Source organism: Enterobacter sp. BNK-16 (assembly GCF_048684955.1).
Lineage (GTDB): Bacteria > Pseudomonadota > Gammaproteobacteria > Enterobacterales > Enterobacteriaceae > Enterobacter > Enterobacter bugandensis.
On the sequence record NZ_JBLQTQ010000001.1, the window covers coordinates 3,870,308 to 4,331,680 of the forward strand.

Annotated in this window: 413 protein-coding genes, 7 tRNA genes, 11 pseudogenes, 2 riboswitches and 1 other annotated feature (2 of these 434 only partly in view); of the genes and pseudogenes, 159 read left to right on the forward strand and 272 right to left on the reverse strand. The window is 55.6% G+C overall.

The window, feature by feature from the left end; translation table 11 throughout:
• Positions 1-2,857 carry the 5' portion of a nitrate reductase subunit alpha gene (locus ACMGGH_RS18680; RefSeq protein WP_193051683.1) on the reverse strand. The gene continues 887 nt to the left of window position 1, outside the view, so the window shows 2,857 of its 3,744 coding nt (coding positions 1-2,857); the start codon lies at positions 2,855-2,857; the stop codon falls past the left edge of the window.
• 381 nt (positions 2,858-3,238) lie between these two features.
• Entirely contained in the window at positions 3,239-4,636 is a 1,398-nt protein-coding gene (locus tag ACMGGH_RS18685) for a NarK family nitrate/nitrite MFS transporter (RefSeq protein ID WP_047364940.1), read from the reverse strand.
• Positions 4,637-4,945: 309 nt separating this feature from the next.
• On the opposite strand from ACMGGH_RS18685, the gene narX reads away from it, so the two are divergent.
• The gene (narX, locus tag ACMGGH_RS18690) at positions 4,946-6,742 is read left to right on the forward strand and encodes a nitrate/nitrite two-component system sensor histidine kinase NarX (protein ID WP_192971176.1); all 1,797 of its coding nucleotides are present in this window, start codon (positions 4,946-4,948) and stop codon (positions 6,740-6,742) included.
• Positions 6,735-7,385, forward strand: coding sequence for a two-component system response regulator NarL (gene narL, locus ACMGGH_RS18695; protein WP_003856701.1), 651 nt, complete (start codon positions 6,735-6,737; stop codon positions 7,383-7,385). Before narX ends, narL begins: the two co-directional genes overlap by 8 nt.
• 3 nt (positions 7,386-7,388) lie before the next feature.
• Here the strand turns inward: narL and ACMGGH_RS18700 are convergent, their stop codons facing one another.
• The 7 genes from ACMGGH_RS18700 to nasR all read right to left on the reverse strand — a co-directional run bounded on the left by ACMGGH_RS18700 (position 7,389) and on the right by nasR (position 19,703).
• Positions 7,389-8,795 (reverse strand): YchO/YchP family invasin, encoded by a 1,407-nt coding sequence (locus ACMGGH_RS18700; protein ID WP_059354254.1) that lies wholly within the window; start codon positions 8,793-8,795, stop codon positions 7,389-7,391.
• A 75-nt stretch (positions 8,796-8,870) separates the two neighbouring features.
• Positions 8,871-11,369: a nitrate reductase gene (locus ACMGGH_RS18705; RefSeq protein WP_193359774.1), complete on the reverse strand. Its 2,499-nt coding sequence runs from the start codon at positions 11,367-11,369 to the stop codon at positions 8,871-8,873.
• On the reverse strand, positions 11,366-15,352 hold the full coding sequence (gene nirB / locus ACMGGH_RS18710; RefSeq protein ID WP_232948365.1) for a nitrite reductase large subunit NirB: 3,987 nt from the start codon (positions 15,350-15,352) through the stop codon (positions 11,366-11,368). Before nirB ends, ACMGGH_RS18705 begins: the two co-directional genes overlap by 4 nt.
• A 13-nt stretch (positions 15,353-15,365) precedes the next feature.
• Positions 15,366-16,154 carry an ABC transporter ATP-binding protein gene (locus ACMGGH_RS18715; RefSeq protein WP_028013451.1) on the reverse strand — a complete coding sequence of 263 codons (789 nt, stop codon included), beginning with the start codon at positions 16,152-16,154 and terminating at the stop codon, positions 15,366-15,368.
• 9 nt (positions 16,155-16,163) lie between these two features.
• Complete coding sequence (ntrB, locus tag ACMGGH_RS18720) at positions 16,164-17,042, reverse strand: nitrate ABC transporter permease (RefSeq protein ID WP_028013452.1); 879 nt, start codon at positions 17,040-17,042, stop codon at positions 16,164-16,166.
• A gap of 2 nt (positions 17,043-17,044) precedes the next feature.
• Entirely contained in the window at positions 17,045-18,292 is a 1,248-nt protein-coding gene (locus tag ACMGGH_RS18725) for a CmpA/NrtA family ABC transporter substrate-binding protein (RefSeq protein ID WP_028013453.1), read from the reverse strand.
• A 226-nt stretch (positions 18,293-18,518) separates the two neighbouring features.
• Positions 18,519-19,703 (reverse strand): nitrate regulatory protein NasR, encoded by a 1,185-nt coding sequence (gene nasR, locus ACMGGH_RS18730; RefSeq protein ID WP_045261104.1) that lies wholly within the window; start codon positions 19,701-19,703, stop codon positions 18,519-18,521.
• A gap of 73 nt (positions 19,704-19,776) precedes the next feature.
• On the opposite strand from nasR, the gene ACMGGH_RS18735 reads away from it, so the two are divergent.
• The 3 genes from ACMGGH_RS18735 to ACMGGH_RS18745 all read left to right on the forward strand — a co-directional run bounded on the left by ACMGGH_RS18735 (position 19,777) and on the right by ACMGGH_RS18745 (position 22,455).
• Positions 19,777-20,130: a DsrE/DsrF/TusD sulfur relay family protein gene (locus tag ACMGGH_RS18735; protein WP_048998380.1), complete on the forward strand. Its 354-nt coding sequence runs from the start codon at positions 19,777-19,779 to the stop codon at positions 20,128-20,130.
• Positions 20,131-20,236: 106 nt separating this feature from the next.
• Entirely contained in the window at positions 20,237-22,021 is a 1,785-nt protein-coding gene (locus ACMGGH_RS18740; RefSeq protein WP_420299194.1) for a methyl-accepting chemotaxis protein, read from the forward strand.
• Positions 22,022-22,215: 194 nt separating this feature from the next.
• Positions 22,216-22,455, forward strand: coding sequence for a DUF1883 domain-containing protein (locus ACMGGH_RS18745; RefSeq protein ID WP_013096243.1), 240 nt, complete (start codon positions 22,216-22,218; stop codon positions 22,453-22,455).
• A 29-nt stretch (positions 22,456-22,484) separates the two neighbouring features.
• On the opposite strand, the gene ACMGGH_RS18750 is transcribed toward ACMGGH_RS18745, so the two are convergent.
• Positions 22,485-23,180 carry a gamma-glutamylcyclotransferase gene (locus ACMGGH_RS18750; RefSeq protein ID WP_028013457.1) on the reverse strand — a complete coding sequence of 232 codons (696 nt, stop codon included), beginning with the start codon at positions 23,178-23,180 and terminating at the stop codon, positions 22,485-22,487.
• 177 nt (positions 23,181-23,357) lie between these two features.
• Positions 23,358-23,588: a putative cation transport regulator ChaB gene (chaB, locus tag ACMGGH_RS18755; protein ID WP_014884191.1), complete on the reverse strand. Its 231-nt coding sequence runs from the start codon at positions 23,586-23,588 to the stop codon at positions 23,358-23,360.
• A gap of 269 nt (positions 23,589-23,857) precedes the next feature.
• On the opposite strand from chaB, the gene chaA reads away from it, so the two are divergent.
• The gene (gene chaA, locus ACMGGH_RS18760; protein ID WP_008499517.1) at positions 23,858-24,958 is read left to right on the forward strand and encodes a sodium-potassium/proton antiporter ChaA; all 1,101 of its coding nucleotides are present in this window, start codon (positions 23,858-23,860) and stop codon (positions 24,956-24,958) included.
• A 74-nt stretch (positions 24,959-25,032) separates the two neighbouring features.
• On the opposite strand, the gene kdsA is transcribed toward chaA, so the two are convergent.
• The 6 genes and pseudogenes from kdsA to hemA form a co-directional block, all read right to left on the reverse strand.
• A complete protein-coding gene (gene kdsA / locus ACMGGH_RS18765) occupies positions 25,033-25,887 on the reverse strand; it encodes a 3-deoxy-8-phosphooctulonate synthase (protein ID WP_028013459.1) in 855 nt (284 codons plus the stop codon).
• 36 nt (positions 25,888-25,923) lie between these two features.
• Positions 25,924-26,733 carry an invasion regulator SirB1 gene (gene sirB1, locus ACMGGH_RS18770; RefSeq protein WP_028013460.1) on the reverse strand — a complete coding sequence of 270 codons (810 nt, stop codon included), beginning with the start codon at positions 26,731-26,733 and terminating at the stop codon, positions 25,924-25,926.
• Between the two features lie 41 nt (positions 26,734-26,774).
• Positions 26,775-26,864: pseudogene (locus ACMGGH_RS18775) on the reverse strand (siroheme synthase); the annotation flags it as partial.
• 2 nt (positions 26,865-26,866) lie between these two features.
• On the reverse strand, positions 26,867-27,697 hold the full coding sequence (gene prmC, locus ACMGGH_RS18780) for a peptide chain release factor N(5)-glutamine methyltransferase (RefSeq protein WP_045631194.1): 831 nt from the start codon (positions 27,695-27,697) through the stop codon (positions 26,867-26,869).
• A complete protein-coding gene (gene prfA / locus ACMGGH_RS18785; RefSeq protein WP_021240360.1) occupies positions 27,697-28,779 on the reverse strand; it encodes a peptide chain release factor 1 in 1,083 nt (360 codons plus the stop codon). Before prfA ends, prmC begins: the two co-directional genes overlap by 1 nt.
• Positions 28,780-28,820: 41 nt before the next feature.
• On the reverse strand, positions 28,821-30,077 hold the full coding sequence (gene hemA, locus ACMGGH_RS18790) for a glutamyl-tRNA reductase (protein ID WP_021240361.1): 1,257 nt from the start codon (positions 30,075-30,077) through the stop codon (positions 28,821-28,823).
• Between the two features lie 201 nt (positions 30,078-30,278).
• Here hemA and lolB point away from each other — a divergent pair, with 201 nt between their 5' ends.
• The 4 genes from lolB to dauA all read left to right on the forward strand — a co-directional run bounded on the left by lolB (position 30,279) and on the right by dauA (position 34,633).
• Positions 30,279-30,890 (forward strand): lipoprotein insertase outer membrane protein LolB, encoded by a 612-nt coding sequence (gene lolB, locus ACMGGH_RS18795; protein WP_028013462.1) that lies wholly within the window; start codon positions 30,279-30,281, stop codon positions 30,888-30,890.
• Positions 30,887-31,756, forward strand: coding sequence for a 4-(cytidine 5'-diphospho)-2-C-methyl-D-erythritol kinase (gene ispE / locus ACMGGH_RS18800; protein ID WP_028013463.1), 870 nt, complete (start codon positions 30,887-30,889; stop codon positions 31,754-31,756). The genes lolB and ispE overlap by 4 nt, the downstream gene beginning before the upstream one ends.
• 125 nt (positions 31,757-31,881) lie before the next feature.
• Positions 31,882-32,829: a ribose-phosphate diphosphokinase gene (prs, locus tag ACMGGH_RS18805; RefSeq protein WP_003856663.1), complete on the forward strand. Its 948-nt coding sequence runs from the start codon at positions 31,882-31,884 to the stop codon at positions 32,827-32,829.
• Between the two features lie 124 nt (positions 32,830-32,953).
• Entirely contained in the window at positions 32,954-34,633 is a 1,680-nt protein-coding gene (gene dauA, locus ACMGGH_RS18810; RefSeq protein ID WP_232928193.1) for a C4-dicarboxylic acid transporter DauA, read from the forward strand.
• Here the strand turns inward: dauA and ACMGGH_RS18815 are convergent.
• Positions 34,619-35,677, reverse strand: a complete 1,059-nt coding sequence (locus ACMGGH_RS18815) for a MerR family transcriptional regulator (RefSeq protein ID WP_232948367.1) — start codon at positions 35,675-35,677, stop codon at positions 34,619-34,621. The two genes, dauA and ACMGGH_RS18815, sit on opposite strands and share 15 nt — an antisense overlap.
• Positions 35,678-35,798: 121 nt before the next feature.
• A complete protein-coding gene (gene ychH, locus ACMGGH_RS18820; protein ID WP_028013466.1) occupies positions 35,799-36,074 on the reverse strand; it encodes a stress-induced protein YchH in 276 nt (91 codons plus the stop codon).
• A 274-nt stretch (positions 36,075-36,348) separates the two neighbouring features.
• Here ychH and pth point away from each other — a divergent pair, with 274 nt between their 5' ends.
• Together pth and ychF are read left to right on the forward strand one after the other, a co-directional pair.
• Positions 36,349-36,933 (forward strand): aminoacyl-tRNA hydrolase, encoded by a 585-nt coding sequence (pth, locus tag ACMGGH_RS18825; protein WP_008499504.1) that lies wholly within the window; start codon positions 36,349-36,351, stop codon positions 36,931-36,933.
• Between the two features lie 126 nt (positions 36,934-37,059).
• On the forward strand, positions 37,060-38,154 hold the full coding sequence (gene ychF / locus ACMGGH_RS18830) for a redox-regulated ATPase YchF (RefSeq protein WP_003856650.1): 1,095 nt from the start codon (positions 37,060-37,062) through the stop codon (positions 38,152-38,154).
• A 518-nt stretch (positions 38,155-38,672) separates the two neighbouring features.
• Here ychF and ACMGGH_RS18835 read toward each other — a convergent pair.
• From ACMGGH_RS18835 to ACMGGH_RS18865, 7 genes and pseudogenes are all read right to left on the reverse strand, one after another.
• Positions 38,673-39,191, reverse strand: coding sequence for a hypothetical protein (locus tag ACMGGH_RS18835; protein WP_232948368.1), 519 nt, complete (start codon positions 39,189-39,191; stop codon positions 38,673-38,675).
• Positions 39,192-39,331: 140 nt separating this feature from the next.
• Positions 39,332-39,733 carry a tetratricopeptide repeat protein gene (locus ACMGGH_RS18840; protein ID WP_232948389.1) on the reverse strand — a complete coding sequence of 134 codons (402 nt, stop codon included), beginning with the start codon at positions 39,731-39,733 and terminating at the stop codon, positions 39,332-39,334.
• Between the two features lie 88 nt (positions 39,734-39,821).
• Positions 39,822-40,610, reverse strand: a complete 789-nt coding sequence (locus tag ACMGGH_RS18845) for an Appr-1-p processing protein (protein ID WP_232948369.1) — start codon at positions 40,608-40,610, stop codon at positions 39,822-39,824.
• Positions 40,567-40,902, reverse strand: coding sequence for an HYD1 signature containing ADP-ribosyltransferase family protein (locus tag ACMGGH_RS18850; RefSeq protein ID WP_232948370.1), 336 nt, complete (start codon positions 40,900-40,902; stop codon positions 40,567-40,569). The genes ACMGGH_RS18845 and ACMGGH_RS18850 overlap by 44 nt, the downstream gene beginning before the upstream one ends.
• A 36-nt stretch (positions 40,903-40,938) precedes the next feature.
• A pseudogene (locus ACMGGH_RS18855) lies at positions 40,939-41,084 on the reverse strand (RHS repeat-associated core domain-containing protein); the annotation flags it as partial.
• A 249-nt stretch (positions 41,085-41,333) separates the two neighbouring features.
• Entirely contained in the window at positions 41,334-41,765 is a 432-nt protein-coding gene (locus tag ACMGGH_RS18860; RefSeq protein ID WP_232948371.1) for an immunity 26/phosphotriesterase HocA family protein, read from the reverse strand.
• A 419-nt stretch (positions 41,766-42,184) separates the two neighbouring features.
• Positions 42,185-42,922, reverse strand: a pseudogene (locus ACMGGH_RS18865) (RHS repeat domain-containing protein); the annotation flags it as partial.
• 24 nt (positions 42,923-42,946) lie between these two features.
• Between ACMGGH_RS18865 and ACMGGH_RS18870 the strand changes: the two are divergent.
• Positions 42,947-43,333, forward strand: a pseudogene (locus tag ACMGGH_RS18870) (DUF933 domain-containing protein); the annotation flags it as partial.
• Positions 43,334-43,387: 54 nt separating this feature from the next.
• Here the strand turns inward: ACMGGH_RS18870 and ACMGGH_RS18875 are convergent.
• The 14 genes from ACMGGH_RS18875 to ACMGGH_RS18940 form a co-directional block, all read right to left on the reverse strand.
• Positions 43,388-43,666, reverse strand: coding sequence for a YciI family protein (locus tag ACMGGH_RS18875; RefSeq protein ID WP_232948390.1), 279 nt, complete (start codon positions 43,664-43,666; stop codon positions 43,388-43,390).
• Positions 43,667-43,781: 115 nt separating this feature from the next.
• The gene (locus ACMGGH_RS18880) at positions 43,782-44,147 is read right to left on the reverse strand and encodes a hypothetical protein (RefSeq protein ID WP_232948372.1); all 366 of its coding nucleotides are present in this window, start codon (positions 44,145-44,147) and stop codon (positions 43,782-43,784) included.
• A gap of 208 nt (positions 44,148-44,355) precedes the next feature.
• On the reverse strand, positions 44,356-44,574 hold the full coding sequence (locus ACMGGH_RS18885; RefSeq protein WP_232948373.1) for a hypothetical protein: 219 nt from the start codon (positions 44,572-44,574) through the stop codon (positions 44,356-44,358).
• A 139-nt stretch (positions 44,575-44,713) separates the two neighbouring features.
• On the reverse strand, positions 44,714-44,962 hold the full coding sequence (locus ACMGGH_RS18890) for a hypothetical protein (protein ID WP_045338150.1): 249 nt from the start codon (positions 44,960-44,962) through the stop codon (positions 44,714-44,716).
• Positions 44,959-49,437, reverse strand: coding sequence for an RHS repeat-associated core domain-containing protein (locus ACMGGH_RS18895; protein WP_420299195.1), 4,479 nt, complete (start codon positions 49,435-49,437; stop codon positions 44,959-44,961). The genes ACMGGH_RS18890 and ACMGGH_RS18895 overlap by 4 nt, the downstream gene beginning before the upstream one ends.
• Positions 49,438-49,440: 3 nt before the next feature.
• Positions 49,441-49,881, reverse strand: coding sequence for a DcrB-related protein (locus ACMGGH_RS18900; protein ID WP_028013471.1), 441 nt, complete (start codon positions 49,879-49,881; stop codon positions 49,441-49,443).
• Between the two features lie 73 nt (positions 49,882-49,954).
• Entirely contained in the window at positions 49,955-51,031 is a 1,077-nt protein-coding gene (locus ACMGGH_RS18905) for a hypothetical protein (RefSeq protein ID WP_193067216.1), read from the reverse strand.
• A gap of 3 nt (positions 51,032-51,034) precedes the next feature.
• Positions 51,035-51,589 carry a hypothetical protein gene (locus ACMGGH_RS18910; protein WP_232948375.1) on the reverse strand — a complete coding sequence of 185 codons (555 nt, stop codon included), beginning with the start codon at positions 51,587-51,589 and terminating at the stop codon, positions 51,035-51,037.
• 75 nt (positions 51,590-51,664) lie between these two features.
• Entirely contained in the window at positions 51,665-52,177 is a 513-nt protein-coding gene (locus ACMGGH_RS18915) for a hypothetical protein (protein WP_226859521.1), read from the reverse strand.
• Positions 52,158-54,698 carry a type VI secretion system Vgr family protein gene (locus ACMGGH_RS18920; protein ID WP_420299196.1) on the reverse strand — a complete coding sequence of 847 codons (2,541 nt, stop codon included), beginning with the start codon at positions 54,696-54,698 and terminating at the stop codon, positions 52,158-52,160. The genes ACMGGH_RS18915 and ACMGGH_RS18920 overlap by 20 nt, the downstream gene beginning before the upstream one ends.
• 157 nt (positions 54,699-54,855) lie before the next feature.
• Positions 54,856-55,956, reverse strand: coding sequence for an ADP-ribosylarginine hydrolase Tri1 (gene tri1 / locus ACMGGH_RS18925; protein WP_416172910.1), 1,101 nt, complete (start codon positions 55,954-55,956; stop codon positions 54,856-54,858).
• 36 nt (positions 55,957-55,992) lie between these two features.
• Positions 55,993-56,373: an immunity protein Tsi6 family protein gene (locus ACMGGH_RS18930; protein ID WP_232949188.1), complete on the reverse strand. Its 381-nt coding sequence runs from the start codon at positions 56,371-56,373 to the stop codon at positions 55,993-55,995.
• 46 nt (positions 56,374-56,419) lie between these two features.
• Positions 56,420-57,520, reverse strand: coding sequence for an ADP-ribosylarginine hydrolase Tri1 (gene tri1 / locus ACMGGH_RS18935; protein WP_232949187.1), 1,101 nt, complete (start codon positions 57,518-57,520; stop codon positions 56,420-56,422).
• Positions 57,521-57,545: 25 nt separating this feature from the next.
• A complete protein-coding gene (locus tag ACMGGH_RS18940) occupies positions 57,546-57,896 on the reverse strand; it encodes an immunity protein Tsi6 family protein (RefSeq protein ID WP_045261346.1) in 351 nt (116 codons plus the stop codon).
• On the opposite strand from ACMGGH_RS18940, the gene ACMGGH_RS18945 reads away from it, so the two are divergent.
• Positions 57,895-58,143, forward strand: coding sequence for a hypothetical protein (locus tag ACMGGH_RS18945; protein WP_420299197.1), 249 nt, complete (start codon positions 57,895-57,897; stop codon positions 58,141-58,143). The two genes, ACMGGH_RS18940 and ACMGGH_RS18945, sit on opposite strands and share 2 nt — an antisense overlap.
• A 101-nt stretch (positions 58,144-58,244) precedes the next feature.
• Here the strand turns inward: ACMGGH_RS18945 and ACMGGH_RS18950 are convergent, their stop codons facing one another.
• The 27 genes from ACMGGH_RS18950 to ACMGGH_RS19080 all read right to left on the reverse strand — a co-directional run bounded on the left by ACMGGH_RS18950 (position 58,245) and on the right by ACMGGH_RS19080 (position 89,669).
• On the reverse strand, positions 58,245-59,318 hold the full coding sequence (locus tag ACMGGH_RS18950; RefSeq protein WP_232949186.1) for a hypothetical protein: 1,074 nt from the start codon (positions 59,316-59,318) through the stop codon (positions 58,245-58,247).
• A gap of 22 nt (positions 59,319-59,340) precedes the next feature.
• Entirely contained in the window at positions 59,341-59,775 is a 435-nt protein-coding gene (locus ACMGGH_RS18955) for a hypothetical protein (protein ID WP_028013479.1), read from the reverse strand.
• Between the two features lie 24 nt (positions 59,776-59,799).
• Complete coding sequence (locus tag ACMGGH_RS18960) at positions 59,800-60,855, reverse strand: PAAR domain-containing protein (RefSeq protein WP_024909805.1); 1,056 nt, start codon at positions 60,853-60,855, stop codon at positions 59,800-59,802.
• 22 nt (positions 60,856-60,877) lie between these two features.
• Positions 60,878-62,836 (reverse strand): type VI secretion system Vgr family protein, encoded by a 1,959-nt coding sequence (locus ACMGGH_RS18965; protein ID WP_420299198.1) that lies wholly within the window; start codon positions 62,834-62,836, stop codon positions 60,878-60,880.
• Positions 62,837-62,900: 64 nt separating this feature from the next.
• Complete coding sequence (locus ACMGGH_RS18970) at positions 62,901-63,311, reverse strand: hypothetical protein (RefSeq protein WP_227008604.1); 411 nt, start codon at positions 63,309-63,311, stop codon at positions 62,901-62,903.
• Between the two features lie 279 nt (positions 63,312-63,590).
• Positions 63,591-65,012 (reverse strand): serine/threonine protein kinase, encoded by a 1,422-nt coding sequence (locus tag ACMGGH_RS18975; protein ID WP_232948570.1) that lies wholly within the window; start codon positions 65,010-65,012, stop codon positions 63,591-63,593.
• Positions 65,013-65,036: 24 nt separating this feature from the next.
• Complete coding sequence (tssH, locus tag ACMGGH_RS18980) at positions 65,037-67,652, reverse strand: type VI secretion system ATPase TssH (RefSeq protein WP_232948569.1); 2,616 nt, start codon at positions 67,650-67,652, stop codon at positions 65,037-65,039.
• 35 nt (positions 67,653-67,687) lie between these two features.
• Positions 67,688-68,731 carry a type VI secretion system baseplate subunit TssG gene (gene tssG, locus ACMGGH_RS18985; RefSeq protein ID WP_045630816.1) on the reverse strand — a complete coding sequence of 348 codons (1,044 nt, stop codon included), beginning with the start codon at positions 68,729-68,731 and terminating at the stop codon, positions 67,688-67,690.
• Positions 68,728-70,599 (reverse strand): type VI secretion system baseplate subunit TssF, encoded by a 1,872-nt coding sequence (gene tssF / locus ACMGGH_RS18990; protein WP_045260272.1) that lies wholly within the window; start codon positions 70,597-70,599, stop codon positions 68,728-68,730. Before tssF ends, tssG begins: the two co-directional genes overlap by 4 nt.
• Before the next feature lie 2 nt (positions 70,600-70,601).
• Entirely contained in the window at positions 70,602-71,165 is a 564-nt protein-coding gene (tssE, locus tag ACMGGH_RS18995; RefSeq protein ID WP_028013485.1) for a type VI secretion system baseplate subunit TssE, read from the reverse strand.
• A complete protein-coding gene (locus ACMGGH_RS19000) occupies positions 71,158-71,970 on the reverse strand; it encodes a type VI secretion system accessory protein TagJ (RefSeq protein ID WP_041909547.1) in 813 nt (270 codons plus the stop codon). The genes tssE and ACMGGH_RS19000 overlap by 8 nt, the downstream gene beginning before the upstream one ends.
• Positions 71,971-71,979: 9 nt before the next feature.
• Positions 71,980-72,978, reverse strand: coding sequence for a hypothetical protein (locus tag ACMGGH_RS19005; protein WP_232948568.1), 999 nt, complete (start codon positions 72,976-72,978; stop codon positions 71,980-71,982).
• A 16-nt stretch (positions 72,979-72,994) separates the two neighbouring features.
• The gene (locus ACMGGH_RS19010) at positions 72,995-73,792 is read right to left on the reverse strand and encodes a PP2C family protein-serine/threonine phosphatase (RefSeq protein ID WP_023336024.1); all 798 of its coding nucleotides are present in this window, start codon (positions 73,790-73,792) and stop codon (positions 72,995-72,997) included.
• Positions 73,789-75,549 (reverse strand): type VI secretion system-associated FHA domain protein TagH, encoded by a 1,761-nt coding sequence (gene tagH, locus ACMGGH_RS19015; protein ID WP_028013489.1) that lies wholly within the window; start codon positions 75,547-75,549, stop codon positions 73,789-73,791. Before tagH ends, ACMGGH_RS19010 begins: the two co-directional genes overlap by 4 nt.
• A gap of 90 nt (positions 75,550-75,639) precedes the next feature.
• A complete protein-coding gene (locus tag ACMGGH_RS19020) occupies positions 75,640-76,056 on the reverse strand; it encodes a hypothetical protein (protein ID WP_082697304.1) in 417 nt (138 codons plus the stop codon).
• Complete coding sequence (locus ACMGGH_RS19025) at positions 76,050-77,039, reverse strand: hypothetical protein (RefSeq protein ID WP_232948567.1); 990 nt, start codon at positions 77,037-77,039, stop codon at positions 76,050-76,052. Before ACMGGH_RS19025 ends, ACMGGH_RS19020 begins: the two co-directional genes overlap by 7 nt.
• Before the next feature lie 72 nt (positions 77,040-77,111).
• Positions 77,112-77,594: an Hcp family type VI secretion system effector gene (locus ACMGGH_RS19030; protein WP_008502640.1), complete on the reverse strand. Its 483-nt coding sequence runs from the start codon at positions 77,592-77,594 to the stop codon at positions 77,112-77,114.
• A 177-nt stretch (positions 77,595-77,771) separates the two neighbouring features.
• A complete protein-coding gene (locus ACMGGH_RS19035) occupies positions 77,772-78,194 on the reverse strand; it encodes a T6SS amidase immunity protein Tai4 family protein (RefSeq protein ID WP_232948566.1) in 423 nt (140 codons plus the stop codon).
• 338 nt (positions 78,195-78,532) lie between these two features.
• Positions 78,533-80,032 carry a type VI secretion system contractile sheath large subunit gene (gene tssC / locus ACMGGH_RS19040; RefSeq protein WP_006810956.1) on the reverse strand — a complete coding sequence of 500 codons (1,500 nt, stop codon included), beginning with the start codon at positions 80,030-80,032 and terminating at the stop codon, positions 78,533-78,535.
• A gap of 3 nt (positions 80,033-80,035) precedes the next feature.
• On the reverse strand, positions 80,036-80,560 hold the full coding sequence (tssB, locus tag ACMGGH_RS19045; protein WP_022648413.1) for a type VI secretion system contractile sheath small subunit: 525 nt from the start codon (positions 80,558-80,560) through the stop codon (positions 80,036-80,038).
• 75 nt (positions 80,561-80,635) lie between these two features.
• Positions 80,636-81,652 carry a type VI secretion system protein TssA gene (gene tssA, locus ACMGGH_RS19050; protein WP_192971780.1) on the reverse strand — a complete coding sequence of 339 codons (1,017 nt, stop codon included), beginning with the start codon at positions 81,650-81,652 and terminating at the stop codon, positions 80,636-80,638.
• An 11-nt stretch (positions 81,653-81,663) separates the two neighbouring features.
• Complete coding sequence (gene tagF / locus ACMGGH_RS19055) at positions 81,664-82,380, reverse strand: type VI secretion system-associated protein TagF (RefSeq protein ID WP_028013492.1); 717 nt, start codon at positions 82,378-82,380, stop codon at positions 81,664-81,666.
• Positions 82,381-82,396: 16 nt separating this feature from the next.
• Positions 82,397-86,017: a type VI secretion system membrane subunit TssM gene (tssM, locus tag ACMGGH_RS19060; RefSeq protein ID WP_232948565.1), complete on the reverse strand. Its 3,621-nt coding sequence runs from the start codon at positions 86,015-86,017 to the stop codon at positions 82,397-82,399.
• A 2-nt stretch (positions 86,018-86,019) separates the two neighbouring features.
• Complete coding sequence (locus ACMGGH_RS19065) at positions 86,020-87,258, reverse strand: DotU family type VI secretion system protein (RefSeq protein ID WP_028013493.1); 1,239 nt, start codon at positions 87,256-87,258, stop codon at positions 86,020-86,022.
• A gap of 17 nt (positions 87,259-87,275) precedes the next feature.
• Positions 87,276-88,619, reverse strand: a complete 1,344-nt coding sequence (gene tssK, locus ACMGGH_RS19070; protein ID WP_041909533.1) for a type VI secretion system baseplate subunit TssK — start codon at positions 88,617-88,619, stop codon at positions 87,276-87,278.
• Between the two features lie 28 nt (positions 88,620-88,647).
• Complete coding sequence (gene tssJ / locus ACMGGH_RS19075; RefSeq protein WP_028013495.1) at positions 88,648-89,151, reverse strand: type VI secretion system lipoprotein TssJ; 504 nt, start codon at positions 89,149-89,151, stop codon at positions 88,648-88,650.
• Between the two features lie 23 nt (positions 89,152-89,174).
• Positions 89,175-89,669, reverse strand: a complete 495-nt coding sequence (locus ACMGGH_RS19080; RefSeq protein WP_048960692.1) for a hypothetical protein — start codon at positions 89,667-89,669, stop codon at positions 89,175-89,177.
• Positions 89,670-90,647: 978 nt separating this feature from the next.
• Between ACMGGH_RS19080 and ACMGGH_RS19085 the strand changes: the two genes are divergently transcribed.
• Both ACMGGH_RS19085 and ACMGGH_RS19090 read left to right on the forward strand, forming a co-directional pair.
• Positions 90,648-92,936: an FdhF/YdeP family oxidoreductase gene (locus ACMGGH_RS19085; protein ID WP_100170107.1), complete on the forward strand. Its 2,289-nt coding sequence runs from the start codon at positions 90,648-90,650 to the stop codon at positions 92,934-92,936.
• A 23-nt stretch (positions 92,937-92,959) separates the two neighbouring features.
• Positions 92,960-93,856 (forward strand): LysR family transcriptional regulator, encoded by an 897-nt coding sequence (locus ACMGGH_RS19090; RefSeq protein ID WP_232948564.1) that lies wholly within the window; start codon positions 92,960-92,962, stop codon positions 93,854-93,856.
• Here the strand turns inward: ACMGGH_RS19090 and ACMGGH_RS19095 are convergent.
• Positions 93,835-94,593, reverse strand: a complete 759-nt coding sequence (locus tag ACMGGH_RS19095) for a phosphate/phosphite/phosphonate ABC transporter substrate-binding protein (protein ID WP_049138804.1) — start codon at positions 94,591-94,593, stop codon at positions 93,835-93,837. The two genes, ACMGGH_RS19090 and ACMGGH_RS19095, sit on opposite strands and share 22 nt — an antisense overlap.
• Complete coding sequence (locus tag ACMGGH_RS19100; protein ID WP_232948563.1) at positions 94,586-95,557, reverse strand: fatty acid desaturase; 972 nt, start codon at positions 95,555-95,557, stop codon at positions 94,586-94,588. Before ACMGGH_RS19100 ends, ACMGGH_RS19095 begins: the two co-directional genes overlap by 8 nt.
• 148 nt (positions 95,558-95,705) lie before the next feature.
• Here ACMGGH_RS19100 and ACMGGH_RS19105 point away from each other — a divergent pair, with 148 nt between their 5' ends.
• Together ACMGGH_RS19105 and gap are read left to right on the forward strand one after the other, a co-directional pair.
• Positions 95,706-96,686: a GlxA family transcriptional regulator gene (locus tag ACMGGH_RS19105; RefSeq protein ID WP_041909518.1), complete on the forward strand. Its 981-nt coding sequence runs from the start codon at positions 95,706-95,708 to the stop codon at positions 96,684-96,686.
• Positions 96,687-96,764: 78 nt separating this feature from the next.
• Positions 96,765-97,775 carry a type I glyceraldehyde-3-phosphate dehydrogenase gene (gene gap / locus ACMGGH_RS19110; protein ID WP_049138809.1) on the forward strand — a complete coding sequence of 337 codons (1,011 nt, stop codon included), beginning with the start codon at positions 96,765-96,767 and terminating at the stop codon, positions 97,773-97,775.
• Positions 97,776-97,815: 40 nt separating this feature from the next.
• Here the strand turns inward: gap and ACMGGH_RS19115 are convergent, their stop codons facing one another.
• The gene (locus tag ACMGGH_RS19115) at positions 97,816-99,003 is read right to left on the reverse strand and encodes an MFS transporter (RefSeq protein ID WP_214539673.1); all 1,188 of its coding nucleotides are present in this window, start codon (positions 99,001-99,003) and stop codon (positions 97,816-97,818) included.
• A 115-nt stretch (positions 99,004-99,118) separates the two neighbouring features.
• Between ACMGGH_RS19115 and ACMGGH_RS19120 the strand changes: the two genes are divergently transcribed.
• Positions 99,119-100,075, forward strand: a complete 957-nt coding sequence (locus ACMGGH_RS19120) for an AraC family transcriptional regulator (RefSeq protein ID WP_028013503.1) — start codon at positions 99,119-99,121, stop codon at positions 100,073-100,075.
• Positions 100,076-100,091: 16 nt separating this feature from the next.
• Here ACMGGH_RS19120 and ACMGGH_RS19125 read toward each other — a convergent pair.
• Positions 100,092-100,766: pseudogene (locus ACMGGH_RS19125) on the reverse strand (carbohydrate porin); the annotation flags it as partial.
• Positions 100,767-101,047: 281 nt separating this feature from the next.
• Between ACMGGH_RS19125 and ACMGGH_RS19130 the strand changes: the two are divergent.
• Positions 101,048-102,733, forward strand: a complete 1,686-nt coding sequence (locus ACMGGH_RS19130) for an alpha,alpha-trehalase (RefSeq protein ID WP_232948562.1) — start codon at positions 101,048-101,050, stop codon at positions 102,731-102,733.
• Positions 102,734-102,793: 60 nt separating this feature from the next.
• Here ACMGGH_RS19130 and ACMGGH_RS19135 read toward each other — a convergent pair whose 3' ends face one another.
• Positions 102,794-104,896 (reverse strand): TonB-dependent siderophore receptor, encoded by a 2,103-nt coding sequence (locus ACMGGH_RS19135; protein ID WP_232948561.1) that lies wholly within the window; start codon positions 104,894-104,896, stop codon positions 102,794-102,796.
• Positions 104,897-105,008: 112 nt separating this feature from the next.
• Positions 105,009-105,263: a GlsB/YeaQ/YmgE family stress response membrane protein gene (locus ACMGGH_RS19140; protein WP_028013508.1), complete on the reverse strand. Its 255-nt coding sequence runs from the start codon at positions 105,261-105,263 to the stop codon at positions 105,009-105,011.
• A 207-nt stretch (positions 105,264-105,470) separates the two neighbouring features.
• Here ACMGGH_RS19140 and ycgR point away from each other — a divergent pair, with 207 nt between their 5' ends.
• Positions 105,471-106,202 carry a flagellar brake protein YcgR gene (gene ycgR, locus ACMGGH_RS19145; RefSeq protein WP_028013509.1) on the forward strand — a complete coding sequence of 244 codons (732 nt, stop codon included), beginning with the start codon at positions 105,471-105,473 and terminating at the stop codon, positions 106,200-106,202.
• A 36-nt stretch (positions 106,203-106,238) separates the two neighbouring features.
• On the opposite strand, the gene emtA is transcribed toward ycgR, so the two are convergent.
• Positions 106,239-106,850 (reverse strand): membrane-bound lytic murein transglycosylase EmtA, encoded by a 612-nt coding sequence (gene emtA / locus ACMGGH_RS19150; protein ID WP_028013510.1) that lies wholly within the window; start codon positions 106,848-106,850, stop codon positions 106,239-106,241.
• A 106-nt stretch (positions 106,851-106,956) separates the two neighbouring features.
• On the opposite strand from emtA, the gene ldcA reads away from it, so the two are divergent.
• Together ldcA and ACMGGH_RS19160 are read left to right on the forward strand one after the other, a co-directional pair.
• Positions 106,957-107,871, forward strand: coding sequence for a muramoyltetrapeptide carboxypeptidase (ldcA, locus tag ACMGGH_RS19155; RefSeq protein ID WP_232948560.1), 915 nt, complete (start codon positions 106,957-106,959; stop codon positions 107,869-107,871).
• 88 nt (positions 107,872-107,959) lie between these two features.
• Positions 107,960-109,693, forward strand: a complete 1,734-nt coding sequence (locus ACMGGH_RS19160) for a potassium/proton antiporter (RefSeq protein WP_041909504.1) — start codon at positions 107,960-107,962, stop codon at positions 109,691-109,693.
• A gap of 46 nt (positions 109,694-109,739) precedes the next feature.
• Here ACMGGH_RS19160 and dadX read toward each other — a convergent pair whose 3' ends face one another.
• Both dadX and ACMGGH_RS19170 read right to left on the reverse strand, forming a co-directional pair.
• Positions 109,740-110,810 (reverse strand): catabolic alanine racemase DadX, encoded by a 1,071-nt coding sequence (gene dadX, locus ACMGGH_RS19165; protein WP_232948559.1) that lies wholly within the window; start codon positions 110,808-110,810, stop codon positions 109,740-109,742.
• A gap of 9 nt (positions 110,811-110,819) precedes the next feature.
• Positions 110,820-112,118, reverse strand: coding sequence for a D-amino acid dehydrogenase (locus ACMGGH_RS19170; protein ID WP_232948558.1), 1,299 nt, complete (start codon positions 112,116-112,118; stop codon positions 110,820-110,822).
• Positions 112,119-112,439: 321 nt separating this feature from the next.
• Between ACMGGH_RS19170 and ACMGGH_RS19175 the strand changes: the two genes are divergently transcribed.
• Positions 112,440-113,972, forward strand: a complete 1,533-nt coding sequence (locus ACMGGH_RS19175; protein WP_023293929.1) for a SpoVR family protein — start codon at positions 112,440-112,442, stop codon at positions 113,970-113,972.
• 45 nt (positions 113,973-114,017) lie between these two features.
• Here the strand turns inward: ACMGGH_RS19175 and fadR are convergent, their stop codons facing one another.
• The gene (fadR, locus tag ACMGGH_RS19180; protein WP_028013515.1) at positions 114,018-114,737 is read right to left on the reverse strand and encodes a fatty acid metabolism transcriptional regulator FadR; all 720 of its coding nucleotides are present in this window, start codon (positions 114,735-114,737) and stop codon (positions 114,018-114,020) included.
• 201 nt (positions 114,738-114,938) lie between these two features.
• On the opposite strand from fadR, the gene nhaB reads away from it, so the two are divergent.
• A complete protein-coding gene (gene nhaB / locus ACMGGH_RS19185; protein WP_232948557.1) occupies positions 114,939-116,477 on the forward strand; it encodes a sodium/proton antiporter NhaB in 1,539 nt (512 codons plus the stop codon).
• A 46-nt stretch (positions 116,478-116,523) separates the two neighbouring features.
• Entirely contained in the window at positions 116,524-117,054 is a 531-nt protein-coding gene (dsbB, locus tag ACMGGH_RS19190) for a disulfide bond formation protein DsbB (RefSeq protein ID WP_028013517.1), read from the forward strand.
• A 33-nt stretch (positions 117,055-117,087) separates the two neighbouring features.
• Here the strand turns inward: dsbB and ACMGGH_RS19195 are convergent, their stop codons facing one another.
• From ACMGGH_RS19195 to ACMGGH_RS19205, 3 genes are all read right to left on the reverse strand, one after another.
• Entirely contained in the window at positions 117,088-117,528 is a 441-nt protein-coding gene (locus ACMGGH_RS19195; RefSeq protein WP_028013518.1) for a YcgN family cysteine cluster protein, read from the reverse strand.
• Positions 117,529-117,621: 93 nt separating this feature from the next.
• A complete protein-coding gene (locus tag ACMGGH_RS19200; protein WP_028013519.1) occupies positions 117,622-118,281 on the reverse strand; it encodes a fumarylacetoacetate hydrolase family protein in 660 nt (219 codons plus the stop codon).
• A 47-nt stretch (positions 118,282-118,328) separates the two neighbouring features.
• On the reverse strand, positions 118,329-118,604 hold the full coding sequence (locus tag ACMGGH_RS19205; RefSeq protein WP_041909499.1) for a YcgL domain-containing protein: 276 nt from the start codon (positions 118,602-118,604) through the stop codon (positions 118,329-118,331).
• Between the two features lie 123 nt (positions 118,605-118,727).
• Between ACMGGH_RS19205 and minC the strand changes: the two genes are divergently transcribed.
• From minC to minE, 3 genes are read left to right on the forward strand one after another with little or no spacing between them, the layout of a single operon-like run.
• Positions 118,728-119,435, forward strand: coding sequence for a septum site-determining protein MinC (gene minC, locus ACMGGH_RS19210; protein ID WP_028013521.1), 708 nt, complete (start codon positions 118,728-118,730; stop codon positions 119,433-119,435).
• 23 nt (positions 119,436-119,458) lie between these two features.
• On the forward strand, positions 119,459-120,271 hold the full coding sequence (gene minD, locus ACMGGH_RS19215; protein WP_028013522.1) for a septum site-determining protein MinD: 813 nt from the start codon (positions 119,459-119,461) through the stop codon (positions 120,269-120,271).
• 3 nt (positions 120,272-120,274) lie between these two features.
• Complete coding sequence (minE, locus tag ACMGGH_RS19220; RefSeq protein WP_010432714.1) at positions 120,275-120,544, forward strand: cell division topological specificity factor MinE; 270 nt, start codon at positions 120,275-120,277, stop codon at positions 120,542-120,544.
• Between the two features lie 74 nt (positions 120,545-120,618).
• On the opposite strand, the gene rnd is transcribed toward minE, so the two are convergent.
• From rnd to ACMGGH_RS19245, 5 genes are all read right to left on the reverse strand, one after another.
• On the reverse strand, positions 120,619-121,746 hold the full coding sequence (rnd, locus tag ACMGGH_RS19225) for a ribonuclease D (RefSeq protein WP_028013523.1): 1,128 nt from the start codon (positions 121,744-121,746) through the stop codon (positions 120,619-120,621).
• A gap of 71 nt (positions 121,747-121,817) precedes the next feature.
• Positions 121,818-123,503 (reverse strand): long-chain-fatty-acid--CoA ligase FadD, encoded by a 1,686-nt coding sequence (gene fadD, locus ACMGGH_RS19230; RefSeq protein WP_072252102.1) that lies wholly within the window; start codon positions 123,501-123,503, stop codon positions 121,818-121,820.
• 203 nt (positions 123,504-123,706) lie between these two features.
• The gene (locus ACMGGH_RS19235; protein ID WP_041909497.1) at positions 123,707-124,288 is read right to left on the reverse strand and encodes a Slp family lipoprotein; all 582 of its coding nucleotides are present in this window, start codon (positions 124,286-124,288) and stop codon (positions 123,707-123,709) included.
• 37 nt (positions 124,289-124,325) lie between these two features.
• Positions 124,326-125,021, reverse strand: a complete 696-nt coding sequence (gene tsaB, locus ACMGGH_RS19240; protein WP_047367799.1) for a tRNA (adenosine(37)-N6)-threonylcarbamoyltransferase complex dimerization subunit type 1 TsaB — start codon at positions 125,019-125,021, stop codon at positions 124,326-124,328.
• A 66-nt stretch (positions 125,022-125,087) separates the two neighbouring features.
• Positions 125,088-126,998, reverse strand: coding sequence for an ATP-dependent DNA helicase (locus ACMGGH_RS19245; protein ID WP_232948556.1), 1,911 nt, complete (start codon positions 126,996-126,998; stop codon positions 125,088-125,090).
• Between the two features lie 133 nt (positions 126,999-127,131).
• On the opposite strand from ACMGGH_RS19245, the gene ACMGGH_RS19250 reads away from it, so the two are divergent.
• Entirely contained in the window at positions 127,132-127,476 is a 345-nt protein-coding gene (locus ACMGGH_RS19250) for a RidA family protein (protein ID WP_028013528.1), read from the forward strand.
• 6 nt (positions 127,477-127,482) lie between these two features.
• Here the strand turns inward: ACMGGH_RS19250 and ACMGGH_RS19255 are convergent, their stop codons facing one another.
• Positions 127,483-127,665 carry a YoaH family protein gene (locus ACMGGH_RS19255; RefSeq protein ID WP_008500497.1) on the reverse strand — a complete coding sequence of 61 codons (183 nt, stop codon included), beginning with the start codon at positions 127,663-127,665 and terminating at the stop codon, positions 127,483-127,485.
• A gap of 61 nt (positions 127,666-127,726) precedes the next feature.
• Here ACMGGH_RS19255 and pabB point away from each other — a divergent pair, with 61 nt between their 5' ends.
• The 3 genes from pabB (at position 127,727) to sdaA (ending at position 131,185) form a co-directional block, all read left to right on the forward strand.
• A complete protein-coding gene (gene pabB / locus ACMGGH_RS19260) occupies positions 127,727-129,055 on the forward strand; it encodes an aminodeoxychorismate synthase component 1 (protein WP_232948581.1) in 1,329 nt (442 codons plus the stop codon).
• 2 nt (positions 129,056-129,057) lie between these two features.
• Positions 129,058-129,636 carry a CoA pyrophosphatase gene (locus ACMGGH_RS19265; RefSeq protein WP_028013530.1) on the forward strand — a complete coding sequence of 193 codons (579 nt, stop codon included), beginning with the start codon at positions 129,058-129,060 and terminating at the stop codon, positions 129,634-129,636.
• 184 nt (positions 129,637-129,820) lie between these two features.
• The gene (gene sdaA / locus ACMGGH_RS19270) at positions 129,821-131,185 is read left to right on the forward strand and encodes an L-serine ammonia-lyase (RefSeq protein ID WP_028013531.1); all 1,365 of its coding nucleotides are present in this window, start codon (positions 129,821-129,823) and stop codon (positions 131,183-131,185) included.
• A 240-nt stretch (positions 131,186-131,425) separates the two neighbouring features.
• Here the strand turns inward: sdaA and yoaE are convergent, their stop codons facing one another.
• The gene (gene yoaE / locus ACMGGH_RS19275) at positions 131,426-132,985 is read right to left on the reverse strand and encodes a CNNM family cation transport protein YoaE (protein ID WP_028013532.1); all 1,560 of its coding nucleotides are present in this window, start codon (positions 132,983-132,985) and stop codon (positions 131,426-131,428) included.
• Positions 132,973-133,182 carry a protein YoaL gene (locus tag ACMGGH_RS19280; protein ID WP_373371017.1) on the reverse strand — a complete coding sequence of 70 codons (210 nt, stop codon included), beginning with the start codon at positions 133,180-133,182 and terminating at the stop codon, positions 132,973-132,975. The genes yoaE and ACMGGH_RS19280 overlap by 13 nt, the downstream gene beginning before the upstream one ends.
• Positions 133,183-133,447: 265 nt before the next feature.
• Between ACMGGH_RS19280 and manX the strand changes: the two genes are divergently transcribed.
• From manX to mntP, 5 genes are all read left to right on the forward strand, one after another.
• Positions 133,448-134,416 carry a PTS mannose transporter subunit IIAB gene (gene manX / locus ACMGGH_RS19285; RefSeq protein WP_232948555.1) on the forward strand — a complete coding sequence of 323 codons (969 nt, stop codon included), beginning with the start codon at positions 133,448-133,450 and terminating at the stop codon, positions 134,414-134,416.
• Between the two features lie 47 nt (positions 134,417-134,463).
• Complete coding sequence (manY, locus tag ACMGGH_RS19290) at positions 134,464-135,264, forward strand: PTS mannose transporter subunit IIC (RefSeq protein ID WP_003859914.1); 801 nt, start codon at positions 134,464-134,466, stop codon at positions 135,262-135,264.
• A 12-nt stretch (positions 135,265-135,276) separates the two neighbouring features.
• On the forward strand, positions 135,277-136,128 hold the full coding sequence (locus ACMGGH_RS19295; RefSeq protein WP_006810994.1) for a PTS mannose transporter subunit IID: 852 nt from the start codon (positions 135,277-135,279) through the stop codon (positions 136,126-136,128).
• 54 nt (positions 136,129-136,182) lie between these two features.
• Entirely contained in the window at positions 136,183-136,641 is a 459-nt protein-coding gene (locus ACMGGH_RS19300; protein WP_047367801.1) for a DUF986 family protein, read from the forward strand.
• Positions 136,642-136,839: 198 nt separating this feature from the next.
• A riboswitch (yybP-ykoY riboswitch) is annotated at positions 136,840-137,030 on the forward strand.
• Between the two features lie 10 nt (positions 137,031-137,040).
• The gene (gene mntP / locus ACMGGH_RS19305) at positions 137,041-137,604 is read left to right on the forward strand and encodes a manganese efflux pump MntP (protein ID WP_232948554.1); all 564 of its coding nucleotides are present in this window, start codon (positions 137,041-137,043) and stop codon (positions 137,602-137,604) included.
• Here the strand turns inward: mntP and rlmA are convergent.
• The 7 genes and pseudogenes from rlmA to mgrB form a co-directional block, all read right to left on the reverse strand.
• A complete protein-coding gene (rlmA, locus tag ACMGGH_RS19310; protein ID WP_232948553.1) occupies positions 137,601-138,416 on the reverse strand; it encodes a 23S rRNA (guanine(745)-N(1))-methyltransferase in 816 nt (271 codons plus the stop codon). The genes mntP and rlmA overlap by 4 nt on opposite strands.
• Before the next feature lie 67 nt (positions 138,417-138,483).
• Positions 138,484-140,202: a peptidoglycan glycosyltransferase FtsI gene (gene ftsI / locus ACMGGH_RS19315; RefSeq protein ID WP_028013537.1), complete on the reverse strand. Its 1,719-nt coding sequence runs from the start codon at positions 140,200-140,202 to the stop codon at positions 138,484-138,486.
• 217 nt (positions 140,203-140,419) lie between these two features.
• Complete coding sequence (gene cspE, locus ACMGGH_RS19320) at positions 140,420-140,629, reverse strand: transcription antiterminator/RNA stability regulator CspE (protein ID WP_001062678.1); 210 nt, start codon at positions 140,627-140,629, stop codon at positions 140,420-140,422.
• Between the two features lie 13 nt (positions 140,630-140,642).
• Positions 140,643-140,787: pseudogene (locus ACMGGH_RS19325) on the reverse strand (DUF2627 domain-containing protein).
• Positions 140,788-141,311: 524 nt separating this feature from the next.
• Complete coding sequence (locus ACMGGH_RS19330) at positions 141,312-142,301, reverse strand: MBL fold metallo-hydrolase (protein ID WP_420299199.1); 990 nt, start codon at positions 142,299-142,301, stop codon at positions 141,312-141,314.
• 23 nt (positions 142,302-142,324) lie between these two features.
• On the reverse strand, positions 142,325-142,615 hold the full coding sequence (locus ACMGGH_RS19335; RefSeq protein WP_047364849.1) for a YebO family protein: 291 nt from the start codon (positions 142,613-142,615) through the stop codon (positions 142,325-142,327).
• Between the two features lie 74 nt (positions 142,616-142,689).
• Positions 142,690-142,833 carry a PhoP/PhoQ regulator MgrB gene (gene mgrB, locus ACMGGH_RS19340; RefSeq protein ID WP_006175995.1) on the reverse strand — a complete coding sequence of 48 codons (144 nt, stop codon included), beginning with the start codon at positions 142,831-142,833 and terminating at the stop codon, positions 142,690-142,692.
• 159 nt (positions 142,834-142,992) lie between these two features.
• Here mgrB and ACMGGH_RS19345 point away from each other — a divergent pair, with 159 nt between their 5' ends.
• Positions 142,993-143,232 carry a YobH family protein gene (locus ACMGGH_RS19345; RefSeq protein WP_041909477.1) on the forward strand — a complete coding sequence of 80 codons (240 nt, stop codon included), beginning with the start codon at positions 142,993-142,995 and terminating at the stop codon, positions 143,230-143,232.
• Between the two features lie 65 nt (positions 143,233-143,297).
• Here the strand turns inward: ACMGGH_RS19345 and kdgR are convergent, their stop codons facing one another.
• Positions 143,298-144,089, reverse strand: a complete 792-nt coding sequence (kdgR, locus tag ACMGGH_RS19350; protein WP_014884288.1) for a DNA-binding transcriptional regulator KdgR — start codon at positions 144,087-144,089, stop codon at positions 143,298-143,300.
• 178 nt (positions 144,090-144,267) lie between these two features.
• On the opposite strand from kdgR, the gene ACMGGH_RS19355 reads away from it, so the two are divergent.
• Entirely contained in the window at positions 144,268-145,641 is a 1,374-nt protein-coding gene (locus ACMGGH_RS19355; RefSeq protein ID WP_193051415.1) for an MFS transporter, read from the forward strand.
• A 50-nt stretch (positions 145,642-145,691) separates the two neighbouring features.
• Here ACMGGH_RS19355 and htpX read toward each other — a convergent pair whose 3' ends face one another.
• The 4 genes from htpX to ACMGGH_RS19375 form a co-directional block, all read right to left on the reverse strand.
• Complete coding sequence (gene htpX / locus ACMGGH_RS19360) at positions 145,692-146,573, reverse strand: protease HtpX (protein ID WP_010432647.1); 882 nt, start codon at positions 146,571-146,573, stop codon at positions 145,692-145,694.
• A gap of 193 nt (positions 146,574-146,766) precedes the next feature.
• Positions 146,767-148,815, reverse strand: a complete 2,049-nt coding sequence (prc, locus tag ACMGGH_RS19365; RefSeq protein ID WP_028013542.1) for a carboxy terminal-processing peptidase — start codon at positions 148,813-148,815, stop codon at positions 146,767-146,769.
• A gap of 19 nt (positions 148,816-148,834) precedes the next feature.
• Positions 148,835-149,521 carry an RNA chaperone ProQ gene (proQ, locus tag ACMGGH_RS19370; protein ID WP_028013543.1) on the reverse strand — a complete coding sequence of 229 codons (687 nt, stop codon included), beginning with the start codon at positions 149,519-149,521 and terminating at the stop codon, positions 148,835-148,837.
• 96 nt (positions 149,522-149,617) lie between these two features.
• The gene (locus ACMGGH_RS19375; protein WP_008500476.1) at positions 149,618-150,115 is read right to left on the reverse strand and encodes a GAF domain-containing protein; all 498 of its coding nucleotides are present in this window, start codon (positions 150,113-150,115) and stop codon (positions 149,618-149,620) included.
• A 132-nt stretch (positions 150,116-150,247) separates the two neighbouring features.
• Between ACMGGH_RS19375 and yebS the strand changes: the two genes are divergently transcribed.
• The 4 genes from yebS to ACMGGH_RS19395 all read left to right on the forward strand — a co-directional run bounded on the left by yebS (position 150,248) and on the right by ACMGGH_RS19395 (position 155,998).
• Positions 150,248-151,531 (forward strand): membrane integrity lipid transport subunit YebS, encoded by a 1,284-nt coding sequence (gene yebS / locus ACMGGH_RS19380; protein ID WP_041909475.1) that lies wholly within the window; start codon positions 150,248-150,250, stop codon positions 151,529-151,531.
• On the forward strand, positions 151,500-154,133 hold the full coding sequence (locus tag ACMGGH_RS19385; RefSeq protein ID WP_028013545.1) for a PqiB family protein: 2,634 nt from the start codon (positions 151,500-151,502) through the stop codon (positions 154,131-154,133). Before yebS ends, ACMGGH_RS19385 begins: the two co-directional genes overlap by 32 nt.
• A 71-nt stretch (positions 154,134-154,204) precedes the next feature.
• The gene (rsmF, locus tag ACMGGH_RS19390; RefSeq protein ID WP_232948551.1) at positions 154,205-155,653 is read left to right on the forward strand and encodes a 16S rRNA (cytosine(1407)-C(5))-methyltransferase RsmF; all 1,449 of its coding nucleotides are present in this window, start codon (positions 154,205-154,207) and stop codon (positions 155,651-155,653) included.
• Between the two features lie 105 nt (positions 155,654-155,758).
• A complete protein-coding gene (locus tag ACMGGH_RS19395; protein WP_008500472.1) occupies positions 155,759-155,998 on the forward strand; it encodes a YebV family protein in 240 nt (79 codons plus the stop codon).
• A gap of 34 nt (positions 155,999-156,032) precedes the next feature.
• Here the strand turns inward: ACMGGH_RS19395 and pphA are convergent, their stop codons facing one another.
• Positions 156,033-156,677, reverse strand: coding sequence for a protein-serine/threonine phosphatase (gene pphA / locus ACMGGH_RS19400; protein ID WP_232948550.1), 645 nt, complete (start codon positions 156,675-156,677; stop codon positions 156,033-156,035).
• Between the two features lie 168 nt (positions 156,678-156,845).
• On the opposite strand from pphA, the gene ACMGGH_RS19405 reads away from it, so the two are divergent.
• Together ACMGGH_RS19405 and ACMGGH_RS19410 are read left to right on the forward strand one after the other, a co-directional pair.
• Positions 156,846-157,787, forward strand: a complete 942-nt coding sequence (locus tag ACMGGH_RS19405; protein ID WP_232948549.1) for a VirK/YbjX family protein — start codon at positions 156,846-156,848, stop codon at positions 157,785-157,787.
• Between the two features lie 172 nt (positions 157,788-157,959).
• Complete coding sequence (locus ACMGGH_RS19410) at positions 157,960-158,835, forward strand: benzoate transporter (RefSeq protein ID WP_028013549.1); 876 nt, start codon at positions 157,960-157,962, stop codon at positions 158,833-158,835.
• 439 nt (positions 158,836-159,274) lie between these two features.
• Here the strand turns inward: ACMGGH_RS19410 and ACMGGH_RS19415 are convergent, their stop codons facing one another.
• From ACMGGH_RS19415 to yobA, 3 genes are read right to left on the reverse strand one after another with little or no spacing between them, the layout of a single operon-like run.
• A complete protein-coding gene (locus ACMGGH_RS19415) occupies positions 159,275-159,613 on the reverse strand; it encodes a YebY family protein (protein ID WP_028013604.1) in 339 nt (112 codons plus the stop codon).
• Positions 159,614-159,629: 16 nt separating this feature from the next.
• Positions 159,630-160,499 carry a copper homeostasis membrane protein CopD gene (gene copD / locus ACMGGH_RS19420; protein ID WP_126327002.1) on the reverse strand — a complete coding sequence of 290 codons (870 nt, stop codon included), beginning with the start codon at positions 160,497-160,499 and terminating at the stop codon, positions 159,630-159,632.
• A 1-nt stretch (position 160,500) separates the two neighbouring features.
• Positions 160,501-160,872, reverse strand: coding sequence for a CopC domain-containing protein YobA (yobA, locus tag ACMGGH_RS19425; RefSeq protein ID WP_045260311.1), 372 nt, complete (start codon positions 160,870-160,872; stop codon positions 160,501-160,503).
• A gap of 136 nt (positions 160,873-161,008) precedes the next feature.
• On the opposite strand from yobA, the gene ACMGGH_RS19430 reads away from it, so the two are divergent.
• From ACMGGH_RS19430 to exoX, 3 genes are all read left to right on the forward strand, one after another.
• Positions 161,009-161,239: a DNA polymerase III subunit theta gene (locus tag ACMGGH_RS19430; RefSeq protein WP_013096102.1), complete on the forward strand. Its 231-nt coding sequence runs from the start codon at positions 161,009-161,011 to the stop codon at positions 161,237-161,239.
• Between the two features lie 110 nt (positions 161,240-161,349).
• Positions 161,350-162,000 (forward strand): nitrilase-related carbon-nitrogen hydrolase, encoded by a 651-nt coding sequence (locus ACMGGH_RS19435; RefSeq protein ID WP_045260312.1) that lies wholly within the window; start codon positions 161,350-161,352, stop codon positions 161,998-162,000.
• Positions 162,001-162,024: 24 nt separating this feature from the next.
• Positions 162,025-162,687: an exodeoxyribonuclease X gene (exoX, locus tag ACMGGH_RS19440; RefSeq protein WP_232948498.1), complete on the forward strand. Its 663-nt coding sequence runs from the start codon at positions 162,025-162,027 to the stop codon at positions 162,685-162,687.
• Here the strand turns inward: exoX and ptrB are convergent.
• On the reverse strand, positions 162,684-164,744 hold the full coding sequence (gene ptrB, locus ACMGGH_RS19445) for an oligopeptidase B (RefSeq protein WP_232948497.1): 2,061 nt from the start codon (positions 164,742-164,744) through the stop codon (positions 162,684-162,686). The two genes, exoX and ptrB, sit on opposite strands and share 4 nt — an antisense overlap.
• An 85-nt stretch (positions 164,745-164,829) precedes the next feature.
• Complete coding sequence (locus tag ACMGGH_RS19450; RefSeq protein WP_049138841.1) at positions 164,830-165,480, reverse strand: tellurite resistance TerB family protein; 651 nt, start codon at positions 165,478-165,480, stop codon at positions 164,830-164,832.
• A gap of 170 nt (positions 165,481-165,650) precedes the next feature.
• Here ACMGGH_RS19450 and purT point away from each other — a divergent pair, with 170 nt between their 5' ends.
• Entirely contained in the window at positions 165,651-166,829 is a 1,179-nt protein-coding gene (gene purT / locus ACMGGH_RS19455) for a formate-dependent phosphoribosylglycinamide formyltransferase (RefSeq protein WP_048956532.1), read from the forward strand.
• 42 nt (positions 166,830-166,871) lie between these two features.
• On the opposite strand, the gene kdgA is transcribed toward purT, so the two are convergent.
• The 3 genes from kdgA to zwf all read right to left on the reverse strand — a co-directional run bounded on the left by kdgA (position 166,872) and on the right by zwf (position 171,074).
• Positions 166,872-167,513, reverse strand: coding sequence for a bifunctional 4-hydroxy-2-oxoglutarate aldolase/2-dehydro-3-deoxy-phosphogluconate aldolase (gene kdgA, locus ACMGGH_RS19460; RefSeq protein ID WP_014884307.1), 642 nt, complete (start codon positions 167,511-167,513; stop codon positions 166,872-166,874).
• Between the two features lie 39 nt (positions 167,514-167,552).
• A complete protein-coding gene (edd, locus tag ACMGGH_RS19465; RefSeq protein ID WP_041909456.1) occupies positions 167,553-169,364 on the reverse strand; it encodes a phosphogluconate dehydratase in 1,812 nt (603 codons plus the stop codon).
• A gap of 234 nt (positions 169,365-169,598) precedes the next feature.
• Positions 169,599-171,074 carry a glucose-6-phosphate dehydrogenase gene (zwf, locus tag ACMGGH_RS19470; protein ID WP_028013613.1) on the reverse strand — a complete coding sequence of 492 codons (1,476 nt, stop codon included), beginning with the start codon at positions 171,072-171,074 and terminating at the stop codon, positions 169,599-169,601.
• Between the two features lie 358 nt (positions 171,075-171,432).
• On the opposite strand from zwf, the gene ACMGGH_RS19475 reads away from it, so the two are divergent.
• Positions 171,433-172,302, forward strand: coding sequence for a MurR/RpiR family transcriptional regulator (locus ACMGGH_RS19475; protein WP_028013615.1), 870 nt, complete (start codon positions 171,433-171,435; stop codon positions 172,300-172,302).
• A 139-nt stretch (positions 172,303-172,441) separates the two neighbouring features.
• Complete coding sequence (gene pyk / locus ACMGGH_RS19480) at positions 172,442-173,884, forward strand: pyruvate kinase (protein ID WP_028013616.1); 1,443 nt, start codon at positions 172,442-172,444, stop codon at positions 173,882-173,884.
• A 48-nt stretch (positions 173,885-173,932) separates the two neighbouring features.
• On the opposite strand, the gene lpxM is transcribed toward pyk, so the two are convergent.
• The 3 genes from lpxM to znuA all read right to left on the reverse strand — a co-directional run bounded on the left by lpxM (position 173,933) and on the right by znuA (position 177,304).
• Positions 173,933-174,904: a lauroyl-Kdo(2)-lipid IV(A) myristoyltransferase gene (gene lpxM / locus ACMGGH_RS19485; protein ID WP_028013618.1), complete on the reverse strand. Its 972-nt coding sequence runs from the start codon at positions 174,902-174,904 to the stop codon at positions 173,933-173,935.
• A gap of 120 nt (positions 174,905-175,024) precedes the next feature.
• Positions 175,025-176,344, reverse strand: a complete 1,320-nt coding sequence (gene mepM / locus ACMGGH_RS19490) for a murein DD-endopeptidase MepM (protein WP_088205060.1) — start codon at positions 176,342-176,344, stop codon at positions 175,025-175,027.
• Between the two features lie 15 nt (positions 176,345-176,359).
• Positions 176,360-177,304 carry a zinc ABC transporter substrate-binding protein ZnuA gene (gene znuA / locus ACMGGH_RS19495; protein ID WP_420299211.1) on the reverse strand — a complete coding sequence of 315 codons (945 nt, stop codon included), beginning with the start codon at positions 177,302-177,304 and terminating at the stop codon, positions 176,360-176,362.
• Positions 177,305-177,381: 77 nt separating this feature from the next.
• On the opposite strand from znuA, the gene znuC reads away from it, so the two are divergent.
• Both znuC and znuB read left to right on the forward strand, forming a co-directional pair.
• Positions 177,382-178,137 carry a zinc ABC transporter ATP-binding protein ZnuC gene (gene znuC, locus ACMGGH_RS19500; RefSeq protein WP_028013621.1) on the forward strand — a complete coding sequence of 252 codons (756 nt, stop codon included), beginning with the start codon at positions 177,382-177,384 and terminating at the stop codon, positions 178,135-178,137.
• A complete protein-coding gene (znuB, locus tag ACMGGH_RS19505) occupies positions 178,134-178,919 on the forward strand; it encodes a zinc ABC transporter permease subunit ZnuB (protein WP_041909449.1) in 786 nt (261 codons plus the stop codon). The genes znuC and znuB overlap by 4 nt, the downstream gene beginning before the upstream one ends.
• A 52-nt stretch (positions 178,920-178,971) precedes the next feature.
• Here the strand turns inward: znuB and ruvB are convergent, their stop codons facing one another.
• From ruvB to aspS, 6 genes are all read right to left on the reverse strand, one after another.
• Positions 178,972-179,982, reverse strand: coding sequence for a Holliday junction branch migration DNA helicase RuvB (gene ruvB / locus ACMGGH_RS19510; RefSeq protein ID WP_028013623.1), 1,011 nt, complete (start codon positions 179,980-179,982; stop codon positions 178,972-178,974).
• 8 nt (positions 179,983-179,990) lie between these two features.
• A complete protein-coding gene (ruvA, locus tag ACMGGH_RS19515; protein ID WP_028013624.1) occupies positions 179,991-180,605 on the reverse strand; it encodes a Holliday junction branch migration protein RuvA in 615 nt (204 codons plus the stop codon).
• Positions 180,606-180,685: 80 nt separating this feature from the next.
• On the reverse strand, positions 180,686-181,207 hold the full coding sequence (ruvC, locus tag ACMGGH_RS19520) for a crossover junction endodeoxyribonuclease RuvC (RefSeq protein ID WP_003859749.1): 522 nt from the start codon (positions 181,205-181,207) through the stop codon (positions 180,686-180,688).
• Between the two features lie 34 nt (positions 181,208-181,241).
• Positions 181,242-181,982 (reverse strand): YebC/PmpR family DNA-binding transcriptional regulator, encoded by a 741-nt coding sequence (locus tag ACMGGH_RS19525; protein ID WP_003859747.1) that lies wholly within the window; start codon positions 181,980-181,982, stop codon positions 181,242-181,244.
• A gap of 27 nt (positions 181,983-182,009) precedes the next feature.
• On the reverse strand, positions 182,010-182,453 hold the full coding sequence (nudB, locus tag ACMGGH_RS19530; RefSeq protein ID WP_059353978.1) for a dihydroneopterin triphosphate diphosphatase: 444 nt from the start codon (positions 182,451-182,453) through the stop codon (positions 182,010-182,012).
• A gap of 1 nt (position 182,454) precedes the next feature.
• Complete coding sequence (aspS, locus tag ACMGGH_RS19535) at positions 182,455-184,227, reverse strand: aspartate--tRNA ligase (RefSeq protein WP_028013627.1); 1,773 nt, start codon at positions 184,225-184,227, stop codon at positions 182,455-182,457.
• Positions 184,228-184,491: 264 nt separating this feature from the next.
• Here aspS and ACMGGH_RS19540 point away from each other — a divergent pair, with 264 nt between their 5' ends.
• From ACMGGH_RS19540 to cmoB, 5 genes are read left to right on the forward strand one after another with little or no spacing between them, the layout of a single operon-like run.
• The gene (locus ACMGGH_RS19540; protein ID WP_232948496.1) at positions 184,492-185,058 is read left to right on the forward strand and encodes a hydrolase; all 567 of its coding nucleotides are present in this window, start codon (positions 184,492-184,494) and stop codon (positions 185,056-185,058) included.
• Positions 185,055-185,873 carry a DUF72 domain-containing protein gene (locus ACMGGH_RS19545; RefSeq protein WP_232948495.1) on the forward strand — a complete coding sequence of 273 codons (819 nt, stop codon included), beginning with the start codon at positions 185,055-185,057 and terminating at the stop codon, positions 185,871-185,873. Before ACMGGH_RS19540 ends, ACMGGH_RS19545 begins: the two co-directional genes overlap by 4 nt.
• A gap of 51 nt (positions 185,874-185,924) precedes the next feature.
• Positions 185,925-186,320 (forward strand): MAPEG family protein, encoded by a 396-nt coding sequence (locus ACMGGH_RS19550; protein WP_028013630.1) that lies wholly within the window; start codon positions 185,925-185,927, stop codon positions 186,318-186,320.
• Positions 186,321-186,360: 40 nt separating this feature from the next.
• The gene (cmoA, locus tag ACMGGH_RS19555) at positions 186,361-187,104 is read left to right on the forward strand and encodes a carboxy-S-adenosyl-L-methionine synthase CmoA (protein ID WP_045260318.1); all 744 of its coding nucleotides are present in this window, start codon (positions 186,361-186,363) and stop codon (positions 187,102-187,104) included.
• Positions 187,101-188,072, forward strand: coding sequence for a tRNA 5-methoxyuridine(34)/uridine 5-oxyacetic acid(34) synthase CmoB (gene cmoB, locus ACMGGH_RS19560; protein ID WP_028013632.1), 972 nt, complete (start codon positions 187,101-187,103; stop codon positions 188,070-188,072). Before cmoA ends, cmoB begins: the two co-directional genes overlap by 4 nt.
• A 120-nt stretch (positions 188,073-188,192) precedes the next feature.
• On the opposite strand, the gene cutC is transcribed toward cmoB, so the two are convergent.
• Together cutC and ACMGGH_RS19570 are read right to left on the reverse strand one after the other, a co-directional pair.
• The gene (cutC, locus tag ACMGGH_RS19565) at positions 188,193-188,936 is read right to left on the reverse strand and encodes a copper homeostasis protein CutC (RefSeq protein WP_028013633.1); all 744 of its coding nucleotides are present in this window, start codon (positions 188,934-188,936) and stop codon (positions 188,193-188,195) included.
• Positions 188,937-189,014: 78 nt separating this feature from the next.
• A complete protein-coding gene (locus tag ACMGGH_RS19570) occupies positions 189,015-189,575 on the reverse strand; it encodes a VOC family protein (RefSeq protein WP_059358200.1) in 561 nt (186 codons plus the stop codon).
• A gap of 239 nt (positions 189,576-189,814) precedes the next feature.
• On the opposite strand from ACMGGH_RS19570, the gene argS reads away from it, so the two are divergent.
• Positions 189,815-191,548, forward strand: coding sequence for an arginine--tRNA ligase (argS, locus tag ACMGGH_RS19575; protein ID WP_232948494.1), 1,734 nt, complete (start codon positions 189,815-189,817; stop codon positions 191,546-191,548).
• A 34-nt stretch (positions 191,549-191,582) separates the two neighbouring features.
• Here argS and ACMGGH_RS19580 read toward each other — a convergent pair whose 3' ends face one another.
• From ACMGGH_RS19580 to ACMGGH_RS19655, 16 genes are all read right to left on the reverse strand, one after another.
• Positions 191,583-192,722: a glycoside hydrolase family 88/105 protein gene (locus ACMGGH_RS19580; RefSeq protein WP_194385834.1), complete on the reverse strand. Its 1,140-nt coding sequence runs from the start codon at positions 192,720-192,722 to the stop codon at positions 191,583-191,585.
• A gap of 4 nt (positions 192,723-192,726) precedes the next feature.
• Entirely contained in the window at positions 192,727-194,310 is a 1,584-nt protein-coding gene (locus ACMGGH_RS19585; protein WP_045631221.1) for an MFS transporter, read from the reverse strand.
• A 263-nt stretch (positions 194,311-194,573) separates the two neighbouring features.
• The gene (gene flhE, locus ACMGGH_RS19590) at positions 194,574-194,966 is read right to left on the reverse strand and encodes a flagellar protein FlhE (RefSeq protein WP_232948578.1); all 393 of its coding nucleotides are present in this window, start codon (positions 194,964-194,966) and stop codon (positions 194,574-194,576) included.
• Positions 194,963-197,041, reverse strand: a complete 2,079-nt coding sequence (gene flhA / locus ACMGGH_RS19595; protein ID WP_193540528.1) for a flagellar biosynthesis protein FlhA — start codon at positions 197,039-197,041, stop codon at positions 194,963-194,965. The genes flhE and flhA overlap by 4 nt, the downstream gene beginning before the upstream one ends.
• Positions 197,034-198,182, reverse strand: coding sequence for a flagellar biosynthesis protein FlhB (flhB, locus tag ACMGGH_RS19600; protein WP_028013642.1), 1,149 nt, complete (start codon positions 198,180-198,182; stop codon positions 197,034-197,036). Before flhB ends, flhA begins: the two co-directional genes overlap by 8 nt.
• A 147-nt stretch (positions 198,183-198,329) precedes the next feature.
• Positions 198,330-198,974, reverse strand: coding sequence for a protein phosphatase CheZ (cheZ, locus tag ACMGGH_RS19605; protein ID WP_028013643.1), 645 nt, complete (start codon positions 198,972-198,974; stop codon positions 198,330-198,332).
• 10 nt (positions 198,975-198,984) lie between these two features.
• Positions 198,985-199,374, reverse strand: a complete 390-nt coding sequence (gene cheY, locus ACMGGH_RS19610) for a chemotaxis response regulator CheY (RefSeq protein WP_008500431.1) — start codon at positions 199,372-199,374, stop codon at positions 198,985-198,987.
• A gap of 17 nt (positions 199,375-199,391) precedes the next feature.
• On the reverse strand, positions 199,392-200,441 hold the full coding sequence (locus ACMGGH_RS19615) for a protein-glutamate methylesterase/protein-glutamine glutaminase (protein WP_014884341.1): 1,050 nt from the start codon (positions 200,439-200,441) through the stop codon (positions 199,392-199,394).
• Positions 200,438-201,304, reverse strand: a complete 867-nt coding sequence (cheR, locus tag ACMGGH_RS19620) for a protein-glutamate O-methyltransferase CheR (RefSeq protein ID WP_014884342.1) — start codon at positions 201,302-201,304, stop codon at positions 200,438-200,440. The genes ACMGGH_RS19615 and cheR overlap by 4 nt, the downstream gene beginning before the upstream one ends.
• Before the next feature lie 19 nt (positions 201,305-201,323).
• Entirely contained in the window at positions 201,324-202,925 is a 1,602-nt protein-coding gene (gene tap, locus ACMGGH_RS19625; RefSeq protein WP_232948493.1) for a methyl-accepting chemotaxis protein IV, read from the reverse strand.
• A gap of 44 nt (positions 202,926-202,969) precedes the next feature.
• The gene (tar, locus tag ACMGGH_RS19630; protein WP_047367823.1) at positions 202,970-204,637 is read right to left on the reverse strand and encodes a methyl-accepting chemotaxis protein II; all 1,668 of its coding nucleotides are present in this window, start codon (positions 204,635-204,637) and stop codon (positions 202,970-202,972) included.
• A gap of 84 nt (positions 204,638-204,721) precedes the next feature.
• Positions 204,722-205,684, reverse strand: coding sequence for a spore coat U domain-containing protein (locus tag ACMGGH_RS19635; RefSeq protein WP_045631224.1), 963 nt, complete (start codon positions 205,682-205,684; stop codon positions 204,722-204,724).
• Entirely contained in the window at positions 205,681-208,065 is a 2,385-nt protein-coding gene (locus ACMGGH_RS19640) for a fimbria/pilus outer membrane usher protein (RefSeq protein ID WP_232948492.1), read from the reverse strand. Before ACMGGH_RS19640 ends, ACMGGH_RS19635 begins: the two co-directional genes overlap by 4 nt.
• Positions 208,041-208,802, reverse strand: a complete 762-nt coding sequence (locus ACMGGH_RS19645) for a molecular chaperone (protein ID WP_232948491.1) — start codon at positions 208,800-208,802, stop codon at positions 208,041-208,043. The genes ACMGGH_RS19640 and ACMGGH_RS19645 overlap by 25 nt, the downstream gene beginning before the upstream one ends.
• A 17-nt stretch (positions 208,803-208,819) precedes the next feature.
• Positions 208,820-209,368, reverse strand: coding sequence for a spore coat U domain-containing protein (locus tag ACMGGH_RS19650; RefSeq protein WP_028013649.1), 549 nt, complete (start codon positions 209,366-209,368; stop codon positions 208,820-208,822).
• Between the two features lie 8 nt (positions 209,369-209,376).
• The gene (locus tag ACMGGH_RS19655) at positions 209,377-209,949 is read right to left on the reverse strand and encodes a spore coat U domain-containing protein (RefSeq protein WP_028013650.1); all 573 of its coding nucleotides are present in this window, start codon (positions 209,947-209,949) and stop codon (positions 209,377-209,379) included.
• A gap of 431 nt (positions 209,950-210,380) precedes the next feature.
• Between ACMGGH_RS19655 and ACMGGH_RS19660 the strand changes: the two genes are divergently transcribed.
• Positions 210,381-211,640 carry a dicarboxylate/amino acid:cation symporter gene (locus ACMGGH_RS19660; protein ID WP_126327016.1) on the forward strand — a complete coding sequence of 420 codons (1,260 nt, stop codon included), beginning with the start codon at positions 210,381-210,383 and terminating at the stop codon, positions 211,638-211,640.
• 105 nt (positions 211,641-211,745) lie between these two features.
• On the opposite strand, the gene cheW is transcribed toward ACMGGH_RS19660, so the two are convergent.
• From cheW to flhD, 6 genes are all read right to left on the reverse strand, one after another.
• Positions 211,746-212,249, reverse strand: coding sequence for a chemotaxis protein CheW (cheW, locus tag ACMGGH_RS19665; RefSeq protein ID WP_014884351.1), 504 nt, complete (start codon positions 212,247-212,249; stop codon positions 211,746-211,748).
• Positions 212,250-212,268: 19 nt separating this feature from the next.
• Positions 212,269-214,305 carry a chemotaxis protein CheA gene (gene cheA, locus ACMGGH_RS19670; protein ID WP_232948490.1) on the reverse strand — a complete coding sequence of 679 codons (2,037 nt, stop codon included), beginning with the start codon at positions 214,303-214,305 and terminating at the stop codon, positions 212,269-212,271.
• A gap of 4 nt (positions 214,306-214,309) precedes the next feature.
• A complete protein-coding gene (gene motB / locus ACMGGH_RS19675) occupies positions 214,310-215,239 on the reverse strand; it encodes a flagellar motor protein MotB (protein ID WP_028013653.1) in 930 nt (309 codons plus the stop codon).
• Entirely contained in the window at positions 215,236-216,123 is an 888-nt protein-coding gene (motA, locus tag ACMGGH_RS19680; RefSeq protein ID WP_008500417.1) for a flagellar motor stator protein MotA, read from the reverse strand. Before motA ends, motB begins: the two co-directional genes overlap by 4 nt.
• Before the next feature lie 123 nt (positions 216,124-216,246).
• Complete coding sequence (flhC, locus tag ACMGGH_RS19685) at positions 216,247-216,825, reverse strand: flagellar transcriptional regulator FlhC (RefSeq protein WP_013096051.1); 579 nt, start codon at positions 216,823-216,825, stop codon at positions 216,247-216,249.
• A gap of 2 nt (positions 216,826-216,827) precedes the next feature.
• On the reverse strand, positions 216,828-217,178 hold the full coding sequence (flhD, locus tag ACMGGH_RS19690) for a flagellar transcriptional regulator FlhD (protein ID WP_028013654.1): 351 nt from the start codon (positions 217,176-217,178) through the stop codon (positions 216,828-216,830).
• Positions 217,179-217,973: 795 nt separating this feature from the next.
• On the opposite strand from flhD, the gene uspC reads away from it, so the two are divergent.
• Complete coding sequence (gene uspC, locus ACMGGH_RS19695) at positions 217,974-218,402, forward strand: universal stress protein UspC (RefSeq protein ID WP_047362802.1); 429 nt, start codon at positions 217,974-217,976, stop codon at positions 218,400-218,402.
• A 16-nt stretch (positions 218,403-218,418) separates the two neighbouring features.
• On the opposite strand, the gene otsA is transcribed toward uspC, so the two are convergent.
• The 5 genes from otsA to araF form a co-directional block, all read right to left on the reverse strand.
• On the reverse strand, positions 218,419-219,843 hold the full coding sequence (gene otsA, locus ACMGGH_RS19700) for an alpha,alpha-trehalose-phosphate synthase (protein WP_232948489.1): 1,425 nt from the start codon (positions 219,841-219,843) through the stop codon (positions 218,419-218,421).
• Positions 219,818-220,621 carry a trehalose-phosphatase gene (gene otsB, locus ACMGGH_RS19705; RefSeq protein WP_028013657.1) on the reverse strand — a complete coding sequence of 268 codons (804 nt, stop codon included), beginning with the start codon at positions 220,619-220,621 and terminating at the stop codon, positions 219,818-219,820. Before otsB ends, otsA begins: the two co-directional genes overlap by 26 nt.
• Before the next feature lie 176 nt (positions 220,622-220,797).
• Entirely contained in the window at positions 220,798-221,778 is a 981-nt protein-coding gene (gene araH, locus ACMGGH_RS19710; RefSeq protein WP_032644894.1) for an arabinose ABC transporter permease AraH, read from the reverse strand.
• A gap of 14 nt (positions 221,779-221,792) precedes the next feature.
• Positions 221,793-223,307, reverse strand: a complete 1,515-nt coding sequence (gene araG, locus ACMGGH_RS19715; RefSeq protein WP_232948488.1) for an L-arabinose ABC transporter ATP-binding protein AraG — start codon at positions 223,305-223,307, stop codon at positions 221,793-221,795.
• Between the two features lie 71 nt (positions 223,308-223,378).
• Complete coding sequence (araF, locus tag ACMGGH_RS19720) at positions 223,379-224,368, reverse strand: arabinose ABC transporter substrate-binding protein AraF (RefSeq protein WP_008500409.1); 990 nt, start codon at positions 224,366-224,368, stop codon at positions 223,379-223,381.
• A gap of 787 nt (positions 224,369-225,155) precedes the next feature.
• Between araF and ACMGGH_RS19725 the strand changes: the two genes are divergently transcribed.
• Together ACMGGH_RS19725 and ACMGGH_RS19730 are read left to right on the forward strand one after the other, a co-directional pair.
• Positions 225,156-225,659 carry a non-heme ferritin-like protein gene (locus ACMGGH_RS19725; RefSeq protein WP_219358362.1) on the forward strand — a complete coding sequence of 168 codons (504 nt, stop codon included), beginning with the start codon at positions 225,156-225,158 and terminating at the stop codon, positions 225,657-225,659.
• A gap of 163 nt (positions 225,660-225,822) precedes the next feature.
• Positions 225,823-227,166, forward strand: a complete 1,344-nt coding sequence (locus ACMGGH_RS19730; protein ID WP_232948487.1) for an anaerobic C4-dicarboxylate transporter — start codon at positions 225,823-225,825, stop codon at positions 227,164-227,166.
• 40 nt (positions 227,167-227,206) lie between these two features.
• Here ACMGGH_RS19730 and ACMGGH_RS19735 read toward each other — a convergent pair whose 3' ends face one another.
• The 3 genes from ACMGGH_RS19735 to ACMGGH_RS19745 all read right to left on the reverse strand — a co-directional run bounded on the left by ACMGGH_RS19735 (position 227,207) and on the right by ACMGGH_RS19745 (position 228,407).
• A complete protein-coding gene (locus ACMGGH_RS19735; protein ID WP_008500405.1) occupies positions 227,207-227,458 on the reverse strand; it encodes a DUF2766 family protein in 252 nt (83 codons plus the stop codon).
• A gap of 108 nt (positions 227,459-227,566) precedes the next feature.
• Positions 227,567-227,650 (reverse strand): stress response protein AzuC, encoded by an 84-nt coding sequence (azuC, locus tag ACMGGH_RS19740; RefSeq protein WP_014884364.1) that lies wholly within the window; start codon positions 227,648-227,650, stop codon positions 227,567-227,569.
• A 118-nt stretch (positions 227,651-227,768) separates the two neighbouring features.
• Positions 227,769-228,407 (reverse strand): RpiB/LacA/LacB family sugar-phosphate isomerase, encoded by a 639-nt coding sequence (locus ACMGGH_RS19745; RefSeq protein ID WP_028013662.1) that lies wholly within the window; start codon positions 228,405-228,407, stop codon positions 227,769-227,771.
• Positions 228,408-228,661: 254 nt separating this feature from the next.
• Here ACMGGH_RS19745 and yecR point away from each other — a divergent pair, with 254 nt between their 5' ends.
• The 3 genes from yecR (at position 228,662) to tyrP (ending at position 231,157) form a co-directional block, all read left to right on the forward strand.
• Complete coding sequence (yecR, locus tag ACMGGH_RS19750; RefSeq protein ID WP_041909409.1) at positions 228,662-229,000, forward strand: YecR family lipoprotein; 339 nt, start codon at positions 228,662-228,664, stop codon at positions 228,998-229,000.
• Between the two features lie 203 nt (positions 229,001-229,203).
• Positions 229,204-229,701 (forward strand): non-heme ferritin, encoded by a 498-nt coding sequence (ftnA, locus tag ACMGGH_RS19755; RefSeq protein WP_028013664.1) that lies wholly within the window; start codon positions 229,204-229,206, stop codon positions 229,699-229,701.
• Positions 229,702-229,945: 244 nt separating this feature from the next.
• Positions 229,946-231,157, forward strand: coding sequence for a tyrosine transporter TyrP (gene tyrP / locus ACMGGH_RS19760; protein WP_193051461.1), 1,212 nt, complete (start codon positions 229,946-229,948; stop codon positions 231,155-231,157).
• A gap of 34 nt (positions 231,158-231,191) precedes the next feature.
• Here the strand turns inward: tyrP and ACMGGH_RS19765 are convergent, their stop codons facing one another.
• Positions 231,192-231,860, reverse strand: a complete 669-nt coding sequence (locus tag ACMGGH_RS19765; protein WP_049001195.1) for a YecA family protein — start codon at positions 231,858-231,860, stop codon at positions 231,192-231,194.
• A gap of 415 nt (positions 231,861-232,275) precedes the next feature.
• Here ACMGGH_RS19765 and ACMGGH_RS19770 point away from each other — a divergent pair, with 415 nt between their 5' ends.
• The 7 genes from ACMGGH_RS19770 to ACMGGH_RS19800 all read left to right on the forward strand — a co-directional run bounded on the left by ACMGGH_RS19770 (position 232,276) and on the right by ACMGGH_RS19800 (position 238,257).
• Positions 232,276-233,397, forward strand: a complete 1,122-nt coding sequence (locus ACMGGH_RS19770; RefSeq protein ID WP_028013667.1) for a branched-chain amino acid ABC transporter substrate-binding protein — start codon at positions 232,276-232,278, stop codon at positions 233,395-233,397.
• 99 nt (positions 233,398-233,496) lie between these two features.
• Complete coding sequence (locus tag ACMGGH_RS19775; RefSeq protein ID WP_193051457.1) at positions 233,497-234,411, forward strand: ABC transporter permease subunit; 915 nt, start codon at positions 233,497-233,499, stop codon at positions 234,409-234,411.
• Between the two features lie 11 nt (positions 234,412-234,422).
• Positions 234,423-235,697 (forward strand): high-affinity branched-chain amino acid ABC transporter permease LivM, encoded by a 1,275-nt coding sequence (gene livM / locus ACMGGH_RS19780; RefSeq protein WP_232948576.1) that lies wholly within the window; start codon positions 234,423-234,425, stop codon positions 235,695-235,697.
• On the forward strand, positions 235,694-236,569 hold the full coding sequence (locus tag ACMGGH_RS19785; protein WP_232948486.1) for an ATP-binding cassette domain-containing protein: 876 nt from the start codon (positions 235,694-235,696) through the stop codon (positions 236,567-236,569). Before livM ends, ACMGGH_RS19785 begins: the two co-directional genes overlap by 4 nt.
• Entirely contained in the window at positions 236,566-237,282 is a 717-nt protein-coding gene (locus ACMGGH_RS19790; RefSeq protein ID WP_232948485.1) for an ABC transporter ATP-binding protein, read from the forward strand. Before ACMGGH_RS19785 ends, ACMGGH_RS19790 begins: the two co-directional genes overlap by 4 nt.
• 161 nt (positions 237,283-237,443) lie before the next feature.
• Positions 237,444-237,803, forward strand: a complete 360-nt coding sequence (locus ACMGGH_RS19795; protein WP_150144189.1) for a CHAP domain-containing protein — start codon at positions 237,444-237,446, stop codon at positions 237,801-237,803.
• A 1-nt stretch (position 237,804) separates the two neighbouring features.
• The gene (locus ACMGGH_RS19800) at positions 237,805-238,257 is read left to right on the forward strand and encodes a DUF3828 domain-containing protein (RefSeq protein WP_028013673.1); all 453 of its coding nucleotides are present in this window, start codon (positions 237,805-237,807) and stop codon (positions 238,255-238,257) included.
• A gap of 192 nt (positions 238,258-238,449) precedes the next feature.
• Here ACMGGH_RS19800 and ACMGGH_RS19805 read toward each other — a convergent pair.
• From ACMGGH_RS19805 to uvrY, 6 genes are all read right to left on the reverse strand, one after another.
• Positions 238,450-238,536, reverse strand: a tRNA-Leu gene (locus tag ACMGGH_RS19805).
• 12 nt (positions 238,537-238,548) lie between these two features.
• Positions 238,549-238,622: transfer RNA gene (locus ACMGGH_RS19810), tRNA-Cys, on the reverse strand.
• A gap of 46 nt (positions 238,623-238,668) precedes the next feature.
• Positions 238,669-238,744: transfer RNA gene (locus tag ACMGGH_RS19815), tRNA-Gly, on the reverse strand.
• A gap of 152 nt (positions 238,745-238,896) precedes the next feature.
• Complete coding sequence (gene pgsA / locus ACMGGH_RS19820; RefSeq protein ID WP_041909393.1) at positions 238,897-239,445, reverse strand: CDP-diacylglycerol--glycerol-3-phosphate 3-phosphatidyltransferase; 549 nt, start codon at positions 239,443-239,445, stop codon at positions 238,897-238,899.
• Between the two features lie 56 nt (positions 239,446-239,501).
• Complete coding sequence (gene uvrC, locus ACMGGH_RS19825) at positions 239,502-241,334, reverse strand: excinuclease ABC subunit UvrC (RefSeq protein WP_045260340.1); 1,833 nt, start codon at positions 241,332-241,334, stop codon at positions 239,502-239,504.
• A complete protein-coding gene (uvrY, locus tag ACMGGH_RS19830) occupies positions 241,331-241,987 on the reverse strand; it encodes a UvrY/SirA/GacA family response regulator transcription factor (RefSeq protein WP_013096026.1) in 657 nt (218 codons plus the stop codon). The genes uvrC and uvrY overlap by 4 nt, the downstream gene beginning before the upstream one ends.
• Positions 241,988-242,357: 370 nt before the next feature.
• Here uvrY and ACMGGH_RS19835 point away from each other — a divergent pair.
• Together ACMGGH_RS19835 and ACMGGH_RS19840 are read left to right on the forward strand one after the other, a co-directional pair.
• Positions 242,358-242,426: pseudogene (locus ACMGGH_RS19835) on the forward strand (hypothetical protein); the annotation flags it as partial.
• A gap of 25 nt (positions 242,427-242,451) precedes the next feature.
• A complete protein-coding gene (locus ACMGGH_RS19840) occupies positions 242,452-242,676 on the forward strand; it encodes a DUF2594 family protein (protein WP_232948484.1) in 225 nt (74 codons plus the stop codon).
• A 66-nt stretch (positions 242,677-242,742) separates the two neighbouring features.
• Here ACMGGH_RS19840 and sdiA read toward each other — a convergent pair whose 3' ends face one another.
• The 9 genes from sdiA to ACMGGH_RS19885 form a co-directional block, all read right to left on the reverse strand.
• Positions 242,743-243,465, reverse strand: coding sequence for a transcriptional regulator SdiA (gene sdiA / locus ACMGGH_RS19845; RefSeq protein WP_028013675.1), 723 nt, complete (start codon positions 243,463-243,465; stop codon positions 242,743-242,745).
• A 221-nt stretch (positions 243,466-243,686) separates the two neighbouring features.
• Positions 243,687-244,439, reverse strand: a complete 753-nt coding sequence (gene tcyN, locus ACMGGH_RS19850) for an L-cystine ABC transporter ATP-binding protein TcyN (RefSeq protein WP_028013676.1) — start codon at positions 244,437-244,439, stop codon at positions 243,687-243,689.
• Complete coding sequence (gene tcyL, locus ACMGGH_RS19855; RefSeq protein WP_028013677.1) at positions 244,436-245,104, reverse strand: cystine ABC transporter permease; 669 nt, start codon at positions 245,102-245,104, stop codon at positions 244,436-244,438. The genes tcyN and tcyL overlap by 4 nt, the downstream gene beginning before the upstream one ends.
• A 21-nt stretch (positions 245,105-245,125) precedes the next feature.
• Positions 245,126-246,112 (reverse strand): D-cysteine desulfhydrase, encoded by a 987-nt coding sequence (gene dcyD, locus ACMGGH_RS19860; protein ID WP_232948483.1) that lies wholly within the window; start codon positions 246,110-246,112, stop codon positions 245,126-245,128.
• Positions 246,113-246,219: 107 nt separating this feature from the next.
• On the reverse strand, positions 246,220-247,020 hold the full coding sequence (tcyJ, locus tag ACMGGH_RS19865) for a cystine ABC transporter substrate-binding protein (RefSeq protein ID WP_028013679.1): 801 nt from the start codon (positions 247,018-247,020) through the stop codon (positions 246,220-246,222).
• Between the two features lie 86 nt (positions 247,021-247,106).
• A complete protein-coding gene (gene fliZ / locus ACMGGH_RS19870) occupies positions 247,107-247,658 on the reverse strand; it encodes a flagella biosynthesis regulatory protein FliZ (protein ID WP_028013680.1) in 552 nt (183 codons plus the stop codon).
• 54 nt (positions 247,659-247,712) lie between these two features.
• The gene (locus ACMGGH_RS19875; protein ID WP_014170714.1) at positions 247,713-248,432 is read right to left on the reverse strand and encodes an RNA polymerase sigma factor FliA; all 720 of its coding nucleotides are present in this window, start codon (positions 248,430-248,432) and stop codon (positions 247,713-247,715) included.
• Between the two features lie 129 nt (positions 248,433-248,561).
• The gene (gene fliB, locus ACMGGH_RS19880) at positions 248,562-249,767 is read right to left on the reverse strand and encodes a flagellin lysine-N-methylase (RefSeq protein ID WP_126818453.1); all 1,206 of its coding nucleotides are present in this window, start codon (positions 249,765-249,767) and stop codon (positions 248,562-248,564) included.
• Positions 249,768-249,829: 62 nt separating this feature from the next.
• Positions 249,830-250,660 (reverse strand): flagellin, encoded by an 831-nt coding sequence (locus ACMGGH_RS19885; protein ID WP_126818452.1) that lies wholly within the window; start codon positions 250,658-250,660, stop codon positions 249,830-249,832.
• 399 nt (positions 250,661-251,059) lie between these two features.
• Here ACMGGH_RS19885 and fliD point away from each other — a divergent pair, with 399 nt between their 5' ends.
• The 4 genes from fliD to amyA are packed head-to-tail and all read left to right on the forward strand — an operon-like array spanning position 251,060 to position 254,830.
• Positions 251,060-252,484: a flagellar filament capping protein FliD gene (fliD, locus tag ACMGGH_RS19890; protein WP_224065808.1), complete on the forward strand. Its 1,425-nt coding sequence runs from the start codon at positions 251,060-251,062 to the stop codon at positions 252,482-252,484.
• A 21-nt stretch (positions 252,485-252,505) separates the two neighbouring features.
• A complete protein-coding gene (gene fliS, locus ACMGGH_RS19895) occupies positions 252,506-252,910 on the forward strand; it encodes a flagellar export chaperone FliS (RefSeq protein ID WP_045260346.1) in 405 nt (134 codons plus the stop codon).
• 5 nt (positions 252,911-252,915) lie between these two features.
• On the forward strand, positions 252,916-253,290 hold the full coding sequence (gene fliT, locus ACMGGH_RS19900; protein ID WP_045260347.1) for a flagella biosynthesis regulatory protein FliT: 375 nt from the start codon (positions 252,916-252,918) through the stop codon (positions 253,288-253,290).
• A 52-nt stretch (positions 253,291-253,342) separates the two neighbouring features.
• Positions 253,343-254,830 carry an alpha-amylase gene (gene amyA / locus ACMGGH_RS19905; RefSeq protein ID WP_232948482.1) on the forward strand — a complete coding sequence of 496 codons (1,488 nt, stop codon included), beginning with the start codon at positions 253,343-253,345 and terminating at the stop codon, positions 254,828-254,830.
• A gap of 102 nt (positions 254,831-254,932) precedes the next feature.
• On the opposite strand, the gene yedD is transcribed toward amyA, so the two are convergent.
• The 3 genes from yedD to fliE form a co-directional block, all read right to left on the reverse strand.
• Positions 254,933-255,346, reverse strand: a complete 414-nt coding sequence (gene yedD, locus ACMGGH_RS19910) for a lipoprotein YedD (RefSeq protein ID WP_232948575.1) — start codon at positions 255,344-255,346, stop codon at positions 254,933-254,935.
• A 154-nt stretch (positions 255,347-255,500) separates the two neighbouring features.
• Positions 255,501-256,013 (reverse strand): DUF4823 domain-containing protein, encoded by a 513-nt coding sequence (locus ACMGGH_RS19915; RefSeq protein ID WP_126327033.1) that lies wholly within the window; start codon positions 256,011-256,013, stop codon positions 255,501-255,503.
• A gap of 242 nt (positions 256,014-256,255) precedes the next feature.
• On the reverse strand, positions 256,256-256,570 hold the full coding sequence (fliE, locus tag ACMGGH_RS19920; protein ID WP_013097729.1) for a flagellar hook-basal body complex protein FliE: 315 nt from the start codon (positions 256,568-256,570) through the stop codon (positions 256,256-256,258).
• Between the two features lie 228 nt (positions 256,571-256,798).
• Here fliE and fliF point away from each other — a divergent pair, with 228 nt between their 5' ends.
• The 14 genes and pseudogenes from fliF to rcsA all read left to right on the forward strand — a co-directional run bounded on the left by fliF (position 256,799) and on the right by rcsA (position 268,333).
• The gene (gene fliF, locus ACMGGH_RS19925) at positions 256,799-258,478 is read left to right on the forward strand and encodes a flagellar basal-body MS-ring/collar protein FliF (RefSeq protein ID WP_028013700.1); all 1,680 of its coding nucleotides are present in this window, start codon (positions 256,799-256,801) and stop codon (positions 258,476-258,478) included.
• A complete protein-coding gene (gene fliG, locus ACMGGH_RS19930; RefSeq protein ID WP_014832476.1) occupies positions 258,471-259,469 on the forward strand; it encodes a flagellar motor switch protein FliG in 999 nt (332 codons plus the stop codon). Before fliF ends, fliG begins: the two co-directional genes overlap by 8 nt.
• Positions 259,462-260,169: a flagellar assembly protein FliH gene (fliH, locus tag ACMGGH_RS19935; RefSeq protein ID WP_045260350.1), complete on the forward strand. Its 708-nt coding sequence runs from the start codon at positions 259,462-259,464 to the stop codon at positions 260,167-260,169. The genes fliG and fliH overlap by 8 nt, the downstream gene beginning before the upstream one ends.
• Positions 260,169-261,539 (forward strand): flagellar protein export ATPase FliI, encoded by a 1,371-nt coding sequence (gene fliI / locus ACMGGH_RS19940; protein WP_023330814.1) that lies wholly within the window; start codon positions 260,169-260,171, stop codon positions 261,537-261,539. The genes fliH and fliI overlap by 1 nt, the downstream gene beginning before the upstream one ends.
• 21 nt (positions 261,540-261,560) lie before the next feature.
• Positions 261,561-262,004 carry a flagellar export protein FliJ gene (gene fliJ / locus ACMGGH_RS19945; protein ID WP_006811155.1) on the forward strand — a complete coding sequence of 148 codons (444 nt, stop codon included), beginning with the start codon at positions 261,561-261,563 and terminating at the stop codon, positions 262,002-262,004.
• Complete coding sequence (gene fliK / locus ACMGGH_RS19950; protein WP_232948481.1) at positions 262,001-263,233, forward strand: flagellar hook length control protein FliK; 1,233 nt, start codon at positions 262,001-262,003, stop codon at positions 263,231-263,233. Before fliJ ends, fliK begins: the two co-directional genes overlap by 4 nt.
• Before the next feature lie 106 nt (positions 263,234-263,339).
• Positions 263,340-263,810, forward strand: a complete 471-nt coding sequence (gene fliL, locus ACMGGH_RS19955) for a flagellar basal body-associated protein FliL (protein ID WP_021241388.1) — start codon at positions 263,340-263,342, stop codon at positions 263,808-263,810.
• Between the two features lie 4 nt (positions 263,811-263,814).
• Complete coding sequence (fliM, locus tag ACMGGH_RS19960) at positions 263,815-264,819, forward strand: flagellar motor switch protein FliM (RefSeq protein WP_028013703.1); 1,005 nt, start codon at positions 263,815-263,817, stop codon at positions 264,817-264,819.
• Positions 264,816-265,229 carry a flagellar motor switch protein FliN gene (fliN, locus tag ACMGGH_RS19965; RefSeq protein WP_003859592.1) on the forward strand — a complete coding sequence of 138 codons (414 nt, stop codon included), beginning with the start codon at positions 264,816-264,818 and terminating at the stop codon, positions 265,227-265,229. Before fliM ends, fliN begins: the two co-directional genes overlap by 4 nt.
• 2 nt (positions 265,230-265,231) lie before the next feature.
• The gene (fliO, locus tag ACMGGH_RS19970; RefSeq protein WP_232948480.1) at positions 265,232-265,606 is read left to right on the forward strand and encodes a flagellar biosynthetic protein FliO; all 375 of its coding nucleotides are present in this window, start codon (positions 265,232-265,234) and stop codon (positions 265,604-265,606) included.
• A complete protein-coding gene (fliP, locus tag ACMGGH_RS19975; protein WP_008500316.1) occupies positions 265,606-266,343 on the forward strand; it encodes a flagellar type III secretion system pore protein FliP in 738 nt (245 codons plus the stop codon). Before fliO ends, fliP begins: the two co-directional genes overlap by 1 nt.
• 9 nt (positions 266,344-266,352) lie before the next feature.
• Entirely contained in the window at positions 266,353-266,622 is a 270-nt protein-coding gene (gene fliQ / locus ACMGGH_RS19980; RefSeq protein ID WP_008500315.1) for a flagellar biosynthesis protein FliQ, read from the forward strand.
• 7 nt (positions 266,623-266,629) lie between these two features.
• Positions 266,630-267,422 (forward strand): annotated as a pseudogene (fliR, locus tag ACMGGH_RS19985) (flagellar biosynthetic protein FliR); the annotation flags it as partial.
• 287 nt (positions 267,423-267,709) lie between these two features.
• Positions 267,710-268,333, forward strand: coding sequence for a transcriptional regulator RcsA (gene rcsA, locus ACMGGH_RS19990; protein WP_013097740.1), 624 nt, complete (start codon positions 267,710-267,712; stop codon positions 268,331-268,333).
• 102 nt (positions 268,334-268,435) lie between these two features.
• Here the strand turns inward: rcsA and dsrB are convergent, their stop codons facing one another.
• Positions 268,436-268,624 (reverse strand): protein DsrB, encoded by a 189-nt coding sequence (gene dsrB / locus ACMGGH_RS19995; protein ID WP_013097741.1) that lies wholly within the window; start codon positions 268,622-268,624, stop codon positions 268,436-268,438.
• A 128-nt stretch (positions 268,625-268,752) separates the two neighbouring features.
• Here dsrB and yodD point away from each other — a divergent pair, with 128 nt between their 5' ends.
• Together yodD and ACMGGH_RS20005 are read left to right on the forward strand one after the other, a co-directional pair.
• The gene (yodD, locus tag ACMGGH_RS20000; RefSeq protein ID WP_048959254.1) at positions 268,753-268,980 is read left to right on the forward strand and encodes a YodD family peroxide/acid resistance protein; all 228 of its coding nucleotides are present in this window, start codon (positions 268,753-268,755) and stop codon (positions 268,978-268,980) included.
• A 300-nt stretch (positions 268,981-269,280) separates the two neighbouring features.
• The gene (locus ACMGGH_RS20005; protein WP_048959259.1) at positions 269,281-270,081 is read left to right on the forward strand and encodes a mannosyl-3-phosphoglycerate phosphatase-related protein; all 801 of its coding nucleotides are present in this window, start codon (positions 269,281-269,283) and stop codon (positions 270,079-270,081) included.
• On the opposite strand, the gene dgcQ is transcribed toward ACMGGH_RS20005, so the two are convergent.
• The 3 genes from dgcQ to ACMGGH_RS20020 form a co-directional block, all read right to left on the reverse strand.
• Positions 270,066-271,766 (reverse strand): cellulose biosynthesis regulator diguanylate cyclase DgcQ, encoded by a 1,701-nt coding sequence (gene dgcQ, locus ACMGGH_RS20010; RefSeq protein WP_232948479.1) that lies wholly within the window; start codon positions 271,764-271,766, stop codon positions 270,066-270,068. The genes ACMGGH_RS20005 and dgcQ overlap by 16 nt on opposite strands.
• Before the next feature lie 73 nt (positions 271,767-271,839).
• The gene (locus ACMGGH_RS20015; RefSeq protein ID WP_028013710.1) at positions 271,840-272,022 is read right to left on the reverse strand and encodes a YodC family protein; all 183 of its coding nucleotides are present in this window, start codon (positions 272,020-272,022) and stop codon (positions 271,840-271,842) included.
• Positions 272,023-272,100: 78 nt separating this feature from the next.
• The gene (locus tag ACMGGH_RS20020) at positions 272,101-273,015 is read right to left on the reverse strand and encodes a DUF808 domain-containing protein (RefSeq protein ID WP_169804339.1); all 915 of its coding nucleotides are present in this window, start codon (positions 273,013-273,015) and stop codon (positions 272,101-272,103) included.
• A gap of 175 nt (positions 273,016-273,190) precedes the next feature.
• On the opposite strand from ACMGGH_RS20020, the gene yedA reads away from it, so the two are divergent.
• On the forward strand, positions 273,191-274,105 hold the full coding sequence (gene yedA / locus ACMGGH_RS20025; protein WP_045260356.1) for a drug/metabolite exporter YedA: 915 nt from the start codon (positions 273,191-273,193) through the stop codon (positions 274,103-274,105).
• On the opposite strand, the gene ACMGGH_RS20030 is transcribed toward yedA, so the two are convergent.
• The 3 genes from ACMGGH_RS20030 to ACMGGH_RS20040 all read right to left on the reverse strand — a co-directional run bounded on the left by ACMGGH_RS20030 (position 274,077) and on the right by ACMGGH_RS20040 (position 276,727).
• Entirely contained in the window at positions 274,077-274,568 is a 492-nt protein-coding gene (locus ACMGGH_RS20030; protein ID WP_048959268.1) for a very short patch repair endonuclease, read from the reverse strand. The two genes, yedA and ACMGGH_RS20030, sit on opposite strands and share 29 nt — an antisense overlap.
• Positions 274,549-275,964 carry a DNA cytosine methyltransferase gene (locus ACMGGH_RS20035; protein WP_041909349.1) on the reverse strand — a complete coding sequence of 472 codons (1,416 nt, stop codon included), beginning with the start codon at positions 275,962-275,964 and terminating at the stop codon, positions 274,549-274,551. The genes ACMGGH_RS20030 and ACMGGH_RS20035 overlap by 20 nt, the downstream gene beginning before the upstream one ends.
• 61 nt (positions 275,965-276,025) lie before the next feature.
• Complete coding sequence (locus ACMGGH_RS20040; RefSeq protein WP_045260359.1) at positions 276,026-276,727, reverse strand: phosphohydrolase; 702 nt, start codon at positions 276,725-276,727, stop codon at positions 276,026-276,028.
• 285 nt (positions 276,728-277,012) lie between these two features.
• Here ACMGGH_RS20040 and ompC point away from each other — a divergent pair, with 285 nt between their 5' ends.
• Complete coding sequence (gene ompC, locus ACMGGH_RS20045; protein ID WP_047367847.1) at positions 277,013-278,179, forward strand: porin OmpC; 1,167 nt, start codon at positions 277,013-277,015, stop codon at positions 278,177-278,179.
• A 57-nt stretch (positions 278,180-278,236) separates the two neighbouring features.
• Here the strand turns inward: ompC and ACMGGH_RS20050 are convergent, their stop codons facing one another.
• Positions 278,237-279,100 (reverse strand): N-acetylmuramic acid 6-phosphate etherase, encoded by an 864-nt coding sequence (locus ACMGGH_RS20050; protein ID WP_232948478.1) that lies wholly within the window; start codon positions 279,098-279,100, stop codon positions 278,237-278,239.
• A gap of 165 nt (positions 279,101-279,265) precedes the next feature.
• On the opposite strand from ACMGGH_RS20050, the gene ACMGGH_RS20055 reads away from it, so the two are divergent.
• Complete coding sequence (locus ACMGGH_RS20055; RefSeq protein ID WP_069733051.1) at positions 279,266-280,882, forward strand: sensor histidine kinase; 1,617 nt, start codon at positions 279,266-279,268, stop codon at positions 280,880-280,882.
• Positions 280,879-281,598, forward strand: a complete 720-nt coding sequence (dcuR, locus tag ACMGGH_RS20060; protein ID WP_063437815.1) for a two-component system response regulator DcuR — start codon at positions 280,879-280,881, stop codon at positions 281,596-281,598. The genes ACMGGH_RS20055 and dcuR overlap by 4 nt, the downstream gene beginning before the upstream one ends.
• On the opposite strand, the gene ACMGGH_RS20065 is transcribed toward dcuR, so the two are convergent.
• Both ACMGGH_RS20065 and ACMGGH_RS20070 read right to left on the reverse strand, forming a co-directional pair.
• Complete coding sequence (locus ACMGGH_RS20065; RefSeq protein ID WP_232948477.1) at positions 281,579-282,541, reverse strand: FAD:protein FMN transferase; 963 nt, start codon at positions 282,539-282,541, stop codon at positions 281,579-281,581. The two genes, dcuR and ACMGGH_RS20065, sit on opposite strands and share 20 nt — an antisense overlap.
• Positions 282,542-282,599: 58 nt before the next feature.
• A pseudogene (locus ACMGGH_RS20070) lies at positions 282,600-285,379 on the reverse strand (flavocytochrome c).
• Positions 285,380-285,989: 610 nt separating this feature from the next.
• On the opposite strand from ACMGGH_RS20070, the gene ACMGGH_RS20075 reads away from it, so the two are divergent.
• Together ACMGGH_RS20075 and fumA are read left to right on the forward strand one after the other, a co-directional pair.
• Positions 285,990-287,498, forward strand: coding sequence for an anion permease (locus ACMGGH_RS20075; protein ID WP_023325580.1), 1,509 nt, complete (start codon positions 285,990-285,992; stop codon positions 287,496-287,498).
• A gap of 53 nt (positions 287,499-287,551) precedes the next feature.
• Positions 287,552-289,201, forward strand: a complete 1,650-nt coding sequence (gene fumA / locus ACMGGH_RS20080) for a class I fumarate hydratase FumA (RefSeq protein WP_045260364.1) — start codon at positions 287,552-287,554, stop codon at positions 289,199-289,201.
• Here fumA and ACMGGH_RS20085 read toward each other — a convergent pair.
• The gene (locus ACMGGH_RS20085) at positions 289,190-290,083 is read right to left on the reverse strand and encodes a LysR family transcriptional regulator (RefSeq protein ID WP_028013723.1); all 894 of its coding nucleotides are present in this window, start codon (positions 290,081-290,083) and stop codon (positions 289,190-289,192) included. The two genes, fumA and ACMGGH_RS20085, sit on opposite strands and share 12 nt — an antisense overlap.
• Before the next feature lie 106 nt (positions 290,084-290,189).
• On the opposite strand from ACMGGH_RS20085, the gene ACMGGH_RS20090 reads away from it, so the two are divergent.
• From ACMGGH_RS20090 to ACMGGH_RS20100, 3 genes are all read left to right on the forward strand, one after another.
• The gene (locus ACMGGH_RS20090) at positions 290,190-291,488 is read left to right on the forward strand and encodes a serine hydrolase domain-containing protein (RefSeq protein WP_192987313.1); all 1,299 of its coding nucleotides are present in this window, start codon (positions 290,190-290,192) and stop codon (positions 291,486-291,488) included.
• A gap of 280 nt (positions 291,489-291,768) precedes the next feature.
• Complete coding sequence (locus ACMGGH_RS20095; protein WP_047367859.1) at positions 291,769-293,082, forward strand: MFS transporter; 1,314 nt, start codon at positions 291,769-291,771, stop codon at positions 293,080-293,082.
• Positions 293,079-293,867, forward strand: a complete 789-nt coding sequence (locus ACMGGH_RS20100) for a substrate-binding domain-containing protein (protein ID WP_028013726.1) — start codon at positions 293,079-293,081, stop codon at positions 293,865-293,867. The genes ACMGGH_RS20095 and ACMGGH_RS20100 overlap by 4 nt, the downstream gene beginning before the upstream one ends.
• Here ACMGGH_RS20100 and ACMGGH_RS20105 read toward each other — a convergent pair.
• The 3 genes from ACMGGH_RS20105 to ACMGGH_RS20115 form a co-directional block, all read right to left on the reverse strand.
• Positions 293,842-294,741 carry a LysR family transcriptional regulator gene (locus ACMGGH_RS20105; RefSeq protein ID WP_192979423.1) on the reverse strand — a complete coding sequence of 300 codons (900 nt, stop codon included), beginning with the start codon at positions 294,739-294,741 and terminating at the stop codon, positions 293,842-293,844. The genes ACMGGH_RS20100 and ACMGGH_RS20105 overlap by 26 nt on opposite strands.
• A 90-nt stretch (positions 294,742-294,831) precedes the next feature.
• On the reverse strand, positions 294,832-296,361 hold the full coding sequence (locus ACMGGH_RS20110; RefSeq protein ID WP_232948475.1) for a cryptochrome/photolyase family protein: 1,530 nt from the start codon (positions 296,359-296,361) through the stop codon (positions 294,832-294,834).
• Complete coding sequence (locus ACMGGH_RS20115) at positions 296,358-296,504, reverse strand: DUF2256 domain-containing protein (RefSeq protein WP_072001212.1); 147 nt, start codon at positions 296,502-296,504, stop codon at positions 296,358-296,360. The genes ACMGGH_RS20110 and ACMGGH_RS20115 overlap by 4 nt, the downstream gene beginning before the upstream one ends.
• Positions 296,505-296,693: 189 nt before the next feature.
• On the opposite strand from ACMGGH_RS20115, the gene mtfA reads away from it, so the two are divergent.
• Complete coding sequence (gene mtfA, locus ACMGGH_RS20120) at positions 296,694-297,491, forward strand: DgsA anti-repressor MtfA (protein WP_045260370.1); 798 nt, start codon at positions 296,694-296,696, stop codon at positions 297,489-297,491.
• Here the strand turns inward: mtfA and ACMGGH_RS20125 are convergent.
• On the reverse strand, positions 297,488-298,699 hold the full coding sequence (locus tag ACMGGH_RS20125) for an MFS transporter (RefSeq protein WP_041909217.1): 1,212 nt from the start codon (positions 298,697-298,699) through the stop codon (positions 297,488-297,490). The genes mtfA and ACMGGH_RS20125 overlap by 4 nt on opposite strands.
• Before the next feature lie 138 nt (positions 298,700-298,837).
• Here ACMGGH_RS20125 and ACMGGH_RS20130 point away from each other — a divergent pair, with 138 nt between their 5' ends.
• The 6 genes from ACMGGH_RS20130 to ACMGGH_RS20155 all read left to right on the forward strand — a co-directional run bounded on the left by ACMGGH_RS20130 (position 298,838) and on the right by ACMGGH_RS20155 (position 307,044).
• Positions 298,838-300,580 (forward strand): IucA/IucC family protein, encoded by a 1,743-nt coding sequence (locus ACMGGH_RS20130; RefSeq protein ID WP_232948474.1) that lies wholly within the window; start codon positions 298,838-298,840, stop codon positions 300,578-300,580.
• A complete protein-coding gene (locus ACMGGH_RS20135; protein WP_232948574.1) occupies positions 300,580-301,527 on the forward strand; it encodes a GNAT family N-acetyltransferase in 948 nt (315 codons plus the stop codon). The genes ACMGGH_RS20130 and ACMGGH_RS20135 overlap by 1 nt, the downstream gene beginning before the upstream one ends.
• Positions 301,524-303,266, forward strand: coding sequence for an aerobactin synthase IucC (iucC, locus tag ACMGGH_RS20140; protein WP_332909144.1), 1,743 nt, complete (start codon positions 301,524-301,526; stop codon positions 303,264-303,266). Before ACMGGH_RS20135 ends, iucC begins: the two co-directional genes overlap by 4 nt.
• Positions 303,263-304,588 (forward strand): lysine N(6)-hydroxylase/L-ornithine N(5)-oxygenase family protein, encoded by a 1,326-nt coding sequence (locus ACMGGH_RS20145; protein WP_126818429.1) that lies wholly within the window; start codon positions 303,263-303,265, stop codon positions 304,586-304,588. Before iucC ends, ACMGGH_RS20145 begins: the two co-directional genes overlap by 4 nt.
• Before the next feature lie 26 nt (positions 304,589-304,614).
• On the forward strand, positions 304,615-306,804 hold the full coding sequence (locus tag ACMGGH_RS20150; RefSeq protein ID WP_028013734.1) for a TonB-dependent siderophore receptor: 2,190 nt from the start codon (positions 304,615-304,617) through the stop codon (positions 306,802-306,804).
• A gap of 164 nt (positions 306,805-306,968) precedes the next feature.
• Positions 306,969-307,044 (forward strand) — tRNA-Asn (locus tag ACMGGH_RS20155).
• 54 nt (positions 307,045-307,098) lie between these two features.
• Here ACMGGH_RS20155 and ACMGGH_RS20160 read toward each other — a convergent pair.
• From ACMGGH_RS20160 to ACMGGH_RS20175, 4 genes are all read right to left on the reverse strand, one after another.
• Positions 307,099-307,431, reverse strand: coding sequence for a type II toxin-antitoxin system PemK/MazF family toxin (locus tag ACMGGH_RS20160; protein ID WP_028013735.1), 333 nt, complete (start codon positions 307,429-307,431; stop codon positions 307,099-307,101).
• Entirely contained in the window at positions 307,432-307,689 is a 258-nt protein-coding gene (locus ACMGGH_RS20165; protein WP_041909206.1) for an antitoxin, read from the reverse strand.
• 276 nt (positions 307,690-307,965) lie between these two features.
• On the reverse strand, positions 307,966-308,925 hold the full coding sequence (locus ACMGGH_RS20170; RefSeq protein WP_193053022.1) for a quinone oxidoreductase family protein: 960 nt from the start codon (positions 308,923-308,925) through the stop codon (positions 307,966-307,968).
• A gap of 48 nt (positions 308,926-308,973) precedes the next feature.
• Positions 308,974-309,363, reverse strand: a complete 390-nt coding sequence (locus ACMGGH_RS20175; RefSeq protein ID WP_028013738.1) for a RidA family protein — start codon at positions 309,361-309,363, stop codon at positions 308,974-308,976.
• A 141-nt stretch (positions 309,364-309,504) separates the two neighbouring features.
• On the opposite strand from ACMGGH_RS20175, the gene ACMGGH_RS20180 reads away from it, so the two are divergent.
• Complete coding sequence (locus tag ACMGGH_RS20180) at positions 309,505-310,425, forward strand: LysR family transcriptional regulator (RefSeq protein WP_232948473.1); 921 nt, start codon at positions 309,505-309,507, stop codon at positions 310,423-310,425.
• A gap of 160 nt (positions 310,426-310,585) precedes the next feature.
• Here the strand turns inward: ACMGGH_RS20180 and ACMGGH_RS20185 are convergent, their stop codons facing one another.
• The 3 genes from ACMGGH_RS20185 to nac all read right to left on the reverse strand — a co-directional run bounded on the left by ACMGGH_RS20185 (position 310,586) and on the right by nac (position 313,998).
• Positions 310,586-311,872, reverse strand: a complete 1,287-nt coding sequence (locus ACMGGH_RS20185) for a hypothetical protein (protein WP_232948472.1) — start codon at positions 311,870-311,872, stop codon at positions 310,586-310,588.
• A gap of 161 nt (positions 311,873-312,033) precedes the next feature.
• Positions 312,034-312,984 carry an HTH-type transcriptional regulator Cbl gene (cbl, locus tag ACMGGH_RS20190; RefSeq protein ID WP_045260381.1) on the reverse strand — a complete coding sequence of 317 codons (951 nt, stop codon included), beginning with the start codon at positions 312,982-312,984 and terminating at the stop codon, positions 312,034-312,036.
• Positions 312,985-313,080: 96 nt separating this feature from the next.
• Positions 313,081-313,998: a nitrogen assimilation transcriptional regulator NAC gene (gene nac / locus ACMGGH_RS20195; protein ID WP_028013742.1), complete on the reverse strand. Its 918-nt coding sequence runs from the start codon at positions 313,996-313,998 to the stop codon at positions 313,081-313,083.
• 320 nt (positions 313,999-314,318) lie between these two features.
• On the opposite strand from nac, the gene ACMGGH_RS20200 reads away from it, so the two are divergent.
• Positions 314,319-314,394, forward strand: a tRNA-Asn gene (locus ACMGGH_RS20200).
• 145 nt (positions 314,395-314,539) lie between these two features.
• Here ACMGGH_RS20200 and ldtA read toward each other — a convergent pair.
• The 3 genes from ldtA to ACMGGH_RS20215 form a co-directional block, all read right to left on the reverse strand.
• Positions 314,540-315,436, reverse strand: a complete 897-nt coding sequence (gene ldtA / locus ACMGGH_RS20205) for a L,D-transpeptidase (protein ID WP_045260382.1) — start codon at positions 315,434-315,436, stop codon at positions 314,540-314,542.
• Between the two features lie 61 nt (positions 315,437-315,497).
• A complete protein-coding gene (locus ACMGGH_RS20210) occupies positions 315,498-318,191 on the reverse strand; it encodes a cation-transporting P-type ATPase (protein ID WP_232948470.1) in 2,694 nt (897 codons plus the stop codon).
• A gap of 47 nt (positions 318,192-318,238) precedes the next feature.
• Entirely contained in the window at positions 318,239-318,670 is a 432-nt protein-coding gene (locus tag ACMGGH_RS20215; RefSeq protein WP_047367872.1) for a universal stress protein, read from the reverse strand.
• A gap of 395 nt (positions 318,671-319,065) precedes the next feature.
• Here ACMGGH_RS20215 and ACMGGH_RS20220 point away from each other — a divergent pair, with 395 nt between their 5' ends.
• Genes ACMGGH_RS20220 through ACMGGH_RS20230 form a run of 3 tightly spaced genes read left to right on the forward strand, consistent with a single transcriptional unit; the run spans position 319,066 to position 324,175 of the window.
• Complete coding sequence (locus tag ACMGGH_RS20220; RefSeq protein ID WP_232948469.1) at positions 319,066-320,151, forward strand: efflux RND transporter periplasmic adaptor subunit; 1,086 nt, start codon at positions 319,066-319,068, stop codon at positions 320,149-320,151.
• A complete protein-coding gene (locus ACMGGH_RS20225) occupies positions 320,151-323,213 on the forward strand; it encodes an efflux RND transporter permease subunit (protein ID WP_232948468.1) in 3,063 nt (1,020 codons plus the stop codon). The genes ACMGGH_RS20220 and ACMGGH_RS20225 overlap by 1 nt, the downstream gene beginning before the upstream one ends.
• Positions 323,210-324,175, forward strand: a complete 966-nt coding sequence (locus ACMGGH_RS20230; protein ID WP_232948467.1) for an acyltransferase — start codon at positions 323,210-323,212, stop codon at positions 324,173-324,175. Before ACMGGH_RS20225 ends, ACMGGH_RS20230 begins: the two co-directional genes overlap by 4 nt.
• On the opposite strand, the gene pagP is transcribed toward ACMGGH_RS20230, so the two are convergent.
• The gene (gene pagP, locus ACMGGH_RS20235) at positions 324,172-324,747 is read right to left on the reverse strand and encodes a lipid IV(A) palmitoyltransferase PagP (RefSeq protein WP_028013749.1); all 576 of its coding nucleotides are present in this window, start codon (positions 324,745-324,747) and stop codon (positions 324,172-324,174) included. The two genes, ACMGGH_RS20230 and pagP, sit on opposite strands and share 4 nt — an antisense overlap.
• Before the next feature lie 255 nt (positions 324,748-325,002).
• Here pagP and shiA point away from each other — a divergent pair, with 255 nt between their 5' ends.
• The 3 genes and pseudogenes from shiA (at position 325,003) to ACMGGH_RS20250 (ending at position 329,631) form a co-directional block, all read left to right on the forward strand.
• Positions 325,003-326,319, forward strand: coding sequence for a shikimate transporter (gene shiA / locus ACMGGH_RS20240; RefSeq protein ID WP_232948466.1), 1,317 nt, complete (start codon positions 325,003-325,005; stop codon positions 326,317-326,319).
• A gap of 73 nt (positions 326,320-326,392) precedes the next feature.
• Positions 326,393-327,846, forward strand: a pseudogene (locus ACMGGH_RS20245) (AMP nucleosidase).
• Between the two features lie 18 nt (positions 327,847-327,864).
• Complete coding sequence (locus ACMGGH_RS20250; RefSeq protein ID WP_420299200.1) at positions 327,865-329,631, forward strand: aminopeptidase P family protein; 1,767 nt, start codon at positions 327,865-327,867, stop codon at positions 329,629-329,631.
• A gap of 142 nt (positions 329,632-329,773) precedes the next feature.
• On the opposite strand, the gene ACMGGH_RS20255 is transcribed toward ACMGGH_RS20250, so the two are convergent.
• Together ACMGGH_RS20255 and emmdR are read right to left on the reverse strand one after the other, a co-directional pair.
• Positions 329,774-329,849 (reverse strand) — tRNA-Asn (locus ACMGGH_RS20255).
• A gap of 103 nt (positions 329,850-329,952) precedes the next feature.
• Complete coding sequence (gene emmdR / locus ACMGGH_RS20260) at positions 329,953-331,407, reverse strand: multidrug efflux MATE transporter EmmdR (RefSeq protein ID WP_120266864.1); 1,455 nt, start codon at positions 331,405-331,407, stop codon at positions 329,953-329,955.
• Positions 331,408-331,568: 161 nt separating this feature from the next.
• Here emmdR and ACMGGH_RS20265 point away from each other — a divergent pair.
• A tRNA-Asn gene (locus tag ACMGGH_RS20265) sits at positions 331,569-331,644 on the forward strand.
• 164 nt (positions 331,645-331,808) lie between these two features.
• On the opposite strand, the gene ACMGGH_RS20270 is transcribed toward ACMGGH_RS20265, so the two are convergent.
• The 4 genes from ACMGGH_RS20270 to dacD all read right to left on the reverse strand — a co-directional run bounded on the left by ACMGGH_RS20270 (position 331,809) and on the right by dacD (position 335,214).
• Positions 331,809-332,144, reverse strand: a complete 336-nt coding sequence (locus tag ACMGGH_RS20270; protein ID WP_028013754.1) for a DUF496 family protein — start codon at positions 332,142-332,144, stop codon at positions 331,809-331,811.
• A 159-nt stretch (positions 332,145-332,303) separates the two neighbouring features.
• Positions 332,304-333,362: an FUSC family protein gene (locus ACMGGH_RS20275; RefSeq protein WP_194385649.1), complete on the reverse strand. Its 1,059-nt coding sequence runs from the start codon at positions 333,360-333,362 to the stop codon at positions 332,304-332,306.
• 92 nt (positions 333,363-333,454) lie between these two features.
• Entirely contained in the window at positions 333,455-333,928 is a 474-nt protein-coding gene (gene sbmC, locus ACMGGH_RS20280) for a DNA gyrase inhibitor SbmC (RefSeq protein ID WP_232948464.1), read from the reverse strand.
• 119 nt (positions 333,929-334,047) lie between these two features.
• Positions 334,048-335,214, reverse strand: a complete 1,167-nt coding sequence (dacD, locus tag ACMGGH_RS20285) for a serine-type D-Ala-D-Ala carboxypeptidase DacD (protein ID WP_232948463.1) — start codon at positions 335,212-335,214, stop codon at positions 334,048-334,050.
• 198 nt (positions 335,215-335,412) lie between these two features.
• On the opposite strand from dacD, the gene sbcB reads away from it, so the two are divergent.
• The gene (gene sbcB, locus ACMGGH_RS20290) at positions 335,413-336,849 is read left to right on the forward strand and encodes an exodeoxyribonuclease I (RefSeq protein ID WP_153656654.1); all 1,437 of its coding nucleotides are present in this window, start codon (positions 335,413-335,415) and stop codon (positions 336,847-336,849) included.
• A 56-nt stretch (positions 336,850-336,905) separates the two neighbouring features.
• On the opposite strand, the gene plaP is transcribed toward sbcB, so the two are convergent.
• The 4 genes from plaP to ACMGGH_RS20310 form a co-directional block, all read right to left on the reverse strand.
• Entirely contained in the window at positions 336,906-338,264 is a 1,359-nt protein-coding gene (plaP, locus tag ACMGGH_RS20295; protein WP_028013759.1) for a putrescine/proton symporter PlaP, read from the reverse strand.
• Positions 338,254-338,316 carry a membrane protein YoeI gene (gene yoeI / locus ACMGGH_RS20300; protein WP_099458931.1) on the reverse strand — a complete coding sequence of 21 codons (63 nt, stop codon included), beginning with the start codon at positions 338,314-338,316 and terminating at the stop codon, positions 338,254-338,256. Before yoeI ends, plaP begins: the two co-directional genes overlap by 11 nt.
• Positions 338,317-338,535: 219 nt before the next feature.
• Complete coding sequence (locus ACMGGH_RS20305; protein ID WP_041909174.1) at positions 338,536-339,465, reverse strand: LysR substrate-binding domain-containing protein; 930 nt, start codon at positions 339,463-339,465, stop codon at positions 338,536-338,538.
• Between the two features lie 41 nt (positions 339,466-339,506).
• Complete coding sequence (locus ACMGGH_RS20310) at positions 339,507-340,331, reverse strand: SDR family oxidoreductase (protein WP_028013761.1); 825 nt, start codon at positions 340,329-340,331, stop codon at positions 339,507-339,509.
• A gap of 175 nt (positions 340,332-340,506) precedes the next feature.
• Between ACMGGH_RS20310 and hisL the strand changes: the two genes are divergently transcribed.
• From hisL to hisIE, 9 genes are all read left to right on the forward strand, one after another.
• The gene (gene hisL, locus ACMGGH_RS20315; protein WP_001364200.1) at positions 340,507-340,557 is read left to right on the forward strand and encodes a his operon leader peptide; all 51 of its coding nucleotides are present in this window, start codon (positions 340,507-340,509) and stop codon (positions 340,555-340,557) included.
• Positions 340,533-340,656 (forward strand) — a sequence feature (His leader region). (Overlaps the previous gene by 25 nt.)
• A 45-nt stretch (positions 340,657-340,701) precedes the next feature.
• Positions 340,702-341,601: an ATP phosphoribosyltransferase gene (hisG, locus tag ACMGGH_RS20320; RefSeq protein WP_000886595.1), complete on the forward strand. Its 900-nt coding sequence runs from the start codon at positions 340,702-340,704 to the stop codon at positions 341,599-341,601.
• 5 nt (positions 341,602-341,606) lie between these two features.
• A complete protein-coding gene (gene hisD / locus ACMGGH_RS20325; RefSeq protein ID WP_069733105.1) occupies positions 341,607-342,911 on the forward strand; it encodes a histidinol dehydrogenase in 1,305 nt (434 codons plus the stop codon).
• Positions 342,908-343,969, forward strand: a complete 1,062-nt coding sequence (gene hisC, locus ACMGGH_RS20330; RefSeq protein WP_049137392.1) for a histidinol-phosphate transaminase — start codon at positions 342,908-342,910, stop codon at positions 343,967-343,969. Before hisD ends, hisC begins: the two co-directional genes overlap by 4 nt.
• Complete coding sequence (hisB, locus tag ACMGGH_RS20335; protein WP_028013764.1) at positions 343,966-345,033, forward strand: bifunctional histidinol-phosphatase/imidazoleglycerol-phosphate dehydratase HisB; 1,068 nt, start codon at positions 343,966-343,968, stop codon at positions 345,031-345,033. The genes hisC and hisB overlap by 4 nt, the downstream gene beginning before the upstream one ends.
• A complete protein-coding gene (gene hisH, locus ACMGGH_RS20340; protein ID WP_047367912.1) occupies positions 345,033-345,623 on the forward strand; it encodes an imidazole glycerol phosphate synthase subunit HisH in 591 nt (196 codons plus the stop codon). The genes hisB and hisH overlap by 1 nt, the downstream gene beginning before the upstream one ends.
• A complete protein-coding gene (gene hisA, locus ACMGGH_RS20345) occupies positions 345,623-346,360 on the forward strand; it encodes a 1-(5-phosphoribosyl)-5-[(5-phosphoribosylamino)methylideneamino]imidazole-4-carboxamide isomerase (RefSeq protein WP_041909171.1) in 738 nt (245 codons plus the stop codon). The genes hisH and hisA overlap by 1 nt, the downstream gene beginning before the upstream one ends.
• The gene (gene hisF / locus ACMGGH_RS20350; protein ID WP_045260395.1) at positions 346,342-347,118 is read left to right on the forward strand and encodes an imidazole glycerol phosphate synthase subunit HisF; all 777 of its coding nucleotides are present in this window, start codon (positions 346,342-346,344) and stop codon (positions 347,116-347,118) included. Before hisA ends, hisF begins: the two co-directional genes overlap by 19 nt.
• The gene (gene hisIE / locus ACMGGH_RS20355) at positions 347,112-347,723 is read left to right on the forward strand and encodes a bifunctional phosphoribosyl-AMP cyclohydrolase/phosphoribosyl-ATP diphosphatase HisIE (RefSeq protein WP_100169994.1); all 612 of its coding nucleotides are present in this window, start codon (positions 347,112-347,114) and stop codon (positions 347,721-347,723) included. Before hisF ends, hisIE begins: the two co-directional genes overlap by 7 nt.
• A gap of 41 nt (positions 347,724-347,764) precedes the next feature.
• On the opposite strand, the gene wzzB is transcribed toward hisIE, so the two are convergent.
• Positions 347,765-348,745 (reverse strand): LPS O-antigen chain length determinant protein WzzB, encoded by a 981-nt coding sequence (wzzB, locus tag ACMGGH_RS20360; protein WP_232948461.1) that lies wholly within the window; start codon positions 348,743-348,745, stop codon positions 347,765-347,767.
• Positions 348,746-348,936: 191 nt separating this feature from the next.
• Between wzzB and ACMGGH_RS20365 the strand changes: the two genes are divergently transcribed.
• The gene (locus ACMGGH_RS20365; protein WP_047367916.1) at positions 348,937-349,941 is read left to right on the forward strand and encodes an NAD-dependent epimerase; all 1,005 of its coding nucleotides are present in this window, start codon (positions 348,937-348,939) and stop codon (positions 349,939-349,941) included.
• Positions 349,942-349,992: 51 nt separating this feature from the next.
• Here the strand turns inward: ACMGGH_RS20365 and ugd are convergent, their stop codons facing one another.
• The 37 genes and pseudogenes from ugd to ACMGGH_RS20550 form a co-directional block, all read right to left on the reverse strand.
• Complete coding sequence (ugd, locus tag ACMGGH_RS20370; RefSeq protein WP_048961289.1) at positions 349,993-351,159, reverse strand: UDP-glucose 6-dehydrogenase; 1,167 nt, start codon at positions 351,157-351,159, stop codon at positions 349,993-349,995.
• 225 nt (positions 351,160-351,384) lie between these two features.
• Positions 351,385-352,791 carry an NADP-dependent phosphogluconate dehydrogenase gene (gene gndA / locus ACMGGH_RS20375; RefSeq protein ID WP_150144361.1) on the reverse strand — a complete coding sequence of 469 codons (1,407 nt, stop codon included), beginning with the start codon at positions 352,789-352,791 and terminating at the stop codon, positions 351,385-351,387.
• A gap of 148 nt (positions 352,792-352,939) precedes the next feature.
• Complete coding sequence (locus ACMGGH_RS20380) at positions 352,940-354,406, reverse strand: glycoside hydrolase family 1 protein (RefSeq protein ID WP_232948460.1); 1,467 nt, start codon at positions 354,404-354,406, stop codon at positions 352,940-352,942.
• Between the two features lie 57 nt (positions 354,407-354,463).
• On the reverse strand, positions 354,464-355,336 hold the full coding sequence (gene rfbA / locus ACMGGH_RS20385; protein WP_028013773.1) for a glucose-1-phosphate thymidylyltransferase RfbA: 873 nt from the start codon (positions 355,334-355,336) through the stop codon (positions 354,464-354,466).
• A 48-nt stretch (positions 355,337-355,384) separates the two neighbouring features.
• Positions 355,385-356,395 (reverse strand): hypothetical protein, encoded by a 1,011-nt coding sequence (locus ACMGGH_RS20390; protein ID WP_049137382.1) that lies wholly within the window; start codon positions 356,393-356,395, stop codon positions 355,385-355,387.
• Position 356,396: 1 nt separating this feature from the next.
• Positions 356,397-356,933, reverse strand: a complete 537-nt coding sequence (locus tag ACMGGH_RS20395; RefSeq protein WP_047367920.1) for a serine O-acetyltransferase — start codon at positions 356,931-356,933, stop codon at positions 356,397-356,399.
• The gene (locus ACMGGH_RS20400) at positions 356,926-358,074 is read right to left on the reverse strand and encodes an O-antigen polymerase (protein WP_047363181.1); all 1,149 of its coding nucleotides are present in this window, start codon (positions 358,072-358,074) and stop codon (positions 356,926-356,928) included. Before ACMGGH_RS20400 ends, ACMGGH_RS20395 begins: the two co-directional genes overlap by 8 nt.
• A 1-nt stretch (position 358,075) precedes the next feature.
• Entirely contained in the window at positions 358,076-359,050 is a 975-nt protein-coding gene (locus ACMGGH_RS20405) for a glycosyltransferase (protein WP_028013777.1), read from the reverse strand.
• Positions 359,037-360,296: an O45 family O-antigen flippase gene (wzx, locus tag ACMGGH_RS20410; RefSeq protein WP_232948459.1), complete on the reverse strand. Its 1,260-nt coding sequence runs from the start codon at positions 360,294-360,296 to the stop codon at positions 359,037-359,039. The genes ACMGGH_RS20405 and wzx overlap by 14 nt, the downstream gene beginning before the upstream one ends.
• Positions 360,289-361,107 (reverse strand): NAD-dependent epimerase/dehydratase family protein, encoded by an 819-nt coding sequence (locus tag ACMGGH_RS20415; RefSeq protein ID WP_232948458.1) that lies wholly within the window; start codon positions 361,105-361,107, stop codon positions 360,289-360,291. The genes wzx and ACMGGH_RS20415 overlap by 8 nt, the downstream gene beginning before the upstream one ends.
• The gene (gene rfbC, locus ACMGGH_RS20420; RefSeq protein WP_028013780.1) at positions 361,104-361,643 is read right to left on the reverse strand and encodes a dTDP-4-dehydrorhamnose 3,5-epimerase; all 540 of its coding nucleotides are present in this window, start codon (positions 361,641-361,643) and stop codon (positions 361,104-361,106) included. Before rfbC ends, ACMGGH_RS20415 begins: the two co-directional genes overlap by 4 nt.
• An 81-nt stretch (positions 361,644-361,724) precedes the next feature.
• Positions 361,725-363,611 carry a nucleoside-diphosphate sugar epimerase/dehydratase gene (locus ACMGGH_RS20425; RefSeq protein ID WP_047363176.1) on the reverse strand — a complete coding sequence of 629 codons (1,887 nt, stop codon included), beginning with the start codon at positions 363,609-363,611 and terminating at the stop codon, positions 361,725-361,727.
• Positions 363,612-363,649: 38 nt separating this feature from the next.
• Entirely contained in the window at positions 363,650-364,210 is a 561-nt protein-coding gene (locus tag ACMGGH_RS20430; protein WP_072058741.1) for a sugar O-acyltransferase, read from the reverse strand.
• Positions 364,211-365,245: an MraY family glycosyltransferase gene (locus ACMGGH_RS20435; RefSeq protein WP_047367925.1), complete on the reverse strand. Its 1,035-nt coding sequence runs from the start codon at positions 365,243-365,245 to the stop codon at positions 364,211-364,213.
• Positions 365,245-366,189 (reverse strand): NAD-dependent epimerase/dehydratase family protein, encoded by a 945-nt coding sequence (locus tag ACMGGH_RS20440; RefSeq protein ID WP_232948457.1) that lies wholly within the window; start codon positions 366,187-366,189, stop codon positions 365,245-365,247. Before ACMGGH_RS20440 ends, ACMGGH_RS20435 begins: the two co-directional genes overlap by 1 nt.
• A gap of 51 nt (positions 366,190-366,240) precedes the next feature.
• Positions 366,241-367,323, reverse strand: a complete 1,083-nt coding sequence (gene rfbB / locus ACMGGH_RS20445; RefSeq protein WP_049137379.1) for a dTDP-glucose 4,6-dehydratase — start codon at positions 367,321-367,323, stop codon at positions 366,241-366,243.
• A 352-nt stretch (positions 367,324-367,675) separates the two neighbouring features.
• Positions 367,676-368,572 carry a GalU regulator GalF gene (gene galF / locus ACMGGH_RS20450; RefSeq protein WP_048957548.1) on the reverse strand — a complete coding sequence of 299 codons (897 nt, stop codon included), beginning with the start codon at positions 368,570-368,572 and terminating at the stop codon, positions 367,676-367,678.
• A 176-nt stretch (positions 368,573-368,748) separates the two neighbouring features.
• Positions 368,749-370,140 carry a colanic acid biosynthesis protein WcaM gene (gene wcaM, locus ACMGGH_RS20455; RefSeq protein WP_232948456.1) on the reverse strand — a complete coding sequence of 464 codons (1,392 nt, stop codon included), beginning with the start codon at positions 370,138-370,140 and terminating at the stop codon, positions 368,749-368,751.
• A 12-nt stretch (positions 370,141-370,152) separates the two neighbouring features.
• Positions 370,153-371,373, reverse strand: coding sequence for a colanic acid biosynthesis glycosyltransferase WcaL (gene wcaL / locus ACMGGH_RS20460; protein WP_232948455.1), 1,221 nt, complete (start codon positions 371,371-371,373; stop codon positions 370,153-370,155).
• On the reverse strand, positions 371,370-372,650 hold the full coding sequence (gene wcaK / locus ACMGGH_RS20465) for a colanic acid biosynthesis pyruvyl transferase WcaK (RefSeq protein ID WP_048957546.1): 1,281 nt from the start codon (positions 372,648-372,650) through the stop codon (positions 371,370-371,372). The genes wcaL and wcaK overlap by 4 nt, the downstream gene beginning before the upstream one ends.
• 17 nt (positions 372,651-372,667) lie before the next feature.
• Positions 372,668-374,146 carry a colanic acid undecaprenyl disphosphate flippase WzxC gene (wzxC, locus tag ACMGGH_RS20470; protein WP_232948454.1) on the reverse strand — a complete coding sequence of 493 codons (1,479 nt, stop codon included), beginning with the start codon at positions 374,144-374,146 and terminating at the stop codon, positions 372,668-372,670.
• A 1-nt stretch (position 374,147) separates the two neighbouring features.
• Entirely contained in the window at positions 374,148-375,542 is a 1,395-nt protein-coding gene (wcaJ, locus tag ACMGGH_RS20475) for an undecaprenyl-phosphate glucose phosphotransferase (protein WP_041909129.1), read from the reverse strand.
• 46 nt (positions 375,543-375,588) lie between these two features.
• On the reverse strand, positions 375,589-376,959 hold the full coding sequence (gene cpsG, locus ACMGGH_RS20480) for a colanic acid biosynthesis phosphomannomutase CpsG (protein ID WP_059355550.1): 1,371 nt from the start codon (positions 376,957-376,959) through the stop codon (positions 375,589-375,591).
• Between the two features lie 109 nt (positions 376,960-377,068).
• Positions 377,069-378,505, reverse strand: a complete 1,437-nt coding sequence (gene cpsB / locus ACMGGH_RS20485) for a mannose-1-phosphate guanyltransferase (protein ID WP_045328100.1) — start codon at positions 378,503-378,505, stop codon at positions 377,069-377,071.
• Between the two features lie 3 nt (positions 378,506-378,508).
• Positions 378,509-379,731: pseudogene (wcaI, locus tag ACMGGH_RS20490) on the reverse strand (colanic acid biosynthesis fucosyltransferase WcaI).
• Positions 379,728-380,207, reverse strand: a complete 480-nt coding sequence (locus tag ACMGGH_RS20495) for a GDP-mannose mannosyl hydrolase (RefSeq protein ID WP_074135958.1) — start codon at positions 380,205-380,207, stop codon at positions 379,728-379,730. The pseudogene wcaI and the gene ACMGGH_RS20495 overlap by 4 nt, the downstream one beginning before the upstream one ends.
• A gap of 2 nt (positions 380,208-380,209) precedes the next feature.
• Positions 380,210-381,175: a GDP-L-fucose synthase gene (gene fcl / locus ACMGGH_RS20500; protein WP_024908102.1), complete on the reverse strand. Its 966-nt coding sequence runs from the start codon at positions 381,173-381,175 to the stop codon at positions 380,210-380,212.
• Positions 381,176-381,177: 2 nt separating this feature from the next.
• Complete coding sequence (gmd, locus tag ACMGGH_RS20505) at positions 381,178-382,299, reverse strand: GDP-mannose 4,6-dehydratase (RefSeq protein WP_003863514.1); 1,122 nt, start codon at positions 382,297-382,299, stop codon at positions 381,178-381,180.
• Positions 382,300-382,323: 24 nt separating this feature from the next.
• Entirely contained in the window at positions 382,324-382,872 is a 549-nt protein-coding gene (wcaF, locus tag ACMGGH_RS20510; protein ID WP_232948453.1) for a colanic acid biosynthesis acetyltransferase WcaF, read from the reverse strand.
• Between the two features lie 15 nt (positions 382,873-382,887).
• Complete coding sequence (gene wcaE / locus ACMGGH_RS20515) at positions 382,888-383,634, reverse strand: colanic acid biosynthesis glycosyltransferase WcaE (protein ID WP_232948452.1); 747 nt, start codon at positions 383,632-383,634, stop codon at positions 382,888-382,890.
• A 16-nt stretch (positions 383,635-383,650) separates the two neighbouring features.
• Positions 383,651-384,871: a colanic acid polymerase WcaD gene (gene wcaD / locus ACMGGH_RS20520; RefSeq protein WP_028013797.1), complete on the reverse strand. Its 1,221-nt coding sequence runs from the start codon at positions 384,869-384,871 to the stop codon at positions 383,651-383,653.
• Positions 384,846-386,063, reverse strand: a complete 1,218-nt coding sequence (wcaC, locus tag ACMGGH_RS20525; RefSeq protein WP_192971309.1) for a colanic acid biosynthesis glycosyltransferase WcaC — start codon at positions 386,061-386,063, stop codon at positions 384,846-384,848. The genes wcaD and wcaC overlap by 26 nt, the downstream gene beginning before the upstream one ends.
• Positions 386,060-386,551, reverse strand: coding sequence for a colanic acid biosynthesis acetyltransferase WcaB (gene wcaB / locus ACMGGH_RS20530; RefSeq protein ID WP_045260418.1), 492 nt, complete (start codon positions 386,549-386,551; stop codon positions 386,060-386,062). The genes wcaC and wcaB overlap by 4 nt, the downstream gene beginning before the upstream one ends.
• A complete protein-coding gene (gene wcaA / locus ACMGGH_RS20535) occupies positions 386,551-387,393 on the reverse strand; it encodes a colanic acid biosynthesis glycosyltransferase WcaA (protein ID WP_232948451.1) in 843 nt (280 codons plus the stop codon). The genes wcaB and wcaA overlap by 1 nt, the downstream gene beginning before the upstream one ends.
• A gap of 116 nt (positions 387,394-387,509) precedes the next feature.
• Entirely contained in the window at positions 387,510-389,672 is a 2,163-nt protein-coding gene (gene wzc / locus ACMGGH_RS20540) for a tyrosine-protein kinase Wzc (protein WP_041909110.1), read from the reverse strand.
• A 2-nt stretch (positions 389,673-389,674) separates the two neighbouring features.
• Positions 389,675-390,118 (reverse strand): low molecular weight protein-tyrosine-phosphatase Wzb, encoded by a 444-nt coding sequence (gene wzb / locus ACMGGH_RS20545; protein ID WP_045629833.1) that lies wholly within the window; start codon positions 390,116-390,118, stop codon positions 389,675-389,677.
• 6 nt (positions 390,119-390,124) lie between these two features.
• On the reverse strand, positions 390,125-391,264 hold the full coding sequence (locus ACMGGH_RS20550; protein ID WP_014170829.1) for a polysaccharide export protein: 1,140 nt from the start codon (positions 391,262-391,264) through the stop codon (positions 390,125-390,127).
• 692 nt (positions 391,265-391,956) lie between these two features.
• On the opposite strand from ACMGGH_RS20550, the gene ACMGGH_RS20555 reads away from it, so the two are divergent.
• Positions 391,957-393,540 carry a TerC family protein gene (locus ACMGGH_RS20555; RefSeq protein WP_232948450.1) on the forward strand — a complete coding sequence of 528 codons (1,584 nt, stop codon included), beginning with the start codon at positions 391,957-391,959 and terminating at the stop codon, positions 393,538-393,540.
• A gap of 92 nt (positions 393,541-393,632) precedes the next feature.
• On the opposite strand, the gene asmA is transcribed toward ACMGGH_RS20555, so the two are convergent.
• The 3 genes from asmA to udk all read right to left on the reverse strand — a co-directional run bounded on the left by asmA (position 393,633) and on the right by udk (position 396,820).
• Positions 393,633-395,483 carry an outer membrane assembly protein AsmA gene (asmA, locus tag ACMGGH_RS20560; RefSeq protein WP_232948449.1) on the reverse strand — a complete coding sequence of 617 codons (1,851 nt, stop codon included), beginning with the start codon at positions 395,481-395,483 and terminating at the stop codon, positions 393,633-393,635.
• A gap of 22 nt (positions 395,484-395,505) precedes the next feature.
• Positions 395,506-396,087, reverse strand: coding sequence for a dCTP deaminase (dcd, locus tag ACMGGH_RS20565; protein WP_028013805.1), 582 nt, complete (start codon positions 396,085-396,087; stop codon positions 395,506-395,508).
• Positions 396,088-396,178: 91 nt separating this feature from the next.
• The gene (gene udk / locus ACMGGH_RS20570) at positions 396,179-396,820 is read right to left on the reverse strand and encodes a uridine kinase (protein WP_008500855.1); all 642 of its coding nucleotides are present in this window, start codon (positions 396,818-396,820) and stop codon (positions 396,179-396,181) included.
• A gap of 343 nt (positions 396,821-397,163) precedes the next feature.
• Between udk and ACMGGH_RS20575 the strand changes: the two genes are divergently transcribed.
• Positions 397,164-400,493 (forward strand): diguanylate cyclase, encoded by a 3,330-nt coding sequence (locus ACMGGH_RS20575; RefSeq protein WP_126300509.1) that lies wholly within the window; start codon positions 397,164-397,166, stop codon positions 400,491-400,493.
• Here the strand turns inward: ACMGGH_RS20575 and alkA are convergent.
• On the reverse strand, positions 400,458-401,330 hold the full coding sequence (gene alkA / locus ACMGGH_RS20580; protein WP_041909100.1) for a DNA-3-methyladenine glycosylase 2: 873 nt from the start codon (positions 401,328-401,330) through the stop codon (positions 400,458-400,460). The two genes, ACMGGH_RS20575 and alkA, sit on opposite strands and share 36 nt — an antisense overlap.
• 130 nt (positions 401,331-401,460) lie before the next feature.
• Between alkA and yegD the strand changes: the two genes are divergently transcribed.
• From yegD to yegS, 9 genes are all read left to right on the forward strand, one after another.
• The gene (gene yegD, locus ACMGGH_RS20585) at positions 401,461-402,813 is read left to right on the forward strand and encodes a molecular chaperone (RefSeq protein ID WP_155026320.1); all 1,353 of its coding nucleotides are present in this window, start codon (positions 401,461-401,463) and stop codon (positions 402,811-402,813) included.
• A 159-nt stretch (positions 402,814-402,972) separates the two neighbouring features.
• Entirely contained in the window at positions 402,973-404,175 is a 1,203-nt protein-coding gene (locus ACMGGH_RS20590; protein WP_232948448.1) for an MdtA/MuxA family multidrug efflux RND transporter periplasmic adaptor subunit, read from the forward strand.
• Positions 404,175-407,297 carry an MdtB/MuxB family multidrug efflux RND transporter permease subunit gene (locus ACMGGH_RS20595; RefSeq protein ID WP_224065840.1) on the forward strand — a complete coding sequence of 1,041 codons (3,123 nt, stop codon included), beginning with the start codon at positions 404,175-404,177 and terminating at the stop codon, positions 407,295-407,297. Before ACMGGH_RS20590 ends, ACMGGH_RS20595 begins: the two co-directional genes overlap by 1 nt.
• On the forward strand, positions 407,298-410,375 hold the full coding sequence (mdtC, locus tag ACMGGH_RS20600; protein WP_236328239.1) for a multidrug efflux RND transporter permease subunit MdtC: 3,078 nt from the start codon (positions 407,298-407,300) through the stop codon (positions 410,373-410,375). It begins immediately after the preceding gene.
• Positions 410,376-411,791, forward strand: a complete 1,416-nt coding sequence (locus ACMGGH_RS20605; protein ID WP_232948446.1) for an MFS transporter — start codon at positions 410,376-410,378, stop codon at positions 411,789-411,791.
• Complete coding sequence (gene baeS / locus ACMGGH_RS20610) at positions 411,788-413,191, forward strand: two-component system sensor histidine kinase BaeS (RefSeq protein WP_045260428.1); 1,404 nt, start codon at positions 411,788-411,790, stop codon at positions 413,189-413,191. The genes ACMGGH_RS20605 and baeS overlap by 4 nt, the downstream gene beginning before the upstream one ends.
• A complete protein-coding gene (gene baeR / locus ACMGGH_RS20615; RefSeq protein WP_028013814.1) occupies positions 413,188-413,910 on the forward strand; it encodes a two-component system response regulator BaeR in 723 nt (240 codons plus the stop codon). The genes baeS and baeR overlap by 4 nt, the downstream gene beginning before the upstream one ends.
• 167 nt (positions 413,911-414,077) lie before the next feature.
• On the forward strand, positions 414,078-415,439 hold the full coding sequence (gene yegQ, locus ACMGGH_RS20620) for a tRNA 5-hydroxyuridine modification protein YegQ (RefSeq protein WP_008500866.1): 1,362 nt from the start codon (positions 414,078-414,080) through the stop codon (positions 415,437-415,439).
• 248 nt (positions 415,440-415,687) lie between these two features.
• Entirely contained in the window at positions 415,688-416,587 is a 900-nt protein-coding gene (yegS, locus tag ACMGGH_RS20625; RefSeq protein WP_126300514.1) for a lipid kinase YegS, read from the forward strand.
• A gap of 68 nt (positions 416,588-416,655) precedes the next feature.
• Here yegS and fbaB read toward each other — a convergent pair whose 3' ends face one another.
• A complete protein-coding gene (gene fbaB, locus ACMGGH_RS20630) occupies positions 416,656-417,708 on the reverse strand; it encodes a class I fructose-bisphosphate aldolase (RefSeq protein ID WP_008500869.1) in 1,053 nt (350 codons plus the stop codon).
• 250 nt (positions 417,709-417,958) lie between these two features.
• Between fbaB and ACMGGH_RS20635 the strand changes: the two genes are divergently transcribed.
• Genes ACMGGH_RS20635 through ACMGGH_RS20645 form a run of 3 tightly spaced genes read left to right on the forward strand, consistent with a single transcriptional unit; the run spans position 417,959 to position 421,187 of the window.
• Complete coding sequence (locus ACMGGH_RS20635; RefSeq protein WP_049000328.1) at positions 417,959-419,236, forward strand: nucleoside permease; 1,278 nt, start codon at positions 417,959-417,961, stop codon at positions 419,234-419,236.
• The gene (locus tag ACMGGH_RS20640) at positions 419,233-420,237 is read left to right on the forward strand and encodes an ADP-ribosylglycohydrolase family protein (protein WP_232948445.1); all 1,005 of its coding nucleotides are present in this window, start codon (positions 419,233-419,235) and stop codon (positions 420,235-420,237) included. The genes ACMGGH_RS20635 and ACMGGH_RS20640 overlap by 4 nt, the downstream gene beginning before the upstream one ends.
• Entirely contained in the window at positions 420,234-421,187 is a 954-nt protein-coding gene (locus ACMGGH_RS20645; protein ID WP_232948444.1) for a PfkB family carbohydrate kinase, read from the forward strand. Before ACMGGH_RS20640 ends, ACMGGH_RS20645 begins: the two co-directional genes overlap by 4 nt.
• Here ACMGGH_RS20645 and ACMGGH_RS20650 read toward each other — a convergent pair.
• From ACMGGH_RS20650 to thiM, 3 genes are read right to left on the reverse strand one after another with little or no spacing between them, the layout of a single operon-like run.
• Entirely contained in the window at positions 421,161-421,907 is a 747-nt protein-coding gene (locus ACMGGH_RS20650) for a GntR family transcriptional regulator (protein ID WP_028013821.1), read from the reverse strand. The two genes, ACMGGH_RS20645 and ACMGGH_RS20650, sit on opposite strands and share 27 nt — an antisense overlap.
• A gap of 42 nt (positions 421,908-421,949) precedes the next feature.
• Entirely contained in the window at positions 421,950-422,750 is an 801-nt protein-coding gene (gene thiD, locus ACMGGH_RS20655) for a bifunctional hydroxymethylpyrimidine kinase/phosphomethylpyrimidine kinase (RefSeq protein WP_232948443.1), read from the reverse strand.
• Positions 422,747-423,517, reverse strand: coding sequence for a hydroxyethylthiazole kinase (thiM, locus tag ACMGGH_RS20660; protein WP_232948442.1), 771 nt, complete (start codon positions 423,515-423,517; stop codon positions 422,747-422,749). The genes thiD and thiM overlap by 4 nt, the downstream gene beginning before the upstream one ends.
• Positions 423,518-423,552: 35 nt before the next feature.
• Positions 423,553-423,649, reverse strand: a riboswitch (TPP riboswitch).
• A gap of 639 nt (positions 423,650-424,288) precedes the next feature.
• On the opposite strand from thiM, the gene ACMGGH_RS20665 reads away from it, so the two are divergent.
• Both ACMGGH_RS20665 and ACMGGH_RS20670 read left to right on the forward strand, forming a co-directional pair.
• A complete protein-coding gene (locus tag ACMGGH_RS20665) occupies positions 424,289-425,368 on the forward strand; it encodes a YadA C-terminal domain-containing protein (protein WP_232948441.1) in 1,080 nt (359 codons plus the stop codon).
• 159 nt (positions 425,369-425,527) lie between these two features.
• On the forward strand, positions 425,528-425,998 hold the full coding sequence (locus ACMGGH_RS20670; protein ID WP_232948440.1) for a hypothetical protein: 471 nt from the start codon (positions 425,528-425,530) through the stop codon (positions 425,996-425,998).
• A gap of 48 nt (positions 425,999-426,046) precedes the next feature.
• Here the strand turns inward: ACMGGH_RS20670 and ACMGGH_RS20675 are convergent, their stop codons facing one another.
• Together ACMGGH_RS20675 and ACMGGH_RS20680 are read right to left on the reverse strand one after the other, a co-directional pair.
• Complete coding sequence (locus ACMGGH_RS20675) at positions 426,047-427,480, reverse strand: glycoside hydrolase family 32 protein (RefSeq protein ID WP_232948439.1); 1,434 nt, start codon at positions 427,478-427,480, stop codon at positions 426,047-426,049.
• Between the two features lie 17 nt (positions 427,481-427,497).
• On the reverse strand, positions 427,498-428,739 hold the full coding sequence (locus ACMGGH_RS20680) for an MFS transporter (RefSeq protein WP_028013826.1): 1,242 nt from the start codon (positions 428,737-428,739) through the stop codon (positions 427,498-427,500).
• A gap of 236 nt (positions 428,740-428,975) precedes the next feature.
• Here ACMGGH_RS20680 and ACMGGH_RS20685 point away from each other — a divergent pair, with 236 nt between their 5' ends.
• The 3 genes from ACMGGH_RS20685 to ACMGGH_RS20695 all read left to right on the forward strand — a co-directional run bounded on the left by ACMGGH_RS20685 (position 428,976) and on the right by ACMGGH_RS20695 (position 433,188).
• Positions 428,976-429,983 carry a LacI family DNA-binding transcriptional regulator gene (locus ACMGGH_RS20685; RefSeq protein WP_126300516.1) on the forward strand — a complete coding sequence of 336 codons (1,008 nt, stop codon included), beginning with the start codon at positions 428,976-428,978 and terminating at the stop codon, positions 429,981-429,983.
• Positions 429,984-430,326: 343 nt separating this feature from the next.
• Positions 430,327-431,703: a diaminobutyrate--2-oxoglutarate transaminase gene (locus ACMGGH_RS20690; RefSeq protein ID WP_014884533.1), complete on the forward strand. Its 1,377-nt coding sequence runs from the start codon at positions 430,327-430,329 to the stop codon at positions 431,701-431,703.
• Between the two features lie 18 nt (positions 431,704-431,721).
• The gene (locus ACMGGH_RS20695; RefSeq protein ID WP_028013828.1) at positions 431,722-433,188 is read left to right on the forward strand and encodes a pyridoxal phosphate-dependent decarboxylase family protein; all 1,467 of its coding nucleotides are present in this window, start codon (positions 431,722-431,724) and stop codon (positions 433,186-433,188) included.
• A gap of 36 nt (positions 433,189-433,224) precedes the next feature.
• Here the strand turns inward: ACMGGH_RS20695 and ACMGGH_RS20700 are convergent, their stop codons facing one another.
• From ACMGGH_RS20700 to ACMGGH_RS20715, 4 genes are all read right to left on the reverse strand, one after another.
• Positions 433,225-433,740 (reverse strand): protein disulfide oxidoreductase, encoded by a 516-nt coding sequence (locus ACMGGH_RS20700; protein ID WP_045259750.1) that lies wholly within the window; start codon positions 433,738-433,740, stop codon positions 433,225-433,227.
• 75 nt (positions 433,741-433,815) lie between these two features.
• Complete coding sequence (locus ACMGGH_RS20705) at positions 433,816-435,990, reverse strand: polysaccharide biosynthesis tyrosine autokinase (RefSeq protein ID WP_126300518.1); 2,175 nt, start codon at positions 435,988-435,990, stop codon at positions 433,816-433,818.
• The gene (locus ACMGGH_RS20710; RefSeq protein ID WP_048957523.1) at positions 435,990-436,439 is read right to left on the reverse strand and encodes a protein-tyrosine-phosphatase; all 450 of its coding nucleotides are present in this window, start codon (positions 436,437-436,439) and stop codon (positions 435,990-435,992) included. The genes ACMGGH_RS20705 and ACMGGH_RS20710 overlap by 1 nt, the downstream gene beginning before the upstream one ends.
• On the reverse strand, positions 436,439-437,578 hold the full coding sequence (locus ACMGGH_RS20715) for a polysaccharide export protein (protein WP_126300519.1): 1,140 nt from the start codon (positions 437,576-437,578) through the stop codon (positions 436,439-436,441). The genes ACMGGH_RS20710 and ACMGGH_RS20715 overlap by 1 nt, the downstream gene beginning before the upstream one ends.
• A 477-nt stretch (positions 437,579-438,055) precedes the next feature.
• Between ACMGGH_RS20715 and ACMGGH_RS20720 the strand changes: the two genes are divergently transcribed.
• Entirely contained in the window at positions 438,056-438,388 is a 333-nt protein-coding gene (locus tag ACMGGH_RS20720; RefSeq protein ID WP_008500887.1) for an RcnB family protein, read from the forward strand.
• Positions 438,339-438,818: a GNAT family N-acetyltransferase gene (locus tag ACMGGH_RS20725; protein WP_227442414.1), complete on the forward strand. Its 480-nt coding sequence runs from the start codon at positions 438,339-438,341 to the stop codon at positions 438,816-438,818. The genes ACMGGH_RS20720 and ACMGGH_RS20725 overlap by 50 nt, the downstream gene beginning before the upstream one ends.
• Positions 438,819-438,911: 93 nt before the next feature.
• Here ACMGGH_RS20725 and apbC read toward each other — a convergent pair whose 3' ends face one another.
• Entirely contained in the window at positions 438,912-440,021 is a 1,110-nt protein-coding gene (apbC, locus tag ACMGGH_RS20730; protein ID WP_232948438.1) for an iron-sulfur cluster carrier protein ApbC, read from the reverse strand.
• Positions 440,022-440,158: 137 nt separating this feature from the next.
• Here apbC and metG point away from each other — a divergent pair, with 137 nt between their 5' ends.
• Positions 440,159-442,192: a methionine--tRNA ligase gene (gene metG / locus ACMGGH_RS20735; protein WP_047363114.1), complete on the forward strand. Its 2,034-nt coding sequence runs from the start codon at positions 440,159-440,161 to the stop codon at positions 442,190-442,192.
• Positions 442,193-442,223: 31 nt separating this feature from the next.
• Here the strand turns inward: metG and ACMGGH_RS20740 are convergent, their stop codons facing one another.
• From ACMGGH_RS20740 to ACMGGH_RS20750, 3 genes are read right to left on the reverse strand one after another with little or no spacing between them, the layout of a single operon-like run.
• A complete protein-coding gene (locus ACMGGH_RS20740; protein ID WP_045259745.1) occupies positions 442,224-442,694 on the reverse strand; it encodes a DUF1456 family protein in 471 nt (156 codons plus the stop codon).
• 46 nt (positions 442,695-442,740) lie between these two features.
• Positions 442,741-443,460: a two-component system response regulator BtsR gene (gene btsR / locus ACMGGH_RS20745; protein WP_023312443.1), complete on the reverse strand. Its 720-nt coding sequence runs from the start codon at positions 443,458-443,460 to the stop codon at positions 442,741-442,743.
• Positions 443,454-445,139: a sensor histidine kinase gene (locus ACMGGH_RS20750; RefSeq protein ID WP_059354110.1), complete on the reverse strand. Its 1,686-nt coding sequence runs from the start codon at positions 445,137-445,139 to the stop codon at positions 443,454-443,456. Before ACMGGH_RS20750 ends, btsR begins: the two co-directional genes overlap by 7 nt.
• A 218-nt stretch (positions 445,140-445,357) precedes the next feature.
• Here ACMGGH_RS20750 and mlrA point away from each other — a divergent pair, with 218 nt between their 5' ends.
• Both mlrA and ACMGGH_RS20760 read left to right on the forward strand, forming a co-directional pair.
• Positions 445,358-446,098: an HTH-type transcriptional regulator MlrA gene (gene mlrA, locus ACMGGH_RS20755; protein ID WP_059358526.1), complete on the forward strand. Its 741-nt coding sequence runs from the start codon at positions 445,358-445,360 to the stop codon at positions 446,096-446,098.
• Positions 446,099-446,167: 69 nt separating this feature from the next.
• Positions 446,168-446,281, forward strand: coding sequence for a protein YohO (locus ACMGGH_RS20760; RefSeq protein ID WP_008500895.1), 114 nt, complete (start codon positions 446,168-446,170; stop codon positions 446,279-446,281).
• Here ACMGGH_RS20760 and ACMGGH_RS20765 read toward each other — a convergent pair.
• The 5 genes from ACMGGH_RS20765 to bglX all read right to left on the reverse strand — a co-directional run bounded on the left by ACMGGH_RS20765 (position 446,256) and on the right by bglX (position 452,451).
• Entirely contained in the window at positions 446,256-446,993 is a 738-nt protein-coding gene (locus ACMGGH_RS20765) for an ABC transporter permease (protein ID WP_232948437.1), read from the reverse strand. The genes ACMGGH_RS20760 and ACMGGH_RS20765 overlap by 26 nt on opposite strands.
• Positions 446,977-447,927, reverse strand: a complete 951-nt coding sequence (locus ACMGGH_RS20770) for an ABC transporter ATP-binding protein (RefSeq protein WP_045259742.1) — start codon at positions 447,925-447,927, stop codon at positions 446,977-446,979. The genes ACMGGH_RS20765 and ACMGGH_RS20770 overlap by 17 nt, the downstream gene beginning before the upstream one ends.
• Positions 447,920-449,077, reverse strand: coding sequence for an ABC transporter permease (locus tag ACMGGH_RS20775; protein WP_193052325.1), 1,158 nt, complete (start codon positions 449,075-449,077; stop codon positions 447,920-447,922). The genes ACMGGH_RS20770 and ACMGGH_RS20775 overlap by 8 nt, the downstream gene beginning before the upstream one ends.
• A 12-nt stretch (positions 449,078-449,089) precedes the next feature.
• Positions 449,090-450,007: an ABC transporter substrate-binding protein gene (gene osmF / locus ACMGGH_RS20780; protein WP_041909045.1), complete on the reverse strand. Its 918-nt coding sequence runs from the start codon at positions 450,005-450,007 to the stop codon at positions 449,090-449,092.
• A gap of 146 nt (positions 450,008-450,153) precedes the next feature.
• Positions 450,154-452,451 carry a beta-glucosidase BglX gene (gene bglX, locus ACMGGH_RS20785; RefSeq protein ID WP_232948436.1) on the reverse strand — a complete coding sequence of 766 codons (2,298 nt, stop codon included), beginning with the start codon at positions 452,449-452,451 and terminating at the stop codon, positions 450,154-450,156.
• A 189-nt stretch (positions 452,452-452,640) separates the two neighbouring features.
• On the opposite strand from bglX, the gene dld reads away from it, so the two are divergent.
• Entirely contained in the window at positions 452,641-454,389 is a 1,749-nt protein-coding gene (dld, locus tag ACMGGH_RS20790) for a D-lactate dehydrogenase (protein WP_232948435.1), read from the forward strand.
• A gap of 112 nt (positions 454,390-454,501) precedes the next feature.
• Complete coding sequence (locus ACMGGH_RS20795; protein ID WP_028013845.1) at positions 454,502-455,056, forward strand: GNAT family N-acetyltransferase; 555 nt, start codon at positions 454,502-454,504, stop codon at positions 455,054-455,056.
• Positions 455,057-455,140: 84 nt separating this feature from the next.
• Here the strand turns inward: ACMGGH_RS20795 and pbpG are convergent, their stop codons facing one another.
• Entirely contained in the window at positions 455,141-456,064 is a 924-nt protein-coding gene (gene pbpG, locus ACMGGH_RS20800) for a D-alanyl-D-alanine endopeptidase (protein ID WP_028013846.1), read from the reverse strand.
• Positions 456,065-456,231: 167 nt separating this feature from the next.
• Entirely contained in the window at positions 456,232-456,819 is a 588-nt protein-coding gene (locus ACMGGH_RS20805; RefSeq protein WP_028013847.1) for a Yip1 family protein, read from the reverse strand.
• Between the two features lie 157 nt (positions 456,820-456,976).
• On the opposite strand from ACMGGH_RS20805, the gene ACMGGH_RS20810 reads away from it, so the two are divergent.
• A complete protein-coding gene (locus tag ACMGGH_RS20810; protein WP_028013848.1) occupies positions 456,977-457,549 on the forward strand; it encodes a DedA family protein in 573 nt (190 codons plus the stop codon).
• A gap of 44 nt (positions 457,550-457,593) precedes the next feature.
• On the opposite strand, the gene ACMGGH_RS20815 is transcribed toward ACMGGH_RS20810, so the two are convergent.
• The 4 genes from ACMGGH_RS20815 to ACMGGH_RS20830 form a co-directional block, all read right to left on the reverse strand.
• Positions 457,594-458,358, reverse strand: a complete 765-nt coding sequence (locus ACMGGH_RS20815; RefSeq protein ID WP_049000359.1) for an SDR family oxidoreductase — start codon at positions 458,356-458,358, stop codon at positions 457,594-457,596.
• A 50-nt stretch (positions 458,359-458,408) separates the two neighbouring features.
• Entirely contained in the window at positions 458,409-459,827 is a 1,419-nt protein-coding gene (gene mdtQ, locus ACMGGH_RS20820; RefSeq protein WP_232948434.1) for a multidrug resistance outer membrane protein MdtQ, read from the reverse strand.
• A gap of 153 nt (positions 459,828-459,980) precedes the next feature.
• A complete protein-coding gene (gene dusC, locus ACMGGH_RS20825) occupies positions 459,981-460,913 on the reverse strand; it encodes a tRNA dihydrouridine(16) synthase DusC (protein ID WP_232948433.1) in 933 nt (310 codons plus the stop codon).
• Between the two features lie 41 nt (positions 460,914-460,954).
• A protein-coding gene (locus tag ACMGGH_RS20830; protein ID WP_045259735.1) for an AraC family transcriptional regulator crosses the window boundary here: on the reverse strand, positions 460,955-461,373 show its 3' portion. The gene runs 379 nt beyond the window's last position; the window shows 419 of its 798 coding nt (coding positions 380-798); its start codon lies off the right edge, out of view — the gene reads right to left on this strand; it ends in the stop codon at positions 460,955-460,957.

Consider the following 461,373-nt stretch of genomic DNA (forward strand, 5'->3'; position numbering starts at 1 on the left):
CCGCATCAATCGCCGTGTTCAGCATTGGCTGGCCTTTGGCCGGGCCGTCTGCTTTGGTGTAATTGAGCTTGCGCAGCAGGTCCATTTCGCTCTGGGTGTTCCAGGCGATGCCTTTGCCGCCGTTACCGATTTTCTCCATCAGCGGGCCGATGGAGGTAAAGCGCTCGTAGGTTGCCGGGTAATCACGTTCAACCGGAATGATGTGCGGCGCGGTCACGCCCGGGATCAGGTCGCATTCGCCTTTTTTCCAGTCCTTCACGTCAAGCGGCTGCGCCAGTTCGGCAGCGGAGTCGTGCTGAATTGGAAGCGTCACCACGTCGGTCTCTTTGCCCAGGTGACCTACGCAGACTTCGGAGAATTTCTTCGCGATGTCTTTGTAAATATCCCAGTCGCTTTTCGATTCCCACGCCGGGTCAACGGCGGCAGACAGAGGATGAATAAACGGATGCATGTCCGAGGTATTCATGTCGTCTTTTTCGTACCAGGTGGCGGTTGGCAGCACGATATCGGAGTACAGGCAGGTGCTGGACAGACGGAAGTCCAGCGTCACCACCAGATCCAGCTTGCCGTCCAGACCGTTGTCTTTCCACTCCACTTCTTCTGGCTTCACGCCGCCCTGCTTGCCGAGGTCTTTACCCTGAATACCGTTCTCGGTGCCCAGCAGGTATTTCAGCATGTACTCGTGGCCTTTACCGGACGAGCCCAGCAGGTTGGAGCGCCAGATGAACAGGTTGCGCGGATGGTTTTTGCCGTTCTCAGGCTGTTCTGCCGCGAAGCGGATGGAGCCTTCCTTGAGCGATTTCACGGTGTAATCCACCGGCGACATGCCCGCTTGCTTCGCCTCTTGTGCAATGCGCAGCGGGTTAGTGCCCAGCTGCGGCGCAGACGGCAGCCAGCCCATGCGTTCAGCGCGCACGTTGAAATCAATCAGGTGGCCGCTGTAGCGGGATTTATCCGCCATCGGCGACAGCAGTTCCTGCGCAGTAACCGTCTCGTAGCGCCACTGGCTGGAGTGGTTATAGAAATAGGAGGTGCTGTTCATGTGACGTGCCGGACGCTGCCAGTCAAGGGCAAACGCCAGCGGCTGCCAGCCGGTCTGCGGACGCAGTTTTTCCTGGCCCACGTAGTGCGCCCAGCCGCCGCCGCTCTGACCGACGCAGCCGCAGAAGATCAGCATGTTGATCAGACCGCGATAGTTCATATCGAGGTGATACCAGTGGTTCAGACCGGCACCCACGATGATCATCGAGCGACCGTGGGTCTTGTCGGCGTTTTCCGCAAACTCGCGGGCGATACGAACGATCTGCGCGCGCGGTACGCCGGTGATCTGCTCCGCCCAGGCCGGGGTGTAGGCCTTCACGTCGTCATAGCTGGTTGCGCAGTTTTCGTCGTTCAGACCGCGCTCCAGGCCGTAGTTCGCCATGGTCAGGTCATAGACGGTGGTAACCAGCGCGGTAGAACCGTCGGCCAGCTGCAGGCGCTTAACCGGCAGCTTGTGCATCAGCACGTTTTTCAGTTCAACCTTGTTGAAGTGCTCGGAACCTTCACCGCCAAAGTACGGGAAGCCAACCTCGGCGATCTCGTCCTGGCTGCCCAACATGCTGAGGCGCAGCTCCGTCTCTTCACCGGTGGTGCCGTTGCGCTGCTCAAGGTTCCACTTGCCCTTCTCGCCCCAGCGGAAGCCGATAGAGCCGTTTGGCGCCACCAGTTCGCCGTTGCTGTTATAGGCAACGGTTTTCCACTCAGGGTTGTTTTCCTGGCCCAGCGCGTCCACCAGATCGGCGGCGCGCAGCGTGCGGCCCGCGGCATAGTAGCCCTCACGCTCTTCCAGCATCACCAGCATCGGCATGTCGGTGTAGCGACGCACGTAGTCGGTGAAGTACTGGCTCGGTTTGTCGAGGTGGAATTCGCGCAGCATGACGTGGCCCATCGCCATCGCCATCGCGGCATCGGTACCCTGTTTCGGTGCCAGCCACAGGTCGCACAGCTTGGCGATTTCCGCGTAGTCCGGGGTGACCGCAACGGTTTTGGTCCCTTTGTAGCGGACTTCGGTAAAGAAGTGCGCGTCCGGGGTACGGGTCTGCGGAACGTTAGAGCCCCAGGCGATAATGTAGCTGGAGTTGTACCAGTCGGCGGATTCCGGCACGTCGGTCTGCTCACCCCAGGTCTGCGGAGAGGCAGGCGGCAGGTCACAGTACCAGTCGTAGAAGCTCAGGCAGGTCCCGCCGATAAGCGACAGGTAGCGCGCGCCGGAAGCGTAAGAGACCATCGACATCGCCGGGATTGGCGAGAAGCCCGCCACGCGGTCAGGACCGTAGGTTTTTACGGTATAGACGTTGGAGGCGGCAATCAGCTCGTTCACCTCTTTCCAGGAAGAACGAACGAAACCACCGCGACCGCGCGCCTGCTTGAAGCTTTTCGCTTTGTCGGCATCTTCAATGATAGAGGCCCACGCATCAACCGGGTCGCTGTGCTGCACTTTCGCTTCACGCCACATTTTCATCAGGCGTTTGCGCATCAGCGGATATTTCAGACGGTTGGCGCTGTAGAGATACCAGGAGTAGCTGGCCCCGCGCGGGCAGCCGCGCGGTTCATGGTTCGGCATATCCGGACGGGTGCGCGGATAGTCGGTCTGCTGCATTTCCCAGGTCACCAGACCGTTTTTAACGAAAATCTTCCAGCTACATGAGCCAGTGCAGTTTACGCCGTGGGTAGACCGGACGACTTTGTCATGCTGCCAGCGCTGGCGGTAACCGTCTTCCCAGTCCCGGTTGGTATCCAGAACCTGGCCGTGCCCATCGGCAAAAGTTTCACCCTTCTGTTTGAAGTAGCGAAACCGGTCCAAAAATTTGCTCATCGGGTATCTCCTGTATGGAGCCTGTGGCTCTCTAAATCGACATTGCTGATTTGCAGCGAAGGTAACGCCCTGAAAGAGGGGGAGAATTGATAACGATCAAGACGAAGAGGGACTGTAAAAGGAGGGGTTAGACCAAATACCACCAAAGCGGTATATTTTTAAAACGAATAAATGAATGATTTATAAAGATATTTATCATTCATCGTACAATAACCCCGGCAAAATTTAACATCTCAGGTATTAAGGGGTAGACATCCCTGCAAAGCGATGGCGATCACGGTGTTACCCGCAGATGACTGCTGTAAAAGCTTTCAGTATGTTGTAACTATTATTCAGTCGAAAAAAACGCGGCCCGAAGGCCACGTTAACGGATAATCACACTTACTTGTTTTTCTTGGTATTACGGCCATATACCAGCCACGTAATCACGACGCAGGCGATATAGAAGACGAGGAAGACTTTCATGGCGCCAGCCGGAGAGCCGGTCAGGTCAAGCGAGATGCCGAACGCTTTCGGAATAAAGAAGCCGCCAATTGCGCCAATAGCCGAGATAAAGCCCAGGGCCGCAGCCGTATCCGTCGCCGCTTCACGCATGGCCTGCTCTTCGCTTCCGCCCTGCGCTTTCACGCGATCCATCGTCAGCTTGCGGAAGATCACGGAGATCATCTGGAAGGTAGAAGCACTCCCCAACCCGGCCGTCAGGAACAGCACCATAAACACGCCGAAGAAGGCAAAGAAGTTACCGCCCTGCCCGTCAGAAGGCAGCGTCAGGAACAGCAGCGCGCAGAAGACTGCCATCACAATAAAGTTCACCAGCGTAACGCGAGTCCCGCCCAGACGGTCGGAGATCATGCCGCCCAGCGAACGTGCCAGTGCGCCAATGAACGGACCGAAGAAGGCGAATTGCAGGATCTGCACGTCCGGGAACTGGGTTTTCGACAGCATGGCAAAGCCCGCTGAGAAGCCGATAAACGAACCGAAGGTAGCCAGATACAGCAGCGCCATCACCCACAGGTGTCCACGCTTCAGCACCGGAAGCTGCTCGCTCAGGGATGCTTTCGACGCGCTCAGATCGTTCATAAAGAACCACGCAGCCAGGGTGAAGACCACCAGGAACGGGACCCAAATCCAGGCCGCGTTCTGCAGGTAGAGGGAAGAACCATCCGCCTGCTCAACGCCGCCGCCACCGAAGGCGGCAAAAATAGAAACAGAGATCGCCAGCGGCGCAATCAACTGCATCACGCTTACGCCCATGTTGCCCAGACCGCCGTTAATTCCCAGCGCGCCGCCCTGTTTCGCTTTCGGGAAAAAGAAGCTGATGTTCGCCATGCTGGAGGCGAAGTTAGCGCCGGCGAAACCGCACAGCAGGGAGATAATCACGAACACGCTGAACGGCGTGGAGGTATCCTGCACCGCGAAGCCTAGCCACACGCAAGGGACGATCATGATGCCCGTACTGAACGCCGTCCAGCGACGGCCACCGAATACCGGGACCATAAACGCGTAAGGGACACGCAGCAGCGCCCCAGACAGCGACGGCAATGCGGTAAGCATAAACAGCTGATCGGTCGTGAACGTAAACCCTACTTTCGGCAGGTTTACCGCGACCGCGCTAAACAACATCCATACGCAAAACGCTAAAAGCAGACACGGAACGGAAATCCACAGATTCCGGCTTGCTACACGATGGCCGCGCTGTTGCCAGAACGCCGGATCCTCTGGACGCCAGTCTGTAATAACAGCACCATTTTCCCTTTCGGGAGCGGATGAGTGACTCATAGACACCTCTGATTCTCGAATGATGCTGCAAACATTAGGGTTTTAGGGCGGCGGTAAGTTGATATAAATCAAAGGAAAAGTGCGGGGATTTGCGGCGCAAAAAAAGGGGTTATCCTTAGTGAGTAGGATAATTCGGTAAAAAAGACGTGGTTTTTCACTGCACTGAAGGTTCCTTGCTACCACCGCTTCTTCACCTATACTCCGTTGGCAATTTAGGGGTAATCCTTTATTGGTATGGGTATACTCCAGGGTATGCACCAGAATAGCGCCATTCCTGCAAGCAGGCCACGTCAGGAGCCCGGCAACTCTATGTTAAAAAGATGTTTATCACCGCTGACTCTCGTCAATCAGCTAGCCCTGATTGTTTTGCTGTCTACCGCCCTTGGCGTGGCCGGCATGGCGATTTCCGGCTGGCTGGTACAAGGGGTACAGGGTAATGCGCATGCCATCAACGAGGCAGGTTCTCTACGCATGCAGAGTTATCGTCTGCTGGCGTCGGTCCCCCTGACGCAGGACGATCGGCCCTTAATTGATGAAATGGAGCGCACGGCCTTCAGCCCCGAACTGGAAAACGCCGCCATCCGCGCCGGCCAGCAGTCCCAGCTTAAAGCCCTGCAGGGCTACTGGCACACCCAGCTGGAACCCGGTCTGAAACAGGCGCGCAGCACCGAAACCGTTGCGCAGGACGTAGCGGGTTTCGTCTCCCGCATTGACGCGCTGGTCTCCTCTTTCGACCAAACCACCGAATTACGCATCGACCGGGTGGTAATGGTACACCGTGCCATGGCGCTGTTTATGGGCCTGCTGCTGATCTTCACCATTATCTGGCTCCGGGCGCGGCTGCTGAATCCCTGGAAACAGCTGCTGGCGATGGCGCGCGCCGTAACGAACAGAGATTTTACCCAGCGCACGCACATCAGCGGCCGCAACGAGATGGCCATGCTCGGCCAGGCGCTGAACACCATGTCGGCGGAGCTCTCCGAAAGCTACGCGGTGCTGGAGCAGCGCGTGCAGGAAAAAACCGCCGGGCTGGAGCAGAAAAATGAGATCCTCTCCTTCCTGTGGCAAGCCAACCGTCGGCTGCACATGCAGGTGCCACTATGTGAACGCCTTTCGCCGGTGCTGAACGGCCTGCAAAATCTGACTCTGCTGCATGACCTGGAGCTGCGGGTTTACGATGTGGAAGATGAAGATAATCATCAGGAGTTTACCTGTCAGTCCGACATGTCCTGCGATGATAAAGGCTGTCACCTGTGCCCGCGCGGCCTGCCGCTGCAGGCTTCTGGCGGCACTACCCTGAAGTGGCGGCTGACGGACAGCCACACCCAGTACGGTATTCTGCTGGCCACCCTGCCAGCCGGACGTCATCTGAGCCACGACCAGCAGCAGCTGGTGGATACCCTGGTTGAACAGCTAACGGCCACGCTGGCGCTCGACAGGCACCAGGAAAAACAGCAGCAGCTGATCGTCATGGAAGAGCGCGCGACCATCGCCCGCGAGCTCCACGACTCTATCGCCCAGTCGCTCTCCTGTATGAAAATGCAGGTGAGCTGCCTGCAGATGCAGGACGCGGAAATGCCGGAAAGCAACAAACAGCTGCTGAGCCAGATCCGCAACGAGCTGAACACCTCCTGGGTACAGCTGCGCGAGCTGCTGACCACCTTCCGCCTGCAGCTGACCGAGCCGGGGCTGCGCCCGGCGCTGGAATCCAGCTGCCAGGAATTTAGCGCCCGGCTCGGCTTCCCGGTGAAGCTGGATTACCAGCTGCCGCCGCGGTTTGTCCCTTCCCATCAGGCGATTCATCTGCTGCAGATCGCCCGCGAAGCGCTGAGCAACGTGCTCAAACACGCTGAAGCGACGGCGGTTACGGTTACCGTCAGCCAGCACGCTAAACAGGTCAGGCTGACGGTTCATGACAACGGTCGCGGCGTGCCGGAAAATGCCGAACGCACTAACCACTATGGTTTAATCATTATGCGAGACCGCGCCCAAAGCCTGCGCGGTGATTGCCAGGTTCGACGGAGAGAGACGGGTGGTACGGAAGTTGTGGTCACCTTTATTCCCGAAAAACCGCTTACAACTGCTCAAGGAGAAACCCATGACTAATCAGGAACCGGCATCCATCCTGTTGATCGACGACCATCCGATGCTGCGTACTGGCGTAAAACAGCTGGTCAGCATGGCACCCGACATTACCGTGGTTGGCGAAGCCAGCAACGGTGAACAGGGTATTGAGCTGGCCGAATCCCTCGATCCGGATCTGATCCTGCTCGATCTCAACATGCCCGGCATGAACGGTCTGGAAACCCTCGACAAGCTGCGCGAGAAATCCCTTTCCGGTCGCGTGGTGGTCTTTAGCGTCTCCAACCACGAAGAGGATGTGGTCACGGCGCTGAAGCGCGGCGCGGATGGCTATCTGCTGAAGGATATGGAGCCAGAAGACCTGCTGAAGGCGCTGCAGCAGGCCGCCGCAGGCGAGATGGTGCTGAGCGAGGCCCTGACGCCGGTGCTGGCCGCCAGCCTGCGGGCGAACCGCGCCACCTCTGACCGCGACGTCAGCCAGTTAACGCCGCGCGAACGCGATATTCTGAAGCTGATTGCCCAGGGCCTGCCGAACAAAATGATCGCCCGCCGCCTGGATATCACCGAAAGCACGGTTAAAGTGCACGTGAAGCATATGCTCAAGAAAATGAAGCTAAAATCCCGCGTTGAAGCCGCGGTGTGGGTCCATCAGGAACGTATTTTTTAGGCATTACTCATCCGGCAGCAGCTTCCAGCGCGGGTCGTCGTCAGGTAATGCGACCAGCGGCTGCACCACAGCGAGCGTGATCTCATTGGACGAGACGCGCTGGCCCTTCGCATCTTCCACCACCGCCGAGAGATGCCAGCGGTTTGTCGCCCCTTCAGCGTCATTCCAGGCAGGCATGATCACGCTCCAGCCGTCGGTGCTGTCACTTTTCCCCGGGGACGTCAGGCTCAAAGCCTGGGTATCACCCTGCCAGTGGATCTGACGAATACCGTGAGTGCTGCGAACCTGCAGCTTCAGCATGACGGTTTCGCCCCCTTTGAGATCCCACGGCGGGGTTGCCAGCCAGACGGAGAGCGTTTTACGCTGGCGGAACTCCATCACCGGCAGGCTGTTACGCTCCGGCGAGTCATAGCGGCTTCCGCGCAGGGATCGCGTGGCCGCGACCTCTCCGGCGGAGAGCTGCTTAACCAGCGGCACGCCGAAGCGATAGTTGAGCTTCAGCCCGAGGTTATTCTGGCTCTCTCCGCTTTCGCCCTGCTTATGCCCTGCGGTCAGCGTCACCAGCGGCACGGGGGTATAGTTAAGCCCGAGATTGACCGCCACCGGGTTGTGATACCCGGTTCCGCTGTTGAAGAGGTCAACGTTGTCGCCAAAATATTGCTCAAAGCTGACGCTGGTGTTCAGGTGATGAAACCACGGCAGCCAGGCTTTGGCGGTCACGTCATATCCCCGCGCCATGCGCTGCTCCTGGACGTCAGAGCTGTCGCGCCAGCCGGCAAAAGGCTGATAATAGTTAGCCGACAGGCGCAGATTTTCTCCCCATACCTCCGCGCCCAGCCCGGCACGCTGCAGGTTCTCATCCAGCAGGTTATCGTAAAAGGTGTTGTAGCCCAGCAGCCATTTTCCGGCCACCCAGCGCTGGCCGATTCCGGCGTTACTGACCAGGCCATCCGTCTGCTGCGTCAGGCCGAGCTGGCTCCAGCTCAGGTAACGGTTGTTATCGTTCCAGGGGATAAACCAGCTCCCGCTGCTGCCGTTGAATTTCCCGTCGTTATCCACCAGCAAATTGACGCTGGCATTCCCCCAGGGTGACAGCCAGGATTCAATCTGCTGGTTCACCTCGCCGCTCACCGCGTCACGCACCTGACCAAAGGCAAACTGCCGCGCCTGCTCGCCCGTAGTCAGGCCGTTGTCGGTCATACTGGCTTCACCAAAGGCTTTCGCCATTTCGGCGAGATGCTTTTCCCCCTCCCCGGTCGGGGCTGCCATACCGAGATCGGGGAGATTATCCCCGTTATTATCAAAGGGATTTTGTGCCTGCTGGATAAAGGAATTCGGCGCACCGTGAACGGCTCCGGCTGTAACGAGGGAGAGTAAAACCAGCGTTCGGAAAGGGGGAGAAACAGTCATCAATGTCGTAAGAATTACCCGGTGCTTACGTAAGAACACCAGGTACCTTAACGTGATTTCTCTCTCTTTGCAGCTTTACGGGGAATTTTCCGGAATTTCCTGAAACATTGTTTTGAGCTCAGGCACGCACGAACCGCAGTTCGTGCCGCACCGTAGCGTCGCCCCCAGCGCGGTAACGGAACCGCACCCTCCGGCAATCGCCTCCCGTATCGCGTTTTCTCCAACGCTGAAACAGCTGCAGATGATGCGCCCCGGATCTGTAACCTTCCCCACGCCCTGCCCGTTCAGCAGCGCATGGCGCTCAGCGGGTGTCGAGGGTGGCGACTGAAAAGCGGCTTCTATCACCGGGTGCGCCAGATCGGGCAAGGCGGTGCCTTCCCAGAAACCCAGCATCAGATGGCCGTTATGCCAGGCCAGTACGCTGCTGCGTTCCCCGGTTTGCGCAATCTGCAACTGCCAGCCCCGGCCGCTGGCATAGTCCATCACCCACGACAGCAGCGGCTTTTCACCCGCTATCGTCATTCGCGAGGCTTTACGCCACCAGTGAACCGAAGAGGGGATTTCCGGCCATTCCCGGGCATAGAGCTCCCCCTGCCAGGCGGGCTGCCAGGGCATGATTCTGACGGCGGTTTGCTTACTCTCCGGCTGCCCGGAAGCCGGATCGATGCGCACTTCCACCAGCGCGTTAACCTTTCCCTGGCGGGCAAACTCAGCGTTCCAGTGCATAGGAGCAAACGCTTCGCCTTCCCGTATTCCGTCGTTGATTCGTACTCTGGCCACCATCACGCCGCGCGGCGAGCCGATCCGCGCCAGCTGGCCGTCGCACAGTGAAAACCGAATGGCGTCTGCGGCGCAGACCTCAACAAACGGCTCCGCGATATGCTGCATCAGCCGGGGCACGTATCCCGTACGGGTCATGGTGTGCCACTGGTCGCGGATACGGCCAGTGTTGAGGATCGCCGGGTATAGCGCGGTAGCCGTCGCGCCGTGCGGCAGCGGATCGACAGGCACTACGTTTCGGCGCGGTAAATTCCCCGTCGGCCACTGGTACGGCTCAAGCGTCTCCCACGCTTCACGGGTTAACCCCGCCAGTTCCTGAAGGTTCAACGCCCGCGCACCGTCATTTTCAAACGCCGTCAGCGCCGCATGTTCGCAAAAAATCTCCTGCGGATGTTGCCAGGCAAAGGCCTCGCCGTAGCCCAGCCGTTTTGCAATCTGAGCCACGATCCACCAGTCCGGCTTCGCCTCACCCGGCGCGGGCAGAAACGCGCGCTGGCGCGAAATGCGCCGCTCGGAATTGGTCACCGTGCCGTCCTTCTCCCCCCAGCCCAGCGCCGGAAAACGGATATGGGCGAAGCGGCTGGTGTCGGTATCTTTCATCACCTCAGAGACAATCACCAGCGGACAGGCCGCCAGCGCCTGACACACCGCGTGGCTGTCCGGCAGCGATACGGCAGGATTGGTGCCCATGATCCACACCGCCTTCACCTCGCCGCGGGCGATGGCGTCAAACAGTTCCACCGCCATCAGCCCCGGCGTCTGCGCCAGCCGTTCCGTTCCCCAGAAACGCGCCACCCGCGAAAGATCGTCCGGCTCGAAGCTCATATGCGCCGCCAGCTGGTTCGCCAGCCCGCCCACTTCCCGGCCGCCCATGGCGTTTGGCTGTCCGGTCAGCGAAAATGGGCCGCAGCCCGGACGGTTGAACTTCCCGCTGGCAAGATGCACGTTAATGATGGCGCTGCACTTGTCGCTGCCGCTGGAGGACTGGTTGATCCCCATGGTGTAGAGCGTAATGGCGCGAGGCACGGTAACAAACCAGTCGTAAAAGGTACCAATATCCTCTGCCGGAAGGTCGCAAAACGCCGCCACGCGGGCAATCGGCCACTCATCAGTGCCCTGGATCAGATTGAGCAACCCCACAAACAGCCCGGCGTCGCTGCCGGGTTTAAGCGCCAGATGCAGGTCGGCAATATCGCAGGTAGCGGTTTTACGCGGGTCAATCACCACCACCTTCATCTGCGGGTTGTTGTGCTTTGCCTGCACCAGGCGCTGATAGAGCACCGGATGCGTCCAGGCCGCGTTCGAGCCGGCCAGCACCACCAGATCGCTGTTTTCCACATCCTCGTAGCTGCACGGCACCACGTCTTCGCCAAAGGCGCGCCTGTAGCCCACCACCGCCGAGGACATGCAGAGCCGGGAGTTGGTATCGATGTTCGCCGCGCCGATAAACCCTTTCATCAGCTTGTTGGCGGCATAGTAGTCCTCGGTTAACAGCTGGCCGGAGGCGTAAAACGCCACCGCCCGTGGCCCCCATGTGTCGATGATCTCCCGCAGTCGCTCGCCCGCCGCGTTCAGCGCCTGGGACCAGTCCACCTCAAGTCCATCGACAACGGGGTACAGCAATCGCCCCTGCAAGCCCGTTGTCTCCCCCAGGGCCGATCCTTTCACGCACAGGCGGCCAAAGTTTGCAGGGTGGGTGTCATCCCCCCGAACGCTGACCGCTCCATCCTCCACGCTGGCGATCACGCCGCAGCCGACCCCGCAGTAGGGGCACGTTGTCCTGGTTTCCGTCATGAGGCCTCCGCGCGCATCACCAGCTCTTCGTTGCCGACCCACACCTTGCCATTTTCAATTTTGACCGGCCAGGCGCGCACTGCGGGTTCGCCGTTCTCCACCTGACAGCCGTCGCGCAGGCGAATGCGCTGCTTGTAGAGCGGAGAAATAACCATCGGTTCGCCCGCCGCATCGCCGAGGATGCCGCGTGACAGCACGTTCGCACTGCTGCCCGGCTCCAGGTCGTCCAGGGCATAAACGGACGTGCCAAAGCGGAACAGCGCGATCGGTTTACGGCCAAGACGCGCGCCAATGCCCGCCTGCTCCGGGATATCGTCAATGCCGCAGATTTCCTGCCAGCGCTTGCTTTCGTCCGACGGCGCGACGTTCACCGCGGTGCGGAACAGCGCCAGGCGGTCAGGATCGTTGAGCGTGGTTTGCCATTCGCACTGGTACGTCTCGACTACCCGGGCCATCTCCTGCTCCAGCTCGTGGGCGATGCCGAGACTGTCGTTGAGGATCACCTCACGCAGATAGTCGAGGCCGCCCTCCAGGTTGTCCATCCAGGTGCTGGTGCGCTGCAGGCGATCCGCCGTGCGGATGTAGAACATCAGGAAACGGTCTACGGTGCGGATCAGCGTTTCGTCATCCAGATCGCTGGCGAAGAGATCTGCATGGCGAGGCTTCATCCCGCCGTTGCCGCACAGATAGAGGTTCCAGCCTTTGTCCGTGGCAATCACCCCCACGTCCTTGCTCTGCGCCTCCGCACACTCGCGGGTGCAGCCGGAAACGGCCATTTTGATTTTATGCGGGGCGCGCAGGCCCTTGTAGCGGTGCTCCAGTCTGACCGCGAGACCAGTGGAGTCCTGCACGCCGTAGCGGCACCAGGTCGACCCGACGCAGGATTTCACCGTGCGCAGGGATTTCCCGTAAGCGTGCCCGGTTTCAAACCCGGCCTCCACCAGCGCCTGCCAGATTTCCGGCAGCTGTTCCAGGGTGGCGCCAAACAGGTCGATACGCTGCCCGCCGGTGATTTTGCTGTACAGGCCGTAGCGTTTCGCAATCTGGCCGATGGCGATCAGCCCGTCGGCGGTCACTTCTCCTGCGGGCATGCGCGGCACGATGGAATACGTCCCGTCCTTCTGAATATTGGCGAAGTAGCGGTCGTTGGTGTCCTGCAATGGCAGATGCGCCGGTTTGAGCAGATACTCATTCCAGCAGGAGGCCAGCACTGACCCCACCAGCGGCTTACAGATCTCGCACCCGTGCCCCTGACCGTAGCGGCTGATAAGCTGGTCGAAGGTTCGGATATGGTTGACGCGCACCAGGTGATAAATTTCCTGGCGCGAGTACGGGAAGTGTTCGCAGATGTCCTTTTTCACCTCCACGCCCTGCTCGGCAAGCTGGAACTCCATCACCTGCTTCACCAGCGCGCTGCAGCCCCCGCAGCCGGTCGCCGCTTTGGTGCACTGCTTAACGGCGCCGATATCCGCTGCGCCCGCGCTCACCGCCCGGCAGATATCGCCTTTGCTGACGTTATGACACGAACAGATCTGCGCGCTTTCCGGCAGCGCCGCCACGCCCAGCGCTTTTGGCGCGCTGCCTGACAACGCAGGTAGTATCAGCGTTTCCGGCTCTTTCGGCAGGCTGATGCCGTTAAGCATCATCTGCACCAGCGTGGCGTATTCGCTGGCATCGCCCACCAGCACGCCGCCGAGCAGCGTTTGGCCGTCGTGGCTGACCACGATTTTCTTGTAGATTTGCTGCGGGCCGTGCGTCCACTGGTAGCTTAGCGCCCCCGGCGTGCGCCCGTGAGCATCGCCAAACGACGCCACGTCCACGCCGAGCAGCTTGAGCTTAGTGCTCATATCTGCCCCGGTGAAGGTTTTATCTTCGCCCGCGAGCACGGCGGCGGCCACGCGCGCCATCTGGTAGCCGGGCGCCACCAGGCCAAAGATTTTCCCCTCCCACAGGGCGCATTCACCGATGGCTAACACATTCGAATCGGAGGTCCGGCAGGCGTCATCAATGCAGATCCCGCCGCGCTCGCCAATAGCCAGCCCGCTGCTGCGCGCCAGCGCGTCCTGAGGACGAATACCGGCAGAGAAGACCACCATGTCCGTTTCCAGCTGTTCACCGTCGGCGAAGCGCAGCACCAGCCCGTCGTCCGTCGCAGCAATTTCCGTGGTGGCTTTACTGGTGTGAACGCCAACGCCCAGCGCCTCGATTTTCCTGCGCAGCATCGCCGCGCCGTCATTATCAAGCTGCACCGCCATCAGATTGGGCGCAAACTCCACCACGTGCGTTTCCAGCCCGAGTTGCTTGAGGGCATTCGCCGCCTCCAGCCCGAGCAGGCCGCCGCCAATCACCACGCCACGACGCGAGCCCGCCGCGTGGGCCGCTATGTTGTCCAGGTCGTCAAGGGTGCGGTAGACAAAGCAGCCCGGCAGATCGTTGCCCGGTACCGGCGGTACGAACGGGTATGAGCCGGTCGCCAGCACCAGCTTGTCCCAGTGGGTCTCATGCCCGCTGGGGGTACGCACCACGCGCGCGTCGCGATCGATAGCGACGATCTGCTGCGAGAGGCGCAGCTCAATGCCGTTATCGGAAAAGAACTCCCCCTCCACCAGCGAGAGCGACGCCGCGCTTCGGCCGCCAAAGTATTCCGACAGATGCACGCGGTCATAGGCGGCATAGCGCTCCTCACCAAAGACAACGATCTGATACTGCTGATGCAGATTGCGGTTAACGCAGTCTTCGAGAAAATGATGGCCGACCATACCGTGTCCAACCACCACCAGAGTAGGTTTTGTCATAGCGTTCTGTCCTGCAACCTGCGGTTGCGTAGTGAAACGATCGAACAGCCAGTCCGCGCGTGCGGGCGCAGCCGTTGCCAGTAAATCGGTAAATGTTGCCGCGCTGCGGCAGTCGCCCATCAGCAGCACGCCAGCCAGCGCACCCTGATGGATCAGTAACCGACGATAGTGACGGGTTAGCGGATCCCAGGAGCTCCAGACCACATCGCCCGCCTGCGCCGCCGCGCGCCCGAGGCTGAACAGCTCCACGCCCGTCACCTTGAGGCGCACGCCATTGTCGGTGAGGGCAAACGGCGCGGCTGTGTCGCCCGCCAGCCGCGCGGCGAGAATATCCGCCTGCGTCATACAGGGGGCGACCAGGCCAAAGGTCTGGCCGTCAATTTCGCAGCACTCGCCAATGGCGTAGACGTCCGGTGCGGAGGTCCGCATCTGGCTATCCACCACGATGCCGCGCGCGCAGCGAACACCGCTGGCCTGCGCAAGCGCGACGTTGGGCTGCACGCCGGTCGCCAGCACCACGCGCGCGGCGGCGACGCGGCGTCCGTTGAGCAACGTCACGCTATTCCCGTTAATCGCCGCGATGCCGGAGGCGAGTTCAGAGCGCACGCCCCGCGCCGCCAGCGCCTCTTCAAGCAGTACGCCCGCCTGCTGGTCCAGCTGCTGCTCCATCAGCCACGGGCCGCGATGAACGAGCGTGACGTTGTCACCTGAACGAGCCAGCGCTGCCGCCGTCTCTACGCCGAGCACGCCGCCCCCCAGCACCACCGCCGGACCGGCTATCGCCTGAATGGCGCGGGTATCCTCCAGGGTACGGAACGTGAAGACGTGCGGCGCATCGCCCCCAGGAATCGGCGGCACAAACGGCGTTGACCCGGTGGCAAAGACCAGCGCATCCCAGCCCAGCGTGCGGGCGGTGGTTTGCACTTCCCGTGCGTCCACGTTCACGGCGAGTGCCTTTTCGCCCCGCAGCACCGTCACGCCGCGCTCCTGGTACCATTGGTCATCCTGAAGGCAGATGCCCGCAGCCGTTTTTTCCCCTCCCAGCACCGGCGAAAGCTGGATGCGGTTATAGGCATGCTCCGGCTCGTCACCGATGACGGTGATAGCGAACCGACCGGAAGCTCGCCCGGTGAGCGAAGCAATCAGCCGGGTTGCCGCCATGCCATTCCCGATAATGACCAGTCGCATCAACGCCCCCTCGTTACGCCGCTTTCGGCTGTTTTTCGTAGAGGAAATGGAGGATCTGCTGGCGCATGTGGTGATAGCGGCTGTCTTCCGCCAGCTGCACCCGGTTGCGCGGGCGCGGCAGGTCAACGCGCAGGATCTCCCCGACGGTGGCCGCCGGGCCGTTGGTCATCATCAGCACGCGATCGGAGAGCAGCACCGCCTCGTCCACGTCGTGGGTAATGAGCACGATGGTGGTGTTCAGCGCCTGCTGGATCTGCATCACCGAGTCCTGCAGATGGGCGCGCGTCAGCGCATCCAGCGCGCCGAACGGCTCATCCATCAGCAATACTTTCGGCTTCATCGCCAGCGCGCGGGCAATCCCGACGCGCTGCTTCATGCCGCCGGAGATCTCCCCCGGACGCTTGTGCAACGCGTGGCCCATCTGCACGCGGTCGAGGTTGTGCTCGATCCACTCTTTGCGCTCGGCCTTGCTCATGGTGTGACGGAACACCTGATCCACTGCCAGCGCCACGTTGTCGAAGCAGGTCAGCCACGGCAGCAGCGAATGGTTCTGGAACACCACCGCGCGCTCGGGCCCCGGCCCGGCGATTTCGCGGTTGTCGCAAATCAGCCCGCCTTCCGTCGGCAGTGCGATCCCGGCGATAAGGTTAAGCAGCGTCGACTTGCCGCAGCCGGAGTGGCCGATAAGACTCACGGTTTCGCCCTCGTGGATATCAAAAGAGACGTTCTGCAGCGCCAGAAACTCGCCGCTGGCGGTGGAAAAACGCTGGCTCACGGCCTGGACCTGAATTAATGGTTTCATGTTCGCTCCTTATTTTTCCTGCCAGCTAAAGCGACGGGCGATCAGCATCAGCCCCTGCTCCAGCAGCAACCCGACCACGCCGATGATGACGATGGCGATCAGAATGTTTTCGACGTTGAGGTTGTTCCACTCGTTCCAGATCCAGAAGCCGATACCCAGCCCCCCGGTGAGCATCTCGGCGGCGACAATCACCAGCCAGGCGATGCCGATGGAGAGGCGCACCCCGGTCAGCACAGCGGGTAGCACAGCCGGGAAGAGTATGCGGCGCATGATCGTCCACTCGGAAAGCTGCAATACGCGGGCGACGTTGAGGTAGTCCTGCGGAATGCGGCGCACGCCTTCGGCGGTGTTGATCACCATCGGCCAGATAGAGCAGATGAAAATGGTCCAGCTCGACGCGGGCTCCGCTTTCTGGAACAGCAGCAGGCCGATGGGCAGCCAGGCCAGCGGGCTGACCGGGCGCAGAAGCGCAATCAGCGGGTTGAACATGCGCGAGAAAAAGGTGAAACGGCCAATCAAAAAGCCCAGCGGAATACCCGCCAGCGCTGCCAGGCCAAAACCGATGGCGACGCGCTGCAGTGAAGCAAGCACGTTCCAGCCAATGCCCATATCGTTAGGCCCGTCGCGATAAAACGGGTCGGCAAACAGGGTAATGGCGGAATCAAGCGTGCTGAGCGGCGTCGGGAAGCCTTTGCTGTTTATCGCCGCCAGTTGCCAGAGCACCACCAGCAGCCCGAGGCCGAGCAGCGCCGGAATAACGCGCTGGAAAAAGTCGTTCATCCGGCGCGCTAACGCGGGCGGGCGGCGGCGAACCTGTACCGGAGGCAGGACAATCACTTCCCCGCTCTCTGGCGTCTCTTGTGGTTTCGTGTTTTGCAGATGCGGCATAATCAGGCCCCTTTACGGTGAATGGCGAAACGGCTGGCGTACCCTTCCGGATCGGCGCCGTTCCAGACGGTGCCGTCCATCAGCGTGCTGCTGCGGTACGGTGATGACGGCGTGGACATACCGCCGACGGCGGTGGCGGCATCCTGCCAGACCGAGGTCTGGTTGATGCGCTGCGCGATGCCCGCGTAGTCCGGCGCGGCTTTGAGCAAGCCCCAGCGGCGGAACTGGGTTAAGAACCACATGCCGTCGGAGAGATACGGGTAGCTCACAGCCCCCTCGTTGAAGAAGCGGATCGGGTGCGCGTCCTGCCAGCGCTGGCCCAGGCCGTTGTCGTACTCGCCGAGCATGCGCCCGGTGAGATACTGTTCTTTGCAGTTGAGCCACGCCCGGCGGGAGAGGATCTGCGCGGTTTCGCGTTTGTTTTCCGGGGACGCCTCGATCCAGCGCGCGGCCTCCAGCACCGCGCTCACCAGCGCCCGGGCGGTGTGCGGGTTTTTCTCCACCCAGTCGCGACGCGTGCCGAGGATCTTTTCCGGATGATCGGCCCAGATGGACTGCGACGTGGCGGCGGTAAAGCCGATACGGTCGTTAATCGCGCGCGCGTTCCACGGCTCGCCGACGCAGAAGCCCACCATGTTGCCGATGCGCATGTTCATCACCATCTGCGGCGGCGGCACCACCACCGTGCGCACGTCGTCAAAGGGGTTAATGCCCGCGCTGGCCAGCCAGTAGTAAAGCCACATGGCATGCGTCCCGGTCGGGAAGGTGTGCGCGAAGGTGTAGGTTCCCGGCGCCTGCTGCCCGATCAGCGTTTTCAGCCCGTCGAGATCGCGAACGCCCTTCTCCGCCAGATCGCTTGAAAGCGTGATGGCCTGGCCGTTCTGATTGAGCGTCATCAGATTCGCCATCTGCTGCGGCTTGCCGGCGATGCCCAGCTCCAGCCCGTACAGCAGACCGTAAAGAATGTGTGCGGCGTCCAGTTCTCCCGCCACCAGCTTGTCGCGCACCGCCGCCCAGCTCGCCTCTTTGGTGGGAACGATGGTGATACCGTATTTTTTATCAAAGCCTTTTAACGCTGCGATAACCACCGGCGCGCAGTCGGTCAACGGGATAAACCCGACGCGCACCGTCTCCTGTTCCGGTTTATCTGAGCCAGCCGCCCAGGCAGCCTGCATAACACCCGGTAACAGCGCTGCGCCACTCGCCAGCATGCTGGCCTGCAAAAATCGCCGTCTCGACAAATCCGCCATAACCGCTCCCGAAAAAAAGCCAAAAAAAAGCGCCCGCCGTGCCGAAGCACCGCTGGACGCCTTTATCCCGAAGACTGATGCACCGCCGTTGGCGCACCGTCAAAAATGGTTAATTAAATAATGCAAAGCCAGTGCCAGGTTTAAAGACCCTCTTTCAGGGCCGAAAACCGGTTTTGACCGCGTTCACGCACCTCAATCAGGCATAAAATGCCCGCTGATTGTGCAGCTACTCCTTTGGTGTTACCTGCCAGACGCTCTTCACCGTAAGCAGCGCGCGGGCGATATCGACCATGCGCTGGTTCTTGTCCATCGCCATTTTGCGCAGCGTTGTCCAGGCCTGTTCTTCACTCATGTTCTGGTGGGTCATCAGCACGCTTTTGGCTTTATCAATGGTTTTGCGCTCCTCAAGCGTATCGCGCAGCGACGCGAGCTGGCGGGAAAGCTGCTCTATCTCTCGTGCCTGCTGGCGAACCAGGGTCAGCAGCGGTTTATCCGGGTAGTGCGCCAGCGGATCGTCCTGTTCATCCCCGGGAAGCGGGTATGCCTCGTCGCGCTGAATACGCTCATCCACCGCGACCATCAGATCGGCGATGATCGTCTCCTCCAGCGCGCGCAGATGCTCCAGCCGCGCCGTTTGCAGCGCAAACCAGGCGAGTGCGGTATGGCCATTGTCTGCGGCAGGCTGGCGGGTACAGGCCACGCGCCGGAGCTGCTCCGTCTCACGATCGGGCTGACAATTAAGGGAGAACGAAGTCTGCACGTCGGCCTGGCTGTGGGAGAGAAAGATCTCAAAGCAGGCCTGCTGCCCGTCAATGCGGTCAACCAGCCGCTGGCGGGTCACGTCATCGAAAAAGCCCTGCGTGAAGCCAATCGCCCCCAGGGCCCGCTCTTGTCCCGCCAGCTCTTTCCCCTGCATCAGGCTATATAGCGCGACGAAACGGCCCGCGATTTGCGGGTCGTCAATGCTGTCATTAAGCTGCGGTACGATACTGAGCAGGTGGCGCAGCATGCGGGAGTAGTGCTCCATTGCCTGCGGAGCCGTCAGCGTTTGCCGATTTACACCGTCGCGCAGCGCGGGAAGCGTCTCCAGCGTGAGCAGCGCATTGCCGATACGTTCGCAAACGGCGCTTCCCGGAAAGGCGGACTGTTTTCCAAGAATGTCGTTCAGTGCAGCAAGGTTTTCGTCCACCAGCGCCCGGCTGGCTTTGCATTCAGGCGCATAGAGCTTACCCTGTGAGCAGAGCCAGACGTTAGATGCGCCGCGCTCGCACTGGAGCATATGCACCAGCTGGCTAATACCGCGCACCAGCACGTTCAGCTGCGCCAGCCTGCTGAGCTGCTCCCGGCGCATCCGCCTTGCGCGCTGGAGCCATTCGGTTGCACCTGGCGAAATGCCGGCCATTAATGTCATGCTTACTCTCCCGGACAGCGAAACTCCGGGGAAATTAAGCAATATTCGTGCCTTTATAAAAACAGGAGTCAACATGCAGAAGATTGTGATCGTCGCCAACGGTGCGGCTTACGGTAGCGAATCCCTTTTCAACAGCCTGCGCCTGGCGATCGCGCTACGCGAAAAAGAGAGCGACCTGGTATTGCGGATATTTTTAATGTCCGATGCCGTGACCGCGGGGTTGAAGGGTCAAAAACCGGCGGAAGGCTACAACATTCAGCAGATGCTGGAGATCCTGACCGCGCAGGACGTACCGGTAAAACTCTGTAAGACCTGCACCGACGGGCGCGGCGTTACCGGGCTGCCGCTGATCGAGGGCGTAGAAATCGGTACGCTGGTTGAACTGGCCGAATGGACGCTGACTGCGGATAAAGTATTAACTTTTTAATAATAAACCCGTAAAAATATTATTTTCTTATGGACGCGGTTTCAGCATCAAGTTTACCTGCGGGGTTGCCGATAGGCATGGAAACAACACAGCAGGTATTTCACTTATGTTCAGATCCATTCGCGCACGCATTATCGCCGCGACGACAGGCTGCCTCGTCGTCGCCCTTCTTCTCAATACCGTAATTAACTTCCAGGTCACGCGCCAGGATAACCAGCAGTCCCAGCGCGATATTCTGACCAGCACCCGCGCCAGTCACAACATGGCGATTGCCGACTGGGTCAAAAGCAAAATGACGGTGATTACCTCCGCGCAGAGCATCGCGCTGGCTGACGATCCGGTTCCGGCGTTTAAGCAGCTTGCCCTGGCGGGCGGTTTCACCAATGTTTACGTGGGCTACGCCAGCAAGACGGCGAAATTCTCCGACCCGACAGGCGTCCCGGCGGATTATGACCCCACCGTTCGTCCCTGGTATCAACAGGTGGTGAGCACGGACGGCCCGGTGGTAACGGCACCCTACGTTGATGCCGGGACCGGGAAGCTGGTGGTCACGTTTGCCGTGCCGGTGAAGGAGAATGGCGCTCTGAAAGCGGTGGTGGCGGGCGATGTCGCCATGGATAGCGTGGTGACGAACGTGCGCGGGATCCACCCCACGCCGGCCAGCAGCGGGTTGCTTCTGAACAGCGACGGCACGGTGATTGCCGCCAACGAGCCGGCCCTGACGCTGAAGCCGTTTGCCGAGACGATCAAAGGCATCGACCTTGCGGCGCTGAAGAGCGGTAACCCGATCGACGGAACGCTGAATGACGAGGAAAAAACCTTTATCGCCTCAGCCGTGCCGGGCACGAACTGGCTCCTGGTCGTCGCCCTCGACAGCAGCGATGCCACCTCCGGCATGCGTTCCCTGCTGAAAGCGTCGGCGATTTCGCTGGTGATCCTCGCACTCCTGAGCGGCGCCATTGTTCACGTCCTGATTGCCCGCCTGCTGAAGCGCCTGTCCGACATTCGTGACGCGATGCACAACATTGCCAACGGCACTAACGATCTGTCCCAGCGCCTGCCGGACAGCGGCGATGACGAAGTGGCGCAAATTGCGCAGGCGTTTAATGCTTTCAGCGATAAGCTCTCGGTGGTGATGGTTCAGCTCCGCGACGCCAGCGCCTCGGTGAAAAACGCCGCGCAGGAGATTGCGGCAGGTAACCAGGATCTCTCCGGACGTACCGAGCAGGCGGCGTCCAGCCTTCGCGAAACCGCCAGCGCCGTGGAAGAGATCACCGCCTCCGTCACCCAGTCAAATGAATCGGCAGCAGAAGCCAACGACCAGGCCAGCAAGGCCTCTGCGGCCGCAGCGCGCGGCGGTGAAGTGGTTTCGCAAGCCATCAGCACCATGCAGTCCATCGAAGTGGCGTCCGCTAAGATTGGCGATATCACCAGCGTAATCGACGGCATCGCCTTCCAGACCAACATTCTGGCGCTGAACGCCTCCGTCGAGGCGGCGCGTGCCGGTGAGCAGGGCCGCGGGTTCGCCGTGGTCGCCGGTGAAGTGCGGAACCTCGCCAGCCGCAGCGCCCAGGCGGCGAAAGAGATCAAATCGCTTATCGACTCCACCACCGACAGCGTGGCCACCGGCTCGCGCTACGTGCATCTGGCCGGGGAAAGCATGGATGAGATCCGCTCCAGCATCGGCAGCGTCTCCGGCATCATGCGCGAGATCTCGATTGCCACCAGCGAGCAGATGAAAGGCATTCACGAGATCAACCACGCGGTGACCCATCTCGACAGAATGGTGCAGCAGAATGCCGAGCTGGTGGTGCAGTCCGCCGCGGCCGCCAGCGCATTGCAAAGCCAGGCGGGCGAGCTTGCTGAAACCGCCGGCCATTTCCGCATTTAATTTTCTTCAGGCGCGCGTTAAACAGGGTAAACGCGCGTCAGCTGAAAGGTTTCAGGAATTTTGTCATTTTTGTTTAATCGTTATGCCATTTTTTGATCAAAATCAGCATCCCTCGCTCCCCGCTTTGGTGTTATGCAATGAGTATTTTGTGAACAACATCACGCTCGGGATGGGCAAAATCGACGGGGTAGAAAATGGCACTGGTGAAAACAAGTTTGAAACTGTTTGGCGGGGATACGGTGGTGGTGCGTTGCTCAGAGCGCTGTCGTATTCATCTGATGAGTGCGAAAGCACAGAAACAATCCCAGGCGGATATTCTGACCGTGCAGGATGACAAGGCCTGGCTTACCGTGCCGTATACCGGCACGTGGGATGTGCTGATCGACAGCCACAGCCAGTCGCTGGAGCATTCGGTCAGCTACGTGGCAGCGTAATTTAAACGCCCGGCTCGCCGGGCGTATTCTCAGGCAAAACCCGGTCGCAGCGTGCTGTTGAGCGGGTTCCCTTCCAGCAGCGCCTTCACTTTCACCACCAGCTCATTCAGACAATCGTCCTGCATGCCGAGTCGGGTCAGCTCCTGATCGAGGGAGAAGAGATATTGCGCGTTGGTGCCCAGCGGCCCGCTGGCTGCGGCGATTAACGGGGCAATCACCTGCGTGCGGGTGTCCGCTTCATACAGCGGGTGGCGCGGATCCATAATAAACACCAGCGCGTTAACGGTGCGCCCGTCGTCGAGCTCCAGCTTGCACCAGCTCGGCATATAGCAGCCGGTGATCATCTCGCGCTTCCAGAGCAGCGTCAGCTCCTCTTCGAGCGTGGCATCCGGAAGGCGATACGCGACGCCCGTGGTGCGTCCGCCCTCTTTTAGTGCAAGCATGCGCCCTGGCTGACAGGCGCTGCCGCGTCCGGCCGTCAGGCGCAGGCAAAATGCGCGATGCCAGCCGGGCAGCGTGCCGGTTGCCGATTCAACAAATTCGAGAGCCGGGTTCCACATCAGTGAACCGTAGCCAAAAATCCATACCGGGCCATCATCCGGGCGGCAGGCAAGCGTAGCAGCGAGCGACGCCGCACGTTGTTCAGCTGACCAGAGAAGCGATTCCTCAATAGCACCAAATGCCGTCTTACAATCTGCCTTCATTAAGAAATCACGCGTTAACACTTTACACCTCCGCCACTGCATGCTTCCTTGCGACATCTGTAATTCGCCTTCCCGGCATTCTGTGCTGGTCATTTTGCCAGCAGTAAAATTACGATAAGCAATTAGCGGACCAGTTGCAATACAACGGAAGTTCAACCGCCTGAAAAGTCAAAATGAAGGCAGCGAATAATTTCACGGCTATTTCTTTTTATGCCATTTATCATCGTCTCCTTTCTCATAGTCATGTTTTACTGCGGCCCAGGCGACCTTGTGCGCCGTCTCTTCCCGGCTGGCATCATCCCGCCGATCGTCTTTATCTTTGTACTGATCCCAGGCGCTGTTAAACGCTTCTTTGTAGATATCCTGCGCGTGTTCGGGCAGGACGTTTTTCACGTTATCGGGTAATTCGCGTTTCGTTTTATATGGCATCACTAACCTCTCTTTTGCCTAAAGAGTTAAGTGTGGACGACGATACGCCGGTGTGCCAGCCGGTCATAAACAATGAACGGATGAATTTCATAATTCATTGTTATTAAATATATATTTAAAAGAAATATCTTATTATAGGCATTAAACAAGAAAACCATAACAAAGGGTAAAATTAAGTAAAAAATAAAGGTTATTTAACAGATTTCTGTTAATTTAATGCCCTTAAAATCTATCTATAATTACAAGCACCTGCATTGATGGAGAAGCACATGACAGCAACACACGAGGCGGTAAAGACCCGCCACAAGGAGACGTCTCTCATTTTCCCGGTTCTGGCACTGGCTGTGCTGCTCTTCTGGGGAAGCAGTCAGTCACTGCCAGTGGTGGTTGGTATCAATATTCTTGCCCTGGTCGGTATCTTAACCAGCGCATTTAGCGTCGTTCGCCATGCGGACGTATTAGCCCACCGCCTGGGCGAGCCTTATGGCTCTTTAATTCTCAGCCTTTCCGTCGTTATTCTCGAAGTCAGCCTGATTTCCGCGTTGATGGCAACCGGCGATGCCGCCCCGACCCTGATGCGCGATACGCTTTACTCCATCATTATGATTGTGACGGGCGGCCTGGTAGGCTTCTCTCTGTTACTGGGCGGACGCAAATTTGCGACCCAGTACATGAATCTTTTCGGCATTAAACAGTATCTGATTGCCCTCTTCCCGCTGGCAATTATCGTGCTGGTCTTCCCGATGGCGCTGCCGGGAGCAAACTTCTCCACCGGCCAGGCGCTGCTGGTCGCGCTGATTTCCGCCGCCATGTACGGCGTGTTCCTGCTCATTCAGACCAAAACGCACCAGAGCCTGTTTGTGTATGAGCATGAAGACGACAGCGACGACGATGACCCGCACCACGGCAAGCCGTCGGCCCACAGCAGCGCGTGGCACACGGTTTGGCTGATCGTGCATCTGATTGCGGTTATCGCGGTCACCAAGATGAACGCCAACCCGCTGGAGACGCTGTTAACCGAACTGAACGCGCCGGTGGCCTTTACCGGTTTCCTGGTGGCGCTGCTGATCCTGTCCCCTGAGGGTTTAGGTGCGCTGAAGGCGGTGCTGAACAATCAGGTGCAGCGTGCGATGAATCTGTTCTTCGGCTCCGTGCTGGCGACCATTTCACTCACCGTACCGGTGGTGACGCTGATCGCCTTTATGACCGGTAACGAGCTGCAGTTTGCGCTGGGCGCGCCGGAGATGATTGTGATGGTGGCCTCGCTGCTGCTGTGCCAGATTTCATTCTCCACTGGCCGCACCAATGTCCTGAACGGCGCGGCGCATATGGCGCTGTTTGTAGCGTATTTGATGACGATCTTTGCGTAGTCTTTTTGCCCAGCGGTGCTGCGCTTACCCGGCAATATGTCCCATAAAAAAACCCGCCGAAGCGGGTTTTTTTATTAGTTGCTGGTATCCAGCTCGTCGAAGCTTTTCACCAGATCGTCAATCGCTTTGATCTGCTTCAGGAACGGCTCCAGCTTATCCAGAGGCAGCGCGGATGGGCCATCGCATTTCGCGTTAGCCGGATCCGGGTGCGCTTCAATGAACAGACCTGCCAGACCGGTCGCCATACCGGCGCGCGCCAGCTCGGTCACCTGAGCACGACGGCCGCCAGAGGCTGCACCAAACGGGTCGCGGCACTGCAGCGCGTGGGTCACGTCGAAGATCACCGGCGACTGGTTAGAGACGTTCTTCATGACGCTGAAGCCCAGCATGTCTACAACCAGGTTGTCGTAACCGAAGTTAGCGCCACGGTCGCACAGAATAATCTTGTCGTTACCGCCTTCGATAAACTTATCGACGATGTTACCCATCTGGCCAGGGCTCACGAACTGCGGTTTTTTCACGTTGATCACGGCACCGGTTTTCGCCATCGCGGCAACCAGGTCGGTCTGACGCGCCAGGAACGCCGGAAGCTGGATTACGTCTACCACGTCTGCCACAGGCTGCGCCTGCCAGGACTCATGCACGTCGGTGATCACTTTCACGCCAAACGTCTGCTTAAGCTCCTGGAAAATTTTCATCCCCTCTTCCAGGCCAGGGCCACGGTAAGAGTTGATGGAGGAGCGGTTGGCTTTGTCAAAAGAGGCTTTAAACACGTACGGAATGCCCAGCTTCTGGGTCACGGTCACGTAGTGCTCGCAGATACGCATGGCGAGATCGCGGGACTCCAGCACGTTCATACCGCCAAACAGCACGAACGGCAGGTCGTTTGCTACCTTGATATCACCAATGCTAACCACTTTTTGTTTCATAGGATCGCCTTATTCAGGTGTGAATCGGAATTAAGATTAATGCAGTGTAATTTGTTTGTGCGAGATCGCGTTGATCTGCGCGCGAATCATTTCGCTAATCGGATCTTCCGGGCACTGCTCGACGAAATAGCTCAGATCGTTCAGCGCCACGTGCTCGCAGTCGAGCTGGGCATAGATAAGCCCGCGGTCGCGAATTTCGTACGGATCTTCCGGATTAAACTGCAGCAGTACTTCACTGGCACGCAAGGCCAGCTCCATCTGACGCTCTTCCATCAGCGCTGACTTCAGCGTATCCAGCAGCTTGCGAATGACTTCGGCGTTGTCGGCTTCGTCGAGATCTTCGTTAAAGAGCTCGGCCACCGGGCTGATGTTGCCTTTCAGCCAGACGTCCAGCGTATGCTCGTCCAGCGTATCGCCGTTAAACGGATTAATGAGCCACATCTCACCGTCCAGCCACTCCGCACGCAGGATCATCTGCGTCGGGAAAATAACCGGCACCAGTGGAATATCCAGGCGGTGCGCAACCCACAGCAAAATAGAGCCCAGCGCAACGGCGCTGCCCTGACGATTTTTTAAGACCTGGTCCAGCCATAATGCGTCAGACAGGCGATACACGCCACGCGTGTCGCAGAAACCCCATTCGCCGTAGAAAAGCTCCAGAAGCTTCTCTAATTGCCAGTCCTGCGGGCGCGCCTGATTGATCTCTTCACGCGCCAGGCTGACCAGATTCTCCAGCTCATCGTAGACGTACTGCGACGTAAAATCGTCGCGTATCATCTCCGAAATCAGGATCATGCCATCGCAAAGCGGCACTTTATTAAATTCGAAATCGGCTAAGGACCTCATGACTTACCCCAGTAACGACTGAGCGAACAATGACGCTCAGGCGCGATAAAACTCAAAACGATGTAGATGATAACGCCAAACTGCCTTTCAGTCAGCCTTACGCCTTTATCAGTAAATGGCAGATACCCGGCACTCAAGACCACTGCCCCAGCGTCAGGCGTTCGTTGCCGCCGTAGTCGCGGCAGGTTTCGACAGCGGCGTAGCCTGCCTGGGTAAACAGTGCCCGCACGGATTCTCCCTGCGTCCAGCCATGCTCCACGAGCAGCCAGCCGCCGGGAAGCAAATGCTCTCGTGACGTTGTCACAATGTGATCAAGATCGGCTAATCCCGCGTTGGCGGCCACGAGCGCCGTCAGCGGTTCGAAGCGAACATCTCCCTGCGCAAGGTGCGGATCATGTTCGTCAATGTAAGGAGGATTGCTGACAATCATCGCAAATGAGCGGTTCTCCAGCGCGGCAAACCAGCTGCTTTGCAGCACCGTTACGTTGCTGAGCCCGAGACGTTCCACGTTACGCAGCGCCAGCGCCACCGCGTCGGGCATCACATCCACTGCCGTCACATCGCAGTCAGGCCGCTCGCTGGCCAGCGCCAGCGCGATAGCACCGGTGCCAGTACCGAGATCGAGAATGCGGCAGGCCGCTGCGGGTAAACGTGCCAGCGCCTGTTCAACCAGACACTCGGTATCCGGACGCGGGATCAGCGTTGCCGCCGAGACGTAAAGCGGTAGCGACCAGAACTCGCGCTCACCGACAAGGTGCGCCACCGGCTCGCCGTTTTTACGGCGGGCAAGCAGCGCGGCGAGCCGTGCTTCCTGCTCTGCGGTCAGCTCAGTTTCGCCGAATGCCAGCAGGTACGTGCGGGCTTTACCCGTCACATGCTCAAGCAAAATTTCGGCGTCGCGCTTCGGGCTTTCGCTTTTTGAAAGCTCAGCGGCCGCCTCGCGTAACCAGCGCTGAAAATCCATTATTCCTGCTCGGACAGCGCCGCCAGCTGGTCGGCCTGGTATTCCTGCACGATAGGCTCAATCAGCATATCCAGCTTCCCTTCCATCACCTCATCCAGACGGTACAGGGTCAGGTTGATGCGGTGGTCGGTCACGCGCCCCTGAGGGAAGTTGTAGGTGCGGTTACGGTCGCTGCGATCGCCGCTGCCCAGCAGGTTACGACGCGTAGAGGCTTCCGCCTGCTGACGCTTCGCCATTTCCGCCGCGTGGATGCGCGCGCCCAGCACGGACAACGCTTTGGCTTTGTTTTTGTGCTGCGAACGTTCGTCCTGACACTCCACCACGATGCCGGTCGGCAGGTGGGTAATGCGGATGGCGGAGTCGGTGGTGTTAACGTGCTGACCGCCCGCCCCGGAGGAGCGGAAGGTGTCGATGCGCAGGTCCGCCGGGTTGATGTCCGGCAGTTCCGCTTCCGGCAGCTCTGGCATCACCGCCACCGTACAGGCGGAGGTATGAATGCGGCCCTGAGATTCGGTGGCCGGAACGCGCTGCACGCGGTGACCGCCGGATTCAAACTTCAGACGTCCGTACACGCCGTCGCCGCTGATCTTAGCGATAACCTCTTTGTAGCCGCCATGTTCGCCTTCGTTGGCGCTCATGATCTCCACGCGCCAGCGGCGCGATTCGGCGTAGCGGCTGTACATGCGGAACAGATCCCCGGCAAACAGCGCCGCTTCGTCACCGCCGGTACCGGCGCGCACTTCGACAAACGCGTTACGTTCATCGTCCGGATCTTTCGGCAGGAGCAGCACCTGAAGCTGCTGCTCCATCTCTTCGGAACGCGCTTTTGCATCCTGCAGCTCTTCCTGCGCCATCTCGCGCATCTCAGGATCGTCGAGCATCATCTGCGCGGTTTCAATATCTTCCTGAACCTGTCGCCAGTCGGTAAAGCATTTTGATACATCACTCAACTGCGCATATTCACGCGAAAGCGCGCGAAAACGTTCCTGGTCTGCGATAGTCCCGGCATCGCCGAGCAGCGCCTGTACTTCTTCATGGCGCTCGTGCAGAGCTTCCAGTTTAGCGACGATAGAAGGCTTCATAGGCGTAAGTGCACCTTGTCTTAGAAAATGGGTATAGGGCGCTATTCCAGCCCGAGGCTGTTGCGCAGAATAGTCAGGCGTTCATCATCCCCGTCACGGGCAGCCTGTTGAAGAGATTTGGTTGGCGCATGGATCAGGCGGTTGGTCAGCTTCCACGCCAGATCCTGCATAATCGCCTGCGCGTCGCCGCCCTGTTCCAGGGCCGCTAACGCTTTGGCAGTCAGGTCATCACGCACCTGCTCCGCCTGTCCGCGATACTCGCGGATGGTCTCGCTGACGCTTTGCGCGCGCAGCCAGGCCATAAATTCGCTGGTTTCCTGCTCAACAATGGTTTCCGCCTGCACCGCCGCCGCTTTACGCTGGGCGAGGTTGTGCGAAATAATGCTTTGCAGGTCATCCACGCTGTAAAGATAGGCGTTAGCCAGCTTGCCAACCTCTGGCTCAACATCGCGCGGAACGGCGATATCCACCAGCAGCATTGGCTGATTACGGCGGGATTTCAGCGCACGCTCCACCATACCTTTACCGATGATCGGCAGCGGGCTGGCGGTAGAGCTGATAATAATGTCCGCCTCTTTCAGACGTTCATCAATATCGCTCAGCGCAACCACCTCGGCACCCACTTCGTCCGCCAGCACCTGCGCGCGTTCGCGGGTGCGGTTCGCGATAATCATCTTTTTCACTTTATGCTCGCGCAGATGGCGCGCCACAAGCTCGATGGTTTCGCCCGCGCCTACCAGCATCACGGTGACGGTCGACAGGGATTCAAAGATTTGCCGTGCAAGGGTACAGGCCGCGAAAGCAACAGAAACCGCACTGGCACCAATGTCGGTTTCGGTTCGCACACGCTTCGCCACGGAGAAGGACTTCTGGAACATACGCTCCAGCTCGCTGGCCTTGAGATGCCCTTTCTGGGAATCTGCGAAGGCTTTTTTTACCTGGCCGAGGATCTGCGGCTCGCCCAGCACCAGCGAATCCAGACCGCTGGCGACGCGCATCAGATGGCTGACCGCATCGTTATCCTGATGCCAGTACAGGCTGTTGCGCAGCTCGTCTTCGTTGAGATTGTGGTAGTCACATAGCCAGCGGATCAGCGCGTCGTGCAGGTTATCCTGCTCTTCCACGCTCAAATACAGCTCGGTACGGTTGCACGTCGAAAGCACCACGCCACCCTGCACCATCGGCTGTGCAAGCAGGCTGTCCAGCGCCAGGTCAAGCGTATCCGGCGAAAACGTAACGCGTTCTCGCAGCGAAACCGGGGCCGTTTTGTGGTTGATGCCGAGTGCTAATAGGGTCATGTTGAGCGGGAGTAGTACCAGCGTTAATAAGGTTAGCAGGACGCATCATACAGGATGCGCGAGATCAATAAAAGAGACCGCCTCCTTTCGGAGTAATAGGTTACTCAACGCTTTGAGATAATTTGAACGTAGACGGTAGCACTGCGGGGCGCTAGCATTAACAGTTATAACTGCAACGTATCTCAAGGATTTGTCCTCATTATGACCCGACTGATTCGCCTGCTGCCGCTGGCAGCACTGGTTCTGACCGCCTGTACTGTCACCCAACCAAAAGGCCCGGGCAAAAGCCCTGATTCACCGCAGTGGCGTCAGCACCAGCAGGACGTCCTTAATTTGAAGCAGTACCAGACGCGCGGCGCCTTCGCGTATCTCTCTGACGAACAAAAGGTTTATGCCCGCTTCTTCTGGCAGCAAACGGGGCAGGACAACTATCGCCTGCTGCTGCTGAACCCGCTTGGCAGCACCGAGCTGGAGCTTATCGCCAAACCGGGCGAAGCGCAGATCACCGATAACAAAGGCCAGCACTACACGGCGACCGATGCCGAAGAGATGATTGGCAAGCTGACCGGGATGCCAATTCCGCTGAACAGCCTGCGCCAGTGGATCCTCGGCCTGCCGGGCGAAGCGACCGACTATACGCTTGACGATCAATACCGTCTGAGCCAGGTCAACTACACCCAGAACGGCAAAACCTGGAAAGTGGTGTACAGCGCCTATGACAGCAAGAGTAAACCGTCGCTGCCATCAAACATGGAGCTGACCCAGGGCAGCCAGCGCATCAAGCTGAAAATGGACAACTGGATCGTTAAATGATGACCCACTGGCCTTCTCCGGCAAAACTGAACCTGTTTTTATACATCACCGGCCAGCGTGCTGACGGCTATCACACACTGCAGACGCTGTTTCAGTTTATTGACTATGGCGACACGATTGCCATCGAGCCGCGTCAGGATGGGCAGATTTGCCTGCTGACGCCGGTCGACGGCGTGGCACATGAGGACAACCTGATCGTCCGCGCCGCGCGCCTGCTGATGAAAGCCGCCGCGGAGTCGGGCCGTCTGCCGGCGGGAAGCGGTGCGGATATCCGCATTGAGAAGCGTCTGCCGATGGGTGGCGGTCTCGGCGGGGGCTCATCCAACGCCGCCACCGTGCTGGTTGCGCTGAACCACCTCTGGGGCTGCGGGCTGTCGACGGATGAACTGGCTGGTTTGGGCTTAACGCTGGGCGCAGATGTCCCTGTGTTTGTTCGCGGCCACGCGGCCTTTGCCGAGGGCGTGGGTGAGATCCTCTCCCCGGTCAACCCGCCGGAGAAATGGTATCTGGTTGCCCACCCCGGCGTGAGCATTCCGACCCCGGTCATCTTTAAAGATCCTGACCTGAAAAGAAATACCCCGGTACGGTCAATAGAAACGTTATTAAATTGTGAATTCAGCAACGATTGCGAGGATATCGCAAGAAAACGTTTTCGCGAGGTTGATGCGGTGCTTTCCTGGCTGTTAGAATACGCGCCGTCGCGCCTGACCGGTACAGGGGCCTGTGTCTTTGCTGAATTTGACACCGAATCCGCTGCCCGTCAGGTGCTTGAGCAAGCGCCGGATTGGCTGCATGGTTTTGTAGCGCGCGGGATGAACACCTCCCCCCTACAGCAGGCCATTCTGGCGCAGACTGAGTTTCGGTGACAACGTCACCCTGTTCCAGACGTTGCATCGCGCTCTTTAATACACCGCCTGGATAGCCTTCGCTTAGGCCCCGCAGTTTGCGGCGAACGCTATCCACCACTGGACGCATGCCTGAGGTTCTTCTCGTGCCTGATATGAAGCTTTTTGCTGGTAACGCCACCCCGGAACTAGCACAACGTATTGCCAACCGCCTGTACACTTCCCTCGGCGACGCCGCCGTAGGTCGCTTTAGCGACGGCGAAGTCAGCGTACAAATCAACGAAAATGTACGCGGTGGTGATATTTTCATCATCCAGTCCACCTGTGCTCCAACAAACGACAACCTGATGGAACTGGTTGTTATGGTCGACGCTCTGCGTCGCGCTTCCGCAGGCCGTATCACTGCTGTTATCCCTTACTTTGGTTATGCCCGCCAGGACCGTCGCGTCCGTTCCGCGCGTGTGCCAATCACCGCAAAAGTTGTCGCTGACTTCCTGTCCAGCGTCGGCGTTGACCGCGTACTGACCGTTGACCTGCACGCAGAGCAGATCCAGGGCTTCTTCGACGTCCCGGTTGATAACGTATTCGGCAGCCCAATCCTGCTGGAAGACATGCTGCAGCTGAACCTGGACAACCCAATCGTGGTTTCTCCGGACATCGGCGGCGTGGTACGTGCCCGTGCTATCGCTAAGCTGCTGAACGATACCGACATGGCGATCATCGACAAGCGTCGTCCGCGCGCTAACGTTTCTCAGGTGATGCACATCATCGGTGACGTGGCTGGCCGCGACTGCGTGCTGGTTGACGACATGATCGATACCGGCGGTACGCTGTGTAAAGCCGCTGAAGCGCTGAAAGAGCGCGGTGCCAAGCGCGTGTTCGCTTACGCGACCCACCCGATCTTCTCCGGTAATGCCGTGAACAACCTGCGCAACTCCGTCATTGACGAAGTTGTGGTATGCGATACCATCCCACTGAGCGACGAGATCAAGGCACTGCCAAACGTGCGTACCCTGACCCTGTCCGGGATGCTGGCCGAAGCGATTCGTCGTATCAGCAACGAAGAATCCATTTCTGCAATGTTCGAACACTAATCGAACACGGCAAAAAAACCCGCTGCGGCGGGTTTTTTTGTCTCCGGGTTTTATTTGTATGATTAATGCCTCCTTCACCTGCCATTCACATGACAGATGATGCGCACACGGATGATAGATAATTGTGAAAAACGTAGCCTCCTCACATGTTCTGCCCTTTCGCGCCCTCATCGACGCCTGCTGGAAAGAGAAGTACACCTCGTCACGCTTTATCCGTGACCTGATTGCCGGGATCACCGTCGGAATTATTGCCATCCCGCTGGCGATGGCGCTGGCGATTGGCAGCGGCGTTGCGCCACAGTACGGTCTGTATACCTCGGCCGTTGCCGGGATTGTTATTGCCCTGACGGGCGGCTCGCGCTTCAGCGTCTCCGGCCCGACCGCCGCCTTTGTGGTGATCCTCTACCCGGTTTCACAACAGTTTGGTCTGGCAGGCCTGCTGGTTGCCACCCTGATGTCCGGCGTCTTTTTGATTCTGTTCGGTCTGGCCCGTTTTGGTCGCCTGATTGAATACATTCCCCTTTCCGTGACGCTGGGGTTCACCTCGGGGATTGGGATCACCATCGGAACCATGCAGATTAAGGATTTCCTCGGTCTGCAAATGACCCATGTTCCGGAGCACTATTTACAGAAAGTGGGGGCGCTGTTTATGGCGCTGCCAACGGCCAACCTGGGCGACGCCGCCATCGGAATAGTCACCCTGGGGACGCTGATCGTCTGGCCTCGCCTCGGTATTCGCCTGCCGGGCCATCTGCCCGCCTTGCTGCTGGGCTGCGCGGTGATGGCTATCGTCAATATGTTCGGTGGCCATGTCGCGACTATCGGCTCGCAGTTCCACTATGTTCTGGCGGACGGTTCGCAGGGTAACGGCATTCCACAGCTGCTGCCGCAGCTGGTGCTGCCGTGGGACATGCCTGGTTCGAGCTTCACCCTGAGCTGGGATTCCCTTCGCGCCCTGCTGCCCGCCGCGTTCTCTATGGCGATGCTGGGAGCGATTGAATCCCTGCTGTGCGCTGTGGTGCTCGACGGCATGACCGGCACCAAGCACAAAGCCAACAGCGAACTGGTCGGTCAGGGCTTAGGCAACCTCATCGCACCGTTCTTTGGCGGGATTACCGCCACGGCAGCCATCGCCCGTTCTGCGGCCAACGTGCGCGCAGGTGCGACCTCCCCCGTTTCAGCGGTTATCCACTCCCTGCTGGTGATTCTGGCGCTGCTGATCCTTGCCCCGCTGCTCTCCTGGCTGCCGCTTTCCGCCATGGCCGCCCTGCTGCTGATGGTGGCCTGGAACATGAGCGAGGCGCACAAGGTGGTGAATCTGCTGCGCCGTGCGCCGAAAGACGACATCATCGTGATGCTGATCTGCATGTCGCTGACCGTGCTGTTCGATATGGTTATCGCCATCAGCGTTGGGATCGTGCTCGCGTCCCTGCTATTTATGCGCCGCATCGCGCAGATGACGCGCCTCTCGCCGGTTAACGTGGAGGTGCCTGAGGATGTGCTGGTGCTGCGCGTGATTGGCCCGCTATTCTTTGCCGCGGCGGAAGGGTTGTTCAGCGATCTGGAGTCCCGCATCGCGGGGAAACGGGTTGTGGTGCTGAAGTGGGATGCCGTCCCGGTGCTGGATGCCGGCGGTCTGGATGCCTTCCAGCGCTTTGTTGCACGTCTGCCGGAAGGCTGCGAGCTGCGGGTCAGCAACCTGGAATTCCAGCCCCTGCGCACCATGGCGCGTGCGGGCGTGCAGCCGATCCCTGGCCGCCTTGCCTTTTATCCTAACCGTGAAGCCGCGTTAGCGGATCTGTGAGTTACCTGATGCAGAGAAACGTCTCTGCATCATCACCCCGATCGCCTGCTGGAGCCATGCAAGCACAGCAGGCGTCATCCAGGTTCCTTTCATCAGATGCGGCTCCTGCTGCATAGCCGTACGAAACTTTTGCTGGGTCTCGGGGTTGGTGCCTGCGTAGGACTGGAACAATGCCAGCCAGTTTTCAGCCAGCTTTTGCGCCTCCTTCGAGTCAGGAGCGATATTGTCCCGCTGCGCCTGATGCAGTTTCGCCACCAGCGGCGGCCACTCCATCATGCGGTCAAAATAATGTGCCCGGGTAAAGGCCATCTCTTCGGCAGTGAGATACTTCTCCCATATGCTGAGCTTAGATTCCGCAAACGCTCGCGTGATGTAATCTGTCATCTCCGGGGTGATGCCGGTCTGCGCCTGCATCTGTGGCTCTACGCTGTGCATCTCGTTCAGCCGGGTGAGAAACGCCGGCTTGCCCGCCGTGTCCTGTTCAAGACGTTCCATCCAGCGGGTCGCCAGATCCATCGCCCGCGTGTCAGTAACCGGTATATCCTGTTCCAGCAGCGCGTTAGCCTCTGCCACCAGCCCTGACCAGATAGCCGCCAGCGCATCCTTCTGTACCGCAAACGGCAACTGCTGTAACTCTTCTTTGCTAAACCAGCGATCGTACATATTCATTAACTCCAGAGTCTTTAGCCAGGACTCCAGATCCGGCGTCGCATCGTCGGTAAGCCCGGTACGCAGCTCCATCAGCCGGTCGCGCAGCGTGTGTATGCTGCGCAGCTGTTTATCCAGCAGCGTGATTTGCGCATCGAGTAGCTCGGTCAACGACAGCGACTCCTTTTCCAGAAAATCCCTGATTTCAGCAAGTTCCAGCCCCGCTTTTGCCAGCGCCTGGATCATGTGCAGACGCTGGACATCCGCCAGGTTGTAAAGCCGGTAACCTGCCGCGCTTCTGGCAGAAGGCAGCAACAGCCCTGTTTGCTCGTAGTGATGCAATGTCCGCACAGTGATACCGGCTCGTTTCGCCAGCTCACCCACCTGAATCAACATAACTGCTCCTTTTTACTTTGCCAGTGCCACCACTCTGGAGCCTTACGTTACGTGAGGGTCAATATGCTATGCAAAAAAAAACGACTCCGGATGGAGTCGTTTCGATGTTCTTAATCAGGCACTAGCTGTGCTTATGCTGGTCACGACGACAGCGTTTGTCGTAGTGGCGCACCCACCAGTACTTGTCACACACTTCCTCATGGCCGCTCACGCGCGCCCCGGCGAGCCACAATACTGCACCGAGGAAGATGCTCAATACCGCGCCATGCGCGAAGTATTGTGGGAGATCAAGCTGCGGCAGTTGGTTTAAAATGGAATAACCTACGCCGACTACCATCACGAAAAGTCCCAACCCCATTAGCACGTTACCGAGCATCGAAGCGTTTTTGCGTTTCATATGTCACCTCCGGAACTTTGGGTTGTCAGGGGAAAAGCCCCTAATCCTTGTGTGTAAAGTATAGACAACGCCCCTTTTATGAGTTGCGTGAATGATCACAATTACGGATAACGCACAGACAAAAGTTTACAAATAAGGCGTTGAACAGCTTGAAATTCTAATTGTTCAGATGAGTAATTATTCGAATTTCGCCGGGATAACCGCAGAATTTTGTCAAGCGGCGCGCCAGACAGTAAACTACGCGCCAGATCTGGAACCCATTAGGAATTGAATCGTGACGATTAAACTGATTGTCGGCCTCGCCAACCCGGGCGCGGAGTATGCGGCCACCCGCCACAACGCCGGAGCCTGGTACGTCGATCTGCTGGCCGAACGGTTACGTGCTCCCCTGCGTGAAGAACCAAAATTCTTCGGCTATACCTCACGTATCAACCTTGCAGGCGCGGATGTTCGCCTGCTGGTGCCCACCACCTTTATGAACCTGAGCGGTAAAGCGGTGGCGGCGATGGCAACGTTTTATCGCATCAATCCGGATGAAATTCTGGTGGCTCACGATGAGCTGGATCTTCCGCCTGGCGTAGCAAAATTCAAGCTGGGCGGCGGACACGGCGGTCACAACGGTCTTAAAGACATCATCAGCAAGTTGGGCAATAACCCGAATTTCCACCGTTTGCGCGTGGGAATCGGCCATCCGGGCGATAAAAACAAAGTTGTCGGTTTCGTACTCGGTAAACCCCCGGTTTCCGAACAAAAACTGATTGACGAGGCGGTAGACGAAGCGGCGCGCTGCACTGAAATCTGGCTGCAAGACGGCTTAACCAAAGCGACAAATCGCTTACACGCTTTCAAAGCGCAATAATCCGCCCGATACGGCTTTTTTACCGCGCGTCATGCGGGTTACGTGTATAATAGGCGTAGTTATTTATTTTTCATCAATCGGTTATCGTTAACGGATTGATTATCAAGATATTAAGGTGATTTAGAAATGGGATTCAAATGCGGTATCGTCGGTCTGCCAAACGTGGGCAAATCCACCCTGTTTAACGCGCTTACCAAAGCGGGTATCGAAGCGGCGAACTTCCCGTTCTGTACCATCGAACCGAACACCGGCGTGGTGCCAATGCCGGACCCGCGTCTGGACCAGCTTGCGGAAATCGTGAAGCCGCAGCGCATTCTGCCCACCACCATGGAATTCGTGGACATCGCGGGCCTGGTGAAGGGCGCATCCAAAGGTGAAGGCCTGGGCAACCAGTTCCTGACCAACATCCGTGAAACTGAAGCGATCGGCCACGTTGTGCGCTGCTTCGAGAACGACAACATCATCCACGTAAACAACAAAGTGGATCCGGCTGACGATATCGACGTTATCAACACCGAGCTGGCGCTCTCTGACCTCGACACCTGCGAACGCGCGATTCACCGCGTGCAGAAGAAAGCCAAAGGCGGCGACAAGGACGCGAAAGCGGAACTGGCTGCGCTGGAAAAATGCCTGCCACAGCTGGAAAACGCGGGCATGCTGCGAGCGCTGAAAAACCTGACTGACGAAGACAAAGCGGCGATCAAATACCTGAGCTTCCTGACCCTGAAGCCAACCATGTACATCGCCAACGTTAACGAAGACGGTTTCGAGAACAACCCGTACCTGGACAAAGTGCGTGAAATTGCCGCGGCGGAAGGTTCTGTGGTTGTAGCGGTTTGCGCTGCCGTTGAATCCGATATCGCAGAGCTGGACGACGCCGACCGTGAAGAGTTCATGGCCGAGCTGGGTCTGGAAGAGCCGGGCCTGAACCGCGTGATCCGCGCGGGCTATGAGCTGCTGAACCTGCAGACCTACTTCACCGCTGGCGTTAAAGAAGTGCGTGCGTGGACGATTCCTGTGGGTGCGACTGCGCCTCAGGCGGCCGGTAAGATCCACACCGACTTCGAGAAGGGCTTCATTCGTGCGCAGACTATCGCGTTTGAGGACTTTATCACCTACAAGGGTGAGCAAGGCGCGAAAGAAGCTGGCAAGATGCGTGCGGAAGGGAAAGATTATATTGTTAAAGATGGCGACGTGATGAACTTCTTGTTTAACGTTTGAGTTGTTTTTAATGGGAAAAATCCACGCTTGGGCGTGGATTTTTTTTACATGGTAAAGAGAATGATGTCGGCAGTCGCAAGTTTTAACGTCTGAAAAGGGTGCTGGTGTAAACGCTCTGCTGGTCAGGCAAGTCTCTCACCTTTAGCAGGTATGCCCCCTTTGCGTACGCCAGTTTCAGGCACTCTTGTCGCTGTAATTTTAATGTTAAATGTGAATTTGGTACGAAGGTCCTGATCCAGACAACGCGTTACGTTTCATATCCCAAGAATAAAACCAATTATGCCAGCCATTTTGTATTACTGTATAACTACATACAAAAACCACTTCCTTTGAGTGGTTTAATGTTAAGTAATAGAAAATAGCGCCTTCAGGAGATGCAGACCAAAATAGTTTTTCACCCTGAGCGTTGAAGATGGTCAAAACGGTTGGTAACGGCTTTGTATCGCTTAACACAAACACTAATTGGCGTGTTGAATCGACCATTATATTGTCTAAAAATGGTATGCTGAAAATATATTTTATCCTTTAGCGATCACAATGGCTCTATGATCAGTTTCATTTTGTATCCAGAACATTTCATCTTGAGGTAACGATCCATTACTACAAAAATCAACAAGTTCACCTTGCCAACCATCAGGAACATAATCTTGACAATGCATACTCTCAACATATTCCAAATATAATCTTTTATTATCAAAGTCTATAAACAAATCCGGCATAAGATCATATATATCCCACCAGGTTGTATTTTGCGAAAGGCTATTATAAAACTCATCAGCTATGGCATCCTTATCGTATGAATAACCATCTTTAATTAAATAATTAATGAATATCTGCGCGTTTTCTTCATTTACTACTGGTAAGTCATATCTTTCCTTATGGATATTCTGTAGGTTTATTTCCACCCCACTTTTCACAAAATCCTCTACCCATTTAACTCTGTCTAAGACCCACATTTCCTTGAACGCAACGAACCAATAAAATCTTCCTTCATACTTAACTATCACAAGGAGTTCGTCATCTTTATTGATATTCATATAGTCACCTATCTTACATTCCCGGAGCCTGGAATCGCTACTTCTTCAAGCCATTCTGCCCATATTGATGGTAATTCATACGACCTACCTGGCGTAGTCGGATCCACGCGTAATGTTTGATTTTTTATAGAGTAACGAACTTATCCCCTTTTACGCAGATAGAACTCTAGATACTTTTTAGGTCTATCCTGAAACGCACGCTCTTTGCCGTAGTTATAAACATCGTTAAAATATTTATACGCTTCCTCGAATTGATTTAACTCATAACAGACCATGCCGAGATCGATTAAGGGTGCAGTGTCTATATCCGATCCACGTGTCCGTAATGTCGTCTCTCCCCATTTCTTCGCCTCAGCGTAATCCGCGAGATCAAAATATGCGCTGTACATGCAGGCAGCGATCCAGTTAGCAAGTTCCGATTCGAACTTTGGCTCAGGGAGAGCTTGCCAGGCTTTTTGGTATTGCTCTAAAGCCTCGGCGTATTTTTGGTTGTCGTGAAACTCGTTTCCTTTTTCAATAGTATTTGTTATAAATATTTTCATACTCAAGTGTTTGTCCTTTTAAATAAAAACCCTTTTATAAGCAACAACCAAACTTAATAAAATGCATTACTAAATTATGATTTTTACATTATAAAGTCATTACACTGCAATCTATCATCTTATAGCAAATCTTTTTAAGTATTAATGACTCTATAATATTCCAATCACCTCCACCAAGGCCAGCTCCTATCCTTGGCATTTGTACTGAAAGGCGATTCACTAAAGCAAAGTCAGATAATTTTTCAAGACAGACTTCAAGGGATGCATAACATACGTATTGTTTTTTGTCATTGACATTTTTCTTTATACCATTCTGCGCATACATATTAGCAATAAATATCTGCTCTTGAGCATCAACCTTGACAAAATCAACCATCCCTAATTCTGGGATGTTATTTCCTTTTAAACTATTAAGATAATAATCCTTTGCAGCAGGATATTTATTTGAAAGGGACAGAACAAAACCTTTACCCCATTTCCCTTTGTTATTCACAATATGAGCAATAACTGTGGTTTTTTTTAAAGGTTCCGCAGCATCGCCAGACAAGTACTTTATTTGTTTTTTTTCCTGCAATGAACTCGTTGATGTTTGCCAGAAAGTTTCAAATTTCTCATTCGAAATTTCTTCAGCATCACTTAAGTCCAGTTCGCTTTTTTTTCCATCATACAGCAAAAAACCAACTTTATCGTTTTTATCTAGCAAAGAGGAAGAGGCATAACAATCACCATCTATAATATTTATTTGTCGTGTGGCAACCTCCCCTATGAATTCATTGAGAATAACTCCTTCACTCGCAATAAAATCAACACTTCCTTTATAATATTTTTTTACCTCAACCACAACTCCTCCCACTTTTAACAATTCTTTTAGAGACATCGAGATCTTTCGTGTTTAAGATCAAGAATGTGTTTTTCCGGAGTTCAATCACATCTAAGCCAGTAACATCTATTTCGACAAAATAGCTTATACCTTTTAATTTTCTCGCATCACCATATATATCAGCTGCTAATTGGCCGAGAGACATTTTTCCTGTTCCTCCAACATCTTTGAGTGTTAGTCCGCCAATCATTTCAGGTCTGATATTAGTGAAATATTGTCCGTCCCCGAAGCGGGCATGTATATCTCCTGATGAAGGTCTAATCACACCACTTTCCATGATAGCTTTCATGCCTTCTTCAGTCGTGTAGTGAATCAATGTGTTAGGCGTCAACCCCCACGGATCCACCCACCCCAGCGCATTCGGCGCATACTGGTAAAGGTTTATCCCCCCCGCCAGCCCTATCGGGTCCTGCTGCTTAAACCGTCCGCTGTCGGGTCATAATACCATAACAAATTGTAGTGCAGACCTGACGGGATGTAGTGGTAGCGGGTCAGCCCTTCCACCGTAGTGCAGACGACCGACTGCCCTCTCCCGCTCCGGGCGAAGGTATGAATATTAATATCCAGATCTGCGGGACAAACTTGTGGCTATTCTTCTCCAGCATGCATTGTTGCAATATTATTTGGCCAGACACTCATAAAAACTTGTGAATTTATTAAAGCTGTTAATGAGCTGCTGATGTATGAAAACTAGCTGGGGAAGCTCCTTTCCCCTAATGATCAAATATTTATTAGAACATTGTCGACAAGCTCAAAGCCTGAAACTCCCATAGTTGTGTAATTAGGATATTCAGCAACAGACAAACGCCTGATTTCCTCTTCCCCATCATATAAGCCACCAGCATAATTAAATATTTTTAATTGTTTTTTTTCTTCTGTGAGATCAGCATGACCAATAATTTTCCAAATGCCTTTGCTAATATTTTGGTTGCCAATGAACAGAACCTTCATCTCTTTGCCAAATTTTTCAAAAGATAGAGGTGTTAGTGAACTGTTCTCTTTAAACTCCTCCGTATCCTGTATTGTTAAAATACAGAAACCTAATACTTGCTTAAACTTTTGCTTTGGAGCAAAAACAACTTGGCAAAGCGCATACTTCCCATTACTCATCGGAATAACAAAGATGTCACCCTCTTTATATTTTACTTTCATAAACCATTCCCTTTCAGAATTGAAAACGCATCTTTCAATACTTCCCCTCCCCCAATCACTACTATGGCCTGCAATATCATATTTGCTAGCGTTTGGGTTATTAGGGCTATATGACCTGATTTTATTGAGGAGATTTGTTAAAGAGTTGTTGACTTAGCTCCACCATTAAGATCCATAATCCTTTGTTCCAAGAGTTTAGCTTCCGCTTTGGTCAAATTATTATCAAATATGGTCAACTGTTCCAAATGTGATTTACCCGGTGTATTCGCATGGCTATTCAACCGTGCTGGAGCATCCCCACGTCCTACATAGATAATATTCTTTCCATCGTGTAGCACATACAACCCTTGACCATTTACGGGATCATAATGTTTGCCTGTGCCTCCAGCCCTTCGAGTGGATGGTAACCCCTTACAAGGTGTAAGACCTAAAGGATCTATCCAAACTATAGGATTAGGAGCATAGCTGTAAAGATTTAACCCGCCGTTTAACCCTATCGGGTCCTGCTGCGTAAACCGTCCGCAGTCCGGGTCGTAATACCGGAACAGATTGTAGTGCAGCCCTGTCTCACGGTCCAGGTATTGCCCCTGCATGCGCAGGTTCTGAGAATATCCTGATACCTGCGTCTCGCTTTCCCGCAGCAGCTTGCCCCAGGCGCTGTTGACCCCTTCCCAGCGCACCTGTCCTTCGCTATCCGTCATCCGCTCCGGCGTGCCGTTCGGCTGGCAGTGGAACCAGAAAATCTCCGGCGCTTCCACGCCGTCAATGCGCGCCAGCGGATCGTAGCTGTCCTGATCGCTGTAGACGTAGGTCAGCGGCACGTCCCCGTGAACTTCCTGCAGCAGGCGGAACCTTTCCCAGACAAACCGGGTGGTGACCGGCTTACCGGTTGGCAGGCCGCCCAGCACCTGGCGTCGCGTTTTGCTGATGCGCCGACCGAGCGGATCGTAGCGGAAGCTGACCTGAGTCTGCGGCCTGTTGCGATCCCGCGGCTGGCTGATGACTTCCGTCAGGCGATGCTCGCCGTCGTAGCGGTAGTGCCAGCGGGTCTGGCCGTTATCCTTCTCCACGGTGCGGCCGTGGATGTCATAACGCCAGCGAATACCGTTCAGCTGCGTAAGGCGGTTGTGCGTGACCTTCTCAGCAGATCCTTCGATTTGTGAAGGTTATGTTGTGGTGCGGTTTGCGCCGCGGTTGAACCCGATATCCCAGAGCTGGACGACGCCGATCGTGAAGAGTTCATGGCCGAGCTGGGTCTGGAAGAGCCGGGCCTGAACCGCGTGATCCGCGCGGGCTATGAGCTGTTGAACCTGCAAACCTACTTTACCGCGGACGTGAAAGAAGTGCGTGCGTGGACCATCCCTGTCGGTGCGACTGCGCCTCAGGCAGCCGGTAAGATCCACACCGACTTCGAGAAGGGCTTCATTCGTGCCCAGACTATCGCGTTTGAAGACTTTATCACCTACAAGGGTGAGCAAGGCGCGAAAGAAGCAGGCAAAATGCGTGCGGAAGGGAAAGATTACATCGTTAAAGATGGCGACGTGATGAACTTCCTGTTTAACGTTTGATTTGTTTTGAACGAAAAAAATCCACGTCCTGGCGTGGATTTTTTTATTTTGGGGTTAAAACACATTTTCCGGGAGTTCTGTTTTCATACTGGGTTCAAAAGGAATGATTTTGGCAGTCGCAAGTTTTAGCCTCTGAAAAGGATCCTCGCGTAAGCGCTCTTCAAGAGAAGCAAGACTCTCGCATTTAGCGAGAATGACACCACCGTTTCTTGGGATCCGTCTACCGGATGTCAGGAAAATCCCCTCTGCGTACCCCTTTTTTAGCCACTCCACATGAGCAGGTATCGCTGCGTCGATTTCTTCGAGTGGTTTTATATAGGTCAAAATAACAATGTAAACTGTGGTCGTCTTTTGCCTCTCAGCTTTTTTTAGTCGTTTGTTGGAATGCTTATGCACTCCTGCTTTTGGCACTGGGTATCGTTATATTTTTTTTGGTACACATTAGAACTCAATAAGCAGGGCCTGATCGAGACAACTCGTTACGCTTCATATCATAGGAATAAAACCAATCATGCCAACCATTTTGTTTTGCTGTATAGCTACAGACAACGACCACTTCCTTTGACAGGTTGAATGTTAAGTAATAGAAAGTTGCGCCTTCAGGAAGCGCTGTCCAAAATAATTTTTCGCCCTGAGCATTGAAGATGGTTAAAGCGGTTTGTAGTAGCTTTGATTTACTCAATACAAATATTAATTGACGTATTGAATCGACAATTGCACAGTCTAAAAATGGCACATTAATTAGTATATTTCTTTCACCACATATCCATTCGAGCAAATTATTTTCTTTTATACAATTGAGATTTTCAATCATAGTTAAACCTCAAATTACTTGATAGCTAAAAACTTGCAGGTTACCCTCGAGTTTTTTATAGAAATCAACTGCATAACAATAGTTACCGCACTAAATAAAACGATAATTTTTCAACTATTAAAACCTAGAAAATTTTAAATATAAATGAAAGATCATTGTTTAACATTAAATTAATTTACTTCCCGCGCACTATAATAATACACCATTCTTATGGAAAGAAAGACTTGTTTTTTCTTTTTCTACTCTGAGTAGCTATAATAACATCATATGCATCTCTTTCACTTTTTTGTGCTTTCAATACTTCTTCTGATGTAATTTTCGATTCCTTTTCAATCATAGCAATAGTTCCATTATCATATCGGATAAAATATTCACCCTTTCTTTTAATTATGTCAATTCCAAAACCTGTAAAAATAGCCTCATTCATTTTTCATATCTCAAATTATTTGTAATTGGTGAAATCAATGCATCACCGACAGGTGTTTAACCTATTACAATTTCAAGGATGCCTCCCGACGTCTTACAACAGGAAACAAAAAATCTTTGCCAGTTGTTGATTTAATATTTTATTGCCATACATTGAACAACTGCTTCCATATCTCCTGTTCCTCAATAGTAGGAACTCTATAATCCTGAGTCTTTCGTCTATATTCCATAAAACATGAGTCTATAGCTCGAATAGCTACCATTTGTTCTTTGCGACATCCAGCTAAAATAGATTGCATATCCTGAAGATAATTAGAATCAAGGATGTATTTTTGAAAAAACAGTTCTAAGAAGTCCAAAACTTCATCATAAGATTGTAAATTTATCATGGTTCCTCTGGTAGAATATCAATCTTGTCGAAATTAATAACTCTATTTTCAGCATGCAGCTGTTGAACATTACCTTGACCGTATTCAGGGTATGCCTTAGTAAACGGTTCAAGTGGCGCTCCTGGTCTATCGCCGAACATTCTCGGGGTTCGCACTTGCGGAACACCATTTTCATATAATTGAAGCGTATCAAACTCAGCTCTTAGGCGTCCATCACTCCATGATTTATCCAAAGGATCAAGTGGATTTAATTTATCTGCTCCTTTGATCTGGAATGCATCTCTTACTGTGCGCCCGGAATCTAGTTTATCAAAACCAAAATAAGTGACTGGTGCGGATTTGGATTCAAATGTTTTAGGCACCCATGCGTTAATCGAACCGTCATCCTCAAGATACCTCATATAGCGATATGCTGTAGAAGGCATTGTAGCGCTTGGCCCCGCTGGCCCGACATAGAAATCAGGTTTTGTTTTACCGCTACACTCACGGCTCAACCCCCACGGATCCACCCACCCCAGCGCATTCGGCGCATACTGGTAAAGGTTTATCCCCCCCGCCAGCCCTATCGGGTCCTGCTGCGTAAACCTTCCGCAGTCCGGGTCGTAATACCGGAACAGATTGTAGTGCAGCCCTGTCTCACGGTCCAGATATTGCCCCTGCATACGCAGGTTCTGAGAATATCCTGATACCTGCGTCTCGCTTTCCCGCAGCAGCTTGCCCCAGGCGCTGTTCACCCCTTCCCAGCGCACCTGCCCTTCGCTATCCGTCATCCGCTCCGGCGTGCCGTTGGGCTGGCAGTGGAACCAGAAGATCTCCGGGGCATCAACCCCGTCGATACGCGCCAGCGGATCGTAGCTGTCCTGATCGCTGTAGACGTAGGTCAGTGGCACTTCCCCGTGCACTTCCTGCAACAGCCGGAACCCTTCCCAGACAAACCGCGTGGTGACTGGCTTACCGGTTGGCTGGCCGCCCAGCATCTGGCGGCGCGTTTTGCTGATGCGTCGCCCGAGCGGATCGTAGCGGAAGCTGACCTGCGTCTGCGGCCTGTTGCGGTCCCGCGGCTGGCTGATGACCTCCGTCAGGCGATGTTCGCCATCGTAGCGGTAGTGCCAGCGGGTCTGGCCGTTATCCTTCTCAACGGTGCGGCCGTGGATGTCATAGCGCCAGCGAATGCCATTCAGTTGCGTCAGGCGGTTGTGCGTGACCTTCTCAGCAGAGCCTTCGAGCGGGTTACCCGCCGCATCCCAGCGCCACTGCTCCTGGCCGGGCAGCGTGCCATCCTGAACCAGCAGCCGGCCTGCGCTGTCGTACTGCCAGCGGTACCAGTTGAATGGGTTATCGTCCCGCTCTTCGCGAACCAGGTTATTGCGGTAGTCGTAATCCCAGCGGCGGGACCAGCGGCGCGGCGACGGGCGCTGGGCATTGCCGGTAAAGACGTCCCGGCGATGCAGTCGGCCAAGACGATCGTATTCGCTGCGGGTGGTCAGCAGCCCCTGCGTGCGGCTGGTTTCACGGTGAAGCTCGTCGCGTGTAAAGTCGGATACCGACAGCTTATCGAGGGCAATGCTGAGCAGATGCCCGCTGCCGTAGTAGAACTGTTTCAGCTCGCGGCCATCGGGCAGCGTGACGGAAGTGCGGTTGCCCAGCGCATCATATCCCCACGCCAGCTCACCATGCTCGCCGGCTTCGCTCGTCACGCGGCCGAGCGCGTCATACTCAAAGGCGAGCTCCTGCTCCGCCTCGGTGCTCCACGCGTCGGCTGAAAGCGCCGGATGCAGCCCAATGCGGCTTAACAGCCCGGACGGCGTGTAGTGGTAGCGGGTCTGCCCTTCTGGCGTGGTGCGGGCGACCAGCTGGCCGCTCGCGCTCCAGGCGAAGGCGTGAGTGATAGCCTCCGGATGGCCGGCGGCAAACGTGCGCGCTATCGTGCGTCCACAGGCATCATAGCGATACTGCGAGGCCACGCCATCAAGCCCTACCTCTTCCAGCAGCAGCGAGTCAGCGCCCCAGCGGAACTGGTACGCTTCGCCGTTCTCGTTTTCCAGGGCAATCAGACGCCCGCGGCTGTCCCAGCGGCGACGGACCTCTTCGCCCTGCGTATTACGGGTGGCGGTTAAGCGCCCCGCCTCATCGTATCTGAACTCACTTTCTTTCCCGTCGGCGCCCGCGTGCCTCACCGGCAGGCCACGTTCGTTCCATTTGAGCGACTCCGTCCAGCCTTCCGGACGATCGAGCTGCACCGGGCGCCCCGCGGCGTCGTAGCGGTAGCGCGTCTCTTCACCGTCGGCGCTAATCTCTGCCACCAGCCAGCCCAGCGGGTGATAGCGATAGCGGGTAATACGCCCGGAACAGTCCGTCGAACGGACAATCTGCCCGGCCTCGTTGTACTCCTGATAGCGGCTGTTGCCGGCGGCATCGATCTCTTCCACAACCTGGCCAAACTCGTCCCGGCGCAGCTGCGTGGTCTGCCCCAGCGGATCCACCACGCGCTTCAGCCCGTGGTGTTCGTCGTACCAGAAGCGGGTGGCGCTGCCGTCGGCTTCGATAATGGCCGAGGGAAGCGCGCGATGCTCCAGCCAGGTGGTGGTGCGGGTATTGCCGTCGGCATCGGTCTCCTGCACCCGGTTGCCCATCTCGTCGTAGACGAAGGTGACGGCGTTGCCGAGCGGATCGATACGGCGCGTCAGAAGCTCGTTATCGTCCCACTCGTAGCGCCAGTTTTCACCGCGCTCGTCCACGTAGCGCACAATCAGATTCTGCGCGTTCCAGTAGTGGCGTCGCGTCTGGCCGTCGTAGTGCTCGACGGTCGTCAGCCCCGCGTCTAAATCGTAGCTAAAGCGGCAGCCGTCGCCGGTGCTGGTGCGGTTTTCCACCACGCGCCAGTGATCGAATTGTTTCCAGCGGTATTCGCTCTCCAGCCCCCCCGGCAAGCGGTGCCAGACCATCAGGCCGTGGTCGTTGTAACGGTATTCACGCGTCACCACGCCGGAGGCATCCGTCGCGCTCGCCAGCTGGCCGCGCGCATCGTAGCCCCACTGCATCAGCGGCCAGGTTTGGTTGCCGTCGAAATGGCTGGCTGCGGTAACCCGCTGCGGGAAACGTTCATCCTCATAGCGCAGGGTGACGTCTATCGCCCGCGGCTCGTCGTGAAGACCAACCAGCCTGCCGTGCTCGTCCCACGCCGTCAGCAGCGCGTTGCCGTATTCATCGCTGAGGGAGGCCAGACGCAGGATAGAAGGATTCGCGCGGGTCGGTTTGTACAGACGCCACACCGCGCCGTCATCGTCGGCAATCGCCACGTCGCCGCTCTCATTGCGGCGGATAATGATGCCTTCGCTGATGCTGTAAAACGCCTGGTCGACAGGCGGCAGTTCAAAGCTCAGCTCGCGCCCGGTTTCATCGAACCAGGTCGCATTGTTTTCTTCGAGCGTCAGATAGCTGTCAAAGGTTGTAGCCCAGCCCAGACCGAACAGCCCTTCGCGGGTGGTCAGGCTGTTATAGCTGCGCTGCCAGCGCAGCGGGAAGCGCCCCGGCAGCGAGAAATCGAGCTCGTCGTCGTCATTCAGCACCTTCACGCCGGTGGCGGCGTGAACCGGGTGCGAGGAGCCAAACACGGCATTCACCGCCATATCCGCCAGCATCCCACCGCCTGCCGCCGCCAGCGCGCAGGGCATGTTTTTCAGGATCTTGCCCGGACGCCCGCGCAGCAGGGAGAGCGCAATCATCCCCAGCGCCAGACCCGGCGTTTTACCGCTTTTGATATCGCGGACCGTGAGCGTGTCCCCGCCGATGATCACGTTAGGAGAGACATCGTCGGAAACGGTGCCTTCGCAGGTGGTGCGATCTTTCGCGCGCACCGCAGGCTGGCCGTTGATGAAGACGCTTTTGGAGCCTTCCGCCAGATACTGCGGCCCGGAGTGTTTTTCACACGCCACCTTGTCTTCTTCCAGCGGCGAGGTTCCCGCAGCGGCGGAGGCCACACTCGGCTGCCACATTTCGCTGCCAAACTGTCCGGCGGCGGAAAGCAGCATGCCCGCGTAATCGGCAAAGCTGCCCGGCGACTGCGGCTCAGGGGGCGGGGTATCGGCGGGCGTGAGCGTGCCTGCCGCGCGCGCGGCAGGGATTGCGTTGGTCAGAACGTTGTTCGAACCGGTGGTGATTTTGCCCGCAGGCGACGGCGGGAAAAGCGCATTACCTAACCCTTCCGCGGCGTTACTGATATCGTCTGTGATACCCGCCACGTTCGCCAGCACGCCGCCAATGATGCCGCTTAACAGACAACTGGATCCAATTGCTGCCACGCCTGCAGCTGCTGCCCCCGCACCCAGCAATGGCGCCGCTACGGTTGCTGCTGCGCCTACCGCCGCACCGATCACCGCATAGGCGGCACCTTCCGCCACAATGCTGGTGATGTCAGCAAAAATGCTGGAGTGAATAATCTCGTCGCCCTTACGGGCCGCGTTGTTATCGCTCATGCCTTACACATTCCGGTTGTCGTTTAGCGTCAGACTCTGCTTAAGCGCGCTCCAGCGCACCTCGTCCTCTTCGGTAAAGGCTCTGAGTGCCGAGAGGGTAAAAATCATCAATACCGGTTTGCCCGGCGTCTGCACGGCCAGCTGTTTTTGCCACAGGCGCTGCCCGTTACGGTCAAAGGTGGTCTCGACTTCCAGCCCGTTAATTTTTCCATCAGGCCCGGCTTTTACGCTCCGGAATTCGCTCTGGGCGATCTCACCCATCTGAGGACGCAGCACATCCCACTGGCGGTGAAATTCTTGTTCGTAGTCGCTGCCATCGGGAATCACGCCGCGGCTGACCACCACGGACAGCCCGCTTTCGTCATCGCGAATGATGTTCATGCTGTTATCCTGCCAGGCAGCAGGAAATAGGGAAAACGAACCTTCCTGGAGGGTGTATTTCATAAGTGAACTCGGGATGATTAATATTGAGAGAAACAAAAGAGGCCAATCCATGCTGACCTTTTGGCTGGCTGTTTTATTTAAGCCACTGACCTGACTGTTCGACTAAAACATGACTGCCTTTGCTGACAACCAATTTCACAGGTGCATACGTCACGGTATAAGCGATCTCGCCATTCTTGTACGTTGAGCCGATTATTTTACCTGCGGAGTCGTGTAACGTTTTACCCCTTAAGGAGATCGTACTGTTATCGCTTTTGCGCACGCCGAGATAAACCATCTCGTCACATTTGCTCTCAAAATGGCCGCATTTGTTTATCAGCGAAATAGCAAATTTATCGGTGTCCAGTTTTCTGGTTTCCGCGTTTTGAACCGAAGCGGCTTTACGTAACGTATATCGCAGCGGAGCATAGTAATTTCCTTTTTGAGGAGGAGTAACTAAACGCCATTCCATTTCACGCCCCTTTATTTCCAGAACAGCCCGTCCACCTACGCCGCCAAACGATGAGTTGAACTCAACGTTGGCACGATTGCCAGCGATCGTACCGCTAAGATTTTGCTCATCATCTTCCGGGCAATCTATGCGGTTTCCTCTCTGGGAGATATAGCAATAAGAGCCGATGATCCGGTTGTCTGATTCAGCTAATCGCAGGGTTAACGTCGAGTCGTTCTTGAATTCGCCAGCCCACTCCCCTTCAAATACGAGTTTTGATTGGCCGAACGTTGCAAAATGCATCGCATTAAATCTGGCGGCCCACTGCTGAATATCGGCATGAATAACCGGGCTATTGTCAGATGACTGGTAATGAATAACGTCCGACGTCGGAACCCCCCAGGCTGCAAAGATTTTGCCGTCAGGATTGATGACCAGCGCGGATGCATTCTCCTGATAGAGATCTTTTAACCAGCCTTCAACAAACAACCCACCACCTGTGGTGGTATGCGGTTCACCGAAGACATCAAAGTTATCAATAAAGGTCTGGTAATGATTTCCCAGCGTTTTCCTGAGATTGTCAGTCACTTCGCTGTCGTTAACGATGTGACTGACCGTATCGAGCTTGTTGTATTGAGATAATTCAAGCGCCGTTGTGGTTTCAACGACGCCTGTCAATAACGCCGTGAACAAAACGACTGCCAGATACTTTTTGGTCATAAATCACTCTGAAGTACCATTTTCGTAATTCATTGTTATTTTTACAACCTTACTATCTTTAAGCTCAAAAGAGAGCAATTTCTTACCCAATTCATAGGAAACCCACTGCTCCCCGGAATCATTTTCGACCTGACCACTGCCGTAAGCTTTATTAAGTTCATTTATTGTTGAACCAATATGGATCCCGCGAACTGTTTTGCCATCCGGAGCAGTTAACGTAATCTGCGCCACAATATAATCGTCAACACTTCGCTCGGTTTTATCCCACCAGAGATTGGAACTGAATATTTTTAACCCAGTCTTCTGATGCTGGTAGAATTTATAGTTCGTTCCGTCAAAAGGAACTTCACCGAAAAAACTACCTTCCACAGAAACTGCAATTTTACGCGCAACCTCAGGAGTCCATGTCTCACCCAGTGCAACAATCTGGTCGTTTAACTGCAGAGAAAAATCATCTTTAGCCAGAATGAGCGGCATAGTCTGAGCCATTACTTCATAACTGCTCAGAAAGGTAGACATGAGGGTAAAAAAAAGAGAGACAGAAAGGCGTTTTTTCACGTTAATCGTCATTTGCTGGATAAATATTATGCTACTCACTACTTTAAAAAGCAGTGAGTAATGAAATAAACATTTTTAGTCAGCGCTAATAGCGACCCCACCCAAGCAGTCAGGTTTTTTTACCATGAAACTGAAGCTTATTTTTTGCCCATTCATATCCTTTAGCGCTGTATAACTGGTCACTTCGTTCTCCGAACGGCCTCGTGGATAATCAGTTAACGTCAGTTGCGGATAATGTTTTTTAACAGTGTCGAGAGTGATGCACTGGCCGGACGGTGAAAAATTCAGTAACGGTGCCATCCCGTCACTTTCTTTACTTAAACGTAAATCAATTGCAGTAATGTTCGTTCCATCCGCCAGTTTGATATCGTCGGCATTGTAGAAATTGATATATTCATTTTGTTTCGTTAGCTTGAATGACAACGGAGCGTTATCCAGACTGTTAACGGACAATGTTTTGAGTGATGCGCTCATTTCTTCAATGAACTGCCAAAGATCCTGTTTCTGCATGTTACCTCCTGCCATTCCCGTCGTTAATAAAGCCGCAAGCACCGCACCCGTTTTTAGACTATGGATAATTTTTATCATACCAACCGCCATAATAATCTTCGTAATATTGCCCTGTGGTAGACGTTTGTTCGCCTTTGCCAAAGATACGGCCTATCTGCGTACGCGCTTCACTTTCCTTTATAGCCCCACGTTCGAGAGAATCATAGATACGATTATATTGTGTCTGATTTGCCGGATTGCCTGCAATACCTATATCCCCACCCTTGTTGGCTATGATTTCGCGTTGGACCCGGATATTGTTCAAGGTTGCAGCGCCTTCATCACTGAGTGTGCTGTTGAGATAGGCGTCGCGCGAAGAAAAATCAATGTTGGGTTCATATAAAGCGTGACCACTTTCATGTGACAGAGACTGAACGACTGCATTCGGGTTACCGAGCTCATTTTTATCAACGGTAATAACGCGCTTTTGACGATTGGCAAACGTCCCCTTGCCTGCTTCACCTTCTTCAAATGTCCAGCCTCGTTTCTTTAACGTCGCTATGTCATTTTTCATCGTCGGTGATTTATCGACAAGACTATCTACATCCTTTCCATATCCGCTTGAAGGAACATTGGATGCTGGAGGCGTAGCGTTTTTAGAGGTTTCGGCTGGTGCGCTGGCAGCCACACCAGCCTTACTCTCCTTTCCCGGCGTAAATTTCGCCTGCACCGCCGCATCAATATCCCCTTTATGCCCAGAACCCGGCGCCGTTGTGCCCGGCTTGGTGCCAGAAGTATTCAGATGCAGCTTACCGCCCGTGGTGATATAACCATCCCCTTCCACGAAGAAGTTAAACTCTTTGCCGATCAGGTTAATCTTGCCGTTAGCGTTCAGCTCAATAGCGCTCTCACCTGAGACCAGCCGCAGCTTCGTCCCGGATGCAATAACATACTGCTCGACCGCCGCATCCAGCTTGCCTTTCCCCGTCAGGATCTCGGTTCCACCTTTCACCGCTTGAGTCTGGTTTGCTTCCACACGATGCAGCTCATTTTTCTTCACGTAATGGCTGCGCGCCCCGCCGACGCTGTGCGTTTCATCATTTTTAACGCTGGTATCCATATTGCGCTCGGCCTGGATCCATACCTGTTCTGCGCCCGCTTTATCCTCAAAGCGCAGGGCGTTGGCGTTGTCCACGGAGCCCCCTTTCGTGCGGCTCATAAAGCCCATCTGCGTCGCTGCGGCCGGAAGCGCCCACGGCGGCATGCTCGCGTCGTTATACACGCGGCCGGTAATAATCGGACGGTCCGGGTCGCCGTTGATAAAGTCCACCACCACCTCGTCGCCGACGCGCGGGATCTGCACCCCGCCGTAGCCCTGGCCTGCCCACGCGCTCGACACGCGAACCCAGCAGGAGCTGGTGTCATCGCCCTTCGCCAGCCGGTCCCAGTGGAACTTCACCTTCACCCGGCCATATTTATCCGTCCAGATACTCTCCCCCTTCGGCCCCACCACCTTCGCCGTCTGCGGGCCGTAGGTGCGCGGCCAAGCCGTGCTCTGCGCCGGACGGTAAACCACCGCCGACGGAATGACCGTGAAATCGGTACGGTGTATGGTCTCCCCCTCGCCGCTGGCGTAGCGGTTCTCCTCGAAGTGGTAGCCCGCTGCCGTCACCAGATACTCCCCGTTGTCGCTGAAGAACGGCGCGTTGGTTAACGTGAAGGTGTGCCCTGGCGCTATCCCCGCCGCCGTGGCGGTGGCCTGAATCTGCTGGTGCTCAACCTGCCAGCGCTCCTGACGGATACGGGCATAGAACTCCCCGTGACCTTTGTCCACAAAGCGCCCCGGCCAGTCGTACACGTCGATGCTGCCCGGCTTCGGCGACGCCGGGTTCTGCTGGGCCTGGAAAAGCCACGCGTTCGGCTTGCGGAAGTCATAGTCATCGAGGCTGTAAATCCCCGGCGTCACGCTGTCCTCCAGCGCCCACTGGCTGATGCCCTCTTCGTCCGTACTGCCGCCGGACGGCGTCTGGTGGTAAGGAATGACATCATAGCCACTGAACGGCTGATGCTGCGTGGCGGCGTCAGTCAGCACCAGGGTGTGCTTGTCCGCCTCATGGCGGAAGTGATACGCAATTCCCTCCAGCTCCATCAGGCGGCTGATGAAATCCAGGCTCGACTCCTGATACTGCACGCAGTAGTCCCATACCCGGTAGCTGCCGGTGAGCTTATCCTCAACGTTGACCTGATGCTCGCCCAGAAGGGTTTTCACAATCTGCGGCACCGTCTGGCCCTGGAAGATACGCAGGTTACGGTCGCGCTTCATCGGCCACAGGTCCGGCTCCACCGTCAGCTGGTACACCGCATAGCGGGTGCCCGTCAGCTCAACGGCGCTGACCGCCACGCGGGTAATTTTTCCGTTAATATAGCGGGACGTCAGCAGATTCTGCGTCGGGATGGTCACCGTGACCGGCTGGCCCAGCAGCTTACTGCGGTCAATGCGCGCGTCCGTGCCGAGTACGGTCAGCGTCAGCGCGAACGACTCGGACATCGCCTCGCGGCCTGAGAGTTTCCAGAAAAGCACCCCCTCCACCGGGAGCTGAACGGTAATTCGGTTGAGCATAATCATTATTCCACTATGGACTAATCTCAGTGCCAGAAGTTAACTCATTTCAATACGCAAAGCGTAAACGCTGCTGGTTTGATAATGAGTAGCTGTAAGATTGACTTCTCATGCCACAAAAAAACCACTTTTCCTGAATTTTCATCGAGATAAACAGTTACAAGAAAGTGTCTTCAGGGGCTCTATCGAACAATTCACCAGCCATTTTGGCGATACGTTCATGTTGTACGAGTTTGTTTTTCCAAGCCTGCGGAATACCGGAATAACCATATAATGCTCCCGCTAATTGTCCTGCCGTCGCCGCAACGCTGTCAGCGTCATCGGCAAGATTGGCGGCCAGCAGAATTGCATCCCGGAAGTTGTCAGTATTCCATACGGACCACATCGCGGCCTCAAGCGTATCGATAACATAACCACTTGAACGAATCTGATCGCGAGTTTTTTGCTTATATTCACCCGCATTGATAATCATTACACGTGGCTGAAGCGGCATGACATGCGGAGAAAAAATAAAATCTTTATTGCTACCATTAATCATATGCACAAGCAAATAACTTAAATACTGAGTGCTATTTATTGCTTCCGCGGCACCGTGTGTTGCGATACTTTGTTTTTTTGCTTCATAAAACGATTTGTTTAATGATTTTCTAAAAAAAATTGAGACAGGTGCTTGTCTGATAATGGATGCATTACCTGCAGTTTCTGGCGCAGTATTACCGCTCCACCCGGGACCAACAGTTAAATATTGCTCTAAAGCAAATCGAGTTGTATTACCTATATCAAAACAGATGCCATTTGAACTGTTATAACCATGCTGATACCAGTCCAGAAGCTTATTCCTGAAGCATATAGTATCAGAATCACCTTTCTCAAGAAGCGTTTCCGCAAGACATAATGCAATGGATGTATCATCCGTCCATTCACCTGCGCGGAGTCGAAATGGCCCACCACCTATCATATCTTTGACATGTGCTTTGTCACGAGGTAAAAATTCAAGCGTTGTACCTACGGCATCTCCAACAGCAAGACCAATAAGCGCACCGACAGCACGATCCCGTGATTCCGCGAGTGAGATGTTACATTGTGGTGTTAAGTCCCATTGTTTTTGTACATCGCAATCAAAAGATGATTCTAATAGTTTATCATTATATTTATACTGCATCTTCTGCTGGACTGAAAGACTGCTAACAGGTAAGTACTTACGATATATATCTACATATTTTAACAATACATTCAAATTAGCATGTAAGTCTATCACCATTCACCCATAATAAAATATTTTTAATATCAACCCCTAAAATTCATCAGGATATTTCATTTTAAGATTATGTTGTTTCATTCTGTAATTGGCATCAACCTCATGCGGCAGTCTAACCTTTAACCCTCGACGGATTTGATCCACAATAAACCAGGCATCAGACAACCTTTCAAAAAACAACTCATCAGAGTTATCGAACTCCTTCACTGCATGCATACCGAACGTCATTTCCCATAATTTCGCTTTATCCTTTTCCTTGCCTTCAATTAAATCCCATAGAAATAATAATTGTTGTACAATAGATTCGTACATTTGTAAAAGCGGAGAGTGAGGATCCTGATTTTTGACCTCAGCATATCTCTTTTTTGCTAAAATTAATGCTTTTTCAACATAACCAAAGATTGTCATTTTATCCATTGCATGGGATTTAGTTAAATTAAAGCATCACACCAGACTGAAGTCATTAGATTCCACCGTTTATCATTGGCAATTCTAACGATAAGAAATTATCCACAGGTGCTCTATCGAATAACTCACCTGCCATTGTGGCGATACGTTCGTGTTGCACGAGTTTATCTTTCCACTCCTGCGGGATACCGGAGTAACCATATAATGCTCCCGCTATTTGTCCCGCCGTTGCCGCAACGCTGTCAGCGTCATCGGCAAGATTGGCAGCCAGCAGAATCGCATCCCGGAAATTATCAGTATTCCATACGGACCACATCGCGGCCTCAAGCGTATCGATTACATAACCACTTGAACGAATCTGATCGCGAGTTTTTTGTTTATACTCACCCGCATTTATGATCATTACACGCGCGCACAGTGGGAAAACATGAGGGGAAAAAGCTTCTTCTTTTTGATAACCGTTAATTAAATAGTGCAATACCAATCCGAGAAATTGGCATGCGTTAATTGACTCTACCGCGCCATGCGTTGCTCGACTCTGAGCCTGGGATTCGAAGTAAATCGCACGCAGCGATTTTCGACGAAAGATAGACACCGGTGCTTGACGAATAACCCCAGCATTACCAGCAGTGTGTTTCTCTGTATTACCATACCAGGAAGGTCCGACACGCATATACTGTTCAAGTGCGAATCGCGTCGTATTCCCGATATCGAAGCACCGACCATTACTACTATTCTCTCCGTCAAGATACCATTTCAGGAGATATTTTCTAAGCACATCGGTGTGCATTCTGTTTTCTGAAAGATAAGTCTCTGCCAGACATAATGCCATGGACGTATCATCTGTCCATTCACCAGGTTTTAACTGAAAAGGTCCCCCACCGATCATATCCGCTACATGTTCACTGTCTCTGCGTTTAAATTCAAGAGTAGTGCCAACTGCATCTCCAACAGCCAAACCCACTAACGCCCCAAGTGCTTTATCGCGTGAAACATCTTCATTTGTGATTAAAGGTAATGTTTCATCCCATACATGAGAGAAATTTGAATCATCAATGCTGCTTCTTATTACCTTACGAACATTAACTGGCATGTAGTTACGATAACGATCGGCATAATGATTAATTACTGAGTCTTCGCTGTAAAGATCTATCATCCCGCACCCTTTAATCAAACGTTGTTTACCACTTGCGATATCGTTTTTGCCTTTTCAAATACTCAACGTCTTGCTCATGAGGGAGAATAAACTTCAATCCTTTTCCCATTTGCGAAGCTATATAATTAACATTGGACAAATGCTGAGCAAGTTCTGCATCGGTTGTATCAAACTCTTTTGACGCAAGCACTCCAAGATTTAATTTGTGCAATTTACTTTTATCTTTCTCAGACCCCGTTAGAATAGACTTAATATAGTCCAACTGATTCTTCGCCATAACATATAAAGAAAATGTAGGATTTTCATCTAATCGATGATTAATTGCATCAATAGCATCATTGATATAATCCAGCGCGGTGTAATTTTCTTTACTCATGAGTCACCTCAAATACTGCCCTGGCGGTGGCCTGAACCTGCGGATGCTCCACTTCTACCTGTTACACAGCATAGTGCATGCCCGTTCTCTCAACGGCACCGTTCGCCACGTGGATAATCTTGCCGTTAACATAGCGGGATGTCAGTTTTCAGAACAGAATATCCACTCCCGCGAGCTGAACGATAGTTCAGCTGAGCATGATTTTTTATTCCACGATGATCTGATCTCAGTGCCTGAAGTTAACTAATCCTCAGAACGAGGGCGGTTATGATATTATTTCTGTGAAACAAAAAATAAAACCACATTTCTATGGTTTTATTTAGATGGCCATGAATTAACTTTGTCAGCTCATCGTTTTTCTATGCGAAACGTAGAAAGAATGATTTCCATGCATCGTTTATTGGCTTCGTAATAATAATCCTGATGATTACGATGAGGCCCAACCACCTCAACGTAACACCACAAATCATTCATTTTAAAGATACGCATATCGTAATAAGCCCTGATATTCTCAGCAGCACTGACTATCTCTCCCGTACAGCTATAAAGATCGCCTGTAAACGAGGGATTGATATCATTTGGGATGCTGGCAATGTCCGATGTCGTAAGAGAGACCGCACTATCGTGGCGGTTAAAGCGCGCAGTTGCTTCATCGAAAATAGCCTGCGCAGCGGGATAATCAGCCTGACGGAAAAGACAGAAATTAATCACTCCATGGTTGACGTTACCTATTGTGTGTTCAATTACCAGACGATTATCATCCAGCGTATTCACCAGCCATGAATCCGGAATTTTAAATCCACTGTCATTTTTGTTGCTAAGGCTGACTGTTTTCAACAGTTCTGAAAGCATCAAATTGCTGCGATGCAGTAAATCCCAGTTGATAGCAATCAGGAAAATAGTATCGGCAATCGTGTTGTAATCTTTCGACGCACAAGCCGTTTTTAAAAGGAAGTAATTTCCCCCACCATTTACAGGATTATAATCCTTTTGCACCGTATATCGTGAAACGACCTCATCACCCGATGGCATCGTTTTAATGGACAGGATATCCGCAAACTTCCCGCTTCCTGAAGGATGCGTAATTATTCTTTGGCTCAGTACTTTCTCACCCATTAAATCGAGCTTATTTATAAGCCAGTCTGACGCATTCATCTCCCACTGACAGTGTTCATATGCAGCCCAGACTTCAATATAGGGGCCGGTGTCATCGGCGATGTATCGTCCGATATTCGTCAGCCCAACCTCCTGAAATGTGATCGGCTTTAACTCTGCTGGCTTAACATTCTGGGGTAACAATAGCCAGTAATGAAGCATCTCTTTTTCTGCAGAGGTATAGAGACATTTCCAGAAATTTTCCCGAATCTCTTTTTCCTGATCCTTCATCTCAAGAGGAAAAAAATATTGTTTTTCAGCAACCATAATGCAACCTCACTCGTCGCGCTTACTTAAGCCATAAACCCGAAAACATAAGGAAGCTTCCGAGGGTAATTAAGCTTTTAGCAAAGATAAGTAAGCCAGGCGCCACGGCACGTGTCATAGACGATAATTTTTCATAATTTTCCGCGTTGTATCTTTTGTGCCCCCCCATAATCCCGGAAAATAACGTGCAGAGCAGCACTACTGTGATCTTTAATCCCCAAACACACAAGAAAGACATGGATAAGATGATCGAATAATGCTTGGCCGTTGCGACGGAAAATAATGACATTGACTGAGCAAGCCATTTCAACGTAAAGCCAATGACGACCGTAGCCACTAACACTAGAACGAACATTAACCCCGCAAGGAGCCACTGCTTTTTGTTAAATAAATCTTTTCCATTCCAGATAAGCGCTAGCGTCCAAATCATAAAGACTATAAAGAAAAACCAATGCATCACAACGTTCCCCATTTACACATTTTAATCTCCTATCAGGACTGTAACACAGCCAGTCTTAATCACACCATCGCCACTGCCCGCCGCTGGGGACGGCTTACTTTCATCATCGTCATAAATCCAGTCAAGGATCGGTTTGAGAGCAAATTTGATACTGGCATCCCCTCCCAGACCGAGCGCCGCTGCAAGCTCACCGGACACCTTAAGGTTAAATGAATAATCAGTGCTATCAATCCAGGTTCCCACGCCTGCAGAAGCGCCAGCGCTACCTGCACTTCCTGAAAGTTTGCCATCGGCAACGACTACGCCATAAAAATCGGCTTTAGCCGTCGCCTCTCCTTTGACCGCCGCGGCTTCTGCGCCAAGTTCAACATTAAAGCCATAACGCCCTTTATTTCCGTCATATAGTTCACTGACGGCCTTCGCTTCAGCGGTTGCCAGGTATACATCCCCACCAACGCCGCCGTATTGTTGCCCTTCTTTTCCAATGCTTCCCGAGGCGCCATATTGTATTGCGGTGGCGTTTGCATTGAGATTAATCGCCCCGTAATCAGCTCGATCGGTCACTAACGTGCCGCTGGCAGTCGCCACCCCTACTTTAGTACGGACCTCGCCTTTATATTTATCCTGACTTTTTGTATTCCCGACCGTGATATCGGCAAGTGCGAATCCGGCTGAAGCCGTATCGGGTTTTCCAAAGCCGGATTTATCTTCAAGGCTTGCATAGGCGCCAAGCACACGGGCGTCGTAAACATCACCATGTATAGCACCATCTTTACCCGCATCCTTCGCCGCCGTTCCGCCCCAGTATTGCGGAGGTGCGGGTTGAGTGGATGCGACCGCAGGGGTTGCTGAGGTATTGCAACCCGTCTTGTCACCTTCCCTGGCGAGAGGCAAACCATTCACAAATACCGTTGTTGAACCACTGAGAATACTTCCCTGACCATGTTGGGAGCATGAAAGCGGGTCGCCTTTTCGTGCTGCCGGAAATCCGCCAATAATTACGTTGGGACTTCCGCTTTGAATTGGGCCAGTATGTGCGCTGGAATCAATGCGCGCTCTGGCGGCTGGTTTTCCCATAATAGCGTTCTCTGTACGCAGATTAACTGTTAACTTTTACAATCGCGCCCTTAATATCGGTAAGGTTAGTTCCCGTTATACTCACCGTATCATTTGCTTTGAGCTCGGTATTGATCCCATCACCTAGTCTTGTAAGCTCATCACCTTTGAAGATGGCTTGTTCCACAGCCTCTGCTTTGAGGTTGCCTTGGCCTACGTGAATCTCAATGGTATCCGGGGCGATCAGAATATAGTTGTCTTTAACTTTGAGTTTAATCGTGGTCACAGATTCCAGCAGCGCGTTACCTTCTTTATCCATGGTCAAGACGGTTTGATCTTTCCCAACGTTTATAACGTGCTTGTTACCAATATTATGCGTTTCATTATTACCTACATCTGATTTCAGGTTCCGCTTAATCGTAATATTCTCATCCTGTCCGATGGTTTTTCTACGATCGACACCGACATCATGAGTTTCAGAATTTTCAATATCCGTATCCATATTTTTTTCTGCATGGATCCAGATCTGCTCGTGCCCGGCTTTATCTTCAAAACGGAGAATATTGGCATTGTCTTTATGGCCATCTTTGCTGCGGCTATAAAAGCCCATCTGCGTCGCCGCAGCCGGCAGCGCCCACGGCGGCATGCTCGCGTCGTTATACACGCGGCCGGTAATAATCGGACGGTCCGGGTCGCCGTTGATAAAGTCCACCACCACCTCGTCGCCGACGCGCGGGATCTGCACCCCGCCGTAGCCCTGGCCTGCCCACGCGCTCGACACGCGAACCCAGCAGGAGCTGGTGTCATCGCCCTTCGCCAGCCGGTCCCAGTGGAACTTCACCTTCACCCGGCCATATTTATCCGTCCAGATACTCTCCCCCTTCGGCCCCACCACCTTCGCCGTCTGCGGGCCGTAGGTGCGCGGCCAAGCCGTGCTCTGCGCCGGACGGTAAACCACCGCCGACGGAATGACCGTGAAATCGGTACGGTGTATGGTCTCCCCCTCGCCGCTGGCGTAGCGGTTCTCCTCGAAGTGGTAGCCCGCTGCCGTCACCAGATACTCCCCGTTGTCGCTGAAGAACGGCGCGTTGGTTAACGTGAAGGTGTGCCCTGGCGCTATCCCCGCCGCCGTGGCGGTGGCCTGAATCTGCTGGTGCTCAACCTGCCAGCGCTCCTGACGGATACGGGCATAGAACTCCCCGTGACCTTTGTCCACAAAGCGCCCCGGCCAGTCGTACACGTCGATGCTGCCCGGCTTCGGCGACGCCGGGTTCTGCTGGGCCTGGAAAAGCCACGCGTTCGGCTTGCGGAAGTCATAGTCATCGAGGCTGTAAATCCCCGGCGTCACGCTGTCCTCCAGCGCCCACTGGCTGATGCCCTCTTCGTCCGTGCTGCCGCCTGACGGCGTCTGGTGGTACGGGATGACCTCGTAGCCGCTGAACGGCTGATGCTGCGTCGCGGCGTCGGTCAGCACCAGGGTGTGCTTGTCCGCATCGTGGCGGAAGTGATACGCAATTCCCTCCAGCTCCATCAGGCGGCTGATGAAGTCCAGGCTCGACTCCTGATACTGCACGCAGTAGTCCCAGACCCGGTAGCTGCCGGTGAGCTTATCCTCAACGTTGACCTGATGCTCACCGAGCAGGGTTTTGACAATCTGCGGCACCGTCTGGCCCTGGAAGATACGCAGGTTACGGTCGCGCTTCATCGGCCACAGGTCCGGCTCCACCGTCAGCTGGTACACCGCATAGCGGGTGCCCGTCAGCTCAACGGCGCTGACCGCCACGCGGGTAATTTTTCCGTTAATATAGCGGGACGTCAGCAGATTCTGCGTCGGGATGGTCACCGTGACCGGCTGGCCCAGCAGCTTACTGCGGTCAATGCGCGCGTCCGTGCCGAGCACGGTCAGCGTCAGCGCAAACGACTCGGACATCGCCTCGCGGCCCGTCAGTTTCCAGAACAGAAGCCCCTCCACCGGGAGCTGAACGGTAATTCGGTTGAGCATAATCTTTATTCCATTTAGCTTATGCGATGCAAAAAAGCGGGTCGCATCTCTGATAAAGCATCATTCAAGAAAGGGGCTTTTCCCGCTCGTTCATCCAAAAAACAAGAGAGTAGATTTTCAGTGACTCTGATGTGATAAATAACCCTACATTCAACCAGACGTTTGAAATTCCAAACACGCTTACTAAAAGAGGGAAAAATGAGACTGAACATCTGAATGAAATCAAACGAAATAATTCCTGAGCAAGAGCAAATTTGACTGCACCATTCTTTCGTTTGAAGAATAACCAGGCCGAAGCAAACAAAGAGAGTAATAAAAGTAAGTCAAGCACAAAAAAAAGCATGACCAAAATGCTGAAACCATCACCTGCAAAATAATTCAACGAAGCACTAAATGCTTTTGCGTCAGAAAGAAATGGGATTCTGTTGTGGCGTACTGAATTCGCGCAATAAAGTAAAATTGCGAGAAGATCCATACTTCCCCAGAAATACCCTGATTTACTCTTTAAATGAGCAACATTTTGTTTATGCACGTAATTAACACTGACAAAAATGGAATTCCGCATCTTCGCTTCAGCTAACTCTCCGGGGTCGGAGACAAATGGGCCTGTCGTTTTTCACTGACGGTGGTCAATTAAGACCACCGCTACTGACCCAACTGAGCTTTCAATCCTAAAGCGATTTTGTACATAAAGAGAAGAGACGATCTTCGAACACCTTTGGAAAAAGTCTCTGGCCTTGAAGATCGTGCATTACTAAGGATTCACCAGCCAGGTGCCCGGCTTGCTGATATCCAGCGTCTGGCTGCGCGTTCTCCCGTTGCCCTGCAGTTCAATCTTCGTCTCACCGGCTGGCAGCTTGAGCGAGGCATAGCCGTTGGTCGCCGGACGCAGCGCTTTTGGTTCGCCGTTCACTTTCAGCGTTTCACCGTCCTGGATACGGATATAAACCAGCGCGACCGGGCTGGCGTCGGCAGGTGGTGGCGTCTGTTGCGCCGTCGCAGGCTCGCTCACCGTCGCCGTTTCTGGCTTCACCTCTGGCGCGTTCGCGGCAGTTTCTGTCGGACGCGTCTCTGACGGAGGCTGGGCAGCCTGCTCAGGCGCATCATTCCCACCGCTGAACAGCATCGCCCCGGCGACAACGCCCACCAGCACGCCCGCGGCAACCATGCCCGGGATCTTATAGCGACGCCAGTCGAGCACCGAAGCTGGCTTCTCTTCCTCAACCGGAACCAGCATGGTGCCGGTCTTTTTGGCGGTGAGCACGTCGTTGATCCCGGCGACCGGCATCTCAATCAGCGCCGCGAATTCGTCGATAGACTGCGGACGGTCCTCCATGTGCAGCGCCAGCGCGCGGTCGATGGCCTGCAGCAGCGGGATGGAGTAGCCCTGCGGCATGATTTCCACCAGCGGCTTACAGGTGTCCTGGATGGAGCGCACCACGCTGACCGGCGGCGGAGAACCCACAATCAGGGTACGCAGCACCGCGCCGAGGGCGTAAATATCCGTCCACGGCCCCTGCTCGCTCTCGTTGTCGTCAGTGTACTGCTCAATCGGCGCAAAGCCGGGGCGCAGCATGGTTTCCGTTTCGTCGGAAAGGTTGCCGATTGTGCGGCGCGCGGAGCCGAAATCGAGCAGCACCGGCAGGCCGTTATCCTGGATCTGAATGTTATCCAGAGAGATATCACGGTGCAGATAGCCTTCGTCGTGGATGGTCTTGATCGCCCCGAACAGCATCGGCAGCGTGCGGCGGATCCAGGCCTCGTTGATCAGCTCCGGTTTTTCTTCGCGCAGGCGTGAAAGCGTGGTGCCGCTATAAAACAGCGTCCCCATGTAAGCCGTGTCGTTTTGTACCCAGAAACGCAGGACGTGCAGCAGGTTCGGGTGGTTAAACCGCGCCAGCAGACGCGCTTCCTGAATAAAGCTGTTCAGGCCCGCGGAAAATGCTTTGCCAAAGCGCTCACTGCGCAGCACCAGGGTCATGTCGTCGCCGCGCACGGCGAGCGAGGAAGGCATAAATTCTTTGATAGCGATAGTGCGTTCGAGCTGGTGATCCCACGCGCGATAGACAATGCCAAAACCGCCGCCGCCGATCACCTCTTTGATTTCAAACTCGTTGAAGCGGTACCCGACCGGGAGCGCGTTTGGGACAGTCCGATTGTTATCATTATCCGTCATCTTTTACAGTTCTCTTGATGATTATTACGCGGCAAACTGACAGTGAAACTCGCCCTGCTCGCAGGTGACATGCAGGCGTCGGTACTGCTCGTCGCTGCGGCTGGCGGTAAGTAAGATCTGGCTCATCTGAGGCAGCAGGGTGTTAGTCAGAATAGCATCCACCATGCGGCCCCCGGACTCCACCTCGGTGCAGCGCTGAACAATCTGTTCCACCACGCTGTCGTCAAACTCAGAAATAATGCTGTGATTCTCTTCCAGACGACGCTGAATGCGCTTGAGCTGCAGGCGCACAATCTGCCCGAGCATCTCGTCGCTGAGCGGGTAGTACGGCACCACCATCAGGCGGCCCAGCAGCGCCGGCGGGAATACTTCCAGCAGCGGCTGGCGCAGCGCGCCGCTTAATGCGTCAGGCTCCGGCATCAGCTCCGGATCGGCGCACATGGCGCTAATCAGCTCGGTGCCGACGTTGGAGGTCAGAATAATGATGGTATTACGGAAATCAATGTGGCGCCCCTCGCCGTCCTCCATCCAGCCTTTGTCGAAGACCTGGAAGAAGATCTCATGGACGTCCGGGTGCGCTTTTTCAATTTCGTCCAGCAGCACCACGCTGTAAGGGCGACGGCGCACGGCCTCGGTTAACACGCCGCCTTCACCATACCCTACGTATCCCGGAGGCGCACCTTTTAAGGTGGAAACGGTGTGCGCTTCCTGGAACTCGCTCATGTTGATGGTGATGACGTTCTGCTCGCCGCCGTACAGGGATTCCGCCAGCGCAAGCGCGGTTTCGGTTTTCCCGACGCCGGACGGGCCGCACAGCATAAAGACGCCCACCGGTTTGTTCGGATCGTCGAGCTTCGCCCGCGAGGTTTTCACGCGGCGGGCAATGAGATCCAGCCCGTGACGCTGGCCGATAACGCGCTGGTTCAGCGTATCGGCAAGGTTCAGCACCGCGTCGATCTCGTTTTTCACCATCCGGCCCAGCGGGATCCCGGTCCAGTCAGAGACGACTGCGGCGACCACGTTTTCATCTACCGCCGCAAACAGCAGCGGCTCGTCACCCTGTAAGGCGTTCAGCGCCTGCTGCTGCTCCGCCAGCTGGCTGCGCAGCTCGGCGGTCTCTTCCTCGCCCGCCGCAAACAGCGCGGCGCGCAGGCGGATGATCTCCTGCACCAGACCGCGCTCGTCTTCCCAGCGCCGGGCCAGAGCTTCGCGTTTTGTTTCATACGCGTCGCGCTCTGTGATTAACGACGCTACGCGGTCGGCCTCACCGGCGCCGACGCGCGCTTCGCGTTCAGCAATTTCAATTTCCACGTCCAGCGCGGCAAGATGGCGCAGGCAGTCTTCCAGCTGCGCCGGCGGCGCGCTCTGGCTGACCGCCACGCGGGCGCAGGCGGTGTCGAGCAGCGCAACGGCTTTATCCGGCAGCTGGCGCGCCGGGATGTAGCGATGGGACAGCTTCACCGCCGCGCTGACCGCTTCGTCGAGCAGCAGGACCTGGTGGTGCGTCTCCAGCGGCGACACGGTGCTGCGTAGCATCAGAATCGCTTTCGCTTCGTCCGGCTCGTGAACCTGTACGGTCTGGAAACGACGGGTCAGCGCCGGGTCTTTCTCAATGTACTTTTTGTATTCCGCCCAGGTGGTGGCGCCGATGGTGCGCAGCTGACCGCGCGCCAGGGCCGGCTTCAGCAGGTTCGCCGCATCGCCGGTCCCCTGCTGGCCGCCTGCACCAATCAGGGTGTGGATCTCATCGATAAACAGAATAATCGGCGTGGCGCTGGACTGGACTTCATTAATGAGCGCCTGCAGACGGGCTTCAAACTCGCCTTTCATGCCCGCGCCTGCCTGCAGCATGCCGATATCCAGCAGCCACAGCTGAATATTTTGCAGCGGCTCCGGCACGTCGCCGTCGGCGATACGCAGCGCCAGCCCTTCAACGACTGCGGTTTTGCCGACCCCGGCCTCCCCGGTCAGCAGCGGGTTGTTCTGGCGGCGACGCATCAGGATATCGACCATCTGGCGGATCTCCTCGTCGCGCCCGACAACCGGGTCAATCTTCCCGTCGCGGGCGCGGGCGGTCAGGTCCTGGCCATACTGGGCCAGCGTCCCCTGCGCAGCCGGTACCATACCCGCCGGTGCATCGACGGCGGCAGCGGCCTGCTGCGTCTCTTTGCTGTTGGCGCAAATAGCGTCGAACTGCTCGATCAGCACTTCGACGTTAAGGCGGGTGAACTGCGACGAGATGCTTTTCAGCACGTTGGCCAGATTCCAGGTCTTGAGGATGCCGATCAGCAAATGGCCGCCGCGAATGCGGCTGACGCCAAACTTCAGCGAGCCGAAGACCCAGGCGCGCTCCACGGCGCTGTCGATATGTTCGGAGAGATCGGAAACGGAACTTGCGCCGCGCGGCAGAGCGTCCAGCGCCGCCACGATATCGCGCGTTAGCTGCTGTTCGTCGAGGGCAAAATGGCGGATGACCTGCTGCAGATCGCCATCCTGCTGCTGCATCAGCTGATGCAGCCAGTGCACCAGCTCAACGTAGGGGTTGCCGCGCAGCTTGCAGAAGGCAGTCGCGCTTTCCAGAGAGGTAAATAACAGCGTATCCAGTTTGCCGAAAAGCACGGCACGGCTAATTTCTGACATGTTCGGTTCCGTTGATAACAATGCGTTAGAAAAATTTATCGCTCTGCGCGATACACCAGATCGCCACGCGGGACAGGCTGCGGCTGATGCCCCAGCCAGGTGTTAAAGCCTAATCGCCCATCGCTGCCGAGCGTGGTGCCCTGCACCGCGTCTTCACGCAGGATCACCCGTGTTTCCCATTCAAACTCAATTCCCGCGTACTGGCGCACCCAGTCGCGCAGCTCGGTGACCCACGCTTCGCCCGGCAGAAAGCGGTTGTACTCCTCCGCACTCAGCGGGCCAATCTCGATACGAAACTTATGCTGCACGTCGCGGACGGCGACGCCGAGAAAAGCGGATTCCCCCATGCGCGGCATGCGGCGTCCTGCTCCCAGCTGCGCCTGCTCGCGGGTGGAGAGCGGCATCCACTGCGGCACGTTGCTCACCAGCTTAACCGGCGCTTTAAAATAGCTGCGCAGGATCTTCTCCAGCCCTTCCGGATCCCGCCCGTGGCGGGTCAGGTGCCCGGCGTGGGTAAAGCGGGCATGGGCGCTCAGGCTGCCCTTATTCATCTGACCCGGCTGTCCCATGCCGATCAGCGACGCCAGGTAGCCCTCAAAGCGCTTATTGTCGGCGCGATCGAGGGAAACGGCAGGCTGCGCATCCGCCCAGGCGCGGTAAAACAGCAGCGCCAGACGATGATGGAACAGATCGGCAAACGCGCTGAGGCTGGTGTCCTGGTGATGATGAATCCGCTCGCGGGCGTACTCGGTCATATGCACCGGCAGCGGGCCGTTCGGGCCAAACAGGCCAAAGCTGAGGATCGACACCTCATGCAGCCCGCTTTCCTCACGCTGTCGCACCTGGGCCAGCGTCGACGGCGCAAAGCTCATTGAGGGCTGCTGGCCAATGCGCAGCGGCTCAAATTTCGGCAGCGGCGCGCGGCCCAGCGGGTAGCGCTCGCCGCCCTGTGCATCAATGCGCCTTAACAGCTGAAACAGATCGTAGCGCCAGGGCGTCTCGCGGACCCCGTGCCAGAACGTATCCGGCAGCTTCGTCAGGCGATGCACGCGCAGCGGTGCGGTGGCAGCGTCACTCATACCAGCGCCCTTTTACCCATGCGCGGCGCCCAGTAGCCTATCTCGCCGCGCTGCTGACTCTTCAGGGTGAACTCGGTGAAGCTGTTGATGGAGACCAGACGGGCAAAAAGGCGCTCCATCACGCTGCCGAAAAGCCACGGGCTGGCGCCGGAAAACGCCCGCTCGTCCACCGTCAGGGTGATGCCAATTCCGCGGGCGAAAACGACCGGGCCGGGTTCAGGCACGCGGCGGTGTACCGGCTCCAGTACGCAGTGGCGAACCCCCTCCACCTGACGCGCAACCGGCGTTTCGGCCAGGTTGGCGTACAGACCTAACAGCTGGCGCAGCGCCGCTGCCCCCTCTTCATTTTCGCTGTCCATCAGGCTGAGGTAGTTCATCTGCAGCTGGCTGATGAGCCGCCAGGTGCTGAACCCTTCCGCCAGCGCCGGACGCGGCGGCGTCGGGCCTTTGCGCAGGGTTAACCCCTTCACCGGCATGGAGTCGGCCATAATGAACTGCCCGAGCTCCTGCTGGAGCATCAGCGGCAGGTCGCGGCTGGTACAGAGCACCTCGGCAGAGATGTAGCGCAGGTTTTCCTGCCACGGGGCATGCTGTTCATCCACCAGCGAGACAAAGACCTCCGAGCCGATATAGCCGGTACGGGTGCCGTAGCGCAGGGCGTGCTCGGAGAGCACGCGCTGTTCCCGGCGCAGGGAAAAATAGGCCCCGTAGTTGCCCGCGTCGCCGCTCCAGGTGCTCCAGAACGGACGAAACGTCTGGTCGTCGCGCTGGCCGTCGGCGCTGCCAAAAATTTTATTTACCGCATAAATTTCGTAGTCCAGCGGGCGGATGTTATCGACCACCAGATGGTATTCATGCTGGCCTTCATTCAGCTTCTGCCGGGCCGCCACTTTCGGGAACAGGTTGATGACCGGCGTGCAGTGCAGCGCCAGATGGCTGGCGTCGACCACGCGCTCCAGCTGTTCATCCGACTTATCCAGCAGAATGAAGATATCGAAGGCTTTTTCGTTTTCGCAGCGCTGGATAAGCGTGCTCAGACCGCTCAGGCTGATAAAGCGGAAGCGGGCCGGAAACGCAAAATACTCCTGCAGCAGACGGTAGCCGTCAAAGTTGCGCAGATCGTCCGGGAGGAGCGCCTGGTCCGGCGCAAAGCCCTCCTGACGCAGCGCATCCGTTGCCAGCAGCTGTCGCTGCGGCTGCGGGCTGACCGTCTGGCAGACGATCCCGGCGTGGTGCTCCATCACCAGCTCCAGCAACTTCAGCGCCTCAATGTCCGGGCCGCTGAGGAAAAACTCCAGCCGGTCAAAATTCAGGTGCCCAAGGTTTTGCGGGCCGTCGCAGGCAATGCGGATCCGCAAGGCGCTGTTGATCCCCCGCTGGCTTAAGCCGAGCTGGGCCAGCGGCAGGTCAGCGGGCACGCCGCCGAGCTCCACTTTGTCGATTTTCAGCGGCAGCAGATTGACCTCGTGCGCGGTGGTATAGCTGCAGGTTACGCCAGTTTTTTTCAGCGCCAGGCTGTCCATCATGGTGCCGCGCGGCACAATAAAGCCGTTGCTCAGATCGCCGCGGCTGCTGTCGGGCTCAATTTCCGCAATCGCCATTGAAGGGGTGGGCGCGAGGTAGTTCGGCGCGATCATCTCCAGCAGACGCTGGGAGAAACGCGGAAACTCCGCGTCCATTTTCATCTGCACGCGGGAGGTCAGAAACGCGAAACCTTCCATCAGGCGTTCGGTGTACGGGTCCGCCACTTCGATGCCGCGCATGCCCAGCCGCCCGGCGACCTTCGGATATCGTTCGGCAAACTCGGCCCCCATTTCGCGCAGGTAGGCCAGCTCACGGTTGTAATATTCGAGCAGTTTACTTTCCATGATTACCCCGCATCTTTCAGTTCAAAATGGCCGTTTTCCAGATCGACATCGGTACGAAACAGAAACTCCAGCGGGTACGGCACACACCATAAGCGCCCTTTAATCTCAATGGATAGCACGTTATGCAGATCCAGCGAGGAGGTATCCGACACGCAGCGGACCTGCAGCCCCTGCGGCAAAATGCGCGGTTCAAAATTGATGATGGCCTCGGTGAGCTTGCGCTGAATATCGTGCCATTCGATATCCGACATTCTCTTCCCGGCCAGCGGCGCGACGCCGAAGTTAACCACCGAGCGGCTCACGTGCGGTAGCGCGCTTAAATCCCCGGAGGCATCGTGGTTGATGGTGTTAAACAGCCACTGCAAATCCCGCAGCACGTTACGACGCAGTGCGGCGTGGGTGATCAGGTTGCTGTTGGCCGGCTCGCGTTTTTTTTCCGGGTCGTTATCGGTGAGGCGATCGAGCAGCGAAGGCTGCATTTTGTCGCGCGCCCCCACCTTCTCCTGCCTGCTGCGGGCTTGCCAGCCGCTGCGCAGCAGATCGCCTTCGCCAGCGGGATTACTCATCGGCTCCATCCGTCGCAAACGACACGAGGCTTAACGACAGCAACGGGCTTTCGCTTTGCTCGCTGAGCCAGGCTTTCTGGCCCATCCCTTCGTACAGGGTGCCGTCCTCGTCGAGCGGCTGCCACTCGGTAGTGCGGCCCAGTTTGATCGCATCCGACGCATCGGCAGCAAACGGGTAACGCGCCGGGATCTGACAGACCTGCTCCGTACCGTCGGTCAGGCGCACCAGCGCGTGACGCCAGACCAGATCGGTCACGCTGGCAGGCGCCTGGAAACGAATCTCGGCGATAGCGTTAAACGGCAGCCAGAAATAGCGGCCGTTCACGATGGTTTCGCACACCGGGCCGAGACGGGCATCGCCGTCCATCAGCCAGTCAAACGCCTGAGCCTCATCATTTTCGAGGGTGATGTGACCGGGAGTGGCCTGCGCCTGGTCAAGCGCTTCAAGGCGCAGCGACCGGGCACGCTCGCCCTCCTCGCGGAGCGCCGCGGCCAGGGTGGTCAGCCACGGCCACTGAGTTTCAGGCATAGCCGGACGCGCCTGCCCCGCCATCACCTGTGCGCGCTGCAGCTCGCCCTGAATGGACTGCTCCAGCAGCGTGACGGTGGGTTTCGCCTGCGGCTTCAGCGCCAGCCAGCTTTTCAGCTGGGTCAGCGCGCGCGTCCCGTTGCCGCTGAGGATTAAAAACTGCACGAACGCGGCGCGGAGGTCTGCATCTGCCGGACGGGCTTTGATCTCCGCTTCAAGACGCGCCAGCGCGTCGTTGAGCGTTTCACCCGCCAGGTGTTGATAGAGCGTATTCATAGCCATTCCTTAATTCGCCGCGCGCCAGGCGCCTACTGCCGGATCGCGCAGCTGAGGACGCAGGGTATCAATCAGAACGATATTCAGCGGGGTGCCTGGGGCAACCCAGGCGCTCCAGGTTTTCTTTACCGCCGCAATACGCGCCTGCAGTTTTGCATCGTCGCTGGCGGTCTCGCGGGAAATTTCTACCGCTACCGTGCCGTTGCTCTTCCAGCTGTTCAGGGTGCTGTCGTAAGGCAGGATCATCCAGCTCTGATCGCTGTCTGGCGTGCTGAATACCATGCGCTCTTTATTGACGGAGGTGATCAGCGCGTTTTCCGGATCGGCGCTCTGATTCAGCCCCATCACCGGGAAGCCGTGAATGTACGTCACCGCCATCTCTTTCTGCCCGCCGTTGCGGGACTGAGAGATAACGGTGTGACCGCTCAGCCAGCTGCCGTTACCGCAGCGGGTAGTATCAGAATCCGGAATAAAGAGCGCCGGAGCGGACGCGCCGCCCTCCCAGAAGGTGCGCAGGTGGCAGCCATCCTGCAGGGTAAACTCCTGCCACGGCGTGCGGTCGGCGGCAACGGTGCGGGAAGCCACGTTCTGATCGGGTGGCAGTAACGCGCCGCGGGCTGGGGTTGCGGTGACGGTCTCGGCAGGCGCGGCCTGCTGCTGTTTCACCACCAGCGCCCAGTCCTGCGCTTTAGCTGCCGTGCCCTGCGCCAGCGTCGTCCCCTCGGGATCGTTGAGCATCCAGCTGAGTTTATTCACTTTGCTGCACTGGTGTTCCAGCAGCGAGCCAAGACGCGGCACAAAGTTTTCCAGCACGGAGACGTCTTTCTTGCCGTTCGCCACAATGCGCAGCGCCACTTCTGGCTTACACCAGCTCTGCGGGGTGTTGTCTTTGATGTTGTCGATCCAGATATCCAGCTTCTGCGCAGGAGACTGCACGATGCGGAAATTTTCAGCCTGCGCGGTGGAGGTCGCCGCCAGAAGTGCCAAACCCGATAGCCAAAGTTTCATATCGTTCCTTGTGTGTCTAATCAGTTCCGCAGGGAAGAAATTGTGCTGCGTCAGAGAGGGTGTGCAGCAAAGTGGTGTCCTGAGGGTTGCCCATCCATACCGCCAGGGCGGTATAGTTATCCTGCGCATTCCCCTCCTGCTCGCCATTCTTTTGAATGATTTGGTTCATTAAGGTCAGCCACTCCTGTGGCGTATTGACCATGTGCAGCGACTGCTTCATTTGCTCTTCGCTGACGCCGTGCCAGAACCCGTCGGTGCAGAGTAAAAAGGCATCGCCGTCTTCTACCTGCACCACGTCGCTGTAGCTCGCTTCCGGTCCGCCGTTTTCAATTCCCAGCGCCAGATAAAGCAGGTTGCTGTTGAGATCGTCCGTCTGATGCCCGGCATCCTTCATCTGCTGCACCAGACTGTGGTCCGTGGTGACGTGCCACAGCCACCCCCGGCGAAACAGGTACAGGCGGCTGTCGCCGGCATGCGCCCAGTACGCCAGCCCGTAGTCCCGGTCAATGAACAGGCTGACCAGCGTCGTGCCCATCCGGCGATAGTCCTGAACGGCCTGCTGTTCGCTCAGAATGGTGCGATTCGCCGTCTGCACGTAGTCGCGGATATGCTGCGCGTTGAGGTGCTTGTCGCCATCGAAGCGGGAGATAATGCTGTTACGGGCCAGTTCCGCGGCGACTTCACCACCGGGCAGACCCGCGATGCCGTCGCAGACGACAAAGCAGGCCGAGCGTTCCCCTATGGTTTCTCCCGTCTGATCCTGGTTGCTGGCGCGCGTCCCCTGGCGGGAGAGAGAAGCGGTTGCGATATTCATTTGTCTTCCGATCCGCTCTGTGAGTCTTTGTACTGATTCACCTCCATGTCATACGCATGAAGGAAGGCTTCGCCGAACAGGGTGTGGAAGTCATCCTCAATCTCGCCCGCCGTCTCGCCATAGCTACGAACAAAATAGTCCCACAGGGCGGCTTTGCGGCTGCCCGGCAGCGCCAGACGCGAGGTCATGCCGTTTTGCTTCGCCTGCTCCTCCAGCTGTTCCGGGTTAAAGGACTGCAGCATCGCGGCGATGATGGCGCGGATACCGGAGATCATCCCCAGTTGGTGCGCCTGAAGGTCGATCAGCGCGTCGCGCACCGATTTGGTCGGCGGCATAAAGCCCGGCATCGGGGTGCCGAACATCTGAATTAAGACGGTTTTCCCGGTCGGCAACAGCTTGAACGGGTTGTTGGCATCGTCCAGCACCATGGTCATATCGGCTTTTACGCCGCGTTTCAGGATGGAGCGCGACGAGAGCAGCGCCACGGTGCCCTGCGAGAACATGCCGAGAATCTGCCCCAACTGACGCATATTTTCCCGGTCAAACTGCGGAACAGGCTGCATTTCGCTCAGGCCCATACCTTCAAGCAGCGCCTGCAGCAGCTCGCCCTGCAGCACTTCACCCTTCTCGCCATTATTCGGGCTGGCGGTTGGGGATGCCGCGTTATTGACCGGGTCGATGCGCAGGCGCCCCTTCGGTGCCTGAGCACTGCTGCGCGCAACGGCCTGCGGCGTAGGCATGGTGAAGCCTGCGTAATCCGGCCGCGCCGGCTCTTCTTCACGTGGCGTTTCCTGCGGCTCTGGGGCGAACAGCGGAGAATCGGCAAGCACGTCCTCTTCCTGCTCCGGTTCAGGCGTTGGTGCTGGCTTTTCGTCTGCAATATCATCCGGGTGGGTTAACGGTGCTCCGCCCATCAGCCCGAGCGGGTCATCATTGCGCGCGGCTGGCGCGCTGGCCTTTCCACCGAACAGCGCCAGCGGGTCAAGCTCGTCCGCCGCGTCTTCTTTAGGGGCGGGTTGCCCCTCAACCGGCGGCACCAGCGTGGAAGGCGTAACGTCGTCAAAAATGCTCTCTTTTTTGAACAGCGCTTCGTCGCTGAACAGCGTGTCCGGGTCGACGTTCTTGCGCTCAAGCGTTGGATCGCTGTCGTTGAACATCGCCAACGGATCTTCGGCATTACGCTCCGGCGCGGCGGGCTGGGAGAAGGGATCCTGTGAGGCCGCAGGCTGCGGTTTTGCGCGGTTGCTGGAGATGCTGTCGGAGATGGAGAACTCCTGCATCAGGCTGTCCCAGATTTCGGAAGGCACGGCGGTCGGTTCCGCCTTCCCGCGTGGCGCGGGGTTAGCAGGCTTCGCTTGCGCTGCGGGCGCAGCGGGTGCGGCTGTCGGACGCGCCTGCTGCTGCATGCTGGCCGCCATACGGCTCACCGGCTGTGTGTCGTGGATCAGTTCGGTCACTTCGATACGGTAGTCATCAATACCGAGAATGTCGCCATCCTGCAGTTCAACCTGACGTCCGCGCTCCAGCGGAATATCGTTTAATACCACGCGGGTGACGCTCCCACGGTTGGTGACACGGCATTCGCCCTGAGCGTCAACGTGGACAATGGCCTGCAGACGCGAGATGGTGCGGTCATTGTCCGGTAATACCAGATTGTTATCCGTACCGCGCCCAATGGTGCCGCCCGGGGCATAAAAATCACAGCTGCTTTGCGGCGGCTGATGACCGGGTTTCGTAGAAATAATCGTGAATCGCATGGCGTATTCCTGCTGGTATGATTAGCGCTCAAACGCTGCCGCTCTCGGGAATGAGAACGGCGGGGTTTGGGGGTTAAGAACTGATTAGAGCTATTTGACTAAATTCAGGAAAATAATGCCGATAAGCAGCCATAGTGTAAAAAATAAGGCCTGAATTTTATAGCATCGATGCAGTTTTAATATCCAGCCAATTCTCTCTTCCGGTAAAGCCTGAACGAATTTATAGGCATCATCCTGAACATCTCTGTCTTTGGTAAACTTCATCTTCACGCCTTTGCGAAGACGAACAAACCAGATTATTTTTTGATAATTCGCCAGCGAACCAAAAAATGATGCGGAATTTGTCACCAGATCGAGATCGTAGCCTTTTTGCCTATATTCTGAAAGAAGTAGATTATATTCAGTTTCGTGTCTTTTAAAATAACGAGAACTAACGAGATCCATGATTACGACAATTAAGAATAAAACTACGATCAGAAATAAAAGAATATTTTCTACATTCACCATAGTTTATCCATTACATATTCCGTTGCTCCACCGGCTACTTCGCCACCAACGTATCCACCCGCAGCGGCGCCTACCACGGAACATGCGAGCAACCCTACACCACCTGTTGCCACTCCCAATGCAACACATACGCCAGCGCCAGCCATGGCTCCATATTTTCCGCCATAAATCCCGCCCGCAAGACTTGCACCGAATTGACTGTACTTCTTAACGGCGACTTTGGAGCAATTCTGCTCTCTACCTACTGTACAGGCATCATAAACTTCATTGGTTGTGTTTGCACCAGCGAAGCCGATAGCAAGCCATCCTCCCATTTTCAGGTAACGGGCAGCTTTTGATGCATTGTCTACATATGTTGAATACCCTCGTATCGAGGCAACACCTGCGGTACTCCATTCGTGGACAATTGACCTGCTTGATAAACCTAAAGCGTGCTTGATTTCTTCATAAGGTTTCAGTTTCAGCGTTAGTCTGGAAAGCTTATTTAATAAAACGTCCAGCTCAGAAAAAAGTTTTTGTCTCTCAACAAAAAACTGCTGCCCGATCAATGTCCCTTGCGTTCTGTATTGATTTTGATAAGCCAACTCAATAGCTTTTAATTTCTTTTCTATTTCGCTAAAGTACCTTTCACCCGCATCAGCAACCACCCCGAGGGATTTATCCATAAAATTTGTTAATGCTGCGATGGTATTAAAATGTTTGTTAAAGAAATTGGCCTCATCTGTATTTAGCTCTGACAAGGCTCCATTAACCTTTTGCTTTGCATTTTTTAATTGTTTTAGCTGAACAGTATTCTCAGCACCGGGGGTATTAAGAATTAATATTTGCCCTGGCTTCAACCATGCTGTATCCCTGTTGATTTGCATAAAGTAACGCGCTGCTTCACTATCAGGTTTACTGAACAGAAGTCTGGCTTGGAAATCTAATGTCCCCGCCTGCTGCACAACGCAATAACCCGGGGGAATCATTGATTTTACGCTCATAATTCATTCTCTAAAAAATAAATTAAGCTTTCCGAATAATGACCGGGGATATCTCCCCGGCCATATGCGCAATTACGCTTCTTTGTTTTCTTTGATATTCCAGCCAGCGCTGCTTTCAGCACCTTTACCACCCGACGTGGTCTGCTCCCAGTACTGCTGTTTCACTTTCGCAGCCTGGAATGCATAGGTCACACCCACGGTGTCGCCGTTGTCTGCACCGGTGTACTGAACGGAAGTCACCAGCACATCTTCCAGCGTAATGCGGGAGTATTCCACCTGCTGACCGCCCGCTTTACAGACGGACAGCTCAACTTTAGTCAGGTGTTTACCGCTGGCGCAGTGTTTCAGGATAGCGGTGGTGGATTTGTCGATCAGTGCGTTAACGTGCAGGTCGTTAAAGTTAACTTTACCGGCACCGCCGCCACCGCCAACGCTCATATTACCTGGCTGGGACGCGCCCCAGGAGAAGGAGGTAATGTCAGTCCAGCCGGTGTGGTTAGAATCTTTAGATTCGCCCGTAACACCCTCGACCTTCAGAAACATATCAATAGCCATAATATCTACTCTTCGTGGATGAACAATATTGCTTTCGAAAAAGCCCTTATATGGCAAACAGGAAAGCATGGGGCTGAATAAAACCGTCCATATTTTACCTCTGCCTCATATCAAACGACCCATGTCATTTGACAGTCTTACATTCCCCCTGAATGAAAGGAAAGAATGTGAAGTCTTTTACTCTTGTGGATTATCCTGTAACCAGGTGCGGTCAGGATTTCCGATGATTAACTGAGGTGCAAGTTCGTTAAGTTCGTCGCTGTGATAAAGTCGTAAACAGTTTAAGGTTACGCCTTTGATATCGGGTTTTCGCTCTGAATGAAATCCGTTAATTTGATTTATATATTTCCCAATGAGGACATTCACTTTATCCGTGCCATTTTCGGCATCAAAAGGAATCCATTCAATGAATGCACTCGCACTGCGAGCCGCATCAGCAGAAAACTTACTGCCTTTATCTGCCACCTGCGCAAGGCAGCGCGCCAGAACTAAATCTTTTAAAACCTGCCGGTATGTTTGCTTATGATAAAAATCAGGATAGCTATTTCCGGCATTTACATAAGAAGTCATAAACACGAGGAGATAACCCAAATATTTCATCTGATATCCTTTTCTATATACTCAGTAACACACTGACCAGCATGAGGAACTAACATTTCTCTTTCCGCTTCTCTGCAACAACGTATATACCTATCGCTAATGCATTAAGTCCAGTACATAAGGATCCATGCATTACGATTTGCCGGACATCGTCCGGCCAGTTAAATATAAATAAATAGTAGCCAGATACTGTCACAAATAGCATGAATGAAATAATGAGCAATGTATAACTGATTAAATAGCTGATGAATTTTCTTGTTATCGTTTTTGAAGGTAAATTCATTAGCTATCTCGAATTAACAGTAAAGCTGCCGGCCCCTGCGGGCCGGCAATCGTCATCACGCGTCTTTCGTCTTCAGCGACGGCAGTTTAGAAACCAGACGCAGAGAAACGGTCAGACCTTCCAGCTGGTAGTGTGGACGCAGGAAGAACTTCGCGGCGTAGTAGCCCGGGTTGTCTTCAATCTCCTGCACCTGAACTTCCGCAGCCGCCAGCGGTTTGCGGGACTTGGTCTCCTGGGAGGAGTTAGCCGGGTCACCGTCGACGTAGTTCATCACCCAGTCGTTCAGCCAGCGCTCCATCTCTTCGCGCTCGCGGAAGGAGCCGATTTTGTCGCGCACGATGCACTTCAGGTAGTGGGCAAAGCGGCAGCAGGCGAACAGGTACGGCAGGCGTGATGCCAGGCGCGCGTTGGCGGTCGCATCCGGATCGTGGTACTCCGCCGGTTTTTGCAGGGACTGCGCGCCGATGAAGGCGGCAAAGTCGGAGTTTTTGCGGTGTACCAGCGGCATAAAGCCGTTTTTTGCCAGCTCGGCTTCGCGACGATCGCTGATGGCGATCTCGGTCGGGCACTTCATGTCCACGCCGCCGTCATCGCTCGGGAAGGTATGGCACGGCAGGTTTTCCACCGCCCCGCCGGACTCCACGCCGCGAATCGAGGTGCACCAGCCGTACTCTTTGAAGGAACGGTTGATGTTGGCGGCCATCGCATAGGCCGCGTTCGCCCACGAGTAGCTGTTGTGGTTTGCGCCGTCGGTCTGCTCTTCAAAGTCAAAGCTGTCCACCGGGTTAGTGCGAATGCCGTACGGCAGGCGCGACAGGAAGCGCGGCATCACCAGCCCCAGATAGCGGGCGTCTTCGGATTCACGCAGTGAACGCCAGGCGGCGTATTCGGTGTTCTGGAAGATCTTGGTCAGATCGCGCGGGTTAGCCAGCTCCTGCCAGGACTCCATCTGCATCACGCCCGGCGCGGTACCGGTAATGAACGGACAGTGCGCCGCAGAGCCAATGCGCGCCATTTCCCCCAGCAGCTCAACGTCCTGCGGGCTGTGGTCGAAGTAATAGTCGCCGACGATGCAGCCAAACGGCTCGCCGCCGAACTGACCGTACTCCTGCTCGTAGATTTTCTTGAAGATCGGGCTCTGGTCCCAGCCCACGCCCTTGTAACGTTTCAGGGTGCGGCCCAGCTCCTGCTTGGAGATGCTCATAAAGCGGATCTTCAGCATCTCGTCAGTTTCGGTATTGTTGACCAGGTAGCTCAGGCCGCGCCAGGCGCTCTCCAGCTTCTGAAACTCTTCGTGGTGAATGATCTGGTTCACCTGCTGGGAGAGCTGCTCGTCGATACCGGCAATCAGGTTCTGAATGGTGCGGTAGGTGTCGTTCGAGAAGGTGACGGTATTTTCCAGCGCCTGCTGCGCCAGGGTCTTGACCGCACTCTCCACGGCGGAACGCGCCTGATCGGTTTTCGGGCGGAACTCTTTGTTCAGCAGCGCGCTGAACTCATCCTGGCTGAACGCCTGACCCGCCTGCTGATCGTGTTGTTGAGTCTGGTTGCTCATCGATTATTCCTCGCTACCTTTCGCGCTTTCGTCATTTTTTGGCATCTGGCTCAGGGATTTGAGCAGCGTCGGATCCTGAAGGATTTTTGCGATCAGCTCTTCCGCACCGTTTTTGCCGTCCATGTAGGTCAGCAGGTTAGAGAGCTGCGTGCGCGCCTCCAGCAGCTTGTTCAGCGGCTCGACTTTGCGGGCCACCGCGTCCGGCAGGAAGTCGTCCATGCTGTCGAAGGTCAGATCGACGTTGAGCTTACCTTCGCCGGTCAGGGTGTTATCAACCTGGAACGCCACGCGCGGCTTCAGTGCCTTCATGCGTTCATCGAAGTTATCGATGTCGATTTCCAGGAATTTACGCTCGTCGACGGCTGGCAGGTTTTCCACCGGCTTGCCAACCAGATCGGCCATAACGCCCATCACAAACGGCAGCTGAATTTTGCGTTCTGCACCGTAGATCTCTACGTCGTATTCGATCTGCACGCGGGGAGCACGGTTGCGTGCGATGAATTTCTGTCCACTGTTACTCATTGCCATGATGTTCTCCATCAAAGATGCGCGGTGAAGGTGAAACGGCAGACTCCATGCCTGTCGTCATAATGCCAGGACGCGTCATTCGCGGCGTCCAAAGATGTTTTCCAGTTGGTTAACGCCGTCTGGCGCCAGGTCGCGAATAATGTCCATAAAGTTAAGTTCTGACAGCCGCTGCACCCGTTCAATCATCAGCGGCGCGGGGTGGCTCGGTTCGTACTGCGCAAAGTACTGCTTCGCTTTTTCCAGCATTAGCTGCGCGTCGGCGCGGCTGGTAACCTGCACGCTGCGCCAGTCGGTGACTGGCTGAACGGGCTGCGCTGCCGCAGGCTGCGGCTCAGCGTGCTGTTCAGCCTGCGCTTCACGGTTCGGCAGCAGCTTGCTGATGTCGGTCACCTGACACGCGCTGGCGACCAGCCCCACGGTTTTCAACAGCTGTTCCATTTCCGGTACGCCGCTTTCACCGAGATGCCCGGTGAGCAGCTCGCGGATGGCCAGCAGTCGTTCGTTAATCACAATGACCGCTGTGGTCCCCGGCTGGTCGCCGCGGGCCAGTTCGTCAATCAGTCTTGGACGGCCGCCGGGATAGTCTGGACATTCGGTTTTACTGCCGTCCAGCAGCGCCTGGGCGTCACGCAGCGAAATTTCATCGCCGTTTGAACGCAGCAGCGAGGCGTTACGTACCGCGACGGTGAGCTCGGATTTATCGCTCAGCCCTGCCAGAGCGTTAATGCGATAGAACGGGTCGGTTTCGCCATACTCTTCCAGCAGCGGATAGAGCGGCTCCCAGTAGCGCGCGATAGCTTCCTGCACCAGCAACAGTCCGTCGGCGTAGCCTGCAAGACCGCGACGGCGGGTCCAGGCGTGGGTTAACGCCAGCATCACGCGAAGATCTTTGGTGCGGCTCAGCAGGCTGGTAGCGAATTTTTCTACCGTGTTCCAGTCCGCAGGCTCTGCCGGGATGATGGTGTCGCCAAACTGCTGTTCCGCTTTGCCCTGACTGGCCTGGTTCATCGCCTGGAAATCAGCGTCATATTCCAGATTGTCGCCACAGGGCTTGTCGGGACTTATTGGCGCGAGAAATTCTTCGATATTCATGAGATCCCTGCTTATTCAAACATAGGCGGATAGAGACCGTGACGCCCCGGGCGGGCGCCCCCTGCCGGGTCGAACAGCAGGGTAAAAAGCTGGCCGGTGAAGTTGCCGCTGTGAACGTGGGTGTACAGCGGGTAACCGTCGCAGCGGTTGGTCCACCAGTAGCTGGTCTGACGCAGCGGGTCAAAGCACTCTGCCGCCTGCGGCCAGCCCAGCGTGCTTTGGCCGTCCTCGTCGTAGCCAATGACGTCGAGGATGTCAGAGCGCTTCTGCGGCTCGACGGGCTGCGGCGCCGGAATGGACATCAGCATCTCATCCAGCTGCGAGGCGGAAAAGCTGTTACGCACCGCGTGCAGCCCCAGACGACCAATTTGCTGATACCAGCTCTCCGCCTGGCTGAGCAGGCTGGTCGACCACTCTGACGGGGCGAAGCTCAGCTGAATGCAGACCGGGTACTGTCGGCCAACGCTGTCGCGGCCGGGCAGCAGGCAGCCCATCTGGATCATCTGGCTGCCCAGCATCGGCGGGACGACGAAATTCCAGACCGGAGCTTTGGTGAACTGGCGCTCGCCGCTGCGCTGCTCTTCCTGCTGCCAGGCCAGCAGGCCAACCTGAAACCAGTGCGACCACTGGCGCTGTAAGGTGTCAGGAAAGCGACGCTGCAGGAAATCTCCGGCGCTGGGTAATTTGCCATACCAGCTGTAGCGGTTCATCGCAGGGGTATTCGTCATACGGCTGTCCTTGCGGTTATGGGCATGAAAAACGGGGAAGCTGGAACGGGTTGCGGATGCTGTTCGGCGCAAACTCCAGCGTGACCTGATGTCCGTCGACGTTGAAGGTGGCCTGACGGCTCAGGCTACCCGCGCCCGGACTGGTGCTCGCTTTGTCAAAAAAGCGGTTGAGCGCCCAGGAGCCGTTGGTCACAAGCGTCGCGGTGCTGCCGTTAGCCAGACCCAGCTGCATACGGACCTGGTTGGTGCCGCCCGGCCCCGGCCAGTTCATGATCTGCACCGCCTGCGGACCGTGGCTGTAACGCAGCAGCTGGCCGTCGACATCCAGCGTCAGGTTCAGAATGGTGTTATCCATTCGCACGGTGCGAACCGTCACCTTGAAAGACGGCGTGGTTGCGCCGTTAGCAAAGAAGGCGTCGCGAATCGACTGGGCCTGCTGGAACGGTCTCAGCAGCCCTTCGCTGCCCGGCAGGGTTTTACCGTCGATACCCGGCATAAAGCGCCAGTTTGCCTGCGTCGTATCCACTTTGCTGGTCAGGTTGTCGCGAAAGAAGGTATCCATCAGCCCGGTGCCCGGCGCGAACATGCGGGCGAGATCGTCCGGAGTGACCTCAGTGCTGGCGCTGCGCACCAGCGGGTAGCGACCGGCGATCGCCTGACGGCAGAAACCGCCGACTTCAACGTTGATCCGCTTACGCACGTTTTCCAGATCGCGGCGCTGGGTATCGCTACTGGCCCCCACCGCCATGTTGCTGAACATGGTTTGCAATCCGCCCGGCAGTCGACCGGCGCTGGCCTGCAGACGGCTGATCGCCTCGCCGCCCGGCGCCGGCATACCGCTGTTGGCGGCGTCCTGCACGGCGGTCAGGTAACGATAAAGCTCATCCACCTGCTTGAGAAAATCGTCAAACACGATGGTCTTGCCACCCTTTTCCAGCGGCTGGGCCAGCTCAATCATCGGCGCGTAGTGGTCCGTCACCAGCTGCTCCGGCGCCTGAGTAATCGCGGCAGCCTGCGTCGGGGCATTGTCATTATTGCTGAACAGCGCTTCCAGCGTGCGGGTGGCGCGGTTGCTCTGCGCCTGCGCTTTACCGGCATCTTCCGGTGCCGGGGTATCCCGGGAGAGCGTCAGCACCTGGCTCAGGTTCTGCACCAGACGGCGCAGGGGCGAGTTTGCGCCAGAGAGCAGGCGCGCAGTGTTGATGCGCTGGGAGAGATCGGCGCTGTTGTTAAGCTGGATGTCGGCGAGAAAGCGATCCCAGTTCGCGATAAAGTCGCGCATGTAGAGCTGGCGTACGGCGTTATCGATCTGCTGTTTATCTTCCTGCGCGGTCGCGGCGCCCAGCACCCAGGCGTCGTCTTCATGCAGAGCGGTCGTTACGCTGTCAATCTGGCTGTTAAAGCTTTTCCAGTAACCGTCCGGCGTATAAAGACCCGGCACCCCTTCGCTCACCGGCTTACCGCTTTTACGGGAAAACACCAGCTCGCTCTGTGGCCCGCCCAGGTCGGAAAGGGAGACCGGTTTGAGGTTGTCGTCATGTTCCAGCAGGCGCTTCAGGCGACCGTAGACGCGGGTTGAAAGCGGCTGCTGGTTGATCAGCGCTCTTTCACGCGCCACCAGGGATTCGTCCTGCGCGTACGGCGAGGCCTGAATTTTCGGCTCCAGCAGCTGGGTGAGGTGCCATTCGAGCTGCTGCAGTTGCGCCTTCGTGACGTTTTGCGGCAGGTTGCGCTGCAGGTTGAGCATCACCCAGGAGTGCAGGAATTTGCCGTCGTAGTGCTTCGGCTGATAGAGCATCTGATAGGCTTTCAGCGCCTCGTAGCTGTACTCCACGTCGCTGCCGTTATCGTTGCGCAGCCAGGTGGTGATGTGCATAGCAACGGCGGGCAACAGCAGCTGATCCAGCGCCTTCTGGTACAGGGACTGCGAAGCATCGCTGACGTCATCCCCACGGTAAAGCCCCATGCGGCGGGAGACTGGCGGATCGTTGACATCAAACGCGTCGCTTTTCGGCAGGTCCACCAGGCCATTCAGCAACGGCAGCAGATCGAACAGGTCACGCTGCGGCTGGTTCTGCAACGCTTTGCTCTGCTGGTCCAGCAGTGGCACCTTCGCATCCACCTCTTCCAGATAGGCCTTGTTTTTAGCATAGCTGGTCAGCCACAGCCCGCCGAGGATCGCCAGCAGGGCCAGCAGCGCCACGTAGCCGGACCAGATCACCGCCCGGTTGCGCAGTTCCCACCAGCGGTTTTCCCCGGCGATCCCGGCTTCCTGGAAAATAACGTTTTGCAGCAGGTTCTTGATGAAGAAACTCTGGCCCTTCGCGCCCGGGATTGGGGCTTCTTTACTGACCGAATCCCAGTTATCGCGCTCTGCCCCTTCCGGCAGGGAGAGCGCGCGGTTCAGTTCGCCCATTACGCGGTCAAACGGCATGCCTTCCTGCGTCCCGCTGGCGAAGTAGATCCCGCGCGGGGAGAACTCAGTTTCGAAGTTGGAGCGCGCAAAGACCGTGCTCAGGTAGTCCGCCAGCAGCGGACGCAGCGCGGCGAACTCCTGCGGGAAGAGATACGCTTCGGCGCGGGTTTTCGCGTCATGCTCTTTGAGCATGGTTTCCGGCAGCCCGGCATCAAGACGCTGCTGTAACAGAGAAAATTCCTGCTGGAAGTTGCCCATCAGGTCGTAATCGGCGTGTTTGGTCTGCTCCCACGGCAGCGTGAAGCCCCAGATCTGGTCGCGCTGCGCTTTATCGTAGTCGGCAAACCAGGCGCGGAAGCCTTTAAGCAGGTCGGCCTTGGTCACCATCACGTACACCGGGAAGCGGATACCCAGCTGTTCATGCAGCTCGGACAGGCGCTGGCGCAGGTTCACCGCCTGCTGGCGGGACGCCTCGGGAGACTGGGTCAGCAGGTCCGAAATGCTGATCGTGACGATGACGCCGTTGATCGGCTGGCGGCGACGGTACTTGCGCAGTAGCCCCATGAACTGCAGCCACTCACCGGCATCCTGTGCCTGCTCGCTCTCCTGGGTGGTATAGCGACCCGCGGTGTCCAGCAGCACGGCCTCGTTGGTGAACCACCAGTCGCAGTTGCGCGTGCCGCCAATACCGCGCAGCGCGGTCTTACCAAAACGGTCGGCCAGCGGGAACTGCAGCCCGGAGTTCACCAGCGCCGTGGTTTTACCGGAGCCCGGCGCGCCGATAATGACGTACCACGGCAGTTGATAGAGATATTGCGTGCTGAAGCGCTGGGTCCACTGAGCGCCCTGGCCCGCTTTGCTGAAGTGCGCTTTTTTAAGCATCTGCGCGGCTTCATCAAAACGGCTGGCGAGGATCTGCTCCTCACTGTTCAGGCGCTGCTGCGGATCCGCCGCCTCCGGGCTGGTGGTGTTCTCGTTGAGCTTGTCCATCAGCTTGCGGTTCAACCAGGCGTTATAAAGGCGCGGCAGAATATGGCCCTGCGCCCACAGCAGGTAGACCACGGCGATACTGATGATGCGGTTCTGTTCGGATTCGAGCGGTCGGGTGTCCACGATGGACAGCAGAGGGCCAATCATCCAGATCACCGCCGCCAGCGCCGTTACGCCGAGGAAGCTCCACAGAATGCGGTTGGTCAGAATGGAAAGAAGTGTAGTCAGCATCCTTAGTTTCCTTGCGGCAATCCGTTCAGCTCGGCCTGGGTGTTTTCAGGCGACACCAGCAGAGTAATTTCCACACGGCGGTTACGGGCGCGGTTTTCCGGCGTCGTGTTCGGCGCCACCGGGTTAATCTCGCCCCGCCCTTCCGCCTTCACGCGGCCAGGCTGAGAGAGGCTTCCCTGCAGCATTTTCTGTACGGAGCGCGCGCGTTCCAGTGAGAGCTCGTAGTTAGAGGCAAAGCGCGCACTGCGGATCGGCACGTTATCGCTGTAGCCCACCACCAGAATTTTGCCGCTGACGTTGTTCATCGCCTGCGCAATGCGGTTGATGACCGGTTCATAGCGGTCGCGCACGACGGTCGAGGCGGAGGCAAACAGCCCGTCGCCCTTCAGGATCACGACGCTGCGATCTGCCTGGTCTTTTACCGCCACCAGGCCCGCCTCAATTTCAGGCTTCAGGAAGCCGCGCAGGTTAAGCACCGCGGGCAGCTGACGCGCCGGCTGCTGGATGGTGGTTTCCGGCAGCTGGGACTGATAAATCTTCGCCAGCACCGGGTTGGTGTTGTCGCCAAGGCGCCAGTTAAGCACGATATAAAACAGGCAGGCGATAAACCCGGCCAGCGCTACGCAGGCCCACAGGGGAACCATCGGCCGCCAGAGCTTGCGCAGCACCGGACGATCTTCCGGATGGGGAGAAAGCGGCGGCGGATAGCTGCCGCGCACGCCGCGGATCATTTGCCACAGCCGCTGCTTGATGGTTTCAAGCTGGGTGCGGCCATTGTCCAGCACCCGATAGCGCCCCTCGAAGCCGAGCAGCAGGCAGTAGTTGATCATCTCCAGCAGCAGGATATGCTCGCGCGGGTTCTGCGACAGGCGCGCCAGCAGCTGGAAGAACTTTTCGCCGCCCCAGGTTTCGTTATGGAACGTTACCAGCAGGCCATTGCTGGACCAGACGCCGCTGCTGCCCCAGGGAGTCAGCGCGGCGGCCTCGTCCAGCGCCGTGCACAGGCAGTAGCGCGCCCCGACGATCACTTCGTAGGGCAGCCCCGCCTGCTGGCAGCGGACTTCAAAACGGCGAATCTCATCGATCAGGCGCTGGCGTAACGCCACCTGATCGTCATGTGATACCGAATGACGGATCTGCGGAATCGCGTTGAGCAGCGGATTGGCGGCCGCCACCAGCTGATTGTTGCTACTGGCTCCGGTAAACGCGGCATCACTGCCGCTATCCTGTCGTTCCTGCATATTAAGCGCTCGCTTTATTATTCTGTCGGGCTACGGATGGCCCAAAACTCCATATCCAGCCCCGGGAACTCCCCTGCAAGGTGCAGGGCGAATGCGCCGGACTTATCCATCTCGTGCCACAGCTCGCTGCCCTTCTCCAGCTCGAAGTAGCTGTAGCCGGCATGCCACGGGATCTGCGGCGGTGCGACCGGCATGGCGCGCAGCATAATGCCCGGCAGCTGCAGCTGAACCAGATCGCGAATTTTCGAGACCGGGGCAATTTTCATCTGCGCCGGGAAGTGGGTTTGCAGGTGTTCGCCCGGCACGTTGGCTTTCACCGCCAGCACGAAGCCAAATTCGCGCACCATGCTGGTTTCAGGAACAGTGGCGATGTTCAGGCCATGCGAGCGCTCGTTAAGCGGCAGCTGAATGGCGTGGTCTTCCATCACCAGCGACAGCCCCTGGCGCAGCATCAGCATCAGCTTGCTGAAGCAGTTCGCCAGATCGTCGTGATCGTAGATCGGCAGCACGCTCTCGGTGGTGCGCTGCGACGTCCAGGTCGTGAGCTCGGTGGCAAACGGCAGCCAGCTGCGCCAGAGCGTTTCCGGGTGCAGCAGCGGCAGCGTTTTTAAATGTGAAACTTCGCCCAGATGACGGTTCACGAGCGAAAGCAGCGTAAATTCAATCAGTTCAGAGGTGTTAAAGCGGCCAGGCTGACGCAGGCGGCCGCCAATCTGCTGGCTGCGCTGCACCAGCAAACCGTGCAGATCGTTGATCATGCTGTAGATCTGCGGGCTGTTATTGGCGTTCAGCATCGGCGGGATGTAGCTGTTATCCAGCCGCACGTGGTTGTCGTTGCGTTTTTCAGTCACAAACGCCACGCCGATGGATGTCCATTCTGCCGTGAGGTCTTTTTCCAGCATCAGCGTCAGGCGCAGGCGGCCAAACTGGACGGTGGCATCCCCCACCGACATGGCGTTATCGTCCTCCACCTCCTGCTCAAACGCGACGAAGCGGGCCAGCGAGGCAGGCTCTTCGCTGAAAATCACCTCTTCCCGCTCGCCACGACGAACCGGCAGCGCGAGCACCACCTTTTCGTTGGTGAGATTGTCAGGAATTTTTAGCGGCGCGGGACCATTGCGTCCGTTGCGGACCTGGAAAAAGGTGCCGTCCGGCAGTAACCCGCTGCAGTAGCTCAGGGCAATGCAGCCCTGGCGAAGCATCGCTTCGTCCAGTTCTACGTCGAGAAAGCCCCAGAGATAGGAACGCTGCAGCGCACCCCACTCACGAACATGGTTGAGCAGATAACTTTCAGTCCGCTGAAAATGGTGTGGACGCAGGAACATGCCTTCGGTCCAGACGACCTTTTCTGCTTTGGTCATGATGATGTGTTTCCTGTTGTGAAGCGCGTTACTGGCTGATGACCCGAATGCCGTTTACGTCGAGAAAAACGTTGGCCTGGAGTTCATCCGCGGACCATTTCCAGAACTGGTAGATATGATTTTCGCCTGGCACAGGCAGCGGGAGTGAAACGCGCCATTTTTTACCGTCCAGCTTCTGATATTCCGCCATCACGCCGATATAACGCGCCTCAGGATCGCTCTGACCGCTGAGGGTTTTGGACAGCTGTCCCGGCATCAGGAAGAAAACGTCGCTGTTCAGCAGATTCGCGCCAAGCGTTGCTGACGCGTTGTTCTGCAGGGAATAGAAGTCGCTGGACATGAAATCCGCATCGGATTTCAACAACAGCACCCGGACTTTAAGTGGCGCAGAATCATTGATTTGTGGATGAGCCTGAAACTGCAGATTGTAGCGGGAAGGGTCGCTGTGTGAAGACGACGTACAACCACTGACAAGGGCGAAAATCGCCGCGTAAAAGACTAACCACAGCCGATGAAACTTTTTATTATTCATAAAAATACGCCCACGAAAGCCGTTTAGTTCAGGATCCAGGTACCGTTAGCGCTGTCTTTGCAGGCTTTGCTGTTGCCATCCACATCGACGCAGGTCGCTTTTTTACGCACCTTAGGACGAATGGCCTGTTTGCGGACGGTGGCTTCGTACTGGTCGGCTTTGATAACGGCACGCATCGGGACGTAGCCAATCAGCTGGTCGTTCCCCTCATCGGCGAGCGCCATCCAGTAGTGTTCAACCTGCCCCAGCACTACATAGGTTTTTCCGGTTTCCAGCGTACGGATAACCTTTCCGCCAAAATCAGGACGGCTCATCAGGGAGGCCGGGTACATGGCACGATAAGGCTCGTTGAGCTGGGCGAATTCCGTTGGCGGCACCACGGCGTGACGGTGGGTCAGGGTGACACCGTTGACCTGGCTGGTCACGATCGTGTCGTCGGTGATTGCCGGTTTCTGTGGCGCTTTACAGCCCGCCACCGCCATTACAAACAGAAGTGAAAACAGTACGCGCATTTTCATATGCTTTTCCGTAGCGATATTTTGATGATGGAGATAAGGGGATGAAATTTGACTTAGGTGCTATTGTTAAAATAGTCAGGATAATTTCGGGGTGTTACTAATTTAAAGGCATAGCTACCGCACGAGCCCTTCAGAATAAGGCCCAGCGTCTTCCTGACATATTTTGACAAACGGTAAACAAGTTTACATGAGCTTTGCTTCAATTCAATATTTACCGCAGCGTAAGTGGTGGTAATTGAAGCAGCCAAAACATTATAGGATTAATCTGATAAAAAAACCCGACATGGCCTGGATCTACTTATTTCAACACCTGCTAATGATATAACACGCTGTTATTAAAGCATAAAATTCAAAAGAGAACGGATTTCATTAACGCAATAATGCTATTATCGCCACTACCATAATTAGTAGAAATGTCGTTTTGGTGATATCAGAAGAAGATATCGACGATGAATTATTTGTTGCACTAACAGGGTATGTTTAATATTGCCGCATCACCTGACGACACCATCGCTATTTAACTTATTGACTGCGCCTTTAATTTCACGACTCAAAATAACTTATATTTCATGTTGTGATAATAACCCTGTAAGTGATTATACATTTCCATTAATCATTAAGCCTGAGTAAACTTTCTCGTCACTATTTCGAATACCGACGTTGCTACAGCGCCTGTCAGCCACCATGTTTCCACTTTTGAGCGGCCGTATCTTTCATTCGAAATTTTACCTGCGCTACATGCTTTCTCTCTCGACGCTATCTATCCTGCCTACCGGATGATAGATACAATTTATTATTAAAATGATAAAATTTCGTTATAATTTCTTTAAATAGTTGCATGCCAACATTTTTAACTCATTGTTATAAAGATAATTACAGGCAAGAGCCGTAACTCGACCGCGTGGATTTCCATCTCCGCCAGTCATTGCTTTTGCTTATTACCCAGCCGTTGCGCGACCAAACACGTCAGGAGTCAGTATGAACACGAAAAGACGCTCAGTTCCCGGTATCAGACACTACGATGGTCCTGCCGGCGGCTGGGGCGCGTTGAAGGCGACGGCCATTGCGGTACGTACCCAAATGGATACCCTGGACGCTCCCGCGACGCTGCTGCGCACCAACCAGCCGGACGGTTTTGACTGCCCCGGCTGCGCGTGGCCCGATAAAGAGCACAAGTCGACATTCCAGTTCTGCGAGAACGGCGCGAAAGCGGTGACCTGGGAAGCGACCAGTAAGCGCGTGACGCCCGATTTTCTGGCGGAAAACAGCGTCTCCTCGCTGCTGGCTAAATCAGACTTTGAGCTGGAAGGTTACGGTCGTCTGACGCATCCGCTGCGCTATGACCGGGCCAGCGATACCTTCCGGCCCGTCGACTGGGACGAAGCGTTTCAACGCATCGGGGAAATATTGCGCGGGCTCGAACCGGACCAGGTCGAGTTCTATACTTCCGGGCGCGCCTCCAACGAAGCGGCGTATCTGTTCCAGCTGTTCGCCCGCGAGTACGGCACCAATAATTTCCCGGACTGCTCGAATATGTGTCACGAGGCCACCAGCGTCGGCTTGCCGCGCTCCATCGGAATTGGGAAAGGCACCGTCTCGCTGGACGATTTCGACAAGACTGAGCTGGTGATCTCCATCGGTCACAACCCCGGCACCAACCATCCGCGAATGATGGGTACCCTGCACGAGCTGGCGCGTCGCAATGTGCCGATTATCGTTTTCAACCCGCTGCGCGAGCGCGCCCTCGAACGTTTTGCCGACCCGCAAAGCGTGATTGAAATGGCAACCTATGGCTCTACGGACATCGCCTCTACCTACTTCCAGGTGAAGGCCGGGGGCGATGCCGCCGCGCTGAAAGGCATTGCTAAACACCTTCTGGAGATGGAGGCCGAACGCGGTGACGTGCTTGACCGCGCGTTTATTGCAGAACACACCCGGGGTATTGAAGATTTTGCCGCCGATATCGCGCAGACCCGTTGGGACGACATTGAGCGCGAGTCGGGGCTCAGCCAGGCGGCGCTCAAAAAGGTGGCCGAGGCCTATGCCAAATCAAACGCCACCATCATTACTTACGGAATGGGGATTACCCAGCACAATAAAGGCACGGCGAACGTCCGCCTGATTGCTGACCTGCTGCTTCTGCGCGGGAATATCGGCAAGCCCGGCGCGGGGATCTGCCCCCTGCGCGGCCACTCTAACGTTCAGGGGAACCGGACCGTCGGGATTAGCGAGAAGCCTGCCCCGGCCTTCCTGAACCGCCTGAAAGAGGTGTTTGGCTTTGAGCCCCCTTCCCGTCACGGACACGATGCGGTGCAGGCGACGCAGGCCATGATCGACGGTCGCGCAAAAGCGCTCATTTGCCTCGGCGGTAACTTTGCCGTCGCGATGCCCGACCACGAGAACGGTTTCCCGGCGATGGGTAACCTGGATCTGAGCGTGCACGTCGGGACCAAGCTGAACCGTACCCATCTGCTGGTGGGCAAAGAGACCTTTATTTTCCCGTGTCTCGGCCGCACGGAGCTGGATATGCAGGCCACCGGCCGTCAGTCCATCACCGTCGAAGACTCCATGTCGATGGTGCATGCTTCCTCCGGCAAGCTGAAACCCGCCTCGCCGTTGCTCCGTTCGGAGCCTGCCATCGTCGCTGGCCTCGCAAAGGCTACCCTGCCGGAAACACGCGTGGACTGGCTGACGCTGGTCGAGGATTACGACCGCATCCGCGATTTGATCGAGCAGACCATTCCGGGCTTTGAGAACTACAATGCGCGGATCCGTGTTCCCGGCGGCTTCCGCATGCCGCTGCCTCCGACACAGCGTATCTGGCCGACCGCAACGGGCAAAGCGATGTTCTCGGTTTTCGACGGCGTACAGGAAAACGCCAGCGGTGAAGGCGAGCATGTGCTGCGCCTGATCACGCTGCGCAGCCACGATCAGTACAACACCACCATTTACGCCCTGGACGATCGCTACCGTGGCGTATTTGGCCGCCGCGACGTGCTGTTTATGAACGAAGAAGATATGGCGCAGTCAGGGCTGGAACACGGCGATCGCGTGGATATCGAAACCGCCCTCCCCGGCAGCGCACAGCGGCTGGAAGATATTACGGTGGTGGCGTACAACATCGCCCCGGGCTCCGTCGGCGCGTATTACCCGGAGGCCAACGTGCTGGTGCCGCTCGATTATCTCGATAAGGACAGCGGTACGCCGTCGTATAAATCGGTTCCGGTTCGCATTACCCTGCGCTCGAAAGAGATCCGCATGCTGTAAGGCTTTACGCGCAGAGAAGAGTGATGGACATAAAACAGTTAAAATATTTACTCGCGCTCGACGAGACCCGCCACTTTGGTAAAGCGGCATTGCGGTGCAACATCACCCAGCCGACCCTCTCCATGCGCATCCGCAGCCTGGAAGAGGAGCTGGGGCTGGTGCTGATCGTGCGCGGGCAGCGCTTTGAAGGGTTTACGCCGGAGGGAGAGCGCATTCTCGCATGGGCGCGCGCGCTTCTTGCCGCACACGACGGATTGCAGGCGGAAGCCGCGCTGTGTAAAGGCCAGGTAGTGGGAGAATTACGTCTGGGGATGGTGCCGCTGGCGAGCGTGGATCCGATGATCTTTATCCGCCTGCTTACGCAAAAGTACCCGGAGCTGACCTACAGCCTCTATTCTATGTCTTCGGCGCAAATTGCCGACGGCGTCAGCCGCAATCAGCTTGAGCTGGGGATTTGCTACCTGAACAGCATCGACACCAGCCTGTTTGACATTATTCAGCTTCCTAAAACGAAGATGGGGCTGCTCCACGACACCCGTCATTTCCAGCTTACCCCGGAGACGCTGACCTGGCACGACCTGACGGATTTTCCGCTGGGGTTCCTGACCAAAGGGATGCACTACCGGGCGCATATGGAGGCCAGCTTTAAAGCTGCTGGCATCGAACCGACGGCCGTTTTTGAGAGCGACTCCACGTTCCAGATCATTCAGGCGGTTCAGAGCGGCGTATGCTGCGCCGTGATGCCGCTGAATAACGGGCTGGAAGCCCTGAACAGCACTTTCAGGATTATCCCCATCGCCGACGCGAACATTGAGGCTCCCATCGGCCTGATTATGCGCAGGCAGAAACCCGTCTCTTCGCTGGCGCTGCGCTGTTTTACCGACGCGCAGGCGATTTATCACGCGGGCAAGGAGGCGTAAGCCTGGCGCGTCACCACGCTGAAACCGCCGATCAGCACTGCGGCGCAGACCTCCCGGTATTCCGGCGCACTCACCAGCTCGCGCAGCGCATCGCGAATGGCGCTAAGCGTTTCGGGGGACGTGCGTCGCGACGTGATTAATGGCAGCCCTGGCGTCAGCGGCGTTCGATCGAACGCCGCCAGCCCCGCAAGCCGTTCCGGCTCATGACGCTCCAGCAGCGCCCAGGTCACGCAGTCTATGGCGGCGATATCGCTCTTCCCGCGCTGCACGTCAATCAGCGACTGACGGTGGCTGCCGCTGAAGGACGTTTGTGAGAAAAATGGCCCGTCAACAATCAGGGGAGCCACCTTTTTTCGCAGCGCGTTATAGCCGGACTGCGAATCTTCCGAATTACAAACCGCCCGACGTCCGCGAAAATCCGCCAGCGTGAGATGCCTTTCCTCCGCGCGCGCTACCAGAAAACTGCGGTACTGGCTCCCTTCGCAGCCCGCGGCGGTGTAGTGAAAACAGCCCACCACCTGTACCTCCGGTAGCTGCGTCACCAGCGGGTAGCCGCATGTCTGGCTGAGGATAAGCTCAGGCTGTTGCCAGTGGGCCAGCAGGTCAGACTCCGGCCAGCCGGGAGCACCACCGACGGGCACGCCACGCGCGGCCAGCAGATGCTGCACCGCCAGCCAGAGCGCGCGGGTATCGCCGCGATCCACGGCGTACATGGGAAACGCCAGCAGGTTACTCATATCTCTCCTCCTGTTGTTTTCCGGGATGGACGGTGACCTCCACTGGCCGGGTCCAGAACTGGCGTAGCCATTCACCGTAGCCCCGTACCACAAAGCCGTGGTTACGCTGCCGGTACGCCTCCCGGTTTTGCCGGTAGATCGTCGGCAACCCGTACCAGGGAACGCCCGGTAAATCGTGGTGAATAGAATGGTAGTTGAGATTCAAAAACAGCACCCGCCAGACTAGCCCGGCCTCGTTAATGACCGAGCGCGCGAGCGGATCGTCCGCCGCCCGATGTTCGTAGAACGAGCGGACCTTGGTCAGCGCCAGCGCCGGATAGCTTACCGCCAGCACAAACCAGACGGGTGAAAAGCCGTGATGCACCATCCACGCGAAAAGTGCCCCCAGCAGCAGAGCATGAACCAGCCACATCGCCATCGCCCGCAGGTGAAAATCACGAAACGCCGCCCCGGCGCTGCCCAGCGTCTGGACGATATCCAGCAGCGGCGCCAGCAGAAGCCGCCCGGCAAAGGTATTCCGGGCCCGGATCAGGCACTTCTGCCACGGGGAAAAGCGCGCCCAGCTCGCCTCGGTAAAATAATACGACTCCGGGTCATCCACCGGATCGGTCAGGCTATCGTACCGATGGTGGGCCAGATGGGAATCCCGGTACAGGCCGTATGGATACCAGACGGCCAGAGGGAGCGTGCCGAACAGCTGGTTAAGCCAGGCAAAACGGGTGGGATGCCCGTGGATCAGCTCATGCTGTAGGGACATGTACCAGGCGGTAAACCAGATAAGCAGCAGCGTGGCGGGAAGCAGGCCGAGCGTTTGCCAGAACGTTAGCGTGGAAAACCAGCCGGTATAGATAATGACGATCAGCAGCCACGTAGGGAGTTCACTTCGCCACAGAACCCCAGATGCAAGTCGGTGGATGTGATTGCGCTGCTGCGGATGTAAATAGAGGGAGCTTCGTTTACTCATTCCTTCAGATGCCGTTTCGCCAGAGACAATGCTCTGACGATCGGGGATAACGCCTGAAATGACAAAGAACTTAAATCGCTTTGCTTTGCCGAAAATGCAGGGTCACGCCCGGCTTGACTTATTCTGTGGTAAAGGTACTTTTCAGGACATGAAGAAAATATTAATTATCGTACCTGACGGCGGCATGCTGTTTGAGGCCGCCGGTATCGCCGACATTCTGATGCAGGCCAACCGGCTGCATCCGGAAGGGCTTACCCAGCCCCGCTACCGTATCATCATTGCCACCACGCAGCCCCACCAGGTGATCCACGGCCAGTCTGGCCTGAACCTGCTGGCGGACTATCGTCTGCCGGAGCTGGATCCGCGCGAACCGCTGGACACCATTATCATCACCGGACGCGGGATCAACGAGCAGGAGAGCACGGCGGTGGTGGACTGGCTGCACCTCGCTGCGCCGCACGCCCGGCGGGTCGCCTCCATTTGCGGGGGCGCGATGCTGCTTGCCCAGACCGGCTTGCTGGACGGCCGCCGCGCAACCACCCACTGGCGGCTGTTGGAGACGATGCAAGCCCAGTACCCGGCTATCCACGTCGAAGGCGGCCCGCTGTATATTCAGGATGGCCCCATCTGGACCTCTGGCGGCGTGAGTTCCGGGTTCGATCTGACCCTGGCGCTGGTGGAAGACGACTACGGATTTACCCTCGCCCGCGACGTGGCGCAGGATATGGTGATGTATCTGCGTCGCCCCGGCGGACAACTGCAGTTCAGCCGCTATAGCCTGCAGCAGCCTGGCGCATCGGGGCCCATAAGCGAACTGCAAACCTGGATCCTGCAGAACCTCACCGCCGACCTGTGCGTGGAAAATTTGGCCGAAAAGGTGGCGATGAGCCCGCGCAATTTCACCCGGGTTTTTACCCGCGACGCGGGCGTCTCGCCTGCCCGTTACGTGACGGAAGCGCGCCTGGCCGCCGCCCGACAGCTGCTTGAGCAGACCCATGATCCCCTTGAGCGGGTTGCCGAGCAAAGCGGGTTTGGCACCAGCATTAACCTGCGCCGCGTGTTTGAGAAACAGCTCCACCTCACGCCGGGCGAGTACCGCCAGCGCTTCCACTGCCGCAAGATGGCGTAATCTGATCCTTTTTTGTCGTTTACGCCAACCGGCCCCGCGCCTAGAGTGACTCCAGACAACAGAGATAAGGAGTGCACCATGGTTAAGGTCGGTATTAACGGTTTCGGCCGTATCGGACGTAATTTCCTGCGCGCGGCGCTGGGTAACCCGGATCTTCAGATTGTGGCCATTAACGATCTGACGGACAGCAAAACCCTCGCCCACCTGCTGAAACATGATTCCCTTCTGGGCAAACTGCCCGCGCCCGTTGAAGCGGCTGACGGCGCGCTGCAGGTGGACGGTCAGCGGATTGTGGTGTTTAGCGAACGCGACCCGGCAAATATTCCGTGGCGCGATGTTGGTGTTGACGTGGTAATTGAGGCCACCGGCTTCTTTACCGATCGGGAAAAAGCGGCGGTGCACGTCACGCAGGGTGGCGCAAAGCGCGTCATCATCTCCGCGCCCGGCAAGAATGACGATCTGACGGTTGTGATGGGAGTGAACCACGATCGCTACGACCCGGCTCAGCACGTGGTCGTCAGTAACGGGAGCTGTACCACTAACGGTCTGGCGCCGGCGGCTCAGGTGCTACATCAGCAGTTCGGGATCGAGCATGGTCTGATGAACACGACGCACGCCTACACCAACAGCCAGGCGCTGCACGACCAGCCGGAAAAAGATCTGCGCGGCGCGCGCGCGGCGGCGCTGTCGATTGTGCCTTACTCCAGCGGCGCGGCGAAAGCGCTGGGCAAAGTGATCCCCTCCCTGGACGGCAAGCTGACCGGGTACTCCCTGCGCGTGCCGGTGCCGGTGGTGTCGATTGTGGATTTAACGGTAACGCTCAGCCGTAGCGTAACCGCCGAAGAGGTGAATGAGGCGTTCCGCAACGCGGCCGCCAGCGGGCCTCTGAAAGGGATCCTGGGCTATAGCGATGAACCGCTGGTCTCCAGCGACTACCAGGGCGACCCGCGCTCCTCCATTATCGACGGGCTTTCCACGCTGGTGATTGGCGGGAACATGGTGAAGATCCTGGCGTGGTATGACAACGAGTGGGGCTTCTCTAACCGCCTGGTGGATCTGGCGGTGCTCATGGATAAGAAAGGGCTGTAAGCCTGGAGCCGGGTGGCGCGAACGCTCACCCGGCAAAAAATCATTCCGCTTTCACTTTCACGCCCATCAACACAATCACCATCGCCGTCACCAGCAGGAACCCGCTTCCGGCGAATACGCCGCTGGCACCGTTAAGGTCAAATACCGCCCCGCCCCCGGCCGCACCGGCGCTTATCGCCAGCTGGATTGAGGCCACCAGCAGCCCCCCTGCACTTTCGGCTTCATCCGGAACGGTGGTGGCAAGCCAGGTTGACCAGCCCACCGGAACCAGACCAAACGCAAAGCCCCACAGCGCCACCAGGAACCCGTCCAGCATCGCCAGATGGCCAAACGCCACCATCGTCAGCGCCAGTATGCCCATGGCGAACGGCACCAGCGCCAGCGTCAGGCGTAGATTACGTGCCAGCAGATGTCCGGCAACGGAAGTACCGACAAAGTTCGCCAGCCCAAAGCCCAGCAGGATCAGTGAAATGGTCTCAACGTTCGCCTGCCCCACCGTTTCCAGGAACGGGCGCAGGTAGGTAAAGAAGGCGAAATGGCCGCTGAAGATCAGAATAGTGGCCAGCATGCCGCCGATCATGCCCGGTCGACGCAGCACGCGGAACAGCGTGCTGAGGCTACCGCTGCTCTCGGGCTTCATGGACGGCAGCACCCAGATCTGCCACAGCAGCGCCAGTACGCTCGGCAGAATGCAGAGCACAAAGACGTTGCGCCAGCCGATCAGGCTACCCAGATAGCTCCCCAGCGGGGCAGCAACCACGGTGGCAATCGACACGCTGGAGAAGATCACCGCCAGCGCCTTCGGCACTTTATCCGTCGGAACCAGGCGCATCGTGGTGGCCGTCGACATCGCCCAGAAGCCACCGATGGCGACCCCTAACAGCAGGCGCCCCATCAGCAGGACGTGCAGCGTAGGCGCAAAGGCCACCAGCAGGCTGGAGATGATTTGCAGCACGGAGAAAAACATCAGTACCCAGCGACGGTCGATACTTTTGGTCGCCGGCGTAATCAGAAGCCCGGTGACCAGTGCCACCAGCGCGGTGGCGGTGACGGCCTGCCCGGCCATGCCCTCGCTGACGCCCAGGCTCGCGGCCATCGGCGTCAGCAAACTGGCTGGCAGGAACTCAGCCGTTATCAACCCAAACACGCCCAGCCCCAGTGAATAGACGGCCCGCCAGGCGGGTCTGGCTGGCGCGACGGACTCTCTCGCCACGACACATGAATTCATCTGTTGTTCTCCCGTTATAAAAATGTGACAACTGTCGCAAAAGCATAGAGAGTTCACCGTGGACGATCTATGACATATAATCTCCACTTATTGATTATTCGTCCGGAGTTGCGCCATGACCGTTCAGTCCCCCGATTTGATCAGCGAACTCTTACGCGGCATGCGCCTGTCGGGCGTGAAATACCGACGGATTGAAGCCAGCGCGCCGTTTGGCGTGGCGTTCCACCAGGCGCCCGGTAAGGCGCAGTTCCATTTTGTGAGCCACGGTAGCGCCCTGCTGCGTATGGAGAGCGGTGCGACCTTCGAACTGAGCGGCGGCGACGCGCTGTTTATTCCTGGCGGGAATGCCCACGCCCTGCTCTCTGACGCGCAGGCAGCCATTACTCCGGTGAACGCTTTTCCGAGCGAACCTATCTGCGGCTCGGTGTGCGCCATTACCTGCGAGCCCTGTCCGGAGAGCGAGAACACCATCATCTTTAGCGGGTGTATGGATTTTGAGCTCGGCGGGATGCAGCCGCTGATCAAAGCAATGCCGGAAGTGATGATGGTCAGCCGGCTGATGTCCACCTGGCCGGAAATTCATCCGCTACTGGCGGCGATGGAGCGAGAATCCATGACCCGTCAGGCCGGGTTCGCCGGGATCCTTGCCCGGCTGGCTGATGTGGTGGCGGCGTTAATTGTGCGCGGCTGGGTTGAGGGCGGCTGCGGTAAAGCCACCGGCTGGGTGCAGGTTTTACGCGACCCGCGCCTGAGCCGGGCCATTTACGCCATGCACCAGCAGCCTGGCCTGAACTGGAGCGTGGCGGATCTGGCGAAAGAAGCGGGCACCTCACGCTCCGTGTTTGCCGAACGGTTTCTGGCCGCGACGGGGACGACCCCGGCAAAGTATCTCAGCGAACTGAGAATGCGGCTGGCGATTCAGTACATTCGTCACGAAAATCAGCCGATTGAAACGGTCGCCCTGCGGCTGGGTTACGGATCGCTGGCTGCGTTTAGCCGGGCCTTTAAGCGCATCATTGGCCATGCGCCGGGCACGCTGCGGGAAGCCGGCCAGGCCCCGGAAGAGGTCTGACCGGCAGGCTGGCATAGAAAGAGTATTTAAAGCGCACGCGGCCACCGTAGCGATCGTCGTTTTTCTTATCGCCCGCTTTCGGCGAAGCGTTGACCCAGGACGCATACGCGCCCAGATAGATGTTGAAGTTTTTCATCTTCATGACGTTCGGGATCAGATCGTATGGATGGTATGAATATCGTACTCGCCCTTCGCGTCCAGGTAAGCGGTGTTGAGGTTCATGACCACGCCGTTCTCCGGATCGGTTTTAAGCCCGTCCCAGGTCATAGTAAACCCGTAGCCGTCGCTGTAGAGATCGTCCGACTTTAATTTCCCAGTCGTTCACAGAACCGAAGAAGAATACCGCATCATCGAGATACATTTTCCCGCCAAGAGGCTGAACGGAAAATCCGGCAAAATTGCCGTTATCCATTTTTCGATAACCATCAAAACCTCATAAATTACGCCCGTTAATATCCCAGCGTTCTTTATATCCCGGCGCACAGTCGCTATTAGCGCTTTGCTTAATGGAGGTCAGACTGCCTGTTTTACTGGCGGCATCTATATTAAACTCCACGTCACCATAAAATTTAATATCACCAAACCCTGAAAGCGTCAGCTTTGGCGGTTCGGCTTTGCTCACCGGCTCTTCGGACTGCACAACTACGGCGGGTGCTGCCTGCTGCTGTCTAAGCGCCGGAATAAAATGCACTTATCAGTATTACCGTTTTTTTTAATTTCATAAAATCCATCCTGATTATAAAAGTGAATACGCAAATAGGGAGCATCGCCATTACGACTACATAGCCTTTTGGGTTCTATTATTTTTTTTGTTGCACAACAAATCCTTCCGGACAGGGCGTGCGAAGCGGTAAATTGTCTGGTTCTGCGCAAAATGGGATATTCAACACGCGAAGCGGGCAATATTCGTCTAAGGTTTTCAGGTGATTGATAACAGCGGTCACGCTGCTCAGGAATACAGGAGACGAACCGATGATAAGACCTCGTACTTTACGCCCTGCTCTTTTGCACCTCGCGCTGGGAGGCGCGCTGCTCGGTGTGGCAACGATGGGTTATGCTGAAGAACAGCCAGCCTACCAGAAAAATTCACCCGATATTTTGTTTGGCCCTCTGTTTAACGACGTGCAGAGTGCCAAACTGTTTCCCGATCAGAAAACCTTTGCCGATGCCGTTCCCAAAAGCGACCCGCTGATGATACTGGCGGATTACCGGATGCAGCACACCCAGACAAGCTTTGACCTGCGCCACTTTGTGGAGATGAACTTCATACTGCCTGCGGAAGGTGAAAAATATGTGCCGCCTGCGGGACAAAGCTTACGTGAGCACATTGACGACCTCTGGCCTGTGCTGACGCGCACCACGGATAAAGCCAGTAACAAATGGGATTCCCTGCTGCCGTTACCGAAACCTTACGTTGTGCCCGGCGGGCGCTTCCGCGAGGTCTACTACTGGGATAGCTATTTCACCATGCTGGGCCTGGCGGAGAGCGGCCACTGGGACAAAATCAGCGATATGGTGGATAACTTTGCGTATGAGATTGATACCTTCGGCCATATCCCCAACGGCAACCGCAGCTATTACCTGAGCCGCTCCCAGCCGCCGTTCTTCTCACTGATGGTTGAGCTGCTGGCGACGCATGACAAAGACGCGCTGAAAAAATACCGTCCACAAATGGAAAAAGAGTACACCTACTGGATGGAGGGTGTAGAAAGCCTTCAGCCAGGGCAGGCTAACCAGCGCGTGGTGAAGCTCGATGACGGTTCCGTACTCAACCGCTACTGGGACGATCGCGATACCCCGCGCCCGGAGTCCTGGCTTGACGATATCACCACGGCGAAGAGCAACCCTAACCGGCCTGCGACGGAAATCTACCGCGATTTGCGCTCCGCAGCGGCCTCGGGCTGGGACTTTAGCTCCCGCTGGATGGACGACCCGCAAAAGCTCGGCACCATCCGCACCACCAGCATTGTGCCCGTCGATCTGAACGCCCTGATGTTTAAAATGGAAAAACTGCTCGCGCGAGCAGGCCAGGAGGCGGGCGACAGCGCGGCGGCGAGTAAATACGAGGCATTAGCAACCGCGCGTCAAAAAGCCATTGAGCGCCACCTGTGGAACGATAAAGAGGGCTGGTACGCCGATTACGATCTCAAGAGTAAGAAGGTGCGCAACCAGCTCACGGCGGCGGCCCTCTTCCCGCTCTACGTGAAGGCGGCGGCACAGGATCGCGCCGATAAAGTGGCCGCGGCCACCTCCGCGCGCCTGTTGAAGCCGGGCGGTATTACCACCACCACCATCAACAGCGGCCAGCAGTGGGATGCGCCAAACGGCTGGGCACCGCTGCAGTGGGTGGCAACGGAAGGGTTGCAGAACTATGGGCAGGATAAGGTTGCAATGGACGTGACCTGGCGCTTCCTGAAGAACGTTCAGCACACTTATGACCGCGAGAAGAAGCTGGTGGAGAAGTATGATGTCTCTTCTACCGGTACCGGCGGTGGCGGCGGTGAATATCCGCTCCAGGATGGGTTCGGCTGGAGTAACGGCGTGACGCTGAAAATGCTGGATCTGGTTTGTCCGAAAGAGAAACCGTGCGACAGCGTGCCGGAAAATCAGCCTGCGGCGAATGATGAGGCTGCGCCGGTGAAAGCTTCGGCGCAGTAAGGGAGTATTGCCGGGTGATGCCTACGCCTTACCCGGCCTTCATTTTGAACTCACAGGGATTTAGAAGCTGTAACTCGCCCCTAGCTGATACGTCCTGTCACGCCCAATCCAGCAGTTAGTCGCATCGTAGCAGGTCAGCGTCTCTTTATTGGTGATGTTCTGCATACTTGCCTTAAGCGTCAGCCCCGCCAGCGAAGGCAGAATTTCGCCCATCCGGTACGACGCCGCCAGATCGTACTGCGTAGTGCCCCCCAGCTTACCCGCATCGTTAGACGGTGAAATCTCCATCGGCCCGGTATAGCGCGCCCCGGCGCCCAGCATCAGCCCCTTCAGCGGCGTGCTCTCGAAGGTGTAGTCCCCCCACAGGTTGAACGCATTTTCCGGCACCTGAGTAGGACGCTTGCCCTGATATTTATCATCTTCGGTATTAATTACGTGGGTGTAGGCATAGTTGGCAATCAGCGTCAGGTTGTCCGTCGGGCGGCTGATGGCGGAGAGCTCCGCGCCTTTGGATTCCACCTCACCTGTCTGCCGGTAGTTCAGGAAGCCCGGGTCGGAGGTGACGACGTTTTTCTGCCGGATGTTAAACACCGAGGCGGTAAACGTCGTGGCGTACTCTGCCAGCAGATATTTTACCCCGCCTTCAACCTGCTTGCTGGTGGTTGGCTTGACGTCTTTCGCCGTGAGCGTCCCCTGCGGCGAGACCGGTGCAAAACCTTCTGAATAGCTGATAAACGGCGAAATACCGTTATCGAAGGCGTAAAGCGCCCCCAGGCGTTTGGTAACGCGATCCTGCGATACCCAGGCCTTATCGCCGTTTTGCAGGTAATCGGTGGTGACGGAGCGGTAATCGTCGTAGCGCAGGCTGCCCAACAGACTTAAGCCGCCAAATTCCACCTGATCCTGCAGGTAGTACCCGTTCTGCTGGTAGCTGAGGCGGTTTTTCTGGGCGGTGTAGAGCCCCAGCGCGCTTTCGTCGATTTGCGAATAGTCCGGATTACGCATATCCATGCCCGGCGTAGTCGACGCGTAGCGGTAGTGGAAATGGGAGTTCAGCCTCTGATAGTCAAACCCGGCCAGCAGATGGTGTTTCCACTCGCCCAGCGCAACGGTTTTAGTCACCTGGTTGTCGATGTTGAAGCTCTTAAGATCTTCATCGGTGGTATAGGCAAAGCGGTTAAGCTGATAGACCTCACTTCCCGTTCCCGTCGCGTAGACGCTGTTCTGGTGGGTATCGACGTCGAAATAGCGCGCTTTCTGATTAAAGCCCCAGCCGCTGTCAAACTCGTGTTCGAAGCTGTAGCCCAGCATCCACTGCCGCTGCTTAAACCCGCTCCACTCATCTCCGGCGTAATCCCGGCGATCGGCATATTTGGACCGCAGATAAGCGAGCGGCAGCGGGTTAGACGGCGTCAGGCTCGGGGAGTTTTGCGCCAGCGCATCCAGGGTGAGGCGGGTTTTACCGTCGGGTTGCCATGTAACGGATGGGGCGACCAGATAATTTTCATAGCGGCTAGTGTGCGGCTGATCGTCATTCTCCGTCGCTTTACCCAGCAGGCGGTAATTCCAGTCGCTGTCGGCAATTTGTCCGGTCGAATCGAGATAGCCTTCTTTCAGATTACGGTTCCCGGTATTAAAACCGACCTCGGTACGGGCTTCCCGCTGCGGCTTTTTACTTTGAATATTTACCAGCCCGCCCGGCGAACCGCCGCCGTAAAGCACCGATGAAGGCCCTTTCAGGATATCGACGCTCTCTATTAACAGCGGATCGATGCGCGCCTTGGTGTTGCCGGTGACGTTATAGGGTAGCTGCAGCCCGTTGTAAAACTCCTGATCAACGGTAAAGCCACGAATTTTGTATTCGCTCATATAGGAGGTATTCCCCCGCACCTCGGTTGAGACGCCTGGGGCATAGCGCAGGATTTCATTCACGGAGTTCGCGTGACGCTTTTCGATCTCCGGCGCAGAGAGCGTGTTGATAACCTGCGGCGTTTTACTTTCGGCAACGGCCGATTTGGTGGCGCTGTTGGTCCAGGCCGACAGCACGCTGCCCTGCTCTGAGCCCGTGACGACAATGGTTGATTCTTCGGCGAAAGCCTGGACCTGCAATGCCAGCGTGACGGCACCCGCCAGGGTGCATAACGTAAAACGTGAGGAGTTCATAATGTCGTCTTGTTATTACATGCAATACGGAACGACAATTATTATCATTTAGATTAGCAAATCAATATGGCGGCAAAAAAAACGGCCCTCCGCAGAGAGCCGTTCTGTCATTTTATGCTCGTCGCAGTAATCTGAATATGCCCAGCACGACAATGGCTCCCACGACAGCGACCAGGAAACTGTGCATGTCGAAACCACTGATGTCACCACCAAAACCAAACATCGTCGCCAGCCAGCCGCCTACAACCGCACCAACGACCCCGAGTACGCAGGTCAAAATAAAGCCGCCGCCATCGTTTCCCGGCATGATCAGTTTTGCGATAGCGCCGGCAATAAGGCCAAAGATAATCCAGGCGATGATACCCATAGCAATGCCCTCTTGCAGATTAAACGCATGTGCAGAAAACCTTCTGCACAGCTAACTTAAGTATAGGTCATCACCGGAAAACCAGTTTCGTCTCACCGACTTATCCTGCGGACAACGGTAAAAAAATCTCACCGGTTTGTATTAAGTTTGAGGGTGGATTGCCGATAACACTAAGACAGTCTGTCATCAATCAAGGAGCCATCCGGCGTGAGTCATTACAGTGAGCAGTTCCTCAAGCAAAATCCGCTGGCTGTATTAGGGGTATTACGCGACCTGCAAAAAGGCGAAGTGCCGCTGCGCATCAGCTGGTCGAATAATCAGTTTATCAGCAAGATCCTTGACGTCTCGCAGGAGAGGCTGGTTATTGACCTGGGCAGCCTTGAGTATGAAAACCGCGCGGCGCTGAAAGCAGAGAATATCGTGGTCATGGCCGAAACCCATGGGGCCAAAGTGGAATTTGTCCTGCCGCGACTGGAACTGAGCGAATACCAGGGACTTCCGGCTTTTGTTACCCTCCTTCCTGGCAATCTCTGGTTTGTCCAGCGCCGTGAATATTTCCGCATCAGCGCCCCCCTTCATCCTGCCTATTTTTGTAAGGCCAAAATGCCGGACAAAAAAGAGATCCGCTTCCGTCTCTTTGACCTGTCGCTGGGCGGAATGGGCGCGCTGATGGATACCCCGAAGCCGGAGGGTCTGGTAGAAGGCATGCGGTTTACGCAAATAGAACTGGATATGGCGGGCTGGGGCCGTTTTTATTTCGATGCACAGCTGATTGCCATCAGCGAGCGCACGGTGGTGGACAGCAAAAATGAAACGATTACCACGCCGCGTCTGAGCTTCCGTTTTCTGAACGTCGGGCCCGGCGCGGAGCGCGAGCTGCAGCGCATTATCTATTCGCTGGAACGGGAAGCACGGGAACGTGCGAATAAGGTTCTGTAGGAAAAGTCGGGCAGCGAGCGCCGCCCGTTTGCGGCATTACATGGCATCCATCGCTTTCTGTACTTTCCAGATATAGCGAGGCGCCTGCGGTGCCGGATGATTTTTCGCCACATGCTCGACGAACTCATCTTTGTCCATGTCGTTGATCTCCTCAATCGCCTCTTTGCGGTCAGAGGAGAAGGTTCTGAGCAGCGCCCCGGCGCCGTTCACGTACGAGACCACCAGCGCGTATTGCATCACTTCCGGATCCTCAATGCCCTTCAGCACGCCGTGTTCCAGAATGCTCAGGTAAGCGGTCCCCATAGAAATGTTGCGTTCCGGGTTCTTCAGCTCGCTGGTCGACGGCTGGCCGCTCCAGCCCATATAGCGGTAGACCTCTCTCCCCGCCGTAGAGGCTTTCAGCTGCATCAGCCCCACCGCGTTGGATTTGCTGACAAGCGTGGGATTGCCGCCGGACTCCACCGCAATAATGGCGGTAATTAGCCGCGGGCTGACGCCCCATGCCTTCCCGGCTTTTTCACTGATCGGCATCCACTGCATGGCCCGTTTCACCGGCACTTCCGGGTTCCAGGGCGGGTTTTGATAATCATGTTTTGAACTACAGCCAGCCAGCAAAACAATCAAAAAAGCAAACCATCTCAATTTCACGTCATCTATCCTTATAGCCGGTCATCGCGGTGCGCCGCCCTTGAAGCAGGCGTCGTATACGCGGCATGATATAGACAATTAGTTTCTCATTCAGCAAGGAATTGCCATGTCTCAGTTTCATCTCATCGCGCCATCGGGCTACTGTATTAACCAGGACGCGGCGCAGCGGGGCGTTCAGCGCTTACTGGAATCCGGCCATCAGGTAGAAAATCAGACAATTATCCCCCGCCGCCAGCAGCGTTTTGCCGGAACAGAAGCGCAGAGGCTAAATGATATCAATAGCCTGGTGAACCTGAAGGGCGAAAACCGAATAGTCCTTGCGGTGCGCGGCGGCTATGGTGCGAGCAGGCTGCTTGAGAGCATTGACTGGCAGGGCCTGGCACAGCGCCAGCAGCAGGATCCGCTGTTGATATGCGGCCACAGCGATTTCACCGCCATCCAGCTTGGTCTTCTGGCGCTTCATAACGTCATCACGTTTAGCGGCCCGATGCTGGCCGGTAACTTCGGCGCGCCGGAACTGGACGCGTTCACCGTGGAGCATTTCTGGCGCGCGCTGCGCAATCCCACCTACAGCGTGGAATGGCAAGGCAATGGACCGCACTGGGAATGTGAGGGCCAGCTCTGGGGCGGTAACCTGGCGATGCTGGTCTCGCTCATCGGCACGCCGTGGATGCCGCAAATCAAGGACGGCATTATGGTGCTGGAGGATATTAACGAACATCCGTTCCGCGTAGAGCGCATGTTATTGCAGCTTTATCATGCCGGTATTCTCGATCGCCAGTCCGCGATCGTGCTGGGCAGCTTCAGCGGCTCTGCCCCGAATGACTATGATGCGGGCTACTCCCTGGAAACGATGGTCGATTTCATCCGCTCGCGGCTGGATATTCCGGTTATCACCGGTCTGGATTTCGGTCATGAGCAGCAGACCGTTACCCTTGCGCTGGGCGCGCAGGCGACGCTTACACATGATGTTTCGGGCAGTCGGTTAACGATCGGTGGTCATCCGGTCATAAAAGCATAAAAAACCCCCTTAATAAAACGCTGTTGCCGTTGTTAATATGTTAGGGTTTTAGTAACAGCGTTAACATTGAGGTGGGAGAAAGAGAACATTGGATGCCGCAGCGATAATCAGCCTTTTCATTTTGGGTTCTGTACTTGTAACCAGCAGTATTTTATTAAGTTCATTTTCATCGCGTCTTGGCATACCCATTCTTGTTATTTTCCTGGCCATCGGCATGCTGGCCGGTGTTGACGGCATCGGCGGTATCCCCTTCGATAACTATCCCTTCGCCTACATGGTGAGTAACCTCGCGCTGGCGGTGATCCTGCTCGACGGCGGGATGCGCACTCAGGCGAGCTCCTTCCGCGTGGCCTTAGGGCCTGCGCTGTCGCTGGCGACCGTCGGCGTGTTGATCACCTCCGGCCTCACCGGGATGATGGCCGCCTGGCTTTTCAATCTCAATCTCATGGAAGGCTTGCTGATTGGCGCAATCGTTGGCTCTACCGATGCGGCGGCGGTCTTTTCCCTGCTTGGCGGTAAAGGGCTTAACGAACGCGTTGGCTCAACGCTTGAGATTGAATCCGGCAGTAACGATCCGATGGCGGTGTTCCTGACCATCACGCTGATAGAGATGATCCAGCAGCACGAGACGGGCCTGAGCTGGATGTTTGCCCTGCATATTCTGCAGCAGTTCGGGCTGGGGATTGTCATCGGCCTGGCGGGGGGATACCTGTTACAGCAGACGATCAACCGCATTTCTCTGCCCTCGGGGCTTTACCCTCTGCTGGCGCTGAGCGGCGGCATTCTCATTTTTGCCGTCACCACCGCGCTGGACGGCAGCGGTATTCTCGCCGTCTACCTCTGCGGGTTCCTGATGGGCAACCGCCCTATTCGCAACCGTCATGCTATTTTGCAGAACTTTGACGGCCTGGCGTGGCTGGCGCAAATCGGCATGTTCCTGGTGCTGGGCCTGCTGGTGACCCCGTCGGACCTGCTGCCGATCGCCGTTCCGGCGCTGCTGCTGTCGGCGTGGATGATCTTCTTCGCCCGTCCGCTCTCCGTATTTGCAGGCCTGCTGCCGTTTCGCGGCTTTAACCTGCGCGAGCGCGTCTTTATCAGCTGGGTCGGCCTGCGCGGCGCGGTGCCGATTATCCTTGCGGTGTTCCCGATGATGGCCGGTCTCGACAACGCGCGGCTGTTCTTCAACGTGGCGTTCTTCGTGGTGCTGATTTCCCTGCTGTTCCAGGGCACGTCGCTCGGGTGGGCGGCGAAAAAGGCCAAAGTGGTGGTGCCGCCCGTAGGCTGGCCGGTCTCCCGCGTGGGGCTGGACATTCACCCGGAAAACCCGTGGGAGCAGTTCGTCTATCAGCTGAGCGCCGACAAATGGTGCGTGGGGGCCTCGCTGCGCGATTTGCACATGCCGACTGAAACGCGCATTGCCGCCCTGTTCCGCGATAATGTCCTGCTGCACCCGACCGGCAGCACCCGCCTGCGCGAAGGGGATATTCTGTGCGTCATTGGCCGCGAGCGCGACCTGCCCGCGCTGGGCAAGCTGTTCAGCCAGTCGCCTCCCGTGGCGCTGGACCAGCGTTTCTTCGGCGATTTTATTCTGGAAGCCAGCGCCAAGTTTGCGGATGTGGCGCTCATTTATGGCCTGGATGAAGGTGCAGAAGACGGTGATAACCCGCAAACGCTGGGCGAAATCATTCAGCAGCGGCTTGGCGCTGCGCCGGTTGTGGGTGACCAGGTGGAGTTTGCCGGGATGATCTGGACGGTGGCAGAAAAAGAAGATAACGCGGTGCGGAAGGTCGGTTTGAGGCCGATGGAAGAGGACGCGGAGTAGTTTTTTTACCGGGTGGCGGCTTCGCGTCACCCGGCAAAGATACAAGTTACACCGTCACAACCGGCACTCTTGGTGCCAGGGCGCACATCAGTTCATACCCTACCGTTCCCGCCGCGGCCGCCACGTCATCAATTTTGATTTCGTTGCCCCACAGCTCGACCGGTGAACCGATGCCCGCCTGCGGGCATGGCGTCAGGTCAACGGCCAGCATATCCATTGATACGGTGCCTACCGTTCCCGTGCGAACCCCATCAACCCAGACCGGCGTGCCGGTCGGCGCAATGCGCGGGTAGCCGTCGGCATAACCGCCCGCGACGATGCCAATCCGCTGCTCGCCCTTCGCCCGGAAGCGGCTGCCGTAGCCTACCGTGTCGCCCGCCTTCAGCGTCTGCACGCCGATGATCTCGCTGCGCAGGGTCATGACCGGCCTCAGGCCGCTGTTGGCAATATCCTGCCACTGGCCTGAGGGTGATGCACCGTACAGAACGATCCCCGGACGCACCCAGTTATAGTGGGCTTCAGGATGCCAAAGCGTCGCCGCCGAGTTCGACAGGGAGCGCGGACAATCGAGCCCTTCAGCCGCCTGCTCAATGCGGACCATAGCATCAGCAATGCCGTCCGGTTTTTCCGCGTCGGCAAAATGCGCCATCAGCGTCATTTCGCCAACGTTTTTCAGGCCACGCAGCTGCTGCCAGACCGTATGCACCCGATCGGGCTGGAAGCCCAGGCGGTTCATGCCGCTGTTCACCTTGAGATAAATATCCAGCGGAGCGTGGAGCTTCGCATCCTGAATGGCTTTAATCTGCCAGTTGCTATGAACGCTGGTGGTCAGGCGATACTTATCCAGCAGCGGCAGATCGTCCGCGTGGAAGAACCCCTCCAGCAGCAGAATAGGCCCTTTCCAGCCGCGCTCGCGCAGCAGGATGGCCTCTTCCAGATTGAGTAACGCAAAACCGTCGGTCGCGCCGAGCGCGCTCCATATACGGTCAATACCGTGGCCGTAGGCGTTTGCCTTGACGACTGACCAGACGCGCGAACCAGGTGCTGCCCGGCGAACAATTTGCAGGTTTTCCTTCAGGGCCTGCAGATCCAGCTGAGCCAGAACAGGACGGGACATGACAACTCCTTAATTATGCGCGCCGTGCAGGTGCTGAGGACGCGATGGCGTAAATCCTGATTGATAGCGCGCAGCACTTAAATCGTCAAACGGAATTGCCGGCGTGCGCCCGGAAATCAGGTCGCTCAGCAGCTGGCCCGAGCCGCAGGCCATCGTCCAGCCGAGCGTGCCGTGTCCGGTATTGGTCCACAGGTTTTTGTATGGCGTGCGGCCCACAATCGGCGTGCCGTCCGGGGTCATCGGACGCAGGCCGGTCCAGAACGTCGCCTGTTCCACAAACCCGCCGCGCGGGAAGAGATCGCCCACCACCATCTCCAGCGTTTCACGACGCGGCTGCAGCAGCTCGGTGTTGAAGCCGACAATCTCCGCCATGCCGCCGACGCGAATACGGTTATCGAAGCGGGTAATGGCGATTTTGTAGGTTTCATCCAGGATGGTTGATACGGGCGCCCCGCTCTCCTCTTTCACCGGGATAGTCAATGAGTAGCCCTTGAGCGGGTAGACCGGAATATCGAGGATGCCTTTCAGCATGGCGGTGGAGTAGGAACCAAACGCCATCACGTAGGCATCCGCCTTTATCACCTCATCGCCGCACTTCACGCCGTAAATTTTTTCGCCTTCCGACAGCAGCTTGTCGACGGAGGTATTAAAGCGGAATTTCACCCCAGCCTGCTCGCACATGTGCGCCAGACGCTGGGTAAAGAGCTGACAGTCGCCGGTTTCGTCATTCGGCAGACGCAGACCGCCGGTCAGCTTGTGGGCCACTTCGGCCAGCGCGGGTTCCACCTGCCCCAGCTGGCTGGCTTCCAGCAGCTGATACGGTACACCGGCATCTTCCAGCACGGCGATATCGCGGGTGGCGTTTTCATACTGTTGTTCGGTGCGGAACAGCTGCAGCGTGCCGCCCTGACGGCCTTCGTACTTAATCCCCGTCGACGCGCGCAGGGCTTTGAGGCAGTCACGGCTGTATTCCGCCAGACGCACCATGCGGCCTTTATTTTCCATATAGTGCCGGGTGTCGCAGTTGCGCAGCATCTGCCACATCCACTTCAGCTGGAACTGCGTGCCGTCAAGGCTGATGGCCAGCGGCGCGTGGCGCTGGAACATCCATTTGATTGCCTTCAGCGGCACGCCGGGCGCCGCCCACGGGGCCGCATAGCCAGGAGAGATTTGACCGGCATTTGCCGCACTGGTTTCAAGCGCCGGGCCGGATTCACGATCGATAACGGTAACCTCATGTCCCGCCTGACTTAAATACCAGGCGCTGGTTACGCCAACGACACCACTTCCCAGTATGACAACACGCATAGCCACTCCATTATGAGCAAAAGAACAATCATCTAATTACAGATTGATAACCTAGTTGAAAATATTATTCAACATACGACTTTTTTATGGTGACTTACCTCACACATCCCCCAGCATCAGGGGACAGGGATAATTTGGGATCTCCTGCTGAGCTTTATTTTTAACCAGCATAAAATTCTGATGAGTTCGCTTTTTTTGCCGTATCAAAAACGGGAAATCGCAAAGAAAAAATTTCTGCGCCAGCACGCTTTTTAACACGTTGATCTATGCTTGAAAGGAGGCTCTCCAGACAGAGAGAGCACCCACAACGAGGGCGCGCTAATGGCTACTATTGATTCCCTGAACAAGGACAACACACGTCTGAGCGATGGACCCGACTGGACCTTCGAGCTGCTGGATGTCTACCTCGCCGAAATCGACCGGGTGGCAAAACTGTATCGCCTGGATACCTATCCCCATCAGATTGAGGTGATTACCTCCGAACAGATGATGGACGCTTACTCCAGCGTCGGGATGCCGATCAACTATCCGCACTGGTCGTTTGGTAAAAAATTCATTGAAACGGAGCGGCTGTACAAGCACGGCCAGCAGGGGCTGGCGTATGAGATCGTCATTAACTCCAACCCGTGTATCGCCTATCTGATGGAAGAGAACACCATTACCATGCAGGCGCTGGTGATGGCGCACGCCTGCTATGGCCATAACTCCTTCTTTAAAAATAACTATCTGTTCCGCAGCTGGACGGACGCCAGCTCCATCGTCGATTACCTGATCTTCGCGCGTAAATACATTACCGACTGCGAAGAGCGCTACGGCGTGGACGAGGTAGAGAAGCTGCTCGACTCCTGCCACGCGCTGATGAACTACGGCGTGGACCGCTATAAACGCCCGCAGAAAATCTCACTGCAGGAGGAGAAAGCCCGGCAGAAAAGCCGCGAGGAGTATCTGCAGAGCCAGGTGAACATGCTGTGGCGCACCCTGCCGAAGCGTGAGGAGGAAAAAACGATTGCCGAAGCGCGTCGTTATCCGTCCGAGCCGCAGGAAAACCTGCTCTATTTTATGGAGAAGAACGCCCCGCTGCTGGAGCCGTGGCAGCGCGAGATTTTGCGTATCGTGCGTAAGGTGAGCCAGTATTTCTATCCGCAGAAACAGACCCAGGTGATGAACGAAGGCTGGGCAACATTCTGGCACTACACCATTCTCAACCATCTGTATGACGAGGGGAAAGTCACCGAGCGGTTCATGATGGAATTTCTTCACAGCCATACTAACGTGGTGTTCCAGCCGCCCTACAACAGCCCGTGGTACAGTGGGATTAACCCATATGCGCTGGGCTTTGCGATGTTCCAGGATATTAAGCGCATCTGCCAGTCGCCAACGGAAGAGGACAAGTACTGGTTCCCGGATATCGCCGGTTCTGACTGGCTGGAAACGCTGCATTTTGCGATGCGCGACTTTAAGGATGAGAGCTTTATCAGCCAGTTCATGTCGCCGAAGATCATGCGCGATTTCCGCTTCTTCACCGTGCTGGACGATGACCGCAACAACTATCTGGAGATCTCCGCGATCCACAACGAGGAAGGATACCGGGAGATACGCTCCCGTCTCTCCTCCCAGTACAACCTGAGCAACCTTGAACCCAATATTCAGGTGTGGAACGTGGACCTGCGCGGCGACCGCTCCCTGACGCTGCGCTATATCCCGCACAACCGCGCGCCGCTGGATAAAGGACGTAAAGAGGTGCTGAAGCACGTGCACCGCCTGTGGGGCTTTGACGTGCAGCTGGAGCAGCAAAATGAGGACGGTAGCGTGGAGCTGCTGGAACGCTGCCCGGCGCGGTTGAATACGCTGTAGCGCCACCGGGCGAAAAAAAACCTCTCGATTGAGAGGTTTTTTATTTTAGCGACTCTGAATCGCTAAATCGCCCGGCAGCGTTTTCTGCATACGGTGCCAGATTTCACCGGAGTCGTGGCCGTAGCGGCGTACGGTTTCATAAACCTGATCGTGCAGGCCTTCGGTGCAGAGCTTGCTCAGCTTATGGTAGAAGCCCAGCGCCAGACTGCGGGCTTCAGGGTTAGCGAAGTAGTGACGACCAATGCGGGTATAGAGCCCTTTCATACCGTTGAGGATCAGGCCGTAAACCGGGTTGCCGGAGGCAAACGCCAGGCCGCGAAACACGTTGTAATCGAGGGTGGCAAAGGCGTCGGCGTGATCTTCAACTTCATTCGCGCTGGCCAGCACCGCAAGCGCATCTTCAGGATGCTGACGGAAAGCGGTACGAATAAAAATAGTCGCGATGTTGGTGCGCACGGAGAGCAGATTATCAATCAGCTGCGGCACGCTTTCGTGGTCGAGGCGCGCCAGCGTTTCTAGAATGTTCAGCCCCGAGGTTTCCCAGAAGTTGTTTACCTTTGTTGGCTTGCCGTGCTGGATCGTCAACCATCCATCACGCGCCAGTCGCTGAAGCACTTCACGCAGCGTGGTGCGAGTGACGCCAATCAGTTCAGAGAGTTCGCGTTCAGCCGGAAGAATGGACCCCGCAGGGAAACGATTATTCCAGATGCTTTCAATGATGTACTCTTCCGCGAAACCCGCCGGGCTCTGCGCCTTAATGACCATAGTGAGATTTCCATTACACAGCTTTTTGCAAATTGGACTCATCATACCAGAGGCGTGCAACGGCAGGTAGCGCGGCAAAGTGAGAAAAGAGGGATCGCCGTTTCATTTTTGTGAAATTTACAATGCAGTCTTATCCGCCTCCGGGCCGCGATTTTTGCGTATACTGATGTTTTGTATTACTTAACGGGAAGGACGTCTGTTGTGGAAATTTCTTTTGGGCGCGCGCTGTGGCGCAATTTTTTAGGTCATTCTCCTGACTGGTACAAACTGATACTGCTGGTTTTCCTGGTCGTTAATACCATCATTTTTAGCGTGGATCCGTTTATCGCCGGGTGGCTGCTGGTGGCAGAATTTATCTTCACCCTGGCCATGGCGCTGAAGTGTTATCCCCTGCTGCCCGGCGGTTTGCTGGCGTTTGAAGCCGTTGTCATCGGCATGACGTCCGCAGAGCATGTAAAAGCAGAGCTGGCCTCCAATCTGGAAGTGCTCCTGCTGCTCATTTTTATGGTGGCCGGTATCTACTTTATGAAACAGCTGCTGCTGTTTATCTTTACCCGCCTGCTGCTGAGCATTACGTCAAAAACGATCCTCTCGCTGGCGTTTTGCCTTGCCGCCGCCTTTCTGTCGGCCTTCCTGGATGCGCTCACCGTTGTCGCGGTGGTGATCAGCGTCGCCGTCGGATTTTACGGCATTTATCACCGCGTGGCCTCCTCTCGCCCAAGTGAGGATTTACAGGACGATAGCCACGTCGAGGCGCATAACCGCGACGTGCTGGAACAGTTCCGCGCGTTTCTGCGCAGCCTGATGATGCACGCAGGGGTCGGTACGGCGCTGGGCGGCGTGATGACCATGGTGGGCGAGCCGCAAAACCTGATCATCGCGAAAGCGGCTGAATGGCATTTTGGCGAGTTTTTCCTGCGCATGGCCCCCGTCAGCGTGCCTGTGCTGGTCTGCGGGTTAGCGACCTGCATTCTGGTCGAAAAATTCAGGCTGTTCGGCTACGGCGCACAGCTACCTGAACCGGTCCGCAAAGAACTGCATAAATTTGACGAGCAGAGCCGCAAACAGCGTACGCGCCAGGAGACGCTGCGTCTGATTGCGCAGGGGATCATCGGCATCTGGCTTATCGCCGCGCTGGCGTTGCATCTTGCCGAGGTCGGGTTGATTGGCCTCTCCGTCATTATTCTTGCCACCACCTTTAGCGGGGTTACGGACGAACATGCTATTGGTAAAGCCTTTACCGAAGCCCTGCCGTTTACCGCGCTGCTGGCGGTCTTTTTTGCGGTCGTGGCGGTGATTATTGACCAACACCTTTTCGCACCGATTATCGCGTTTGTGCTTCAGGCCTCGCCGGACTCGCAGCTTACGCTGTTCTATCTCTTTAACGGTCTGTTGTCCTCTATTTCCGATAACGTCTTTGTCGGGACGGTGTATATCAATGAGGCCAAAGCGGCGATGGAGCAAGGGATCGTCAGTACCGGGCAGTTCGACCTGCTGGCGGTAGCCATCAACACCGGAACAAACCTGCCCTCCGTTGCAACACCTAACGGCCAGGCGGCATTTCTCTTCCTGCTGACCTCGGCGCTGGCGCCACTCATACGGCTTTCTTATGGAAGAATGGTCTGGATGGCGCTGCCGTACACGCTGGTGCTCACCGTTGTTGGTTTGCTGTGCATCAAAATTACTCTCGTTCCCTGTACGCAATGGCTGCTACAAGCGGGTATACTTGCGGCGCATTAAAATTCGTTTACACTGCGCTTTCTAAGCATGTTCCAGGGAAATGATTATGTTGAGATTTTTAAACCAGTGCTCCCGCGGTCGCGGAGCGTGGTTGTTGATGGCCCTGACCGCCTTTGCGCTGGAAATGGTTGCGCTGTGGTTCCAGCACGTGATGGGACTCAAGCCCTGCGTGCTGTGCATCTACGAGCGCTGCGCGCTGTTCGGCATTATGGGTGCAGGCCTGGTGGGCGCAATTGCCCCAAAAACGCCGTTGCGCTATGTGGGTATTGCCATCTGGCTGTACAGCGCCTGGAAAGGGATTGAGCTTTCCTGGCAGCACACCATGATGCAGCTGCATCCGTCACCGTTTATGACCTGTGATTTCGCCGCCCGTTTCCCGAGCTGGCTGCCGCTGGATAAGTGGCTTCCGCAGGTGTTTGTCGCATCCGGTGACTGCTCCGTACGTCAGTGGGAATTCCTGACGCTGGAGATGCCGCAGTGGCTGGTGGGCATTTTTGTGGCCTACTTCGTCGTGGCGCTGCTGGTGCTGATCGCTCAGCCGTTCAAACCGAAGAAACGCGATTTGTTTGGAAGGTAAAAGCAAAAACCCGCCACGGCGGGTTTTTTATTATCACCGATTAGGGTGATTCATGATGTGATCTTCCCAGTCCCGTACCTCGGACTCCTTCACCGCAATGTGGCGTACCGAGATACGCTCGCCGTGCATCGCCGCTTTTGAACCGGTCAGCAGAGGATGCCAGGCCGGTAGATCTTTCCCTTCCGCCAGCAGGCGATACGCGCAGGTGTGCGGCAGCCACTCAAAAGTCGGCAGATTTTCACGGGTGAGCTTGATGCAGTCCGGCTCGAACTCAAAGCGGCGTTCGTAGTTGCGGCACTGGCAGGTTTTAATGTTCAGCTGCCTGCAGGCGACGTTGGTGAAATAGATCTCATCGGAGTCTTCATCCATCAGCTTGTGCAGGCAGCACTGCCCGCAGCCGTCGCACAACGATTCCCACTCCGCGTCGGTCATTTGGTCAAGAGTTTTGCTTTGCCAGAAAGGAATGTCGTTCATCAGGATGTCCACACGTCAAAAGAAAGCGCACCTTATAACGAGTCTGGCACGTGGTTGCAAGTTTTGCCGCCCTTTGCAGGCGGCAAGATGCGGTTACAGCACGCGGGTTTTTAGCGACAGACCGTTAAAACCGACCTCAAGCTCATCGCCGCTGGCGAGCGGGCCCACGCCTTCCGGCGTGCCGGTGAGGATCACATCGCCCGGCTTCAGGGTGAAGAAACGGCTCATGTAGGCGATCAGCGGCACGATCTTGTGGATCATATCTGCCGTGGTGCCCTGCTGGCGGATCTCGCCGTTAACCTTCAGGCTGAGCGGAGTGTCCTGCGGATCGTTGGTAAATTCATTCACCGGAACAAACCCTGAAATCGGACATGCGTTATCAAAGCCTTTGGCTTTTTCCCACGGCTGCCCTGCCTTCTTCATTTTGCCCTGCACGTCGCGCAGGGTCAGATCCAGCGCCACGCCGTAGCCGGCAATCGCTTTCTCGACATGCTCTTCGGAAGCCTGGCGCAGCGTGGCGCCGATCAGCACGGCAAGCTCTACTTCGTGATGCACCGACCCCAGCCCCTGCGGCAGCGCCAGCGGCTGGCGGATGTCGCATAGCGCCGTCTCGGGCTTAATAAACAGGACCGGCTCTTCTGGGGTTGCGCTGCCCATCTCCTGAATATGCTTCGCATAGTTGCTGCCCACGCAGACCACTTTGCTGACGGGATAATCCAGTAATGCACCTTGCCAGTTATGATGTTGATACATGCTCGACCCCTAATCGGTTGATGTGTTATGCCCGAAAACAGCTGAGGCTATTTTTTCCCGGACGCCTCGAGGTGCTGTTTTAATAAATTCTCAGGCGGCGGTGGAAGCTGTAAATAATAGCCCTGCTCGGCTAATGCCGTTTTCACTTTTTCCAGATCGGCATTCACCAGTTTCTTACGGCCATCCAGCGGCAGCAGCATCGCCAGCTGTGGTCGGCCAAAGTTCTTCATTAATTCTTCCGGCACGCGTGAAAAATCGTCTTTCTTTTCGACATAAAGATAGGTCTGGTCACGGCTTGTACTTCTGTAGATCACACAAAACATGTTTTTACTCTGAATTAATGGGTGGTTGCTTGCCTCAATATACTCCTGACTATAACATGCCTGATACTCTTCGGAATATCGCAGCGAATGGTTGCGGTTAATAGCAAATTGAGTAAGGCCAGGATGTCAAACACGCCCATCGAGCTTAAAGGCAGTAGCTTCACCTTATCAGTGGTTCATTTGCATGATGCAAAACCCGAGGTTATTCGTCAGGCGTTAGAAGACAAAATCGCCCAGGCTCCCGCCTTTCTGAAGCACGCCCCCGTCGTCATCAACGTCAGCGGTCTTGAGGCGCCGGTTAACTGGACACGTCTCCAGCAGGCGGTCTCCTCTACCGGGCTGCGTATTGTCGGTATCAGCGGCTGCAAAGATCCCGAGCTGAAAGCGGAAATCGACCGTGCGGGGCTGCCGCTTCTTAATGAAGGCAAAGAAAAAACCCCACGTGCAGCACCCGCTGCCGTACAAACGCCCCCTCCTGCGGCGCAAAACGTTACCGCTCTCACAAAAACGCGAATGATTGATGTGCCGGTTCGTTCCGGTCAGCGCATTTATGCGCCAAACTGTGATCTAATTGTTACAAGCCACGTCAGCGCTGGCGCAGAGCTTATTGCAGATGGCAATATTCACGTTTACGGTATGATGCGTGGACGTGCGCTCGCGGGCGCAAGTGGCGATCGGGACGCGCAAATATTTTGTACTCACCTGACGGCGGAACTGGTGTCCATCGCAGGTGAATATTGGCTGAGCGACAAGATCCCAGCCGAATTTTATGGCAAAGCGGCTCGCCTGCTTCTGGCAGACGACGCGTTGACCGTTCAACCGTTGAATTAATCCCTTTTTAACAAGGAATTTCTATGGCACGCATTATTGTTGTTACTTCGGGTAAAGGAGGCGTTGGCAAGACCACCTCCAGCGCGGCCATCGCTACTGGTTTGGCCCAGAAGGGAAAGAAAACCGTCGTTATCGACTTCGATATCGGTCTGCGTAACCTCGACCTCATCATGGGATGTGAGCGTCGCGTCGTATATGACTTCGTGAACGTCATTCAGGGCGATGCCACGCTGAACCAGGCGCTGATTAAAGACAAGCGCACCGAGAACCTCTTCATTCTTCCGGCTTCTCAGACGCGTGATAAAGATGCCCTGACCCGTGAAGGCGTGGAAAAGGTGCTCGACGAGCTGAAAAAAATGGAGTTCGACTTCATCGTCTGTGACTCCCCTGCCGGCATTGAAACCGGTGCCCTGATGGCGCTCTACTTTGCTGATGAAGCGATCATCACCACCAACCCGGAAGTCTCCTCCGTGCGTGACTCCGACCGTATTCTCGGTATTCTGGCCTCCAAATCCCGCCGTGCGGAAAATGGCCAGGATCCGATCAAAGAGCACCTGCTGCTGACCCGCTATAACCCGGGTCGCGTAAACAAAGGTGACATGCTAAGCATGGAAGACGTGCTGGAGATCCTGCGCATTAAACTGGTTGGCGTTATCCCGGAAGACCAGTCCGTGTTACGCGCCTCTAACCAGGGCGAGCCCGTGATCCTGGATACAACGGCAGATGCAGGTAAAGCTTACGCCGATACCGTTGACCGTCTGCTGGGAGAAGAACGTCCTTTCCGCTTCATTGAAGAAGAGAAGAAAGGTTTCCTCAAACGCCTGTTCGGAGGATAAGTTATGGCATTACTGGACTTTTTTCTCTCGCGGAAAAAAAGCACCGCCAACATCGCAAAAGAACGCCTGCAAATTATCGTTGCGGAGCGTCGTCGTAGCGACGCCGAGCCTCACTACCTGCCGCAGCTGCGCAAGGACATCCTGGAAGTGATCTGTAAGTATGTGCAGATTGACCCGGAGATGGTCACCGTTCAGCTGGAGCAAAAAGACGGGGATATTTCGATTCTGGAGCTGAACGTAACGCTTCCGGAAGCGGAAGAGTCGCGTCCGTAGGTTCCTGGTGTCGTAGCCCCGGTAAGCGCAGCGCCACCGGGGGGAATATGCCGGGTATATCGCCCGGCATATTTTTATCGCGGATAACCTTCCAGCAAGGTATTCAGGCGATCGGCCATCAATACCCCGCGCCAGCCAGCCATCAGTTCCGGCACGCCATTCTGCGGTTTCAGCTTCCAGTGCCAGTTCAGCAGCTGGTTAATCTGTCTGCGTGACGCCAGCAGTTCAGCGCTCAGCTTGCTTTCCGTTGCGACATCCTGCACCAGCGCTTTGATATCCTTAAATGCTTTACGATAGCCCGGCATATCCATGAGATTCAGCAGCGTCTCAGGCAGTGCATCCTCCGGCAGCGCCTGCGCTTTGGCGACCAGCGCCAGCAGGGTTTTACCATGGAAACGGATCTCGCTGCCGGAAAGGCCAATGCTGTCCAGCTCGCCCAGGCTGCCCGGCATATAGCGCGCGACCGCCCAGAGATGCTCTTCACGCACCACAAAATTCACGGCCAAATCGCGCTCACGCGCTTTACGCAAACGCCAGTCCGCTAACAGCTGCAGGCAGGCCAGCTGACGCGTGCGAAGCTGCCAGGCGTTGGTGATATCACGCCAGGCCTCTTTCGGGTCAACCACTTCCTGGCGACGCTGCTGCGTCATACGGCACTCGTCCAGCGCGGCAGAGAGCCAGCCGGAGGCTTCCGCCTCTTTCATCAGCTGTCCGGCAATCGGCAACAGGTAAAACACGTCTGCCGCCGCATATTCCAGCTGACGCTCGGTAAGCGGACGCGCCAGCCAGTCGGTACGGGATTCACTTTTATCCAGCGTCAGGCCCGTGTACTCCTCCACCATGGCGGCAAAGCCCCACGACAGCGGACGACCGCTGAACGCCGCGAGGATCTGCGTATCAATCAGCGGCTGAGGCATGATGCCAAAGGTGTTAAGAAAGACTTCCAGATCTTCACTGCCCGCGTGCAGATATTTCGTTACCGCAGTATCCAGCAGCAGGTCACGCATCGGCGCCCAGTCGGTAATGCCGAGCGGGTCGATCAGCGAGACGTGCTTACCGTCGTACATCTGTATCAAACCCAGCTGTGGATAATAGGTGCGAGTACGGACAAACTCGGTATCCAGAGCGATGGCAGGAAAGTCGCGCGTCACTTCGCACAGCGAAGCCAGCTCGTCGTTGGTCGTGATCATCTGGTAATTCAAATCGGATTCTCTTTTGTTTGCGCCCATAAAAAACGCCGGCTTAACCGGCGTCTGGGCGATTAACGTGAAGCTCAGGCCTTATTGTCTACTTTGGCACGGGCTTCGTCACGTAATTCTCGTCGTAATATCTTCCCGACGTTGGATTTCGGCAGCTCATCGCGGAATTCCACCAGCTTCGGCACTTTATAGCCCGTCAGCTGACGGCGACAAAACGTTATCAGCGCTTCCTCGGTAAGAGAAGGATCTTTCTTGACCACAAATATCTTCACCGCTTCACCGCTGCTGCCGGAAGGAACGCCCACCGCCGCCACTTCCAGCACGCCGCTGTGCTGCATCACCACGTCTTCGATTTCGTTCGGATAGACGTTGAAGCCGGAGACCAGGATCATATCTTTTTTGCGATCGACGATGCGCAGGAAGCCTTCGTCATCCATCACCGCAATATCGCCGGTGTGAAGCCAGCCGTCTTTAATGATTTCGTCGGTCGCATCAGGACGCTGCCAGTAACCCAGCATCACCTGCGGCCCTCTGACGCACAGCTCGCCCGGCTCGCCGTGAGGCACTTCGTTATCCTCATCATCCACCAGCTTTGCTTCCGTCGACGGGACCGGCAGGCCGATACTGCCGCTGTGGTAGTCGATATCGTGCGGGTTGACGCTCACCAGCGGGGCACACTCCGTCAGGCCGTAGCCTTCCAGCAGATATTGCCCGGTTAGCTTCACCCAGCGCTCGGCCACCGCCTGCTGAACCGGCATGCCGCCGCCCGCGGAGAGATGCAGCGTGGAGAAATCAAGCTGCTGGAACTCTTTGTTGTTGAGCAGCGCGTTAAACAGGGTGTTCACCCCGGTCATGGCGGTAAACGGGTATTTTGCAAGCTCTTTCACCAGACCCGGGATATCGCGCGGGTTGGTGATCAATACGTTTTGCCCGCCCAGCTCGATAAACAGCAGGCAGTTCATGGTCAGCGCAAAGATGTGATACAGCGGCAGCGCGGTGATTACCAGCTCTTTACCCGGATGCAGCAGCGGCCCGTAGGTGGCATTAACCTGCTCAAGGTTCGCCAGCATGTTGCGGTGGGTCAGCATCGCCCCTTTGGCCACGCCGGTGGTGCCGCCTGTGTATTGCAGGAAGGCCAGGTCTTCGGAGACGACTTCAGGCTTGACGTACTGCATGCGATAGCCCGCATGCAGCGCGCGGCGGAAAGAGATAGCATCCGGCAGATGGTATTTTGGTACCAGACGTTTGACGTATTTAACGACAAAGTTAACCAGCGTCCCTTTGGCGGTGGAAAGCTGATCGCCCATGCGCGTCAGGATGACGTGCTTCACCTGGGTTTTGTCGACCACTTTTTCCAGGGTATGGGCAAAGTTAGAAACAATGACAATCGCCACCGCCCCGCTGTCGTTCAGCTGATGTTCCAGCTCGCGCGGCGTGTAAAGCGGGTTAACGTTGACGACAATCATCCCTGCACGCAGGATGCCAAACAGCGCCACCGGGTATTGCAGCAGGTTCGGCATCATCAGCGCGACGCGATCCCCTTTTTGCAGCCCAAGTCCTTCCTGCAGATAAGCCGCAAACGCCCGGCTACGCTCCTCAAGCTTACGGAACGTCATCACCTCGCCCATATTCACAAACGCGGGCTGGTCTGCGTAACGTCTTACCGAGTGCTCAAATAATTCCACCAGGGATTGATAACGGTCAGGATTGATCTCCGCAGGCACATCTGCGGGATAACGGTTAAGCCAAACCTTTTGCAATGCATCACCTCTGAAATGAGTGTTCGTCGTCATCACAGCCCCGATAATAAACAGTTTGTTAACATTATATTAACTCAGCGTACCAGTTTATTAATTGTTCAGATTGCAGGTTGCGAAGCGCGTCACTCTTTTTTTTCGTTTTATCCGTTAAAAAACAGAGACAGCGGCTGAGCCGCTGTCTCTTTCTTAACAATAACAGTAAGTTACTCAGTTACGATCGTTTGCACCTGTGCAGGGCCCGGGTTATACCAGCCCCATCCCGGATAACCGTAACGATAAGGATGTGGACCCCACATCCACGGGTCGATTGGCTGAGGAGGCATCACCACCTGCTGGGCGATACGCCAGCGTTTATAGCCATTCACCTGCATGGTCATAAATTTATACGGTGTGTTGCCGATTTTGCCCTGCACCGAACCGGTAATCGGCCCGACAACGGTTACCAGCTGTCCGCGAAAATCGACCGGGTCGAGGAAACCACTAACGTCGGCATAGATACGCCCGCGAGAGGCTTCACCGAGTACGGGACGCGCGCCGCTGTCGAGCGGTACCGTGGCTATTTCCAGACGGGTTTTCCCCTGCTGGTTCTGCACGTCGATCACTTTCCCACCGAAGCGGGCTTCCTGGCCGACATAAAGCTCGGGCGCATTCATTACCCGAACCAGATCCTGCTGTGGCGTCGGGCTGCTGCCCTTGATCGCATCAGGTACGGTTACGCAACCGCTCAGTGCTATGGCAACCGCGCCTGCCATAAAAAGGCGTACTACTTTAGTCTGAACCGCCATGATGCGACTCCTTTTTCTCAGTTCCTGTTACTGAGATTCATTCGCGGCCCGGAAGTTTCTTCCACGCGACGGTGTTTCGCAAATAAACCGGCTCCGCATGCTCAACGGCAACGGTTTTTCCTGCTGCAAGCAGTTGACGGGCAATCGGGAGCATATCTTCTGCCGCAGGCAGGAGCATGTTGCCGTCCACCAGCGTCACGCCGGTGCCGCTCGCCATCTCTGGCCACGCCGGCCAGCCCGTGCCGACCGTCGCCCACTCGCCGGACAGCTGCTTCAGGCGCTCAGTAACGGCTTCAGGCTTAAGCACTGCTTCCGTCTCTTCGCCGTGCCAGACGCCGTTTTCATCGCGGGTGTATTCCGCCCAGTAAACTTCACCCATGCGAGCGTCAATAGCGGCGAGCACGCGGGTCGCGCCCGTCATGCGCCAGGCTCCCTCGGCCATCGTCGCAAGCGTAGAGACGCCGATCATCGGCAGGTCAGCGCCCAGCGCCAGCCCCTGCGCGATGCCAATCCCAATGCGCACGCCCGTAAAGCTGCCGGGGCCGCGGCCAAAGGCCAGCGCGTCGAGGTCGGTTAAGGTGGTGTTGCCCTGGGTTAAAATGGCTTTTACCAGGGGCAGAATACGCTGGGTGTGTTCCCGTGGGCACTCTTCGAAATGAGCAGAAACAGCACCGTCGTTTAACAGAGCAACAGAGCAAGCCTCTGTCGCGGTATCAATAGCCAGAATTCGCATCAGTCGTCGCGCTCTCGCAAGGGTCAGTCACAAAATGGCGCGCATCTTAGCACACTCCGGAGCGAATTACTCCGCCGTTGGGTTTGCCAGGAAACGCACCGCGCGTTTAATGTCCCGCGTACGCGGGGCGGGCGGCAGGCTGGCGAGGAAGGTTGCGCCGTAAGGACGCATCACCAGGCGGTTATCGCAGATCACCAGCACGCCGCGGTCGGTGACGTCACGGATCAGTCGCCCTACCCCCTGCTTAAGCGTGATGACCGCGTCCGGTAGTTGAACGTCGTCGAACGGATCGCCGCCGCGCAGGCGGCAGTCTTCCATCCGCGCCTTGAGCAGCGGATCGTCCGGCGACGTGAACGGCAGCTTATCGATGATCACCAACGAGAGCGTGTCGCCGCGCACGTCCACCCCTTCCCAGAAGCTGCTGGTTGCCACCAGCAGGGCGTTACCGGCGCTGACAAACTGCTGGAGCAGCTGGCCTTTACTGGTTTCCCCCTGCAGCAGCACCGGGAGGGTCATGCTGGCGCGAAACTGCTCGGCGAGATCGCGCATCATGGCGTGTGAGGTGCAGAGCATAAAGCAGCGCCCGTTGTTGGCCTCAATCATCGGCTTGAGCATCGCCGCGAGATGCCGCGCCGCCCCCGGCTGGTTCGGCAGCGGGAGATTGCGTGGCACGCAGAGCAGCGCCTGCTTTTCGTAATCAAACGGGCTGGGCAGCAGCAGTGATTCCGCCTGCTCAATACCGAGGCGTTCGGTGAAGTGGTGCAGATCGTCATTTACAGACAGGGTTGCGGAAGTGAAGATCCAGCTTCCCGGCTTCTGCGCCATCACCTCTTTGAATTTATCGGCCACCGTCAGCGGCGTGAGCGCCAGGGTAAAGTGGCGCGAGGTGCATTCATACCAGTAGCTGTACCCCGGCTGGTTGATCTCTTTTAGCCGTTTGAGCCGCCCGCGATAGAGCGTGGCGCGTTCGAAGGCGGCGTCAAGCAGCGCAGAGCGTCCGAGGGACAGCTTCGCCACGTCGTAGCAGAGCTCAAGTGCATCATCGAGCAGCAGCAGCGCGCGCTGGATATTATTGTCCGCCAGCAGTTCGCGCAGGTTGCCACGATAGCCCGGCTCGCCAAGCTGTAAGCGGAAATCCTGCGCGCTTTGCGCCAGACGGTCGGCGCACTTCTGCAACTGCTGGGTATCTTTGAGTTCGGTACGGTAGGCAATGGTAAAATCTTTCGCCAGATCCTGTAGCTGGCGGCTGGAGAGCGACTGGCCGAAATACTGGCTGGCGATATCCGGCAACTGATGGGCTTCATCGAAGATCATCACGTCCGCCTCCGGGATCAGCTCGCCGAAACCGCTGTCCTTAACCACCATGTCCGCGAGGAACAGGTGGTGGTTCACCACCACCACGTCTGCGTCCATCGCGGTTTTGCGCGCTTTCACCACAAAACAGTCTTTATACAGCGGGCAGTCGCTGCCGAGGCAGTTGTCGTTGGTGCTGGTCACCAGCGGCCAGGCCGGGGAGTCTTCCGGCACGCTCGCGCAGGTGCTGATATCGCCCTCTTCGGTCTGGTTCGCCCAGGCGCGCAGGATAATGACGTCGCTCAGGGTTTGTACCGGCAGATCGCCGCCGGCCAGCGCCTGCTGTTCGAGTCGCTCCAGGCACAGGTAGTTCGATCGCCCTTTCAGCAGGGCCAGACGCCCTTTGTATTTCAGCGCTTTTGCTACGGTAGGCAAATCGCGGCTGTAGAGCTGATCTTGCAGCGCTTTCGATCCGGTGGAAATTATCACTTTCTTTTTCGCCCGCAGCGCCGGCGCAAGGTAAGCATAGGTCTTACCCGTGCCGGTTCCGGCTTCAACCACCAGCGGCTGGGCCTTATCAATGGCGCGGGCAACGGCGTGCGCCATCTGTCGCTGAGGCTCACGGGGCTTGAAGCCGGGGATCGCCTGCGCTAATTGACCTTCAGGGGAAAAATCGTCTGCCACGTTGCTCTCTCACTGTATTTTTGCACAGGGATTATGTCAGCCCATCTTCTCCTGTGCCACCCCAAATAGTGACGACGGCAGAACAATATGGCAGTCTTGCCGTCTGACGACGAAAAATAACGAGGAAACGTTTATGACAATTGTGCGCATTGATGCCGAAGCCCGCTGGTCTGATGTGGTGATCCATAACCAGACGCTGTATTACACCGGTGTACCGTCAAATCTGGACGCGGATGCGTTCGAACAGACGGCGAATACCCTGGCGCAGATTGATGCCGTGCTGGAAAAACAGGGCAGCGATAAATCCCGCATTCTGGATGCGACCATTTTCCTGGCAAATAAAGACGATTTCGCGGCGATGAATAAAGCCTGGGATGCGTGGGTGGTGGCGGGTCACGCGCCTGTACGCTGCACCGTACAGGCCACGCTGATGAAACCGGAATACAAGGTTGAGATCAAGATTATCGCGGCGGTTTAAGCCCGATTACTCTTCATCTTCATCCTCAAAACGCGCCACGATCCGCTCGCCGGTATGGGTGGCGCGCAGCTCCTCCGCCACCTGGGAAATCGCCTGTCCGCTGCTCATCCCCTGGGACATCAGTTCCTGAATTCGCTCAACCGCTTTCTGCTGCTGTTCATGGCTCAGAGAAGGTAAACCTGCAAACATCGTCAACTCCTGCTAAATTATTCGCGCTAATTATTTCACGCTGCCCGGTAGTATGCCATACATGAACATGCGCTTCCCCACTGTTGTTACCTTACCCTGGCGCGCTGACGCCGCTGAGTTCTGGTTTGCCCGTCTGAGCCATCTTCCTTTTGCTATGCTGCTGCACTCCGGCCATGCGGATCACCCGTACAGCCGCTTCGATATTCTGGTGGCCGATCCCCTGAAAACGCTGACGACCGACGATCTGTCGACGACGGACGATCCGCTGATGCAGCTTCAGCAGGAAATCAACGCGCTGGGCTTATCCGCTACCCCTAACCTGGACCTGCCCTTCCAGGGCGGCGCGCTGGGCCTGTTTGGCTACGATTTGGGTCGCCGCTTCGAGATGCTGCCCGAGCATGCGCAGGCGGATATTGCCCTGCCGGACATGGCCGTGGGGCTGTATGACTGGGCGTTGATTGTGGACCACCAGAAAAAAAGGGTCTCCCTGCTGAGCCATGATGACGTGCAGGCGCGTCTGGCCTGGCTTGAGGCACAACAGCCTGCTCCAGCTGAGGCGTTCACCCTGACCTCCGGCTGGCGCTCGAACATGACCGCGCCGGAATACGCGGAAAAACTCTCCCGCGTGCAGGCCTATCTGCAAAGCGGCGACTGCTATCAGGTTAACCTTGCCCAGCGTTTCCAGGCAGCATACCAGGGGGACGAGTGGCAGGCGTTTACCCGTCTCAATGCCAGCAACAGGGCTCCGTTCAGCGCGTTCGTACGTCTGAAACAGGGGGCCATCCTCAGCCTGTCGCCGGAGCGTTTTATCCATCTGGCGGAAGGGACGATTCAGACCCGCCCGATTAAAGGCACGCTGCCGCGCCTTGCCGATCCGGACGCCGATCGCCAGCAGGCGGAGAAACTCGCCGGGTCACCGAAGGATCGCGCCGAAAACCTGATGATTGTCGACCTGATGCGTAACGATATTGGCCGGGTCGCCGAACCAGGCAGCGTGCGCGTGCCGGAGCTGTTCGTCGTCGAACCTTTCCCGGCAGTGCATCATCTGGTCAGCACCATCACCGCGCGTCTGCCCGCCTCTCGCACCGCCTGCGATCTGCTCCGGGCCGCGTTCCCGGGCGGCTCCATCACCGGTGCGCCAAAAATTCGCGCCATGGAAATCATCGACGAACTGGAACCGCACCGCCGCAACGCCTGGTGCGGCAGCATCGGCTATATCAGCCTGTGCGGCACCATGGATACCAGCATTACCATTCGCACGCTGACGGCGTGCGGCGGCAATCTGTACTGTTCTGCGGGCGGCGGCATTGTGGCGGACAGCCAGGTCGAGGCGGAATATCAGGAAACCTTTGATAAGGTGAACCGCATCCTGAAGCAACTGGAGAACTAACGGTGGAGAAAGAGAACCTGACGCTGGATGATTTTCTGTCGCGCTTTCAGCTGCTACGGCCGCAGGTCAACCGCGCCACGCTGAATCAGCGTCAGGCGGCGGTGCTGATCCCGGTGGTGCGCCGAGAACAGCCGGGCCTGCTGCTTACGCAGCGTTCGCCGCATATGCGCAAACACGCCGGTCAGGTGGCCTTCCCGGGAGGCGCTGTGGACAGCACCGATGCGTCGCTGATTGCCGCCGCGCTGCGGGAAGCGCAGGAGGAGGTGGCGATCCCGCCTGACGCGGTGGAAGTCATCGGCGTGCTGCCGCCCGTCGACAGCGTGACCGGCTTTCAGGTCACGCCGGTCGTCGGCATTATCCCCCCCAATCTTCAGTATCACGCCAGCGTCGACGAAGTCTCTGCGGTGTTTGAGATGCCGCTTGAAGAGGCGCTCCGGCTAAGCCGCTATCATCCGCTGGATATCCATCGCCGGGGGCATGACCATCGGGTCTGGTTGTCCTGGTATCAGCATTATTTTGTCTGGGGCATGACGGCGGGCATCATTCGTGAACTGGCGCTACAAATCGGCCTGAAGCCTTGACTATACTTTACATTCCAGCCTTTTTTGCAGGTTTGCGATCCGCGTCGCGCTATTAGCAAAACCCATCGTTAACCATTAGTTTAATTCATGTGAATAGTTAAGCCGAGGTTGGTGTTCCCTCTTACACTATGCGCAGTTATAACATCGTTACTGGAACCCCGGTAACCCTGTCAGGAGTGTGAAAGTGATTAGTATATTCGACATGTTCAAAGTGGGGATTGGTCCTTCTTCTTCCCACACTGTAGGGCCGATGAAGGCCGGTAAACAGTTCGTCGATGATCTGGTCGAAAAAGGATTACTGGAAAGCGTTACCCGTGTCGCCGTAGACGTTTACGGTTCACTGTCATTAACGGGTAAAGGCCACCACACCGATATCGCCATTATTATGGGTCTGGCGGGCAATATGCCGGACACTGTTGATATTGATGCCATCCCGGCATTCATCCGCGACGTGGAAGCGCGCGGTCGCCTGCTGCTGGCTAACGGTCAGCACGAAGTGGATTTCCCGCAGGATGACGGCATGCGTTTTCGCAGCGACAACCTGCCGCTGCATGAAAACGGCATGACTATCCACGCCTGGAGCGGCGAAAAAGAGATCTACAGCAAAACCTACTACTCCATCGGCGGTGGCTTCATCGTTGACGAAGAGCATTTCGGTAAAGAGAGCGCGGGCGACGTGAACGTGCCCTATCCGTTCAAATCGGCCACCGAGATGCTGGGCTACTGCAAAGAGACCGGTTTGTCGCTGTCCGGCATGGTGATGCAGAACGAGCTTGCGCTGCACAGCAAAAAAGAGATCGAAGACTATTTTGCCAACGTGTGGCAAACCATGCGCGCCTGTATCGATCGCGGGATGAACACCGAAGGCGTACTGCCAGGGCCACTGCGCGTGCCGCGTCGTGCCTCTGCCCTGCGCCGTATGCTGGTGACCACGGACAAATTCTCTAACGACCCGATGAACGTAGTTGACTGGGTGAACATGTTTGCTCTGGCGGTGAACGAAGAGAACGCCGCAGGGGGGCGCGTCGTGACTGCGCCAACCAACGGTGCGTGCGGGATCGTTCCGGCTGTGCTGGCCTACTACGATCACTTTATCGAGCCTGTGACGCCGGATATTTATATCCGTTATTTCCTCGCGGCAGGCGCTATCGGCGCGCTGTACAAGATGAACGCGTCCATTTCAGGCGCTGAAGTGGGCTGTCAGGGTGAAGTAGGCGTGGCCTGCTCCATGGCGGCGGCCGGTCTGGCCGAGCTGCTGGGCGCAAGCCCTGAACAGGTTTGCGTGGCGGCGGAAATTGGCATGGAGCATAACCTCGGTCTGACCTGTGATCCGGTCGCAGGCCAGGTGCAGGTGCCGTGCATTGAGCGTAACGCGATTGCCTCCGTCAAAGCGATTAACGCCTCGCGCATGGCGATGCGCCGTACCAGCGAACCACGCGTGTCGCTGGATAAGGTTATCGAAACCATGTACGAAACCGGCAAAGACATGAACGCGAAGTACCGTGAAACGTCGCGCGGCGGTCTGGCCATTAAGGTGCAGTGCGACTAATCCTCTCTTTCGCCCATCCGCAACGGATGGGCGAATTTCTCCCTTCATCCTCGTCTCCTTCTTCTTTCCCCACTACACTTTTACGGTCGCGGCTGCTCGCGCTCGGCCTGGCATCAGGCAGCGGCTAAATAGCGAACGGGTTGAGAGAGAAGCAGGCGCGGTAGTAACGCCACAATGGCTGGCGGGAAAATCTTCCCCGCCAGAAGATCGTAACGGGCACATCGTACCCGTTAAGCAGACTTATTCGTCTTCGTCGTGTGCAGACTGTTCTTTAACAATGCGGACCAGATCGACGCGGTAGTCGTTAGCTTCAACGATAGTGATGTGCAATGGAGGAAGCTCGATCACATCCCCGACGCGCGGGATCTGACCGTTTACGGCGATAACCAGCCCCGCCACGGTTGCGATGTCTTCTTCATCGTTAACCACGTTTTCCAGCCCCAGCGTATGCGAGAGCGCGTGCAGGTCGGTCGCACCTTTGACCAGCCAGCCTTCGCCGTCGGCCACAATCTCAGGCGTTTCGTCTTCATCCGGGAATTCACCGGCAATCGCTTCAAGCACGTCCAGCGGCGTCACCAGCCCCTGTACCACACCAAACTCGTTGGTGACGATAACAAAGCTACCGCGCGCGCGACGCAATACGCCCAGCAGGTTGATCGGATCCAGCGTTTCCGGTACGACAATCGCCGGCGACGAAGCTGCAATGGCCTCCACGTTGACGCCCTCTTCCAGCGCCACCAGCATCTCTTTCGCCCGAACCACGCCGATGATTTCATCCAGCTCACCGCGGCATACCGGGAACAGGCTGTGCGGAGATGAGAGCAATTGCTGACGAATTTCATCAACGCTAAGGTTCGCATCGACCCAGCTAATTTCCCCGCGCGGCGTCATGATGCCGCGCAGCGAGCGGGAGGCCAGGGAGAGCACGCCGTTAATCATGTAGCGTTCTTCTTCCACAAACGCCCCTTCTGGAACCGGCACCGGGTTACGGTTTTCAGGGTCAGACTGGACGTTCACCTGACGGCGTCCGCCCATCAGGCGCAGAATGGCGTCCGCCGTACGGGCACGCAGCGGCTGATTTGACTGCTGCTTAATAAAGTTACGACGCGCAATCTGGTTGAACAGTTCGATCAGGATCGAGAAGCCAATCGCGGCGTACAGGTAGCCTTTCGGAATATGGAAGCCGAAACCTTCCGCCACCAGGCTCAAACCAATCATCAGCAGGAAGCTCAGACAGAGCACGACCACCGTCGGATGCTGGTTGACGAAGCGCGTCAGCGGTTTCGAGGCCAGCAGCATCACCGCCATCGCAATCACGACAGCCGCCATCATCACCGGCAGGTGGTTAACCATACCGACCGCGGTAATCACCGCATCCAGCGAGAAGACTGCATCCAGCACCACAATTTGCAGCACCACGACCCAGAAGCTGGCGTAGCCCTTACCGTGACCATCATCATGCTGCCGGTTCTCCAGCCGTTCATGCAGCTCTGTTGTCGCTTTGAAGAGCAGGAATATCCCCCCGATTAGCATGATCAAATCACGACCGGAGAAGGTGTAATCCATGACGGAGAACAGCGGTTTGGTCAGCGTGACCATCCACGAGATCACGGAGAGCAGCCCCAGTCGCATGACCAGCGCCAGCGAGAGTCCAATCAGACGCGCTTTATCACGCTGTTTTGGCGGCAGCTTATCCGCAAGGATGGCGATAAACACCAGGTTATCGATGCCGAGAACGATCTCCAGTACGACCAGCGTGAGCAGTCCCACCCAGATTGACGGGTCCATTAAGAATTCCATGACAAGCTCCTGCTAAAGGAATGACAAAACGGTGCCCCACTCAACGTGGGCAAATAAGAGGCAGACAGAGTTGATACGTGGCGTGGTTCGCCGGTGAAAAAGGCGCGGAATGGCCTGGTAGATGACTGACGTCGGTGACGGTCCATATAGTGGGCTTTAGCCCTATACTCCTGAACAAGTAAACGGAGGCTAAACATATCAGAGAGACTGTGTTTTTAGCAAAGATTTACGTTCCTTTGCAAAGTTCTGTAACACAGCGGCTATACGCTACAGATAATTCTGTAACGCGTGGCTAAATTACGGATCTTCATCACATAAATTATTTTTTCACTATCTAAAATAATTCGCGGAAGTCTTAGTTTTTTGAACTCTAACCCTTATCTGAATCGATTCGGTTCGCCAATACGATTCTCAGTACGTCTGCCCGGCAGGCGTATTAATGATAATAAAAGGAGGTAGCAAGTGACCATTGCTATTGTCATAGGCACACATGGTTGGGCTGCTGAGCAGCTACTCAAAACGGCAGAGATGCTGTTGGGCGAGCAGGAAAACGTCGGCTGGATCGATTTCGTTCCCGGTGAAAATGCCGAGACGCTGATTGAGAAGTACAACGCTCAACTCGCGAAGCTGGATACCAGCAAAGGCGTGCTGTTTCTCGTCGATACATGGGGCGGCAGTCCGTTTAATGCTGCCAGCCGCATTGTCGTCGATAAAGAGCATTATGAAGTCGTCGCCGGGGTAAACATTCCCATGCTGGTGGAAACCTTTATGGCGCGCGACGACAACCCAGGCTTCGATGAGCTGGTCGCGCTGGCCGTTGAAACCGGCCGCGAAGGGGTCAAAGCCCTGAAGGCTCAGCCGGTTGAAAAACCCGCCCCTGCCCCGGCTGCGGCGGTACCGAAAGCAGCGGCACCGGCAAAACCGATGGGACCGAACGATTACATGGTTATCGGCCTGGCGCGTATTGATGACCGTCTGATTCACGGACAGGTTGCGACTCGCTGGACCAAAGAGACCAACGTACAGCGTATCATCGTGGTCAGTGACGAAGTGGCCGCCGACACTGTCCGTAAAACCCTTCTGACTCAGGTTGCACCACCGGGCGTTACCGCGCACGTGGTGGATGTCGCCAAGATGATCCGCGTTTACAACAACCCGAAATATGCGGGTGAACGCGTGATGCTCCTGTTTACTAACCCAACAGACGTCGAGCGCATTGTTGAAGGCGGCGTGAAAATCACCTCCGTGAACATCGGCGGTATGGCTTTCCGTCAGGGCAAAACGCAGGTCAACAACGCGATTTCAGTTGATGCGAAAGATATCGAGGCGTTCAACAAGCTGAATGCCCGCGGTATTGAGCTGGAAGCCCGTAAGGTTTCCACTGACCAGAAACTGAAAATGATGGATTTGATCGGTAAAGTTGGGAAATAAGCCCGCGCCGGTTTTTCACATAAAGCTTATGTTATAGGAGAAGTACAATGGAGATTACCACTCTTCAGATTGTGCTGGTGTTCATCGTCGCGTGTATTGCGGGTATGGAATCCGTACTTGATGAATTTCAGTTCCACCGCCCTCTGGTGGCCTGTACGTTGATCGGTGCCGTTCTGGGTGATATGAAAACCGGTATCATCATCGGTGGTACGCTGGAAATGATCGCCCTGGGCTGGATGAACATCGGTGCCGCCGTTGCGCCTGATGCCGCACTGGCCTCTATCATCTCAACCGTTCTGGTTATTGCCGGTCATCAGAGTATTGGTGCAGGTATTGCCCTTGCCATTCCTCTGGCCGCAGCAGGCCAGGTGCTGACCATCATCGTTCGTACCATCACCGTGGCCTTCCAGCACGCGGCGGATAAGGCGGCGGAGAACGGCAACCTCACGGCACTCTCCTGGATCCACGTGTCGTCCCTGTTCCTGCAGGCGATGCGTATCGCAATCCCGGCGGTTATCGTTGCGATCTCTGTCGGCACCAGTGAAGTTCAGGGCATGCTGAACGCGATTCCTGAAGTGGTCACCAGCGGTCTGAACATCGCGGGCGGTATGATCGTCGTGGTAGGTTACGCGATGGTCATCAACATGATGCGCGCGGGCTACCTGATGCCGTTCTTCTACCTCGGCTTCGTCACCGCAGCATTCACCAACTTCAACCTGGTTGCGCTGGGCGTGATTGGTGCCGTGATGGCGATTCTCTACATCCAGCTCAGCCCAAAATACAACCGTGTTGCGGGTGCCCCAGCGCAGGCTGCTGGTAACAACGATCTCGATAACGAACTGGACTAACAGGTGAGCGAAATGGTTGATATGACAAAAACTACCACCGAGAAAAAACTCACTCCGGGTGATATTCGTGGCGTGTTCATCCGTTCTAACCTGTTTCAGGGTTCATGGAACTTCGAACGTATGCAGGCGCTGGGCTTCTGCTTCTCAATGGTGCCGGCGATAAAACGCCTCTACCCTGAGAACAACGAAGCACGCCGTCAGGCGATTAAGCGTCACCTGGAATTCTTCAACACCCATCCTTACGTCGCGGCTCCGGTTCTGGGCGTGACGCTGGCGATGGAAGAGCAGCGTGCGAACGGCGCGGAGATTGACGATGGTGCCATCAACGGTATCAAAGTCGGTCTGATGGGTCCGCTGGCCGGCGTGGGCGACCCTATCTTCTGGGGTACTGTTCGTCCGGTCTTCGCGGCGCTGGGTGCCGGGATCGCGATGAGCGGCAGCCTGCTCGGTCCTCTGCTGTTCTTTATCCTGTTCAACGCGGTACGTCTGCTGACCCGTTACTACGGCGTGGCCTACGGCTACCGTAAGGGCGTGGACATCGTTAAGGATATGGGCGGCGGCTTCCTGCAGAAACTGACCGAGGGGGCGTCAATTCTCGGCCTGTTTGTGATGGGGGCGCTGGTTAACAAGTGGACGCACGTGAACATCCCGCTGGTGGTTTCGACCATCACCGGTCAGGATGGTCAAACCCGCGTCACCACCGTGCAGACGATTCTGGACCAGCTGATGCCTGGCCTGGTGCCGCTGCTGTTGACCTTCGCCTGTATGTGGCTGCTGCGTAAGAAAGTGAACCCGCTGTGGATCATCGTTGGCTTCTTCGTCATCGGTATCGCGGGCTACGCTGTCGGCCTGCTGGGCCTGTAAAACATTGCGTTATCGACCGGGGGCTTGCCCCCGGTCTTTTTATCTGGAGGATGAATGACTGTTACGGACATCGTACTGGTGTTGTTTATTGTTGCCCTTCTGGCTTACGCGATCTATGACGAGTTCATTATGCCTCGCCGTAACGGCGAGACGCTGCTGACCCTTCCCCTCTTACGCCGTGGACGCATTGATGCATTTATCTTCGCCGGCCTGGTGGTCATTCTGATTTACAATAACGTGACCAGCCACGGTGCAATATTAACCACATGGTTATTATGTGCGCTGGCATTAATGGCGATTTACCTGTTCTGGATCCGCTCGCCGAAACTCATTTTTAAAAAACAGGGATTCTTCTTCGCCAACGTATGGATAGAATATAACCGCATTAAAGAGATGAATTTATCCGAAGACGGCGTGTTAGTGATGCAATTAGAACAGCGCCGCCTGCTCATTCGGGTCAAAAATATTGATGACCTTGAGAAAATCTACACATTACTCGTTAAAACTCAATAAGTTAACATTATAACCTCGGCTATATATTGTGATATTCTTTCGCAAAGAATATAGCCGTTGCTATATCTTCTCTCCTCTTTGACTTATATTTATTAACGATATTTTCACGCACAAACCTAAATGAAAATCGTTATCAAAGACGCAGATAAATTAAGCCTTGCTCGTTGTTGTTTTATATTCTCAAAATATGTTAAGGTTGCGCCCGTCGTTGGGGAGTAGCCGATTTCCTGCACGCAGGAAATGTACGCGTCAACATACTCGTTGAAAAACGTGGCGCGTACGGATCGCTTTCAGCACGCTTACCGTGCAAAAGAGATCAGGCGAGACCATAGATACATCAACTGCTGTTTACTGGGGGCAGTGATGTGTCATATGGATATCCCCGGTCTGGACGCTCTTATGAACATCTCCGCTACGATCCTTCTCGCTTTTGGCATGTCCATGGATGCATTTGCCGCCTCCATCGGCAAAGGCGCCACGCTCCACAAACCTAAATTCACAGAAGCTCTGCGCACCGGTCTGATCTTTGGTGCCATCGAAACGCTGACGCCGCTCATCGGCTGGGGTTTGGGCATGCTCGCCAGCCAGTTCGTGCTGGAGTGGAACCACTGGATTGCGTTCGTCCTGCTGGTGTTTCTCGGAGGCCGAATGATGATTGAAGGTTTTCGCGGGAATGATGATGATGAAGCACCGCTGCACCGCCACGGTTTCTGGCTGCTGGTCACCACGGCAATTGCCACCAGCCTGGACGCCATGGCCGTCGGGGTGGGTCTGGCATTCCTGCAGGTCAATATTATCGCCACCGCGCTGGCCATTGGCTGTGCAACGCTGATTATGTCCACGCTGGGCATGATGGTCGGGCGGTTTATCGGCCCGCTGCTGGGTAAACGCGCCGAGATCTTAGGCGGTATTGTTCTGATCGGCATTGGTGCCCAGATCCTCTGGGCACACTTCGCGCCTTAAGCGTCGCGCTGCCAGACGTGGATACTGAAATCTGTCTGGCAGCCAAACGTCGTCCGAGCCGCTAACGTATCCCATACTTCCGGCTTTGCCCGCCACGCGAATGGCGTCATCTGCAGCAGGGCTACCGCTTCTTCCCCGTTCAAATTCATTTCATACGCCACTGAATGCTCCTGCTTCAGCGTAAAGCCTGTCAGCTGTTCAGAGTGGGGGGCATGCAGACGCACCTCGTCGTAAATGAGTCCCTTCAGCTCCATCAGGTGACGCGGGCCCGGCGTGACGGTTATCACCCAGCCTCCGGGCTTCACCACGCGCGCCAGCTCATCTGCTTTACACGGCGCGTAGATGCGGATAATGGCATCCATACTGGCATTATCAAACGGCAGCCGGTGGCTGGATGCCACGCAAAACGTCACGCCAGCGTAACGTTTAGCCGCCGCGCGGATCGCCACTTTCGACACGTCGAGACCGAATGTCACGGCCCCCTTCTCCCGCACCACATCCGCAAACCGTGCGGTGTAGTACCCTTCCCCGCAGCCGATATCAAGCATGGCGGACGCCGAATCAGGCAGTAAGTCACCCAGCATCTGCGCCACCGTCTCCCGCAGCGGCAGATAGTGCCCGGCATCGAGAAACGCCCTGCGCGCCTGCATCATCTCTGCGCTATCGCCCGGATCGCGGGAGCGCTTGTGCTGCACCGGAAGAAGATTCACATAACCTTCTTTCGCCATATCAAACTGATGTCCCTGCGGACAGGCATAACTTTTATCTGAGCGCGTCAGTGACGCGTGGCAAAGGGGACAGCTGAAGGACATGGAAACTCCGGGAGATAAACCAAAGGGCGAAGTGTACCGCTATTCGCCCTGCTATAAAACGGCTGGATTACCGCATGACGATAAGGTGGTCTGAACCGGCCGGCAGGCCATCGGGTTTGATATTCTCCAGGCGCAGCACGTTGCCCATGATTTCACTGAAGACCGGCGCGGAAACCGCCCCGCCATAGTAGGCCCCGTTTTGTGGATCGTTAATCACCACCACCAGGGCGAAACGCGGGTCGCTGGCAGGCGCAACGCCTGCGGTATAGGCGACGTATTTATCGACATATTTGCCGCTATCATCAATTTTCTTCGCCGTCCCGGTCTTAACCGCCACGCGATAATCGCGAACGGCGGCCTTAACGCCCCCGCCGCCGGGCAGCGCGACGCTTTCCATCATGTGCTCCACTTCATGCGCGATCTCCTCCGGCATGACGCGGTGGCCGATAACCGGGGGATCGATGCGGGTGATGGAGAGTGGACGCTCAAGCCCGAAGCCGCCAATCGTCGCGTAGACGTGGGCAAGCTGGAGCGGTGTGACCATCAGGCCGTAGCCAAAGGCAAAAGTCGCACGGTCTAGCTGACTCCAGTATTTACGCTGTGGCAACAGCCCGGCGCTTTCGCCCGTTAAGCCCAGCCCCGTGTTGGTGCCAAACCCAAAGTTTCGATAGGTATCAATAAGATGCTGGACAGGCATCGCCAGCGAGAGCCGGGATACGCCGGTGTCGCTCGATTTTTGCAGGATCCCGGTCATGGTCAGCTCAGGATAATAACCCACGTCGCGGATACGATGCCCGTCAAGGGTATACGGGTGGGTATCAATGACGCTGTCCGGCTGGACCAGCCCCTGCTGCAGAGCCGTCATCAACACCAGCGGCTTGACGGTCGAACCGGGCTCGAACGTATCGCTGATTGCCCGGTTGCGAAAATCGTTTATCGTCGCGCCTTCCCGGTTATTGGGATTGAAATCCGGATAGCTCGCCATGGCGAGTATTTCCCCGGTGGGGATATTAATGAGCACCGATGCCCCTGACTCGGCCTTATTCCAGGCGACGGCATTGTCCAGCGCGTCTTCGGTAATGGTTTGCAGCCGCTCGTCAATACTCAACTGGATGTTATGTGCCGGCGTGGGCGCCACTTCCGTCAGGTTTTCAACCACGCGCCCGTAGCGATCCTCCCGGACCTGTCGGACACCCGCTTTACCGGTCAGCTGAGTATTGAAGCTTTTCTCCACCCCTTCAATGCCCTGCCCGTCAATATTGGTGAAGCCAATCAGGTTTGCCGCCACGTGGCCTGCCGGGTAAAAGCGGCGGGATTCATCGCGCAAATTAATGCCGGGTAAATTGAGCTTATCAATCCACTTCGCCTGAGCAGGATCGACCTGACGCGCCAGGTAGATGAAACGTCCCTGGGGGTTGGCGTTAATTCGTGATGAAAGGGTGCTCAACGAGAGGTGCAGCGCGCTCGCCAGCGCCTGCCAGCGTTCATCAAACCCAACGCCCCCTTTTGCCAGCACCGTTTTAGGATCGGCCCATACGGCCCGGACGGGCACGCTGACCGCCAGCGGTCGCCCTTCACGATCCATAATCATCCCACGCGGCGCATCAATCGCCAGCTGACGGAGGGATCGCATATCTTCCTGCTTCACCAGATTGTCAGGTTTGATGATTTGTAGCCAGGCAACGCGGCCAAGTAAAAAGGCCAGACTGCAGAAAATAGCGAAACAGAGCAGCGCGAAACGCGCCGGCGTGAAATTGCCAGCGGTTAATATCAATTTTTTCTTCACCTGAACCCCAGGGCTGTTAAACAACGCTCTGATTTAACGAGAAAAGATGTGCTTAGGGAGGCGAAACTGTGATACTAACCTCGCAGCTTTGCAACAAGTTGCTAACAAGACCGTAGATAGTAATATTTTGAAAGATAGGGAATAAAAAAGCCCCGCATGATGCGAGGCTTTATGTCTGAGAGTGAAGCGCTATGCGCCCCAGTCAGCAGCGGTTCGATCAGATAGCAGTTACGTTAACTGCAGCTGGGCCTTTCTGGCCGTCCTGAATTTCGAACTCAACGTTCTGGCCTTCGGCCAGAGTTTTGAAGCCGTTACCCTGGATTGCAGAGAAGTGTACGAACACGTCTTTGCTGCCATCAGCAGGAGTAATGAAACCAAAACCTTTAGACTCGTTGAACCACTTAACTTGACCTTTAATCTTTGCCATTTTGCAAAATTCCTTAGAGTGTTTTCTTAGCCCGCAGGCATTAACTGAGATAAAACTGAGACATTACTGCATGAGGCACTAATATAAGGTTCGGCAGAGAAGCGGTATTCAACGACAACGTGTTTACTCAGGACTTCTTTACTGAAAATGCCACACATAAACAGAACTGTACCTCGTTTGACCCAAAACGTGTTATCACACACTATGTTTAATATGGCAAGCCATTTTTAAACATGTCTCGATCCGCCGCACAAATTCGAACACTGTCTGTAAGGAATTGCACAATTATGCGCTTCTCAAACAGACGGCTATACTCCCTTACACAGACTCAACGCTGCTTGCACAACCGCTGTAATCTAAGACTTTTTTAACATAGCTCAATCATTACAATGCGTCCAGCAGTCGGGAAAAGAAATCTTTGGCGTTGATTGAGTTAGAACAAATTGTGAAAACTTATGCTTAAATCATTGTAACGTGACCGTATTGTTTCAGCCAAAAACGATGTTAATAATCCGCACCCTTCTGTATTAAAATCCATCAGGTAATTAGCAGTGTTATGCACCAAAATAATGAAATTTTTATGACTCTGCATCAAAACAAGGCAAGCAAAACGTTTCGATAAAATTAAAATTTTCCTGACGACGAATACATACACAATATACGCAACAATTTATCGCTTCGTTTATAAGGGTAAATACTCGCCAACTTTCAGTATCCTGAAAGTATTATTAACTGGTGCTACATTATCCAGCGCATCAGCTAATTCTTTTATGGGGTCATCCAGCGCTTCATCCGCCAGCTCAAACACGCCCCAGTGAACAGGGAACGCCAGCGGGCAACCTAACTGTTGCCACAGCGCAACGGCAGACAGGGGATCCATATGGTGTACGGCCATAAACCATCGTGGAGCATAGGCGCCAACGGGCAATGCTGCAGCATCAATTTTCCCCAAACGTTCCGGTATCATCAGCAGCTCAGGCGAATAGCCGGTATCGCCACTAAACCAGAACCGGTGATGCCGCCCTTCAAAGACCCAGCCGCACCACAATGAGCGATTGCGGTTCCAGAGCGTGCGCATACTCCAGTGCTGCGCCGGTACGGCGGATAATGTTATCCCCTGCCAGGTAAAACTCTGCCACCAGTCGAGCTCAACCACGTGTTTTGCGCCCCGGCGGCGAAACCAGCCGCCCAGGCCTAAAGGAACAAACACGCTAACGTCCGGAAAGCGTTTGAGAATGTGGCGAACAGTGAGTTCATCAAGATGATCGTAATGGTTATGCGAAATAACGACCGCGTCAAGCTGGTGCAGTTGATCGACAGAGAGTGCCGGAGGCGTTCTACGCTGCGGCCCTAAGAAAGGAAGTGGAGAAGCGCGCCTTGATAAAACGGGATCGGTAAGAAGGATATTGCCGTCCAGCTGCAGCAGTATGCTCGCATGTCCGAGCCACCACGCCCCATCCTGCTGCGGCTGCTGAAGATCGGCCGGTTGCCACCACCGCCGGATAAAGTCATCGTAGCCGAGCGCGGGCGGCTTCGGTAAGCCAGCTGCTTTGCGTTCTTTGCGCCAGCGTTCAATGTCGCCAGGCTGGTGTCCTGCAGAAGTGGTATTACGAAAACCGTTTGGGGTGTGATGTTTCAGGGAGGGGTCATACCAGGGATTTTTCCAGACCACTGCCACCTCCCGGAATAATACGATTAACGCTCAGCCACCAGGCGGATAAAATCGTCTTGATCGTTGTTCTCGTCAGCGACCGCTTCTTTTTGCGCTTCTTTCTCTTCCGGCTCGTTAGCCTCGCACAGACGACGCAACAGTGCATTCTGCCGTTTTTGCTGCTCAAGCAGCGCTTCCAGCAGTTCGATCTGCTCATTGGTACGTGAACTGGCACGGTTTACGAAAAACCAAATGACCAGCCCCACCAGCAGAACAACCAAAGAGATCGTCAGGGATGCCATATTTAGCAGCCCTGAATTCAGTAACTCACCCATTTCACCACCTCAATAAAAACGTCTATTTTACCACTGGCGCGAAGGAAGGAAATCACCTGAAGAAAAAATGCGTGCTACCACGGAATAAACTTATTGATTGCGCAAACGCCGCTAAAAAACTGTACATCCTGATCGCACATCACGTTGATAGTCTGCGTCCACAACACCACGCACGCTATCAGCACGATAATCAGAATCACCCAGCGTATTTTTTTCACTCCACACTCCGTTTACAGACCTGATATGACCAGGTTATCACGGTTATCTTAAACAAGGACTAACTGTAGCGCCATCAGGCTCTTTTCAGAATCCTGCACTTGTTTCATTACGTAAACCGGTTAGGCTAGCATCATGATAACAATGATAAAGAGGTAATAATGCGCTTAATTATTCGTACAATTGTTGCACTGGCGATACTCTGGATTGGCCTTCTTTTAACGGGTTATGGCGTGCTGGTGGGAAGCACCGAAAACGCCGCAGGGTTAGGCATTCAATGCAAGTATTTAACAGCACAGGGAGTCAGCACGGCGCAGTATCTCCATTCTGATAGCGGGATCATTGGGTTAACCAACTGCCCGGTACTGCGTAAGACCTCCGTCGTGATTGATAATGGCTGAGCCACAGCGTTTACGACAAATAAAAAACGCCGCAAAGATGCGGCGTTTTTTTATGCTAACCGGGGTTAGAACGGATAGTCGTGGTAACCCATCTGTTCAGAAATCTTACGCGCGGCGGTATGCAGAATAGCCACGTACTCGTGCAGGCGCTCTTCCGAGAAGCGAAGCGTTGGGAAAGAGATGCTCAACCCCGCGATCACGACGCCAAAACGGTCAAACACCGGAACGCCAATACAGCGCAGCCCTTCTTCCTGCTCTTCGTTATCTTCGCCGTACCCTTGCTCACGCACCTTGTCGAGCACCGTTAATAATTCATCGGTGTTAGTAATGGTGCGTTCAGTGCTGCGTTTGTACTCCACGCCATCGAGAATCTGTTTAACTTCTTCACGATCGCGCCACGCCAGCAGAACCTTACCAATTGCCGTGCTGTAAAGCGGGTTGCGACGACCAATGCGCGAATACATACGCAGGTTATACATGGAGTCAATTTTATGGATGTAAACAATACTGTCTTCATCCAGCGCGCCCAGGTGGATAGTCTCTTTGGTCAGGCGGGAGATCTCGCGCATCTGAATATCCGCGCTACGGATCAGATCCACGTTTTGCAATGCCCGGGCACCCAGTTCAAACAGTTTCAGCGTCAGAGAATATTTTTCAGATTCGCCTTCCTGTGCAACGTAACCCAGTGATTTCATGGTTTGCAAAAAGCGGTAAACGGTGCTTTTCGACATCATCACGCGCTGTGACAACTCTGTGATACCAATTTCACGCTCTTCCCCGAGCGCCTGTAAGATGCCAAACACCTTCAGCACGGAAGAAACTGAATCTGGCTGTTTATCCAAATCCGCAATTGCCATTTACCACCTCATAGAGAGTGTTTTATAAAAATCAGAACCGGTTTTTATTATAAATTCCCGTCATGTTACCTGCAATCAATCCGCGTTTACTTCGTTACAAATCTGCGACATAAAACGGTGTTAACGATGCTAAAATAGTTACCCTGAGAATAATTTCACTCTGAGCTTTTTATCCCCGATGGAAAAGAACCTTTCCGATGGCCTGCCTTTGCCCCAGCGGTATGGCGCTATCGCTACGATTATTATTGGTATCTCAATGGCCGTTCTTGACGGCGCGATTGCGAACGTTGCCCTTCCCACCATTGCCACCGATCTGCATGCTTCCCCGGCCAGTTCGATATGGATTGTTAACGCCTATCAGATTGCGATTGTGGTTTCCCTGCTCTCTTTCTCTTTTCTGGGCGATATGTTCGGCCACCGTCGGGTATATCAGTGCGGGCTGGTGGTATTTACCTTTACATCACTGCTGTGCGCCCTTTCGGACTCTCTGCATACGTTGACGCTGGCACGCATCGCGCAAGGTTTTGGCGGCGCGGCGCTGATGAGCGTCAATACGGCGCTAATCCGCCTAATCTATCCGTACCGCCATCTGGGCAGCGGCATGGGGATAAATTCGTTTATTGTCGCGGTCTCTTCTGCCGCCGGGCCAACGATTGCAGCGGCCATTCTTTCTGTCGCCTCGTGGCAGTGGCTGTTCGCCATAAACGTGCCGCTGGGTATCGTGGCCATCTTCTTTGCCCTGCGATTTCTCCCCGCTAACGGCCCGAAAAGCACCATGCCGCGCTTTGACGTGGCAAGCGCGGTGATGAATGCGCTCACCTTTGGTCTGCTGATTACCGCCCTGAGCGGTTTTGCGCAGGGTCAATCCCTGATGCTAACCGCCGTGGAGCTTGTTGCCCTGCTGGTGACGGGCTTCTTCTTTGTTCGCCGCCAGCTTTCCCTGCCGGTGCCCTTACTGCCGGTCGATCTGCTGCGTATTCCCCTCTTTTCGCTTTCCATCTGCACCTCAATCTGCTCATTCTGCGCCCAGATGCTGGCCCTGGTTTCTTTGCCCTTCTTCCTGCAAAGCGTGATAGGACGTTCCGAAGTGGAGACCGGGCTGCTGTTAACCCCCTGGCCGCTGGCGACGATGGTGATGGCACCGCTGGCAGGTTATTTAATAGAACGTGTACATGCCGGTTTGTTGGGCGCGGTGGGGCTGGCCGTGATGGCAACAGGTCTTTTCGCGCTGGCGCTGCTGCCATCATCGCCAGGGGATCTGGACATCATCTGGCGCATGATCCTGTGCGGAGCCGGGTTTGGCCTGTTTCAGTCCCCCAACAACCACACCATTATTACCTCTGCGCCGCGCCACCGCAGCGGAGGGGCCAGCGGCATGCTGGGGACCGCGCGTCTGCTGGGGCAAAGCACCGGTGCGGCGCTGGTTGCCCTGATGTTTAACCTTGCCGGGCAAAACGGCAACCACGTTGCGCTTCTCACCGCAGGTGCGCTTGCCACCCTTGCAGCCATCGTCAGCGGGTTGCGCGTGACCCAACCCGGCGTTCAGGCATAAAAAAAGCCGGGCGGAGTCTTCTCCTGCCCGGCTTATTTAAGCGCTTAGCGTTACTTCAGGTATTCTCCACTGCGCAGCGCTTCAATACGTTTATCCAGCGGCGGGTGAGACATAAACAGCTCGCTCAGCGACTTTGATTTGCCGTTGATGCAGAAGGCCATCATGCTGTTCGCTTCCTGCGGCTCGTAGCTGGTTTTCAGACGCTGCAGAGCAGCTATCATCTTTTCACGCCCTACCAGCTTCGCTGAACCGGCATCCGCATGGAACTCACGGTGACGGGAGAACCACATGGTGATAATGCTGGCCAGAATACCGAACACCAGTTCCAGCACCATGGAGACGGCGAAGTAGATCAGCGGATTACCGTTACTCTCTTCACCTTCATCACGGTTGCCGCCCATAAAGCCCGCCGCTATCTGCGCCAGGATACGGGAGATAAAGATAACGAAGGTGTTCACCACGCCCTGAATCAGGGTCATGGTCACCATGTCACCGTTAGCAATATGGCTTATTTCGTGCGCGATGACCGCTTCTGCTTCGTCACGGCTCATGTTCTGCAACAGGCCGGTGCTCACGGCAACCAGCGAGGCATCACGACGGGCCCCCGTAGCAAAGGCGTTAATATCCGGGGCATGGTAAATAGCAACCTGCGGCATGGCGATGCCTGCCTGCTTAGACTGCTGTGCCACCGTATTCATCAGCCACTGTTCCATGTCGTTACGCGGCTGTTCAATCACCTCACCGCCGACGGATTTCAGCGCCATCCACTTTGACATCAGCAGGGAAATGAAAGAGCCACCAAAACCAAACAGCAGCGCCATAATCAACAGACCCTGAACGCTGCTCGACTGAATTCCCGTCAGGCTTAGCACGAGCCCGAAAACCACCATCACCGCGAGGTTGGTGAGCAGGAAGAGCGCGATTCGCATCATAATTTTCTTTTTACCTCAGTTTAACAAAACGCACTATGCGATTACCCACATCGTATGGGTATTGCGGCTATTTTCAAGCATCCGGTGGGCGTAAGTCACCAGAAAGACACAACTTTACACAATTGGAAATCAGCCTGACGGAAGGATGCAGAACAAAAAGAAACAGGCACAATTTCTTGTGCCTGTTGGGAGATTATTTTGCCGGAGCGGGCTGTACGGCAGGCTTCTCTTTTTCCAGATTCGCCAGGTCGAGCGCGATATGCACCGTCTCGTCCAGGTACGGATCCGGCTCCTGGTAATCTTTTGGCAGATCGTCCAGTTTCTTGAGCAGAGGCTTACCTTCTCGCTTGAAGCGATCGTTGATACGCGCCAGACGCGTTGCGTCGTCCTCGTTGTTCTCTTTTTCACGCTGAGCGTAGTTCAGAGAAACAATATTCCGCTTATCTTTCAGGGCATTGAAACGCGCAATGTCCTTCATGATGTACTGGAATTCCGGATCTTTCGCGATGCGTTCATTATGCGCTTTCAGCAGCTCAGGGCCAAACTGCGTCATATCACCCGCCTTCACGAATGTCGCAGCATTGATGCTGTCCCACGGCAACGCGTTATCTTCAAACTTCTCGCCGGTTTCGGTCTCTTCCGTGCCGGTCGGCATCATGATATCCGGCGTTACGCCTTTACGCTGCGTACTGCCGCCGTTAACGCGGTAGAACTTCTGAATGGTGTACTGAACGGAGCCCAGCGCAGGCCATTCCGGACGCAGCATCTGATCGTAAATACGGTTCAGCGAGCGATACTGCTGAACAGTACCTTTGCCGAAGGTGGGCTCACCCACGATTAGCGCGCGGCCATAGTCCTGCATTGCAGCGGCAAAGATTTCAGATGCGGACGCGCTGAAGCGGTCAACCAGGACCACCAGCGGGCCTTTGTAATAGACCACACCGTCGTTATCAGCATCTTCACGAACTTTACCGTTGTTATCACGCACCTGTACAACAGGGCCAGACGGGATAAACAAGCCTGAGAGCGACACCGCTTCGGTCAGCGCACCGCCACCGTTCGTGCGCAGGTCGATAATGACGCTGCTCACGTTCTGCTTCTCAAGTTTCTGCAGCTGAACTTTTACATCGTCCGTCAGCCCCACGTAGAAGCCAGGGATATCCAGGACACCCACCTTCTCTTTACCCACGGTTTTCACCGACATTTTCACCGCGCGGTCTTCCAGACGGATACGCTCGCGGGTCAGGGTCACGATACGGGTTTTGGTGCCTTTACCGGCAGGCAGAATTTCCAGACGAACTTTGCTGCCTTTCGGACCTTTGATCAGCGCAACCACATCGTCCAGACGCCAGCCAATGACATCAACCATGCTCTGACCGGTTTGTCCTACCCCCACAATGCGATCGCCTACGCTTATCGCTTTGCTTTTGGATGCCGGGCCGCCCGCGACCATGGAGTTGATCACCGTGTAGTCATCATCCATTTGCAGTACCGCGCCAATACCTTCCAGAGACAGGCTCATCTCAGTATTGAACTGTTCGGTATTGCGTGGAGAGAGATAGTTGGTGTGCGGATCGATTTCGTGCGCAAAGGCGGTCATCGCCAGTGAGAAAACATCTTCACTGTTGGTCTGCGCCAGACGGCGAATGGCAAATTTGTAACGACGCGTCAGCGTGTCGCGGATCTCTTTTTCATCTTTGCCGGTCAGCTTGAGGCTCAGCTCGTCGTATTTGACCTTTCCATCCCACAGCGCGTTCAGCTCGGCTTCGTCTTTCGGCCAGGGCGCTTTGCTGCGATCGAGATTGAAGGTGTCGTTGCCGGTGAAGTCCATTGGACGTTCAAGCACTTTCAGAGCGTACTGATAGCGTTCAAAGCGGCGCTTTTGCGACAGGTTGTAGAGATCGTAGAACAGATCCAGCTTGCCTGACCGCAGCTCATCACCCACCTCGGATTTGCGCTTAGCGAACTGCTCGACATCGCTGGCGAGCAAAACGTTATGGCTGTAATCCAGCAAGTTCAGATAGCGGTCAAAGATTTTGGCCGAAAAGGCCTGATCGAGATCGAACTGACGATAGTGCGAGCGGGTAAAGCGAGAGGTTACACGTTCGCTTACCGTCGCGTGCTGCGTCTCTTCCTTGAGTACCGGAATTTGATCAACACGCGTGATATCGTCCACTGCGAAAGCGTGACCTGTTATGGCAAACAGGCCCGCCAGCGCGGTGAGCTTAAAAAAAGTGTTCATGCCAGGCTTGGCCTCCGTTTCAGAACAACAAGTGTTCTGCGCGTACAATCATTGACATACCAGAAGTCAGCTGTACACGAACGCCATCTTTGGTGATTTCCAGTACGGTGGCGTCCATTGCGTTGTTGCCCGCTTTTACTTTCAGAGCCTGACCCACGCTCAGGGCGTTAATGTCAGAAACCGGAGTATGGCGCTGCTCTTCACGAGGCGCACGAGGGGCTTTCGCTGCTGGTTTGTCTGCACGCGGTTTGCGATCGTTATTGTCGTGACGACGCGGCGCAGGACGTGGTTTACGCTCACGACGAGGCGCTTCTTCCTGGCCGTTTGCCGCTGCGGCTTCGCGTTTTTTCGCCTGCTGTTCTGCACGTTGTGCCTGAACGCGTGCTTTGGCTTCTTCCAGCTGCTTGCGCGCGTGTTCTACGTGCTGCTCGTCCAGCTCGCCACAAGGGTTGCCGTCGAGATCCACGCGGGTCGCGCCCGGTTTGATACCGTACAGGTAACGCCAGCTCGAAGTATAAAGACGTAAGGCAGAACGCAGCTGAGTTTTGCTGAGGTTCATTTCCCCTTCAACACGCGCTACCAGATCCTGAAAAATACCGACTTTCAGGGGACGTGCTTCACCTTCCGCGCTGAAGCACTGCGGGAAACGCTCGGCCAGAAATGCGATAACTTCTTTACTGCTATTCAACTTAGGTTGATTTTCCATGAAATTTCCTGATTACAACGGACGTTGCCAACAAGCGCAGGCATGAACAGGCGTCATTATAATGACGCTATCAGTAAATGCTACGTTATCCGTTGATTATCCTGCGACGCTCGCAAAGAATTTTTGATAATCGGTTGCAGCGAGGACGTTTTCCAGATTCGCCACCAGCTCGCGCAGCCCCTGTTCATCCTCGGTTGTAAAGCGACTGAAGACCGTACTGTCGATATCCAGAACGCCAATAATCTGATTTTTTACCACCAGCGGCAGAACGATCTCTGAATTGCTGGCAGCATCACAGGCGATATGCCCGTCAAACGCATGAACATCTTCCACGCGCTGAACCTGATTCTCGGCCACCGCGGTACCGCATACGCCGCGCCCTACCGGAATACGCACGCAGGCCAGTTTGCCCTGAAACGGACCCAGCACCAGCGTTTCACCTTCCAGGAGATAAAAGCCAGCCCAGTTCACATCGGATAGCCGTTCGAACAGCAATGCGCTAGTATTTGCCAGAGTGGCTAAGAAGCTGGTTTCACCTGCCATCAATGCCTTAAAATCGCGGTTCAGATCCGCGTAGAATTCTGTTTTGTTCATTATTCAATCACTTAGTTGTCTTACAAAATTACCGCATAGCCTATTAAAATAAGCAATAAATGCGCTCATGCTCAAGATGAATCCGTTCATGAGTTAATATAACGTTCAACAATACTTATTTGCGCGCAGCTGATGGCCTTAAAAACAACCAAAATTACGCCGACAAAAAAGATAACTGTCCATACGGTAAGCGACGCTTTGCCTCGTGCACATTATCAGCGTTGCCCCCAGTGCGATACGCTTTTTATGTTGCCGAAGATGAAATCGCACCAAAGCGCCTTTTGTCCCCGCTGCGACGCTAAAATTCGTGACGGCCGCGACTGGTCGTTAACCCGCCTTGCCGCTATGGCCGTTACCATGCTGCTGCTGATGCCTTTCGCCTGGACCGAACCGCTTCTGAAGCTTTACCTGCTTGGTGTGCGCATTGACGCTAACGTGCTGCAGGGTATCTGGCAGATGACGAGCCAGGGCGATCCTCTCACCGCCGCCATGGTACTGTTCTGCGTTGTCGGCGCGCCGCTGGTGCTGGTTGCAGCCATTGCCTACCTGTGGTTTGGTAACATCCTGGGAATGAACCTGCGTCCGGTATTGCTGATGCTGGAAAAGCTTAAAGAGTGGGTCATGCTGGATATCTATCTGGTGGGCGTGGGCGTGGCATCAATCAAGGTGCAGGACTATGCCTTTCTGCAGCCGGGCGTCGGGCTTTTTGCCTTTATCTGCCTGGTATTGCTCAGCATCCTGACACTGATCCACCTGAACGTTGAGCAGCTTTGGGAGCGTTTTTACCCGCAGCGCCCTGCCACCCGCCCGGATGAAAACCTCCGCGTCTGTCTGGGATGCCATTACACCGGGTTGCCCGACAAGCGTGGACGCTGCCCGCGCTGCCACATACCGTTGAGGTTACGACGCAACAACAGCCTGCAAAAATGCTGGGCGGCGCTGATTGCCTCCCTGGTGTTTCTGTTCCCGGCCAATATGCTGCCGATATCCATTATTTACGTGAACGGTGGCCGTCAGGAAGATACTATCCTCTCCGGTATTATCTCTCTTGCACACAGCAACGTTGGGGTGGCGGCCATCGTCTTTATTGCCAGTATCCTGGTTCCCTTTACCAAAGTGGTGGTGATGTTTACCCTGCTCGTCAGCATTCACTTTAAGTGTGAACAAGGTTTACGTACCCGTATTCTGCTTCTGCGATTCGTCACCTGGATTGGCCGCTGGTCAATGCTGGATCTGTTTGTGATTTCGCTGATGATGTCGCTGATCAATCGCGACCAGCTTCTTGCTTTTACTATGGGACCCGCGGCTTTTTATTTCGGCTCTGCGGTGATATTGACTATTCTTGCTGTGGAATGGCTGGATAGCCGCTTACTTTGGGATGCACATGAGTCAGGAAACCCCCGCTTCGCCGACTGAAGCGAGAATTAAAACTAAACGCCGCATTTCGCCATTCTGGTTGCTGCCCGTCATCGCCCTGATGATTGCAGGCTGGCTTATCTGGACGAGCTATGAAGATCGCGGCAGTACCGTCACCATTGATTTTCAGACCGCCGACGGCATCGTCGCCGGACGAACCCCCGTTCGTTTTCAGGGGGTCGAAGTCGGTACGGTTCAGGACATCTCCCTTGGAAAAGGGCTTAACAAGATTCAGGTGCGGGTCAGTATTAAATCTGACATGCAGGATGCTCTTCGCAGCGAAACGCAGTTCTGGCTGGTGACGCCGAAAGCCTCCCTGGCCGGCGTGTCCGGGCTGGATGCGCTGGTTGGCGGCAACTACATCGGCATGATGCCGGGCAAGGGTGAACCGCAGGATCACTTTGTCGCGCTGGATACGCAGCCGAAATACCGCCTCAATAACGGCGATCTGATGATCCATCTTCAGGCACCGGATTTGGGCTCGCTGAACAGCGGCTCACTGGTCTACTTCCGCAAGATTCCGGTTGGCCGCGTGTACGATTACAGCATCAACCCGAATAAACAGGGCGTCACCATTGATGTGCTGATCGAGCGTCGCTTCACCAATCTGGTGAAAAAAGGCAGCCGCTTCTGGAATGTCTCCGGCGTCGATGCCGACCTCAGTCTGAGCGGTGCAAAAGTGAAGCTTGAGAGTCTGGCCGCCCTGGTGAACGGCGCCATTGCCTTTGACTCCCCGGAAAACTCAAGCCCAGCCACCGCGGATGACACCTTCGGATTGTACGCCGACCTGGCGCACAGCCAGCGTGGCGTGATCGTTAAACTCGTTCTGCCTGATGCCAAAGGGCTGAAAGCGGGGTCAACGCCGCTGATGTACCAGGGACTGCAGGTCGGCCAGCTCACCAAAATGACGCTCAATCCGGGCGGCTCGGTCACGGGCGAAATGACGGTCGATCCGAGCGTGGTCGATCTCCTGCGCGAGAAAACGCGCATCGAGATGCGCAGCCCTAAACTCTCTCTGAACGATGCCAGCCTGAGCACGCTGCTGACCGGAAATACCTTTGAACTGATCCCCGGTGAAGGTCAGCCCAGCAATAGCTTCGTCATTGCCCCGGCGGATAAAGCGCTGCTGCAAAAGCCGGGCGTCGTGACGGTTACGCTCAATGCGCCTGAAAGTTACGGCATTGAGGCCGGTCAGCCGCTGATTCTGCACGGCGTACAGGTGGGTCAGGTGCTGGAGCGAACGCTCTCCGAAAATGGCGTGAGCTTCTCGGTAGCTATCGATCCGCAATACAGCAACCTCGTCCATGGCGACAGTAAGTTCGTGGTGAACAGCCGCGTCGACGTGAAGGTGGGTCTGGACGGCGTGGAGTTCCTCGGCGCCAGCGCCAGCGAATGGGTTAACGGCGGCATTCGCATTTTGCCGGGCAATAAAGGCCCCGTTCGCGACAGCTACCCGCTGTACGCCAACCTGGACAAAGCGATTGAAAACAGCCTGAGCGATATGCCAACCACGACCCTGACCTTAAGCGCCGAGACGCTGCCTGACGTTCAGGCGGGCTCCGTAGTGCTCTACCGCAAATTTGAGGTTGGGGAGGTGATCGCCGTTCGCCCGCGTGCCGACGCGTTTGATATCGAACTGCATATCAAGCCCGAGTACCGCAAGCTGCTGACCCCAAACAGCGTCTTCTGGGCCGAGGGCGGCGCGAAGGTGCAGCTTAACGGCAACGGCCTGACCGTGCAGGCCTCCCCGCTCTCGCGCGCGCTGCGCGGGGCGATCAGCTTTGATAACCTCAGCGGCGCGGGCGCGAACCTGCGTAAAGGCGATAAGCGAATTCTCTTCCCATCCGAAACCGCCGCGCGTGCCGTGGGTGGGCAGATTACCCTGCATGCGTTCGATGCCGGCAAGCTGGCAGAGGGCATGCCAATTCGCTACCTGGGCATTGATATCGGGCAGATCCAGAAGCTGACGCTCATCACCTCGCGCAACGAGGTGCAGGCCACCGCCGTGCTTTATCCGGAATATGTGCAGACCTTCGCCCGCTCGGGTTCCCGCTTCTCGGTGGTGACCCCACAGATTTCGGCCGCGGGCGTTGAGCATCTCGACACCATTCTGCAGCCTTACATCAACGTCGAGCCCGGTCAGGGCAAAGCCCGTCGTGATTTCGAGCTGCAGGAAGCTACCATTACCGACTCGCGCTACCTTGGCGGCCTGAGCATTGTAGTGGAAGTGCCGGAAGCGGGCTCGCTTGGCATCGGTACGCCGGTGCTGTTCCGCGGCATTGAGGTGGGTACGGTAACGGGCCTCACGCTCGGCACACTCTCCGACCGCGTGATGGTGGCGCTACGCATCAGCGAGCGTTACCAGCATCTGGTGCGTAATAACTCGGTGTTCTGGCTGGCATCCGGCTATTCGCTGGACTTCGGCCTGACGGGTGGCGTGGTGAAAACCGGTACCTTCAACCAGTTCATCCGCGGCGGTATTGCCTTTGCCACCCCGCCGGGAACGCCGCTGGCGCCGAAAGCGCAGCCGGGTAAACACTTCCTGCTGCTGGAAAGCGAACCGAAAGAGTGGCGCGAATGGGGAACGGCCCTGCCGCGTTAATCTGACAGGCTCCGGTGTCAACGCACCGGAGCCTTTATGTTACACTGCGCACCTGAACTTTTCCCTGTGGTGTGCTCGTGGCTCAAAACTCCGTATTTCTTCCCGATCAATTCCTGGCGCAGATGCGCGAGGCGCTTCCCTCTCATCTGTCGCTGGACGATTTTATCGCCGCCTGTCAGCGTCCGTTACGCCGGAGCATCCGCGTTAATACGCTGAAAATCAGCGTCGAGGATTTTCTGGCCCTGGTTTCTCCGTACGGCTGGCAGCTTACGCCGGTTCCGTGGTGTGAAGAGGGATTCTGGATCGACCGCGATGACGAAGACGCGGTGCCGCTGGGAAGTACCGCAGAACATCTGAGCGGTCTGTTTTATATTCAGGAAGCGAGCTCGATGCTACCGGTTGCCGCCCTGTTCGCCGACGGCAACGCGCCTGAACGCGTGATGGATGTAGCCGCCGCGCCCGGTTCGAAAACCACGCAGATTGCCGCGCGCATGGGCAACCGCGGAGCGATCCTCGCCAACGAATTTTCCGCCAGCCGCGTGAAGGTGTTGCATGCCAATATCAGCCGCTGCGGTATTCACAATGTCGCTCTTACGCACTTCGACGGTCGCGTCTTTGGCGCCGCCCTGCCGGAAATGTTTGATGCCATCCTGCTGGACGCCCCCTGCTCCGGTGAAGGGGTAGTGCGTAAAGATCCCGATGCGTTAAAGAACTGGTCCGTGGAGAGCAATCTTGAGATCGCCGCCACGCAGCGCGAGCTGATCGACAGCGCGTTCCACGCCCTGCGCCCCGGCGGCACGCTGGTGTATTCAACATGCACCTTAAACCGCGATGAAAACGAAGACGTTTGCCTGTGGCTGAAAGCGCAATATCCGGATGCGGTCGAGCTCCTGCCGCTTAACGATCTGTTTTCCTCGGCACAGGAGGCGGTCACGCCGGAAGGTTTCCTCCACGTGTTCCCGCAAATTTACGACTGCGAAGGGTTCTTTGTGGCGCGCCTACGTAAAACGCAGGCGATTACTCCCCTGCCCGCACCCAAATTCAAGGTCGGCAATTTCCCGTTTGCCCCCCTCAAAGGGCGCGATGCAGCACAGCTTGTCGCCGCCGCCGAAAAGGTTGGCCTGGTCTGGGATCAGAGCCTGCAACTCTGGGTGCGTGATAAAGAGGTATGGTTGTTCCCGGCAGAGATCGCACCGCTCATCGGAAAGGTCCGTTTTTCCCGAATCGGGATCCGCCTGGCGGAAGTGCATAATAAAGGCTATCGCTGGCAGCATGAGGCCATCATCGCGCTTGCCGGACACGAGAATACCTTTGCCCTGACGCATCAGGAAGCCGAAGAGTGGTACCGTGGCCGCGATGTTTATCCTGACAGCTCGCCTTCCGCAGATGAAGTGGTGGTGACCTATCAGGGATTCCCGCTGGGGCTGGCCAAAAAGGTCGGTTCAAGGCTTAAAAACAGCTATCCACGCGAACTGGTCCGGGATGGCCGACTGTTTACCGGTAACGATCGCACCGCCTGAAAAAAGCGCATTTTTTTACTGGCGATTTTGCTCTCCTTGTCTACGATCAAAAATGGATGCCCATACTGGTCATACCAGATTTTGACAACCGACCCGGAGAGCACTATGACGAAAACCAGCGTGCGTATTGGCGCTTTTGAGATCGACGACGCAGAGCTGCGCGGCGAAGCACAAGGCGATCGAACGTTAAGTATTCCCTGCAAATCCGACCCGGATTTGTGCATGCAGCTCGATGCATGGGATGCAGACACCAGCGTCCCGGCAATACTTGATGGCGAACATTCTGTCCTTTACCGTGAGCATTACGATAGTAAAACTGATGCCTGGGTCATGCGTCTTGCCTGACCTAAAGAGAACCCGCCCGAAGGCGGGTTATTTATTACTGCAGCTGCGCGAGCGTAAAGTAACCGTCAAATACGGCCCCCGTATCAATGTAGTGCAGATTGCCAAAATCATACCTTCTGTCGACGGGCGTATGGCCGAACCAGAAGTGATCCGCCCCGCTAATTCCCTGCCCTTTGCCCACCATAAACCCCATCAGGCGGTCGCGATCCCATAACACGCGCTGGGCGCTTACCGGTTTTTCCCAGCGGTATTCCTCCGCCGGGTAATCAGCATGAGCAATAACGTTCACCCCGTTCGCGCAGGTAATTTCGATAATATGCGGTAACGCACGGCATGCGTTAAGTAACGAGCGCGCCCGCTGCTGCTCTTCATGCTCAAGCCGCGAAAACCACATTCCGCCATTCATTGTCCAGAGCGCAAAATCATTATTATCCAGGCTATCTATTGCCATTTGCTCATGATTGCCCCGCACTGCTCGAAACCATTTCTCATTGATGAGTTGCAATGATTTCTCGCTGTCCGGACCACGATCGATCAGATCGCCAACGGAAATAAGTAAATCCTCATAAGGATTGAAATGACGGCGTTTCAGTTCCTCCATGAGCCTCTGGTAACAGCCGTGTATGTCGCTGACAACCCATACGTGACGCCACTCTCCACCTTCTATTCGCTGATACATAAGGCCTCCCTTTAACAGTATAGCCGCCGTCAAAAGCGCAAGAAGATCAGCGCAGCCCTTACAAAGTAAAACAAACGGTAAACCAAAGAGAAATAAAGATCCGCGCGCTCTTAATCCCTTTTTACTGGCTCCTTAGAATAAGGGGAGATAAAAACGAGAGGTCTTCACGTGTCTAATACACAGCTACATAACGATGTTTTCTATCCGCATCGCACGAATATTATTTCCGAGCTGGTGAACGGTAAACGCGTCCCGGGGCCAATCTGGCGGAAACGCGACTACCGACTGAAGTTCCTTTTACGTTCCCTGCTCTTTTGGTCTTCCACCCACCGTATGCTGGAAGCCCTCTCTGGCCGTGACGATTTCGACAAACTGCTGACATCGCAAATTACGTTGCCCAGCAAGACCCATCGGCAGTACCTGATGCGCGGTCTGACGGCTAACGATCGCGCCGACGCTATCGTTAACCATTACTACTGGATCGATCGCCTGAAGGAGAGCCGTCTTGCCCAGGCTATGACCGGCGCGCAGGAACAACCTATTGCGCAGTTCCACGTCAAAGACGGCGTGACCTACACGATTAATGCGTCCTCAGCTGGCAAAGCCGAGCGTGAAGGTGAGAGTACGCTCTGGCTGCGCGACAACGAGGATACGCTTCTGGCCAGCCTGACCTTTAGCGTCGCCCGCAGCAATGGCCAGCCCGTTGTGGTCATTGGCGGACTTCAGGGCCCCCGTCGCTGCGTGTCACGAGATGCCATTAAACTGGCAACTCGCGCCTGCCATGGCCTGTTTCCCAAGCGCGTGCTGATGGAGGTACTTTTCCAGCTGGCAGCGCAGTCATCTGTTCGGGCCATTTTTGCCGTCAGCGATGAAGGACACGTTTTCCGCGCGCTACGCTATCGCCTCAGCAAAGGCCGTCATTTCCACGCCAGCTATGACGAATTCTGGGATTCTTTGGGTGGAAAAAAACTTTCCGCCTTCTGCTGGCAGCTGCCGCTGCAGATGGAGCGCAAATCCCTCGACGAGATAGCCAGTAAAAAACGCGCTGAATACCGTCGTCGCTTTGAACTGCTTGATGAAATTGAGGCGTCCGTTAAGTCCCATTTCTAATCGCGACAAGCGTTTTCGCTCTCAGCACAGAGAATGCACTCGGTTTGAGAAAGGAATGATAAAGCAGAGCACTCTTGCATATGCCAGGGGTGCTCAGTTAGCATTGCGCGAAATGAAAATAGCGAATGCGTTGGAAAAGCGCAGTGTAGACGCAAATTTAAGGACTTTAATGATGATTTACGACTGCTTCTTGTATTACGATGAAGATATGCTTCTTGATATCAGGCTGAATACGCTAGCAGGCGTTGTTGATCGCTTCGTTATTGTTGAGTCAACGCATACCTTTACCGGCAAAAAGCGGCAGCTTCACTTTGACATAAATAAATACGGTCCTTTTAAAGATAAAATTATTTATGTTGTGCATGATGAAACACCTCTCATGAAAGCCTCTGACGGCGGCGATCAGCATCAGGACGGTCTGGTGGTGGATGCATGGGCGAATGAAGCCGCGCAGAGAAATGCCATCATGCAGGGCCTCAAAAGTGCTAAAGATGATGATTTGATTTTAATTTCCGATGTGGACGAGATTTTTTCACCACAGGTTATCGGCTCTATCAACGCGAATAAACTCTGCACAACGCTTTATCAGAACTTTTATAATTATCAGTTTAATCTGCAGGTTTTTAATACAGATAACACCCCAAGAAAATGTAAACTGCCGAGAGCCACAAAATATAAAAACCTCGTTCATTTTTTTGGCGGCGAGCCTGAGTCGTTCAGAAATCTTAAACGCACCAGAAGCGTTAAAAACTGGTCCTGGCTTAAATGGAACTGGTTCAAACTTAACAATCGCATCATTGAAAATAGTGGCTGGCATTTCTCATGGGTTATGACCCCTGAACGCATCTCTGAAAAAATGTCCACCATCTCCCACACGGAATACGATCTGCCTGAGTTCAATAACCCGGAACATATCATGAAGGTGATAAAAAACGCCGAAGATATCTGGGGACGAGACAGGAAGTTAATCAGGCAAGAGCTGTCGGCAGACAGTTTCCCCGAGTATATCGTTAACAACAAAGATAAATTCAGGGAATTCATTATTTAACTATCAGACCGGGCCTTTACTTCACCGACGAAGATTCCACAGCGATCGCCCGGCCACAATTTTTTAACAAAGATGCCAAAAAACCCTGGACGTACGCGGTCCTGAGTATGTTATGGTTTAGTAAGGATAGGGAACTGTCCAGCCATTCTCGGGGTTTTCGGTCCATAACCAAAAAACCTTTTGAGAAACATAGAGATAAAAAGAGACCGAATACGATTCCTGTATTCGGTCCAGGGAAATGGCTCTTGGGAGAGAGCCGTGCGCTAAAAGTTGGCATTAATGCAGGCTAAGTCGCCTTGCCTTTTAAGAATAGATGACGACGCCAGGTTTTCCAGTCCACAGCAAAAGTGGCCTGAAAAAAAGCGTCAGAGCATCATTAAAAGTGAAAAACCGCAGTGCTTTGGCGAGCATCTGCGGTTTTTTATTGGAAACCTGAACGTCAGCAGAGCTTGTCAGCGCGCTCGATAAACGGTGCCAGGCTCATCTTCTGCCCCGGGTTGGCCGGGTCATCAATCTGAATCACGCTGACTGGTTGACCGCTGCTCTTGCCGCTGGCGACCTGCTGCTCAGCGGTATCGTTGAGCGGGTACTGGACCAGCGTGCTCGGGTTGATCGCATACAGCGCATGGCCCGGACGGCAGGTCAGCATCACCTCTTCGCGATTAAAGGCCCATTTGTCTTTGCCCACTTCAAAGCGGCTTACGGTGATTACCTGCGGTGCCGCCAGAGCGCTTCCCGCGCAGGCCAGCAATAAGAGAGAAAGTACTGTCTTTTTCATTTAATAGTTAACCTTGTCAGAAGGGTTCCCAGGTAGCAAACAGACTGACCGTTGCCAGAACCAGCGCGCCCAGCACCACCTCTGCCTGTGTCATCCTGATAAACATCTGTTGTGCGCGCCCGGAATCCGGACGGAACCGTGGCACCAGAAAATACCGATTTGCCAGCGCAATTGCCACCATCAACGCCACGAGAGCACATTTGAACAACAAAAACTGCACGTAGCCAGCCTGCCAGGGAATATGGATGCCCAGAATCAACAGCGCATTCACTACGCCGGTGAGCAGCACGCCTGCGACGGCATAATGCCCCACGCGCGAGAAACGCATCATGGTATAGATGGCCGCGTTCTGCCAGCGTCCTTTCGCCAGATGCATGCAAAACAGCAGCGGCAGCAATCCACCCACCCAGGTTGCGGCACACAGCAGATGAACAGCATGATTGAGTCGCTGTAACGCCCCCATCGGGCCGTCGCTCATCGCCGCGTGCCCTACCCCTGCCAGCAGGATAAGCTGGCCCATGGCGAGCAGCAGCAGGCGCGAGCCTTTCAGCGGCGCGAGCCACGCGACGACAACGGTGATGGCAGCGAGGATAATTTGCCACAACCAGACGCCACCAAACTGCGTTCCCAGCACGCTGTTCCAGATTTGCGGGTTAAACACATCGCCCCAGCCGTTGCCCATTAAGCCGCCCTGAAGCATAAACATCAGGATCGCAGCGGTCAGGCTGACGATGGACGCCACTCTCTGCTGGAGCTGGAAACGCCGGGCCATCAGGCGGTGCAGCCCGGAAGGCGCAAACCAGACGCTGTAAAGCGCGTTGCCAAAAACGAGCATTAGCGCCGCAAAATGGATAAAGCGCAATCCTACGTATAACAGTCCCAGCATGCTATTTCACGCTGAAGCGATAGCTGCCTTTGGTTTTATGGCCGTCGACGGAAACCACGTGCCAGTCCACCCGGTAAGCCCCCGGCGCCAGCGTCTGTTCCAGCGGAACGGTCAGCTGTGCTTTGTTCTTTTCGTCTCGCGTGGCGGTACCGGTTTTGATCACCTGCTTTTGCGCATCCGTCACCACGACGCCGCTAAATCCGGGCTCGATACCTTCGGAGAAATTCAGTGTCAGCACCTGCGGTGACGCCACCTGGCTGTCCGCTGCCGGGCTCTGCTGCTCAAGATGCGCATGCGCCAACACGGAGGGTGAGATTACCGTTGAGGCCAAAAAAACCAGTGCGCATACCGCGCGGGAAGCGGATAAACCCATCACAATCATTCCTTTTTGTTATGTCTGTATGCTAAAGAATAACGCTGTATAATAAACGAGTCGAGGATCATCCCGCTCTGCTTGTCATCGTCGCGCAATCGCGGTAACGTTGCCGCCGCAAAATAAGGAGAAGGTAATGAAGATCAATCTGGCCGCCCTTCCTCAGGACGAGATGGATAAAGTGAATGTCGATCTCGCTGCCGCTGGCGTCGCCTTTAAAGAGCGTTACAACATGCCCATCGTGGCTGAAGTGGTGGAGCGAGAACAGCCCGCCCATCTTCGTGACTGGTTTCGCGAAAGGTTAATTGCCCACCGTCTCGCCTCGGTCAACCTCTCCCGCTTGCCGTACGAGCCGAAAGTTAAATAAGCTTAACGACTCGTTACACTTCCTTACGCGGAATCTGGCAGGATAAGAAAACCCTGATTAAATTAGGTGTACTCTTTAATCCCTGCGACTCTGTGTATAAGGAAGTCACGATGTCACATTGGAATATTGCGGCAGCCCAGTATGGCGGGCAGCATCACAGCGTAGATGACCATATTGCGCACCATCTCCACTTTATTGCCGAAGCAGCACAGCATCAGTGCGATTTGCTGGTTTTCCCGGAACTCTCATTAACCGGCCCGGGCGCGACGGCATTACCGCTTCCGCCCGAAGACGATCGACTACAGCCATTGCTTGATGCCGCGCATTTTTACCGCATTACCCTCATTGCAGGGCTTCCCGTTGAACGAAACGGTCAACGCCAGAAAGGCCTTGCGCTTTTTATCCCCTCCCGCGATCGTATTCTGCGTTACCCTCAGGGGAGCGGCGCCAGCCTGGTGCCGGGTGATAAACAACTCACGATTATCGATGGGCAAAGCGATTCACCGAATCTTGATCCGCAGGCAACACTTTTCACCAGCTGCCAGTCGGTGAGGGATTACCGCTGGCGACAGTCCATCAATACCCTGCAGCGCTTTGCGCACAGGTATGCCATCGCGGTGTTAATGGCAAATGCCGGCGCGGGCAGCGCGTTATGGGATGAAAAAGGCCAGCTGATCGTTCGGGCAGATAAGGGTGAGCTCCTGTTGACCGGCACGCGCAACGGACAGGGTTGGCAAGGCGATATCATTCCTTTAGGCTAAGCGTTTTAAGCTCAGGAGATTTTCATGCTGCGCGTCATTGATACCGAAACTTGCGATCTTCAGGGCGGAATTGTGGAAGTGGCCTCGGTCGACGTGGTTGATGGAAAAATCGTCAACCCGATGAGCCATCTGGTGCGTCCCGATCGTCCTATTAGCCCACAGGCCATGGCTATCCATCGCATTACAGAATCAATGGTGGCGAATAAACCCTGGATAGAAGACGTTATCCCGCACTACTACGGCAGCCCATGGTACGTTGCCCACAACGCCAGCTTTGACCGTCGGGTACTCCCCGAAATGCCCGGGGAGTGGATTTGTACCATGAAGCTGGCGCGTCGCCTCTGGCCAGGGATCAAATACAGCAATATGGCGCTGTATAAATCCCGCAAGCTCAGCGTCAGAACCCCTGAAGGGCTGCACCATCACCGCGCCCTGTATGACTGCTATATCACCGCTGCGCTACTCATAGATATTATGAACACATCGGGCTGGACGCCGGATGATATGGCAACGATCACCGGACGCCCTGCGCTGCTGACGACGTTCACCTTCGGCAAATACCGCGGGAGAGCGGTATCGGATATTGCGGATAAAGATCCGGGCTATCTGCGCTGGCTGTATAACAACCTCGACAAAATGAGCCCGGAGCTGCGCTTAACCCTGAAACACTATCTGGGTGAAGCTTAACGCTGCACACGGCCTGGCAACGTATCCTGCGCCAGGCCTATCAAAAAGGCATACTCCAGGGCCACCCCTTCGTAGGATTTGAATCGACCCGATTTCCCCCCGTGCCCGGAGTCCATATCGGTACAGAGCAGCAGCAGGTTGTCATCGGTTTTCAGCTCCCGCAGCTTTGCTACCCATTTTGCCGGTTCCCAGTATTGCACCTGTGAATCGTGCAAACCGGTCGTCACCAGCATGTGCGGGTACGCTTTCGCTTCCACGTTGTCATACGGGCTGTACTCTTTCATATAGCGATAATAGGTTTCATCCTGCGGGTTGCCCCACTCCTCAAACTCCCCGGTCGTCAAAGGGATGGACTCATCGAGCATAGTGGTAACCACATCGACAAACGGGACCTGCGCAACAATGCCCTTAAAGCGTTCGGGCCGCTGATTGATGACCGCCCCCATCAGCATCCCCCCCGCGCTGCCGCCCATGCCGAAGCAAAGCTGAGGATCGCCATAGCCTTGCTCAATCAGCGCATCGCAGACGTCGAGATAGTCGTTGAAGGTGTTTTTCTTTTTCAGGAATTTCCCGTCTTCATACCAGTGCTGCCCCAGCTCGCCGCCGCCGCGAATATGGGCAATGGCGAAAACAAAGCCGCGGTCGAGCAGGCTTAATCTGCTGCTGCTGAAGTCGGCATCCATGCTGGAGCCATAAGAGCCGTAGCCGTAGACCAGGATCGGATTTTTACCCTTCTGGAAATGCGCCTTATGATAAACGAGCGAAACAGGCACTTCCACGCCATCGCGCGCGGTGACCCACAGGTGTTCGCTGCGGTAATTGTCGGAATCAAAGCCCTTCACTTCGGTTTGCTTAAGCACCTGGCGCTGTCCGGTATCCATATCCAGCTCGAAGAGCGTATCCGGCGTGGTCATGGACGAGTAGCCGTAGCGCAGCCGGGACGATTCAGGTTCCGGGTTAAAGCCGATCCACGTGACGTAGGCCGGATCGTCGAACGCAATCCCTATCACCTCACGCGTTTTACGGTTGATCTGCCGGATACTGGTCAGCCCCCGCTGGCGCTCCTCCACCACCAGCCAGTCGGTAAACAGCGTGAACCCTTCCAGCATCACCTGATCCCGCGCGGGAATGAGCACCTCCCACTTGCGCTCGTCGCGCACCTTGGTTTTGTACAGACCAAAGTTCTTGCCTTCACGATTCGAACGCAGATAAAAGCTGTGCTGGAAGTGATCCAGGCTGTACTCGTGGTCCTTGCGGCGCGGCAGGAAACAGAGCGGCTGGGCGTCAGGCAGTTCGGCATCCAGGAGCAGCACTTCCGAGGTGGTGGCGCTGGCGAGGAAAATAATCACATAGTGGCGCGAGGAGGTTTTATGCAGGCTGACATAAAACGTTTCGTCTTTCTCTTCATAGACCAGCTCGTCATCGGCTGAGTCCGTGCCTACGGTATGGCGCCACACCTGATAAGGCAGCAGCGTGGAGGCGTGCTTTTTAACGTAGTAGACCGTCTCGGAATCGTTCGCCCAGACAAAATCCGGGGAGACGTTTTCCAGCATTTCCGGATACCAGTTGCCGGTTTCCAGATTGCGAAAACGCAGGCCGTACTGGCGCCGGGAGAGATAATCCTCCGCCAGCGCCATGATGGTGTTGTCCGGGGAGATGGATATACCGCCCAGGGTATAAAACTCGCTGTGGGCGGCGCGCTGGTTCGCATCCAGCAGAATGTCCCATTCATCCCACTCGGCGCTTAATACCGACTGTCGTTGATAGATAGGATACTCGTTGCCCGGCTCATAGATATGGCGATAGCGATAGCCGTTTTTGGTCCAGGGCGCGGAGATGTCGCGCTGGGGAATACGCTGCACCATTTCGTTCAGCAGCTGGTCCTGCAGCGCCTGCTGGCTGGCCATGACCCTGCGGCCATAGTCGTTTTCCTCGTGCAGGTAGTCGAGCACCTCTGGCCGGGAACGCGAATCGTCCCGCAGCCAGTAGTAGTTGTCTATGCGCGTATCGCCATGCGTGACGATCGCATAAGGAGTACGTCGGGCTTTCGGTGGCATGTCATCATTCTTTTAAGTTTTACACCCTATAAGGTTGGCAAAACCCGCGCATGATGCAAGCGAAACATGACCACGGGGGCGCGAGTTAGCCCTGTAGCGCCTGTTTTTGTTCCCCGATATCTTTTTCTATCCCCTCGCGCACGTCCTGAGGGATCTTCAGCGCGTCGCCGAGGGCGTTAAGGTAGCTACGCTCCATAAAGTGATCGATATCTATGGCGGCACAGCTGAGAAAATAGAGTTCCAGCGCCTCTTCCTCATTTTTCACGCTCAGTGCCAGACGCTGCGGATCGAGCGGCTGTTCAATGGCCTGCGCCACCAGCGTTCTGCCCTGTTCTTCAACACCCGCCTCGCGCAGCTGCTGTTCGATAGCCGCTCTCTCTTTATCATCAATATGCCCGTCGCTTTTGGCGGCGAAAACCAGCGCCAGGATGAGCCGCTCCGTGCGCAGATCCAGCGGAGAAGTATGCTCCCCATAGTGAGGTTCATCGCGGTGCGCCGCTCGCACCCTGTCCTTATATTTGTTCCACAGCACGGTGCCGGCGATAGCGCCGCCCCCGGCCAGCAGCGCGCCGGTACCGTACTTCGCCAGCAGCTTGCGTGAGGATTTATTGGCAACCAGCAGCCCTGCCAGCCCACCGAGCGCCCCCGGTACCAGCAGTTTGCTCAGCCCCTGCTCGCCGGAACCAGACGTTTTCTGCCCTAACATGGATTGCAGTTGATTTAACCAGCCTGACATGGTTTCCCTCGCTTAACGGTTAACATGTTCTCCAGCGTAAGCGAGCAGGCGTCAGGAAATGTCCATCAAGCCTAAAGAAGCGCAAATTTCTGGTCTGCCCTTTTGCCGTGCGCAAGACAGACGCAAACGTTTTCGTTTATACTGCGCGCATCTTTTTCAGGGGGAATGTTATGACTCGTTTAGGAACCGCGCTGCGACCTGCGGCGACGCGCGTAATGCTGTTGGGATCGGGCGAACTGGGTAAAGAAGTCGCCATTGAGTGTCAGCGTTTAGGGGTGGAGGTGATTGCCGTAGACCGCTACGCCGACGCGCCCGCCATGCACGTCGCCCATCGTTCTTATGTGATTAACATGCTGGACGGTGATGCCCTGCGCACGCTCATTGCACGGGAGAAACCGGATTTTGTCGTGCCGGAAATTGAAGCTATCGCAACCGATACGCTGATCGCCCTTGAGCAGGAAGGCCAGCGCGTGGTGCCCTGCGCGAAAGCCGCAAAGCTGACCATGAACCGTGAAGGCATTCGCCGCCTGGCGGCGGAGGAGCTGGGGCTACCTACTTCAAGCTACCGTTTTGCGGGTGACAAAGCCGCATTCCTGCAGGCCGTTGAAGAGATTGGCTACCCGTGCATCATTAAGCCGGTGATGAGCTCTTCCGGGAAAGGTCAGAGCTTTATTCGCGACAGCAGCGCGCTGGACAGCGCGTGGGATTATGCGCAACAGGGTGGCCGTGCCGGTGCCGGTCGCGTGATCGTCGAAGGCGTGGTGAAGTTTGATTTCGAAATCACTCTGCTCACCGTCAGTGCCGTGGACGGCGTCCATTTCTGCGACCCGATTGGCCACCGCCAGGAAGATGGCGATTATCGTGAATCCTGGCAGCCGCAGCAGATGAGCGACCTGGCGCTGGAGCGTGCCCGGGAGATTGCCCGTAAAACCGTTCTGGCCCTGGGCGGTTATGGCCTGTTCGGCGTGGAGCTGTTCGTCTGCGGTGACGAAGTGATCTTCAGCGAAGTCTCCCCTCGCCCGCACGACACCGGTATGGTCACGCTCATTTCGCAGGATCTCTCGGAGTTCGCCCTGCACGTGCGCGCCTTCCTCGGCCTGCCGGTTGGCGGCATTCGCCAGTACGGCCCGGCGGCGTCGGCGGTGATCCTTCCGCAGCTGACCAGCCAGAATGTGACGTTTGATAACGTCGAAGGCGCGGTGGGCGCAGGCCTGCAGGTCCGTCTGTTCGGCAAGCCGGAGATCGACGGTACGCGTCGTCTGGGCGTGGCGTTAGCCACCGGGGATAACGTTGACGAGGCCGTAGCAAGAGCAAAAGCGGCGGCTGCGAACGTTCAGGTAGCAGGATAAAAAAAACGGGCCGAAAGGCCCGTTTTTCATGCTGCATGTGGCTTACTGCTTCGCGCCTTCAACCGCTTCACGAGCCAGTTTCGTGATGCGATCCCAGTCACCCGCTTCCAGCGCATCCGCCGGAACCAGCCATGAGCCGCCGATGCACAGCACGCTTTTCAGCGCCAGGTAGTCGCGGTAGTTAGCCGGGGAGATACCGCCCGTCGGGCAGAAGCGTACCTGAGAGAAGGGACCCGCAATTGCCTGCAGCGCTTTGGTGCCGCCGTTCGCTTCCGCCGGGAAGAATTTGAACTCTTTCAGACCGTAGTCCATGCCCAGCATCAGTTCAGAAACGGTGCTGATGCCCGGGATCAAGGGAATAGTGCCTTCGGTCGCGGCCTTCAGCAGCGGCTCGGTCAGGCCCGGGCTGATGGCAAACTGTGCGCCGGCTTCGGTCACTTCCGCCAGCTGCTGCGCGTTGAGAACGGTACCCGCACCGATGATGGCGTCCGGCACTTCTTTAGCGATGGCGCGGATGGCATCCATCGCGCAGGCGGTACGCAGGGTCACTTCCAGAACGCGAACGCCGCCCGCAACCAGCGCTTTCGCCATTGGCACAGCGTGCTCCAGCTTGTTTACCACGATAACCGGCACGACAGGGCCAGTGGTCAGGATTGCTTCTGCACTTGTTTTCCAGTTTTTCATCAGAGTTCTCTCTCGCCAGATCGTTAAAATCAAGTCGTCTTAAAACGTAATACAGGTTGCGCCCTGCTCCGCACCGGAGAGCTTCTCACGCAGCGCGCTGAACATTTCGCGTCCGGTCCCCACGCGCGATGCGCTCAGGTCAGGAATATGAGGCTGACGTGCCGCCAGCTCCGCGTCATCCACCAGCAGGGTTAACTCGCCAGTCTGGCCGTTCACGCGGATCATGTCGCCGTCGCGCACTTTCGCCAGCAAGCCGCCGTCGTAGGCTTCAGGCGTGACGTGGATGGCGGAAGGCACTTTGCCGGATGCGCCTGACAGGCGGCCATCGGTCACTAACGCAATTTTGAAACGGCGGTCCAATAATACACCAAGTGGTGGCATAAGTTTATGTAATTCTGGCATGCCGTTCGCTTTTGGCCCCTGATGACGCACGACCACCACGCAGTCTTTATCCAGCAGACCGGCGTCGAAGGCAGGCAACACGTCGTGCTGGCTTTCAAACACTACCGCCGGGGCCTCGATAACCTGGTTCTCTTCCGGCACGGCAGAGGTTTTCATCACCGCGCGGCCAAGGTTGCCGCTCAGCACTTTGGTACCGCCGTGGTGGGAGAACGGTTTGTCGATAGTGGCAATCACCTGCGGATCAAGAGACGCGGTTGCCCCGTCGCGCCAGTCCAGCTCGCCGTTGTTCAGCCACGGCTCCTGGGTGTAGCGCTGCAGACCAAATCCGGCTACGGTGTTCACGTCTTCATGCAGCAGACCGCCTTTCAGCAGCTCGCGCATCAGCAGCGGAACGCCGCCCGCAGCCTGGAAGTGGTTGATGTCCGCCGGCCCGTTCGGGTACAGACGCGCCATCAGCGGTACCACGGAGGAGATGTCGGAGAAGTCATCCCAGTTAATCAGGATACCCGCCGCGCGCGCCATGGCCACCAGGTGCATAGTGTGGTTAGTTGACCCGCCGGTCGCCAGCAGGGCGACGATACCGTTGACGATCACTTTTTCGTCGACCATTTTGCCCATCGGCATCCATTCATTGCCGTTTCCTGTCAGGCGCGTCACCTGACGGGCCGCGGCCTCGGTCAGCGCCTGGCGCAGCGGCGCGTCCGGCTGGATGAAGGACGAGCCCGGAAGCTGCATCCCCATAAACTCCACCACCATCTGGTTGGTGTTGGCCGTGCCGTAGAATGTACAGGTGCCCGGCGCATGGTAGGACGCGGCTTCGGCTTCCAGCAGCGCCTGACGATCGGCTTTGCCTTCCGCATACAGCTGGCGGATACGCACTTTTTCTTTATTCGGCAGACCGCTGGCCATCGGGCCGGACGGCACGAAAATCGCAGGCAGATGACCAAACGACAGCGCCGCCATCACCAGTCCCGGGACGATTTTGTCGCACACGCCGAGATACAGCGCGCCATCAAACATGTTGTGTGACAGGCCCACAGCCGCAGACATCGCAATCACTTCGCGGCTCAGCAGCGACAGCTCCATACCATCCTGCCCCTGCGTCACGCCGTCGCACATGGCCGGGACGCCCCCTGCCACCTGCCCGACCGCGTTCACGCTGTGCAGCGCTTTACGAATGATGTTGGGATAGACCTCATACGGCTGGTGCGCGGAGAGCATATCGTTATAGGACGTGATAATAGCGATATTGTTACGCAACATGCTTTTCAGGGAGGCTTTGTCATCAGGCTGGCAGGCGGCGAAGCCGTGGGCCAGGTTACCGCAGGCCAGCTGGGAGCGGTGAACGGTGTTGCTTTTCGCCTGTTCAATGCGGGCGAGGTAGGCCGAACGGGTCTCTTTCGAGCGCTCGATAATGCGTTGTGTTACGCGTAACAATACAGGATTCATAAAAGCTCCTTTAATTTATCTGTCCGGGCTCGGGAGTTTACAAAATCGCTGGCGGTTGTTAACAACGCTGAAACGCTTGCTGTCCGGAGCTCAGGGGCAAAATCACTTCCGGCAGTGTAATAAAAAAAGCCCCGCGGGTGAATCCACGCGGAGCTTAAAAGTATAAAAATTGTGCCACTAGCTGTGTTAGATCATGTTACCGGTAAAATAACACTTTCGGGCTAGCGGAATATCCTACTCAAACTCGTTCCAGGAGCGGCCATCGCGGGTGATCATCGCCACCGACGCCACAGGCCCCCAGGTACCCGCCTGATACGGTTTTGGCGCATCCTGATCGGCAGCCCAGGCTTCGGTGATGGAATCGACCCATTTCCACGCCTCTTCCACTTCGTCGCGACGCACGAACAGCGCCTGGATACCGCGCATGGTTTCCAGCAGCAGACGCTCGTAAGCATCCGCAAGGTGCGTCTGGTTGAAGGTTTCGGAGTAGCTCAGATCCAGCTTGGTGGTCTGCAGGTTGTGCTTATGATCCAGGCCCGGCACTTTGTTGAGGATCTGGATATCCACCCCTTCGTCCGGCTGCAGACGGATGGTCAGCTTGTTCTGCGGCAGCTCCTGCCAGGACTCTTTGAACAGGTTCAGTTCCGGGTTCTTAAAGTAGACAACCACTTCGGAACACTTCGTCGGCAGACGCTTACCGGTACGCAGGTAGAACGGCACGCCCGCCCAGCGCCAGTCGTCGATATCCACGCGGATGGCCACAAACGTCTCGGTATTGCTGGACTTGTTCGCGCCCTCTTCTTCCAGGTAGCCTGGCACTTTTTTACCTTGCGCAAACCCGGCGGTGTACTGGCCGCGAACGGTTTTCTCGCGCACGTTGGAACGGTCGATGCGGCGCAGCGACTTCAGCACTTTCACTTTGGCATCGCGGATGCTGTCAGCCGTCAGGTCAGACGGTGGAGACATGGCAATCATGCACAGAATTTGCAGCAGGTGGTTCTGGATCATGTCGCGCATCTGGCCGGCCTGGTCAAAGTAACCCCAGCGACCTTCAATCCCCACCTCTTCCGCCACGGTAATTTCCACGTGGTCAATGGTACGGTTGTCCCAGTTATTCACAAACAGGGAGTTAGCGAAACGCAGCGCCAGCAGGTTCAGTACCGTCTCTTTACCGAGATAGTGGTCGATACGGTAGACCTGACACTCTTCAAAGAACTCGCCCACCTGGTCGTTAATTTCACGAGAGGTTGCCAGGGACGTCCCCAGCGGCTTCTCCATCACCACACGCGCCGGCTTGGCGTTCAGTTTGGCTTCGCCCAAACCTTTGCAGATGGCACCAAAGGTGCTTGGCGGCATGGCGAAATAGTTAATGGTGACACGGTTTTTCTGATCCAGCATGGCACCCAGGCGGGAAAACGCGCTGACGTCATTCACGTCCAGGTTGCAGAAATCGAGACGACCGCTGAGGGTGTCCCACAAACTTTCATCAATTTTTTCCTTCATGAAAGTTTCGAGCGCCTCACGGACGACTTTGGTATAAGCGTCCTTGTCCCAGTCGGCGCGCCCAACACCCAGGATACGCGTATCCGGATGAATTTGGCCCGCTTTCTCCAGTTGATACAGGGAAGGCAGCAATTTCCGGCGTGCAAGATCGCCTTTCGCGCCGAAAATGACCAGGTCACATGCCTGGGCTGTTTGCGTTACCGCCATGTCATTCTCCTCAGTTGGATCACCTGGTGCTTCTGCCAGGTATCGTTGTAATTTTATTACAATGCACTGTACTGCTTTTACGTCATTCCCGAAACCATTAGCGCTTATCGTCTCGTGCGATACGGCGATTTTTCGCCACTCAGCCGATTATGGCGACGTAATGACGCAACAGCCGTCGATAATTTGCGCAACAGGGTCATAGCAAAACCCGACATCGATCAAGTAATGAAAAAAAACAACAACATTATCTCGTCGACTGTTACCCTTTAGGGAAGCCACAGGGGTAATATCGACTAATCGAATCAAGATTTCATCAATGAGTGAAATCGTTTCCACCCCCATGAGCGCCTTGTTAACAATGAACATGCTTGAAAAAATCCAGTATCAACTGGAACACCTTAGCAAATCCGAGCGAAAAGTGGCTGAAGTCATTCTGGCCGCGCCCGCTCAGGCAATTCATTCAAGCATCGCCGCTCTGGCTCAGGAAGCAGGCGTCAGTGAACCGACGGTCAACCGCTTCTGCCGCAGCCTGGAAACGCGCGGCTTTCCTGATTTTAAACTGCATCTGGCACAAAGTCTGGCAAACGGCACCCCCTATGTTAATCGTAATGTGGATGAAGACGACAGCGTAGATGCCTATACGGCAAAAATATTTGAGTCGGCCATGGCCACGCTCGATCACGTTCGTCAAAGTCTGGATATGAGTTCGGTAAACCGCGCGGTGGATTTACTCACCCAGGCCAAACGCATTGCGTTCTTCGGTCTTGGCTCGTCAGCCGCCGTGGCGCACGACGCCATGAATAAATTCTTCCGCTTTAACGTGCCGGTTATTTATTCCGATGACATTGTGCTGCAACGCATGAGCTGTATGAATTGCAGTGAGGATGACGTCGTGGTACTGATTTCGCACACTGGCCGCACCAAAAGCCAGGTTGAGCTGGCGCAGCTGGCCCGTGAAAACGATGCCATGGTAATCGCCCTCACCACCGCCGGCACGCCGCTGGCGCGGGAGGCGACTCTCGCCATTACCCTGGACGTGCCTGAGGATACCGACATGTATATGCCAATGGTGTCCCGTCTGGCGCAACTCACGGTAATCGACGTGCTGGCGACCGGATTTACCTTACGCCGGGGCGCAAAATTCCGAGATAACTTGAAGCGAGTCAAGGAAGCGCTGAAGGAATCGCGTTTTGATAAAGAATTGCTTATAAAGAGCGATGTTCCCTGAAAGTAGATAACGAAGACGTAACCCATAATTAGATGTAACGATTTTCGGCATTCGGCCCCCTCTTTGCTGCCTTGCAGTAGATGAAGGCCGATTCAATGTTCACGCAACACCAAAGTTGTTTCAGTCAACGGAGTATTACATGTCCAGAAGGCTTCGCAGAACCAAGATCGTCACCACCTTAGGCCCGGCCACCGATCGCGATAATAACCTCGAAAAAATTATCGCCGCTGGCGCCAACGTGGTGCGTATGAACTTCTCTCACGGTACGCCAGAAGACCATAAATTGCGTGCCGATAAAGTGCGTGAGATCGCCGCTAAGCTGGGCCGCCACGTCGCTATCCTCGGCGACCTGCAGGGTCCAAAAATTCGTGTATCAACCTTTAAAGAAGGTAAAGTTTTCCTCAATATCGGCGACAAATTCCTGCTGGATGCCAACCTCGGCAAAGGCGAAGGCGATAAAGAGAAAGTCGGGATCGACTATAAAGGCCTGCCGGCTGATGTGGTACCTGGCGATATCCTGCTGCTCGACGACGGTCGCGTCCAGCTGAAGGTGCTGGAAGTTCAGGGCATGAAAGTGTTCACTGAAGTCACCGTCGGCGGCCCGCTCTCCAACAATAAAGGCATCAACAAACTGGGCGGCGGCCTCTCTGCGGAAGCCCTGACCGACAAAGACAAAGCGGATATCGTAACGGCGGCCCAGATCGGTGTTGACTACCTGGCGGTCTCCTTCCCACGCTGTGGCGAAGATCTGAACTATGCGCGCCGTCTGGCCCGTGACGCAGGCTGTGATGCCAAAATCGTCGCTAAGGTTGAACGCGCGGAAGCCGTGTGCGATCAGGATGCGATGGACGATGTGATCCTCGCCTCTGACGTGGTGATGGTTGCCCGTGGCGATCTGGGCGTGGAAATCGGCGACCCTGAACTGGTCGGTATCCAGAAAGCGCTGATTCGTCGCGCACGTCAGCTGAACCGCGCGGTGATCACCGCCACCCAGATGATGGAATCCATGATCACTAACCCAATGCCAACCCGTGCGGAAGTCATGGACGTCGCTAACGCCGTGCTGGACGGTACCGATGCGGTGATGCTGTCAGCGGAAACCGCGGCGGGCCAGTATCCGGCAGAAACCGTGGCCGCAATGGCGCGCGTCTGCCTGGGCGCGGAGAAGATCCCAAGCATTAACGTCTCCAAGCACCGCCTGGATATCCAGTTCGACAATGTGGAAGAAGCGATTGCGATGTCCGCCATGTATGCGGCCAACCATCTGAAAGGCGTTACGGCGATCATCACCATGACCGAATCTGGCCGCACCGCGCTGATGACCTCTCGCATCAGCTCCGGCCTGCCGATTTTCGCCATGTCACGCCACGAGCGTACGCTGAACCTGACGGCGCTGTACCGCGGTGTTACCCCGGTACACTTCGACAGCACCAATGACGGCGTAGCCGCGGCGCACGATGCCGTAAACCTGCTGCGCGATAAAGGTTACCTGGTGTCTGGTGATATCGTCATCGTGACGCAGGGTGACGTGATGAGCACCATCGGCTCAACCAATACCACGCGCGTACTGACTGTAGAGTAAGATCCGATCCCCTCTCCCCTAAGGGGAGAGGGGCAAGGTAAAGGTTTTCTATTTCCTCGGGTAAAGCTCTTTACGCTTATAGGGCTCCGTCTCTCCCGGCTTCCGCGTTTTCAGCAGCTTCAGTATCCACGTGTACTGTTCGGTATGCGGCCCCACCAGCAGCTCCACCTCTTCGTTCATGCGGCGCGCGATGGTGCGATCGTCCGCGGTCAGCAGGTCGTCCATCGGCGGACGGACTTCAATGCTCAGACGATGCGTTTTACCGTCGTAAACCGGAAAGAGCGGGATCACGCGGGCGCGGCAGACCTTCATCAGGCGCCCAATCGCGGGGAGCGTGGCTTTGTAGGTCGCAAAGAAGTCGACAAACTCGCTGTGCTCGGGTCCGTGGTCCTGGTCCGGCAGATAGTAGCCCCAGTACCCCTGACGTACCGACTGAATAAACGGCTTGATGCCGTCGTTACGCGCATGCAAACGTCCGCCAAAACGACGACGTACCGTATTCCAGACAAAATCGTAGATTTTATTGCCCTGGTTATGGAACATCGCCGCCATTTTCTGCCCCTGGGAAGCCATCAGCATTGCCGGGATATCCACGCCCCAGCCGTGGGGCACGAGGAAAATGACCTTCTCATCATTGCGACGCATTTCGTCGATGATTTCCAGCCCTTTCCAGTCAACGCGGTCGATGATTTTTTCCGGTCCTTTCAGCGCCAGCTCCGCCATCATCGCCATGGCCTGCGGTGCGGTGGTATACATCGCGTCGATGATGGCCTCGCGCTCGGCATCGCTTTTTTCAGGAAAACAGTAATAGAGGTTGATCTGCGCACGACGACGCGCGCTTTTACCTAAGCGTCCGGCCAGACGGCCAATTTTTCCCAGTACGGGATCGCGCAGCGCGGCAGGCAGCATAGCGATGCCCGCAAAGGTGTAAACCCCCAGCCAGGCGCCCCAGTTGCGCGGGTGTCGAAAGGATTTTTCAAACTCAGGAATGTATTCAATATTATTTTTTTTTGTTTCCATGCTGGTTCCAGGGTCTGGTGACGCAAAAAATTATTCAGATAGTGTAGCGAGGCAGTCGCCCACGCACAAAAGAAAAAGCCGGCGCATGCTGACACCGGCTTTTTTCACAAAACAGAGAGCTTAGTTTAAGCTCAGCTGCGGTATCACCTCTCTCGCCTGCGCCAGGTAATCGGAACGATCTTTACCTGTCAGGCCTTCGGTGCGCGGCAGTTTGGCCGTCAGCGGGTTCACGGCCTGCTGGTTGATCCACACTTCATAGTGCAGATGCGGGCCAGTAGAGCGTCCGGTGTTGCCGGAGAGCGCGATACGGTCGCCGCGTTTCACTTTCTGCCCCGGTTTGACCAGCAGCTTGCGCAGGTGCATATAGCGGGTGGTATAGGTACGACCGTGACGGATAGCCACGTAATAACCCGCAGCACCGCTGCGTTTTGCCATCACCACTTCGCCATCGCCAACGGCCAGCACCGGCGTGCCCTGCGGCATCGCGAAGTCTACCCCGCGGTGAGGCGCAACGCGGCCGGTAACCGGGTTCAAACGACGCGGGTTAAAGTTAGAGGAGACGCGGAACTGTTTCGCCGTCGGGAAACGCAGGAAGCCTTTCGCAAGGCCTGTACCGCTGCGATCATAGAACTTGCCGTCTTCAGCGCGAATGGCGTAGTAATCTTTTCCCTCGGAGCGCAGACGCACCCCCAGCAACTGGCTCTGCTCGCGCTTGCCGTCCAGCATTTCGCGGGACATCAGGACGGAAAACTCATCGCCTTTCTTCAGCTTACGGAAATCCATCTGCCACTGCATGGCTTTGATCACCGCGCTGATTTCACCGCTGGTCAGGCCCGCATCACGGGCGCTGGAAACAAAGCTTCCGCCCACGGTACCTTTCATCACGCTGTTAACCCAGTCGCCTTTCTGCATTTCACTGGTCATTTTGAAACCGTTTGCAGTGCGGTCATAGGTGCGGGTTTCGCGGCGGGACATTTCCCAGGTCAAACGCTGAAGATCGCCATCCGCCGTTAATGTCCAGGAGAGCTGTTGCCCGATTTTCAGGTTACGCAGGTCTTTATCCGCAGCGGCCAGCTGGCTGATATTGCCCATGTCGATACCGTACTGGTTGAGCACGCTGCTCAGCGTGTCACCGGTAGAGACAACGTATTCGTGGATCCCCGCTTCGTTCTCGGTTTTATCGTCCAGTTCATCCTGAGGGATAGCTTCATCTTCCTGAGCGGCCTGGTCGATAGGCTCGCTGGCTTCAGGCAGCAAAGAGCGGATCTCGCTCTTTTCAAGCTCGATGGTTTTAATGATAGGGGCAGAACTCGGGTGGTAAACATAGGGCCGCCAGACGGCGACCGCTAAGGTGAGAACTGTAAGCGACCCCAGCATAACGCGGTGGGGTCGAGGCAGATTGTTAAATGCCAGGGCGACAGAGCGGGCTATCTGTTGCACGTATTCACTTCCTCGTTAATCTCCTTTCAGGCAGCTCGCATACTGGTTCGCCAGTTGGCTGAGGAACTGCGAATAGCTCGCTTTGCTCAACTGGATATTCGTACCTAGCGGGTCAAGGGTTCCCATGCGCACGGATGTTCCCCTGGCCACGGCTTCTACGACCGCTGGCCTGAACTGTGGCTCAGCAAAAACGCATGTCGCTTTCTGCTCAACCAGCTGTGTTCTGATTTCATGTAAACGCTGCGCACCAGGTTGAATTTCAGGGTTGACGGTAAAGTGCCCAAGCGGGGTCAGGCCGTAGTGTTTTTCGTAGTAGCCGTAGGCGTCATGAAAAACGAAATACCCTTTTCCTTTCAACGGTGCGAGCTCATTACCTACCTGCTTATCGGTTGCGGCTAATTGTGCCTCAAAATCCTTCAGGTTGGCGTCTAGTTTGGCTCGACTTTGCGGCATAAGTTCCACTAATTTGTCATGGATTGCAACCGCTGAAAGCCACGCTATCTCTGGGGATAGCCAGAGATGCATGTTGTACTCGCCGTGATGGTGATCTCCATCACCTTTTTCACCCTCTGCAGCGTGATGGTCATGTTCGTCACCGTCATCATCGGCCCCTTTCATGAGCAACGGTTTCACGCCGGAAAGCCCGGCAATCGCGACCTGTTTTTCATCAGCAATCTGTTTGGCGGATTTCTGCATGAATGCTTCCATCTCCGGACCAATCCAGACGACTAAGTCTGCGTTTTGTAAGCGTTTTACATCAGACGGACGCAGAGAATAGTCATGCTCTGAGGCCCCGTCAGGGAGCAGAACCTGGGTTTCCGCTACCCCATCGGCAATGGCCGACGCGATGAATCCAAGCGGTTTAAGCGAAGCAACAACGGCAGCGTTAACATCTTGTGCGGTTGTTCCCCAAAGGGCAGCGGATAATGCTGCGAAAAGAAGCGTATTTTTATGTAACATAATGCGACTAATCATCGTAGTGAATGCGTGGAATGTGATATTATAACATTCGTTGACTTCTTCAAGCTTAAATTGACATGACGACTCTGGTTTCTCTCGACAATATTTCGGTCTCCTTTGGCCAGCGCCGCGTCCTCTCTGACGTATCGCTGGATCTCAAGCCCGGAAAAATTCTGACGCTGCTCGGCCCCAATGGCGCAGGTAAATCCACTCTGGTGCGCGTGGTGCTGGGTCTGGTTACACCGGATGAAGGTGTAATCACGCGCGAGGAAAAATTGCGGATCGGCTATGTGCCGCAAAAATTACATCTGGACGCCACCCTTCCGCTGACGGTAAATCGTTTTCTGCGTCTGCGTCCGGGCACGCGAAAAGCCGATATTCTCCCGGCGCTGAAGCGCGTGCAGGCGGGCCACCTTATCGACGCGCCGTTGCAGAAGCTGTCCGGCGGTGAGACGCAGCGCGTTTTGCTGGCCCGTGCGCTGCTGAGCAGCCCGCAGCTGCTGGTGCTGGATGAGCCAACCCAGGGCGTGGACGTCAATGGTCAGGTCGCGCTTTATGATTTGATCGACCAGCTGCGCCGCGAACTGAACTGCGCCGTGCTGATGGTCTCCCATGACCTGCATCTGGTGATGGCGAAAACCGACGAAGTGCTGTGTCTCAACCATCACATTTGCTGTTCCGGCACGCCTGAAGTGGTCTCAATGCACCCGGAATTTATCTCCATGTTCGGCCCTCGCGGCGCTGAACAGCTTGGCATTTATCGCCATCATCATAATCACCGCCATGATTTGCAGGGACGAATCGTTCTGCGTCGGGGAAATGGACACTCATGATTGAACTGTTACTGCCCGGCTGGCTGGCCGGGGTTATGCTTGCCTGCGCCGCAGGCCCACTCGGCTCGTTTGTGGTCTGGCGCAGAATGTCTTACTTCGGTGATACCCTGGCGCATGCGTCGCTGCTGGGCGTTGCCTTTGGTTTGCTGCTGGATGTGAATCCCTTTTACGCGGTAATTGTGGTCACGCTGCTGCTGGCAGCCGGTCTGGTCTGGCTGGAGAAGCGCCCTCACCTCGCGATTGATACGCTGCTTGGCATCATGGCGCACAGCGCGCTGTCGCTGGGTCTGGTCGTTGTTAGCCTGATGTCAAATATCCGCGTTGACCTGATGGCCTACCTGTTTGGCGATCTGCTGGCCGTAACGCCTGACGATCTCATCGCGATCGCCATTGGCGTGGTGGTGGTACTGGGTATTCTGCTGTGGCAGTGGCGGAATTTACTGGCAATGACCGTCAGCCCGGATCTGGCGTTTGTCGACGGCGTGAAGCTGCAGCGCGTGAAGCTGCTGCTGATGCTGGTGACGGCGTTAACGATTGGTGTCGCAATGAAGTTTGTCGGCGCGCTGATTATAACATCGCTGCTGATCATCCCTGCCGCCACGGCGCGCCGTTTTGCACGTACGCCAGAGCAGATGGCCGGTATCGCGGTGGTTATCGGGATGATCGCCGTCACGGGCGGGTTAACCTTTTCGGCGTTTTATGACACGCCAGCAGGGCCGTCGGTGGTCTTGAGCGCGGCGGTGTTGTTTGTTTTCAGTATGATGAAAAAGACCGCGCAGTAGTGAGCATGTCCCCGGTGGCGCTTCGCTTACCGGGGCTACCATTTATCGCTACTTACGGCATCGCGGGCGGCGTAATACCGAAATGATTCCACGCCCGCACCGTCGCCATACGACCACGTGGGGTACGCTGTAAGAAGCCCTGCTGGATCAGATACGGCTCCAGCACATCTTCGATCGTCTCACGCTCTTCGCCAATTGCCGCCGCCAGGTTATCCAGCCCGACCGGGCCACCGAAGAACTTGTCCAGCACCGCCAGCAGCAGTTTGCGGTCCATATAGTCAAAGCCTTCAGCATCGACGTTCAGCATATCCAGTGCCTGGGCGGCGATCTCGGCGGAAATCGAACCATCGTGCTTCACTTCAGCAAAGTCACGCACGCGGCGCAGCAGGCGGTTGGCAATACGCGGCGTACCGCGGGAACGTTTCGCCACTTCATATGCCCCCTCTTCGCTCATATCCAGCCCCATGTAGCGCGCGCTGCGCCCCACGATATGCTGAAGATCGGGCACCTGATAAAACTCCAGACGCTGAACGATGCCAAAGCGGTCGCGCAGCGGAGAGGTCAACGACCCGGCGCGGGTCGTGGCGCCAATCAGGGTAAACGGCGGCAGATCGATTTTGATGGAGCGCGCGGCCGGGCCTTCGCCGATCATAATATCCAGCTGGTAATCTTCCATCGCCGGATAGAGCACTTCCTCCACCACCGGTGACAGGCGGTGGATCTCATCGATAAACAGCACGTCATGCGGTTCAAGATTGGTCAGCATCGCCGCCAGATCGCCTGCTTTCTCCAGCACCGGGCCGGAGGTGGTACGCAGGTTGACGCCCATTTCATTGGCGACGATATTCGCCAGCGTGGTTTTCCCTAACCCCGGCGGGCCAAAAATCAGCAGGTGATCGAGCGCATCGCCGCGCAGCTTTGCCGCCTGGATGAAAATCTCCATCTGGGAACGTACCTGCGGCTGGCCGATGTACTCATCAAGCAGCTTCGGGCGGATCGCACGATCCACCACGTCTTCTGCCTGAAGGGTGCCTGCCGATACCAGGCGGTCTGCTTCAATCATCCTTTACCTCACAATGCAGCGCGCAGCGCTTCACGAATCAGAGTTTCACTGCTGGCGTCCGGTTTGGCAATTTTGCTCACCATCCGGCTGGCCTCCTGAGGTTTATAGCCCAGCGCCACCAGCGCGGCAACCGCTTCCTGCTCGGCGTCATCATCAGAGGCAGGCGCACCCGGAGCAGTCAGAACCAAATCGGCAGCCGGAGTGAACAGATCGCCGTGCAGACCTTTAAAGCGGTCTTTCATCTCAACAATCAGACGCTCTGCGGTTTTCTTACCAATGCCCGGAAGCTTAACCAGCGCCGCGGGATCTTCGCGCTCAACGGCATTCACAAACTGCGGAGCGGACATGCCGGACAAAATCGCCAGCGCCAGCTTAGGCCCCACACCGTTGGTTTTAATCAGCTCGCGAAACAGGGTGCGTTCCTGCTTGTTGTTAAAGCCGTAAAGCAGCTGAGCGTCTTCACGCACCACAAACTGGGTAAAGACAATCGCCTCTTTGCCCGCGTCCGGCAGCTCGTAGAAGCAGGTCATCGGCATATGGACTTCATAGCCCACGCCACCCACTTCCAGCAGCACTAACGGGGGTTGTTTTTCAATGATGATGCCTCTGAGTCTGCCTATCACGTGACGCTCCTGCGTTCTGGGAGAAATTAACTGCCGACATAATAAAAAAAGGCTGGATGTTTATCCAGCCTGATTTCTGATTATCGTAACCTGCCTCGCGCCAGATTGAGCCGCGACTCGCTCATTTGCATCGCGTTCTGGCTGACGTGGCAGTGGGTAATTGCAATCGCCAGCGCATCGGCGGCGTCGGCCTGCGGGTTCGCGGGAAGTTTCAGCAGGGTGCGCACCATGTGCTGCACCTGGCTCTTCTCCGCACTACCGATGCCCACCACCGTCTGCTTGACCTGCCTTGCCGCGTATTCGAATACCGGCAAATCCTGGTTCACCGCAGCCACGATGGCCACCCCACGCGCCTGACCGAGCTTCAGCGCCGAATCCGCGTTCTTCGCCATAAAGACCTGCTCAATGGCGAAATAGTCTGGCTGAAACTGGGTGATGATCTCCGATACGCCCGCATAAATAAGCTTGAGGCGCGACGGGAGATCGTCCACTTTGGTGCGAATGCATCCACTGCCGAGGTAGGTTAGCTGGCGTCCCACCTGACGGATAACGCCATACCCGGTGACGCGCGAGCCGGGGTCAATCCCGAGGATAATCGACATCACGCGTCTCCCGTAAACGGTTTACAGGCTCTCATCAGAGAGTCGCTGCAACCTCATCAGAGATTTCACCGTTGTGGTACACTTCCTGCACGTCGTCGCAGTCTTCGAGCATGTCGATCAGACGCAGCAGTTTCGGTGCGGTTTCTGCATCCATATCCGCTTTGGTGGACGGGATCATGGAGACTTCAGCGTTGTCCGCTTTCAGGCCCGCCGCTTCCAGCGCATCGCGCACGGCACCCATCTCTTCCCACGCGGTGTAGACGTCAATGGCACCATCATCGTAGGTCACCACGTCTTCCGCACCCGCTTCCAGCGCCGCTTCCATGATCGCATCTTCGTCGCCTTTCTCGAAAGAGATGACGCCTTTTTTGCTGAACAGGTAAGCTACGGAGCCGTCAGTGCCCAGGTTGCCACCGGTTTTGGTGAACGCGTGGCGCACTTCCGCAACGGTACGGTTACGGTTGTCGGACAGGCATTCAACCATCACCGCAGTACCGCCAGGGCCGTAACCTTCATAAATGATGGTTTCCATGTTCGCGTCTTCATCACCGCCCACGCCGCGTGCGATAGCACGGTTCAGGGTGTCACGCGTCATGTTGTTAGACAGCGCTTTATCTACCGCCGCGCGCAGGCGTGGGTTAGAAGCCGGGTCGCCGCCGCCCAGACGCGCTGCTGTCACCAGCTCGCGAATGATTTTGGTAAAGATCTTACCGCGCTTGGCATCCTGTGCCGCTTTACGGTGTTTGGTGTTGGCCCACTTACTATGACCTGCCATAAAAAGTTCTCCAAAAATCGCGCCTTCTCAGGCCGCGTTAATTACAAATTCTTCAATCGCCTGCCGGTTGCTCCACGACTTGGTCAGTGCGGCGGCATCCGCCGCGTTCACCCAGCGGTAGTTCAGGTGTTCGGTAAACACGATCTCCCGCTCATGGGGGAGCGCGAGACAGAACCACGACTCCGTGTTGCGCTCAATGCCCGGCGCATAGCGATGACGTAAATGGCTAAAAATTTCAAACTCCACCGTGCGCTGACAGTCCTTCAGGGTCAGTTGCTCATGAGCAACGTCAATGGTGACCTCTTCCTTTACTTCACGCGCGGCGGCCTGCGGCGCGGTCTCCCCCTCTTCCAGGCTGCCGGTAACCGACTGCCAGAAATCAGGATCGTCGCGCCGCTGCAACATCAGCACCCGCTTCGTGTCTTCTGCATAAATGACCACCAGGACAGAAACGGGAAGCTTATATGCCATATCAGTTTTTCTCTTCCTTCTTCACCACTTCAATGCCCAGCTCGGCCAGCGCTGCCGGGTTGGCAAAGCTTGGCGCTTCGGTCATCAGACACGCTGCGGCAGTGGTTTTCGGGAAGGCGATAACGTCACGAATGTTATCGGTGCCGGTCAGCAGCATGGTCAGACGGTCGAGACCGAAGGCCAGACCCGCGTGCGGAGGCGTGCCGTACTTCAGGGCGTCCAGCAGGAAGCCAAACTTCTCGCGCTGTTCCTGCTCGTTAATACCCAGAATGCCGAACACGGTCTGCTGCATTTCACCGCTGTGAATACGCACGGAGCCGCCGCCCACTTCATAGCCGTTGATAACCATGTCATAAGCGTTTGCCACTGCCTCTTCCGGCGCCGCTTTCAGCTCTGCCGCCGTCATCTCTTTTGGCGAGGTGAACGGGTGGTGCATCGCGGTCAGGCCGCCTTCACCGTCGTCTTCAAACATCGGGAAGTCGATAACCCACAGTGGCGCCCATTTGCTTTCGTCGGTCAGGTTCAGGTCTTTGCCGAGCTTCAGACGCAGCGCGCCCATCGCATCCGCAACGACTTTCTTGTTGTCTGCGCCGAAGAAGATCATGTCGCCGTCCTGCGCACCGGTGCGCTCAAGGATCGCTTCCACGATGTCCGCGTTCAGGAACTTCGCCACCGGGCTGGTGATCCCTTCCAGACCTTTCGCACGCTCGGTCACTTTAATATAGGCCAGACCTTTCGCGCCGTAGATCTTAATAAAGTTGCCGTAGTCATCAATCTGCTTACGGCTCAGCGCCGCGCCGCCCGGTACGCGCAGGGCAGCCACGCGGCCTTTCGGATCGTTAGCCGGTCCCGCGAATACCGCGAACTCAACGGATTTCACCAGGTCTGCTACGTCCACCAGCTCCATCGGGTTACGCAGGTCTGGTTTGTCGGAGCCGTAGCGACGTTCCGCTTCGGCGAAGGTCATGATCGGGAAATCGCCCAGCTCAACGCCCTTCACGTCGTTCCACAGGCTACGCACCAGGGCTTCCATCACTTCACGCACCTGTTCGGCGGTCATGAAGGAGGTTTCCACATCGATCTGGGTAAATTCTGGCTGACGATCAGCGCGCAGGTCTTCGTCGCGGAAGCACTTAACGATTTGATAATAGCGGTCGAAGCCGGACATCATCAGCAGCTGTTTGAACAGCTGCGGTGACTGCGGCAGCGCGTAGAATTTGCCTTTATGAACGCGGGATGGCACCAGGTAATCGCGCGCGCCTTCCGGCGTCGCTTTGGTCAGCATCGGGGTTTCAATATCGAGGAAACCGTGGTCATCCATAAAGCGACGCACCAGGCTGGTGATTTTCGCACGGGTTTTCAGGCGCTGAGCCATTTCCGGACGACGCAGATCCAGGTAGCGGTATTTCAGACGCGCTTCTTCAGTGTTGACGTGGTTGGAGTCCAGCGGCAGCGCTTCGGCACGGTTGATGATAACCAGATCGGACGCCAGCACTTCGATAGCGCCCGTCGCCATGTCTGCGTTAACGTTTTTCTCGTCACGCGCACGCACGGTGCCGGTGACCTGAATGCAGAACTCATTACGCAGCTCAGAGGCCAGCTTCAGCGCATCTGCGCGATCCGGGTCGAAGAACACCTGAACGATACCTTCACGGTCGCGCATATCGATGAAGATAAGGCTACCAAGATCACGACGACGGTTGACCCAACCACACAGGGTGACCTGCTGTCCGACGTGGGACTGACGCAGCTGCCCGCAATATTCTGTACGCATGAGATATCCCTTAATTAGCCGCAGGCTAAATGTCGCCTGGTATGCAGGCTACTATGTCGCAGCTTTCTGTATGTCACAACTGGATGAAAAAAGGCGGCTATTATACTGGAAATTCCGCCGGACGATAAGAGCGAACCACCGCCAGACGGTCGTTTGCTGCACTCTTATTGCGCATTCTCACAAAAATTAACAAAATTATCCGACCGATAACAGGTCATCACGTCGTAAGGTGTTACGGAAGTGATTAATTTACCTGGAGTGACGATGTTAACACTTGATGCCCCCAAAACCGCGCTTGTTGTGATTGATTTACAGGAAGGGATCCTGCCCTTCGCCGGTGGCCCACACGCAGCTGACGAAGTCGTCAGCCGCGCCGCTCGCCTGGCCGAGAAGTGCCGCGCCAGCGGTGCCCCTGTGGTCATGGTGCGCGTCGGCTGGTCCGCTGATTTCGCCGAGGCGTTAAAACAGCCCGTTGATGCCCAGGCACCCGCACATGCCCTGCCGGAAAACTGGTGGACGTACCCGGCGTCGCTGGGCAAACGCGACAGCGATATCGAAGTGACTAAACGCCAGTGGGGCGCGTTCTACGGGACCGACCTTGAGCTGCAGCTTCGCCGCCGCGGTATCGACACCATTATTCTGTGCGGCATTTCCACCAATATCGGCGTGGAATCGACAGCCCGTAACGCCTGGGAGCTGGGCTTTAATCTGGTGATTGCTGAAGATGCCTGCAGCGCGGCTTCCGCCGAACAGCATCAGGGCAGCATGACCCATATCTTCCCGCGCATCGGACGCGTGCGCAGCACGGATGAGATTTTAAGCGCGCTATGATGTACGTGGGCCTGCCCCAGTGGTCGCACCCGAAATGGGTGCGCCTGGGCATTACCAGCCTTGAAGAGTATGCCCGACACTTTAACTGCGTCGAGGGTAACACCACGCTGTATGCGCTGCCCAAAGCCGAGATAGTCGAACGCTGGCGGGAGCAAACAACGGACGATTTCCGTTTCTGCTTTAAGTTTCCGGCGACCATTTCCCACCAGGCCGCGCTGCGCAACTGCGGGGACTTAACGGAAGAATTTTTCACGCGCATGTCGCCGCTGGCGAACCGAATTGGACAATACTGGCTCCAGCTTCCCGCCACGTTTGGCCCGCGCGAACTGCCCGCCCTATGGCAGTTCCTGGATGCCCTGCCCCGCGAATTCACCTACGGCGTGGAACTCCGACACCAGGACTTCTTTGCGAAAGGCGAAGCCGAAAAAGCGCTTAACCGCGGCCTGCTGGATCGTTCCGTTAACCGGGTGATCCTCGACAGTCGTCCGGTGCACAGCGCGGTACCGCATAACGAGGCCATCGTTGATGCTCAGCGTAAAAAACCGAAAGTGCCGGTCCACGCCATCGTGACCGCACAGAACCCGATGGTCAGGTTCATCGGCAGCGACAATATGCAGCAAAATCAGGCGATGTTCGCCGTCTGGCTGCAAAAACTCGCGAGCTGGGAGCACACCACCACGCCGTACCTCTTTTTGCACACGCCGGATATTGCTCAGGCGCCCGAACTGGTCGATGCTCTGTGGCAGGCCTTGCAGGCCGCGGTGCCATCCGTGGGCAGCGCCCCTTCCATCCCACAACAATCTTCTCTTTTCTGATATCACCCCCTATCATAGTGAAGTGCCATCTGCCAAAAACAGGGAGTTAGTATGGTCAGCGCGCTGTATGCGGTGTTAGGTGCATTACTGCTGATTAAATTTTCGTTTGATGTTGTGCGCCTCAGGATGCAATACCGCGTCTCTTACGGCGACGGCGGTTTCTCCGAACTGCAAAGCGCTATTCGCATTCACGGTAATGCGGTGGAATACATCCCCGTTGCTCTCATCCTGCTGCTGTTTATGGAGATGAATGGCGCGGAAACCTGGATGGTGCATATTTGTGGCCTGATGCTTATTGCCGGCCGGTTAATGCATTATTACGGCTTTCACCACCGTTTATTCCGCTGGCGTCGTTCCGGCATGAGCGCGACCTGGTGTTCGCTTTTGCTGATGGTGCTGGCTAACCTGTGGTATATGCCGTGGGAGTTGGTTTTCTCCCTCCATTAGCGCACAATACGCCACTTTATTTTTCCCGGATTTTTACGTTATGTCAGATCGCGACACGCTTTTTTCCGCGCCTATCGCCAGCCTGGGCGACTGGACCTTCGATGAACGGGTAGCCGAAGTCTTCCCGGATATGATCCAGCGCTCTGTTCCCGGTTATTCCAATATTATCTCTATGATCGGTATGCTGGCTGAGCGCTTCGTTCAACCCGGTACGCAGGTCTATGACCTGGGCTGCTCGCTCGGCGCGGCAACGCTGTCGGTACGTCGTAACATTCATCATGATGGCTGCCGAATCATTGCCGTCGATAACTCCCCGGCTATGGTGGAACGCTGCCGTCGCCATATTGACGCGTACAAAGCGCCCGTTCCGGTGGACGTGGTGGAAGGCGATATCCGCGAGATCGAGATTAACAACGCCTCGATGGTAGTGCTGAATTTTACCCTGCAGTTCCTGGTGCCTGAAGACCGCCAGCTGCTGCTGGACAAAATTTACCAGGGGCTGAATCCCGGCGGCGCGCTGGTGCTTTCTGAGAAATTCAGCTTTGAGGATGCCAAAGTAGGCGAGCTGCTGTTCAACATGCACCACGATTTCAAACGGGCGAACGGCTACAGCGAGCTGGAGATCAGCCAGAAGCGCAGCATGCTGGAAAACGTGATGCTGACGGACTCCGTGGAAACCCATAAAGCGCGCCTGCACAAAGCCGGTTTTGAGCACAGCGAACTGTGGTTCCAGTGCTTTAACTTTGGCTCTCTGGTGGCGCTAAAAGCCGGGGATGCCGCATGATCGAATTCAGCAACTTTTATCAGCTGATTGCTAAAAACCATCTTTCCCACTGGCTGGAGACCCTGCCGGCGCAGATTGCCGCCTGGCAGCGCGATCAGCAGCACGGCCTGTTAAAGCAGTGGTCAAATGCCGTGGAGTATCTGCCGGAGCTGACGCCGCATCGTCTGGATTTACTGCACAGCGTGACGGCGGAAAGCGCAGAGCCGCTCCCTGCTGGGCAGATCAATCGCATCGAAACGCTGATGCGTAATTTAATGCCGTGGCGCAAAGGGCCGTTCTCGCTGTACGGCGTGAACATCAATACCGAATGGCGCTCAGACTGGAAGTGGGATCGCGTACTGCCTCACCTTTCCGACCTGACCGGGCGCACCATTCTGGACGTAGGCTGCGGCAGCGGTTACCACATGTGGCGCATGATTGGCGCGGGAGCCCATCTGGCGGTCGGCATCGACCCGATGCAGCTCTTCCTGTGCCAGTTTGAGGCGGTGCGAAAACTGCTCGGCAACGACCAGCGCGCGCACCTGCTGCCGCTGGGCATAGAGCAGCTCCCTGCCCTGAAAGCGTTCGATACCGTCTTCTCAATGGGCGTGCTGTATCATCGTCGTTCCCCGCTTGAACACCTGTGGCAGCTCAAAGATCAGCTGGTCAGCGGCGGCGAGCTGGTGCTGGAAACGCTGGTGATTGAAGGCGATGAGCATGCGGTTCTGGTGCCGGGCGATCGCTACGCGCAGATGCGCAACGTTTACTTCATCCCGTCCGCGCTGGCGCTGAAAAACTGGCTGGAGAAATGCGGATTTGTGGATGTGCGCATTGCTGATGTTTGCGTAACGTCTATCGAAGAGCAGCGCCGCACCGACTGGATGATCACCGAATCGCTGGAGCAGTTCCTCGACCCGGCCGACCACAGCAAAACCGTTGAAGGCTATCCTGCACCGATGCGTGCGGTGTTGATTGCGACCAAGCCGTAGTTTTCCCCTCTCCCCCGTGGGGTGAGGGGATAAAAAAAGGCCCCTGTTGAAATTGCAGGGGCCTGGTACAAGCAAGCATCATATTGGGCGACATGATGCGCGGTAAAAATCGGTACGTTGCTACACGTGATGACGCTCAATCAGCGACTTCATTTCCGCAACCGACTCTCCCTCTACGCCGTAGCGAGAATATTCATCCGCTTCAGCATCCGTCGACATTGACAGCCCTGTATTGCGATAACGCATGGGTGAAGGTATCCATTTCCCCGCAGAGCTGTGAAGCTCTTCCACCCCGGCGTTTAAAAACCGTTCCAGATTGCTGGCACGGACTCCCGCACCCGCCATTATTATTGGAACACCGGAATGTGCTTTTAGTTCCGTAATTAATTGCAGACCTTTTTCCGCCGAAGACTGCTGTCCCGATGTCAGGACGCGCGCTACGCCAAGTTCGGCAAGCGTATCAAACGCTTGCAGGGGATCTTTGCACATATCAAACGCACGATGAAAGGTGACGGCCATTCCTTTCGCGGCGTCCATCACCTTACGCATCCGCGGCAGGTCGACGTGACCATCTTCATCAAGCAGGCCGGTAACCAGCCCCGGGAAGCCCAGGTCACGAACCAGCGCGATATCTTCAAGCATGGCACTGAACTCGCCCGCCGTGTAACAAAAATCGCCGCCGCGAGGCCGAATAATCGGGTGGACCGGGATGGTGACGGCCTGGCGGGCAGACTTCAACACGCCGTATGAAGGCGTTAACCCCCCTTCTTTCGGGGCGGCGCATAGCTCAATACGGTCAGCTCCCATCTGTTGCGCCGTTACGGCACACGCCACGCTGTAACAACAAATCTCCAGCAGCGCCATCTGCTTCTCCTTAAAATCAGCTTAACGCGCCATCATGGCACGCCTCTCGTTTCGTGTCTCAGCGACGAATCACAACTCTCAGGCTTCGCTGGCAACGATCTGCTCAATGGTCCAGGGATGAAATTTCACGGTCACCTGCCCGTCCGTCACGGCCAGCGTCGGGTTAGGCAGACGCTCGCGCTCGCCTTTGGGTGAACTCGTCTTCACAAAAATTCCCGGCTTGCTTAACCCGTCGTCTGACAGCAGGGCCAGAGCCCGCGAGTTCAACGTTTCCGGCTCACCCGGCAGGACGATTTCGATATGCTCCCAGCCTTCGTGCGGATAGCGTTTCTCGCCCGGCCACGGCAGTTCAACCACGGTGAACTGCCAGTGCGCCACGTTCACCGGCTCATGCAGTTTGAACAGGCAAATGGGGCGTCCATTGATGATGTTTTCAGAGAGCAGCTCGCCGCACTGTTCAAACCCGCGACGCCAGCGCTCGGCGGTGGCATTCTGGTGGCAGCGCAAGGAAATGTGATCCGCCTCAAGCGGCACGATATCCAGACCAAGACGGGTGGCAAGTTCTGTGAACGCCTTTGTGAAGCGCGGTAAATCTGCGGAAATATCATGCAGTTCGTCAATGGATTGCCAGTTCGCCATAAGTCAGTCTCTTTTCGTGTCGCAAAGCCGCTAATTTACTCCGTTGCCCCGTTTTGACCAACCGCAGAATCCGGCTTTTTATGACTGCATGGTTATGCACGCTTTCTTAGCCTGGATTCTGAGCAATCTTCGGGCCCCGCAATGCTGACGCCAGAAGGCATTTGCAGTATACTCCCGCCCTAAATTCTTTAACTGGCGCGGGCGGTTGTAAGCCCGCATCAAAAACGTAAGGTATCCAGGTGAATATTCAGGCTCTTCTCTCCGAAAAAGTCAGTCAGGCACTGATTGCCGCAGGCGCACCTGCGGATTGCGAACCGCAGGTTCGTCAGTCAGCAAAAGTACAGTTTGGCGACTATCAGGCTAATGGCGTGATGGCAGTGGCTAAAAAACTGGGCATGCCGCCGCGACAGCTCGCTGAGCAGGTACTGACGCATCTGGATCTCTCCGGCATCGCCAGCAAAACCGAAATTGCTGGTCCGGGCTTTATCAATATTTTCCTTGAGCCTGCGTTCCTGGCGAGCCACGTTGACGCGGCGCTGAAATCTGACCGTCTGGGCGTTTTCCAGCCGGAAGCGCAGACCGTGGTAGTCGACTACTCAGCCCCGAACGTGGCGAAGGAGATGCACGTAGGCCACCTGCGCTCCACCATCATTGGTGACGCCGCGGTACGCACCCTTGAATTCCTCGGTCACAAGGTGATCCGCGCGAACCACGTGGGCGACTGGGGCACCCAGTTCGGCATGCTGATTGCTTACCTGGAAAAACAGCAGCAGGAAAACGCGGGTGAAATGGCGCTGGCGGACCTGGAAGGGTTCTACCGCGAAGCCAAAAAGCACTATGACGAAGACGAAGCCTTTGCCGAGCGCGCGCGCAGCTACGTGGTGAAGCTGCAGGGCGGGGATCAATACTTCCTCGAGATGTGGCGCAAGCTGGTTGACATCACCATGTCCCAGAACCAGCTTACCTATAACCGTCTGAACGTGACCCTGACTCGCGACGACGTGATGGGTGAAAGCCTGTACAACCCGATGCTGCCAGGCATTGTGGCGGACCTGAAAGCCAAAAACCTGGCGGTGGAGAGCGAAGGCGCAACGGTAGTGTTCCTTGATGAGTACAAAAACAAGGAAGGCGAACCGATGGGCGTGATTATCCAGAAAAAGGATGGCGGCTATCTCTACACCACCACGGACATCGCGTGTGCGAAATACCGTTACGAAACCCTGCATGCGGACCGCGTGCTGTACTACATCGACTCCCGTCAGCACCAGCACCTGATGCAGGCGTGGACTATCGTGCGTAAAGCCGGTTACGTGCCGGACTGCGTGCCGCTGGAACACCACATGTTCGGCATGATGCTGGGTAAAGACGGCAAGCCGTTCAAAACCCGCGCGGGCGGTACCGTGAAGCTTTCCGATCTGCTGGACGAAGCGCTGGAGCGCGCCCGTCGCCTGGTGGCAGAGAAGAACCCGGACATGCCTGCTGACGAACTGGAAAAACTGGCCAACGCCGTGGGTATCGGTGCGGTGAAATACGCGGATCTTTCCAAGAACCGCACCACCGACTACATCTTCGACTGGGACAACATGCTGGCGTTTGAAGGCAACACGGCGCCGTACATGCAGTACGCCTATACCCGCGTGCTCTCCGTGTTCCGCAAGGCGAACATTGATGAAAGCGTGCTGGCGAATACGACAGTGACCATCACGGAAGATCGTGAAGCACAGCTGGCGGCGCGTCTGCTGCAGTTCGAAGAGACGCTGACGGTTGTCGCGCGTGACGGCACGCCGCACGTGATGTGTGCTTACCTGTACGATCTGGCGGGTCTGTTCTCCGGCTTCTACGAGCACTGCCCTATTCTGTCTGCAGAAAATGAATCGGTGCGTAACAGCCGCCTGAAGCTGGCTCAGCTGACGGCGAAGACCCTGAAGCTGGGTCTGGATACCCTGGGTATCGAAACCGTAGAACGTATGTAAAAAAGAAACCCGGCAAACGCCGGGTTTTTTATTATCAGAAGTATTTCCGCAAATACTCTGTCAGACAGAGAATCGCCATCGCCTGTCCATACGGCATCGACGTCAGCGGGATCTGGCGATAAAACTCAAGATCGCTGCCCATGCCCGTCCCGAACGACGTTTGCAGCAACTCCCCTTCCGGCGAGATATTTTTCACGATGCCGCGAATCGCTTTTTCAGCAACGTCAGCATATTCAGGCTCAACATAGCGCTTCCGCACCGCTTTCAGGATCCCGTAGGCAAACCCTGCCGTGGCGGATGCCTCCAGGTACGAGTTCGGATCGTCCAGCAGCGTATGCCACAACCCGCTTTCGTCCTGACATTTTGCCAGCGCGGCAACCTGCGCCTTCAGCACCTGCACCAGATAACGGCGCACGGCGTTGTTTTCCGGCAGATCCACCAGTTCGAGGAAGTCGGGGATCACGATGGTGAGCCAGCTGTTGCCGCGCGCCCAGCGGGCCCGGGCAAAGTTATGATTGCCGTCGTAGCTCCAGCCGTGGAACCACAGCCCCGTCTCCCGGTCCATCAGGTTCTGCACGTGGAGCAGGAACTGATAGATCGCCTCCTCTACGTACTCCGGCTTATTCAGCAGCCTGCCGATTTTCGCCAGCGGCAGCACCGTCATCATCAGCGTGTCGTCCCACATCTGCTGATGATTCTCTTCCGCCAGCGTGATGTGCTGCATACCGCCGTGTTCGGTGCGTGGCATTTCAGTCATCGCCCACTCCGCCCAGCTTTCCAGCCACGGCAGCCAGGCCGGGTTTTTGCTCTCTTCGTAGCGATAGGCCAGCGTCAGGAACGGCGACATCGTATTGACGTTTTTGGTGGTGGCGCCTTCCGCAAAGCGGTCGGCAAACCAGCTGTCGATAATGTTGCGCATCCCTTCGTCACCGGTCTGGCAGTAGTACTGCCAGATGCCATACAGGCCGACGCCGTGCGTCCACTCCCATCCGGCCCAGCCTTTGGTGTCGATCACGCGCCCGTCGTCCAGCCGCAGCAAAAATTCACCCGTTTTGTCGTGGATATTGACCAGGTTGTGCGTCACTTTTTGAATCAGTGATTTCAGCTCGTCCCGGGCGATAAAGCGCTCTGGCTGACGCAATAGCGGGCTATGTTTGACAGGCCAAACTTTCATCATCTTAACCTCTGTTGTATGTCGAATTGAGTACCGCGCGATCCTTCAGCGAAGATGCAGCTGGCTTATTGCGATTCAGATAACCGATGTTGTTATTGCCCCACAGTGACTCATAAGGCATACCGGCCAGCATCTCGACGGTGGCGCGGGCGTGTGGCGTCGCTGACTCCGGCATCGCATGACCACACTCACGCATTTTCGCGGTCTCCTCACGCAGCGTGCTGTGGGTCTGCAAATTAAGCCTGAAGCGCAGGGAAACGAGGAAACCGCAGAACAGCACCAGGATGGTGCCCACGCTCAGGATCAGCAGAATGGTGTGGCTCACTTCCGCAGGCTGTACCTTCTGACCGCTGACAAAGCCGGACATTTGCATCACGATGCCTACCAGCATCACCGCACCGGCCTGTGACGCCTTACGGGTCAGGGTCATGATGCCGGCGAAAATCCCTTCCCGGCGCTGGCCGGTGATCGCTTCATCCACGTCAGCAATGTAGGTATAGGTATTCCATGGCACGTAGTTAATACCGCCGCGACCCAGCCCAGCCACCGCAGAGATCAGCAACAGCAGAGCGTAGACGTCGCTCAGACCGGCGTAATAGAGCATGGCGTAAGAGAGAGACGCCAGGCCAAACAGCACCACCACCATGCGGTAGGACGGCGCAGGTCCGAAGCGAATACACAGCGGGATCATCCCGATCACGGCGAGGAACTGGAAGATAGCCATCGTGCCCAGCAGGTTGGACGCCATTGACGCTTCCTGCATCAGCACAAACACCACGTAATAGGTGAAGACTGCGTTAAATACGTCCTGCGCGATGTAGCCGCCGAGGTACATGCCGAGATGCTGACGGAAAATCTTGATTCGCAGCGTAGAGCTTAATTCGACAAACAGACGATTGATGCTTTGCCCCAGCGTCAGTTTCTTCTTCTCTTCTTCGGCACGCAGCGCCGCTTCAGACCACTCCTCACGCGGGCGCTCCCAGGTAAAGAACCAGACAAAGGTCAGCATCAGGGCGCACAGCACGGAGAAAACCAGGCTTGCGTAAAAGAATGAGATGGCGTTGTCTTTACCGAAGTGGGTGAGCAGGATCCCCGGCAGGAAGGAGGCCAGAATCGCTGACATCTGCGCCATAGAAATACGCGCCCCGGAGAACTTGGTTTTCTGTTTGAAGTCGTCGGTCATTTCCGGCACCAGCGTCTCGTAAGGCACCAGAATCATGGTGTAGACAATATCAAACACCAGATAGGTCAGCAGGTAGTACCAGAAATTCATGTCCCCTACCCACATCAACGAGTAGCTGAACACGCACGGAATGCCTAGCAGGATAAAGAACTTACGGCGACCAAAGCGCTTTCCAGGCCAGGTCGTACCGAAGTTATCCGTCAAAAAGCCCATTAACGGGCTGACAACAGCATCCAGCACCCTCGCAGCGGCAAAGATGAAGGTTGCTTCAATCGGTGTGAGTCCACAGAAGGTGGTATAAAAATACAAAAGCCAGGCCGCCGTCAGGGCGGTCGTACCAGCCCCGAGAAAATCGCCTGCCCCGTAAGCAAGATAATTTGCGAGTCCAATTTTACGTGTTTTCATTGCCGTCAACCCTAAGCAAATTTGGGAGACTCCCTGCAAGTAAGGCTCATCGGGGAGTTTTTACACGGCTACAGTAAATGCAACGACGTCCTGATACCTTTCTGTTTCTGCCATCACGGGCAGGGTAAATGGCAAAAATGCAAAGAGTCGCGTCACGCGTGTCACTAATTTATAAAACAGCGTTTCTGTTGCATCAAAAGGTGAGGTCAATTTTGCGAGACAGCCATCAGAATTGACTGATGGCTGATGACAAAGGCAGGCAGCTAGCGGTAGTTGACGATGACAGAATTGCTCTGCACCTTCAGCGCCGGGATCAAACGTCCTCCGCCCGGCACTTCCCAGATAAAACGTAAAGGTTCAATGGCCGGCACGCCGTTGAACGCCTGCGTTGTGCCATTTTCGCCGTCGATTTCCGTGCAGCGGGTCTGTGAGCAGAGGCGCACCCGCAGTCCGGCTGGCGTTGGGCCAATCAGCCTGTAGTTCCACACCACCATCCCCATCTGACCAGAAACCGTTTCAGAGGGCGACAGCGGATTAGAAGAGATGGTGACACCCCGGTTGCTGAGGGTCACGCCCATGCTGCTTGCCTGCCAGGACCCTTCCCCGGCAGCCTGAGCCGCCAGCGGGAAGAGCAAAATCCATAGCCATTTCATTATTTTCCTCCAATCGTTGCCGTCATGCGGATATGGCGGTTATCCGACAGCTCCAGATTCGACAGCACAACAAGCTGATTCAGGCTGCGGCGCAGGAAGCGCGACAGCAGCGGACGCAGCGCGTGGTTGACCAGCAGCACCGGCGGCGCGCCCAGCATCTCCTGACGCGCCAGCGCCTCCTGAGTTTGCTCCAGCAGGCGATCCGCCAGGCCAGGCTCGAGGCCGCCGCCACCCTGCAGGGCCTGCAGCAGCAGGCGTTCAAGCGGCGTATCGAGGCCAATCACCTGGACTTCGCCGGTCCCCGGGAACCACTGCTGGGTGATCGCACGCCCCAGCGCCACGCGCACCACCGCCGTCAGCTCGTGCGGATCGCTCTGCAGCGGCGCATGCTCGGCAAGGGTTTCCAGGATGGTACGCATATCGCGGATCGGCACTTTTTCCTCAAGCAGGTTTTGCAGCACCTTGTGCAGCGTAGTTAACGTCAGCACGCCCGGCACCAGGTCTTCCGTCAGCTTCGGCATCTCCTGCGTCACGCGATCGAGAAGCTGCTGCGCTTCCTGACGGCCAAACAGCTCGGCCGAGAATTGCCCAATCAGGTGATTAAGGTGGGTTGCCACCACGGTACTGGCTTCGACAACCGTATAACCCTGAATTTGCGCCTGCTCTTTCAGCGCGCTTTCAATCCAGATTGCCGCAAGGCCAAAGGCCGGATCGACGGTCTGCTCGCCCGGCAGCGTGCCTGCTGCAGTGCCAGGGTTAATCGCCAGCCAGCGTCCCGGGTAAGCTTCGCCGCTGCCAATTTCAACACCCTTCATCAGAATACGATAGCGCGCGGGCGGAAGGTCCATATTGTCCTTGATATGCACCACCGGCGGCAGGAAGCCCATGTCCTGGGCGAATTTTTTACGGATGCTGCGGATGCGGCCAAGCAGCTCTCCATCCTGCTGGAAATCCACCATCGGGATCAGGCGATACCCCACTTCCATTCCCAGGGAATCTTCCAGCTGAACGTCGTTCCAGGTTGCTTCGACGGCCTGGGTGTTCTCCGGCATTTTCACCGGAACAGGTTCCCCTGCCGGTTGGGTTTCCCGGCCACGCATCCACCAGGCAAGGCCCAGCAGCCCCGCCGTAAACAGCAAGAACACGAGGTTTGGCATACCCGGCACCAGACCGAGCAGCCCGAGAACCGCCGCGGCCAGCAGCATCACGCGTGGGTTACTGAACAGCTGGCCCACCATCTGCTCGCCAACGTCCTGATCGGTACTGACGCGGGTCACGATAACGCCTGCCGCAGTGGAGATAACCAGCGCCGGGATCTGTGCGACCAGACCGTCACCAATGGTCAGCAGCGTATAGCTTTCCGCCGCGTGGCCCATGTCCATCCCGTGCTGCAGTACCCCCACCAGCAGGCCGCCGACCACGTTAATCACCATGATCAGGATGCCCGCGATGGCATCACCGCGCACAAACTTACTTGCACCGTCCATGGAGCCGTAGAAGTCCGCTTCCTGGGTCACTTCCGCGCGGCGTTTTTTGGCTTCATCTTCAGCGATAAGCCCGGCGTTCAGATCGGCGTCGATCGCCATCTGCTTGCCCGGCATCCCGTCCAGCACAAAACGCGCGCCCACTTCCGCAATACGCCCGGCACCTTTGGTGATAACCATAAAGTTGATGATCACGAGGATAACGAACACCACGATACCGATAGCGAAGTTCCCGCCCACCAGGAAGTGGCCGAAGGCCTCGACCACCTTACCCGCCGCTGCCGCGCCGGTGTGGCCCTCCATCAGGATGATACGCGTGGAGGCCACGTTCAGCGCCAGCCGCAGCAAAGTGGTAAACAGCAGAATGGTCGGGAACGCGGCGAACTCCAGCGTGCGCTGGGTGAACATCGCCACCAGCAGCACCATAATGGACAGCGCAATATTGAAGGTGAAAAGCAGATCGAGGATGAACGCCGGGAGCGGCAGTACCATCATCGACAGAATTAACAGGATGAGGATCGGCCCGGCGAGGATCTGCCATTGGGTCGATTTCAGGTTGCCGGGCAGGCGCAACATTGCCACCAGATTAGCCATCAGTGTCCTTCTCGTTCATAAAATCCAGCGCGGCAGGCACCGGAAGGTTCTCAGGTTTGACAGGCCGTTGACCGCCGGCCAGACGCCAGCGCTTCAACTGCCATACCCAGGCCAGCACTTCCGCCACCGCGGCGTAGAGCTGTCCAGGGATCTGTTGTCCGATATCCGCGTGGCGGTAGAGGGCTCGCGCCAGCGGAGGCGCTTCCAGGATCGGCACGCGATTTTCGGTACCAATTTCCCTGATGCGCAATGCAATCAGCCCCGCCCCTTTTGCCACCACTTTCGGCGCGCTCATTTTGTTTTCGTCATAGCGCAGCGCCACGGAATAGTGCGTCGGGTTGGTAACGATGACGTCCGCTTTCGGCACATCTTCCATCATGCGGCGACGGGCAGCGGCACGCTGCATCTGCCGGATGCGCCCCTTCACGTGCGGGTCACCTTCCATCTGCTTATATTCGTCGCGGATGTCCTGACGTGACATTCGCAGTTTCTTGAAGTGGGAATAGAGCTGGAAGATAACGTCAAAACCCACCATCGGAATAATGCTGAGCACCACCAGCAGCGCGCAAAGCCCGACCAGGTTCAGCGCATTGCTCATCGCGGTAAGGGGCGACTCGCTGATAAGGCGCATCATTTCGGGCCAGTGGTACCAGAGGAAAAACCCTGCGGAACTGCCCATCAGCACCGATTTGAGAATAGCCTTGAGCAGCTCGGCCCCGGTCTGCGCCGAGAACATTTTCGCAATGCCCTGCAGCGGGTTCAGTTTTGAAAATTTAGGTTGCAGCGATTTTCCGCTAAAGACCAGCCCGCCCAGCATCACCGGGGAGACCAGCGCCACCAGCACCACGCCGGTAATCAGGGGCAGTAGCGCAACCATGGCCCCTTTTATCAGCTGAATAATCTGGCTGAGGATCAGATTCGGGTCGTTGACCATGCTGTGGTCAAAACGTAAGCCGGTAGAGAGCATCCCCGCCAGCTTGCGGGCGAGCGACTCCCCGCCCCACCAGATAATGCACACGCCTACGATAAGGATCAGCAGGGAGGTCAATTCTCGGGATCGGGGGATCTGCCCTTCCTCACGCGCCTTTTCTAGTCGGTGGGGTGTGGGGGCTTCCGTTTTGTCGTCGTTCTCTTCTGCCACAGTGCATGCTCAGCCCATTACGTCACGGGTATCATGCCAGCGCAGCGGAAATCCAATGGCGGGAAAAGCCCGTTTATTCGGGCTCTTTTCGGTGATTTTGTCGTAAACCGCCTCAGGCGGCGTAACCCCCTGAGGCGAAATGGACAATCAGAAGCCGAGGCTGTCCAGCAGGTCGTCCACCTGATCCTGGCTTGCCACCACGCCCGCCTTGCTGGCGTCGAGCTGCGGGCCATTGAGCAGGCTTTCGTTCTCGCGTTTTGGACGGGCAGCCGGTTCCGGGATGTTCTCCAGCAGCACCATCAGCAGCTGGCGCTCAATCTCCTGAATCACATCCATCATGCGCTTGATGACCTGACCGGTCAGATCCTGGAAATCCTGCGCCATCATAATGTCCAGCAGCTGGGCGTTGGTGAAGCTGGTGTGGCCCGGCACATCCCCAAGGAACTGACGGGTGTCGGTCACCAGTTCGCGGGCATCCGCCAGCTCGATGGGATTCTCAAACCACTCATCCCAGCGTTGGGTCAGGGCTTTCGCGCCCTTTTCCATCGCATCCTGGTGCGGCTGTGAGGCTTCAACGCTGTTCAGCGCGCGTTCAGCTGCCTGAGCGGTCATCTGCACAACGTAGTCCAGACGGTCGCGGGCGTCCGGGATCGCTTCCGCCGCTTCGGCAATGGCCTGATCCAGCCCCAGTTCACGCAGGCTGTCACGCAGCATGCGCGTCAGGCTGCCGATGCGGACGATGATGTCGCTCGGCGAGTGTTCTTCAACGGGTTTCATTGCAGGTTGCATCATCACCAACACCTCACATGCCGAGTTTCTCGAAGATCTTACCGAGCTTCTCTTCCAGGGTCGCTGCGGTGAATGGCTTCACCACGTAGCCGCTTGCGCCCGCCTGTGCAGCGGCAATGATGTTCTCTTTTTTCGCTTCTGCAGTGACCATCAGCACCGGCATAGACGCCATGCCCGCGTCTGCACGAATGGTTTTCAGTAGCTCCAGACCGTCCATATTCGGCATGTTCCAGTCGGAGATGACAAAACCAAACCCGCCAGCCTGCAGTTTGTTCAGCGCATCCACGCCGTCTTCTGCTTCTTCAACGTTGTTGAAGCCCAGCTCTTTCAGCAGGTTGCGCACAATGCGACGCATGGTGGAAAAGTCATCCACAACCAAAAACTTAAGCTCTTTATCCGCCATAAAATAATACTCCTGAGTCAAATACGTATTGCCTGTCCGGCACTGATTTTCGCCAGCATCTGCTGGCTTACCTGGCTAAGATCGACCACTTCGCTCACGCCACCCATATTGATGGCCTCGCGCGGCATGCCGAACACCACACAACTTGCTTCATTCTGCGCAATCGTCCAGGCGCCAGCCTGGTGCATTGCAAGCATTCCGGCGGCACCGTCGTTGCCCATCCCCGTCAGGATCACCCCAACGGCGTTGCGCCCCGCATGTTTCGCCACCGAATGAAACAGCACATCCACCGACGGACGGTGCCGGTTAACCGGCGGTCCGTCATGAATTTTGATTTGATAGTTAGCGCCGCTGCGCGCCAGTTCCATATGCTTGTCCCCCGGCGCGATATACGCATGTCCCGGCAGCACGCGCTCGCCGTCTTCCGCCTCTTTCACGCTGATCTGGCACAGCTTGTTCAGACGTTCGGCGAAGGAGCGGGTAAAGCCAGGCGGCATATGCTGCGTGATCAGAATACCCGGACTTGAAAGCGGCAATGGCTGGAGTACATGGCGAATTGCCTCTGTTCCTCCGGTTGACGCCCCAATAACCAGCAGTTTTTCCGAGCTGAGTAACGGTCCGGCCTTCAGGGTTGCCGGCGCGGCCATCGGCTTGTGGGCCGCGAGCTTCGCGCGCGAGGCGGTGCGAATTTTCTCGGCGATCATCTCGCTGTACGCCAGCATCCCCTCGCGAATGCCGAGCTGCGGTTTGGTGACAAAATCCACCGCCCCCAGCTCCAGCGCGCGCAGAGTGATTTCCGATCCTTTCCCGGTCAGGGAGGAGACCATCACCACCGGCATGGGACGCAGGCGCATCAATTTCTCAAGGAAATCTATGCCATCCATGCGCGGCATCTCGACATCCAGCGTTAGCACGTCGGGGTTATATTTTTTAATTAAATCCCGCGCTACCAGCGGATCCGGCGCAGTGGCCACCATCTCCATATCGCTGTGGCTATTGATGATTTCAGTCATGATCTGACGCATCAGCGCTGAATCATCGACAGACAATACCCTGATTTTACTCATGCTTTTTCCTTACTCAGCGCATATACCGTTTGCCCACGCAGGCTAAACTCACGCGCGAGGTTGCTGAAGTTTTCCGAGTGCCCGGCAAACAGTAAACCGTCAGGCTTGAGCAACGGAACAAACCGACGCAGAATGTCCTGTTGCGTCGTTTTATCAAAATAGATCATGACGTTACGGCAAAAAATGGCGTCGAAAGGCCCCGGCACGTTGTACTGCTTATCGAGCAGGTTAACGGGCGCGAATTCGACGCAGTTCGCCAGCTCCTGGCGTACGCGAACCAGGCCTTCATGCGGCCCCGTACCGCGCATGAAGTAACGCTGCAGCTGCTGCGGCGACAGCGTTTTCAGCTCGTCCTGGCGATACACGCCGTTGCGCGCTTTCTCCAGCACCTCGGTGTCGATATCGCTGGCGTAGACCTTCCAGCGTCCCGGCGCCATACCCAGCGTGTCTGCAAGGGTGATCGCCAGCGAGTACGGCTCTTCGCCCGTTGAAGCGGCCGCGCTCCATACGCGATACTCCCCGGTGCGACGGCGCGCGTGCTCGGCCAGAACCGGAAAGTGGTGAGCTTCGCGGAAAAAGGCCGTCAGGTTGGTCGTGAGTGAGTTAATAAAAGCCTGCCACTCCGCGCTGTTCTGGTTCGCTTCGAGCATGCTCAGATAGCGGCCAAAATCATCCAGCCCCAGCGTACGCAAGCGCCGCACCAGTCGGTTGTAGACCATGTCTCGCTTATGATCCGCAAGCACGATCCCCGCACGCTGGTAGATTAACTGACATATCCGACGAAAATGCGCGTCGGACAGCGCGAGGCGCTGTGTCATCTGCAACAATAATGACGTTTGCCCAGGGGGCATTGGTGATGTCATAGCGCCTTCTTAATTACATTCAGGATACAACTGGCACGGCCTGCGACCGCCCGACTTCTGTTACTGCTTCAACGTGCTCTTTCACATTAAATACCGCGACCAGCCCGGTGAGACGATCCGCCTGGCTGGCCAGCTGATCGGTTGCCGCTGCCGCTTCCTCAACTAACGAGGCATTCTGTTGCGTCACCTGATCCATCTGGCTGACGGCCTGAGCCACCTGCTCTATCCCGCGACGCTGTTCGTCCGACGCCGAGGCAATCTCGCCCATGATGTCGTTAACCCGCGTCACGGAGGTGACGATCTCGTGCATGGTATGCGCCGCCGTATCCACCAGGGCAGACCCCTGCTGGACGCGAGAGACCGACTCTTCAATGAGGGACTTAATCTCTTTCGCCGCGTTGGCGCTGCGGCTCGCCAGGTTTCGCACTTCACCTGCCACCACCGCAAACCCACGTCCCTGCTCGCCGGCGCGCGCCGCTTCCACGGCGGCGTTCAGCGCCAGGATGTTGGTCTGAAACGCAATACCGTCAATCACGCTGATGATGTCGCCGATCTTCTGCGAGCTGGCGGCAATCTCCTGCATGGTGCTGGCCACGTGAGAGGCCTGATCGCCCCCTCTCTTCGCCGTCAGCGCCGCCTGTTTTGACAGGTCAGACGCCTGGCGCGCGTTATCGGCGTTCTGGCTTACCGTCGCGGTCAGCTGTTCCATACTGGCCGCCGTCTGCGCCAGCGACGCCGCCTGCTGCTCGGTGCGGGACGAGAGATCGTTATTCCCCGCCGCAATCTCTGAGATCCCCGTATGCATGGCGTAACTGCCCTGACGCACGTCGGACACCGTTTCCCGCAGCGACCCCTGCATGGCCTTCAGGCTGGCAAAGATCGCCGAAATTTCGTTTTTGCCAAACACCGCCACCGGACGCGCCAGATCCCCCTTCGCAATACTGTCGAAGTGGCTGCTGATAATCGCCAGCGGCTGCACAATCATTCTGCGCGCCCAGAGCAGCGCCCCGCCGGTCAGCAGCCCCGCCAGAATCACAACGACGGCAAAGATAACGCCCGACATGTGATAGCTGGTGCGGCTTGCTTCACCGGCGCGCAGAACAGACTGATTGATATCCTGCTGCCATGCGTCAAAGCTGCCATCAAACGCCGCCTGAGACGCCTGGACCGGAGCGGTCATGAAGTCCGAAAGCTGGTTGTTCTCAAGCCAGGTCGCCTGGTGGTCCAGATCGCTGTACCACTGCTCAAAGTTCTTTTTCATGGCCGCCTTCAGCGCTTTCTCTTTCTCGCCGTCGGCCTCCTGCGCCGTGAAGGCCTTAAACTGTGCGTCTGCCTGCTTCAGGCTGTCGCGCGCCGTTGCCATCAGCGCCTTAATGTCATCCGGCGGATAGCTGAGCGCGGTTAAGGTTCCAGCCTTGTTCAGCGCAGTGCTTGCCTGCAACAGCACGGCACGCGTTTGTGCCAGTGCGGAGCGCTGCTGATTACTCGCCTCAACGTCCTGCAAATTCTGATAGCCATCGCGAAACGCCCAAAAAGACAACCCGTTACTGCCAACCTGCAACACACCGCAAAGGATCAGAATCAAAAACAGTGTGGTCGAGATACGAATACGATTTAACATCCACGCTCCCATCAAGCGGCAAGCAGCCGCGGTTTAATTGTCAGTCAAAATGTTTCCCAGTTTTCATCTTGTCCGGTCGTTGCAGCACGGGTGCGGGTGACCGCCGTGTCGGCGGCTGGCGCGCGGTACGTAGCTTGCGCAGTGACCGTATTTCCAGCGAGTGAAGCGAGACGAAACGCCGAGACGGCCATCTTCAGACGGCTCGCCTGGTCTTCCAGTGCAGCGGCCGCCGCAGCGGACTCCTGCACCAGGGCGGCGTTTTGCTGTGTCACGCGGTCCATTTCCGATACCGCCAGGGCAACCTGGTCGATACCACGACTCTGCTCATCGGACGCAGAGGCGATTTCACCCATGATGTCCGTCACGCGGGTAACGGCATTCACGATGTCATTCATGGTCTCCCCGGCGCTTTCCACCAGCACGGAGCCGGTATCCACGCGGGAGACGGAGTCTTCAATCAGGGATTTAATCTCTTTTGCCGCGTTGGCGCTGCGGCTGGCAAGGTTGCGCACTTCCCCGGCCACCACCGCAAACCCGCGACCCTGTTCGCCCGCGCGCGCTGCTTCCACGGCGGCATTGAGCGCGAGGATGTTGGTCTGGAAGGCAATGCCGTCGATGACGCTGATGATGTCGGCGATTTTCTTCGAGCTGTCGGCGATTTCGTGCATGGTTTTCACCACGCCATCCACCACGCGACCGCCGCGCTGCGCGGTTTCGGAGGCGCTTTCCGCCAGCTGAGACGCCTGGCGGGCGTTATCGGCGTTCTGCTTCACGGTTGCGGTGAGCTGCTCCATGCTGGCGGCCGTCTCTTCCAGCGCCGACGCCTGCTGCTCGGTACGGGATGAGAGATCGTTATTCCCCATCGCGATTTCGCTGGTGCCGGTATAGATCGCCTCGGATCCGTTACGCACGTTAGCGACGGTCTCGATCAATGAACGCTGCATGTGGTCGACGCTGTTGGCCAGCTCGGTGATCTCGTTACGTCCGGAAACGGTCAGCGTTTTGGTCAGATCGCCAGAGGCAATCTCGCGAATATGGGCAATCACGCGGCCGAGAGGGTTCAGCAGGATGTGGCGAATGCCGTACCACACAGCGAACAGCACAATGACCAGCGCCAGGGCCAATACCGCCATCTGCCATTTCGCAAAGCGGTAGTCATTCTGGCTTTCAGTAAAGGCCGAGTGATACAGATCGCCGCTGGCCTTCGCGTATTCCCCCAGCGCCGCGCCGAGTGCGTTTTGCATCCCCTGCGTCGGCTGTGCGAAGTAGGCATCCATGTTGCCGCTCTCCAGGAACTGGATCAGCTCCGTCAGCCCGGCATAGTAGGCGCTGTATTTTTCATCAATGTTCTGGCTCACCTGCGCCATAGCAGGCTGCGGTGCGATTTGCCTGAAGGCGGCGTAGTGTTTAGCCGCGTCGGCCAGCGTGGCCCGGGCATTTTTTAGCAGATCGGTTTTCGCGCTGCTCTGCTGATTGTTCGGATCCATCATCATGCGCGCGGACGAGCGGCTCAGGTTGATGCGCGTTTGCAGCATCAGATCCCACGTTGAGGTGAGCTCACTCTGCTGCAGGCGGAGATCGTTTGAGGCGGCGAAGCTGTCCTGGTTCTGTTTTAACGACGAGAAAAAAAGCCCGCCGGAGATAAGCTGAAGTAGTGCGAAAATGACCAGCACCATCATTAGCATTGTGACAACGCGGATACGGTTCAACATACAACACCTTCTCATAGATTTATTAACGGTGTTATCGGCACAGGCCACAGGAACTTTACATTTGCGAAAGGGAAAAGCGCGGGGTTAAAACGCGACGTCAACAATCAGCGTATCGGTGTAGGTGCCGGCGGGCGGCGTGGCCTGACTGGTCAGAACTTTGGCGGTGTAGTTATAGGTACGCAGCAGGCCGTCGGCGCTGACCAGCGAGGAGGTCGCGCTGGTCCAGCGTTCGCTGCCGCTGCTGCCCCAGCGGTTAGTCGTGGCTTCTTTATAGATGTCATAACTCAGGTAGTTACTGCCGCTCACCATCCGGCGCACGTTATTCAGCGCGTTGGCACCATTGTTAATCCCGATGGTATAGGTACTGCCTTTGGTACAGGTGACGGCAATCGCCTGCGAGACCGTGGGGAAATTTTGCACCAGCGGCGCACTGCTAAAGTTGACGTCCGGCGTGGTCATGGCGCTGCAGTCGTTGGTGACGGTCAGGTTAAGCAGAATACTGGTCGTCGCGGTTCCCGTTTGATTGATGGTGCAAATACCGAGCGCCCCCACGGAACAGACGCTGTAGTTAACGCTGAAGGTTAACTGCACCTGATACGGCCCGGCAGAGACGTTTTGTCCGGCGACGGTGCGGAAATAGAGCGGAATGTTGTACTGCTTTGACCCGAGCAATCCCAGCAAGGTATTTCCGCTCCAGGTATACGATTTACTTATCTGTACCTCACTGCTGCTCGCGCAACCCGAAAGTCCACACAGCCGGGTGGGGATCACGTCCGTGATGGCGGCATTATCGGTGCGTTTCAGGGTCGCACGACTGTTGGCCGATATCGTTGCTGCGGTGTAGTTCAGCGTCACCGAGTCGTTCGTCAGCAGGTTGAGTATCGCATCACACGCCACCACCAGCGTGCCGGTGGTCTCCACCTCCCCGGAGCCGCTCAGCGCAAACGACGTGACGCTGCCGAACGACGCATTGACCGTGCTGACGGTACAGGCCGCCCAGCTGCCGCCGGAGAGCAGCAGCAGGAGCAACATCACCCAGCGCTTCATGGCCCCTCCCGGCAGACCAGCGGGCCGTAGGTTTGCAGCCTATGGTCCGGGTTCGCGCCGATGGTCAGCGTTGCCCTGCAGCGTTTGCCTGTCGGCGTCGTGACGTCGAGCAGATTGACGTCGCTGAGGTTTTCCAGCCAGGCAATCCCGTCATATCCCACCACCGCATTGCTGCGCGAGGCGCGTCGAACCTGGCTTCCCACCGGAATGGCCTCCCCCTGCGCGTCGTGCAGGATGACGCTCGCTACCCGCTCCTGTTCCATCGGGAAATCCACCAGATAACCGCTGTGGCGGCGGATCGCCACCCGCCGCTCGGTCTCTTTCAGCCGGGTGTCGGCAGGCAGGTTCAGGGTATTAATACTGTAGCTTGCCGGGTAATAGGCCGAGACGCCGCTCACCAGCAGATACCCGTTGCGGTTGGTTTTACCAACCGGCTGGTTTTCATAGCTGACGGGGACATCCGGCTGGCCATCGGTGCTGATGACCACAAACGCATCGTTGATTTTGTTTGCCGCAAACAGTTCGCCGTCCATCAGCACCAGGGAGCCCATCGCTTCGCTCCACCAGGTCATCATGCCCTTCTCGCCGTACCCGCCCCCCTGCAGCTCGATATTGTTATTGCGCCAGCCCACCGTTCCCTGCTGGTAGTTATTCGATCGCGACTGGTTCGCCCACGCCATATTCCAGCTGAAGCCGCCGTCGGAGGGCATCGAGTGGTTGTAGTTGATGCGCTGCGTGCTGCCTGCATCCGGGGTATTTTCCACGGTGAGCGCCGCGCTGTCGCGTTCGCCCAGCGGCACCTGGAATGACATCGCGACCGTCCAGTCGCCCCGCTGCTGGTCCCGGCTGGCGGCGAGGTAAATGCTGCTGGAGCCCCACAGATTTCGGCTCCAGGAGAGGTTAAGCAGCTCGGTTTTCTGGCTGTCAAAGCTCTCCACGCCGATCCAGGCCGCCCCGATGTTGCCGTATTCCCCCAGGTTGAAGGTCAGGGAATATTGATCGGTATTGCGGCTAAAGCTGGCGATGGGGCGGTCATTTTCGTCGTACACCGTCGGCTGGTCATACAGGGCCAGGTTACCAAAGCCGCGATCGCGGCGGGTATGCTGGGTGGCGAGGCTGAACTCGCTGGTGCTGTACTGGTAGCCCCAGTTGATTTGCCCGCCGTCATCTCCGCGCATCCGGCTCTGGCTGTACGAGGTATTCACCACGCCAAAACGCCCCAGCTTGACCACCGTCCCCGCACCGGCGAGCGCCAGTTCCTCCGCGCCTTCGGCGTGCCCCTCCAGCGTCAGCCAGTCCGTCAGGCCGTAGCGATACGATCCGCTCCCCGCCGCCGGGCCGTAGTCAAAATTCTTAATGCCGTAGTTGCGCCGCAGGCTCCCCAGGGTAACGGCCCCGTCGCTCAGCCCTTCTTTCAGCAGATCGCTGGTGACGTAAAACGGCAGCGTGGTACTCACCTGGCGCCCCAGCGCATCGGTGGTGACCAGCACCGCATCCCCGGCGCCGTTAATGTAGGGCAGGTTCGTCAGGGTGAACGGTCCGGGCTGCAGCTGCGTGGACCCGGAGCGGTAGCCGTTGATGAAGAGGTCGACCGAGGTCGGCACCGCCGCTTCACCTGAAAATTCCGGCAGCGGCCAGGTCACCAGGTCCGGACGCAGGGAGAAATCACGCCCATAGCTGATCCCGCCCATGCGGACGCTGCTGCTCCAGCTCAGGGCATCGCTGATGACATCCCCGGCGGTCCAGGTGGTGGCGTCCTCCTCGTTGGTCACCAGAAGGGTGGTGTCATAGCGGACATAGCCCTCCTGCTGACCGTCGTTGCCGGTGAAATTTTCGCGGGCGTAGCCGGTGGAGGAGAATGAACCGTTTTCATTGAAGTAGCGGAATTCATGCCAGAGCGAGGCCTGCCCGCCGACGTGCTCGGTATGGTTGGTATAAAAATCGTAATTGAGCAGCGCGCCTCTGCCATAGTGAGGCTTACTCTGCATCGGCTGGCCGCCAAACGGGGTGACGCGGGAGGTTATCCACTCACGGGGCACGGTCAGCAGCAGACGCTGCGCGGGACTGTCATACTCCACCCGCACCGCCGGAAGCGTGCTGAGATTGACGTCGCCGTTGGGCACATGTTCAGGCGGAAGCCCGGCGCGCAGCAAATCGGCGCTGGAGATATAGTAAGCGCCGTCGCGTTGCGTCACGGGAACCACCAGCCCGGTGTCGTAGTGGTTCAGTACCAGGGCGAGCTGGAAAACCGCCTCCCCGTTTATCGCCTGCGCTTGCGGCGGCGGCGGTAAGCTGTCATCACCCGGTTCGGCCCAGGTACTGGTACTCACGCAAAGCAGGATCATCATTGCGGGCTTCAGTTGACGGGCGTCGACTGCCATTGTGCATTCCTGGCATTAATCTGCGCGCTGATCTGGCTGGGCTGGCGGATCCCGGCCGGAATCGGCCAGCTGCGGGTGCTGCCCGGCAGCACATAGCCCAGCAGGCCATCCGCAATCATGCGCTTTTGTCCCCCCTGCTCCAGCGCCACCTGGCTGAGCCTGACGTGAACATCGCCCTGATTGCGCACTTCAATGGCAGGCTGGCCCGCCACCTGCGTGACGCGCCAGCTTAGGTTACGGGTATCCACGAGGGCATGATGCGCCCCCTCTTTTATTGTCGGGATCCCCTGTCCGTAAACGAACAGCGGTATGGAATAGCGCATCTGCAGTTTAAGGCCGATGGCGGGGTCGGCCTTCGCGTCCGGCTGGGGAATTTCATCCACGATAATGCGATAGGCTTGTTCAACGCCCATCGGAACCGTACCCTGTTTGATCAGGCGGATCAGCTGTTTACTGCCTTTGCCGATGGTGACGATGGGCGGGCTGGCGACCACGTCCTGCTGGGCGGTATAGCGCTCAAAGCCCCCCTCCTGCTTCCAGCGCACAATGCGCACCTGCATCGTTGTGGCACTGTTTCCCTGATTCTGGATCCACAATTCAGTCGCTTTGCTGTCGGCCGACAGCCACGGATCGATGGGCCATAACAGAATGGTCGCCGCCGCCTGCGCCTGTCCTGCCGCCATGGCGGTCACGCCCAACATACTCACCAGGTACCAATGCCTGAATAGTGGCTTCATCGAATGTTCTCCCTTTTTCACCATGACAAGGTCACGGTGAGCTGATCGGAATAGGTGCCTGCCGGGCTAAATCCCGTCAGCAGCGCTACGCCAAAAAGTGGTAGTGCAATATTGTTGCTGTTGGTGTAGGTCACCGGGATGGCCTGGTTGACCCCAATCTCACTGTTCGCCGCCAGTGAACTGCTGCTGTAAAGCCGGTAGCCCACCACGTCGGTGCCGCCTGAACGCGTCATGCGGCGCACCGAGGCGTAGTTTTGCCCGCCGTTGATGCTCATGCTCAGCGCCACGCCCGGCGTGCAGGCGATGGACAGCGCCCCGTTGGGCACAAAGCTGGTGCTGACCGGGGCACTCTCCACGCCGGTATGGGTCCCAAAATCCAGCGTCCCGAAGATCCCGCCGGTCCCCGTCGTGACAGAACATCCCGGCACGACGGTCGCGCTCACCTTAAACGACTGCGACGTCACCGCGCCGGCCCCGGAAACCAGGGTCAGCCCCAGCGCCAGCGCAAAAAAAGGCTGCACGATCCCCTCTGCGCAAGCGCGCAGACTTAAAAAGGAGGCTTTCATGGCTGGAGCTAGTAGGTGACGCTGACGTTGATCGTGTCGGTATAAGTGCCCGGCACCACCGTGACGCTGTTACCGCCGCCGGTGATGCGCCCGTAAAGGGTGTAGCTGTTGACCCCGCCCGCCGTCGACGCGACCGGCAGCGCCGCGTTGTTGGCGATGACGTTGTTAAATCCGCTGTCGCTGTACAGACTGTAAGCCACGCCCTGCGCCGCATTGGCGGTATTGATCAGATAGCGCGCAGGCGTGCCCGGCGTGCCGACCACGGTACCGGGTGCGGTGGAGTTAGTGTTGCCGGTGATCGCCACCGTATAGCTGGCGGTGGTGCACTGAATGGTGAACGTATTCCCGCCGCTGGCGCCGGTGAGCTGGGTGGTCAGCGTGGAAAACGTGGCGGGATGGGTACCAAAATCGAGTGTCCCGAAGTTAATACCGTTTTGCGTGGGCGATCCGTTAATCAGACACCCGTTTGTGAGGGTCAGCGTCGCACCGATGGTGCCGCTGCTGGTCACGGCCAGCGCAGGATGTACCGTTGTCGCCGCCAGTAACGCGCCAGCGCAGATTAAAAGGCGTTTTCTTTTCATTTTCCACCCTCCGGAAGTCAAACGCGTTCCCTTGCCACATTTTATTTATGCTGTTCAAGATGTTAGCCCCGCTTAAGGTTCCTCTGAGAGGGGTTAATGAGAATTTAGTTTACGGATATCGCTTCCACCACCCGCCCCAAAACGCATAATCCTTGTGTCCTATTGACTTAATATTGTTATAAATAACAATGAATTAAAATTATTTTGGCCGCATTTTTATTTTTTCAGAAGAGAATATATCCCTTATAGTGTGATCACCATCACAATATATCGTCATGCCACCAACAACAAAATCAATAAAACTTAAAAACTTGTTGTATCCCCCTACGCTTTGCGTCAATTTATGTGCCGAATATTTTCCCGTGCAGTAATTAAAAATTTATATGTATCGGCGCGGGCGACATCTGATAGCGCATAGAGGGTCTTTTTTCGTGGCAAGTGCAAACAAACTTACACTCTTCATCGTGATATTCATGCTGGCGGGTATTCTTTCAGGGGCGGCAATTCACGAGTACGCATCTGCGGATGCCATCAAAGCCTGGTCGGATAATATTACCCTTCTGACCGATATTTTCCTCCGTCTGATCAAAATGGTTATTGCGCCGCTGGTCTTCAGCACGCTGACCGTGGGCATTATGAAGCTGGGAGAAACCTCCACCATAGGCCGGGTGGGCGGCAAAGCGATGGTATGGTTCATCAGCTCATCCGTGCTTTCTATTCTGGTCGGACTGTTTATCGTCACGCTGGAGCGTCCGGGAAGCGGCCTGAACCTGACTATTCCAACCGAGGCGGTGGATACCGGTCTGGCCGTGGGCGGGATGACGCTGAAAGCGTTCCTGTCTCACACCATTCCCACCAGCATCGCGGGGGCGATGTCGAACAATGAGATCCTGCAGATTGTGGTGTTCTCGATGTTCTTCGGCATCGGCGGCGCGTCGCTGGGGCAGAAATTCAACGCGCCGCTGGTGGCCGCACTGGATGTGGTTTCCCATATCATGCTGAAGGTAACGGGGTACGTGATGTACGTTGCGCCGCTGGCCATCTTCGCGGCGATCTCCTCCGTCATTGCCACGCAGGGTCTGGGCATCCTGTTGAACTACGCCTCCTTTATTGGCGGTTACTACGTTGCCATTCTTCTCACCTGCATGGTGCTGCTGGCCGTGGGTTACATGGTGCTGAAAAAAGAGGTGTTCCGCCTGGTCAGCATGCTGAAAGATCCGGTGCTGGTCGCGTTCACCACCAGCAGCTCTGAAGCGGCCTACCCTAAAACGCTGGAGCAGCTGGAGCACTTTGGCTGCTCGCGCAACATCGCCTCTTTCGTTCTGCCGATTGGCTACTCCTTCAACCTGGTGGGGTCGATGGTGTACTGCTCGTTTGCCTCGATGTTTATTGCGCAGGCGTACAACATCCATCTGAGCTTCTCTGAAGTGACGGTTCTGATGCTGACCCTGATGCTGGCGTCAAAAGGCATTGCGGGCGTGCCGCGCTCCTCGCTGGTGGTGCTGGCCGCGACGATCCCAAGCTTTAACATTCCGGTCGCCGGTATTCTGCTGCTGATGGGGATCGACCACTTCCTGGATATGGGGCGTTCCGCGATTAACGTGCTGGGGAACGGGATTGCGACGGCGATGCTCTCGCAGAATGAAGGTGCGCGGGAAGCTGAAGCTGAACTGGTAAAGCAGGAAGCGTAATGGCATGAAAAAGGGTGAGGCCTGATGCCCTCACCCCAGCCCTCACCCACAGGGAGAGGGAGCAAACACTAAAAACGGCAACCTGGGTTGCCGTTTTGCATTTACCTACGCTACATGATTCGCCGCGATATCCAGCAGCGCCATCTCTTCGCTGTTCAGCAGCTTTTCGATGTTCACCAGAATCAGCATACGCTCGCCGAGCGCCCCCAGGCCGGTCAGGTATTCGGTCGACAGCGTGACCGCAAACTCCGGCGCAGGACGAATCTGGTCAGAGGTCAGGGAAAGCACGTCAGATACGCCATCCACCACGATACCCACTACGCGCTGTCCCAGGTTCAGGACGATCACGACGGTATTGTCGTTGTAGTCAACGTCGCCCTGGCTGAACTTCACGCGCAGATCCACGATGGGCACAATCACGCCGCGCAGGTTGGTGACGCCTTTAATAAACGCAGGCGTGTTAGCGATGCGGGTAACCTGGTCGTAACCACGAATTTCCTGCACTTTCAGGATATCGATGCCGTACTCCTCATCGCCCAAAGTGAATACCAGGAACTCCTGCCCTGATGGCTCGCCCGCCAGTTTCGTTACATTACTCATACCGGTCATGTTATTACCTTCTACTTAATCAGGCGGCTGTGTACGCCACACGTTGTTCACGATTTAATCCCTGAAGCGCCGACACGTCGACGATCAGCGCCACGCTACCATCCCCCAGAATGGTGGCGGCAGAAATACCCGGCACCTTGCGGTAGTTGCTTTCGAGGTTCTTCACCACCACCTGGTGCTGACCAATCAGCTGATCGACCAGCAGCGCGTAGCGACGGCCCGCGCTTTGCAGGATCACCACGATACCCTGCGTGGCCTCGGTCTTCGCCCCGTCCACTTCGAACACTTTCCACAGCTCGACCAGCGGCAGGTACTCACCGCGCACTTCGAGAACGCGCTCGCCGCCCGCCAGCGGATGCAGATCTTCTTCACGCGGCTGGAGGGATTCCATCACCGCGTTCAGCGGCAGAATGAAGACTTCGTCCGCGACTTTGACCGACATGCCGTCGAGGATCGCCAGCGTCAGCGGGAGCAGGATGCGGATGGTGGTGCCGGAGCCCTGTTTAGACTGGATCTCAACGTGGCCGCCCATCTCCTGAATGTTACGTTTCACCACGTCCATGCCGACGCCGCGTCCGGAAACGTCCGTCACCTGCTCGGCGGTCGAGAAGCCCGGCGCGAAGATCAGCATGCCCACTTCTTCGTCGGTCATGTTTTCATTCACCGCCATCCCCTGTGAAATGGCTTTCGCCAGGATGCGCTCGCGGTTAAGACCCGCGCCGTCGTCGGTCACTTCGATGCAGATGTTCCCGCCCTGATGTTCCGCAGAGAGGATCAGATTCCCGACCGGAGATTTCCCGGCGGCAATGCGGTTTTCCGGCAGTTCAATACCGTGGTCGAGGCTGTTACGCACCAGGTGCGTTAACGGGTCGATGATGCGCTCGATCAGGCTCTTATCCAGCTCCGTTGAGCTGCCCATCAGGGTCAGTTCAATCTGCTTATTTAGCTTGCTGGCAAGGTCGCGCACCAGGCGCGGGAAGCGGCTGAAGACATATTCCATCGGCATCATGCGGATGGACATGACCGATTCCTGCAGGTCGCGGGCATTACGCTGAAGCTGGCCCATGCTGGTGATCAGATCGCCGTGCGTGACCGGGTCGAGTTCGTTAGAACGCTGCGCCAGCATGGACTGGGTGATCACCAGTTCGCCAACCAGGTTAATCAGCTGGTCAACCTTCTCAACGGCGACACGGATGCTGGTGGACTCACTGGAGCGCGCGGCCGGTTTTTCACCACGGCCAGGCGCCGCGGCCTCTTTTGGCACCGCCTTCAGCACCGGGGCCGCTGGGGCCACAGCCGGTGCGGCGGCCTGGGCAACGACGGCAACCTCATCTTCTGCAGCCGGAGCTGCTACCGCGGCGGCTTCCGTTTCGAAGGCGATCTGGTCGGCTTCAATGACAAAGCACAGCACCGCCACGATATCGTCCTGACTGATACCGTCATCGAGGGTCGCTGCGAGGCTATCTTTGCCTTTCACTACGTTACTTAATTTCGCCAGGTTACCCAGCTCTTCTTCCAGCAGGTTAACTTCGCTCTCTTTCAGGCGTGACAGCACAACGCGCAGCTTGCCCGCTTGCGCGGCGGCTGGCGCGGCCTCTTCAGCAGCAACCGCATCGACAACGCTCAGCTTTGCCGCAGGGACAACGGCTGCAGCGACCTCACCTTTTGCTTCCAGGGCGAGCTGGCGCAGCGCATTGCAGATGTATTCAAAGCTGGCGGCATCAGGCTCTGCCGAACTTTTATAGGCGTCGAGCTGTTCCTGCATAATATCTTTGGTTTCCAAAAACAGGTTGATAATGTCGGTATTGAGCTGCATCTCACCGCGTCGTGCTTCATCAAGCAGGTTTTCCATTAAATGGGTCGTTTCCTGCAGGATGGTAAATCCAAACGTTCCGGCTCCGCCTTTAATAGAATGCGCCGCGCGGAAGATGGCGTTGAGCTGCTCGGAGTCCGGTGCTTCGGGCACCAGATCAAGCAAATGTTGCTCCATATCCGCCAACAGTTCGTCGGCTTCATCAAAGAATGTCTGGTAAAAATCGCTAATATCCATGCTCACGCTATCACCTCGGATTGGCTGGTGGCGATGTTGGAACGGCAGCCGCAGGGACGGCCCCAGGCTGTTTTAAATCGTCCAGTGACTCATTCTGACTTTCGGCGTTTTCGTGCAGGATGGCCTGCTCCGCCTGCTGGTTCAGCACTAAAAGACTGATACGACGGTTGATGGCGTCATCCGGCCCGCGGTCGGAGACCCGCATGGTTGCTGCCATGCCGACCACGCGCAGTACCTTGCCATCATCAAGCCCACCTGCCACCAGCTCGCGACGCGAGGCGTTGGCACGATCGGCAGAAAGCTCCCAGTTGCTGTATCCCTTCTCCCCACTGGCGTACGGGAAGTCATCCGTGTGGCCCGAAAGGCTGATTCGGTTAGGAATACCGTTCAGCACCGGCGCAATGGCGCGTAAAATATCGCGCATGTACGGCTCAACTTCCGCACTCCCGGTTTTAAACATCGGGCGGTTCTGGCTGTCGATAATCTGAATACGCAGCCCTTCCTGGACCAGATCGATTTTCAGGTGCGGCCGCAGCGCGCGCAGTTTAGGATCTGCTTCAATCAGCTGGTCGAGATCGCCACGCAGTTTTTTCAGACGCGCCTGCTCCATCTTGCGTTTCAGCTCGTCGATGTTCGGCTCTTTTTTCACCTCACCCTTTTGCTGGGTGTAATCATCGCCGCCGCCAGGGATCGGGCTTTCGCTGTTAGAGATACGCGGCCCACCGGTCACCGCCGTCGCCAGCGGGGTACGGAAATATTCGGCAATCTGGATAAGCTCCTTCGGGCTGGAGATGGAGATCAGCCACATCACCAGAAAGAACGCCATCATTGCGGTCATAAAGTCGGCGTACGCGATTTTCCAGGAGCCGTGGGAACCGTGCCCACCGCCCTTGTGCTTGCGTTTTTTGACGATGACGATCGGATGGGACTGGTTTTTCATGCGTCCTCAGTTGTCGTCTGTTGGTTTGGGTTTTTCACCGCGCGCACGTGTTCTTCAAGCTCGATAAACGACGGACGCTCGCTGGAGTAAAGCGTTTTACGGCCAAATTCAACCGCGATCGGTGGCGCGTAACCGTTGAGGTTAGAGAGCAGCGTGATCTTCACGCACTGCATCATTTTGGTGGTTTCCGCGCTTTTCTGGCGCAGCACGCTTGCCAGCGGAGAGATAAAACCATAAGCCAGCAAAATACCGAGGAAGGTGCCCACCATCGCATGGGCAATCAGCGCGCCCAGTTCAGCCGCCGGGCGGTCCGCCGAGGCCAGGGCGTGTACCACCCCCATGACCGCCGCCACGATACCAAACGCAGGAAGGGAGTCGCCCACCAGCGCCAGGCTGTTGGCCGGTACTTCAGATTCGCTTTCGTGGGTTTCGATCTCTTCGTCCATCAGCGCTTCAATTTCGAAGGTATTCATATTGCCGCTGATGATGAGACGCAGGTAATCGACGATGAAATCCAGCATCATGGCGTCCGCCAGAATGCGCGGATAGCTGGCAAAAATTTCGCTCTCTTTCGGGTTTTCGATATCCCGTTCAAGCGAGAACATCCCCTGCTGACGCGACTTCGCCATCAGGCGATAGAGCAGCGCCAGCAGATCCATATACATGCTTTTGGTGTATTTCGAACGACGGAACAGCAATGGAATTGCCTTCAACGTGCCCTTGATCGATTTGCCGTTGTTGCCAACGATAAAAGCCCCTACCCCTGCGCCGCCGATGATAATAAGTTCAGCCGGTTGATAGAGTGCTCCAAGGTGCCCGCCGGTCATCATGTAACCGCCGAAAACTGTACCGAGAACTACCAGGTAACCTAATAAGATAAGCACGACATCATCCTTCCGCTAGTGACTATGGCAAGGACGTCCAGCTCGCAGCGTTTACCGTTTGCGGGGTAAAAAAAAGCAGCGGTAATGACTTACCGCTGCTGGAATCTTGCCCACACGTTCGGGTTAAACAGCTTGTTCGATCTGTTCATCCAGCAGTTGTGGAATAATATCGGCAGCATCCCGGGAAAGTTTACGTCTTTTTACTGCGCGGGACGGCGGCTGACATAAACTACAGGCGAAGCTGCCTGCAGGCTGATGAGCATGGGTAATAAAATTGCCGTCGCAGCAATTGCAGCGCGACAGTTCAAGCATTCCGCTCTCAACAAAACGCACCAGCGTCCATGCGCGGGTCAGCGCCAGCAGAGGGCCTTCTTCCTGCTGTGGGCATTGTTCAAGGTAAAGTTTGTACGCTTTGATCACGGCGTCTACGCCGCTACACAAACCGGTTTTGAGAAGATACTGCCAGGCATTACAGAACATGGAAGCGTGGATGTTCTGCTCCCAGGTCATAAACCAGTCCGTAGAAAACGGCAGCATGCCTTTCGGCGGGGGACTACCGCGTAACTCTTTATACAGTTTGATGAGGCGACCACGGCTCAGCTGAGTCTCGCTTTCCAGCATTTGTAAACGAGCACCCAGCGTAATCAGCTCCATGGCCAGCTGTATGTCACGCGCTTCCTGAACAATGCTTTTTTCGCTCATTGCTAGGCCCTTTTCTTACGGGCTGCGTCATCAGGTTGACTGATGTCGCTAAGCAAGCGAGTGGAGAGCAGGATACCGGTATGGATCTGTTGCAGATCGTCCACGCGGGATTCCTGCGTCAGACGCGTTATCGTCTGCGGATTATCAAAACGGAACTGGCACACCAGTTGATTCGTTTCCGCCAGTTTTACCATCTGCGGGAGGGTTAATCCACCCAGCATGGTTGCCATTTCTTCGTTAATACCCAGACGAAACATCGCGGACGCTTTGTCCTGACTAATTAAACGCTGCGCGAGCAGTAAATATGACAAATTGATGTCATAGATATGTTTTAGCAACTCGGATGTATGCATTGTTCCCATCCCGAATAACCAACTATTATTTTTATGCGGAAAGACCGCACCCCGTGATGTCGCCGGGAAATCACCCGGTATAAAAAAGAAAAGGCTAAATGCATAGTTGAATCTAGGTTTGTATTCATCCAAACGCGCAAGGGATGCAACGCGGTTACATCTCTTACAGGTTTTATCATTTCTTACAAATAACTAAGATTTTTCCTAATTCGACGCAAACTCTACTCGCCAGATTTGACACATACAATGCAGCCACCCTCAAATTTAAAAAAAATGTGATCCACGTCACACAATTTAAGTGAATGTTACCCATAAATCCATCAGTATGACTTCTAATTTGCTCATTTTTTAAGCAATCAGCACTGTTTTGTATTCTTAATCGACGAATACTCATGCATAAGCTTGAGAATAAGTGGCACGCAATGTGCTTTTACCCGTGCGTGCAGTATCAGCAATCGTTTACATCACGTATGCGTCAGGGACACATTTTGATTACTTCGATAAAACATAGAGTTATGCATTTCTGGCAAAAAAATTGTTTCATTGCGTGATCATTCGAAATGCGTTTATAACTTGTTAGAACGATTTAATAGTGAAAGCGAGGATTTGTGTGACTTACGTTAAGTTGTTAATTTTTTTCATTTAGGCGCATTTATCAGTTATTCTTCTTATAAGAATAATTAATGAATAATTATGATAAGCTTCACACTAATGTCGTATTCAAGTCTTGCGAAACCAGGAAATTCGCGGTAATGGTGATGAAACGCTGTCTGTCAGACATCTAAGGAGTGCGCCATGAGTTACTCCCATCTTCTTGTTTCTGTTGCCGTTTCCCCCGAAAGCCACCAGCTTGTCGCCCGGGCCGTTTCCATCGCCCGGCCGCATAATGCGCGCATCAGCCTCATTACCCTCGCGGCCGAGCCCGAGATGTACAATCAACTGGCGGCCCCGATGCTGGAAGATATTCGTGAGGTTTTGCAGGAGGAAACGCAACAGTTTCTGCGAGAGCTTGTCGAAAAAGCAGAGTACCCCATTGATGAAACCGTTATTGCGACGGGGGAACTGAATGCCCATATTCTTGATATGTGCCGCAAGCAGAATATTGATTTAGTGATTTGCGGGAACCATAACCACAGCTTTATATCGAGGGCTACCTGCGCGGCAAAATCTATTATCGCCTCAAGCCAGGTTGACGTGCTGTTAGTGCCGCTTGGGGGGGCTTAACCCCCCCAGAGGAATATCAGGCGAGTTTAGGGAAGGTCGCGATCTTTTTTTGCAGATCGCCTTCGTGACTTTGCGGGGCTATTTCGCGTAGATCCTGAATAAAACGCGCCTGCCAGTGATTTATATCGTTATTCCGGATCGTCTCCATCATTTCGGCATGGCGGGAAATTCGCTCCGTCAGCGGCATGGTCAGCGCGCGGTTGAGGGCATTTGCCACATCATCCCGATCGTAAGGGTTAACAAGCAGCGCTGAGGTCAGTTCGTTCGCTGCCCCGGCAAACTGGGAAAGCACCAGCACGCCCGGATCCGCCGGGTCCTGAGCCGCCACGTACTCTTTTGCTACCAGGTTCATCCCGTCACGCAGCGGCGTAACCAGGCCAACGTCGGCGTAGCGGAAGACCTTCATCAGGATCTTACGGTCAAAATGCTGATTCAGATAAAAGAGCGGCGTCCAGCCCAGCTGGCCGTAGCGCCCGTTGATGCGCCCTGCTTCTGTCTCCAGCTGATGACGAATATCCTGATAGGCCTGCACTTCCCCGCGCGACGTTGGCGCGATCTGGGTATAGCGGATTTTACCGTGGTGCTGAGGGTATTTATCCAGCAGCGTTTCATACGCCAGGAAGCGTTCCGGCAACCCTTTGGAATAATCCAGACGCTCTACCGAGAAGATATTCTTCACGTGCTTGAGTTCATTCTTAAGCTGGGCCAGCTTCGGCGGCAGCGGGCCCGAGGCCTGTTCCGCAATTTCGTCGGGTTCAATACCAATCGGATAGACCTCGGTGTGGAAGGTTTTGCCCCACGCCGTATGGGTTTTGCCGCCGTTGGTTACCAGGCGCGTTTTGCCTGACACGGAGTCCAGGAACGCGAGACGGTCATTTTCGGTCTGGAAGCCCAGCAGGTCATAATCACACAGCGCCTCCAGCAGTTCTTCATGCGGCGGCAGCGCGGTGAAAATTTCCGGCGTCGGGAACGGAATGTGCAGGAAGAAGCCAATCCGGTTATTGACTCCCCTTTTACGCAGCTCTCTGGCGAAGGGGAGCAGATGATAATCGTGGATCCATAAAATATCGTCTTCCTCAATTAAAGGCAGCAGTTTATCCGCCAGCAGCGCATTCACCCGCGAGTAGCCCTCGAAGGATTCACGCTGGAATTTCACCAGATCAAGACGATAGTGAAACGCAGGCCACAGGACCGCGTTGGAGAACTGCGAGTAATACTCGTCATAGTCTTTCTCTTTGAGCGCAAATGATGCCCACGTAATGTTCCCGCGCGTCACCTTTTTAAGCGGTTTCTCTTGTTCATCGATTTCACCGCTCCAGCCAAACCACAGCCCGCCAGCAGCTTTTAAGGCACCTAATACCCCTACCGCCAGGCCACCTGCACTGGCTTTTTTATCATCAGGCGGTGCAATTCGGTTAGAGACGACGACTAAGCGACCCATAATGGTTTCCCCCTTTGTTTTGCGCTATTTGTTGTTGTTGCTGGTTAGCGATATCAGAAATCCACTGCCACACGGCCTCGACATTCGCCAGACGCCATTCAGCGACAGTGTCACCAGGCCCTACCTTGACGGCGATCCCTCCGGCCTGTTTCACCACGCGAAAACCGGCCTCATCGGTCAGGTCATCGCCAAAAAATACCGGTGTACGTCCCTTAAATGGCGGTTCCGCCATAAACGCCGCAATAGCGGCCCCCTTATTGATGCCCTCAGGTTTTATCTCAACGACGCACTTCCCCGGCTGCAGCGCGAGCTGCGGATGTGCATCGGCCACGCTGCGGGCAATCGCAAAGATCGCCGCTTCGTGATGCGGAGCCTGCCGATAGTGCAAGGCGAACGCCATGCCTTTCGCTTCCAGTTCCGTGCCCGGGAGCGACGCCAGCGCCGAGGAGAGTTCAGTATGTAACGCCTGAATTAAGGTATCGGGGAGTGATACAACATGCAGTTGATCATGGATATCGCGGCGCTCCGCTCCGTGTACACCGGCCAGCGGAAAGTGGTAAGGACTGGCGAGCACATCCAGCTCGGCCATTGAGCGCCCTGAAATCAATGCCAATGCGCCCTCGTTCAGTCGAGAGAGCTGCTGCAAATTCTCTAGCACCGTATCCGGTACGACCACGTCGTCAGGATGCGGCTGGATCCCGGCGAGCGTCCCGTCGAGGTCAAAAAAGAAAGCATATTTTCCGGGCAGTACAGGCGGTGCGGTTAACAAGTCAGCCACCCTAATCCTCCTTACGGTTTACGAGAGGTAAACGCCTTTACCTCTTTCATAGCCATGTAAGTATAGACAGTGTGATGGGCCTCGCCATTTGACAACCGCCCCGCCAGCAAAACTGGCGAGGCGGTTCAGGGGTCAACTATGGTTATTAGTTGAGCAATAAAAAGTCAGCGCTGGGGTTACACGGTACGCTTCGCTTTTTGCTTGTAACGGTCGAAAATCACGGCTGCCAGCAGGATCAGGCCGCGCACGACGTACTGAGAGAACGGCGAAATATTCAACAGGTTCATGGCGTTTTCCACCGTGCCCAAAATCAGGATACCGGCCACCACATATGAGATTTTTCCGATGCCTCCCTTGAGGGAAACGCCCCCTAAAACGCACGCCGAGATGACGATCAGCTCATAACCGATAGACGTCATTGGCTGGCCGCTGGTCATACGCGACGCCAGAATAATCCCCGCCGCGGCGGAGACCAGCCCGGAGAGCACGAAGATAATAATCTTGGTGCGTACAACCGGCACCCCTGCCAGACGGGCCGCTTCTTCATTGCCGCCGATCGCCAGCGTATTACGGCCAAAGGTGGTGCGGTTCAGCAGGAAGCCGAACAGGATCAGGCAGGCCACGGTGAGCCAGATAGGCGCAGGCAGGCCCAGCCAGTTGGCGTAGCCCAGCGTAAAGAAGCGCTCGTCTTCAATCCCTACCGCTTTACCGTCGGAGATGATATAGGCCAGACCGCGGACTATCTGCATCGTTGCAAGCGTGGTAATCAGGGCATTAATCTTCAGGCGTGCGATAACAAAACCGTTCACCAGACCGCTGATCACGCCGAGCAACAGACCGGCAAAAACGCCAATCCACAGGCTTTCCGTCATGTTGATCACCACCGCCGTGGTGACGCCCGCGCAGGCGATAACCGAGGCCACCGACAGGTCGAAATCACCGGAGGCCAGACAGAAGAGCATGCCGCAGGCCACCATGCCGGACATGGAAATCGCCAGTCCCAGCCCTTTCATATTAATGAAGGTGGCAAAATTAGGGACGAAGATTGCACAGGCGATGAAGAGTGCGGCAAAGACCACCAGCATGCCGTACTGATCCCAGATACGTCCAAAACTAAAAGCCGACTTCGGCGCTCCGGATGTAGTAACAGAGGACATCATTAACTCCTTACTCAGGCGACAGCCTGGCTGACTTTAGGCATGGCGAGGTTCAACGCCTGTTGTTCATTCGCCTGTTCATGAAGTAATTCACCGGCGATTTCGCCTTCGCGCATCACTACAATGCGGTCAGCAACGCCAAGCACCTCAGGCAGATCGCTGGAGGCGAACAGCACCGCCACGCCGCGTTTTGCCAGTTCATATATCACGTTGTAAATCTCGTGTTTTGCGCCCACATCGATACCGCGCGTCGGCTCGTCCAGCAGAATGACCTTCATATCCTCCGACAGCCAGCGGCCTAAAATGGCCTTCTGCTGGTTTCCTCCTGACAGATTCATAATCAGCTGTTCTGGTCCCGGCGTTTTGATATTCAGCGAGCGAATATGATGGTCGGCGTTGCTCGACTCCCAGCCGTCGTTAATCAGGCAACCCGCGCGGATAAATTTACGCCGGGCGGAAATGTTGATGTTGTCGCGCACCGAATGCACCGGAATGATCCCCTCCGCCTTGCGGTCTTCCGGGCAGAGCATCATCCCGGCCCTGATTGCGTGGGCGGGTTTCTGGATATCCACCAGCTCGCCGTCAATGGAGACCTGCCCTGCGGTAATGCGTGTACCGCCGAACAGCCCTTTCATCAGCTCGCTGCGCCCCGCCCCAACAAGGCCAAACAGACCGACGATCTCACCGCTGCGTACGGATAACGAAACCGGCTTTCGCACGCCCGGCGCTTTGACGTTGTCCAGACGCAGGCGCTCGGGGCCGTACTCGCGCGGTTTCCAGTGATAGATATCGCCCAGATCGCGCCCGACCATCGCCTGAACAAGCTGATCATGGTTAACCTGCTGCATATCGGTAAAGGTGCGCACATAGCGCCCATCCTTAAATACGGTGATGGCATCGCTCAGGGCAAATATCTCCTCCATGCGGTGCGAGACGTACAAAATGGTGCGGCCTTCCTGGCGCAGCTCGCGGATCACGCGGAACAGGTTTTCGATTTCACGCGCGGAGAGCGAACTGGTGGGTTCATCAAAGGCAATAACCCTGGCGTTACGCGCCAGCGCCTTGGCAATTTCAACCATCTGCCACTGGCCGATGGAGAGGTATTTCAGCGGGGTCTGGGGATCGACGTCCAGACCAAGATGCTTAAGCTGCAGCCCCGCTTCATAATTAAGTAGCGAACGATTTACCACGCCGCTTTTGTGCGGAAGCTGGCCTAAATAGATGTTTTCGGCCACGGTCATCTCAGGGATGAGGTGCAGTTCCTGATAGATAATGGCGACGCCGGCGTTGAGCGCCGCCGTGGTATCGGCAAAGGCCACCTCTTCACCGCGAATGGCCAGCGTGCCGGTTGTTGGCGCGTAGTTGCCGCTGAGGATTTTTAGCAGCGTGGATTTCCCCGCTCCGTTTTCCCCCATCAGGGCATGAACCTGGCCGGCATAGCAGTCGAAGCTGATATCGGTCAGCGCGTTAACACCGGGAAACGTTTTCCCGATGCCGCGAAAAGAGAGATACGGATTAGACTGTTGCATAACGACTCCGTGATTCCTGTAGTGTGTACGTCTGGCCCCTTACGGCGAGTAAGGGGCACAATCACAGCGTATTACTTACCGCCCAGTCCCTTTTTCGCCAGTTCCTCTTTGAAGTTGTCGCGGGTAATCAGCACCACGTCGGTCACTTCGGTAAATTTCGGCGGTTCAGCCCCTTTGGTGACCCAGTTGTAGAGCATTTCGCTGGATTTGTAGCCGTGAACGTCCGGGCTTGGCAGCAGAGAGCCGTAGAAGCCGGTGGCCTGCGCTTTGGACAGCTCGCTCACCGCATCCACGCCGTTGATGCCGATCCCGATAACGTCAGGCGCCTTGAAGCCCTGACCTTCCGTCGCGCGCACGCCGCCCAGCACGGTGTTGTCGTTCATGCCGACCACCAGCCAGTGCTTCACTTCCGGGTGCTGGACCAGCATAGAGTTCGCCGCGTCAAAGGCGCCCGGGATGTCGTTAGATTTGGTTGGCACTTTATAGATCTGTTTTTCAGGGAAGCCGGCCGCTTTCAGCGCGTCCATTGATCCGGTCGTACGACGACGCGCCGTGTCCAGCTCGTCTGCGGTGATGGCCATGACGGCGGTCTCTTTCACATCCCAGCCGCGTTTCTGCATCTCTTTATAAAGCTCCTGCCCCTGACGTTCACCGATTTTGGTCGCCGCCATCATGACCAGCGGAACGCTGTCCATCGGTTTGCCTTTGGCGTTAACGAACTGATCGTCAACCGCAATAACCTTCATGTCGTAACCGCGGGCTTTCGCCGCAATTGCCGATCCGAGTTTTGGATCCGGCGTGCAGATAACAAAGCCTTTCGCGCCGCTGGCCGCCAGGCTGTCGATGGCGTTCAGGGTTTTTTCACCGTCCGGCACGGCGATTTTAATCACTTCAAAACCTAAATCTTTTCCGGCTTTATCAGCGAATTTCCATTCGGTCTGGAACCAGGGTTCTTCCGGCTGTTTTACCAAAAAACCGAGTTTTAAATTCTCAGCGATAGCGGATTGTGACATAACGGCAGCCAGACCGATGGCCGCCAGCGCTTTAGTAAATTTGTGCATGGTAAACTCCAGCTTTAGCATTCTTTTCTGTAGGGAAGATTTGCGTGCTTCTTATTTAATCGGACTTAAAACAAGGCATTAGCGCTTACCTCGTCATAAGCGTTATTGCTGGTGATAGTTTTAGCGGGAAATTAATCATCCATAAGAGAGCCCCATCACACCGCAGAATTACAGTAATTGCGTACATAAATTCAGCGAAAAATGACATAAAAATGGCAGGAATTGTCTGACAAATGAAAGCAGGGTAAGCAGAATTATCCATAAGATTAGCTAAGAAATCCCTGATGCCTTACGGCGGATGTCGCTGCGGCTCTCCCCCTGACGGGGATCCATGGTTTTCATCAAAAAAATGAACGCGTCATGAAAAGGCGTTATTCCGTTAAAATTGACTTAGCGCAAATTCAGCAACGCATCATATATTTGAAATGAATAATCTGTATTTATTTTTCTTACAGAGCATTATTCCGGCTAAATGTTCACGAAAGTAAATCAGTATCCCCCTAAAGACACTTATCCTTTAATATCAACAGGTTAATAAAATTTCCTTTGATGGCTATATATTTGTATTTTTGTACTATATTAAACTTTGTAATGTATGGTAAACACAGCCTAATTAAGAGTTTTCTTAATCCTGAGACAAAGGTATGCTTATTTATATCGAACACAGGAAGTGAATTTCGATCGATTTTAGTCACTGCAAAAATTGCAATTCTGTTTTTCTTCGTATTTGCCTGGCTGTCAGGTTAAGCAGCGGACATCACGTCCCACAGTCTATAAGGATATGAGTATGGCTACCCAAACGATGATGCAAAAACTTAACGCGCAGATGAACCTTGAGTTCTACGCCTCGAACCTGCACCTTCACTTAAGTGCATGGTGTTCTGAAAAAAGTTTCACGGGCTCTGCCACGTTCTTTCGTTCACAGGCACAAAGCAACGTCACCCATATGATGCGCGTCTTTAACTTCCTGAAGGCCGCGGGGGCTAACCCGGTTGTTAAAGCCCTTGATGGGATCAACGAAAATTACTCTTCTCTGGAAGAACTGTTCCAGAAAACGCTGGAAGAACATGAGCAGCGCTGTACGACGCTCAACAAGCTGGCCGATGAAGCCAGAGCACAGCATGACATCATCACTCTTAAATTTTTACGCGATATGGATAAAGAACAGCAGCAGGACGGTATGCTGCTGAAAACGCTGGCGGATGAGATCCACAATGCGCGCCAGGCCGGTTTACGCCCCGAGCAAGCCGACCGCCACCTGCTCGATCTTGTGACGGTGCAGCACCACTAAGCGTTTAACCTGCCTTTGCCCTGGTTCAGGGAGGCAGGTTCCTTCTTATCTCCCCAACCCTCTGCTTTTGCTGAAATTTAACAAATCAGATCTCGCTCTCAATGATTAACCCTACAAAATGTAATGATTTATTTAATTACATAATCATTGACGAGGGAAAAGCATGATCACCATTGAGTTTGTTGTCATTCTCCTCTGCCTGCTGACGGGAACACGTTTCGGCGGCATGGGGCTTGGGTTAATCAGCGGTATTGGCCTTTTTATTTTGTGTTTTGTCTTTGGGCTCCAGCCCGGCAAGCCTCCGGTTGACGTCATGTTAACCATTCTCGCGGTGATAGGCTGTGCCGCTACCCTGCAGACCGCGGGTGGCCTCAACGTCATGATGCAGTTTGCTGAACGCCTGCTGCGCAAACACCCGCAGCACATCACGCTTCTCGCCCCTTTTACCACCTGGATGCTGACCTTTCTGTGCGGCACCGGGCACGTGGTCTACACCATGTTCCCCATCATTGCGGATATCGCCCTGAAAAAAGGGATCCGCCCGGAACGCCCAATGGCGGTGGCATCGGTGGCATCCCAGATGGGGATCACCGCGTCTCCGGTTTCCGTCGCCGTTGTGTCGCTGGTCTCCATCCTGGCCGCACAGCATGGGATTGGGCACGCGTGGGGGATCCTGGAAATCCTCGCCGTATCGGTTCCCGCTTCGCTTTTCGGCGTCGCGATCGCGGCCCTGTGGAGTTTACGTCGGGGGAAAGATTTGGCTGATGACGGGGAGTTTCAGGAGAAACTGAAAGATCCCAAACAGCGCGAGTTTATCTATGGTGGCACGGAGACGTTAATGAACCAGCGTTTTCCGAAGCAGGCCTACTGGTCGACATGGATTTTCTTTGCCGGTATTGCGGTGGTAGTCCTGCTCGGGGCTTTCCCCGAACTGCGCCCGGCCTTCGAGCTGAAGGGTAAAATGACGGCCCTGTCGATGAACCTCGTCATTCAGATGATGATGCTCATCGCCGGTGCCGTGATGCTGATGGCCTGCAAGGTCAATGCCTCAGCCATCTCAAACGGTGCGGTATTCAAGGCCGGTATGGTGGCGATCTTCTCGGTGTTCGGGGTGGCGTGGATGAGCGATACCTTTTTCCAGGCGCATCTCGATGAGTTAAAGCTGGCACTGGAAGGGGTGGTGAAAAGCCATCCGTGGACGTATGCCATCGTGCTTTTCCTGGTGTCGAAGCTGGTAAACAGCCAGGCGGCGGCCCTGACGGCCGTGGCGCCGATGGGATTGATGTTGGGCATCGATCCAAAAATGCTGATCGCCTTCTTCCCGGCGTCCTACGGCTATTTTGTTCTGCCGACCTACCCGAGTGATTTAGCCTGCATCGGCTTTGACCGCTCGGGAACAACCCGCATCGGCAAATTCATCATTAACCACAGCTTTATTCTGCCGGGGCTAATTGGCGTGAGCTGCGCCTGCGCGGCGAGCTACCTGCTGGTCCAGACCTTCTTTTAACGTTTTCAACGGGCGACACGCGCGGTCGCCCGTTCGCGTTTTAATGAGACTCGCCCTGCGGCGTAAAGCGCAGTTCAATCAGCGCGATGGCTTTCTGGATCGCGCGAAGCGTCACCGGGTCGGCAGCCGCGGGATGGCTGGCAAAATCGATGTTTTTCAGCTGCGTGGACATCTTCTCGCGCACTTCAACCGGTGCAATAACGTCCAGAACATCAAGAATTTGCTTGATAACCAGCTGACAGGCGACAACGTCAGAGACCAGTTCCTGATCGGCGCTCAGGTTTTGTGACATGGGGCTTTCTCCTTATTCAAAGGCCGCCATAGTATCAAAACGTGGCCCGTGACATCTGCCCTTCATTGCCGCAGGACACAAAAAAACCCGCCGAAGCAGGTTTTTTTATCAGAACATGGCGCCAGGCGGCACGTCTTTAAAAGTGCGGCAGTAATTGGCCCACATACTTTTCAGGATTTTGCGCAGTTTCATTGTGATGCTCCATTAACTTGTTATACAACTTTATCGTCAATGTGCCTATAATATGACCATCGTCACAAAAATCAATATTTTTGTGACGCATATCACAATTTAAACTGCGCAGTGCGCATTAACCCACGATACTGCGAACAAAATCCTCGATCGCCTTATCCTGGCAATTTTCAAAGAAGCACTGCTGGAAACGCGGGCCAGAAACAGCGGTCTTCACCAGCTCAGGATCGATGGCGCGCAGCGAGTCAAGATAGTTATCTTTTACCACGGCCGCTTTTACCTGGTTCAGAATACCGGCATTACGCACCTGCGGCTCTTTACGCTCTGGAGGATAACCCTCCCCTTTTCGGCCGGTAAACGCCTTTTCAAAGATAAAGCGAACGTTTAGCTCCGCTCCCCAGCCAAACCCTTTGGCAAAAGGCAGAGAGAGCGCATTGCCGTTATTGATTTGCGCGAAGAGAAACGCGTCTGCGGGATCGATGCAGTAGCCGCATATCACGCCAGGGTGGATGTTTAACGACATCAGCGCCCCCTGCCCGGTGCCGCAGCCGGTGACCACAAAATCCACCGCTTTCGCATTCAGCAAAATGCTCGCCATAATGCCCAGGTGGATGTAGGTCAGGTGATGATCGTTTTCGTCGCTCATACCCACGTTGTAAACCGGGAACCCTTTTTCATCGGCTACCGTTTTCAGCTCTTTTAATATGACTGGGTTTTTAGCCGCCTGGCTGTTTTCCATCATCAGTGCAATTTTCATCGTGTCTCTCCAGAATGCGCTGCGGGCGCTCCCCGCCATGGATACCTGTTCCCGTTCATTCTGGCATCAAATAAACAGACTTTCAAAGTAAATGAAATGGAGTTTTAAAAATATAATGCGCGCTCACAATTTTGTGAAGGGGAGGATCTACGTCGTCCGTTGCAAAGAGTGAGGGTAGATCGTCCGGCTATTCCTGGCATTGCAGCGGGCATCTGCGGGTACGATAACGTATTTCCATCCACTCAGAGCGAACCATGAAAAGAGCCATCGTAGCCGCTACAGTCCTGCTGCTCGCGGGATGCAGCGTTAAACGCCAGGCGGAAATCAGCAGCCTCGACGCGCCGAACGGCATTGTCCGCCTCGACTATGGCCAGGCCGTGCTGCAAAACGCCTGGTCCGATGAATATGTTAATAACGGTACCGCGGTAAAAGCCTGTCAGAACATGGGCTATGCCACCGCCTCTGCCTACGGGCAGCCGGTCAAAACCTGTACCCTGACAAGCGGCTCTTTGTGCCTGAACGAGAGCGTTACTATCCAGTATAAGTGCATGGGGTATGCAGTTAACCCTAAGGCAAATAATCCCTGGTATTAATCAAAGCTGCCAGCGTTTGCTGGCGCTTTATTTAACTAAGAACAAAAATAATTCGCATTAATAAAAATAAATATCGCCAATGCGTTTTATTCCCATTCGTATTTTAAACGAACAAATATTTAATTTTACGTTTTGCAAATAATTAAATAACAAATTATAGTGTCGCTCATTATGAACCCGTAATAATAATCCGGAGCGCCACCATGCTGAAAACTGAAATGATCGACAAGCTCAATGCACAAATGAACCTTGAGCTCTATTCATCCCTTCTCTACCAGCAGATGAGCGCCTGGTGCAGCTATCACAGCTTTGAAGGTGCGGCCGCGTTTCTGCGTCGTCACGCCCAGGAAGAGATGACCCACATGCAGCGCCTGTTTGATTATCTGACCGATACGGGCAGCCTGCCGCGCATCGAGAACGTGGCATCGCCTTTTGCTGAATATAATTCTCTCGACGAACTGTTCCGCGCCACCTACGAGCACGAACAGCTGATCACCCAGAAAATTAACGAACTGGTTCATGCGGCAATGATCGGCCAGGATTATCCAACCTTTAATTTCCTGCAGTGGTACGTTGCGGAACAACACGAAGAAGAGAAGCTGTTTAAATCCGTGCTGGATAAATTATCCCTGGTGGGTAAATCCGGCGAAGGACTTTACTTTATTGATAAAGAACTGTCGACTCTCGATACGCAGAATTAATATCAGCGCGGTGCCGGTTTCCGGCGCCGCGTTAATTTACCTTTCCCTGCATTAAAACACGCATTTTATTCCCCATACGCCCTATTTACGTCACGCCTGACCGTCGCCCCACTCAGGATGAGCAGTAGCGCAATACGTAAACCTTTCATTACACGCCTTGTAACGGTGGTTTGACGAATTACCGCTTTTGCCTTACTCTGCGCCGCAGATTTTGTTGCGGTTAAGCGTCGTTGTAGAGGAAAGCGTGAAGAACAGAACCCTGGGAAGTATTTTTATCGTCGCCGGAACGACGATTGGCGCAGGAATGCTGGCAATGCCTCTGGCTGCCGCGGGAGTGGGATTTGGGATGACCCTGCTGCTGCTTGGCACGCTCTGGGCATTAATGTGCTATACCGCACTGCTGCTGCTTGAGGTTTACCAGCATGTGCCCGCCGATACCGGGCTGGGTTCGCTGGCGGCGCGCTATCTGGGACGCTACGGCCAGTGGATCACCGGCTTTAGCATGATGTTCCTGATGTACGCCCTCACGGCCGCGTATATCAGCGGTGCCGGGGAGCTAATCGCCTCCAGCGTCAACGACTGGTTTGGCTCTGACATTACCCCTGCAACGGGGGCTATCTTCTTTGCGCTTATTGGCGGCGGCGTGGTCTGCGTGGGCACATCGCTGGTCGATCTCTTTAACCGTTTTCTCTTCAGCGCCAAAATTCTGTTTCTGGTTGTCATGCTGGCGCTGCTGGCACCACACGTGCACAAGGTGAACCTGCTGACGCTGCCGCTGGAGCAAGGGCTGGCGCTTTCCGCCATCCCGGTCATTTTCACCTCGTTTGGCTTCCACGGCAGCGTGCCGAGCATCGTCAGCTATATGCACGGTGATGTCCGCAAGCTGCGTCGTGTGTTTGTTATCGGCAGCGCCATTCCGCTGATCGCCTACATTTTCTGGCAGCTGGTGACGCTGGGTAGCATTGACTCTTCAACCTTCGTCGGGCTGATGGCGCAGCACGCTGGCCTGAACGGTTTTCTGTTGTCGCTGCGCGAGGTGGTCACCTCGCCGCACGTGGAGCTGGCGGTTCACCTGTTTGCCGACCTGGCGCTCGCGACCTCGTTCCTGGGCGTAGCGCTCGGCCTGTTCGATTACCTGGCCGACCTGTTCCAGCGTCGCAATACTGCCGCCGGGCGGTTACAGACCGGAGCCATTACCTTCCTGCCGCCGCTGGCGTTTGCGCTGTTTTACCCTCGCGGGTTTGTGATGGCGCTGGGCTACGCGGGGGTGGCGCTCTCTGTCCTGGCCCTGCTGCTCCCTTCCCTGCTGGCGTGGAAAAGCCGTCAGCAGCATCCTCAGCAAGGATATCGCGTCGCGGGAGGAAAACCGCTGCTGTGCGTTGTGTTTGGCTGCGGGGTAATGATTATTCTGGTGCAGGTGTTGATTGCCGCCGGGATGCTGCCGGAAGTGGGTTAAAGATAAAAGGGGCTATCATCAGCCCCTTTTTTTATCAGTGCAGGCAGCAGCTCTTAAACTTCTTCCCGCTGCCGCAAGGACACGGATCGTTACGCCCCACCTTCGTGCCGTTCACGACAGGCTTCTTCGCTTCCGGCTGCTGCGGGTTCTCCACCCAGTAGTTGTATAAGCGCAGGGCCGCAGGCTGGATGCTCTCGATGCTGGCGATATACTCCTCTTCGGACAGTTCATCCAGCTTCTCGCTGTTCTCTTCCGTTCCGTGCAGGGCAATCACGTCGAGATCGGCCTTCAGGGTTTCCGGCAAGGCTGACCAGTCCGTCAGCGCCACGCCGCGCATGTAGCCATAGCACCACTCTTCGACCACGGTGTAACTCTCACCGTCAACGTCGTTATAGCCGAACAGCGGCTCAAACTGATCCGGATATTCGCTCAGGCGCTCGGCAATGTCGTTCATATGCTTAAAGCAGAGATCGATAAAACGGTTCATCTCGCGATCGTTTTTCCAGCGAGGGATGTACTTCTCCCCGCCCCACACCGCCACCAGCCAGGCATCTGGCTCAACGACAACAGGGCCGGAAAGCACTGCAGTAAGCATGCCGTCCAGTTCGGACACGTCAATCACGGACGCATCGTCATGACCGTAAGACATTAACGTCTCTTCCAGCCACGCCATTTCGCTTTCATTTAATGGACCTTCCGTCATCGCGGACACTCCTGATAAAAAAGGAAAGGATCCTACCACAGATCGCACGCCTGCCCTGGCTGAAGTTTAGGTCTTTATTGCTGCAAAAGTGTGCAAATCGTGACCGTTGCACAACTTATGGGCTTTATTGTTAACGATGTGTGATCTCCGCTGTAAATTCTTCTCCTGGCGCAGGGCGGGATAACGCGGCGCTCTATACTCAAACATGTCATAACCCCGTCAAGGGGTTAACCATTCTGGCAACGTTTTTGCTTGCTGTTCTTCGCGCGACGCTGCGCATGGAAACCTCGCCGTATCACGCAGGATGCCGTTCGTTTAGTGCATTTTGTTCTTGCTCGTGTTTTTGGATTGGCTGCGCCCTGGGCGTTCAGGCTTACGCCGTGGTGCAAAAACCTCTTTGCTAAGGAACATAATAATGTCGCTGAAATTTATCAAAACGCCTGTTTCTCTTGTGCTGGCCGGTTGTCTGGTAACGGCATTTTCCGCCCGGGCAGATATCGTGATCGGTGTCGCCGGACCGTTCACGGGCCCTAATGCCACCTACGGCGATCAGTACTGGCACGGCGCAACGCAGGCCGCCGAAGACATTAACGCCGCAGGCGGTATTAACGGTGAGAAGATCAAGCTGGTTCAGGGGGATGACGCCTGCGAGCCTAAGCAGGCGGTGGCCGTCGCCAACCGCTTAGTCGACCAGGATAAGGTCAACGCCGTGGTCGGCCATTTCTGCTCCTCTTCCACCATGCCCGCCTCCGAGGTGTATAGCGACGCGGGCATCATCGCGATTACTCCCGGCTCAACTAACCCGCAGATCACCGAACGCGGCATGAGCGACATGTTCCGCATGTGCGGCCGCGACGACCAGCAGGGTCAGGTCGCCAGCGACTTCATTATCGACAAGCTGAAAGCCAAACGCGTGGTCATCATTCACGATAAAGACACCTATGGACAAGGGCTGGCAGACGCCACCAAAGCGGCGCTGGCGAAGCGCGGGGTCAAGGATGTGATGTATGAAGGTTTATCCCGCGGTGAAAAAGACTTTAACGCGCTGGTGACGAAGATCGGCGCGCAAAAACCGGACGTGGTGTTCTTCGGCGGCTGTCACCCGGAAGCTGGCCCGCTGGTTCGCCAGATGCGTGAACAGGGGGTGCAGGCGAAATTCTTCTCCGGCGACTGCATTGTCAACGAAGAGATGGTGACGGCAGCGGGCGGCCCGCAATATACCAACGGCATTTACATGACCTTTGGTAAAGATCCGCGCCTGATCCCGGACGGTAAAGCGGTTATCGACAAATTCCGCGCCGGTAAATTCGAGCCGGAAGGTTATACCCTCTACTCCTATGCCTCCGTACAGGCTATTGCCGCAGCCTTCAAGGCCACCGGCGGCAAGGATTCCGCGAAAGCCAGCGAGTGGCTGAAAGCCAATTCTGTCGACACGGTGATGGGCAAAAAAGCCTGGGACAGCAAAGGCGACCTTAAAGTGTCTGACTACGTGGTTTACCAGTGGGACGACAAGGGAAAATATAAGGAAGTGCAGTAACGGGACGGAGTCACGCTCAACGTCGGCGGGCTTGCCCGTCGGCGCGTAATAAACATCAGGCTGCGCGCCTCGCGCAGCCTATAAAACGAGCGCGCTAAGATGAGTACATTCTTCCTGCAGCAGTTAGTCAATGGCTTAACGCTGGGCTCCGTTTACGGCCTGATCGCCATCGGCTACACCATGGTGTACGGCATTATCGGGATGATCAATTTCGCCCACGGCGAAGTGTATATGATTTCAGCCTATCTCTGCGCCATTGGTCTGGCGCTGCTCTCTTTCTTCGGGCTTGAGTCCTTCCCCCTGCTGATTCTGGGTACGCTGGTGTTCACCATCGCGGTAACTGGCGTGTACGGCTGGACTATCGAGCGTATCGCCTACAGGCCGCTGCGCAACTCCACGCGCCTGGCGCCGCTTATCTCCGCCATCGGGATGTCGCTTATCCTGCAAAACTACGCCCAGCTGAGCCAGGGTCCGCGCCAGCAAGGGGTGCCGACCATGCTCGACGGCGTGATTCGACTGCATCTTGGCGACGGGTTCGTGCAGATAACCTACACCAAAGTGTTTATTCTGCTCGCCTCGTTTGCCGGCATGCTGGTGCTTACGTGGATAATCAACCATACCCGGCTGGGGCGGATGTGCCGCGCGGTACAGCAGGATCGCAAAATGGCCTCTATTCTGGGGATCAACACCGACCGGATTATCTCCCTGGTCTTTGTTATCGGCGCGGCGATGGCCGCCCTGGCGGGCGTGCTCATCACCATGAATTACGGCACCTTTGATTTCTACGTCGGGTTTGTGATTGGCATTAAGGCCTTTACAGCGGCAGTGCTCGGCGGTATCGGTTCCCTGCCCGGCGCCATGCTCGGAGGCCTAATCCTTGGCGTCGCAGAAGCCCAGTTCTCGGGCATGGTGAACTCGGACTATAAAGATGTCTTCTCGTTTGGCCTGCTGGTCATGATCCTGATTTTCCGGCCCCAGGGTCTGCTCGGGCGCCCGGTTGTGGCCAAAGTGTGAGGAAGAGAATGATGACATCGCACGGTTTTTCTCTAAAGCGCTGCGTTCTGGACGCGATTTTTTCCGGGCTGATTGCCCTGATTATCTTCGGCCCGATTGCTGGCGTGGTGCTGGACGGGTACAGCTTTAACTTTGCCGGACAACGGCTGGCCTTGATGGTCGGCATTGTAATGCTGGGGCGTTTTCTCTTGAGCGCTTTTTTGGGTACCGCCGCGGGCGCTCGTTTCCAGGCGCGCTTCGAAGCCGATAACGCGGGCGTCTATGTTAGGCCACCGGACTACAAAAGCCGCATGCGCTGGATTATTCCTCTGGTGATTGCGCTTGCGGTTTGCTTCCCGTTTGTCGCCACCAAATATGTACTGACCGTCGCCATTCTCGGGCTGATCTACGTGCTTCTCGGTCTGGGGCTGAACATCGTCGTGGGGCTGGCCGGCCTGCTGGACCTGGGGTACGTCGCCTTCTACGCGATTGGCGCGTACGGTCTGGCGCTGGGATACCAGTATCTGGGGTTAGGCTTCTGGAGCATGCTGCCGCTGGCGGCAATCATGGCCGCCGCCGCCGGTGCCCTGCTCGGTTTCCCGGTACTGCGCATGCACGGCGACTATCTGGCGATCGTCACCCTCGGGTTCGGGGAGATCATTCGCCTGATCCTGAACAACTGGCTGACCTTCACGGGGGGGCCAAACGGCGTGTCAGCCCCTCCCCCCACCTTTTTCGGCCTGGAATTTGGACGACGCGCGAAAGAAGGTGGCGTGCCTTTTCACGAGTTTTTCCACCTGACCTACAACCCGAACATGAAGTTTATTTTTATCTACGCGGTACTGTTTCTGGTGGTGATGCTGGTGCTCTACGTCAAACACCGCCTGACGCGGATGCCGATTGGCCGGGCGTGGGAAGCCCTGCGAGAAGACGAAATTGCCTGCCGCTCGATGGGGTTGAATCACGTCCTGGTGAAGCTTTCCGCCTTTACGCTGGGCGCGTCGACCGCGGGGATTGCCGGGGTGTTCTTCGCCACCTATCAAGGGTTTGTGAATCCGACCTCCTTTACCTTCTTTGAATCCGCGCTGATCCTCGCCATCGTGGTGCTGGGCGGCATGGGCTCGACGCTTGGCGTGGTGCTGGCCGCCTTCGTGCTGACGGTAACGCCGGAGCTGCTGCGCAGTTTTGCGGAGTACCGCGTCCTGCTGTTTGGCATGCTGATGGTGGTGATGATGATCTGGCGTCCACGCGGCCTGATCCGCATTAACCGCAGCGGGTTTGCCGTGCGTAAGGGCGTGGCGCCATGAACGAGACGATATTGCGCGTGGAACATCTGATGATGCACTTCGGTGGGATTAAGGCGCTTAACGACGTTAATCTGGACGTGCTGCGCGGCTCCATTACCGCCCTTATCGGGCCAAACGGAGCGGGAAAAACAACCGTGTTTAACTGCCTGACGGGTTTCTATAAGGCCTCCGGCGGCAATATTTTATTTTCTACCCGCACTAAAACGACCAACGTTATTCAGGTCCTCGGACAAAAATTCCAGCCTGGCGACTGGATTAACCCCGCGCAGTTCGGGCAGCGCCTGTTCTACAAAATGTTTGGCGGAACGCACCTGGTGAACCGTGCCGGGCTGGCGCGCACGTTTCAAAACATCCGCCTTTTTCGCGAGATGTCGGTCGTGGAAAATCTTCTGGTGGCCCAGCATATGCGGGTGAACCGCAATCTTCTCGCCGGGATCCTGAATACGCCGTCCTACCGGCGGGCGGAAAGCGACGCCCTGGACAGAGCCTTCTACTGGCTCGAAGTGGTGGACCTGGTGGAGTGCGCCAATCGCCTGGCGGGAGAGATGTCGTACGGGCAGCAGCGGCGTCTGGAGATCGCGCGGGCAATGTGTACCGGGCCCGAGATGATCTGTCTCGATGAGCCTGCCGCCGGGCTTAACCCGGTCGAAACGCATAAGCTGAGCAGCATTATTCGTTTCCTGCGCGATCGCCATGACATCACGGTCTTACTGATTGAACATGATATGGGGATGGTGATGGAGATTTCGGACGACATTATCGTGCTCGACCACGGCGATGTTATTGCCAGAGGGAAACCCGAACAGATCCAGCATGATGAAAAGGTGATTGCTGCATACCTGGGTACGGACGAAAGCGAGGTGACCCTATGACCGAACCGCTGCTGGCATTTCGCGAGGTGGATGTGTTCTACGGTGCCATTCAGGCGCTGAAGCAGGTCTCCCTGGAGGTCAATGAAGGTGAGACCGTGGCGCTGATTGGCGCGAACGGCGCGGGTAAATCCACATTGCTGATGTCTATCTTTGGCCAGCCGCGCATCCGGAGCGGGCAGATTCTGTTCAGTGGCGACGACATCAGCCATCAATCCACCCACTGCGTCGCCTCCGGCGGCATTGCGCAGGCGCCTGAAGGCCGGCGTGTCTTCCCGGATATGACCGTCGAAGAGAACCTGCTGATGGGAACCATCCCCATCGGCAACCGGTTTGCAGCTGAAGATATGCAAACCATGTTCGACCTGTTCCCTCGCCTCAAGGAGAGGCGCAAGCAGCGCGCGATGACCATGTCAGGCGGGGAACAGCAGATGCTGGCGATCGCCCGGGCGCTGATGAGCCGTCCCAGGCTGCTGTTGCTGGATGAACCGAGCCTGGGCTTAGCGCCGATAGTGGTGAAACAGATCTTCCAGACGCTGCGCGAGCTGGCCCGCAACGGCATGACCATTTTTCTGGTGGAGCAGAATGCGCACCATGCGTTGAAGCTTTCCGACCGCGGATATGTGATGGTTAACGGGCAGATCCGGTTGAGCGGCAGCGGCGAGGAGCTGCTGGGAAATCAGGAGGTGAGGAAGGCGTATTTGGGTGGATATTAAAACGCTCGCGATAGCGGGCATAAAGATGCCGTATGGATTAACCAAACACCATTATCCAAACAGATAGTGGTTTAATTCCGATCACCCTTATTTACAAAAAACTGCAACTTACAGGCGTAATGTTTCCCTTGTTAACCATTAATTCTATAAGGGATTAAATTATGTGGAGTGCCCATAAAGCCGCAGTTTACGCCCGCCAGCATGCGGGCGAGCATAGCCAGAAAAGATGTGCAGAATTTGTTTCAAAAGCCATTCGCGCTGGCGGTGCTAATCTGCAGAACACACATTATGCTAAGGATATGAAAAGCAATTTGATTTTGGCTGGCTTCCATCAGATTTACGGCGAGCCTGTTGAGGGTGACGTGGCAGTGATCCAGCCTACAGCCCACCACCCCTATGGCCATGCATGCATCTATAGCGGGAACGGCGTCTGGTACTCTGATTTTGTTCAGCGAACAATGTATCCGGGAAAAGAATACCGGGAAGTAAAGCCAGCGTATGCAATATACAGGCATGACTAACATGAAAAAAATAATTCTTGCTGCCCTGCTTCTGCCCACTCTCGTATCAGCTGCACAGAAGCTACCCCCTGAGGCATCCGCCGCCCTTCAGTTTAATAAGTGGTACATCTCGCAGATTCTTAGCGGGAAAGAGCCAATAAAAAACTATGAAGCGCTGAGCCGATACGTTACCCGCGAAACAATCAGCAAGCTCAAAGCCATGGATAAGCTGGATCCGGATGAATATGACGTGCCTGACGTCGATATGTTCATAAAGGCTCAGGGATATGATGATGACTGGGGCATCGTCAGTGCGCGTGCATTAGATTACGATGCCGCATGCATGCAGGTGTATATATCATTCGGCAAAAAGCGGGATCACACCGTGATTGACTGCATGGTCAAAGAAAATGGCGCATGGAAAGTTCAGTCCGTGGCAAGCGTGAATATTTCTGACAACCTGAGCGCAGAATGATATCGGCGATATGACAGGGGTACTGATGCAATGCATCTTCGCGAATCCCTGTCGTATCGCCGACAAATACACCTTCGCTCTGGATAACTGAATAATAACAATGATGCAAGAAAGTGGATTTCAGGCACAAAAAAACCACCTTTCGGTGGTTTCACGACACTGCTTATTGCTTTGATTATTCTTTGTTTCCCATGGTACCCGGAGTGGGACTTGAACCCACACAGCGCGAACGCCGAGGGATTTTAAATCCCTTGTGTCTACCGATTCCACCATCCGGGCTCGGGAAGAAAGTGGAGGCGCGTTCCGGAGTCGAACCGGACTAGACGGATTTGCAATCCGCTACATAACCGCTTTGCTAACGCGCCGTAAAACTTTTCTAACTGACACCCGCTATTGCGCATGTCTTTAATCTGGAGCGGGAAACGAGACTCGAACTCGCGACCCCGACCTTGGCAAGGTCGTGCTCTACCAACTGAGCTATTCCCGCATGTTATCAAGTTAACTGCTAACCACTTGATTTCATTATCGTCCGGCTTGCTGTGCCGCCGTTCGATGCGTTGCATTCTACTGATATGACGTGATGAGTCAACGTTATTTTTTGCTTGTCTGGATTGTTTGCTGAAAATTACGGCGAAACGATCACTGATCAAGCAAATCCCCGCGCGCAGCGTTCAAATATTGCAGCATTGACCACAGCGTCAGCACTGCCGCCACCCACAGGAGGCCAATCCCCGCCCACTCAACCCAGGCGTTCGGACGCCAGAGCATCCACACCAGCGAGGCCATCTGCGCGGTGGTTTTCACTTTACCAATCCAGGATACCGCGACGCTGCTGCGTTTCCCCAGCTCCGCCATCCACTCACGCAGCGCAGAGATGATGATCTCACGGCCAATCATAGTTGCGGCGGGCAGCGTCACCCACCAGGTATGATAGTGCTCAGCCACCAGCACCATCGCGATCGCGACCATCACTTTATCCGCTACCGGATCGAGAAAGGCGCCGAAACGGGTGCTCTGGTTCCAGCGGCGCGCCAGATAGCCATCAAACCAGTCAGTTACCGCTGCAATAAGGAAGATCAATGCGCAGGCGAACGGTGCCCAGACGACCGGCAGGTAAAACGCCAGCACAAAGAACGGAATGAGTACGACACGAAAGAGAGTGAGCAACGTAGGGATATTATATTGCATAGTGACGGTAACTATTTGTTGTCAGTAAAATTTAGCTCTATGTTGCTACAGAGCCCTCAATGTTTCAACGAGTAGTAGATCTTTTCTGCCAGCCCTTGCGAAATACCCGGCACTTTTGCAATTTCCTCCATACTGGCGTTGAGTAATCCTTGCAATCCGCCCATATACTTCAGCAGCATCTGGCGGCGTTTTGGCCCAACGCCCTCAATAGTCTCAAGCGTGCTCGTGTTTTTGACCTTCGCCCGTTTTTTGCGGTGGCCGCTGATGGCATGGTCGTGCGACTCATCGCGAATATGCTGGATGACGTGCAGCGCCGGGGAGTCCGGCGGCAGGCTGAAGCCCTCACCTTCCGGCTCAAAAAACAGCGTTTCCAGACCGGCCTTACGATCGGCCCCTTTTGCCACGCCTAACAGCAGCGGATGGTTTTTGTCCCACTCAACGTCGAGCGACTCGAATACCGCTTTCGCCTGACCTAGCTGCCCTTTCCCACCGTCGATAAGAATCACGTCCGGGATCTTGCTCTCTTCAATCGCTTTACCGTAGCGACGGCGCAGCACCTGATTCATGGCAGCATAGTCATCACCCGGCGTGATGCCGGTGATGTTATAGCGGCGATACTCGGCGCGCAGCGGGCCGTTGGCGTCAAATACCACGCAGGACGCCACCGTCTGCTCACCCATCGTATGGCTGATATCGAAACATTCCATTCGCTTCACTTCCGGCAACTTCAGGAGCGTCGCCAGCGCGGTTAGACGCTGGTTAACCGTCGATTGCTGGGACAGTTTAGTGGTGAGCGCCGTCGCCGCGTTGGTCCGCGCCAGCTTCAGATAGCGTGCACGGTCGCCGCGCGGTTTGGTTTGAACATTGACCCGACGCCCGGCCAGTTCGGAAAGCGAATCGGCCAGCAGGGTTTTGTCATCAAGGCTAAAATCGAGCAGGATCTCCGAGGGCAGCGTACGCATCTGGCTGCCCTGAAGATAAAACTGGCCAACAAAGGTTTCCACCACTTCACCCAGCTCGGTGCCGCCAGGCACCTTCGGGAAATAGCTGCGGCTGCCGAGCACTTTGCCCTGGCGAATAAACAGCACATGCACGCAGGCCATGCCGGCGTCGAAGGACACGCCAATAACGTCGAGATCGTCGCCGGTATTTGAGACAAACTGTTTCTCAGTGACTCTGCGCACCGCCTGGATCTGGTCGCGGATCCGCGCAGCCTCTTCAAACTCAAGCGCGGCGCTGGCTTTTTCCATTCTGGCGATCAGCTGGGTTAAAACCTGATCGTCTTTGCCAGCTAAGAACAGGCGTACGTATTCCACCTGCTGCGCATACTCGTCTTCACTGACCAGCCCGGCAACACAGGGGCCAAGGCAACGCCCAATCTGGTACTGTAAACACGGGCGCGAGCGGTTGCGGTAGACGCTGTTTTCACACTGGCGGATCGGGAAAATTTTTTGCAGCAGCGCCAGCGTCTCCCGCACGGCATAGCCATTCGGGAAGGGGCCGAAATATTCCCCTTTCGCGTGTTTTGCGCCGCGGTGCATCGCCAGGCGCGGATGGGTGTCACCACTCAGAAAGATAAACGGATAGGATTTGTCGTCCCGCAGCAGCACGTTATAGCGCGGCTGGTAGAGCTTAATATAGTTGTGCTCAAGCAGCAGCGCTTCCGTCTCGGTATGCGTCACGGTGACATCAATATTCTGAATGAGTGAGACCAGCGCTTCGGTCTTACGGGAGGCAAGGTTACTGCGGAAATAGCTGGAAAGACGCTTTTTAAGATCTTTGGCCTTCCCCACATAGATAACCGTACCGCCAGCGTCATACATCCGATAGACGCCTGGCTGGCTGGTTACGGTTTTCAGAAATGCTTTTGAATCGAATACATCACTCACTGACTTAACAACGTCTCCGCGTTACATAAACCGTGCCGGATGGCCAGATGAGTCAGTTCAACATCACCATGAATGTTCAGTTTACTGAACATACGATAACGATAGCTGTTGACCGTTTTCGGGCTGAGATTCAGCTGCTCTGAGATCTCATTCACTTTCTGACCCTTGGTGATCATCAGCATAATCTGCAATTCACGCTCAGACAAACTGGCAAACGGTGATTCCGTTTTCTCGGGTTCGATCTGGCTCAGCGCCATCTGCTGCGCAATGTCGGAGGCAATGTAACGCTGCCCGGCAAATACAGAACGGATAGCATTGACGACCTCCTGCGGTGCGGCGCCTTTGCTCAGGTAACCGGCTGCCCCCGCCTGCATCACCTTCGCGGGAAGCGGATTTTCAGTATGCACGGTCAGCATGATGACTTTTGTATCAACAAAGGTACGCGCGATTTTGCGTGTTGCCTCAAGGCCACCGATACCGGGCATATTCATATCCATCAGCACCACATCGGCCGAGTTTGTGCGGCACCATTTTACGGCATCTTCCCCACAGCACGCCTCACCGGCAACTTTAATACCTTTAATATCTTCAAGAATGCGTCGTATCCCTGCGCGCACCAGTTCGTGGTCATCAACAAGAAGGACGTTGATCAAAGGAAATGTCTCCAGAATAGGGATAACGCTACTGAGTGATAATTTGGCTTATATTAACGGTTTTCATCACAAGATTAAAACGTTAAAAAATCGGCTATTCGATTTTGCTCTCGTTTTTGGAAATTAGCCTGTACAGTCCATGGAAAGAGAACCCTTGCCATCAGAGCTTTTGCGGCTATTTTTAAGCATCTGTATTCAAAAAGTTACAAAAAGCTTGCACGCTTTCCTCGCGGAAAAACTCTTCTCAATTTTTGTAACAATAATTAACGGCAAGTAAACCAGGCGCAAACAATTAATAGCCGTACCAGAGCATCAGTTTACCGGCTGGCTCTGTTTACGCAAATAAACACTGGCGTAAAAGTACGAAAAACAACCGCTGCATTTTTTGCTGCAGCTTGTGGTATACTCCGCCGCCTTGACTTTCGTCGTCGCGCTTTAGCGCCGTTTAATAATGAGGAAAATAAATGAGCACACCTGAATTTGCCACTGCGGAGAATAACCAGGAACTGGCACAGGAAGTAAACTGCCTGAAAGCGCTGCTAACGCTGATGCTGCAGGCGATGGGCCAGGCTGATGCTGGTCGTGTGATCATTAAAATGGAAAAACAAATCGCGCAGATGGAAGACCAGGCGGAATCGGCCGTATTTGCTAACACCGTTAAGCAAATCAAACAAGCGTACCGCAAGTAACAAAAAACGGCTGGATGCAGTGCATTCAGCCGTCCACTCGTCTGTCACGCAGAACGTACTCTCTAATCAGATCAGTCCCGTAGCCGCCGCATAACAGGCAATCTGCGTCTTGTTTGGCGCATTAAATTTTTTCTGCATATTCTTCTGATGGAAGTTAACCGTATTCTCTGAAATAGAGAGAATGATCGCTATTTCCGCCGACGTCTTCCCTTCCGCGGTCCATTTCAAAATTTCTCGTTCGCGTTTGCTGAATTTCATCTCAGGCGGCATAACCATCTTATCTTCAAAACGCAGCAGCGCTGTTAATGCCATTTGCACCAGCATCTGCAACCGCAGCTCTATTTCCTCGCCGGCAAACGGTCCTTCCTGCGCGCGAGTACGGGAAACTGAGAGGAAGCCGAGCGCATGATTAGGCAGCATCAGACACTGAGTTATTCCCGAACGTAGACCGAAGTCCTGCGCCCTATGCCATAATTCCTGAGCATCCGCAAATAATTCGTCCGTCCAGGGTAAATGCCCCTGAATGAAATTCTCCGGCTTTAGCACCGGATCGATGGTGAAATAGTTCTCTGATTGATATTGCGCCAGCCACTGTTGCGGATAAGTGGCATGCACAGCAATTTTAGGCCGCGTAAACGGCACCGGATGGCGCACACAGAGTGAGTAATAATCGAATTCCAGCGCCTGAGTTTGTCGCTGAAGTTCATGATATACCTCGGCGGCACAGGTCAATTCCTGAAACCGCAGGGAGCAATCCCGTCGCCAGGTGAAAAAGTCTGAATCCTTCATACTTACTAAAAGAGGCCTCTGAAAAGATAATCATTATTATGGTGAATATAACCTAACACATAAAACTTATTTCTAACTACAAAATATCGGCACTAGCACAATTAACTGTGCTATGGATAAGGATTATTCTGTTCCGGCAGAATAAAAGAACACCATTTAAGGCGATGAGCGAGAATAATTTGCTCCAGAAGAACTTTCTGGAGCAAATGAGTACATAAATGCTACTGCATAAGGAATTTTTCCAGGAACTGACGGGTTCGCGGTTGCTGAGGGTTAGCAAATAAGCTTTTCGCCGGTCCCTGCTCCACAATCCGCCCCTGGTCCATAAAGATGGCTCTGTCCGCCACGTCGCGCGCAAAGCTCATTTCATGGGTCACGATAACCATCGTGCGTTTTTCCTGCGCCAGCTGGCGGATGGTGTTCAGCACCTCACCCACCAGTTCTGGATCGAGCGCGGAGGTCGGTTCATCAAACAGGATCACGTCAGGGCGCATCGCCAGCGCGCGCGCGATGGCCACGCGCTGCTGCTGCCCGCCCGACAGGCGGCGCGGATAGCTGGTCTCTTTCCCTGCCAGCCCGACTTTGGCGAGCAACTCGCGGGCGCGTGCCGTCGCTTCCTCTTTGGGCTCACCTTTTACAATGACCGGTCCTTCAATAATATTTTCCAGCACCGTGCGGTGCGGAAATAGATTGAAGCTCTGGAACACAAAGCCAACATGCTGACGCAGGCGGCGAATCAACCCTTTCTGCTGGCTGATGGATTTACCGGCATCAATCGTTATCTCCCCAACCCGAATGGTGCCCCCTTCCGGCTGCTCAAGCAGGTTGATACTGCGCAGCAGCGTGGTTTTCCCCGACCCGCTCGGGCCAATAATCGCCACGACTTCTCCCTGCTCAACTTCCAGGTCGATGCCGTGGAGCACCGTTTGCCCGTGGAATTTTTTCACCAGGTTTTTGACGTCAATTGCACTCATTTTGGATCACGCTCCTGGCGGTTAAGCTGGTTTTCAAAGTAGTTTTGCAGAGCAGACAACACCGTCGCCATCACCCAGTAGATCAGCGAGGCGGCCAGATACATGGTGAAAACTTCAAGGGTGCGCGAGGTAATGAGCTGCGCCTGACGGAACAGCTCCGGCACCTGGATGGTTGCCGCCAGAGAGGTATCTTTCACCAGGCTGATGAAGCTGTTGCTCAGCGGCGGAAGCGCTACCCGCGCCGCCTGCGGCAGAATGGCGCGACGCAGCGTCTGCCACGGCGTCATCCCGATACTGGCCGCCGCTTCCCACTGGCCTTTATCAATCGACGAGATCGCCGCGCGCAGGGTTTCGGAGGTATAGGCCGCCGTGTTAAGCGACAGGCCAATCATCGCCGCCGGGATCGGATCCAGCTCGATGCCGAACTGCGGTAAACCATAGTAGATCATAAAGAGCTGAGCGATAAGCGGCGTACCGCGAAACACGGAAATATAAAAGCGCGCCAGCCAGCGTACCGGCAGGATGGGCGACATGCGCATTAAGGCCAGTACAAAGCCCAGCACAAGACCGAAGAACATCCCGCCGATACTGAGCTGTAGCGTGAATACCGCACCTTTCAGCAGGAATGGCAGGGAATCAATAACCAGTTGAATACTTTCTTGCATTATTATTTTTCGACCTGATTTTTAGACATGAGGATGATAAGCAAACAGCGCGGGCGCCCCGCCGGTGTGCACAAATAAAATTGGCCCTTCATCCTTAAAGCGTTTCTGCGCAATGCCATCGATAAGCCCGGCCATCGCTTTACCCGTATAGACCGGATCGAGCAGTATACCTTCAAGGCGCGCCAGCAGCTTAACGGCTTCCATCCCCTCTTCATTGGGCGTACCGTAGCCCGGCGCAAAATAGTCATCCCAGAGCAGGATCTCGGCCCTGGCCTTCAGCTCCAGCTGCTCTGCCACCGCCTGTTGCAGCGCCGCTACTTTTGGCTTCTGGTCCGCGACGCTGCGGGAAACCGTCACGCCAATCAGCTCGACATCCGGCAGCAGCTGTTCCAGCCCCACCGCCAGCCCGGCATGCGTGCCCGCGCTTCCGGAGGCGACAACGACCGACGAGAGGCTAACGGCGCCCTCGCACTGCTGGGCGATTTCCAGCGCGCTTTCCACATAGCCCAGCGCGCCCAGCGCGTTCGAACCGCCGACGGGAATAACGTAGGGGCGGAAACCCTGCGCTTCCAGACGCGTGGCCAGATCGTCGAGCTGTGCGGTCGGGTCGGTCAACGCATCCACCATCTCCACCTGCACGTTGAACAGGTCTAAAAGCAGGCGGTTACCGTTGGTGAGATAGTTTTCCGCCCGCGTGCCAATCGGGTTTTCCAGCAGAGCCACGCAGTGAAGCCCGAGTTTTGCCGCCACGGCGGCCGTCTGACGAACATGGTTGGACTGAATGGCCCCGGCAGTAATAAGCGTATCCGCGCCTTCGCGCAGCGCGTCAGCCGCCAGAAACTCCAGCTTGCGCAGCTTATTGCCCCCCATCGCCATCGGCGTCACGTCATCGCGCTTAATAAAAATATCGCGTCCCAGATAATCAGAAAATCGCGGCAGGTACTCCAGCGGCGTCGGCGCACCGATAAATTCCAGACGGGGAAAGCGCGTTAAATTCTGTAGTGACATGGACTCTCCGGTAACTCAGACAAAATGTGATATTTTTCATTATGCACGCAGACGCGTAAGAAATAAAAAAGGCGCTTTTAAAAGCGCCTTTTTTCCAGGTCACCGACTTATTTGGTGACGTCTGCCCCGAACCACTTCTCAGACAGCGCCTTCAGGCTGCCGTCTTTCTGCATGTCAGCAATCGCGGAATCAATGGCTTTCACCAGATCCTCGTTGCCTTTACGGACGGCCACGCCGGATTCCTGACGAGAGAACGCATCACCCGCTACTGCCAGGGTATTGTTGGTTTTCTTCACCAGATCCAAAGCGGCCAGACGGTCAACCAGAATGGCGTCGATACGGCCTACGCGCAGGTCCTGATATTTCGTCGGGTCATCATCATAGGTGCGGATGTCCACGCCCTGAACGTTCTGGCGCAGCCACTCTTCGTAGTTAGTTCCCAGACCGACGCCGACTTTTTTGCCTTTCAGATCGGCAGCGGATTTAATGGAGCCTTCGTTACCTTTCTTCACCAGCGCCTGAATACCGGACACGGTGTACGGCGTGGAGAAGTCATACTTCTTCTTACGCTCGTCAGAAATGGTCACCTGGTTAATCACCACGTCAATACGTTTTGAATCCAGCGAGGCCAGCATACCGTCCCATTTGGTCGGTTTCAGGGAGGCTTTAACGCCGAGGTGCTTCGCCAGTTCTTCTGCAAATTCCACTTCAAAACCGGTCAGCTTGCCGTCATCGCCCTGGAAGCTGAAGGGAGGATAGGTTCCTTCCAGCCCGACCAGCAGCGTACCGCGCTCTTTTACTTTATTCAGCAGGTTTTCTGCGGCGAACGTTTTCACGCTCATGCCCGCAACCAGCGCGACGGCCATAACACCCATCAGCGCCTGACGACCCAGAAGTGCAAATTTCATAAATACCCCGATATAGTGGAATTTTTACGTAGTGTAGAGAAATCGCCTGCAACGTCAAAGGCGACTGCGCTACATCTTATTCTTTTTTAATATATATCAGAAGTTGTTCCGGCGAGCGCTTTCTGCTTCACGGAACCCGGCATTTGCACCTTATATTGCGCATACTTGCGCAGCGCAATACGGTAGTTGTTGGTGCTGGTTGCAGGCAGCCACGGCTCCAGATTTTCATCCAGGTAACCGGTCTTCAGCAGATCGCGAGAGATATTGTTAACGCTCAGATGCTGCCCAAGACGGCGCAGGCGAACCACATATTCGCGCACGGTGCCGTGGCTCATCTCCGTTTGTTCAAACAGGAATTGTTTGAAGCCGATGATATCGAAGAAGTCGCTTTGCTCTTTGCAGTGGAGATCGCCACAGAAACGGCAAAGCGCCACCCACTCTTTTTGCTCTTCGAGCCACGCGGCTTCATCCATTAACGTGTCGAGGCGAGAGATAGCGATTTTATTCACGATCTCGCCGCGGCGAACCAGCGTGATACGATCGAGTAATTTGTTACAGTGGGCGCAATGCGTCTGGCTGTGTTTAAAGTCTTTCAGGTAGCGGCTTAAAGGCCGTCTTTTAGATTGCTGCACCGTCATGATAACTCCTGGTTGTCAATACGTTGTGCGGCATTTTTCGGGTGATTGGATCACCTATAACTTACCCAGTTTGGTTCGTAAGCGTTTAATGGCCTGGCTGTGCAGCTGGCTAACCCGCGACTCCCCCACCTCCAGAACCGCGCCAATCTCTTTGAGATTAAGCTCTTCCTGGTAATAAAGGGTCAACACCAGCTGTTCGCGCTCGGGCAGAGCTTCAATCGCTTCCATTACGCGCTGGCGTAAATTCCCTTCCATTAAATGGTGTAACGGGTTTTCCTGCTGGTGCTCGTCCGTCACCAGCTCGATGCTATCGCCATGCTCTTCGCGCCACTCGTCATAGGAGAAGAGTTGGCTATTATTGGTATCGAGCAACATCTGACGATACTCTTCAACAGCAATACCAAGACGTTCCGCCACTTCGGTTTCCGTTGCGTTGCGTCCCAGTTCCTGTTCCAGCTGTCCCATCGCATGCGCCACTTCGCGCGCGTTGCGGCGAACGCTGCGCGGCACCCAGTCGCGGCTGCGCAGCTCGTCCAGCATCGCACCACGAATACGCTGAACTGCGTAAGTCGTAAATGCCGTTCCTTGCAGAGCGTCGTATCGGTCAACTGCATTCAATAACCCGATACCGCCCGCCTGTAGCAGATCGTCAAGTTCCACGCTCGCCGGCAAACGCACCTGGAGGCGCAATGCTTCGTGACGCACCAGCGGGACATAACGCTGCCACAGCGAGTGTTTATCCATTACACCTTCAGCGGTATAGAGTGAATTCACGATAAACAGCCCTGCGTTAGTTGAGTTATCGGCATGATTATCCGATTCTGCAGGGCGTTCAATTGGATGAAAAAGGGGGATAAAGTGAGGTTATTCTGAGGTTGCCCGCAGCAGAGGCAACTTTTCTGGCTAAATTAACAGTTGTAACAATGAAAGATCGTCGCCCAATTTGACGCTATCTATATGTTGATAAAAGAGCTTTCCGGCTTCCTGATTATGCTGGCTCAGGGAGTGGAAGCTGTAAATAACGTCAATAATATTGTCCTGTTCAATTTTCCCCGCCGCGATGGCCTGACCGGCAAGCAGCGATTTGAGAAAATAGAACTCCGCAACGATTAAATAAAGATTATTCAACATGCTGCGGCCATTGCTCTGCGGGAATGCCTGCTGCCAGAGCTTATATTTAAAAAAGTTCTTAAAGAGGTGATCGTTTTCCGCCAGGTAACTGCCCGCCACATCGCGCCAGACGGATTCGATGTTTTCCATCACCTTTTCAGCCGGCACGCTGTCACCGACAGCCTCGAACTGCTGGTACAGCTGGGAGAAATAACGGTTTAAAACTGCCCCACCGCGGCTGGCCGTTTTCTTTGTAAAGAAGCTTTGAATAAGCGAAATTAATCCGAATTTAAGGCTATAGTTCTGGTTGAAGCCACTCAATTCAGCCTTGATTTTACCGCTCACCAGCTCGTTCACCAGTGAATAATAAACCGTTTCGAGCGTGCTGATATTCTCTTCCAGGTTTTGTAGCTTTTCAGCCACCATCAGGAATTTCACCACAGCATAAACTTGTTCTTCAACGCTCACCGCCTCAACGCTGAACAGGTTCTGGCAGAAGAGATTGATGACCTTAGCCTTCAAATCCATCGCTGGCGCATTATTAACGTCCTGCTGAACGCTGATGGATTCCATCATCGCCATCGACTCCCGATCGTTCAGCAGCAGACGGGTCACTTCCGGACACGAGAGGTTAAGGGATTTTTCGATTTCGGTTTTATAGACCCGGTTTGTCCGGGGAAACGACGAACAGGTCGGGCTTAAGGCCTGAGCGCCCATCGCACCATGAATTGAGCAGAGCTTATCGGTATCCATAAACGGGCAGTTTTTACTCTCCGTATGGAAAATCACCTCACCCCAGTGGCCGTACTGTTTTTTGGTAATTTTAATTCCCGTCTTCGCCGTCTGGCGAATTGCCGCGTTTTTACTGTTGAGATAGCGGTTGACGGAGGATTTATCGAACGCGATGGTCCAGCCCTGACAACAATGTTCACGGCATTCCCCACCGACACAGGAAAAATCTGCGACCAGTTTAGGCTGGGTAATAACGATCTGTTTCACGGGCGGATCCTCAAAATTCAGAGACAAAAAAACCCCGCCGAAGCGGGGTTTGATGCGTAAAATTAACGCAGCAGAGACAGAACGGTCTGTGGAACCTGGTTTGCCTGGGACAGAACAGAAGTACCAGCCTGCTGCAGGATCTGCGCGCGGGACATGTTGGAAACTTCAGTTGCGTAGTCAGCGTCCTGGATACGGGACTGAGCAGCAGACAGGTTGTTAGAGGTGTTGTTCAGGTTGTTGATTGCAGAAGTGAAGCGGTTCTGCACAGCACCCAGACCGGAACGAGCGGTATCAACTTTAGCGATTGCTTTGTCAATGGTGTCCAGATCGGTTGCTTTGATTGCTTTCAGGTCAAGACCATTTACGCCCAGAGTAGTGGAGTCAGCTTTAGCACCGCTCAGGTCCAGAGTAATAGTGTCGCCATCGTTAACACCAACCTGAATCGCAACTTTACCATCACCAGCTGCACCCGCAGTGCCAGTCAGCAGTTTGATGCCGTTGAAGTCAGTCTTGCCTGCAACGCGGTCGATTTCAGCCAGACGAGCGGTAACTTCATCCTGCAGAGAGGCCAGGTCAGACGTGCTGTTGGTGCCGTTGCTTGCCTGAACAGCCAGTTCACGAACGCGCTGCAGGTTGTTGTTGATTTCGTTCAGGGAACCTTCAGCAGTCTGCGCCATGGAGATACCGTCGTTGGCGTTACGCGCTGCCTGAGTCATACCTTTGATCTGGGAGGTCATGCGGTTTGCAATCGCCTGGCCAGCGGCATCGTCTTTCGCGCTGTTGATACGCAGACCTGAAGACAGACGCTCAATAGCAGTGCCCAGAGAAGACTGAGATTTGTTCAGGTTGTTCTGAGTAGTCAGGGACAACAGGTTAGTATTGATAACTGCCATAATTTTCTTTCCTTCAAAAATTGGGTTTTAGGTCCGGTGCCTAACACTCACAGCGTCTCTCACCGTCAACAAGGTTATCGACGGGTCCCGAAAAGACTTTAGAATCAATTTCGAAAAAATTATAACTCAATGATTATTAATGGTTTTATTTTTAAAAAATCAATTAAGGTTCATCATAAGGTTATTATTTACGGCTTTTTATTACGCGGAATATGCCAAAAAAGGCACACACTTATCTGTGTTATTGACGCACTAAAAATCGTCCCAAAGTGCAATCGTTTCATTTAACGCGCCAGGACATGCCTATTCTTTGGATTATTTTTTTCTCACCATCGTAAACTTTTACTATTCGAGGCCGATAAGAGTCCTGAACTACTTTCGTATTTAAGGAAAATATGCATGGCTACTATCAGTAACCTCGGGATAGGTTCTGCAGGACTCGGGGAATTATATAATCAGTTGGATGCAGCAGAACGAACCAAGCTGACGACGATTACTACCCAGCAATCAACGTATAACGCACAGTTAAGCGCGTACGGCAAGCTGCAGAGTGCCATGACCTCGCTGCAGACTGCGACAGCTGCGCTGGGTAAAGCGACCACATGGAACTCAACCGCCGTAAGCAGCACCAACACGGCCTTTACGGCAACCACGACCGCAGACGCATCCGTCGGCTCTTATGTGGTTAATGTCAACCAGGTGGCAAAAGCACAGGCGCTCACGACGGGTTCGTATGCCACCAACACTGAGCTGCTGGGCGATACGACCGGCACGACGCGTAAAATTACGATTACCCAGCCGGGGACAAAAACGCCTTTAGAGGTGAACCTGGCCGATGGCGATACGTCGCTTGCCGGGATCGCGAGCGCGATTAATAAAGCGAACGGCAACGTCACCGCCAGCGTAATCAAGGCGAAAGACGGCGATTACCGCCTGATGCTCTCCTCGAAAACCACCGGTACGGATGGCGAGATGACCATCAGCGTCACCGGGGACGACAAGCTGCAAAGCGTAATCGGCTACGACTCAACCGCCAAAACCGGCGCGCTGGCGGTAAATACCGCGGCCCAGAACGCGATTGTCGTTGTGAACGACATCAAGATTGAGCGTCAATCGAACACCATTTCCGATGCGCTGCCGGGGATGACCTTCACCGTGAAGGCAGAAAGTAAAGCGGATGAAATGCTGGAAGTAACGCGCGCCACGGATGCAAACCAAAAAGCCGTAACGGACTGGGTAACCGCGTATAACTCGCTGCAGTCCACCATTAACAGCCTCACCAAATATGTCGCGGTCGACGCGGGTGCTGGCGGTCAGTCCACCAGCAACGGCGCGCTGGTGGGTGATGCAAACGTGCGCGGGATCCAGTCTCAGCTGCGCGGTCTGCTGACCGAAGTTCAGGCTGGCTCCGTTCAGATTATGGCTCAGCTGGGGATTACCCAGGATCCGGTAAAAGGTGCAGACGGTACGGTCGGTAACCTCAAAGTGGATTCCGATAAGCTGAAAAAAGCGCTGACCGACAACCCGACCGCCGTACAGCAGTACTTTATCGGTGACGGAAAGAAAACCGGTCTGGCGACCCAGATGAACAACACGCTGACCACCATGCTCAGCACCAGCACCGGCAGCGCGGGCGTGATCCAGAACGCGAAAGACGGTATCAACAAAACGCTGAAAACCCTGGGCGAACGTTACGACTCTATGGAAGCCTCTATTGATGCCACCATGGCGCGTTACAAAGCGCAGTTCACCAGCCTGGACGTATTAGTCACCAAAATGACCAGTACGGCCAACTATCTGACCCAACAGTTCTCACAAAAATAGTCGTAGCCTTCAGGAGTGGATATGTATAAGACCTCTGGTGTTCAATCCTATCAGCAGATAGGAGTAGAAAGCGCAGTTATGAATGCCAGTCCACACCAGCTGATTGTCATGTTGTTCGACGGGGCGCATAGCGCCCTCGTCCGTGCGCGTTTGTTCATGGAAGCCGGACAAATTCGTGAAAAAGGCGAAGCGTTATCGAAAGCCATTAACATCATCGACAACGGTTTAAAAGCAGGACTGAACATGGAGGTTGAGAGCGAGCTGTCCAGTAATCTTGCCTCCTTGTACGAATATATGGTTCGACGTTTATTACTGGCGAACGTCAGTAATGACGTAGACGCAATTGTTGAAGTCGAGGGTTTATTAAACAACATTGCGGATGCGTGGAAGCAAATCGGCCCCAATGCGTCCTCTATTTCAGGATAATTTTGATGAATAATCCCAGCGCAGCGCTTAGCCACTGGCAGGCGTTACATGCTCAGAGCATTGCTATGCTAAATCTCGCACATTCTGGTCAATGGGATGCGCTTATTGAGCAGGAAATGCATTACGTTCAACTGGTGGAAAGGATTTCGCAAACGCCCATCATGTCATGCCCCCCGGCTCAGGTTGAGCAAGCGCGTGCGCTGCTGGAGATGATCCTCGACAATGAGAATACGTTAAAGGCGCTGCTGAAAGTGCGGATGGACGAACTGCGTAATCTCATCGATCAAACCGGCAAACAGCAATCCATCACCTCTACCTATGGAAAGCTGTCAGGGAATATTCTTTATCCAGAAAGTGTTACCCGCGACACACAATTATGATTTCTTCATCCATACTCCAGAAGTCTGCCATATGGCTTCTGGAGCACGGACGATGAAAAACCCCACCCTGTTACAATGCTTTCACTGGTATTACCCCGCTGGCGGTGAATTGTGGCGAGAAGTCACGGCGTTAGCCCCCAATCTTAATGAAATCGGCATCAACATGATCTGGCTGCCGCCCGCGTATAAAGGGGCTTCCGGCGGGTATTCGGTTGGCTATGACTCTTACGATCTGTTTGACCTCGGCGAGTTTGACCAGAAAGGCAGTATCGCCACGAAATACGGTGACAAAGCGCAGCTGCTGGAAGCCATCGACGCCCTCAAAAGCAACGAGATTGCCGTCCTGCTGGACGTGGTGGTGAACCACAAAATGGGGGCTGATGAGAAAGAGCCTGTCCGCGTGCAGCGCGTGAACGAACAGGACCGTACACAAATTGATGATGAAATCATCGAGTGTGAGGCCTGGACTCGCTACACCTTCCCTGCCCGCGCCGGGCAATATTCGCAGTTTATCTGGGATTACAAGTGCTTCAGCGGCGTCGACCATATTGAAAACCCGGATGAAGACGGGATCTTTAAAATCGTCAACGACTACACCGGCGAAGGCTGGAATGACCAGGTCGATGATGAGATGGGTAACTTCGATTACCTGATGGGCGAAAACATCGACTTTCGCAATCACGCCGTCACCGAGGAGATCAAATACTGGGCCCGCTGGGTCATGGAACAGACGCACTGCGACGGTTTTCGTCTGGACGCCGTCAAGCATATTCCCGCCTGGTTTTACAAAGAGTGGATTGAGCACGTCCAGGAAGTCGCCGAACAGCCGTTGTTTATCGTGGCGGAATACTGGTCTCATGAGGTGGATAAACTTCAGGCCTATATTGACCAGGTCGACGGTAAAACCATGCTGTTTGATGCCCCGCTGCAGATGAAATTCCACGAAGCGTCGCGCCAGGGACGAGATTACGACATGAGCCAGATCTTCACCGGCACGCTGGTGGAGGCCGACCCGTTCCATGCGGTGACCCTCGTCGCGAACCACGACACTCAACCCTTGCAGGCGCTGGAGGCCCCGGTCGAAGCCTGGTTTAAACCGCTGGCGTACGCGCTGATCCTACTGCGGGAAAACGGCGTGCCGAGCGTCTTCTATCCGGATCTGTTCGGCGCAAGCTATGACGATACAGGAGGGGACAGTGAAACGTACCATATTGATATGCCGGTGATTGAGCAGCTTCACGAACTGATCCTCGCCCGCCAGCGTTTTGCCCACGGCGTGCAGACGCTCTTTTTTGACCATCCTAACTGCATCGCCTTCAGCCGCAGCGGCACGGAAGACGATCCCGGCTGCGTGGTGGTGATGTCGAACGGCGACGACGGCGAGAAGGTAATTTGCCTGGGGGAAAACTACGGCAACAAAACGTGGCGTGATTTCCTCGGCAATCGTGAAGAAACGGTCACCACCGCGGCGGATGGCGAAGGCACCTTTACCTGTAAAGGGGGAAGCGTCAGCGTGTGGGTGATTGAGGATGCGTTGTAGAACGGGAAACGTGCGGCCTGATGCCCTCACCCCGTCCCTCTCCCACAGGGAGAGGGCGCAAACACCAAAAACGGCAACGAGGTTGCCGTTTTGCTTTTACCCTTAGGGCAGTTTACTCTCCAGCGGATTCTTGCTCAGGTAATCGGCACATTCCACCGTTGGGCGGTCAACCTTCCGCAGCTCCATCCCGTCATATTCAAGCGTAGCGCCGTCGCGTTCCAGCGGATAGATATCCAGCTTGCGTGTGACGTTATAATAGCTGTCTGAACGCAGCATGATCTTACCCGGTACGGCAATCATGCGCTGCCACTGGCGGCAGTCCAGCGTATCGCCCTCTTCCGTCACTACCAGTGTGGCAATCGCTTCAGGGCTAACCAGACTGCTCTGCGGCCCTTTCGACTGCCAGTATCCCGCCAGGTTCGCCGGGACGGGATGCTTGATCACGTCATTATAGTTATCGACCTGAACGCACCCGGTCAGTGCCAGCAGCGCGCCAGCAATTGCTATTTTTTTCATCATCTTTCCTGCATTCGAAGAAAAAAATATTGTGGCATTAAAGCGCTGAGGCTGCCAGCGAAGATCGAGGGGGCTTAAACACAAGAAGGACAGGTTTACTGACATCTGATAAAACCCCGTTTAAACGGGGTTTTGTATGACAGCATGTTGGAAATTAATACAGACTCGAGATAAACGCGCTTACAGGTTCTGGTAACAAATCCTGTGGGTGATCGCCACCGAAGGTAGCCCACTTGCTTTTGCCATTGATAATAGTTGATGCAACACGACTATTGGATTCACTATTATATACAGTGATTTTCACTTCAATCTTGTCTGGAATGCCGGACCACTCAGTTGCACGATCTTCCCAGTGCAATATCTGTGGGACCACATAATAACCGCGGCTAAGTGTATGGCGGCTTTTGAGACAGGCAAGATCATCACAGTCGGCAAAAACTGTCACATTATCTGAATGTCGCAAAAATGCAGCTTTTACAGCGTCTGCCGTAGCTTTGCCAGACCCCGAATAAGTGTGTGTTTCATATACACCGTCAGTTGGCTGAGAGATCGCAACTGGGGAATCTTTTAACAGGGGCTCTGTACGCTCCTGAATATTATTTGTGCTGTATTTGGCGGAACAACCTGCCAGTAAAATTGCAGAAAAAAACAGAAACAAACTTTTCACTTTTCTATCCCTGTAAAATAAAGGAGTTACATTTTATCAGGCCAGCCCAGGTGAAACATATGTTTGCATCATGAAGACGTGACAAAACTGGTGAAATGCGTCGAGGAGGCACAGTTCTGGAAGGCGAAATTGACCGTATGAGACGCCTGTCCAGAACGAAATGTAATTAGCTTTGTCCCACCCATGTCCCATAACATGTCTGAGAGCAATCATTAACTATAAATTTCATCAGGTTTGATTGCTTAAACCTGCATCCCCATCACTTCCTGATACGCCGACACCAGCTTGTTACGCACCTGGATCCCCATCTGCAGGGAAACCGAGGCTTTTTGCAAATCGGTCATCACATCATTGAGCGCCACGCCCGGCTCGCCGAGGGTGAACTTCTCCGCCTGCGTACGCGCAGCGGTCTGGGTATCGCTGATACGGTCAAGAGCGGCATGCAGTTGCCCCGCAAAGCTGATGGTCGGCTGCTGTTCTGCCACATTCTGATTACGGGCCGTCATCGCCGTTGCCTGCAACTGACTGATGACCCCTTCAATGCCCTGTATAGCCATGACTCTCCCCTGGATGGTTTTTTACGCGGTCAAGACTAACAGCTTGTCAATAAGATAATGGCGGTAAATAGCGTGAAAAAACCAGGTTATTTGACGCATAGAAAATCCGGAATCGTCAAATAATGGCAGGGCCATCAATATGGAACTTTTGTCGTGTTTGCCGACCCGGGAGTCAGTTTTGTTTCTCTACACGAATAACGTAAACCACCAGGATTTAAGAGGTGCGCAATGAGTGCAACAGCATCGACAGCGCCACAAAATAAATCACTCGAGTGGATGAACCGCCTTCGCGCGAATCCTAAAATCCCGTTGATCGTGGCAGGCGCTGCCGCAATTGCGATCCTTGTAGCGATGGTTTTATGGGCGAAAAGCCCTGATTACCGCACGCTCTACAGCAACCTTTCCGATCAGGATGGCGGCGCCATCGTCACCCAGCTTACCCAGATGAACATCCCGTATCGCTTTGCCGATAATGGCGGTGCGCTTGAGGTACCGGCGGATAAAGTGCACGAGCTTCGTCTGCGCCTGGCACAGCAGGGCCTGCCAAAGGGCGGCGCGGTCGGCTTTGAGCTGCTGGACCAGGAAAAATTCGGCATCAGCCAGTTCAGCGAGCAGGTGAACTACCAGCGTGCGCTGGAAGGCGAGCTGGCCCGCACCATTGAAACGTTAGGCCCGGTAAAGAGTGCCCGCGTGCACCTGGCAATGCCTAAACCCTCTTTATTTGTTCGTGAACAGAAATCCCCTTCAGCTTCCGTTACCGTGAACCTCGAGCCCGGCCGCGCGCTGGACGAAGGGCAAATCAGCGCGGTAACGCATCTCGTCTCCAGCGCCGTCGCCGGCCTGCCGCCAGGTAACGTGACGCTGGTGGATCAAAGCGGACACCTGCTGACGCAATCCAATACCGCCGGTCGTGACCTGAACGACGCGCAGCTAAAATACGCCGCCGACGTTGAAAGCCGTCTCCAGCGCCGCATCGAAGCGATCCTCGGCCCGGTGGTGGGCAACAGCAACGTGCACGCCCAGGTGACCGCGCAGATTGACTTCTCTAATAAAGAACAAACCGAAGAGCAATACAGCCCGAACGGCGATGCGGCTCAGGCGGTCATGCGTTCACGCCAGATCAACTCCAGCGAACAGATCGGCGGGGCCTATCCTGGCGGCGTGCCGGGCGCGCTCTCTAACCAGCCAGCACCGGCAAACGCGGCGCCGATTTCCACGCCGCCTGCCAACCAGCAGAACGGTCAGCAAAATAATCAGCAGACCACCTCAACGACCAATAACGCCGGTCCGCGCTCCAGCAGCCGTAACGAAACCACGAACTATGAAGTGGACCGGACGATCCGCCACACTAAGCTGAACGTGGGCGATATTCAGCGTCTTTCCGTTGCGGTGGTGGTGAACTACAAAACCCTGCCGGACGGCAAACCGTTGCCGTTAACCGCCGAGCAGATGAAGCAGATTGAGAACCTTACCCGCGAAGCGATGGGCTACTCCGAGAAGCGCGGCGATACCCTCAACGTGGTGAACTCTCCGTTTAACTCGGTTGAAGAGACCGGCGGTGAACTGCCGTTCTGGCAACAGCAGGCGTTTATCGACCAGCTGATGTCCGCAGGCCGCTGGCTGCTGGTGCTGATTGTCGCGTGGCTGCTGTGGCGTAAGGGCGTTCGTCCTCAGCTCCAGCGCCGTGCGGAAGCCGAAAAAGCGGCTCGCGAGCAGATGAATACGCGTCAGGAAACGGAAGAAGCCGTTGAAGTTCGCCTCAGCAAAGATGAACAGATGCAGCAGCGTCGTGCTAACCAGCGCATGGGCGCTGAGGTGATGAGCCAGCGCATTCGCGAAATGTCAGATAACGATCCGCGCGTCGTGGCGCTGGTCATCCGCCAGTGGATGGGTAACGAACATGAGTAATACGCTTACGGGCACCGATAAAAGCGTCATCCTGCTGATGACCATTGGCGAAGATCGCGCGGCAGAGGTGTTTAAACACCTCTCCCAGCGAGAAGTGCAAATTCTCAGTGCGGCGATGGCCAACGTGCGTCAAATCTCCAACAAACAGCTGACCGAAGTGCTGTCAGAGTTTGAACAGGAAGCCGAACAGTTTGCCGCGCTGAACGTCAACGCCAACGACTACCTGCGCTCCGTGCTGGTCAAGGCGCTGGGCGAAGAGCGTGCCGCCAGCCTGCTGGAAGACATTCTGGAAACCCGCGATACCGCCAGCGGTATCGAAACGCTCAACTTTATGGAGCCGCAGAGCGCCGCAGACCTGATTCGCGACGAGCACCCGCAGATTATCGCCACCATCCTGGTTCACCTCAAACGTGGCCAGGCGGCGGATATTCTGGCCCTGTTCGAAGAGCGCCTGCGTCACGACGTGATGCTGCGTATCGCGACCTTCGGCGGCGTTCAGCCGGCCGCGCTGGCGGAGCTGACCGAAGTGCTGAACAACCTGCTCGACGGTCAGAACCTCAAGCGCAGCAAAATGGGCGGCGTGAGAACGGCGGCGGAAATTATCAACCTGATGAAAACGCAGCAGGAAGAAGCCGTCATTTCGGCGGTTCGCGAATTCGACGGCGAGCTGGCGCAGAAAATCATCGACGAGATGTTCCTGTTCGAAAACCTCGTCGAAGTGGACGACCGCAGCATCCAGCGCCTGCTCCAGGAAGTGGATTCCGAGTCGCTGCTTATCGCCCTCAAAGGCGCCGAACAGCCGCTGCGCGAGAAGTTCCTGCGCAACATGTCCCAGCGTGCGGCGGATATCCTGCGCGACGACCTTGCCAACCGTGGCCCGGTTCGTCTGTCTCAGGTGGAAAACGAACAGAAAGCCATCCTGCTTATCGTTCGTCGTCTGGCGGAAACCGGCGAGATGGTGATTGGCAGCGGAGACGACACCTATGTCTAATGAGCTGTCGTGGAAGCGCTGGACGCCGGACGATCTGGCCCCTCCCCTTGCCGAATTCACGCCCGCGGTGGTCTCGCCCGCAGAGCCCGACGCGGACGTTGAACAGCCCGAGCTGAGCGAAGAGGAGCAGCAAGCGCAGATGCTGGCCCAGCTGCAAATGCAGGCGCACGAGCAGGGCTATAACGCCGGTCTGAACGAAGGCCGCCAGAAGGGGCACGATCTGGGGTACCAGGAAGGCCTGGCGAAAGGGTTAGAGCACGGCATCGATCAGGCGCGCCAGCAGCAGGCGCCGATCCATGCCCGCATGCAGCAGCTGGTCAGCGAGTTCCAGCACACGCTGGACGCGCTGGACAGCGTGATTGCCTCGCGTCTGATGCAGATGGCGCTGGAGGCGGCGCGTCAGGTTATCGGCCAGACGCCCGTGGTGGATAACACCGCGCTGATTAAACAAATTCAGGGTCTGCTTCAGCAGGAGCCGCTGTTCAGCGGCAAACCGCAGCTGCGCGTCCACCCGGACGATCTGCAGCGCGTTGAAGAGAGCCTGGGCGCAACGCTTAGCCTGCACGGCTGGCGTCTGCGCGGCGACCCATCCTTACACCACGGCGGATGCAAAGTCTCTGCCGATGAAGGCGACCTGGATGCCAGCGTCGCCACCCGCTGGCAGGAACTGTGTCGCCTGGCGGCACCGGGAGTCGTCTGATGACCGCACGCCTTACCCGCTGGCTCACCACGCTCGACAATTTTGAGACGAAGATGGCGCAACTGCCATCTGTTCGTCGTTATGGGCGACTGACGCGCGCCACCGGTCTGGTACTGGAGGCCACCGGCCTGCAGCTTCCCCTGGGTGCGACCTGCGTCATTGAGCGTCAGGATGGGCAGGAAACGCGTGAAGTGGAAAGCGAAGTGGTCGGGTTTAACGGCCAGCGCCTGTTCCTGATGCCGCTTGAAGAGGTGGAAGGCATACTGCCCGGTGCGCGCGTTTACGCCAAAAACATCAGCGGCGACGGGCTGCAAAGCGGGAAACAGCTGCCGCTTGGCCCTGCCCTGCTCGGCCGCGTGCTGGACGGCAGCGGGAAGCCACTTGACGGGCTGCCCGCGCCGGACACCACCGAAACCGGCGCGCTGATTACCCAGCCGTTCAACCCCCTGCAACGTACCCCTATTGAGCACGTGCTGGATACCGGCGTGCGTCCGATTAACGCCCTGCTCACCGTAGGGCGCGGACAGCGCATGGGCCTGTTCGCCGGTTCCGGCGTCGGGAAATCCGTCCTGCTCGGCATGATGGCGCGCTATACCCAGGCCGACGTGATTGTCGTGGGCCTGATCGGCGAGCGTGGTCGCGAAGTAAAAGACTTTATTGAAAACATTCTGGGTGCGGAAGGCCGCGCCCGCTCGGTGGTGATCGCCGCGCCGGCGGACGTGTCGCCGCTGCTGCGTATGCAGGGTGCCGCCTACGCCACCCGTATCGCCGAAGATTTTCGTGACCGCGGCAAGCACGTGCTGCTGATCATGGACTCCCTCACCCGCTACGCAATGGCGCAGCGTGAAATTGCGCTGGCCATTGGCGAGCCGCCGGCCACCAAAGGCTATCCACCTTCGGTCTTCGCCAAACTTCCGGCGCTGGTAGAGCGTGCGGGTAACGGCATCAGCGGCGGCGGCTCCATCACCGCGTTCTATACGGTGCTTACCGAGGGCGACGACCAGCAGGACCCGATTGCCGACTCCGCGCGCGCGATCCTGGACGGCCATATCGTGCTGTCGCGCCGCCTGGCCGAAGCCGGGCACTACCCGGCAATTGATATTGAAGCGTCCATCAGCCGTGCGATGACGGCATTGATTACCGAGAAGCACTACGCCCGCGTGCGTAACTTCAAACAACTGCTTTCCAGCTTCCAGCGCAACCGCGATCTGGTCAGCGTGGGGGCGTATGCCAAAGGCAGCGACCCGATGCTCGACAAGGCGATTAGCCTGTGGCCGCAGCTGGAGGCGTTTTTACAACAGGGCATATTTGAGCGTGCCGACTGGGAAGATTCAATCCAGGCGCTGGAACTGATTTTCCCGCAGGTGTAACACAGGTGGAGGGCGAAGGTCATGGCGCAAAACAGCGCGTTATCAACGCTGAAAGATCTGGCTGAAAAAGAAGTTGATGATGCCGCATTGCAGCTTGGCGCAATGCGACGCGGGTGCCAGCAGGCTGAAGAACAGTTGAAGATGTTAATCGACTATCAGCATGAATATCGCACCAACCTCAATACCGATATGACGCAGGGCATTGGCAGCCAGCGCTGGATTAACTATCAGCAGTTTATCCAGACGCTGGAGAAGGCGATAGAGCAGCACCGCCAGCAGCTAAACCAGTGGACCCAAAAAGTCGATACCGCGCTGAATTTCTGGCGCGAGAAAAAACAGCGGCTGCAGGCCTGGCAGACCTTACAGGACCGGCAGATTGCAGCCTCGACCCTGGCGGAAAACCGCCTGGATCAGAAGAAAATGGATGAGTTTGCCCAGCGCGCATCAATGAGGAAACCGGAATGATCACACTGCAACAACTGCTGATGAGCGACAGCGACCCGTCAGGCGGGATGCAAACAGGGAAAGGCACCGAGGGTGCACAGGACTTTCTCTCCCTGCTGGCGGGCGCCCTGACGGACGCAACGGGCAAGGGCAACGATGCGCCGCTCACCCTGGCGGACCTGAAAGCCGCCGGCAGCAAGCTGTCGAAGGTCGCGCAGGATGCCAAAGGCGATACCGCTCTGCAGGCCAAAATTGCCGACCTGCTCTCGCGTCAGCCTGCGCTGAATGGCGTTGAAACGTCGGAGCCCGCGCCGCTTGAAACGTTGGTCTCCGGGCTGGTACCGCTGTCAAAGGGCGACGCGCTGAAGACGCTCACTGCGGCCAACGGTAAAGATGACGCTAAAACCGAGCTGAGCGAAGAAGAGCTGGCGGGGCTAAGCGCGCTGATGGCGATGCTGCCGCACCAGCAGACGACCGCCTCTCGTGCGGCAGGCAGCGACGGCGTTCACGCCACCTCGGCGCTGAGTTCAGCCACGCTTTCGCAAAACGGTGCGGGACAGCCGCCGTCCCTGAACGCGCCTGCGGGAAGCCATGACAAAGCGCCGCTTTCTGCGTCCTATCAGAGCCAGGCGAAGAACAACGTTCCGGATCTCGCCGCCAGCGCGCCAGCCACACCGGTCGTGGCCGCAGCCGCTGAGAAGCAGGACTTCGCCAGCGCCTCTTCGTCATCTTCGCCGACCGCTACCCTGGCGCCGATTATCTCCAGCCATGCGGCCAGCCAGCCTGCCGCAACCGTTGCCACCGCCCCGGTGCTAAGCCAGCCTCTGGGCACACATGAATGGCAGCAGTCACTGAGCCAGCACATCACCCTGTTCACTAAGCAGGGCCAGCAGACGGCGGAGCTGCGCCTGCACCCGGAAGATCTGGGCCAGGTGCAAATCTCGCTGAAGCTGGACGATAACCAGGCACAGCTGCAGATGGTCTCTGCGCACAGCCACGTACGCGCGGCGCTGGAAGCCGCGCTGCCGGTCCTGCGGACCTCACTGGCGGAGAACGGCATTCAGCTTTCTCAAAGCAGCGTCAGCAGCGAGAGCTTTGCCGGGCAACAGCAGTCTTCATCCCAGCAGCACCATGCTTCACGCCCGGGCCAGCACGGCGGTTTTAATGAAGAGAGCGATGAGCTCCTGCCGACCCCTGCCGCCCTGCAATCCGCGGCGCGCGGTAACGGTGCCGTAGACATCTTCGCCTAAACGCCAGAGGTAGCGTGATTATCCCCGTCTTTTCCACGCTTTGACGACGGCAGGACACGGGATAATCACCTTATTAAGCTGTACCGAAACAGGAAGCTCGTATCAGATGACAGACTCCGCTATCACCAAAAAAAGCAAGCGTTCCATCTGGATCCCGCTGCTGGTGTTGATCACGCTCGCCGCCTGCGCTACCGCGGGCTATAGTTACTGGCGTATGCAGCAGGAACCTTCAACCGCTGCGGCCAAAGCCGAACCTGCCCCACCGCCGGCGCCGGTCTTTTTCCCTCTGGACACCTTCACCGTTAACCTCGGTGATGCGGATCGCGTGCTGTATGTCGGTATTACGCTGCGCCTGAAGGACGAAGCAACCCGCGCGCGCCTGAACGATTATCTGCCGGAAGTGCGTAGCCGCCTTCTCCTGCTGTTTTCTCGTCAGGACGCCTCCGCGCTGGCTACCGACGTGGGTAAGCAAAAGCTGGTCGACGCCATCAAGCAGACGCTGGCCACCCCGCTGGTAAACGGTCAACCTAAGCAGGAAGTCACTGACGTTCTGTACACAGCCTTTATTCTGCGGTAACGACATGGGCGACAGTATTCTTTCTCAGGCAGAAATCGACGCGCTACTTAACGGCGACAGCGATAAGAGTGACGACCCGCAACCGGGTCTCACCGGCGACGATAATATTCGTCCTTACGATCCCAATACCCAGCGTCGCGTGGTACGTGAACGTCTGCAGGCGCTGGAGATCATTAACGAACGTTTTGCACGTCAGTTCCGTATGGGGCTGTTTAACCTGCTGCGTCGTAGCCCGGATATCACGGTCGGTGCGATCCGCATCCAGCCGTATCATGAGTTTGCCCGCAACCTGCCGGTGCCAACCAACCTTAACCTGATTCATCTGAAGCCGCTGCGCGGCACCGGTCTGGTGGTGTTTTCCCCAAGCCTGGTGTTCATCGCGGTGGATAACCTGTTCGGCGGCGACGGGCGTTTTCCGACCAAAGTGGAAGGTCGTGAATTCACCCACACCGAGCAGCGCGTCATTAACCGCATGCTGAAGCTGGCGCTGGAATCCTACAGCGACGCGTGGAAAGCGATTAACCCGCTGGAAGTGGAGTACGTCCGTTCTGAGATGCAGGTGAAATTTACCAATATCACCACCTCACCGAACGATATCGTCGTCAATACGCCGTTCCACGTGGAGATCGGTAACCTGACCGGTGAGTTCAACATTTGCCTGCCGTTCAGCATGATTGAACCGCTGCGCGAGCTGCTGGTTAACCCGCCGCTGGAGAACTCACGCAACGAAGATCAGAACTGGCGCGAAAACCTGGTACGCCAGGTGCAGCACTCGCAGCTGGAGCTGGTGGCGAACTTCGCCGACATTTCGATGCGGTTATCCCAGATCCTGAAATTACAACCCGGCGACGTTTTGCCGATAGACAAACCCGACCGCATTATTGCCCACGTGGATGGTGTCCCCGTACTTACAAGCCAGTACGGCACGATTAACGGTCAGTATGCGCTACGCGTTGAGCACTTGATCAACCCGATTTTGAATTCGCTGAATGAGGAACAGCCCAAATGAGTGACATGAACAATCCGTCCGATGAAAACAGCGGAGCACTGGACGATCTGTGGGCTGACGCGTTAAACGAGCAAAAAACGACTCCGACAAAAAGCGCGGCGGACGCGGTATTCCAGCAGTTAGGCGGCGGCGACGTCAGCGGCACGCTGCAGGACATCGACCTGATTATGGACATCCCGGTTAAGCTGACCGTTGAACTGGGACGCACCCGGATGACCATTAAAGAGCTGCTGCGCCTCACGCAGGGTTCCGTTGTGGCCCTTGACGGCCTGGCCGGCGAGCCGCTGGATATTCTGATCAACGGTTATCTGATTGCCCAGGGTGAAGTGGTGGTGGTTGCCGATAAATACGGCGTGCGCATCACCGACATCATCACCCCGTCTGAACGCATGCGTCGTCTGAGCCGTTAAGCATGAAAACCCAGGCAACAATATCACAGCCTTCCGCCGTTCCCGGCTCCCCGCTGCTCCAGGTGAGCGGGGCGTTGTTCGGTATTATTGCCTTTATTCTTATCGCCGCCTGGCTGGCAAAGCGTTTTGGCCTGGCGGGTAAAACTGCCGGCCCCCGCGGGCTGAAGGTCAGCGCCAGCACGACGCTTGGGCCGCGCGAACGCGTGGTCATCGTCGATGTGGAAGATGCGCGTCTGGTTCTGGGCGTAACCGGCTCAAACATCAACGTATTACATAAGCTGCCGCCCGCCCCTGCTGTGGTGGACGAGCGTGCAGAGGCCCCTGCGGATTTCCAGTCCGTGATGAAGAGTTTGCTTAAGCGTTCCGGGAGATCCTGATGCGCCGTTTGTTATCCCTGACGCTTGCGGGCGTTGGCCTGTTTGCTCCCGCGGTCTATGCGCAACTGCCCGGTCTGGTGTCAACCCCTCTCGCAGGCGGCGGCCAAAGCTGGTCGCTTCCGGTGCAGACGCTGGTGTTCATCACCTCGCTGACGTTTATTCCGGCTATCCTGCTGATGATGACCAGCTTCACCCGCATCATCATCGTTTTTGGTCTGCTGCGAAACGCGCTCGGCACCCCTTCCGCTCCGCCAAACCAGGTTCTGCTCGGACTGGCGCTGTTTTTGACCTTTTTCATTATGTCGCCGGTGATCGATAAGATTTACACCGATGCCTACCAGCCGTTCAGCGAAGATAAAATCTCCATGCAGGAAGCGCTGGATAAAGGCGCGCAGCCGCTGCGGGAATTTATGCTGCGCCAGACGCGCGAAGCGGATCTGGCCCTCTTTGCCCGCCTGTCCAACACCGGCGAGCTGCAGGGACCGGAAGCGGTACCCATGCGTATTCTGCTGCCCGCCTATGTCACCAGCGAGCTGAAAACCGCGTTTCAGATCGGCTTTACCATCTTTATTCCGTTCCTGATTATCGACCTGGTGATCGCCAGCGTCCTGATGGCGCTCGGGATGATGATGGTGCCGCCCGCGACCATCGCACTGCCCTTTAAGATCATGCTCTTTGTGCTGGTCGACGGCTGGCAGCTGCTGGTCAGCTCGCTGGCGCAGAGTTTCTACAGTTAAGGAACGGTAATGACACCCGAATCGGTCATGATGATGGGCACGGAGGCGATGAAAATCGCCATTGCCGTTGCCGCTCCGCTGCTGCTTGTCGCGCTGGTTACCGGTCTGATTATCAGTATTCTGCAGGCCGCCACGCAGATTAACGAAATGACGCTGTCGTTCATCCCGAAAATCATCGCCGTGTTCGTGGCGATTATCGTGGCCGGACCGTGGATGCTGAACCTGCTGCTGGACTATATGCGCAACCTGTTTACCAATCTGCCGTACATCATCGGCTGACCTGACGATGCTGCACTTCACCAGCGACCAGTGGGTTCAGTGGCTCGGCGTCTACTTCTGGCCGATGCTGCGCATTCTGGCGCTGATCTCCACCGCCCCCATTCTCAGCGAGAAATCGATCCCCAAGCGCGTTAAGGTGGGGCTGGGCATTATCATCACCATTATCGTCGCCCCTTCCCTGCCACCCGTGGATATTCCTATCTTCTCGGCTAACGCGGTATGGGTCGCTTTACAGCAGGTGATGATTGGCGTCGCCGTGGGCTTTACCATGCAGCTCGCCTTCGCCGCCGTGCGCACGGCCGGTGAGTTGATTGGCCTGCAAATGGGGCTATCGTTCGCCACGTTTGTCGATCCCGGCAGCCATCTCAACATGCCAGTGCTGGCGCGCATCATCGATCTGCTCGCCATGCTGCTGTTTCTGTCGCTCAACGGTCATCTGTGGCTCATCTCCATGCTGGTGGATACTTTCCATACGCTGCCGATCGGTGATAACCCGGTCAACAGCAATGCCTTCCTCGCGCTGACCCGCGCGGCGGGGCTGATCTTCCTCAACGGTCTGATGCTGGCTCTGCCGATCATCACACTGCTGCTCACCGTCAACCTGGCATTAGGCTTGCTGAACAGAATGGCTCCGCAGCTCTCGGTGTTTGTGATTGGTTTTCCGCTAACGTTGACGGTCGGAATTTTATTAATGTCATTACTGATGCCACTTATCGCCCCCTTCTGTGAACATTTATTCGGCGAGATATTCAATCTGTTAGCGGATATTGTCAGCGAATTGCCACGTAAATAATAGTCCTCACGGTCGCTATTGTCTTTCTGAGGATATTCCTAAAATAAAACGCGAAAAACATCTTCCAGGATATATCTGACGCGGTTTAAATGTTTCTAACCACCTCACAATACTTAATATTTACTTTACTTTAAGAAGATTCCTGGCAAATTATACGTAACTTTACGGGATAGTGAGTCCGCCTGAAAGTCTTTGTCATGCTCACAGGTTTATTATTTTTTTCCATCCCGTATGGCTGTTTTGAGCTCTCAGGCAGATGGTGAATTATCGTTACGCATTGAGTGAGGGTATGCCATGTCAACGATCATTATGGATTTATGCAGCTACACCCGGCTAGGGTTAACCGGGTACCTGGCAAGCAGAGGGGTAAGAAAGAGAGACATCAACGATGCACACACCGTTGAAGAACTCGCAGCCGCTTGTGACGAACTCAAACCAGGCGTGGTGTTTATTAATGAGGACTGTTTCATTCACGATCCAGCCAACAGTCAGCACATTAAGCAAATCATTAATCAGCATCCAAAAACCCTGTTTATTGTTTTTATGGCGATCGCGAATATCCATTTCGATGAGTATTTGTTGGTCCGTAAAAATTTATTGATCAGTTCTAAGTCGATTAAACCCGAGTCGCTGGATGACATTCTGGGTGATTATTTGAATAAAGAAGTTAAAAATGTAGGAGCGGTTAACTTACCCACCCTTTCATTAAGCAGGACTGAATCAAGTATGCTGCGAATGTGGATGGCTGGACAAGGAACTATTCAGATCTCCGACCAGATGAATATTAAAGCGAAAACCGTTTCGTCACACAAAGGAAATATTAAAAGGAAAATTAAAACGCATAATAAGCAAGTGATCTATCACGTGGTACGTCTGACCGATAATGTGACGAACGGGATTTTCGTCAACATGCGTTAGTGGCTTAAACCCCTTTGCACCCTACCTTTGATCTCTGGCCTGGCCAGAGATTTTTGCTTTTGCGGACGTGGTCGGGCACGCGCAATGCCACCCGACGCCGTACTACTCCGCTTTCTCAACAAAAATGCCGTCCGGATGCCCCAGTTCGTTAAAAAACCAGATGCCGAGCGGGTAGTCTTCCAGTGAGACCAGGTACATTGTGCCTTCACTAAACTCTTCAATTGCCAACACCACCCCCGGGCGGCGCGGCCCACCGTCCGTTTTAACGGTTACCCGATCGTTGACCTTCATACATTCCTCCTCTGGTTTTGAGCCAGTGTAGAACAAAACGCAAAAACACACATCGCCGCACGGCGTGAATGGCGTTTTTATACACAGTCTATACTTACCGTGGACACGGTTTAATGAGGAGCCCCGTAATGAAGACCGATAAAGAGTACAGCGACACCATCAAACGCGAGGTCGAGGTGGATGTCGATGCCCTGCTGGCCGCCATCAATGAGATCAGTGAGTCAGAGGTCCGCCGCACGGACGATGGTTCGGACCACGTCATTGTTAACGGGAGGGATTATCACACCTACCGCGAGCTGGCGGAGGCCTTCGAGCTGGATATTCATGACTTTAGCGTGTCTGAAGCAAATCGTTAGCACGAAAAAAATCCCGGTCATGGGGATGGCCGGGATCAAAACTTGCTTATGCAAGAAGCACTTGAAAATTCGTTACACCAGGAAATCTGATGTACAAACAACACTATCCCCAACGATTTTGCATGACAAGCATATATTCTTACGATGAATATAATATTTTTAACATAATCGTTTTGGTTATGAGCAACAACATGCGCCGAATGCGGGTTTGGCTGGATCGGTTCTCCTCAATCCGGTTTAAGCCCAGATATTTTTTAGGAATATTCTTAGATTAAGGCTCATTCGTTTTCGGGAGTTACTATGCTTTCACTCCGGGGTCCCCTGCTGATTTTTTCCGATCTGGATGGATCGCTGCTGGATATTCATACCTATGAGTGGCAGCCCGCAATGCCGTGGCTGGATAAACTGCAGGACAACCAGGTGCCGGTGATTCTTTGCAGCAGCAAGAGCGCGGCAGAGATGCTGGATATTCAGCAGGATCTGGGTCTGGAAGGGTTACCGTTTATCGCTGAGAACGGCGCGGTGATTCAGCCTGACGTGCGCTGGGAAATGGGTCAGCGCCACATCAACGGTATGACGCACCGGGAGATTCGTCCGCTTATTGAGCAAATCCGCCAGCAGGCGGGCTTCAAATTCACCACCTTTGACGACGTGGACGACCGCGTCATTAGCGAATGGACGGGGATGACCCGATACCGCGCGGTGCTTGCCCGCAAGCATGACGCCTCCGTCACGCTCATCTGGCGTGATTCCGACGAAGCCATGGCCCGGTTTGAAGCGGCGCTGGCGCAACACGGGCTGAAATGCCTGCAGGGTGCCCGTTTCTGGCATATTCTCGATGCCGGCTGCGGTAAGGACATTGCGGCTAACTGGCTAATCGCGCAGTACCGTGAACGGGAAAATATTGAACCCACGACCCTGGGGCTCGGCGATGGGCCGAACGACGCGCCGCTGCTGGACATCGTGGACTTCGCGGTGGTGATTAAGGGGATAAACCGGCAGGGTATTACGTTACGGGACGATAACCCCCGTCGGGTTTATCACACCCGGCAGGCGGGACCGCTCGGCTGGCAGGAGGGGCTGGATCACTTTTTGTCATGATCGTGCCAGACAACCCGGTTACGTCCGTCCTGTTTAGCTTTATATAACCGGGCATCCGCCACGGACTGCAGCTGTTCGAAATCGTAATTTTCGTTTTCCCGGGCGCTGCTGACGCCGAGTGACGCGCTGATGCGCAGGGTCGTACTCTTCTTCACCAGAATCTCCTTGCTGTTGATTCGGCAGCGAATACGCTCCGCGACGCCTCTCGCCTCCTCAAGACCGAGCCCCGGCAGGACGATACAAAACTCTTCCCCGCCCACGCGTCCTGCCACGTCGTTTTTACGCAATGCGCTGGAAATTAGCCCTGCCGAGTGGGAAAGCACCTTATCACCGGCCTGGTGACCGAATCGATCGTTGACGCTTTTAAAATGGTCGAGGTCTAACTGAATGACCGAGAACGGCAACGACTGTTGATGACACTTCTTCGCCAGCAGTTTCGCGCGTTCGAACAGCGCGCCGCGATTATTCAGGCGGGTTAGCGGGTCGTGCCAGGCCTGCCACTTGAGCGAGTGCTGCAGCGTATACATATTGCTGACCATCCGGCGGATCACCAGCCACGAAATCAGCAGCATCGCGGTAAAGAGCGCCCACAGTAATGCCAGTACGATACTGATGCTGCCGAAGTCGCCCTTTACCCCTTCCTGCAGAGTATGGACACGCAAAACCAGGCCATCAAAATGATCGAGCCGCTGCCAGCTAATGAAACGGCTGCCGAGGCGGATGCCACCACCAGTATCGTGCTCGATCGCCTGCGCTATCTGCGCGAGTTCGCGTTCATCGAAATGGTTCACCTGTTTATCTGTCTTTTCAGAGGAGGCAATCATATTGAGCCGGGAGTCGTACAGCTGATACTCCCCCTCCGTACGGTCGTCCGTCGCCTCTGCCAGCAGGCGTTGCATCGTATTCAGCGAGAAATCCATCGCCACCACGCCATACCAGTAGTGATTGAAATAAATGGGGACGCTGGAAGTGATCGTTCGCTCGTCACCGGTCCAGGATGACGGCGTGGAGATAAACCAGCGCACCGCGCGGGAGCGATTGTTACGTTCCGATTGCTGGGTAAACCAGGACTGCGTGACCAGGTGATAATAGCGGGGGATAATATCGCTCGCCTCTGTTAGCGTGTCCGTCGAAAGATAAAACCCGGCGCGTGAAACGTAGATCACCCGCGATTCACTATGCCTGCTCGACGTCGCCAGCCTGAGCAGATAACCCACCTCAAGCGCGGCTGAAATTTCATTGCTGATGCGTTCAGCGTCCCGGTTCAGAATCGACGTTTTTTCAACAAACGCATCCGAGACGCCGTTAATCGGAAGTGTGCGATTTCTATCAACGAGGAGCTGCCAGGTGGGACGCATGCGTAATGCGTTAAAGTGCGATACTGCATCGTGCAAAACATTGAAGGCCAGCGGCGTCTGTAGCGCATCGCGCATGCTCTGGCGAAATAACAGCATTTTATCCACGCTGTACTGCAGCTGCCTGTCCAGCGAGCTGGCCACGGTTTCCAGGTGGTTGCGCTGGCTGGAGATATACGCCTCTTCGAGGACCACCACTTCACGCCAGGTCAGGAGGGTTGAAAATACCAGAACAGTGATAAAACAGAGGTTAACAATCAAACCCGGATTGCTACGCTTATGCAGCCATTGCAGAAAAGATCGTCTTACAACAAAGGTATCGCGCTGCACACACACTCCCTGATTACTGCCTTACACCCGGTACTTCAGTTAAAAACGCCCGGCAAAGCCGGGCGTTATGTGATTAAGCCTGATCGTGCTTGCGCTGGCCGTCACCCGGCTGAAGCTCATCTTCACGAAAGGCTTCCTGCTTAATGCTGTAGCCATCATGCCACCGACATTCCACCATTCCGCTGGAATACCCGGTGACAATCATGCGCGGGCCGCCCTTCTTAGGCTTAACTTCATCACTGACCAAAAAGACCATACCTGCCTCCTGTATCAGGGTGAAACTGTTTCAATTTAGACGAGGAATGGTCTTTTTGCACCCTGCGACGGGTAACAATTAGTGCGCCGTACCGCGCATTTTTTCGATCAGTTTCACCGCCGCCACCACGATAGCGCCAACGATAAAGCCCAGTACCAGATTAAGCAGCGTGGGCAGAATCGCTGCCACCACACTCCCCTGCGCCGAGGCGAAATGTTCGATGGCATGGTGCAGCGGCGCTATGCCGTGGACCACAATGCCGCCGCCCACGAGGAACATCGCCAGGGTCCCCACCACGGACAAGCTCTTCATCAGCCACGGCGCCAGCGTCAGTAAGCCTTTGCCGATGCCTTTAGCCACCGCGCTGGATTTCTCCTCCAGCCAGTAGCCGATATCATCCAGCTTCACGATCAGCCCGACCAGGCCGTAAACGCCCACCGTGACCAGAATGGCGATCCCGGAGAGGATCAACACCTGATTCAGCAGCGGCGCATCGGAGACAATGCCCAGCGTAATGGCGACAATTTCAGCCGACAGAATAAAGTCGGTGCGAATGGCGCCTTTGATTTTATCGCGCTCGAAAACTTTCGGATCCTGCGCGGCAAGCGCTTCAAGGCGCTGCTGGCGCGCCTCCGGGGTATCCTTCTGCTTGCGCGAGCTCAAAGAGTGCAGGACCTTCTCCACGCCTTCGAAGCACAAGAATGCCCCGCCAATCATCAGTAGCGGCGTGATGGCCCAGGGGATGAATGCGCTAATCAGCAGCGCCAGCGGCACCAGGATCACTTTGTTCAGAAACGAGCCTTTTGCCACGCCCCACACCACCGGCAGCTCACGGTTAGCCCGTACCCCGCTCACCTGTTGGGCGTTAAGCGAGAGATCGTCCCCCAGCACCCCTGCGGTTTTCTTCGCCGCCAGTTTCCCCATCACGGAAATATCATCCAGTAAGGTGGCAATATCATCCAGCAATGTTAATAAGCTACTTCCTGCCAAAATGGTGATCCTTCTTTTTTTGGTAATTAAGTGAATAGTATGGAGCAAAAGCGCAATCGCGGAAACAGGCAGCTTTCGTCAACAAAAAATTCACATCAACAACACAATTAAAGGGCTCGCCAGCGCGATAGTTTTCGCGTTTACTATCAGCGACCTTTTTATTTCGTCGTGAGGGATTATGCGTTTCCGGCAACTGCTTCCGCTTATCGGGGCACTTTTTTCGCTGTATATCATCTGGGGTTCCACCTATTTTGTCATTCGCATCGGCGTGGAAAGCTGGCCGCCGCTGATGATGGCGGGCATTCGCTTCCTCTCGGCGGGTGTGCTGCTGCTGGCCTTCCTGCTGCTGCGCGGGCATAAGCTTCCACCGTTCCGCCCAATGCTGAACGCCGCCCTGATAGGCCTGCTGCTGCTGGCGGTCGGTAATGGCTTTGTGACCATTGCCGAGCACCAGAACGTACCGTCAGGGATCGCCGCCGTGGTCGTTGCCACCGTACCGCTGTTTACCCTCTGCTTCAGCCGCCTTTTCGGCATCCGCACCCGCAAGCTGGAGTGGCTGGGGATTGGCATCGGCCTTGCCGGCATCATTCTGCTTAACAGCGGCGGTAACCTGAGCGGGAATCCGTGGGGCGCAGTGATTATCCTTATCGGCTCGATGAGCTGGGCGTTTGGTTCCGTATACGGTTCGCGTATCGAACTGCCGACCGGCATGATGGCGGGGGCAATAGAGATGCTTGCGGCTGGGATTGTGCTGCTGCTGGCCTCAGCCCTGACGGGAGAGGAGCTGACTACCCTGCCGCCGTTGTCGGGCTTCCTGGCGGTAGGCTATCTGGCGCTGTTTGGCTCAATCATCGCCATCAACGCCTATATGTTCCTGATCCGTAACGTCTCACCGGCGGTTGCCACCAGCTATGCCTACGTCAACCCGGTCGTGGCCGTGCTGCTCGGCACCGGGCTTGGCGGTGAAACGCTCTCTCCGGTTGAGTGGTTAGCTTTAGGGGTGATTGTTTTTGCCGTCGTGCTGGTGACCTTAGGCAAATATTTGCTGCCGGCAAAGCCCGTGGTTACGCCTTGCGAGGTGGAGAAACCGTAAGCGCGTGGATCCCCTGCGTGTCGATCTGCGCGGCCTGGCCGCCGCCGCAGATCCACTCTTCCAGCCGTTCGCTCAGATCGGCATCGTTCAGCTTTAACCGCCCTTTCAGCGCACATTCCCAGACGATCAGCACTCTCCAGCCCTGCGCGACAAGCGTGGCGAGATCCCGCGCGTCGCGCTCAACGTTCTTGCCAATCTTCTCCAGCCAGAAATCGGTGCGCGTCGCCGGGACTTTAAACAGGTAGCAGTCGTGATGATGCCAGAAACAGCCGTGGGTGAAGATAATGCACCGATACGCGTCAATGACGAAATCCGGGCGACCCGCAAGTGCGGGATCCTGCACGCGAAAGTCGAAGCCCGCCTGTGTCAGCAGCCCGGCCAGACGCTTTTCTATCGCGGTGTCACGCGTGCCGATGGCACGCATGTTTTTGCTGCGCGTGGCCTTATCGTGAACGTCCGTCATTGACGGCCTCACCCTGGCGGAGCGCCACCGCCTGTCTGATGCGCGGGGCCAGCAGTTTTGCCACCGCCGCGAACGCGGGCACCACCACCGAGTTACCAAACTGACGGTAAGCCTGAGTGTCCGAAACCGGAATGCGGAAACGGTAGCCCTGTGGCGTTTCAAAGCCCATCAGCCGTGCGCACTCCCGCGGCGTGAGGCGCCGCGGACGGTGACGCTGGTTTTGCGGATCGTCGAAATCTTTCTCGCCCAGCGCTTTATCCCAGCCTCTGTCGATCAGGATTTCCGCGCCGTCTTTGTAGTAGCGAGCGGACAGCGTGCGGGTCACGCTGTGCGGATCGTTTGGGTTCACCATGCCAAACCCGAAGCCGTTGCCTTTGGCCTGATGCTTTTTGGCATAGCGGTAGAGGTATTTCCACAGGATCGGGGTAAGGATAAATTTCGCGTCGACCACCGGCTCCAGCAGGTCGGCAATCGTTGGACGACGCTCGGGGTATAAGGAGGGAATATCCCGCAGGGTGAAATCCCCCTTCAGATTGAGATCGCGGCGGAAACCGACGAGCACAATGCGTTCGCGATGCTGGGGCAGGAAGTGTTTCCCGTCGATAATTTTCGGGTCATCCGCGCCCATGTCCTCGGAATCCGCCACGTCATAGCCCAGCTCGTCCAGCGTCTGCATGATAATGCGGAAGGTCTTTCCACCGTCATGGCTCTTTAAGTTCTTGACGTTTTCCAGCACGAATATGGCCGGGCGACGGGCGTCAATGATTCGGGCCACATCGAAAAACAGCGTTCCCTGCGTATCGCAGGCAAAACCGTGGGCACGCCCGAGGGCATTCTTTTTGGAGACGCCGGCCAGCGAGAAAGGCTGACACGGGAAGCCCGCCAGCAGCACGTCATGCGCCGGAATCGTCTGGCGAATGTGCTCGGCGGCTTGTTCATCCGTGACGCCGCTTTTATGGCTCAGGGTAACGTCGCGGATATCGGCGTTGAAATGATGTTCATGCGGATCGCAGTACCAGTTCGCTTTATAAGTGCGTACCGCATGTTTGTTCCACTCGCTGGTAAACACGCACTGACCGCCGATAGCTTCAAAGCCGTGCCGGATGCCACCGATGCCGGCAAACAGATCGATAAAGCGGAAGGCATAGTTCGGGTGCGCGGCAGACGGACGCGGAAGCAGGTCTTGCAGATAACGAAACTCGCTTTCGCTCAGGCGGCGCCCTGCCCGATCGCTGGTCAGCAGTCGCTTAAGGATGGCCGGGCTCCAGTGGCTTTCGCCGTGCGCCACCAGCTGGTTTGCCAGCGTTTTAGCGTCATAAATATCCAGCAGCTGGCGCAGTAATGCCTGCACCGTTGCCGTTGACTTCTCAGCCTGCTCAGGCGCGGGCTCTGTCACTGATCGATTTTCCTGCATTCTTTTAACCGGGCAATAAAGACTGGAAACAGATTACCACAGTTCACTTTCGCAAACTGCGACGGAAGCGGTGTTGAATCTGGCTATCCAGCCCGATGCAGTCGCCCTGTAATTCGGCACTGAGTTTCGCCATAAACTGAATCAGAAAATCGGCGTTGTGCTGCGCGAGCTCGCGCCCGACGTCGGTTTGCATTGTATCAGGCAAGCGCAGCAGCTTGGTCTGAAAATGATCGAGCGCAAACGCCCGGTCATCAAGCGGGCGCGCGTCGGCAAACGGATCGTCCGCGTCAAAAAGCGGTACGCCCAGCGCGCCTGACACGGCAAACACGCGCGCCAGGCCAATCGCCCCCAGCGCCTCCAGACGATCAGCATCCTGGACAATTTTGGCCTCAATCGTATACGGCGTCAGGCCGGCGCTGAAACTGTGCGCCTCGATGGCGTGCTCCACGGCGGCATAGCGATCGGACGGGAAGTCAGGGAAATCGCGGTGCAGAATGTCCCGCGTTCTGCGCGCAGCCAGACGCGACGACTGGCTGCGTTCAGGATGATTTTTCGGCAGGCTAACGATGTCGTGAAAATAGCAGGCGGTCAGGATCGTCAGCGGGTCGACGTGGTGATGAACCATGATTTTCTGTGCCGTCAGCCAGACGCGACGGAAGTGTGAAATATCGTGCGCGGTGTCATCGGTCGCGTGATGTTCATCAAGCCAGGATTCAAAGCGCTGCTGCCACTGTATGAGTTCCATCATCCTTTCCTGTTACGAAAATGGGCACTGAATTATAACATAGCTAAATAAAATAAATTAAAAAATAGAACCCCGAAATACTTAATAATAATTACCCGCAATACTTTCAAGCGATTAATTCATTTGAAAAATAAAGAGATTTTTGGAAATATTTTGTAATATTTTCACTGGTTTAATTACATTTATTTTTGAACCAAATTCACGAGCCATAGAATAGTATCAAACACGTAATTACGGAGGGTGATTACATATATTCATATAAATTATCTTTAAAGGGAATATATAATGAAAAGAAAAGTTCTGGCAATTCTTGTACCCGCTTTATTAATGGCTGGCGCGGCAAACGCGGCTGAAATGTATAACAAAGACGGCAATAAAGTTGACCTGTACGGCAAGGTTGACGCGCGTCATACCTTCTCCGACAACGCGGGCGACGACGGCGACGAAACCTACGTGCAGATTGGTTTCAAAGGCGAAACACAGATTACCCGCGATCTGGTCGGTTACGGTCAGTGGGAATATAAAACCTACGCAAATGATACCGAAGACGCCGGGGATACCTCTTTCAACCGTCTGGCCTATGCGGGCCTGAAATATGGCGAATACGGTTCATTTGATTATGGCCGTAATTACGGCGTCGTGTATGACGTTGAAGCCTGGACCGATATGCTGCCGGTATTTGGTGGCGATTCCTACACCTGGACTGACAACTATATGGTTGGCCGTACCAACGGTGTTGCGACCTACCGTAATAATGATTTCTTCGGTCTGGTTGATGGCCTGAACTTCGCGCTGCAGTATCAGGGTGCTAACGAAGGCGCAAACGCTAACGAAGATCAGGAAGGCACCAAAAACGGTCACGACGACGTACGCTTCCAGAACGGCGACGGCTTCGGTATGTCTACCACCTATGACTTCGACTTCGGCCTGACGCTGGGTGCGGCGTATTCTTCCTCTGACCGTACCAACGATCAGGTTGCTTATGGCGCGGGCAACTATAACCGCTTCAGCAAATACGCAGGCGGTGACCGTGCAGACGCATGGACCGTTGGCGCAAAATATGATGCTCAAGGCGTCTACCTGGCGATGATGTACGCGGAAACCCGCAACATGACGCCGTACGGCAGCGACGGCATCGCCAACAAAACGCAGAACTTTGAAGCCGTAGCGCAATACCAGTTTGACTTCGGTCTGCGTCCATCCCTGGCGTGGGTCTATTCCAAAGGCATCGATCTGGGCGGTAACGATTATCACCCACGCAATGGCTATGACTATGTAGACCAGGATCTGGTTAACTACATCGACCTGGGCATGACCTACAACTTCAACAAGAACTTCTCCACCTACGTTGATTATAAAATCAACCTGCTGGACGAAGATGACGCCTTCTACAATGACAACGGTATTGCAACCGATGACATTGTTGGCATCGGCATGATCTACCAGTTCTGATCCCTGAAAATACTAAAGCCCGCATTTGCGGGCTTTTTTGTTTCAAGGGACACTATTTTACGGCGCTTCCTGCAGCGCCACGCGGATAAACCCGTTATTCTGCACCAGCAGCTCATGGGCTTTCCACGCATCAAGGCCTGTCAGCACCATCAACACCGCCGTTTTACAGTGATGATTACAGCTCTCCAGCGCGGCCTTTGCCTGCGCCCGGGTGCATCCTCCCGCCTCCATCACGATGGCGATCTGCCGTTCGGCCCATTTGGTACTGCTTCCCTCAAGATCCACGCGAAGGTTGCTGTAAACGCGCCCGGTGCGAACGGCCAGCGCGGTGGTAATCATCGAGAGGATCATTTTTTGCGCGATCCCCGCCCTGGTATTGCGATACCCGGCAACCACATCAGCCCCAAGCTCTGGGGCAATTACCATGTTTGCCAGCTGTGCTGCTTCACTTTGTGCATCACCGGTGATGACCGCAACCGGCGCTCCCAACGACCACGCATGTCGCATTGCCCCCCAGACCCACGGCGTTTTTCCGCTGACGGTCACGGCAAGCATCATATCGTGCTCATCAAATTTAATGGCCTGCAGATCAGCCACCCCGCGCTCGTAGCTCCCATCCCCCTCTTCTGCCGTCACGGCAATTACCGGCGTTTTACCCGGCGCATACTCATCTGCAGCCTGTTGTGCGATGCAGCCTGACGGGCCCGCGCCGACAATCACCAGACGGCCGCCGTGGTTGAGCGCCGAGGCGGCGTTATCCACCGCGCGGGCGATTGTCGTTAAGCAGGGGGTTATAGCAGCAGAAATGCGTGCATCTTCCTCGTGGATAACCTTCAGCATGTCCAGCGTGGACAATCTATCTATATTCATCGTGCTGGCGTGCCGTCTTTCCTTGACTGAACCGGTAAGCGTAATGCTCATAAACAGCCTCCTTATTATGAGTACCCACACACTATAAAGTGTTTTATATAGATGACCTGCGAGTGGGGTCACGAAAAGAAGAGTAAATCGACGCTTTTACATGGCTTTAAGAAAAGCCCATCATCAGCGATAATCACTCCCTTTCTTAATCATCGCGGAGTGTTGATGAGCGATTTGCAGCCTTTCCCTCTGACGCGCAAGCGCCCCATGAAACTGTACACGCTGGTCACGTTGATGGTGTCCGCGATTATCGCCTCGGTGTTGCTGGTAGTTTTTGCGCTCTATTCCGTGCAGATCACCCGGGCGACCCGCGATGATGTAAAAGATACCGCTCTGGGCATCGCCCGCACGCTGGCCGACAGCCCGGAGATCCAGCGCGGCCTGATGCAGTCGCCGCAGGCCGACATCATTCAGCCCATCGCCAAAGCCGTCACCCAACGCAACGATCTGCTACTTACCGTGGTGACCGACATGCGGGGGATTCGCTACTCGCACCCGAACGAGGCGCTCATCGGCCTGCATTTTATCGGCAACGATCTGGAACCCGCGCTGGAAGGCAAAGAGAATGTCTCGGTTAACCGCGGCGCCCTCGCCGAGGCGCTTCGCGTTTTCACGCCGGTCTATGACAGCCAGCACGATCAGATCGGGGTCGTCGTGGTCGGGATCTCCCTCAAAAAGGTGGAAGACCAGATAGCCCGCGGGCGGCTCAACGCGCTCTGGACGATTTTGTTCAGCATCTTTATGAGTTCGATGGCGATTTGGGGTCTGGTACGGGTGCTGAAGCGCATTCTTTTCGGGCTCGAACCCTATGAAATCTCCGCCCTGTTCGAACAGCGCCAGGCGATGCTGCAGTCGCTTCGCGAAGGGGTGCTGGCCGTCGACATTCACGGCCGCGTGACGATGATTAACCACGCTGCCAGAGAGATATTACTTCTTCCCTCCGGCAAGCAGACCGAAAACACCAGCGAGCCGCTGCTGGCAAGCCTGCGTGAGGTATCGAAAACCGGGGTTGCGCGTCAGGATCAGGAGATCAGCTGCAACGGACGACTGCTGCTCTGCAACATGGTGCCGGTCAAAAGCCAGAATCGGGTGATCGGTGCTATCAGCACCTTCCGCGATAAAACGGAAATCAGCCAGCTGATGCAGCGTATCGATGGCATGGTCAACTACGTCGACGCCCTGCGCAGCCACACGCACGAGTTTATGAATAAACTGCATGTGATCCTGGGCCTGCTGCACATGAAGCGTTACGACAAGCTGGAGGAGTACATCATCCAGACGGCGCATAATTACCAGACGGACATTGGCACGATCCAGAGCAAGGTAAAGTCCCCGGTCGTTGCCGGGTTCCTGCTGGGTAAAATCAACCGGGCGAAAGAGGCCGGCGTCACCCTGACGCTGGCGGATGAAAGCCTGATACCGGATACCGCCAGTGAAGAGCAGGTTGCGGTGCTGATCACCGCGCTGGGTAACTTAATCGAAAACGCGCTCGACGCGATGGCAGGACAGCAGGAAGGCGAGATTGGCCTGCTGCTGCATTATCAGAATGGCTGGCTCAGCTGCGAAGTCAGCGACGACGGCCCCGGCATTGATCCCACTCAGCTGGAGGCTATTTTTACTAAGGGGTTCTCAACAAAAGGTGAAAACCGCGGCGTTGGGCTGTTCCTTGCTCGCCAGCAGATCCAGAACCTGGGCGGCGATATTACCGTCGAGTCTGAGCCTGGCGTATTTACCCAATTTTTTGTTCACATCCCCTGGGATAGCGAGAGGAATATCGCGTGATAAATGTATTAATTGTCGATGATGACGCCATGGTAGCCGACCTCAACCGTCTGTACGTCAACCGTGTTGAAGGCTTCAGCTGCTGCGGCGTCGCCTCCACGCTCAATCAGGCCAGGGCCTTTATCAATAACCCCAGCCAGCCTGTCGATCTGGTGCTGCTGGACGTCTACATGCAGCAGGATAATGGGCTGGATCTGCTGCCCGATATTCGCGCGTCAGGCCGCCCGATTGATGTGATTATGATCTCCTCGGCCGCCGATGCCGCCACGATCCAGACCTCCATCCACTACGGCGTGGTGGATTATCTGATAAAGCCGTTCCAGTTCCCGCGCTTTGAAGAGGCGCTGAACGGCTGGAAGGCAAAGCACAGCCTGATGGGCTCGCACCAGTATTACGAGCAGGCGGACGTCGACAGGCTGATCCACGGCGGCGCGCCGGAGCTGGCGGACACTAAAAAATTGCCGAAGGGGTTAACGCCGCAAACGCTGCGCACGATTTGCCAGTGGATTGATGACCACCCGGAGACGGAATTTTCCACCGACGATCTGGCTAACGCAGTTAATATCTCCCGCGTCTCCTGCCGTAAGTACCTGATTTGGCTTGCGCAGATCAACATTCTGTTCACCAGCATTCACTACGGCGCCACCGGGCGTCCGGTGTATCGCTACCGCTTACAGCCGGAACAGATCGGGCTGCTCAAACAGTACTGCCAATAACGCGGTAGCTCTCGTCCATAAGGGTAAAACGGAAGTGGTGCATCGAGGAGATCACCACTTCTTTTGTTTTGGTCACAAAGATAGCTTCAATATCGGGGCGCGCGCGCAGGGCGGCACAGCCCTTTTCTACCCCCATGCCGTACATCAGCGTGGTCCAGATGTCGCCGTCAATGGAGTCTTTTGAAATGATAGTGACGCTCTCCAGCTCGTTGTCGAGCGGATACCCGGTGCGCGGATCGAGAATATGGTGATAGCGCTTGCCGTTCTGCTCGAAGTAGCGCTCGTACGTTCCCGAGGTCACCACGGAGAGGTTCTCCACCGTCATCGCACCGATAAGCGCGTCACCGGCGAACGGTTTTTTTAGCCCCACGCTCCAGCCCCCTTCCGGCGAGCCTAACGTCTGGATGTTTCCGCCGAGGTTGATCAGCCCCAGCTCAGCGCCCTCTTTGCGCAGGTAGTCCCGCACCCGGTCGGCGATATAGCCTTTGGCGATGGCACCCAGATCAATCTCCATCCCCGCTCTGGTCAGAAACACGCTGGTCTGCGCCTCATCAAGGATGACCTCCTCGGGCCGGGTTATCGCCAGCAGGGACGCAATGTCATCGGCAGGCGGAACGCTGTCTCCCTGAAAGCCAATCTTCCAGCGCTTCACCAGCGGGCCGATCGCCAGGTTAAACGCGCTGTCTTTTAGCATGCTTGCCGCTTTGGCACAGCGGATCAGTTCAAACACCGGACGACTGACGGCAACCGGATGCTGGCCCGCCGCATGGTTGATGTCCATCACCTGGGAATGCGCCCGGTTAACGGTGAGGAGATCTTCGTACTGTTTGATCAGGCGGAAAACGCGGGACGCGAGGGCTTCGTCATGGGAGAAGAGCTTCAGGAGAATGGGCGAGCCCATCAGAACGGCGGAGTAGCTGTAAACGTGATGGCTATCAGGCATTGCATGTATCCTCAGATGTAGCCCCGGCAGGCACCGTGCCGCCGGGGAGACAGGAGCCTTACGTTCTTTTTGAGCGCATCGCCGCCTGATGTCCTGCAAGGGTACCAAAAATAATGATATCCGCCACCGCGTTACCGCCGATACGGTTGCCGCCGTGGATCCCCCCGACCACTTCACCCGCCGCAAACGCCCCCGGCAGTACGTTGTGGTTGCTGTCCAGCACGCAGGTTTCGGTGTTGATGGTCACGCCGCCCATGGTGTGGTGCACGCCTGGCGCAATCTGAATAGCGTAGAAAGGCCCTTCGTTGATAGGCGCACGCAGCGCGGTGGTACGACCAAAATCGTCATCGTGCTGTTTTTCAACGAAACCGTTGTAACGTTCCAGGGTCGCCAGGAAAGCGTGGTGATCCATACCGAGCGCTTCCGCCAGCGCTTTTGGCGAGCTTGCGCTGGTCACGAAGCCCTTGGCGATGTACTCATCCGCAGCTTTGTTTTTGGCGCGTACGTGCTCATCAAAGACGATGTACGCGTATTTCTCCGGCAGCGCGATGATTGACGCCGAGACTTTATCGCGGGTCGACATTTCGTTGTAGAAGCGCTCCCCTTTCTGGTTGACCAGAATCGCCCCGCCCCCGCGGATGGATTCGGAAATCAGGTACGAGGTGTTCTGCTCAACGGTTGGGTGAATTTGGATTTCGCCCATATCCACGGTGCCCGCCCCGATGCGCTCCAGCAGCGCGATACCGCCGCCGGTTGCCCCTTTGTGGTTGGTGGTGACGAACCCTTCCAGATCCGGACGGTATTTGACGACCATCTGGCTGTTGGCGCTGAAGCCACCCGTCGCCACGATCACGCTTTTCGCTGCCACGGTGACGGTTTCGTTCTCTTCAGTGGTCAGACGTACGCCGGTCACTTCACCGTTTTCGAAGAGGATGTCGCTGACGGAGGTATCCAGCATCACCTCGATGTTGCGTTTGTTGACGTTACGCACCAGGCCGCTGATCAGGTAGCCCCCCACCGCAGAGCCGTCTTTTGGACGGTGAGTACGGTCGATGCTCATCCCACCGGTGGTGGTGATGTCGTTCAGCATGATGCCGCGCGTTGCCAGCCACACAATCGCCTGCGGCGCGTTCTCGACAAAGCGGCGCAGCAGTTCAGGGTTGTTCTTGTTGCCGCCGCCTTTCAGGCTTTCCTGGTAGAACAGCTCTTTGCTGTCCTGAATGCCCTTCACGCGCTGGAAGCGGGTTTCGGCGGCATTCATACCGGCAGAGGCTTTAATGGTGTTCCCGCCGATGGTCGGCATCTTCTCAACAATCAGCACGCTCGCGCCTTCGTCGTGAGCCTGAATCGCCGCCGCCAGACCGGCGCCACCGCTACCGACCACCACCACGTCCACGCTGCGGGTTTCGTTCGGGTCAACGCCCTCTTCCGCTGCCAGCGCTTTGCTGGATTTCAGCATCGCTTTAGAGACCGCTTTCTTCACCGCTTCACTCTGGCTGGTTGCACCGGTGATGGCATCCACGTGCGGGGTATTGGCGTCCAGAATGCGGGTACGGATCTCTTCAAAGCTGGTGACGAACTCCACGTCATCGCTCGGGCCAGAGGCCAGCTCGATGTCCGCAATGCGGTCGGTTTCCAGACTGACGTTAATCACCAGCTCGTTCGCGTCGTCGTGCACCTTCTCGGTGAACATGCCCGGTTTGAATTTCGATTCGCCCATGCTCATGTCGCGGATCATCGCTTCCACCAGCGAGAAGCGCCACAGGGGTTCAGGAATGCTCAGCTCCTCGCGTTTGGTGCTGTCCATAAACAGCTCAAGCTTTCACCCGCCGCGATGCGGTCGGTCCAGTCCGGGTAGGCAATGGTGGCGCGGCCAACGGCAATCAGGTCGTAACCGTGGTCCAGCGCTTCATTCACGTCTGACGCATTCACCACGCCGCCTACGCCCATCACCGGAACCTGCGCCAGCGTTTCAGAACGCATCGCGCAATATTTTTCGATCAGCGGCGTCGGGTCCTGGGTGTCGACAATGGACGGACGCAGGGTCGCGCCGACGGAGAAGTGCAGGTAGTCCACGCCGCGCGCCGCCAGTTTTTCCAGCAGGTACATGGTGTCTTCAAAGCGGATGCCCGGCACTTCCAGCTCTTCAGGGGAGAAGCGGTAGCCAATAATAAACGCGTCGTCCGCGTACTGGCGCACCATTTTGTGGGTGATGTCCAGCACCGCCAGCGGGAACTTCGCGCGGTTGTCGCGGCTGCCGCCCCACTCGTCGTCGCGCTGGTTAGAGTTTGGAGAGTAGAACTGCTGAATCAGGTAGGTGTTCGCCCCGTGGATTTCCACACCGTCAAAACCGGCCTGGATGGCGCGGCGCACGGCTTCACCAAACTTGCCGATCATGCCTTCCACTTCTTCGGCGGTCAGGGCAACCGGCGTTGCGGCACCATCACGCGGCGCGGCCACGGCGCTTGGGCCAACCGGGGTACGGCCACCGATCAGTTTCGGGTCGACCATGCGACCACCGTGGTAGATCTGCAGCAGGGCCTTAGATCCTTTGGATTTAATGGCCTCGGCGATTTTCGCCAGCCCGGCGATTTTCTCGTCGTTATCAATACCAATTGCGCCCGGGAAGGCGAGGCCGAGATCGTCGACGAAGCAGCACTCCACGATAATGGTGCCAATGCTGCCGGAACGGGCCCGATAGTACTCCACCAGCTCGCTGGTAACGGTGCCGTCATAATAGCCGGTACAGGTGGTCATAGGGGCCATTAACAAACGGTTTTTCAGTTCAGTGCCATTCGGTAATGTGAAGGGGCTAAGAATGCGTTCGTTAGTGCTCATAATAGAAACTCCAAACTTTTAAAAATTGAGAATTCGTTATCGGATTGATTTTTTATTTCGTCGTTTTTTGCCGATGTCATGATATTAATATAATGATTTTTTTAGTTTCTAAAGTTATTACGTTAGTTAAAAAACTATTTAATCCCTGAGATAACACTAATAATACATTGGTGTTAGCGATTGTCATTCTGGCATTCACAATATTTTAAAATACGTTAAATAAAAAATGGTAAAACCATTACACCAAAAACCAAAAACACCCTTTAAAATCAACTAAATAGGAATTATAAAAAATTCAAATTGTTACAGAAATGATAAAATAAACCCGCAACAAAGATAATAACCACATACGCCAGAGTGGTTATTAATAAAAGCATAAAAATAACGCTGCAATTCTGTTTTTTTGATCTCGATCAATAGTCATGGCATTTAAAAGCGCAATATAAAAACATCATCATTTTTTAATTTAACGCACACAAAAAAGCGTTAAATCGCTATTACTGAAAATACAAAAACGCACCTTTAATAACTAAAAAAAGCAAAGAAACTTAAGAAAGCAATTTTGACTTTTCAGTGCGACCGAATTTTTGACAACTTAAGACGTGAAACTATGAATACAAAAACTGCTGTAACGCCCCCTGTGGCGAACCAGGCATCAAATGGAAACGCAAAACGTCTGCTGATGATGGCACTGCCCGTCATCGTCGCCGTACTGCTGCTGTTTGTTCCGGTACCGGAAGGACTGCCTCCTTATGCATGGCACTACTTCGCCATCTTCGTCGGCGTGATCGTCGGTCTTATCTTCGAACCCCTGCCGGGCGCGGTGATCGGCCTGACCGGCGTCGTCGCCATTGCCCTGTGCAGCCAGTGGGTGCTGTTCAGCCCTGAACAGCTGGCTGACCCAAAATTTAAGCTGGCGGGCGCCTCCTTTAAGTGGGCAGTGAGCGGGTTTGGTAACTCCACCGTCTGGCTGATTTTCGGTGCCTTTATGTTTGCCGCGGGCTACGACAAAACCCGCTTCGGCCGCCGTCTGGCGCTGATTCTGGTGAAGTATCTTGGCCGTCGCAGCCTGACGCTCGGTTACGCGATTACGTTTGCGGACCTGCTGCTGGCACCGTTCACTCCGTCCAATACCGCGCGCAGCGGTGGGACCATCTACCCGATCATCGCTAACCTGCCGCCGCTGTACGGTTCAAAACCCAACGACCCAAGCGCGCGTAAGATTGGTTCTTACCTGATGTGGGTGGCGATCACCGCGGCCTGTATCACCAGCTCAATGTTCCTCTCCGCCCTCGCGCCGAACCTGCTGGCCCTGGCGCTGGTGAAAAGTACGGTTGGGATCGACATCTCCTGGGGGACCTGGTTCCTCGCCTTCCTGCCGCTGGGCATCCTGCTGATCCTGACCATGCCGCTGCTGGCCTACTGGTTCTACCCGCCAGAAGTGAAGGTGAACAACGAAGTGCCGCTGTGGGCGACCCGTGAACTGGAAAAACTGGGCAAACTGTCGCGCAATGAGATCCTTCTGCTGGTGTTCGTATGCTGCGCGCTGCTGATGTGGATCTTCGCCGCCGCGTGGATTGAACCCGCGATGGCGGCCCTGCTTATCGTCGGCCTGATGCTGTGGACCGGCGTGCTGGAGTGGAACGACATCACCGGCAACAAAGCGGCGTGGAACACCTTCGTCTGGTTCGCCACCCTGGTGGCGCTGGCGGATGGCCTCTCCTCTACCGGCTTTATCAGCTGGTTAGGTAAAGAAGGCGGCCTGCTGATGAGCGGTATCTCTCCGGGCGTGGCGACCATCGTCCTGCTGCTGGCGTTCTACCTGCTGCACTACCTGTTTGCCAGCACCACCGCGCATACCACGGCGCTGCTGCCAGCGATGCTGACCATCGCCTCCACCATTCCGGGCATGAATATGGAAGTGTTCGTTCTGCTGATGGTGACCTCGCTGGGTGTGATGGGGATTATCACCCCGTACGGCACTGGCCCAAGCCCGATTTACTACGGTAGCGGCTACCTGCCAACCAAAGACTACTGGCGCCTCGGCACCATCTTCGGTGCCATCTTCCTGGCGGCCCTGCTGCTGATTGGCTACCCGTGGATGTCCATGATGTTCTGATTCCTGACCGCCGGACTTCTCCTCCGGCGGTTTTATTTTTGTGGAGCAATACTATGTCGAATAAACCGTTTTTTTATCAGAACCCCTTCCCTCTTTCGCATGACGACACCGAATACTACCTGCTGACCAACGAGCACGTCTCCGTTGCCGAATTCGACGGCCAGGAAGTGCTGAAGGTGGACCCCGAGGCCCTGACCCTGCTGGCGCAGCAGGCCTTCCACGACGCCGCATTTATGCTGCGTCCTTCCCACCAGAAGCAGGTCGCCGCCATTCTTAACGACCCGGAAGCGAGTCAAAACGATAAGTACGTGGCCCTGCAGTTCCTGCGCAACTCTGAAATCGCCGCCAAGGGCGTGCTGCCAACCTGCCAGGATACCGGCACGGCAATCATTATGGGTAAGAAAGGCCAGCGCGTCTGGACCGGCGGCGGTGACGAAGCGGCCCTGAGCCAGGGCGTGTATAACACCTATATTGAAGATAACCTGCGCTACTCGCAGAATGCGGCGCTGGATATGTATAAAGAGGTGAATACCGGCACTAACCTGCCCGCACAGATTGACCTCTACAGCGTCGACGGTGACGAGTATAAATTCCTGTGCATGGCGAAGGGCGGCGGCTCTGCCAACAAAACCTATCTCTACCAGGAAACCAAAGCGCTGATTACCCCGGCGAAGCTGAAAAACTACCTGGTTGAGAAGATGCGTACCCTGGGGACCGCAGCCTGCCCGCCGTACCATATCGCGTTTGTTATCGGCGGCACCTCAGCGGAAGCCACGCTGAAAACCGTGAAGCTCGCCTCCACCCGCTACTACGACGCGCTGCCAACCGAAGGCAACGAGCACGGCCAGGCGTTCCGCGACGTTCAGCTCGAACAGGAACTGCTCCAGGAAGCACAGAACCTCGGCCTCGGCGCGCAGTTCGGCGGGAAATACTTCGCCCACGATATCCGCGTGATCCGCCTGCCACGCCACGGTGCCTCCTGCCCAATCGGCATGGGGGTCTCCTGCTCCGCTGACCGCAACATCAAGGCGAAGATCAACCGCGACGGGATCTGGATTGAGAAGCTTGAGCACAACCCGGGTCAGTATATTCCTGAATCCCTGCGTCAGCAGGGCGAAGGCGATGTGGTGAGCATCAACCTGAACAAGCCGATGAACGAGATCCTGGCGCAGCTTTCCGCGCACCCGGTCTCTACCCGCCTGTCGCTGAACGGCACCATTATCGTGGCGCGCGACATTGCCCACGCGAAGCTTAAAGAGCTGCTGGATAACGGCGAAGCGCTGCCGCAGTACGTCAAAGATCATCCGATTTACTACGCGGGCCCGGCCAAAACGCCGGAAGGCTACGCGTCTGGCTCCCTCGGCCCAACCACCGCAGGGCGCATGGATTCGTATGTGGACTTACTGCAGTCCCACGGTGCGAGCATGATCATGCTGGCCAAAGGCAACCGCAGCCAGCAGGTGACGGACGCCTGCCATAAGCACGGCGGTTTCTACCTGGGCAGCATTGGCGGCCCGGCGGCGGTGCTGGCGCAAAACAGCATCAAGAGCCTGGAGTGTGTGGCCTATCCTGAGCTGGGTATGGAAGCGATCTGGAAAATTGAGGTGGAGAACTTCCCGGCGTTTATTCTGGTGGATGATAAAGGCAACGACTTCTTCCAGCAGATCCAGAACAAGCAGTGCAAAGGCTGTTCACAGCGCTGAGTGCTTCCATACGTCCGGCAGGAGCGACAGCGTTTCAGCGATCGTGCTGCGCTTGTCGCTCCCCGGCTTCCAGATGGTGACCATCGTCTGACCAATCCCCTGGCTGCCCACTTCGGTGTGCAGCCTTTTTACGTTTTGCCACTGACCGGCATGAAAATGCGTCGGTAAGAATCCCCAGCCGCAGCCGCGCTCCAGCAGACCGCGCAGCATCTCCGGTTCGTTGGTAAAGAGAGTATGCCCGGAGATCTGCAGGCGGCGCGCCACCGGCTCGTCCGAGGCGGGGTGCATGACGACCTGGGGCACCAGGGAGAGATCGAGCAGCGACAGTGGGGAAGCACTGTCCGCAAACAGCCCGCGGGCGGCATAAAAATCCATATCAATGGCGCCGAGGGCGCGCCACTCCATATCATTGCCCACGCTGCGGTTGCGCGCCTGGCAGATGGCCAGATCCGCGTCGTTGTTCGCCAGCAGCCGTTCCGATTCATCCCTAGAGGTGCAGATAAGGCTCAGCCGGATGTTTCGCGCGGCCATTTCAGCAATCACCCCGTGCAGAAAGGCTCTGGGCGTAAAAGGATCGTAGGCCAGCGTCAGGTCCTGCGTGGCACCGTGCGGCACCTCTCTGGCAAACGCCTCAAAGGCTTTTACCTGCCGCATCAGCAGGTGCGCCTGGCGCTGAAGCTGTTCCCCTTCGGGCGTGAGCCGCAGGGTGCGGCCGTCGCGAATAAACAGTGCGTAGCCCAAGCCATCCTCAAGAAAATCAACCAGATCGCGAAGCGTCGTGCGGTCCTTCTTCAGCGCCACCGCGGCTTTACTCAGGCCCCCGTTCTCGGCCACGGCGGTAAATGCCTCGAGCTGTGCAAAAGAGTAAATCAGTCCCGCCACGCTACGCTCTCTCTGTTTTATAGGGGGATTTTCCCCCACTACGCGTTTTTTATTATAGCCCCGGAGTTTTTAAACTGAAGCCGTTCTTAACCTGAAAGAGACGGATATGAAAAACAGAAAAGTAAACCATGCCCTGCTGGCGGGCCTTATCTTCAGCGCCCTGCTCTCCCCTGCGGCAGTGGCCGCCTGCAAAGGCACCGACCTTAGCGCCTGCCCTGCCCCCTTTGACGCCGCGCTGCCGGACACCCATAAGATGCTCACCTGGAGTCAGGCCGACCGCGTGGTGGGCTTTCGCAATGACTACCGCAACTACGCCGGGGATGTTTTCCGCCACGGTAGCGCCGTGGCGCTGGAAATGTCGGATAAGCCGCTCACTGACGCATGGTATCAGGTCAACGGCAGGCGCTACGGCCTTCAGGAGTACCTTAAACGCCAGAACGTAAGCGGCATGCTGGTGCTGAAGGACGGCAAAATCGCCTGGAAGTACCTTGGAGAGGGCAATACCGACTCCACGCTCTGGACCTCGCGCTCGGTTGGGAAATCGGTGGTATCGGCGCTGGTGGGCGTGGCCCTCAAAGAGGGAAAAATTCACTCGCTCGACGACCTGGTCACGCGGTATGAACCCGACCTGAAAGGCACCGCGTGGGACGGCGTGACGCTTAAGCAGCTTATCACCCATACCTCCGGCGTGGCGTGGAACGAGGATTACACCAACCCTAAATCCGACTTCGCGCAGCTCACCGAGTGCGAGGCGAAGCCGGGTACCTATGACTGCGTGCGCAAGCTGGTGAAGGGGTTACGCAGGGCGCACCCGGCCGGAGAGAGCTGGTCTTACTCTTCGGGCGGCGCCTGGCTGCTGGGTGACGTGCTGGAGCGGGCCACCGGCATGACGCTGGCGGCCTATCTGGAGAAAAGCATCTGGCAGCCTTACGGCATGGCGAGCGACGGCGTGTGGCATGCCTACAGCAAAGGCCAGCATGACGTTGGCGCGCACGGCTTTAACGCCACACTGGAGGACTGGGGGCGCTTCGGGCAATTTATCCTGAGCAACGGTACGCTGCCGAACGGTAAGACCATCCTGCCGGAAAACTGGATCCGGCAGTCGTCAGACTGGACGAAGGCCAAAGGCTCGGTCTCAGACGCCCATCCCGAGGGGCTGTACGGCTATCAGTGGTGGAACAACGAAGTGCCCGCCAACGCCACGGGCGTAGAGCCGACGGCCCAGGATTCGCTGAAAGGTTCACTCTGGGCGCTGGGCATTTTCGGGCAGATGATTATGGTGAACCCGAAGGAAAATCTGGTCATCGTCCAGTGGTCTACCTGGCCGCAGGCGGAACCGTCCTTCAGCGCCCAGCCGCTGGAAGCCTCTCTGATGTTTAGCGCGATTGCCAGGGCGCTGCGCTAAATGGCCTCCGCCGGGTAACGACGCGGTTACCCGGCTCATTCTAAAACGCGCCTCTGCGCTACATCACAAAATCGCAATATCAGAGACTTACAGAATGTTGGTGAATAAAAAGCCAATATTTTGTTAAGTTATTGTTGCCATTAATTGTATTTATTCGCCGGATTATATTCATGCAAGAAATGCATCAGTCGATGCGGCATTTGCGCTTATCTAATTCCTCATCCTGATCCAGTTTTCAGAAACAGACGCGTAAAACGTCAACAATAAACTGGAGATAACCATGTTTTCCTCAACCTCACCTGCAACCGTACGCTCTAAGGCGGGCGCGATACTTCGCGTGACGTCCGGCAACTTTCTTGAGCAATTCGATTTCTTTCTTTTCGGCTTCTACGCCACCTACATCGCCCACACGTTCTTCCCGGCGAGCAGTGAATTTGCGTCGCTGATGATGACCTTTGCCGTCTTCGGCGCGGGCTTCTTGATGCGTCCAGTCGGGGCCATTGTGCTGGGGGCTTATATTGACAAGGTGGGTCGCCGCAAAGGGCTGATCGTGACGCTTTCCATCATGGCGGCAGGCACCTTCCTGATCGTGCTGATCCCGTCCTATCAAAGCATCGGGCTTTGGGCACCGTTGCTGGTACTGACGGGCCGTCTGCTGCAGGGCTTTTCCGCCGGTGCGGAGCTTGGAGGCGTCTCGGTCTATCTCGCTGAAATCGCCACGCCGGGCCGCAAAGGGTTCTATACCAGCTGGCAGTCCGGCAGTCAGCAGGTTGCCATTATGGTCGCCGCGGCGATGGGCTTTGCCCTGAACGCGCTGATGGAAGAGAGCGCCATTCGTGAATGGGGCTGGCGCATCCCGTTCCTGTTCGGCTGTTTAATCGTGCCGTTTATCTTTTTCCTGCGCCGCAAGCTGGAGGAGACGGAAGAGTTCAGCGCGCGCCGCCATCATCTGGAGATGCGTCAGGTCTTTAAAACGCTGCTTGGCAACTGGCAGGTGGTGGTCGCGGGCATGCTGATGGTGGCGATGACCACCACCGCGTTCTACCTGATCACCGTCTACGCGCCAACCTTCGGCAAAAAAGTGCTGATGCTGAGCGCCTCGGACAGCCTGCTGGTCACGCTGCTGGTGGCGATCTCTAACTTCATCTGGCTGCCGGTGGGCGGCGCGCTGTCGGACCGCTTCGGGCGTAAACCGGTGCTGATTGCCATGACCCTGCTGGCGCTGGCCACCAGCTACCCGGCCCTGACGCTGCTGGCTGACGCGCCAAGCTTCTCCATGATGCTGAGCGTCCTGCTGTGGCTCTCCTTCCTGTACGGGCTGTATAACGGGGCGATGATCCCGGCGCTGACGGAAATTATGCCCGCTGAAGTCCGCGTGGCAGGGTTCTCTCTGGCTTACAGCCTCGCAACGGCGATCTTCGGCGGCTTTACCCCGGTGATGTCCACCGCGCTGATTGAATACACTGGTGACAAAGCCTCGCCGGGCTACTGGATGAGCTTCGCCGCGGTGTGTGCCCTGCTGGCAACCCTCTACCTCTACCGTCGTCGCGCGGTATCGGTGCAAAACACCGTTAAGTCGCAGGGGGCCGCATGACTCGCACTTCTCGTTATGCCGCCACCGCGCTGATGCTGACGTTCCTGAGCGCCAATGCCTGCGCTCAGGAGGTGAAAGTGATGATTTCAGGCGGTTTCAAAGCCGCCCTTGAAAAGCTGGCACCGGAATATGAACGCCAGACCGGCGATACCATCGTGATTATTCCCGGTCCATCAATGGGCGCTACGCCGCAGGCGATCCCAAACCGGCTCGCGCGCGGCGAGAAAGCCGACGTGGTGATTATGGTGGGCGATGCGCTGGCGAAGCTCGAAAAAACCAGCCAGACCCAGCCGGGTTCGCGAACGGAACTTGCGGACTCTCCCGTCGGAATGGTGGTGAAAAAAGGGGCGGATGTCCCTGATATCAGTAGCGAGGCGACGCTACGTAACGCGCTGCTTCAGGCCAGCTCCATCGCCTACTCAGACAGCGCCAGCGGCAGGTATGTCAGTCAGACGTTGTTCAAAAAGCTGGGGATTGAAAAGGAGGCGGCGGCTAAAGCAACGATGGTCGAACGCATTCCGGTTGCTTCGGAAGTGGCAAAAGGGAAATACGCCGTGGGCTTCCAGCAGGTGAGCGAGCTGCTGCCGGTTCAGGGCGTCACTTTTATCGGTAAAATCCCGGATAATCTGCAGTACATCACGCGCTTCGCGGGTGCGGTCACCCGTCACGCTGAACATCCTGACGAGGGGAAAGCGCTGCTGACCTATCTCGCCTCACCGCCCTCACGCGCCGTCATCGAGAAGACGGGGATGATCCCCGTTACGTCCGGCGATACCGCTCGGTGATCTCTTTTTCCAGTTCAGCCGCGATATAAGACTGGATGCGCCCCCGGCGCCGGATAAGCCCAACGGTGCGTTTCACTTCCGGCGCCACCAGCGGCAGATGCGTCAGCGGCGTGTGCTCTGAGGTCGGCATTGACATGGCGGGAACGGCGGCAATGCCGATCCCCGCCTCTACCATACCGAGCATCGTGGTGACGTGGCGCGTTTCGCAGACGCTGGGGCGCTCGGGAATGATATCCCCCAGCATCCGATCCAGCAGGTTGCGGTTCCCCGACGTTTTATCGAGGGAGATATAGTCCTGCTGGTAAAACGCCTGCCAGGTCAGGTGGCTCTTCTTCGCCAGCGGGTGGTCCTTTCTGCACGCCACAACGTAGACATCCTCCACCAGCGGGAAAAATTCAATTTCAGACGGCAAGTTTCCCGCAAAGCAGATGCCAAAATCCGCCTGGCTTCGGGCCACGGCGTCAATCACATTCCCCGCGCTGCTGTCGATGAGCTTAATGCGAACGCGCGGAAAGCGGGACTGAAAGCGACGGATCACATCAGGCATAAAGTAACAGGCGGCGGAAGGTACCGCGGCGACCGTAATCAGCCCCGTCCGCTCTTCACTGGCCTTATCGACATCCGCCAGCATTGATTCTACGTTGTCGAGCAGCTGTGCTGAGCGTTCAGCAAAGTTTTGCCCGTATAACGTCAGGGCGACGCGGCGGGTGGTTCGGTCAAACAGCCTGGTTCCCAGCGCGGCTTCCAGCTTTTCGATCCTGCGGCTTAGCGCCGACTGGGATATGCAGATTGATTCAGCGGCGACACGGAAGTTACCGTATTCCACTAACGCCCTGAAGGCATAGAGATCGTTAAGGTCGAAATTCACGGGCATAGCGTCTGGATGTCCTGTCAGGGAAAGCAACAAAGTCAAAAATAATAGCGTCTTATTGACCTTCCGCAACCGGCGCGGTGTTGAAATAGGTCAGAGGTTGTTGAGATTGAGGCGAATGCGCCCGGCCTGGTCAGCAATCGCCTGCCGTTCCTCTTCCTTCATATCCGCAAGCTGTTTATAGACAATGCCCAGGCGGGGATTGTTACCGAGGCGCGCCCGGTTGCGCGCAAAGAAATCCCAGTAGAGGGCATTGAACGGGCACGCCAGCTCTCCGGTGCGCTGGTTGTGCTGGTACCGACATCCCTGACAGTAATTACTCATCTTATGAATGTAGGATGCGCTTGAGACATAGGGCTTACTGGCCAGTAACCCGCCATCGCCAAACTGGCTCATGCCGAGAGTATTGGGCAGCTCCACCCATTCAAACGCATCAATATAGACCCCCAGATACCACTCATGAACCGCCTGCGGCGACAGGCCGCTGAGCAGACTAAAGTTCCCGATCACCATCAGGCGCTGGATATGGTGGGCGTAAGCCTCGGTAAGCGATTGCCCAACGGCATGCGCCAGGCAGCGCATCTGCGTTTTGCCCGTCCAGAACCAGTCCGGCAGCGGGGCGTGCTGCTCCAGGGCATTCAGCTCGCGATAGCCCGGCATTTGCGACCAGTAGATCCCGCGCACGTACTCCCGCCAGCCGAGAATTTGTCGGATAAACCCTTCAACGGCAGGCAGCGGCGCGTGGCCAGAACGCCATGCCTGCTGGGCGGCGGCCACCACTTCCCGGGGATTAAGCATTTTGGTATTCAGCGCAAAAGAAATTAACGAATGAAAAAGAAAAGGTTCCTCCGCGTGCATCGCATCCTGCCAGTTTCCAAACTGCGGGAGCACGTGAGAAATAAACGCATCCAGACTGGCTTTGGCTTCCGAACGGTTGAGCGGCCAGCGAAAATTGTCGGCCTGCGGTTCGCCGAAGATTTTTACGCCGCAGCGTTGGATCTCTGCCCACAAGGCTGAACGATCCTGGCGGGGGCGCGAGTCACCCGGTGCGGGCGGCTCGCCCGACCAGCGCCTGCGGTTTTCAGCATCATAATTCCATTTCCCCCCTTCCGGCTCGCCTTCAGAGGTCAAGAGAATCCCGTGCCGACGGCGCATTTCCCGATAAAAGTATTCCATTCGCCAGCTTTTACGCGACGCAAAAAACGTGCTTACCGCGTCCCGGGGGGTGAAAAAATGCTCGCTGCTGACGCAGGCTGTTTCGACGGACGCTGTTTTCGCCCACGCCTGCAGCTGCTTATCAAGACGCCATTCGTCGGGCTCCTGCCACAATACCCTGTCGGCGCTGTAATGCGTAACAAGCGCGTTGAGATTGTCTTCCAGCGCGCCGCGGTTTGAACCGTCAGAGAGCCGGACATACCTTACCCGATGCCCCTTCTCTTTCAACGCTGAGGCAAACGCCCGCATGGCGGCGAAGATAGCGATAACTTTCTGGGCATGATGCAGCACGTATGCGGTTTCCGCCCGCAGCTCCAGCATCACGTAAATGACGTTCGGACTGCAGGTATCAAACCAGCTGTGATGCGGATTAAGCTGATCGCCCAGGATCAGGCGCAGCTCGGTCAACGGTGGCTCCTGCGGCAACGCTCGGAACAGTATTTGACCTCATCCCAGCATTTCGCCCATTTTTTGCGCCACGTCATGGGCCGCTGGCAGTGCACACACAGCCGACTGGGCAGGTCCTGCTTGTTGCCTTTGAAATCGCTCATCTTTTCAATACCGTACTGATTTATTCACCCCACCTGCGGATAAAGGCTACGACAGACGTCACAAAATGAAGGTGATGCCTGCAAAGCGCTACCCACCGCTACGTACGAAATGATAGTTTATTCGGGCTGTAAGTGTTGCAATGATAACGTTCCCCTTTGTGTTCAAGTGACGAGTTTGCGAGCAAAGCGATGATTAAGTGGCCCTGGAAAACGAATGAGGCTGGCCGGGATATGGCGCTGCCGTGGGATGACGCGCTGGCGATCCCTGTTCTGGCGAATCTTAAGCCGGATGAACAATCGAAGCTGGTTCAGATGGCGGATCGTTTTTTGCAGCAAAAACGCCTGGTGCCGCTGCAGGGGTTCGAGCTTGATCCGCTGAAAAACGCCCGCATCGCCCTGCTTTTCTGCCTGCCGGTGCTGGAGCTCGGCATTGAGTGGCTGGACGGTTTTCATGAAGTGCTGATTTATCCTGCACCGTTCGTCGTCGATGACGAGTGGGAGGATGATATCGGGCTGGTACACAACCAGCGGGTGGTGCAGTCCGGGCAAAGCTGGCAGCAGGGGCCAATTATCCTGAACTGGCTCGACATTCAGGACTCGTTCGACGCCTCGGGCTTTAATCTGATTATTCACGAGGTGGCGCATAAGCTTGATACCCGCAACGGCGATCGCGCCAGCGGCGTGCCTTTTATTCCGCTACGTGAAGTCGCAGGATGGGAGCACGACCTGCATGCGGCAATGGATAACATCCAGGATGAGATCGATCTGGTGGGCGAAAGCGCGGCCAGCATTGATGCCTATGCGGCAACTGACCCCGCCGAGTGCTTTGCGGTGCTCTCGGAGTACTTCTTCAGCGCCCCCGAACTCTTCGCGCCCCGTTTCCCGGCGCTGTGGCAGCGTTTCAGCCAGTTTTATCAGCAGGATCCGCTCCAGCGCCTGCGGCAAAATGAGGGCGCTGGCGGCCCTTCATCCCACCACGTCCATTAATTTTTTTCGACAGGGGTACGCTCGGTTAACCGTACCCCGATGCTCAGCGCTAAAAACAGCGCCGCTACGCCAAAGGCCGCCGTCGTTAAATACTGTTCGCCGAAAAAGCGCGTCACAACGGGCACCAGCAGCGCGCTGACGCCATAGCCCAGCGTATGGCTGGTCGCAATAGCGCCCGCCCCCTTCCCCGTGGTCAGGCGATCGTTCAGCAGCAGCTGATAGCCCGGCGTTGCCATTGCCGCGCCGAGCGAAGTGATAGCAATCCCCACATAGAACAGCGCCAGTTCGGCGATACACATTAGCGCCAGCCCAGCCACCATCAGCACCGCCGCCATGCAAAGCAGGGTCAGCGGGCTGAAATGCTGCGGACGAACCACCAGGAACTGCGCCGCGAGCGTAGCCAGCGCGGCCAGGCTCAGCAGGAGCGCAACATGATGGCTGATATCCCGGGCGTTGCCGTCCAGCAAGGGGCTGAGGTGCGGTGACAGGCCGAGCTGCATCAGGCTCACCAGCGCCGCCAGCAGCATCGCCAGCAGCAGGAACGGCAGCATGGACATCTGCAGACGGGTCGCCTGGTGTGCCACCGGCGGCAGCGGCGGATCCGCCACCTCCCGCAGCACCAGCAGCAGAGCGATTAACGGCGCGATCGCCATCAGCCAGAGCGGCGCGACCGGGTTAACGCTGAGCATCAGCGCCGCCAGCGGAGGCCCCAGCAGGCGGCCGCAGCTTAGGCCGGAACTGATGGTTGCCAGCGCCGCCATGCGTTTATCCAGGCCCGCACGCTGAATGGCCCACGTCTGCGCGGCAGGCACCATGCCCGACACCGTCAGGCCATACAGCAGACGCGAGAGGATCAGCCCCGCCAGCCCCCAGGTGCTTTCCAGCCTCCCTGCCGCCATCGCCCACACCACCAACGCCATGACGCCAAAGCTGGCGAGATAGCCGCTGAGGGAGGCCACCATAACGACCTTACAGCCGCGGCGCTCGCTCTGGCGTCCCCACCAGGGGGACGCGGGTAAAAAAAGCATGGAGCCGAACATCAGCAGCCCGGCCCAGACCGAGAGTGAAAGTCCGGTCAGGGTCACCAGCTGCGGAAGCATGACCAGCAAACCGTTTTGCCCGATGCCCAGCAGGCCCGCGCAGAGCGCCAGGGGCCAGTTGGCTTTGGAGGTGATGTTTTCGGTCAACGTTTCAGAATCAGCGCGCATGAGAATGTGAACATAGTGTCAATAAATGTGTGGAAATTATGAAGTTAATGAAAACAAATATTGCAAAAATAGTTGCCACTGTAAACAGAATGAATATCATAACGAGAATTATTATCAGTCATGGAATGAGGTACATCTATGCGTGCTCTGCCCCGCTCTGCCGGTACAGACGTTGCAGCCCAGTGTTTTTTAAACGCCCTGTTACGCGAAACGAAGGACTGGCGCTATCTCCCTGCAGCCGCAGCGGATGAGTTAGCGCACATTCATATTCCACTCTCTTCCTCCCAGGCCCTTCGGGTTCCGGTACGCTATTTCTCCCCAACCCAGCACCATCAGTACCGTTTCCCGGCAACGCTTATTCAGAGCGATAGCGACAGTGGTGACGCCGTCACTTTCACTCAACTGATTGATTTAATTCTTGAAAAACCCTCAGTAAAAGGCTCACTGGATGCCGATACGCTGACGCGTTTTAAACAGCGCGCGCTGGAAAGCCATGCCCATACCTGGCAGGCGATTGATTTGCGCCACGGCTGGGCAACGCTGCGCGACAAGCCCCTGACGTTTGCCGAAGCGGAACAGGCGCTGCTGGTGGGCCACGCGTTTCATCCTGCGCCAAAATCCCACGAGCCGTTCAACGAAACCGAGGCGCGCCGGTATCTGCCGGATTTCGGCTCCCGCTTCCCGCTGCGCTGGTTTGCCGTTGAGAGCACGCTCGTTGCCGGCGACAGCCTTAACGTCTCCCTGCGCGAGCGTCTGCTGCGCTTCGCCGCCCAGAGCGCGCCCGATCTGCTCGGCCATTTCACCGACACCCGCTGGCTGCTGCCGATGCATCCGTGGCAGGCCGACTATCTGCTGGAGCAGGACTGGTGTCAGCGTCTGGCGGCAAACGGTTCATTACAGGACCTGGGTGAAGCGGGCGCACAGTGGCTGCCCACCAGCTCCTCACGCTCGTTGTACAGCGAAACCAACAGCGACATGATTAAATTCTCCCTCAGCGTGCGCCTGACCAACTCCGTGCGCACGCTGTCGGTCAAAGAGGTTAAGCGCGGTATGCGCCTGGCGCGGCTGGCGAAAACAGAACGCTGGCAAGATTTACAGGCCCGCTACCCGACCATGCGCGTGATGCAGGAAGACGGCTGGGCAGGACTGCGTGATGAAAGCGGCGTCGTTCAGGAAGAGAGCCTGATGGCCCTGCGCGTTAACCTGCTGTTCGATACGCCAGACACCCAGACCAACGTGCTGGTCAGCCTGACGCAGGCCGCGCCTGACGGCGGCGACAGCCTGCTGGCCGCAGCGGTACGCCGTCTTAGCCAGCGTCTGGATTTACCGCTCGCCCAGGCCGCCCGCTGCTGGCTGGACGCCTACTGCGACCGCGTGTTGCTTCCGCTGTTCAGCGCCGAGGCGGACTACGGTCTGGTGCTGCTGGCGCACCAGCAAAATATCCTCGTTGAGATGCAGCAGGATTTCCCCGTCGGGCTGATCTACCGCGACTGCCAGGGCAGCGCCTGGACCGAAGGGGCCGACGCGTGGCTGAAAGAGGCGGGCGAAACCGACGTGGAAAACCGCTTCGGTGAAAGCCAGCTGCTGCGCTACTTCCCTTATTACCTGCTGCTGAACTCCACCCTTGCCGTCACCGCCGCTCTCGCCGCCGCCGGTTTCGACAGCGAAGAGCACCTGATGTCCCGCGTGCGTGACGCGCTGGCCGGGCTGCGCACGACGGCGAAGCAGACCCGCTGCCTCGACTACGTGCTCGACAGCCCGACCTGGAACTGCAAAGGCAACTTCTTCTGCTACCTGCACGATCGCAATGAGAACACCATCGTCGATCCGGCGGTGATCTATTTCGACTTTAGCAACCCGTTTTACAAGGAGAAGGCGTGATGGCCATCGCGAATATCGTCCATTCCGGCTACGGCTTTCGCTGCACCGCAACGGAACAAAATCTGCCGCTGACGCTGGGTCTTGACGGCAGCGCGGTGCTGGAGCGTCTGACCGGGATCCCGGCCGGCTGGCTGGTGGAAGCCCTCGATCAGCTGTTTGTTGCCGCGCCGGCTCTGACCGGCATTACCCTGCCGTGGGCTGACTGGCAGGATGAACCCCAGGCGCAGGCGCTGTTTAGCCAGGCCCACGGGGATTATCTGGCGCGTGCAACCTTCTGGCAGCTGCCGCTGTGGCTGAAAGGCGAACGTCCGCAGGCAAGCGGCGGGATGCAGTTTGATGAGAGCCGCCAGCTTTACTTCCCGCTGCGTCCTCGTCGCCCGCAGGGCGAGGTGTATCGCCGTTACGATCCGCAAATCAAGCGCACTTTGAGCTTCCGCGTGGCGGACGTGGCGCTGGACGGCGAGCGTTTCACTCAATGGATGAATAACCCGCGCGTGAACGCCTTCTGGGAGATGGCGGGCCCGCAGGCCGAGCAGGAAATCTACCTGCGCCGCCAGCTTGACTCGACCTACTGCTACCCGGTTATCGGCTGCTTCGACGACCAGCCGTTTGGCTATTTTGAACTCTACTGGGCGGCAGAAGACCGCATTGGCCGCCACTACCGCTGGCAGCCGTTTGACCGCGGGCTGCACATGCTGGTGGGCGAAGAAAACTGGCGCGGCGCGCAGTATATCCGCAGCTGGCTGCGCGGCCTGAGCCACTATCTGTATCTCGATGAACCGCGCACCGCGCGCATCGTGGCCGAGCCGCGCTTCGACAACCAGCGCCTGTTCCGCCATCTGGCCTCCGCCGGTTTCGACACGGTGAAAGAGTTCGACTTCCCGCACAAGCGCTCGCGCCTCATCATGAGCCAGCGTCACCGCTTCTTCAGCGAGGTGGGCCTGTGAACGCGCTCTGGCAGAAAGTGAACCGCGAGATGGTGGCGAAGATCCTCGCCGAGCTGGAATACGAACGCACCCTGCGCGCTGAGCCGGTTTCATCGGACGGCTGGCGCATCGCCATGGGCAACGAGTCCTGGCAGTTTCGCGCCGCGCGCGGGATCTGGGGCTGGCTGCATATCGACCCGGACAGCCTGACCACCGCCAGCGGCGCCGCCGTGGAAGCGGAAAGCGCGCTGCTGCAGCTGGCGACGGTGCTGGAGATGAGCGACGCGCAAACGGCGGAGCACATGGAAGATCTCTACGCCACGCTGCGCGGCGACATGCAACTGCTGCAGGCGCGTGAAGCGCTGGACGCGGACGCGCTGATCCACCTCGACCCGGACGAATTACAGTGTCTGATGAGCGGCCACCCGAAGTTTATTTTCAACAAAGGCCGCCGCGGCTGGGGTCTGGACGCGCTGCGCCAGTACGCGCCGGAATACCGCGGGCGCTTCCGCCTGCACTGGGTCGCCGTCCAGCGTGAACATCTGGTCTGGAGCAGCGACGCCGATTGCGACATTCACGCTCTGCTGGCCAGCACCATGGACGATGCCGAGCGCGCCCGGTTTGACGCTCGCTGGCAGGCGCTGGGTCTCGACGACGGCTGGCTGCCCGTGCCGCTGCACCCGTGGCAGTGGCAGCAAAAAATTGCCATTCATTTTCTTGCGCAGCTGGCGCGCGGTGAAATGGTTGAGCTGGGCGAGTTTGGCGATGAGTACCTGGCCCAGCAGTCCCTGCGCACGCTCACCAACGCCAGCCGTCGCGCGCCGTATGACATCAAGCTGCCGCTGACCATCTACAACACCTCCTGCTATCGCGGCATTCCGGGCAAGTACATTGCCGCCGGTCCTCTGGCCTCGCGCTGGCTGCAGCAGCAGTTCGCCGCTGACGCCACGCTGATCCGCTCTGGCGCGCAGGTGCTGGGCGAACCCGCCGCCGGGTATCTGTCGCATCCGGGTTACGCGGCGCTGCCGAAAGCGCCCTACCGCTATCAGGAGATGCTGGGCGTGATCTGGCGCGAGAACCCATCCTGCTATCTGCAGGACGGCGAACAGGCGGTGCTGATGGCGGCGCTAATGGAAACCGACAACGCCGGGCGCCCGCTGATCGACGCGTGGATCACGCGCTCGGGGTTAAGCGCCGACGCGTGGCTGGAAAAGCTGTTCGAGGCAACGGTGATCCCGTTCTACCATCTGCTCTGCCGCTACGGCGTGGCGCTTATCGCCCACGGCCAGAACGTGACGCTGGTGATGAAGGACTACGTCCCGCAGCGCATCCTGCTGAAGGATTTCCAGGGCGATATGCGCCTGGTGGACGAGGATTTCCCACAGGCGCAGAGCCTGCCGGAGCAGGTAAAAGCGGTGACGGCGCGCCTGAGCGCGGATTACATCATCCACGACCTGCAAACCGGCAACTTTGTGACGGTGCTGCGCTTTATTTCACGCCTCACGCTGCAAAGCGGCGTCAGCGAAACGCGTTTCTATCAGACCCTCGCCGGGGTGCTGCACCGCTATATGGCCGCGCACCCGGAGCTTGCGGAGCGCTTTGCGAAATTCGATCTGTTTAAGCCGCAGATTATTCGCGTGATCCTCAACCCGGTCAAACTGACCTTCTCCGAACACGACGGCGGCAGCCGCATGCTGCCGAACTACGTCACCGATCTTGATAACCCTCTTTTTCTGGCCTCCCGGGAGTCCGCGCAATGAAAACCTATGATTTCATCGGCATTGGTATTGGCCCGTTTAACCTCAGCGTCGCCGCCCTCGCAGAAGGTCTGGACGGCTTTAGCTCGCTGTTCCTTGAGCGTAAACCGCACTTCTCCTGGCACCCGGGCATGATGGTGCCGGACTGCCACATGCAGACCAGCTTCCTGAAGGATCTGGTCAGCGCCGTGGAGCCGACCAACCGCCACAGCTTTCTGAACTACCTGGTGCAGCGCAAAAAGTTCTACCGCTTCCTGACCACCGAGCAGCGCACGGTTTCCCGCGAAGAGTTTGCGGACTACCTGTGCTGGGCGGCGGACAACCTCACCAACCTCGCCTTCAGCCAGCAGGTGCAGCAGGTGAGCTTTGATGAGCAACGCGGCCTGTTTGAGGTGGTGACCCAGCGCGACCGCTTCCTGGCGCGCCACGTCTGTGTGGGGATTGGCAAACAGATCAACCTGCCTGACTGCGTCACGGCGCAGGACGATACCTGCTTCCACGCCAGCGAGATGATGCTGCGCACGCCGGATCTCGCCGGCAAGCGCGTCACCGTTGTCGGCGGCGGCCAGAGCGGCGCCGACCTGTTCCTGAATATTTTCCGCGGCGAATGGGGCCAGCCGCTGAGCCTGAATTGGGTCTCGCGCCGCAATAACTACAACGCACTGGATGAAGCCGCCTTTGCTAACGAGTATTTCACGCCGGAGTACGTGGACAGCTTCTCCACGCTCGGTGAAGAGGCGCGTCGTCAGATGCTGCACGAGCAGAAGATGACCTCCGACGGCATCACCACCGAGTCACTGCTGGCGATTTACCGCGCCATGTACCACCGCTTCGAAGTGCTGCGTGAAAAACCCTGGGCGCACCTGATGCCGTCCCGCTCGGTGACGGCCCTGACGCGCCAGGAAAACGGTCAGCGCCTGAGCATACAGCATCACCTCGACGGCGGCCACGAGCAGTTGGAGAGCGACGTGGTGATTTTCGCCACCGGCTACCGCGCCGTGCAGCCCGCGTTCCTCGCGCCGCTGTCTCACCGCCTGCATCTGGATGCGGACGAAGCGTTCTGCATTAACAACGATTTCACCCTCGAATGGGACGGTCCGCAGAGCAACCGCCTGTTCGCCGTGAACGCCGGGATGCACCGTCTCGGCATTGCCGAACCCCAGCTCAGCCTGATGGCCTGGCGCGCGGCGCGAATTCTGAATCGCGCACATGCCGACGAGCCGTTTGAACTGGCCACCACCCCTGGCGTTATCCACTGGCGGAGCACCACCAGCCCGGAGAGCAGCCAGGTTTTTAAATCGTTAGCAAAAACCACTGAGTACTGACACACACAATCAGGATCAACATAACAATGAAACGTTCTCATCTTTGGGTTTTAAATCCTTGCTTGCTTGCAATGCTTTCTACCTCTGCGTGGGCGGAAGAACAAAAGGAAGAAAATATCGTGGTCTCTGCCAGCCGCGCGCACCGAAGCGTGGCCGAGATGGCGCAGACCACCTGGGTCATTGAACGCTCTGAGATCGAGCAGCAGGTTCAGGGCGGGAAAGAGATTAAAGAGGTGCTGGCGCAGTTGATCCCGGGTATGGACGTCAGCAGCCAGGGGCGTACCAACTACGGCATGAACCTGCGCGGCCGCTCCATGATGGTGATGGTGGACGGCGTGCGCCTGAACTCGTCCCGCAGCGACAGCCGCCAGCTCGACTCCATCGACCCGTTCAACATTGACCGCATCGAAGTCATCTCCGGCGCCACGTCATTGTACGGCGGCGGCAGCACCGGCGGCCTGGTGAACATCGTCACCAAAAAGGGCCAGCCGGAGACCGAAGTTGAGTTCCAGACCGGAGCAAAAAGCGGGTTTAACAGCCACAATGACCACGATGAGAACGTGTCGGCTGCGGTCAGCGGCGGCAACGACAACGCCTCCGGTCGTCTGTCGGTGTCGTATCAGCGCTATGGCGGCTGGTATGACGGCAACGGCGACGAGGTGATCATCGACAACACCCAGACCGGCCTACAGTATTCCGACCGTATTGATGTGATGGGAACAGGCACCCTCAACATCGACGATCACCAGCAGCTGCAGCTCACTACCCAGTACTACAAGAGCGAGTCCGACGGCAAGCATGGGCTGTATCTCGGGAAGAACTTCTCGGCGGTAACGGGCGATGCCACCGCGTACAACAAGGATAATCTCGACTCTGACCGCGTGCCGGGCACCGAGCGCCATCTGATTAACCTGCAGTACTCCAATACTGATTTCTGGGGCCAGGATCTGGTCGCGCAGATTTACTACCGTGACGAGAGCCTGACCTACTACCCGTTCCCGACCCTGACCAAAGGCGTGGTGAGCAGCATCGGCGCGTCGCAGCAGAAAACCGATTTCTACGGCGGCAAGCTGACGCTGAACAGCAAGCCGGTGGACGATTTAACGCTGACCTGGGGTGTCGATGCCGACCACGAAACGTTCGATGCCAACCAGCAGTTCTTTGACCTGAGCAAAGCGGCGGCGAGCGGCGGCATGGAGCTGGACAACGCCTACAACGTGGGCCGTTATCCGGGCTACAGCATCACCAACCTCGCCCCGTTCCTGCAGGCGAGCTATGACATTGACGCCATCACCCTGAGCGGCGGCGTGCGCTACCAGTACACCGAGAACAAGGTGGACGACTTTGTTGGCTACGCCCAGCAGCAAGCCATCGCCACCGGGAAAGCCACCTCCGCCGACGCGGTGCCGGGCGGGAAAACCGATTACAACAACTTCCTGTTTAACGCCGGGATCCTCGGTCGTCTGACCGAACAGCAGCAGCTATGGTTTAACTTCTCCCAGGGCTTTGAAATTCCTGACCTGGCGAAGTACTACGGCTCCGGCACCTACCAACTCAGCAACGGCCACTATCGCCTGCTGAACAGCGTGAACGTCAACGACTCAACGCTGGACGGCATCAAGGTCAACGCCTACGAGCTGGGCTGGCGCTTCACCGGTGACAACCTGCGCACGCAGGTCGCGGCGTATTACTCGCTCTCGGATAAAACCATCACCATCAACAAGACGGATATGACCATCAACCTGGAAGACGACAAGCGTCGTATCTACGGGATTGAAGGCCAGGTGGACTATTTCTTCACCGACAGCGACTGGAGCACCGGCGCGAACTTTAACGCCATCAAGTCTGAAACCCGTGAAAACGGGAAGTGGGAGAAGCTGACGGTCGACAGCGCCAGCCCGTCGAAAGCCAGCGCATGGGTCAACTGGGCGCCGGGCGACTGGACCCTGCGCGTGCAGAGCACGCAGACCTTTGACGTGTCTGACGCTGACGGCAAGAAGATCGATGGCTATAACACGGTCGATTTCCTGGGCAGCTACGCCCTGCCGGTGGGGAAAGTCAGCTTCAGCGTGGAAAACCTGCTGGACAAAGACTACACCACCGCCTGGGGCCAGCGCGCGCCGGGGCTGTATAGCCCAACCTACGGTGCACCGGGCCTGTACACCTATAAAGGCCGCGGACGTACGTTTGGTCTGAACTACTCCGTACTGTTCTGATCCTTCGCGCCGCCTGCGGGCGGCGCATTTCGTTGTGTAATTTCAACGCGAATTTGCTATAAAATCAGCGATTTGCTGAAATAGTCGGCAAACGAACAAAAAGCGCGTTTTCACCCTTTGACAAGGCGTACCGAGGTCGATAATATGCGCCTCGTTCACACGATTCCTCTGTAGTTCAGTCGGTAGAACGGCGGACTGTTAATCCGTATGTCACTGGTTCGAGTCCAGTCAGAGGAGCCAAATTTGAAAAGCCTGCTTTTAAAGCAGGCTTTTTGCTTTTCTGCGTCTCTGATGCTAACTCAGAATTGCATCCAGCCTGGCAAGCACTTCATTTACAACGGCATCAGGTATGCGTTCCAGCCGCATGCCGTTTCGGGCAGCCATATCAATAGTTCTGGGCTGGTCGCAGCGAATAACGCCCATCGTTTTTGTCCCCGCCCCTTCCAGTGAAACGGTGAAACCTGCCGTGCGAGCAAAGTTACCGCCGCTGGTGACGGGAACCACTACCGGTAGCCGGGTCAGCTTGTTAAACGATGCCTTCGACACGATGAGAACCGGACGTTTTCCACTTTGCTCGTGGCCTGCAATCGGATCCAGTGAAACAAGCCAGATTTCCCCTCTGTCCATTTACAGGATCTCCTTTCCTACCGCAGGCGCATCAATCCATTCCCGATCCTCTTCACTCATTTCAGCGTGCGGATCGCACTGCGCCAGCAGCTCCTCAAGCGAATAATGAGGCCGTTTTTGGGGTTCAATGATCAGGCAGCCATTGTTAATGGTCATGCCGACTTCGCTGTCCGTCGACAGCTCCAGCGTTTTCAACACGGCGGGAGGAACCGCCAACATGATGGATCCGCCGACCTTTTTCAGGCGAGTTTTATACATAGCGCACCTCCTAATATTATATTTTAATATAACATTTATGCCAGGAGATGCGCAGTTATTCATCAGATTCATGGTGATTTCCTTTTCGTAATTAAGTGGGCAGAGAGCCGTTATCCATCGAAGGGCAGCGCTGGTGGGAACGAATTGCGTCACTAAGAAGGCTGATAATAAAAAACTGTTTTTACGGTTAAAAGAATTATGGCGGATCGGATAAACGAAATGCGAGGCGGCTTCCGCATCGGGAGAATGGTGGGGGCCAGGCTAAGGTCAACCCCCTCATGGCTTCATAACGATGCGGCCAAGCGGTTTCGCTGTCTCGGCGTATTCATGGGCCGCGGCGGCGTTAGCCAGGGGGAAGATTCGATCAATGACAACCCTGATGCACCCTGCCGCTACAGCCTGCAACATCTCGTCCACGCTTGCCCGAACCTCAGGCCTTTCAAAAAGGGGGCCCATGAATACCCCCATGAGCGTCTGGTTAGACTGCATTGCCGGCCATAAGTCGGCTGTAAGGCTGCCACCGCCCGCATTACCGACGAAAACAAGACGCCCTTCCGGCGCGAGAGCAGAAAGCGACGCAGGCAACGTCGTCCCTACCGGATCGATGACGAGGTTAACACCGGTGCCACGAGTGACCTGTCGGACACTCTCCACGACGTTATTCTCTACACGATCCACAACATGATCGGCCCCCAGTTCCAGCAACCGGTTTTTTCGCTGCGTTCCGCTTGCCACGCCGATGACCGTCGCGCCAGCTTGTGAGGCAAGCTGAACGGCCGCGAGCCCCACGCCACCCGCTGCTGCCTGAATCAGAACGGTTTCTCCGTGCCGGAGCATGCCGCGTGTGAAGAGGCAGTGATATGCGGTTCCAAAGGAGATCGGTACCACCGCCGCTTCTGCTGCATCCACTCCGTCTGGTAAAAGCCAGGTTCGTTCCGCAGGCACAGCCCAACGTTCCGCATGCGATCCCTGCATGCTAAAAGCAGTCACTCTGTCCCCAACCTTGCGGCTACGGACTTTCGACCCGACGGCAACCACCGTCCCCGCGGCCGCGTAGCCAACGATCCATGAAGGAAAAGGCGGCGGAGTTGAACGTCGGTTGATCAGATCTCCCCCTTCAATTGAGATAGCCTCGACTGAAATCAGCACATCGTCAGGCCCTGCGACCGGATCCGGAACATAGACATATTGCAGGACGCCGGGAGCGCCTTCCACGTCATAAACCGCTGCCTTCATAAATTTTCCTCTGACTTGCCTTTTGACCGTCGGAAAGATCCGTAACGCTCAGGGTAGCCTGGCAATCACCTTTATCTCAAACTGGAATCCGTACAGCCACGTCACGCCGATCCCGGTCAAGGTTGGGTAAGGTGCTTCCCCCCAGTATTCTGGCAGGACACTCCAGATAGCGTCGAGGTTTGACTCGGGATCGACAACAAAAAGGGTAACGTCAACCACGTCATCGAACGTGCAGCCCGCAGCCGTGAGAACAGCATTAAGGTTATCAAACGCCAGACGGATCTGCGCTTTTATATCCTCTTCAGGCGAACCATCTTCCCGGCTACCCACCTGCCCCGAAACAAACAAGAAGCCATTAGATTTGATGGCCGGTGAATAGCGATTGCGCTCATAGAGCGCCCGGCGCCCGAAGGGAAAAACGGCTTCGCGTGTTGTCATATATGTACCTTTGTAATGGGGCGAACTCTGCCCGTTGAACATACAGACACTTTACAGGCGCCAGATCGGGCGGATAAACAAGCGACTTTGTCCATCATTGTTTGTAATATCCAAACAATCGGTGAAAAGAGAGGACATGGGATGGATCGTTTTGATGCGATGCGCGCCTTTGCTCGCGTGGTGGAGGCAGGCAGCTTCACAAAGGCTGCCCAAACGCTCCATATGAGCAAAACCACGGTGACGCAGCTTATTCAGCAGCTGGAAGCGCGCCTGCGCGTTAAGCTGCTCCATCGCACCACCCGCAGGCTCGGCGTCACTCCCGATGGCGCGGTCTACTACGAGCGCGTTATCCGCCTGCTGGCGGACATGAAAGATGCAGAAAACAGCCTGTCCAGTGCGGCGATGACGCCCAGGGGACGGCTACGGGTGGATGTGCCCACTCCTCTCGCCCGCCTTGTGCTGGTGCCCGCGCTACCGGCTTTTCACGCGCGCTACCCTGATATCCAGTTCGACATGGGCGTAAGTGACCGGGTGGTGGATCTGATTGGCGACAACGTGGATTGCGTCCTGCGGGGTGGCGAAATCAACGACCAGTCCCTGATCGCACGCCATGTCGGCGATTTGCAAATCGGTGTTTACGTTGCACCGAGTTATGTGGAACGCCTCGGCGCCCCCGCGCATCCGCGAGAGCTGGAAAACACGGACCATCGCATCGTGGGATTCTTGTCCTCACGCACCGGTAAGATTGATCCTCTGGTGCTGCACGGTAAGAGTGAACGTATTAAAATTACGGGTAACTATGTGCTTGCAGTGGATGATGGCAATGCTTACCTCGAAGCTGGACTTGCGGGATTGGGTGTGATTGCGCTGCCGGTCTATATGGCGGCAGCACATCAGGCTCGCGGTGCCTTGATTCCGCTATTTGAACGCTGGCGTATTGCTCCAATGCCCCTGTACCTGGCATTCCCGCCTAACCGCCATGTCAACGCTAAACTGCGCGTTTTTATTGACTGGATTGTTGAGTTGATGCAGCAGCATGTCCCTACTTCTACCATTAAGTGACTACATCTATTCGCTCATCACCGCCGATTGGTGGTCATTCAGGCGGTTTTGACAGAAAGGGAAATATTTATTTGTCTGTTACTGGCAAAGTCGAACCCATTCAGAGGAGCCATTTTTGAAAAGCCTGCTTTTGAAGCCGGCTTTTTGCATTTGTGACCCACTAATAGTTACCAAGCGGATTCTTTTCACAGGCAATACCGCAAATGCCCTCAAGTTCGGCTTCGAGTGTTTTAACCAACGATTGAAGATAGTCTGGCCCTTCCTGATACTGGCGACGTTGTAACTGGTATTCTTCGGTAGAGAGCAAAGTTAATCGTTCTTTGACTCGCTCACCGCATGACGCTATCTCTTCAATAAAATCAATATCATAAAATGGAAGAATTTCTTTAGTTTTGTTATTAAAAACGATGACTTTGACGCTATGAGCATCCAGAACTTCAATGAATTTTTTATCACAGGTTAAGATTGCGGGAAAAAAGAATGCCGCGTTTTTATCAATATTTAAGGTAATAACAAATTCGAGAAAGCGCTGATGGCGAAGATCCCAGGCCATACCTCTAACGTACTCCCAAAATCCCGCCGTATTACGGTTCACTTTGTGAAAAAAGGCTTCCTTAGAACCATTTTCAAAAAAACGCTTAGCGAGCAAAATCTCTCTAATGCCAAAGAAATGGGCTTCATTGTGAGTAAATTCTAGCAGTTCGAGTAATTTTTCCTGCACCTGCTTAGCACTTGTTTTTGGGTTCCGCAGGTGAATCGCGCACATTTTTAACACATATACATATAAGCGATTATAGTCACGAGCCAGCTCTTCCATTAGCGACTTATTTATAAACTCATAATTTTTACGTGCCATATATTGCTGCGTTTTAGCTATAATTTCCTGTTCAGACACATTAAATTTTAACTGCCTATGCTGCTGCCAAGCCGCAACATCCAGGTTGCGTAACATCTCATAAGCTCGAATGCGTTCGAAGATTTTTTCCTGTTTATTGAGATCGCTAAAATTACAAAGATTTTCGAGTTCATACAGCAAAGGATCAACATTGACTTCCTCTCTGGCGATGAAGTCAAAAATTTCTTCAAAATCATCGGGAAGTCGCGATCTTTGCCCTTCAAAGAAAGGCTTAAGATAACTTAATACCTGCGTATCGAGCGAGATAGAATAGTCGATGGGAAATGTAACGCTGTTACCTGAGATAAACATTTCTCTGAATATGTCTGGTGTAAGAATAAACACATGCGGCGTTTTGAATAAGCTACGCACGGCAGAACCACTGCTGAAGTTCATGTTAACCGATAAGCCCGGAGTCGCACCTTTCTCCGCTGCAAAAATGAAGGTATAATCGTCAAGATAGTGGTAATAGAGTGCATATTGTTGAACAGCCGCCTCAAGATTTCCTGAGTGGCAGATATCATAAATAAAATCATGAATAACATTTGCCATTGTGCCCTCCCGGCATCGACCTAGCATCCATTTTTAACACGCCTAAGCTTTTGCTATCAATATTCAGTATTTATTCCTGCATGCATACTTCATAAAATTTATGCCGCGATACTAACGCACCGGGCATAAACGATAACAGACTGCTTGTCTAAGTTGGATTATTAAATTTGATAATCAATCGCCACTTCTTCCGGCTCCATTACCTGGCGTTTGATCTCGTCCACCGACAGCCCGGCATTGCACAGCTCGATAAAGCGCCACACATAGTTGCGCTGCAGCTGCCCGCGCTTCAGGCCCAGCCAAACTGTATTGGCGTCAAACAGATGCCGCGTATCCAGGCGCACCAGGTTCCCGTCTTCGCGTTCTCCGCTGGACTGTTCCGCCACCAGGCCAATGCCCAGACCCAGCTCGACGTAGGTTTTGATCACGTCAGAGTCCTGCGCGCTCAGCACGATGTCCGGCGTTAATCCTTTACGGTTGAAGGCCTCGTCTATGCGCGAGCGTCCGGTTATGCCCTGGCGATACGTGATCAGCGGCCATTTCGCGATCGCTTCCAGCGTCAGCGGTGAAACCTGATTCAACGGATGATCGAGCGGGAGCAACAGGCTGTGGTACCAGCGGAACCAGGGAAAGGCCACCAGCAGCGGGTCGTTGCTCAATCGCTCGCTGGCAATGCCGATATCTGCCCCACCGTTTTGCAGCAGCCCTTCAATTTCCTGCGGCGTGCCCTGGATAAGCTCCAGACGGACGTCAGGGAAAAGTTCGCGGAACGCTTTAATCACCGGCGGCAGGCTGTAGCGCGCCTGGGTGTGGGTGGTGGCGATGGTGAGCACGCCGGAGGCATCGTTGGTGAAGAGATCCGCCAGGCGACGCACGTTGCTGGCCTCGTTGAGGATCCGCTCCGCGATGGTGAGCAATGCTTTACCCGGCTCCGTCATGCCGAGCAGGCGCTTGCCGCGGCGGATAAAGATTTCTATGCCCAGCTCCTCTTCCAGCTCGCGGATATGGCGGCTGACGCCGGACTGAGAGGTATAAAGCATATTGGCGACCTCGGTCAGGTTGTAGTCCCGCCTGGCCGCCTCACGGATAATTTTAAGTTGCTGGAAATTCACGATTCACTCCGGCGCATCTGACATAGCTCTATTGTTAGAGTCAGCCGAGCTGCAGAACAAATAATAAAAACCAGCATCTTATGCTTTTCTGGAATATCAGCTCACGAGCTGGAGTTCACGGTTCTCAAGCGACGGCTTGCTGACCAGCGACATCAAAATCTCTTTTACCGCCTGCGCCTGAGGCGAAAGCGAGCCGCGAGCGGACATGTTCAGCGACAGCGGCAGGCTCATCGAAGGCGTGGTGATCCGCGCCATCCAGCCGTTTGCCGCACCGCACAGCGAGCGCGCGGCGGATTCCGGCAGTACGGTGACACCCATTCCGCTGGCAATGGCCGCGGTCAGCGTGGAGATTGAGTCGATTTCGCCGATGATTTTGGCCGTCAGGCGGCGCAGGGAGAACGCTTCGTCCACGCGCACGCGCACGGCGCTGTAGTCGCGCGGCAGATAGAGGTTCATCTCTGCCACGGCGGTAAGATCGACACTCTGGCCCGGACAGTCGCGGGTGCCCACGAGGTAGAGATCTTCCTTGAGCAGCGGCTGGCTGGTGATCCCGGCAACCGGGGAGCGATCGTAAAGTACCGCCATGTCCAGCTGGCCGTTGAGCAGCTTGTCATTCAGTACAGAGCCACTGTTTTCATGCAGATAGACCAGCACTTCCGGCAGCTCAGCGCGCACGGCCTGCAGAAGCGGCATAGTGATAGAGGACGCCGCCGTTCCCGGTGCCAGCCCGATAGAAACGTGCCCGCTCAGTGTCTGGCCCACGTTGTTCACCGCCAGCTGCGCCTGTTCACACTGACGCAGGATAGTGCGGGCATGGGTATACAGGATCTTGCCTGCTTCCGTTGGCGTGACGCCGCGTTTGGTGCGGATCAGTAACTGCTGATCCATCTCGCCTTCCAGAGTAGCCACCTGCTGGCTCAGCGCAGGCTGCGCGATGTGCAGCACTTCTGCCGCTTGAGTCAGGCTGCCGATATCGACGATTTTTACGAAGTATTTCAGTCGTCTTAAGTTCATTTTGCCCCCTGTTCGAAATGCATTGCCGGAACCGGCTGTCGTTGTTGAACAGGTTTTGCAATATGAATGCCACTTTTACCGTGCGGTCTGAATTGTTCGCTAACCGCCTGAAAATAAGGAAACCTAATCATGGAGGGGGGATTTATTACTGAAACAGCAGTTTACGATCTGCCCCATTAGAGGTATATCCGCACCATTACGGTGCATTCCGCTGTCAAAAACATCATTTTGCCGATTTTGTCAGCAAACGATCAAAAGGCGTTGATCCACCCTTTGACAAGGCGAACGCAGGTCGATAATATGCGCCCCGTTCACACGATTCCTCTGTAGTTCAGTCGGTAGAACGGCGGACTGTTAATCCGTATGTCACTGGTTCGAGTCCAGTCAGAGGAGCCAAATTTGAAAAGCCTGCTTTTAAAGCAGGCTTTTTGCTTTTCTGCGCAAGGTAAATGCAAAACGGCAACTGGGTTGCCGTTTTTAGTGTGTTCCCCCTCTCCCGTGGGAGAGGGTTGGGGTGAGGGCACCAGCCCGCACTATGCCCTCACATGCCGATTTTAACCGGCATCCCCGACCGCCGTTCCAGTTCAGCGCCCGCCCCCTCGTTTATCAACTGTGTCTGCTGTGCGGCGGAGATGGGCAGAGGCACTTTCCGGCTCGATTCAAATTCCGCCCGGTTACGCGACAGCGGTTCGTGAACCTCCACCCAGCGGCTGCCGTCCGGCTCCGTGGTCACCTTAACGGGCCGATCGATAAGCTGCACGCGGGTGCCCACGGGGACATTATCGAAAAGATATTTAATGTCGTTGTTACGCAGACGAATACAGCCCTGGCTCACCCGTAGCCCAATGCCGAAATTGGAGTTTGTGCCGTGTATGGCATATAGCCTGCCGATATATATCGCATACAGCCCCATCGGGTTATCCGGCCCGGCAGGCACGAAGGCGGGCAGCGTTTTCCCCTCTGCCGCATAGGCACGACGCGTGTTCGGCGTAGGTGACCAGGTGGGGCCCTCCTGCTTGCGCTCAACCGCCGTGACCCAGTTACGCGGGGTTTCGCGACCGGCCTGACCAATGCCGATGGGCAATACTTCGACGGTATTGCTGCCCGGCGGGTAATAGTAAAGACGCATTTCCGCCACGTTAACGACAATCCCCTCGCGCACGGTGTCGGGTAAAATCAGCTGCTGAGGAATGACCAGCCGGGTGCCGGATTTGGGCAAAAAAGGATCCACGCCCGGGTTCGCTTCCAGCATATTGCTGAGCCCCAGCCCGTGCTGTGCAGCAAAGGCCTCAAGCGGTAACGTATTGCGCTCGGGAACGGTGATGGTAATCGGGGTTCCCACTAGCCGACTGCCTTCCGGCGGCAGGGTATAGGTTACGGCAAACGCACTGGGAACAGCGGCACACAGCGTAAGGACGAACCAGGTAAGTCGCATCATAATTTCCTGTGCTCACAAAAGAGAAAGCCTGGACTCAGGCAGGCTTTCTCAGTTTACGCTATTACGCTTCGATTTTACGCCATCTGCGCGTCAGCACTTTTTCCGCCTCGACAATAAGGAACATCACAAAACCAATCAGGAAGGTAATGACCCAGTAGCGGAACGGCAGCGCTTCGGTGCCAAACAGCATCTGCATGAACGGGGCGTAAATGATAAGAAGCTGTAGCGCCAGCAGTACGCCGCTCACGATCCAAATCCCTTTATTCGCCAGCAGACCTTTGCTCAGCGAGAAGCCGTCATTAACGCGACAGTTGAGCATGTAGAACCACTGCGCGGTCACCAGGGTTTGCAGCAGCACGGTGCGGATGAATTCCGCCGAGTAGCCGCGCGGCTGTAGCCAGGCTTCCAGCACGAAGGCGCTAATGGCAATCATCAGACCGACAAACACCACGCGCCAGATGGCGTAGCCGTCCATCACATGCAGATTCGCCTTGCGCGGTGGCCGGTTCATGATGTCCTTCTCACCCGCTTCAAACGCCAGGCCAAACGACAGGGTTGCTGAAGTGGCCATGTTCATCCACAGGATCAGGACCGGCGTCAGCGGAATCAGGTTCCCCGCCAGCAGCGCGATGATGATCAGCAGGGCCTGCGCGATGTTGCTCGGGATAACGAACAGAATCGTTTTTTTCAGGTTATCGTAAACCCGCCGTCCCTCGTGGACCGCACTGGCAATGGTGGCAAAGTTGTCATCCGTTAACACCATGTCGGCGGCTTCCTTGGTGACCTCAGTCCCCTTAATCCCCATGGCGATACCCACATCCGCCCGCTTGAGCGCCGGGGCATCGTTTACGCCATCCCCGGTCATGCCCACCACTTCCTGTTTACTTTGCAGGGCCTGCACGAGGCGGAACTTATCCTCCGGGCTGGTTCGGGCGAAAATATCGTACTGCTGCGCGGCGTCGCTCAGCTGACGGTCGTCCATCGCCTCCAGCTCGCGTCCGGTGATCGCGCTTGCGGCGTTACCAATCCCCAGCATTTGCCCGATGCTCATGGCCGTTTGCGGGTGGTCGCCGGTGATCATTTTCACGCGAATCCCGGCCTGCAGACAGTCGGCAATCGCGGTAATGGCCTCCGGACGCGGCGGATCCATCATTCCTGCAATACCCAGCAGGATCACGCCATCATGGAGGTCCAGGTGATCCAGATCGCGCTGTCCCTCGCGGGCAGGTTTCCAGGCCGCCGCCACCATGCGCAGCCCTTCCCGGGCATACTCTTCAATCTTCCCTTCCCAGTAAGGTTGATCGAACGGCTGCAGTCCGTCATTCGTCTGCTGGTACTGACAGAGGCGGAACAGGACGTCCGGCGCGCCGGTGATTAAAATCGCATCTTCTTCACCCAGTCGGTAGAGCGTGGACATGTATTTATACTGCGAATCAAACGGGATTTTACTGCGCATTTCCGTATCAAGCGGTGGGAGCGGGATTTTCGCCGCCAGCACCTTCAGGGCGCCCTCGGTTGGTCCTCCGGTGATTTTCCACAGCCCCTGCTCGTCTTTGATCAGCTGGCTGTCATTGCAGAGGTCAATGGTGCGCAGGTAGCGTTCCAGCAGGGAACCCTGCGTCACGCTGACGGGCGTCGGGTCATCTAAGGGGTGAATATTCCCCACCGGTTCGTAGCTGTCGCCCTCCACGCGATAGGTCGTGTCAGCGGTAATCACCGCTTTGACCGTCATTTCATTCATCGTCAGGGTGCCGGTTTTATCCGAGCAGATGACCGTCATTGCGCCCAGGGTTTCCACCGTGGGCAACTTGCGAATAATGGCCTTGCGACGCGCCATGGCCTGTACGCCAAGCGAAAGGATGATGGAAATGATGGCCGGCAGGCCTTCCGGCACGGCGGCAACGGCGAGGCTGATAAGCGACAGCACCAGTTCAGAAACCGGCATATCCCGGAACAGGAGGCTAAAGACGAACAGCGCTACCATCATCACCAGGATAGTGATGAAGATGGTCTTACCGAGCTTGTCCATCTGCACCATCAGCGGCGTGCGGTGCTTTTCAATGTCGGACATCATCTGATTGATGTGGCCAAGCTCGGTCTCGCCCCCGGTTGCCACCACCACGCCTTTACCGCCGCCGGAGCTGACGGTGGTGCCTGAGTAGAGCAGATTATAGCGATCGCCTAAGGGCAGCTCCCCGCTTAACGCATCGCTGTTTTTCTCAACAACGGTGGATTCGCCAGTCAGGATGGCCTCCTCCACGCGAAGGTTATGCGCTTCAATCACGCGCAGGTCCGCAGGGATACGATCCCCGGCGCGGATCACCACGATATCGCCCGGGACCAGCGCCGTAGTGGGGATCGTTTCATGATTCCCCTGTCGTACCACCACGGCTTCGCTGGAGAGCATATTGCGAATACTCTGCAACGATTTTTCAGCATTGCTCTCCTGGATATGGCCGATCAGCGCGTTAATGATGGCAACCCCAAGGATCACAAACATGTCTACCCAGTGGCCCATAAAGAGCTTAAGCAACGCGGCCACCAGCAGAACGTAAATCAGTACATCGTTAAAATGCGCCAGGAAGCGCAGCCAGGCGGGTTTGCCCTTTTTTTGCGGTAACGCATTCTCACCATGCTGCTGAAGTCGGGCTGATGCCTCAGTGCCGCTAAGTCCTTCCAGAGTGGAGTGGATATTCGACAGGGTTTCATCAACGGTTTGTTGATAATACGGACGTTCAGGTTTTCCTGTTTTCATTGTTACTTCCTCTGGTTCTATTCAGAAATCACCTTGCTTTCATGAAATTAACGAATAACGAAAACAGGAACATGGGCGTAACGGACAATACTTGCCGCCTCCGATCCTAACAAATGGGTTTGAATATTTGGATTGCGGGAGCCGACGATAATCGCGCCAGCAGTAAGTTCATCCGCCAGCTTAATAACCTCATCACGAACATTTCCGCTGCGAACATGGAGGTGAACGCGCTCTTCTGGCAAATTCAATTTTTTGACCAGGTCAGACAGTTTTTCTTTTGAATTATTAATCATATATTCATCCATCTTTCGCGCATCTGAAATAAAACCGCGCGTCAGCTCGGCTGAAAATTTTGGCATGACGTGCAGCAAATGAATGTCACCCAATGCACTTTGCGCCAGAAACTGTGCATGCTGCAACGCTTTATCCGCCAGGCTTGTCTCGTAGACATCCACCGGAACGAGAATGTTTTTATACATATCGAGCATCCTTTTTATAACCAACATGAGAGTGAATGAAGCAAAAAAACGCATTAAATGCAGGGGGTTGCCCTTAATGCCAGTTACGGTAAAAGAGATGAATAATATTAAACGTAGCACAGGAATTTCAGGTTTAGCGCGTCCCCACTGCTAATGGTTATTTAACATTTATCTTTTCGCCGACTATGCTCATAGTGAGTTACCGCTTCCGGCTCATGGAGGAATGTATGTATGGCATAAGCCTGATCCGACTGGGTATGTTTATTGCGCTTGCCATTATCGCCAGCACGGCGATAGGTTTATTTACCTATATGGTCGTTACTGTTCTGGCAGAATAGTGTCACCCCTGTCCAGGTTATGGAATAAATAAAACAGTTATTTATTAGGGGAATACAGTGAACCGCTACCTCTCTCTTTTACCGTTCGTTTTGTTAACGCTCACGGCGTGCGATCCTAAACCTGAACAAGCCTCCCCCCTGCCCAGAATGGTTAAAGTGGCGGAGGTGACGGTTCCCGGTCATGCCCAGCAGCGCGTTTTTCCCGCCCGCATTGAATCGGGCGATGCCACAGACCTTTCCTTCAAGCGCGCTGGTCAAATTGAAGCGCTCGATGTGCGTCAGGGCGCAGCCATCAAGCAGGGCCAACAGCTTGCAAGATTGAACGCCCGTGAAGCCCAGCAGCGGGTTAACGACAGGCAGACGGCGGCGACGCTGGCCCAGAGGCAGTTCGATCGCTTCCAGACGCTGGCGGGCCGCCAGGCGATTTCGAAAGCCGAAATGGACGTGCAGCGTGCGAACCGCGATTCGGCGAATGCGGCGCTGCAGATTGCCCGAGAAGAGTTGAATCAGATGACACTCGTCGCCCCCTTCAGCGGGACGGCGGCCAGCGTAAATGTCCGAAACCATCAGGTGGTGTCTGCCGGTCAGCCCATCGCGACGTTAACCCGCACCGATCTGCTTGACGTGGTGTTCAGCATCCCTGAAAACCTGTTTAAGACCTTTGATATCCGCAACGCGCAGTATCGTCCGGTAGTGAGAATTAACGCCATTCCGGATCGGGAATTTACCGCCGTCTACAAAGAGCACTCTGGCAGCAGCGACAGTAATACCCTGACCTGGCAGGTGATACTGACCATGCCGCGACCAGATGATTTTCCCGCCGTCGGTGGCGTAAGCGGTACGGTGACCATCAATTTAACCAACCTCCCGGCTGGCGCGGGCGCTCAGGCGCTGGTTGTACCGGTTGAGGCCGTCTTTAACCCGGACAACAGCCCACGCAATGAGCCGCACGTCTGGGTTGTGGCGGGAGAAGGCGACACGCTCCATCTTGAAGACCGCAAGGTCAGCGTGGGGCAAGTGATAACCGAAGGCGTGACGATCACCAGCGGGCTTAAGGCGGGCGAGCGCGTGGTGGCCGCAGGCGTGGGAGAGCTCCATGCTAACCAGCCGGTGCGTATCTGGACGCGTGAGCGGGGACTGTAATGGATATCACTCGTCAATTTATTAATAACCCGGTTCGCGTCTGGCTAACGATTCTGCTGCTGGGCATTGGGGGGATTTTCGCCCTGTTGAATATCGGCAGGCTGGAAGATCCCGCCTTTACCATCAAAACCGCAGTGGTGATCACCCACTACCCCGGCGCATCCGCTCAGCAGGTTGAAGAAGAGGTGACGCTGCCGCTGGAGAATGCCCTTCAGCAGCTGCCTTACCTGGACAACGTGAGCTCCATCTCATCAAACGGGCTGTCGCAAATCACCGTTAACATCGCTTCACGCTATCACTCGAACGAACTGCCGCAGATTTGGGATGAGCTGCGCCGCCGCGTGGGCGATGCCTCGCGTCAGTTCCCGCCCGGCGTCGTCACGCCCTTTGTAAATGACGATTTCGGCGACGTCTTCGGCTTCTTCTTCGCCATTTCCGGAGATGAATTCAGTAATCCTGAACTGGTGAGATATGCGGAGCAGCTGCGCCGCGCGTTGATTCTGGTTCCTGGCGTCGCGAAGGTCGCCATCGGCGGAGCCATTAGCCAACAGGTCAACATCGATATTTCCCTGACCAAAATGGCCGCGCGCGGCATTACGCTGAACCAGCTTTCCGCCCTGCTCAGCAGGCTCAACGTCGTTTCCAGCGCCGGAGAAATCACCTCGGGCAGCGAATCCATTCGTCTGCACCCCACTGGTGAGTTCGAGAATCTCGATGAACTGGCGGATCTCATCATCACGCCTTCCGGCACCGGGGCGGCGACGCGCCTGCGGGATATCGCCACGCTGTCGCGCGGGCTGAACGAATCGCCCGCCAGTATCTACCATGCCAACGGCAAAAAAGCCGTCACCATGGGCGTCTCGTTTATTCCCGGCGTGAACGTGATCGACGTGGGCCACGCGCTGGAGGCGAAGCTAAACCAGATGTCGGCGGAAAAACCGGCAGGCATACAGATAGATCTGTTTTACGATCAGGCAGCCGAAGTGGGCAATTCTGTTAACGGTTTTATTATTAACTTCCTGATGGCGCTGGCGATTGTCATCGGCGTGCTGCTGATCTTTATGGGGGTACGCAGCGGGATCATCATCGCGGTTTCTCTCGCCCTTAACGTGCTGGGCACGCTGCTGATTATGTATCTGTGTGGCATTGAGCTACAGCGCATCTCGCTCGGGGCGCTGATTATCGCCCTCAGCATGCTGGTGGATAACGCCATCGTGATTGTCGAAGGGGTGTTGATTGCCCGGCAGCAGGGCTCCCCGCTGTTAACCGCCGTTAACAACATCATTCGCCGCTCCGCCCTGCCGCTGCTGGGGGCGACGGTGATCGCCATCCTTGCGTTTGCCCCTATCGGGCTATCGCAGGATTCCACCGGGGAATACTGTAAATCTCTGTTCCAGGTGCTGCTGATTTCCCTGATGCTGAGCTGGTTCTCGGCGCTCACCCTCACCCCGGTGCTGATTAAGTGGTGGTTGTTTAAAAACGACAGCGCGCCGGACGCCACTGATGAGTCAGATCCTTACGACAAACGTCTCTACCGCCTCTACCAGCACCTGCTGAACGCACTGCTGCACCACAAAGCGCCTACGCTGGTAGTGATGGCCGCCCTGCTGACCGCGTCTGTCTGGGGGTTTGGCGCGGTGCGGCAAAACTTTTTCCCGTCGTCCAATACCCCGATTTTCTTTGTCGACCTCTGGTTACCCTACGGGACCGATATCAAATGGACCGAGAAAATGACTGGCGATATTGAGAAAACCATCAAGGGACGGCCCGGCGTGGAAACCACCGTCTCGACCATCGGTCAGGGGAGCATGAGGTTTATTCTGACCTACAGCGGACAGCGGCAGTACAGCAACTACGCGCAGATCATGGTGCGTATGGATGACCAGCGCAGCATCTCCGCGCTGACGCGCTACGTGGATGAGTACATCGCGCGTAACTACCCGCAGGTCAACGCCAGCACGAAACGGGTGATGTTTGGGCCCTCCGGCGACAGCGCCATTGAAGTGCGCATTAAAGGCCCGGATCCTGACAGGCTGCGTCTGATTGCCAGCCAGGTGGACGATATCCTGGCGCGCGACCCGGCCACGGGGAGCGTCCGAAACGACTGGCAAAACCGCAGCAAAGTGATCCGTCCGCAGTACGTCGCCGCGCTGGGACGCGAGCTTGGCGTGGATAAGCAGGACGTCGACAACGCGCTGGAGATGAATTTCTCCGGCAGCCGGGCGGGGCTGTATCGGGAAGGCAGTGACCTGCTGCCCGTGGTGGTGAGGCCTCCGGAAAGCGAAAGGCTGGACGCCAGCCACCTGAACAACGTGCTGGTGTGGAGCCAGACGCGGCAGCAGTATATCCCGCTGAGTAACGTCGTCAGCCGCTTCTCGCTGGAGTGGGAGGATCCGCTCATTCTCCGACGCGACCGCTCGCGGGTACTGACGGTTCAGACGGATCCGGACCCGCTGAGCCAGCAAACCTCCGGTGATATTCTCGCCCGCGTGAAGCCGCAGGTGGATGCCCTTCCCCTGCCACACGGCTACAGCATCGAGTGGGGGGGCGACGCGGAAAACTCCAGCGAAGCGCAGCAAGGGCTGTTCACTACGCTACCTCTCGGGTATCTGGTGATGTTTGTTATTACGGTGCTGATGTTCAGCTCGGTAAAAAATGCCGTCGCGATCTGGCTAACCGTACCGCTGGCGTTGATTGGCGTCACGCCAGGATTTTTAATTACCGGCATTCCCTTTGGCTTTATGGCGCTGATTGGTCTGCTGAGCCTGAGCGGAATGCTCATCCGCAACGGCATCGTGCTGGTGGAAGAGATCGAACAGCAGAAAACGCACAAGGATCAGCACAGCGCGATCGTTTATGCCGCCACCTCGCGCCTGCGCCCTATCCTGCTCACCGCGTTCACGACCGTACTTGGCCTGGCACCGCTGCTGCTGGATGTTTTCTTCCAGAGCATGGCCGTTGTGATTATGTTTGGACTGGGGTTTGCTACAATCCTGACGCTACTGGTACTCCCCGTGATCTATGCGTGTTTCCATCGTAAGGACGAAGCCAAACAACAATGAATGCGACAGGGCTGAACATTATCAAGACGCTGGGCTGTATGACGGCGGTCACCTTCTTCACCATCTACAATACCTGGGATCATTATGACTATGACTATCACTGGATCCTGGGCTTTTTAACCTTTATCTCGACCATCGCCACGCCGCTGTTTTTTGTGGTGTCGGGCTATCTCGACGGGCAATCCCGGCACGGTACACGCTGGCAGCTGGGTAAAATAAAAAGTCTGGTGATTGTTTTTCTGTTCTGGATAACGATCTACTACCTGTGGGAGCCTTATCAGCGCGGGTATTTAATTCAGCCCTGGTTCGTGTTCGCCTTTGTCGTGATTTACACCTTCCACCCGGCGGTGGAGTGGCTTAGCCAGCGGAGATCGCTGTTCTGCGGCGCGATTGCTGCTCTGCTGTGCTTTTCCTACGGATACGATCTGCTATCGGCGCTTTATCCTGAAACGCACGTCCTTTCGCTTTCACCGCAGTATCGGCTGTGGACATGGCTGCTGTTTTATCTGACCGGGCAGCTCTTCTGCGACCCAAAAGTCGCCGAGTGGATAAGCCGCAAAAATGTGGTCCAGGCGGCGGTTGTCGCCATCCCGTTTATCTATCTCTTCACCTGGTTTTACGAGCGCCACTTCTTTTTTGCCCTGTTTAAGGCCGACAGAAACGCCTTTATTCTCACCGGCTCGCAAATCTACATCCTGATTATTGCCCTGGTGATTGCGGCGAACGGCGTTCGCTTTCGCCGCAATGCTGAATTAAAGGAGTCCATTCTGGCCGCCATCAGCAAAACGATGACCGGCGTATATATTGTGCATTACTCGGTGTTTCATCTGCTGACGGCGCTGATACCGGTGACCTCTCTCGGCATGAAGCTGGCGCTGATTGTGCTTACGTTCGTCACCTCTGTTCTCTTCTCCATGCTGGTCTTGTCTAACGCCGTGGCAAAAAAGGTGATCACCCTTTAAAAGCCTAAGCGCAGCCAGGCAAAGAGCACGTTGCCGTTGTTATACGTTCCGGGAATATAGGTGAACTGGACGGTAACGCGCTTATAGCCAGCTGAAAACAGCGGGAAGATGAACGGCAGAGGCACATAGTTTGCAAAATCATCTCGCGCGGTGATGCCCGCGGCGGCACCGAGCCCAAGGCGGAAATCTTTGGCATTATCCAGATACCAGCCCTTCTCCCAGCCATAGCCCATTGCGGGCTGCCATTCGTTGTGCGAGTCCTTGAACATCATTGCGAAAAGCGCGCTCCAGTTGCCCTCTTCGTTATAGCGGGACACGCCCAGGCCGCCGCCCCACGGCATTTCGTTGTAATTGTCGGTTTTTTCTTTGTCGTACATAAAGCGGGCGTGCCAGCTCAGAAACGGCAGGTACAAATCGTAACGTTGCGGCTCTTCCCAGGTCTGGGAGATATCATCCGTCAGCGCATTCCACCAGCCGCTAATACGCTGTTCGCCATAGACTTTCGGCTCGGCATGAAGCGGTGCGGCGAATAAAAACAGGACCATCCAGAATGCCGAAAAGTTACGTTGCATCGTTTTTCCCTCAGCTTTAGTCACGCAGCGGTATCTATTACTGTAATCCATTCAGCACGAACCGGAGCCAAACAGACTGATTTATCTCGAGGCAGGGGAAGATGAAATTTATTTATTCAGCGCCTTCCGGAAAGATAAAAACGTTTTCTCAGGCGTTTTGTCGCGGTAGTCTCATAGGTTCCGTTTATATGACGGCAGCTATGTGAGTGACATTTTCTTATACCAATAATAAAAAACAGTACGGACAGGATAACTATGGACTCCACCCTCATCTCCGATCGTCCCAACGAGGAGACACCTTCGCTCAATCGCGCCCGCCGCGCCGCCCTCGGCAGCTTCGCGGGTGCCGTCGTCGACTGGTATGATTTTCTGCTCTACGGAATCACCGCCGCGCTGGTGTTTAACCGCGAGTTTTTTCCCCAGATTAGCCCTGCGATGGGCACCCTCGCCGCGTTTGCCACCTTCGGCGTTGGCTTTCTGTTTCGCCCGCTTGGCGGGGTGATTTTCGGTCACTTCGGCGACCGGCTTGGCCGCAAGCGCATGCTGATGCTCACCGTCTGGATGATGGGGATCGCCACCGCGCTGATTGGCATTCTTCCTTCGTTTTCCGCTATTGGCTGGTGGGCGCCTGTGCTGCTGGTGACGCTGCGCGCCATTCAGGGCTTCGCCGTGGGCGGCGAATGGGGCGGCGCGGCGCTGTTATCCGTTGAGAGCGCGCCAAAAAACAAGAAAGCGTTTTACAGCAGCGGCGTGCAGGTCGGGTACGGCGTCGGGCTGTTGCTTTCCACCGGGCTGGTGTCGTTAATCAGCCAGCTCACCACCGACGAGCAGTTTCTGAGCTGGGGCTGGCGCATCCCGTTTATCTTCAGTATCGTGCTGGTGATTGCCGCGCTGTGGATCCGCAACGGGATGGATGAGTCGGCAGAGTTCGAACAGCAGCAGCGTGAGGAGCCGTCCGTCAAAAAGCGGCTGCCGGTGATGGAAGCCCTGATTCGGCACCCTGGCGCTTTTCTGAAAATCATCGCCCTGCGCCTGTGCGAGCTGCTGACGATGTATATCGTCACCGCCTTTGCGCTGAACTACTCGACGCAGAATCTCGGCCTGCCGCGCGAACTGTTCCTGAATATCGGCCTGGTGGTTGGCGGGATAAGCTGTCTGACCATCCCCTGCTTCGCCTGGCTGGCGGACCGGTTTGGTCGCCGCCGCGTCTATATCACCGGCGCGCTGATTGGGACCCTCAGCGCCTGGCCGTTCTTTATGGCGCTGGAGGCGCAGTCTGTGTTCTGGATTGTCTTCTTCGCCATTATGCTCGCCAACATCGCCCACGATATGGTGGTCTGCGTGCAGCAGCCGATGTTTACCGAACTGTTCGGCGCCAGCTACCGCTACAGCGGCGCGGGCGTGGGCTACCAGGTGGCAAGCGTGGTCGGCGGCGGGTTTACGCCGTTTATTGCCGCCGCGCTGGTGACCTTCTCCGGCGGTAACTGGCACAGCGTGGCGATTTATCTGCTGGCCGGCTGCCTGCTGTCGGCAGCGACGGCGCTTCTGATGAAAGAGACGAGCCACCGCTGATCTCCCTTTTGTTTCACAGGCGTGTGACATACTATCGGATAGAGTCGCACACCTGTGGAACAAGGAGACAGAGATGAATAATAAGGGCTCCAGCCTGACCCCGGCTCAGGCGCTGGAAAAACTCGACGCGCTGTATGAACAGTCCGTCAACGCGCTGCGCAGCGCCATCAGCGAATACATCGAAACGGGGAAACTTCCCGATCAAAAGGCCAGAAACGAAGGCCTTTTTGTTTATCCATCGCTCTCTGTGACCTGGGACGGCAGCGCAAGCACGACGCCGAAAACCCGCGCCTACGCCCGTTTTACCCACTCCGGCTGCTACAGCACCACCGTCACCCGCCCTGCACTGTTCCGCCCCTATCTGGAAGAGCAGCTAACGCTGTTGTATCAGGATTACGGCGCGCACATTGCCGTGGAGCCTTCACAGCATGAGATCCCGTACCCGTACGTGATTGACGGTTCGGCGCTAACTCTTGACCGCTCCATGAGCGCGGGACTGACCCGCCACTTCCCAACGACCGAGCTGTCACAGATTGGCGATGAGACGGCTGACGGGATTTATCACCCGGCAGAGTTTTCCCCCTGTCGCACTTTGACGCCCGTCGGGTGGATTTCTCCCTGGCGCGCCTGCGCCACTACACCGGCACGCCCGCCGAGCATTTCCAGCCGTTTGTGCTGTTTACCAACTACACCCGCTACGTGGACGAGTTCGTTCGCTGGGGCTGTAGCCAGATCCTTGATCCGGACAGTCCATATATCGCCCTCTCCTGCGCGGGCGGGATCTGGATCACCGCCGAGACCGAAGCGCCCGAGCAGGCCATCTCCGATCTGGCGTGGAAAAAACACCAGATGCCCGCCTGGCACCTGATCACCGCCGACGGTCAGGGGATCACCCTGATCAACATCGGCGTCGGCCCGTCGAACGCCAAAACCATCTGTGACCATCTGGCGGTGCTGCGCCCCGACGTGTGGCTGATGATTGGCCACTGCGGCGGCCTGCGCGAAAGCCAGCTGATTGGCGATTACGTGCTGGCCCACGCCTATCTGCGCGACGACCATGTGCTGGATGCGGTACTGCCGCCGGATATCCCAATCCCGAGCATCGCCGAAGTACAGCGCGCGCTGTATGACGCCACCAAAGAGGTCAGCGGCATGCCGGGTGAAGAGGTCAAACAGCGCCTGCGTACCGGTACGGTAGTGACGACGGATGACCGCAACTGGGAGTTGCGTTACTCCGCCTCCGCGCTGCGCTTCAACCTGAGCCGAGCGGTGGCGATTGATATGGAGAGCGCCACCATCGCCGCCCAGGGGTATCGCTTCCGCGTTCCTTACGGCACGCTGCTGTGCGTGTCCGATAAGCCGCTGCACGGCGAAATTAAGCTGCCGGGTCAGGCCAACCGTTTCTATGAAGGGGCGATTTCCGAACATTTGCAGATCGGCATTCGCGCCATCGACCTGCTGCGGGCGGAAGGCGACCGACTGCATTCGCGCAAGCTGCGCACCTTCAACGAGCCGCCGTTCCGCTAATAACAATAAGGAAAAACCATGCACACCCCTACTCCGCTCTCTGCCCTGCGTCAGTGGCTTCAGGAAAACAGCCTCGACGGGATGATCGTTCCGCGCACCGATGCCTGGCAAAGCGAGAATTGCGCGTCGAACGACGAAAAGCTGGCCTGGCTGACAGGCTTTAACGGCTCTGCTGGCGTCGCGCTGGTACTGAGGAATAAAGCGCTGCTGTTCGTCGACGGACGCTATCAGGTGCAGGCCCGCGTTCAGGTGAATATGGATGAGGTTGAGATCCACCATCTGCACAACGAGCCGCTGGCAGACTGGCTGACGGCCAACGTCGCGGCGGGCACGCGCATCGGTTTTGACCCAATGCTGATGACGAATACCGAGTTTACGCAGCTGTCTGCCACACCGTGCACGCTCGTGCCGCTGAACGCGTCACCGTTTGACGCCTTATGGACCGATCGCCCTTCCGCACCGGCGGGGCTTATCCGTGAGATGCCGGTTGCGATAAGCGGTGAAAGCAGCGAAGACAAACGTCAGCGCGTTGCCGCTGTGCTGGCCGCGAACAACGCTGACTACCTGGCCGTTACGCTGCCGGATAACATTGCGTGGCTGCTCAACGTGCGCGGCTCAGATATCCCCACCAGTCCGGTACCGCTCTCATTTTCCCTGCTCGGTCGTGACGACCGCGTTGAGTGGTTTGTTAACGACAATAAGCTCGCAGAACTCCCTGATGCAGTTCTGAACGCCTTCACGATTGCGTCGCAGGACACCTTTATTGAACGCTGTCAGCAACTTGCTGAAGGGAAGCGGGTGATGGTTGATGCCGACTCCGCGCCGGTGGCCCTGCGCTTTGCCATTGAACCGCGCGGTGAAATTGTCTGGCGAACCGATCCCATTACCCTGATTAAGGCTACCAAAAACCCGGTCGAGCTGGCAGGGTATCGCGAGTGCCATCTCCAGGACGGCGCCGCGTGGGTCAACTTCCTGGCCTGGCTGAGCCGCGAAGTGCAGCTGCGTGCGGCGGCGGGACAACCGCTAACGGAGCTGGAAGTGCAGGCGCAGCAGCTGGCATTTCGCAAACAGCAGTCAGGTTTTATCGAGCAGAGTTTCGCGACCATTTCCGCCTCTTCGAGCAATGCGGCGATGTGCCACTATCATTCAAGCGAGGCCAGCAACAAGCCCATCGGCCATAACCATTTTTACCTGAACGATTCGGGCGGTCAGTACGCTAACGGCACCACCGATGCCACGCGCACGCTGGCGTGGGGTAATGTCCCCTCGCAGCAGCGTCTGCACTACACCGCCGTGCTGAGAGGCTTCCTGTCGCTGATTACCCTGCAGTTCCCTTCCGGTACGCAGGGGCACCAGCTGGATGCTTTCGCGCGTCGTCCGCTGTGGGAGATGGGGCTGGATTACGATCACGGTACCGGGCACGGCGTGGGCCACCAGCTTCTGATCCACGAAAACCCGCATCGCATCGCCAAAAAGGTCAACCCGTGGCCGCTGGTGGCAGGCAACATCATGACCATTGAGCCGGGATACTATCTGGGCGATAGCCACGGTATCCGTATTGAAAACCAGGTGGAGATAGTGGAGAGCCGTCCGGGGTTTTGCAAATTTGCTTCTCTGACGCTGATCCCGATTGATTTAAGCCAGGTAGAGCTGGATCTGTTGAGCGAGCAGGAAAAGCAGTGGCTGGATGAGTATCATCAGCAGGTACGTGAGGCGCTGTCACCGCTGGTGAATAGCGAGGCGCGTTCGTGGCTGGAGGCGGCGACGGCGCCGGTTCGTGTGTAATTTCGTGCGGTCTGATGCCCTCACCCCATCCCTCTCCCACGGGAGAGGGTGAAAACACTAAAAACGGCAACAAGGTTGCCGTTTTGCATTTACCTGACGCAGAAAAGCAAAAAGCCTGCTTTAAAAGCAGGCTTTTCAAATTTGGCTCCTCTGACTGGACTCGAACCAGTGACATACGGATTAACAGTCCGCCGTTCTACCGACTGAACTACAGAGGAATCGTGTGAACGGGGCGCATATTATCGATGCTCCCCCATGATGTCAAAGGCAGAATGCATATTTCCGATCGTTTGCCGAATTATTCTCCATTTCGCGCAATTGTCAGGCATTTTGTCGCGGATATTTCCACAGCCAGCGCCCGCTGACCATGCGCCAGTAGAACAGCGCCCCGCGTACGGCCCAGTCAAGGAACATCCCCAGCCAGACGCCCACCACGCCCCAGCCCAGCACCACGCCCAGCGTATAGCCCGCCACAACGCGACACCCCCACATGCCAAGCATGGACACCCACATGGCAAAACGGGCATCGCGCGCTCCTTTCAGCCCGGCAGGCAACACCCAGGATGCCGCCCAGATGGGCATAAAAGCGGCGTTGAGCCAGATAAGGATCTTCACCACCTCTTTCACGTCATCTTCGTGGGTATAGAACGCGGCCATCAGCCCGGCAAACGGCGCGGTGCCCCAGGCGATCAGCGTCAGCCCAATCGTCGACAGCCAGAACACATGGCGCAGCTGCCGCTCCGCCTGGCCTATCTGCCCTTTCCCGAGCCGTTTGCCCGTGATGATGGTTGATGCCGACCCAAGGGCGTTACCCGGCAGGTTAATCAGCGAGGCGATGGAGAAGGCGATAAAGTTACCGGCGATAACGTCGGTGCCCATTCCGGCGACAAACATCTGCGTGAGCAGCTTCCCACCGTTGAACAACACGGATTCAATGCTCGCGGGAATACCAATCCCCATCACTTCCCAGATAATGGCGAAATTAAAGGGCCGGAAGTAGCTCTTAAGCGTAAGACGCAGCGAGGGGGTAATCCCCGTCATCAGCACCCCGATGATGGCCGCCGCACCGATATAGCGTGATATGGTTAATCCCAGCCCGGCCCCGACGAACCCCAGACCATCCCACGAGAACGCGCCGTAGATCAGCACGCTGCTGATGATGATATTCAGGATATTCATCCCACCGTTGATCAGTAGCGGGATTTTGGTGTTACCTGCCCCGCGCAGCGCGCCGCTGCCAATCAACGCGATGGCCGCCGCCGGATAGCTTAAGACGGTCATTTCGAGATAGGTCAGCGCCAGTTCCTTCACCTCGTTCGTGGCTTCCCCGGCGACAAAATCGATAATCTCTTTACCGAAATAGTGGATCACCGCCGCCAGAACAATCGAAAAGAGGGTCATGATCATCAGCGACTGACGTGCAGCCTCGCGCGCGCGTTTGGGATCCAGCTTGCCGAGACTAAAGGCCACCACAACCGTCGTCCCGAGATCGATGGCGGCAAAGAATGACATCACCACCATGTTAAAGCTGTCTGCCAGCCCGACCCCCGCCATCGCCTCTTTCCCCAGCCAGCTTACCAGGAAGGTGCTCAGCACTCCCATCAGCAGAACGCAGGTATTTTCCAGGAAAATAGGCACGGCAAGAGGGGTGATTTCACGCCAGAACAGAACACGATAGCTTTTACGTTTTGCGTACCATGGCGTGCGCACGATCGCCTGGCGCAGAGGGGCAGTGACGTTCAAAATGGACCTTAGCGAGAATAGTTGAAACTCCATTTCAAATGATGAGGGAGAAATGCTAATCCTGCAAAGTATTTTCCTGAAAAAGATGTGTGTATTTACAACAAACTGACGACAGAATCGGCAATCAGTCGATTTTCTCTAAGATCAGGTTTGACAAAAGTTTTTTCGCCGCTAAGATAAGCCTCCACAACGATTCCTCTGTAGTTCAGTCGGTAGAACGGCGGACTGTTAATCCGTATGTCACTGGTTCGAGTCCAGTCAGAGGAGCCAAATTTGAAAAGCCTGCTTTTGAAGCAGGCTTTTTGCTTTTCTGCGTCGGGTAGAATTGTCAGCTGGCGGCCGCGCCTGACCCGACCTACAAATCAGCGGACCGTTGATCGTCAAATAAAAAAGGCTCCCTGTCACCAGAGAGCCTTTTTCACAATTCGCTGCGATTATTCGCTTTTAGCTTCGGCGTTTTTGATTTCGCCCATCACTTTCAGCTTTTTGGAGATGTCGCGACGCTCTTTGGACAGCTCGGCATTTTTGATGATGTAATCATCAACGCGGTCTTCATAGTCGCTCTTCATGCTGGCGATGATGCCCTGAATAGCTTCAACGCTCATGCCCGGCTTGATGTAGTCGCTCAGGTTGTCGAGCAGCAGAACACGTTTCTGGTTGTCACGGATCTTCTTCTCAACGTCCTGGATTTCACGCTGCAGTTTGTTTTTGCGGCGGAACAGGCGGACGAATTCCAGAACATCCTGGAACGAAGGCTTGATAGTTTCCATTTTTTACACCCCTGATAATGCGAGATTCGGATTCGTTAAAGCAACCGCTGTAACAATAACCTTACTGACAGCGGCTGCGAATGACAATGGCTATATCGTTTAAAGCTATCATAACCCCAATTGCTGCTGAATCGAAGCAGCAGGCGTCACATCCGCGTTTTATTTGCGCAGCGCCCGACAAATCAGGTGCGATAGCAGCTCAAGCTGTCGCGCCAGCTCCAGGCTCAGCCATACATAGCCGTGAATGGGCGTTTCCGCCACGTTATCGCCCTGCCGCTCGTTGATTAACTGCTTCAGTTCCGCCGCGATTTCATTGAGACGCTCGCTGTTCGCCAGCACGGGCTGCGGGTTGCCTTCATAGAGCGCATGGGCGATGGTCAGCAGGGTCTGCTGCGTCATCATCTGCGTCTCTTTGAGGGTCTGGGCATTAAGCATCAACAGATGGCTGGGACGCGTGGCCCAGTGCGCGTTGATTTGCAGTTCAAGCATGCACACCAGATTGCGGCTGACCGTCTGGATAGCTTCGAAAATCGCTTTCTGAATATGGGTCTCTTTACTGGCTGGTACTATCAGGCCGCGCATTTTGACCACGTCGTTGAGGATGGTTTGCAGATGCTTTTCCAGCCGGGGACGCTCAACCAGATTCGGTGAAAACCCCGCCTGGTAAACGCGGTTAAACGCCGTGACGTAGTTAGCCATCTGGATACGCCAGTGCAGAAAAGCCCGCTGCGGCCAGATGCCGGTAAACAGCATGGCGAGCAGCGAGCCCAGAATAACATCCCCGCTTCGCCACATCGCCGTGGTCATATCCCCTGCTGGCGCGCCGACCACGACCGCGAGAGTGATACCAATCAGCAGCGCCTGATAAGGCCGTTTACCCAGCGCCAGCCAGCCGCACAGGAACATGGCGGCACCGCACCATGCCAGCATCACTGGAAATGAGATGAGCTCAAGCTTCAGGGCAATCAGCCCCAGGGCAGAGCCAAGCACGGTACCACCTATCCGCTCGAAGGCGCGCGGGACAACGTTTCCCCAAAATGAGATTGGCCCCATCACCACCACCAACGTGATCAGCGGCCACGTTCCTTCCGGTATATCCAGCAACCTGACCAGTACAAAGGTCAACACGAACGCCAGCGCGATGCGACACCCGTGCACCACGCGGTAATGTTTATATAAGCGAATTTCAAAAGGGGTTAATGATTTGTCGGGACGCACACCCGCTCTCCAGCAACACGGCAAATCACAATTGTACTGTGTTTTCAGCCGGGCGGATCGCTCCCGGCTGAAAAACCCTTCATTGAGCAGGCTTAAACCGTTTTGTGCTCAACCGCGATAAACATTTCAATATCCCAGTAGCCGTCCGCGTTGCCATCATTGAGATAGCGCTCAAAGCAGGGCTTAAGCGCCATCTGGTATTTATTATCCTGCCGCAGGGAATTAAAGAACTGATACCACGGGGTTGCAAAGTCGTAGTTTTCCACGCGCGCCGTCGCCACGGCATAATCACCGGCCGCGATTTCGGTCATCATCACCCCTTCGCTGTTTTCCGGGATGACGAAATCATCCGGTACGGTAATGGCCGTATCGCAGCGCAGTTTTTCTGCCGGAACCTCATCGGGGTTATCGTAATAGACCGCCACCCACTCCAGCGGCTCAATGTGACGCCCGTCTACCCACATGACCAGCTGTTCAAAGCCCTGCTTGACCGTTTTTTCCCACGGCCCAACAAGATGAAAACCCGCAATCTTACGTTTCTGTTGCTGCTTGATGCTGTAGTCCATGCTGCCTCCGATTAGCACTGTATATTTATACACTATAAAGCAGGATTTCTATTATCGGCAAACGAGGAGTGTTTATTATGTGAGCAGACTCGCAACCCTGCCAGTCTGCCCATCAGCGGTTAAAGCGTGTGGTGAAGATAATCGCTCAGGCGTGAGAATACGCCTCCCTTATCAACGGCTTCCAGAGTGACCAGAGGCCAGTGCGCCACGACTTTGTCGCGGTCATAGAGCTGGATCTCCCCGACCCGCTGATGCGCGGCAATCGGTGCTTCCAGCTCTTTTTTATCCAGCACGTATTTGGCTTTGATGTTCGGTACTTCCGCTTTCGGCAGGGCCAGCCAGAAGTCCTGGTCGGTGCCCAGTTTCACCTGTTCTTTATCGCCGTACCAGATACGCTCTGTTCCGACTTTTTTACCGTTATGCAGGATCTGCACCGTATCGAAATTCTGCTGCCCCCAGTGCAGCAGTTTGCGGGCCTGGTCCTCGCGCCCTTTCGGGCTGTCCGCGCCCATCACCACCGCAATCAAACGACGCTGACCGTCCACCGCGGAGGCAATAAGGTTAAAGCCTGCTCCTGAGGTATGCCCCGTTTTCAGGCCGTCCACGTTCATGGTTTTATCCCACAGCAGGCCGTTACGGTTTTGCTGGGTGATGCCGTTCCAGGTGAGACTCTTTTCGCTGTACATATGATAAAACTCTGGCTCACCGTGAATGATGGCCCGGGAGAGCACGGCCAGGTCATAGGCCGAGCTGTGCTGGCCCGGCGCGTCCAGACCGTGGACGGTTTCAAAGTGCGTATCACGCAGGTTCAGCTTCTGCACGTAGTCGTTCATCATCTTCACAAACTGCGACTGCCCGCCCGCCACGTGATCGGCCAGCGCCACGCAGGCATCGTTGCCGGAATCGACAATCAGACCGCGGCTTAAGTCACGCACGGTGACGCGATCGCCCTCTTTCAGAAACATCAGCGACGAACCGTCAAAAACCGGGTTGCCCTTTGCCCACGCGTCACGCCCTACGGTGACAATGTCATCCGGGGTAATGCGGTGGCTATCAATAGCCCGGTCGACCACATAGCCCGTCATCAGTTTGGTGAGGCTCGCCGGGTTACGTTGCTGATGTTCGTTGCCCGCCGTTAAAATTTGACCAGTCGTGTAATCCATCAGCACCCAGGAGCCAGCCTGAATGGCCGGAGGCTGCGGCGAAAAATCCAGTGGTTCGGCCGCAAAAGCAGATGAGACACTGGAAGCGAGTAAAGAAACAGCAATAAACAGACGGCGTTTCAACGGTATATCCTCAGGTCATTAAAAATCGATGACCTTTTTACGGGACTTCTGATGTCGTTACCTGGCTTAATTGCAAAAAAATGTGACAGAACGCAGGTTTTACGCGGAAGCGGTCTCGCAAATTTGCGACGCGGCGGCGCTTTTTATTCGGTCTGACCCGCACGATCGTTTACCATAGTGACGTCATTTTTTAACAGGATGGTATTACTGGTGTCTGACTCTGCCGCACGCCCGACTTTTTTATTCCACGACTACGAAACCTTTGGCACGCATCCGGCGCTGGACCGACCGGCGCAGTTTGCCGCCATCCGCACCGATGACGAATTCAACATCATTGGCGAGCCTGAGGTCTTTTACTGTAAACCGGCTGATGACTACCTGCCGCAGCCCGGCGCGGTAATGGTCACCGGGATCACGCCGCAGGAAGCACGGGAAAAAGGCGTTAACGAAGCAGAGTTCGCCCGCCGTATCCACGATCTGTTTACCGTGCCTAATACCTGCGTGGTCGGTTACAACAACATCCGCTTCGATGATGAAGTGACGCGCAATATCTTCTATCGCAACTTCTACGATCCGTACGCCTGGAGCTGGCAGAACCGCAATTCACGCTGGGATCTGCTCGACATCATGCGCGCCTGTTATGCCCTGCGCCCTGAAGGCATTAACTGGCCGGAAAATGAGGAAGGGCTAACCAGCTTCCGGCTGGAACACCTGACGCGCGCCAACGGCATCGAGCACAGCAATGCCCACGATGCGATGGCAGACGTTTATGCCACCATTGCCATGGCGAAGCTGGTGAAAACCGCACAGCCCCGGCTGTTTGAATATCTGCTGAGCCACCGAAGCAAGCAGAAGCTCATGACCCTTATCGACGTACCGCAGATGAAGCCCCTGGTGCATATCTCCGGCATGTTTGGCGCCTGGCGCGGCAATACCAGCTGGGTTGCGCCGCTGGCGTGGCACCCGGATAACCGTAATGCGGTTATCATGGTGGACCTGGCGGGCGATATTTCGCCGCTGCTGGAGCTTGACAGCGATACCCTGCGCGAACGGCTTTACACCCCGAAAAATGAACTCGGGGATCTGCCTGCGGTGCCGGTTAAGCTGGTGCACATCAATAAATGTCCGGTGCTGGCGCAGGCGAACACGCTGCGTCCGGAAGATGCCGACAGGCTGGGCATTAACCGTCAGCACTGCCTGGATAACCTGAAAGTGCTTCGCGATAACCCGCAGGTGCGCGAGAAAGTGGTCGCCATCTTCGCCGAGGCGGAGCCGTTCGTGCCGTCCGAAAACGTGGATGCCCAGCTCTACAACGGCTTCTTCAGTGATGCTGACCGCGCAGCCATGAATATTGTTCTGCAAACCGAGCCGCGTAACTTACCTGCGCTGGACATCACCTTCGCCGATAAGCGCATCGAAAAGCTGATGTTTAACTACCGGGCGCGCAATTATCCCGGCACGCTGGATGAAGCAGAACAGGCGCGATGGCTGCAGCACCGTCGAAACGTGTTTACGCCAGAGTATCTGCAGCATTACGCGCAGGAGCTTGAGTCGTTATACAACCAATATGAAGGCAACGCAGAAAAACAGATCCTGTTAAAAGCCCTGTTCCAGTACGCGCAAGAGATAGTCTGAAGTGAGATATAAAAAAACCGGAGACAAGGTCTCCGGTTTTTTTTAAATGTTAAGACTTAAGCAACGTCTTCGTACTGCGGAACCGGGTTACGGAAGCTCTTCGTAACGCAGGCCAGGTACACCAGACCGATACCTGCCCAAATCAGGCCAAGCACCATCGAGCTCTCTTCCAGGTTAACCCACAGCGCGCCCACGGTCAGGGCACCGCACATCGGCAGGAACAGATACTGGAAGTGATCTTTCAGCGTCTTGTTACGCTTTTCACGGATCCAGAACTGAGAGATAACCGACAGGTTAACAAAGGTGAACGCCACCAGCGCACCGAAGTTAATCAGCGCCGTTGCCATCACCAGGTCAAAGTTAATCGCCAGAAGCGCGATCGCACCGACCAGGATAATGTTCATCGCCGGGGTACGCCAGGTTGGATGCACGTAGCCGAAGAAGCTTTTCGGGAATACGCCATCACGACCCATTACGTACATCAGACGCGCAACGCCTGCATGCGCGGCCATACCGGACGCCAGTACGGTGATGGTGGAGAAGATCAGCGCGCCGACCTGGAACGCTTTACCCGCCACATAGAGCATGATTTCCGGCTGAGACGCATCCGGATCCTTGAAGCGCGAGATATCCGGGAAGTACAGCTGCAGGAAATAGGTCGAGAAAATAAAGATCAGACCGCCAATCAGCGCCGTCAGGAAGATGGCACGCGGGATCACGCGCTCTGCATCCTTCGTTTCCTCAGACAGGTTGCTAATCCCGTCGAAACCGGTAAAGGAGAAGCACAGAATCGTCGCCCCGGTAATCATCGGGATCACATGCGCATCACCAGACCAGAACGGTTTGCTGCTCGCCAGGGTGCCCGCGCCTTCGCCGTGGAATACGCCATAGATCACCATGCCAAGAATCACGGCAATCAGGACAACCTGAAGCACAACGATAACGGAGTTAAAGTTGGCAACGGACTTAATGCTGCGCAGGTTAAAGGCCGTCATAAAGGCTACCAGCGCCACGACGAAGATCCACGAGGGAATCGATGGCACCAGCGCTTCAAAATAGATTTTTGCCAGCAGAATGTTGATCATCGGCGCGAACAGGTAGTCGAGCAGCGAAGACCAGCCCACCATAAAGCCAACCGTCGGGCTGATGGATTTCTGGGCATAGGTGTAGGCGGAACCTGCAGACGGATAGCGACGCACCAGTTTACCGTAGCTCAGCGCGGTAAAGAGGATCGCAATCAGCGCAAAGCCGTAAGCCGTCGGCACATGACCGTCAGTGAGGCCCGATACGATACCGAATGTATCGAACAGCGTCATCGGTTGCATATAGGCAAGGCCCATCATAACAACCGGAATCAACGTAAGCGTTTTACGTAATTCCACGCGAGAGGTGTTTGGAGTTGCGTTATGCGACATAGTTATTCTCCTTTACGGTGATAACCGCCACGTAAGCGAAAAATTGCCCCATTTCTTTCTTCCTCAGCGACAACAACTGTCGGATTTTAGTAAATATCTATCCGGTACGAAGCCCGGCCTCTTGGTTTTTAGTTTCGTTTCGTACATGCAAAAAAAAATAACCGACGCCTTTTATATCGTCGATTATTCATTTGGTTGCAGCGGCGGCATTTTGCCCCACATCGGATACAAAAGGCAATACTTTGCAACGCACCGGGTCATTTTCTTTTTTCTAACTGGCTGATTTCTCGGCGCTCCCCTGAGAGTAAACTGCAGCGATAGCACTATTTGCTAAAATTTCGTCCCGCCACCAGGCGCTGGCCAGCCCGGCGGTTTGTTCATTCCAGCCGACCCACACCGATTCGTTACTGCTTTGCGCAAGCACCTGTTTTTCAACAAGCGCACCGCTATCAATAAAGCGCTGCGCCAGATAGCGCGGCAAATAGCCGCAGCCCAGGCCGCTAATTTGCAGCTCCAGCTTGGTTTTAAAGTCAAAAACGGTAATGGCCTCCTGCTCATCCAGCAGCTGCGAGGAAACCGCACATTCGGGGCGCGAGCTGTCCCCGACTACTATTGCGCGGTACCCCTTAATAACGCGACGGTTAAGAGGATCAGGCTCCTGAGCCAGCGGATGATGGGGCGCCACGGCAAATACCTGCTCCAGCACGCCCAGGCGGGCAAAACCAAAGTCACTCAACTGGGGAGGCTCGTGCAGGGCACCGACAAAGATGTCCGCCCTGCCCTGGGTTAAGGCATCCCAGGAGCCGCCCAGCACCCCATTGATGAAGATCAGCCGGGTGACGCTGTGATGCTGGTAAAACGCTTCAATGAGCGGCGTCAGTAGAGAAAACGGAAAGGTATCATCCACGCCAATCACCAGCTCATTCTCCCATCCCTGATGGAGCTTGACGGCCTGCTTTTCCAGCTCGCGAACGGTATGAAGAACGTCACGGCCTTTTTCCAGCAGCATCTGCCCGGTGCGGGTAAACCGCGCGCGGTGCCCGGAGCGATCGAGGATCTGAATATTGAGGTCGCTTTCCAGTTTTTGAACGGTATAGCTCAGGGCCGAAGGGGTTTTGTAGAGCTTTGCCGAGGCAGCCGCAAAGCTCCCCTCTTTTTCCAGTGCATCCAGAATAATAAGAACATCCAGCAGCGGTTTCATGCTCGCCCCCTTCTGGTGTGCGATTGTCTCCGCTGCGGGGCTTATTCCATGGGCATCACCAGCGGATCGGGATACTGATACTCAAACCCCAGCTCATGGCAAATGCGATTGCCATCAACAATTTTGCCTTTACTTTCGTTCTTTGCCTCACCAAAAACCGGCGGAGCCAACCCAAGCTGGCGTGCCATGAGCGGGTAAAACGTGCTGCGCGCCGGATGAGACGGTGCACATATATTATAGATGTGTCCGCCTTTTGGAGCCTGTAAGAGTAGCTCAATCGCGCCAATAACATCTTCAAGATGCACAAGATTCACGCCATGCTGACCGTCTGGTGCCGTCTTACCGGCAAAGAAGCGCCCCGGATGACGCCCCGGGCCAACCAGCCCCGCCAGACGAACGATATCGACCTGCGTTCCGGGAAGGTTATGCAGCCAGTCTTCCAGCTCTTTCAGGACCTGACCGCTCGCGGTTACGGGACGGCGCTCGGAACTCTCTTTCACCACGCCCTCAGCATCGCCATAAACCGACGTCGAGCTGGTAAAAATAATGCGCGGGACGTGATGCGCCAGCGCGCTGTCGACAATCTCCTGCATCGCCTGCAGGTAGAATGATTCGCCCGGGCCACTGCGCCGTGCGGGTAGCGTAATCACCAGCGCATCTACGTTCATCAGCGTGTCCAGATCATCCGCATCACACACCAGCTCCGGCTCCAGACGCAGTTCAACGCCATCAATTCCGCACATGCGTGCCGCTTCGACCCCATCCCGGGTGGTCTTGCTCCCGGTCACCTGCCAGCCTTTCGCGGCTAATGACATCGCCAGCGGCATTCCCAGCCATCCTAAACCGACAATCGCGACCTTTTTCATGCGAATTCTCCTGACTCTCACTCGTCTTTCATAAGGCTACGCCAGCCCGGCAGAACACACAATTCATAGCATCAATATGAAATGAATTAATGATCAAAAAAAGCCCTTGCAATATGTCGTACAACTGGTTTAGGTTAAAAGACATCAAATGAATAAGCATTCATCGAGAATTTATATGACACGCGTTCAATTTAAACACCACCATCATCACCATCATCCTGACTAGTCTTTCAGGCGATGTGTGCTGGAAGACGTTTGGATCTTCCAGTGGTGCATGAACGCATGAAAAAGCCCCCGGAAGATCTTCTTCCGGGGGCTTTTTTTTGGACCAAATTCAGACAGGTTAAAACAGGTTAACGAGGAATAAAGAATGTTAGATAACTCACGTTTACGCATAGCTATTCAAAAATCAGGCCGTTTGAGTGACGATTCACGCGAACTGCTGGCCCGCTGCGGGATCAAAATCAACCTGCACACCCAGCGCCTGATTGCTCTGGCTGAAAACATGCCGATCGACATTCTGCGCGTGCGTGATGACGATATTCCCGGCCTTGTGATGGACGGCGTCGTTGACCTCGGCATCATCGGTGAAAACGTGCTGGAAGAAGAGCTGCTGACCCGCCGCGCGCAGGGTGAAGACCCGCGTTACTTCACCCTGCGTCGTCTGGACTTCGGCGGCTGCCGCCTGTCGCTGGCAACGCCGGTTGATGAAGCGTGGGACGGCCCGGCCGCGCTGAACGGCAAACGTATCGCCACCTCTTACCCTCACCTGTTGAAGCGCTATCTCGACCAGAAAGGCGTGCAGTTTAAATCCTGCCTGCTGAACGGCTCCGTTGAAGTGGCACCGCGTGCGGGTCTGGCGGACGCCATCTGTGACCTCGTCTCGACCGGCGCGACGCTGGAAGCGAACGGTCTGCGCGAAGTGGAAGTCATCTACCGCTCTAAAGCGTGCCTGATTCAGCGCGACGGCGAGATGGCCGACGCCAAACAGCAGCTGATCGACAAACTGCTGACCCGTATTCAGGGCGTGATTCAGGCGCGTGAGTCCAAATACATCATGATGCATGCGCCAACCGAGCGTCTGGATGAAGTGATTGCCCTGCTGCCGGGCGCTGAGCGCCCAACCATCCTGCCGCTGGCGGGCGATCAGCAGCGCGTGGCGATGCACATGGTGAGCAGCGAAACCCTGTTCTGGGAAACCATGGAAAAACTGAAGGCGCTGGGCGCAAGCTCCATCCTGGTGCTGCCAATTGAGAAGATGATGGAGTAATGGCCATGAGCTTTAACACAATCATCGACTGGAATACCTGTAGCGACGCACAGCAGCGTGAGCTGCTGATGCGCCCGGCGATTTCCGCCTCTGAAAGCATCTCCCGCACCGTGGCGGAGATCCTGGATAACGTCAAAGCCCGTGGCGATGACGCCCTGCGTGAATACAGCGTGAAGTTTGATAAGACGGAAGTCGGCGCATTGCAGGTTACGGAGCAGGAAATCATTGATGCCAGTAATCGTCTGGGTGACGACATCAAGCAGGCGATGGCCGTCGCGGTGAAAAATATTGATACCTTCCACACCGCGCAGAAGCTGCAGACCGTGGATGTCGAAACCCTGCCCGGCGTGCGTTGCCAGCAGGTGACGCGCCCGGTTGCGTCAGTGGGACTTTATATCCCTGGTGGTTCAGCGCCGCTGTTTTCGACCGTATTAATGCTCGCCACGCCGGCGCGTATCGCCGGATGCCAGAAAGTAGTGCTGTGCTCTCCGCCACCGATCGCCGATGAGATCCTCTACGCGGCAAAACTCTGCGGCGTACAGGCGGTCTATAAAGTGGGCGGCGCGCAGGCGATTTCCGCCCTGGCGTTCGGGACGGAGTCCATTCCTAAAGTCGACAAAATCTTTGGCCCGGGCAATGCGTATGTGACCGAAGCCAAGCGTCAGGTCAGCCAGCGTCTCGACGGCGCTGCCATCGATATGCCTGCCGGTCCGTCTGAAGTGCTGGTCATTGCCGACAGCGGCGCAACGCCGGACTTCGTGGCCTCCGACCTGCTTTCACAGGCGGAACACGGCCCGGACTCGCAGGTCATCCTGCTGACGCCGGATGCCGATATGGCGAAACGCGTGGGCGAAGCCGTTGAACGCCAGCTTGCCGACCTGCCCCGCGCCGACACGGCACGTCAGGCGTTAGCGGCCAGCCGCCTGATTGTGGCGCGCGATCTCGAGCAGTGCATCGCCATCTCCAACCAGTACGGCCCGGAGCACCTGATTATTCAGACCCGCAACGCGCGCGATCTGGTCGACAGCATCACCAGCGCGGGCTCGGTGTTCCTCGGCGACTGGTCACCGGAGTCCGCGGGGGATTACGCCTCCGGCACCAACCACGTGCTGCCAACGTACGGCTACACCTCTACCTGTTCCAGCCTCGGCCTGGCGGATTTCCAGAAACGCATGACCGTGCAGGAGCTGTCCCGCGAGGGGTTTGCTTCACTGGCTTCTACTATTGAAACCCTGGCCGCCGCCGAGCGTCTGACCGCCCACAAAAACGCCGTGACGCTGCGCGTTGCCGCCCTGAAGGAGCAAGCATGAACATTGAAGAATTAGCCCGCGAAAATGTCCGCCGCCTGACGCCTTACCAGTCTGCGCGTCGTCTGGGTGGAAACGGGGACGTCTGGCTGAACGCCAACGAATTCCCGACTGCGGTGCAGTTTGAGCTGTCGCAGCAAACGCTGAACCGCTATCCGGAGTGTCAGCCAAAAGCGGTGATTGAAAACTACGCCCAGTACGCGGGTGTGAAGCCGGAGCAGGTACTGGTCAGCCGCGGCGCGGATGAGGGCATTGAGCTGCTGATCCGCGCGTTCTGCGAGCCGGGCAAAGACGCGGTGATGTACTGCCAGCCCACGTACGGAATGTACAGCGTCAGCGCCGAAACCTTCGGCGTGGCGTGCCGCAACGTCCAGGCGCTGGAGAACTGGCAGCTCGATTTACAGGGCATTGCCGACAATCTCGACGGCGTGAAGGTCGTCTTCGTCTGCAGCCCAAATAACCCAACCGGGCAGATTATTAACCCGCAGGATATCCGCACCCTGCTGGAGATGACCCGTGGTAAAGCGCTGGTGGTGGCCGACGAGGCCTACATCGAGTTCTGCCCGCAGGCGACGCTGGCGGGCTGGCTGGAAGAGTATCCGCATCTCGTTGTGCTGCGCACGTTGTCAAAAGCCTTCGCCCTCGCGGGCCTGCGCTGCGGGTTTACGCTGGCGAATAAAGAGGTTATCGACCTGCTGCTGAAAGTGATCGCCCCGTACCCGCTCTCAACGCCGGTTGCCGATATTGCGGCACAGGCGCTGACGCCTCAGGGTATCAACGCGATGCGCGAACGCGTGGCGCAGATCCTGGAGGAACGTCAGTACCTTGTCACCGCGCTGAAAGACATCCCTTGCGTCGAGCAGGTGTTCGACTCGGAAACCAACTACATCCTGGCGCGCTTCACCGCCTCCAGTGCCGTATTTAAATCTTTATGGGATCAGGGCATTATCTTACGAGACCAGAATAAACAACCTTCCCTGAGTGGCTGTTTACGTATCACCGTAGGCACCCGCGCAGAGAGCCAGCGCGTCATTGACGCCCTGAAAGCGGAGAAAGTATGACCCAGAAGATCCTTTTCATCGATCGTGACGGCACCCTTATTTCGGAGCCACCAGCCGATTTCCAGGTCGATCGTTTCGACAAGCTGGCTTTTGAACCGGACGTGATCCCGGTGCTGCTTAAGCTTCAGAAAGCGGGCTATAAGCTGGTAATGATCACCAACCAGGACGGTCTGGGTACGGACAGTTTCCCGCAGGCGGACTTTGACGGCCCGCATAACCTGATGATGCAGGTGCTAACCTCTCAGGGCGTGGTATTTGATGAAGTGCTGATTTGCCCGCACATGCCAGCCGACGAGTGCGACTGCCGTAAGCCAAAGGTGAAGCTGGTTGAGCGCTATCTGGCCGAAGATATGCTGGATAAAACCAACAGCTACGTCATCGGCGATCGCATCACCGATATTACGCTGGCGGAAAACATGGGCATCGCGGGGCTGCGCTACGATCGTAACGACCTTAACTGGGCAAAGATTGGCGAGCAACTGACAAAACGCGACCGCTATTCCCACGTTGAGCGTAACACCAAAGAGACGCAGATTGATGTAAAGGTATGGCTGGACCGTGAAGGCGGCAGCAAGATCCACACCGGCGTTGGTTTCTTTGACCACATGCTGGACCAGATTGCCACCCACGGTGGTTTCCGCATGGAGATCGCGGTAAAAGGCGACCTTTATATTGACGATCACCACACCGTGGAAGATACCGGCCTGGCGCTGGGTGAAGCCCTGAAGCTGGCGCTCGGCGACAAGCGCGGCATCAACCGTTTCGGCTTCGTCCTGCCGATGGACGAATGCCTGGCGCGCTGCGCCATGGACATCTCGGGTCGTCCGCACCTGGAATACAAAGCTGATTTCACCTACCAGCGCGTCGGCGATCTCAGCACCGAAATGGTGGAGCACTTCTTCCGTTCCCTGTCCTACACCATGGGACTGACGCTGCACCTGAAAACCAAAGGCAAAAACGATCACCACCGCGTGGAGAGCCTGTTTAAAGCCTTTGGCCGTACGCTTCGCCAGGCGATCCGCGTGGAAGGCGATGCCCTGCCCTCGTCGAAAGGAGTGCTGTAATGAACGTGGTGATTCTGGATACCGGATGCGCCAACCTCAACTCCGTCAAATCGGCCATCGCGCGCCACGGCTATGAGCCGGTGGTGAGCCGCGATCCGGACATTGTATTGCGCGCTGACAAGCTTTTCCTACCGGGCGTTGGCACCGCGCAGGCGGCGATGGATCAGATCCACGCCCGCGAGCTGGTCGATCTTATCAAGGCCTGTACCCAGCCGGTGCTGGGGATTTGCCTGGGCATGCAGCTTCTTGGCCGCCGCAGCGAAGAGAGCAACGGCGTTGACCTGCTGGGCATTATCGACGAAGACGTACCGAAAATGACCGACCACGGCCTGCCTCTGCCGCATATGGGCTGGAACCGCGTGTACGCCAAAGCGGGTGACCGGCTGTTTCGCGGCATCGAAGACGGCGCGTACTTTTACTTCGTGCACAGTTACGCCATGCCGGTGAACGTCAATACCATCGCCCAGTGCACTTACGGCGAGGCGTTTACCGCGGCGGTGCAGAAAGACAATTTCTTCGGCGTGCAGTTTCACCCGGAACGCTCTGGCGCCGCGGGCGCGCAGCTGCTGAAAAACTTCCTGGAGATGTGATGATTATTCCCGCTTTAGATTTAATCGACGGCACGGTTGTCCGTCTTCATCAGGGCGATTACGGTCAACAGCGCGACTACGGAAAGGACCCGCTACCGCGCCTGCAGGATTATGCCGCCCAGGGTGCACAGGTGCTGCATCTGGTGGATTTAACGGGCGCGAAAGATCCGGCGAAGCGCCAGATCCCGCTGCTGAAAAAACTGGTTGCTGGTGTTGACGTGCCCGTGCAGGTCGGCGGCGGCGTACGCACCGAGGACGACGTGGCGGCTCTTCTGGATGCAGGCGTGGCGCGCGTGGTAGTAGGTTCAACCGCCGTGAAAGAGCCTGAGACGGTGAAGGGCTGGTTCCGCCGCTTTGGCGCCGACGCCCTGGTACTGGCGCTGGACGTGCGCATTGACGAGCAGGGTAATAAGCAGGTGGCGGTCAGCGGCTGGCAGGAAAATTCCGGCGTAACGCTGGAAGCGCTGGTCGAGACGTATCTCCCTGTGGGCCTGAAGCACGTGCTGTGCACGGACATCTCGCGCGACGGCACGCTGGCGGGTTCCAACGTTTCTTTATATGAAGAAGTTTGCGCCCGTTATCCGCAGGTGGCATTCCAGTCATCTGGCGGCATCGGTGACTTAGCCGATATCGCCGCGCTGCGCGGAACGGGGGTACAGGGCGTGATTGTGGGCCGGGCCCTGCTGGAAGGTAAATTTACGGTGACGGAGGCGATTCAATGCTGGCAAAACGGATAATTCCTTGTCTTGACGTGCGCGATGGTCAGGTTGTGAAAGGCGTGCAGTTCCGCAACCACGAGATCATTGGCGATATCGTCCCGCTGGCAAAACGCTATGCTGATGAAGGCGCTGACGAACTGGTCTTCTATGATATCACCGCCTCCAGCGATGGCCGCGTGGTCGATAAAAGCTGGGTCGCGCGCGTGGCGGAAGTGATTGATATTCCGTTCTGCGTGGCGGGCGGGATTAAGTCTGCTGATGACGCCGCCAAAATTCTCTCTTTTGGCGCCGACAAGATTTCCATCAACTCCCCTGCTCTGGCCGAGCCGGAACTGATTACCCGCCTGGCCGATCGCTTTGGCGTGCAGTGCATAGTGGTAGGGATTGATACCTGGTTCGACGCCGCGACCGGCAAATATCACGTTAACCAATATACCGGCGATGAAAGCCGGACGCGCGTGACGCAGTGGGAAACGCTCGACTGGGTGCAGGAAGTGCAGAAGCGCGGCGCAGGTGAGATTGTGCTGAACATGATGAACCAGGACGGCGTGCGTAACGGTTACGATCTCGAGCAGCTGAAGAAAGTTCGCGCGGTGTGCCACGTTCCGCTGATTGCCTCCGGCGGCGCGGGCACCATGGAACACTTCCTGGAAGCCTTCCGCGATGCGAACGTCGACGGCGCGCTGGCCGCGTCCGTGTTCCACAAACAGATTATCAATATTGGCGAGTTAAAAACGTACCTGGCCGACCAGGGCGTGGAGATCAGGGTATGTTAACAGAGCAACAACAGGCGCAGCTGGACTGGGAAAAAACTGACGGATTATTGCCGGTGGTTGTACAGCATGCCGTCTCAGGCGAAGTTCTGATGCTGGGGTATATGAACCAGGACGCGCTGACAAAAACGATCGACAGCGGCAAAGTGACGTTTTTCTCGCGCACGAAGCAGCGCCTGTGGACCAAAGGGGAAACCTCGGGGCACTTCCTGAACGTGGTCAGCATGACGCCAGACTGCGATAACGATACCCTGCTGGTGCTGGTGAACCCAATCGGCCCAACCTGCCATAAAGGCACCAGCAGCTGCTTCGGCGAGGCGAGTCACCAGTGGCTGTTCCTGTATCAGCTTGAGCAACTCCTGGCGGAGCGTAAATCCGCGGATCCTGAGAGCTCCTATACCGCGAAGCTGTATGCCAGCGGGACTAAGCGTATTGCGCAGAAGGTGGGTGAAGAAGGCGTTGAGACGGCGCTGGCCGCGACCGTACACGACCGGGAAGAGTTGACGAATGAAGCGTCGGATTTGATGTATCACCTGCTGGTGCTGCTGCAGGATCAGGAACTGGATTTGACGGCGGTGATTGAGAATCTTCGAAAGCGTCATAAATAAAAAAACCGGGGAATTTCCCCGGTTTTTTTTTAATCTGCAAATCAAGCTTTTGGCTTATAGTTGCGTAATGCGTTACGCGCCAGTACCACTACAGAACCCATCATCAAGCCCAGCAGCACGGCAAGAGTCAGAATGATTGGTTTTTTGGGGCTGTCACGATGTACAGGCAGATTTGGTTTCATAACGTAACGGTAGACGTGGATAGTATCCGGGTTTACGTTCAGATTTTGAATATCCAGCAAGTTTTGTCTGGTCTGATAGTAAGCAGCAGAAAAGACCAGCGGGCGTGACGCTTCATTGTCAATCATCGATTTCAGACCGTCGCTTCCCAGCAGAAACATCGTTTCCTGAGTCACATCCTGGGTTTGCTGAATGCGCGGCGAGGTAATTTTCGCCGCCTCAGCATTTTTCAGCGCCTCAGCAATCTGTTTGATTCGCAGCTCTTTCTGCTCTTGAGCGACCTTTTCCTGGCTTACCAGAGAATCGTTCAGGGATTTAATCTGTTCCTTGATATTGTCCTTGAGGTCAAGGGCAAGTTCTTTTGCCGTCTGTTCATCTACTTGCTGAATGTACTGCGCTAACTGCTTTTGAGCCTCTTCAGCAGAAGTGCTGATATAGGAGACGGTTAATGGCAACGTTTCCCCTTTAACAGCAGGCTCAATGGTCAGTTTTTCTGGCACGTCCTGATTGTCCAGCGCCTGCGATAACGCTGAGAAAGAAGAGTTAAAACGTCCAATAGCGCGCGTTTGAATGTCCAGCATCGAAGGGGCAGCGCTGCCGTAGAGGATGTTCAATGCATTTGAATAAGTCGCTATCTGGGCCGCATCTGGTTGTGCAATAATCGCCCGTGAGGTCCACTTTTCCTTTGCGACTGATAGATATCCTATCGCCATGGCAATAAAAACAAAAACAAAAATTGCTATCGTCCACTTCCCACGCCACAGCTGTAGCATTAATGCAAGTAAATCAATGTGCTCAGGGTCATTGCTTCGGCTGACCGGACTATTGTTGTTTTGCGTCATACAATCCCTAACAGATAAAAAGGGGGAAAATTATTATGTTTGCATAGTGTATATATTGCTGAGGATTTTTCTATAAGAATCCGATGAGTTATATCGGAAAGATGCGTTATGTAACTCGCCCCCTTCGCGCTATCATAGTCACTATGTGATGCGTTATCGCATCTGTAAGCGTTAGGTATTTGAGGAAAGATATGAAATTTCTGGTAACGGGTGCAGCGGGTTTTATCGGTTCGAATGTCAGCAAACGCCTCATTGAGGGCGGTCATGAGGTTGTCGGTATTGATAACCTGAACGACTATTACGATGTTAATTTAAAGCTGGCACGTCTGGAACGGCTACAATCTGAGCGATTCACCTTCCACAAGATGGAATTAGCTGACCGGGAAGGTATGGCTGCGCTTTTCGCTGACGAGAAGTTCGATCGCGTTATTCACCTGGCCGCACAGGCAGGCGTACGCTACTCCCTGGAAAACCCGCATGCGTACGCCGATGCCAACCTTATTGGCCACCTCAACGTGCTGGAAGGCTGCCGCCATAACCACGTTCAGCATTTGCTGTATGCCTCATCCAGCTCCGTATATGGCCTCAACCGTAAGATGCCCTTCTCCACTGCCGATTCCGTAGATCACCCGGTTTCACTCTATGCCGCGACCAAAAAAGCCAATGAGCTGATGTCGCACACCTATTCGCATCTCTACAACCTGCCGACCACCGGATTGCGCTTCTTTACCGTATACGGTCCGTGGGGACGCCCGGACATGGCGCTGTTTAAGTTTACTAAGGCGATGATTGAAGGCAAAAGCATCGATGTCTATAACTACGGCAAGATGAAGCGCGATTTCACCTACATCGATGATATCGCTGAAGCAATTATCCGCCTGCAGGATGTTATTCCCCATCCTGACGCAAACTGGACCGTCGAGACTGGCTCACCGGCAACCAGTTCAGCACCTTACCGCGTTTACAACATCGGTAACAGTTCGCCGGTAGAACTGATGGACTACATCACCGCGCTGGAAGAGGCGCTGGGTAAGAAAGCCGAGAAAAATATGTTGCCACTCCAGCCGGGCGACGTCCTGGAAACCAGCGCCGACACGAAAGCGCTCTATGACGTGATCGGTTTCAAACCGCAAACCTCGGTTAAAGACGGCGTGAAGAACTTCGTTGACTGGTACCGCGAGTTTTACAAGGTCTGAAAATAAAAAACCCGGCAAATCAGCCGGGTTTTTTATTTTAACGTAAGAGAATTAGTCGCTACCGAACAGATCGCGGGTATAGACTTTGTCAGCGACGTCAGCCAGCTCTTCGGCCATACGGTTCGAGATGATGACATCCGCTTCTTTCTTAAAAGCATCCAGATCGCGGATCACGCGGGAATTGAAGAACTGATCTTCCTGCATGGCCGGTTCATAAATAATAACCTCAACGCCTTTCGCCTTGATGCGCTTCATGATCCCCTGAATGGAAGAGGCGCGGAAGTTATCGGAACCGCTCTTCATGATCAGACGATACACGCCGACCACTTTCGGCTGGCGCGCAAGAATAGAATCGGAGATGAAATCTTTACGCGTACGGTTAGCGTCAACAATCGCCGATATCAGGTTATTCGGCACAGCCTGGTAGTTTGCCAGCAGCTGTTTGGTATCTTTTGGCAGGCAATAGCCACCGTAGCCAAATGACGGGTTGTTATAGTGGTTGCCAATACGCGGGTCGAGGCAAACCCCTTCAATAATCTGGCGGGTGTTCAGCCCTAGACTTTCTGCGTAGCTGTCGAGCTCATTGAAGTACGCGACTCGCATTGCCAGATAGGTGTTTGCGAAAAGCTTAATCGCCTCCGCTTCGGTGGAGTCCGTAAACAGCACCGGAATATCTTTCTTCACTGCGCCTTCCTGAAGCAGCGCAGCGAAACGTTCAGCGCGATCAGAGCGTTCGCCAATAACGATACGGGAAGGATGCAGGTTATCATAAAGCGCTCTCCCCTCACGCAGGAACTCAGGCGAGAAGAAAATATTATCGATACCAAACTTTTCTTTGATGGATTTGGTAAAGCCGACAGGAATGGTTGATTTAATAACCATCACCGCATCAGGATTGACCGCAATAACATCTTTGATAACCGCTTCTACGGTTGAGGTGTTGAAGTAATTGGTTTTTGGATCGTAGTCAGTAGGCGTCGCAATGATGACGTAATCCGCATCGCGGTATGCATCTTCTTTATCTGTCGTGGCGCGGAAATTCAGCGGTTTGTTGCTGAGATAGTCCTGGATTTCTTTGTCGACAATCGGCGATTTCTTCTGATTGAGCATATCCACTTTGGCCTGCACGATATCCAGCGCAACCACTTCATGGTTCTGAGCAATCAGAATGCCGTTAGAAAGACCGACATACCCTGTTCCGGAAATTGTTATTTTCATTCGCTAATGACTTCTTTTAGTTAACTGTATTGATGGCCGGCAGACCATCGCGATAAACATAACTGTTGGGCTTTGTACCTCCTGGCAAACAGCACTGTCAAGGCAAACCAGGAGTAATCACAACGAGGGGGATGAGATTCAGACTACTTCGAATAATGCGCGGCATTTTTTGCATAAAAAAACCCGGAGACAGGCTCCGGGTTTGATGAAAGCGAGTAAATTAACTTATTCCATCCATTCGGTGTGGAACACGCCTTCTTTATCCGTGCGCTTGTAAGTATGCGCGCCGAAATAGTCACGCTGTGCCTGAATCAGGTTGGCAGGCAGAACGGCAGCGCGGTAGCTATCGTAATACGCCACCGCAGCGGAGAAGGTTGGAACCGGGATACCGTTCTGTACAGCGTAGGCAACCACGTCACGCAGCGCCTGCTGGTACTCGTCTGCAACCTTCTTAAAGTACGGTGCCAGCAGAAGGTTAGCGATACCTGCGTTTTCAGCATAGGCATCGGTGATTTTCTGCAGGAACTGCGCACGAATGATGCAACCCGCGCGGAAGATCTTCGCGATCTCGCCGTAGTTCAGGTCCCAGTTATTCTCGTCAGACGCCGCACGCAGCTGTGAGAAGCCCTGCGCGTAGGAGACGATTTTACCCAGGTACAGGGCGCGACGAACTTTCTCGACGAACTCAGCTTTGTCACCGGCTGGTTTAGCCTGTGGGCCTGACAGCACTTTAGAAGCCGCAACGCGCTGCTCTTTCAGAGAAGAGATATAACGCGCAAAGACGGATTCGGTGATCAGAGACAGCGGCTCGCCCAGATCCAGAGAGCTCTGGCTGGTCCATTTACCGGTACCTTTGTTCGCTGCTTCATCCAGAATCACATCAACCAGGTATTTACCTTCTTCATCTTTCTTCGTGAAGATATCTTTGGTGATGTCGATCAGGTAGCTGTTCAGCTCGCCTTTGTTCCACTCGGTAAAGGTTTCAGCCAGCTCTTCATTAGAGAGATTCAGGCCGCCTTTCAGCAGGGAGTATGCTTCTGCGATCAGCTGCATATCGCCGTATTCGATGCCGTTGTGCACCATTTTTACATAGTGACCCGCACCGTCCGGACCGATATAAGTCACACACGGCTCGCCATCTTCCGCAACAGCAGCGATTTTAGTCAGAATAGGCGCAACCAGTTCGTACGCTTCTTTCTGGCCACCAGGCATGATAGATGGGCCTTTCAGCGCGCCCTCTTCACCACCGGAAACACCGGTACCGATGAAGTTGAAGCCTTCAGCGGACAATTCACGGTTACGACGAATGGTGTCCTGGAAGAAGGTGTTACCGCCATCAATGATGATGTCGCCTTTTTCGAGGTAAGGCTTCAGGGAGTCGATAGCTGCATCGGTACCTGCGCCCGCTTTCACCATTAGCAGGATTCGACGAGGCGTTTCCAGAGACTCAACGAACTCTTTCACCGTATAGAAAGGAACCAGCTTCTTGCCTGGGTTCTCGGCAATCACTTCTTCAGTCTTATCACGGGAGCGGTTGAAAACGGAGACGGTATAACCACGGCTTTCGATGTTGAGCGCCAGGTTGCGCCCCATCACTGCCATACCGACAACGCCGATCTGTTGCTTGGACATTACATACTCCTGTCAGGTGTGGTCCCACCAGGTACTTCCCGGTGGATATATTATCGAATAATCTTAACTCAGAAATCGAGAGCAGAGGTAGGTAATTATGGTCATTAATACACTTTAGCCATAACAAAAGCATGGCTTTATCAAGTGGTCATTTTTGCGTCGTTGAAATACATTGCTTTTTATATTCTTTAATAGTTTTCTGGTAAATATAATAGCTTAACTTAGGTATACGTTTCAAATTCTTATCATCGAAATCGACACCAATTATTCCAAATCTATTTTTGTAACCCCATAACCACTCGAAATTATCGAGCAAGCTCCAAAATAGATAGCCCTGAATATCCAATCCTTCCTTTTTTGCATTCATAACGGCAGTAACATGTCTCTTGAGATAGTCTGCTCTCAACTTATCAGAAATGACCCCTTCCTTAAGTTGTTCATCAGCTAAACCAAAACCTGCACCATTCTCAGTAATAATGAAGGTAGGATGAGCATATTCGGCATCAATCTTTTTCATCATTGTAACCAACGCCTCAGGAGAAACAGGTCCGTTGACGGATGGTTTTTTATCTGGGTTAGGGACATTACCTATTTCAAACGGTTCAGATTTATCATACCTAACCAATGTTGGACCATAATAATTTACGCCGATGAAATCAGGTTTTCCTTGGGTAATCAATTCCATATCTTGAGATGTGGGCTTAAATTTAGGATATGCTGATTGATACATTTTCAATACTGAATCTGGATATTTTCCCTTATATAGAGCATCGAGAATCCAGTTGTTGTGGAGATCGTTACATAACTGCTCAGTAGTACTATTTGGATGTCCATTATCGATGCAAGGAGATAAGTTTAACGCAATGCCAATACGTCCATCATATTTAGCCTTATGGTAATTACGTACCACCATCGCATTTGCAATCAAAAGGTTGTGTAATGCTACCGCTTGTTTTCCACGAGACGCTACGGACAAAACGTCACGGTATCCGTCTGGTTTTTTTTCAATGAGATTTGCTGCAAGGGGTTCAAGAGTAAAAACATAGCCTTCAGGCTCATTAAAGGTAATAAAATTATGACTTTTATTACCAAAATTCTCAAAAATTACTTGCGCAAATTTTTCGAACCACACTGGTGATTCAGGGTTAGACCAACTACCTTTTTTATAAAGCGCTAATGGCATGTCCCAGTGGTAAAGTGTAATCACCGGCTCAATATTAGCTTCTTTTAAGTCAGCAATAAGTTGGTTGTAATATTCTAATCCCTTTTTATTTACCGTTACACCGTCAGGCATGACCCTGGACCAGGATATGGAGAAGCGGTACGAATTGACACCTAATTCTTTCATGAGTTGTATATCTTTTAGATAGACATCCCGAGAAATTTGATTGGCTGCAACATCTCCATTTTCAACGGTACCAATAGTATATTTTGTTACTTCATTATGAGTAAAATAATCCCAGTTTGAAGGACCCTTTCCACTCTCATTCCAGCCACCTTCAACCTGGTAAGATGAGGATGCCGTGCCCCAGAGAAAATCACATTGTTGTTTTTCACCAGAGAATGCAGGAGGTAAAAGAAGCGCAGAGGTAAGGAAAAAATATTTTGCTTTCATTTTATAATCAAAACCTGATAGCTATTAAGGGTATGATATTGTTAATTTTATGAATCGCTATTTGCTATTTTTTATTAAATTGAGCAAATACTGGCCGTAATTGGTCTTGCTCATTTCATTCCCGTAGGTCAGGACCTCACTCTCAGTGAGCCAACCGTTACGGTAAGCAATTTCCTCCAGGCAGGCGATTTTGAACCCTTGTCGCTTCTCAATAGTATGAATAAATTGTGATGCTTCGATTAAACTGTCATGGGTACCGGTATCGAGCCATGCAAAGCCTCGTCCCAGTAATTCTACCTGAAGATTTCCCTGTTCGAGATACATCTCATTCAGCGTAGTAATTTCAAGTTCACCGCGTGCTGATGGTTTAACGCGTTTTGCCATATCAACCACGTTTGCATCATAAAAATATAGGCCAGTAACAGCCCAGTTGGATTTAGGTGCAGCTGGTTTTTCTTCTATACTTAATGCCTTGAAGTTTTCATCAAACTCTACAACACCAAAACGCTCTGGATCCATTACCTGGTAGCCAAAAACAGTAGCCCCGGCATTACCTGAAACAACCGATTCAAGTTTCCTACCAAAACTCTGCCCGAAGAAAATATTATCACCTAATACTAAGGCACATTTATCACCAGAGATAAACTCTTCACCAATAATGAATGCTTGCGCAAGGCCATCAGGAGACGGCTGAATTTCATAGGACAAATTAATTCCGAAACGACTACCATCTCCTAACAAACGTTTAAAAGAAGGCAGATCTTCAGGTGTTGTGATTAAGAGAATATCACGGATACCCGCAAGCATAAGCACCGACATTGGATAATAAACCATAGGTTTATCATAAATGGGTAAAAGTTGTTTAGAGACTCCACGTGTAATTGGGTGTAAACGTGTTCCTGAACCGCCAGCAAGAATAATACCCTTCATTCTACTACCTCAATACTCTTAAGCTAAATTAGAATTAATATCTTTCAATTAAACAACATCTTTTCTGATATCAGTTGAGCACAATGTTTTTACCCATGAGTCTACGCTATAACGCGAAATTGCATCCGTATGCTTTTCATCATACGGGATATCAAAAAAAGCAGAGTCTATATAAATATTTTTGCGGTCTATAAAATAAAAATTTTCAGATGCATAAAAGTCGTAGTCCTTAACTCTGCTATTAGTAGTTATGAACTTCCTCTTTAGAGGTAAGCATTCTATTGTTCTCATCGTCAAACCTGTCTGCCGGGGATGCTGGATGTCAAGCACAGCATCAGCACCAGAGAAGAATGACGCAATCTGTTTTTTATTTCTAGAGCGAAGTGTAAAACTAAAGAGTCTGTATTTAATGACATCTTTTATATTGGTAAGAATAAAACCAGCCAATACAACAATAGAAGGAAAATAAAGCACAAACCTTAAATCATATTCATTTTTATATTTCTCATAAATTTCCCCTAATAGCTTGTATCTGTCACTATGTACGGTACCGAGGAATGCAATACTTGGCTTAACGTTCTTTGCTGTTTTTCTTGTCGCTGTGCTTACAAAATCGGGGGAATAAAACAATGGCAAATGATCCATAAAATCATATTCTCGAGCATCATTATCATCAAAGGTAAACACTCGGTCAAATAAGTTTAGATACTCCTGAATATGAGGGTAATTTTTAATAGAATCCCACGCGTAGTAAATGAATTGAGCACTCTTATATTTATTTTTGAATTTAAGTAGATTTTTTCTATCGAGAGACTCACCTTTAAGCACTATAACATAGTCGTAATCATCTCTTGTTTGAAGCAATATCCTCTCAAAATACGCGTCTGAAATGCGTTTAAGGAAATTATTATCTTTCCAGAGCCTAAGTAAAATTTTAAAAAAGACGTTATTAAATGGCTTTTCATCGAAATAATCAACGGTGGCACCGGCTCGCCTTAATCCATCAGATATTTCGGTTTCATAATTAAAAAAGCGAGGACATAAAAACAGCACTTTCATTTTAAATACTCTTCTTCACAATGGCCGGAATGCCTACAAGTAGCACATTGTCATCACAGGAATGCATTACAACAGCGTTAGCCGCGACAATAACATTGTCACCAATTCGAATACCACCAAGAACCTTAGCCCCAGATGCAATTACTACATTATCACCTAAAACAGGGCGATTAGCGTGATTGAATGGAATATCGATATTTTTCGCACCCAGCGTAACTTGCTGGTATATTGTTGCGTTAACACCAATTTTAGATGCGCCAATAACAATACCCTGCGAGTGTGGTATAAATAAACCACCACCTATTTCGCAGTTTGACGCAATTTCAACCCCAAAAACAATAAAATTTATTAGCGAAAAAATCTTTCCTAAAACAGGGATTCTTTTCTTATAGCAAAAATGACTCATGCGGTATAAAATAACTGGAGTCATTTTCATTCCGATAAAAGCTGAAATTATACCTAAAAGAGAAACTTTTGATTTATTACGCCCACTCAGTTTGTAATATCTCCGTACATCTTCCTTAACTAACTCAAACATTAGGATGACTCCCTGTAAATATTTTAATTCTCACAAGAACAAGAGTTACAATAAAAAGTAAGAAATATGTCTGAATAAAAAATAAATTATAAAAGCCACTAAATATTGCGCACTGCATTGCAATCGCATAAGGAAATAAACTAAAACGATATGACTTTAGCAAATTCTTGTAGGCAATACTGAAAAGCAGAAGTAAGCATGTCACCACAATTAGGGAGCCCGCGATGCCAAGATCGGGCATTAGCTTTTCAAACATTGTTGAAACGTTGGCATTATCATCTACTAATGCCATGGTATCATGGAATCCTAAATCACTATAAATGAGATTTCGGATAACACTGGGGAAAAGATCCTGGAAGCTTGTAAAATCGTATACCGGCACTATATCCGCAAAGTTATAGGCGAGATTTGCAAGACCCGCAGTAACATAGACATAAAACCATGTAAATCCTGAAGGCAGACTCGACAAAAATTGGCCTTGTGGTGACAACAAATATTGATACGGATTTTCTGCGCCCCTGATATCTCCTACTGCTCCAAAAAGTAGAACTATTGTCACAACTGACAATACAGTATAAACAAACATCTTTTTCGTGAATTTTTTATAAATAAAGAATAAAAAGAATATTTCTACGAGACCAGACATCAGAATACCACGTCTGAAGACCAGCATTTCCCAGATGCTCATTAACAGAATTACCAGAAGTATACTTTTCCGTTTTGATAAAAGAAAATGATAATATAGTGACGGAAAAACAAAAAGGAATAGCATATTAACTATCCCATGATATGTTGGTATGCCGAACTCGGTATAGTTATAGCCGCCCCTAAATTGCATAATCATTGGGATCCCACCAGCAACAACCACATCAGGTATTATTGCAAAGCACCAAATGATGAGCCATATTTTAGTCGCCCGCCAAGATGGCATAATATCTTTAAGACGAACATGATTAATACTGCCAGGAGTGATAAATGGAAGTGAAAAAATCAACCCCAGAACAACATTGATTGACAAAAACACCATCATCTCACTTGAGAGAGGGCTAATATTAGTCGTCAATCCAAGCGAATATAAGAAAATTGTAAACAACCAAATTGAAGCATATACAAACCCTGGGGACAATAAAAAAATACTCATTCTACATCCTCAGCTGTCGAAGTCTTCCACCTTCAATATATGAAAGTGCCAATACGACTTTATATACAAAATCGGGTATTTTAATCGTTTTTGAATCTAATTTATCACACAAGCAGAGCAGAATTTTTCGTGTCGTTGTTATTGGAAGAATATGTATAGCCTTTATGAGTAGTTTACTAAGGAGTTTTGTATCTTCCAACATCACTTCGTAAGATGAAAAGAGACTGTCCTTCACGCATTCCGGATGTTTTTCTTTCAAAACAGGGAAAGATTTTGACGCATATACAACCATTCTTTCCGAAGCTCTGCGCAAAGTTGGGGTATCACTGTCTTCTGCTCTTGCATCGGGTAAAAAATAAAAGTCATACTTTGCTTTTGAAACTCGGATGCCAAGTTCCTCATCTTCACAGCCGTAATGATAGAAAGTTTCATCAAAACCGCCAATTGTGTCAATTATATCACGCGTCAGGATAATGCCGTCACTTGCGAAGAAACGAGTGCTTATAATTCCTTCAGGCATGTTACGCGCCCCCAAATAACGACTGTCAAAATAGCGGAGGTAATTGCTGGTGTTGAGTCTGGCGGGATCGATTCGTATGTTAATTCTGGCTGCTGTATAGCTCTTATCATGGAAAAACGAAACGATCTTTTTTAATGCGTTAGGTTCAAGCAGATTGTCGATATCAATAAACATTATCAACGAATTTGTCGCGAGAGAAATACCCACGTTACGGGAAATTGCCCTGCCAGAATTTATTTGGTTCCTGTGGAATAAAAAATTTATCTTATCTTTAAACGCTTCCGCATACGAGCCTGCGATTTCTGCAAGTGAAATTGGGCTACAATCGTCAATAAGGATTAATTCGACAAGGTTGTTTGGATAATCAATATTCAGTATAGCATCCATGAAGCGCTTAACTTTCGATGGTTCACAGTAAGCAGGGACCACTATTGAAATCTTATCATTGTACTGCACTAATGCACCTCGTAGAATAAATTATATTAAAGGCGTAGACTACTGCTAAACCGATGACGATGTTACTCACCCCCATATAATGGAAAATGGCAGGAACAATAGCCACTACCAGGCAGAAGGCTATCAACCACTTAATAGCTAATTTTTTTAACTGCTTCATTCTAATTAGAACCATACTGAGCAACTGATCTATAGCTAATATTGGTGTTAACCAGACAAATGTTTTTAAATAACTATATGCGTAAACGAGTTTTGCACCATAAAGGACGTGAATAATCATGTCGGCAAGAATTGTTGTAAACAGTGCGCCAGCACAGGTTACTGAAAGCGTAGCGAAAATACAGAACGGCAATTTTCTTTTTATTGTTGTAATATCAATAAATTTAAATATAAAAATTGGTGCGATTGCCTGAACAAACAGAATACATATTGCATACCAGTTATCGACTAACTGAAGTGCTGCTGCATAGTTCGAATACGTTTCTCCAGAAATTTTTCCTTCGAGATATACTCGATCAAATTTCATGGTGACCTGCTGCATAATCAAACAAAACCATACGGCGACACCAATCTTAAAATACGAAAAAATCTCAGAATCAACCTTCACGAATTTAAATCCTGTAGCTTTTCTGAAAGTATAAAAGATAAAGCCACAAGGTAAAAGTGATTCTATAACCCATGCCACCCAAAGATAATTTATTGGCAATTGATTCCTTACACCAATATAAATGACAATGAGTTTAATTATTGCAGCGAACATCAGCACGAGGCAAGGTAACTTGAGACGAGCCTGGCTTTGGTACCATGTTAAACCTACAATAAAAGTTTCTCGTAATGCAACAGATATGGCCAAACCAATAATGAACTGTCTGGACAGTCCACTGGCAGCAAAGATTCCCCATGCCACCATGCACAATGCAACGAAAACTCCTGCCGCTAGACGCAATAAAATCACGTTGCTCATAGTGGAGTTTATTTTTGATGGTGTATCCAGCAATTTAGGAATAACCACCTCAGCCCCACAGATCCATGTGCCTGTCATGAATATAGCCAGAATAACGAGAGAATATTGCCAGCTACTGAAATCACCAAAATTATAATGATTTATCAATAATCTGTTAATAATAATAATGATAACGAGTTGAGTGATTCTCTCGAGGCTAAGATAAAAAAAGTTCACAAAGACTTTTCTTTTATCTTCATCCGCCACATTTTTTTTAATGGCTGATAAGAAAAAATTAGACATCTGTCATATTCTTTTTAAAGTTATCGATCATTATTTCTATATCAGACAATACATTTTTATAGACATGGCCGAACTCATTTATAGTTCTGGTATTATCCGTAGGAGGGAAATACTCACCTTTGAAACCTTCATGCCATTTGATCTTACAGCCAGTTTTACTTGCAATTAAATCTGCAATATCAGATGCTTTGGTATTTACACCAGAAGCAATGTTATAGATCTGATGTTCATTCTTACGGCTGATGAGGTAAATCATTTCTGCAACATCCGTAACTGAAACATAATCTTTTGCATATGCAGGCGCAACATACATATCAATATGTTTATTCGAAATTGCATTTCTTATTATGCTTGGCAGGAATAACTTACTTTTTAACGCCAAACCGTAAACGTTACTAGGTCTGACAATAATCGTATCTCGGCTGCTTTTAAGGCATAACTCTTCACTTACCAGTTTAGTAAGGTTAAAAAGTCTTCGGTTATCGCTGCTGCATACCGTAAGATTATCATTTTCCGACGCGCTATCTTGTTCCATATATACGCGCGTTGATGAAATATAGATTAATTTCGAGAACTCAGCGCGTTCCAAAATTGATGCCAGCAACTCGGTGTTTGATTTATATACATCAAATGGTGTGTTTGCACAATCACCATTGCCAGCAGCATAGATGACAATGCCCAGATCTCTATCAAAAAGAGTCTCATCATCGCGTGGCGGGACTTCAACTTTTTCCCCCTTAGCCAGAAGGTTTTCCACGATTTCACTACCAATGAAACCACGTCCACCGATCACTGTATAATGTGCTTTCATAACGTTTTCTTATACTCAGCGAGTGTAATTAATTTGATGTCTTTTTCAGAGAGGAGTGGTGATGTTATCGGCCAGTCAATGGCAATATCCGGATCATTCCAGATAATCCCACCTTCATCCTTTGGATCGTAAAAATCAGTACACTTATAGTGGAAATCGGCATAATCGCTTAATACGCAGAATCCATGGGCAAACCCAGGAGGAACGTACAACTGGTTATTCTTCTCGCCTGAAAGAAGTACACCAACATATTGGCCAAACGTATCAGAATCTTGGCGAAGATCCACTGCAACATCATAAACTTCACCGCTGATTACGCTAACTAATTTACCCTGAGGCTTCGTTTTCTGGAAATGCAGTCCACGTAGAACATTTCGACTCGAACGTGAGCGATTATCCTGTACAAAAGTACCTTTAATTCCTGCATCTTCATATTTTTCTTTATGCCAGGCTTCAAGAAAAAAACCGCGAGAATCACCAAAAACCTTAGGCTCAATGATCACACAATCTTTTAAAGGTGTTTGAATTACGTTCATTATAAATCCTTCGGTGGGAAAGAATCTCTTTCCCATCTACTTTGTGAGTTAATTTCAGATTTTGGTACTGACTTAAAATACTTAACTGTTGTTTTCTTTCCAGAGTAAGTCACAGATGTCATCAGTAGGATTAAATGCAGTAGGTGCATTTAGCAATATTTTGCGCACCCGTTCATAATCAAAGTTGCGACATGAGATATCCAATTCTGCAAGAATATTTTTCATTTCACTCCACGGAAGCATGACTTCATTAGCCGTTTTAATTCGTGGATGTTGTGTTATAGAGACGTTATCGCCTATTAAAAGCTCTTCATAAAGCTTCTCACCAGGCCGCAGTCCCGTCGTTTTGATAGCAATATCACCATAAGGATTTTTATCATCACGGACGGAAAGTCCCTGCAAGGCAATCATGCGGTGGGCGAGATCAATAATTTTAACCGGGTCGCCCATATCCAGCACAAAAACATCTCCCCCACTACCCATTGCTCCAGCCTGGATCACAAGCTGCGCTGCTTCAGGAATGGTCATGAAATAACGGGTGATATCAGGGTGCGTTAATGTTACCGGACCACCAGCAGCGATTTGTTTTTCAAATAGGGGGACAACCGAACCGGACGAACCTAACACATTCCCGAACCGGACCATGCTGAAGCAGGTTTTACTCGATTCTGATGCCAGGGCCTGCAGAATCAGCTCCGCCATACGCTTTGTTGCACCCATTGTGTTTGTTGGCCGCACAGCTTTATCTGTAGAGATAAGAACAAAACTTTCGACGCCACAATTTTCGGCAGCTTGAGCGCAGCACAAAGTTCCAAAGATATTGTTACGGACACCGTCAATAACATTGAATTCAACTAGCGGAACATGCTTATAGGCTGCCGCATGGTATATAGTCTCAACGTTAAATGCCTTGATTAGCCTTTCAAGATGTTCCATATCCTGAACGTTACCTAAAATTGGGTAAATCTTAGTATTCAAGGATTGTGTCAGAATTAAATTTCTTAGCTCAGAATCGATAGAATAAAGTGAGTATTCTGATAACTCGAAAAGAATTAGTTGTGAAGGTTTATTTTTGATTATTTGTCGGCATAGTTCAGAACCAATAGACCCTCCTGCGCCAGTGACCATGACCGTTTTATCAAGAATATTCTTTGAGACTAATTCAGGGATCGGTGAAACAGGGTCGCGACCTAACAGATCGGTAATTACTACTTTACGTAAAGCATCGATTCTCGCTTTTCCTTCAACCAAGTCAACCATTCCCGGAATCGAAAGCACCTCACAAGGTAGTCCTTCGAGGGTAGAAATCACCTCATTTTTTCTCGCACGGCTGGCACTTGGCATCGCCAGCAGAATTTTCTTAGCCTCATACTTCTCGATTAGCCATGCCAATTTTTCTGGCGAAAACACACTTACACCATGGATAACCTGCCCCTGTAATGAGCGATTGTCGTCAACAAACGCAACGGGATAGTATTCATCCATCTGACTCAACGCGGGAAGTAACTGTCGTCCTGAAGCTCCGGCCCCATATATGATGACGCGGGTTCCCAATTTTAAGCCACGATTAACTAGCATTCTCATTCCAAGGCGCGAGCCCGCCACAAGCAATACCCCGAACGAGAAATAAATAAAGGGGATGGTTCTTGGAAGATAGAGGTTTGTGTAAAAAGCGGCAATAATCAGGAGTAACGACGAAATTAGCATTCCAAGAGAAACAACAAGCAGTATTTTCGCGGTTATGTAACGTATTACAGCTCTATAAAGTCCAAGTTTTACAAAGATGGCAAGAGTAATTACTATTATTGATGTGAGCAGTAACCAGTGGGATACGCTAGTTAACGGTGTCATAGAATCAATACGAACCCAAAATGCAAACCAAAATGCACACGTTAACAAAACAACATCAATGGAGAGTGTAATAATCCGTTTTATTGGTCTTGGCAAAGAAATTAAATAAGTTAGCATACTAAAAACTAGTCGCCTCGTTAAAGCTTGCTATTAATTTATAAAATAGTACCGGGAGGGCATATGGCATGCTCATCCACTGTTGCACTATATCCACCCACTGTTCCCGCTTGCAGAAAAGCCGATCTCCCAATATTCGCACCACCGGCAAGATGCACGCCAACCCCTAAGTGGGCAAAATCACCAAGAGTCGAATCATGATCCACCGTCGAATGACTATTAACTATCGTACCTGCCCCTAAGGTTGAGTTTGCGCCAATAACTGCACCGGCTAAAACTACGCTCCCGCTCCCCAAGGTAGCGGACGGACTCACAAATGCAAAGGGGTGTACCAGCGTTGTAGGAGTAATACTTAAACTTTGAAGCTGATGGTGGAATACTTCTCTTAGCTTATTATTGCCAATGCCTATAGCAATATGTTTGGCAGTGTCCGCATAGAGATTAAGATCTGATGTTTTCCCAATAACATGAATCTCTGAAGTATTTAAGCACGATTCATTATCATCGAGGAATACAATCTTTTCATATCCCAAAAGTCTAGCAGTTTCGTACAGCGTACGTCCATGCCCTCCAGCTCCTATAATGATCAGATCATTCATTTATGCATTCTCTTTGTCTTTGACTCCAGCCCCACATTTGAAAGCGATAAATATCAATGGTAGCCACGCGATGATGATGCCAACAATTCCATCAATTTTTGCAGAAACGATTAAGTATGCAATTGGGAACAACCACACAATATTTATTGCAATCGCCGCCAATGTTACCGGAACATGGCTCTTATATTTGCGGGCAAGAATTTGATAGCAATGGCTTGCATGTGCTTCATAAACTTTTTTACCAGCCAGTAATCTTCTAAGCAAGGTAGTAGTTGCATCCACAATAAAAATGCCAAGCAGACAAAGTTCAGCGAACAAGACATGTGAATCTAGCTTTGCAAAATAAAGAATCATCAGGCCAATAGTAATACCTAAAAAACCACTTCCAGCATCCCCCATGAAGATCCTTGCCACAGGGAAGTTCCACACAATGAATCCTGCGGCAGCCCCAGCGAGAGCCAGTGCAATCATCGTCATCGCATCAGGAGAACCAGCGTTTTGGCTAAGCGTTATTATAACGACACTGCACAGAGAAAAAGTAATGGCTTGAGAGCTTGCAAGACCATTAATGCCATCCATAAAGTTATATAGATTCAACATCCACACAAGATAGACGCTTCCTATGATTATTCCAAACCATGACAAAGATACGACATAGCCAAATATATCAATATCCGGAAACGTTCCTAAGAAATAGAGACCTATTGCTGCTGCTAAGAAATGCATCAGCAAACGCCAGCGCGCAGCAATGTGTCCATGATCATCGAGAAAACCGATAACCGCAATCAATAAGCCCGGCACGAAGAAGCCTAAAAATGTCTCATAAGAGATATGTTTTGTCAGTACCAACCATAGTAATGCAGCTAATAATGTTAATACTATAGCAACCCCTCCACCGCGCGGCGTCGGCACACTATGTGAGCTTCTTTGGTTTGGCTGATCAATCACATTATTCTTGATGGCATACAACCTTAAACCCCAGGTCATCGCGCATGAGATAAAGAATGCAAAAACGACAATCCCCAGATACAACATTATTTTTTACCTTCAATAAAATTCTTCGCTGTTTTTAACATCGTTTCCTGCAACGTAACGGGTGGAGTCCATTGAAGCTGTTCCCTTGATTTCGTTGAGTCGACTTCCAGATCGCCATACAGTTGGTCATATATACTTTTTTTCCTCATTGCTGAAAGAAAAATTTTAAGTAATGCCCGAGGGAAATAAACAATCCGCGCTGTCATGCCCATCCCGGTAGAAAATGCCGTAATCATTTCTTCAGTTGAAGGATGCTCCTGGTCAGCCAAAAGATAAAGTTCATTTTTTGACTTTTCATTTGTTGTACATTCGCTTATAAAGCTCACAACATTGTCCAGTGAAACAAGGGCGCGCTTATTTTTTACTGACTTAAAAGGCAGAGGCAGGTTTTTAGACACTAACTTTAATAAGCGTTGAATATTACCCGGAGCATTTGGACCACAGATTAAAGCCGGACGAACGATTGTTATTGCCATATTACTACCTGAAAATGCCTTGAGAAGGCTTTCCTCGGCTTCCAGCTTGGAAATAGCATAATCTGACGTTGGTCTGGCAGGTGTCGATTCACTGAAAGGGATTCCCGATGTGGAATTACCATTTACTCCAATTGAACTGACGAAGATGAAATGTTTTACGCCACAGTTTGCAGCGTCATTAGCTAATTTCATTGTCGCATCATGGTTGACACGACGAAATTCTGTCAGCGCATCTTCAGCATCATCTTTAAGGATATGAGCTCTTCCTGCGGTATGAATGACAGTATCACAACCTTGTAAAAGCGTAGTCCAATTCGTTTGAGCCGAAATATCGCCAAGATTATACATTCCCTGTTCAATATTTTCTTCTCGACGCGTAGTGAAAATTACCTGGTGACCTGCTGATCTTAACGTTTTGACTAAAGCAGTACCGAGAAATCCAGTTCCCCCAGTCACTAAAATTTTCATTGTCGTCCCCTATCAGCTAATTAACCATATAAATATCGAGGCGGACAGCCCTTAACGATTTTGATAATTTTGTACAATCCAGGTCTTATAATTCCCGCTTTTAACGTTTTCTACCCATGTCGTGTTTGCCAAATACCATTCAACTGTTTTACGAATCCCACTTTCAAATGTTTCCGCAGGCTTCCAGCCAAGCTCAAGTCCAATTTTCTCAGCATCAATCGCATAGCGGCGGTCATGGCCCGGACGGTCAGCAACATAGGTAATCTGATCGCGATACGACCCCTCTTTAGGCACAATCTCATCCAGCAGATCGCAAATCGTATGCACCACATCCAGGTTTTGCTTTTCGTTATGTCCACCAATGTTGTACGTCTCCCCCGGTTTCCCTTGGGTGACCACGGTATAGAGTGCACGCGCATGGTCTTCAACATAGAGCCAGTCGCGGATTTGATCGCCCTTGCCGTAAATAGGCAGCGCTTTGCCGTCCAATGCATTCAGGATAACCAGCGGAATCAGTTTTTCCGGGAAATGGTAAGGGCCATAGTTATTTGAACAGTTGGTGACGATGGTCGGGAAACCGTAGGTACGCATCCAGGCACGAACGAGATGATCGCTGGAGGCTTTTGACGCTGAATACGGACTGCTGGGCGCATACGCGGTAGTTTCAGTAAAGAGTGGCAGCTCAGTTGATGCAGGATGCTCATCAGGATGCGGCAAATCTCCATACACTTCGTCGGTAGAGATGTGATGGAAACGAAACGCTTTCTTCGCCTGCTCATCAAGCGTGGACCAGTACGCACGGGCGGCTTCCAGAAGCACATAAGTGCCGACGATATTGGTTTCGATAAACGCAGCCGGGCCCGTAATAGAACGGTCAACGTGGCTTTCAGCAGCCAGATGCATTACCGCATCAGGCTTATGATTTGCAAAGATCCGATCCATGGCGTCTTTGTCGCAAATATCGGCATGCTCAAAGGCATATCGGTTGCTATCACTAACTTCTGTTAGCGACTCCAGATTTCCGGCATAGGTGAGCTTATCTACATTGACGACATCGTCCTGTGTATTTTTAATAATATGTCGCACAACCGCTGAGCCGATAAAACCAGCCCCGCCCGTCACAAGAATTTTCACGTTATCTGTTCCGTCTAGTGTATATGTCTGGATACTGGGGTTCTGAAACCTGAGTGTTTAATAATGGTTTCAGAAATTGAGCACGCTACCGCCCCTGGCTTAACAGCTACCAGTGCACTGAGCGATGTTTGATTAATGATTTTGCTTGTCTGGTTACAGACAAAAACAGGCGTTAATTGTCGTCCTAAACGACCAGAGAAACAAGCACAAATCGCTACAAAGCTGCTGAGATTTGAATCAGATAACCCTATGTAATCATTAAAATTAATAACAAAAAACGGCAGTTATCATTTTGGTTATGTCTCAACACCAAAAATGATAACTGCCGTTTGTTCTGGACGCGGAAGGAATATCAGTCGTTAGCCAACAGCTTCTCAATCCGGTTTCTGAACTTCGCACCTTCCTTCAGGTTGCGCAGCCCATAGTTCACAAACGCCTGCATGTATCCCAGCTTCTTACCGCAGTCGTAGCTGTCACCTGTCATCAGCATTGCGTCAACGGACTGTTTTTTCGCCAGTGCTGCAATTGCATCGGTCAACTGGATACGATCCCAGGCGCCTGGCTCAGTTTTTTCCAGCTCCGCCCAGATATCGGCATTCAGGACATAACGGCCAACCGCCATCAGATCTGAATCCAGCGTCTGCGGCTGATCGGGTTTTTCGATGAACTCAACGATGCGGCTCACCTGCCCTTCTGTCTCCAGCGCTTCTTTTGTCTGGATAACGGAGTACTCGGAAAGATCGCCCTTCATGCGTTTCGCCAGCACCTGGCTACGGCCGGTTTCATTGAAACGAGCCACCATTGCCGCCAGGTTGTAACGCAGCGGATCGGCTGAAGCGGTATCGATGATGATGTCCGGAAGAACAACGATGAATGGGTTATCACCCACTACCGGACGGGCACACAAAATCGAGTGACCCAGACCCAGCGGCTGTGCCTGACGCACGTTCATAATGGTTACGCCTGGCGGACAGATAGACTGCACTTCTGCCAGCAGCTGGCGTTTGACGCGCTGCTCAAGCAGCGCTTCGAGTTCGTAAGAGGTGTCGAAGTGGTTCTCAACCGCATTCTTGGACGAATGGGTAACCAGGACGATTTCTTTGATCCCTGCAGCAACAATCTCGTCGACGATGTATTGAATCATCGGTTTGTCGACGATCGGCAGCATCTCTTTAGGAATGGCTTTAGTGGCGGGCAGCATATGCATGCCCAGGCCTGCTACCGGAATGACTGCTTTCAAATTAATCATTATTTCTTCCACCTTAAAATGGTTGACGAATTATAGCTCTTAAACCTGTTTTCGCCAGCATGATTTGCCGTAATCCTCTGACAATGTTACGCCTTAGCCCCACAAATTTCTGTAGTTGTAATCTGAATAGATCACACTTCTGTGCCAGGAATAGTCTCAAAAAAGAAAGTTGTCGATTATCTGTGCGGAAGCGCAAAATTCAGCCTTTCCACATTCACTACCTGCTGATCCACCCGGTCAATATCCACTGAACTCTGCCCCTTCTCATTCACCGCTTTGATGTTCGCCAGCGACAGCAAGGTTTCGTCTTTGGCCATAAATTTACCCCGCACATCTTTCCGCAGGTCGAAGTTGATCTTCAGCGCGGGGCCAATAGCTGCCTCCTGCATCACGTTGATATTACGTAAGAAAAGATGCTGCGGCTTATTGTGCAGCTCAAGCGTCGCCCGCTTCATCTCCACGTTGGTGATCGCGACAAAGGAGGTCGCGTTACCGGATGAAATTTGAATTCCGCGCAGCTTATACGCTAGCTGGCGATTATCGAGGTGAATATTGTTGAGCTTGAAGTTCTGGGGTATGGACAAATAATCACCTTTAATTACGCCATAGCCGATTAACATTCCGGCACTGTTGACCATGTCGACATTATCAATAATGAAATTATCACAGCCATAAATGGCGACCGTTGCGTTGTCTATACCCGCCTTTTTACTGAAATCGGGGGTAATATTTTTGGCCTTTATATTGCGGATAACAAAGTGTTTCCCGTTCTCAACGTGCACCAGCTGGCGACAGTTGCTGCCGGTGATATTTGCCACCACGAAGTTCTTCACGGTTTGCTTTTCCAGGTAGTCGTTATCGTAGGTGCTGCCGGCGAGGCCGATGCCGATGCCCCAGTTGATCTTGCCGTTGGTGCAGTTGATGTTATCGATCACATGATCGGAGATCAGAATATTGCGGTCATTGATGGCAACGTTCCACTCGATCGCATCGCCCTGCAGATGACTGAATTTGCTGTTGGTGATCCGGGCGCCATCAACCTGATTGTGAAAGCCCTGGCGCAGGATGGCGTAGTTGGCCTGGCTCACGCTGATGTTATCAATCACCAGATTGCGCATCACGCGCGGTTTCTTGCCGCCAATGTAAATCTGCGTCACCGGCCCAAATCCGCTCATTGCCAGCCCTTTGATCGCGCAGTCCGAGCCGCGAATGTCGAGCGTGATGTTCTCCGTGCGCCCGCTGCCTTCACCGATCACTTTGCAGCCTTCCTGCAGCACAAAACGCCCACGTCCGTTGCCGGATAACGCTCCGCGGATCAGCAGCGTTTTACCGTCGGGAATGAAAATGCCCGTATTGATGTTTTCGCAGGTAAGTCCGGCCGGGACAACGACGGTGTCACCGTCCTTAAACGCCTGCTTAAAAGCGGCGATCCAGTCATTGTTATTGTACTGATTAATGGAGACCGTCTTTCCGCTTGCCGCCCGCGCCATGCGGGACGACAGCAGCGGCGAGGCCGCCAGAACAGACAGAGAAGAGACAAAGGTGCGTCGGGTAATCTTTTTCAGCATACAACCTCGGCGTTACAGCGTTTGCAGCAGGCTCGCTAACTGGCGATTGATTACCTGCTGGTTAAAATCGGTTTCAACTTTTTGTCGGGCATTCTGGAGCACAGGCTCCAGCGCCTGCTGGTCGATGTCGCTGAAGGCAGCCAATCGATCCGCAAGAGCCATCGCGTTATTCTCCGGCACCAGCCAGCCGGAATGATCAGATTTGATCAGCTCCGGGATCCCGCTGTGCAGCGTCGATACCACCGGGATCCCAACGGCCATCGCCTCCATCAGCGCAACCGGAATGCCTTCCATATCGCCATCGGCGCCCGTTACCGAAGGCAGCAGGAACACGTCCGCCTCATCGAGCATGGCTTTAACCTCGTGGCTCGGCTTGAAGCCCGGCATCTCCACGACATCATCCAGCTGATACTGTTCGATAAGCGTGCGCAGACGACGTTCCCACGGGCCAATGCCGAGAATGCGATAGTGGAACGCCACCCCGCGCGCCTTCAGCTGTCGGCAGGCTTCGATGGCCACGTGCAGACCTTTCTTCTCGGTCAGACGGGCTACGGAGATGATCTGCAGCGGTTTTCCCGGCACCTTAACCGGGCGGCGAGTGAAGCGCGTTAAATCCACGCCCATACGCGACACGGCAATTTTCTCCCCCGGACAGCCCATGCTTTTCAGTCGTCCGGCCCACAGGTCGCTGATGGGCAGCATCATGTCGCCGCGGCGGAAAAGCTCCTGATACTCCGGCGTGTAGTGGTTCAGCACCTCGCGGCTGGAAATGTCGATACCGTGGAAGATAGTCGCAATTTTGCCATCAATTACGCCAAGCTCACGCAGTTTCGCGGCGGTGACCCCCGCCGGGCCAAAGTGGGCGATAAACACGTCGGCACGATACGGCTGCGCCGTTTGCCCGCAGATGGCCGACAGAATTAAATTGCGAGATTCCGATCCATAGCGGGAAACGTTCAGCGCGCGCCACGTCGACGCGCGGTGGATCCCGCGTAACGTCTGGCTGGCCCGGTAGCGTAGCTTGCTCAGCTTCCCGGCCGGTTCGTCCTGCAGCCAGCGGGTCTTGGCCTCCAGCCCATACTGGGTATACGCCGCATGGGTATTTTGGGTGTCGCCCTTTTGCAGGGCAACGATCTCCACGTCATATCCCATATCGATAAACGCGGTGATTTGGTTCAGGACAAACGTTTCAGACGACAGCGGAAATTTCAGTAAGAAGAAACCAACCTTCATTTCCCCTCCCGCACGCGGTCAAGTACCGACTTCACCATGTCAATGCCCTTCTCGCGCTCGGCTTTCACCGCCACCGCCAGGCGTTCATTGATCGCGGGCAGTTGACCCAGGGTGTCCCCCACCATTGCACCGAGCGATCCGTCCAGCAGATGACGAATATCCACGGCCATCTCCGGCATGCCAAGCTGCTGCATAATCCCGGCGGACTTGTGCTCATAGTTAATGGCGATGGCCGGCGTGCCAAAGTTCATGGAGATAATTGCCGAGTGCAGACGGGTACCCACGGTCAGGTCGCAGGCTGCGAGCAGTTTGCCCATCTCCAGGTCGTTCAGCTCGTCCATCACCACGTGGTAGCGGGACGGGTCGTTCACCAGGTTGCGCAGGTTCAGCGCCACCATGCGGTCATCTTTGTTGTAGCTGTCGATGCCGGTACAGGTTGAGAGCGCCAGCACCTGATAACCGCTGTCCAGCACGCGATTCACCACGTCGGCGAACGCTTTCTCATAGGCTGCCTGGGTGGTGCCAAGACGCTTATCGAACGGGGCGAGTTCACGCAGGGTAATCGCAACGGTTTTCTGTTTCGCCGTCACGTCGAGCCAGTGCTGCACCGCGTAGCTCGGCTGGAAGTTATTGTCCTGGTGATCCACCAGCCAGGCGGTATCCACGCCGTGTTCTACTTTAGAGGTGTCAATTTCGCTACGCTTCATCATGTCGAGGCTGACCGATTCGCGCAGGATCAGCGCGTCGCAGTGGCCAAACACATAATTTGCGAGCTGGTTAAACTGCGGATCCTGGAACGGCCCGACGCTGTGCCCGATCATAAACAGCGGCTTTTTCGCCATGAACGTGCACAGCGCATGCTCAAACTGCGGCACGCCGTAGAGATCGACGAAGAACGAGCCGCCGACCTGAATAATGGCGTCATAGCCGGAAAGCAGACGCACGAAGTCCGTAAAGCCCTGCGCGATCGCGATGTTACGCAGCCTGCCGGTGTCGGTGACGCGGGAAAGCAGCACCTGATGCTGGTAGCGACGGCGCAGCACTTTCTTCACGCGCCCCATCACGCCCGCGGCGTTGTTGTGCTGTTTCATCTGGCTGTAGAGCGGGTCGCCCATCACCGGGCGGTTCAGTAACCAGGATGAGCTGACCGGATAACGGCTCATCACGTCCACTTCAGTCTCAGGCTTAAGGGTGTTAATTGCATCCAGTAAACCGCGCAGGATGGCGCTGTCGCCACGGTTGCCGCAGGTATGGTTGCCAAGAATTAATAATTTCATAATGGCCTCTTAAAGAACTAGCCTGCGCGAAGCAGCGTTTTCATTTTTTCGTTACGGCAAAACTGGCGCTTCATCTCTACCACCAGCGCGTTGCGCGACAGCACAATCATCACGCCAAACGCCAGCGCGCCCGCGGCAACCTGCACCGCCAGCAGCGCGGCCAGCGGCAGATGCCCGCTGAGGATAATGCCCAGACCGTAGCTCACCGCCAGGGTCGGCAATGAGAGATAGAACGGCAGCCACAGGCTCAGGATGTACTGACGGTAGCTGGAGCCCAGCACCGGTTTGATCATGATGAAGTAGCTCAGAACGGTATTGACGATCTGCACCAGCAGGAAGCCCAGCGTGACGCCGATGGCGCCCGCCATATGCCCACCGACGATAATCGCCGGAATAAACAGGAAAGTTTTGAACACGTTGAACTTAAAGCTGATATCCACGCGCGCCTTCGCCATCAGCAGAGAACCAATCGGATTGCCCACGGAGCGCAGCAGCCCCACCACGCACAGCAGCTGCAGGATCGGGATAATGCCGTTCCACTTCTCGCCAAACACCAGCGGCACGAAGTTGCTGGAAACCACCATCAGCCCCAGCAGCACCGGGAAGTTGATAATCCCCACCACGGAAAGCAGCTTGTAGAAGTTGACGCGCAGCTTCTCGGTGTCGTCCTGAATCTTGGCGAACGCCGGGAACAGCACGCGGGTGATAATGGGGTTCAGCTTCATAGGAGGAACAACCGCAACGTTATAGGCCAGGTTGTAGCCCCCCGCCACGCTCGCGCCCAGGATGCGCGCCAGCACCAGCGTCGAGAGGTTGGTATTCACATAGTTAATAATGCTGTCCGCCGTCAGCCACGCGCCAAAGCGCAGGTTGGACGAGACGGACGCGAGAGAGAAATGCAGCCCCGGACGATAAATCTTGCGGCCAAAGTAGCCGAACAGCAGCGTACGCACGGCAGAGTTAACCAGGTAACCGAGGATGGCGGTCATCGCCAGCGGCCAGAAATGGGCGCTCACCACGGTAAAGGTAAAGCCCGCCAGCACGGCGCTGGTCTCGATCATGCCGATCTTGTTGAACTCCAGCTCTTTCTGCATCAGCGCGCGGAACTGCTGCCCGTGCGGGATCACCACAAAGGCAAACGACAGCGTGCGCATCAGCGGGGCGAGATCCGGGTTGTGCAGCACGCTGGCGATGGTGTCGCTCAGGAGGAACACCAGCACAAACACGAAAATTCCCAGCCCCACGTTCAGCCAGTAGAGCGTGGTCAGCTCGAGATGGCTAATCTCTTTACGCTGGATAATGGAGTTGGCGATACCGAAGTCAGACAGCGTGTCGGCCAGCGCGATAATCACCAGCGAGACGGTCAGCAGGCCGAACTGGTGGTTATCGATAATGCGCGCCAGCACCGTAATCTGCACCAGGCCGAGGCCAATGATGACGATGGTCGCCATCGCTGACCACTTGGCGCCGCTGATGGTTTTTTCACGTAAGCTCATCTTAGTACGCCGCTTTGTTCACGAAACCTTTGAAGATGGTCAGAAAAACAATCTTGATATCGAACCAGAGGCTCCACTCGCGGATGTACTCCAGATCGAACTCAATGCGTTTTTCCATTTTTTCCAGCGTGTCGGTCTCGCCGCGCCAGCCGTTGATCTGCGCCCAGCCGGTGATGCCCGGCTTCACCTTATGGCGCAGCATGTAGCCTTCAATCAGCGAACGGTACTGCTCGTTATGCGCCACCGCGTGCGGACGCGGGCCAACAATCGACATGCCGCCGGTAAAGACGTTGATGAACTGCGGCAGCTCGTCAAGCGAAGTGCGGCGCAGGAAGTTCCCCACGCGGGTGACGCGCGGATCGTTCTGCGTCGCCTGGGTCACCACTTTGTCGTTCTCCATCACCTTCATGGAGCGGAATTTCCACACCATGATCGGCTTACCGTCCATGCCGTAGCGGGTCTGACGGAAGATAACCGGGCCGGGAGAGCTCAGCTTGACCGCCAGAGCGATGCAGCACAGCACCGGGGAAATAAGCAGTAAGATCAGGGAAGAGAGTACGATATCTTCCACGCGCTTGAGCACGCGGTTAATACCCGACAGCGGCGTGTCATACAGCGGTACCACCGGTACGCCGTTCACCTCTTCAATGCGGGAGTGCAGAATGTTGAAGGTAAACACGTCCGGGATCAGGATCACCGAACAGGTGGTGTCCGCCAGCTCGCGCATCAGCTGCTTGATGCGGGTTTCGTCTTTCATCTGCATGGCGATATAGACGTTATGAATTTTTCCGGCCTTCGCGTCTTCAATAAGCTGCGCGTAATTGCCCGCCCAGTCCGCAGGCACGCCGCCCGGCTTCGCGTCGTGGTAAATCCCCACCACTTCAAACCCTAACCACGGCTCTTTGCGGAAGCTGTCGAGCAGCACTCTCCCGACCGGTAAATCACCCGCCACGGCGACGAAACGACGGTTATAGCCGCGGTTACGCAGCCAGCCCGCGCCAAAGCGGATCAGGGAACGGCACACCACCATGCCGACGCTGGTTAACAGGTACCAGCAGAGATAGGTCACGAAGCGGTTGTCAAAATCATGGCTGAACGCCACCAGACCGGCGCTGAAGATCAGGCTCAGGGTCCAGTTCTGCAGCAGCAGCATCAGTTCGGTGGTCATTTTCACGCCGCGCCACGAGCGGTAGAAATCGGTCATTCCGCCGATCATCTGAAACACAACCAGCGCAATCAGGGCCATCAGAAGATGCATATATAAGAACGGCAGCCCGCTGATCCGACACACCGCCCACAATCCACCGACCATGATGGTGATATCAGAAAAACGCTGCACCATAGAGATTAACGATGCATTCGTTCTCGCTCGTTCGCGTTTTTTTAGATTCGTCATCGTTGTTCCTGTATTCGGTTCCCCCTCCCGCCGGGAGGGGCAATTGTTACTGATTCAACAGCGCCAGAATGTCCTTCGTTCGGGCTTCCATCAGCGCCGTATCAGCGCGGGATTCCACGTTCAGGCGCACCACCGGCTCGGTGTTGGACGAACGCAGGTTAAAGCGCCACTGCGGGAACGCCATGCTGATACCGTCCGTACGGTCAATCTCCAGCGCGTGAATGGCAAAGTGCTGTTCAACGCGGGCAATCGCCTCGGCCGGCTGCGCCAGCTTGCTGTTGATCTCCCCGCTCGCCGGGAAGGCCGCCATGCGGTCGCGCACCAGCTCGCCCAGGCTCTGCCCTTTCAGGCACAGCAGCTCGGTCACCAGCAGCCACGGGATCATCCCGCTGTCGCAGTAGGCAAAATCACGGAAATAGTGGTGGGCGCTCATCTCGCCGCCGTAGATGGCGTCTTCTTCGCGCATGCGCTCTTTGATGAAGGCATGGCCGGTTTTAGACATCACCGGCTCGCCGCCCGCGGCCTTCACCACGTCGACGGTGTTCCAGGAAAGACGCGGATCGTGAATGATCTTCGCGCCCGGGTTTTTCTCCAGGAACGCTTCCGCCAGCAGGCCAACGATGTAGTAGCCTTCGATAAACTGCCCTTTCTCGTCGAACAGGAAGCAGCGGTCGAAGTCGCCGTCGAAGGCGATGCCCATATCGGCACCGTGCTCGATCACCGCGTTACGGGTGTCGTCGCGGCACTCCGGCAGCAGCGGGTTAGGAATACCGTTCGGGAAGTTACCGTCCGGCGTGTTGTGTACCTTGACGAAGGTCACCGGCACATTCAGCGCCTTAAAGCGGGCTTCCAGCGCATCGACAACCGGGCCGGCCGCGCCGTTACCGGAGTTGATGACCAGCTTCAGCGGCTTGAGGTTCGCCACGTTGATGTAGCCCAGCAGGTGGTCGATGTACTCTTTCTGCAGGTTAATCTGCTTGTAGCTGCCGCGCTTCGCCTCGTTCACTGGCGGGAAGTCGTTGGCTTCCGCGAGGCGCTGCACGTCGCGCAGACCGGTGTCGCCGCTAATCGGGCGGGCGCCCTTGCGCACCAGCTTCATGCCGTTGTAGTCCATCGGGTTGTGGCTGGCCGTCACTTCGATACCGCCGTCCACGCCGAGGTGGAAGGTGGCAAAATAGATCTCTTCGGTACCGGACAGGCCGATGTCCAGCACGTCCACGCCCGCGTCCTGCAGCCCTTTTGCCAGCGCCAGCTTCAGGGATTCACTGGTCAGACGCACGTCGCCGCCCAGCACGATGGTCTTAGGTTTTAAATATTCGCCGTACGCGCGGCCGATGCGCCACGCGATGTCTTCATTCAGCTCTTCGCCCAGCTTGCCGCGAATATCGTAGGCTTTAAAACAGGTTAATTTTTCCATGATGACCCCTTTTTCAGGCAACAGTTGGCCCTGACCACTTAATGGCCAAATTTATTTTTGTCATTCGTAGGCCCGGCAGGCGCAGCGCCGCCGGGCATGATGCGGCGTGCTACACGCGCCCGTAGCGATCCTGGAAGCGCACAATATCGTCCTCTTCCAGATACGAGCCGGAGCGCACCTCAATTAAGTCGAGAGGAATTTTTCCCGGGTTTTCCAGACAGTGCGTGGCGCCCAGCGGAATATAAATGGACTCGTTTTCACCCAGCAGCTTCACTTCGCCGTCGATGGTCACTTTGGCCGTACCCGCCACCACCACCCAGTGTTCAGCGCGGTGATGGTGCATCTGCACCGACAGCCCCTCGCCCGGCTTCACGGTGATGCGCTTCACCTGATAGCGCTCACCGGCGTCGATGGAGTCATATTTGCCCCACGGACGGTACACTTCACGGTGAATGTGGTGTTCGTGACGGCCATCGGCCTTGATCTTCTCAACCACTTTTTTAACGTCCTGCACGGCGTTACGGTCGGCAATCAGCACCGCGTCTTTGGTCTGGACAACCACCAGATCCTTCACCCCGACGGTGGTGACGAGGCCAGACTCGGCATAAACGTAGCTGTTTTCGGTTTTGTGGCTAATCACATCGCCGTGATGGACGTTACCCTCCGGGGTATGGGCGCTGATCTCCCACAGGGAGGACCAGGAGCCAACGTCGCTCCAGCCTGCATCCATCGGTACCACCACCGCGTCAGCCGTGCGTTCCATCACAGCGTAGTCGATAGACTCTTCCGGACAGGCGAGGAACGCCTCTTCATCCACGCGGATAAAGTCGAGATCCGGGTCCACCACCGCCATCGCTTTTTCGCAGGCGTTCAGAATATCCGGGCGGTATTTGCGCAGCTCTTCGAGATAGCGTCCGGCGCGGAACAGGAACATCCCGCTGTTCCAGTAATATTCACCGCTGGCGACATAGGCCTGCGCGGTTTCGAGATTCGGTTTTTCGACAAACTGCGCCACGTCAAACGCCACGCTATCGCCCTCACCCGGCGTTACGCTGCCGCGACGGATGTAACCGTAGCCGGTTTCCGGCAGATCCGGCACGATGCCGAAGGTCACCAGCTTGCCGCTCTCGGCGTAAGGGATCGCGGCACGCACCGCGTCGCGGAATGCGTCTTCCTGCTGGATAACGTGATCTGCCGCCAGGACCAGCATCAGCGGGTCACAGTCAGGGCTGCTGCGTTTTGCCGCCAGCGCCGCCAGGGCGATCGCGGGCGCGGTATTACGTCCGGCAGGCTCCAGGATGATGTTTTCCGTGAGCTTGTTCAGCTGGCGCAGCTGCTCGGCAACGATAAAGCGGTGCTGTTCGTTACAAATCACCACCGGGCTTTCACACTCCACGCCGTGCAGACGGTTTACCGTCGTCTGCAGCATGGTGAGATCCCCTTTCAGGCAGAGGAACTGTTTTGGATAGAGCACGCGGGACAGCGGCCACAACCGGCTACCAGAGCCACCAGCCATCACAACCGGATACAAAGTGGTTTGACTCATGATTTATCCCCGTATATCTGCAATAAATTGGCTCAGCACGTTCTCTTTCTCGAGCGTGCGTTCGGCATATTCACGTGCCACCGTGTTCACTTTTGGCATGGCGAGTGCCTGTTCAATGCCGGTGACCAGCGCGGGAACGGATTCCGGCTCCACGCACACGGCAATCCCCGGATAGCTGCCACACAGCTGGCCTAATTCAGTTTCGGCTTCGGCCGTAATCACCGCGTTACCGCCCACTGCCAGAATGTTGGTCAGCTTGGACGGCAGCACCGCATCTGCCGCGCCGCGTTTTTGCACGACCAGATGGCAATCCGCCATTTTCAGCAGCGCGGGCAGCGCATCGTACGATTGCAGCGGGAAAAACTTCACGTTGGTCAGGCCGCGTTCACTGGCCATCTTCTCCAGCCGCGCTTTTCCCCGCCCTGTCCGACAATCACAAACGTCCACGGCTGTTCGATCAGCAGCTGGGCCGCTTCAATAACGCTCTCCAGCCCCTGCTTTTCGCCGATGTTGCCTGAGTAAAGAATGATTTTTTGGTCTTCAGGCAAACCGAGCCGGGCGCGCAGCGCCTGAGCCTCTTGCTCCGTCACGTCGCGAAAACGCGCCACTTCGGACCAGTTCGGGAAGAAGATCACCTTCTCCGCCGGGACGCCCTTCTCCTGCGCCTTATTCATCATCGAGCGAGAGATCGTCGAAACGTAATCCACGTTATGCAGGCCGCTGCGCTCAAAGGCGCTGGCGAGCTTCGCCACCTTGCCGCCCTTGCCTTTCCCGGCCATACCCAGACCGAGCATGGCGTCCACTTCATAATCCTGAATGTGCAGCAGGGTGCGCGCGCCGGAGAGTTTTCCCAGCAGGCGCATGCCCGGCGTGCAGAACAGTGTCGGCACCACGCCGATAATGCGATCCGGCTTCCAGCGACGCTGCGCCATCAGCGGGAAGAAACTGCTGAGGGCAAAGCTGCCCAGATGAATTAAACGTTTCAGCGTCGAGGGCTGTTTCGGCACGTAGAGCGGGCAGCGCCAGACGGTCGCGGCCCCCTCTTCGCGGCGATAGCGCCAGCTGGAATAGCGTTCGCCTACCTTCCACTCCGGGTAGTACGGCGGGGCAGTAATCACCCGCACGTCATGTCCCTGGCTCGCCATCCACTCCACCATCTCTCCGGTGTATTTCCCGATACCGGTTAATTCCGGCGAGTAGTTAATTCCGTAGACGAGGATTTTCATAGTCCTGGCACCTCGGCCTGACGTTCCGCGAGGAAGTACGCCCGACTGTTGTCATGGACGTTGTCGCTTGCCAGCAGCGCCTCTGGCGTTAGCCAGCGGTAATCGTCATGCTGAGAATCAGGCAGACGCAGGTCTGCCTCACTCACCTTCAGGCGGAACCCCAGCACGATGTAGTGCGTGGAGAACCCGGTGCCCGAAAAGTTATCGTCATAGAAGTGCTGCCAGACCCCGTAAAACTGGCCCGCTGCCATCGGCAACTGCAGGCCCAGTTCCGCCAGAGTGAGACGCTCAAACGCATCAACCAGCGTCTCATCCTTCTGCACGCGCCCGCCGGGCACGAACCAGAAGCCCTGTGCAGGACGATTGGTTCGTTTCCCCAGCAAGAACTCGCCGCGTTCGTTCTCCACGATCAAATCAATCGAGATAAGCGGAGTGGAACGCACTACCGTGGCAAAATCTTCCTGACTTAAAAACATCATTACCCCCGGAAGCGGTGCTGGTTTTCCAGGAACCACTGGTAGGTGCTGGCCAGCCCCTGCTCCAGTGAGACCTCGTGATACCAGCCCAGCTGATGCAGACGGGTCACGTCCAGCAGCTTGCGCGGCGTGCCGTCCGGTTTGGTCGCGTCAAACACCACGCGGCCCTTGTAGCCCACCACCTGCGCGATGGTCTGCGCCAGCTCGCGGATGGTGCAGTCCACGCCGGTCCCGACGTTAATGTGCGACAGCATCGGCTCGGTGTTTTCCTGCCACACCTCGCGATCCAGCTCCATCACGTGAATGCTGGCAGCCGCCATGTCGTCCACGTGCAGGAACTCGCGCATTGGCGTCCCGCTGCCCCACACCACCACGTCCGGGGCGTTTTCGGCAGTCGCCTCGTGGAAGCGACGCAGCAGCGCCGGGATCACGTGCGAGTTGCTCGGGTGGAAGTTATCGTGCGGTCCATACAGGTTGGTCGGCATCACCGAGCGATAGTCGCGGTTATACTGACGGTTGTAGGATTCACACAGCTTGATCCCGGCAATTTTGGCAATCGCATACGGCTCGTTAGTGGCTTCCAGCGTGCCCTGCAACAGTTCGCTTTCGGCGATCGGCTGCTTCGCCATCTTCGGGTAAATACAGGATGAACCGAGGAACAGCAGCTTGTTCACGTTGTGCAGATGCGCCGCGTGAATGATGTTGCTCTCAATCATCATGTTCTCGTAGATGAAATCCGCCGGATAGGTGTTGTTAGCGACAATACCGCCCACCTTCGCCGCCGCCAGATACACCTGGTCAATGCGTTCGTTCGCAAAGAAGTCCTGTACCGCACGGCTGTCGAGCAGGTTCAGCTCGTCACGGGTGCGGACAATCACTTCTACGTCACCGCGCTGTTCCAGCTGGCGGACAATCGCGGAACCCACCATTCCGCGATGACCGGCGACAAAAATACGTTGTTTTGTCATTCTCAGGACTCCAGCGCGATGGCAACCTCGTAGCCATGAGACTTGAGCAGGGAGTGTTTTTTCGCTGCTTCAAGATCTTTGGCCACCATCTCGGATACCATCTCCTGCAGAGTGGTTTCTGGTTTCCAGCCCAGCTTCTCGTGCGCTTTGGTTGGGTCGCCCAGCAGGGTTTCTACTTCAGCAGGACGGAAGTAACGCGGGTCAACCTGCACAATCACGTCGCCTGGCTTCACGCCCGGCGCGTCGTGGCCGGTCACGGACACAACGATACCCTTCTCTTCCACGCCCGTGCCTTCGAAGCGCAGTTTGATGCCCAGCTGCGCCGCAGCCATCTCAACGAACTGACGCACGGAGTACTGCACGCCGGTCGCGATAACGAAGTCTTCTGGCTGTTCCTGCTGCAGCATCATCCACTGCATTTTCACGTAGTCTTTGGCATGGCCCCAGTCACGCAGGGAGTCCATGTTGCCGAGGTGCAGGCAAGATTCCAGACCCTGAGCAATGTTGGCGATCGCGCGGGTGATTTTACGGGTCACGAAGGTTTCGCCACGGCGCGGAGATTCGTGGTTAAACAGAATGCCGTTACAGGCGTACATACCGTAGGATTCACGGTAGTTCACGGTGATCCAGTAGGCGTACAGTTTTGCTACCGCATACGGAGAGCGCGGGTAGAACGGCGTGGTCTCTTTCTGTGGAATTTCCTGCACCAGGCCGTACAGCTCGGAGGTAGATGCCTGGTAGAAGCGAGTTTTCTTCTCAAGACCGAGGAAGCGAATCGCCTCCAGCAGACGCAGGGTACCCATGGCGTCAACGTCAGCGGTGTATTCCGGGGACTCGAAGGAGACCGCTACGTGGCTCATCGCCCCCAAGTTGTACACTTCATCCGGCTGTACTTCCTGCAGGATACGGGTCAGGTTGGAGGTATCGGTCAGGTCGCCGTAGTGCAGGTGGAATTTCGGGTTTGCCGCGTGAGGATCCTGATAGATGTGATCCACACGTTCGGTGTTGAAAGAAGACGCACGACGCTTAATACCGTGCACTTCATACCCTTTCTCCAGCAGCAGTTCTGCCAGGTAAGAACCATCCTGCCCGGTAACGCCGGTGATGAGAGCGACTTTAGACATGTTTATATTCCTCTACTTATGAATTTAATCAGTTTCAACGCGTTCGCGTATCACCACTGCGGGGTTGCCACGGCAAACTTTATTTGCCGGTAGCGATTTAAAAACGCTGCTGCGGGCACCGACTACCGTGCCATCGCCAACAGAAATACCTGGTGCAACAAAAACATCCGTTGCCAGCCAGCACTTCTCACCGATCACAATAGGCGAAGCGGTAATATCAAAATGCGGGCTCATAAAGTCGTGGCTGCCGGTGCACAAATAACACTTCTGTGAAACCACCGAATTTGCGCCAATCGTAATCTCGCCCAGGGTATATAACACCGCGTCATCCCCTACCCAGGCATAATCCCCAAGGGTTAATTTCCAGGGGTAGGTAATCTTCACCGAAGGTCGAATAACTACGTTTTTTCCGATTTTTGCGCCAAACAGGCGCAATAAAAAGGCTCGCCAGCGGTACATTATTTGCGGCGACCAGGCAAATAAGGTTGCCTGAACCGCCCACCACAGCTGTACCTTAATACCGTTCCCGCCCCGAAAACCTTTCGGTACGGAGAAACCTTTTAAATCCTGCATTGCGTTTCCTTATATTCAGGCTTTGTTATATAAGGTTTTTGTTTTACCTGTCGTACGCAGGCGTAATAAATAAGACAATTCCGCCCAGAATCCCGGCACGCGTAATATTTGACGCTGCACCTTTTTTGCATCCTGGCATAATTCCAGATTATTAGACGTTGACACGCCGCCCATCGAAAATTCAGACACCAGCCCTTTAATTCGACGGAACGGGTAACCTGATTTATACAGGCTGGCGGCCAGCGCATAATCGGATGACACCTTGTACTGCAAATCGTAAGGCTGTTTTTTCAGACCTTTTACCGGGAAGAAAATGGCCTGATGGCTGGCCGGCAGGCTGTGGTAGATATACCAGCCTGGCTTGGCGCTGCGGCAGACTTTATGCCCGTCGCCAAAATCGAGCAGCGCATCGCCAATATACATGGCATCCTCTTTCTGGCGCGCCAGCTGACGAGCAAACAACGCCACGTCGTCGTGGAAAATATCGCCGGAGTTGAGGAAGATGGCATAACGGCCCTGGGCCATAGAAATGCCCTTGTTCATCGCATCGTAGATGCCTTTATCTTTCTCGCTGATGTAGCGTAAGTTGAACTCACCGTTGAGTTTTTCCAGAAACTCCGCCGTGCCATCGTTCGAGCCGCCGTCGACCACGATCCACTCAAAGGTGAGGCTTGGATCGCGCGCCAGGTTGCGCAGCGAGCGCCAGGTTTTTACCACCCCTTCGTAATTACGAAAAGCGACAGTAATGACGCTAAGAAACATAAATCACCTCATTTCGTCATACGTTCGTAATATTAAGCGCCTTACGCAAAATAAACGGACAGACAATCAAGAAAGCATATTCCGGGCTAAATATTGACCCGGTAAAAAACAGCGACACCGGCGTAAAAAGATAAAGCTGCACGCGAAAGTTCTGGTTATCACCAAACGCGTTGATCATCATTTTGAAAACTTTAAACAGATACCACAGCGTCAACAGTACGGCGAACCATGAAAAATAAATAATTAACAGATACAGACCATTGTCTATGGTTTTACCCACATCCGCACCGTTAAAGATTCCGAATGATGCAACATATTCGTAAAGTGAGCCGAATCTTACTACACCATCGATATGGGTTAAGGAATAACCCACCATCACCAGCGGACCAATGATGCGATAATAGGACGATGACCCTTCCGTTCCCAAATCACCCAGACGTTCTGAAATGTACGGAAACGCGAATATGACGCCTACTAAAAATACCGTCAGAGAGATTATCGCCAGCGGCAGTTTTTTCTTAATCGCATCTTTGTTCAGGTACTGGAACGCCCACTCCAGCAGGTAAAACAGGATAAATGTCATTACCCCTGAGAACGATCCAGACAGAACGATTCCTGCAAGAATCATAGCATCGGTCTTAGGCGTTTTGATACCAAACTGTTTGATGCTGAGCCAAATTGAGATTAACGCCAGAGCGAAAAACGCCGGTTCAAAATAGAGCGCCGTTGTACGCTTCCCACCAAACTTAATGAAGTTCAGTACATAGCTGTTACTGTAAATGAGATATTTCGAAATTATCTCCATCAGGCTGCTGCCACCGGTCAAAATAATCTGCGCCATTTCCAGTGCGGCAAGCACAACAATTAACGCAACGGCAATATAAAAGAACCTGAGGATTTTCCGATAATTGTGCGGTGAAATAGTTTTGAAGCGAATACTCCAGACCATGCCAATAATAATAACGATATAAACAAACAGCATGGTTGAAGTGACGTATTTACTGGCATCCAGCGACTGGCCAAAGATGTAGTTAAACAGCGTCAGGCCCGTGCCCAGCCCCAGGGCAATCATCAGCTTCTTCAGGTTGATTTTATCGACATACAGCAGAAGCAGAACGGGCAAAAAAGTCACGATGGTTATCGGGAAGCTTTCGCCGAGCTGGGCAATTTTGACGTTGACCAGCAGGTAGATCAGCGGCAGCAGCAGATAACTACAGATTCTGATAGAACGAGACATACTCCTCCAGCATCTGTTGTCCACTGTAGGCCTTGCGGCTGCGGTTGCGGAACGATTCCAGGTCAGTGCCAAAAACGGCCTCGGCGATCTGCGCCTTCGGCAGCTGCACCAGAGGCAGGACCTCGTGCGCGGCGAAGGTTTTTCCGCCGGATTTTTCCAGCACTTCGCGCGCTGCATCGCTGTGGGTGGCAATCACCGGCACGCCGATGGAGAGCGCCTCGCAGAGGATCAGCGGGTAATTATCCACGCGAGAGCTGAACACCAGCGCGTCCATACCATTCAGGGCGCTCATCAGCTTGCGCTTGTCGGTTTCAAACCCGTGATTCACCACGTTAGCGCCTTCGAACGGCGAGAATTTGCCAAAGGTATGCAGTTCAATTTTGTCGCCGAGCGCCATCATGTCGCGCACCAGCTGCTGGTTGGTTTTGCCGTCGTAGCGCAGATCGTGCGCAACGATGGCAATTTTCGGTTTGCCCGCGGTTTCAGCCACCGGCGTCAGCTCGGCCAGGATGGCTTCCGTCGCCACGTCGATACCGTTGTTGATAATCTGACAGCGCCCTGCCCCATACAGGCTGTTGAAGGCGTCGGCCACGTGCTGGCTCGGGGAGATAAACGTGCAGCCGAGCGAAAGCATGTCGCGGAACAACTGACGCTTTCCGTGTACCAGCTGATGCGCGCGATCCACCTTCACCGGCGGATAGTTGTTCAACGTCGGGCATTTCTGGCAGCTATCTTTCCAGCCTTCGCAGCCGTCGGTAAACGCGCAGCGTCCGGTTACGCTCCAGTGATCGTGCAGCGTCCAGACGAAGCGGGTGTCGGGCTTGTGGGCCTGCACCTTCTGACAAAACGCCACCACCTCTTCCAGATTCAGCCAGTAGCTGTGCAGCACGTGAAAATGCAGCACAACCGGGCCGGTAGTGCGGGTCACGGTGCGATATAGACTGTTCAGGTTGCCAAACAGGTCGCGGTTAAACAGGCGGAACAGCGCAATGTTGGCAACAGAAGTCAGACGCGGCGTGTGCTTGTGCACCTGCGGGAAGTTATCATGGCTGACGCTTTTCTTGCCGCCTTTGCCGTAGCCGTAAATAAACCGGGACTGAAGTCCTTTTTGCAGGGCACGCTGGTGCAGATCCAGCGCCACGCCTGCAGCTCCGCCTTCTGCGAGGCGTACGTTAAATTGCAGAATGTTCATTTAATCACCTTCACGCGGGCTTTCTCTCCCACCACCAGCGCGTTATCCGGAATGCTGTCCAGCACCACGCTGCCCGCCCCGATCGTCACGTTGTTACCAATCGTAATGTCGCCAATCATCACCACGTTCGCCCCCAGCTCGACGTTATTGCCGATCACCGGGCAGGCCAGGCTGTCCGGCCCGCGGTTACCGATCGTCACCCCGTGGCGAATGGTGAAATCATCGCCTGCAACCACGAACTTGTTGATCACCACCGCATAGCCGTGGTGGATGGTAAAGCGGCGGCCAATGGTGGCAGCGGCCTGGATTTCATAGCCAAAAAAGCATTCGGTGATGATGCGGTACAGCACCAGAATCGGTGCCGCCCAGATATTGTTCAGTACGTTTTTCTTGCGCCACACCGAGCAAAAGTGTGCGATGCGGTACGCCAGAACCATGCAGCACGGGCGCAGGCTCCAGCTGTTTGCGCGGCAATCTTCCAGAAACATTATTTCCCCCGAAGCCCGTCAGCCAGACGCTTGCCGTTACGCACCGACAGCAGCGTCAGCAGGGTGCGCCAGTTCATGCGCTTATTGCGGATCTGATACAGGGTAAAGAGCTGATACTTGCGGCTGGCACGGTCAAACTTGTCCTTGTGCTTGCGGTAAAAATGGAAATAGCCTGAAAACTTCTTCGGTGAGGAGGTGATCTGCATCTCCCCGTGGTTGATGTGCAGGATCTGCGTGGCCTCTTCCACTTTCCACGGCTCGCCGTACTCCACCACCATCCGCAAGAAGATGTCGTAATCCTGCGCGGCCTTCAGTTGAGTATCGAACAGGCACTCCTTAAAGCGCCACGCCCAGGTAAAGACCTGATTACCGATAATGTTGCGCTTGTAGAACAGGCGACGAGAGTACGGTGATTTCGGATACAGCGGCAGGCTCGCGGGCTGCGAGTAAACCTCGCCCTGGCAGACATAGTCGTTGGCATACAGAAAAGCGTGCGTGACCAGCTGCTCTTTATGCGAAAGGAAGACGGACAGGCGGTTCGGCGTCCATTCGTCATCGTCGTCGATGCCGGTCAGATACTGCCCTTTGGCCTGCATAATCGCCTGATTACGCACCGCGCACGCCCCGGAGTTAATCGGGTTATGGGTGTACATCACGCGCGGATCGTTGAGTTCGGTGACAAATTTTTGCAGCTGTTCATACGAGGAAGAACAGTCATCCACGATGATCAGTTCCCAGTTATCGTAATCCTGACGTAAGACCGACTTAATAGCGCGGATCGCCAGCTGCTGACGGTTCCATGTCGGCATATAGATAGAAACTAAAGGGCGTTGTGTGGTCATCTTTTCCTCCTACCCCTCACCCCGGCCCTCTCCCCTGAGGGGAGAGGGTGAAAGGCGGCACCGGACAGTTCCCTCTCCCCTCTGGGGAGAGGGTTAGGGTGAGGGGGGGTGTTTTGTTATTTGCTGTCAGACTTGTATTCGTACTCGTAATAACCGTAATCCTGGTACCCGGTCGCGCGGCGGAAGATGGAGTTCAGGATGACCCCTTTCACCTCAATGCCGTTCTGCTCGAAGCGGCTCAGGCTGGTTTCCACTTCCTTCAGGGTGTTCACCGCATAGCGCGCCACCATCAGCGTGGTACCCGCATGACGGCCAACCACGGCGGCATCGGTCACGGCCAGAATTGGCGGCGTATCGATCAGCACCAGGTCATAGTTTTTGCTCGCCCACTCAATCAGCTGGGTGAAGCGTTCGCTCATCAGCAGTTCAGACGGGTTCGGCGGCACCTGACCACGCGGGATCAGGTCGAATCTCGGAATCGAGGTCGGCTTGGCGCTCTGGCTAATCTCTCCCTGACCCAGCAGAATTTCCGACAGACCGTTCACGTTGTTGGTGCCCAGCAGTTCGTGGGTATAACCCTTACGCATATCGCAGTCGATCAGCAGCACGCGCTTGTTGGTCTGGCTTACCACAGCCGCCAGGTTGGCACAGACAAAGGTCTTACCGATTGACGGGCTGACGCCGGTTAACATCAGGACGTTGTTTTTAGCCTGCATCATGGCGAAGTGCAGGCTGGTACGCAGGCTGCGTATCGCTTCAATCGCCAGGTCGGTTGGGTTACCCACGGCCAGCAGCTGGCTCTGTTTGTAACGCTTAACGCCCTTGATGGTCTTGACGCTGTCACGGGATTTTTGCCACTCAGACAGCGGAATGCTGGCATAGACGTTGATACCACTCTCTTCCAGCACCTGCGGGCTTTCGATGCCGCGGTTGAACAGCGAGCGCAGCAGCACGCCAACGATAGAGAGCATCAGGCCAAGAATGATGCTGCCGAGAATAATCAGCGCTTTCTTCGGCTTCAGTACGCCAGGCTGGGTAATGGCCGGGTCGACGATGCGCACGTCGCCCACGGTGCTGGCCTCGGTGATTTTCAGCTCCTGCTGTTTGTTCAGCAGCTGCATGTAAACCTGCTGTCCGGATTCCACGTCTCGGGTCAGGCGGACGATCTCCTGCTGCGTTTTCGGCATCGCGGTCACGCGGTCGTTCAGCTTCGCCTTCTCCTCTTCGAGAGTGCGGCGCTTCTCCAGCAGCGTGCGGTAGGCCGGGTGGCGTTTGGTGTAAAGCTTGGAAATCTCTGCCTCTTTGAAAGTCAGCTCGTTGAGCTGCGCATCAATATTCACCATCGAGTCGAGAACCGATTTGGCCTCCAGCGGCAGGTCGACGGAGTCTTTATCCTGACGGTAGGCGTTCAGCTTGTTCTCGGCATCATCCAGACGGGCACGCACTTCCGGGAGCTGTTTAGCGAGGAACGCCAGGCTTTTCGCCGCTTCCGCCGACTTGCGCTCGACGTTCTGCTCAAGGTAGTTGCGGGTAATGCTGTTCAGGATGTCGCGAATTTGATCCTTATCTTCACCGGTAAAGGTCATGCTCAGCACGCCGGTGTCCTTACCGTTTTCGGTGACGGTCAGGTTGTTCTGCAGATTGTTGATCATTCCCAGCGTGGAGAATTTGGTCACGGTGAATTCACCGCCCTCCTGGGCGTGGATCGCGCTAACCATCATGCTAACGCCGTCTTTGTTCAGCATCTGCCCCACTTCGCCGCGTGCGCTAAAGCCCGCATCGCTGGTCAGCTGATACTGTTTCGGGCCCAGCACCGTCAGGGTAAAGGTTTGATCCCCCGCCCCTTTCGGCAGCACAAAGTCAGTGACCTTTACGGTGTCATTGCTGCGCCCCATCAGACGGTCCCAGCCGGCACCGAAGATCGGAAACGTATTTTTGGTGACGGAGATGTCGAGTCCGAGGTCGTGAACCGTTTTACCCAGCACCAGACGCGACTGGATCAGCTGAATTTCAGCGTCGGATGCTGGCGGTTTGTTCGCCAGCGCGGAGCCGATATCCTGCACCAGCGAGTTGCCGGTATTCTGCTCGATCTGCACCAGCGCGTCGGCGCTGTAGATTGGTGTGGCGAACAGCGTATACACGACGGCCGCTGCGGCAAACACGGCAGTAATGCCAAGCACCCACCACTTTGCCTCGATAACCGTGCCGACCAGGCGACCAATATCAATTTCATCACTGCCCGAAGTCGGGGCGGCAGAAGGTCTTGTTTTTTCTGTCATTGTTATCCCTGCTGAGCTTTCAGTGCCTGCGCCCACTGTTGGGCAGACTGGTCAAGTAAGGTGTAAACCGCCTCGAAGGCTTCATGGCTCTTGCGATACGGATCGGGGATTTCGCGTTCGTTGTCCCAGTGACCAAACAGCATCACCTTGCCGCGCATCTCCGGAGCGATATCGCACAGCGCATGAATATGGCGTTTTTCCATTGCCAGAATCAGGTCATACTCCCGGCACATGCGGCCGGTGACCTGGCGGGCGATATGCCCGTCAAGAGAGAGGTTGTGATCGCGGGCCACGCTCGTGGCGCGCTCGTCGGCACCTTTGCCCACCAGCGCGCCCAGCCCTGCGGACTCGACCGTTAACTCGGGCTGGTACTGTTTCAACAGCCGTTCAGCCGTGGGGGAACGGCAAATGTTCCCCACGCATACCACCAGAATTTTGTTAAACATCGCGGATTACCAGGTATGAATGTCGCGCGCCGTATCCGTCATGTAGCGAACGCCACTGATGGTTGGCAGCAACTGGTTGATCAGACGGTTCCAGCGGGCAACCGGCGCGGTGGTGACGTAAACCACATCGTATGGCTGGAGACGGAACTCCGTCGCCATCACCAGAGACGTCGCATCGGACATATCCAGCTGGTAGATGTTGGCAATCTTGCCCTTCGCGCTGCCTTCACCCTTCAGCGGACGGATGACGAAGATACCGGTCGCGTTAGAGGTGGTCAGATCGATACCTTCAGCATTGCCCAGCGCTTCGGTCAGGGTCATGCCGCTGAAGTCCATTTTGAGGGTGCTCTGTTTCTTCACTTCACCCATCACGAAGACTTTCAGATCGTCGTTGCGCGGTACGTAGAGAATATCGCCCGGATAGAGCAGGCGGTTTTGGGTCAGGTCGCCGTTTTGCATCAGCGCCTGCAGCGAAATGCGCTGCTCTTTGCCGTTGTGGGTCAGCACCACGTTGCGCCAGTCGGCGCCGTCGGTTAAGCCGCCCGCGGCGTTAATGGCGTCCAGAACGGTGAGCGGAACGTTGGTGATGGCCTGCTGGCCGGATTTGTTCACCTGACCGGAGATATAGGCTTTTTGCGAGCGGAATGCGGCGATATTAACGTCCACCTGCGGGTCGGCGATGTACTGCGCTAAGCGGCCGGTAATATCACTACGGATCTCGGCAAGCGTTTTCCCGGCGACATGTACTTTACCAATGTACGGATAGAACATGGTGCCATCTGACTGTACCCAGTTCCCGGTGTCGCTTGAGCTACGGTACTGGCCCGCTGGCGTGGTCAGTTCAGGGTGGTCCCAGACGGTCACGTTGATCACGTCGCCCGGCCCCACGCGATACTGATAGGAGGCAATTTCCTGGTCCAGAGACATATTCGGCTGGGCAACATTCGGACGTGGACGTAATTGTTCGACCAGACGTGGCGTAAGTGGATAAACATTCACCATTTTGTCGAGATCAAAATCGGCATCCTGTTGCTTGATCACATCCTTACCCATTGTTGACATATTGCTGCCGGGAAAGACCGTGCAACCACTCATCAAGGTCACAGACACCAATAATGGCATCAATTTCATTTTGGATTTCATCATTGATTATTTATCACTTTGGCAGAGTAATTATCCTGTGCAATTTAAATAAGCCTGAGACGTATTGGGTTTCAGCATGCAGTTAATCAAATAGAAATATAACTGGCATCAGTCCTAAAAAAAGCTTATTCATCCATTGGCTATTGACAGAATAATCGAGGCTGATTCACACGCTTTCAGGCACGCTACCGCCCTTGGCTTTCAGTTACCAATCCACTGACTAAACAATGTGTTATGGATAGACACCCTCTTGAGTAAGGTCTTCTGGAAATATATCAGCCGCTTGAAATACACAACGGATAATGAATGACCATTCCGAAGACCAAAACAATAATAGCAACAACAAGATTTAACATTTGATGCTGGGAGAATTGTTGCAGCTAACCTAATAGCAGGCAAGGAGACAACTGTCCTAATATCTGTTTTTAAGATTAATATTAAGAGCAAAGTTTTGACCTTTTAGGATTTTCTTTATATTGACAAAAAGAGAGTAAAAACCATTATCTGCGATATATCCTAAAAAGCACTCAAAATAATAAAATATACGTATTTTGCTTATTTACACTCATCTGAGACTGCTCTCTTTTTTACGCATCGTATTAAGAGAAATCTCAGCCCGACATTGCATTTTCCCCCAGCTTTATCCATGATCGAAGTGTGACATTCGTCATATAACAGAAGGTATTGCTATTACTATGGAATGGATTGCCGATCCATCAATCTGGGCCGGGCTGGTGACGTTGGTCGTCATCGAATTAGTGCTCGGTATTGATAATCTGGTGTTTATCGCCATCCTCGCTGAAAAACTGCCCCCTTCCCAGCGCGACCGCGCGCGCGTGACGGGTCTGCTGCTGGCGATGGTGATGCGTTTACTGCTGCTGGCCTCTATCTCCTGGATGGTCACGCTCACTCAGCCTCTGTTCTCCGTTCGCGGCCTGAGCTTTAGCGCGCGCGACCTGATCATGCTCTTCGGCGGGCTGTTCCTGCTGTTCAAAGCCACGGTGGAGCTTAACGAACGGCTCGAAGGCAAGGACAGCGAGAACCCGACCCAGCGACGCGGGGCGAGATTCTGGCCGGTGGTGGCGCAAATTGTGGTGCTTGATGCGGTCTTCTCCCTGGATTCGGTGATTACCGCCGTCGGGATGGTGGACCATCTCGCCGTCATGATGGCCGCGGTAATTATCGCCATCACGCTGATGGTGATGGCAAGCAAAGCACTGACCCGCTTTGTGAACAGCCACCCGACAATCGTGATCCTCTGTCTCAGCTTCTTGCTGATGATTGGCTTCAGCCTGGTCGCCGACGGTTTCGGCTTCCACATTCCGAAAGGCTACCTGTACGCCGCCATTGGCTTCTCCGTCATGATTGAAGCGCTCAACCAGCTGGCGATATTTAACCGCCGCCGGTTTCTCTCCGCGAATCAGACCCTGCGCCAGCGCACGGCCGACACCGTGATGCGCCTGTTGAGCGGCAGAAAAGAGGATGCCGAGCTGGACGCCGAATCCTCTGCCCTGCTGGCCGATCACAGCGACGGGCAAATCTTTAACCCGCAGGAGCGGCTGATGATCGAGCGCGTGCTCAACCTGAATCAGCGCACGGTCAGCAGCATCATGACCTCCCGGCATGACATTGAGCATATTGACCTCACGGCACCGGAAGAGCAGATCCGCGCCCTGCTGGATAAAAACCAGCACACCCGCGTGGTGGTCACCGGCGGTGAAGAGGAAGAGGAGCTGCTGGGGGTGGTACACGTGATTGACCTGCTCCAGCAGCAGCTGCACGGCGAGCCGCTCAACCTGCGTGTGCTGGTACGCCAGCCGCTGGTCTTCCCGGAAGCGCTTCCGCTGCTCTCCGCGCTGGAGCAGTTCCGCCACGCGCGCACCCACTTCGCGTTTGTGGTGGATGAATTTGGTTCGGTGGAAGGGCTGGTCACGCTCAGCGACGTAATGGAAACCATCGCCGGTAATCTGCCAAACGAGGTGGATGAGATTGATGCCCGCCACGACATTCAGAAAAACGCTGACGGCTCGTGGACGGCCAACGGCCACATGCCGCTGGAAGACCTTGTGCAGTACGTGCCGCTACCGCTGGATGAAAAACGGGAATACCACACCATTGCCGGTCTGCTGATGGAGTATTTGCAGCGCATCCCGCAGCCGGGAGAAGAGGTTCAGGTGGGCGACTATCTGCTTAAAACCCTGCAGATTGAAAACCATCGCGTGCAGAAAGTGCAGCTTATTCCACTGCGGGATGAGGAAGAGCTGGATTTTGAGGTTTAGGTAAAACAAAACGGCAACCCCGTTGCCGTTTTTGTGTTTGCTCCCTCTCCCGTGGGAGAGGGTCTGGGTGAGGGCTTCAGGCCGCACCGCCGTCAAAGCTTATCCAGCAGCTTCTTCACATCCTTGCCGTTCTGGGAATCTTTATTACGATCCGCCCAGCTGTTGAGCCGACGCTTCGCTTCATCCTGCAGATGCTTACGCAGGATCTGATCTACCTGAAGGCTGTAGTTCAGCGCCTGCCATTTGCCGTATACGCTAAGCGGAACCGGCGTCTCTTTGAGGAAGTCAATCAACTTGCTTTCGCCCTGCCAGCCGGAAAGCACCCGGACGTTAAAGCGCGTGTCCGCCGTCTCTTTGACCAGATCCAGCGAGCCTTCTCCGGTTAACGACAGCATAGATGAAGTTCCCTGCATTCCGTCCAGTGTCAGCACCCCGTTATCCAGCGTCAGGTCAGTGGTGAAGCTGTCGAGGCGAGTTGCGCTGTCGTAGTTTTCCTGGGCTTTAACATCGCTGCTGCGCTCCACCGCCTGCTGAACCAGCTGCTGGAAGTTGAGCCCTTCCATTCGCGAATCTTTCAGGTCAACATGCGCCTCGCCCTGCCACTCACGGCGGAAGGCGTTGGCATCAATTTTGGTGCCTGAGAAATCGCCCGCCAGCGTCAGCTGACCCGTCAGGGATATCGGATAGTTAAAGGCTTTGAGGATGCTGCCAATCTCAACGTTGTCGAGACGCGGCTGGAATTCAGCGCTGGCAACGTCCTTACGCACGTCCAGCGTACCCGGAAGTGACAGGTGACCCGCCCCCATTTTGCCGCTCAGTTCTGAAATTACCAGCAACCCGTTGTGGTTGAACATCTGGCCGCTCACGTCGGTAAAATCAATACCGCGCCAGCGCACGCTGTTGGCTTTCAGCAGAATATCCGCCGTGAAGCCGCGCAGCACGTTATAGTCAGGCTGTTCAAGGTTGGACGAGATAACCGGACGCGACACCGGTGACTGGCTTTGCCCCGTCTGCACGGCATCGCTGTCCGTTGCGCTTGCCGGCACCGGTGGCAGGATGTTCTCCAGGTTAAGCTTGTCAAACTGCAGGTTCAGCACCCACTTCGGCTTATCGTCGAGCGTGACGCTCGCCTGACCTTTCAGGCTGCTGTCGTTGGCCTGCAGATTAAGGTTATCCAGCGCCAGCTGTTTTTGCTCTTCGCGCCATACGGCCTGCAGCGTCCCCTGCCCGGCGATCCCCTGGGTCGGGAGATCCGCGCCCGTCAGCTGCCAGCTAAGCTGCTGGATGTCGGCCGTCAGCTGATGCGGGTAGTCCGACGCATTCACGTTTGCATTCAACGAGAGGGACAGATCGCGCTGGTCGCGGTTTACCCGTCCGCTAAATTCCAGCGACGCAAGATGGTGTTCATCCTGTTCCATCTGCAGGCTGATGTTGCGAACGGTGACCTGCTCCTGATCCTCATGCTGGAACACCAGCACGCTATCGGCCACTTTCAGTTTGCCTATATCAAAGGACCAGCCCGTATCGGACGGTTCATCCGGTAAGGTATTCTCGCGCGGCGCAACCGGCGCATTCGCGTCACGCACGGCTTCGGTCTGCGGGGTAAGCTGAATGACCGCGCCCTTCAGCATCACCTGCTTAACCTGCAGCTGATGGGAGATGAGCGGGATCAGCGCCACATCGAGACGCATGTTGTCCGCAGAGACCAGCGGCTGTGCCGCGCCCGGCGCGGTTAACGACATGCGGCCAGAGAGAATGCTGAGCTGCGGCCAGACGTGCCAGCGCAGCGGCCCGTCAAGCTTCAGTTGGTAACCACTGCGTGCCTCGACCTGCCGCACCATGTAAGCGCGGAAATCATTCGGGTTGACCAGCAGAACCAACGCCGAAAGGCCAGCAACCAGCACTACCAGCAAAATCATCAGCGTTGTCAGAACTCTTCTCATGGCATCCTCAATGGACTAACGATCAGTCTTTATCAATACGGCTGGCAACCGCACCCTGCTGGTCGCGGTATTTTGCGTCCTGGCGGCGGTTATAAGGCCGGTCTGCCGGGCCTGTCAGCGGTTCAAAGCTTAACGCACCGATCATCATTCCGGGTCGCAGCGCCAGCGGCAGTTTACCGGCGTTGAAGAACTCCAGCACGATACGGCCGGACCAGCCTGGGTCGATACGGTGCGCGGTCACGTGAACCATCAGCCCCAGGCGGGCCAGAGAAGAACGGCCATCAAGCCAGCCGACGAGATCCGCAGGCAGGGTCACGGATTCATACGTCACCGCCAGCGCCAGTTCACCCGGGTGCAGATAAAAAGCTTCGCCTTCGTCAATGATGATTTCATCACTCATGACGCGATCGAGCGCGGCGCTGACTTCATCCTTCGGCCCGCTGAGGTCGATGAACGGCGCAGTATGGCCGCTAAAGGTGCGGAATTTATTCCCCAACCGTACATCAACGGTCACCCCATTGATACGCTCCACGGGGGGACGTGGGGTAATAGACAAGCGGCCTTCATCCAGCCAGGCTTCAATATCACGATCGCAAAGACGCATGGTGCTTTCTCCTTTCATGCATCGTACCCTGAGCCGTTGAACGCTCAGGGTAAAACCAGGTTATCTCTGAACGGTACACAATTCGCGCGGCTTATTCAAAAAACTGGCTGATTTTCGCTTTTAAGATATCAATAGCAATGCGGTTTTTGCCCCCGCGAGGCACGATGATATCGGCGTATTGTTTGGATGGTTCAATAAACTGCAGGAACATCGGACGGACCGTTTTCTGGTATTGCGCCATGACGGAGTCCATCGAACGGCCGCGCTCGTTAACGTCACGCTTGATGCGGCGCATCAGGCAGATATCCAGCGGGGTATCGACGAAGATGGAGAAGTTCATGGATTCACGCAGGCGGGCATCGGTCAGGAGCAGGATGCCTTCAAGGATAATGACCTTCTTCGGCTCGATGCGGATCGTTTCCTGGGTACGTGTGTGTTCTACGTAACTGTAAACGGGCAGTTCGATCGCCTGGCCGCTCTTAAGCGCTTCTAAATGCTGGAACAGTAAACTGTGATCCATCGCATTCGGGTGGTCGTAGTTGGTTTTTACACGTTCTTCCATCGACAGATGGGATTGATCTTTGTAGTAGCTGTCTTCGGGAATGACGCCGATATGCTCATCACCTACCTGTTCACGCAGTTCGCGATAAAGCGTACTGGCAATTAGACTTTTACCTGAAGCCGATGCGCCGGCGATGCCTATAATGACGCACTGATGAGACTTATCAGTCATAAATTTAGCGACCTGAATAACCTGGATGTTAAGGAAGGACGACGCCGGAGCGTCAAACGCGGCAATTATAGGGATTTCGCGGGCGTGATACCAGTCGAATGCGCAGGTTCTGCGAGACAGGCTGAAAAGTGGCGCATTGCTCCCTGAGAGAAATTTTAATGACCGTTTTTTCAGCGTTTAACAGGAATTTTTTAGCGAGTAACTATTTAATAAGTCTATGATGTCAAATTATGAGCAGTCGCCATATGAATTGTAAATTGTTTGTACTAGCATAAACCAAATTATCAAATTCACTCGTGCGCACTTCTCTCCTGACGGCATGGCGTCTCTGGATAAAGCGGTAATGAATAAACAATACCAGCGGGTTTTGGTTACCACCCCACATCCTTTATTACGACTTGTCTGTCTGGGCCTGGTCACCTTTATCTTTACCTTATTTTCGCTGGAGCTTACCCGCTTCGGTACCCTGCTGGCGCCACTCTGGTTTCCTACCGCCATTATGATGGTGGCGTTTTACCGCCATGCAGGAAAAATGTGGCCCGGGATAGCCCTGGCCTGTTCATTTGGCAATATTCTGGCCTCGTGGATGCTGTTCTCCTGGGCGTCGATAAACCCCACCTACACCGCAATAAACGTTATTGAGGCCATCATCGGTGCCGTGTTACTGCGCAAGCTGCTTCCGTGGTACAACCCGCTGCAAAATTTAAACGACTGGATCCGCCTGGCAATAGGCAGCGCGCTGGTGCCGCCGCTGGTGGGCGGTATTCTGATGACGCTTCTGATCCCCGGCCCTGAGCCGCTGCGTAATTTCATCGTCTGGGTGCTATCTGAATCCATTGGCGCGCTGGCGCTGGTGCCGCTGGGGCTGCTGTTTAAATCCCATTACCTGCTCCGCCACCGTGATCCGAGATTGCTGCTGGAAACCCTGGTTACCATGGCCGTAACGCTGGCCCTCAGCTGGGCATCCATCACCTGGCTGCCGTGGCCCTTTACCTGCGTGATTGTCCTGCTGATGTGGAGCGCCGTGCGCTTGCCGCGGATGGAAGCGTTCATGGTGTTTCTGGTTACCGTGATGGTCGTTTCACTGATGATTGCCCATAACCCTTCGGCGCTGACCACCCAACATGCCGGGCCGATGATGAACGCGCCGTGGCTGCCGTTCCTGATGCTCCTCCTCCCCGCTAACGTGATGACCATGGTGATGTATGCCTTCCGTGCCGAACGCAAACACATCACCGAGAGCGAAGAGCGCTTTCGTAATGCAATGGAGTATTCCGCCATCGGTATGGCGTTAGTCAGCATGGAGGGCCAGTGGCTTCAGGCTAACAAGGCGCTGTGCAATTTCCTCGGTTACAGCCAGACCGAGCTACAGTCGCTCACCTTCCAGCAGCTCACCTGGCCGGAAGATTTGCATACCGACCTGGAACAGCTGGAGCAGCTGGTCAACGGCGAGATCAACACCTACACCCTTGAAAAGCGCTATTACACGCGCAACGGAGAGGTCGTCTGGGCGCTTCTGGCCGTCTCCGTCGTGCGCCATGCCGATGGCTCGCCGCTCTATTTCATCGCCCAGATTGAAGACATTAACGATCTGAAGCAGACCGAGTGGGTCAATAAACGGCTGATGGAACGCATTACGCTGGCCAACGAAGCGGGCGGCATCGGCATCTGGGAGTGGGATCTGGAGCCAGACATCATCAGCTGGGATAAGCGGATGTTTGAGCTGTATGAAATTCCGCCGCACATCAAGCCCACCTGGCAGCTCTGGCACGAAAGAATATTGCCGGAGGATCGCGCCCATGCGGAGCAGGTGCTGCGGGATTCACTGGTTTCTCGTCTGCCGTTTAAGCTTGAATTCCGTATCCGCGTGAAGGAAGGCGTGCGCCATATACGCTCCCTGGCCAACCGGGTGCTGAATAAAGAGGGTGAAGTCGAACGTTTGCTCGGCATCAATATGGACATGACCGAGGTGAAGGAGCTTAACGAAGCGCTGTTTCAGGAAAAAGAGCGCCTGCACATTACGCTCGACTCCATCGGCGAAGCGGTGCTCTGTACCGATATCAACATGAACGTCACCTTTATGAACCCGGTCGCCGAGAAGATGAGCGGCTGGCTGCAGACCGAGGCCATCGGCCAGCCGATCCTGAAGGTGTTACACATCACCTTTGGGGAACGGGGCCCGCTGATGGAGAATATTCACAGCGGCGATATGTCACGCTCCGATATCGACCAGGACGTAGTGCTGAACTGCCGCACCGGCGGATCGTTTGATATTCACTACAGCATTACGCCACTCAGTACCCTTGATGGGCACAGTATTGGCTCGGTGATCGTTATTCAGGACGTCACCGAGTCGCGCAAAATGCTGCGTCAGCTAAGCTACAGCGCGTCGCACGATGCCCTCACCCACCTGGCAAATCGGGTCAGCTTCGAAAACCATCTCAAACGGCTTCTGCAAACCGTTCGCGAGACGCGTCAGCGTCATGCGCTGGTCTTTATCGATCTGGACCGCTTCAAAGCCGTCAATGATAGCGCAGGTCATGCGGCGGGAGATGCCCTGCTGCGGGAACTCTCTTCCATGATGCTAACCATGCTTCGCTCCAGCGACGTGCTGGCGCGCCTGGGCGGCGACGAGTTTGGGCTGCTGCTGCCGGACTGCAATATTGAGAGCGCGCGCTATATCACCGGGCGTTTGATCCATACCATCAATGACTATCACTTTATGTGGGAAGGTCGCCTGCACCGGATTGGCGCCAGCGCAGGGATCACGCTGATTGATGAGCATAATAACCAGGCGTCAGAAGTGATGTCGCAGGCGGATATTGCCTGTTATGCCTCGAAAAACAGCGGGCGCGGCATCGTGACGGTGTACGAACCGCAGCAGGAGCGGGATCGGAGCGCGCGCAGCATGATGTCGCTGGACGAACAGTGGCATATGATCAAAGACAATCATCTGATGATGATAGCCCGCAGCGTCGCCTCCCCGCGCATACCGGAAAGCTGTAACTTCTGGCTGATTTCGCTACGCCTGTGGACCAGCCAGGGTGAAGTCCAGGAGGAGCACGCCTTCCGTTCTGGTCTGGCGGAGCCCGAACTGCTGCACGCCCTCGACAGACGTATCTTTGGTGAGTTTTTCCGCACCTCTGCCGCACAGGTCGCCCGTAAAGGGATGGGGGTAGCACTGCCGCTCTCTGCCGCCGGTTTAGCCAGCGTAACGCTGGTCGATGAACTCCTCGACCTGCTCGATAACAGCCCCATGCCGGGCCGTCTGCTGCATCTGGTTATCGCGAGCGACGTGGTGTGTAACCCGGATGAGAATCTGCAGCGAGGGCTGCAAAAGCTTCGCCAGGCGGGCTGCCGGGTGATCTTCAGCCAGATAGGGCGCGACATGAACGTCTTCAGCCATCTGAGCCCGAACATGGCCGATTATCTGATGCTGGACGCCGAGGTGGTGAGCAACGTATATGGTAATCTGATGGATGAGATGATGGTGACCATCGTTCAGGGCCACGCCCAGCGTCTGGGGATGAAAACCATCGCGGGCCCCTGCAACCAGCCCATCATGATGGATACGCTTTCCGGCATCGGCATTGATTTTATCTATGGCGACACCATCGCCGAGCCGCAGCCGCTGGATCTACTGCTCAACACCAGTTATTTCGCCATCAACTGACGGCGTCCAGCCGTCGGTATACCAGATGTGCAGCAGCGCGTAGGAGCGCCACGGCTGCCAGCGCTCGGCGTAACGACGGATCTGCGCGGGGGTCATCCCGGCGAAGCGTTGCTTAATCAGATAATCATCCGGCAGGAACACATCTTTCGCCTGCCAGCCTCTCAGGGCCAGGTAATTTGCCGTCCAGCGCCCGATGCCCGGCCGCTGCTGTAGCGCCTTCATGCCCGCCTCAACGTCCTCAGGCGGCGTCAACGGAAACGTCCCGTCAACAACCGACTGCGCCAGATGAATCAGCGCCTCCGCGCGTTTTACCGGCATCCCGAGCGCCTTAAGCGCCAGCGGATCGGCAGCGGCCAGCGCTTGCGGGGAGGGAAAGCAGACATAACCCGGTGCATCCTTCACCGGCTCACCGCACAGGGCGACAACGCGGGAAGCCAGTTTCGCCGCCATCGCCACGCTGACTAACTGCCCGAGAATAGCCCGGACGCCCTGCTCGTACGCATCCATCGCCCCCGGCAGACGCAAGCCGGGGCGGGCAGCGCCGAGATCCCCCAGCGTATCCGCGATGTGCTGCGGGTTACAGGCGAGATCGAACAGGCGCGCGATGCGTTCAAGACACGTCTGCGCAACCGGAACCAACCCCGGGCTGAGCGTCACAATCAGCGTATGGGTAGCGATATCCGGCGTCACGCGAAATATCCCCTGATGGCCGTCGCAGGCAAAGCTGCGCTCGTAGTAGTCGCTCGTGACGGTTTCAATGCCCGTCACCGCACGCGCGCCAAGAAAGCCAAACATCCACTGCCAGTCGTAAGGGGGTTGCCACGTCAGGGTATACATCGCTGCTCCTTTTTTATTTTTATCAGCATAAACGGAAAGACCTTGTTTTGCCTTGCTTTCATATTCCTGTTGTCGCGATGCAGACATTTCGTTAAAGTCTCGCCCCTTCTCACCGGCATGGGGATTAATCGTGTTTATTGGATTTGACTACGGTACGGCAAACTGCTCGGTTGCGATCATGCAAAACGGCCAACCGCAGCTTCTGAAAATGGAAAAAGAGAGCACGCTGCTGCCATCAATGCTCTGCGCGCCGACGCGCGAAGCGGTGAGCGAGTGGCTGTTCCGCCACCATCAGGTTCCGGCTACCGCGGCGGAGACCCAGGCGCTGCTGCGTCGGGCGGTCAGCTTTAACCGCGAGGAAGACATCGACGTTACCCCTTCCAGCGTGCAGTTTGGCCTCTCCTCGCTCGGGCATTACATTGAAGACCCGGAAGAGGTCTACTTCGTTAAATCGCCAAAGTCCTTCCTCGGCGCGAGCGGCCTGAAGCCGCAGCAGGTGGCGATGTTTGAAGATCTGGTGTGCGCCATGATGCTGCATATCCGCAATCAGGCGCAGTCGCAGGTGCCGGATACTATCACCCAGGCGGTGATTGGCCGCCCAATCAACTTCCAGGGGCTGGGCGGTGACGAAGCCAACCAGCAGGCGCAGGGGATACTTGAGCGTGCGGCGCACCGGGCGGGATTCCACGACGTGGTGTTTCAGTACGAGCCGGTTGCGGCGGGGCTGGATTTTGAAGCCACGCTGACGGAAGAGAAGCGCGTGCTGGTCGTCGACATCGGGGGCGGTACAACGGACTGCTCGCTTCTGCTGATGGGACCGCAGTGGCATCACCGTCGTGACCGCGAAAACAGCCTGCTCGGGCACAGCGGCTGCCGCGTAGGCGGTAACGATCTGGATATCGCCCTGGCCTTTAAGAGCCTGATGCCGCTGCTGGGCATGGGCGGGCAAACGGAAAAAGGCATCGCCCTGCCGATCCTGCCGTGGTGGAACGCGATTGCCATCAACGACGTTCCGGCGCAGAGTGATTTTTACAGCACCGCGAACGGGCGCTTCCTCAACGATCTGGTGCGCGACGCGCAGGATGCCGAGAAGGTCGCCCTGCTGTATAAAGTGTGGCGTCAGCGCCTGAGCTACCGCGTGGTGCGAACTGCGGAGGAGTGCAAAATCGCCCTTTCCGACCGTCCTGAACATGCGGTCTCCTTGCCGTTTATCAGCGAGGATCTGGCCACGGCGATTTCACAGGAGGGGCTGGAAACGGCGCTTGCTCAGCCGCTGCAGCGCATTCTGGAGCAGGTCCAGCTGGCGCTGGAGAACGGCAAAGAGAAGCCGGATGTGATCTACCTGACCGGCGGTAGCGCCCGTTCGCCGCTGATCAAGAAAGCGCTGGCGGAACAGCTGCCGGGCATTCCGATTGCCGGTGGGGATGACTTTGGCTCCGTTACCGCCGGTCTGGCGCGCTGGGCGCAGGTGATGTTTAGCTAATGCGGTTGTGCCGGGTGGCGGCTTCGCCTTACCCGGCTAAATCGATCGCCACACTCAGACCATTCCTGACAGTCTTCCATATTTCCTCCATTTTTCCGCTGTGTTAGCTGACTAAACTAGTATCATTCCCCGAAGTATTCAGGATGAGAACGTATAACGATGAAAGGCAGTAACAAATCCCGCTGGGCAATCGCCGCTGGCATCATTGTGGTGGTCCTTGCCGCCGCCTGGTACTGGCACAGTCAATCTGCGAACTCCGCCGCTCCCGCTAGCGCCAGCAGCCAGGCCCAGCGCCCGGCTGGCGGCGGCCGTCACGGCATGCGCGGCGGCGCGCTGGCACCGGTTCAGGCGGCAACGGCGGTGAGCAAAGCCGTTCCGCGTTATCTGACGGGGCTCGGAACCATTACCGCCGCCAACACCGCCACGGTGCGCAGCCGCGTTGACGGTCAGCTCATCGCAATCCACTTCCAGGAAGGTCAGCAGGTCAAAGCGGGCGATCTGCTGGCGGAAATCGACCCGAGCCAGTTTAAAGTCGCCCTCGCTCAGGCGCAGGGGCAGCTCGCGAAAGACAAAGCCACCCTCGCCAACGCCCGTCGCGATCTGGCGCGCTACCAGCAGCTGGTGAAAACCAACCTCGTTTCTCGTCAGGAGCTGGACACCCAGCAGTCGCTGGTCAGCGAAACGCAGGGCACCATCAAAGCCGACGAGGCTGCCGTCGCCAGCGCGCAGCTGCAGCTGGACTGGAGCCGCATCACCGCGCCGATTGACGGACGCGTGGGCCTGAAGCAGGTCGATATCGGTAACCAGATCTCCAGCGGCGACACCACGGGCATCGTGGTAATCACCCAGACCCACCCGATTGATTTAGTCTTTACCCTGCCGGAAAGCGATATCGCAACCGTCATGCAGGCGCAAAAAGCCGGTAAAGGCCTGGTGGTGGAAGCCTGGGACCGCACCAACAAGCAGAAGCTGAGCGAGGGTTCCCTGCTCAGTCTGGACAACCAGATCGATACCACCACCGGCACCATCAAGCTGAAGGCGCGCTTTAACAACCAGGACGATGCCCTCTTCCCGAACCAGTTCGTCAACGCGCGAATGCTGGTCGCTACCGAAGAGAACGCGGTAGTGATCCCCACCGCAGCGCTGCAGATGGGTAACGAAGGAAGCTTTGTCTGGGTGCTGAACAGCGACAATAAAGTGAGCAAGCATCTGGTGAAAACCGGGATTCAGGACAGCCAGACGGTGGTCATCAGCGCCGGGCTCTCCGCCGGCGACCGCGTGGTCACCGACGGCATTGACCGCCTCACCGAAGGCGCGAAAGTTGAGGTGGTTGAACCTGCGAAACAGGGAGCGACCTCCTGATGCAGGTTATGCCCCCGAGCTCTACAGGTGGGCCGTCACGCCTGTTTATCCTCCGCCCTGTCGCCACCACGCTGTTGATGGTGGCGATCCTGCTGGCCGGGATTATTGGCTACCGCTTCCTGCCCGTGTCGGCGCTGCCGGAAGTGGATTATCCAACGATTCAGGTTGTCACTCTCTATCCTGGCGCCAGCCCGGACGTGGTGACGTCCGCCATTACCGCCCCGCTTGAGCGCCAGTTTGGCCAGATGTCCGGGTTAAAACAGATGTCCTCCCAGAGTTCCGGCGGGGCATCCGTCGTGACGCTGCAGTTCCAGCTAACGCTGTCGCTGGACGTCGCCGAGCAGGAAGTGCAGGCCGCCATCAACGCCGCCACCAACCTGCTGCCGTCGGACCTGCCTAACCCGCCGGTCTACAGCAAGGTGAACCCGGCGGATCCGCCGATCATGACGCTGGCCGTCACCTCCTCCGCCATGCCGATGACCCAGGTCGAAGACATGGTCGAAACTCGCGTGGCGCAGAAGATTTCTCAGGTCTCCGGCGTCGGCCTCGTCACGCTGGCGGGCGGCCAGCGCCCGGCCGTGCGCGTGAAGCTTAACGCACAGGCGATTGCCGCGCTGGGGCTGACCAGCGAAACCATCCGCACCGCCATCAGCAGTGCCAACGTCAACTCGGCGAAAGGCTCGCTGGACGGCCCGACCCGTGCGGTCACCCTCTCGGCAAACGACCAGATGCAGTCCGCCGACGAATACCGTCAGCTGATTGTGGCCTACCAGAACGGCGCGCCGATCCGCCTGGGCGATGTCGCCACCGTGGAACAAGGCGCGGAAAACAGCTGGCTCGGCGCGTGGGCGAACAAGCAGCAGGCGATCGTGATGAACGTGCAGCGCCAGCCGGGCGCCAACATCATCGAAACCGCCGACAGCATCCGCACCATGCTGCCGCAGCTGATTGAAAGCCTGCCGAAATCGGTCAGCGTAAAAGTCCTTTCCGACCGCACCACCAACATTCGTGCGTCGGTCACCGACACCCAGTTCGAGCTGATGCTGGCGATTGCGCTGGTGGTAATGATCATTTACCTGTTCCTGCGCAACGTTCCGGCAACCATTATCCCCGCCGTCGCCGTGCCGCTCTCGCTGGTCGGGACCTTTGCGGTGATGGTGTTCCTCGACTTTTCGATTAACAACCTGACGCTGATGGCGCTGACCATCGCCACCGGGTTCGTGGTGGATGACGCCATCGTCGTTATCGAGAACATCTCGCGCTATATCGAGAAAGGTGAAAAGCCGCTGGCCGCCGCGCTGAAGGGCGCAGGGGAAATCGGCTTTACCATTATCTCGCTGACCTTCTCGCTGATTGCGGTGCTGATCCCGCTACTGTTTATGGGCGACATCGTCGGGCGGCTGTTCCGCGAGTTTGCCGTGACGCTGGCGGTCGCCATTCTGATCTCTGCCGTGGTGTCGCTGACCCTGACGCCGATGATGTGCGCCCGCATGCTGAGCCACGAGTCCCTGCGCAAGCAAAACCGCTTCTCCCGCGCCTCCGAGCGGATGTTCGAGCAAATTATTGCCGCCTACGGTCGCGTGCTGGCGAAAGTGCTGAACCATCCCTGGGCAACGCTTGGCGTGGCGCTGGGCACGCTGGCGCTCAGCGTAATGCTGTGGATTTTTATTCCGAAAGGTTTCTTCCCCATCCAGGATAACGGCATTATTCAGGGCACGCTTCAGGCTCCGCAGTCGGTCTCCTTCGCGAACATGGCGCAGCGCCAGCAGCAGGTGTCTGAAATCATCATGAAAGACCCGGCGGTGGAGAGCCTGACGTCCTACGTGGGGGTGGATGGCACCAATCCGTCGCTCAACAGCGCGCGTCTGCAGATCAACCTCAAGCCGCTGGATGAGCGCGACGACCGCGTGAACGCCGTCATCGAGCGCCTGCAAAGCGCCGTGGCCCGCGTGCCGGGCGTTGAGCTTTACCTGCAGCCGATTCAGGATTTGACCATTGATACCCAGGTCAGCCGCACGCAGTATCAGTTCACGCTCCAGGCTACGTCGCTTGACGCCCTCAGCACCTGGGTGCCGCAGCTGGTTGAAAAACTTAACACCCTGCCGCAGCTCGCTGACGTCAGCAGCGACTGGCAGGACAAGGGGCTGGCGGCGTACGTGAACGTTAACCGCGATACCGCCAGCCGTCTGGGCATCACCATGTCGGACGTGGACAACGCCCTGTACAACGCCTTCGGGCAGCGCCTGATCTCCACCATCTACACCCAGGCGAACCAGTACCGCGTGGTGCTGGAACACAACACCGAGAACACCCCCGGCCTGGCCGCGCTGGACTCGGTGCGCCTGACCAGCAAAGACGGCGGCATTGTGCCGCTGAGCGCCATCGCCACGGTGGAGGAGCGCTATACCCCGCTGTCGATTAACCACCTGGATCAGTTCCCGTCCACCACCATTTCCTTCAACGTGCCGGACGGTTACTCGCTGGGCGAGGCGGTGGAAGCCATCCAGGCTGCTGAAAAAGCGCTCAGCTTCCCGTCCGACATTCAGACCCAGTTCCAGGGCAGCACGCTGGCGTTCCAGGCCGCGCTGGGCAACACCGTCTGGCTGATCGTCGCGGCGGTCGTGGCGATGTACATCGTGCTTGGCGTGCTGTACGAAAGCTTTATCCACCCGATCACCATCCTCTCTACCCTGCCAACGGCGGGCGTGGGGGCGTTGCTGGCATTGATGCTGGCGGGCAGCGAGCTGGACGTTATTGCCATCATCGGCATCATCCTGCTTATCGGGATCGTGAAGAAAAACGCCATCATGATGATCGACTTTGCGCTGGCCGCCGAGCGCGAGCAGGGCATGTCGCCGCGCGATGCCATCTTCCAGGCCTGCCTGCTGCGTTTTCGCCCGATCCTGATGACCACGCTGGCCGCCCTGTTGGGGGCGCTGCCGCTGATGCTCAGCACCGGCGTCGGCGCGGAGCTGCGCCGCCCGCTGGGTATCGGTATGGTCGGGGGCCTGCTGGTGAGTCAGGTGCTGACGCTCTTCACCACGCCGGTGATCTATCTGCTGTTTGACCGCCTGGCGCTGTGGACCAAAAGCCGTTTCCCGAAACGTGAAGAGGAGGCGTAAGTGAAGTTTTTCGCCCTCTTCATTTACCGTCCAGTTGCGACGATTTTACTCTCCGTCGCCATTACCCTGTGCGGCGTGCTGGGCTTCCGGCTGCTGCCAGTTGCCCCCCTGCCGCAGGTGGATTTCCCGGTGATCATGGTCAGCGCCTCGCTGCCGGGTGCGTCACCGGAGACCATGGCCTCGTCCGTTGCCACGCCGCTGGAGCGTTCTCTTGGGCGGATTGCGGGAGTCAACGAGATGACCTCCAGCAGCTCGCTGGGCAGCACGCGCATCATTCTGGAATTCAGCTTCGACCGGGATATTAACGGTGCCGCCCGTGACGTGCAGGCGGCCATCAACGCCGCGCAAAGCCTTCTGCCGAGCGGGATGCCGAGCCGTCCTACCTACCGCAAGGCCAATCCGTCCGACGCGCCAATCATGATCCTGACGCTGACCTCGGACACCTATTCTCAGGGGCAACTCTACGACTTTGCGTCGACCCAGCTGGCGCAGACGATTTCACAAATCAACGGCGTGGGTGACGTGAGCGTTGGCGGCAGTTCTCTGCCCGCCGTGCGCGTGGGCCTGAACCCGCAGGCGCTGTTCAACCAGGGCGTGTCGCTGGACGACGTGCGCTCCGCCATCAGCAGCGCCAACGTGCGTAAACCGCAGGGGGCGATTGAGGACGGCAGCCACCGCTGGCAGATCCAGACCAACGACGAGCTAAAAACCGCCGCCGAGTATCAGCCGCTGATTATTCACTACAACAACGGCGCGGCGGTACGCCTGAGCGACGTCGCCAGCGTCACCGACTCGGTGCAGGACGTGCGCAACGCCGGGATGACCAACGCTAAACCGGCCATCCTGCTGATGATCCGCAAGCTGCCGGAGGCGAACATTATCGAGACGGTGAACAGCATTCGCGCCCGCCTCCCGGAGCTACAGGAGACCATCCCGGCAGCAATCGATCTGCAGATTGCCCAGGATCGCTCCCCGACCATCCGCGCCTCGCTTGAAGAGGTGGAGCAAACGCTGATTATCTCCGTCGCGCTGGTGATCCTGGTGGTGTTCCTGTTCCTGCGCTCCGGCCGCGCGACGCTGATCCCGGCGGTGGCCGTGCCGGTGTCGCTGATTGGGACCTTTGCCGCCATGTACCTGTGCGGCTTTAGCCTTAACAACCTGTCACTGATGGCGCTGACGATTGCGACGGGCTTCGTGGTGGATGACGCCATCGTGGTGCTGGAGAACATTTCCCGCCACCTTGAAGCGGGCGTGAAACCGCTGCAGGCCGCGCTGCAGGGCACGCGCGAGGTGGGCTTTACGGTACTTTCCATGAGCCTGTCGCTGGTGGCGGTATTCCTGCCACTGCTGCTGATGGGCGGGCTGCCGGGCAGGCTGCTGCGCGAGTTTGCCGTCACGCTCTCGGTCGCCATCGGGATTTCGCTGGTGATTTCCCTGACGCTGACGCCGATGATGTGCGGCTGGATGCTCAAGCGCAGCAAGCCTCACTCGCAGCCGCGCCGCAAGGGCTTTGGTCGTTTTCTGATGGCGATGCAGGAAGGCTACGGCAAATCGCTGAAGTGGGTGCTGAACCACACGCGGCTGGTCGGCCTGGTGCTGATCGCCACCATTGGGCTCAACGTCTGGATGTACATCACCATCCCTAAAACCTTCTTCCCGGAGCAGGACACCGGCGTGCTGATGGGCGGCATCCAGGCGGACCAGAGCATTTCCTTCCAGGCAATGCGCGGCAAGCTGCAGGACTTTATGAAGATCATTCGTGAGGATCCGGCTGTAGACAACGTCACTGGCTTTACCGGCGGCTCGCGCGTTAACAGCGGGATGATGTTCATTACCCTTAAGCCGCGCGGCGAGCGCAACGAAACCGCCCAGCAGGTGATTGACCGCCTGCGTGTGAAGCTCGCCAAAGAGCCGGGGGCTAACCTGTTTTTGATGGCCGTTCAGGATATCCGCGTCGGCGGGCGACAGGCAAACGCCAGCTATCAGTACACGTTGCTCTCGGATGATTTGGCCGCCCTGCGCGAGTGGGAGCCGAAGATCCGTAAGGCGCTGGCCGCCCTGCCGGCGCTGGCGGACGTGAACTCCGATCAGCAGGACAACGGCGCGGAGATGGCGCTCACCTACGACCGCGAAACCATGTCGCGGCTGGGCATCAACGTTGAAGCCGCCAACAGCCTGCTGAATAACGCCTTCGGCCAGCGCGAGATTTCCACCATCTACCAGCCGATGAACCAGTATAAGGTGGTGATGGAGGTCGACCCGCGCTACACCCAGGACATCAGCGCGCTGGATAAAATGTTTGTGATTAACAGCGACGGCAAGGCGATTCCGCTCTCGTACTTTGCCAGCTGGCAGCCCGCCAACGCGCCGCTGTCGGTGAACCACCAGGGGCTTTCGGCGGCGTCGACCATCTCCTTTAACCTGCCCGCCGGTTCGTCGCTTTCCGAGGCCAGCGACGCGATCAACCGCGCGATGACGCAGCTCGGCGTGCCGTCCACCGTGCGCGGCAGCTTTGCCGGGACCGCGCAGGTATTCCAGGAGACGATGAACTCGCAGGTGATTTTGATTCTGGCCGCCATCGCCACGGTCTATATTGTGCTTGGCGTCCTGTATGAGAGCTACGTTCACCCGCTGACCATCCTCTCAACGCTGCCGTCGGCGGGCGTGGGGGCGCTGCTGGCGCTGGAGCTGTTCGGCGCGCCGTTCAGCCTTATCGCGCTCATCGGGATCATGCTGCTGATCGGCATCGTGAAGAAAAACGCCATCATGATGGTGGACTTCGCGCTGGATGCCCAGCGCAACGGCAACCTCTCGCCGGAAGAGGCGATCTTCCAGGCCTGTCTACTGCGTTTTCGTCCGATCATGATGACCACCCTGGCGGCGCTGTTTGGCGCACTGCCGCTGGTTATCTCGGGCGGCGACGGCTCAGAGCTGCGCCAGCCGCTGGGGATCACCATCGTCGGCGGCCTGGTGATGAGCCAACTGCTGACGCTGTACACCACGCCGGTGGTCTATCTGTTCTTCGACCGCCTGCGGCTGCGCTTTTCGCGTAAAAACAGAGAAACGGTAAACGGGTAAATGACTGAGCTTCCCAGCAACGTTCGCTGGCAATTGTGGATAGTCGCCTTCGGCTTCTTTATGCAGTCGCTGGATACGACCATCGTCAACACCGCCCTCCCCTCGATGGCGAAAAGCCTGGGGGAGAGCCCGCTGCATATGCATATGGTGATTGTCGCCTACGTGCTGACGGTTGCGGTGATGCTGCCTGCCAGCGGCTGGCTGGCGGACAAAGTGGGCGTGCGGAATATCTTCTTTACCGCCATCGTGCTGTTTACCGCTGGCTCGCTGTTTTGCGCCCAGGCCAGCACACTAGACCAGCTGGTGACGGCGCGCGTGCTGCAGGGCGTCGGCGGGGCGATGATGGTGCCCGTCGGGCGGCTAACGGTGATGAAGATTGTGCCGCGCGAGCAGTACATGGCGGCGATGACCTTCGTCACCCTGCCCGGTCAGGTGGGGCCGCTGCTGGGCCCGGCGCTGGGCGGCATTCTGGTGGAGTACGCCTCCTGGCACTGGATCTTCTTAATCAATCTTCCTGTTGGCATCATCGGCGCCATCGCCACCCTGACGCTGATGCCGAACTACAAAATGCAGACGCGTCGCTTTGATTTCTTTGGCTTTATTCTGCTGGCGGCGGGCATGGCAACGCTTACCCTGGCGCTCGACGGGCAAAAAGGACTGGGGATTTCGCCCCTGACGCTCGGGCTCCTGATCGCGCTCGGCGTTACCGCCATACTGTGGTACCTGTGGCACGCCAGAGGTAACGATAAGGCGCTCTTCAGCCTGAACTTGTTTAAAAACCCTACCTACCGCCTTGGCCTGTTCGGCAGCTTCGCCGGACGCGTCGGCAGCGGCATGCTGCCGTTTATGACGCCCGTTTTCCTGCAAATCGGCATGGGATTTTCGCCGTTCCACGCGGGCCTGATGATGATCCCGATGGTACTCGGCAGCATGGGGATGAAGCGCATCGTGGTGCAGGTGGTGAACCGCTTTGGCTACCGTCACGTGCTGGTGGCCGCCACGCTGGGGCTGTCGCTGGTCAGCCTGCTGTTTATGGCCGTGGCGCTGATGGGCTGGTACTACGTCCTGCCGCTGGTGCTGTTCTGTCAGGGGATGGTCAACTCCATGCGCTTCTCATCGATGAATACCCTGACGCTGAAGGATCTGCCGGACGATCTGGCGAGCAGCGGCAACAGCCTGCTGTCGATGATCATGCAGCTCTCCATGAGCGTGGGCGTGACTATCGCGGGTTTACTGCTCGGCATGTACGGCCAGCATCACCTCAGCGTCGACACGCCGGTGGCGCATCAGGTCTTTTTGTATACCTATCTCAGCATGGCGGTCATCATCGCCCTGCCCGCTTTCATCTTCGCCAGAGTGCCGGATGATACCAGCAAGAACGTCGTGATTAGGCGCGGCAAAAGGAGTGGCTCATGAAATTCTGGCGTCCGGGCATTACCGGCAAGCTCTTCGTGGCGATTTTTGCCACCTGTATCGTCCTGCTGATCACCATGCACTGGGCGGTGCGGATCAGCTTTGAGCGCGGTTTTATTGATTACATCAAGCATGGCAATGAACAGCGTTTACAGGGCTTAAGCGATGCGCTGAGTGAACAGTACGCCCAGCACGGCAACTGGCGTTTTCTGCGCAATAACGACCGCTTTATTTTCCAGATCCTGCGCTCGCTGGAGCACGACACCGGTGACGATCGCCCGGGGCCGGGCATGCCGCCGCACGGCTGGCGCACCCAGTTCTGGGTAATCGATCAGGATATGCGCACGCTGGTTGGGCCGCGCGCGCCGATACCGCCGGACGGCACCCGCCGGGCGATTAAGGTGAATAACGCGACCGTCGGCTGGGTTATCGCCTCGCCGGTGGAGCGCCTGACGCGTAACACCGATATCAACTTTGACCGCCAGCAGCGCCGGACCAGCTGGCTGATCGTCGCTCTCTCCACCCTGCTCGCCGCGCTTGCCACCTTCCCGCTGGCGCGCGGTCTGCTCGCGCCGGTGAAACGGCTGGTGGAAGGCACGCACAAGCTGGCCGCCGGGGATTTCACCACCCGCGTCGACACCCGCAGCCAGGACGAACTGGGCAAGCTGGCGCAGGACTTTAACCAGCTCGCCAGCACGCTGGAGAAAAACCAGCAGATGCGCCGCGACTTTATGGCCGATATTTCCCACGAGCTGCGCACCCCGCTGGCGGTGCTGCGCGGCGAGCTGGAGGCGATTCAGGACGGCGTACGCCAGTTTACCCCCGAATCGGTGGCCTCTCTGCAGGCGGAGGTGGGTACGCTCACCAAGCTGGTGGACGATCTTCACCAGCTTTCCATGTCCGACGAAGGCGCGCTGGCCTACCAGAAGGCGCCCGTCGATGTCATTAACGTGCTCGAAGTTGCCAGCGGCGCCTTCCGGGAACGGTTTGCCAGCCGCAACCTGAAAATCGACCTCTCCCTGCCGGACAGCGCGGTGGTATTTGGTGACAAAGACCGGCTGATGCAGCTGTTCAACAACCTGCTGGAGAACAGCCTGCGCTACACCGACAGCGGCGGCGGGCTGCATATCTCCGGCAAACAGGAAAACGGACGCTTCGCCCTCACCTTCGCGGATTCCGCCCCCGGCGTGCAGGACGCGCAGCTGGAAAAATTGTTCGAGCGCTTTTACCGCACCGAAGGCTCCCGGAACCGCGCCAGCGGCGGTTCCGGCCTGGGGCTGGCGATTTGCGTTAACATCGTCGAGGCGCATAATGGCACCATTCGCGCCGCCCATTCGCCTTTTGGCGGGGTTAGCATTACAGTAGAGTTACCTCTGGAACGGGATTTATCGAGAGAAGTATGACCGAGTTACCGATTGACGAAAACACGCCGCGCATTTTGATCGTCGAAGACGAACCCAAGCTGGGACAGCTGCTGATCGACTATTTACGCGCGGCCAGCTATGCCCCGTCACTGATCGGCCACGGCGACCAGGTGCTGCCGTACGTGCGCCAGACCCCGCCGGATCTGATCCTGCTGGATTTAATGCTGCCTGGCGTTGATGGCCTGACCCTGTGCCGGGAAATTCGTCGCTTCTCCGACGTGCCTATTGTCATGGTTACCGCCAAAATTGAAGAGATTGACCGCCTGCTGGGGCTCGAAATTGGCGCGGACGACTACATCTGCAAGCCCTACAGCCCGCGTGAGGTAGTGGCCCGCGTGAAAACCATTCTGCGCCGCTGCAGGCCGCAGCGCGAGCTTCAGATGCTGGACGCCGAAAGCCCGCTGATTGTGGATGAGAGCCGCTTCCAGGCGAGCTGGCGCAGCAAGCTGCTGGACCTCACCCCTGCGGAGTTCCGCCTGCTGAAAACCCTCTCCCACGAGCCGGGAAAAGTCTTCTCCCGCGAACAGCTGCTGAACCACCTGTACGACGATTACCGCGTGGTGACCGACCGCACCATCGACAGCCACATCAAAAACCTGCGCCGCAAGCTGGAGGCGCTGGACGCCGAGCAGTCGTTTATTCGCGCGGTGTACGGCGTGGGATATCGCTGGGAAGCGGATGCGTGCAGGATTGCCTAGTTAGCCGCTGGTTAATCCAGGCCGGGTAAGGCGAAGCCGCCACCCGGCACAATAACTTTACCTCCCTGCCCCGCAGCGCTACAATGCCCGCCCTTAAAGTGGGGGATCTCCCCTTACCGCTGCACCAGGTGCCGCGGATCTGACCTGTCATCAGAACGAGAACAAACATGTTTAAACCGGAACTCCTTTCCCCGGCGGGAACGCTGCAAAATATGCGTTACGCTTTCGCCTATGGCGCCGACGCCGTGTATGCGGGCCAGCCACGCTACTCGCTGCGCGTGCGTAACAACGAATTCAACCACGAGAACCTGCAGCTCGGCATCAACGAGGCGCATGCTCTGGGTAAAAAATTCTACGTGGTGGTGAATATCGCGCCGCACAACGCCAAGCTGAAAACGTTCATCCGCGACCTGAAGCCGGTGGTGGATATGGGGCCGGACGCGCTGATCATGTCGGACCCGGGTTTAATCATGCTGGTTCGGGAGAACTTCCCGGAAATGGATATTCACCTCTCCGTACAGGCTAACGCCGTCAACTGGGCGACGGTAAAATTCTGGAAGCAGATGGGGCTGACCCGCGTCATTCTGTCCCGCGAGCTTTCGCTGGAAGAGATTGAAGAGATCCGCACTCAGGTGCCGGACATGGAAATTGAAATCTTCGTTCACGGCGCGCTGTGCATGGCCTACTCTGGCCGCTGCCTGCTCTCTGGCTATATCAACAAGCGCGACCCGAACCAGGGCACCTGCACCAACGCCTGCCGCTGGGAATATAACGTCCAGGAAGGCAAAGAGGACGATATCGGCAACATCGTCCACAAGCATGAGCCGATCCCGGTGACGAACGTTGAGCCAACGCTGGGCATCGGCGCGCCAACCGACAGCGTGTTTATGATTGAAGAAGCCAAGCGTCCGGGCGAGTACATGACCGCCTTTGAAGACGAGCACGGCACCTACATCATGAACTCAAAAGATCTGCGCGCCATCGCCCACGTTGAGCGCCTGACGCAGATGGGCGTGCACTCCCTGAAGATCGAAGGCCGCACCAAGTCCTATTACTATTGCGCGCGTACCGCACAGGTGTACCGTAAAGCCATCGACGATGCGGCGGCCGGTAAACCGTTCGATACCAGCCTGCTGGAAACGCTGGAAGGCCTGGCGCACCGCGGCTATACCGAAGGCTTCCTGCGCCGTCATACCCACGACGACTACCAGAACTACGAGCACGGCTACTCCGTTTCCGAACGCCAGCAGTTTGTCGGCGACTTCACCGGCGAGCGCAAAGGCGCGCTGGCGGCGGTGGCGGTGAAAAATAAGTTCACCAAAGGCGATAGCCTGGAGCTGATGACCCCGCAGGGCAACATGAACTTCACGCTGGAGCATCTGGAAAACGGCAAAGGCGAAGCGATTGAGGTTGCGCCGGGCGACGGGCATACCGTCTGGCTGCCGGTTCCGGAAGAGGTGGAGCTGAAGTTCGCGCTGCTGATGCGTAACTTCAACGGTGAAAGCACACGTAATCCACACGGCAAATAGTCAATCAGGGAAATTTTTTCGCGCTGGGATAATTCTTAGAATCGGATCACATACCGCTTCGTTCAATACGGGTATTATCCCCCCGCTGAAAAACATAACCCATAAATGCTAGCTGTACCAGGAACCACCTCCTTAGCCTGCGTAATCTCCCTTACGTGGGCTTATTTTTTGTCTTTCATCCTGTTCTTACCCGCTTTTTTCCTCTCTGCTATACACTCTTACTAACGCTAAAAAAGGGAGCAGCGAGGATGGCAACCTATCCAGACAGTTTATTGATTCTCAATGGCAAAAGTGCAGGCAACGATCCGTTGCGTCAGGCGATTATGGGTTTGCGTGACGACGGCGCACGTATCCACGTGCGCGTGACGTGGGAAAAAGGCGACGCGGCACGCTATATCAACGAAGGCTTAGCGTTAGGTATCAGCACCATCATTTCCGGCGGCGGCGACGGCACCATCAATGAGATCGCCTCTGCGCTTATCGACCTGCCCACAGCAGATCGCCCGGTGATGGGCATATTACCGCTCGGCACCGCCAATGATTTTGCCACCAGCGCCGGGATCCCGGAAGATTTAGAGAAGGCGCTTCAGCTGGCGATCCTCGGCAAAGCCACCGCCGTGGATATCGCCCAGGTGAATGACAAAACCTGCTTTATCAATATGGCGACGGGTGGATTCGGCACGCGCATTACCAGCGAAACGCCGGAAAAACTGAAGGCGGCGCTGGGCGGCGTGTCGTACCTGATCCACGGATTGATGCGTATGGACACCCTCAAGCCGGACCGATGCGAAATTCGCGGTGAGGATTTTCAGTGGCAGGGTGACGCGCTGGTGATTGGGATTGGCAACGGACGTCAGGCAGGCGGCGGACAGCAGCTCTGCCCGGAGGCGCTGATTAACGATGGTCAGCTACAGCTGCGCATTTTCACCGGCGACGGTCTGCTGCCCGCGCTGTTTACCACGCTGACGCAGCCGGAAGAGAGCCCGAATATCATTGACGGTAAATCGGCGTGGTTCGAGGTGAATGCGCCGCACGGGATGACGTTTAACCTCGACGGAGAGCCGCTGAGCGGGACGCAGTTCCGCATTGAGGTGTTGCCCGGCGCGCTGCAATGCAGGCTGCCGCCGGACTGTGTGCTTTTGCGCTGATGTTTCACACGGTGCGCGATGATGCCCTCACCCCAACCCTCTCCCACAGGGAGAGGGAGATGGAGACGTCAGGCAATTGTGACTTTACTGTCCAGATAGACGTCCTGAACCGCATTGATCAGCTTCACACCGTCGGCCATTGATTTCTTGAACGCCTTACGGCCAAGGATCAGCCCCATGCCGCCCGCACGTTTGTTGATAACCGCCGTACGCACCGCATCGGACAGGTCGGTATCACCGCCCGCCGCGCCGCCGGAGTTAATCAGCCCTGCACGACCCATATAGCAGTTCGCCAGCTGGTAGCGCACCAGGTCGATCGGGTTATCGCTGGTCAGCTTGCTGTAAACGCGGTCATCGGTGTAACCGAAGTTCACCGCCTTATAGCCACCGTTATTCTCCGCCATTTTCTGCTTCACGATGTCCGCGCCGATGGTGGCCGCCAGATGGTTCGCCTGGCCGGTCAGGTCGGCGGAGACGTGATAATCCACCCCGTCTTTTTTGAACGCCGAGTTACGCAGGTACGCCCACAGCACGGTCACCATACCCAGCTCGTGCGCGCGCTCAAACGCTGCGGAGATCTCTTCTATCTGACGACGGGACTGTTCAGAGCCGAAGTAAATCGTCGCCCCGACGGCCACCGCCCCCATGTTGAACGCCTGCTCGACGCTGGCGTAGAGGGTCTGGTCATACTCGGTGGGGTAGCTGAGAGTTTCGTTGTGATTCAGCTTCACGAGGAACGGAATGCGGTGGGCATAGCGACGCGAAACCGAAGCCAGCACGCCGTAGGTGGAGGCTACACAGTTACAGCCCGCTTCAATCGCCAGCTCAACAATATTCTTCGGATCGAAGTAGAGCGGGTTCGCCGCGAAGGAGGCGCCCGCCGAGTGCTCAACGCCCTGGTCTACCGGCAGAATAGAGAGATACCCGGTACCGCCGAGCCGTCCGGTGTTGTAAAGGGTCTGCATGTTTCGCAGAACCGCAGGCGGACGGTTGTTATCCACCATCACGCGGTCAACGTAGTCGTGACCAGGCAGGTAAAGCTGGTCGGCTGGAATGGTCATACAACGATGCTGTAAAAGGCTGTCGGCGTCTTTGCCAAGCAACTGCGCAATATCAGTCATGTGATACTCCCGTAAATCCGACGTCGTGTCGGTGTGTGTTTATCCAGTCCCATCTTTTATGGGCAGACTAAGCCTGGTACCGACTTAACAGATTTTCCACCATATGCATTTTTTTTCAGCACAATCTGCTGGCTCGATTCGTGTACAACAAAACTGTTACATTGATCAAACAATCACCACAAAGGTATTTAAAAGGTATTATTGAGTGGTATGTTAAAGGCGTACCTTATCTGACATGCAGGATTAAATAATGAAAACGAAAGTCCAACTGTCATTCATGATGTTTGTTGAATGGTTTATCTGGGGCGCGTGGTTTGTGCCATTGTGGCTGTGGCTGAGCAAAAGCGGGTTTACCGCCGGGGAAATTGGCTGGTCTTACGCCTGTACCGCGATTGCCGCGATCCTCTCTCCTATCCTGGTCGGCTCGCTGACGGACCGCTTCTTCGCCGCGCAGAAAGTGCTGTCGGTGCTGATGTTCGCCGGCGCGATCCTGATGTACTTCGCCGCGCAGCAAACCCAGTTCAACACCTTCTTCCCGCTGCTGCTGGTCTATTCCCTGACCTATATGCCGACCATCGCGCTGACCAATAGCATTGCCTTCGCGAACGTGGACGACGTTGAGGCTGATTTCCCGCGTATCCGCGTGATGGGCACCATCGGCTGGATCGCCTCGGGGCTGGCGTGCGGGTTCCTGCCACAGATGCTCGGCTACAGCGATATTTCCGATACCAATATTCCGCTGCTGATGACCGCAGCCAGCTCCGCCCTGCTCGGCGTCTTTGCCCTGTTCCTGCCGAACACGCCGCCGAAAAGTACCGGCAAGCTGGATTTCAAAGTCATGCTGGGGCTGGATGCGCTGGTCCTGCTGCGCGACAAAAACTTCCTGGTGTTCTTCTTCTGCTCGTTCCTGTTCGCCATGCCGCTGGCCTTCTACTACATCTTCGCCAACGGCTATCTCACCGAAGTGGGGATGAAAAATGCCACCGGCTGGATGACGCTCGGCCAGTTCTCTGAAATCTTCTTTATGCTCGCCCTGCCGTTCTTTACCAAACGCTTTGGTATTAAGAAGGTCTTACTGCTGGGTCTGATCACGGCCGCCATCCGCTACGGCTTCTTCGTTTACGGCGGTGCGGAGCAGTACTTCACCTACGCCCTGCTGTTCCTCGGGATCCTGCTGCACGGCGTGAGCTATGACTTCTACTACGTGACCGCGTACATCTACGTGGATAAAAAAGCGCCGGTGCACATGCGCACCGCCGCGCAAGGCCTGATTACGCTGTGCTGTCAGGGGTTTGGTAGCCTGCTGGGTTACCGCCTGGGCGGCGTGATGATGGAAAAAATGTTCGCTTACAAAGAGCCGGTGAATGGGCTGACCTTCAACTGGGCCGGAATGTGGACATTTGGTGCAGTCATGATTGCCGTGATTGCCGTGCTGTTTATGCTGTTTTTCCGCGAATCGGATAAAGAGATCACCGCAATTGAGGTGATTGATGGCGATACCGCGCTGACACAAGGGGAAGTTAAATGAAACAAGACCGTATTCTCGGGGCCCTTTACGGCCAGGCGTTAGGGGATGCGATGGGCATGCCGTCGGAGCTATGGCCGAGAAAGCGCGTCAAGGCGCACTTCGGCTGGATCGACCGCTTTTTACCCGGCCCGGCAGAGAATAACGCGGCCTGCTATTTCAAACAGGCAGAGTTCACCGATGACACCTCGATGGCGCTGTGCCTGGCCGATGCGATCATCGAGTGCGACGGGGAAATTAACGCGGACGTTATCGGCAAGCATATCCTGAACTGGGCGCTCGACTTCGACGCGTTCAACAAGAACGTGCTCGGCCCGACCTCCAAAATCGCGCTTAACGCGATTCGTGACGGGAAGCCGGTCAGCGAGCTGGACAACAACGGCGTGACTAACGGGGCGGCGATGCGCGCCTCCCCGCTGGGCTGCCTGCTCCCGGCGACGCGGCTGGAGCACTTTGTGAACCAGGTGGCGCAGGCCTCCAGCCCGACGCATAAATCGGATCTCGCCATTGCCGGCGCGGTGGTGATTGCCTGGGCGGTTTCCCGCGCCATCGACGGGGAACGCTGGCAGAACATCGTCGATGCCCTGCCGGGGATCGCCCGCTATGCGCAGGAGGCGAAAACCACCACCTTCAGCGCGTCGCTCGCAGCGCGCATTGAGCTGGCGCTTAAGACCGTGCGGGACGCCAACGGCATCGACTCCGCCAGCGAGCAGATTTATCAGCTCACTGGCGCGGGTACCAGCACCATTGAGTCCGTTCCGGCAGCCATCGCGATGGTGGAGCTGGCGGGAACCGACCCGAACCGCTGCGCCATTTTATGCGCCAATCTGGGTGGCGATACCGACACCATTGGCGCGATGGCGACGGCCATCTGCGGCGCGCTCCACGGCGTGCAGGCCATTGACCCGCCGCTGAAGGCCGAGCTCGACGCCGTTAATCAGCTCGATTTCGGTCACTACTGTGAAAAACTGCTGCACTTCAGGGAGCAAAGGGAGGGCGTATGAATTCTTTTGCCCAACGTCTCGACACCCTGCACGCCACGCGCCCGGTGACGGTGCTGGGCGCAGCGGTGATTGACGTCATCGCCGACGCCTACGCCCTGCCCTGGCGCGGGTGTGATATCGAGCTTAAACAGCAGGGGGTGAATATCGGCGGCTGCGCGCTGAATATCGCCATCGCCCTGAAACGGCTCGGCATTGCGGCGCAAAACGCCCTTCCCGTCGGCCACGGCGTGTGGGCGGATATTATTCGTAACGCGATGGCGAAGCAGGATCTGCACAGCGCCGTGGAGGCTGAAACCGGCGACAACGGCTGGTGTCTGGCCCTGGTGGAGCCTGACGGCGAGCGCACCTTCATGTCCTTTAGCGGCGTCGAGAACCAGTGGCAGCAGCGCTGGCTTGACGAGCTAAACGTCCCGCAAAATAGCCTGGTTTATCTCTCCGGCTACCAGTTGGCCTCGCCGTGCGGCGAGCTGCTGACGGGCTGGCTTGAAGGGCTGGAGGACGTGACGGCGCTTATCGATTTCGGCCCACGCATCGCGGATATCCCCGACGCGCTGATGGCGCGGATTATGGCCTACAGGCCGATCGTTTCGCTTAATCGTCAGGAAGCGGAGCTCGCTGCTGAAAGGCTGGGCGTTGAGGCTGAAAACCTGGGCGAGGAGTGGCAGCTGCGCTTCGGCGCCGCGCTGATTGTGCGGCATGATAAAGACGGTGCTGCCTGGTATGATGGCGACGCATCGGGCGTTGTTCCGGCGTTTCCCGCCACGGTAGTGGACACCATTGGCGCTGGCGACAGCCACGCGGGCGGCACGCTTGCCGGGCTGGCGGCGGGATGGTCGCTGGCAGACGCCGTTCTGCTGGGGAATGCCGTGGCGTCCTGGGTGGTGAGCCATCGCGGCGGCGACTGCGCGCCCACTCGTGAGGAATTACTCCTCGCACACAAAGACGTATAGGTCGCTGCGACAGTAGCTGATGCTGTACTCAATCGGCCGGTGCTGCTGGTCAAGTGCAACCTGCTTGATCACCAGCACCGGTATTTTTTCGTCCATCTTAATGTGCGCCTGAAACTCGCTGTCCGGCATGCGGGCGCTAACCCGTGAACGGGTGCGCTGCGGGAAGATATTCTGACTGCGGAAGTAGTCGTACAGCGAAATCCCTATCGCATCCGGTTCGGGAATGAGCCCGACCGGCACCCAGGACTCTTCAATCGACACCGCATCGTCATCCACATAGCGAATACGCTTCAGCAAAAAGACGTCGCTGTTCGGCTCCAGTGACAGGTGGCCCGCCACCTCTTCCGGGCATTTCACCACGCGTTTATTGACCCACAGCGTATTAGGCGTTTTACCGCGCAGCACCACCTGCTGAGAGAAGCCGCGCGCTTCCTTGAGCGAGTATTCGAAGATGTTGTTAATTTGCGTGCCGTAACCCCGGGCACGCGTGACAACGCCCTCGGCTTCCAGCGCCTGCATCGCTTTGCGCACGGTGATCCGCGACACGCCGGTTAACTGGCTCAGATCGCGCTCGCCGGGCAAAATGTTCCCGTGCTCCAGCACGCCGCTGCGCACCGCGTTTTTTACCGTTTCGGCAAATTTCAGGTACAGCGGCGTGTTGTCAGGCGCGGCGATCCGTTCAGTCAGTTGAGCGATTAACCGGGTATGCGCTTGTTCCATCTCTGTTTTCTCAGGCGTGGTGTTTCCTGCCAGTATACTGGGTTACCACCACGCATGAAAATGATGAACCGGCCCAATACCTTGACCGACTTCCAGAGTATCGGCTTTTGCCAGCGCCGCCGAGAGCCAGATTTTCGCTTCTCGCACCGTATCAGCCCAGCCGTCATGCCGCGGGCGCAGCGCCGCCAGCGCGGCGGAGAGGGTGCACCCCGTGCCGTGGGTGTTTTTGGTCTGTACGCGCGGAGCCGTAAAACGTTGCTCGCCGTCGCGGGTAAAGAGCCAGTCCGGGCTTTCCGCGTCATCAAGATGACCGCCTTTCATCAGCACCGCCCCGCAGCCCATCGCCAGCAGTGCATACCCCTGCTCTTTCATTTCGCGTTCAGTTTGTGCGTGCGACGTGCCTAACAGCGCGGCGGCTTCCGGCAGATTGGGCGTGATGAGCGCCACCTGCGGCAGCAGCTTATTGCGCAGCGTCTCAACGGCGGAGGCGGAGAGCAGCGGATCGCCGCTTTTTGCCAGCATGACGGTATCCAGCACCACGTTTTGCACCTGATAGCGTTTAAGCCGCTCGGCCACCGCCTCCACAATGTCCGTTTCGGCCAGCATGCCGATCTTGGTGGTATCAATCCGCACGTCGCTGAACACCGAATCCAGCTGCGCGGCAACAAAATCCGGCTCGATACGGTAGACCGACTGCACGCCGCGCGTGTTTTGCGCCACCAGCGCGGTAATCACCGAGCAGCCGTACGCGCCAAGGGCCGAGAAGGTTTTCAGATCGGCCTGGATGCCCGCGCCGCCGCTGGGGTCGGTGCCGGCAATGGTCAGGGCGTTAATCCGCTTCATGCCTGTTCCTCCAGCGTATAGAGCGCATCCAGGAAGGCGCTGGTAAAACTGCCTGGCCCGCGCGAGCGCGCAACGGCTGCCGTTCCGGCGCGCTTCATCCATCCGCAGGCGGCGGCAACGTTATCCAGCCTGTCCCCCGGCAGCGAGCAGCTCGCCGCCACAACGGCAGAAAGCGCGCACCCGGTGCCCACTACGCGCGTCATTAACGGGTCTCCGCCCGTTACCGTTCGGGTCCGCTCTCCGTCAGTGATGTAGTCCACCTCGCCGGTGACCACCACAATGGCATGGGTCTGGCGGGCCAACGCCTGAGCGGCAGGCAACGCGCTGGCGGCGGTGTCGGTGGTATCAACGCCGCGCCCACCCGCGCTCATTCCGGCCAGAGCCAGGATTTCGGAGGCGTTGCCGCGAATGGTGGTCGGGTTCAGGGCCAAAATTTGATGGCAAAAACGGGTTCTGAACGTCAGGGCACCCACCGCAACCGGGTCCAGCGTCCAGGGTTTGCCTGCCGCAACCGCGCTTTCAATCGCCCGAAGCATCGACTGGGCGCGCGGTGCGGTCAGCGTGCCGACGTTGATTAACAGCGCATCGGCTATCGCGGCAAACTGTTCGGCCTCTTCGGCCTCAATCACCATCGCGGGGGATGCGCCAAGGGCCAGCAAAACGTTGGCCGTAAAGGTCTGTACGACGTCATTGGTCATGCAGTGGGTCAGCGGAGAACGGGTACGGAAGTGGTGTAAAACGTGTAAATCGAGCAGGTCAGGCTGCATGGGTTCGCTCCTGCCTTGCGTGAAGAAGCGATGACCGGGCAGGCATCTGACTTCCCTACGCTGGCATTATCCAGATCAGGTAATACGGGTATTTCTCAGCCTTCACAAAGAAGGGCACCCCGAGTCATTTGGTAAGAATTGACTTACTTTTGCCAGATTAGGGGAAGTTGCTGGCTGACGCAAGCGACCTTGTGGGGATCGCATCTTCACGCAGGGTTGGTGCGAAAGAAAGGGCTGGCAGCGATAATTACAGAACAATATGCCACTTCTTTAAATCAACACCATTCGCTATAACATTTCCATTACGTCCAAAAAACATCCACTTTTTCAGGGTGTAAGAAACAGCTCTACCAACATAATTATTTCCGCTTTCAGTTAGTCTATTATATGTTTCATAAAGTATTAAATCTTATTTCGAATGAAATATAAAGTGAGTCCCAAACCGTTTAACCCCGCTAAACATTTAGCCTCTCTATCAAGGGGTTACTGCGAAACTCGCGGTTGCCCCCTTACCTTATAAGTTAATGTAAACATTGAGATATTTTCCTTCACCTCTTAAAAATTCACTTTAGCTATTCATGCCATCTATGATTTAGATCAATATCCAAAAGCTCGCATTAATTGATAGTTACTGCACGTTACGAATTAAGTAATTTATTCAAAATTTAACGTAACTCCGTATTTAAATCGGGCGTAACCAGACGTTACATCAACACGCCAGGATAGCCAGCCTTGCCCTTTTTTACTTTTTAAATGATGAGTATTTTACAAATGAAAGTTGTTAAAAATGCCCGTACTGCTTTTGTATTTGGTGTTATTTTCACTGGCTCTATGAACGTAACTCAAGCAGCTGATGTAAACGTAAACCTTAACGATAACGTATTCAATTCAGGTACTTTTATTCAGATTCAGGGGACTGACAATACCGCTTATAATCTGGATGATATGAAAGCTGAGAATGTAAAACAAGACGGGCAGATCTATAACTTACAAGGCGATCGTGAGCGTATGCAAAACGAGATTGACGCTAGTAAAGGTAATATCAGCACTAACGCCAATAATATTTCCTCTCTTCAGACTTCTGTTTCTGGTGTCGATCATGAAGCTAAATTAGCAGGCGCTCTTGCTGACACCGCTAATAAAAAAGGTGATGCGGCGTTACAGGGCGTGCTGACTAACGGAACTGCAATTACTAATATTGAAACTGTTAACGCTGTCCAGGATAGCCGCCTTGCAACTGTTGAAGCTACTAACGGTATACAAGATGGCCGCCTGTTAGCTCTTGAGAATGCACCAAAACCAACTAACGGGGTTGATGGAAAAGACGGCGCTAAGGGTGAGAAAGGCGATACCGGCGCACAGGGCGTTGCCGGAACTAACGGACGTGACGGAGCGAATGGTAAAGACGGTAAAGACGGCAAAGATGGAAAAAATGGCGTGATGACCACTGTGACACGCACGCAGGTAGACACGGCAACACAGGCTAAAGTCGCTACTAATAGTCAGGCGGTTACGGCCGAGGCTCAGGAGCTGCAGGCGACCAAACAGACATTACAGGCTCTGAATAACAACACTAACCAGCAATTTAAATCGCTGCGTGAGGAAGTCGATAATAACAAGAAAGAAGCAAACGCGGGTATCAGCGGCGCGATGGCGATGGCCGGTTTACCTCAGGTGCAAACAAATCAGCGCGTGATGTTCTCGGCTGGCGGTGCGACTTACAACGGTGAAAGCGCGTTAGCGGTTGGGGCGTCGGTTAACTTTAACGAACATATGGTTGGTAAAGTGAGCTTCTCTGATGACACAGCAAATAATATGGGGGCTTCAGTCGGCGTAGGGATTGGCTTTTAATAAATAACCAGTATGACAAAATACATTGTTATCTCTGTAATAGTGTACCTGATGCTTATTATCGTTGGCGCATGGTTAGGTATTATGTATCAGGCTTATTATATTTGCGGCTATTAAACCTTCTTCTATAGAATATATTTCACCAAAGGTATCATCGTAATGATAAAGTCACTCTTAGCGGTATTAATAGCTGGCGCTGCCATCCTGCTTTCTGCGTGTACTTCACCTGCTCAGCGCATGGCCGAATGTGAGCGCCAGGGCATTAGCAAAGATACCTGCTACCTGGCTGAGCAAAATCGCCAGAATGCTTATAATGAAGCCGCACAAAATGCAGCATGGGCGAACGCGCGTGATGCCGCAGCGGGTACGGGTATCTGGGCTAAAAAAGACGCGAAACAACATGCTCAGGCGGCCAAAGCGGTACACGCCTTTAAATGGGAAGGAATGAAGATCACAATTAAAGGCGAGATCCTGGATGTCGATGGCGTATTGGGCGCGCTGGATGAAAATGAGCCTCAGGCAAAAGTTTATTCACAAGGGCTATACACCTTCATTTACTATCATGCTAAAGGCAAATTAGCGGTGAGTAAAGAAGGAAAGTTTGAAGGCTACGCAACAAAGATTAAATAGAAACAGAGGCGACACCTGTCGCCTTTTTAATTTGCAGGCCTTAACGTATTACTCTAGCTGCCACGCCCCGGCATCAATAAGCGATGCGGTTCCCGTCCAGGCAAACATTGCCAGTTCGCGCGCCCCTTCATCAGGATAAATGCGGCTGCTCAGGCACGCCTCCCCTTCATTGACAAACACTTCCACTGACGAGCTGTCAGCGAACAGGCGCAGGCTTAGCGTGTCGTTCAGGTTCAGCGCGACGCTTCGGGTACCGCACAGGCCATACTGCGGATAATAACGCTCCAGCACCAGGCGCTGCATCTGCGCATCAACGTAGAGACGGAATCCGTCGCCAAGACGAATGCCGTACTGCTCCGCGCTGCTGTTAGCACAGTCCCACTGCAGAATGACCTCCATCGCATCGCAGCTTTCCACCTGAACGATCTGCTGATTGTTGAGCGTGCTCACCGGCCAGGGGAACCACGCTCCCCGCAAGCTTTCCACTTCTCTGGCTGGCCGCATCTGCAGGCGGTTATCTGCGCTTAGCGTCAGCTCGCGCGGTAAGGAGAGCATGCCAGCCCACCCGTCCTGCTGTTCCGGAAGGGGAGATTCCCACATGTCCAGCCAGCCGATAACGATGCGTCGGCCGTCAGGCGTCAGGAAGCTTTGGGGCGCATAGAAATCATGCCCGCTATCCATCTCCACAAACTCACCTTCACGCACGAAAGGTTGGCCAGGCTGCCACTCCCCCAGCAGGTAACCGCTCTGGAAAAGATTGCGATTTTTGAATCCCTCCGCAGCCAGCCCCTGAGGTGAAAACATCAGCACGCGTTTGCCGTTGAGGGTGAAAAAGTCCGGGCATTCCCACATGTAACCCATCTCTTTTTCAGCCACCGCAAGCACGCCCATATCCTGCCATTCGCGCAGGTCGTCAGAACGGTAAACACGCACCTGGCCCGTCTCGCCATCCCGCGCGCCGACAACCATGTACCAGCGCTCCCCTTCCCGCCACACTTTTGGATCGCGAAAGTGATGCAGCCCAGGCGGCGTGTCAACGATCGTTCCTTGCCGCGTAAAATGGACGCCATCACGGCTGGTTGCCAGGCACTGCACCTGGTAAAGGTTAGCCTCGTCATCCGGATCGCCGTGGAATTTGTGGCCGGTATAAATCAGCGCCAGCGTATCGCCATCCACCACCGCCGAGCCGGAAAAACAGCCGTCCTTATCCTCTGGCCCTTCCGGTGCCAGCGCCACCGGGAGGTGTTCCCAGCGAACTAAATCCTTGCTGCGCGCATGACCCCAGTGCATCGGCCCCCACTGGGTCGAGTACGGATGATGCTGGTAAAACGCGTGATACCAGCCGTCAAACCACACCAGACCATTCGGGTCGTTCATCCAGCCGGCACGCGCGGCGAGGTGGTAACGCGGATACCAGCGCAGGTTAAGATCGCCGCGTTTGGCCTGTAATGATTGTTCAGCTTTGGCAATGGAATACATCATTTGTTTACTCTTTTCAGTCATATAGTGGAGGGTTGCGGCATGAGCGGGTCAGAAGAAGACTTACCCGAGCGCAACAGGAAGATGGAGATGAGCGTGGTGCTGAACACTAACAGCCCCATAATGAGATAGGATTGGGCAAAGCCGTATTTCTCATAGCTGTAACCCGCCAGCGGCGACAGCACAGACGCAATCACCGAGCTTGTACAGGCAAAGCCCACCAGATAGAGCGTGGAAGAGAGCCGCTTATCAAAATGTAAGCTGTTGTATTTAAATACCGAGACCAGCAATACGGGCAGTTCTACCGCGTGCAGCAGCTTGGTAATGGAGATGAGCACCGGCCCCTCAACCAGACCAGATGCCACCATACGCATTGCCATCACCATTCCCGCGAATATCAGGCCGTTTTTCGCGCCGAGGCGGTTCACCAGCCACGGGGCGCAAAACATGCCCGCCGCCTCAAGGAAAACCTGGAAGGAGTTGAGATAGCCGTACATGGCGTTCCCTTCCTGCAACGTCGGGAACTGTGATGAGAAATAGACCGGGAACTGCTGATCGTAAACGCCGTAAATGCAGGTGCCGATAACGAAAAACACCAGCGCCCAGAAACGCGGCAGCGTCAGCAGGCGCAATGCGTCTTCCAGCGTCACCTTGCCACCGGACACCGCTTCCTGCATGGCGTGCGGTGCAGAAGAGACCCGCAGGCGCGCGAGCAAAACAAAAAACACCAGCCCGGCGCCGCTCGCGACAGCGAAATTCAGCTTCGGATTGATGTTAAACAGGAGCCCCGCAAAAAAGGTTGCCGCCGCCCAGCCAAGCGATCCCCACATTCTCGCCTTGCCAAACTCAAACTGGCTCTGACGGGCTACGCGTTCGGTATAGGATTCCAGCACCCCAATCCCACCGTTAAACGTCAGGCCAATAAAAATCCCACCGAAAATACTGCCCAGCAATACGTTAATTTGCAGCAGATAGCCAAACAGCAAAAAGGCCGGACCGGAAAGAATAAGCAGACTGGTCAGAAACCAGAGCAGGTTTTTGCGCAGGCCGAGTTTGTCCTGAATAAATCCATAGCAAATTTGAGCAAACAGCGCGGAGACGGAAAGCACGGCATAGATAACGCCCGTATCCCCCGCTTTTAACCCCACTTCCTGGTGGAGCCAGATAGAGAGCAACGAGCCAGAAGATGACCAGGTGACAAAAAAGAAAAACAGTAATGCGCTCAGTAAGGGATAGCTGTGAGAGTGATGCGTTTTCATCATGGCATTCTCGTGTTGGAGTAATGACCCAATGGTAACGTTAACATCCATGCTTTCTCATGCTGTCTGATTAAGATTTAAGATGTTAATCACGAAAGTTAACGTTAACATTAAGGAAGTGAGATCGCGATCATAAATTCATAACTGAGGTAAGCATGACTTAACCTGGTCATCAGCCTTCCTTTTACATCAGCGACTTAGTTGTATACCCTCTCACAGAGCATTAACGGAGTAAGAAAATGGCTTCCCTGAAGGACGTCGCAAAGCTGGCTAACGTATCGCTGATGACGGTTTCCCGCGCGCTTAACAGCCCGGAGCGGCTTAAACCGGAAACGCTGGCGCGCGTACAGTGGGCTATCGAGCAAACCAGCTACGTTCCCGATCTGTCCGCCAAGAAAATACGCGGCGCGAATGCTTCGCCTAAAACCATAGGCGTGCTGGCGCTCGATACGGTCACGACACCTTTTTCGGTGGAGATTACGCTGTCCATTGAAGAGACGGCCAGGATGCACGGCTGGAATAGCTTCGTCATGAATATGTTTGCTGACGACAATCCGGATGCCATTGTCGATCTTCTGCTCTCCCACCGGCCTGACGGGATTATCTACACCACGATGGGGTTACGTCAGGTTCCTCTTCCTGCCAAGCTGCTCACCCTCCCCTGCGTGCTGGCCAACTGCGAGAGTGTCGGTGAAAAGGTCGCCAGCTATATCCCGGATGATGAACAGGGGCAATACGCCGCCGTCAGGGCATTACTCGCAGAAGGCTATCGGCAGCCCCTGTGTCTGCATTTACCTGTGGGCCATCTGGCCACAACCCGGCGCCGTCAGGGGCTTGAACGCGCCTGCCGTGAAGCTGGAATCGACCCGGACGGCCTGGAACATGCGTATATGGCGCACGGGGATGAGCATTATCGTGATATTCCGACCGCATTGCTGGCGCGCATACGGAAGGGCATCCCGCGGTTTGATTCCGTAATCTGCGGTAACGATCGTATCGCGTTTATGGTGTACCAGACGCTGCTGGCGCAAGGGCTTCGCATCCCTGAAGATGTCGCGGTTATCGGCTATGACAACATGGTGGGCATTGGCGAGCTGTTTTTGCCGCCTCTTTCAACGGTTCAGTTGCCCCACTACGAAATTGGTCGCCTGAGCGCCCTGCACATTATTAACGGTGAACAACACCGGGAAACGACGCGCGTTGAAAGTCCATTTTTAATGCGTGATTCCATTGCGCGCGCCATGTGACTACCGCTTTTTGTCGTTGATGGAAGAATAAGGGGGTATGAAGGCAGCATACCCCCTTCTTTTGTCAGCCAATGGCACGATTTGTCACACTCTTTTCTGTCATTTAACAACCCAAACAAATACCGAATAAGCAATTGTTTTTATTGGCAATAAAGTGTAATTTTCTTTTTGAAAATGGTGATATTGCCTCTCCTGTGCTCCATGTCACAAAACAGTAAACAAATTAACCATTGAGCCCCGTGACAAAAGGCTCTATATTGGCGGCGTTTTTTTCAGGCCCCATCTGTTTTTTAACTTTTTATTCAATCGTGGCTCATAGCGAAGCGGCGGTTGTAGGAGTGATATGATGACGGATAAAGTCCGTATTGACACCGTAGATGCCCACAAAAGCAACGAAACCTATCTGGCCCGTCAGGCCGAGTTTGAATCTAACGTCAGGAGTTATCCGCGCAAACTGCCTTTAGCGATTACTAAAGCAGAAGGCGTGTGGATCACCGATGCAGATAATAAAGAATACCTTGACTGTTTAGCAGGCGCAGGGACCCTTGCGCTTGGCCATAACCATCCTGATGTGCTGAAAAGCATCCAAAATGTCATTACCAGCGGCTTGCCGTTACACACTCTGGATCTGACCACGCCTCTGAAAGACGCGTTTTCTGAATATCTGCTCTCTCTGCTGCCTGGTCAGGGCAAAGAGTACTGCCTGCAGTTCACCGGTCCATCCGGTGCCGACGCCGTTGAAGCGGCGCTGAAGCTGGCGAAAAAAGTGACCGGCCGTAGCGGTATCATCAGCTTCTCTGGTGGTTACCACGGCATGACCCACGGCGCACTGTCCGTGACCGGCAACCTGTCTCCGAAAGAAGCGGTTGACGGTATGATGCCAGAAGTGCAGTTCATGCCTTACCCGCACGAGTACCGCTGCCCGCTGGGTATCGGTGGTGAAGCGGGCGTGAAAGCGCTGACTTACTACTTCGACAACCTGATCAACGATGTTGAAAGCGGCGTGCGTAAACCTGCCGCGGTGATCCTGGAAGCCGTTCAGGGCGAAGGCGGCGTGAACCCGGCTCCGGCTGAGTGGTTGCAGCGCATTCGTAAAGTGACTCAGGAACACGGCATTCTGCTGATCCTCGACGAAGTTCAGGCTGGCTTTGCCCGTACCGGTAAATTCTTCGCCTTCGAACACGCGGGCATCGAGCCAGACATCATCGTGATGTCTAAAGCGGTTGGTGGCGGTCTGCCGCTGGCCGTGCTCGGTATCAAAAAGCAGTTCGACGCATGGGCGCCAGGCCACCACACCGGTACCTTCCGCGGCAACCAGCTGGCAATGGCAACCGGCCTGACGACGCTGAAAATCCTGAAAGACCAGAACATCGCGGGCAAAGTGGCTGCACAAGGCGAATGGCTGAAAGGCCAGTTGAAAGAGATGGCAAAACGTTATCCGGTCATCGGTCACGTGCGCGGTCTGGGCATGATGATCGGTATCGAGATCGTTAAGCCACACGAAGCTGCTGACCATATGGGCTGCTTCCCTGGCGACGGCGAGCTGTCTGCGCTGATTCAGAAGAAGTGCTTTGAAGCAGGTCTGATTCTGGAGCGTGGTGGTCGTAACGGTATCGTTCTGCGCCTGCTGCCTTCCCTGCTGATCAGCGACGAAGAGCTGAAAATCTTCCTGGATAAATTCGAGCAGGCACTGCTTGCTGCGGGCGTTCGCCCGGCGTAACCGGAGTAGTTGATTACGATGTCAGATTCAAACCCAATTTTGTTCTCCTCTGCGCAGAGCATTGAAGCTTACCAGCAGGCGATTGAACAAAGCACTCAGGCTGTGATGCAGTGGCTGAAGCAGCCTGAGATGTACCAGGGCAAAACGGTCGCGGAGCTGCGCGACCGTATTAAGCTGGATTTCAACCCGAAAGGGCTGGGCAACGAAGCGGCGATTGAACGCGCCGTGGAATTCTTCCTGAAAGACAGCTTGTCCGTTCATCACCCGCAGTGTGTGGCGCACCTGCACTGCCCAAGCCTGGTGGTAAGCCAGGCGGCGGAAGTGCTGATCAACGCCACTAACCAGAGTATGGACTCCTGGGATCAAAGCCCGTCCGCAACCATTATTGAGATCAAACTGATCGAGTGGCTGCGTACCCGCGTGGGTTATCAGGCTGGCGACGCGGGTGTGTTCACCAGCGGCGGTACCCAGAGCAACCTGATGGGTCTGATGCTGGCGCGTGACGCATTCTTCGCGCGTCAGGGCCACTCCGTTCAGCAGGACGGTCTGGTGGGCGATCTGCGCAAAATTCGCGTGCTGTGCTCCGAGAACGCGCACTTCTCCGTGCAGAAAAACATGGCGCTGATGGGCCTGGGCTATCAGTCCGTAGTGCAGGTGAAAACCGACGAGTTCTCCCGCATGGATCTGACCGATCTGGCGGCGAAAATCGAGCAGTGCAACGCGAACGGGGAGCAGATTCTGGCCATCGTCGCGACGGCAGGTACTACCGATGCCGGTGCTATCGATCCGCTGCGTGCCATTGCTGAACTGGCGGCGAAGCAGAATATCTGGGTACACGTTGACGCGGCCTGGGGCGGCGCGCTGCTGATGTCCGATCAGTATCGTCACTACCTGGACGGCATCGAGCTGGTGGATTCCGTCACCCTGGACTTCCACAAGCAGTTCTTCCAGACCATCAGCTGCGGCGCGTTCCTGCTGAAAGAAGCGCGTCACTATGAGCTGATGCGCTATCAGGCGGCCTACCTGAACTCTGAGTTCGACGAAGAAGCGGGCGTGCCTAACCTGGTGTCCAAATCTCTGCAGACCACCCGTCGTTTCGACGCGCTGAAGCTGTGGATGAGCCTGGAAGCGCTGGGTCAGGAGCAATACGCGGCGATCATCGATCACGGCGTAACGCTGGCGCAGCAGGTTGCAGCCTACGTGAAAGAGCAGCCTGCTCTGGAACTGGTTATGCAGCCACAGCTGGCAAGCGTGCTGTTCCGCTTCCGTGGCCAGGTGCAGATGGACGACGCGGGCATCGCCCTGCTGAACCAGAAAATTGGTGATGCGCTGCTGGAATCCGGCCGTGCAAACGTCGGTGTGACCGAGCATAACGGCATCACCTGCCTGAAGCTGACTCTGCTGAACCCAACCGTGACGCTGGAAGATATCAAAATCCTGCTGTCGCTGGTTGAGCGCACCGCGCAGGAAGTTCTCGCGAAGTAATACAAAACCCCTCTTCCGTCGGAAGAGGGGTTATCTTTATACGCCTGCCCACCACATTCTGATTTTCAATCCCCAGTAGCTCGTCCAGCCCGTTGTGGTACTGACTACTTTCCCCTTTGACACAATCACCAGCGTCGGCGTTACGCTCACCTGCCACTGTTGCGACACGGCGCCGTTTGCATCGTTAATCACCGGCATACTCAGGTTTTTCTTTTCAGCCCAGCGAGCGAGCTTTGCATCGTCACCGGAGCGCATGGCAATGCTCACGACGTTACCGCCCTCTTTTGCCAGCTTATCGACCGCAGGTGTCGTATAACGACAGATGCTACACCAGGTTGCCCAGACGTAAATCAGCAGGGGGCGCTCCTTGCTGAGCGCCGCGATATCGTGAATGTTACCGTCGATACTCTGCATAGGCGTTGCGCTAAAGCTGGCGGGTAATGACGGCTTTCGGTATTGATCCACGCCCCACATGACCGCCAGCGTAAGCAGAATGAGTATGATCCCTTCCCGCGCCCAGCGGCGCAGGCGACTCAATTTACGGTTATCCATTATGACCTCTCGATTTAACGGAGGTCATCTTAGCGGGCTATTCGGCGTCATGCTGTAAAGAAGTGTCGCGTCACTTTATTCCGGGGTATAGCCGTAGTTGTAATGGCTATAACCCGAGTGGTAATAGAACGCAGCGGATTTCACAATATCATTGAGAATCGCGCCTTCAACCTGGACGCCCATCTGCTGCAGACGCTTCCGGCAGTTTTCGATCTCTTTGACGCTGGTTTTACCGAAACGGGCAACCAGCAACGTGGTTGCCGCGGCTCTGGCGACGAGTAGCGCATCCGTTACGGCCAGCACCGGTGGCGTGTCGACAATCACGATGTCGTACTCTTTGTCTATTCGCGACATTACCGTCTGGAAGCGCTCATTCATAAGCAGCTCGACAGGATGTGAAGGCTGAGATCCACAGGTCAAGACATCAAAGCCACCTTTCTCGAAGCGTTGAATCGCATCCTGCCACTCTATGCTTCCCCCCAGCACGCTGGACAACCCATGCTGGTTGTTCAGTTTGAAAATATTGTGAACATATCCCTTGCGCATATCCGCATCAATAAACAGTACCCGTTGACCTGCCTGAGCGGCAATCGACGCCAGCGAGGTGCTCACCAAAGTCTTTCCGCAGTCCTGCGAAGGACCAGAAATCACCACTATCCGATTAACGGCATTCATCATGATAAAATGCAGACTGGTGCGTAACCCGCGCACCGCCTCGACAAATATATCCGCCGGTCGGTCAACGGGCAGGAAAGGTACGTTTGACGTCCTGTGCTTCCAGTGGGAAGCAAACAGCGTCCTCCTGCGCAAATGCGTTTTTTTCCATAGCCACACTGAACGGGGGAGCGTAGCCAGAAGAGGCATTCCCTGCGCTTCCAGCTGTTCAGACGAGGTGATGCCCCGTTTAAACGCAGAGCGCACCAACACCGTCCCTGCAGAGAGCATCAATCCCACCAGCATACCGAGCACAATGATAATCACTTTGTGCGGTTTGACGGGTCCAGGCTGCGTTACTGCAGGGTCAATGATCCGCACGTTTCCGATGGTGCTGGAGCGCGAGATATTCAGCTCCTGCTGACGCGTCAGCAGCTGCAGGTAGATGGTGCGCCCGGACTCAACGTCACGGCTTAAACGCAAAATTTCCTGCTGGGTAGAAGGCATGGATGAAACGCGGTTATTCAGGCGCGTACGTTCCTGCTTTAGGGTCTGTTTTTTATCACGTAAGGCGCGGTAGGTTGGGTGATCCTTTTTGAAAAGCTGAGAAACTTCTGCTTCGCGGAACGTCAGCTCGTTAAGCTGATTTTCCACATTAACAACCTGATCGAGAACCGTCTTCGCCTCAAGGGATAGATCGACAGAATCGCGCTGCTCTCTGTAGGCGTTCAGTCGTGCTTCTGCTTCATCCAGTTCGCGCCTGATTTTAGGTAATTGGTCCTGTAAAAACGTCAGGCTGCGGGTATCTTTAGCTTCCTGGCGCGCAATATTCTGGCTGAGATAATTTTCAGCAATGGTGTTGAGCACCACGGCGATCTTGTCAGGGTCCTCGCCCGTCAGCGTTAAGCTGATAATTCCGCTCTGCTTCGCCGACTCAGAAACAATGAGTCGGCGCTGAAGGGCGTTTATTGCTTCAAGCTTTGTGACGGTTTTGAGGGCAAACCGGGTGCCTGGTGCCGCACTGAGCGAGGTGACAAGCAGCGTTACTCCGCCTTTAACCAGCGTTTTCCCAACAACGCCATCAGCCTCAAGCATTTTTCCTTCGAGGTGATACCGGCCCTGCTCCTGCACGGTCAGTAAAAGTTCCTGTGGCTTGTCTTCCAGAAGAGGAAGGGTGAGCGCGCCAATTGTCAGTTCACCGGCTTTACGCCCTCGTTCCAGCAGCGGCCCAATGACGGGCAGCACGCGCCGTTTGACGCTGTACGTTAGCCCCAGCTTGTCAACGGTCTCTCCCAGAATCATCCGCGACTTGAGCAGCAAGAGTTCGGGCGCAACATCAGGTGAAAGATCGGTACCAAACTGGCTTAAACTTTTGAGCAACGAGTTGTCCTGCTTCGCTTCTATCTGCACAAGGGCATCAGCCTGATAGATCGGTGTGACGCTATACGCATAGATCCCGGCGCATACGGTGAACAGGAGCGTGATGCACGCTATCATTACCCGATGATCAAACATCTCAGCCAACAGCTGAATGAGATCAATTTCATTATCATGCGGTGTCGCAGCACCAAATTTGTCTGATTTATGAGACGACATTACTGCTTCATTCCTTGTTGACGCAAACGACGAGCCCATTCCTGACTGGCTTTTCCTAACTGCTCGAAAACATATTCGAAGGCTTCCCGGCTTTTGCGATACGGGTCGGGAATGTCCTTTGTTTCCAGCCACTGACCAAACAACAGCGATTTCCCCCGATTCTCCGGCGCCACTGAGGCAATAAAACGGAGATGCTCTGGCTCCATCACCAGAATCAAATCGGATTTTTGTAACAGAAAACGTGTGACCTTACGCGCCACGTGACCTTCCAGCGAAACGCCATGACGTAAGGCGACTGCTTTTGCAGTCGCATCCGCCGGGCGTCCTTCAAGCCCGAAAATACCTGCCGAGGTTACCTGCGCGTCGGGTAGCTGCTGGCGCAACAGCCGCTCACCCATCGGTGAACGGCAAATATTGCCGGTGCAAACCACGAGAATTGAATTGAACATTATTGCGGCCACGACCTGATGTAACGGACGGTTTCGGTCAGGTCATGTACGCCACTGATGGTGGGTACCAGCTGGGCGATCACACGATTCCAGCGTGAAAGCGGTGCCGTCGTGACATAGACAATGTCGTACGGTTCCAGCTCGAATTCTGTGCTCAGCACCATGGCTGAGGCATCTTCCGCATTGAGTTGATAGATGTTGGCGATTTTATCTTTCTCGCCTTTTCGTGAAACCGGGCGAATAACAAAAATCCCGGTTGCATCGGCCATATTCTGGTTCAGCCCGCCTGCATTCCCCAGGGCTTCGGCCAGCGTCATGCCGCTACGATCCATCTTAAGGGTGCTCTGTTTAACCACCTCGCCCATCACAAACACTTTCAGCGCGTCGTTCCGGGGAACAAACAGGATATCGCCCGGATAAAGAAGCTTATTTTGGGTTAAATCGCCATGTTGCATCAGAGCATAGAGTGAAAGGCGCGAGTCTTGGCCATCATGCGTGAGCACGACGTTACGCCAGTCGGCATCCGCAGAGAGACCGCCCGCAGCGTTCACCGCATCCATTACCGTCAATGGAATATTGGTTATTGGCTGCTGGCCCGATTTCTCAACCTCTCCGGTGATATAGGCTTTTTGAGAACGGAAGGAGGCAACGCTGACGTCCACCTGAGGGCTCTCAATGACCTCATCCAGCCGCGCGGTGATCTCCTCACGTACCTGCGAAACCGTTTTGCCCGCCACTTTCAGCTTGCCGACGTAGGGGTAGAAAAGCGTACCATCGGCGTTAACCCAGTTACCCGCGTCGCTCGCGCTACGGTACTGCCCTGCGGGCGTCGTGAGTTCAGGGTGATCCCAGACGGTGACCGTCAAAATGTCCCCTGAGCCAATGCGGTATTCCCAGTTTTTGAGCTGCTCATCCAGAGTAGGATTTGCCTGAGATTTAGAAACGGGTGGGCGCAGTTTTTCAATCAATCCAGGGGTTAAAGGAAAAACCTCCACGCATTTGTCCAGCGGATCGTTAATTTCTTCACCGGTAGTGACTTTTTTCCCGGAAAGACTTAAGTTCTGGCCTGGTGAAAATACACATCCTGTTAGCTGGCTGAGCGTCAGAAAGGACAGTAAAAGAGCAGTTGTAGTTTTCATTTATATAAAATGTTGATTTATCGTTGCGCTGGGTAGTTAACTCGCAAAAAAAAAGCAAGCAAGACCTTGAAATATCGTTATTTATTATTTCCCCGCGATGCTGCAAAACACACGTTCGCTGTTGTTTAAAAAGTTAAAAAAACAGCGCACAATTGCGCAAGAAAACGGAGAGTAATAATACTTTATGCGCCGCGATATTAAATGTTATCCCTTGCAAAAGCATTCGCTTAACGGTGCAATTTTGACGTAGAAACTTATTTTCAGAATAGATTAATAAAATAATAAAAATAACAAATATTCCGCACAATCAACATTCACCGCAATGATGAGCATCACCGTTATCGACTACCCAAACCCCTCCACTTTTGTTACATTTTTTATCAAACGCATCATGCTTTGATACTTAAAATAGACCGTCTGTCTTGTGCTGTGTGCCCTGCAGACGAAAGTCTCTGAAACAATATCACTGGAGAAAAAATGGCTAAGCGTAAATTGCTGCTTCTGGGTGTATTACTGTCTCTGGCGGGCTCCGCGTTCTCTGCCCCGCAAACCGCCGCTGCGCCATCGGGCATCAAGGCCTATGAAGAACAAGAGTTCATCGCCGATTTCACGAAGTTTAAAATCGGCGATACGGCACCGGCGCAGTATCAAACGCCGGAGTACACCATTAAACAGTACCAGCTGCGTAACCTTCCGGCACCGGATGCCGGTACCCACTGGACCTACATGGGCGAAAACTACGTCTTGATTGGCGATGCAGATGGCAAAATCTACAAAGCCTACAATGGAGATATTTTCTATCATCGCTGATACGATCGTAATCCGTCCGTGGCAGGAGAGCGACCGCCCTTTCCTGCGTACGCTCTACCTCCACGCCCGGCGTGAAGCCTGGCCGTGGCTGGACAGTTCTGCGTGGCAGCTTGAAGATTTTGACGCGGCAACCCTGGACGAAGAGATTTGGGTGGCGGAGCAGGATGGGCACCGACTTGGCTTCGCCTCAGTCTGGACGAACGATAATTTTCTGCACAACCTGTTTGTCGACCCGCAGTATCAGAGTCGGGGCGTCGGACATGTGTTGCTTGAGCACGTACAGAAGACGTTTACCAGCACGGGCTCACTCAAGTGTCTGGTGAAGAATGCGCGGGCTATTACGTTTTACCAGCGGCACGGCTGGCACATTGAGGCGACGGGGAATTCTCCTGAGGGAGAATACTATCTTATGCATTACCGGCTTGGGTAAAGTCAGGTGGCGCTTCGCTTACCTGACCTACAAAATCGTATTTCGTAGGCCGGGTAAGGCGAAGCCGCCACCCGGCAATCCAGCGCTGGGGGGTTACACCGCGCGGAAGGCGATTTCACCCGGGATCACTTCACCCTGCCAGTAGAGCTGCGCCGCAACGCGCCCCGCCAGCTGGCGATACATCTCAGCGAACTCGCTGTCCGGACGGCTGACGACCGTCGGCTTCCCGCTGTCCAGATCTTCACGCAAGGAAATATGCAGCGGCATCTGCCCCAGCAGCTGGGTGTGATACTGCGCTGCCAGTTTTTCCGCCCCACCCGTACCAAAGATAGACTCATGGTGTCCGCAGTTGCTGCAGATGTGCATGCTCATGTTCTCGACGATGCCGAGCACCGGCACTTCCACTTTCTCGAACATCACGATGCCTTTTTTGGCGTCGATCAGCGCGATATCCTGCGGCGTGGTGACCACAACGGCCCCCGTTACCGGTATGTTCTGCGCCAGCGTCAGCTGAATGTCACCGGTGCCCGGCGGCATGTCCAGCACCAGATAATCCAGATCCGGCCACATCGTTTCCTGCAGCATCTGCAGCAGCGCTTTGCTGGCCATCGGGCCGCGCCAGACCATGGCGTTATCGTCGGTCACCAGGTAACCGATGGAGTTGGTCGCCAGACCGTGCGCCACGATCGGCGCCATATGCGTGCCGTCCGGCGAGGTTGGGCGCTGATTTTCCGCACCCAGCATGTTTGGAATAGACGGACCGTAGATATCGGCATCCAGAATACCGACCTTTGCCCCTTCCGCCGCCAACGCGAGCGCGAGGTTGACGGCGGTAGAGGATTTACCCACCCCACCCTTACCTGAACTCACGGCGATGATGTTTTTCACCCCATTGACGCCCGGCTGATTTTTCACACGTTTCAGCGTGGCGATACTGTGGCTCAGCTTCCAGTCAATCGCTTTCGCACCGGTAATGCGCAGCAGCTCGGCGCTGGTCTGCTCTTTCAGCGCGTCAAAGGCGCTGGTCCAGACGAACGGCATCTGCACTTCAACGTGCAGCGTATCGTCCAGCCACGCGACGTGGTGTAACGCTTTCAGCGTAGTGAGGTTATGTTTCAGGGTTGGATGCTGAAAGTTAGCCAGCGTCCCGGCGACCATTGCTCGTAAGGCTTCCGGTGATTTGGCCTGGGATTGAGAACTCATCCCGACTCCTTTGTTCTTGTGAATAAGACCTTATACAAACAAGTTTACCTGAAAGGCCGTGGTTTGTGCTTACTTAATAATGCCCCTTTTGGTAATATCGAAAACCCTTTTCACAGTTAAAAGAAGTAATGCCTACTATGACTCAAGTCGCGAAAAAAATTCTGGTAACGTGCGCCCTGCCGTACGCCAACGGCTCAATCCACCTCGGCCACATGCTGGAGCATATCCAGGCTGATGTCTGGGTCCGTTACCAGCGAATGCGCGGCCACGAGGTTAACTTCATCTGTGCGGACGATGCCCACGGCACGCCGATTATGCTGAAAGCGCAGCAGCTGGGGATTTCCCCGGAGCAGATGATTGCCGAAATGAGTCAGGAGCATCAGACCGATTTTGCTGGCTTTGACATCAGCTATGACAACTATCACTCCACGCACAGCGACGAAAACCGCGAGCTGTCGGAGCTGATCTACACCCGTCTGAAAGAGAACGGTTTCATCAAAAACCGTACTATCTCTCAGCTGTACGATCCGGAAAAAGGCATGTTCCTGCCGGACCGTTTCGTCAAAGGCACCTGTCCAAAATGTAAATCCCCGGATCAGTACGGCGATAACTGCGAAGTCTGCGGCGCGACCTACAGCCCGACCGAACTGATTGAGCCCAAATCCGTGGTATCCGGCGCCACACCTGTGATGCGTGATTCCGAGCACTTCTTCTTCGACCTGCCGTCCTTCAGCGAAATGCTGCAGGCGTGGACCCGCAGTGGCGCGCTGCAGGAGCAGGTGGCGAACAAGATGCAGGAGTGGTTCGAATCCGGCCTGCAGCAGTGGGATATCTCTCGCGATGCGCCGTACTTTGGCTTCGAAATCCCGAATGCGCCGGGCAAATATTTCTACGTCTGGCTGGATGCGCCAATCGGCTACATGGGCTCCTTCAAGAACCTGTGCGACAAGCGGGGCGACGCCGTCAGCTTCGACGAATACTGGAAGAAAGACTCTACCGCCGAGCTGTACCACTTCATCGGCAAAGACATCGTTTACTTCCACAGCCTGTTCTGGCCGGCCATGCTGGAAGGCAGCAACTTCCGCAAGCCAACCAACCTGTTTGTTCACGGCTACGTCACGGTGAACGGCGCGAAAATGTCCAAGTCCCGCGGGACGTTCATCAAGGCCAGCACCTGGCTGAACCACTTCGACGCGGACAGCCTGCGCTACTACTACACCGCGAAGCTCTCTTCCCGCATCGACGATATCGACCTGAACCTGGAAGATTTCGTGCAGCGTGTGAACGCAGACATCGTCAACAAGGTGGTGAACCTGGCGTCCCGTAACGCGGGCTTTATCGCCAAGCGCTTTGACGGCGTAATGGCCGCTGAACTTGCGGACCCTGCCCTGTACCAAACCTTCACCGACGCGGCAGCCACCATTGGCGAAGCCTGGGAAACGCGCGAGTTCGGTAAAGCAGTGCGTGAAATCATGGCGCTGGCTGACCTGGCTAACCGCTATGTGGACGAGCAGGCGCCGTGGGTTGTCGCTAAACAGGAAGGCCGCGATGCCGATCTGCAGGCCATCTGCTCCATGGGCATCAACCTGTTCCGCGTGCTGATGACGTACCTGAAGCCGGTTCTGCCGCAGCTGGCAGCCCGCGCTGAAGCGTTCCTGAACACCGAACTGACCTGGGATGCAATGGCGCAGCCGCTGCTCGGCCACAAGGTGAACACATTTAAGGCGCTGTATAACCGCATTGAGATGAAGCAGGTTGAAGCGCTGGTCGAAGCCTCTAAAGAAGAGGTGAAAGCGGCTGCAGCACCGGTAACCGGCCCGCTGGCGGACGATCCGATTCAGGAAACGATCACCTTTGATGACTTCGCAAAAGTCGATCTGCGCGTGGCGCTGATTGAAAACGCAGAATTCGTGGAAGGCTCTGACAAGCTGCTGCGCCTGACGCTGGATCTCGGCGGCGAGAAGCGCAACGTCTTCTCCGGCATCCGTTCTGCCTACCCGGACCCGCAGGTGCTGATCGGCCGTCAAACCGTGATGGTCGCTAACCTGGCGCCGCGCAAAATGCGCTTCGGCATTTCCGAGGGGATGGTGATGGCAGCAGGCCCTGGCGGGAAGGATATCTTCCTGTTAAGCCCAGACGAAGGCGCGAAGCCGGGCCAGCAGGTGAAATAACAAAAAAGCCGGAGATAATCTCCGGCTTTTTTTATGGTTTCGGGTGATGCACCCGATGGGTCAGCCCGCGCAGGAAATTACGCAGAAACTGGTCGCCGCACTCGCGGTAATTTTTGTGGTCCGGCGCGCGCATCATGGCAGTGATTTCCGGCATCGACACGCGGTATTTCTGCTCGGTCATGATCGCCTGGATATCGTCCGTTTTCAGCGAGAAGGCGATACGCAGCTTTTTCAGCACCGTGTTGTTGTTCACGCGACGCTCCAGCGCCAGCTCGGGCGCGGAGTCATCTTTTCCACGTTTATCGTAAATCAGCCCGTTCAGAAAACCCGACAGAATGATGTCCGGGCAGCGGACGAAGCCCTCTTCGTCCTCTTTGGTCATCCAGGTATCAAAATTTGCAGACGTGGATTCCATGTCGGACAGCGCAAGAATGCGCACCATGTCGTTATTGTTTGCTTTCAGGGTGTAGCGCAGGCTACGAAGAATATCGTTACTTAGCATAGAGCCTTCGAATGTCGATGATGCAATGGCGCGCAGTGTACCAGTTTTACAGGCCAATCGCCTCTTTCAAACTTTTCAGATAGCGGCGGCTGACGGGGACGGTCTGCCCGGCGCGCAGCACCAGCTCGGCCTGACCGTTATCTTCCAGACGGATCTCCTTCAGGTGCGCCATGTTCACCAGATACTGACGGTGACAGCGAATCAGCGGCGTGCGGCTCTCCAGCGTGCGCAGGGTCAGCTCGGTAAACCCTTCGTTCCCTTCCGCGCTGGTGACAAACACCCCGCTCAGGCGGCTGCTGACAAACGCCACATCATCCATCTGCAGCAGATAAATCCGGCTGTGCCCGGTGCAGGGGATAAATTTCAGCGGCTGCTGGTTCTCCGGCAACAGCGTAACGTCCTGGACGGTTCGCTCCTGGCGTAAGCGGGTGAGCGTTTTTTCCAGCCGCTTCTCTTCAATCGGCTTGAGTAAATAATCGAACGCGTGCTCCTCAAAAGCCTTAACGGCATATTCGTCGAACGCCGTCAGAAACACGATGTAGGGACGATGCGCCGGGTCGAGCATGCCGACCATCTCCAGCCCGCTGATGCGCGGCATCTGAATGTCGAGGAACAGCACGTCCGGGCGCAGCTTGTGCACCGCACCGATGGCCTCAATGGCGTTGGCGCACTCCCCCACAATCTCAATGTCTGGCTGCTCCTGCAGCAGAACGCGCAGGTTTTCCCGTGCCAGCGGCTCGTCATCCACGATCAGCACTCTTAACATGCGTTTTCCTCCAGCGGCAGTCGAACGGTAATACGGGTAAAACGGTCAGGCTCGCAGGCGACGGTAATGCCACAGTCGTCGCCAAAATGGGCGCGCAGACGTTTATCAACCAGGCTCATCCCTAATCCGCCCGAAGCGGAAGGCTGGTACAGCCCGGCGTTATCTTCAATATCCAGCACCAGGTGGTGGTTAAAACGGCTGGCGGCAATGGTTATCTCCCCTGTCCCCAGCAGCTGCGAGGTACCGTGCTTGATGGCGTTCTCCACAATAGGCTGCAGGGTAAAGGCCGGAAGATGCTGATACGCCAGCTCGTCCGGAACGGAGAGCGACACCTGCAGTCGGGACTGAAACCGCGCCTGCTCAATTTGCAGATAGGCATTCACGTGCTCAATTTCATCGGCGAGGGTCACGATCTCTGACGGGCGCTTCAGGTTTTTACGGAAAAAGGTCGACAAAAACTGCACCAGCTGCGCGGCCTGATCGCTGTCGCGGCGAATCACCGCTTTGAGCGTGTTGAGGGCATTAAACAGGAAATGCGGATTGACCTGGGCATGCAGCAGCTTAATTTCAGACTGCGTCAGCAGGGCTTTCTGCCGTTCATACTGCCCGGCCAGAATTTGCGCGGAAAGAAGCTGGGCGATACCCTCCCCCAGCGTGCGGTTGATGGAGCTGAACAGACGGTTTTTCGCCTCATACAGCTTGATGGTGCCCATCACCCGCTGATTTTCCCCGCGCAGCGGAATGACGAGCGTGGAGCCCAGCTTGCACTGCGGATGCAGCGAGCAGCGGTAAGGCACTTCGTTACCGTCGGCATACACTACTTCGCCGGTTTCAATGGCGCGCAGCGTATAGGTCGACGAGATCGGTTTGCCCGGCAGGTGGTGATCGTCTCCGGTGCCGGTAAACGCCAGCAGCTTTTCGCGATCGGTAATGGCCACCGCACCAATATCCAGCTCTTTATAGAGCACCTGCGCAACCTTCATGCTGTTCTCTTCGTTAAACCCCTGACGCAGGATCCCTTCGGTAGAGGCGGCAACCTTCAACGCCGTGGCGGAAAAGGCCGAGGTGTACTTCTCAAACATGGCGCGCTTGTCGAGCAGAATACGCATAAACAGCGCCGCGCCGACGGTGTTGGTCACCATCATCGGGGCGGCAATACTGCTGACCAGGTGCAGCGCATCCTCGAACGGGCGGGCAATCAGCAGAATGATCGCCATCTGCGCCATTTCAGCCACAAAGGTAATGGCCCCGGCGGTAAGCGGGCTAAACACCTTGTCCGGGCGACCGCGCTTAATCATATAGCTGTGCACCAGGCCACCAAGCAGCCCTTCGACGATCGTCGAGATCATGCAACTGAGCGCCGTCATTCCGCCCATGGAATAGCGATGCAGCCCACCGGTTAAACCGACAAGACCACCGACGACCGGTCCGCCCAGCAGCCCGCCCATCACCGCGCCGATGGCGCGCGTATTAGCAATAGAGTCTTCGATGTGGAGGCCGAAGTAGGTCCCCATGATGCAAAAAATAGAAAAGGTGACGTAGCAGAGCAGCTTGTGCGGCAGGCGTACGGTGACCTGCATCAGCGGAATGAAAAGACGCGTTTTGCTCATCAGCCAGGCAATGACCAGAAACACGCACATCTGCTGAAGCAACAGCAGCACCAGGTTAAACTCGTACATACTCAAAACCGCACACGCTAAAAAACGCGTAACATACACGGATGCGGCTGAACTTTCTTTGAAGCGCCCCAAAAAAGCGCAAAATCGTGTCCGTTATCACATCTTTTTCTGCACATCGTGCATGGTTCGCATAATCTGTTTAAAAATTAATCAATTCTTCCTGGTTCGGCAAAGTGGGTCTACAGTTAAGCTGGGGACGCGTAAGCCAGGGGGCAAATATGGCGCTTTACACAATCGGTGAAGTGGCACTCCTTTGTGATATCAATCCCGTTACCCTACGGGCGTGGCAGCGACGGTATGGATTGCTCAAACCACAGAGGACGGACGGTGGTCATCGCCTTTTCAACGATGCCGATATCGACCGGATCCGCGAAATCAAAAGCTGGATCGACAACGGGGTGCAGGTCGGGAAAGTGAAGTCCCTGCTGAGCCACGACGACCCGGACACGCAACGCCTCTGGCGCGAGCAGCAGGAAACTCTGCTGCGGCTCCTGCAGGCGGGTAACCTGCAGCGACTGCGCACCTGGATCAAAGAGCAGGGTCGCGATTATCCGGCGAAAACGCTTATCACCCATCTTTTCATTCCGCTCCGTCGGCGCCTGCAGTGCCAACAGTCTACCCTGCAGGCGCTGCTCAGCATGCTTGACGGGGTGCTGATCAACTATATCGCAGTCTGTCTTGCCTCGGCGAAGAATAAGGCAGGAAAAGATGCGCTGGTGGTCGGCTGGAACGTGCACGATACCACCCGTCTGTGGCTGGAAGCGTGGATCGCCACCCAAAAGGGCTGGCGCGTGGATGTCCTTGCGCACTCGCTGGGGCAGCTCAAACCCGAGTTTTTCGACGGCCAGACCCTGCTGGTCTGGTGTGGCGAAGTGCCGTCCGCCACGCAGCAACAGCTGCTGACGGAGTGGCGTGAGCATGGTTATCCGGTTTATTCCCTTGGCCCGGATGAGCCATAACGGCATTTAATGGTTCATTAACAGCTGCGCTTCACCGTATAATTGTTCCGTTAACAACAGGAGCACATGATGAAGGCAACCAAACTCGCCATTATTACCCTTTTTGTCCTGATGGCCGTAAGCGGTATCGGCGGCGTGATGCTTGCAGGATACTCGTTTATCGTTCGTGGCGGTGTCGGCTGAGGTACAGCGCCAGCCGCTCAAAAAGGCGATCGACAACGATGGCCGCCAGCGCGACCAGCACCGCCCCCTGCACAATATAAGCCGTATTAAACCCGCTTAAGCCGATGATGATCGGCGTTCCCAGCGTATTGGCACCGACCGTAGACGCAATGGTCGCCGTCCCGATGTTAATGATCACCGACGTGCGGATCCCGGCAATAATAACCGGTGCCGCAAGCGGCAGTTCTACCTTGCGCAGCCGCTGCCAGCGGCTCATCCCCATCCCTTCCGCCACGCTTAAAACAGACGCCGGGACCGCCGCAACGCCCGCCAGCGTGCCCTGCAGAACGGGCAACACGCCGTACAGAATCAGCGCAATAATCGCGGGCTGCTGACCAAAACCCATCACCGGCACCGCTATCGCCAGCACCGCCACCGGCGGAAACGTCTGTCCAATGGCCGCAACCGTCTCCACCAGCGGACGAAACTCCCGGCCCGCAGGTCGCGTGACCGCGATGCCCGCCCCTACTCCCAGCACCACCGCGATGACGCTTGAGAGCGCCACCAGCCAGAGATGCGCCAGGGCAAGGTTAATAAAGCTCTCCTGCTGATACACCGGCCGCGGTAGCCCCGGAAAAAGAGTGTTAAACAGCGCCGCGCTGTGAGGCATCAGAAACAGTAAGACGACAAAGAGCACTACCAGCCAGAGGAGCGGATCACGCAGTGCCTTCACGCGTCACCTCCCCGGCCAGCAGATCGCGAAAATGCAGGCTGCCGCACGGCGCACCCCGGACATCCGCCACGGGCAGGACTTCGCACCGGCGCGCGACAAACGCGGAGAGGGCATCCCGCAGGCTCATCTGCTCCTGTAACGGTTCCCCGCCGGGCGGTGCATTCTCCCGGCGCATATAGTCTCCGACCGTCCGCAGGGAGAGCAGCCTGACGCCCAGCTCGCTGCGGCCAAAAAACTCGCGTACAAAGTCATTCTTCGGGCTGGTCAGCAGCGCAAGCGGCGCGCCCTGCTGCACCACCTCGCCGTGATCCATCAGCACCAGATGGTCGGCCAGGCGCAGGGCTTCATCTATATCGTGCGTCACGAGGACGATGGTTCGACCAAGAATGCGGTGAATGCGGGTCATCTCCGTTTGCAGCGCCCCGCGCGTAACGGGATCCAGCGCGCCAAAGGGTTCATCCATCAGCAGCACCTGCGGGTTAGCCGCCAGCGCGCGCGCCACGCCCACGCGCTGCTGTTGCCCACCGGAGAGCTGGTGAGGATAGCGCTCGCGCAACGCGGGCTCCAGCCCCAGCAGAGACATCAGTTCATCAACGCGGTCAGCGATTTTAGCCCGCGACCATTTCTCCAGCTGCAGCACGGTGGCGATGTTCTGTGCCACCGTCCAGTGCGGAAACAGGCCGATAGACTGAATGGCATAGCCCATTCGGCGGCGCAGCTCCAGCACCGGCAGGCTGCGGATCTCTTCCCCGGCAAAGCGAATTAACCCGCTGTCATGCTCCACCAGCCGGTTGATCATCTTCAGCGTGGTGGATTTTCCCGAGCCCGAAGTGCCAATCAGCACGGAAAATGCCCCCTCGGCAAAGTTCAGGTTCAGATGGCTTGCCGCCGGGCGGCCGGCAAAGGTTTTACTCACATCATGAAATTCAATCATTGGCTCTTCTCCTGAGCAGCGCGAGCCATAAGGCAAACAGGGCGTCGACGACAACCGCCAGCGCAATGGTAGGGACTACGCCTAACAACACCAGATCGAGGGCGCTGCTCAGCAGCCCCTGGAACACCAGCGCGCCAAAGCCGCCCGCTCCAATCAGCGCGGCAATCACCGCCATGCCAACGGTCTGAACCGCTACCACACGCAGGCTGCGCAGCAGCAGGGGCAGCGCCAGCGGGAGCTGAATCTTCCAGAAACACTGTCGCGCGCTCATCCCCATCGCATGGGCGCTCTCCAGCACATCCGGCGCAACCTGGCTTAAGCCCGCGACTACGCCGCGTACCAGCGGGAGCAGCGCGTACAGCACCAGCGCAATCAGCGCGGGTGTTAACCCCGTTCCGGCGATACCCACCGCGCCCAGCGCGGGAAACGACTTCACCAGCCCGGCCAGGGGGGCAATCAGCAGGCCAAACAGCGCAACGGAGGGAATGGTCTGGATGACGTTGAGCACAGCAAAGATGCTACCCTGACGTGAGGGATGACGATAACACCACATGCCGAGCGGTATCCCGATCAGCAGCGCCGGGATCAGCGTGCCGAAAAGGATCGTCAGATGTTGCGCCAGGGCATCATCAAACACCTCCTGACGGTTGGCGTACTCTTTTAACAGCGAGAGGTTGTTCAGTTCACCACTGAACAATAACAGCAGCGGAATAGACCATATCTGCGCATTAAGCACCCAGCGCCAGACAGAACTGGCGATGAGACGACGAATCGCATCGCTGCTGGCCAGTAAACACAAAGCCAGCCAGAGCCACAGGCCGCTGCCTGGCGTGGTTCTCGCCAGCGGACTTTCCGCCGAGGCCATATGCGTTGCCGCCAGCCCCGCGCTCCAGAACAGCGTGATAAAGAGACCTTCCGAGAGCAGCAGCGTCAGCCACTGCGCCGTTCGCCCTTGCCAGAGCGACAGTCCAACCCACGCGGCCAGCGCAGCCGCCAGCCACCACGGCGTGAACGACCATACGTCCCAGAGAGCACGCCCTTCCCCCGACATCAGGCGGTTAGGCGCGACGTTCACAAACGGTAACGCGACCGCCGCGATGGCCACGCAGGCCAACAGCAGCAGTACGCGGTTATGACATTTTATTGGCACAGCCCTTTCCCGTTACTTCACAAGCCCTTGTTGTTTCAGGAAGTCGGCGGCCACTTTTTTGGCATCCAGTCCCTCGACGGCAATGCTGGCATTCAGCTGTTGCAGCGTTTTTTCATCCAGCTTTTCGAAGACCGGTTTGAGCCATTCAGCAATATCCGGGTAGGCTTTCAGCACCGCCTCACGCACAACCGGGGTTGGAGCGTAGATCGGTTGAACGCCTTTAGGATCGGTCAGGGTTTGCAGGCCCAGTGCCGCGACCGGGCCGTCGGTGCCGTAGGCCATTGCCGCGTTAACGCCGGAGGTTTGCTGCGCCGCCGCCTTAATGGTTACCGCCGTATCTCCGCCCGCCAGCGAGAGCAGTTGCGCCTGGTCGAGCTTGAAGTCGTACGCTTTTTCGAATGCAGGGAGCGCGTCGGGACGCTCGATAAACTCCGCGGACGCCGCAAGCTTAAAGTCGCCCTTCTCTTTCAGGTAGCGGCTGAGATCCGCAAGCGAGGTGAGCTTCCCTTTCTCCGCCACGTCCTTACGCACGGCGATAGTCCAGGTATTGTTGGCCGGGGCCGGGGTCAGCCAGACCAGCTTGTTCTGTTCCGCGTCGAGTTTTTTGACTTTTTCATAGCCAGCTTTGGCGTTTTTCCATGCTGGATCGTTCTCTTCTTTAAAGAAGAACGCGCCGTTGCCGGTATATTCAGGATAGATATCCAGCTCGCCGGAGGTAATCGCGCCGCGCACGACGGGCGTGGTGCCCAGCTGAACTTTATTGACGGTTTTCACGCCGTGGCTTTCCAGCACCTGGAGAATAATATTCCCGAGCAGCGCGCCCTCGGTATCGATCTTTGAGCCCACTTTTACCGGCTCCGCCGCCTGTAACGGCAGGCTTAGCGCCGCGAGTAGCGCCGCAGAAACTACCATCCCCGATTTAATCGTCATTCCGCTATCCTCATTTTTTTGCTGCCTTTTTCAGAGGCTTGAGAGAAAAGCGTAGCTTAAAACGGCGGATTTACCCGGCAAAATGCCTTTTTAGCATAAGGTAAGACGCATCCCCCGATCGACGGGGGATGCTAAGGAGGGAAAGGTTACAGCAGCTCGAACTCGCCTTTATTTACGCGGGCGGAATCCACCCCGATAAAGACGTTAAACTTGCCCGGTTCCGCATCATATTTCATCTGCTGGTTCCAGAACTTCAGCGCATCCACGTCAATCGGGAAGCTGATGGTTTTGGTTTCGCCAGGCTTGAGATTAACCTTCTCAAAGCCGCGCAGCTGCTTCACAGGACGGCTCATCGAGGCGGTGACATCCTGCACGTACATCTGAATCACCGTTGCCCCTTCACGCTTGCCGGTGTTGGTCACCTCGATGCTGGCGGTGACCTTGCCGTCGCGCTTCAGGCTTGGCGCCGACATTTTCACCTCAGAGACCTTGAAGGTGGTGTAGCTCAGGCCATAACCAAACGGGTAGAGCGGGCCGTTAGCTTCGTCAAAGTAACGAGACGTGTATTTGTTCGGCTTGTCGGCGTTGTACGGGCGGCCGGTGTTCAGGTGGCTGTAGTAAACCGGGATCTGCCCGACGGAGCGCGGGAAGGACATCGGCAGCTTGCCCGACGGGTTGTAATCGCCAAACAATACGTCGGCGATGGCGTTACCGCCTTCGGTGCCGGCGAACCAGGTTTCCAGAATGGCGTCAGCCTGCTGGTCCTCTTTCACCAGCGCCAGCGGACGACCGTTCATCAGCACCAGCACCAGCGGCTTGCCGGTCGCTTTCAGGGCGGCGATCAGATCGCGCTGGCTCTGCGGGATTGTGATGTCAGTACGGCTGGAGGCTTCGTGCGCCATACCCTGCGCTTCCCCCACGACCGCGACAACGACGTCAGACTGCTTCGCCGCGTTGACCGCTTCGTCGATCATCTCCTTCGGCGTGCGCGGATCGACCTTCACCGCTTCCTCGTACTGGTTGAGGAAGGTGACGATGTCTTTATCGTCGGTGACGTTCGCCCCTTTGGCGTACACCACTTTGGCGTTTTCACCGACGGCGCTCTTGATGCCGGTCAGGACGGTAACGGACTGATCGGCCACGCCCGCAGCAGACCAGCTCCCCATCACGTCGCGCTTGCTGTCAGCCAGCGGGCCGACCACAGCAATAGTGCCGGATTTTTTCAGCGGCAGCGTGTCGAGGCGGTTCTTCAGCAGCACCAGGCTTTCGCGCGCCACTTCACGCGCTTCTTTGCGGTGCAGGCGGCTTTCGGCATTGGTATCCGCCGGGTCAGAATCTTTCGGCCCCAGGTGGCTGTACGGATCGTTAAACAGCCCCATGTCATATTTCACGTTCAGCACGTGGCGCGCGGCATCGTCCAGCTCCGCCAACGTTACCTTGCCGCTCTTCACCAGCCCCGGCAGGTATTTGCTGTAGTACTCGTCGCTCATGCTCATGTTGATGCCGGACTTGAGCGCCACGCGCACCGCGTCTTCCGGATCGGACGCCGTGCCGTGCTTGATCAGCTCTTTAATCGCGCCGTGGTCGGAAACGGTGATGCCCTTAAAGCCCCACTGGTCGCGCAGCACGTCTTTCAGCAGCCAGGAATCGGAAGTCGCAGGCGTGCCGTTCAGCGAGTTCAGCGCCACCATCACCGCGCCGCTGCCCGCATCCAGCCCTGCCTTGTACGGCGGCATGTAGTCGTTAAACAGGCGCTGTGGGCTCATGTCGACGGTGTTGTACTCTTTACCGCCTTCCACGGCACCGTAGGCCGCGAAGTGTTTAACGCTGGTCATCACCGAGTAGCGGTCCGCCGGGCTCTTGCCCTGCATCGCTTCCACCATGGTTTTGCCCATCGTGGCCGTTAAATAGGTGTCTTCACCGAAGCCTTCCGAGGCGCGGCCCCAGCGCGGATCGCGCGAGACGTCCACCATCGGTGCCCAGGTCATGTTCAGGCCGTCGTCCGCCGCTTCATAGGCCGACACGCGCCCGACGGTTTTCACCGCGTCGAGGTTAAACGAGGAGGCTAAGCCGAGGCTGATCGGGAAGACAGTGCGTTGGCCGTGCACCACGTCATAGGCGAAGAACAGCGGGATTTTCAGGCGGCTGAGCTGCATCACCTGATCCTGCATGGCGCGGATATCCTGGCGGGTGACGGTGTTAAAAATCGCGCCCACCTGGTTCTCTTTGATCATCTCGCGGATGGCCTCTTTCGGGTTATCCGGGCCAACGCTGATCAGACGCAGCTGGCCGATTTTTTCATCGACCGTCATCTTCTTAAGCAACTCCGTGACAAACGCGTCGCGGGCTTCAGGCGTGAGCGGGTGATTACCAAACAAATCCTCTGCCAGCGCAGGTTGCAGCGCCAGGCTGACGGCGACACCTACAGAACATAGCCATTTCATGTTGTTATTCTCTCTCATCAATAACCGTGGGAAGCACCCGGCCAGACCGTGCGAAAAGCGCAGTGTGCCATAAACCCTCTGAACGTTGCAGGGTTATTCTCTGATTTTTCTCGTGAATACTCGACCGCTGAACAGTTAATCGCGCTATGCTTTACAGCGAGAAATTTGCCCCACCACAAGGAGTGGAAGATGACTTCTGTTCGAACTGACGATAACAAAACATTTATTAACGAACTGTCGCGCCTGGTTGGCTCCTCTCACCTGCTTACCGACCCGGCCAAAACCGCCCGCTACCGTAAGGGTTTCCGCTCCGGCCAGGGCGACGCGCTGGCGGTGGTCTTCCCCGGCACGCTGCTGGAGCTGTGGCGCGTGCTGAGCGCCTGCGTTGCGGCGGACAAAATTATTTTAATGCAGGCGGCCAACACCGGCCTGACCGAAGGTTCCACGCCGAACGGCAACGATTACGATCGCGATATCGTGATTATCAGCACCCTGCGCCTCGACAAGCTGCACCTGCTGGACAAAGGCGAGCAGGTGCTCGCGTTCCCGGGTACCACGCTCTACTCGCTGGAAAAAGCGCTTAAGCCGCTGGGCCGCGAGCCGCACTCGGTGATCGGCTCCTCCTGTATTGGCGCCTCGGTGGTCGGTGGGATCTGCAATAACTCCGGCGGCTCGCTGGTGCAGCGCGGCCCGGCCTATACCGAAATGTCACTTTTTGCCCGCATCGATGAAAACGGCAAGCTGACGCTGGTGAACCACCTGGGCATCGATCTGGGCGTGACGCCGGAACAGATCCTCAGCAAGCTCGACGACGACCGCGTGAGGGACGAAGACGTGCAGCACGACGGTCGCCACGCGCACGACCATGATTACATTACCCGCGTGCGCGATATCGAGGCCAATACCCCGGCGCGCTACAACGCCGACCCGGATCGACTGTTTGAATCGTCCGGCTGCGCGGGCAAGCTGGCGGTTTTTGCGGTGCGTCTCGACACCTTCCCGGCAGAGAAAAAGCAGCAGGTATTTTACATCGGCACCAATCAGCCTGAGGTCCTGACCGAAATTCGTCGCCATATTCTGGGCGAATTCACCCACCTCCCGGTGGCGGGCGAGTACATGCATCGGGATATTTACGACATCGCGGAGCGCTACGGGAAAGACACCTTCCTGATGATCGATAAGCTTGGCACCGACAAAATGCCGTTCTTCTTCACCATGAAGGGCCGCACCGACGCGATGCTGGAGAAAGTGCCGCTGTTCAAGCCCCACTTTACCGACCGCTTTATGCAGAAGCTGGGCAACGTTTTCCCTGCACATCTGCCGGAGCGAATGAAAACCTGGCGTGATAAGTACGAACATCACCTGCTGCTGAAAATGGCCGGGGACGGGATCGCCGAAGCGCAGAGCTGGCTGACCGAGTTCTTCAGGACGGCTGAGGGTGATTTCTTTGCCTGCACGCCGGAAGAAGGCAGCAAAGCCTTCCTGCACCGCTTCGCCGCGGCGGGTGCCGCTATCCGTTACCAGGCGGTGCATTCCGAAGAGGTGGAAGATATTCTGGCGCTGGATATCGCCCTGCGGCGCAACGACACCGAATGGTTTGAGCATCTGCCGCCGGAAATCGACAGCAAGCTGGTGCATAAACTCTATTACGGCCACTTTATGTGCTACGTCTTCCATCAGGATTATATCGTCAAAAAAGGGCTAGATGCTCATGAACTGAAGGAGCAGATGCTCGCCCTGCTGCGCGAGCGTGGCGCACAATATCCTGCGGAACACAACGTCGGGCATCTTTATAAAGCCCCTGACGCCCTTAAGCAGTTTTATCGCGAGAATGACCCTACAAACAGCATGAACCCCGGAATCGGGAAAACAACGCGGAAGAAATACTGGAAAGAGAGTGCAGACGCGGAGCAGCGCATAACGCAAGCGTCTGATTAAACCCTACAGCCAAATTTGAGAGATTGTTTCGCGCGCCTTAATCGTAATAGAGTAGCGGTCTGTCGCCGGAGAAATGTTTCTCCGGCATTCTATAACGAGGAGCAGGCGCATCATGTCGGCTGTTGATGTTTTATCCGAAACCGAACTGGAAGTGCGCGACGCCCTTCCCGATGATGTGCATGCCATCGCCGCCATCTATGCCTGGCATGTGCTTCACGGACGCGCGTCATTCGAAGAAGTCCCCCCCACCATCGACGAAATGCGTCAGCGCATGAAAAGCGTGGCCGAGAACGGTTTACCGTGGCTCATCGCGCTCTATCGCGGCATCGTGGTGGGCTATTGTTACGCCACCCCTTACCGACCGCGTCAGGCCTATCGCTATACCCTGGAAGAGTCGATTTACGTGGATGCCAGCATCACCGGACGCGGTTTTGGCACCGCATTAATGAACGCGCTGATCGCGCGCTGCGAGCAGGGCCCGTGGCGGCAGATGATTGCCGTTGTGGGAGATGGCAATAATAATTCCGGCTCGTTACGGCTGCATAAAAAACACGGCTTTGAGATTGTCGGTCAGCTTCGCAGCGTGGGGTATAAGAAAGGCGACTGGCGGGATACGGTGATAATGCAGCGCCCGCTCAATGACGGTGACTGGACGCTGCCGGAATAAACGCAGTGCGGTCTGGTGCCCTCACCCACAGGGAGAGGGAGAAAACATAAAAAACGGTAACGCATGTTACCGTTTTGCTTTTATCTAATCGTTTTGCGCCGTCGCCATCTGCTCCGCTTTCTGCTTTTTATAGGTCAATGCCGCAGCCGGAACGGGCTGCACTTTCCCGGTCTCAATCCAGGTCCGCAGGCGGCTCGCATCCGCGAAGTGGGTATATTTCCCGAAGGCATCCATCACCACCAGCGCCACCGGCTTACCGTTAAACACGGTGCGCATCACCAGGCAGTGGCCTGCCGCATTGGTAAACCCGGTTTTGGTTAACTGAATATTCCAGTTCTCGCGGTACACCAGATGGTTCGTGTTGCGAAACGGCAGCGTGTAAGACGGATTCGAGAATGTCGCCATGTCCTCACGCGTGGTGCTGAGCTGGCCGAGCAGCGGGTACTGCTTGCTGGCAATCAGCAGTTTCGTCAGATCGCGGGCCGTGGAGACGTTGTTAATCGACAGACCCGTCGGTTCAACAAAATGAGTATTGCTCATCCCCAGCGCTTTGGCTTTGGCGTTCATCGCGCGGATAAAGGCATCGTAACCGCCAGGATAGTGGTGCGCCAGACTTGCCGCCGCACGGTTTTCGGACGACATCAGCGCCAGCAGCAGCATATTTTTACGGCTGATTTCACTGTTCAGGCGCACGCGAGAGTAGATCCCTTTCATCTCCGGCGTGTGGCTGATATCCACTTTCAGCTTTTCGTCCAGCGGCAGGCGAGCATCAAGCACCACCATCGCGGTCATTAATTTGGTTATTGAGGCGATTGGGCGCACCAGGTCCGGGTGGCTGGCGTAAATCACCTTATTGGTGTTGAGATCAACAATCATCGCGCTGCCGGACGCAATTTGCGGCTGGGCAGCAGCGGTGGTCACCGCGGGCGTTTTGGCGACAGCTGGCACGGCAGCGGACGCGCCCAGCAGCAGCGCCAGGCTAAGTAAGGAGACACGAAATTTCAGCATGGTGAGACTTCTGATAATTATTCACGCACGTAATGACGTACACCGCCTGCGTCGACTGATAAACACAGGCTGGCTTCGGCATCATAGCGGTCACCGTGCTTTGTCGCCAGCGGATAATCGTGAACAGATGCTGCATTGCTGGCATTTACGCCAGCAATGCAGTGAGCTTAGAAGAGACGGTATCCATAACCCCAGAGAATAACCGTCAGTGCCAGTAACACCTCCAGTACCAGCACCCCGATGGCAAGCGTGGAACCGGAGAAGCTCAGGCCCTCTTCTTTATTGATATTCAGGAAGGTTGGAACGCCCAGATACAGCAGATAACCGGTGTAAAAGAGCGCAACAGTACCGATCAGCGCGCACAGCCAGACCAGTGGATAGAGCGCAACAATACCGCTTAAGAACAGCGGGGTCGCGACGTATCCGGCGAAGACCATACAGTGTGCCAGCGATGGGCGCTGTGGGTAGTTACGCGCCATCCAGTGAATGACGCGCCCCATGACCGCCACCCCTGCCAGCATCAGGCCATAAAAGAGAATGGCCAGATAAAGCCCGGTAAACCAGGAGAGCTGAACCACGGTACCGTCACCGAAGTTCCAGCCGATTTGTGTTGTGCCAATAAACGCGCATATTACCGGCACCGCGGCCATCAGCAGCACATGGTGGGTGTAATGATGCGAGACCGTTTCGTTCTCACTTTTGATGACATGCATTTCACGATCGGGATGGGAGAAAAGTCCCCAGACATGGTTCATAGCGCCCCCTTGTTGTCGGCCCGTCAGCGATACCTTAAGTATAATGCAGGCTTTAGATTATTTTATGTACAGTGGGAAATTTCCGTTGATTGCCGCGCGGTTGATTCATGAGGTATATGATTAAACGAGGTACGCAGAGGGAGATAACCGTTACGTAATGGATATTAACGCACTCATTGAACAATATGGATATGCCGCGCTGGTCATCGGCAGCGTGGCGGAAGGTGAAACCATCACGCTGCTGGGCGGCGTCGCCGCGCATCAGGGCTTACTGAAGTTTCCGCTGGTCGTCGCTGCGGTCGCGCTGGGCGGCATGATTGGCGATCAGCTGCTCTACTTCCTGGGGCTGCGCTTTGGCCCGACGCTGCTCAAGCGTTTCGTTAAACACAAAAAGAAAATCAACCGCGCGCAGCGCCTGATCCAGCGTCACCCTTATCTGTTCGTCATAGGCACCCGCTTTATGTACGGCTTCAGGATTATCGGACCGATACTGATTGGTGCCAGCCGCCTGCCGCCAAAAATTTTCCTGCCGCTGAATATTGTTGGCGCGATAGCCTGGGCGCTGATCTTCACGACGCTTGGTTACGTGGGTGGCGAAGTGATTGGCCCGTGGCTGCATAACCTTGACCAACACCTGAAGCACTGGGCGTGGTTGATTCTGGTGGTTGTGGCGGTGATTGGGGTCAGGCTGTGGATGCGGCACAGAGAGAAGAAGCGGGATGAGGAGTGAGTCAGCCTGGTGCCCCTCACCCCTTTGGGGAGAGGGGAAACCTGTTACCCTTCCGGCTTAAACTGCGGGTTCGCCAGCATAAAGCCCCCGTCGACGATAAATGATTGCCCTGTGGTATAGCTGGCGTCGCTGTCACACAGCCACGCCACCAGGCTGGCGATTTCTTTGGTGTGGCCCGGCCTTGCCAGCGGGATTTCCGGCATTGACCCTTCCTTCACTTCGCTGTCATCCATATCGTTCATCGGCGTGGCAATGGCCCCCGGCGCGACGGCGTTCACCAGAATCTTGTGCTTCACCAGCTCCATCGCCATCGACTTGGTTAAGCCGCCGAGCGCGTGTTTCGCAGCCGTGTAAGCGCTGGCATCAGGCAGCGGCGTGTGCTCATGCACCGAGGTGATGTTCACAATCCGCCCGCCTTCCCCCTGCTTCACCATCTGCCGTGCCGCAATCTGCGAGCAGAGAAACGCGCCGTCCACGTCGACGGTAAAAATGTTCCGCCAGTCGTCAAACGCCATCTCAAGAAATGGCGCTTTGGTCATCGCTCCGGCATTGTTAACCAGCACGTCCAGCCGGCCGAAACGTGCAATCAGCGTTTCAATGGCTTTAGCGCCGTCCGGGAGCGTGCTTAAATCAAGATGGATAGCCTCTGCACGCTGCCCACGCGCTTCAACTTCACGGCAGGTTTCCAGCGCCCCTTTTTCATCCGAATGCCAGGTGACGCCAATATCAAATCCGCGCTCTGCCAGCATCAGCGCCGTGGTTTTACCGATCCCGGAATCCGATGCGGTTACAATCGCTACTCTGTTCATACTCACCTCCTGAAAAACTGCAAAGAGGTAAGTATAGATAATGACCTTTTTTAGCCATGATGATAGCCGCCGCCCAGCGCTGACGTCAGCTGCAGCGTGGCGTCGAGATACTGGCCTTTCAACATGACGCCTTCAAGATGCTCTTTCAGTGCCGGGATTCTGGCTTCGCTGACCCGCGAACCGGCAATAATACCTGCACTAAAACGCGCCTGCGCCAGCGCCACCACGCGCGCCGCGTCTTTTTCTATCTGCTGCTGGTGACGATTTTTTGCCGTCAGGGTTTCAACTTCACTTGCCGTACGCGCCACCTGATTGACCGCCTCCACCACCGCTTTGTTGTAGTTCGCGACCGAGAGGTTATTCTGCGCCTGGGCGATATCCAGATTAGCGTTCAGCCTGCCGCTGTCGAAGATCGGCAGCGTCAGTCCGGCAGTCACGCCCATCTGCTGGGCTGAAGAGCGGAACAGATCGCTCAGGTGCAGGGCATCCTGCTGTAAGAACGCCATCAGGTTCACGTCAGGATAGAACGCCGCTCTGGCGGCTTCCACCTCGCTCATGGAGGCTTCGATATACCAGTGCGCTTCCTGCAGATCCGGTCGGCGAGCCAGCAGTTCATATCCCAGAGTTGACGGTAGCGAGGCTTCTGCTGCAGGCAACGGGTGGCGCGTAAGATGTGTCGCCGGGGTGCCGGTCAGCGCATCCAGACGCGCTTCAATGGCCTTCATTTTGCCCTTTACGTCGGCCAGCTGTTCATTAGTCTTACTGGCGTGTATATCGGTTTCGACGCCCTCCACCGAGGAGGTAATACCGTGCTGATACAGTTCGCGATCGGCGTCGATAATATTTTCCTGCTCCTGTTTAATCCGGGTAAGAACTTCCCCTGCTTCGGCCTGGGTCTGCCACGCCCAGTAAAGGCGCGCAACGCTGGTTGAAAGCAGCTGGCGGGTCTGCTCCAGCTCCGCTTTTTGCGCATTCACTTTACCGATACGCGCTGCAATCCGGGCGCGGTTTTTTCCCCACAAATCGAGATCCCAGCCCGCCGTCAGGCCAAAGGTGCCGTTGGTATACCATGGGCCGGTGGTGCCCGCCGCCGGGTCGGTAAGGGCAAACGGCCCCATCAGCCCCTCTGCCGACATTTTTTGCCGTTCAACATCCGCTGAAAAATCCATTTGTGGGCCATCGGCTGCGATAGCGGCTCTGGCCTGCGCTTCGGCAAGCGTAATGCGCTGCCGGGCAATTTGCATATCGGGCGCATCCGCTATGGCTTTGGCAATAAGCGAATTTAACTGCGGGTCGTTATATTCTTTCCACCATTCATTTTTCGGCCAGTCCGCATGACGAAGTTGGGTATTAACGGACGCGGCTGCTGTTTGCGTTTGAATTGGCGACACCGTGGAATGTTCCGGTGCGCAGGCAGCCAGCATAAAAACAAGGGGAGCACTCAGAGATAAAATAAGAAAACGTTTCATTACGCCATGCACTCAAAAAAAATAAAGGCGCAACTTACGCTTGATGACGCGCTATTTTTTAGTAACGCGTGGCAATCCGCAAATTGTCATACACTTACATACTCGGCAAAATATTCACCGAGTGAATTATTTATTTTTAAATATAACTGTCGATTATTTTGACTGTATAACCCGCGCAATATCAGCCGACGTTTGCAGCGTGCGGATCTCCTGAAATAATCCCAGCGCTTCGCTGTACTCTTTGCGTAAATAACTCAGCCACTGCTTAATACGCGCGACGTGATACAAACCGGTATCCCCCTGCTTTTCCAGACGGCTGTATTTTTGCAGCAGCGTGACGACATCTGCCCACGGCATCCGCGGCTCGTTATATTTCACCACCCGGCTGAGGTTCGGCACGTTCAGCGCGCCGCGGCCAATCATCACCGCATCGCAGCCGGTGGCTTTCAGGCACGCCTGCGCGCTCTCGTAATCCCAGATTTCGCCGTTGGCGATCACCGGAATAGTAAGTCGTTTGCGGATTTCACCAATCGCCTGCCAGTTAATGCGCTCGGCTTTGTAGCCGTCTTCTTTAGTGCGGCCATGCACCACCAGCTCGGTGGCCCCGGCCTGCTGCACCGCATCGGCAATTTCAAACTGTCGGGCGTCGCTGTCCCACCCCAGGCGCACCTTAACCGTCACCGGCAAATGCGAGGGCACGGCCTCACGCATGGCTTTCGCGCCGCGGTAAATCAGCTCAGGATCTTTCAGCAACGTCGCCCCGCCGCCGCTGCCGTTCACCAGCTTCGACGGGCAGCCGCAGTTGAGATCCACCCCGTAAGAGCCCAGCTCAACCGCGCGGGCGGCATTTTCCGCCAGCCATTCAGGATACTGGCCGAGCAGTTGAATACGCACCAGCGTGCCGGAAGGGGTCCGGCTCTGGCGATGCAGTTCAGGGCAGAGACGATAGAATGACTTTTCTGGCAGCAACATATCGACCACGCGTAAAAACTCCGTTACGCAGAGATCGTAATCGTTCACCTCGGTCAGAAGCTCGCGCACGAGGGAGTCGAGTACGCCTTCCATTGGGGCCAGTAAAACACGCATAGCAGTACCTGTGAAAAAAGACGCGCTATAGTAGCCGCTCTCTATATCGCTGGGAAGCGCTTCTGTTCAGGCAGAAAGTCACCCGGCGTTGCCCCAACAATTGCGCGAAACGCCGCCGCAAATGCCGCCGGGCCGGAAAACCCCAGCATCCAGGCCACCTGCTTAACCGGGTATCCGTTGGCGAGGAGATCCAGCGAGGCACAAATCCTTGCGCGCTGTCGCCAGGCCCGGAAGCTAAAGCCGGTATCGTTGATAAACGCACGTGAAAATGTGCGTTCAGACATCGCGGCCCGTTCCGCCAGCCTTTCCAGAGAGAGATCCCAGAGATTGTTGGCAATGATGTCACAGGCCACGCGATGTAAGCGCTCATCCACGGGCATCGGCAGTTCGGCAGAAATCTGCTGCGTCTCGCTGAGGATGTCGAGCAGCAAAACGGCCATGCTGCGCTGGCTTGCCGGCC

What these genes read in the sequence shown, in the direction of transcription:
- ACMGGH_RS20555 (WP_232948450.1), top strand. Translation starts at nt 391,957, where the DNA reads ATGGAATGGATTGCCGATCCATCAATCTGGGCCGGGCTGGTGACGTTG.
- ACMGGH_RS20390 (WP_049137382.1), bottom strand. Translation starts at nt 356,395, where the DNA reads ATGAAAGTGCTGTTTTTATGTCCTCGCTTTTTTAATTATGAAACCGAA.
- cspE (WP_001062678.1), bottom strand. Translation starts at nt 140,629, where the DNA reads ATGGCAAAGATTAAAGGTCAAGTTAAGTGGTTCAACGAGTCTAAAGGT.
- ACMGGH_RS20210 (WP_232948470.1), bottom strand. Translation starts at nt 318,191, where the DNA reads ATGAAAACAGGAAAACCTGAACGTCCGTATTATCAACAAACCGTTGAT.
- pagP (WP_028013749.1), bottom strand. Translation starts at nt 324,747, where the DNA reads ATGCAACGTAACTTTTCGGCATTCTGGATGGTCCTGTTTTTATTCGCC.
- ACMGGH_RS20185 (WP_232948472.1), bottom strand. Translation starts at nt 311,872, where the DNA reads ATGGCAAATGTTATTCATGATTTTATTTATGATATCTGCCACTCAGGA.
- pbpG (WP_028013846.1), bottom strand. Translation starts at nt 456,064, where the DNA reads ATGCTGAAATTTCGTGTCTCCTTACTTAGCCTGGCGCTGCTGCTGGGC.
- bglX (WP_232948436.1), bottom strand. Translation starts at nt 452,451, where the DNA reads ATGAAATGGCTATGTTCTGTAGGTGTCGCCGTCAGCCTGGCGCTGCAA.
- ACMGGH_RS18745 (WP_013096243.1), top strand. Translation starts at nt 22,216, where the DNA reads ATGGCACTGGTGAAAACAAGTTTGAAACTGTTTGGCGGGGATACGGTG.
- fcl (WP_024908102.1), bottom strand. Translation starts at nt 381,175, where the DNA reads ATGACAAAACAACGTATTTTTGTCGCCGGTCATCGCGGAATGGTGGGT.
- yegQ (WP_008500866.1), top strand. Translation starts at nt 414,078, where the DNA reads ATGTTTAAACCGGAACTCCTTTCCCCGGCGGGAACGCTGCAAAATATG.
- cmoB (WP_028013632.1), top strand. Translation starts at nt 187,101, where the DNA reads ATGATCGAATTCAGCAACTTTTATCAGCTGATTGCTAAAAACCATCTT.
- ACMGGH_RS20095 (WP_047367859.1), top strand. Translation starts at nt 291,769, where the DNA reads ATGTTTTCCTCAACCTCACCTGCAACCGTACGCTCTAAGGCGGGCGCG.
- fliO (WP_232948480.1), top strand. Translation starts at nt 265,232, where the DNA reads ATGAAAACCCAGGCAACAATATCACAGCCTTCCGCCGTTCCCGGCTCC.
- ACMGGH_RS20440 (WP_232948457.1), bottom strand. Translation starts at nt 366,189, where the DNA reads ATGAAAATTTTAGTGACTGGGGGAACTGGATTTCTCGGTACTGCTTTA.
- ACMGGH_RS18700 (WP_059354254.1), bottom strand. Translation starts at nt 8,795, where the DNA reads ATGACTGTTTCTCCCCCTTTCCGAACGCTGGTTTTACTCTCCCTCGTT.
- tssE (WP_028013485.1), bottom strand. Translation starts at nt 71,165, where the DNA reads ATGAGTAATCCCGCTGGCGAAGGCGATCTGCTGCGCAGCGGCTGGCAA.
- ACMGGH_RS19120 (WP_028013503.1), top strand. Translation starts at nt 99,119, where the DNA reads ATGACCGTTCAGTCCCCCGATTTGATCAGCGAACTCTTACGCGGCATG.
- narX (WP_192971176.1), top strand. Translation starts at nt 4,946, where the DNA reads ATGTTAAAAAGATGTTTATCACCGCTGACTCTCGTCAATCAGCTAGCC.
- yedD (WP_232948575.1), bottom strand. Translation starts at nt 255,346, where the DNA reads ATGAAAAAAATAGCAATTGCTGGCGCGCTGCTGGCACTGACCGGGTGC.
- minD (WP_028013522.1), top strand. Translation starts at nt 119,459, where the DNA reads ATGGCACGCATTATTGTTGTTACTTCGGGTAAAGGAGGCGTTGGCAAG.
- ACMGGH_RS18725 (WP_028013453.1), bottom strand. Translation starts at nt 18,292, where the DNA reads ATGGCGGATTTGTCGAGACGGCGATTTTTGCAGGCCAGCATGCTGGCG.
- ACMGGH_RS19395 (WP_008500472.1), top strand. Translation starts at nt 155,759, where the DNA reads ATGACGAAAACCAGCGTGCGTATTGGCGCTTTTGAGATCGACGACGCA.
- tcyL (WP_028013677.1), bottom strand. Translation starts at nt 245,104, where the DNA reads ATGCAAGAAAGTATTCAACTGGTTATTGATTCCCTGCCATTCCTGCTG.
- ACMGGH_RS19545 (WP_232948495.1), top strand. Translation starts at nt 185,055, where the DNA reads ATGATGTACGTGGGCCTGCCCCAGTGGTCGCACCCGAAATGGGTGCGC.
- sdiA (WP_028013675.1), bottom strand. Translation starts at nt 243,465, where the DNA reads ATGAAGGATTCAGACTTTTTCACCTGGCGACGGGATTGCTCCCTGCGG.
- tar (WP_047367823.1), bottom strand. Translation starts at nt 204,637, where the DNA reads ATGTTGAACCGTATCCGCGTTGTCACAATGCTAATGATGGTGCTGGTC.
- hisD (WP_069733105.1), top strand. Translation starts at nt 341,607, where the DNA reads ATGAGCTTTAACACAATCATCGACTGGAATACCTGTAGCGACGCACAG.
- rfbC (WP_028013780.1), bottom strand. Translation starts at nt 361,643, where the DNA reads ATGAACGTAATTCAAACACCTTTAAAAGATTGTGTGATCATTGAGCCT.
- ACMGGH_RS20040 (WP_045260359.1), bottom strand. Translation starts at nt 276,727, where the DNA reads ATGGAACTCATACAGTGGCAGCAGCGCTTTGAATCCTGGCTTGATGAA.
- ACMGGH_RS18715 (WP_028013451.1), bottom strand. Translation starts at nt 16,154, where the DNA reads ATGAAACCATTAATTCAGGTCCAGGCCGTGAGCCAGCGTTTTTCCACC.
- narL (WP_003856701.1), top strand. Translation starts at nt 6,735, where the DNA reads ATGACTAATCAGGAACCGGCATCCATCCTGTTGATCGACGACCATCCG.
- ompC (WP_047367847.1), top strand. Translation starts at nt 277,013, where the DNA reads ATGAAAAGAAAAGTTCTGGCAATTCTTGTACCCGCTTTATTAATGGCT.
- tri1 (WP_232949187.1), bottom strand. Translation starts at nt 57,520, where the DNA reads ATGATAGATCTTTACAGCGAAGACTCAGTAATTAATCATTATGCCGAT.
- ACMGGH_RS20170 (WP_193053022.1), bottom strand. Translation starts at nt 308,925, where the DNA reads ATGAAGGCAGCGGTTTATGACGTGGAAGGCGCTCCCGGCGTCCTGCAA.
- ACMGGH_RS18885 (WP_232948373.1), bottom strand. Translation starts at nt 44,574, where the DNA reads ATGAATGAGGCTATTTTTACAGGTTTTGGAATTGACATAATTAAAAGA.
- htpX (WP_010432647.1), bottom strand. Translation starts at nt 146,573, where the DNA reads ATGATGCGAATCGCGCTCTTCCTGCTCACCAACCTCGCGGTGATGGTG.
- ACMGGH_RS19355 (WP_193051415.1), top strand. Translation starts at nt 144,268, where the DNA reads ATGGAAAAGAACCTTTCCGATGGCCTGCCTTTGCCCCAGCGGTATGGC.
- ACMGGH_RS20740 (WP_045259745.1), bottom strand. Translation starts at nt 442,694, where the DNA reads ATGCTAAGTAACGATATTCTTCGTAGCCTGCGCTACACCCTGAAAGCA.
- ACMGGH_RS19175 (WP_023293929.1), top strand. Translation starts at nt 112,440, where the DNA reads ATGGCTACTATTGATTCCCTGAACAAGGACAACACACGTCTGAGCGAT.
- ACMGGH_RS18740 (WP_420299194.1), top strand. Translation starts at nt 20,237, where the DNA reads ATGTTCAGATCCATTCGCGCACGCATTATCGCCGCGACGACAGGCTGC.
- ACMGGH_RS19035 (WP_232948566.1), bottom strand. Translation starts at nt 78,194, where the DNA reads ATGAAATATTTGGGTTATCTCCTCGTGTTTATGACTTCTTATGTAAAT.
- ACMGGH_RS18900 (WP_028013471.1), bottom strand. Translation starts at nt 49,881, where the DNA reads ATGAAATACACCCTCCAGGAAGGTTCGTTTTCCCTATTTCCTGCTGCC.
- metG (WP_047363114.1), top strand. Translation starts at nt 440,159, where the DNA reads ATGACTCAAGTCGCGAAAAAAATTCTGGTAACGTGCGCCCTGCCGTAC.
- cmoA (WP_045260318.1), top strand. Translation starts at nt 186,361, where the DNA reads ATGTCAGATCGCGACACGCTTTTTTCCGCGCCTATCGCCAGCCTGGGC.
- ACMGGH_RS19435 (WP_045260312.1), top strand. Translation starts at nt 161,350, where the DNA reads ATGTCACATTGGAATATTGCGGCAGCCCAGTATGGCGGGCAGCATCAC.
- hisG (WP_000886595.1), top strand. Translation starts at nt 340,702, where the DNA reads ATGTTAGATAACTCACGTTTACGCATAGCTATTCAAAAATCAGGCCGT.
- yecR (WP_041909409.1), top strand. Translation starts at nt 228,662, where the DNA reads ATGAAAAGAGCCATCGTAGCCGCTACAGTCCTGCTGCTCGCGGGATGC.
- ACMGGH_RS19200 (WP_028013519.1), bottom strand. Translation starts at nt 118,281, where the DNA reads ATGTATCAACATCATAACTGGCAAGGTGCATTACTGGATTATCCCGTC.
- dusC (WP_232948433.1), bottom strand. Translation starts at nt 460,913, where the DNA reads ATGCGTGTTTTACTGGCCCCAATGGAAGGCGTACTCGACTCCCTCGTG.
- hisH (WP_047367912.1), top strand. Translation starts at nt 345,033, where the DNA reads ATGAACGTGGTGATTCTGGATACCGGATGCGCCAACCTCAACTCCGTC.
- ACMGGH_RS19375 (WP_008500476.1), bottom strand. Translation starts at nt 150,115, where the DNA reads ATGAACAAAACAGAATTCTACGCGGATCTGAACCGCGATTTTAAGGCA.
- yobA (WP_045260311.1), bottom strand. Translation starts at nt 160,872, where the DNA reads ATGGGTTTATCCGCTTCCCGCGCGGTATGCGCACTGGTTTTTTTGGCC.
- azuC (WP_014884364.1), bottom strand. Translation starts at nt 227,650, where the DNA reads ATGAAACTGCGCAAAATCCTGAAAAGTATGTGGGCCAATTACTGCCGC.
- fliI (WP_023330814.1), top strand. Translation starts at nt 260,169, where the DNA reads ATGACCGCACGCCTTACCCGCTGGCTCACCACGCTCGACAATTTTGAG.
- ACMGGH_RS19745 (WP_028013662.1), bottom strand. Translation starts at nt 228,407, where the DNA reads ATGAAAATTGCACTGATGATGGAAAACAGCCAGGCGGCTAAAAACCCA.
- ACMGGH_RS20395 (WP_047367920.1), bottom strand. Translation starts at nt 356,933, where the DNA reads ATGTTTGAGTTAGTTAAGGAAGATGTACGGAGATATTACAAACTGAGT.
- araH (WP_032644894.1), bottom strand. Translation starts at nt 221,778, where the DNA reads ATGTCCTCTGTTACTACATCCGGAGCGCCGAAGTCGGCTTTTAGTTTT.
- ACMGGH_RS19885 (WP_126818452.1), bottom strand. Translation starts at nt 250,660, where the DNA reads ATGGCAGTTATCAATACTAACCTGTTGTCCCTGACTACTCAGAACAAC.
- araF (WP_008500409.1), bottom strand. Translation starts at nt 224,368, where the DNA reads ATGCACAAATTTACTAAAGCGCTGGCGGCCATCGGTCTGGCTGCCGTT.
- ACMGGH_RS20135 (WP_232948574.1), top strand. Translation starts at nt 300,580, where the DNA reads ATGGCCATCGCGAATATCGTCCATTCCGGCTACGGCTTTCGCTGCACC.
- ACMGGH_RS19020 (WP_082697304.1), bottom strand. Translation starts at nt 76,056, where the DNA reads ATGGTGAATGTAGAAAATATTCTTTTATTTCTGATCGTAGTTTTATTC.
- ACMGGH_RS19095 (WP_049138804.1), bottom strand. Translation starts at nt 94,593, where the DNA reads ATGAGTAACCTGCTGGCGTTTCCCATGTACGCCGTGGATCGCGGCGAT.
- ntrB (WP_028013452.1), bottom strand. Translation starts at nt 17,042, where the DNA reads ATGCCGCATCTGCAAAACACGAAACCACAAGAGACGCCAGAGAGCGGG.
- ACMGGH_RS19770 (WP_028013667.1), top strand. Translation starts at nt 232,276, where the DNA reads ATGTCGCTGAAATTTATCAAAACGCCTGTTTCTCTTGTGCTGGCCGGT.
- ACMGGH_RS18915 (WP_226859521.1), bottom strand. Translation starts at nt 52,177, where the DNA reads ATGATAAAAATTATCCATAGTCTAAAAACGGGTGCGGTGCTTGCGGCT.
- ACMGGH_RS18975 (WP_232948570.1), bottom strand. Translation starts at nt 65,012, where the DNA reads ATGACGGATAATGATAACAATCGGACTGTCCCAAACGCGCTCCCGGTC.
- pphA (WP_232948550.1), bottom strand. Translation starts at nt 156,677, where the DNA reads ATGTATCAGCGAATAGAAGGTGGAGAGTGGCGTCACGTATGGGTTGTC.
- ACMGGH_RS19550 (WP_028013630.1), top strand. Translation starts at nt 185,925, where the DNA reads ATGGTCAGCGCGCTGTATGCGGTGTTAGGTGCATTACTGCTGATTAAA.
- aspS (WP_028013627.1), bottom strand. Translation starts at nt 184,227, where the DNA reads ATGCGTACAGAATATTGCGGGCAGCTGCGTCAGTCCCACGTCGGACAG.
- lpxM (WP_028013618.1), bottom strand. Translation starts at nt 174,904, where the DNA reads ATGGAAACAAAAAAAAATAATATTGAATACATTCCTGAGTTTGAAAAA.
- tssJ (WP_028013495.1), bottom strand. Translation starts at nt 89,151, where the DNA reads ATGAATAATAAAAAGTTTCATCGGCTGTGGTTAGTCTTTTACGCGGCG.
- pyk (WP_028013616.1), top strand. Translation starts at nt 172,442, where the DNA reads ATGTCCAGAAGGCTTCGCAGAACCAAGATCGTCACCACCTTAGGCCCG.
- ACMGGH_RS20005 (WP_048959259.1), top strand. Translation starts at nt 269,281, where the DNA reads ATGCTTTCACTCCGGGGTCCCCTGCTGATTTTTTCCGATCTGGATGGA.
- ACMGGH_RS20665 (WP_232948441.1), top strand. Translation starts at nt 424,289, where the DNA reads ATGAAAGTTGTTAAAAATGCCCGTACTGCTTTTGTATTTGGTGTTATT.
- wcaC (WP_192971309.1), bottom strand. Translation starts at nt 386,063, where the DNA reads ATGAACATTCTGCAATTTAACGTACGCCTCGCAGAAGGCGGAGCTGCA.
- ACMGGH_RS20225 (WP_232948468.1), top strand. Translation starts at nt 320,151, where the DNA reads ATGGATATCACTCGTCAATTTATTAATAACCCGGTTCGCGTCTGGCTA.
- ACMGGH_RS18930 (WP_232949188.1), bottom strand. Translation starts at nt 56,373, where the DNA reads ATGGATAAAATGACAATCTTTGGTTATGTTGAAAAAGCATTAATTTTA.
- ACMGGH_RS18955 (WP_028013479.1), bottom strand. Translation starts at nt 59,775, where the DNA reads ATGCATTGGTTTTTCTTTATAGTCTTTATGATTTGGACGCTAGCGCTT.
- nac (WP_028013742.1), bottom strand. Translation starts at nt 313,998, where the DNA reads ATGAACTTAAGACGACTGAAATACTTCGTAAAAATCGTCGATATCGGC.
- fliZ (WP_028013680.1), bottom strand. Translation starts at nt 247,658, where the DNA reads ATGACGGTGCAGCAATCTAAAAGACGGCCTTTAAGCCGCTACCTGAAA.
- fliG (WP_014832476.1), top strand. Translation starts at nt 258,471, where the DNA reads ATGAGTAATACGCTTACGGGCACCGATAAAAGCGTCATCCTGCTGATG.
- amyA (WP_232948482.1), top strand. Translation starts at nt 253,343, where the DNA reads ATGAAAAACCCCACCCTGTTACAATGCTTTCACTGGTATTACCCCGCT.
- ACMGGH_RS19085 (WP_100170107.1), top strand. Translation starts at nt 90,648, where the DNA reads ATGAACACGAAAAGACGCTCAGTTCCCGGTATCAGACACTACGATGGT.
- ACMGGH_RS19430 (WP_013096102.1), top strand. Translation starts at nt 161,009, where the DNA reads ATGAAGATCAATCTGGCCGCCCTTCCTCAGGACGAGATGGATAAAGTG.
- ACMGGH_RS20055 (WP_069733051.1), top strand. Translation starts at nt 279,266, where the DNA reads ATGAGCGATTTGCAGCCTTTCCCTCTGACGCGCAAGCGCCCCATGAAA.
- ACMGGH_RS19130 (WP_232948562.1), top strand. Translation starts at nt 101,048, where the DNA reads ATGATAAGACCTCGTACTTTACGCCCTGCTCTTTTGCACCTCGCGCTG.
- tssC (WP_006810956.1), bottom strand. Translation starts at nt 80,032, where the DNA reads ATGAGCAACCAGACTCAACAACACGATCAGCAGGCGGGTCAGGCGTTC.
- ACMGGH_RS20380 (WP_232948460.1), bottom strand. Translation starts at nt 354,406, where the DNA reads ATGAAAGCAAAATATTTTTTCCTTACCTCTGCGCTTCTTTTACCTCCT.
- ACMGGH_RS19235 (WP_041909497.1), bottom strand. Translation starts at nt 124,288, where the DNA reads ATGGCGGTTCAGACTAAAGTAGTACGCCTTTTTATGGCAGGCGCGGTT.
- gap (WP_049138809.1), top strand. Translation starts at nt 96,765, where the DNA reads ATGGTTAAGGTCGGTATTAACGGTTTCGGCCGTATCGGACGTAATTTC.
- wcaB (WP_045260418.1), bottom strand. Translation starts at nt 386,551, where the DNA reads ATGTTTCTGGAAGATTGCCGCGCAAACAGCTGGAGCCTGCGCCCGTGC.
- wzc (WP_041909110.1), bottom strand. Translation starts at nt 389,672, where the DNA reads ATGACAGAAAAAACAAGACCTTCTGCCGCCCCGACTTCGGGCAGTGAT.
- ACMGGH_RS19775 (WP_193051457.1), top strand. Translation starts at nt 233,497, where the DNA reads ATGAGTACATTCTTCCTGCAGCAGTTAGTCAATGGCTTAACGCTGGGC.
- ACMGGH_RS19840 (WP_232948484.1), top strand. Translation starts at nt 242,452, where the DNA reads ATGAGCACACCTGAATTTGCCACTGCGGAGAATAACCAGGAACTGGCA.
- ACMGGH_RS19140 (WP_028013508.1), bottom strand. Translation starts at nt 105,263, where the DNA reads ATGGGTATCATCGCCTGGATTATCTTTGGCCTTATTGCCGGCGCTATC.
- ACMGGH_RS19650 (WP_028013649.1), bottom strand. Translation starts at nt 209,368, where the DNA reads ATGAAAGCCTCCTTTTTAAGTCTGCGCGCTTGCGCAGAGGGGATCGTG.
- sbmC (WP_232948464.1), bottom strand. Translation starts at nt 333,928, where the DNA reads ATGGACTACAGCATCAAGCAGCAACAGAAACGTAAGATTGCGGGTTTT.
- ACMGGH_RS19765 (WP_049001195.1), bottom strand. Translation starts at nt 231,860, where the DNA reads ATGACGGAAGGTCCATTAAATGAAAGCGAAATGGCGTGGCTGGAAGAG.
- ACMGGH_RS20130 (WP_232948474.1), top strand. Translation starts at nt 298,838, where the DNA reads ATGCGTGCTCTGCCCCGCTCTGCCGGTACAGACGTTGCAGCCCAGTGT.
- edd (WP_041909456.1), bottom strand. Translation starts at nt 169,364, where the DNA reads ATGAATCCTGTATTGTTACGCGTAACACAACGCATTATCGAGCGCTCG.
- ACMGGH_RS19475 (WP_028013615.1), top strand. Translation starts at nt 171,433, where the DNA reads ATGAACATGCTTGAAAAAATCCAGTATCAACTGGAACACCTTAGCAAA.
- ACMGGH_RS19010 (WP_023336024.1), bottom strand. Translation starts at nt 73,792, where the DNA reads ATGAATATCGCAACCGCTTCTCTCTCCCGCCAGGGGACGCGCGCCAGC.
- ACMGGH_RS19645 (WP_232948491.1), bottom strand. Translation starts at nt 208,802, where the DNA reads ATGAAGCCACTATTCAGGCATTGGTACCTGGTGAGTATGTTGGGCGTG.
- ACMGGH_RS19065 (WP_028013493.1), bottom strand. Translation starts at nt 87,258, where the DNA reads ATGCAGGAACGACAGGATAGCGGCAGTGATGCCGCGTTTACCGGAGCC.
- fliE (WP_013097729.1), bottom strand. Translation starts at nt 256,570, where the DNA reads ATGGCTATACAGGGCATTGAAGGGGTCATCAGTCAGTTGCAGGCAACG.
- wcaA (WP_232948451.1), bottom strand. Translation starts at nt 387,393, where the DNA reads ATGACCACACAACGCCCTTTAGTTTCTATCTATATGCCGACATGGAAC.
- ACMGGH_RS20650 (WP_028013821.1), bottom strand. Translation starts at nt 421,907, where the DNA reads ATGGAACAAGCGCATACCCGGTTAATCGCTCAACTGACTGAACGGATC.
- btsR (WP_023312443.1), bottom strand. Translation starts at nt 443,460, where the DNA reads ATGTTAAGAGTGCTGATCGTGGATGACGAGCCGCTGGCACGGGAAAAC.
- apbC (WP_232948438.1), bottom strand. Translation starts at nt 440,021, where the DNA reads ATGAGTTCTCAATCCCAGGCCAAATCACCGGAAGCCTTACGAGCAATG.
- yodD (WP_048959254.1), top strand. Translation starts at nt 268,753, where the DNA reads ATGAAGACCGATAAAGAGTACAGCGACACCATCAAACGCGAGGTCGAG.
- pabB (WP_232948581.1), top strand. Translation starts at nt 127,727, where the DNA reads ATGAACATGCGCTTCCCCACTGTTGTTACCTTACCCTGGCGCGCTGAC.
- fliT (WP_045260347.1), top strand. Translation starts at nt 252,916, where the DNA reads ATGAATAATCCCAGCGCAGCGCTTAGCCACTGGCAGGCGTTACATGCT.
- ACMGGH_RS19640 (WP_232948492.1), bottom strand. Translation starts at nt 208,065, where the DNA reads ATGGCAGTCGACGCCCGTCAACTGAAGCCCGCAATGATGATCCTGCTT.
- fliF (WP_028013700.1), top strand. Translation starts at nt 256,799, where the DNA reads ATGAGTGCAACAGCATCGACAGCGCCACAAAATAAATCACTCGAGTGG.
- ACMGGH_RS20175 (WP_028013738.1), bottom strand. Translation starts at nt 309,363, where the DNA reads ATGACAACACGCGAAGCCGTTTTTCCCTTCGGGCGCCGGGCGCTCTAT.
- fliP (WP_008500316.1), top strand. Translation starts at nt 265,606, where the DNA reads ATGCGCCGTTTGTTATCCCTGACGCTTGCGGGCGTTGGCCTGTTTGCT.
- cheY (WP_008500431.1), bottom strand. Translation starts at nt 199,374, where the DNA reads ATGGCGGATAAAGAGCTTAAGTTTTTGGTTGTGGATGACTTTTCCACC.
- ACMGGH_RS19525 (WP_003859747.1), bottom strand. Translation starts at nt 181,982, where the DNA reads ATGGCAGGTCATAGTAAGTGGGCCAACACCAAACACCGTAAAGCGGCA.
- ACMGGH_RS18815 (WP_232948367.1), bottom strand. Translation starts at nt 35,677, where the DNA reads ATGTTGATTCAGGTGGGTGAGCTGGCGAAACGAGCCGGTATCACTGTG.
- ACMGGH_RS19570 (WP_059358200.1), bottom strand. Translation starts at nt 189,575, where the DNA reads ATGGCGAACTGGCAATCCATTGACGAACTGCATGATATTTCCGCAGAT.
- ACMGGH_RS18945 (WP_420299197.1), top strand. Translation starts at nt 57,895, where the DNA reads ATGAGTCACCTCAAATACTGCCCTGGCGGTGGCCTGAACCTGCGGATG.
- fliS (WP_045260346.1), top strand. Translation starts at nt 252,506, where the DNA reads ATGTATAAGACCTCTGGTGTTCAATCCTATCAGCAGATAGGAGTAGAA.
- dcyD (WP_232948483.1), bottom strand. Translation starts at nt 246,112, where the DNA reads ATGTCACTACAGAATTTAACGCGCTTTCCCCGTCTGGAATTTATCGGT.
- fliQ (WP_008500315.1), top strand. Translation starts at nt 266,353, where the DNA reads ATGACACCCGAATCGGTCATGATGATGGGCACGGAGGCGATGAAAATC.
- sbcB (WP_153656654.1), top strand. Translation starts at nt 335,413, where the DNA reads ATGGTATTACTGGTGTCTGACTCTGCCGCACGCCCGACTTTTTTATTC.
- wzzB (WP_232948461.1), bottom strand. Translation starts at nt 348,745, where the DNA reads ATGACGCAAAACAACAATAGTCCGGTCAGCCGAAGCAATGACCCTGAG.
- ACMGGH_RS19655 (WP_028013650.1), bottom strand. Translation starts at nt 209,949, where the DNA reads ATGAAAAGAAAACGCCTTTTAATCTGCGCTGGCGCGTTACTGGCGGCG.
- ACMGGH_RS20050 (WP_232948478.1), bottom strand. Translation starts at nt 279,100, where the DNA reads ATGAGCATTACGCTTACCGGTTCAGTCAAGGAAAGACGGCACGCCAGC.
- fadR (WP_028013515.1), bottom strand. Translation starts at nt 114,737, where the DNA reads ATGGTCATTAAGGCGCAGAGCCCGGCGGGTTTCGCGGAAGAGTACATC.
- ACMGGH_RS19790 (WP_232948485.1), top strand. Translation starts at nt 236,566, where the DNA reads ATGACCGAACCGCTGCTGGCATTTCGCGAGGTGGATGTGTTCTACGGT.
- ACMGGH_RS20595 (WP_224065840.1), top strand. Translation starts at nt 404,175, where the DNA reads ATGCAGGTTATGCCCCCGAGCTCTACAGGTGGGCCGTCACGCCTGTTT.
- ACMGGH_RS20645 (WP_232948444.1), top strand. Translation starts at nt 420,234, where the DNA reads ATGAATTCTTTTGCCCAACGTCTCGACACCCTGCACGCCACGCGCCCG.
- ACMGGH_RS20590 (WP_232948448.1), top strand. Translation starts at nt 402,973, where the DNA reads ATGAAAGGCAGTAACAAATCCCGCTGGGCAATCGCCGCTGGCATCATT.
- ftnA (WP_028013664.1), top strand. Translation starts at nt 229,204, where the DNA reads ATGCTGAAAACTGAAATGATCGACAAGCTCAATGCACAAATGAACCTT.
- ACMGGH_RS20685 (WP_126300516.1), top strand. Translation starts at nt 428,976, where the DNA reads ATGGCTTCCCTGAAGGACGTCGCAAAGCTGGCTAACGTATCGCTGATG.
- shiA (WP_232948466.1), top strand. Translation starts at nt 325,003, where the DNA reads ATGGACTCCACCCTCATCTCCGATCGTCCCAACGAGGAGACACCTTCG.
- flhC (WP_013096051.1), bottom strand. Translation starts at nt 216,825, where the DNA reads ATGAGCGAAAAAAGCATTGTTCAGGAAGCGCGTGACATACAGCTGGCC.
- tssG (WP_045630816.1), bottom strand. Translation starts at nt 68,731, where the DNA reads ATGAGTGACGCTGCCACCGCACCGCTGCGCGTGCATCGCCTGACGAAG.
- araG (WP_232948488.1), bottom strand. Translation starts at nt 223,307, where the DNA reads ATGCAACAGTCTAATCCGTATCTCTCTTTTCGCGGCATCGGGAAAACG.
- ruvB (WP_028013623.1), bottom strand. Translation starts at nt 179,982, where the DNA reads ATGATTGAAGCAGACCGCCTGGTATCGGCAGGCACCCTTCAGGCAGAA.
- exoX (WP_232948498.1), top strand. Translation starts at nt 162,025, where the DNA reads ATGCTGCGCGTCATTGATACCGAAACTTGCGATCTTCAGGGCGGAATT.
- ACMGGH_RS18845 (WP_232948369.1), bottom strand. Translation starts at nt 40,610, where the DNA reads ATGTCTCTAAAAGAATTGTTAAAAGTGGGAGGAGTTGTGGTTGAGGTA.
- alkA (WP_041909100.1), bottom strand. Translation starts at nt 401,330, where the DNA reads ATGTATACCCTGACGTGGCAACCCCCTTACGACTGGCAGTGGATGTTT.
- ACMGGH_RS19725 (WP_219358362.1), top strand. Translation starts at nt 225,156, where the DNA reads ATGGCTACCCAAACGATGATGCAAAAACTTAACGCGCAGATGAACCTT.
- fliJ (WP_006811155.1), top strand. Translation starts at nt 261,561, where the DNA reads ATGGCGCAAAACAGCGCGTTATCAACGCTGAAAGATCTGGCTGAAAAA.
- ACMGGH_RS18735 (WP_048998380.1), top strand. Translation starts at nt 19,777, where the DNA reads ATGCAGAAGATTGTGATCGTCGCCAACGGTGCGGCTTACGGTAGCGAA.
- ACMGGH_RS20795 (WP_028013845.1), top strand. Translation starts at nt 454,502, where the DNA reads ATGTCGGCTGTTGATGTTTTATCCGAAACCGAACTGGAAGTGCGCGAC.
- ACMGGH_RS19345 (WP_041909477.1), top strand. Translation starts at nt 142,993, where the DNA reads ATGCGCTTAATTATTCGTACAATTGTTGCACTGGCGATACTCTGGATT.
- ACMGGH_RS20705 (WP_126300518.1), bottom strand. Translation starts at nt 435,990, where the DNA reads ATGTCGTCTCATAAATCAGACAAATTTGGTGCTGCGACACCGCATGAT.
- dadX (WP_232948559.1), bottom strand. Translation starts at nt 110,810, where the DNA reads ATGTCCCGTCCTGTTCTGGCTCAGCTGGATCTGCAGGCCCTGAAGGAA.
- flhA (WP_193540528.1), bottom strand. Translation starts at nt 197,041, where the DNA reads ATGGCTAATCTGGTGGCAATGTTGCGCCTGCCCGGCAACCTGAAATCG.
- dsrB (WP_013097741.1), bottom strand. Translation starts at nt 268,624, where the DNA reads ATGAAGGTCAACGATCGGGTAACCGTTAAAACGGACGGTGGGCCGCGC.
- thiM (WP_232948442.1), bottom strand. Translation starts at nt 423,517, where the DNA reads ATGCAGCCTGACCTGCTCGATTTACACGTTTTACACCACTTCCGTACC.
- hemA (WP_021240361.1), bottom strand. Translation starts at nt 30,077, where the DNA reads ATGACCCTATTAGCACTCGGCATCAACCACAAAACGGCCCCGGTTTCG.
- ACMGGH_RS18950 (WP_232949186.1), bottom strand. Translation starts at nt 59,318, where the DNA reads ATGGTTGCTGAAAAACAATATTTTTTTCCTCTTGAGATGAAGGATCAG.
- ACMGGH_RS20215 (WP_047367872.1), bottom strand. Translation starts at nt 318,670, where the DNA reads ATGTATAAAAACATTCTCGTTCCGGTGGATGTCTACGAGACAAGCCTG.
- ACMGGH_RS20670 (WP_232948440.1), top strand. Translation starts at nt 425,528, where the DNA reads ATGATAAAGTCACTCTTAGCGGTATTAATAGCTGGCGCTGCCATCCTG.
- ACMGGH_RS19735 (WP_008500405.1), bottom strand. Translation starts at nt 227,458, where the DNA reads ATGTCACAAAACCTGAGCGCCGATCAGGAACTGGTCTCTGACGTTGTC.
- ugd (WP_048961289.1), bottom strand. Translation starts at nt 351,159, where the DNA reads ATGAAAATAACAATTTCCGGAACAGGGTATGTCGGTCTTTCTAACGGC.
- ACMGGH_RS20310 (WP_028013761.1), bottom strand. Translation starts at nt 340,331, where the DNA reads ATGAAAAAGGTCGCGATTGTCGGTTTAGGATGGCTGGGAATGCCGCTG.
- ACMGGH_RS20065 (WP_232948477.1), bottom strand. Translation starts at nt 282,541, where the DNA reads ATGCCTGATAGCCATCACGTTTACAGCTACTCCGCCGTTCTGATGGGC.
- fliD (WP_224065808.1), top strand. Translation starts at nt 251,060, where the DNA reads ATGGCTACTATCAGTAACCTCGGGATAGGTTCTGCAGGACTCGGGGAA.
- hisB (WP_028013764.1), top strand. Translation starts at nt 343,966, where the DNA reads ATGACCCAGAAGATCCTTTTCATCGATCGTGACGGCACCCTTATTTCG.
- ACMGGH_RS19135 (WP_232948561.1), bottom strand. Translation starts at nt 104,896, where the DNA reads ATGAACTCCTCACGTTTTACGTTATGCACCCTGGCGGGTGCCGTCACG.
- fliN (WP_003859592.1), top strand. Translation starts at nt 264,816, where the DNA reads ATGAGTGACATGAACAATCCGTCCGATGAAAACAGCGGAGCACTGGAC.
- ACMGGH_RS20725 (WP_227442414.1), top strand. Translation starts at nt 438,339, where the DNA reads ATGGCAAAATCTACAAAGCCTACAATGGAGATATTTTCTATCATCGCT.
- kdsA (WP_028013459.1), bottom strand. Translation starts at nt 25,887, where the DNA reads ATGAAACAAAAAGTGGTTAGCATTGGTGATATCAAGGTAGCAAACGAC.
- sirB1 (WP_028013460.1), bottom strand. Translation starts at nt 26,733, where the DNA reads ATGAGGTCCTTAGCCGATTTCGAATTTAATAAAGTGCCGCTTTGCGAT.
- ACMGGH_RS20690 (WP_014884533.1), top strand. Translation starts at nt 430,327, where the DNA reads ATGATGACGGATAAAGTCCGTATTGACACCGTAGATGCCCACAAAAGC.
- ACMGGH_RS20270 (WP_028013754.1), bottom strand. Translation starts at nt 332,144, where the DNA reads ATGGAAACTATCAAGCCTTCGTTCCAGGATGTTCTGGAATTCGTCCGC.
- wcaF (WP_232948453.1), bottom strand. Translation starts at nt 382,872, where the DNA reads ATGCAGGATTTAAAAGGTTTCTCCGTACCGAAAGGTTTTCGGGGCGGG.
- chaB (WP_014884191.1), bottom strand. Translation starts at nt 23,588, where the DNA reads ATGCCATATAAAACGAAACGCGAATTACCCGATAACGTGAAAAACGTC.
- hisIE (WP_100169994.1), top strand. Translation starts at nt 347,112, where the DNA reads ATGTTAACAGAGCAACAACAGGCGCAGCTGGACTGGGAAAAAACTGAC.
- ACMGGH_RS19115 (WP_214539673.1), bottom strand. Translation starts at nt 99,003, where the DNA reads ATGAATTCATGTGTCGTGGCGAGAGAGTCCGTCGCGCCAGCCAGACCC.
- ACMGGH_RS20250 (WP_420299200.1), top strand. Translation starts at nt 327,865, where the DNA reads ATGCACACCCCTACTCCGCTCTCTGCCCTGCGTCAGTGGCTTCAGGAA.
- yebS (WP_041909475.1), top strand. Translation starts at nt 150,248, where the DNA reads ATGGCCTTAAAAACAACCAAAATTACGCCGACAAAAAAGATAACTGTC.
- flhD (WP_028013654.1), bottom strand. Translation starts at nt 217,178, where the DNA reads ATGCATACATCCGAGTTGCTAAAACATATCTATGACATCAATTTGTCA.
- ACMGGH_RS19795 (WP_150144189.1), top strand. Translation starts at nt 237,444, where the DNA reads ATGTGGAGTGCCCATAAAGCCGCAGTTTACGCCCGCCAGCATGCGGGC.
- ACMGGH_RS19785 (WP_232948486.1), top strand. Translation starts at nt 235,694, where the DNA reads ATGAACGAGACGATATTGCGCGTGGAACATCTGATGATGCACTTCGGT.
- ACMGGH_RS20720 (WP_008500887.1), top strand. Translation starts at nt 438,056, where the DNA reads ATGGCTAAGCGTAAATTGCTGCTTCTGGGTGTATTACTGTCTCTGGCG.
- ACMGGH_RS18940 (WP_045261346.1), bottom strand. Translation starts at nt 57,896, where the DNA reads ATGAGTAAAGAAAATTACACCGCGCTGGATTATATCAATGATGCTATT.
- zwf (WP_028013613.1), bottom strand. Translation starts at nt 171,074, where the DNA reads ATGGCGGTAACGCAAACAGCCCAGGCATGTGACCTGGTCATTTTCGGC.
- fbaB (WP_008500869.1), bottom strand. Translation starts at nt 417,708, where the DNA reads ATGACTGATATTGCGCAGTTGCTTGGCAAAGACGCCGACAGCCTTTTA.
- prfA (WP_021240360.1), bottom strand. Translation starts at nt 28,779, where the DNA reads ATGAAGCCTTCTATCGTCGCTAAACTGGAAGCTCTGCACGAGCGCCAT.
- ACMGGH_RS20640 (WP_232948445.1), top strand. Translation starts at nt 419,233, where the DNA reads ATGAAACAAGACCGTATTCTCGGGGCCCTTTACGGCCAGGCGTTAGGG.
- ACMGGH_RS19335 (WP_047364849.1), bottom strand. Translation starts at nt 142,615, where the DNA reads ATGGGTGAGTTACTGAATTCAGGGCTGCTAAATATGGCATCCCTGACG.
- tagF (WP_028013492.1), bottom strand. Translation starts at nt 82,380, where the DNA reads ATGACGAATACCCCTGCGATGAACCGCTACAGCTGGTATGGCAAATTA.
- ACMGGH_RS20400 (WP_047363181.1), bottom strand. Translation starts at nt 358,074, where the DNA reads ATGAGTATTTTTTTATTGTCCCCAGGGTTTGTATATGCTTCAATTTGG.
- wzx (WP_232948459.1), bottom strand. Translation starts at nt 360,296, where the DNA reads ATGTCTAATTTTTTCTTATCAGCCATTAAAAAAAATGTGGCGGATGAA.
- gndA (WP_150144361.1), bottom strand. Translation starts at nt 352,791, where the DNA reads ATGTCCAAGCAACAGATCGGCGTTGTCGGTATGGCAGTGATGGGGCGC.
- ACMGGH_RS20075 (WP_023325580.1), top strand. Translation starts at nt 285,990, where the DNA reads ATGAATACAAAAACTGCTGTAACGCCCCCTGTGGCGAACCAGGCATCA.
- cpsB (WP_045328100.1), bottom strand. Translation starts at nt 378,505, where the DNA reads ATGAGTCAAACCACTTTGTATCCGGTTGTGATGGCTGGTGGCTCTGGT.
- mntP (WP_232948554.1), top strand. Translation starts at nt 137,041, where the DNA reads ATGAACATCTCCGCTACGATCCTTCTCGCTTTTGGCATGTCCATGGAT.
- cheZ (WP_028013643.1), bottom strand. Translation starts at nt 198,974, where the DNA reads ATGATGCAACCTGCAATGAAACCCGTTGAAGAACACTCGCCGAGCGAC.
- fliK (WP_232948481.1), top strand. Translation starts at nt 262,001, where the DNA reads ATGATCACACTGCAACAACTGCTGATGAGCGACAGCGACCCGTCAGGC.
- fliM (WP_028013703.1), top strand. Translation starts at nt 263,815, where the DNA reads ATGGGCGACAGTATTCTTTCTCAGGCAGAAATCGACGCGCTACTTAAC.
- minE (WP_010432714.1), top strand. Translation starts at nt 120,275, where the DNA reads ATGGCATTACTGGACTTTTTTCTCTCGCGGAAAAAAAGCACCGCCAAC.
- ACMGGH_RS18705 (WP_193359774.1), bottom strand. Translation starts at nt 11,369, where the DNA reads ATGACGGAAACCAGGACAACGTGCCCCTACTGCGGGGTCGGCTGCGGC.
- ACMGGH_RS20710 (WP_048957523.1), bottom strand. Translation starts at nt 436,439, where the DNA reads ATGTTCAATTCAATTCTCGTGGTTTGCACCGGCAATATTTGCCGTTCA.
- ACMGGH_RS18860 (WP_232948371.1), bottom strand. Translation starts at nt 41,765, where the DNA reads ATGAAAGTAAAATATAAAGAGGGTGACATCTTTGTTATTCCGATGAGT.
- ACMGGH_RS20115 (WP_072001212.1), bottom strand. Translation starts at nt 296,504, where the DNA reads ATGAGCGATTTCAAAGGCAACAAGCAGGACCTGCCCAGTCGGCTGTGT.
- osmF (WP_041909045.1), bottom strand. Translation starts at nt 450,007, where the DNA reads ATGACGATTAAATCGGGGATGGTAGTTTCTGCGGCGCTACTCGCGGCG.
- fliH (WP_045260350.1), top strand. Translation starts at nt 259,462, where the DNA reads ATGTCTAATGAGCTGTCGTGGAAGCGCTGGACGCCGGACGATCTGGCC.
- fumA (WP_045260364.1), top strand. Translation starts at nt 287,552, where the DNA reads ATGTCGAATAAACCGTTTTTTTATCAGAACCCCTTCCCTCTTTCGCAT.
- purT (WP_048956532.1), top strand. Translation starts at nt 165,651, where the DNA reads ATGACTCGTTTAGGAACCGCGCTGCGACCTGCGGCGACGCGCGTAATG.
- wcaE (WP_232948452.1), bottom strand. Translation starts at nt 383,634, where the DNA reads ATGTTTCTTAGCGTCATTACTGTCGCTTTTCGTAATTACGAAGGGGTG.
- ACMGGH_RS19205 (WP_041909499.1), bottom strand. Translation starts at nt 118,604, where the DNA reads ATGTTTTGTGTGATCTACAGAAGTACAAGCCGTGACCAGACCTATCTT.
- manY (WP_003859914.1), top strand. Translation starts at nt 134,464, where the DNA reads ATGGAGATTACCACTCTTCAGATTGTGCTGGTGTTCATCGTCGCGTGT.
- ptrB (WP_232948497.1), bottom strand. Translation starts at nt 164,744, where the DNA reads ATGCCACCGAAAGCCCGACGTACTCCTTATGCGATCGTCACGCATGGC.
- ACMGGH_RS20635 (WP_049000328.1), top strand. Translation starts at nt 417,959, where the DNA reads ATGAAAACGAAAGTCCAACTGTCATTCATGATGTTTGTTGAATGGTTT.
- kdgR (WP_014884288.1), bottom strand. Translation starts at nt 144,089, where the DNA reads ATGGCAATTGCGGATTTGGATAAACAGCCAGATTCAGTTTCTTCCGTG.
- ACMGGH_RS20180 (WP_232948473.1), top strand. Translation starts at nt 309,505, where the DNA reads ATGGATCGTTTTGATGCGATGCGCGCCTTTGCTCGCGTGGTGGAGGCA.
- ACMGGH_RS19800 (WP_028013673.1), top strand. Translation starts at nt 237,805, where the DNA reads ATGAAAAAAATAATTCTTGCTGCCCTGCTTCTGCCCACTCTCGTATCA.
- ACMGGH_RS20605 (WP_232948446.1), top strand. Translation starts at nt 410,376, where the DNA reads ATGACTGAGCTTCCCAGCAACGTTCGCTGGCAATTGTGGATAGTCGCC.
- uspC (WP_047362802.1), top strand. Translation starts at nt 217,974, where the DNA reads ATGAGTTACTCCCATCTTCTTGTTTCTGTTGCCGTTTCCCCCGAAAGC.
- hisA (WP_041909171.1), top strand. Translation starts at nt 345,623, where the DNA reads ATGATTATTCCCGCTTTAGATTTAATCGACGGCACGGTTGTCCGTCTT.
- ACMGGH_RS19540 (WP_232948496.1), top strand. Translation starts at nt 184,492, where the DNA reads ATGTTAACACTTGATGCCCCCAAAACCGCGCTTGTTGTGATTGATTTA.
- ACMGGH_RS18905 (WP_193067216.1), bottom strand. Translation starts at nt 51,031, where the DNA reads ATGACCAAAAAGTATCTGGCAGTCGTTTTGTTCACGGCGTTATTGACA.
- mlrA (WP_059358526.1), top strand. Translation starts at nt 445,358, where the DNA reads ATGGCGCTTTACACAATCGGTGAAGTGGCACTCCTTTGTGATATCAAT.
- mtfA (WP_045260370.1), top strand. Translation starts at nt 296,694, where the DNA reads ATGATTAAGTGGCCCTGGAAAACGAATGAGGCTGGCCGGGATATGGCG.
- wzxC (WP_232948454.1), bottom strand. Translation starts at nt 374,146, where the DNA reads ATGAGCTTACGTGAAAAAACCATCAGCGGCGCCAAGTGGTCAGCGATG.
- ACMGGH_RS20015 (WP_028013710.1), bottom strand. Translation starts at nt 272,022, where the DNA reads ATGGTCTTTTTGGTCAGTGATGAAGTTAAGCCTAAGAAGGGCGGCCCG.
- rfbA (WP_028013773.1), bottom strand. Translation starts at nt 355,336, where the DNA reads ATGAAGGGTATTATTCTTGCTGGCGGTTCAGGAACACGTTTACACCCA.
- ACMGGH_RS19415 (WP_028013604.1), bottom strand. Translation starts at nt 159,613, where the DNA reads ATGAAAAAGACAGTACTTTCTCTCTTATTGCTGGCCTGCGCGGGAAGC.
- ACMGGH_RS20100 (WP_028013726.1), top strand. Translation starts at nt 293,079, where the DNA reads ATGACTCGCACTTCTCGTTATGCCGCCACCGCGCTGATGCTGACGTTC.
- ACMGGH_RS20430 (WP_072058741.1), bottom strand. Translation starts at nt 364,210, where the DNA reads ATGAATGATCTGATCATTATAGGAGCTGGAGGGCATGGACGTACGCTG.
- chaA (WP_008499517.1), top strand. Translation starts at nt 23,858, where the DNA reads ATGACAGCAACACACGAGGCGGTAAAGACCCGCCACAAGGAGACGTCT.
- tssF (WP_045260272.1), bottom strand. Translation starts at nt 70,599, where the DNA reads ATGGAAAGTAAACTGCTCGAATATTACAACCGTGAGCTGGCCTACCTG.
- ACMGGH_RS19195 (WP_028013518.1), bottom strand. Translation starts at nt 117,528, where the DNA reads ATGAACGACATTCCTTTCTGGCAAAGCAAAACTCTTGACCAAATGACC.
- ACMGGH_RS18835 (WP_232948368.1), bottom strand. Translation starts at nt 39,191, where the DNA reads ATGAATATCAATAAAGATGACGAACTCCTTGTGATAGTTAAGTATGAA.
- mdtQ (WP_232948434.1), bottom strand. Translation starts at nt 459,827, where the DNA reads ATGAAACGTTTTCTTATTTTATCTCTGAGTGCTCCCCTTGTTTTTATG.
- hisF (WP_045260395.1), top strand. Translation starts at nt 346,342, where the DNA reads ATGCTGGCAAAACGGATAATTCCTTGTCTTGACGTGCGCGATGGTCAG.
- ACMGGH_RS20815 (WP_049000359.1), bottom strand. Translation starts at nt 458,358, where the DNA reads ATGAACAGAGTAGCGATTGTAACCGCATCGGATTCCGGGATCGGTAAA.
- wcaM (WP_232948456.1), bottom strand. Translation starts at nt 370,140, where the DNA reads ATGCTGAAAAAGATTACCCGACGCACCTTTGTCTCTTCTCTGTCTGTT.
- ACMGGH_RS20160 (WP_028013735.1), bottom strand. Translation starts at nt 307,431, where the DNA reads ATGGACAGAGGGGAAATCTGGCTTGTTTCACTGGATCCGATTGCAGGC.
- znuA (WP_420299211.1), bottom strand. Translation starts at nt 177,304, where the DNA reads ATGTTACATAAAAATACGCTTCTTTTCGCAGCATTATCCGCTGCCCTT.
- ACMGGH_RS18880 (WP_232948372.1), bottom strand. Translation starts at nt 44,147, where the DNA reads ATGATTGAAAATCTCAATTGTATAAAAGAAAATAATTTGCTCGAATGG.
- nirB (WP_232948365.1), bottom strand. Translation starts at nt 15,352, where the DNA reads ATGCGACTGGTCATTATCGGGAATGGCATGGCGGCAACCCGGCTGATT.
- ACMGGH_RS19105 (WP_041909518.1), top strand. Translation starts at nt 95,706, where the DNA reads ATGAAGAAAATATTAATTATCGTACCTGACGGCGGCATGCTGTTTGAG.
- ACMGGH_RS20810 (WP_028013848.1), top strand. Translation starts at nt 456,977, where the DNA reads ATGGATATTAACGCACTCATTGAACAATATGGATATGCCGCGCTGGTC.
- ACMGGH_RS18970 (WP_227008604.1), bottom strand. Translation starts at nt 63,311, where the DNA reads ATGGATCTTCTCGCAATTTTACTTTATTGCGCGAATTCAGTACGCCAC.
- yegS (WP_126300514.1), top strand. Translation starts at nt 415,688, where the DNA reads ATGGCAACCTATCCAGACAGTTTATTGATTCTCAATGGCAAAAGTGCA.
- ACMGGH_RS19450 (WP_049138841.1), bottom strand. Translation starts at nt 165,480, where the DNA reads ATGTCAGGCTGGTTAAATCAACTGCAATCCATGTTAGGGCAGAAAACG.
- ACMGGH_RS20105 (WP_192979423.1), bottom strand. Translation starts at nt 294,741, where the DNA reads ATGCCCGTGAATTTCGACCTTAACGATCTCTATGCCTTCAGGGCGTTA.
- ACMGGH_RS18850 (WP_232948370.1), bottom strand. Translation starts at nt 40,902, where the DNA reads ATGAAAGCTATCATGGAAAGTGGTGTGATTAGACCTTCATCAGGAGAT.
- dld (WP_232948435.1), top strand. Translation starts at nt 452,641, where the DNA reads ATGACTTCTGTTCGAACTGACGATAACAAAACATTTATTAACGAACTG.
- otsA (WP_232948489.1), bottom strand. Translation starts at nt 219,843, where the DNA reads ATGGGTCGCTTAGTCGTCGTCTCTAACCGAATTGCACCGCCTGATGAT.
- proQ (WP_028013543.1), bottom strand. Translation starts at nt 149,521, where the DNA reads ATGGAAAATCAACCTAAGTTGAATAGCAGTAAAGAAGTTATCGCATTT.
- znuB (WP_041909449.1), top strand. Translation starts at nt 178,134, where the DNA reads ATGATTGAACTGTTACTGCCCGGCTGGCTGGCCGGGGTTATGCTTGCC.
- ldcA (WP_232948560.1), top strand. Translation starts at nt 106,957, where the DNA reads ATGTCTCAGTTTCATCTCATCGCGCCATCGGGCTACTGTATTAACCAG.
- ACMGGH_RS20425 (WP_047363176.1), bottom strand. Translation starts at nt 363,611, where the DNA reads ATGCTAACTTATTTAATTTCTTTGCCAAGACCAATAAAACGGATTATT.
- tap (WP_232948493.1), bottom strand. Translation starts at nt 202,925, where the DNA reads ATGTTAAATCGTATTCGTATCTCGACCACACTGTTTTTGATTCTGATC.
- hisC (WP_049137392.1), top strand. Translation starts at nt 342,908, where the DNA reads ATGAACATTGAAGAATTAGCCCGCGAAAATGTCCGCCGCCTGACGCCT.
- baeR (WP_028013814.1), top strand. Translation starts at nt 413,188, where the DNA reads ATGACCGAGTTACCGATTGACGAAAACACGCCGCGCATTTTGATCGTC.
- ACMGGH_RS20695 (WP_028013828.1), top strand. Translation starts at nt 431,722, where the DNA reads ATGTCAGATTCAAACCCAATTTTGTTCTCCTCTGCGCAGAGCATTGAA.
- ACMGGH_RS19385 (WP_028013545.1), top strand. Translation starts at nt 151,500, where the DNA reads ATGAGTCAGGAAACCCCCGCTTCGCCGACTGAAGCGAGAATTAAAACT.
- ACMGGH_RS19295 (WP_006810994.1), top strand. Translation starts at nt 135,277, where the DNA reads ATGGTTGATATGACAAAAACTACCACCGAGAAAAAACTCACTCCGGGT.
- ACMGGH_RS18895 (WP_420299195.1), bottom strand. Translation starts at nt 49,437, where the DNA reads ATGAGCGATAACAACGCGGCCCGTAAGGGCGACGAGATTATTCACTCC.
- kdgA (WP_014884307.1), bottom strand. Translation starts at nt 167,513, where the DNA reads ATGAAAAACTGGAAAACAAGTGCAGAAGCAATCCTGACCACTGGCCCT.
- tagH (WP_028013489.1), bottom strand. Translation starts at nt 75,549, where the DNA reads ATGCGATTCACGATTATTTCTACGAAACCCGGTCATCAGCCGCCGCAA.
- tcyJ (WP_028013679.1), bottom strand. Translation starts at nt 247,020, where the DNA reads ATGAAATTTGCACTTCTGGGTCGTCAGGCGCTGATGGGTGTTATGGCC.
- wzb (WP_045629833.1), bottom strand. Translation starts at nt 390,118, where the DNA reads ATGTTTAACAAAATTCTGGTGGTATGCGTGGGGAACATTTGCCGTTCC.
- fliL (WP_021241388.1), top strand. Translation starts at nt 263,340, where the DNA reads ATGACAGACTCCGCTATCACCAAAAAAAGCAAGCGTTCCATCTGGATC.
- ACMGGH_RS20715 (WP_126300519.1), bottom strand. Translation starts at nt 437,578, where the DNA reads ATGAAAACTACAACTGCTCTTTTACTGTCCTTTCTGACGCTCAGCCAG.
- ACMGGH_RS20365 (WP_047367916.1), top strand. Translation starts at nt 348,937, where the DNA reads ATGAAATTTCTGGTAACGGGTGCAGCGGGTTTTATCGGTTCGAATGTC.
- ACMGGH_RS19005 (WP_232948568.1), bottom strand. Translation starts at nt 72,978, where the DNA reads ATGAAACTTTGGCTATCGGGTTTGGCACTTCTGGCGGCGACCTCCACC.
- ruvC (WP_003859749.1), bottom strand. Translation starts at nt 181,207, where the DNA reads ATGTCGATTATCCTCGGGATTGACCCCGGCTCGCGCGTCACCGGGTAT.
- nudB (WP_059353978.1), bottom strand. Translation starts at nt 182,453, where the DNA reads ATGGCATATAAGCTTCCCGTTTCTGTCCTGGTGGTCATTTATGCAGAA.
- ACMGGH_RS19000 (WP_041909547.1), bottom strand. Translation starts at nt 71,970, where the DNA reads ATGAATACGCTCTATCAACACCTGGCGGGTGAAACGCTCAACGACGCG.
- ychH (WP_028013466.1), bottom strand. Translation starts at nt 36,074, where the DNA reads ATGAAACGCAAAAACGCTTCGATGCTCGGTAACGTGCTAATGGGGTTG.
- wcaJ (WP_041909129.1), bottom strand. Translation starts at nt 375,542, where the DNA reads ATGACGAATCTAAAAAAACGCGAACGAGCGAGAACGAATGCATCGTTA.
- ACMGGH_RS20305 (WP_041909174.1), bottom strand. Translation starts at nt 339,465, where the DNA reads ATGAAACCGCTGCTGGATGTTCTTATTATTCTGGATGCACTGGAAAAA.
- ACMGGH_RS18685 (WP_047364940.1), bottom strand. Translation starts at nt 4,636, where the DNA reads ATGAGTCACTCATCCGCTCCCGAAAGGGAAAATGGTGCTGTTATTACA.
- dsbB (WP_028013517.1), top strand. Translation starts at nt 116,524, where the DNA reads ATGTTGAGATTTTTAAACCAGTGCTCCCGCGGTCGCGGAGCGTGGTTG.
- ACMGGH_RS19025 (WP_232948567.1), bottom strand. Translation starts at nt 77,039, where the DNA reads ATGAGCGTAAAATCAATGATTCCCCCGGGTTATTGCGTTGTGCAGCAG.
- ACMGGH_RS19300 (WP_047367801.1), top strand. Translation starts at nt 136,183, where the DNA reads ATGACTGTTACGGACATCGTACTGGTGTTGTTTATTGTTGCCCTTCTG.
- prmC (WP_045631194.1), bottom strand. Translation starts at nt 27,697, where the DNA reads ATGGATTTTCAGCGCTGGTTACGCGAGGCGGCCGCTGAGCTTTCAAAA.
- wcaL (WP_232948455.1), bottom strand. Translation starts at nt 371,373, where the DNA reads ATGAAGGTTGGTTTCTTCTTACTGAAATTTCCGCTGTCGTCTGAAACG.
- ACMGGH_RS19170 (WP_232948558.1), bottom strand. Translation starts at nt 112,118, where the DNA reads ATGCGTGTTGTCATACTGGGAAGTGGTGTCGTTGGCGTAACCAGCGCC.
- ACMGGH_RS20030 (WP_048959268.1), bottom strand. Translation starts at nt 274,568, where the DNA reads ATGACGGACGTTCACGATAAGGCCACGCGCAGCAAAAACATGCGTGCC.
- cheR (WP_014884342.1), bottom strand. Translation starts at nt 201,304, where the DNA reads ATGACATCACCAATGCCCCCTGGGCAAACGTCATTATTGTTGCAGATG.
- ACMGGH_RS19730 (WP_232948487.1), top strand. Translation starts at nt 225,823, where the DNA reads ATGATCACCATTGAGTTTGTTGTCATTCTCCTCTGCCTGCTGACGGGA.
- wcaD (WP_028013797.1), bottom strand. Translation starts at nt 384,871, where the DNA reads ATGTCTCGTTCTATCAGAATCTGTAGTTATCTGCTGCTGCCGCTGATC.
- ACMGGH_RS18840 (WP_232948389.1), bottom strand. Translation starts at nt 39,733, where the DNA reads ATGAAAATATTTATAACAAATACTATTGAAAAAGGAAACGAGTTTCAC.
- tcyN (WP_028013676.1), bottom strand. Translation starts at nt 244,439, where the DNA reads ATGAGTGCAATTGACGTCAAAAACCTGGTGAAAAAATTCCACGGGCAA.
- tssB (WP_022648413.1), bottom strand. Translation starts at nt 80,560, where the DNA reads ATGGCAATGAGTAACAGTGGACAGAAATTCATCGCACGCAACCGTGCT.
- yoaE (WP_028013532.1), bottom strand. Translation starts at nt 132,985, where the DNA reads ATGGAATTCTTAATGGACCCGTCAATCTGGGTGGGACTGCTCACGCTG.
- ACMGGH_RS20230 (WP_232948467.1), top strand. Translation starts at nt 323,210, where the DNA reads ATGAATGCGACAGGGCTGAACATTATCAAGACGCTGGGCTGTATGACG.
- ACMGGH_RS20680 (WP_028013826.1), bottom strand. Translation starts at nt 428,739, where the DNA reads ATGATGAAAACGCATCACTCTCACAGCTATCCCTTACTGAGCGCATTA.
- ACMGGH_RS18920 (WP_420299196.1), bottom strand. Translation starts at nt 54,698, where the DNA reads ATGCTCAACCGAATTACCGTTCAGCTCCCGGTGGAGGGGGTGCTTTTC.
- ACMGGH_RS19410 (WP_028013549.1), top strand. Translation starts at nt 157,960, where the DNA reads ATGATTTACGACTGCTTCTTGTATTACGATGAAGATATGCTTCTTGAT.
- rcsA (WP_013097740.1), top strand. Translation starts at nt 267,710, where the DNA reads ATGTCAACGATCATTATGGATTTATGCAGCTACACCCGGCTAGGGTTA.
- asmA (WP_232948449.1), bottom strand. Translation starts at nt 395,483, where the DNA reads ATGAGAAGAGTTCTGACAACGCTGATGATTTTGCTGGTAGTGCTGGTT.
- ldtA (WP_045260382.1), bottom strand. Translation starts at nt 315,436, where the DNA reads ATGATGCGACTTACCTGGTTCGTCCTTACGCTGTGTGCCGCTGTTCCC.
- ACMGGH_RS19255 (WP_008500497.1), bottom strand. Translation starts at nt 127,665, where the DNA reads ATGTTTGCAGGTTTACCTTCTCTGAGCCATGAACAGCAGCAGAAAGCG.
- ACMGGH_RS19030 (WP_008502640.1), bottom strand. Translation starts at nt 77,594, where the DNA reads ATGGCTATTGATATGTTTCTGAAGGTCGAGGGTGTTACGGGCGAATCT.
- ACMGGH_RS20675 (WP_232948439.1), bottom strand. Translation starts at nt 427,480, where the DNA reads ATGATGTATTCCATTGCCAAAGCTGAACAATCATTACAGGCCAAACGC.
- ACMGGH_RS20760 (WP_008500895.1), top strand. Translation starts at nt 446,168, where the DNA reads ATGAAGGCAACCAAACTCGCCATTATTACCCTTTTTGTCCTGATGGCC.
- cutC (WP_028013633.1), bottom strand. Translation starts at nt 188,936, where the DNA reads ATGGCGCTGCTGGAGATTTGTTGTTACAGCGTGGCGTGTGCCGTAACG.
- ACMGGH_RS20805 (WP_028013847.1), bottom strand. Translation starts at nt 456,819, where the DNA reads ATGAACCATGTCTGGGGACTTTTCTCCCATCCCGATCGTGAAATGCAT.
- ychF (WP_003856650.1), top strand. Translation starts at nt 37,060, where the DNA reads ATGGGATTCAAATGCGGTATCGTCGGTCTGCCAAACGTGGGCAAATCC.
- ACMGGH_RS18890 (WP_045338150.1), bottom strand. Translation starts at nt 44,962, where the DNA reads ATGATAAATTTACAATCTTATGATGAAGTTTTGGACTTCTTAGAACTG.
- ACMGGH_RS20090 (WP_192987313.1), top strand. Translation starts at nt 290,190, where the DNA reads ATGAAAAACAGAAAAGTAAACCATGCCCTGCTGGCGGGCCTTATCTTC.
- ACMGGH_RS19090 (WP_232948564.1), top strand. Translation starts at nt 92,960, where the DNA reads ATGGACATAAAACAGTTAAAATATTTACTCGCGCTCGACGAGACCCGC.
- dcd (WP_028013805.1), bottom strand. Translation starts at nt 396,087, where the DNA reads ATGCGTCTTTGCGATCGTGATATTGAAGCCTGGCTGGATGAAGGCCGC.
- ACMGGH_RS20145 (WP_126818429.1), top strand. Translation starts at nt 303,263, where the DNA reads ATGAAAACCTATGATTTCATCGGCATTGGTATTGGCCCGTTTAACCTC.
- ACMGGH_RS20575 (WP_126300509.1), top strand. Translation starts at nt 397,164, where the DNA reads ATGAATAAACAATACCAGCGGGTTTTGGTTACCACCCCACATCCTTTA.
- ACMGGH_RS20495 (WP_074135958.1), bottom strand. Translation starts at nt 380,207, where the DNA reads ATGTTTTTAAGTCAGGAAGATTTTGCCACGGTAGTGCGTTCCACTCCG.
- ACMGGH_RS19080 (WP_048960692.1), bottom strand. Translation starts at nt 89,669, where the DNA reads ATGAAAATGCGCGTACTGTTTTCACTTCTGTTTGTAATGGCGGTGGCG.
- ACMGGH_RS19100 (WP_232948563.1), bottom strand. Translation starts at nt 95,557, where the DNA reads ATGAGTAAACGAAGCTCCCTCTATTTACATCCGCAGCAGCGCAATCAC.
- ACMGGH_RS20700 (WP_045259750.1), bottom strand. Translation starts at nt 433,740, where the DNA reads ATGGATAACCGTAAATTGAGTCGCCTGCGCCGCTGGGCGCGGGAAGGG.
- pgsA (WP_041909393.1), bottom strand. Translation starts at nt 239,445, where the DNA reads ATGCAATATAATATCCCTACGTTGCTCACTCTCTTTCGTGTCGTACTC.
- baeS (WP_045260428.1), top strand. Translation starts at nt 411,788, where the DNA reads ATGAAATTCTGGCGTCCGGGCATTACCGGCAAGCTCTTCGTGGCGATT.
- gmd (WP_003863514.1), bottom strand. Translation starts at nt 382,299, where the DNA reads ATGTCTAAAGTCGCTCTCATCACCGGCGTTACCGGGCAGGATGGTTCT.
- minC (WP_028013521.1), top strand. Translation starts at nt 118,728, where the DNA reads ATGTCAAACACGCCCATCGAGCTTAAAGGCAGTAGCTTCACCTTATCA.
- tssH (WP_232948569.1), bottom strand. Translation starts at nt 67,652, where the DNA reads ATGTCAGAAATTAGCCGTGCCGTGCTTTTCGGCAAACTGGATACGCTG.
- tsaB (WP_047367799.1), bottom strand. Translation starts at nt 125,021, where the DNA reads ATGCGAATTCTGGCTATTGATACCGCGACAGAGGCTTGCTCTGTTGCT.
- ACMGGH_RS19250 (WP_028013528.1), top strand. Translation starts at nt 127,132, where the DNA reads ATGACAATTGTGCGCATTGATGCCGAAGCCCGCTGGTCTGATGTGGTG.
- thiD (WP_232948443.1), bottom strand. Translation starts at nt 422,750, where the DNA reads ATGAAGCGGATTAACGCCCTGACCATTGCCGGCACCGACCCCAGCGGC.
- ACMGGH_RS19635 (WP_045631224.1), bottom strand. Translation starts at nt 205,684, where the DNA reads ATGAAGCGCTGGGTGATGTTGCTCCTGCTGCTGCTCTCCGGCGGCAGC.
- tssA (WP_192971780.1), bottom strand. Translation starts at nt 81,652, where the DNA reads ATGAATATCGAAGAATTTCTCGCGCCAATAAGTCCCGACAAGCCCTGT.
- cpsG (WP_059355550.1), bottom strand. Translation starts at nt 376,959, where the DNA reads ATGGAAAAATTAACCTGTTTTAAAGCCTACGATATTCGCGGCAAGCTG.
- livM (WP_232948576.1), top strand. Translation starts at nt 234,423, where the DNA reads ATGACATCGCACGGTTTTTCTCTAAAGCGCTGCGTTCTGGACGCGATT.
- znuC (WP_028013621.1), top strand. Translation starts at nt 177,382, where the DNA reads ATGACGACTCTGGTTTCTCTCGACAATATTTCGGTCTCCTTTGGCCAG.
- ACMGGH_RS20435 (WP_047367925.1), bottom strand. Translation starts at nt 365,245, where the DNA reads ATGTTGTATCTGGGGATTGTCGTTTTTGCATTCTTTATCTCATGCGCG.
- lolB (WP_028013462.1), top strand. Translation starts at nt 30,279, where the DNA reads ATGACCCGACTGATTCGCCTGCTGCCGCTGGCAGCACTGGTTCTGACC.
- ACMGGH_RS18965 (WP_420299198.1), bottom strand. Translation starts at nt 62,836, where the DNA reads ATGCTCAACCGAATTACCGTTCAGCTCCCGGTGGAGGGGCTTCTGTTC.
- plaP (WP_028013759.1), bottom strand. Translation starts at nt 338,264, where the DNA reads ATGTCGCATAACGCAACTCCAAACACCTCTCGCGTGGAATTACGTAAA.
- prc (WP_028013542.1), bottom strand. Translation starts at nt 148,815, where the DNA reads ATGAACACTTTTTTTAAGCTCACCGCGCTGGCGGGCCTGTTTGCCATA.
- emmdR (WP_120266864.1), bottom strand. Translation starts at nt 331,407, where the DNA reads ATGGAGTTTCAACTATTCTCGCTAAGGTCCATTTTGAACGTCACTGCC.
- ACMGGH_RS19280 (WP_373371017.1), bottom strand. Translation starts at nt 133,182, where the DNA reads ATGTTTAGCCTCCGTTTACTTGTTCAGGAGTATAGGGCTAAAGCCCAC.
- ispE (WP_028013463.1), top strand. Translation starts at nt 30,887, where the DNA reads ATGATGACCCACTGGCCTTCTCCGGCAAAACTGAACCTGTTTTTATAC.
- tssK (WP_041909533.1), bottom strand. Translation starts at nt 88,619, where the DNA reads ATGACCAAAGCAGAAAAGGTCGTCTGGACCGAAGGCATGTTCCTGCGT.
- yedA (WP_045260356.1), top strand. Translation starts at nt 273,191, where the DNA reads ATGCGTTTCCGGCAACTGCTTCCGCTTATCGGGGCACTTTTTTCGCTG.
- nasR (WP_045261104.1), bottom strand. Translation starts at nt 19,703, where the DNA reads ATGACATTAATGGCCGGCATTTCGCCAGGTGCAACCGAATGGCTCCAG.
- ACMGGH_RS20415 (WP_232948458.1), bottom strand. Translation starts at nt 361,107, where the DNA reads ATGAAAGCACATTATACAGTGATCGGTGGACGTGGTTTCATTGGTAGT.
- ACMGGH_RS20750 (WP_059354110.1), bottom strand. Translation starts at nt 445,139, where the DNA reads ATGTACGAGTTTAACCTGGTGCTGCTGTTGCTTCAGCAGATGTGCGTG.
- ACMGGH_RS20150 (WP_028013734.1), top strand. Translation starts at nt 304,615, where the DNA reads ATGAAACGTTCTCATCTTTGGGTTTTAAATCCTTGCTTGCTTGCAATG.
- cheW (WP_014884351.1), bottom strand. Translation starts at nt 212,249, where the DNA reads ATGACCGGTATGAGTAATGTAACGAAACTGGCGGGCGAGCCATCAGGG.
- ACMGGH_RS20165 (WP_041909206.1), bottom strand. Translation starts at nt 307,689, where the DNA reads ATGTATAAAACTCGCCTGAAAAAGGTCGGCGGATCCATCATGTTGGCG.
- ACMGGH_RS20770 (WP_045259742.1), bottom strand. Translation starts at nt 447,927, where the DNA reads ATGATTGAATTTCATGATGTGAGTAAAACCTTTGCCGGCCGCCCGGCG.
- ACMGGH_RS18960 (WP_024909805.1), bottom strand. Translation starts at nt 60,855, where the DNA reads ATGGGAAAACCAGCCGCCAGAGCGCGCATTGATTCCAGCGCACATACT.
- ACMGGH_RS20125 (WP_041909217.1), bottom strand. Translation starts at nt 298,699, where the DNA reads ATGCGCGCTGATTCTGAAACGTTGACCGAAAACATCACCTCCAAAGCC.
- ACMGGH_RS19585 (WP_045631221.1), bottom strand. Translation starts at nt 194,310, where the DNA reads ATGAAAACACGTAAAATTGGACTCGCAAATTATCTTGCTTACGGGGCA.
- ACMGGH_RS20550 (WP_014170829.1), bottom strand. Translation starts at nt 391,264, where the DNA reads ATGATGAAATCCAAAATGAAATTGATGCCATTATTGGTGTCTGTGACC.
- ACMGGH_RS19615 (WP_014884341.1), bottom strand. Translation starts at nt 200,441, where the DNA reads ATGAGTAAAATCAGGGTATTGTCTGTCGATGATTCAGCGCTGATGCGT.
- udk (WP_008500855.1), bottom strand. Translation starts at nt 396,820, where the DNA reads ATGACTGATAAGTCTCATCAGTGCGTCATTATAGGCATCGCCGGCGCA.
- wcaK (WP_048957546.1), bottom strand. Translation starts at nt 372,650, where the DNA reads ATGAAATTATTAATTCTTGGCAACCATACCTGCGGCAACCGTGGCGAC.
- motB (WP_028013653.1), bottom strand. Translation starts at nt 215,239, where the DNA reads ATGAAAAACCAGTCCCATCCGATCGTCATCGTCAAAAAACGCAAGCAC.
- galF (WP_048957548.1), bottom strand. Translation starts at nt 368,572, where the DNA reads ATGATTAATTTGAAAGCAGTCATTCCGGTAGCAGGCCTGGGCATGCAT.
- copD (WP_126327002.1), bottom strand. Translation starts at nt 160,499, where the DNA reads ATGCTGGGACTGTTATACGTAGGATTGCGCTTTATCCATTTTGCGGCG.
- rlmA (WP_232948553.1), bottom strand. Translation starts at nt 138,416, where the DNA reads ATGTCCTTCAGCTGTCCCCTTTGCCACGCGTCACTGACGCGCTCAGAT.
- tssM (WP_232948565.1), bottom strand. Translation starts at nt 86,017, where the DNA reads ATGCTGACTACACTTCTTTCCATTCTGACCAACCGCATTCTGTGGAGC.
- ACMGGH_RS19580 (WP_194385834.1), bottom strand. Translation starts at nt 192,722, where the DNA reads ATGAAAGTTTGGCCTGTCAAACATAGCCCGCTATTGCGTCAGCCAGAG.